The following is a 461,373-nucleotide window of genomic DNA, read 5'->3' on the forward strand; positions in this document are numbered from 1 at the left end:
TTCTGGTTTCTTGATCTCCGGCATAATGATCGGCTTTTTGACTTCCGGCATCATTTCGGGTTTCTTAATTTCCGGTTCGATTTTCTTAGGTTCCTCTGGAAAAGGTGAAATCTCCGGCAGTTTTGGCAGAACCGGCGGTTCCGGTTCCTTCACTTCAGGTACCGGCGGCTGCTCGATCGGCGCCGTTATTTCTTCCTTCACACCCGTGTATTCCTTGCTGCCTGGTTTCTTCTTGCCAGGGGTCGATCCAGAGCTCATCGAAGTCCCCTCTTCTGCTCCTGTCTCCGTGTATACCCCTGATGACGGGATATTGACGACTTCTCCCACCAAAAGGGCATTCGGATTTTTAAGCTGCGGATTGGCATCAATGATTTCCTTCAAGGTAACTCCCCATGCCTTGGACAGCTTCCAGAGAGAATCTCCTTGCTTTACCGTATGCTTATGGATGATTGGCTGGCTGCCGCCAGGTACCGGAACAGGCTCTGTTGGTACTTTGATCTTGGTACCGACCTCGAGCTTATTCGGATCCACGAGCTGTGGATTGGCATCGATGATTTTCGCTAATGGGACGTCATATTTTTTGGACAGCTCATATAGGGTGTCGCCTTCCTTGACGATGTGTATCTTCACGCCGCTAAAACCTCCTACACTCTTCTAGGCGTCATGTAATTCGCCCGCTTTCGTTACTACATCCTATGCACGGAATAGGCGATTGACATCCCTCAAGACAAAAAAAATCCTTCCATCGACATGAAAGGATTGTTGAAGACACATAACGAGCTGTCCTATAAAATTAAGATTCCCATACTTTATAACCGTCTTGATCTACAATTTTGCGGAATTCTTCGAGCAGCTTCAGAGTAACCGGGCCAGCCTGCCCTTTGCCGATAATCCGACCGTCAATTTCGCGAGCGGCAATAACCTCGGCAGCGGTTCCTGTAAAGAATACCTCGTCTGCAATGTATACGTCGTGCATGCTAAAAGGCTCTTCCTTCAATTTAATGCCCAGTTGATCGCATAAATCGATAATTGCCTGACGCGTAATGCCTTCAAGTGCTCCCAGATAGCAGGGCGGTGTTGTGACCACTCCATTTTTGACGATGAAAATATTATCCCCGGAACCTTCGGTCACATATCCTTGCGCATTCATCATGATCGCTTCATCCGCACCCGCAAAGTTCGATTGAATCTTCACAAGAATGTTGTTTAGATAGTTCAAGGACTTGATCTTGGGATTAAGCGCATCTGGAATGTTGCGGCGCTGAGCCACAGAAACGGCCTTCAAACCGTTCAGATAAGCTTCCTCCGAGTAAATGGCGAGCTGCTCTACAATAATTAACACGGTTGGTTTAGGACAGCGCCGCGGATCCAGGCCCAGATTGCCAGCACCACGAGATACCACGAGACGAATATAGCCATTACGCATATCGTTGCGTCGAATGGTTTCTGCCATAGCCTCCAGCAGTTCATCGTATGCCAGTGGAATAACTAAATCGATGGACTTGGCGGAATCGTACAGCCGGTCCAAGTGTTCCTTGCACTTAAAGATGTTGCCGTTATATATCCGAATACCTTCGAATATACCGTCTCCGTACAGGAATCCATGATCAAAAACGGATACTTTAGCGTTCTCTTTTGTGACCAATTCTCCATCTAAATAGATCCATTGCTCTGACATTTACTTAACCTCCATCTTCTCACGCTCGTACGCATAGCCCGGATAAGACCCCAGCACGCGAACCAAACATCCAAGCGCTTCAATCTCTCCCATTGCTGCGACCAACAGAACGGAATCGGTAGAAGCCATGACATCGATATAAAAATAGTAATTACCAAGCTTTTTCTTCGTAGGGCGGGACTCGATGCGGGACAAATTCAAACGCCGCCATGCAAAAGCAGAAAGCACCTGATGCAGCGCACCCGGAACGTCTTCCGGCAGCGTAACCAGGATACTGGTTTTGATATGCTCCGGCGAACGGTTAATTGAAATCGGATCACGACCGATCAATACGAATCGGGTGTAATTGTTATCATGATCGGTAATACGCTCGGCAAGCACGTTTAATCCGTGTGTTGCCGCACCCAGTGATGTTCCGATCGCGGCCCACCCCTGGCCTGGATTATCCTTTACGATTTTAACCCCTTCCGAGGTGCTGCCTACCTGCTCCAGCTCCGCTTGAGGTGCTGCTTTTGCAAGAAACTGACGGCACTGCGCAGTCGCAACTTGATGGGACCAGATCTTTTTGATTTGACTGTAATCCATTGTTCCGTCACTCGTAAGGAATTCCGAAGCATTTCCGATTAAATTTTGGATGGAAGGATATACCCACTCCACCTGCATCGGCAGGTCCACCTCATTCACCAGCCAATCCATGTGAAGGCTTACCGATCCTTCAATGGTGTTCTCAATCGGGATAACGCTATAATCGCTCTTGCCTTCTACTGTAGACATAAATACATCAGAGATCAGTTTATAGTGCACAAACTCCACCGGCTCACCATTAAGGAGATAGCGTATCGCTTCATGAGATACCGATCCTGAGGGCAACAAGGCTATTTTTTTCATGAAGTAACTTCCCCTCTAATCATATCCAAAAAGGATTTGTTGTTTATATCATCCATCAGCAGAACACCTTCGGCAACTGGATTCAGCTGGTAACAAGCAGCCGAAATCCCTTCCGACTTCATCGTCTCCATCAGATACGTGCTCAGTTGTCCTTCTACTCGCGGATCTTTGCGGTCCACGAAAGCAATCATAGTCGGACCCGCCCCGCTAAGCGCGATACCGAGTGCTCCCTGGTCAGGTGCTTCCGTCAAAATCCTGGACATCCCCGGTACGAGCGGTGCCCGGTAGGGCTGGTGGATACGGTCTTGCATTGCAGCACGAATCAAATCCAGTCTGCCTGCGCAAAGAGCTGCTGTCATTAAGGAGGACCGACTAATATTATATACAGCGTCGGCTAAACTGACCTGGGCAGGCAATGCTTCCCTTGCCTTGGATGTCGCCAACTCAAAATCGGGAATGACTACGAGCGTTCCGAGGTCCGCCGGAGGTTCAATGCGCATATAATCCGCATGAGCTCCATCCCATACCGCCGTAATAATTCCTCCAAATAAAGAAGCCCCCACATTATCTGGATGCTTCTCAAGATTCGTCGCCATATCAAAAAGCTTGGAATCCGGCAATGGTGAGCCGATCAGAGCGTTGGCAGCTGCTAATGCACCTACAATGGCTGAAGCGCTGCTGCCAAGACCCCGGGTGAGCGGTATTTCAGAGTACATGGAAATTTCGAGTTCCGGGACAGATTGTCCCGCTTCCTCAAAAACCATCTGAGCCACCTTATAAATCAGGTTGCTCTTATCTGTCGGCAGACCGCCCATCTGATCACCATGAAGATGGAATCCGGTCTGCTCCGACGCTTTGATCTCGATCCATGAATAAAGAGACAATGCCATGCCGAGTGTATCGAATCCGGGTCCCAAATTCGCCGTACTGGCCGGAACCTTCACCCGGACTCCTTGGGACAAACTCATACCTGCGCAGCTCCTTCAAGCTGAGCAATAGCATCCATTACGGCAGATTCTGTATCCGACACAACGAGCGGTTCGGATTTCACTGTGGAGATCGCGATGTTGGGATCCTTCAGACCATGTCCTGTCAGAACACAGACAACGGACTCCCCGCCTTTAAAATATCCTTCACGCTTCATTTTATAGACACCTGCAATGGAAGCAGCAGATCCAGGCTCGGCAAAAATCCCTTCCCGCGATGCGATTTTACGATAAGCTTCCAAAATCTCCTCGTCCGTAACATAGTTAATCTGTCCGCCGGACTCCTCTGCAGCAGCAACCGCCGTTTTCCAGCTGGCTGGATTCCCGATGCGGATGGCAGTGGCCACTGTCTCCGGATTCGCGATAGGCTCCCCTTTGACGATAGCCATCGCGCCTTCCGCTTCAAACCCAAGCATTTTTGGAAGTGAGGACGATTTGCCTGCGGTGTGATACTCTTTAAATCCTTTCCAGTATGCGGAGATGTTCCCCGCATTGCCGACTGGAATCGCCAGTACATCCGGCGCTTTGCCCAGTTGGTCTACGACCTCGAATGCCGCAGTCTTCTGGCCTTCGATACGATACGGATTCACCGAGTTCACAAGCGTGATCGGATGCTTCGCAGTAATCTCGCGAACGATTTCCAGCGCACGGTCAAAGTTGCCATCAATGGCAATGACCTTCGCTCCGTAAATCATCGCCTGAGCAAGCTTACCCAAAGCAATATTATTGTTAGGAATAATGACGATGCAATTCAACCCTCCGCGGGCAGCATAAGCAGCCGCTGCTGCGGAAGTATTACCGGTAGAAGCGCACATAATTGTACGGCTTCCCTCTTCCATCGCTTTTGCTACGGCCATCACCATTCCACGGTCTTTAAAAGATCCCGTAGGATTAAGTCCTTCAAATTTGAAATGCAAATCAATCCCGAGCTCTTCCGATAAGTTAACGGCTTTGATCAGTGGCGTATTCCCTTCCTTGAGTGTAAGAAGCGGAGTACGCTCATTCACCGGCAAATATTCTCTGTAGGTTTGAAGCAATCCTTCATACGGCATCTCTCTTGTTCTCCTTTTCTTGTGAAAAAATTATATAGGGTTCATGCTTTGAATCGCTTATCCTTCAACACGATAAACACTTTTAATTCGGCGGATGACATCCAAGCCTTCGAAATGATTCAGTACCTTATCCATGTTGGCTTTGCTTGCGTTATGGGTGACGATGATAATTTCAGCATCCGGGTTATGCTCATTCGGCTGCTGGACAACGGACTCCAAGCTGACATCATGCTGGGCAAACACCTGCGTAATTTGGGCAAGAACGCCCGCTTTATCATCCACATGAAGCAGAATGAAATTTTTGTACACGATCTGCTCATCGGTTTTGAGTTTCTTCAGTTTATAAGGGACGATGGCTTTCAAGCCGTTAACGCCCAGCTTCAGATTCTTAATGATGGCTACCAGGTCTGCCACTACGGATGTTGCCGTTGGCATCTCGCCGGCACCGGCTCCATAAAACATCGTTTCGCCAACTGCTTCTCCGTACACGTAAACGGCGTTAAATACGCCGTTCACTGCTGCGATGGGATGTCCTTTGCGAACCATCGTCGGCTGAACGCTGATGCTGAACTCATCGTCCTGCCGCTCTGCAATTCCCAGAAGTTTCATCTCGTAACCCAAGCGCTTGGCATACGCAATATCGTCCTTTGTCACTTGCGAGATTCCCTTGACAGATACATCCTGCAGCTCCACATTCGTACGGAAGCCGAGGGTACCGAGTATCGCCATCTTGCGTGCCGCGTCCAAGCCTTCCACATCGGAAGTCGGATCAGCCTCTGCATATCCAAGCTGCTGGGCCTCCGCCAAAACATCCTCGTAAGAGGCGCCCTCCTGGCTCATTTTGGTCAGAATAAAGTTGGTTGTGCCGTTCACAATCCCCATAATTTTCATGATACGGTCGGATGAGAATCCTTCAATCAGCGTCCGGATAATCGGAATGCCGCCAGCTACACTGGCTTCGTAGAACACATCACACTGCTTCTCTTGAGCTTTTGCCAAAATTTCGGCACCGTGCAAGGCCATCAGATCCTTGTTAGCTGTTACGATATGTTTACCCCGATCAAGCGCTTCGAGGATATAAGACTTCGTCTGCTCGATTCCGCCCATCACTTCCACAATGACATCGATCTCGGGATCGCGGATGACTTCCCATGGATCTTCGGTTAGCTTAGTCTGATCCACGCTGACGCTGCGGTATTTCTCCAGATGTTTTACTGCAATACGCTCTATCGTAATCGGCGAACCGACCTGACTGCTCAAATCCTCCTGATGCCCCTCTACGATGCGGACTACCCCTGTCCCTACGGTTCCTAATCCCAAAAGCCCTACTCTGACCGGTTTCATTAATACACTACCTCCTGTATCCCATCACATAGATATCTATTTATTTGTCATATCTTACCCTTGCCCAATCATCTGGACCCTTCTTACCCCGGCTATTCGCCTCAAACCGTCGAGCAGATCATCCAGCTCCTCCTTAAGCCGGGAAACCTCAACGGAAATCACAACATTTGCGATCCCTTGCAGCGGAATGCTCTGATGAATGGTAAGCACATTCCCGCCTTCACCCGCAACCAGCCCAAGTACCTCGGACAGCATCCCGGAGCGATGTTCCATATCGATAGAAATCGTTACGATTTCATCACGTTCCAGTTGATTGATTGGATGAATGCCATCTTTGTACTTATAAAAAGCACTCCGGCTAAGCCCAACCTGCTCAACGGCTTCATGAACCGTCCTAACGTCTCCCGACGCCAGCAATTTTTTCACTTGCATTGTTTTAACTACAGCTTCGGGAAGGATGTCTTCCCGGACCAGATAGTAGCGTTCCTTCACAAACGTCCTCTCCTCAAAGACTACTGTATTCGTATAGTGGACATTATACTGGATATACCAAGTAAGGGCAATACATAAGTGTCCATTTTTTAGAGATTACGATATTATTATGTCAACTCTATAGCCTATACTATATCGCAATTCCTATTGGAACTCATCGTAATTAACGTCAAAATTGTAAATGTAGCGTAAGAAAAAGCAGCCTCCGATACTCGAAGACTGCCGATTTCTCTACCAGCTATGTATAGGTCAGGGGCAAACCACAATATTCACATGGAAGAGATTCCAGTGGATTTAACATAACTTTATTTCCGCAGCCGATGCACTCATGACTTTTTGGACCCGGTGGGACCGTTGTTTCAAGTGGTGTTTCATCTGTATTATGGACCAGATTATGAGTACTTTCCATGCCGGGTTTATCCGAATGCTGGTTATAGGCGTTCAACCGCACCCTCCCCTCTTTTATAATGCCGTTAGGAAAGAGTTTGTGATTGAGTAAATACTGCAAATCTTTCAGTACTGCGGATAGAGGTTGATGAACATGCAATGCAATGTCTTCAATACTGTGGAGGCCGTTTGATACCAAAGATTCATACTCTTTCGCGAGTGTATAAAATCTCTTGTTTGCTCTTAATCTTAGTCCATATAGGACAGCAACGATTAATATACCAATAATACCTACCGCTAAAGCCAATCCCATAGCTTTATTAGCCCGTTGTGAAGGCTCGAACTCACTGTATGGAACAAAAAAGTAATACATTACAATAAAGATGTAACCACCGATAAGACAATTGGTTAATTGATAGTAGCTATAACCCTTCCTATAGTTAAGATGAGTTGAGCTGATAAATTTCCATAGTACCGGCAATAAAATGACCGGAAACAATATAAAACTCCCTAATAAGATTAAAGCATCCCAACCGGTTGGTTGGGGTTCGTACTGTTGAGTTTCACTCACTTTCAATCCTCACTCCTCCAAAGTGTTTGAGGTAGCATCCTTAATGAAGTACGATTCCGCAGTAATCGCATTCCTTGGTATCCATCTTGTTAAGTATGACTTTGGATCCACAGCCAGAACATTCCACGGTTTTAGGCTGCGGAGGATTTGCTTGCATGTCAACAAGTGTGTTTGTGGTGCGAATACTCCGTTGGGGACTCACTGAATCCATAATCGAAGTGAACTGGCCCTGTTTATCCAAGAAATTCTCAACCTCATCATTCCGTTTAAAAATCAACTCTCCATCCACAATAGCACCTCGTGGAAAATGGCCTTTATCCATTAAATATTCTAAATCCTTCTCTACACTGATTGGCTTCTGCCTCATCTGTTCTGCAATCTCTTCTATATGATTAATTTTATGAATAAATATAACCTGTTTGTATTGCTCAACCATATTAGAGTACCGCTCATTTCGGTTTAGCTGAAACCCGGCAACTACAACCAGCAAAACAAAATTAATCAAAAATACTCCTACAATATAAGCAAAAATAGAGTTAAAGAAAAAACCATAAATAAGATACGAAACAAAACTGAACAGTAATTGAAATGAAATTAATTTATAGGTGAATCCTTTTCGATAATTGAGATGTTGATTAGAGACAGCCCTCCAGATGGTTAGCGGAATCAATATATAAGGCAAAAGCAAACTGCCAGTTATCAAAACATGATCCAATGCCTCTGGTCGTGGCTCATACTTGTCATGTTTTTGATCCTTTGTTTGTATAGCCAATACTAAACCTCCTTCCGTGGATTACATGTAATTCAACCAACTGCCACAATACTCACACTCTTTAGACTCCTCTGATTGCAAAATCACTTTTGAACCACACCCCACACATTGTGTTGACTTAGGCAGTTTGCTAGGAATGCTTCGAATTAATGAACTTTCTGCAGCAGCCTCTTGCTCTGCCTTTTGAGAGGAATCTGTCTCAACTTCTAACTTATCTTCATCATTGTTACTTTCATCATCTTCTTGTTCTTGTTCTTCCTCTTCCTCTTCCTCTTCCTCTTCCTCGTCGTTTTCTCCATCCCAGTAGATAATCCCATCCTCAATAGTCCCCGAAGGAAGTGTGTTCTCTTGCATTAAAAACATGATGTCCTCAGTCGCTTGCTCAGGTTTACGATTAACCTGCCTCGCAATCTCCGCAATTTCATCGTGATCCTGATTTAGGAGCAATTCTTTGTAGCTTGTTTCAAGTCCCTTAAAATACGTGTTAGCTCGCATACTCATCACTTGAAAAGTAACAATAAGAGGCAGACAAAACATGGCGACTATTAGCATAAGGGATTGGGTTTCCTTTGTCCTTATGGATGATTCCAATCCAGCGAACGACACAAAATAAGCGTAGATGAATATCCATAAAAAAGTCATGACTAATAGAGTGGATAAAAGACTGTAATTAGAACCCTTCCGATATGAAAATCGATGAGAAGCAACCACTTGAAGTAAACCCACAGCTAAAAACACTGGTGGAAACACAGCGGTCCCAAATATTATAAAAAAATCAACTTTAGTGAATGTAGGTCGGTAAACACTTGTTTGATTATTCATTCCTTGTTCTCCTTGACTATCATGTGGCTATTATTCTTATTAGATTAACTCCTTAAGCAACAATCATCGTACCGCAATACTCGCATTCTTTTTTCTCAAGCTGCGTCACGACCGTCCTTGCCCCGCAGCCAGGACATTCCACCGACTTTGGTACGCTACCCACCTGAGTTACGGTTCGTTCGGAATTTACAGATTCCGCTGCATCATTGCCCAGTGTATACTGCACTCTCTGCCCGCTGCGTGAAACAAACTCCCCCTGGGTAGGGGATTCGGACTTGTTGAGCAATGAAGGAATGCTCACCATCCCATTATCAATCTTCCCATAGGGAAGCATACGCTCTTCAAACATAAACGTTATATCCCGGGCAGCATGTGCTGGCGTCACCCTGGCGTCCTGAGCGATCTGCCCAATATGAACCAGCCTTTTCCGTATGATGGCATTCGAATAAACTTGCAGGAGGCTGCTGAATTTCTTATCTTCTCGGTTAGCGATCACAAACATGATAATGGCTGGAATTAGTATGACAATGCCAAGCACGATCGTGGAAGAGATGAGCCCGTCAACATCGTTATCATCCATCGTGCCTATCATTATAAGGAATTCCATGACTCCAAATGTGAGAACCAGCACCCACCCAAAGAGTCTGTTGTTCCTTCCTTTACAGCTGTTATGACGCTGGGTGACGAGCACCCGAATGGCCGCGAGCACAATAGCTAACGGAAAAAATATAGCCGCCAGCACGATAATGAAATAATCTATTTTCGTGAGTCTGGATTTAAAAAGCTTCTGCTTCAATGAACCCCCCATACGCACTCCCCTCAGTCATCTGCTTTATGTTGATCCCGCTTTTGCTTTCAGAAGTGCCGTGTTCCGGTCCTGTACTGTTCTGAGAATATCCCGGATGATATGAACGGCCTGCTCTGTCAGTTCATGATGTTGTTCCTTCTGGGATCCACCGATCAGCGCAACTTGATCCTCCAGCATCGCAATTTTCTGCTGGATTAGATGCTCCACTTCAACTAAAGAGGAGTGTGTGATGGGATCGCTGTAGCGAAGCGTTTCCTCGAGCTCGGCTACCTGGCGGTCTAATGCTTGAATATTCTCAACTGGCATCTGGCTAAGCTTCCTGCGAATAGAGCCAATCCAATCCACAATCTCTCGCTTCCCCGTGAGATGATCGGTTTCCCTCTGTTCATGAGTACCTGCATATTTCCCAACCAGGGCTACCAGCCCCAGAACAACAAAGAACACCAATAAAGTGATGAGATGAATCATCATGTACGAAGATACAGGCAGCTTAAATAAATATCCCAGCAAAATAACCTCCAACAAAACGGAGACGGCATAAATGCCAATAATAGCTCCTGAAGCAATAAAAAACGGAACTGCTGCGGAAGCCGCCTTACGTCGATGGATAAGGAATCCAATAAATATGAAAATGGCCGCTTCGGCGCATCCAAGGGCTATACCCGATATCCAGGAATTCAACTGAACCATCCCACCGGTAAATCCGAACAGGAGGATGGTTACAATCGGAAGCACAACGGCAGCCAGCCATAACTGGTTTCGACTCGTGGTTCTTGTACTCACTCTCTTCCCTCGCTTTCATTCCACGTCAATTTATGGCCGCACTCCATGCAGAACTTTTGTCCCGGTTTAATCTCATGATTACAGCCTGGGCATGCAAGCACTTGGCTTGACCCGCAGCTAGGACAAAATTTTGCTTCCGCATCCACTAATTCACCGCATTCTCTGCAAGGCATAGGGAGGGGTGCACCGCAATCCGGACATTTTACAGCACCTGCCGGGTGGTCATGACCGCACTTAGGGCAAGCGTGATACGGATCTCCACAGTGAAGACAGAACTTGGCATTCGGAGGCAGAGGCTGACCGCAGTCACTGCACGGGATGGTTTTTACCGTTTGTTCCTCCGGCTTCGTGAGAATGGACTGACCGCATCCCGAACAGAATCGAGATTCTTCCCCATTCAATGTTCCACACTTGGCACATGCCTTCTGTATCACTTGTATATCTTTTTTCTCCCGAACTCTTGAACTTTCAAACATCTGGCCCACGGTCTCATACATCGGGCCAACCATGCCAAGCCCCATACCCAGTCCAGTCCCCATAACAGCTGCCGGGCTGCCGGGATTCTTTGCCGCACCCTCCAGCGTATTAAAAGTCCTTTCCTGATGATAGGTATATCCGATGATGTCCATTTCCGCTTTTTTTGCCAACGCTTCCTTGATTCGAATCGCAGCGGGGTCATTCTCGGGGATATTGATGGAATCCACATAGAAATTAAGCAGGGTGATTCCCATTTCTTCAAATGAAACAGCAATTGCTTCCATGATGTGCTTCGATATTTCCGCTATGTAAGCATTGATTTCTACGACGCTAATTTTTTTATGAACAATATATGAGGATATGATCTCTGTAATATTGGACATCAGTACGCCACGATAGTATTTGACAAGTGTGCTCTGATCAAAGGTTGGAAGGGTGCCAACCATCGTTGCCAGAAACTTTCGCGGATCGCTGATCTGAACACCGAATTGGCCAAAAGCTCGAAGCGATACAATAATGTTATACTTCGGATCCTGCAGCTGGATTGGCGAACTGGTCCCCCATTTCACATCCAGTGAGCGAAGTTTATTAACAAACCAGACTTCCGCCGTAAACGGAGACTTTCCGCCGAATGGAAGGTTGATAATATTAGATAGTATCGGTATATTCGCTGTACTCAGCGTATGTCGTCCAGCAGAAAAGGAGTCCAATGCCTGACCGCCCTTATACAGAATAGCCTCCTGCGTCTCATGAACGATAAGCTGGGTCCACGTGCCTAACTCCTGGTTCGGATAACGCCAAGCAAACACATCGGGGGGTCCTTCGTATTTTACAACTTCAATGATTGCCATAGTTCTACTCTCCTTTTTGCACGGTTCGTTCCATCTGATGATCTATGGAAATAGGTACTAATGTACTACTATTGTATACGATTTATCCGATAAATGGATGCAAAATTTGGAAAGTTGAAAAAAAGACAAGCTATGAGCCTCTAACAATACGATGAACAGCGTTTGGCATACTCTGGAGATAACGATGTAGACGGATGTGATTCCATTCATGAAAAAGCGGCCAAGTCTGCTGTTCAACAGACTTGGCCGCTTCCTTGAATATATGTTTATGGGGTGCTGATCAATAGTAGCTGCTTCCTTCAACAAATTCGAATTCGAAATCGCCGATTCTTACAATGGTCCCTTCAGTCGCACCACGCTTACGAAGCTCTTCATCGATACCCATATGACGCATCGTTCTGGCGAGTTTCAGGATCGCATCATGCGAATTCATCTGCATCCGCTTCAGCATCCGTTCAATTCGCTCACTATGGACCACATACATTTCATTATCCCTGGTAACCGTAAAGGAATTGTCGTTTTGCGCTTTGAATTTATAAACCTTACGTTCGGAAACCTCGGTTACCTCTTCGACCGTCGGCTCATCCGGAATGCTCTCAAGCACATCGATCGTGCGATACAGAAGTTCCTGAATGCCCTGACGCGTTAGGGAGGAGATCGGCATAATCTCGATGTCAGGACGGATTTCCTTAATCTTCTCCTTAAAGGCAGCTAGATACTCCTCTGCCTCAGGCATGTCCATTTTATTGGCAGCCACGATTTGCGGGCGCTCAATCAGGAGCGGATTGTACAGTCTGATCTCATCATTGATTTTTTCCCAATCTTCAAACGGATCTCTACCCTCTGTGCCTGCCATATCCACAACATGGATAATGACACGAGTTCTCTCCACATGACGGAGGAATTCATGCCCCAATCCTACGCCTTCATGTGCACCCTCAATCAGACCAGGCAGATCAGCCATGACAAAATTGCGCCCGTCTCCAACGTCAACCATACCCAAATTCGGAGTTATCGTCGTAAAATGGTAAGCGCCAATCTTCGGCTGTGCCGCAGACACAACGGATAACAGGGTTGATTTGCCTACGCTTGGAAATCCAACGAGACCTACATCTGCCATAACCTTAAGTTCCATGGTTACAAAGCGTTCTTCGCCTTCCTCACCGTTCTCTGCAAGTTCAGGGGCCGGATTGTTCGGTGTGGCAAAACGAATGTTCCCGCGGCCACCACGGCCTCCTCTGGCAACAACCACCTGCTGACCATGCCTGGTCAGATCGCCAATCACTTCGCCGGTATCGTCATCTGTTAAGATGGTACCTGGCGGAATACGAACAATCGTGCTGTCCGCGTTGGCACCATGCTGACTTTTATTCCGACCCTTTTCTCCGCGCTTGGCCTTGAAATGCTTCTGGTAACGGAAATCCATCAGCGTGCGAAGTCCTTCATCCACCCGGAAAATCACGTCGCCGCCCTTGCCGCCGTCGCCGCCGGCAGGTCCGCCTTCAGGAACGTATTTCTCACGACGGAATGCGATGAGCCCATCGCCGCCGTCTCCACCTTTTACATATACTTTTGCCTTATCTACAAACATGAAATCACCTTCCTCAAGTCACAAACGGCAGATACAAGCGATACGAGGTTTCCCCCGGCTCCATCTGTTCCACCCGAATGCCTTCGCCTTTTACGGATTGTTCAATCTGAAGCTTCAAGCTGTCCGGTTCTCCGAAGAATCCCTCTCCCTGAGCCCACACAATCAGCTCTTGCTCCTGCTGCATAAATGTTAATGTTAACTGCCGGGATTCTCCCCATGACGCTTTGCCGCTTAATTTGGAAGGCTCTCACCGTTTGAATGATCGCGTGGGTAAAAGACTCTGCCGTTTGTGGCGATACTTTGTCTTCCAGTTGCACCTGGTCCACAACTTCAACCTCCAATTGCAGATTGTTGCTGTACGTACGGTATGAATGTAAGTAAAAAACCAGTGAAGGAATGCCCAGCTTAGAGATTCGACTCTCTGTAGCCATCCGTTCCTTTATTCTTTCCACAGAACGCACTGATTTATCATGCTTCCCCAGTTGAATGTAGCCGTACAAAATTTGAAGCTCATTCATCCAATCATGACGATGGTGATTCAGCATCTGAATCGCCGTTTGCTCTACATTCTGAATGATGGCCTGCTGTCTGCGTTCCTCTGATTTACGAACAAGCCATGCCCCGCAGACTGCAGCAGCCACAGCCCAAGCCGTCAATACTGCTCCTGCCGCCCATGTGGGTTTCCATACCATCCATGCTACCGGTATTACTGAGGTTAACCCCGCCCCAGCCGCTATCCATTTCCAGGATTTCATCGCTTCTCCTCGTCTTTCAACAGCAATTGGTTACATTCACCAAATCCCAGTATATCATAGTCTTTCAGGGCGGTTCATCCCCGGATTATCATTCTTATAGAATTTACAAAAAAAGAAGCCCCGGCAACGATGCCGAAAGGCTTCTTCTGTATGCATAAGAAACAATTAAGCTTCTACTGCAGCCGCTACTGGAGCGACATCAACCGGGTAGACGCTCACTTTCTTGCGATCACGACCCCAACGTTCAAATTTCACAACGCCATCGACTTTCGCAAACAAAGTGTCATCTTTACCGATACCCACATTCGTGCCTGGATGAATTTTGGTTCCGCGTTGGCGAACCAAGATGCTTCCGCCAGATACTGCCTGACCGTCTGCACGTTTCACGCCAAGACGTTTCGATTGGCTATCACGACCGTTCTTTGTGGAACCTACACCTTTTTTCGATGCGAATAACTGAAGATCCAATTTCAACATGTTGTCTACCTCCTTCTTCAAGTAGTCAGTTCTTGTATTCTTATATATTTGCCGTATGAATCGGCAATTCCCTGTAACATAACAACCATGGATTCGAGAAGCAATTGAACTTGACCAGAGACAGCATCGTCTTCCGCTGACGGAAGATTTGCGCTAAGAAAGCCGCCCTTCATCTTGGTCTCCATAACCATTCCGGTTAACGCTTCAATCGAATTGACCGTTCCCACTGTAATGCTGGAAACTCCAGCACATACAATATCTTCTCCAGGATCGGAATATCCGGCATGCCCCGTTACCTTGAAGCTATGGATGCGTTCATCTTCCCCGCGTATTACTTGTACAGTAATCAATTACCGCACCTTCTTACGCCTGGATTTTCTCGATGGTTACTTTAGTGTAAGGTTGACGATGACCTTGCTTCTTGTGGTAGTTTTTCTTCGGCTTGTATTTGTATACAACGACCTTGCGGCCTTTACCGTGCTTCTCCACTTTCGCAGTTACAGTCGCACCGGAAACAACCGGCGTACCTGCTACCAAACCGTCCTCTTTGGAAACGGCCAGTACACGGTCGAAAGTCACGCTCTCTCCGTCACCTGCAGTCAGCTTCTCAATGAACAATACGTCGCCCTCTTGAACTTTGTATTGTTTTCCACCTGTTTCGATAATAGCGTACATTTGCTTGCACCTCCCTATGTCTCAGACTCGCCTAGTAAAGGTGTCCGTTCCACAATGAAACGTCCTTGCTAACCCAACCGGAGCGGTTACAGCATGTGCAGCAATTCATTACTAAACACATACCCAATGATAATATCATATTCCCCATTCACCGTCAACATCATTACTCGACAACAATGCCTTTGCCTCCGCAAACAACGCAAGGCTTGGCAAATGGGAGCGAAGAGTTTTCCCTGGCTTTTTTACGGGTCATTTCCAGCAGACCCAGCTTGGTCCACCCTACCACAAAACTCTTCGTGCGGTCTTTGCGCATTACGGCCTCCATGACGGATACCACCTGCTGCCGATGCTCCTCGCGATCCATATCAATGAAATCAACGATAATGATGCCCCCGATATCCCACAAACGCAAAGTTCTTGCAATTTGCTGTGCGGCCATAAGATTTGTCTTAAGCACCGTTTCCTCGAAATTATCGCCACCGATATATTTGGCTGTATTTACATCCATTATGGTCATGGCTTCCGTCTGGTCTACAACGATGGTCACACCTTCCGGAAGCGTGATTTTTCTTGCGAAGCCGGCTTTCATCTGCTCGTCCAACCCATAAGCCTGAAAAATCGGCCCCCCTCCCGTGTGGTATGTAACCTTAGGCTCCATACCGGGAACCGTCTCTTTCAGATAGCTTTTGGTTTCCTCGCCTTTCAGCATACTATCGATCACAAGTTCGTCATGAAGCGGATCGAAGGAATCCCGAATAAAGCGCTGCAGCAAACCCAAATCCCGATGCAGCAGTGCCGGAGCTGACGATGATTCTGCCTTCTCCAGAATCCGAGTCCATTCTTTTCTCAGGTATTCCAGATCGCCGCTAAGAAATTCCAAGGGCTCGTCCTCGGATACGGTTCGGATAATAATTCCCTCTTCATCTGTGCGAAGCTGCTCACCAATGCTCTTCAGACGGGCACGCTCGGCTTCACGCCCGATTTTTTTGGAGACGGCCACATAATCCGCTGTAGGCATATACACCATACACCTGCCGGGAAGCGAGAAATGTGTCGTTACTCTTGCTCCCTTGCCCCCTCTTGGTTCCTTCATAACCTGTACCGTCAGTTCTTGTCCGACCGTCAGCAGCTGCGAGATCGATGGCTTCTGCTTCGGCTGCTTCTCTAAATGAGGATGGAGCACATCATCAATATATAAAAATGCATTCTTTTTCAGCCCGATATCTACAAAAGCCGCCTGCATCCCCGGCAATACGTTAACAACCCTGCCCTTGTAAAAACTTCCGACTACACTCTCCTCACGACTTCGCTCAACTGCGAACTCGGCTAACCTCCCATCTTCGATGAGGGCCATCTGTATGGTCTCATGTTCACAATGAACTATCATTTGCCTCATGGCATCACCCCTCAAAAAATGGAAGACAATATTCTATTTTTATCCTAACACAATCTCTCGTGATAAAATGGATAAAGAATGATGGTCCACCCTGCGTCTTCCTCATGATGTTTACGATTTACGCATACCAGGGCGGACCATTTGATGCAAAATAGGAAGAAATCACATGCTGTTCCGGCACGACGGCAAGCAAGCTGCCCGGTCCGCTCATGACATAGATCAAATGATACTTCTCTCGTTTAAATAGACGCATAATATCGTCCAAAGGTTTCGAAGAATCTGCAACGATTGGCTGGGCAGGACCAAGTCCCTCCAGATTTCGTTCGTAAATCTCGCTCCGATTCACGAGAAATCTCAAGAAACGGTAATGCACGTTCCGGTAGTCTTCAAAATTGGAATATGCCAGAAACAAGCCGATCATCAGAACGTTTAAACGGATGCCGCCACCCGAGAATAAAGGCTGCAGACCATATCCGATCATCATCAGACTGCACAATATACCGGCTCGGGAAGCCCATAACAAGGTTGCATGATAGGGTGCGAGCAGACTGATGACGGCCTGCAGCACTTTACCACCGTCCAGCGGGAGAATCGGAAGGAGGTTAAACAGGGCGATGACCAGATTCCCCTGAATAATATACGACAACAACTGCTCGTCTCCCCACCCGGCCCATCTGCAGGTCAGGGTAATCCCGATCATGATCACATTTTGCAGCGGTCCAGCCAGAGCGATCACGATTTCCTTCATAGCCGTCATCCTGCCGTCATCTTCAATGACAGCAACGCCGCCGAACGGCAGCATTTGAATGGCTCGTACCTTGAACCCCATCGCTGCCGCTGCGGCGGCATGTCCTAATTCATGAATAAATACAATAATAAAAAGGGTCAGCAATTCCAGAAAACGACCGGTGAACACTGACGCCAGCATGACAATAACAAAGAGAGGATGCAGCGACAATACAGTTCCCTTAAACTTAATCAAACGGAATCACTTCCGCCGGATCGACATCACGATCCCCCTCTTTGAGTTCGAAATAAAGGGAGGGCGCGCTCCCTGTGCCCGAAGTTCCCAGCGTACCGATAATATCTCCGCCCTGAACCCAATCATTCACCTTGAGCCCCGTTTCTGCCAGCCTGCTGTACAGTGCCGTTCTCTCACCCGTATGCTGTATGAGAACGGTAATCCCGTTCTGCGGGTGTTCATTTACCTCAAGCACACGTCCGGTCTCTATACTCTTAACCGCTCGGTCCGCTAAAGAACCCCCTTCAGCTTCCAAAACGATACCTTTCAGATCGACAGCGAAGGATTGGACCAGGCGTCCCGCAAGAGGAGGAACCAAGGAAGTTCGGGCATTAACCTTCGTAGAGTTTTCATCGGTTTGTCCAAAAATAGGGATGAAGGAGGGCGCGCTGCCAAAGTGCTCCTCATACCATACCTGCGCTGCCTGAAAATCCATTTCATGGCTCAAGCCTTCGATAATAACAGCCTGGGTTCGAAGTGCCCATGGCTGCTGAAACGAAAACACACCCCAGACTAACCCAAACACTAATACACTTACGGTAATACGGCGAACCAGTCCGGGGACAAACGAAGCCTTTCTCGGTGGCTCTCCAGGATCTCCAGGGTTCGGGGTATCATACCAGCCCCGATGCCCTTGCTTCCAAAGCCGCTCAGGGTCCGGTTCATTCTCCACATAACGATCGGAAGGTTTCGCAGGATCGTCCTGTACGAAGCCAGTCTTTTTGACATTGGAATTTACAGATGTTCTCTCAGGAATGGCAGGCCACGGCTTATCGGCAAGCATAGGTGACTGCTGACTTTCCAACAGCTCGCGAATGCGGGCTTCCCGTCGGTTCTTGACTGAAGTTTTAATGTCCATAGTTCTTTCCCCCTTGGGGCTTGTTTTTTTACTCTATCCTATGAGGATATGAAAGATATTTAGAACAAGCCCCGTTGAAGAGGTGGACAGAACATCTGAACCTTAACAAGGGTCCTTGCGAAAGAAACCAAAAAACCGATGCCTTGCGGCACCGGTCCCTTCTAAACGCTTTAACCCATTCCAAAAAACTTTTTGAATTTTGTGAACATCCCTTTTTTCTGATGAATTTGCATCAGGGGAACCGTATCGCCAAGGATACGCCGGGCGATGTTTCTATAAGCAATGGCAGCTTGGGAATCCGGGTTCATAACGGTCGGCTCCCCCATGTTTGCCGCTTTAATGACCATCTCATCGTCAGGCACAATACCGATCAGATCAATATTCAATACCTGAAGCACATCTTCTATCTCCAGCATATCGCCCGATTTCACCATGTTCGGACGAATCCGGTTGACTACAAGTTTTGGTGACTCGACGTGAGAGCTCTCAAGCAGTCCGATAATCCGATCCGCATCCCGGACTGCCGCGTTCTCAGGCGTTGTCACTACAATCGCTTTATCTGCACCGGCAATGGCATTCTTGAAACCCTGCTCGATTCCAGCCGGGCAATCAATAATGACGTATTCGAATTCCTTTTTCAATTCAAGCACAATATCTTTCACTTGATCCGGAGAAACGGCATTCTTGTCTTTCGTCTGGGCTGCAGGAAGCATATACAACTCATCGAAGCGCTTGTCCTTGATCAACGCTTGATTAAGCCGGCATCGCCCTTCTGCAACGTCGCACAAATCGTATATAATCCGGTTTTCCAGGCCCATCACGACATCCAAATTACGAAGACCGATATCTGTATCAACCAGGCACACTTTTTTTCCCAATAGTGCCAAAGCCGTGCCGATGTTCGCTGATGTCGTCGTTTTACCGACTCCGCCTTTACCTGAAGTTACGACGATTGCCTCTCCCATGTTCTACACCCCTTTAAACACATTAAAATCCCGACCCAAACGTGAGATGTTGCTGATCTTGTCGATCTCCATGCTTCCATCCTTCAAATACGCAAACTCCATGACCGTCTCCCGCGTCTCCCATTCATCCGGCGGTCTGCTGATCATCTGGGAAATACGGAGCTGGGTAGGGGCAAAATACGATGCTGCTATAATGGCTTCTTCGTTGCCGTCAACACCGGCGTGCGCAGTGCCACGCAGGGCGCCCAATATGTAAATATCACCGGTACACGAAATCGTTCCGCCGGGATTTACATCACCAAGGAACAAGAGATCGCCTTCATGATGCAGTACCTGCCCGGAGCGAACCATCCCCGTCTTAAGCGTAAGCTTCTCCACTAGCGACAGCTCAGACTCAAGTGGCGGCGACTCTACATTACGTATCAGCAGGTTGCCCTTTTGCTTCAATATGTCAAGAATCGTCTGTTTCTCTTCTTCGGAAATTTGCCTGGAACCGAGTTTCACATCCACATGAATAATCGGTCCGGTCAAAATATTCTGATGACTGTGCTCCAGCTTGTAGCGCAGCTCACCAAGCAATTCTTCCAGCTCGCACTGGTCGTCAAGCAGGAATACCAGGCCATCTTTGATGCCCTTAATCGTTACATGATTGGATTTTACAGCCATAAGCCTGTCCCTCCCATCCCTATACATTTCGCGCTCAAACCTTCAAGTTCCTGCTAGTCTAGTAAAATGTCATAATGGAGGGTTCAGGATGCCTTCCTTCTCTGATTCTTTGTAATCAGCTCAATCTGCTTGCGAAGGGGAACGTAAATCGCCAGAGCAAAGGCAAAGTGAACAAGGAGATTGGGAAGCATATGATGGAGCAGCGACCAATTATAAGAGGTCGGATTGAGTCGAAATATCTTATATATGCCAAAGAGCGTGCTGTCAAACAGCAAACTTCCCAGAATGACCACCGTCATCATCATAGGCAAAGGCGCCCGGGGGGATTTAAACACCAGTCCCACCAGATACGCGGATATGCCCATTGCAAACGAATACGTGCCAATCATCTCACCGTAATACACGATATCGTGTAGAATGCCAAACACCAGGCCGAGCACGAGCCCGGTATGGCGATGGTAATAGATTGATACAAAAAATAAACAAACCAATACGAAATTCGGATAAATCTGAAGCTGCAGCGAGCTTGGCGTTAACCAGAAAACCACCGTTCCCTGCAGAATGAACAACACGAACAGCAACAGGAGTAAAATCTGCTTGCGCGCCATCTTATTCAGGCTCCTCAGGCGTAAACACAACAGTCAGGTATTTCCAGTCGTCAAACTTGGCCGCCGGTTCGATGGTAGCCGTTCTGCTCTGACCGTATTGGCTAACCTGAACACTCTTTACCTTACCAATAATCAATCCTTGCGGAATCACGCCTCCGGCACCGGATGAAATGATTTTATCTTCAGGCTTAATCGGATCATCTTCTGTAATACGCGTCATAAGAAGCGTGTTGGTCTTCTCGTCGTAGCTCTCAACCATGCCAAACGTTTTGTCTTCTTTACCCAATGCGGTTACCGAAATTGGCTGCGGATTCGGATCCTGTGCATCCATCGTTGTCAACAGCTTCACCGTGGAGGTGAAGTTGCTTACGCTGCTGATGATGCCAACCATGCCATCCACTGTGGTGACCGACATGTTTACTCTAACTCCGTCGCGTTCACCGAGATCGATGACAAGCGTTCTGTTGTTAGGGTCCGAATTCACGCTAAGCACTTGAGCAGTTCGATATTCGTATTTATCTCTATTTTTCTGGTTTTGGGTAAAACGAAGTTCTTCCTTCAGCGCCTCGTTATTCGCTTTTATGCTGTTATAACTCGCACTCTCACGTGAATACTGAGCAACCGCCCGGCGCAGCTCTTCATTCTCTTCATAAATTTCCTTCATGTTCCGCACGTCTTCAAAGAAACCCGCTATATAGGCAGCGGGCTTATAAAACACACTTTGCACAAAACCTACCGTATCTTTGACGAATTTTTCGGGCCAAGATAAAGAAGCTCTCGGGCCGAGCGTAAATCCCATAATCGCGATAAACGCTACCAGCCCGATGAGCATAATAAACAAACGCTTATTGCCCAGCAGCTTAAACAGTTGCAACACCCTCTAACTTACTGTTTTTCTCTCCCAACATTAGGGGTTTACACTTATCTTCAGATGTCTACCTTCTAGAACGGACGGCAGAGCTGCTCCGGGATTTAAACAAATGAATGTTCTCGAGCGCTTTGCCTGTACCGATTGCTACACAATCCAGCGGATTCTCGGCAACAATCACCGGCATGCCCGTCTCTTCGGCAAGCAGTTTGTCCAGGTTACGAAGCAACGCGCCTCCTCCTGTAAGTACAATTCCACGATCCATAATGTCCGCAGCAAGCTCGGGAGGACATTTCTCCAGGGTTACCTTAACCGCTTCAACGATAGCATTAATGGTATCTGCCAGTGCTTCACTAATCTCATCTGAAGTAATCGTAATGGTCTTCGGCAGGCCCGTAACCAAATCGCGGCCGCGGATTTCCATCGTTTCCACCGTCTCCAGCGGCATAGCAGAACCTACTTCCATCTTGAGCTGTTCGGAAGTACGTTCACCAATCATCAAGTTATATTGACGTTTGATATACGAAATAATAGACTCATCCATCTCATCGCCCGCAACACGTACGGAACGGCTGGTTACAATACCACCGAGCGAGATGACAGCCACTTCGGTTGTGCCTCCGCCGATATCAACAACCATGCTGCCTGTCGGCTCCCATACAGGCAAGTCCGCACCGATTGCAGCCGCGAATGGCTCTTCAATGGTGTAAGCTTCGCGTGCGCCCGCTTGCTTGGTAGCATCTTCAACCGCACGCTGCTCAACCGCGGTAATACCGGAAGGAACACATACCATCACATTCGGATGACGCGGGAATATGGAACGCTGCTTCTGCGCCTGACGAATAAAGTATTTAATCATTGTAGCCGTAGTATCAAAATCGGCGATGACGCCGTCTTTCATCGGGCGGATCGCACGAATGTTGCCCGGTGTGCGTCCAATCATCTTCTTAGCCGATTCTCCTACTGCTTCAATGCTCTTTGTATCTGTACGCAGAGCAACCACGGAAGGCTCTCTAACGACAATTCCTTTCCCACGAACATAAACCAGCGTATTTGCCGTCCCCAAATCGATTCCCAAATCTTTCGTAAAACCACCTAACATGATGTATCTCCCTTTCTTCGTCAATCTGAACTATTATATTACATCAGGCCCCGTTCCTTCAAACTTACAAACGATCCATCCCCTATGATCAGATGATCCAGCACTTCGATCCCGACAATTTGTCCTGCCTCCACTAAGCGTGTAGTCAGCGATATGTCTTCCGGGCTGGGCGTCGGATCTCCGCTAGGATGGTTATGCGCACACACCAGGGATGCACTGCTGCATTTGATGGCTGCTCTGAACACCTCGCGGGGATGAACGATGGAAGCGTTAAGGCTCCCCATCGATAACGTTTCCTGGGCAATGACATGATTTTTCGTATTTAAAAATACACAGACAAAATGCTCTTTCTGTAAATAGCGCATCTGTTCACTGAGCAGTTCTGCCGCGTCATGCGGACTGCGAATAATAACTGGCTCTACATGTCTCGATGCGGCCAAGCGCCGTCCAAGCTCAATGCCAGCCTTCAGCTGAACAGCCTTAGCGGTTCCAATTCCTTTAATTTGCGTAATTTCCTCAATGCTAAGATCCACGAGCTGCCGAATACCGCCTGCTTCCCCCAGCAGCCGCTGGGCTATATGTACGGCAGATTCCTGGCGGGTCCCGGTCCGAAGCAATATCGCCAGCAATTCTGCGTGGCTTAAAGCGCTCGCCCCATACTGCATCATGCGCTCTCTTGGTCGTTCATCATGGGGGATGTCGCGCAGCAATAGCGTTGGCGACTCCATATATTCCCCTCTTTTCTAAGATTTAAATCAGCAGGCCAGCCAAACCTAAGGATATCCCTATAGTCCGGATGCCGTTGTTCTATATCTATGAATCGGTTAGTACATCCATCCCCATATCAGACAGCATGTCCGAGAGCAAAGAAAGCGGCAGACCGACTACGTTAAAATAGTCGCCTTCGATTCCTTCCACGATGGTTGCACCCAGGCCTTGAATCGCATACGAGCCTGCTTTATCAGCAGGTTCCCCGCTCTTTACATAAGCCGCGATCGCGTCATTGCTTAACGATTTCATCTTTACGGTTGTCACACGGTGAGAAACCTGATTACGACCTGATCTCAGATCGACACAAGCCACACCCGTGTATACGAAGTGAGCCCGTCCTTGAAGCATGGACAACATCCTTGCCGCGTCAGCCTGATCCGCCGGTTTCCCAAGAACATGATCATCTACAACTACAATCGTGTCGCTTCCCACAATGATACCATCTTCCGGATCATCCGTCAGCTTGCGCAGTACCGCTTCCGCTTTACGCAGTGCCAGTGATTCCACAATTCGCTCTGGCGACCACCCTTGCGGGGTGTCCTCATCTGCTTCACTGGGCATAATCTCAAAAGGGATACGAAGGGAGGCAATCAATTCCTGACGCCGAGGAGAGGTGGAAGCCAAAATAATACGGCGGTTTCTCTTCTCATTCAAGGGGGATAATCTCCTTTGTCATGTCTTAGAGTCTGCGGTACAGCCAAACGGCAGCAATAATGCCAAGCAGGCTGAGCAGGCAAACTTTAAGTTCAAGGTTAATGTCATAACGAATAATGTCAAAATCAGCTTGAGGCGACCACTTGATTGATGTGGAAGACGTTAGAAAGGACAGGGCTTTAACAGGCAGAAGCGCCTTGGCAAGCCATGATCCGGTCAGCCACCCCAGCAGCAAAAACAAGATGAGCATTCCTTTGTTTTTCTTCATGCATCCTCTTCCCTCGCCATATTTTGACACCCTAATTATTATACGGTGAATCGATAAGCAATACAAACAGAAATCCGGCATGGGGAACTATTTCCAATTCCACGCCGGATTTTACGTTAATTTGAATTTATAGGCCATCCAGGAGTTTCTTTTGACCCATGACATAGTTCATCATGCCTGTTTGAATCTCCCACAAATGCCCCTTGGATTGATTTTTGTTATATTCAGAGAGCGCTGTGATCGAGCTGTTCATCGACTGCTGCATGGCCGGCAGCACAGCCCCGGTCTCAGGACCCAATCCTGCCGAAAGCTGCTGCACCGATTGGATCCACTGCTGATGCAGATTCGTGATGGTGTTCATATGGTCTGCCGCAACGGCTCCCGCCTCCTGCATCCCCAACAGGGATGCCGAAAGTTTGCTAAGCTCCGATACCAGCTTGCCGCTTATCGTAAAATAGTCCGTCAACGTCTGCTCTTCACCGCTAAAAGAGGCAGACTCTAATTGAGGCAGCGATATCTCTCTTACATATAATTCAACGCCTTCAGCCTTCAACTGATTGCTGAGCAGCTTGGCCTGCTCGCGGTCCGGTGAGATGCCTGCATAAACGCGGTTCTCCTCATCCAGGTCCCCTCCCGCTGCAATGCCCGATTGCAGCAATTCCCCCTTCGCTTGCTCCGCCCGCTCCGGCGTGCTGAATACGCCGTATTGGAGCATATAGAAGGCTTGCCCCGGGAATTGAAGCGCCGTTTGGGGCAGATCAGACGACAAGGGCGTCACCGTTCCTTCGGATGGATCAGCCGGTGTTTGATTGACTACGTCATTACCTTCAATCTGCTCGGAAACCGTGTCCTCTCCCGCGCTCCCGCCGTTAAACATGGACAAGACCATGTATCCGAACAACAAACCCGTAATAACAGCTGCGGACACAGAAACAGCCATCTTCCAGAAGGACGTTGGTTTGCGCGAACGATAATAACCATAATCATCGGCAGGAGAATCATATAGACCGGATTCCGGTCCAAGATCCCAGTTGGAATTATTCGTCCCGCTGTCCCGCCCCCCGGAATAATCGTGCTCGTGGGGATGGTGGAGATCCTCATCCAGCTCCGGATATGTATCTGTATACTCAGGGGTATCACTCTGATACCAGCTGTTTGAATGATCGAGCCGTCGTCTCTCCTCAGCCAGTCGCCCCTTGGTCCGGTTATTACGCGATTGCCGCCAGTCTTGATCGTTTACGTCGAAGGCATGCCCGTCCTCCTCTTCCTGCAGCGGCGGTACAATGCGGAGGTGATCCTGTTTGGAAAGATTGGGGTCATAGACTTGATCCTTGTGTCCTGATGAAACCCTTTGACTCAAATCGCGTTCCTCATGCAAAGGTTCTTTGCTCCGATCCTTAGGCGGATCGTGATCGAAACGAATCGTCATCCGTGCTTTGTTCATATCCACACACCTCACTTGTCCTTCTACACCTAGCTATATGATCAAGCTTGGCAACTTATGAGTGTGCAGATAAAACAAACGGGCTAATCAGGAGATAATCCCGATTAGCCCGCTTCAAAGTACGACATACAGCCGTGCCTTCACTCAGACAACTGAGCAATCCCCTGATGCGGTGAAGCAGCAAGAGATTGTGCGCAAGAAAGATAAATCACTTCTTGCCTTTAATGGAATCTGCCAAGGCAGCTCCAACCTTCCATATATCGCCTGCGCCCATCGTGAGCACAAGATCGCCTTCCTTCACACGGTCTTTGAGATCGTTCAAGACGTCTTCCTTGGTAGGCAAATAACGAGCACCCGCATTGCTGTTCTGGACAATCAGCTCCACCAATTTTCCAGAGCTGATACCCTCGATCTGCTTCTCGCCGGCAGGTGAATAAATGTCGGTAATGATCACTTCATCCGCTTCACTAAACGCGCGGCTAAACGCATCCAGAAGGAAAAAGGTCCGCGAGTACCGCTGCGGCTGGAATACGGCGATAATCCGTTTACCCGTAGCTTTTGCAGCACTGATCGTTGCCTCTATCTCCGTCGGGTGATGCGCGTAATCGTCAATTACCAGAATGCCATCTGCTTCGCCAAGCACCTGGAAGCGGCGTTTGGCTCCATTGAATTTGACGATAGCCTCTACAATCGCTTCAAACGAGATTCCGCCCTTCAAGCAGCAAATCACCGTCGCCATTGCATTGTAGACATTATGTTTACCTGGTACGGACAGCTCCACAGTTCCAAGCTCCATTCCGTTATGAAGCATCATGAAGCTAACTTGCCGGTCTCCCAGCACCAGGTTGGTTGCCGTATACTCCGCATCCGAATGAATGCCGTATGTCGTTACGTTACACTTGAGATCAGGCAAGATGGCCTGAATGTTATGATCATCCGCGCAGACCACGGCCGTGCCGTCTGGCTTGATCTGGCTTAGGAACTGCACATAAGCAGCCTTAAGGCGATTGAAATCCCCCTCATAGTTCTCCAGATGATCAGCCTCTATATTCAGTACAACGCCCAGCCACGGATGATATTGAAGGAATGAACCGTCGCTCTCATCCGCTTCGGCCACCACATGCTCGCCCTCACCGGCTTTGGCATTCGTGCCAACGTTCATAATTTCCCCGCCGATGATAAACGTCGGATCAACACCGCATTCCTCCATCACAAGCGCAATCATGGACGAGGTAGTTGTCTTGCCGTGTGCGCCTGCTACCGCAACCCCTTTTCGTTCGTTCAAAAGACGTGCCAGCATCTGCGCACGGTGCAGAACAGGAATGTTCAGCTTCTCGGCTTCCACCCGCTCCACATTGTCTTTGGACAAAGCCGTTGAGTAAACCACAAGGTCTGCACCCTGGACTTGCTCTGCGGTATGTCCAATGTATATTTTGGCGCCCTTGGCCGCCAGCTTTTCTGTCAATTCTTGCGATGCCACGTCAGAACCCGTGACTTTGTAACCCATCTCCAGCATGACTCGTGCAATGGCGCTCATCCCGTAGCCGCCAATTCCGATAAAATGAACATGTTCTGATGTATTCAACAGATATCACCAACCTTTTTCAGAATCGGAAAGGCCCAGGAGGTTGGAACGCACGTCGGCAATCAGGTACAACGTGCCCGACACCACCCCAAGATCCTCCGCTTCCGTCCGTGACTTCAACTCTTCAAGTGCGTTTTTCCAATTTGGTTCTATGATGATTTGCAGTGTGTGTTTGGCATATTTCTCCCTTACCTGCTCTACGATGTCACCAAGCGCCTTGGCGTCCAGTTTCTTCCGGAAATCCGGTTCAGTCAGGATAAGCGTATCCACTATTGGCAGTATATGCTGCAAATACGATTCATGATGCTTATTTGCCAGTATTCCCATCATTAAGTTCAGTTTCCGGTACTTATAGATCTGCGGCAGGCTTTTAGCCAAGGATTCAGCCCCTTCGGGGTTATGCGCGCCATCGAGAACAATTCTTGGAGAAGACAACACCTGTTCCAGTCTTCCCGCCCAGAAAGTCTCTTTAAACCCGGTACGCAATTCTTCCTCATCCACGATAAAGGCCATATACTGACGAAGCACTTCCAGTGTCATCATGGCAAGCGCGGCATTGGCACATTGGTGCTCACCCAGCATCGAGATGGCAAGATCCATATCCCGAAACGGTCCGTGGAAATGGAAGACCTGACTTTCCTCATCCCCATGCAATCGTGCATAAGAGAATTGATCGTTGACGAGATACAGGCTTGTGCGGTTTTTCTCCGCCGTTTCCTTCAAAATTTCGACGGCTTCCGGCTGAGTTACCGTACTCACCACAGGGACTCCAGGCTTGATAATGCCCGCCTTCTCCCTGGTGATCTCCTGAATGGTATCGCCCAATACGTCGGTATGATCCATTCCGATGTTCGTGATCACCGAGATGATAGGGTGAACAATATTGGTCACATCAAGCCGACCGCCAAGCCCCGTCTCCCATACCACGACGTCCGGATAAACAACCTCGCCATAATACAGTATCGCTAGTGCCGTGGACACCTCAAACATCGTAGGCGACCCCAGCCCCGTCTCTGTTACTTCAGCCACAAGCGGCTGCAGTCGATTAGCGAGCTCAAGCAGCGTCTGTTCCGGTATGTCCTCGCCGTTAAACTGAAACCGATTGGTAAACTTCGTAATATAGGGAGAGGTATAGGTACCTACCGTGAATCCCCCTTGAAGCAGCACTTTTGTTAAAAAAGCGCACGTCGAGCCTTTACCGTTTGTTCCAGCCACGTGAATAAATTTTAAACGACGCTCCGGATGGCCAAGCAGCTCCATCAATCGCAGAATTCTATCCATGCCAGGGCGGATTCCAAACGGAATCAGCCCATTAATCCAAGCCACCGCTTCCTCATAGGTTTGGAACGGAGCTGCCACTGCAGCTGCCGATTGATCACCCATCGCTCTCACCTTCTGGTCCAGATTCATCTTGCTTCAGCCTCTCAATTCTTCGATGCGTGCAATAACTTTACTGCGTTTGTCTGAGTAATCCGCAAGCTTCGCGCGTTCTTCTTCAATCACCTTCTCGGGTGCTTTCGACACGAAGCCAGGATTGTTCAGCTTCTTCTCCACACGCTCGACTTCACTGTTCAAGTGCTGAATTTCTTTCTCCAGACGCGTGATTTCTTGAGCGATATCAATCAAACCGGAGAGTGGCAAATACATGTCAACCCCTGTAACCACGGCGGTCATGGCTTTATCTGGCGCCGTCAGCTCAAGTGAGGATTGATACTCCGACGTGTTGCAGAAGCGGCGGATATAATCCGCATTGCGATCGATGATGCTGGCGATCTGCCCGCTCACCGGTTTTAGTTGCAATTCAACTTTTTTGCTCATCGGTACGTTCACTTCCGCCCGGATGTTACGTACAGCGCGGATAACATCCATGAGCAGGTTCATTTCGGTAACGGCTTCCGTGTTCTCGAATGCCGGATCATAGGTCGGCCATGAAGCCAGCATAACCGTCTCTCCCTCATGCGGCAGATGCTGCCAGATCTCCTCGGAGATGAACGGCATGAACGGATGGATTAGACGCATCGTGCGGTCCAGAACATAAGCAAGCACCGATTGCGTCTTTTTCTTGGCCGCTTGATCTTCCCCGTACAGGGACAGCTTCGCAAACTCAATATACCAGTCGCAGAGGTCATCCCAGATGAAATTGTAGAGCAGTCGACCGGTTTCGCCAAATTCGTAGGCATCAATTAGACGCGTAATGTCGCGGGAAGTTTCGTTCAGGCGGTGCAAAATCCACCGATCCGCCGTTCCCAGCTCACCGGAAATGTCGATATCTGCGGCGGTGAAGCCTTCCAAATTCATGAGCGCAAAACGCGATGCATTCCATATTTTGTTCGCAAAGTTACGAGCCTGCTCCACGCGTTCCCAGCGGAAACGAAGATCCTGACCCGGCGTGCTGCCCGTTGAGATCATATAACGCATGGCGTCTGCGCCGTACTGCTCGATAACTTCAAGCGGGTCGATGCCGTTGCCAAGCGACTTGGACATCTTGCGGCCTTCGCTATCCCGAACCAGGCCATGAATCAGGGTATCCTTGAACGGCATTTGATCCGTAAATTCGAGCCCCTGGAAGATCATCCGTGATACCCAGAACGGAATAATGTCGTAACCTGTTACGAGAACGTTGGTCGGATAATAACGTTTGAAATCCTCGCTGTCCAGATCCGGCCAGCCCATGGTCGAGAACGGCCAGAGCGCCGAGCTGAACCAGGTATCCAGCACATCCTCATCCTGTCTCAGATCATCCTTGCCAAGCTTCGCACGCGCTTCCTCTTCATTCATGGCAACAACCACTTCACCGGTGGACTCGGAATACCATGCCGGGATCCGGTGGCCCCACCATAATTGACGAGAGATACACCAGTCGCGTACATTCTCCATCCAGTGCAGGTAGGTTCGCTCAAACCGGTCAGGCACAAAGTTAACGCCCTTGCCGGATTTCTGCGCCTCTACGGCTGCCTGTGCCAGCGGCTGCATGTTAACAAACCATTGCGTGGACAGGTAAGGCTCAACCACCGCGCCGGTTCTTTCACTGTGACCAACCTGATGCACGTGATCTTCAACTCGAAGCAATACACCCGATTCCTTCATGTCATTCACGATTTGCTTGCGGCATTCGCTGCGGTCAAGACCTTGGTACTTGCCGGCAAACTCGTTCATCGTACCGGACTCATCCATCACCGTAATTTGCGGCAGGTTATGTCGCTGTCCCATCTCAAAATCGTTCGGATCATGCGAAGGCGTAATTTTAACGGCTCCGCTGCCAAAATCCTTCTCCACATACTCATCGGCAATAACCGGGATTTCCCGGCCGACAATCGGCAGTACCAGCGTTTTGCCAATCATGTCTTTATACCGCTCGTCTTTCGGATGAACAGCTACCGCTGTATCACCGAGCATCGTCTCTGGACGAGTCGTAGCTACGGTAATGAAGCCGCTGCCGTCTTTTAGCGGATATTGCAAATGGTACAAATGTCCATTGACCTCTTTGTACTCCACCTCAATATCGGACAATGCCGTACGCGCGGCCGGATCCCAGTTAATGATACGTTTGCCGCGGTAGATAAGGCCTTTGTCATAGAGCTTAACAAACACCTCGCGAACCGCTTCCGACAAACCTTCGTCCAGCGTGAAACGCTCTCTGGAATAATCCAGCGACAGGCCGATCTTTGACCATTGATCCCGGATCGTATTCGCGTACAGATCCTTCCATTCCCATACCTTCTCCAGGAACTTCTCACGTCCCAGATCGTAACGGGTAACACCTTCCTCGCGAAGCTTCTGCTCCACCTTCGTTTGAGTTGCAATGCCCGCATGGTCAGAACCAGGCAGCCAGAGCGCATCATATCCCTGCATCCGCTTCACGCGAATGAGAATATCCTGCAGCGTGAAGTCAAGAGCATGGCCGATATGAAGCATTCCCGTAACGTTAGGAGGAGGAATCACAATCGTGTAAGGCTCCGCGTCCGGACGTTTGCCAGCTTCAAAGAAGCCGCCTTCCTTCCAGTACGGATACCATTTTTGCTCGGCTGCCTTCGGATCATACGTCGTTGGCATTTCTAACTGGGATTGGTTTTGTTTTTGATCCATATTTTCGTACCTCCGTCACTGTTAATCAGTTTTGCCAACCAGAAATGTTTTAGCCTTGAGAAGCGGCCCATGATAGCATTTTTGGCATGAAACAAAAAAAGCCCCTCGTCCTCAAAGGACGAAAGACTGTTCTCTCGCGGTACCACCTTTGTTTCGTGCTTACGATTGTTTATCAACCGTTGTCCTCCCGTGAAGAACATGAAGGAGCGTCAAGCACGACACTTTACGCAGATAACGGCTGCGGCCGGCGAACCCTAACCAGGGTAGTAAACGATCCCTACTCTAACTCAAGTCCGCAACTCCGGGGCGACTTCGGCAAGCTGGTTCCTGCGGAATCTCACAGCGCTGGGTAGCAATTCCGCTCTCTGAAGGCCATACCTTCCTACTCTTCCCGTTCAACGTTGTTCTAGCTTTTGGAATACCTGTACATATACTATTCAAATATACCGTGGTTGTTGCATATAGTCAATATTTCGAGTGTTTCCGAAGAATTTAAACATCATACCTGTCCAATCCAAATATTATGACTTACTGAAAATACTTCCGTGTTAGCTCCCTCATTTGCTTCCATCCTGTTTCTGTAAAACAAAAAAGCAGACCAAGGATTTCCCACCTTGACCCGCTTTCTTCTTGCACGATGAACCCCCTCGATTACTGGGGAATGTATAAGACCTGGCCTTCTTCGACATTCTGTTCAGACATGCGGTTGTATAACAAAAGTTCCCGCGGCGTCAGTTGATAGCGCTCCGCAATCAGATCGAGTGTCTCCTCACGCTGAACAATGCACATCCGTACCTTGCGGAATGGAGTTTCCTCATGTCGGTTGCCAAGGAAGAGACTTTTCCACTCCACATCCTCGGACGCAGCGGACTCCACCAGCTCTTCGGCTTCTTCTTCCTCGTCCCGAGCGGCTTGGTCCTGATCCTGCACCGTTCTGCTCGATTGAAGCAATGAAGAGAAACCTACGCCCGAAGTACTTGTGGTGCTGTTCTTTGTACTGAAGGCAACTTTCAGCTCCGGCTTCGTCGTGACCTCCTCGGGTTTAGCGGAGATTTCCTCGGCTATATCCTCTGAAGCCTCTGCCCCCTCGGCAAAAACAGGCTGAGCTTCTTCCGTTTCCGATGATTCCAGCACCGGTACGGCTTCGACCTCTTCGCCTTTGCGTTCAACAACGCCTGGGAAATCTGCTGCCGGTTCTTCCTGAACCGTCTCCGGCTGAGGCGTTACCCGCTCGAATTGCCATACACTTGGAATAGACGGCTCAGGCTCAGCTGCCTGAGGGATCGTTTCCGTCTCATTATGTAAGGCATATTCGACGGTGTCCCGGGCTTCCTGATCACTGGAGAAGCCTTCAGCGCCAGCTGGCTCTTCCGCATCCTGAATTTGATTCTCATACTCCGCCCAGGATGCTAAATACTGCTGTGTGCGCGCATCCGTCCCCGACACGTTGGCCCTTGGCTGAGTTTCGTTAAAATAGGGAGGTGAAGCCGAATTTGTATCTTCACCAGCTCCTCCGCCTTGCAGCTGCTCATACGGATTGGCAGCAAACTGCTGCTCGCCGTTCGAATAGAAATTAGGCGTTTCAGGAGCATGTACCACTGTGAATTCCTCATTGGCCCATACCTGATCCCGGGAACCCGGTGCCGCCGCCTGAATTCCTTTGAGAGAAAGAACCCCTGTAATATTCAAGCTGCGCTTGGATAGCAAATCTACATCAAAATTCTCAATCTCAACTGCGATGTCATCCAAAGAAGATACCCGGTTCAGCGGAACCGTGATCTCGACCGGAATCCAGTGCTCGAGCGGCTCGGTTTCTCCTGCTTCAGTGTCACCTTTATACAGGCCTGCGAGAAGCAGATGCCCCCGAAGTGTGGCCTGATCCTGCTGGCTGATCACCTGAATGTGCGGGATCAACTCCGCCTCTTCCAATTCTTCGATTCCCGGCAAATCTTCCGTTAAATTAATACGCTCGTAAATATCAAACCGCAATCCGTAGGACTGGTCAAACACGGGAATGTCCTCCTTTTTGGCATATACTATCCGTGATCTGTTATCACGGCATGAGCCTAAGTTTCGCCACTCAATTTATCTATATGCCGAAAACAGGAGAGCATGACTTTTTTGCGAATTGTTGCGTGAAAGTTACAGATTTATTCAGGATTTTGCAAAATCCTCTACCGTCAGGATCCCTCTATGATTAACTCTCTTAATTCCATCATGTCCTGAGGCCATGGGGCCTGTACCTCGAGCCTCTCACCTGTTAGAGGATGATGAAACAGCAAGCGTTCACCATGCAGCGCCTGGCGCGAAAACAGCGCCGGTCCCCCATACAAGGAATCTCCCAGGAGCGGATGTCCCATATGACTAAGGTGAACCCGGATTTGATGCGTACGACCGGTTTCAAGACTGATATTCAACAAGCTGGCCCTCGGGTATACTTCAGAGGAGAGAATATGCGTTATGGCAGCCTGGCCGGTTAATGACACTCTACGGCGGCTTGAGTGATAACGGTCCTTGCCGATCGGCAGGTCGATCACTTTAAGCTCCTGTCCTACCCTGCCCTGTACGATAGCAGCATAAATCCGCACAATTTTCTTCTCTCGCATCGCTTCATCAAGCTTCAGCTGCGCGTATTCATTCTTGGCATACAGCACAGGACCGGTTGTATCCTTATCCAGACGATGAATATGCCGGACCGCCGTATGAATCCCCTCTGCTTCGTAATAAGCGGCTACAACATGATTCAGCGTTGTTTCCTCGCTCTCCTGATCGGGGTGGACGGCCATACCGGCCGGTTTGTTCACGACGAGACAGAACTCATCCTCATGCAATACGTGCAGTTCCTGCCATCTCGGTTTGATGCCGTAATCGCGATAAGGAAAAAGGACCAGCCGAAGCCGGTCCCCTCTCCATTGTATCCCTTGCTCATGGCGCAGCTTGCGATACAGCTTCTCGGGCATTCCGAACGTCTCGAGAAGCCACTTGGCAGCGGCCTGTTCCCGATCCGGCTGGCTCAACAGCACCTTGCCAGGTGTCAGCTCCAGCCATTCGCCCCTTTTACTCCAGTTCCCCTTGTAACTCATAGGCTCTTGAAGGCGCTGCGGTTCGCTTCAATGGTGGCATCGATATCCTCCACCGTATGGGCTGCCGAAATGAACATGCCCTCGAACTGGGAAGGAGGAACGCTGACTCCCTCTTGAACCATGGCCGCAAAATATCGGCGGAACATATCCAAATCACTCGTCTTGGCCGTATCGAAATTCACCACTGGCGTATTCGTAAAGAAAGGACATACCATGGAGCCTATCCGATTAACGGACAACGGGATACCGAACTCCTTTGCATTGGACTCGAGTCCGGCCTGAAGCCGGGCGCCCCGTTCCTCCAGCTGCTCATAGACTGCCGGCGTCAACAGCTTCAAGGTAGTGTAACCGGCAGCCATGGCCAGCGGATTTCCGCTCAGCGTTCCCGCCTGATAGATTGGTCCTGCCGGAGCAATCTGGTCCATCAGTTCACGCTTGCCCCCGTAAGCACCGACGGGCAAGCCGCCGCCGATCACTTTGCCCAGGCATGTCAAATCCGGTGTGACACCATACCGTCCCTGAGCACAATTCAAATCGACCCGGAATCCCGTCATCACCTCATCAAAAATAAGCACACTGCCGTAATCGGAGGTCACCTTGCGCAAGCCTTCCAGAAATCCTGGAAGAGGAGGAACTACGCCCATATTGCCTGCTACCGGCTCAACGATTACAGCTGCGATCTCTTCGCCAAACCGTTCAAAAGCAAGCTGGACTGATTCAAGGTCGTTATACGGAACCGCAATCGTGTTAACAGCCACGCTTTCCGGTACGCCTGGACTATCAGGCAGGCCGAGGGTTGCAATTCCAGATCCGGCTTTGATGAGGAGGCTATCGGCGTGACCGTGATAGGAGCCCTCGAATTTGATGATTTTGCTGCGTCCAGTGTAACCACGCGCCAGACGGATAGCGCTCATCGTCGCTTCCGTACCGGAGTTCACCATCCGTACAACCTCGATCGACGGAACTCGCTCACAGACAAGTTTAGCCATCTCGGTTTCCAACAGTGTCGGGGCACCGAAGCTTGTACCCTTTGCCGCCGTCTCCTGCAGGGCATCAACGACCTCAGGATGGGCATGACCCATAATAAGCGGCCCCCAGGAACCCACGTAATCGATAAAGCTGTTACCGTCAATGTCATATACCCGGCTGCCCTCTCCACGCTCGATATAAATCGGTGTTAAACCCACAGACTTAAACGCACGTACCGGACTGTTCACGCCACCGGGAATGTATTGCTTGGCTTCCTCAAAAGCAGAACGCGACAAATCTTCTTTCCGAAAATCTTGGCTCATATTATGCACTCCTTACTCTTTAATCGTTAATGGTTACAGGCTGCGCATCCAGCGTGCCGCATCCTTCGAAAAATACGTAATGATAATATCCGCACCGGCGCGCTTCATTCCTGTAAGCAGCTCCATCACAATCGCCTGCTCACTGATCCATCCCTGCTGGGCAGCCGCCTTGATCATGGAATACTCGCCGCTAACGTTGTAGGCTACAATCGGCAGGTCGAACTGGTCTCTGAGCAATCTGACCACGTCCAGATAAGCCATCGCAGGCTTCACCATCAGCATATCCGCACCTTCCAGCACGTCCGTTTCTGCCTCGCGAAGGGCTTCCCTCACATTGGCCGGATCCATCTGATAGGTCTTCCGGTCACCGAACTGCGGAGCAGAATCGGCCGCTTCACGGAACGGCCCGTAAAAGGCCGAGGCGTATTTAACCGAATAGGACATGATCGGCACATTATAAAATCCGGCATCATCAAGCCCCGCACGGATCGCCTGCACAAAACCGTCCATCATATTGGATGGCGCAATGATGTCGGCGCCAGCTTTGGCCTGGGATACCGCCGTTCGTACGAGCAGCTCCAGCGATTCATCATTCAACACATCGCCGCAGGTGTGCCCGTCACGCTCGAAGGTATGCACCATGCCGCAGTGGCCGTGGTCGGTAAATTCGCATAAGCAGGTGTCCGCTATGACCAAAAGATCCGGGTACCACGCCTTTATGAGACGAGTAGCCTCTTGAACAATACCGTCTTCCGCAAAACCGGATGTGCCTACGCTGTCCTTGGTTTCAGGTATACCGAACAGAAGCACGGCAGGTATGCCTAACCCTGCGATTTCATCCACTTCCTCTTTCAAGGTGTCCAGAGAAAAATGATAGACTCCCGGCATCGACGAAATTTCGTTTTTAATGCCGCTTCCGTAGGTTACGAAGATCGGCTGAACCAGATCCTCTGCATGAAGCACGGTCTCGCGAACCATGCTGCGAATGCCGGCATTTTGACGCAGCCGGCGATGGCGTACGATTGGAAAACTCATGGCGTAATACCTCCAAGTGATGTACTTTTGTTCATGTATATAAAAAGAATATTATTGCGAAGCACGCCGTGGATCGTCCTCGTTCCAGGCACATAGGGCACTTACCAGACTATCCACAGTCGCTTCTTCGGCAAGAAGCGATACGGACAGTCCCGCTTCCTCAGCCGTCTGAGCAGTCAATGGACCAATGCAAGCAATTGCCGATTGTTTCAGCAAGTCGGCAGGATGCGCTACGCCCATTCGCTTCAACAACTGGAACAGATTTGTGACCGTAGAAGAACTGGTGAACGTAACCGCATGGATGCCGCCCTCCTGAAGCAACTTCAGCAGTTCCTCATCGTCTTCCCCGCACAGCACGTTCTCATAGGTCACGGCTTCGGTCACGTGCAGTCCCATATCCGCCAGCTTCTCCGGCAGCCACCTGCGTCCTAAATCCCCGCGAGGCAGCAGCACATGCTGACCTGGCTGGAGCTCAGAGCTGTAAGCATCAATAAGGCCTTCCGCCTGAAAACGCTCCTTGAGCACCTCGGCTGTAATGCCGTAATTGCCGAGGGCATCAGCTGTAGCCGGACCAACCGCAACGATGCGGGCAGCGGCCAAGGAACGAATATCCCGCCCATTCTCCTTCAAGTGACGGAAGAAAAACTCCACCCCGTTGACGCTGGTGAAGAACACCCAATCATACATAGGCAGCTTGTCCAGCGCTTGTTGAATTCCGGCAAGTATTTCATCTGAGGAAGGCATTACTGTTTCGATAACAGGAAACTCATAGGGTTCTCCGCCCAAATCCTCAATTTGCGACACCAATGAGCTGGCCTGGCTTCGAGCCCTTGTGACCAGAATCCGCTTGCCGAACAGAGGTAGTCGTTCCGCCCACTTCAGTCGCTCCCGCTGAAGCACAACCTCCCCAACCACAATAACGGCAGGCGGCTGAAAATTCGCTGCCTTGACCTTATCCTCAATGTCTGCCAGCGTTCCCGTCAGCGTATCTTGCTCTGCACGGGTTCCCCATCTAATAAGAGCCACTGGCGTTTCCGGCGATCGGCCGTGCTTGATCAGCTGACGGCTGATATAACCGATCTTGGCCACGCCCATCATAAAAATCAAAGTTCCTGTTGCATGGGTAACCTTATCCCACTGAATCATACGATCCAGCTTCTCCGGACTCTCATGTCCTGTAATGATGGATAAGGAGGAGGCATGATCGCGATGTGTCACAGGAATGCCTGCATAAGCCGGCACACTGATTGCCGAAGTAATTCCCGGCACGATTTCATAGGAAATGCCATGACGGTACAACAGCTCCGCTTCTTCGCCCACTCTTCCGAAGATGGTCGGATCACCGCCCTTTAAGCGGACAACCGTCTTGCCTTCCAGAGCAAAATCAACCAGCAGCTGATTGATTTGCTCCTGTTTCATCGTATGCCGATCCGGAAGCTTGCCCACATAAACCTTCTGCGCCCCGGGCTTCGTCCACCGCAGCAACCGAGGGCTGGCTAATCGGTCATACACCACGACATCCGCCTTTTCAATACATTCCTTGCCTTTAATCGTAATCAGGCGCGCATCGCCCGGACCTGCTCCCACCAGATAAACCTTACCTGCCATCCCCTCAGCCCCTAACTTGTGCCAGAATCTTCTCCGCTCCTTTGGCTTTCAGCTTTGCAGCTACTTCCACTCCGAGCGATTCAGGGTCGGTTCCTTCCGCGCTTTCCTTCAATATGATCTCGCCGTCAGGAGAACCTACCATTCCTGTTAATTGTATAACGTTTTGTTCTCCGCGGGAATCTCCTGTGTCCACATTCTTCAGGATGGCATAAGCCCCAATAGGCACTTGGCATCCACCGTTCAGCTCGCTTAGAAACTTGCGTTCAGCCGCAACGGTTCTTGCGGTGACCTCATCGTTATAAAGTGACAACAGATGCAGGAGCTCCGAGTCATTTTCACGGCATTCAATGCCAAGTGCGCCTTGGCCTACGGCAGGCAGACTGATTTCAACCGGCAAATGCGAAGTGATCCGGTCCTCCCAGCCCATACGCTGGAGGCCTGCGGTCGCCAGAATGATGGCCTGAAATTCGCCTTCCTCCATTTTGCGAATACGGGAATCGATATTTCCCCTAATCCAATCGATCTGCAGGTCCGGGCGGTATGCCTTAAGCTGACTGGAACGACGCAGACTGCTCGTCCCCACCTTGGCACCTTGAGGCAGGTCATCCAGCGTCGCACCTTCCTTGGAGATCAAGCAGTCACGAGGGTCCTTTCTTGCCGGCACCGCGCCGGATACCAGACCCTTGGGCAGAACAGAAGGCATATCCTTCATGCTGTGAACAGCCATATCAATTTCCCCGTCCAGCATTGCTTGCTCGATTTCTTTAACAAACAACCCCTTGCCGCCTACTTTGGAGAGGGTGACATCCAGAATGCGGTCGCCTTTGGTGACGATTTTCTTGACGGTAAAGTCATAATCCAAACCGTGCTCCTTCGCTAAACGCTTCAAATCATCGATAACCTGTCCCGTCTGTGTCAGTGCGAGGGCACTTTGTCTACTCCCAACCACAATTGTGCGCATCTTCATTCCTCCTGATTGTTCTCGATCCATAGCTTGATTTTGTCCGAATTCCAGGGTACGTAACCTCCGCGGCGAATCTCGCTCAGGACATCCATGCGATATACCTTGTCGAGCAGCCGCCTGCGTACTTCTGCAGACTCTACCTCTTCCCTAATCATCGAACGCATCCTGTATAACAAATCCAAATAGTCCTCATACTCAGGCCCGAACTGTTCTTCCAGCCGCTCACGAATATCGTGTGAAACCTTCGGCCCCGCTCCCGATGTGGATATAGCCAGCGTAAGCCGTCCCCGACGCATCACGGTCGGATAAATAAACGTTCCGGCCTCGCCGTTACTGGCTACATTGGCTAATATTCCAAGACTGTCGGCATCCTCTGCAATCTTCATGTTGAGCTGGGAATCATCCGTCGCAGCGTGAACCAGAAAAGCCCCGTCCAAATCATTGGGCCTGTACTTTCTGTCCGTCCATTGAAGAACCTTGCTCTTGGCTAAGCGTTGAAGCGCCTCGCTTCTTAATACAGGGCTTACAATATGTACGCTTGCCCCGGCATTAAGCAAGGTGAGTGCTTTGCGCTCCGCCACCTTGCCACCGCCGATAATCAAGCATGAACGTCCTCTGCAATTCAACAGCACGGGTACGTATTCATCATACGCCATTCTGCCATCACACTCCTGACCAACTGTGGAAAGCGGACCACGCATTCAAAAAAAAGTTCAGGATGATAAATCCATACCCGATTAATGCCCATATGGCCGCTTCCCTGCCCGATCTTCTCCATAAACGGCGTTTAACAAAATAAACGATATACATCGCAAGTGCCGTCAGTGTAGACAGTACCTTGATATCCAGAAACAAGGTCCAGCGTCCTGCCATTGCCACCGACATCGCCGCTAAAATGAGCGACGCCACCAAAATAATTGTCCCGGCCATCAGCGCTTTATACGAATAAATATCCAGTTTCTCCAGGCTTGGCAGCCGGCGCATCGTATCGTTCCACTGCTTGTGCTTCAGCTTCCGATGCAAAAACATATAAATCGCTGCAAACACAGCCCCAACGGTTAATGCAGCAAAGCTGACACTTGCCAGGGCGATATGGACCAGCAGCAGACGATGCTCCGTCTCCCAGCTGTACATGGCGTTGTCTCCTGTCGTGAACCATAACCGATTGATCAGCATGACACTGAACCCTACAAGGTTCATCAGCAGGACGGCGAATTCCGAACGCTTCATGTAGGCCAGCGCAATCGAAGTAATGGATATGCAGAATGCCAGTAGGAAGAGAAAATCAAACAGCGTAAATACCGGAAAGTGAAGATGTCCGCCTTCCATGGCTCGGATGCCGATTCCGGCAGATTGAAAGAGTGCTGTAATGACAAGAAGCCCTGTGCCTATCCGCTTCGCCACCGAATTGCGTGAAATGCAATCCGAGATATAAAACAGAAGGCTCAGGGCATAGATACAAATGCCGGTGATATAAATTATATTTAACAGCATGGGATGAACTCACCCTCCTCAAAGGGTGGCTGGGGCCAGAGAGACCTTAAGCGGTTTCTCTTCTGCCTGCTGATCTACAGCATTCGGTATCCGTTCAACTTTAACGGGTGCAGCTGCTTTCTTGATGTTGCTGCGGGCTTCCTGCTCCTTCTCTTCGATCAGGCTTTCCAGCGCAAAGATTTGTGAAAAATACTCCAGTGCTTCTCCGCCCTGCTTGCCGCCCGTCATTTCTTTGATCCGGTTAATCGGATCATGCATCATCTGGTTGACAATGCTCTTGGTCAACCGACGAATGACTTTCCGCTGGCGTTCGTCCAGTTCCGGAAGCTTGTTGAACAAACTTTCCATCGTTTCTTCATGAATAACATTGGATTTTTCCTGCAAGGCTCGAATCGCCGGTCTGACACCGAGCGTCTTCAGCCATGTGTGGAATGCCTCCATCTCCTCTTGAATCATCACTTCAATCTTCGCTGCTTCCACACGGCGCATTTCCATGTTGGTCTCTACGATGCCTTCCAGATCATCAATGTCATACAAGAATACGTTGGACAGATCGCCAACCGTCGGATCGATATCCCGGGGAACCGCAATATCAATCATAAACAACGGACGGGACTGACGTTTCTTCATGCTCTCTTTAACCCGCTCCGCATTCAGAACATATTCATTAGCTCCCGTTGAGCTAATCACAATGTCGACGTCATTCAGTGAATTTACAGCCTCGACAATTGTGCACGGCGTGCCTTTGAACTTGCGGGCTAACTCCTCCGCACGGCCGAGCGTGCGGTTGGCAACAATCACTTCTGCAGCTCCGTTGGCGTACAGATGTTTGACCGTGAGCTCGCTCATTTTGCCTGCGCCGAGAATCATCACTTTTTTATCGTTAAATGTACCAAAAATCCGTTTGCCCAGCTCAACCGCAGCATAACTGACAGATACCGCACTCTCCCCAATCGATGTTTCGGAATGAGCACGTTTGCCAAGCGTAACGGCCTGCTTGAATAACATATTAAACCACGTACCGGTCGCTTGATTCTTCTGCGACGTCAAAAAAGCATTACGCACCTGTCCTAGGATTTGCGTCTCTCCAATGACCATGGAATCCAGACCGCAAGTGACCTTAAACAGATGGGAAATTGCCTGTTCGTCTTCATATATATAGAGGTGCTGTGTAAATTCTTCACGATTAATGCCGAACCACTGTTCCATGAAGCTGCGGATAAAGTAGCCGCACATATGAAGGCGGTCTACCACAACATAAATCTCAGTACGGTTGCAGGTAGCGACAATGACGCCCTCCAATACGCTCTTGGTCGAATTAAGCTGCTGTAACGCCTCAGGCATGTCTTCATCCGAGAATGTAAAGCGTTCTCTGACCTCCACAGGCGCCGTGCGATAGTTCAACCCAACAACGACGATGTGCATTGCATGTTCACCTGCCTATTTCTCCGAGTAGTTTTGCCGTTCACAACGGACTGTCTTGACCTTGTTCATTATATCACAGTATGCTGAGCACTCTTGTCTATTTTATGAAATGTTTATGAAATCCCCATACTTCATCATTCCATTCATAAACATTCTTGACTGTTCCGTAACACCTTACTATTGTGGATAGAGAACACTTGATATATACGTGTAATTTCTTCGAAAGCGGCTTTCAGAGGAATGCGTTTCGTTTTTTGTCACGCTTACTCGTCTCTTCAAAATAAATAACCATGGAAACATCCATGGTTATCAGTATACATATTTTTTAGTGGCTAATTAAACGAGCTCAGCCTGTTTCATCTCTGGCGTTTCGACAGTCATTTCGCCGAGTCCGCGCACGAGTTTCTTAGCATAGCATTTTTCAGGTTTCAAAGCGGATACCAGATAGTCAATAGCTAACTGCGGATCTACTGTCTCCCCGCAGGTATAACAGTCAATCGCAGCAAAACCTCTCTCAGGGTAAGTGTGAATCGAGAGATGGCTTTCCGACAGCAACACCAGCACAGTAGCACCTTGTGGTTCAAACTGCTTGGATTGGACGGACAATACCGTTGCTCCACATGCTTCAGCGGCTTCCACCATCTGAGCTTGTAAAAATTCTGCACTGTTCAATAGTTCAAAATCGACTCCCCAAGTATCAACAGCAACGTGTCTTCCGAAAGTTGAGTATTCCATCTTCCGGTTTCCCCCTTCCTAGGAATAAAATGTTTGAAAAATTTCATCCGCTAGGACCTACGTCATTCACTTCCCGAGGGAATAATCTCTCGCAACATTACATGTCCTGAGTGAATCCTGGTTCCTATATTCTTTTCAACGAGATTAAAAATAACATCTATGACGTTTAATTGCAACACCTTTTTTAAAATTAACCCATAAATATTTTACAGCTCAATATATGTGTGTCTGCACAACTTGGTGCCAGAGAACGACCAAATGGATCTTATCATCATTTATATTCATAAACATACAAGAAACAAATGTATACATTTAAAAAAGCGCATAAAAAAAGCCGCCCCTTACGGGCAGCCTTCCCTAGGCTTCTAGCACAAATAACCGTTGATTAAACCGTCGCAGCCGTTCATCTATAGTCTGAGTAATATGTTTATCATTCCCTGCTGCAATCCGCTGGTCCAAAAGCACGTTGATATGGTACTGGATGGATTCAATCTCTTTCTCTGCTTCATTGCTGTTGAAGAGACGCTGCAACTCGCCTGCCGTATTCTTGTACTCATAAATAACAATGCTGTCGCTTCCGGCAATCTGCGTAATTCTGTGCACCGTTCCAGCGTGGTAGTCGTAGCTCATCGTAAAACCGCGATAAATCCGATTCACTCTGCCTGATCCTTTAAAAGCCGCAAACAGTTTGCGTACGGCATTTGTCAGGTGAGGAGTGACCAATCGGCACGACAGCTCACAGACGTACAAGCCATTCTTGCGTTCAAAGGGCAAATGAACTTCTTCCCCGCTTTCATCTTCGAGCACAAACTCCTGCTCTCCGCTATCCATGACTTTTACCCGGTTCGTAACCCGGAAAGCTTGGGTATACTGCAGAAATTGATCCATTTGAACATCCGTCATTTGCATTGTGGCATTAACATATTCTGTGGCTAACCGCTGAGCCATAAAAATCTCCCTCAATTCTTTTAACTTACTACCATTATACAGCAGACCCAGGCGGTCTTTCCTGCCGTCCGAATGAGAATATCCATCATATTTCATAAAAAAACGGAATTAGCCGGAATCAGACTGACATTTCCCACAAGATGCTCACTTTCCTGTAAAGAATGCACCGATTCCCTATATCACCCTTGAAAAAAACATCATCAAACAAACGGGATCAGGCTTGTTCATTGCCTTCCGTTTCCGAATCGAGGGATAACTCTTCCTCTTCGTGCTGAGTCCCCATATGAGACTCCATAATAGCCCATAACTCATCTTTACCCAGTCCGAGCTCAGATGAAAACATCACGAATGAATGATAGGGCTTAAAGCCCAGTGTATCCTTAACGATTTTCACATGCTTCTGACGCCGTGTTTTCGGGATTTTATCCGCTTTGGTTGCAACCACACATACCGGACGGTTGTAATGCTGCAGCCATTCATACATGCTGATATCATCTTTTGACGGCGGGTGACGCATGTCCACAATCAACAGGACAAGCTTCAGCTCTTCCCGGTTAAGCAAATACCGCTCAATCATTTCGCCAAAGGCGGCACGCTGCGTTTTGGACACCTTCGCATACCCATAGCCGGGAAAATCGACCAGATACAGGTCATCATTCACCCGATAATAGTTGAGCTGCTGCGTTTTGCCGGGCGTAGAGCTGGTACGCGCCAGATTTTTACGGGCTATCATACGGTTAATCAGTGATGACTTGCCCACGTTGGAACGCCCTGCCAGAGCAATTTCCGGCAAGGCGTCTTCAGGATATTGGGCAGGTACGACAGCACTGATGACGAAATCGGCTTTCGTAACTTTCATAATTTAGACTTTCCTCTCTAGTGCACTCCCGCTTGTTCAACGAGCGCATGCTCCAGAACCTGATCCATATGGGATACCGGAACGAACTCAACGTCGTTCTTCACGCTGTCAGGTATATCACGCAAGTCACGTTCGTTATCCTTAGGGAGTAATATTTTTTTGTAGCCGGCACGGTGGGCTGCCAGAGATTTCTCTTTCAAGCCACCAATCGGAAGAACGCGTCCCCGAAGTGTAATTTCCCCCGTCATGGCCACATCGCGGGCTACATGCCGTTTGGTTAAAGATGAAATAAGAGCCGTGGCAATCGTAATTCCGGCTGATGGACCATCCTTCGGAATGGCTCCTTCCGGGATATGGATATGAACATCGAGTTTCTCGTGGAAATCCGGATCAATACCCAGCTCCACCGCCTTCGAGCGAGTAAAACTGAAGGCAGCCTGAGCCGATTCCTTCATCACATCACCAAGTTTACCCGTCAGGGTCAGCTTGCCGGTTCCAGGCACCACCGTAACTTCAATGGTCAGCGTCTCGCCGCCCACTTCCGTCCACGCAAGCCCCGTGACCGTGCCCACTTGATCCTCAAGCTCGGCCATGCCATAGCGAAACTTCGGAATTCCGAGATATTCCTTGATATCTTCAGCCTTAATCTCAATGGATTCCGATGCATGGGTCACAATCTGTTTGGCTGCCTTACGGCACAGCGCTGCCACCTGCTGCTCCAAATTCCGGACTCCGGATTCACGGGTATATTCCCGAATCACCTTCATCAGAGCTTCCTCGTCCAGTATCAGCTGTTCTGCTTCAAGCCCATGGTCGCTCTTCTGTTTAGGCAGCAAATAACGGTTCGCAATCTGCAGCTTCTCCAGCTCCGTATATCCTGGAATGTACAGCACTTCCATACGGTCAAGGAGCGGTCTGGGAATGTTATGAAGCACGTTCGCCGTCGTAACAAACATGACGTTAGACAGATCAAACGGAATTTCCACGAAATGATCGCTGAATGTGTTGTTCTGCTCCGGATCGAGCACCTCAAGCAGTGCTGAAGATGGATCGCCCCGGAAATCGGAAGCCATCTTATCAATTTCATCAAGCAGGAACACCGGATTCATCGAACCCGCTGTTTTCATTCCTTGAATGATACGTCCTGGCATAGCCCCTACATAGGTGCGCCGGTGTCCGCGGATTTCGGCCTCGTCTCTCACGCCACCTAAGGAGACACGTACAAACTTGCGCTCCAGTGAGCGGGCGATGGACCGGGCGAGCGATGTTTTACCGACGCCTGGAGGGCCAACCAAACATAGAATCGGCCCCTTCATCTTCTTCACCAGCTTCTGAACCGCCAAGTATTCCAGCACGCGTTCCTTCGGCTTCTCGAGACCGTAATGATCCTCATCCAGCACTTGTTCTGCTTTGACGATATCCAGATCGTCTTCGGTCTTGCTGCTCCAAGGCAGCGCCAGCAGCCAATCGACGTAGTTTCGGATAACGCCGCCTTCGGCAGAGCTTGCCGGCATTTTCTCGAGACGGTCGATTTCCTTCTCTACCTTCTCATGCACACGTTCCGGAAGCTCAAGCTCCTGAAGCTGACTTCGGAGCTCCTCTACCTCCCCGGTACGGCCTTCCTTGTCGCCAAGCTCTTTCTGAATGGCCTTCATCTGTTCGCGCAAGTAGTATTCCTTCTGGGTCTTCTCCATTTGCTTCTTGACCCGCTGGTTGATCTTGCGTTCCAATTCCAGCACTTCACGCTCATTGTTCAATATGTCTAGAAGCTTCTCGAGCCTTTTGCGAACATCAATGGTTTCGAGAATTTCTTGCTTATCCTTGATCTTCAGCGACAAATGACTCGTAATCACGTCTGCCAGACGACCTGGCTCGTCAATATCGGAAACGGCCGCCAATGTCTCTGGTGTCACCTTCTTGGACAGATTGATATAATTCTCAAACTGAGACAGTACGGTTCGCATTAATGCGGAAACTTCAGGGTCATGGTTCTCCTCTTCAGGCAGCTCGCGAGCCATGACCTCATAGTATTCCTCTTGATCCGTATATTCAATAACCTCCGCCCGTTCCATACCTTCCACAAGCACACGTATGGTACCGTTAGGAAGCTTAAGCATCTGGCGTACATTCGCAACTGTGCCAATCCGATAAATATCCTCTTGCGTCGGTTCTTCAATGTTCACTTCCGATTGAGAACATAGGAGAATCAAATTGTCTTCAACCATCGCCTTTTCTAAAGCCTTTACCGATTTCTCCCGTCCTACATCCAAGTGAAGCACCATGCTCGGATAGACAAGAAGACCTCTTAAAGGCAGTAAAGGAAAACGACGACCTTTGAATTTACTGGGTCCCATCGCTTTCGCACCTCCAATGGCTCTCAATGTTGACACTATTCCTATTTTATCAAATCTGCGTATAAAAAACCAACAAAGTGAAACTTAACATCCTCCAGCGTCCGTGACTTTCCCGTTGCGCGGAGGCGTTGCCTGCAGCAATGAAGCTGAAGAGGCTGGAAACACTTCGTTTCCGGGGAGCTGCACAACCTCCGGAGCGAACGATCCGCCAAAAATGTGGGCGAATACTTCGTCCACCGATTCTACAGGAATTACCCGTAAACCGCCACTTAAATCTTGGAACAACGTTTGCCAATTGTCTTTGGGAATGATTACACGGGTAGCACCTGCCTGGAATGCCGCCTCCACTTTGGCGATGACCCCGCCAATTGGCTTCACCTTTCCATGAATGCTCATCTCGCCGGTCATCGCGACCTTGTTATCAACCTCAATTCCTTTGATAGCCGATACAATCGCCGCAGCCATCGCAATACCCGCGGAAGGTCCGTCAATCGGCGTTCCCCCAGGAAAGTTAATATGCAGATCATAGTTCTTAGGTGTAAAACCCATAGAGCCCAGGACTGTTAACACATTCTCGATCGATCCCTTGGCCATGCTCTTACGACGCAGCTTCCGCGAGCCTCCGCCAAACTCCTCTTCATCCACAACCCCGGTGATATTGTAGGTACCCCGTCCCTCCTCAACAGGAACCGCAGATACTTCAATTTCAAGCAGCGCCCCCATGTTAGGGCCGTATACAGCTAATCCGTTAACAACGCCAACCTGCGGCTTCTCCGGTATTTTTCGATCCGGACGAGGCTGAAGCTGACTGCTGCTGGCGACCCATTCCACGTCCGCTGCACGAAGCGAATCTCTTTTTTCGGTCAGCGCCAGGCCAGCAGCCAATTGAATCATATTGACCGCTTCCCGGCCGTTGGAACAGTACTGCTTCACCACTTCTACCGCTTCTGGTGCCGAATTCAGCCCAATCTTCTGAATAGCATCCTCTGCAATCCTTCCAATCTCTTCAGGCAGAAGCGGTCGAAAAAAAATCTCCATGCAGCGCGAGCGAAGTGCAGGAGCAATCTCTTCCGGTGAACGTGTCGTTGCACCCACCAGACGGAAGTCGGCCGGCAGGCCGTTTTGAAAAATGTCGTGAATATAAGCAGGTGTGTTGGCATCCTCAGAATTATAATATGCACTTTCCAGCAGCACCTTGCGGTCCTCCAGCACTTTTAAAAGCTTATTCATCTGGATCGGATGCAATTCCCCAATTTCATCAATAAAGAGGATTCCTCCGTGTGCCTTGGTCACCGCTCCCGGCTTCGGCTGAGGAATTCCTGCAACCCCCATGGCTCCCGCACCTTGGTAAATCGGATCATGAACAGACCCGATGAGCGGGTCAGCTATGCCGCGTTCATCGAACCGGGCCGTTGTTGCATCAATTTCCGTGAATTTGGCGTCATATTTAAACGGAGATTGCGGATTCTTCTTCGCTTCCTCCATCACTACACGAGCAGCGGCTGTTTTGCCTACCCCTGGCGGGCCGTATACAATAACATGCTGCGGATTGGCGCTGCAGAGAGCAGCCTTTAAGGCTCGCAAGCCGTCCTTTTGCCCCACGATGTCATCCATGGTTTGCGGTCTTGTTTTCTCAGCCAGCGGTTTTGTTAACGATATGGACCGCAGTTTGCGGAGTTTATCAAGTTCCTTACGCGATTCCCGATCCACCGCCGTCTTGCTTGTTTTCTGTCCGCGCAATAAATTCCAAAAATAAATGCCGATGATGACTGCAAAAAACAGCTGCACCAGCATTATCACAATACTTAAGTTCACAAGTCATTCCTCCTGTACTCCATTATGTCTTCATCGAATCGTTAATACATGGTAGTATTGCCGATTCCTCGAATGGTAAAACGCGGATAGCGAAAAAGTCATGACATTGTTGGGAAGACACTCCCCTGCTGGGGCGTATGACATCCTGCTAAACAGAAAAGCGGCAGTCTCTTGAATTCAAGAGACTGCCGCTTTTAAAAAGTGCAATTATAACGTTATAAAAACCAAGTTAATAAGCTTAAACCGTGGATTTGTGCTTGCGGCCCGGGATTTCGCCGGTTTCCTCGTACACCTTCACGATATTGTCGATTTCCTTCTTAAGCTCCTCCACCATGGTGGCTTCTGGAACTTTACGAATCATCTCTCCATAACGGAAGAGCAGGCCCTCGCCACGCGCGCCGGCAATACCGATGTCGGCTTCTCTAGCCTCACCAGGTCCATTGACTGCGCATCCCAGAACGGAAACTTTAATCGGCACTTTGATCTTCGAGATGTATTCCTCTACCTCATTGGCAATGGAGAACAAGTCAATATCCAGCCGTCCACAAGTCGGGCAAGATACCAAGGTTGCCGCATCCGAGATGAGGCCGAATGATTTTAGAAGCTCCCGGCCCACTTTGATCTCTTCCACGGGATCAGCACTCAAGGAAATACGCATCGTGCTTCCGATTCCCAGGGACAACAGCGCTCCGAGACCGGCAGCGCTCTTCACCGTACCGGAGAACAGCGTCCCGGCTTCGGTAATTCCCAGATGGAGCGGATATGGAATAACCTCAGCAGCCTTCGTATACGCCGCGATAGCCATCGGTACGTCAGATGCTTTAAGCGAAACGATGATATCGTGGAAATCCAGTTCTTCCAGTATCCCGATATGATACAAGGCGCTTTCCACCATAGCTTCCGGTGTAGGATACCCGTATTTTTCGATAAGATGATTCTCCAAGGAACCGGCATTAACCCCGATCCGAATCGGAATCCCCTTCTCCTTACAAGCCTTCACGACAGCTTCGACTTTCTCACGCTTGCCGATGTTGCCCGGATTGATCCGAACCTTATCAATACCATTCTCGATAGCCATCAAGGCAAGTTTGTAGTTAAAATGAATGTCCGCCACAAGCGGAATATGAATGCGTTTCTTGATTTCTTTTATAGCAGCGGCAGCTTCTTCATTGTTCACCGTTACCCGAACGACCTGACAACCTGCTTCTTCCAGACGCAAAATCTCGGCAACGGTTGCCTCCACATCTGCGGTCTTGGTAGTGCACATGCTTTGAATAATGACTTCGTTCTTTCCCCCAATGGTGAGGTTCCCCACCCTGACGGGCCGTGTGTCTTGTCTCAAAAACATGGTACGATCTCTCCCATATAACGCCAAAGCTCCACTCCAGCAAAGCCCGACTGGACATAACTGGAAGTGGAGAATCAGCGTAGATTTATTCCACGCCTAATACGCTATGGCGTATTAAGCACTTTCTTCTTGTTTCTTGTCATCTTCGCTTCCCTTGCTCTGCAGCTCAGGAATCACTTTATCGCGAACAACCTGCTCCGTGATGACGCAATCCTTGATGTCATCTCTGGACGGCACTTCGTACATAACATCCAGCATAATGCCTTCAATGATCGAACGCAATCCGCGTGCACCGGTATTCCGCTTAATTGCCTCGCGGGCAATCGCTTCTAGAGCACCTGGCTCAAACTTGAGGTTGACATTGTCAAATTCAAGCAGCTTTTGGTACTGTTTCGTGAGCGCGTTTTTCGGCTCGGACAGAATGCGTACCAGCGTTGCCTCATCCAGCGGCTCCAAAGTGGAGACTACAGGCAGACGGCCAACAAATTCCGGAATCAAACCGAATTTGAGCAAGTCTTCCGGCAGAACCATGGTCAGGTATTCACCTGGCTTAAGATCCTTTTGGCTCTCTCCGGAAGCATTGAAACCGATGACCTTCTTGCCAATCCGGCGTTTGATATACTGCTCCAGACCGTCAAATGCACCACCACAGATGAACAAAATGTTCGTTGTATCGATCTGAATGAATTCCTGATGCGGATGCTTGCGTCCTCCTTGCGGTGGAACAGAAGCAACGGTACCTTCAAGAATTTTCAGCAAGGCTTGTTGAACACCTTCACCGGATACGTCACGCGTAATGGACGGGTTCTCCGATTTGCGGGCTACTTTATCGATTTCATCAATATAGATAATGCCGCGTTCTGCTTTTTCCACATCATAGTCTGCTGCCTGGATCAGCTTCAGCAGAATGTTCTCTACATCTTCACCTACATAACCGGCTTCTGTCAGTGAAGTTGCGTCCGCAATAGCAAACGGAACATTGAGAATTTTAGCCATCGTTTGTGCAAGCAATGTTTTACCGGAACCTGTAGGTCCAAGCAGCAAAATGTTACTCTTTTGCAATTCAACATCCTCAATCTTGTTCTGGGTGTTGATGCGCTTATAGTGGTTGTAGACAGCAACCGAAAGGGATTTCTTCGCTTGATCCTGTCCGATTACGTATTGATCCAGAATGTCACGAATATCACGTGGCTTCGGAATATCCTTCAGATCCACTTCTTCCTCATGTCCGAGTTCTTCCTCTACAATCTCGGAGCACAAGTCAATACACTCGTCACATATATAAACACCGGGCCCCGCAACCAGTTTGCGGACCTGCTCCTGGGATTTACCGCAGAAGGAGCATTTTAGCTGCCCTTTGTCATCGTTAAATTTAAACATGCTATTACCACCCCTTAAGATTTGGTCGGTGAAGACAGAACATCGTCAATAATACCGTACGCCTTCGCTTCCTCCGCGCTCATGAAAAAGTCGCGGTCTGTATCGCGTTCGATTTTTTCAAGGGGCTGACCCGTGCGCTCCACATAGATTTGATTCAGCTTATGTCTGGTCTTGATGATCCAATCTGCATGGATTTGGATATCGGATGCCTGACCCTGAATACCCCCGAGCGGTTGATGTATCATTACTTCACTGTTCTCGAGAGCATAGCGTTTGCCTGGTGCTCCGGCAGTAAGCAGCAGCGATCCCATACTGGCGGCCATACCTACGCAAATGGTTGACACATCAGGCTTAATCAACTGCATCGTATCATATATACCCATCCCGGCTGTAACCGAACCGCCAGGAGAATTGATGTACAAAGAGATGTCCTTTTCCGGATCTTCCGCAGCCAAAAACAGCAGCTGGGCAATAACAAGATTGGCAACATCGTCATCTATCGCACTGCTGAGGAATATAATGCGATCCTTCAGTAATCTTGAGTAGATATCGTAAGATCTTTCGCCTCGACTAGTTTGCTCAACAACCATAGGTACAAGACTCATGCGACCAACCTCTTTTCCTTGAAAAATATACGGCAGTGTTACAAAAGTTATTCTAACATGTTCGCAGCACGATGTCATTTTTTAACCCTGTTTACATTCTATGAACTTCCCAAGAATTATATCCTGCCAACTTGTCTCATTATGTATGTCGAAATCAATAACCAATTCATGTCATAATTAGTATTAAATTGGCTATTGTTAGGTAAAAATAAGGCACGCATGAAATGTACGTGCCTTATCGAATGTGAGGGCAGCTTTTCGCAGCTGCCTTTTTATTATTCTTCAGTTGCAGTTTCTTCTTTTTTCTCCACAGGAGCGCCTTCTACACTGTTTTCCAGCAAGAAGTCGATCGTTTTGCGAAGAAGCAATTCTTCACGAAGGCTGTCAAGGGAACCGTTAGCACCCAGGATGCTGCGGATTTCTTCAGCGGAACGTTTGTACGTATCAGCCATATTTTCCAGCTCTTTGTTGATTTCCTCTTCCGTTACTTCGAGCTTCTCTTCTTTTGCGATTTGCTCCAGCACGAGGTTGTTGCGAACGCGTTTTTCAGCGTCTTCTTTCATTTGTCCTTCCAGATCGTCACTGCTTTGGCCGGAGAAGCTAAGGAACATTTCCAGGTTCATGCCTTGTTGACGAAGACGGTTGTCGAAATCGCGCATCATGTTTTGAACTTCGGATTGGATCATAGCGTCTGGAATTTCAATTTCAGCATTAGCCGCTGCTTTTTCAACAGCTTCGTTCTCGCGAACGCCTTGTGCTTCTTGCTCTTTGCGAGTCAGCAATTGTTTCTTCAGATCTTCCTTGTACTCATCAAGGGTATCAAATTCACTAACGTCTTTAGCGAATTCATCATCCAGCTCAGGAAGCTGTTTGCGCTTGATTTCGTGTACTTTCACTTTGAAGACAGCTTGCTTGTTAGCTAACTCAGCTGCATGGTAGTTCTCTGGGAACGTAACTTCCACGTCTTTGAAATCTCCAGTAGCCATACCAATGACTTGATCTTCAAAGCCTGGAATGAAGGAGTTGCTTCCGAGTTCAAGGGAATAACGCTCAGCTTGTCCACCTTCAAAAGGCACACCGTCAACGGAACCGTCGAAATCGATCACTACGATATCACCGGATACAGACGCGCCTTCATCGATTACAGCAAGCTCAGCATGACGTTGTTGCAGACGCTCGAGCTCTTCGTTCAGTTCCTCTTCAGAAACTTCAGCGGCTACAGCAGCTACTTCAACACCTTTGTAATCACCCAGTTTAACTTCAGGTTTCACCGTTACTTTAGCTTTGAACTTGAAAGTTTCACCTTTAGCGAATTGCTCGATGTCCACTTCCGGACGATCTACAGGGAAAATATCCGCTTGATCTACAGCTTCGCTGTATGCTTCTGGAAGCAAGATGTCGATTGCATCCTGGTACAAGCTCTCTACGCCATAACGAGCTTCAAAAATCGGGCGAGGCACTTTACCTTTACGGAATCCAGGTACATTTGCTTTTTTAGCTACTTTATTAAAAGCTTTGTCGAGGGCGGATGCAACGCGATCCGCATCAACCTCAACGTCAAGAACGCCAAGGTTCTTCTCTATTTTTTCCCAAGTTGCTTTCATTTATGCTTTCCCCTCCAAAATAATTCACGTGGTCGGCGCAATAATGTATCACGTACCGAATAACCACTATAGTATAAACAACATTAAATCCTTTTTCAAGGGCGAACCCTTATGCTACGATACCGTAAACGTTTTCCAGGCTATGGCTATTCTTCCACACCCGCTGCCACAAATTGCTTGAGAGATCGGTAGGCTCCCTCATAGCGGAACCGCATGGTGTCCGTTATACCGTAGAGCGGGCGGATTTCCTCCTCATTCCGAAACCCCTTCAAACTCTCCGATACAATGTCATGGAGCGCGGCCGCCCATATGTCAAGCGTAGATTCTTCTTCATCCAGCATGGAATGGTAATCTTCGGTACCGTAAATGGCCATTATGAACTGGGACCATAGTTCTTGTGCAAAATAAAACAAAGTCGGTTCATGAATTTCCGTCTGATCTGCAACTCGCTCCAATATTCTCGTTATGGCAAGCGGAAAACTCCCCGGGTCCAGCGGCACCGTGTCGATCTCAATCTCTACGGCTTCCTGTCCCCGATGAAGGCTTACATTTCCCTCCATGCCCCTTCTTCGGAGTGTTTGTAGCACTCGAAATTGCAGCAGGGGATGAAGCGGCGTATCCTGCAGCCACTCAACCAAAACAGCATCAATCTCCGGACGATCCAGATAGGCGAGCTGTTCCAGTGCCAGAATGGTCTGTTCGGTCAACGGTCCGTTCATAACGGAAGCGAGCAGCTTGTCGGCATATCCGGCATCCTGAGCAACTTTTTCCTTAACCATCTGCCTCGCCATTTCCGCTTCGTCTGGATCATCCTCTTCGATATCTGCATCGGAATCAACCGAACGAGGTACAGCCTGTTCTGGAAACGCAGCTTCAAGCCATTCGAGGAGCGAATGCCACTCTTCATAATGCCGTTCATTCTGTCCGCCGCATCTCAGCAGAAAACGCAAAACTTCCATTGCTTCACCGTATCGTTCGTTCTCGAGCATAACCGTAAGCTGAATCTGGTAATAATCCAGCGTCTTCGGAAACAGGATGATGTTCTTATCCTCATGTTCTTGGGAGTAAGAGTCCTTGATAAGGACACCTCCTTTCTATTCCTGTTTTTCATATTCGTTGATTATAGCATATGTACTGCCAAGTTAAAAAAAGAGCGCGGTCTAAGCACTTTCCTGCCGTTCTGAAACATTCCGCCGACGCCTTTATTGAAATCCATCTTATGTCTTATCAATATAACCCGGAATGACACACTAATAATCTGGCAGATTCAAAAATGTTCGCAACTTAAAATAATTGTTGAATTTCCCCAATGCATGTGATAATATATTTTTTGCTTGAAAAATTTCTGTGTCCCAGTAGCTCAGCTGGATAGAGCAACGGCCTTCTAAGCCGTCGGTCAGGGGTTCGAATCCCTTCTGGGACGTAAAATGAAGAAGCAGCCACTTATCATCGTGGCTGCTTCTTTGCGTATTCCAGAAGGGACGATGAACCCGGAATCGGGTTCGCCTTAGCGTACGCTTCGGGAGGGGTTACTTCGCAGTCGGCCTGCAAGACCGCATCCCTTCTGGGACACAGTCCGCATATGAACTCCATAGGCCACAATCACAACTTGAACGGACACCAGGAGCGTTATTTCAGAAAAAACGTCCCGTTTTAAAATTTAGCGGACACCACAGCTGTTATTTAGCAATTTAACAGGCAAATCACCCTCTTTTGGCGTTTATAACGGCCCTCAGGTCCGTTAGCATATCTGTTAGAGCTTTTTCACCATATTAGCGGCTTCTGAGTCCGTTATGGCGACCCAGCTCCATATGAATCAGTGGATACGGCTTGCCTGCACCATCCAGCTCCGAGCGGCCCGTCTGCACAAAACCGTATTTTTTGTAAAAAGCGTGGGCTCCGGCGTTCTGTTCATTTACATCGACAGTAAGTTTATCCCCCTTCAACGATTCGGCATGCCGAATCAATTGGCTCCCCGCTCCTCGCCCATGATGCTGTGGATCCACAAACAACATTTCGATTTTCGAGCCGTCCAGGCCCATAAATCCAACGGGCTTGAAATCCTTGTTCAAGCACACCCATAACTCCACAGCTCGAAGTGCTTCATTTTTCACCATTTTATAATAAAAACGGAGATCCTCCTCTGTCAGGAAATCATGCGTGCTGCACACAGCGCGATGCCACAGCTCCACTAATTGATCATGATATTCTTCTTTATAAGCAACAATATGACCCGTCATCCGAAATTCAACCCCATCTCAGGAAAATCACTAGGAAAATGTAATGATATTGTACAAATCACTCCATACTATTATATAGAAATCCTTAATAGTATTCAGGTCTTTATCGTTCAGGAGGGATATAGGATGCCATTATGGCTTATGTACGCACTGCTGTCGGCGGCCACCGCTGCACTTGTCGCTATTTTCGGCAAAATCGGGCTGCAAAATATCGATGCCAATTCAGCCACTGCCATTCGATCTGTCATCATGGCACTGTTCCTGCTGGGCGTGGTGGCCGTTCAGGGCAAATTTTCCGAGCTCGGGGAAATCCTCGTGCAGAAGAAAGCCTTAAGCTTCATTGTGCTAAGCGGAATTGCAGGAGCCATGTCCTGGCTGTTTTATTTTTTGGCACTGAAATACGGTAAGGTATCGCAGGTCGGGCCCATCGATAAATTAAGCGTGGTCATCGCCGTGATTCTTGCCTTTTTGTTTCTTGGAGAGAAAATATCCTGGATTAACGTGATCGGCGTCGCACTCATTGCTGTTGGTGCCCTGCTCGTTGCCGTAAAATAAAGCCGCTGATCAGCGGTTTATCTCATGATCCACTCATAGTTACAACCTATTGAATCTATCGCATTTATATATTTCTAATTATAAACAAAACCTGTCACAATGAGGTTATTCATAAAAAAGGGGGAGTCTTACGATGTCGGAGCAAATATGGAAGCCTCGGGATTACGATCGGCAGTTGTCGTTTGTTTCAGCTTATGGAAAAGGTTTGGCAGAGCTTCTGGCGCCTCGAGCCGGCGAGCGGATTCTCGACCTTGGGTGCGGGACCGGTGATTTGGCTTATGAAATATCTACGGCCGGTGCATACGTGACCGGTATGGACTCAGCCGTGGAGATGATTGAGCAGGCCCAAACTAAGTATAAAAGCCTTGCATTCCGCGTTGGAAATGGCGAAAACTTCACGGTCGAAGCACCTTATGATGCTGTCTTCTCCAATGCGGCGCTGCACTGGATGAAGAATGCTGCAGGTGCAGTCCGCTCTGTGCATGGCGCACTAAGGAGCGGCGGCCGATTCGTCGCCGAATTTGGAGGACAAGGCAATATTGAAACGATCTATGAAGCCCTAAGAACTGTATTCGCCGACCATTATGGAATCGATGCGGACACACGAAATCCGTGGTATTTTCCTAGTGTGGCAGAATATGCGACTCTGCTGGAAGCCCAAGGGTTCCGGGTCCGTATGGCACATCATTATGACCGTCCTACCAAGCTGTCTGAGGGCAAGGAGGGCGTTCGGTATTGGCTCCTGCATTTTGGCGATCATTTCTTTACCGGATTTACAGCTGAAGAAAGGGACCATGCAATTGCCCGCATCAGCCAAATAAGCTACGACACGCTCTGGCATGAGGATGCCTACTACGCAGATTATAAGCGCTTGCGTATCATTGCGGAGAAGCTTTAACAATTTTATGGTTGATTTTCTAAATAGATTGGTTATAATATGAAAAACTTGAAAATGTGATTTTCGTTGATTGGGAGAGTAACTGCTTCAGACTTTAGTCCAAGCGAGCCGGGAGGGTGGAAACCGGTACAAAGTCGGCCGTGAAACGGACCCAGGAGATGGTCTTCCGAATTGAAGGATTGTAGGAAGCCCCGGCTTACACCGTTATTGTATGAAGGTGGTTGAACCCTTGCCGGTTTAACAACAAGAGTGGTACCGCGAGCACAAGTCCTCGTCTCTTTATTGAGATGAGGGCTTTTTTTATTTTTCCGAGGTGTTCTTATTTTTCAAAGGGGGATTTACCGTGTTAAGTCAATTAATGATTACCAGTGTTCAACAAGCAGCAATCCAGGTGTGTGACTCTTTCGGCATCAAGCTGCCGGAATCCATCCCAGTCCGGGTCGAGCAGCCCTCCAGCATAGAGCACGGGGATTATGCAACCAACATCGCAATGCAGCTTGCCAAGCTGCTTCGTAAGGCTCCCCTGCACATTGCCGAGTTAATTAAAACGGAGCTTGAGCAGGATGTTCCCTTCAAACAACTGGTTTCGGCCACGGAGGTCGTGGCTCCAGGTTTTATCAATCTGCACATCGACTGGGAAGCGTGGGCCAACCACCCATTTGAACTGCCGCCGGCGACCCATGAAAAGATTGTTATCGAGCACACCTCCATCAATCCGAACAAATCTGCGCATATCGGTCATTTACGGAATTCCTGTATCGGGGATACGCTGGTCCGGCTGATGAGAAAGCTTGGCTATGAGGTGGAGGCGCATAATTATATCGACGATCTTGGCAATCAGCTGGCGGATACGGTTGTTGGAATGCTCCATACCCCGCTGTCCAAGGAACATGCCAGATTCGGTGATTACTGCTGGGATGTGTATTCGAGCACGAATAAAGCATACGAAAGAGAACCTGCACTGGTTCAACATCGGACGGAAGTTCTCCACGCATTGGAGGAGGGACATCAGAATCTTTCCTGGATCGGATTGCTCGTAGCTGAAAGAATCGTTAAAGAGCATCTTGAAGAAATGAAGCAGTTTGGCATTGGATACGACCTTCTGGTATGGGAGAGCAGCATTGTCAGAGAGGGATTTTGGGATTCCGCTTTCGAATTGTTGAAGAACACCTCACTGTTCCATCAGGAAACCGAGGGTAAGCTGGCAGGCTGCTGGGTGCTCAAACAATTAGGGGGAGATAAGGCAGACGATCCCGATTCCGAGCACAGCATGGACAAAGTGCTGGTACGCTCTAATGGCATTTTGACTTACACCGCCAAAGATATTGCTTATCATTTGTGGAAATACGGACTGCTCTCCAATGATTTTGTATATACAAGATTCACCGAAGATGTTTGGACCACGAGCACTCAGGGTGAACAGCAGGCATATGGCAAAGCCGATATGGTTATCAATGTCATTGATTACAGGCAGCAGTACCCACAGCTGATGGTGAAGCAGGCACTGGAAGGCTTGGGATTCAACGAAGAAGCCCAGAACCTTCGACATGTCAGTTACGGCGTGGTTTCACTTAGTCCTTCGGCAGCAGCGGATCTTGGAATCGACACTTCCGACGGAAAGGCGTCCTATGCCATGTCCGGACGTCAAGGGATCGGGATAAAAATTACCGAGCTTATCCAGCAAGTAGCCAAAGTCATCGAAGATACCCGTTCGGATAAAAACGGATTGTCCAGCCATGCGATAGCAGCAGCCTCCATCCGTTACTATCTGCTTCGCTTTGCACTGCAAACCGAGGTTGTGTTCGATCTGAAACAGGCCACGGAAATTTCGGGAAATACGGGAGTCTACCTGCTCTATTCCTACGCGCGTGCACTTAGTGTTCTCAATAAAGCGCAGGATGCCGGTGTCTTGCCCTCTATGCCTGCTCACTTCCCTGACATGGAAAAAGCAGAGCATGCGCTGCTGAGGCATATCAGCACCTGGCATGATACCCTTTATGCTGCCGGACGAGAGCTATCCCCAAGCGCCATCTGTAACTTCGCGTATGAGCTGTGCTCCTTGTTCAACAATTTTTATTCGGCATGTCCGATTCTGAAAGCCGAGGCAGACGTACAGCGTTTCCGGATATGGCTCACTTCGCTGTTTAAGGATACCCTTGGCGAAGCTTTGGAAGTGTTGGGATTGCCAACGCCGAGCCGGATGTAAAGGAAACTCTGTGGGAGGTTCCTGAATGCAGCTGTAGTTTCTTTAAAAAAGCCGCCCATTCTTATTCAACAAGAATAAGAATGGGCGGCTTTTTTCCTTTATTGCAGCCCTCTGACGGTCAGTCTGACCTGAACTCCATCCGTTGCTGGCTCTTCCTGAAGAGTCCAGTTGACAGCCATTGCCTCCTTCAAGCGAGCCAACTGCTCCTTCTTGAGCTTTAACCCCTCAATGATTCCCTCACCCACACGGAAGTCGGATTCCGAGCTGAGGTGAAAGGTTTCCTCCAGCCATATTTTCAGACCGTTTCGGGTATTAAACGTAATTTTGTAGCCCTCGATAACGGCTTTTTCCAAATCTTCCCCATGCTCTCCCGCATAGGCGAACAGTTCCCCGTAATGAAAATGACCATTCTGAGCAATCTGAAATCTCTCATTCTCTCCCGAGCGTACTGCCTCCAGCAACTCGGAGGAGGTGAGTCCCGATTTTCTGGCGTGCTCCAATAAGATGGCGGTATTCTGTGATATTTTAGTAAGCTGCATGCTTGATGCCTCCTCAATATATATACGAAAATATTTTTTCTTCTATTATAAGATGAAATGATTATGAAGTCAGGTCTTCTCAAAACATAAACTAATCGTGTCATGGATATCTTTCATTTGCAAGAAAGGCGGCCCTTGATTGGACGCAAAAACACCGCCATAAATGGCGGTGCCTCTTTTACGTCCCAGAAGGGATTCGAACCCCTGACCGACGGCTTAGAAGGCCGTTGCTCTATCCAGCTGAGCTACTGGGACATATATGTATGAAATGCTTTAAAACAGTAACGAAGTATATTATATCGCATATTCGGCATTTTTTAAAGAACTTTTTTTGAATACCCTCATTACAGAATCAGGAACGCGCTTACTGGGTAATATGTATATCATCAGAATGACTTTAGGAGTGTGATACCATGAGACAGCTTCTGTCCTCTTTATCGTATTTCAGCATCTTTTTTGCGCCGTTTCTTCTCCCCCTCATCGTGTGGATTCTGTCTCCGGACGCCTACGTTGCCAAGCACGCCCGCCGTGCATTATTCTCGCACGTATTCCCGGTTATCGCAGCGATACCCATGATCTATATGGCCGTAACCTCGGGGTCCTTCGGCTCCATTATCGGGTATCTCATCCTGTTCGGGATCATCTACTTCGGAGCATTTGTATATAACATCATCATGGGCATTCAAGTATTGCGGGAAACGGCTTACTAAACACATCAGATGATTGAAGGGCCATGCAGCTATCATGCTGCATGGCCCTTCTTGTCTAGGCTTCCAAAGAACTTTGCCAATCTTTTTCCTAACCCCTAAAAATACTGAGGTCCTTCGCTGAGCCGCTGATTCAACTGCTCGTACAATTGACCGGTCGAGAGGAGCTGCTGTTTAAAGGTATCCCGATCCTCCTCGGCCGTGGAATGAACACTATTCTCGAACGCTTCGTCCGTAGCATCCACAAAAGCATCATGCATGCTGTTATCAAACCAGTCGAGCTCCATGCTGGCGTTGCTCCGGACGATTCTCACCAGTTCGTAGCCTCCCAGCGGAGACGATGGTGTCAGGTAAGCCAGCAATGCGCTTTCTCCCTCCGCTTCAGGATATACCTCCACCTCGGCGCATGGCGCACCGTTAACTTCGGTAATCCGTCGAATTTTTGCGTCTCTAATTGCGTACATCATGCATTCTCCTTCATGGGATGTGCAGGCTTCTGCACAATCCTTTTTTTATTTTCACGTCATATCGGAGAGCAATCGCAGCTCCTCCATCTGCTGACGCGTTGCCGGCGTACCCAACTGATATATCGTCCGGTACACATTATCCAGGGAAGATTGAAACAGGGCATTGGAGCTTTGTTGCGGCGTATCCGGCCAAGGAAACATGTATCCAAGGGCTTCTTCTTCCTTCTCCTGCATCATATCCAGCTCAATCCGGACTTGATCAGCCTCTTCCGGCGTAGCTTCGATCTCCCATTCATAAGGGCTTGCCCCCTGCTGAGTCAACACAGAACGGCTTTGCACGGAGACGTAATAGGTTGACTTATCCATGGACGCTTCTCTCCTTTGCTTTGAAATTCGTCCTCTTTCTTAGTTTTCGTAAAAGGACAGACATTTTATGCCTTCCTTCGGCATATATCTGTATCACTTTGGCGACGTAGGATTAAAAAGTTGGGACAGCGTATGACAAAGACAAAGAGAGGATGAACCGTCATGTGCGGAATAACCGGTTTTATACAATGGAGCGGCGATTTGACGCAGGATTCGCAGCTGCTGGTAAAAATGACAGAAAGTTTGGCTCACCGCGGACCTGACGGATCCGGCACCTGGATTTCCAACCCGTGCGCATTTGGACACCGAAGACTCAGCGTGATCGACCCCGAAAATGGAGCTCAGCCGATGATCATTCATCAGGAAGAGGAAGTCTACGCCATTGTATACAACGGGGAATTATATAATGCTGCTGAGCTTAAAGACGAATTGATACGACGCGGACATCGTTTCAATACCAAGTGTGATACGGAAGTGTTGTTAGTCTCCTATATCGAATGGGGCCCCGAGTGTTTGGAACGCCTCAATGGAATATTTGCCTTTGCCATTTGGGATAGTGCGCAGGAACAAGTGTTTCTGGCACGGGACCGGGTGGGAGTAAAACCCTTGTTCTACAGCTACATCGACGGAACCTTGGTTTTCGGCTCTGAACCCAAAGCACTGCTACAGCATCCGAAGGTGGAGCCCGTGGTCGGTGCTGAAGGACTTGCCGAAGTGTTCATTATCGGTCCTGCACGGACCCCGGGGCATGGCGTCTATAAAGACATCTCCGAACTCCGCCCTGGCATGGCGATGATATTTAACCGGGAAGGGTTGCGCAAATACACCTATTGGAAGCTGGAAAGCAAACCGCATGAGGATGATGTAGACCAAACGGCAAGCTACTTGCGCGATCTCCTCCGGGATACGGTAGAGCGTCAGCTGGTATCTGACGTGCCGGTCTGCTCCCTTTTATCCGGGGGGCTTGATTCCAGTGCGCTTTCTTCCCTTGCCGTCGATTACTATAAGCGGACGGGCCAAGGACAAGTGCATACCTACTCTGTCGATTATGTGGACAACAACAAGCACTTTCAGTCCCATTCCTTCCAGCCTGGCGCAGATGCGCCATGGATTCAACGGATGCACGATGAGCTTGGGACGAACCATCACTGGATTGAATTCGATACTCCCGAATTGGTTGAGGCGCTGGATACCTCCACGCAAAAGCGCGACCTGCCCGGCATGGCCGACGTTGATGCATCGCTGCTCCTCTTCTGCCGAGAGATCAAAAAAGGCGCCACCGTTGCCATATCGGGCGAAGCTGCCGATGAAATATTTGGCGGATATCCTTGGTTTCACCGGGAAGACATGCTGAACTCCGGCACATTCCCATGGTCGGTCGCTCCGGACATGAGAGCCGGACTTCTGTCTGCCGAAATCCGGGACTGGATCAGACCCCTGGAATACCTGGGAGACCGCTATTCGGATGCGGTAGCTGAAGTCCCTAAGCTGGACGGCGAGACTGGCCAGCAAGCCAAAATGCGGGTTATGTCCTACCTCAACATCACCCGCTTTATGCCAACCCTGCTGGATCGCAAGGACCGGATGAGTATGGGCGTCGGACTGGAAGTCCGTGTGCCTTATACCGATCATCGTCTGATCGATTATGTGTGGAACATCCCATGGAGCATCAAAACAGCAGGCGACCGTGAAAAAGGCATTCTGCGCAAGGCGCTGGAGGGCGTGCTCCCGGATGATGTCCTGTACCGCAAAAAAAGTCCATATCCCAAAACCCACAATCCGAACTACCTGACCGCCGTCAAAGCGCAGGTACTGTCCATACTGGATGATGGCACATCTCCGCTGCTTCCGCTCATTGATACTGCGCGGATACGGGAGCTGGCCTCTTCTCCGGACGCGTCCTCCAATCTCCCTTGGTTCGGTCAATTGATGTCCGGCCCGCAGCTGTTTGCCTACCTGGCCCAGGTTCATTTCTGGCTTAAAGAATATAACGTATCCATACGTTAAACCTTATTCTACTGAAAAAACAAAGAAACCATACCCGCTCACGCCGGTATGGTTTCTTTTTGCAATCATCTCGATTCAGCTCAACGCCTGCAGATACGCAACCAGCTTGCGAAGGGCTTATCCGCGGTGACTGATTAACTGCTTCTCCTCCAGGGAAAGCTCTGCCATCGTTTTCTCATGGCTTGGCAAGTAGAACAGCGGATCGTACCCGAAACCGCCGCTTCCGGATGGATCGGAAGTGATCCACCCTTCGACATGCCCTTCCGCCTCCAGCTTTTCTCCTGAAACCGGATCGTACAGCACCAGCACGCAGACGAATCGGGCCGGGCTTAACAAGGGCTGCTCGGTGTCCTCACCCAGTCTTAATTGCTCCAGCTCGCCGATCAGCTTCTCGTTATTATCCTCATCCGCGCCATGCTCACCTGCATACCTTGCGGAATATACACCCGGAGCGCCGTCCAGCGCATCCACGCATAATCCGGAATCATCTGCAAGCACAGGCAATCCCAGTGCATCACCGACCGCTTTGGCTTTCTTGAATGCATTGGCTGCGAAGGTAACTCCATCTTCAACGACATCAGGCAATTCAGGGTAATCGTACATACTCTTGACTTCCACGCCAAGCGCAGCAAATGCATGTGCAAATTCCTTCACTTTCCCCTGATTGCGGGTAGCTACAATGAGAGTATCCCCAAGTGTCAGCGTCATATCTTAGACTCCAGTTCCCGCATTCACGGAACCGATTTTGGCTGCAATGGGTCCGAGTGCTTCCTGTTGACGCTCGATCAGCTCGCGGATTCCTTTTTCCCCAAGCTCCAGAATCTGATCCAGCTCCTCGCGCGAGAATGGGCTTTCTTCGCCGGTTCCTTGAACCTCAACGAATTTACCCCCTCCGGTCATAACCAGATTCATATCCACCTTCGCTTTGGAATCCTCTTCATAGTTCAGGTCTAGCAGCGCCTGTCCTCCAGCGATACCCACACTAATCGATGCCAAGTAATCCGTGATCGGAAATACTGCGAGTTTATGTTGTTCTGCAATTTTATTTACCGCTATGGCCAGGGCTACAAATGCTCCTGTTATGGAGGTGGTCCGCGTTCCGCCATCCGCCTGGATCACATCGCAGTCCAGCGTAATTGTCCGCTCGCCAAGAGCATGCAGATTCACAACAGACCTGAGCGCTCTGCCGATCAGCCGCTGAATTTCCATCGTCCGGCCAGTGAGTTTACCGCGATTGGCTTCCCGCTGATTCCGAGATTGTGTTGCGCGCGGCAGCATTGAATATTCAGCCGTCACCCAGCCCTTTCCTTGTCCTTTCAGAAACGGGGGAACTTTCTCATCCACGGTTGCCGTAATCAGCACCTTGGTGTCTCCCATTTCGATGTACACGGAGCCTTCCGCATATTTATTCACATGGGTCGATAAATTCATCGGTCGAAGCTCATCGCTCTTACGTCCGTTAGATCTCATGTTTTCTGCCTCCTACTTCTTATCGCAATCCTGATTAGCATTCCCTATTCTACCAAAGTGCAGGCACAAAAGCACCTTTTTGGGGTGCATCTTGTCAAACAAAGCGATAAAATCGTCAGATCGAAATTTCGTTAATAAATTCCGGACGGCTTACTGGCTCACTGTAGTTGCGGCTGTCCGTTCCAACCACCTCAGCCAGATCGTTCATCCGGATTTTCACCTTCGCATTTTCCGAATTTTCGGAAACCGTAAGCACGACAGCCTGCAGCAGCTCGGTCGGAACCTGCTCTCCCTGTTCAAACATGCTGTCCTGGAGCGATACGGTTACGGCGCCGTCCTCCCCTGTTTCAATGGATGCAACGGTTGTGTCATCCGGAATGACTTCAACGAGTCCATCACCATACTGCGGTCCACGAATCAGCTCATTCAAGGCGGCCTGAACCGCATCTTGTCCGGTCGGAACAAGTCTTGTTACCGGTACATAGTACTGGATCCCGTCTGTCGTTAATGAGGAGAAATAAACGGTAACCGGTGAGGAAGCGGAGTATAACGCATCATCTGCCTTCTGCAAATTAATGCCCATCGCACGAGACAGCGGACGATCCAGCGGCGTGTGATTCACCGGCATCTCCGTCAGCTTGACTCCATCCACCCATACCTGCATCTGCTCAATGCCTTCATGTCCTGTCAGCGTCCACGTCAACGCCTCCAAAATTCTTCGTTCATCTGCCGCTTTATATTCCGTAAACGATTTATTGAATTCAACAACAGCCAGTTTGTTCTCCTGATCTACCGTCACATTATTGATTTGGGTACCGGCAGGCAGCACGGCCTGGAAGCCCTGTGGAACAAAGCCCGCGTAGCGCCCTCCATTCACAAGCACTTCAAGGGATTCGGCCACCTCATTGGCACCCTCGACCTTCGGAATCCCCAAGGTTACTGGTGCCAGCATTCCTCTCGTATCGGATAAATAAACCGTGGTTTGTGTGCCAATGTCGCCCTGCGCCGCTGTAGATCCGGCCGTGTTCAGCATCTGCTTCTCCACTTGTGCAGGCGGTGGGTCAATCGCTTCCGATTGGTTCCCGGAAAACACACCACAGCCGGACAATACGATCGGAACAGCAAGCAGCCCGGCGGCGGAAAGCCTGCGAAGATTGCGTTTGTTACTTTTCATGTATTGTTCCTCCCTAACATTTTTTTGTACAGGTTGTACTCCTATGTATACGAGCCCTTTCCAAAAAAATAACTCTCAGTTTTGCCCTTTCTGGACAAAGGGGTGCCGGAAAAAGTACAATCGTCGTAAGCATCTTCATCAACCCACAAAAATGAGGTGAGTTCCATCATGGCAGAAAACGATACAAATATCCCTTACAGTCTGAACAGCAAAAAGGTAGCAGAAGCAACACGGAGCCTGCTGCATGAGCGTGGAATCAAATTGGAGGAAATCGCAGAGCTGGTAATGATCCTTCAAAAGAAATACTATCCGAATTTGACGATGGAAGAATGCATCGAAAATGTGGATGCCGTGCTCAGCAAACGCGAGGTGCAAAATGCGGTATTGACCGGAATCCAACTGGATATTTTGGCGGAGGAGGGCAACCTCATCTCTCCGCTTCAGGAAATGCTGGCCAATGATGAAGGGCTATATGGCGTGGATGAGGTTCTGGCATTTTCCATCGTTAACGTGTACGGCAGCATCGGCTTCACCAATTACGGGTATATCGACAAACTCAAGCCCGGCATTCTGGAGCAATTGAATGATAAATCAAGCGGCAGGGTCCATACCTTCCTGGACGATATCGTCGGTGCGGTTGCCGCAGCCGCCAGCAGCCGGATCGCCCATCGCAAGCAAGCGGACCGGGAGATCGAGTTGTACGGCACGACCGAAGAACTCCCCAAAGAATAAACCATTTCAAAAAGGAGATTCGCAGCTATCGCGAATCTCCTTTTTTATCGCCTATCAATTGGACTCCTCCACCTTGACCTAATCGAAGGAGCCCGGTAATTTCAAAGAATCATAGACGATAGCGCGCTTACCGAAATCTAAGCTTCTCCAGGCTTGGAGATGAGTTCCTTCTATAATAAAGAGGCTCATCTTCGGCTATGAAAAATCGGGCTGTCCAATTGCATAAAACGGTAAATCTATCTAGTCATTTTTGCAAGCCTCAATCATATCCTATGATGAAGAACAATCCAATAGAGCACTTATGGATACCCCGCCAATCTCTATGACGGGGTTCTTTTTTTGTCAGAAAAATAGTAGACTACCTGTTCATACTGACCTTTACGGAAGCAATGTCCCAGATGTCGGATGCATAGCGGTGAATGGTATTGTCGCTGGAGAAATGACCCGAATGGGCAATATTGATAATTGACTTCTCGGTCCAGGCCCTGGCATTCAGATAGACGTCATCGATATCCGCCTGGGTCGCAACATAGCTGGAAAAGTCCTCCAATACAAAAAATTCATCATTGTGATCCAGCAGGGACTGCAGGATCTGACCGAATTCCAGCTCGTGACAGCAGAACGGGCCTGAGGATATTAATTGATCCAGCACACGGGCGATTCTCGAATCCTGCGCATACCTCTCTCTGGCTACATACGCCCCGGTCCGGTAATATTCCAGCACATCCGCAAGTTCCAGACCAAACAGGAACATATTATCTCTGCCCAGCAGCTCAAACATCTCCACATTCGCTCCATCCAGCGTACCGATGGTCAATGCGCCATTCATCATAAATTTCATATTACCCGTGCCGGATGCCTCCTTGCCGGCGGTTGATATCTGCTCGCTCACATCGGCAGCGGGAATAATCCTCTCGGCAAGCGAGACCGAATAATTCTCGAGAAACAGCACTTGAAGTTTGTCATTTACCTCCGAATCGTGATTAACGACATCCGCTACGACATTAATTAACTTGATGATGCTTTTGGCTAAATAGTAACCCGGCGCTGCCTTCGCCCCAAAAATGACGGTACGCGGTACACGATCTGCCCCCGGCTGATCCTTAATCTCGTTATAAGCATGGATGACACGCAAAATGTTCAGCAGCTGCCGCTTGTAGCCATGGAGCCGCTTAACATGGACATCAAATATCGAATCAGGATTAATCTGTATCCCTTGTTTATGGGCAATATAGTCCGCAAGCCGTTCTTTATTGCTCCGTTTGATTCGCTGAATTCCTTGCTGAAAGGCAGAATCCGTCTTTAATGACTGAAGCTGTATCAGTTGAACGGGATCCGTGATCCACGAGGTACCGATGCCTTCGCTGATGAGCTGGCTCAATCCCGGATTGCTGTGCATGAGCCAGCGGCGGTGGGTAATCCCGTTGGTCTTGTTGCTGAACCGCTCCGGATACAGCTCATATTGCGGTTTCATCACCTGCGTCTTAAGCAGTTCTGTATGCAGAGCTGCTACGCCGTTCACATGATAGCTTCCCACGATGGCCAGATTGGCCATTCGTATTTGATCGCTCTCCACAATCGCGAGCTGTGATATACGCTCTTGGTCGCCTGGATAACGATCCAGCAGCATGCTGCAGAAACGTTTGTTGATCTCTTCAATGATCATGTAAACGCGAGGTAGCAGCTCCCTGACCATACCAGCCGGCCATTTTTCCAATGCTTCGCTCAGCAGGGTATGATTGGTATAGGACACGGTCCGGCTCGTAATGTCCCAAGCCTCATCCCAACCCAAACCCTTGTCGTCAACAAGAATCCGCATCAGCTCGGGTATGACCAGTGTAGGGTGTGTATCATTAATATGAATTGCGACATATTCCGGCAGCTCACGATACATCAGCCCCAGCTTGTCAAACGTTCTGAGGATGCTCTGAACCCCCGCGGAACAGAGAAAGTACTGCTGCTTCAGCCGCAGAAGCTTGCCTTCGTAAGCCGAATCATCCGGGTACAAAAATTCCGATATGGATTCAACCGACCTGTTATATTCTAAAAATTTATAATAGCTGTTATGTTGATTGGCCGTACGGATTCTGGACAAATCCGTTGCCGATTCGGCGCTCCACAGGCGCAATGTATTCACCTGCCCCTCGCCATAACCGATCACAGGCACATCATAAGGGACGGCCAGAACACGTTCGTAGTCCACCGTGTGAAACACCGTTCGTTCTTCCTGCATACCGATTTCCACATGACCCCAGAAGCGTACTTCCACCGCTTTGTCCGCCCGCCGCTCTTCCCAGACGTTACCCCGCTGGAGCCAATTGTCAGGCAGCTCAACCTGATAACCATCAATAATCTTCTGTTCAAACAATCCATACTTATAACGAATCCCGCATCCATGGCCTGCATAACTCAGTGATGCCAGCGAATCCAGAAAGCATGCTGCAAGACGCCCAAGCCCCCCGTTGCCGAGACCTGCATCCGGCTCCTGCTCCTCAATCTCTTCCAAATTCCAGCCCAGCTCCAGCAGACCGCTCCGGACCATGTCCAGCACGCCGAGATTCAGCAGATTGTTTCCCATCAGCCGCCCGATCAAAAATTCCAGCGAGAAGTAATATACTTGTTTCTGCGCTGTATCCCGGTAGGTCCGATTGGCTGCCGCCCATTGCCGTCCGACATACTCCCGGATCATGCCCCCGAGTATTTTATAAACATCCTCAGGCGCTGCTTCTTCAAGCCCCTTCCCCAAACGACTCACCAATTGCTCCGTAAAGACCTGCTTGAATGTTTCCTTGTTGTTAAACAAAAGAAAGTTCCTCCTGACGGACTCGTTTTATTTTTGATATCAGATGGAGATGTCCTTGGCAATTACAAAGGGCTTGCGAAAATCGCCCTGAAGTTTATGATCCCGCGAGATGATCACGTCTTTATCGAGTATGACGTTCTCAAGCCTTACGTTTTCACCAATAACGCACTTTTGCATAATAATCGAATTGTGAATGCTCGCACCTCTTTTTACCTGTACCCCTCGAAACAGAATGCTGTTCTTGACTTCCCCATCGATCTGACAACCGTTGGCTACCAACGCATTGCTTACATCGGCGGAGTTCAAATATTTTGCCGGAACCTCGTACTTGATTTTGGTGTGAACAGACTGCTTGCGAAACAAGCTGTTGTATGCCGTGGGGTTGAGAAGATTCATGCTGGTGCGGTAATAGCTTTCAAGCGAGTTGATCACCGCATGATATCCGCGATATTCGTACCCTGCAATATTCAGCTTATGACGGTTGCGCATGATCGCATCCCGAAAGAAATTGCTGCCGCCATGGGCTATGCAATGATCCGCCATCTCAAGAAACAACGATTTCTCCATCACAAACAATTCCATGTAGACCCCATCGTGCTTGTGTTCGTAATGGATGTCCGTTACGATGCCATCCTCGTTGACATCCAGGTGTGTGCAGGAACGATGCTCATCTCTCGGCTTATCCACTCTTGTGTATACCAGTGTTACATCAGCGCCCTGCTCCAGATGGTATTCATACACCTCGTTCAAATCGACCGTACTGATATGCTGACTGCCGGAATGCACGATATATTTTGCAGCCCCCCGCTCAAAGAAATCCAGATTGTTATAAATATGTCGCAGCTCGCCGGCGGACACATCCGTCTCATCATTCCAATCCGGTGGAAGGATGAATAAGCCGCCCCGCTTACGATGCATATCCCACGGACGACCTTCACCGAGATGATCCATCAAGGATCGGTATTTCCGGCGAACGAAGAGCGCGATATCCTGGATGCCGGCATGCATCATGTTCGACATCACAAAGTCAATCAAGCGATACCTGCTCGCAAAAGGCACAGCCGCACCGCAGCGGTAATACGTCAATTCATTCAGCACATCCCGTTCATGCTCCAAATTAATAATCCCCATGAGTTCTCTCATCTGCGATCCCGTCCTAACCTTGATTAATGTGGGACGAAGACGATTGAAGCAGCTTCAGCACGTCTTCATCATTACCGCTTACAAGCACGATCTGGGATGGATCTTCCGGAGGCGGACCGATGGTTGTATGGTCTTCAATGACCATATCCTCGGTCACGATGGCACGGTGTATGCGAACATGGCTGCCAATACGCACCTTGGGCATGATAACCGAATCGGTGATGACACTGCCTTCCCCTATCTCAACGCCATAAAAGAGGACCGAGTGCTCCACCTCGCCGCATACGGTGCAGCCTTCATTAATCATGCTGTTCCGCACGACCGCGGTTGGCGAAATATACTCTGCCGGCTGATTCGGATTCCGGGTATAAATCCGCCATAACGGATCGTTTAAGTCCAGCTTGGGCTTCTCGCTGAGCAGATCCATATTGGCTTCCCATAGGCTTTGGATCGTGCCGACATCCTTCCAATACCCGTCGAATGGATAGGCGTACAGCGTTTTCCCATCATCCAGCATATTCGGCAGAATGTCTTTGCCAAAATCATGGCTCGTTCCTGGAAGCTCCGCATTCTGCAGTAAATAGGATCGCAGCAGCTTCCAGCGGAACAGATACACGCCCATGGAAGCTGTAGTGCTCTTGGGCTGTGCCGGCTTCTCCTCGAATTCATAAATCCGGTAGTTCTCATCCGTATTCACCATGCCGAACCGCTTCGCTTCGTCCAGACTGACTTCAATGACCGAGATGGTGCAATCGGCATCCTTCTCCTTGTGGTAAGCCAGCATGCGGTCGTAATCCATTTTGTAGATGTGGTCTCCTGATAAAATGAGGACGTGCTCGGGATCATACTGATCAATAAACTTGAGGTTACGGAAGATTGCATCTGCCGTCCCGCGGTACCAGGTAGTCCCGTCTTCGCGTTCATGGGGCGGCAGCACGAATACGCCCCCATTCAGCCGGTCCATATCCCAGTCGCTGCCTACACCAATGTAGGAATGCAGCACCAGCGGCTCATACTGCGTGAGCACACCGACGGTGTCAATTCCAGAATGGGAGCAGTTGCTGAGGGGAAAATCAATAATCCGGTATGTACCCCCAAAATAAACAGCCGGCTTCGCCAGTGTCTTTGTCAGACCCTTCAGCCGTTTGCCTTGACCTCCTGCGAGCAGCATGGCAACCACATCTTTTTTCTTCATGGCAGATTCTCCTTTTCAGGGGCTTATGAGATACGAATCCTATAACATGAAAATTGCAGATTGAAACCCAAGTGATGGAGTGGATCATGGTGGTCAATGATTAAGACTAAAGATGATACAAGAGGGAATGCTTGCGCTTATACAGCACAGGTAACATTAAATATATGCGGGTTATTAGAAAACTCTGACTCCGGATAACGAAGGATCCCCCTAAGTTGAAGCGCTTTCCTATTCTAAGAATGTACTCTGCTGCAGTCTTACAGGGGATGTACCTACCAAGCATCCAGACGCAGCGGTTCGGACGCTTTTTCCCGGGGTATCCCATAGCGGATGCTCCACAACGTATCCCTTCTGATCTATTAAACAAAAAACCGCCCTTTCTACGCATGATGGAAGCAAACGTACAAGCAGACGGTTTATTCATGTCTTGATTATATCAGGAATACCGCTATTTCCGCACAGAAAAATAGCACATTCCGTCCTCGTTGTCCACCATCTCGGCTTCCCCGCGATCGGTGAGCTCGGCAAGATGGGCAAGCGCTTCGCACATGGCAAAGCGCAGCTGGTGGATGCCGAGCTTATCGCCGAAGAGGGCGGTGCAGACCTCGAAGGCGGTTAGCCGTCCGGCTGCGCCCAGCATGCCGGCGATTGCCGTCAGGCGCTCCTCGTGATGAACGAGGAGCGCTTCGATCCGTTCACGGACATGCGTGAACGGGTGGCGGTGTCCGGGATACGCAGTCCGGACATGCAGTTCCCGCAGGCGGCGCAGCCCTGCGAGGAAGAGCGCCAGCGGCCCGGCGTCGCTGCCGGGCAGCAGGCTGACGTTGGGCGAGATTTGCGGCAGCACGGCATCGCCGCAGAGCAGAATGCCGCTGTCGGCATGGAAGAACGACAGATGCCCCGGAGCATGGCCGGCGGTTTGGACCGGTATCCATATCCTGTTCCCCATCCGGAAAGGCAGGTCCTCCCCGATGTACGAGACTTGCGGCTGCGGCGTAACTTGGGAGAAGAAGCTGTTCAGATGCTCCGGCAGCTGGTCAAGCCAGGATTCCGGCATGCCATGCAGCCCAAAGAACGACGGAAGCGCGCTGTCCATAGTAGAATCCGGGCCCCACATCAGCATCGCTTCCCGATGGGCACGCTCGGACATCCAGACCTTCGCACCGGTGCGCTCCTGAAACCATCCGGCCAGGCCATAGTGATCCGGATGATGGTGAGTCAGCACAACCGAGACGATGTCGCTGATTCCGATATCGAGCAGCTCCAGCGCAGCCTGCCATTCCTGCTCCGAGGAGTCCGTACGCGGGCCTGGGTCAAGGATGGTGACACCATCATCTCCCCGCAGCACATAACTGTTCACCCAGCGCAAAGGATTAGACAGCGTAATCTTCACCTGACTGAGCTGATGCTCTTCTATATGATTAATCCCGGGGATTTGTCCCTTCTCTTCCTGATTCATCGTAGATGCAACCTCCATCTGCATTGTGGCTTCAAAACCTGACCCTTTCATCATAAGCTTGTAATCGGGATATGTATACAAAAGGCTGAGCTCGTTTGGAGCGGTGTTCAAAGAAGAAGGCACCCCCGTATGGCCCATACCATCTTGGAGATGCCTTTTCTTTAGCGCCTTCCAAGTCCCTCACAGGGACTTGCACACTGCTTTCGCTCCCGCCTTTTATTAGCCTCAATATCATACAACAAACAAAAAACAAGGGAAATCTACTTCTATATATCAAATATCGAACACATGTTCTTTACATATGAGGTATTTAATTACTTTTCTGAAGGTAATTTGTTATTATTTGTCGAATAACTTATTACATCAAATAAAAAAGGGGTAGTTATAAATCATGAAGGATAAGTTAAAAGGGTTAGTGATTGGTATTACAATTGGTTCAATGTTAACAGGAGTCACTGCGTATGCTGCTTCTGGAACAAGCATTAAAGCTGTGATACAAAAGGTTAATTTAATTGTAGATGGCAAAAAACAAACAATAACTAAAGCAATAACATATAACAATACAACATATGTGCCAGTTCGGACTTTGAGTAACGCAGTTAGCAAAGATATATCGCTCAGAGGGGATAATCTTTATGTTGGAAAACAGCCAGCAATTAAAGTAACACAAGATAAAGCTGCTATATAGACTGAACTTAAGAACTACAAATCATCTTTACAAAGCGTCCTGAATTGGGTAATAGAAGAAACATTAACCATTAGGACGTGATCAGGATGAAGACAAAATCAAACCAAGTCAAAACGTTGGAAACGGCTCTTCGAGAGACCTCGGACAAACGAATGTACGAACGCTATCTTGCTGTCCTTCATCATCTAGAAGGCCATACGAACCGAGAAATTGCAAAGATGATTAAGCGCACGGAGAAAACCGTCAGTGGCTATATTCGCAGTTACCATGAAGGCGGTATCGATGCGCTGGCGCTTGGCCACTCCCCCGGAAAACCGCATAGATTAAGTGATGAACAGGAACAAATATTAGCTGAAACCATCGCCACCAAGCGACCCGTTGACGTTGGCATCGAGGCCAAATACACCTGGACGCTAAAGCTGACCATGCTCTTTGTTGAACGTGAATTCCAGAAAATGTTTACAGAGAGAGGGATGTCCAAATTACTTCATCGGCTGGGGTTTAGTTACACGAAAGCTACGTACACACTGGAATCAGCTGATCCAGATGAACAAGAAACCTTTCGTAACAAAACCTTCCCTGCGCTAAAAAAAAGCTTATAGACAACCAAATCGATCACTTGCTGTTCGAGGACGAGTCTATGATTCGCGCCTATCAATCCTTGCAGTACAACTGGTTTCCCAAAGGTCACCAGCGCAAGATTCCAACCTACGGTCGCCATCAAGGTGCAAAGATATTCGGCGTATTGAATTACGAAACCGGAGAAATTCTGTATCGTGACGGTGAGCGTTATGATGCGCCCGCCTTCATTCAGTTTCTTGATACCGTTCTACAGGCGTATCCGACCGGTAAGATTGTTATGATCTTAGACAATGGGAAAATTCACCACGCAAAGCAGGTCCAGGTGTACTTGCAACAACATTCTCGCCTGGATTTTGTCTTCTTACCCAAATACTCGCCCGAGCTCAATCTTGTGGAGGGACTTTGGAAATGGCTGAAGAGCGACGTGGTTCACAATGTATTTTACAAGAAGTTTTATCATATTCGACTTAACATCGCTGCGTTTATGAGACGAGTCAATATCCACCGGATGGAGACCATTGACCGCCTTTGCATCCGTCTGTAAATCAAAAGTTCAGTCTATATAGTCTCGTCTATTCAAAAATAAAAAAAGATGCTGACAAGTACAAGCTTCATTTCATGGAGGAAGGAACTGAAGGTAGTCGATACTTAATAAGAGCATATGAGAACATGACAACTCACATAGCTACATTTGGTTGGTATTATGTAGATATGTATAGTGGGGTTGTTTATAAGTGGGATTTGGCAACAGATGAATTAATAAAATTATAGGGATCATTTTTTTCGTAAAGCATCCTAAATATCATAAAGCTAAACTTTTCATCCTTTATTGTATTATTTTGTTGCGGTATACGGCTATCTCATTTAGTGAATGGGCACACGTGATTGGAGCTTTAATTTACCATCCCTCAAATAAGAATGGGAATAGAACCCTCGCTTAAAAGCATTGAGTTCTATTCCCTTAATTACTTCAATCATGATTATTAACAGTCACATTTTCAACCAACGATCACCTAACTTAAAATTGAGTCCAAGGTGCCCCCGAAATGTTACTATGAGTCGATGTCGTTGAATAATATCTGTGCTTCGGTGTCGATGCCTTTATTTTAATACCAAAAGTGTCAGTTATAAATCCAACAGCACCTGTTGCAGTCGATTTCCATGTTCCTGATCCATAGTAATACCCACCAGTGATATACCCTGGATTATTGTTAGAAACCTCAGAAATAATCATTACAGGATTCCTATTTACATGAGCATAGGTAACACTCAGTGGTTTAACAGCCACCGAATTATTATGCTCCCAAACCACCGTTAAAGTTAAAGTTGTTGTTTCAATTCCGAAGACATTAAATTTCATCGAATGACTTGCAGATGCCGCAATACCTGATGCAGCGAGCATATTCACATCATTTAGTGAAGTGCCCACACTTTCATTTTCAATGCTTACAGGAACCTCTATTCCATCAACAAAATAATTTTTGTTAATTTCTTTTCCATTTCCCATATCCTTGAATACTTCTTCGTAATTTGCAGTAAACATAAAGGTCACGAAAGCTTTCTGTTGGCTTTCATCTAGATTTTTAAATTGCTCTAATGTCTCTACTGCACCTGTATCTCCTGTACTAATTAAATTTTCCAGATAATCAATATAAGATTCTGGTGTTGAATTTCCCATTGGTTCTGCTGCGGAAGTTGACGATACAAATCCGAGAGATACTATAAACAATAAAGCCGCTAAACTCATTTTACAAATCACTTTCAAAATCATCAGATATTTCCTCCTGGATGCAAAAAATGTATGGAATTGGCGCGCCATTGATATTTATGTTAACATATATTCTAGCAAATGGAAAATATATTTTATATTTATTTACAAAGGTGGTAATAATTATGAAATTTAAATCTGTTATTTGGATCATTGTTGGAATTATTGCTGTTCTAATACTCCTCTATTTTCTTACTAATGGAAGATAAAACACAGTGATTTTGTATATGACCATTAGTTCATAGTTTCATCATAATAATACCCACCATGGTGTTTTAGTGGTTGGTATTATTGTATAGAAAAACATTTATTTCAAAGACCTTTTTATTTCACTTAAAAAAAAGGTGTATACGCCAAATCCAATCATATAGACATCTTGCTCAACATTATAGTTTACACTGTGATTTCTTGTGTACCAAATAACATCATCTCTTTTATTATTCTTATACTCAGTGTGTCTCCAAACTGCAAATAGAAAACTATTCAAGTATGGCACATCTCCCCTTATGTTTCTGAGTTCAGCCAGTGCTCGGCTGTTTAGCATAACAGGGACTCTGAGCACTACATTTTTATTGATAAATTGACTCCATGTGCATATAATTCTATTAAAATCAACCTTCAACAACCTCGCTCTCGAATTGAGAACCTAATACATTTATCCTTGATAATACTTTATCAAGTCCTTCAATATACAAGGTTTATTTAAACGCTCCTTTCACGCCCTTCCAAGTCCCTATCCGGGACTTGCACACTGCTTTCGCTCCTTTCGCCCCCCTCCAAGTCCCTATCCGGGACTTGCACATCGCTTTCGCTCCCTTCGGCGCCCCTCTAAGTCCCTATTAGGGACTTGCACACCGCTTCCACTCCACTCCAACTCAATGAACGCTCGACTTATACTGGGAAGGGGTAACGCCGGTCCACTTCTTAAAGGTGGAGCTGAAGTGCCGCTCCTCCTGATAGCCGACCAGGCGTGCGACGGCGTAGATTTTCAAATTCTGCTGGAGCAGCTCCTTGGCTTTCTCAATCCGGTATTGATGCAGGTAATCCAGAAAATTGACGCCGAGCTCCTGCTTGAACAGGGAGCTTAAATAAGTATTGGAGATATAAGCCTCGCGGGCGACCGCCTCCAGTGTAAGGTTGGTATTGTATTTCTCCTTGATCAGCTCCAGTACGGACTGCACCGTACGGTGCAGGGTGCGGTTGGAGGAGCAGGCTTCCACAAGATGCTGCATGATTTTTTTTACGATGGTAGCCAGCTCTTCCAATGTCTCTACTTGCGGCAGCTGTTCCATCGAATTCACCAGTTGGTTCTTCCATTCAAACGCTCCGATCCGGTGCTCCTTGGCGATTCTTTGCAGACTGATCATAAACGTTGTCGCCCGCAGGTTCACCTCCTGCTTGCTGTAATGGGATTGTGTCTTAAACATCTCCAGCCATGCGTCCAGTTGATCAAGTGCCTGCTCGAAACTTCCATGCCGCAAGTAATCCAGCATCTCCATTTCACATAAGTCAAATCTCTCATTATCCAGAATGGATGTGGACTCCGTACTATTATCATATCCGCTATCTTCGCCCCGCAGCTTCTCGGAATAGAAGAACACGCCGCCTCTGCCTTGATAGAAACGGGACTCCATCGCCTGAACCGACTCCTGATAGGAATCGTGGGCCTGATTGATCGATGCCTTCCATGAACCTAATGCAATACTGACGGTCATCTTTAAATATTTCTCCAAATTTCCCTGCAGCACCCGGATTTGGGGCTCTAATCTTTCTTGGGACGGAGCCGTGATCAACGATGTGTTGGCCGAGCCTCTTCTGCCCCTCTCCGCCATGCTGGCGACCCACAACAGATCGTTGCCTTCCTGGAACACTTCGATCCGCCCGCCATATACATTGTCCAGTGTTTCCTTCACAATGTTGACTGCCGCGTAGCGAAGAAGAACGACATCCCGTTCATCCAACGGAATTTGAGACGTATCCACGCGAATTAGTCCTACCTGAACACCTGCATTCTGGATATCCATCTGCAGCTCCAGCATGAGTCGGCCCCTGTCCTCCAGCGGAACAGCGGGATACCGTGTCCATTGGGACAGGACCTGACTCTTCATTAATGGAATGTTGCGGTTCCAGGATTGGTCCCTTTCCTTAAGCCTGGATTCGCGCGCTTCCTGGAACTCTGCCGCCTTCTTAGCCTCCAGCACTGTCCTAAGAATCTCTTCCGGGCGGCAAGGCTTCAGTATAAAATCGGAAGCGCCAAGTCGAATGGCTTGTTTGGCATAACTGAATTCATTATATCCGCTAAGAATGATCGGCCTGAACTTAAACCCGCGAGACTGCGCCTGCTCGATCAGTTCCAGTCCATCCATATGGGGCATCCGAATATCCGTCAGCAAAATGTCCGGGCTGCAGCTTTCCATGATTGACAACGCCTCGCTGCCGTTTCCCGCTTCCCCGCAAATGACAATCCCGTGGGATTCCCAATCAATTAACCGCACCATTCCCTCTCTTACCGATATCTCATCTTCCGCTATGAGCAGTTTCATAAACAGATCAATCCCCTTTCCTCTCCAGATGGATGACGGCACAGGTTCCTTTGCCTTCCCTGCTATCCAGTTCAAGGTAGGCACCGGATTGGAACAATCTCAGCCGATCCTGAATATTCAAAAGCGCGAACCCGGTTCGCAGCTCATCTTCCTTAGCCTCCAAACTGCGGTTCTCCACCCGCTGCAAGCCGGAAAGCAGCTTATGCAGCTGCGACTCTGTCATCCCGATCCCGTTATCCAGCACCTCCAGCACCACCGAATTGTCAAACCCGTACGCCTTCAGGGTAATAAAACCGTTCCCGTTCAGCGGCTCAATCCCGTGTATGATCGCATTTTCGGCCAGAGGCTGCAGAATAAGCTTGGGTATCATAAAGGAGGAAACCTCCTCGGCAATCTCAATCGAAAAATCAAACCGGTCCATAAAGCGGCGCTTCTGTAAAAATAAATAATTCCGCACCAGCTCCATTTCCTGTTCAATTGTGAAGAAATCCTTGCCGTCGTTCAGACTGAGCCGGAATACCTGGGATAAGGAGTACACCATGTCCGCTATATCCTTCTCGCCCTTTCTCTCGGCCGTCCAGCTGATCGTATTCAGTGTGTTGTATAGAAAATGGGGGGATATTTGCGCTTGCAGCGTTTTCAGTTCCGCTTCCTTCTGCTTTAACTGCGTAGCATACACATCATCGATTAATACCTTGATCCGCTGAACCATCGCATTGTATCCGGTCCCAAGCTCCCCGATCTCATCCTGTCCGGTAAAATGCACCCGCTGCGTAAAATCCCCCGTCTGGAGCTTGCGCATGGAGCGCGAAAGCTTCATCAGCGGCTTCGTAATCATATTGGACAACAACCACGTGATGACAAGACTAATCAAGAAACAAAGAACTGCCACGGCGACCGTCAGCTGTCCGATCCGTCCCAGCTCACTCACCAGCTTCTCCCTTGTATTGACCACAACGACATGCCAGCCCGTACTTGGAGAAATCGTCTGTGTAATCATCCAATCCGGCGATTCCTTCCACAGCCCCAGTCTCTCTTCCGTTGAGAACCTTGTTTGAGCCGCTTTCGTCCCGTTATAGGGTAGCTCTGTGTCATATTTTCCGATCCAGCGCTGATCCGTAGCTGTAATGATGAGCCCGTCTTCGCTAATGACAAACATCTCAGTTGCAAGCGTGGGCTGGCCCAGATACAATCGGCCGATACGGGCTGCGTCCACGCCAATCATAATCAGCCCTGCCGGTTTCAAGTTATAGATGTTGCCGATGACGCGCGACAGAACGATTTTGTGATAATGATCCCCGACAAAAATATCGTCCGACGGCTTCACCAACCCATAGACGGGACTGCCCTTAGCCTTGAGCGCAGCTTCATAATAGGGACCCTCCATAAAATGGGACAATGTCATCGCACTCGTAATTCCCGCCTGATTGGTTGCAAACGGTTCCAAATGTTCGTAGCCGGGTTTGAGCGTGTATAATATCATCGATTGGATGGAATCGCTGGCAACCATCATATTGGAGATGGTTTTGAAAGCTTTTTGCCGTTCCGCAGGTTGATAATCGGATTCCAGCAGTCTCTGTATCTCATCATCCAAAAAGAGGTTGTTGGAGAAAAACAGCATTTCTTTTGCAACACTGTCGATCTGATCGGCTGTTTTTTGAGTGAGCTGATTCTGGGTCTGCTTCATCTTGTCCATCACTTCTTTGGACGATATTTCATAAGCGATCCATCCCATAGCAACGATAGTTGCCATCAGAAGCGGAACGAACCAGAACAGCAGCTTAAACCGGATCGGCATGCCGGCATACCACCGCTTGTATCGTGGTGTGTCCTTCATGAATGCAATCACCTGTTTTCAGAAGAATATGTGAAGGATTGAAATTACTGTTATTATAGCGGATTCCTTCTGCAAAAAGTTGCGCTCCACCCCAACACCTGAAAAATGCATACATCCATCTGAAATTTTCGGCATGTTGCACACTTCCTCTGCCCGGTATGATGAATCTTGCAAGCTGAAAAATATCAATAAAGGTGGGTTAACCAAATGAAACCTATGAGATTATGGCTGCTGACCGTTATCATGGCAGTCCTTCTGGCAGGCTGCGGCGGCTCCGGCGGAACCACTGCAACCGACCCGGGATCGAATCCGAAACCGGATGAAGCCGGTACAGATCAAGGCACGAAGACCGAGGAAGCAGTAACATTGAAGATGTTCACAGCTTATGCCGACCGCGCGAACGGCCCGGGAAAAATAGAACAGGAAATCATTGATGCCTACATGCAGGAAAACCCGAATGTCAAAATCGAGGTTGAGGCATTGCAGGATGAGCCGTACAAAGCAAAAATCAAAGTGTATGCCTCCACGAACCAGCTGCCGGACATTATTCAGGCATGGGGACAACCATCCTTCCTCTCCCCGCTGCTCGACAACGACATGCTGCTCGAATTGAATCCGGCTGACTTTGATGGGAGTCATTTTGTTGCCGGTTCGGTTGACGGCTTCAGCAAAGATGGAAAAATGTACGGGATTCCCCGGAATACGGACTATGCCGTTCTCTATTACAACAAGAAGATTTTTGACGATAACGGCTTGAAGGTGCCCACCACGGTGTCGGAGCTGCTGGATGTCGTGAAACAGCTGCGGGCCAAGGACATTAACCCTGTAGCGATTAACGGGATGGAAGGCTGGACGCTGCCGATTATGTTCGATTACTATGCACAGCGTGCAAGCGGCGATTTTACACTCATGGATAAAGCCTTTAACGGCGAAATTTCTTTTACGGATCCCGGCCTTATTCAGGGGGCAACAGATATGCTGGCTTTTGCTGAAGCCAAAGGCTTTGCAGATGGCTGGCTGACAGCTGATTACGGTACGGCCAGAAATCTGTTTGGACAAGGACAGGCGGCGATGTTTTTCATGGGGAACTGGGAAGCGAGCTTGGCTACCGATGAGAACTTCTCCGAGGAGTTCCGTCAAAATGTCGGCGCCATCTCCTTCCCTGCATCCGACAAGGGCGCGCAAACGGACATTGCAGCATGGTATGGCGGCGGTTACGCCATCTCCAAGAACACCAAGCATGCGGATGCTGCTATCGCATTCATGAAATACTTCTTCACACCGGATAACTGGCCAAAAAAAGTATGGCAATCGGGCGCAGGCACGCCAGCGCAAAAGTTCGATCAATACTTAACAGGTGAAGAGACCGAGCTGCAGAAGCAGCTGATCGATATTTTCACCAATATGACATCGTCAGCGGGCACGCCGCTGCAGGACATTTCCAGCGATGAATTCAAGCAAAAATCGATGGAAATCCATCAGCAGCTGCTGTCTGGCAAAATCACGCCAGAGCAATTCGCCAAGGATCTGGATGCCGCAGCTGCTAAAGCAAACGGCAAATAATAATAATGAAAAAACAGGAGCGTTCCAGCAAGGTCTATCAGACCGGTGGGTGGGGCGCTCTTTTTTTCGTCTTGAACAAATTTTTATATGAGACGGAGGATTTTTTTACCTTTGTATGGAATAAATATACTTAGATCTGTTTACATTTGTAAACATAATTAATAAAGGAGGGTGAAATAAGCATGGATCAGGAGTTCCGCAAGAAGATGTTTCGGGGAGCCAAGATTGAAGACACCATCCTAGAGCTGGAGAAGCTGAGCCTGTTATGCGAGAGCTACATGGACAAGAGTGAATCCATTGACCGTCAACGGTTCTATGAAGGAATGGCTATCGCCTATACCACCGTCGCTCTAAAGCTGAAAGGAGAGTTTGATTATATTGATCGGGACGTGATCGGTCATCTCTACGAAGCAGCTGCAAATAACAAACCCCAGGAACCATCAGCACCTGTTCATACCGGGTCTTGCTCATTCTGCAATCGGAGCAAGGATGAAGTCGGACCATTGGCTCTCGGACCTGGAGTGTCCATCTGTGGGGAATGCCTGGAATTTGGCAAAGAAGTCATGGGAGCGCCACAACCCTGATTCTAAAATTCACCTTGTAACTAGGAGGATCAAGCTTTTTGTCCAGTCGGTTGAATGGGCCACGATTCATCCTTGCCAGCATTCGATGTAGATACTTTAAAAAGAATCCTCCTTTTGCGATCTAACAGATCGATGAAAAGGGGGATTCTTGCTCTGCCGTTTAGCGCATGAACATCCCCTATTTACAGGTTTATCATCCGGTAGATGATAACCACCCTTTCGTCTTGGTCGCATAGGCCGCGAATGAAGGTTTCGATTCTTCAGATGAAGAACGCTGTTTTTACGAATTCCCGTTCTTGATTTGTTTCGCCGGGGATCTTGACTCTCTCGCCGTCATTTCAGGAATCGGAGGCTAATCTGCGTTGTAATGGTCTGATAAAACAACCTCTGAAAAATGAATACACTCATCGTAAATTTCCGGCATGTTCACTGCCCTCCGCGCTCGGATACGATAGCAGTATCGGATATTGGGGGCTGCGGAAAGCATTCGGCCCCCCAAGTTTATGAAGAACGGAGATGTTGAACACCATGCACAAAGTACTCAGTGACAAAAAAGCGATCTTTCTGCTCATCGCTCCGGGCTTGATCTTGTTTATATTCATGATCTGCATCCCGATTTTCATGAGCGCTTATTACGGCTCCACCGATTGGAGCGGCATCGGTCAATACCAATATGTGGGCCTGAGTAATTATAAGGAGATCCTGTTCGAGGATCCTGTATTTTGGAATTCGCTCTGGAATGCACTGCTGCTCACGGCTGCCACGCTTGTGATTCAGCATCCGATTGCCATCCTGCTCGCCATCTTCCTTACGCATTGCGGTAAATACGAGAAGATATTCCGGACCATTTTTTTCATCCCCGCCGTCATCTCGATTGTCGTCACCGCCAAGCTGTGGAGTGGCATTTTCCATCCTAACTACGGATTGCTCAACAAATTCCTTGAGGGCATCGGGCTCGGCGTATTGAAGCATGACTGGCTCGGCGATCCGAACACCGCCATCTGGTGCATTATTGTGGTTGTCATGTGGCAAGGGTTTGGATATGCGCTGCTGCTGTACTACTCCGGCCTTCAAGGTATTCCCAAGGATTTGGGGGAAGCCGCCAAAATCGATGGTGCAACCCATACACAGCTGTACAGCCGGATTATGATTCCGCTGCTGGCTCCCATGATGCGGGTAGCCATCATCATTGCGGTCACCACCTGCCTTAAACAGATGGAAACCGTATTTCTGATGACGAACGGCGGACCAGCCAACAGCACGCAGTTCTTGGGCAACTATATTTACAAAGTCGCTTTCTCCTCATCCCTTTATGGATACGGGAATGCCATTTCGGTGCTGTTCATCGTGTTCTGCCTGATTCTTACGGTTGTGCTGAATAAAGCTTTGAAAAAAGATGTCGGGGAATTTTAAAAGGAGGGGTTACCGTTGTTTTCAACCATACAGCCATCAGCTCAAAAACCGCAGACTAAACCTGCTTCAAGCCGGATTGTCCGGCGCAGCCCCTGGCCTAGACTAGCACTGTTTGCATTTATGATCGTTGTTGCCTTGATCCAGCTCTTCCCATTAATCTGGCTGGTCGATTACTCGCTGCTGAAGAGCGGGGATTTCTTCGGAAAAAACTTTCTGGTATGGCCCGATCCGCCCCAATGGGCAAACTATAAAAATGCGTTCACCTATGGCCGTGTGCCATTATTCTTCTTTAACAGCCTGCTGGTTACCGTTATCACGGTTGCGGCTTCGGCCGTGCTGGCACTCATGATGGGTTATGCCTTTACCCGGATGAAATGGAAGCTGAGCGGCTTCTTTCTCGGCTTCGTCATGCTTGGTATGATCATTCCGATTCACGCCACGCTGCTGCCGAATTTCATCCTGTTTCACAAGCTGGATATGCTGAACAATCTGTTTACCTTGATTCTTCCTTACACGGCAATTGTCATTCCGATCAGCATGTTCATCATGACCGGGTTTCTGGAGACCATTCCCCGCGCCATTGAAGAATCGGCTGTGATGGATGGCGCCGGTATATTCGGCGTTATCTTTAAGATCATCTTCCCGATCACGAAACCGGCAATCGCCACGATCTGTGTGCTGAATTTTATCAGTACGTGGAATGAGTTCATTATGGCCAACACCTTCCTCACCAGCGAGGACATCAAAACGATCCCCTTCTCCATCATGAAGTTTGCAGGAGAGTACTCCTCCAATTACGGTGCGCAATTTGCCGTTATGACCATCATCGCTCTGCCAACCATTCTGATCTATCTCCTCTTCACCGAGCAGATGACCAAGGGCATTACGGCGGGAGCAGTGAAGGGATAGGTCCTGTCTGGATGAAGCAGCAACCTAGAACCCTCGGAAGGCTGCAAGTCCTCTCACATTAGACCCCCCCCCCCTGAAATTATGAGAGAGACAAACCTGAGGTTTGCTCCTTCTGTTTCAGGGGCGTTCTGTTTCATATATAAGTGGGTCTCATTGCGGAATTCATTCCTCAATCCCGTACCCGGGCAGCTGCCTCGCACGCACGCTGGATGGCTGCCGCGGCCGGGAGATTGACCTTAACTCCGTCTTCGCCCATCCATTCGACCTCGCCGGAAGCCGCGCCGCGTCCAATGATCAGGCGCTGCGGAGCGCCTGCGAGATCGGCATCCTTGAACTTCACCCCGGCACGCTCATCACGGTCATCCAACAGCGGCTCCAGACCCGCCTTGATCAGCTCCTTGTATATATGCTCAGCCAGATTCATCTGGGCCTCATCCTTAACCGCAACAGGAATAACGTGAACCTGGAACGGGGCTACGGACATCGGCCAGACCAAACGCTCCCCCGAAATCCGCTGCTCGGCGATAGCAGCCATGACGCGGGAAACGCCGATACCATAGCAGCCCATAATAAGCGGTTTCTCCCGTCCATCGGAATCGAGGTACATGCCATTCATAACTTCGCTGTATTTCGTCCCCAGCTTAAAGACATGACCCAGTTCGATCCCGCGATGAAACTGAAGCGGAGCGCCACAGCGCGGACAAGGCTCTCCTTCCTTCACATTCCGGAAGTCGCCGATGTATTCCAGTGAGAAATCTTGCCCGGGGCGAACCCCCTTCAAATGAACATCAACCTGATTGGCTCCTGTTATGCCAGCTGTCATAGAGGCGACTTCGTAATCGACGAGTACTTTCAGTGACAGGCCTACCGGTCCCGCAAACCCTACCGGAGCTCCCGTCGCCTGCACCACTTCTTCGGCGCTCGCCAATTCTGCAAGCTCCGCCTTCAAGTAGGATTTCACCTTGGTTTCATTCGCTTCACGGTCACCCCGGATCAGCACGGCATACAGCTGGCCGTCCACTTGATAGATCAGTGTCTTGATCAATTGCTCCGGGCCCACTTGAAGAAAGTCCGTCAGTTCCTGGATGCTCTTCACATTCGGTGTGACTACCCGCTCGATGGCCGAATCGCCGTCGACCTTCACCGAATCCACGCTGCCCTGCCTCGCTGGAACGACGGATTCGGCACGTTCCAGATTCGCCGCATAACGGCAGTCTCTGCAGGATACAACGGTATCCTCGCCAATATCTGCAAGCGCCATAAACTCATGGGTCTCTCCTTGTCCGCCGATGGCACCGGCATCCGCTTCCACCGCCCGGAACGTCAGACCGCAGCGCTCAAAGATTCGTTCATACGCTTCATACATGCTCCGGTAGGACACATCCAGGCCCTCCCAGTCCCGGTCGAAGGAATACGCATCCTTCATCAGGAACTCCCTCCCCCGCAGGAGGCCAAAACGCGGACGCCGCTCGTCCCGGTACTTGCTCTGAATCTGGTACAGATTGACCGGCAGCTTCCGATAAGAGGAAATTTCTTGACGCACAATCGACGTGATCACTTCTTCGTGGGTCGGTCCGAGCACAAACTCCCGGTCATGACGGTCATGCAGCCTGATAAGCTCCGGACCGTAAACGTCGTACCTGCCGGATTCCTTCCACAGCTCAGCAGGTTGTACTGCCGGCATCAGCATCTCCTGTGCTCCTGCCGCATCCATTTCCTGGCGAATAATCCCCTCGATCTTTCGCAGGACCCGCCATCCGAGCGGCAGATACGAGTAGATCCCTGCCGCCGTCTGACGGATATAGCCGCCACGGAGCATCCATTGATGGCTCAGCGCCTCCGCCTCGGACGGCATATCCCTCATCGTTGTCATCAATAATTGGCTTTGCCGCATGTTCCTCATACTCCTTTTTCATCCATGAAATTACCTGCCGAACGCAAAAAAGCACATCCGCCTCCTAGGGACGAATGTGCTCGTGGTACCACCCTGATTCGATCTTGTCCGACGTATAAACCAATCTTCCAAGAAACTCAATGCGGCGGTAACGGGCCCGGGCCGGCACCGCTTGTTCACGGCGCAACTACAAGGTAGGAAGAACGCAGTCGGACGGTTGGAAGCCTTTCAGCCAAGGGCTTCTTCTCTGTCACGCCGAGGGTTGCAATTCTCATGTCCTTGATGATCGTTATTCACGGGAAATTCATTTTCCAATACATTACAGCCGGGAAACCGCAATGTCAAGCACAAATAGGCCGGGCCCCTTTATTTAATGGGCTATATGGTCCAGCACTTGCTGCAGTATGCCGATGACATGCTCATCTTCATACGTGTAATAGTATGTATTGCCATCCCTGCGGTACTTCACCAGTCTCAAGCTGCGCAAATAGCCGAGCTGATGGGATACCGCCGACTGGCTCATGCCAAGCACCTCGGCGATATGGCCGACAGGACACTCCTCTTGCGACAGCAAGTGGAGAATCCGGATTCGCGTCGGATCCGATATGGCCTTCAGAAGACGTGACGCTTCCATGGCCTGGTCTTCATGCAGCAGCTCATGGTGCTCTTTTTCCATAAATTTATCCCCTCTTCTCCGTGATACCTTAACAATTTCGCGGGCATCCCGCGACACTCCTGCCTAAAGCTCGGAGCCCCGGTGTCTTTTGCCAAGGGCAATCCTGCGTTATTAAGCCCCTTCGCTATAGAGCCAATCATACTTGCCACACAGCCGGTAGCCCAGATGATCTTCCTTACCTTAAGCTCCGTTACATCCACGAATCGAAAGCCTGCAGCGACGGCAGCGACGGCTCTCTTTTTCAACACCACTTTACCGTACTTGACCGCTTGTTTCAATTCATAACCAAATATCGGGTCTCCCTAGCACCTCAGCCTGCGACTGACCCATGAGGACCTCCCGGCTGTTAAAACGTAATGTCCAAGCCACCTCTCAATAAATTGGATAAATCCAGTTGACAATACACGCATTCGGTCATACTATAGGCATAAAGTTGCTTCGAGGAAACAATATATGCTCGGCCCAATTTATTAGGGAGAGGTTAAACTTTATGGATGAGACAAAACATCTTCAGCACTTGCAGCAGGCAACGCTCGGAGAGCGCTTCCTGATTGAAAAGGTAGATATCCGTGGAGAGCATAAACGGCGGCTTCTGGACCTCGGATTTGTTCCGGGTTCCGTGATTGAGGTTCTGAAAGCAAGTCCGCTCGGTGATCCCACCTCTTATAGAGTAGCAGGTACCGTCATTGCATTAAGAAAAGAAGAAAGTCAGTTAATCTGGGGTAAGGTGATGTCATCATGAGAACTTATACCGTTGCGCTGGCGGGAAACCCGAACACGGGAAAAAGCACGCTGTTTAATGCCCTGACCGGCCTAAAGCAGCACACCGGCAACTGGTCCGGCAAAACGGTCAGCCTGGCGAGCGGCAATTATGAATACAAGGACACCCGCTTCCGGTTTATCGATCTGCCGGGAACGTACTCCTTGTTCTCCAACTCTGCGGACGAAGAAGTGGCGCGTGATTATATTATTTTCGAGAAACCCGACGTTACGCTGCTGGTCCTGGATTCAACCGCTCTGGAAAGAAGTCTTAATTTGGCGCTTCAAGTGCTGGAAATGACCGATCGGGTCATCGTATGCCTTAACCTGATGGATGAAGCGAAGAAAAAAGGCATCAAAATTGACGCCCGCAAGCTCACGGATCAGCTCGGCGTTCCTGTCATTCCGATATCGGCCCGAAACAATGACGGACTGGACACCTTGTCCGAGCAGCTGCTTCTCATGTGTACAGGACAGACTCGGACGACACCCTACCGGATGAAATACAACGAACAATTGGAGTCTCAGATTTCCAGGCTCGAGTCGGAATTAAGGGACATCTTTGGGGATGAATATCCCTCCAGATGGCTTGCGATTCGCTTTCTTGACGGAGATCAGAAGCTGATTGCAACACTCAAGCACAGATTATCGGTTTCGGATAAAGGAGGGATGACACATGGAGCAGCTCAAGCGCTTGGAAGCTCTAACAGCGGCCATTCCTGCTGAGCAGGTAGAGGATGTACGAGAAGACATCGTAGGCGAGTTGTTCAAAAAATCGCGCGAGCTGTGCAGTGACGCCGTGACCGTGACCAACCGGGAGCTTCTGTACCGTTCCGAGCGGCTGGACCGCATCTTCACCTCCAAGCTGTGGGGATTCCCGATTATGCTGGCCATGCTTGGCATTATTTTTTACTTAACGATAGCCGGGGCTAACGTGCCATCTTCCATGCTGGCGAGTTTCTTCGGCTGGATTGAAGGATACCTGACCTTGGCCTTTCAAGCGCTTCATGCTCCGGATTGGCTCCATGGGATCCTGATCCTCGGATTGTTCCGGGGTACCGCCTGGGTCATCAGCGTGATGCTGCCTCCGATGGCCATCTTCTTCCCGGCTTTCGCTCTGCTCGAGAATTATGGCTATTTGCCACGGGTTGCGTTTAACCTGGACCGTCTGTTCAAAAAAACGGGAGCACACGGCAAGCAGTCCCTTACCATGGCGATGGGATTCGGCTGTAATGCTGCAGCCATCATGTCCACCCGGATCATTGAATCGCCGCGGGAGCGGATGCTCGCCATCCTGACAAATAACTTCGTGCCCTGCAATGGACGCTGGCCGACGCTGATCCTGCTGGCCTCCCTGTTCATGGCTGCAGGCTTTTCAGGTGGAGCCCAGACGCTCGTGACCGCTTCCGTTGTCATGGGCATGGTGCTGATCGGTGTCGTTGTCACACTCTCGGTATCATGGGGGTTATCCAAAACCGCTTTGAAAGGCGTTCCTTCCCATTACACGCTGGAGCTGCCTCCATACCGGAAACCTAAAATTCTGAATACCATTCTGCGGTCTACCCTGGATAAAACCATCTATGTCCTGCGCAGAGCCATTATCGTAGCGGCACCCGCAGGTGTGCTGACCTGGATTCTCGCCAATATTCATATTGGCGATTCCAGCATTTTGCTTCATTTTGTTCATTTTCTTGATCCGTTTGCCCAAGCACTCGGACTCGACGGCTTCATTCTTATGGCCTTTATTATCGGACTTCCTGCGAATGAGATCGTGCTGCCGATCCTGCTCATGGGGTATTTGGCTACAGGTTCTCTCACTGAGGTTACCGATATGTTTGCCCTGAAGCAGATCTTTCTGGATCAAGGCTGGACCTGGCTGACCGCACTTAACATGATGCTGTTCTCACTGCTTCACTATCCGTGCGGAACCACGCTCGTCAACATCTGGAAGGAAACCAAAAGCGCCAAGTGGACGTTCCTGTCCTTCGCCATCCCGACCGCAATCGCGATCGGTGTCACGTTCATTGTTGCGCAGGTGGTCCGGGCGCTGGGCTGGGTTTAAGTATAACAAGAGCATGTACAATAATAACAACGAGCCGCGTCAAGAAAATTCTTGGAGCGGCTCGTTGTTATTTTCTCTATCTGCATGTTATGAAACCCTATCCTATCCCAACTTTAACCTTTAACCGAACCTGCGGCGATGCCTTCCACGATTCGATCACTGAGGAAGAGGAACATCAGCAGGATTGGCAAGATACTGATCATCAAGGTTGCGCCAATGGCGCCCCAATCGGTGGTGTACTGTCCGATAAAGTTCTGAACGCCCACCGTCAGCGTCTTAAACATGTCCGAGCTAATGAAGGTGTTTACAAATATGAATTCATTCCAGTTGTATATCATATTGATGATGGCTGTCGTTGCCAGAACCGAGCCCGTCATCGGAAGAACAATCCGGAAAAAGACCCGGTGAACCGAGCAGCCGTCCATTACCGCCGCCTCTTCCACTTCCTTCGGCAGCGTATAATAGAACCCCAGCAGAATCATAATCGTAATCGGCATGTTGAAAGCCACGTAGGACAATATCAAAGATATCGGATGGTCCGTCAATCCCACTTTGTTAAAAATGCTGAACAGCGGGATCAAGGTGGAATGCACCGGTATCATCATCGCAACCATAAACAATCCGAGGACAAAGGAACTGCCCTTCCACTTCATTCTTGTAATGGCAAACGTAACGAGGCTTCCCAGGATGACCGTGAGCGCCGTCGCTGCAACGGTAATCCAAACGCTGTTCAGGAAATATACGCTTATATTTCCTGCGCTCCATACCTTCTCGTAATTCTCCCAACGCGGATTCATCGGGAGGGACAGAGGAGGCAGATCGAATACTTCCTGGTTGTTTTTTAATGAGAACAGCAGCAGCCATACGAGCGGAAACAACTGAAATACGGCTACACCGATCAGCACGACATACAGCAGCATGTAGCCAAGCTTGCGTCCCGCTCCATTTCCGGATCGGGCACGCCCTTCCTGGAGCTGTCCTGTGGCTCCGGATATCATGAAGCATCCCTCCTTATGAATATTGGATCGTTTCTTTTGATGCCGTTAATTTACGAATGACCCACGTTACGATCAGGCAGATGACAAGCAGGAAGAACCCGATGGCGCTGCCGTAACCGAAATCATAAGCGCGGAAAGCCGTGTGATACATATAGGACGCCATCACTTCACTCGAGCCGTTAGGCCCCCCGTCTGTCATGACAAAGATCAGATCAAAGTACTTCAGGGAACCTACCACCGCAAGCACGATCGTAACCTTGATCACTTCCATGATGAGCGGAAGTTTGATTCTGAACGCGATCTGCATGGAGGTTGCTCCATCGATTTTTGCTGCCTCCACAAGCGAAGCCGGAATATTCTTTAATGCCGCATAATAGATCAGAATATAGAAACCCGCATACTGCCACAGAATCGGAATAAACAATGCAAACAATACGAGTGACGGCTCGGCAAGCCATGCCGGCGGATTCGATATCCCGATGGATTCCAGGAAGCTGTTCACAATCCCGTTGGTCGGATGATAGATGCGAAGCCACAGCTGGGCAATTGCAACCGATGACAACAGCATCGGGATCAGATAGATTTTACGGAACAGGTTGGCGCCTTTGATCTTCGAGGCCAGCACCATCGCTACAGCCAGATAGATAATAAGGCTGGCAGCCGAGAATACGGCTAACAGCAAGGAGTGCCATGCGCTGTCCCAAAATTTCCCGTCCGTAAGCAGAGCCTGGTAGTTATCGAGTCCGATAAAGGTCATCGCGCCGATTCCGTTCCATTCGTTCAGTCCGTAATAAGCGGTCAGGATGATGGGAATGTAGACAACGGCCATAATGACAAGCAGAGCAGGCAGTACATACAGCGCGATGATTTTTTTGTTGGACATCACTTTATCCAAAGTGTCCGACTCCTTTCTTCTTATCGTCTTGAGGAAAGATTATCCGGCAATAGCTGCCGGATAATCAGGTCCTGTTTCTTGGTTGTCTGAGTCTTATTTGCCTTTGGTAATCACTGCATCATGCTCTTCGGAGAATTTCTCCGGCGTTACGGCTTTACCGAAGAGTGCCTGGATCATGTTCAGATGCGTTTCAGCGGCATTGGCCTCCATTTGAACGTCTGCGAACAGCGTGATGCTGCTGGCCTGGTTCATTTCATCAAACAGATCAATGTACAGCTGTGGAAGCTCCAGGGTGGATGTATCGACTTTGGTTGCTGGAATGACGCCTGCTCCTGTAACCGATTGTTCGCCCCATTTGGTTACGAAATACTCAACAAACTTCTTGGACTCCTCTTTCACCTTGGAGTTTTCGCCGATGAACAAACCTACGCCCGGTCCACCTACCCAGCTGTTGATATCGCCTTTTCCGCCTTCAACCGTCGGGAACTTGAAGAAGCCGACACTGTCGCGGAACTCTTTCGGGATCTCCTCATTTGTTGTAAAGTTCGGCAGTTCCCAAGTGCCCATCATATACATCGCTGCTTTGTTGTTCAGGAATTCGGATTTGGCTTCCTCGTTGGACAAGCCGTTGAATCCTTTGACAAATGCGTTGCTGTCCACCAAAGATTGAACCTCGGCGGCCGCCTTTACAAGCGATTCATCCTTGAAAGAACCGGCACCGCTAATCGCATTGGCAAGCGCTTCTTGCCCGCCGATCCGGTCTGCCAGATACATGTACCACAGGGATCCGGTCCAGCGATCCTTATTCCCGAGTGCAATCGGGGCAATCCCGTTATCCGAGAGCGTTTTCACGATTGTCTTGAATTCCTCGTAGGTTTGTGGAACCTCCAGGTTAAACTGTTCAAAAATCGCTTTATTGTAATATACGGGAGCGATATTGAATTCTAGTGGAAGCGCATACGTTTTGCTGTCAATGGCATAAGCTTCGGTGGTACCGGCTACAAACTTGCCATTCAGCTGACCCTCAAGCAAATCGTCTACAGGAGCAAACAGATTGCCTTCGACATAAGGTTTCAGGAATCCGGCTGCCCAGGTTACTCCAACGTCCGGAAGCTCATTCGAAGCAGACAGCACTTTCAATTTGTTTTTATACTGCTCATTATCCAGTACTTCCTGTTTGATCGTAACGTTAGGGTTTTCCTTCTGATATTCTTCGATAATCTGATTCACAATTTTGTTCTGTCCGGCGGATACGCCAGCTGGCCACAAGTGCATGAAGTTCACCGTAACTTTATCGCCTTCGCTGCCACCGTTGCCGGAATCTCCTGTGCTGCTGTTGTTAGATCCACAACCAGCCGCTACCAGAGCGAGACACAATGTCAGAAGCAGAACCGTCCATTTTTTGTTGAACACGTTTACAACCCCTTTTCTAGTATGCTGTTCGCGTAATGAAACCGCTTTAATCAAATTGTATCAGTGAGGGGATGATTCTATAAGGTCATAACGATTGGGACTAATTCCACTATTATTAGATTTCTTCTCCGCTGTCCGATACGCTCTGGCGATATTGGCTCGGGCTTACTTCCTCAAGGTCGCGGAACACTTTCACAAAATATTTTGACGTCTGGTAACCCACCTTCTCCGCAATCTCTGAGACAGGCAGCGCTGTGCCGGCCAGCAGCTCCTTGGCCCTCTGCACTCTGCGGCGCGTCATATATTCACTGAAGGTGAGCCCTGTCTGCTCTTTGAATAACACGCTGAAATAGCTGGAGTTCAGGTGCAGCACCTCGGCCACTTCCTTCAGCGATACCGAATCCTGGAGATGCAGGTCTACATACTTCAGTGCTTCCTGCACCTGGATGCTGTATCCCTTATCCTGCTGTGCTGCCTCCAGCAGTTTCGGATCCACCAGTTTCTCCATTCGCTCAATCCGTTCTAGTTTATCCCCGCGCTCGAGCGCTGACTCTACTGCGGCTACCAGTTTTCGTTTATCCAGCGGCTTCAGAAGATAATCCACCACGCCGTACTGCAGTGCTTTACGGGCATAATCAAATTCCGAATAGCCGGATATCACGATGATGACCGGGGGATGCTCTAATTCATGCAATCTTTCAATAAGCTCAAGTCCTCCAATCTCAGGCATGCGGATATCGGTCACCACCAGGTGAGCCACTTGCTCCTGCAGCCACTGGAGCGCCTCTACACCGCTTGCAGCCGTTGTTATCCGGCAGCGGCCGGATGACCAAGCCTCCAGCGTCTTCCTTACGCCTTCTCTCGTTCTCGGTTCATCATCAACGATCAGTATCGTTTTCATGCTATTCCCCCTTTATGGCCGGAAAATCATTCGGTATTTCAAATGAGATGGTGGTTCCCTGACCAACCACGCTGTCAATGTGCAGACCGGCTTGCTCGGAAGCGTAGTACAGCCGGATTCACTGCTCTACATTGGCAAGGCCGACCCCGCTGTTTTTAGAGGATGCCGCATAACCTTTTTCCATCGATGAATAAAGAGTGGCTACCGTTTCCTCGTCCATGCCGGGACCGTCATCGGTAATTGTGATGACCGTGTATCCCGGATGATCAGCAGCTTGTGCACGCACGATTACGGTGCCTGGACCCAGCCTCTGCTCCACCCCGTGCAGAATCGCATTCTCCACGATTGGCTGAATCAGCAGCTTTGGAATCGGCACATGACGGCTCGCTTCATCTGCCTCAATTCTCCAGGACAGCCTGTCCAGCATCCGCATTTTCATAATCATCAAATAACGCTCCGCATGGTCAAGCTCATCCCGGATCGATACCCATTCATCCTCGTCTTTTCTGTTGATAACGTAACGGAACAATCCAGACATCGCGACCACGATTTGAGCCAGTTCCTCTTCCCCCTGATCATCCAAGGCCCAGTAAAACGCTTCCAAAGTATTGAAAAGAAAGTGCGGATTGATCTGCGCTTGCAGAGCCTTAAGCTCCGTTCGGCTCTGAATAATCTCCTTCTCGTATACAACCTCGATTAATTCGTTCAGCGAGTCAACCATCTGGTTGTACGAATTGTTAAGCTCATTGATCTCCATTGTCTTCGAGGTGACCGGAATCGGTTTAAGGGTTCCCAGCCTTACGCCGCGCATGGCTTTGATCAGATTCAAAATCGGACGGATGATCATGGTGGTCAGGATAAAGCTTAAGAATAGAAACAGCAGCGCACCGACGCCCCCGGATACGATAATCGCGGTCCGCAGTACCGCTATGCCTTCGGTAGTATAATCCACAGGCGTCAGGATGACCAGGTTCCACCCTGTCGCCTCCGACTGCTTCTGTACGGCGATGAAGTCCTCATTGCCAATGGCAACCGTCTCCCCTTCACGATGCAGAACATCCTTCGCGTCCACCGCTGTCGCAAAATCCGATGATATTTCATTTCCCGCCTGATCAAACAGCCCCATCGTTTCACGCGAATCGCCAGCCGTGCCGCCAGTGGAATCAGCAAGCGCAAAATAATCCTTCTCCAGCTTCACAAGCAGGTATCCGCCATGGGCAAAGGAATGGTCAATCAGCCGGATTCTCCGAACAGCCACCACCACCTCCGGGTCCTTCGGATCCTGTCCGAACCAAACCAGCCTCCCCTTTCCCGCATCGGCCGCCAAGATCCAATCGACCCCGACCCGGCTCGTCAGACTGCCTTCATCCAGCGGAAACAGCCGCCGGTAGTCCGTCGTATATAATTCAAGTGAACGAATGCCTGTAGCGTAAGATTCATATTTGCGGACCTCCTGCTGGAGCGATTGCCGTTCTCCGAAGCTGATCGGCTTGCCAGCAGTTTCCTGTGCCAGATAGCGCTGAACCGTTGCGTTGGTAGAAATTTGCGCCGTGAGTGTATCCACCTGCTTGAGCAGCGCATCCAGCTTGCCTGTTGCCTGCACAGCCGTCTGCTGAATATGCTTCTCGGCGCTGTTGCGCAGCAGTACGGATACCTGGTCGTATACAAAAACCCCGACTAATGCCAGCACAATGATCATCACCAGCATAAATCCAAGGAAGATTTGATTCCGCAGTGTATTCAGCCTGCCAAACCTGTTCAAGTTCTCGCACTCCCTTTCGACTAGGAACTGTTATTCACTATACACAATCTTGCCGAAGTTAGGGAGTCCTCGTCAACCCGAAGCGGGTTGCATCTATATGTACTTTTTCACTAAAAAAAAGGCAGCGCGCAGTTTAGGTTTCCCTCGCACTTCCTCTTATGATACAGCTCCATATGATGGGCTATACCGGATATAATTCCTGATGCTGTTCAAGCTCTCTTCTGCATTCGTTACATAAACCTCTTACGGCACCGGCATCATCCGCGCAGAAGGTCAGTTGGCGCTTGTGTCGGCATCGACTGCAGGGCTGAGCGTTATTTTCGCTGCCGATTTTCAAGTTTGCTTTTGATTTTAACTGGATGACGTTGCTTCCCCTAACGCTGCTCGACTTACGCTTCATTCCTGTAACGGCGAAGACAACAAGGATGACAACGACCATGGTTCCCAATATCCATCCCACGTTTATTCCACCTCCAACATGTGCAGGCTATTTGTACTAAATAGCTAGTCTACCCGATTCATTTTCACATGACATTCGATATGTAGTTACGCTCCAAACCCGTTGCCATTTATTAAGAAGCAGCTACCATCCATTTTAACACAAAAAAGCCTTCTCAATCCCGGTAAGAATCGGGAAGGAAGGCTTTCGCTGTGCTTTCGTTACGTGCAACCGGCATGGTGTCAGATCTTCAACTCACCGAGTTTTATCAACTCAACGACAGCTTGCGAACGGCCCTTAACATTTAGCTTCTGCATGACATTGGAGATGTGGTTACGCACCGTCTTCTCGCTAATAAACAACTGCCCGGCGATATCGCGAGTCGTTTTGTCTTGCACTAGCAATTCAAATACTTCGCGTTCACGGTGGGTTAACAAGAACTTGCTATTATGGTCGGTCCCCTTCAATGGTGTCACCCCTCCTTGCCCGGGTATGTGTGGTCTAACAAGGGTAAGGGATACAGTCAACTCATCTTATGTTGGAGAAGGGGGGAAGGTGCGGAAGGGGCCATCAATTTGGGCGCTGGGTTCATGTTGATGATTTTTATCCTTGATTCCTCCCGAAGGTTCCTTTATGATGTGGGGGAGTAAAAATTATTTTCTTTATTTTTTCATTTTTTTAAAAATAATTTTCAAATCAGATCCCATCCGTTATGCCACAAATAAGCTCACCGGGAACCTTGAAGGAGGCTTTTGATGACACCAATCTTGCATATTATCTCTGTCGAAAAGGAAAGCCTGCCCCGTCAGGAACGACGGCTCGCAGAGTTTATTTTGACAGCTCCATCCGAGATTGTGCATATGGGCATTAAAGATCTTGCAGATCAGTGCGAGGTCAGCGCTGCCACAGTCACCCGCTTTTGCAAGAACTTTCAGTGCAAGGGATATCCTGATTTCAAGCTCAAGCTTGCCGCAGAGATCGCCCATGCCGAGTTGGCTTCACGCACAGGAAGCACCCGTTATCAGGACATCGTTGCAGGCAATCCGCTTGCCGGAATCGTAGAGGCGATTGAATCCAATCACCTGACGTCGATTCGGGATACGACAGAGCTTCTGGATTTGGGGCAGCTGGAGCGCGCAGTGGATGCCCTATGCCGGGCAAAACGCATTGACCTGTATGGTGTGGCAACGTCCTCTATTGTGGCACAGGACTTTTACCAGAAGCTGATCCGGATCGGGAAAAACTGCACCGCTTTTGCAGACTCCCACATGCAGATCACCTCAGCCTCCACGCTGACTTCAAGTGATGTTGCCGTGGCCGTTTCATACTCCGGCGAAACGCCGGAAACCATCGATGCGTTGGCGTGTGCCAAAGACACAGGCGCATTTACGATCAGCGTTACTTCCTACCGAAGCAGTGCCATCTCCTCCATGGCGGACATTACACTGTATTCGTCCTCGCTGGAGGAAGGAATGCGCCGAGGTGACATGGCCTCTCGCATTGCCCAGCTTCACATTATAGACATTCTGTTCATGGGTATGGCCAGTCGGGACTTCTCCACGTATGTTCCCCGTCTGGAGCAGTCATATCTTAATGTTCAAAACTATCGCAAAAGCCGAGGAGGACAATAACTAATGAATATTTACACATTCCGCGATGAAGAACAATTCGTGCAAACGGGCGCAAACCTGATCACCAGTTTGCTGCACACCAATCCGCGCGCTACACTGGGACTGGCTACAGGCAGCACACCCGTTGGGCTCTATGCCAAGTTGATTGAGATGCACCGTCAAGGGCTTGTCAGCTTCGCGCAGACCACAACATATAATCTGGACGAATATGTGGGCCTGCCTGAGAATCATCCGGAGAGCTACCGCACCTTCATGAATGAAAAATTCTTCAACCATGTAGATATCCAGATCGAACGGACTCATGTGCCGAATGGCAACGCGGCCAATCCGGAAGAGGAATGCCTGAATTACGATAAAATGCTTGAAGAATTTGGACCTGTTGATCTCCAACTCCTCGGCATTGGACATAACGGACATATCGGTTTTAACGAGCCGGGTGAAAGCCTCAGCGGCGGGACTCATCTGGTAGAGCTTCAAGAGAAAACTCGAAACGCCAATGCTAGATTCTTCCCAACGCTTGCGGATGTTCCGACCCACGCCATCACGATGGGGGTTGCTACCATCCTCAAAGCCCGCCAAATCCTCCTTCTCGTCAGGGGAGAAGATAAAGCCGAGATTGTACATCGTGCGTTGAAAGGGCCTATCACGACCGAGTGTCCGGCATCACTTCTTCAGTGCCATCCGAACGTTGTTGTGCTGTTGGATCAAGGTGCAGGGAGATTGCTGGTATGAGCAGCGAAGCCAAGAATGCTGTCCAATTGTTGTATGGTCAAGTACTGACGCCCAGAGGCATCCGTACAGACGGTGTGCTGGCCATTCAAGGCGAGAACATCGCATACGCTGGTGATGTTTCCGAACTCCCTGCAAGCCTTAAACAGGCAGCCGCAGAGGTTATCCATCAGCCCGATGGCTATATCGTACCTGGCTTTATTGACATCCATGTTCACGGCGGTAACGGTGAGGATTTTATGGACGCAACGAAGGATGTTTTGGATCAAATTACATCCTTCCACAGCTCTCAGGGCACCACGGCGATGCTTGCTACCACGATGACTGCGCCTAAAAAAGCAATCGATCGGGTACTGAAGGAAGTAAGCGACTATCGTAATCAGGGCATGTCTTATACCAGACTGGAAGGCGTCCATCTCGAAGGCCCGTTTATCAGCCCAAAATGGCCAGGTGCGCAAAATCCGGAGCATATCGTCCACGCGAATATCAGGTGGCTGGAAGAATGGGTATCTCAATATCCGGGGCTGGTTCGTCAGGTCACCCTTGCACCCGAGCGTGAAGGGGCACTAGAGGCAATCTCGTGGCTGGATCAACACGGAATCGTGGCTGCCCTGGGTCATACGGATGCAACCTATGAGGAAGTAGAAGCCGCTGTCGAGGCCGGCCTTAGTCATGGCGTGCACACGTTTAATGCGATGACAGGGCTTCACCACCGCAAGCCAGGCGTGGTTGGTGCGATGCTTGGCGATGATCGGTTAAGCTGCGAAATCATTGCAGACGGCATCCACGTCCACCCCGCGGCAATTCGGATACTGGCCCGCATGAAGCAGGATGGGAATCTGATTCTCATCACGGATGCCATGTCGGCTACCGGCATGCCTGACGGCGAATATACGCTGGGTGATTTGCCCGTTGTTGTTGAGAAGGGCATTGCCACGCTCAAGCATAACAGAGACAGTCTCGCGGGCAGCACATTAACGATGATTAAAGGGTTCCAGCTGCTGGTTCGGGAGGTTGGACTCAGCATTGAGCAGGCCTCCACCATCGGAAGTATGAATCCAGCCAGAAAAATTGGCATCGCCGATCGCACGGGATCGCTTGAAGCCGGCAAACTCGCCGACATCCTCGTTCTTTCCAGCGATCTTGAGCTGCAAGGAGTATGGATTCAAGGACAACGCAAACATTAAGGTATAGCATTCATTATAAATAGCAAAGGAGCCGCCTAGGATAGGATGATTTCAATCCTACAGGGCAGCTCCTTTTTGTATAGAAATTTTACCGGCTGTTTCGATTGCCGCCAAACCAACCGTCGTCCGTATCATTTTTACTCATGTTGCCGCGTGTATCATTCATACCATCACGAGTTCCTACATGAAGCGGGAACACACGGTTAATCCATGACCCAAAATCACGGGAAAGTGTTCCAACCGTATTCTTGGCGTTACCCCCCGTTACAAAACCTTTGGCATGCTGATAAAATCCCTCATCTGTGGAAACATATACTTGACTGATATGTGGAGCGGTTTTACGAATCTTGTTCGTAATTTCATGACGCACATGCTGAGGAACCTCTTCACGAGCGCTCATCATGCCCATGTTGTTTCCGTAAGTTCCATAAGGCACTCCATTGATGCCAGTTCCCATATGAGTATTGTTTACCGTCCCGTCGGTACCGGTAAGACTGTTGGTACGCGTGCCGTACCCCATATAATCATTGGTACGAGTTCCGTTAGTACCCATAAGTCCGTTATTGCGCGTTCCGTTTAACGTATTATAGTTGCTGCCGCCAAAACCGCCATTCGTCGTCGTTCCGTTAACGCCAAAGCCGCGGTTATCGGCGGTTCGGCCAAGACCTGTTGTGTTTTCTACAGCACGAGTGGTATTCTCCACGACACGCTCTGTGCCTCTAGCCATATTGCTCAGAAGCCCCACACTGCCTGTACCCGAAGTGTTGAACGTACGGTTCCTCACATTCGTTTTGTTCATGCCTGTCATTGAACGGCCGTCAGAACGGTTTGCCGTGCTCATACCCGTAACATGTCCATCAATGCTGTTGGTGTTCGCGCCCTCTTTGGGCAGCGAAACATACGCGCTGTGATTGGTTACGAATACATGTGCAGGACCCATGCCACTGATATCCGACACTTTTTGGGACAGCGTTTTGCTGTACTTCAGGTTTGTCAGGTCATGCTGCTGGGTGCTGCGAATGTGCTGGTTGTTGTTACGCACGGAGTTCACACCAACACGACCCTTGTCCACGTTGTTTGTACGTGTCGTGTTGCCGTCTGTGGTGTTGCCGCATCCTGCTACCGCAGCCATACTGAGGAGCAATGCTGTGGAGACGGTCAGGTTGAGGGCTTTGGATTTAATCATGATTCATCCTCCATCTCTATAATAGGTGTATTAACATCGTTTAGGATGACCTTGCGCCGGAATCGGTATGCTGAAAGGTTTTAACATGGAAGATTACTGCTTATCATGCCTAATTTTATGTACAAAAAAACACCGATCAGATCATGATCGATCCATCGGCGTTTGATTGTTCTATTATGAAGAGGACGGCTGTGCCTGTATTCTGGCATAATCCATAATATCGGCCAGCGACCGCTCCAGAGGGTACTGTGAATTCCAGCCCAGCGCTTTAAGAAGCTCGGTACCCTGCTGCCCCCCGGTTCCTTTATTTAATGAATCTAATGAGAGGGGAGCGGATTCAGGACCCCAATCCATCGGCACGGCTGCCTGTGTATGCAGGAGCAGTGCCTCAGCGAGCTCTCCAAGGGTATGTTCCGTACCGGAACTGATCGGATAGGTCATCCCAGAAGTGCCCTCTTGAAGCAATATGCTGTAAGCTGCTACCGCATCCCGAACGTCCAGGAAATCCCTTGATTCGTAGCGAGAGCTTATACGGAACAACGGAAAATTTCGACCTGTTTCATAACCCGCAATATAGCGGGCAAGCAGCGTACAGAAGCCTGTTGATTCGCCGGGGCCAATCAGATTGGACGGCTCAGCCAGAACGATATGCTGGTTGTACAAACCATGCCAGGCAGCTGCGGACCAGCTGGCAAAGGTTTTACTGAGGCTGTAAGGATGAGGAACGGCAGCCGCACCTTTTGCAGGGTCCACACTTAACCTGGAGCCTACCATAACCAAACGGCTATCGGGGCAGTGCTGCCTCAGCGCTTCAAGAAGGTATATGGTGGCCATCACGTTGCTCTCCATGTAAGAAGCCGGTTGTTTCCAGGACTCTGAAGCTGAATTTTTTCCGGCTAAATGCAAAATATAATCAGGAAGGCTCTCTTGAATCAGAATATCCACCTGTTCACGGTTCTCGAGATGGCACACGGCCGGAATGACGCCTTGTATGGACTCCAGCGCCTGCTTGTTCCGCCCGGCAGCAATAACGGTACATCCCTGCCGGACGAAATAGTCGCAAGCATGCAAGCCGGTAAAACCTGCTGCCCCTGTTATGAGAATTTTTTGATCCTTTAATGATCCTGCTGCCATGCGTACATCTCCTTTAACATTTGAACATAATCCGGGAATGGATATAACGCATCCAGCCGCGTGCTTCGCAGAGTCCGATCCTGAACCATATCGTCGGTTGGCACTACAACAACATCATGTTTTCCCCATATGTCCTTGAACAGCAGCAGCAGATCGTATTTGCTTACCGGATTCGGATGTCCGAGATGTATCAGACCCCCGACGTCCTTATTCATGAAGAACTCGATCGCTTTAGCAAGCTCAAGCGTGGTTACCCCGTTCCACTGCACGGCGCGATAACCGGAAACTTGACCTCGCTGCTTCATAAACCAGTTGAACAAACCGATTCCACTCTGCCGGATTTCGGGTCCTATAATGGAGGTGCGAATCGTTAGGTGATCCGGGTCCTGCACTTCGCCCAGTGCTTTCGTTAACGCATAGGAAGTCACGCCATCGGGAAGATCGTCTTCCCGATAACCCCCTTTGTCTCCGAGAAACACGCAATCCGTGCTGATATGAATAAGTCGGGCCGATATGGCGTCCGCTAAATACCGCAGACGATGAGGCAAAAATCCGTTGATATGATATGCATTAATTTTGTCATCATCTGCCCGTTGATTCAAAACACCTACAGCGTTGATGATCATATGCGGCCGAACCGCTTTGATTATATGCTCCACGGCACTCATATCGGTTACATCCAGCACAAGGCCTTGTGAATCATGTCTGTCCCGGGTCGTGTAAAAGACATGATGCTTGCCGAACGACTGAAAGTACTGAACAAGCATATGTCCCGCCATACCGTTGCCCCCGAGAATGAGCATCTTCATGGCAAGAATCCTCCGCGTTGAAGGATTTCGCGTATCTCGGCCTTGGTCATTAATTGATGCTCCGAGCTGAAGCTGTTGAAGGATACTTTGGATAAGCCCTGATACCGCTCCTTCAGATCGGGAATTTCGAGTGTCGGCAATATGACCAGGTATTCATCATCATAAACCACCGTAGTCAAGCTTTCAAAATCACTCATAAGAATTTCATGAATCTTCTCACCCGGCCGAATACCCGTTTCAACAAGTGTAACGTCGCTTCTGCCAGAAGCATCTATCAGTACTTCTGCCAAGTCCACAATGCGGCAGGTCGGCATCATCATAACAAAAATTTCGCCGCCTACACTTTCAATTGATGCCTTGAACAGCAGGGATATCGCATCCTTCAAGGTCAGGAAAAATCGGGTCATGTTATGGTCCGTGATGCTGATCTGACCCTTCTGCCGGATCTGATTCTTGAATACATGAACAACGCTTCCGTTCGTTCCAAGAACATTTCCACCCCGCACACAGACAAATTTGGTGTGCCTACTCAACAGATTAGCATACACGATTAGTTTCTCGCCAATCGCTTTGGTCATGCCGTAAAAGTTGGATGGATTCGCTGCCTTATCCGTTGAAATATAGATCACTTTTTTCACTTGATTTTCAATAGCAGCCTCAATGACATGCTGTGTGCCGACCACATTGGTTTTCAGAGCTTCATAGGGATGCTCTTCGCACACAGGAACGTGCTTCAGTGCCGCCAGATGGAATACATAATCCACATCCTGACAGGCTGCTGTTAGAGCTTCCTTGTCGCGAATATCTCCGATTCGGAAAGTGAGTCTTGGATCTTCAAACTCACGGTCCATAGCCACCTGCGTAGCCTCGCTTCTGGAATAAACGATGACCTGCTTAGGATTTAGCGGCAGAAGCTGCGTGATCAGTTCATGTCCCCAAGAGCCTGTGCCGCCAGTCACCAAAATCCGTTGATTAGTGAACATTCACTTTCCCTCCAAGCACATATTTTACGACGGTACGCGACACATTGTCCGCTAAATACCCCTCAGGGCACACCCAGTCACGACCCAGCTGCGTCATCAGTTTGACCGCTCCATGGATACGCTCAGCATTCAAACCGGAGACGATGTTGCTTCCGCAGTCCACAGTTTCCGGCCGCTCCGTCGTCCGGCGAACCGTTACCGTAGGAACGTGCATGATGCAGCACTCCTCCTGCACCGTACCGCTGTCCGTGATCGCGCAGAGTGCCTCTTTCTCGAGTCGTACAAAATCAAAAAAGCCGAATGGCTCATGAAATTCAATAAGCGGATGAAGTTGAACATCCTTGGCCCCTTCAAGACGCGAGGCCGTCCGGGGATGCAAACTGCATATGAGTCGCTTTCCGAACGTTTCAGCGACCGCATTTAACCCATTTAATATTTCCGTTAAATTCTCAGGTCGATCCACATTCTCTGAACGGTGTATCGTAATCAGAAAATATTGCTGGGGGGAGAGCGACAGCTTCTCCATAATCCGGCTCTGATTGACCTGAGCTTCGTAATGCTTCATCACTTCATAGATCGGGTTCCCTGTCAGGACAATGCGTTGACTAGGCACTCCCTCTCGAAGCAGATGATTCTTGCTGTAGTTTGTATAGGGCATATTGATGGAGGACACCGCATCTATGACTTTGCGGTTCTTCTCTTCAGGCACATCCAGATCAAAGCAGCGGTTTCCGGCTTCCATATGCACCACCGGGTATCCCAGACGCTCTGCCAGCACAGCACATAACGCACTGTTTGTATCACCCAGCAGCAGAACCGTGTCCGGCTGCTCCTGTTCCAATATTTCCTCCATTCGGCTGAACATAACGGACAACTGGCCTCCCAGCGTGGCCTGGCGGTCCTGAAGCACATAGTCCGGACTGCGGAGCCCCATCTCCGAGAAGAAGACCCCGCTTAAGGTATTGGTGAAATTTTGTCCCGTATGCACAAGCACATGCCGCGTTGCATACTGGTCTAGAAGAGGAATGATCAAGCTTAATCGGATAATTTCGGGCCTCGTACCCAAGATCGTCATGACTTTCATATCGGATTCTCCCTTGCCAACTTAATCACAGATCCGAAGGCGATAACTCCGTAGCACGACCATTCTTCTCGCTTTCGTGAGACAGCAGAACGGAAGCGGACTTTTTGAAGTAAGCCTAGACCGTTCACCGCTCTGCTGTTGACCTCGTCTCATGCCTTTCGTCGCCTTGCGGACGTTCTGCGTAGTCTAAGCCTTGATGCCCGTCGCCTGGTCGCCCTGCCTTCCGGTCTCTTGGTTCGTCTACGAACGAATAACCGACGCGCAACAGCAGCACTTCGTTTCTTCCTGCGGCTATTCTGCTTACGTCGTCTCGCCGGAACAACCCGGCGCTTCACCCGTCTTGCCGTCACCTGAAACCATGCAGGATATTCATTCATCCAGCGTGAAACCATGCCGTTCAATCGCATTCCGTACACCTCTGGACCAAATACAGCCTGGATCTGAAGGCGGTTCTGCATACCCAGAGCCTCGCCCCGATCCGGCTGATCCAGGATGAACCTCACCTTCTCTGCCAGTGAGGCCGGGCTCCCGGGAATCGCGAGCAGATGCGGGCATCCGGCAGCCGTCAGGACCTCCTGAAGTCCTCCTGATGCGTAGGCTACAACCGGCTTCCCGTGCAGCAGCCCCTCCAGAGCCGTTAATCCGAATCCCTCCGGTATCAGACTCGGTACCACCACGACATCAAGGGCACAATATACTTGAGTGATATCGTCTTGAGATCCGGCAAATATGAAACGATGCTGAGCTCCCGCCGAAGCAATGCGATCGCGGCACAATATGTCATAATCCGGATTCAGCGCACTCCCAACGATGAGAAAGGCTGCGTCGGGGTAAGCATCCTTGAGCGAGAGCGCCATGTCTATGAAGTGATGCACCCCTTTGCTCTCGATCAGAAATGAAGAAATCATACCAATTAACGGTTGATTTGCAGTGATGCCGAGACTGCCGCGAAAGGAAGCTCTCGTTGTCGCCCATGCGGCTGGCTGAATATCAGACTCAATCCAGGATGGAGGGAGTACCGTCATTTTGGACTGCCTGACTTCCACCGGGAAACTCTCGGCTACGGATTCGGAAATGCTGACCAGCCAGTTGCTGTACTGATGGATTAACGAAGTGGCCAAATGGGCGTTCCCGTTTTCCGTAATTTTTTCGGTCAATTGCCATACTACGGGAATTCCAAGTCTCTTGCCCGCTGCTGCCGGCATAAAGTGCACACACGTATTTGTCAGAATTACCTGCGGGGCCTCACCTGCAATCCATTTCATCAATCCACGGAAAACCGATGTTGCCATCAGCTTATTGGCTTCGGCCAAAAGATTGGAACCCGGTGTATACACGCTGTGAAACAATGGAATTCTGTGGATTTTGACCGTAATCCCGGATTGTCTCGCCAATATAGTCAGCCGGCCTTCGTTCGGTGCAACCAGAACGCAATCAAAATAAGGAGTCATCTGTCCGCAGAAGAACAGAAGCAGCTTCTCCGCTCCCGTAATGCTGGATGGATTGGATACGTGTGAAAAAATCAACATTTTCGGTTTAAAGGCCATCGGTATTATCCGCATCTACAGTAACCGTGATTGTGGCAGTACCGGATGCGATCCACCTCCTTTTCACCCAGTTGGTACAATATATTAGAAAAACAAAGACACCGTAACGACGCTTGTTCCCCCATCATTGAACTATTTCTGAGCCAGGATCAAGGAAAGATAACCGAGAAGAGCGTATTCAGGCGGTGTGCATAGGTATGCTCCTGATAGGTTCTCTCCAGGGCACGATGTGCGATCTCTTTTCTCAGGTGGTCGTTAGCAAGATAGTACTCTACCTTCTCCAGCAGCTCACCCTGAGACCGGTAGGTGTCAATCTCCACACCTGGTGTATAGAACCGCGCCAGATCTGACCGCTCATCGCAGAGCTGAAGCGTGCCGCAAGCACTAATCTCAAACGTACGCGGATTCGGGGAAGCCGCCGGTATATGTCCGCTGTTCTGATTGATTTCATCGTCATCCACCGCACGGTGCAAATTGATAACAATCTTGGCGCTGTTATATACGTCCGCAGTCTCCGCCGGACCCATCCACTTGTTGATCTCAATCTGGTTGTTAAATCGGCCGTAACCCGGGAATTTCTCCCACCAGTTACCGTTAATAAAGGTCCGGTGTGCCATCAATTGGTCCATAATGGGCTCAAAAAACTGAATTCGCTTCGGATACGCTGTACCAACAAAACCGATATCCCGCTTAGCTGCTCCCGGCATGGCAATCGGACGATAGTGTACGGGAAACGCGGCAAACGGCAAATAGTGAACCTGGGAGCAGCCTAAGTTCTGATAATGGGCCACGCAGTTCAGTTCCAGTGTAAATACATAATCGTAGTGGTGGATCCAGTCTACGGTCATATCCGTATAATACGGATCGTCCGTCATCCAGACGGCCGTCCGAATATCCATGGCCCGAACCGCATCCATCTGTTCCACAGGCAAATACATGCCGTCAAGCACCAGTACAAGATCCGGCCGCGTACGGCTTGCTTCTGCAGCTACGTCCTGCTTGGCATCCGTCAATGAAACCTGGCGTACCATGCCGTGCAGTGTACCAATAATCGCCTCGTCAATCGGCGAGTAAGGAAATCCTTTTCCCGAGCTGACAAACAACACATGGATATCCCTCACAGGCGGCGTATAGACAACCCGGTTAACGATACCCTGTGATTTCCCTCGAAAATACCCCTCATCATATCCGGCGTGCATACCTGCATTCCTGCCTCGTCCATATGCATCGGATACGGCGGACCGACGGGGTCCGGCAGCTAAACTTTTAGGCATCCGCTTCGCTCCTCCCTGATATTTGCTCGGACAACTTGCTAATTCAAACGTTGGGCCTCGATCAATGTCAGAAGTTCAGGCAGTCGGTGAACATACGTATGTCTCGTCATGGTCGTCTGCAGCGCTCGCTGCGCTATACTTCTGCGCTGATCCTCCTGAGAAAGATAATAGGAAATCTTATGTTTCAATTCTTGGACAGAACCAAAGGTCTCGATGTCGATCCCAGGCGTGTAATAATGGCTCAGATCCTCCCGGATATCCGTAATTTGCAGTGTTCCGCAAGCATTGATCTCAAATGTCCGCGGATTGATCGAACGGCCCGGTAAATTCAGGCTGTTGCGGTTGTCATCACCGCTCTGGGTTGGCCTGTGCAGGTTGATTACAATTTTGGCGCCGTTGTAGAATTTCACGGTTTCCGCAGGCGGTATGAAACCGCTGTGTATGAAGGGGGAGAGCTCTTTATAGCGGGCAAGCCGCTCCCAGTAGCCTCCGATGATGCGAACCTGCTTTCCCTTCAAGAACGGTGCCAATTCATCAAACAAGGCCGCACGGTTTCGAAACGCATTCCCGATGAAGCAAATGTCCGAACGATAAGCCGGCCCTGCCATCAACGGGGTAAACAGCTCCGGATGAACCCCCAAAGGAAGATAATAAACCTCCCTCACCCCGACACTTTGATATAATGGAACACAGCTCAGCTCATGCGTGAACACAACATCAAAGTGTTGTGCCAGCCCCGGTGTTTCCTCTGTGAAATACGGATCATCCACAAACCAGATGGCCGTTCGGAAGCCTGCTTCGCGGAGCTGAGTCATCGAATGCTGAAAATCATCCGGAAAAACATGCAGACCGTTCATGACCAGAATGATATCCGGTCTCTGCTGCAAGGCTGCTTCCAGCACCTGTTCCGGACGTACGACGATGCATTCCCTGACGATTTTGCCAAGTCCGCTGGATACTCCTTCATCAATGGATTCAAAGCCTTGGGGGACATACATGACCTTCACATTGAAATATGGCGGGGGCTCGGTTGGAATACGATCGATCAGCGCACGGCACCCACCCAAACGGTAACCTTCACTGTAACCTGCCCGGTAGCCCTCCTTCTGACCTGTACGCTTCGATAAACTCACCATTTCCACCCTGTCTCTTATGGGATTTACAAAGGTTCATATAACTATATGCCAAGAGGACGAATGCATCATGGACGACTGTCCCTGAGACGGGGAATTTGGCGGATGCCCTTACGTCTAGCCTGGTCATGACAGGATTGGCAAAAAAATAAAAAAGAGCGGTCTCCCACGGATTCAAGCCTTCCGTGAGAGCCGCCCTGCCTGCCGTCATACCGGCGCAGGTGGGATTTGACCGTCTTCATATCCTTGTGCAAAACCCGATTTAAACCCTTCATCATAGGCCTGATTGTAGCCCTGATTATACGCTTGGGAAGAGGCCGGAAAGAACACACGTCCGCTTCTTCTTAAACGGTAGCGCCCCCGGATTCCGCGACGTTTACGTAAGCTGGAGCTGACGCCACGACGCCGTCTCACGCCCTTTACGACCTTCAAACGTCTTACAGCTGAGGATATTTTTCTGCTGCCGATAGGACGTGTACGTCTTCGCGTTCGTAAAACCGTTGATTTCACTTTCATCCTTTAACCTCCTGAGTCCTTTGATTCTTCCTGTGCTGCTGTACTAGAGTTGGCTATGCGTCCAACCGCAAGCCATGGGGATGAAGGAGATCCCCATTGGGTCCGGTTCAAGGGAATTCCTGTCAGCATTTCAGTCATGACCGACTGGTAGCCGGTCAATAATCGAATATTCTCTGCAAGCTTTCGCGCGGTCACATCAGAATGAGCAGAAACCTCTGCAATGTTCTGAAGTATGTCTGCCAGCGCCTCCTGACTTCTGGCAATGGATGAGATCATGGCCACTCTTGCTGTATGTTCCCGGTGGGTACGTGTAATCATCAGTCCGATTCTCCAAAATCAAACTCGTCAAAACCTCCGCTGGCAGCCTGATCCTCGGTACCTAAAGCCACTCGCAGATTTCGGCATAGACCTGATCCGATACGCGTCAGTCCCTCGATCTGCTCCACAATCTGCTCATGAATGACCAGCGAATCCTTCAATCCGCCCATTGAGGGCTCTTGGGACAACACCCATTGACGAACCTTCTCCGCTTCGACGGCCTTGCCCTCCAGGATCAGAGAGGTCTCGCGCTGAATGGCGACGGCCGCTTCCAGCATACGCATCAAAGACTCTTCTTTGCTCAACTGCACTCCCGCCTCTGTCATCCGGTAACGATACCGGGTTATTCTTCATCCTGCTCTCTCAGTTCCTTTAATACAATCTCCAGGCTGTCCGCCGCCGTTTGCTGCAGGTCCGCCATCGCATTCAGATAAGACACGATACTGCGATTAACTTGTACCGTATGCCCTCCAGATGATCTTGATCCTTCAGCAAGCTGAAGTTCATAATCAGGAAGAGAATGTATAATTTGAGCCATGCGAACAGCAGCATGGCGCTGAGCTTCCAATATCCGGGCCAGCTGCTGCTGAGAATGTGAAAGATGCGCAATCATATCATCAATTTTGCTTTCCACGTCGGTACTCCCCTTCACTCTTCTATCTGTTCAGCATATGCGGAGAACGGATTCTCCGTGCAAAACACCCGCTATAACTTTCCTCCTGCAAATACGGTGGATGCCTCAATTCTGGACCTCTGCTCCACCGGTATCCGTTCCAGCCATTTGAGCATGCTATCCTCTGCAGAACCGATATCCTCCATCCACAATCCGATCTCTTCCGGAAGTTTACGCCTGAACAGCAAGCAGCTTAATTTCTGTCCGGAAAGCGGGACTTGCTGTGCCGCCTCTTGTGTCGTCGTCAAGCCCCCGGAACTGGCATAGACCATTCGGATAGCAGGCTCGCGCTCAAGCTCCCATATCAGTACCCCCAGCCAGTTGTCCAGATTCGGAGCATCATAAGCCAATACGGCGATATATTCACCAAGCGATGTGGAGATGGCCCTGTTTATGACAACAGCAAGATTGTCGCCGCTCTTCCCCTTAATATGCCGTATGGCTCCGCTCCGTCCATGAATATACCGTCTTGTGGCCGGTGTGGCCCCAGCATCTGCAACAAGCACTTCATACAGGTGGGGGGTCATGGTCTCCACATGCTGAATGACTTGAACGGCTGAATCATGATGCGGATGGGCAGGAATTATAATGCTCGTTCCATCAAATACACTGCCTCGATCCTCCTGTCCAAGCCTCAGTCCCAGTGCATAGCCTGCCTGGTAACCGGCTCGGTAATTCTCCCCGGATCCCCCTTCCCGTTTCTCTGTGGTATTGAGCATGGCTCTCGCTGCACGTCGTCTTTTCATGGCAATGCATCCTTCATGTGTACAGCCGCCTCCTGCAGCGATTCAAAAGTACCGGCATCACACCACCATTGCTGCAGAATGTCATACACCAGTGTCCCAGCAGTTGCGTACAGATTATTGACATCGGTAATCTCCAATTCCCCTCGGTCCGACGGACTGATTCGGCTGATGATTTCAAACACACTATGGTCATACATATATATTCCGGTCACCGCATGACGGCTCCGGGGATTTACGGGTTTCTCCTCAATGAAGAGCAGTTTCCCACTGCCATCCTCCGCAAAAACAGGCACGCCGTACCGATGAGGATTATCCGTAGGGCTGAGCAGCACCATTGCAGTACCAGGCGGCTGCTGTGTATAACACTGGATGAAGGGCTTTAAATCATCCTGAAACAAGTTATCCCCCAGGAGAACAACAAATTTCTCGTCTGGCGGGATGAATCCCTTGGCAAGCTCCAGCGCTTCCGCGATACCCCCCGCTTGTTCCTGCACCCTGTAGGTTAGATTGACACCGAAATTCCGTCCGTTCTCCAAATACTCCGCATACAGACCAACCGATTTGGAGCCGGTAATTAACAAAATGTCATCAATGCCAGCCTGCTGGAGCTTGTGTATTCCATATGCAATCATCGGATGCTTTCCTACCGGAAGCAGGTGCTTATTCATATATTTCGTTAGCGGAAGGAGCCGGGTGCCGTTTCCTCCCGCCAATAATACGCCCTTCATGATGCGTCACCTCTCTCCTCGATGAATTGTAATGGGTCCACGTTCCATTTTTCCACAAACCGTTTCCGGTTTCGTTCAATCAGGTCCTGGAACCCGCCCGGAAACCGATTCCGGAAGCTCGCGCTGCCCTCATGATGTACCAGAACGTTGCCTGCGACCAATAGCTTGAACCCGCCAAGACGGGCACGATAACAGTAATCATCATCCTCGTAATGACCGGGCGAGAACATTTCATCCAGCAGTCCAACCCGGTTCATGACCGTGCGCTTAAACAGATAACATAGTCCGACAATGCGGTTCACTTCCTGCCAGCGCCCCGGATTCGTCACATTCCAGCGCTCCGCTTCATGGATGTAACCCGTGATGTCCGTATACCCTGCCTCCACCTGCTGAATTCCGCTTGCGTAATTCGTTACAGGTCCAACGATCCCGATCTCCTCCCGGCTGTACAGCGCCTCCAGCAATAACGTCAGCCAGCGAGGCGAGACAAAGACATCGTTGTTCAGCAGCAGTAATTGGTCACCCGAAGCCATCCGAAGACCGCGGTTGCACGCAACGGGAAATCCGGTGTTCTCCGGCAGGGAAATCAGCAGCAGCTTCTCACGAAGACAATATTCGCCGGTGCCGTCCCGGGATCCGTTATCTACCACGATAATCTCGTAGGGTACCTCAGTATAAGCACGAATATGATCCACGCAAGTTCGCAGCAGATGCAGTCCATTAAACGTGGGGATAATAATGCTTGTAAGTCCGCTCATAGGCTGTTCCTCCGTAAGGCTAGTTCCGTTCGTGACACCTGTCCCCATTGAAGACGTGCGCCAAGGTCTTTCATCGTTTCTCCAAGCGCTTCAACATGATCGCCAATGATCAGCCTTGCCACCGGATTGTCCTTGCCCCGGTTCGTTTTTCTTCTCCGGTTCATACTGAGAACATCCACCGTCTGCACCGCTTCAATCCGAAGTCCCTGTCTTATAGCCAGGGACTGGGCCATGGGCGGAACCGCAAGGTTCCCATACCCAATGCGCTCCATGGCATGCCTTGTCATGGCGTGCGGCACAGCCGTTAGAGAATTAGCCTCGAGATCATCGCGCCCCATCATTCGATTGAGAAAGGTTTTACAGCGGGTAACCTCATCTTGTCGTTCAAAAGCCGGCAGCAGCGGCATAATATCGTTTAAAGCTACATCAACTCCCCGATCTGCCGCCACCAGATACGAGCTCAGTTTCTCGGCAGATACCGGCATATCCCCGTCCATGAACAGGATGATGTCGCCAGTGCTCATCTTGGCCCCCATGGCACGGGCCACGTCATGCCCCAGACGATCCGGAATATGCGCAACAATGACCCCTTCAAATGAACGTGCTGCAGCGTACGTGTGGTCCTGACTTCCATTCTCGACCACAATGATCTCATGGAATGGAAGTCGCTTCAGCTCCCGCAGCACCATCGGGATCGAGCTTGCCTCATTGCAGGCAGACACGATAACGGAAACGCGCCCGTTCAGAGGCGGCAGCAGTGGCGCGGGGACAGGCTCCCTGGAGCTTCTGGCGTACCCGCGCCGGAAAGCTTCAGCTGCACTCGGCATTACATGGTAGAATTGGTGCCGGGGAATTCCACTGGAATACAACCACTGTCCAAAGGCAGCCGAGGCCGCACTGCTGGAAACAGTCCTGTTCCTTTTGCCAGCCATGCCCCCCGCACTCCATGCCAGCCGTTGCCACCGACTGCTCAGCGAGGATCGGAAGGCTGTGGAGGCTCGGGGGGAGCTCTTTGCTTTTCTTGAACGCCTTTGGCTGTAACGGCCTGATCGGAATGATTTTTTATAAATTACCTTCTGCACGTGCTCACCTCACCAAGCTCCGTCTTCGTCCACCATCGTGATATCCGCCGCGGACGCCCCGCTCCGCAATCACGGCTTCCAGTGCTTCCAGATGATCGCCCAGCACCAGCATTTCGAGCGGATCCCCGCCAGTTGTCCGTCCCGGGTTCAAGCGTCCAACCTCAACGCGATAAACCGCCTCCACCCGCAGCCCCCGGCTCATTGCAGCCGCCTGCGCTTTGGGAGGAATCGACAGTTCCCTTGCACCCATGACATCGAGCGCCCGGCGGCTTAATGCATGCGGCACGGCTGTCAAGGACGCTCCCCGCAAATCAGACCTGCCCAGAATCGTATTTAATGTATATTTCGCAAGAATAACCCGGTGAACCGGCGACCGATCGACAGGGCCGGTGTAATCGTTCAGGGCTACATCCACACCAGACAGCACCGCCTGTACGAATGGCCTTAATTCACCAGAAGGAATAACCATATCGCTGTCTGTAAAAAGAAGAATTCGTCCTTTAGCTGCTTGTGCGCCTACACTTCGTCCAACATCGTTACCGAGCGGCTCCGCAAAAGATAATACCTTAGCTCCCATTCGCTCTGCGACCGATGCCGTTTGATCCTTGCATCCATTCGCAACCACAATAACCTCCGTTTCGGGGTGAACCGCCCGGGCCTCTGCTATCACCGCACCGATTTTGCCTGCTTCATTCATAGCCGGAATAATGACGGATACCAACGGATTCGGATGATTATCTCTTGGGATCTGTGGTTCCGAAGGACGGTAGGTTATACGGTTAGCCGGATCTGCCGGCTGCACTCCTCTTCTGGAGGCTCGCCGTGCAACCGATCTTCGTGGTCTTAACCGCTGCACATTACGCATATTCGTACTCCTCCTCCCATGTAACGTCACTTGCTCCTTGGCAATCTATGCTATTGTATGTTTGCTCTCACTCACCGTAACGGCATATGTACGGTTATGCGCCATGCTCATCCCCCATCTGCTACCTGTACACACAAAAAGGGCGGGGAGTTTCCTCCCCGCCTTTTTTTCACTCCTAATGTCCGCCTACCGCTATCCACGACACCCACCCGGCAGCTAGCTGACTGCCTTCGTTTCTTGTAATGCCAACTACCGCCTGAAGTTCGTTCCGTGACCTAACCCCCGCCTGAAATGCCGGATCGCTGCACGATACCACCATCGCATAGTTTGCGTCGGCATAGGGAGACTGAAGCGATACGGCAACATCGATGTCGTCCACGTCTTCCGGAAACACGAACGGTATATTGCCGAACTGCTGCATTAACGGCCTGTCAGTTGTCCCTTGCACCGGATTAAAGTTCAAATGATCCACATCCACCGAATGGATTGCAATTTTAGAAGAAGTAATCGATTCAGGGGACAGATGAATGCTGTACACGGAATAGTCTTCAATCGCCTCACTCCTTACGCTGCGATGCCGAAGATGAGCGGCGCCGATCGTATCATCGGCCAGGGCATATTCGCTTCCACCATGTTCCGCGCTCGTTCTGAACGTGGATGTTTTGAGACGGCCAGGATATCGCCGGTACGATCTCTTCCCTCTTCCCCTGGTGATCCTTCTGGCTTTGTTCACTGTCGGCTCTCTCCTCTGCTTCTAATCGTTACTTCATCCTATTCGGCAAGGGGGGCTCCTGCCACAGTCCCCTCGGTTTCCATCAGATGGTCTGCATCAGATGGACCCAGCGCTCTGCTGTGTGGTTCCATCTGAACCGCTGCCGCACCGTTTCACGGCCAGCCATTCCGATCTGTCTGCGAAGATTTTCGTCCTGAAGCAGATTGTTGATCCGCTCTGCAAGCCCGGTAGGAAAATCATCGCTTTGTACCAAGTAACCCGTCACCCCATTCTCTACAATTTCCGGAATGCCTCCTGCGCTTGATGCGATAACCGGTACGCCTGCCGCCATTGCCTCAACGTTGACCAGTCCAAAAGCCTCTCTGGGCGCAGATGGAACAGCCACGATATCCGCCAGCGTGTACCAGTCGGCTATAGCCGGATAAGGCACAAAGGGGCGGAAGCACACCCACTGCTGATACGGCCTGGCAGCCCTTTTTAATTCCCTTACATAAGCGGTTTCCCGGTCCGAGCCGTAAGCTGCGCTCCCGATAATGAGCAGCAGCACGTCCGGATGCTTGTCAATGATCTGTGGCAGTGTTTCAATTAAGTGGTGAACGCCTTTATCGGGTATGAGCCGTCCGGCAAACAGGAGAATGCGCCGCCCGCTCCATCCGTGCTGAGCAAGCCTTGCTTCCTTTAATGCCTTGGCAGCCGGGCTGAAGGGCGGGGTAAAATGCTCAAGGCTAACCCCGAGGTGATTAATCGTGATTTTATCCGACAGCCACGGATGCCTGGTCGTAATATCCTCCAGTAGAAAACGGCTGTTGACTACAATCCCGTCCATCCAGCGAGCAATGTTCCCAAACCGCTGTTCACTCATGTACGGAGGCGTGACGAAGGTATTGGAATGGAGATTGAGTACTGTCTTCACATCAGGAAGATGCATCTTCAGGCGCTGGGCTAGCAGCGGCCGATTGTGCACTTCGATAATATCCGGTCTCCATTTTTGAAGCCTGCGCAGCAAGGAAGGATAGTAGTTCGCTCCAGATGGAAGTCGATAACACGGTACACCGTTGATCGCGTCCTTGGACGGAAGCCCTTTTCCCAACACTCCGAATATGCGCACATCCATGACTTCCTGTGCCAAGGGAATGGTCTGCTCCACCACACGCTCCACGGAGCTGCTCCTCCCCGATGGAATAACAAACGACCCCGGCGTCACAACCGCCACCTTCCGCAAACTCATAACTCCACACCCTTCTCACAACTTAGCTATATGAAAAAACCTCTGCTGATTGATTTCAAAGGAGACCCTGGCTCTATAGCCGTCGTGTTTGCATGCTGTCTCCAAAAAGGCGCACTCCCGTCATTTGTATGGCCTAATACCTTAACATATACCGGATAAGGGGCTGTTGGTGACTAATATTAATAATAAAGAATAGGCCAACCACGGGCGACACCCGTCCATCCGGGACAATCTTCCTTATGCATACGATGTGGTACAAAGACTACATGATCTATGGTAACAAGGAGGATGACCATGCATCCGGAATTTGTCGGCATTCTGCTCAACAACAACACGTATCGCAGAATTTCCAGCGGGAGAATCGGCACTGAATCACTGGCTAACTATGAAGAAGCCGCTGCCATGTACGGGCTGGTTCCTTGTTTTTTTACCATTCATCATATTTCACGGGATACCGGAAAGGTGACAGGATACATCCCGATTTCATCCGGATACACCAAAGTGCATATTCCCATTCCCCGTGCGATCCATATGCGAGCCATATACAACAGACGTGAACTCAAGCTGATCGATCACCTGATTCAACAAGGAATCTATGTGTTTAACGGGCGCACCCGCTATGGTAAAGACAAGATTCACCATATGCTGGAGCAGGACCCTGAATTGGCCCACGCCTTGCCCCATACGGTAAAAGCTACTCCTCTCTCGATTCGGTCCATGCTGAGTCAGCACGGTGACCTCGTCTTAAAGCCGTGCAGCGGAAGTGTCGGAGTTGGGATTATGCGGTTAAAAAGGAGCCCTGGACGCACCCATCTGACCTATTCCCGTTCCTTGCCTTCTGCAAGAGGCTGGAGAACGGTAGCGTTGGCTGAAGGGAGACTTCATCCTCTGATATACCAGAGGATCAGGCGCGCGCCCTTTCTAGCGCAGCAGCGAATCCCCCTGGCAGAATACAGGGGACGTCCTTTTGACATCAGGGTCACTGTGCAGCGGGGAGGCAGCGGCGGCTGGGAGATTGCTGGCATGTTCGCCAAAACCTCACCGCCCCAAACCTTTGTCTCCAACATTGCTCAAGGAGGCTCTGCCTATCAGGTGCCTGATATACTGACCCGCTGTATGCCTCATGCACCTGTAGGAGCTACCCTTGAGCGTATCTCCGAATTTTCTCTGCATATCGCCCGCATCCTGTCCTTGTTTATTCCGTATGCAGCCGATTTTGGACTGGACATTGGCATCACGGAAGATGAAAGACTCTATTTCATTGAATGCAACGGCTGCGATCAACGGTATGGCTTCCTGGAGGCAGGTATGGGAGAGGCGTGGAAAAACTCATACCGCAATCCGATGGCTTTTGTCCGCTATCTGTATGACAATGCGGGATGGCCCCCGTATTGAAAAAGGGACTGAATGCGATGCCTGTTATGGTCCATTCGCTTCCTATAGGAGGGGGAAATCCTGCAAATTGGAAGAGAGCATACAGCCATGCTTCACAGGTCGTTCACCTCAATGCAGCGGTAACCTGTGAAGGGAATTAATTTTCATCAGTGGAACAGCATAAAAAACCAGCCGCTGCCCAGAGAAATCGGGCAATGGCTGGTTTTTAGATGTTATTGAAGTGTGGGTTGGATCAGTGAGGAACCTGAGATTTGAAATCTCCTTTACTGGACTGATCCGCATGATAGAATACAACATCCCCGTCTGTCAGGTTGAATCTCTTCCCGTAGGGATCCGTATGTGTATTGCTATACCCTTCGAGCTGCCACTGATTCATGAGTGGGCCATGAATGTATTGCAAATGTGGCTTGGCCGTATTGCCGTTTCGGATCGTCTCCAGGTTGAAATTCACCACAATATACCCTTTTTTCAGGAATATCGCCGATTTCTCATCCAGACGATTCGCCCGTCCGTACGCCGCCAAATCGGTTCCCTTCTTCACGACATATACGTCGGCAGGCAGACTGTATTCACCGTACCAGCGCTGAATGGCAGCGTTGGCACGCTCGGTGTCAACGGAGGCAGGTAAACCTGCCTTGGGCCCGATCAGTGTTCGTATGCCGGAAGGAAGCAGCATCCAATCCAGCCTTCCCACCCAAGTTTTGCTCTTGCTGATTTTCTCCATATACTGCTTCGCATAGGTCGCTGCACTCATCCCCGCCGGGGCACCGCCATGGTGATACAGATAAGCGGCGGTATCCTGCAGTTCGTCTTGCGGAACATGGCGCAGCCTTTCATTCAAAACAACGTACCGCTTCTCCGTATCCTGCGGCGAACCGATGCGAATGAACTTCCGGTTCCCGCTGTGATAATACAAGTCAACCTCCTGGCGTCCGCTGCCATCTTTATTTACATAATAAAAACTCGGTGTGATCGAAATGCCATCTTGGGTGCCAAACATATTGCCCTTTGTCTTCAAATCGAATTTGAAATGGTAGCCTGTCTTCACTGCTGCATTCTTATATCCCTGCACTGGATGCTTACCCGGTGCGATGGGAAGTGTGTAGGGCATCACATTCCCGCGTACTCCGCCGTCAATGTCGCGCAGTCCTGTCCAGTAGGATACGCCGCTTGGTGCGGCATTCCCCTTTTGCTTGCGGAAGACAGTCTCCCAGTTATAGTCGGCAACATCTGTGATGTGAAAATCATATACGCGCCCGATCACATCAACCGGCTCCATATCGGTAGCCACATGGTGGGCCAGATCAAGGTTTGCACCGGGCTGTGTCGTAAAATCGGTCGGGGCGTTCTCCGCAATCGTACGGAAGTATACCTCATAATTCCCTTCATCCACCCAGACCGGCAGGAAAAATTCCGTATCCAACTGCGGTGTCGGGATTGTGATCCAGGTGCCCTTTGGATAAAAGATGCTCTTGTCACTGCTGTAAACATCGAACGGAAAATATACCTGCTTCGATCTTACATACTTGGCATAGTCACGGTCTCCGTATCCGTGAATGTTCCGGTGCTGGCCCGAAGTCGGAATGCGGACCGTAAATGGCCGATCCAGGATGAAGGCCGAGCGGTTCGGATTCGGCGTTGTCTTCTGGTTATGCGCCTGATCATCCGTCACGGAGGCGTAGTTGACGACAGGGGTATGCACGGTGACCGTATTGATGGCGTTGACAGGATATGTTTTATTGGAGCCGCCATTGATATTTCCAGGTATGAGTTCATAATCAATCGTGCCTGTACTCGTGGTATTTGCCTTGTTCAACAGCGTACTGCTGATGAGATAATTTTTGCCGTACAGGACATCCCTTTGGATCGTTGTTGCCGGAGGTATTATTCCTGGTGTCGGTGCGGTTCCCTGAGCCCAGCTGTCACTCATGACAGTAGACCCGTTAAACAGGACACGGTCGTTCTTGACCTGATTTTGGCCAACTGCCGATTCGGCTGCCGAAGTAAAATCCGGGGTTGGTACAGAAGGTCTGCTCGAGCCGCCGGAAACGGTCTCCGTACCCAAGTCAACTTCTTCACAGGAAGCAGGCTCCACATGATCGTCCACACTCGCGTTGTGTTCAGATGTAAGAACAGGGGGTGTGTAGCCGGCAGGAGTCAGATTAACCGTACCTCCAGGTAATGCGTAATTGCTGACGGATGATCTGGCTAGCCTGTAGACTTCCAGATTATCGATTTGCCAATATGAATACGGCCGGGTTATCGTGACTTGTTCTTCTACCGGGACTTCTTCTTCCATCGGTTCGTCCGGCGTACCGGGGTCATTCGGACCTGTGCTGGGCGTTCCCGGTATGGTCCAGGTTAGAATATAGGTCTTCTTCACGGGAACCGTATAGGTGATTTCCCCGGTCATGTTGGCCCATTGATTCTGGTATAAATAATTGAGTCCAAATACGTTCACGTACAAGGATTCAGAAGTAGGTATCCCGTCCAGCACATCAAACTTCTCGGAGTCCCGATCGTCAGCTTTCACTACCCCGGTTGCCACAGGGTCCATAACCGTATGTGATGATACGGTCCCTTTACTCGCCGTACCAATTTGAATCCCGCAAGTATTAGGTGGACCACCTGGATCTACCCCTCCGTTATTCCCGCAAGAGGAGCCTGTCCCAACCTGAATCGTGGCATCGTCCGATTCATCCAAAGCCTGAGCCGCATCCTTAAAGTGCGCTGTAATCGTAGCTTGTCCTGTTGCTGCCACGGCTGTAACTGCACCTGAAGCACTGACGGACATGACGCTGCTATCCGAACTTCGCCATGTCAGCTTGTCGTGCCTTTGCAGATTGTATGTACTGCCATCTATCTTCGTTAATTTCGCGGTAAGCTGGATCGTACCGGCTGGTGCTACACATGTCGGTCCAGTGATCTCTAAGCTTGATGTTCCATCAGCGAAGGTAGCTCGAAGGAGTTTGTCTTTGTACATATAAGTGTAGGAATCAAAGTCTACGAAAAATTTCGAGAAATACCAAACTTGTTTGGCTCCAGGATTAGCCCAATATCGATTATAGGTGTCGTTGTTGAAAGTCTGAGTGAATTTAATTGTTATAGAATTAAGTTCGTTGTCATTGACACTTATTACTTCTCCACCAACTGTACTTGGATCCGATGTTCCAAATGTACCATGTACATCCGGAATCCTAGTTGTATCATCAATTTGAATATTTTTAGCAGTAACCTCATCAGAAATCGCGCCACTTCGTATCCAAGTTCCAAACAATGTATGCCCTATCTCCGAAATAAGGAAAGCTTCTTGGCGATTAATAGGCGCCTTCATTTCTTTATCAGTACATCCGGGGTACTTCGGCAATTGATGCCCTTGAATATTTTCTCTTTCAACATTTCTACAATTTCTGTTATCCATAATTGTTCCAAAGGTACTCGATGCCTTCCACAATTGTCCGTACTCATTTCCAGCATCTGAGACCGACCATCTATCCCAATAATACACCCCGCCATAATTTGTGTTATTGGTAGATGATACTTTTATTTTTGTACCACTTATTGTGTCTTTACCGCTCCATGATGTTACCCCTGGACTAAATCCATTTATTGATCTTATTGGTGAGTTTGTTTTCTTATTTATCCATTCAATCTTTTTAATCACTTTCCCGGGTGGAGCATTCACAGTAATTCTTTTTGTTTCTAAATCCTTCTTAGAAGAAAATAAATAGCCGCTATATTCGTAGTCTCTTGAATCTATAACAAAATCGAAATCAACGTCTTGTGTAGTATCATTAGCTGCTTCAACTGATTGAACGAAGGGAAGTACGATTAATGTCAACAAAATAAAAATTAATGTTATTGAACCTATGATAGGAGTCCTTTGTCTGTTCATAATACTAATCCCTTACTTAATCAAGATAGATCTTGATAACTTATTAAGGTATACAGGAGCCCCAGCACTAATAGTTTCAACCATGACTTCAATTATACCTCCAGTACTAAATCCTTGTTTGGGAATAACCAAACCGTTAAATTGCTTTTTAGGATCGGTAGATTCAATGATGCGTGGCATATTTAACACTGTACCGTTTGCTTTCCCGTTAAAGCCTCGGATATTGAGTGCTAGTTCTTTCGCGGGATATAACTTTGGTTTTTCATTAACTACGTAGTGTGATTTCAAGAGAATTACATAAGCCTGTAAATCATTTGTAAAAACATTCCTATTAGAACCCTGTATCCACACTAGTTTCTCTTTACTAGGAAGAAGCTTGCGGTTCGGATCTTTAGGATCATTCCAGTCAATTGCAATAAGCTCATCTACTTGAGCAACAACGGAACCATCCGTTGCACCGAACTGCAACTTAGACATCTTCCATGAATCAATACCAACATTTTTATTGTTATTATCCGGCCCATTAAAAATCTCCGGTGCCACCGAGAAAATATTTGTCTTATGCCAATAAACTTCTGCTGCGGCTACGGCATATTTATCAACGGGAAGTTCCTTGCCGTTCTTGACTTGAAGCAATCTCTCAATGACCGCAATGGCCTGAGCTCTTGTTGTAGTCCCCTGTGGCGAGATTACCCCTGGAGCAGTGCCCGATATGATGCCATCTTTGGATGCAAGGTACATCCACTGCTTGTCTTCCACATCCTTGTATCCCAAAGCCTTTACCGCAAGCTTGGACATCTCTTCGCGCGTCATACGCTGCGTGAGCTGATTGTTGGCAAAATCCCCAGCCTTATATATACCTGCCGACTCGGCCGCTTTAACATACGGAGTATACCAAGAGCCTGAACTTGAGGAACCCAGCTCGATGTCCATGGCTGACACAGCCATTTTTATAAATTCTGCTCTGGAGACCTGATGATTCGGCAGAAACCTTCCGTCCGGATAACCATCAACATAACCGCGTTGGATCGCATCATTAATCGCTGCTTGAGCCCAGTGTCCTTGAATATCCCTGAAATTTTTATTAACAGTCTCTCGGGTTTCCGCTTTCTCTTCAACACTGGCATCTGCTTGCGCAGCCTCCACCGGGTTCAAGGCCAAACTTGCTAGTAAGACAGAAATTGCCGTTAATACACTAATCGAGATTTTCTTCATAACGATCCTCCTAAATACAAGTAGTAGAATAAAACCTATGAAATTGCTTCATATCTCCTTCCTACGCCCTTGCTTAGGGACATCAGCCGTCATCTCTCACAATTACACAATAATTACATTTTTGTATTGAGAAGAGAAATTGTAGTTAGTTTATCATAAATCCTGATGTATTGGTATAATATTCCTATCCTGATTCTGTTCTACTAGATACATTCGCATCTTCGCACGTGACGGCTGATTCGTGTCTCTGGTCATGCCTAGATATGATAAAACCTCGAACGACAGCCACATAAAAAATATGTGCTCTCGATCGAGGTTTAATGGTTACACCTAGCGGTGTCGTTACAGATTCGGGGAGGACTCATCCCGGTCCCCTGCCTGAAATTCGGCTTTTTCTGCAGTTTGCTTATATACAGCCGCCAACACTTTCTCATAAGCGCTTTCAAATTCCTCAGGCAGCATTGGCTTGATATCCTCCAATACGGACAGCAGTTTAAATAATGCTTGCACCTCGTCTTCCGTCAATCCAAGCGGGTACATGGCAAAGTGTCCAATAAATGTGTAGCCGCGTCCTCGGCCTTGATGAGTAATGGGAATATGCATGGCACTAAGGGCATCCATATCCCGATAAATGGTTCTCTCACTCGTTCCACAACGTTCGGCAAGCTCTCTAGCCAGGATCCCAGGTCTTGCTTGTACAAGGGTAATGATTCTCATTAGTCGGATCAGTCGGTCTGTCATATGGCATTCTCCCTATCTTTCTAGTAAATTAGACATATATTTCTTGACTGCTAAGTAGTACATTCGACCCTGAAATCATTTTTCCTTTTTTATATAAAGATTCTCAATTACCGGTTAATTTTTAAGTCTAAAGTCCCTTTTGCTGTTCGCATTTCCAGACTAGGATTGCCGATATGTATCCATATACAAACTACTTAGTTTATAAAGGGCCTCTGCCTCCTTCAAATAATCCGCATCCCGAAATCGGGTTGCATATACAAGCATCTCATCTGCCTGTCTACGAATCAGATCTTCCCCTTCAGCCAAATTGCCCTGTTCCAGCTCGCCTCTTGCTTGCTCCAGTATCGATGCATTCTGGTATAACTTCAGGACCTTCTCAACACGATAATCTGGATTTCGATATTTCAATGCCGTATGATTGCTGAATTGAAGCGGGATCGTGCGGGAAGGCTGCAATACGACCTTCTGCTTCAGAACATCTACATAAGTCCATAAAGCGGTAATAATGGGATACACACCGGATGACCGGGAGCCCACGCTTAGTTCTAGAAGCAATTGTTTGGATTTTCCTTCGAATAAAGAGCCTAAAGACAACGAAATATTACGATCATTTAATACCTCACCTTGACACCCATACATATGTACCAATTGGACGCGCTCACCCAACTGAAGATGCAGCTGGACTTCTTCAGCAATATGCTGATTAAAGCCTTTGGACTGCGTTTTTGGCCTTAGGACACCAGCCCTCCACTCGATCAGCAGAAAGACTTGACTAGTGCCGCCAGCTGATACATGGCTGTGGCTCCATGTAAAATCCGAATACAAGCCTGACTGCAACACATCCACCTCTTTCCTCTTCTTCTAATAATGTACCAATACAGATGGACATCTTACTGTCACGGAACATATGTTCTGATTGTGTTTACGACAAAAAAAGACCACAGCCCTATTCGCTGCGGTCTTTTGGATATTTTTTTATTTGTCACTTTTTTGACAAGGAAATCTTTTACTCTTCGTGAAATGGAGATTCTATCACCCTATTGCTGCTGCTCTGGAGAGGGAAACCGACTTGATGTCCCCCATATCGCCTCCCGCACGTTGAATCGGGGCATAGGTTACTTTATCGATTAACAAACCGTTGCCTACCGGCTTTCCGTTCACTGTAATCATAATTTTTTTCACGTTATTGTCATTCATCATGATCGTCTTCTCCTTTTTATCTGTTCATTCATTTATGAAAAATCTCGTATGGGATCACTTCATTGCGCTTGCCTGAATTCATTACCCTCCATAAGAACAAGTTAAACAGCTCAGCCGGCGGATAGATTCACATCTGCCACGAAAGTGGGTAATATATTAATAGAAACCTGTCGGAATCTGATTCGTATTTACTATAATTAATCGAATGGTGGTGATCCCTCATGCGCAAGCCGACAAAATCCAAGCTGATCCGACTTTCACTCTTGCTGCTGGTGGCAGGGATCTCGTTGCCAGCCGGAGGCAAAACAGTCAGCGCCAATTATTTCAACAATCTGTATGATAATATCCAGCAATTCTCCGGACTGCCTGAAGAAATCAATCAGCTCAAGAACAACTATAACCAGGCTTTGCAAGAACTTGATAAAGCAAGAATCGCGTCCGAGCAGCTGCAGCAGCAAAATGTAAATCTGGCAGAACAGAACTCCAATCTTTCGGAGCAGAATCAGCAATTGACCCAAATGGTAGGTCAGCTGCAAGAGGCGGAAGCCGCGCGCAAAAGGGGAGCCGAACGCTTGAAGACGGTAGCCATAACCGCCGTGGCCTTAGCTGCCGGATACTTTGTTATCATACGTGTCCTTCGATTCGGTATGCGCCGGACAAACCGCTTGAAATAGGACAAGCTCCATATCTCTTACACCATCCATATCCTATAGACCATACAGAACAAAGGAGGCGCGGCCTTGATTATCCGAATGGAAGATGCAGCGGGCAGCGGAGCCGGACAAGCGGTGACCTTCTCCCTGACTGACGGAGACACAGTCCATGTTCTGCATCCTGAGCAGATCGTTGCCTATCGTGGTCCCTCCTCCGGGCGCAGCGATCGTCTGATGAATGTGAAGGGTATCTATCGCAAGAAAAAATGGATTCGTGCCGACATTGCCGGTCCAAGCCAATTCACGGCAGCACTTCCCCCTGGCTTTAACATGCATGAGATTCAGCTGGAAGGTGAACAGGACATGCTCTATGATTTTCGGCATGTTTTCTTTTATACCAAACAGGTTACGATGCAGACACGGATACTAAAGATCAAGAACATGCTGGTAACGCGGGATGCCATTAAGATGAAGTTTTCCGGAAATGGCAGCATCGGCATCTTGACCCAGGGTCCTGTCTGCAAAGTCAAGCTGCATCCCACCGAGCCGTTGTACGTTGACGCCGGGAGCATCATCGCATATCCCGAAGCAGCTAAGCTGGACCTGACCGTTTACGGCAATCATCTGGCAAGCCAGCATATGAACTACCATTGGAAGCTGACCGGTGACGGGTATGTCTTGTTTCAGGCGGGACGCCAAAATCAGCGGCTCGTTAACGAACTTAACGACGAAGGAATAATTAAGCGGTTTTTACGGGAAGCAATTCCCTTCGGCGGAGTGTTTATCAAATAATCAGGCCGTGCTATAATGGAAGGCGTAGTTAGAGCCGCAGGATATTCAACCAGAAGCGGTCGCAAGAACAACAGAAGACAATCCATGCCCCGTTAACGGTGTATGGGAGAGGTTCGTGAACTCCCTCTATAAAAAACTATCGTGTCTTATTCGGTGTAAACCCTAAGAATAAGGCTTGTTTTTTTACGGATTCAGTTCAATGAACTTCTCTTTCTTCTACGGGATCAGCCTTCGGCTGCTCTTAATTTATGAAGGATGAGAGGTTTTTTTATGCTTAAAAATGAAAAAGCGGTTGTTGTTTTCAGCGGTGGCCAAGACAGCACCACCTGCCTGTTCTGGGCGAAGGAACGCTTTGCCGAAGTCGAGACTGTAACCTTTGATTATGGCCAACGCCATAAACTCGAAATAGAATGTGCTGCACAGATTGCCAAGGAGCAAGGCGTGAAGCAGACGGTGCTCGATATGAGCCTGCTTAATCAGCTGGCACCCAACGCGCTGACACGGAGCGATATTGAAATCGCAGAAGGTGATGGCTTGCCGACCACTTTTGTGGATGGACGGAACCTGTTGTTCCTCAGCTTTGCCGCTGTGCTTGCCAAGGGCGCCGGAGCCAAACATCTGATCACAGGCGTGTGTGAGACGGATTTCAGCGGTTATCCCGATTGCCGGGACAGCTTTATTAAATCACTCAACGTTACACTGAACTTAGCCATGGACTACCCGTTTGTCATTCATACGCCGCTGATGTGGCTCGACAAATCGGAAACCTGGGAGCTTGCCGACCAGATGAACGCACTGGAATACGTTCGTGACCACACGTTAACCTGCTACAACGGCATCAAAGGAGACGGCTGCGGGGAATGCCCTGCATGCAAATTAAGAAAAGCCGGTCTCGACAACTATATGTTGCGCCGTAACCGTGTATCTGAAGGGGGGCGCCTGGTATGAGCCGCGAGCCCGGGACTTTCCGCATTGTAGAGCACCTGCAGAAGCTTGGAGAAGACATCGATGCCGGAAGCCTGCGTTACCACCGGAAGCGGGTGCTTGTCTCGAAAGAGTTTACATTTGATGCTGCCCATCATCTGCATTGTTATGAAGGAAAGTGCAAGAACCTGCACGGCCACACGTACAAAGTGGTCTTTGGTATCAGCGGTATTCCCAATGAAGTCGGTATTACCGTGGACTTTGGCGACATTAAAGATTGCTGGAAAACGGATATCGAACCTTATCTGGATCACCGTTACTTAAACGAGACCCTACCGCCAATGAACACAACAGCGGAAAACATGGTGGTCTGGCTGTTTGAAAAAATGGAGGACGCCCTCCGCAACAAAGAGTCGCACGAGCAACAAGGCACACGAACCGAATTCGTTCGCCTGTTCGAGACGCCGACCAGCTACGCCGAGGTCAGACGGGAGTGGATGATCCATGAATGATCAGCATGTTACAACCGCGAACGATCCGGGCCGCGGCTCCTCCGCCGCCGCAACGGTGGACCGGCCGATTCCCGTCATGGAAATCTTCGGTCCCACCGTTCAAGGTGAAGGCATGGTCGTAGGCCGCAAGACGATGTTCGTACGTACGGCAGGCTGCGACTATCGCTGCTCCTGGTGCGATTCCGCCTTTACGTGGGACGGGTCCGCCAAGGATTCCATTTCGCACATGAGTGCGGACGACATCTGGCAGGAGCTCTACCGCTTGGGCGGAGAACGCTTTGATCACGTCACGCTCTCCGGCGGGAATCCCGCTCTTCTCTCCCAGCTTGGCTCCCTTGTGAATGAATTGCATCGGCATGGAATTACCGTTGCCGTGGAGACACAGGGTTCACGCTGGCAGGATTGGCTGAACGAGGTTGACGAAGTCACCATTTCGCCGAAGCCGCCAAGCTCCGGAATGGCTACGGACTGGGGCAAGCTGGATGATATCATCTCCCGCTTGTCCGGACGTCCGCCCGGCAGATCCTTCAGCCTGAAGGTTGTGGTGTTTGACGATCACGATCTGGCTTATGCGGAGACGGTGCACGAACGTTATCCGAATGTGCCATTCTACCTGCAGACCGGCAACCCCGATGTAGGCACTGGCGATACAACCACGCTTGTCTCTCATCTGCTGGATCGGTATGAGCAGCTTGTTGAGGCTGTCATGTTATCCGACCGCTTGAACGATGTGCGTGTATTGCCGCAATTGCACACGCTTGTATGGGGGAATAAGCGCGGAGTATAACCGTCTGTAAGTATCAGCTTGATTAAGATGAAGAATACAAATAGTGATAAGGAGTTTTCGTTCATGGCTGGAAGAAAAAAAGAAGAGATGCAAGACGTTACCCTGCTCGGCAACCAAGGCACTAAATATACATTTGAATATGATCCCAGCATTCTGGAGAGCTTTGACAACAAACATGCCTACCGGGATTACTTCGTCAAATTCAACTGCCCCGAATTTACCAGCCTGTGCCCGATTACAGGCCAGCCGGACTTTGCGACCATCTACATCAGCTATATTCCGGATATCAAAATGGTCGAGAGCAAGTCTCTGAAGCTGTATCTGTTCAGCTTCCGCAACCATGGCGATTTCCATGAGGACTGCATGAACATCATCATGAATGACCTCATCAAACTGATGGATCCGAGATACATCGAAGTGTGGGGCAAATTTACCCCGCGCGGCGGCATTTCCATCGATCCGTATTGCAATTACGGTCGTCCGGGAACCAAATACGAAGACATCGCTGCAAACCGCCTGATGAACCACGACTTATATCCGGAGACAGTGGATAACCGTTAGAATGCTGCTTGTGAAAATTCAATATGTGTCAAAAAAAAGGGTTGCCCACGCACGATAAGCGGGCAACCCTTTTTGTCACAAGAATAATCGAATATATACCTACAAGGAAGATTCCATATTCCGCAGGCGGCAGCTAAGACGGCGCTTCTTGTAGAGCATTTTTCCGGCTTCGGCCACATCACTGATGGTCGCCTTATTGCTGATCGATCCAAATACGATCCCGGCAATCGGAATCAGCTGAAACAGCTTTTTCATGCCGAAGTTGTCGGTATAGGACAGGACCACTTCACGCCAGCCCTGCAGTTGGGAGAATACCTGCTCCGTCGCCTGCTCCTCATCAAAACGGGCAAGCTCTTCAAGCACGGCCTTCTTCCCCACGATGTCTGCGGATGAGAATTGCAAGCATTTTACGATGAACACCCGCTCCCGCGGATCGTTCGGATCATAACCGTAGCAGAGTGCCATCTCCTGCAGCACCTTGAGCGACTGACCCAGCACCATCGGCAGATCTGCAGCGATCGTAAACACGCCGCCGATTCCCGTTGCTGCCCCTTGCGCTGCGGCGAATTTGACACGCTTGACTGTTAGCGTATCCGCAGCGGTATCCATCACGTGGAGTGGCAATGCTGCGGCAGATGCCAGAGTCAGCTCCTCTGTCCCCGTCCTTTTCTCATCCCCGTCCTCAAACTCGCTAGCCGATTTCCTGTGATCGGATTTCACGGATGAGCTGGAAGCTGCCTCCGAAACATCCAATCCCGCGGTTTGAGCCAGTACGTTCAACACCGTCTTCTCGCGAACAAGATGCTTTCCACCGTTCTGAATAAATCCGCCAACCTCATTCAGGGCACTGCCGATTTTCTCTTGAACTGCCTTGGGGGTGAGGCGATCCAGCAGCATAAAGGGAATTCTTCCGAGCTTCTCCCAGAACATAACATCCTTCTGCTCTTTCTCCCATTTCAATATCTCTTGAAGCTGCGACTCCAGCTGTTGCCGTGATTCCATCTCCGTCATTCTCACTATCTCCTCTACCCACTATTAAAAATAACTATAGGGTGTATACGCAGCAAAACGCCAAAAAGACGCAACAAATTGAAAATTCTCTTATCAGTCTTTTCCTCCATTCGCAAAAAAAGAGGCCAACCCCTTATTCAGGTTAACCTCTCTCCTCTATTCTTCAGTCTATGCCATGTTACACCTGGATCATTTTATTTCCCTAAGTATGCGTTCAGCATCCAGGTATGCTTCTGAACATCGCTCACCATACCAGTCAACAGATCAGCAGTAGCATCGTCACCCTCTTGATTGGCTGCTTCGATTCCGGCTTTCAGTTCCACGGCAAGCTGCTCGAAATCTGCAACCAGCTGACCCACCATCTGCTCGGCACTCTTCTCATTCGAAGCTTCCTGAAGCGTGGCGAGTTTCAAGTACTGTGACATCGTTGCTGCCGGTTTGGCGCCAATGGCCAGCATCCGTTCTGCCAGCTCATCTACATAACCTGCCGCTGCGTTGTACAACTCCTCAAACTTCTCATGCAGCACATAGAATTGGGGGCCTTTGACAAACCAGTGATGATGGTGCAGCTTAACGCCAAGCAGGCTCCAGTTGGCTACCTGTGTATTCAAAATCTGCTGAAGTTCATCCGTTGTAGTTCCTTGCGTATTATGGGTTAAGTTACTCATCTATATCGTCTCCTTTTATTGTATTTAGACTTATTCTAAATCCTTGTATTAATCATACCAGATTACTCTCTCATTTGCAAAGGATATCGAAACTTATCAGATGAAGATAGGATGAAGAAATCCCCAGCTATTTATACTCTATCCTAATTTATTTTTCCATCCGCCTGCAGTGACAGGCATCATATGGCCTAAGCTCACAACGCTTACGATAATCCCAGTATGGCCTTCATTTCCTTTCGCTTTTGTTTTGAATTCATCACATATAAAGTGTCCCCGGCCTCAATTACAGTATTGCCTTTGGGCGTAATAATACGCTTCTGCCGAATAATGGCCGTAAACAGGATGTCATCTGGCAGACCCAGCTCCTGAATCTCCTTACCGATAATGGGCATCTCCCCGTCCACAACGATGTGGTTAATCTCGGAATCTGCTTTGCCCAGCGCCATTAACTCCAATAAAGACGGAGCTTTGGCCTTGTCTCTCTCCACCAATGAAAGCTTCTGGGTTAGAGGGGAAATTGTCGTGCCCTGAATTACCGCGGAGGTCAGCACAACAAAGAAAACCACATTAAAAAACAGCTCCCCCTGCTGGACTCCCGCCAGAACAGGATATGTAGCCAGCACGATCGGCACAGCTCCGCGGAGTCCGGCCCATGATATCAATATCTTCTCACGCACGGCAAACTTGGTGAACAGCAAGCTGGCGAACACGCCAATCGGCCGGGCAATGAATATTAGAATCAGAGACAACAGCAGCCCTTCCCATACAATCCCCGACAGCTCATTCGGGAACACAAGAAGTCCCAGTAGCACAAACATCACGATCTGCATCATCCAGGCAAATCCCTGATTAAATGCTTGAATCGTCTTGCGGTAAGTCAACTCGGCATTGCCAAGCAGCAGCGCCATGACGTATACAGCCAGCAATCCGCTGGCTCCGAGCCAGGCGGCGGATGCATAAGTCATCACGGCAAACCCCAATGCCGTAACGGGGTACAAGCCGGAGGAATCAAAATTGATGCGGTTAATTACATATACAGCCAGCATTCCCAAGAGCACACCCACGACCAAACCGAGCCCCATCTCCATGACAAAAGAAAAAATCAGACCGAGCAAATTCATCTCCGGACGTTCTATCCATTCGATTAACGACACGGTTAAAAAAACCGCCATCGGATCATTGCTTCCGGATTCCGCTTCCAGTGTCATCCGAATCCGCCTCTTCAGATTCGTTCCGCCTAGAACCGAGAATACGGCAGCTGCATCCGTCGAGCCTACAATCGCTCCGATTAATAGTCCCTCTTTTAAGGATATATCCAGAATAAAGGCTGCGCATACTCCAACGACAACGGTGGTTAGTAAAACACCAATCGTTGCAAGGGAAACAGCGGGTCCAAGCACCGGTTTGATCTCTTTGAAATCGGTCTGCATCCCTCCTTGAAACAAAATAACGATCAGAGCAAATATTCCGACCAGCTGCGTAAGCTCCGCATTATCGTAATAGATGAATCGGCTGAGAATCATGCCAATTGCGATAAACAGCACCAGAGCAGGCATACCGAAACGGGAAGAGAACTTTGTGGTCAGGACGCTTGTCAGAAGCAAAGCGCCGCATAGCAGAATCATGGAATCAACAAAACTTGGCAAGCTCATCCCTCCGGTGTCAGCAGATCAAGTTAAACTATATTACCCTAATAACATGTTCTTTCCGCATCAAGGCAGTTGGAATGTGCCTTGGAAACCCATTTCTGACGGGAAGCAAACGTTTACTGGAAATTTCGCACCCAATGACTTTATACTGGTAATTAGCGACATGCATAGGGAGGTCTCAATCGAGTGAACATTTCTATTATGAAAGGCGATCAGTTACATCATGCAGTTGAACTGTCCGACCGTATTTTTCTTAAGCAGCCCGAACAGCCTTCTATGGGAGTATCTTTCCCTCCGATATTCTCGCCGGGCATCAGCCATTCTTACGGAGCCTGGGATCAAGACAAACTGGTTTCCTTTATGGGATTTGTACCTTTTTCCATACAAATTCGTGGTGCGAAGCTAAACATTTATTCCATCGGCTCCGTTTGTACAGATCCCAACTATCGGGGTCAGCGACTTGCCGGCACACTTCTGGAACAATGCATCCACCATGCCGAAGCTTCAGCAGCATCCTTAATTCTGATCTCTGGCGGCCGATCCCTATATACCCGGGCAGGCAGCCGTTTGTTCGGCCGGGCATACCGGTTCCGTCTATCCCCGGCCGTCATAGAGCCATTACGCACGGCAACCGGTAAACAGGTGAACATCCGGGCTATGCAGCCACAGGATCTGTTCGATGTGCACCGACTAATGGAGCAGCGAGATGCTGGATATGTTACCACTGCCTCAGAGCTTAACAAACTGCTTGATGCAAGTGCATACTCCAACGTGATCCGCCTGGAACAGCAGGTGCTTGTGGCTGAAGAAGACGGCGTATTGACTGCATTTGCGATTATTGCCGTACCAGGAACCGTCATGACTCCTTCCAGAGAATCCACCCTTGTGGAATGGGGCGGAAGCCCTGAAGCAGCTGCACTGTTGATAGCAGGCGCTATCCAGTCCTTCAATCTCACAGAGCTGACCGTTCCTCTGCCATGGCAGGATAACGAGCTCGCTGCACTCATCCAATCTGCTGGTGTCACACCTGAAAATATACGAAATGACGGAACCGTGTATCTGGTCAGCGGCCCCCGATTGCTTCGCCAATTGGCGCCTCTGCTGCCCGATGGTTTAATTCAAGCAGAGGGCGAACATGGTCCGTACCGCCTGACGCTGAACAATGAAGCATTGGTGCTCGATGATGAGGGACTGCTCTCGCTCTTGTTTGATCCGGAGTCATCATATCGGACGAACGGCAGCGTAACCTTTGACCCTATACCTCTTCCGTATACAGCAGGTCTTCAATATATTTAGCGTTTTATATGAAGGTGCATATGTTCCTTCCTCTTATGGGGGAAGAGCATATGTGCCTTTTTTTTCAATTAAGAGTCTTAGGTGCGCTACACACCTGTTATTAACAGGCCTCCACGTATAATGATTCACATGTGTACACCCCACCTGACGAATGGCCGTCCGCCTATTTTTGACTAGATAAGTGCCCTTCTTCTCCGCTTCTACATAGGATGAGGTAACCTACCTGATAGAAAGAGGTGCATGGCTTGAGTCACCATCATAAAAGAGGACTTCAAACCCAAACAAGCCTTGGTATCCCGGGTCTGATCCCCGGATATCCGTACTATCCTTATCCATACTATCCACCGTATTATCCAATCTATCCTTATCCACCATTCCCTCCAGGTTATCCGGGCGGCGGACCTGGATATCCTGGGCCGGGGCCGTGGCATCCGGGCGGACCTGGGCATGGACCTGGGCCGGGGCCTTGGCATCCGGGCGGACCTGGACATGGACCTGGACCCGGCCCGTGGCATCCGGGCGGACCTGGACATGGACCTGGTCCCGGTGGACCCGGACATGGACCTGGTCCCGGCGGACCGGGACATGGGCCGAGGGAAACGCGAGCACAACGCAGCAAGCGATAATCAATAACACGGAAGAAATATAACATGAATGCAGATTATCGCGCACAAGCAAACCGCCCGGGGAACCGGGCGGTTTTTGTTATCCTGTATCACATATACATAGAGATAGTACTTATCGTCTCTTTCTTGTTTCTTCCCGATCCGGACTTACAATATCAGGACTCACCGCACCGCCGTTGCCATCACCATAGCCTTGATACAGGTTAGGATCCGGAACGGCATCCTCGGTAGCAGCCGCTGCTTCGGAACGGGAATCCACCGGAGCGCCTGTTCCGCTGTATGTGCCTTCTTCACGGTAATGATGCTCATTCAGCGCGCTGTGACTCCGAAATATATCATATACCCGGCCGCCATTGGATTCATCCGCATCCACCATCACCAGAATATGGCCTTCGTTCACGTATCCTCCATACTCCTCTGCTTGCTCTTCCGGAATACCCAGACCAATCAAGCCGCCAACCAATCCACCCGCGCCGGCTCCTACGGCAGCTCCTGTAAGGGTTGCTGCGATAGGACCCGCGGCGATAATTGGCCCAATGCCCGGAATGGCCAATGCACCTAATCCAGCAAGCAATCCGGTTACACCGCCCAGCACACCACCCGTTGCTGCTCCGGAAGCCAGCCCTTCAGGTGCCTTGGTGCCTGTCTCCTCCTGAATATGGGAAGATTCACCTCGATCTTTAGCAATGACAGAGATTTCATCGGCTCCGAATCCTTGCCGCTTTAGCTCCTCAATAGCCCGGGTTGCTTCTTGTTCCGTCCTAAAGGCTCCAACAATTTTCTGAGTCATATGAATTACCTCCTGGTTTGTCATTTTCGGTTATCGCTGTACATTCCTAACTTAAACGCCAGCCGCCATAATCAAACATTGTAACCAAAATACATATTTGACCAAAACCCTATACTGGCGGGAAAGTTCCACATTTGTCCAAATTCCAGACTGGTAATATTTAACTAATGTTTCATTCATGCTAATATAGCAAGTAAGCACTTTGTACTTTAAAAATTGAATAGGTTGGTGATCCCATGAATTGGTTCAAACCATTCGAGGACGATCTTGCTGCAGCATTCTCAGCGTGCGAAGCAAGGCTAGGGGAGTTACCTGCTCCCCTGAACGAGATCGGACTATCGTATTTGAAGAAATTTGATGTATTCGAGCAGGATAGTTCCAAAAATTACATTTGTTATCTTCTTCCCTTCTGGATGAAAGAACTGACCGCACTCCCCGGCGATGTATATCGTCGTCTCTCAACCGCTAACATCATCGGCATGTTATACTACTTCATTCAAGATGACATAATGGATTCACCCCATGACAGTCAGTCTCCGATAGATCCAAAACACCATCTCGCCCTTGCCAACCTGTTGTATTATGAATTTCTAACATCCTATCAGCCATACTTCCCAGCTGAATCCAGCTTTTGGTCCTATCTCAAAACATACACGCGAGAATGGTCGGAAGGTGTCATGCATGAGACTGGAGATGATTACTTTAAGGACAATCCGATCCTGGTTGCCAAAAAAGCGGCACCGGTCAAACTCGGCAGTACCGCCGCATTGCTGCTCTCTGATCAGGCCGATCTGATCCCCCGTACAAATGACGCCATGAATCATGTCTTGCTGACCTTGCAAATGATGGACGACTGGACCGATTGGAAGCAGGATCTTGCCGATGGCAGCTACAATTGCCTGTTGTCGCTCATTAAATCTGAACAAGGGATGCCAAGTGATGCGCCTCTGACGCTATCGGAAGTACAAGAAGCACTCTATATCCACAATATACTGAAGCCCTATGCAGAGATTGCTGCAGCAACTCACGCTCATCTCTTAACGATAGAGATCGACGCCCCTCATCTCATGTCGTTCCACCAAACGATTGTAGATGAACTTCATGTCGAGGCGGAAAATATCGAAAACAGTAAAAAAACACTTTCGTTTGGCGGGTTAAACTATTATTTGTCTATACTGAACAAAAAATAATAGATTTTATATTTATTCCATGGTATTCTTTAAGAGTAAAAAATAACCAATTTATTTGAAAGGGTGATTCTAATGACGACAGAAGCCATCTTTCAAACACAATTGATTCAAAAAGCTTGGGAGGATCCTAGCTTTAAGGCAAAATTGCTCAGCGATCCTAAATCCGCCATCAAGGAAGTCCTTGGCGTACGGATTCCAGACCACATCGAGATTCGAACTCTTGAAGAAAATCCCGGCGAGCTGTATCTGGTCATTCCTCCGAATCCAACGGGCGTGATCAAATCTGAAGCCAAAGAAAGAGCCATCTGGTAAAGACTACATAACAGCAGGGGAATTTCATAAATAGATTCACAAGAAAAACATCAATCAACGTGCTTCCTTAGAAGGACAAACCACGTTGAGAAGATGTTTTTCTTGCGATTATCGGTAAAAAGAGTGGGAACGACAGCCGTCCATCGCTACCGCAGCTCTGGCGAATCATTCGCAAGCTGCGGGAAGCGTAATGATGGCATCCGTCCCCACTCCTTTTCTGCTTGTAAAAAAGATATCTCCGTCCATCGCCTCGATAATTCGGAAGGTTACCATCAAACCAAGACCGGTTCCTTTGGTTTTGTTGGAGAAATAAGGTTCTCCAAGCCGAGCTATTACATCCGCCCCCATCCCCTCTCCATTATCAACAACATGGATAAACACTTGATTCTGCTGCCGGTAACAACGGATATGAACCACCCCTTCTTCTCCCAGTGCCTCAATGCTGTTCTTGATAATATTAATGAAAGCCTGCTTGAATTTGGAGGAGTTTCCCCGAATGGTAATATCCTCTGGAATATCCACAGTGATCCTGCCTCCCTGCAGATGGGCGAGAGGGGCAAGTATGCCTTCGATATGCTTGAATTCTTCGGAAATCTGAAGCAGCGTGTCTTTGCCGAATTCCGGTTTGGCAAAGGTTAAGAAATCCGTAATAATACCGGAAGCACGGTCCAGCTCCACCAGAGCCAAATCCAAATATTCGCGTTCGGCAGCCTCCGCCTTTCCAGTAAGCAGCTGCAGGAACCCCCGCGTAACCTGAAGCGGATTGCGAACCTCGTGTGCGACCGATGCTGCCAGCTCACTGATGATCTCCATCTTCTCCGAACGCTGCAGCTCATTGTTGAACATCTCAAGCTCTTTGGAGTATTGAAGAATCTGCTCATGATTTTTGGCAAAATGTCGCCCAAGGATAACAATCAATGCAATAATGAAGCTGACAATCCCCCACTTCCAGAGGAACAGATTGTAGCTGCCCCGGGTCATGAAAAATTGCAGCAGCTCTCCCAAACCTATAACGGCAAACACGGCAAAACCTGCATTGAAAATGACGGCATCCCTATTGCCCCTGAAGGCATAAAACATCGAGCTTCCAATCAGCAATATGAACTGAATGATCATCACAAACCCCATGACTTGCACGGAAAAGAAATAATACAAATCAAACCATTGATTGGAAGCCAATTGATTGACCACCAGAAACAGCCCGCAAAACAGCGAATAAACCACCTGAAATTTACGGAGTTTATGCAGCATATTTTTCCAACCGAGCCCGAATATTTTTTCAAAAAAGAGACTGAACGAAGGGAGTAGAATAAACAAAGAAATGTCGTATAAGTGAGTGTAGATATGTCCATATTCATCAAAAATCGTATAAAGAAACGGGGAGTATGTAAAAACAAGTATGCCTACAGATAAAACAATAAAGGACAGCGATAATACGGCAATCAAATATTTTCTGTTAAGGAAAATAGCGCAGATCAGCATAACAAAAGCAATAAAAACAAAGGCGCTTCCTAGAATGATATCCACCAAATTCGACTTAACAAACTGATTTAGCAGATCATGATATTCGCCGACAAGGATCTTGCCTTCAATCGTCACATGATCCCTCGCGGTTTCCAGCCAAATGTGAAGGTCCTTGCCAAGCAGCTCCTTATCCAAAGGAAGCAGGATGTGGTTCAACTCATAATTGTACGCTCTTGTAGATTCGTAAACCTTCACATGATCGGCATAAACTGCAACCTGCTGTCCATGCAGCTTTTCGATCAAAATCCCCGGAGACGCAGCTGTAATTTCAGGAATTTTCATATGAATCCATGCGGATGTCTTGGCATGCGGCTTCGATGGCTCTGAAGCACCAGCTGAAGTCTCCGTCCAGTCTTCCCTATGTGCGGGTACACTCTCCGGTATTCCTCCGGACTCGGACCAGAGGATTCTCCACTCTTTAATCGCTGCCCGTGCTGCCGTTTCTTCGGTGGCAAAGACAAGCCTGGGGTAGCCCTGGCTTAAAGCAATAACGATGATCAGGAACACAGCGATTCTCCATCCAGACCTCATTGACGCACCTCAAACATTATAATGAGTGAATACCTTTACTGAGTTATTCGATGCAGCAAAACCTTCCACCTTCTAAATTTCGGAAAAATGATAAAATTTCCTATTCATTATGTAAAAAAGCGGAAACAAACCGTAAAATAAGAATGGCGGTGCCAGGATATTATCCCTTTAGCACCGCCATGTCTCTGTAATTCATTTTAGATGGGTGAGGTAAGGCTGTTCGTCCAGTGAGCAAATCTGCTTTTGGGACATCTCCTCATGGTGCAGCTACTCTGGTTGCGATACATTCGCAGCCGGAAACCGGATAACAGCCTCGGTTCCACTCCCCTTTTCGCTCATAAAATGGATGGTCCCACGCATCGCTTCAATAATCCGGAAGGTAACCATCAATCCAAGCCCCGTCCCTTTGGACTTATTCGAGAAATAAGCCTCACCGAGTCTTTCCAGATCACGGGCGTCCATGCCAATGCCATTATCCTTAATGTGAATCACGACTTCTTCCGACTCGGCATACGCCCAGATGCGAATAATCCCCTCTTCATCCAATGCCTCTATGCTGTTCTTGACGATGTTAATCATCGCCTGCTTCAATTTGGAAGAGTTGCCGTTAATATATAAATCCTTGGTATCATCAAGCTTGATTGTCCCCCCGCTAAGATTCGCAAGCGGAAGCAGGATTCCTTTCACGTGCTTAAGCTCCTCATACACATTCAGCTTGACCTCATGCTCCAATTCAGGCTTGGCAAAGGTGAGGAAATCCGTGATGATGGCGGACGCCCGGTCCAGCTCCTTCAGCGCCAAGCCAAAGTACTCCTTCTCGGTCTCCTTGGAGTTTTGTGACAAAAGCTGCATGAAGCCGCGCGTCACTTGCAGCGGATTGCGAACCTCGTGTGCAACCGAGGCGGCCAGTTCACTGATGATCTCCATTTTCTCCGAACGCTGGAGCTCGTTATTAAACATCTCGAGCTTCCGGGAATATTGGACCACTTGCTCATGACTGCGGACAAATTTGCGGCCAAGCATAACGATCAGGGAAACAATCAGCGCGATAACGCCCCATTTCCATAGAAAAAAATCATATTTCTGGTCTTTATAATAGAAGGCCAGCAAATCTCCCAGCGTTGTTAACGCCATGATACCAAAGCCAAATGAAAAGATATAAGCATCCTTATTCCGCTTGGAAGCATAGAGAATCGTGGTTCCAACCAGCAGCAGGAGCTGCAGAATAATCAGGACGCCCAGAATTTGCACCGAGACGAGATAATAAATGTCATAGAACTGATTGCCGCTAAGCAAGTTCACGACAAGGAATATAACACAAGCCAGGGAATAGATCATCTGGAACCTTCGGCAATATCGAATCAAACGATAAGGACCGGAACCATATATTTTTTCGAAATAATAATACATCGCCGGCAGCACCGTTAAAAGCGCAACATCAAATGCCGTAACCCACACATTTCCGAGATCACCGTAGAAGGTATACAAGAAAGGGGAGTACGTAATAAGCAAGGCCCCGCTTGCCAGTATCACCACACTAAGTGCAAGCCAGCTGGATACCGTATGCTTCGGAAGAAACAGGCAGCAGCAGAACATCACCACGGCAATAAACAGAAATGAGCTCCCTAATATGAAATCTTCCAGGTCGTTCTTGATGAACGCTCCCCGCAGTTGGTCATATTCGCCAAGTCTGACGTTGCTGTCAATGCCCAGCGTTATATCACTGACGCCGCTCATCCATAGGTAAATGGTCTTTCCGGCGTCCTCCGGATGAATGGGGAGCAGCAGCGAATGGTTTGTATACATATAGTCTCGCTTGGCTTCGTATAACAGCTCATTCTCCAGAAAAACCATAACATTCTGTCCCTTAATGCGATCAATCATGATAGCGGACTGACTCCACGGAAACTTGGGCAAGGTAAAACGATTCCATGCCGAATATACCCCATCTGACTTTGGGGGCCCCGTTTCATCTGGTCTTCCCTCTACCCATCTCCCTGGATCCTGGATATTGGCTGGCGAAACGACGTCCTGTGGTTCCAGATCCCGCATATACTGCCAGTCGGGGATCAAGATTTGAGCATCGTATGCGTCCGCTTGTTCCGGTGACATCATGGATATAAACAGCAGCAGCGGCAGCACCAGCAGGAATATGTATTTGGGCATATCCTTCATCTAGTCAGCACCTCTAACCGTTATCATAGTCAATAAAAATGCGTTGCCTTCCTCGCTATGTCTAATTCGACAAACTTCGTGTCCATTTACAATCAATATAACATGAAACGGGTGTTGCGTTCGTAAAATTTTATTACCATATGGCAAAATAAAAAGGGACTGCCCGTAACCTAAAGGTTTAAGAGCAGTCCCTTGCATCATTAGTGCGCAGAGCTCGAGGCAAGACCAACTTTATCAACCATCCGCTGGCTTTCCTCATTAAGACCAACCAGGGTGGTTTCTTTTCCAGCTTCCTTGTATTTGTTCACTACCTTGGAAATGGCGTTCGTGGCTGACTGATCCCAGACATGGGACTTGGAGAAATCAATCACAACACATTCCGGATCCTCATTCACATCAAACAGGTCTACGAAATACATCATCGTTCCAAAAAATAGCTGCCCTCGGATCTCATATACCTTCGTTCCATTCGGCTGCGTGTGCGGAACCGCATGAATACGGGCCATCTTCCAGCCGAAATTCAGTGCGCTTAAAATAATGCCAATCATGACCCCGATTGCCAGGTTATGTGTTGCAACGACAATGATCACTGTTGCCAGCATGACAATGGCATCCCCTAAGGGCACCCGATGAAGCGTGCGGAGAGATCCCCATTCAAACGTACCGATCGAAACCATGAACATCACGCCCACAAGAGCGGCCATAGGAATCTGCTTCACAACATCCCCCAGTACAATGATGAGGAATAGCAGGAACACACCGGATACCAAAGTAGATAATCGGGTGCGCCCTCCCGATTTTACATTAATGACGGTCTGCCCAATCATGGCGCATCCTGCCATACCGCCGAAAAATCCAGTAATCACATTAGAGAGACCTTGACCACGAATTTCACGATTCTTATCACTGCCCGTCTCCGTCATCTCATCCACGAGTGAAGCCGTCAGAAGCGATTCCGTTATCCCGACTACCGCAAGTGCAAGAGAGATAGGCAGTATCGTCAGGATCATATCCAAACTGATGCTTACATTCGGTAAATGAAAGAACGGAAGGGTCTGCGTAATGTTGCCCATGTCCCCCACCGTTTGGACAGGCGCTCCGGACCAAACGGCGATGATCGTCATCACGATAATGGCAACAAGTGCGGATGGAACGGCTTTGGTCACCAGCGGCAGCAGATAAATAATGAGCAGCGTTCCGACCACCATCAAGTACATGGGCCACGATTCCCCTTTGAAATTCGGAAGCTGGGCCAGAAAAATAATGATTGCCAGCGAGTTCACAAATCCGGTAATGACCGGCTGGGGAACAAATGTGATAAAACGTCCGAATTTGAGCGCTCCCATCACCATCTGCAAGAGCCCAGTGAGAATGGTTGCCGCGTATAAATACTCAATCCCGTGTTGAACCACAAGCGGTCCCATCAACGATGCCATGGCCCCTGTCGCCGCAGAAATCATGCCTGGACGCCCGCCAAAAAACGAAATGCTGACAGCAATCACGAAGGAGGCATAGAGCCCCACCATAGGATCCACGCCCGCCATGATCGAGAACGCAATCGCTTCGGGTATGAGCGCAAATGCTACCGTCAATCCGGATAAAATATCTTTGCGCGAGTTGCCAAAGAAGCCTTGTTTAATCCATTGAAACAAAGTCATAATCACTTCCATTCTATTGTAATGGTTGACAATCCACTCTCAGAATTGTCGGGGCCGTTAATCACTTTTTTGATTATAGCGGGATCAATTATAAAATTCATTATGCAATTAAGCGCATATACCCCATAAAATCCTTTATTTCCTCCTGCTTAGCTACTCTTTCGTCCATTTTCCTATTCTGAGGATTTTCATAATACGCGGAATGACAGGGCATGCTAACAATTACTTGGTTCACCATAACCTGGACGTTTCGGGATTCATTCTTGTTTCAGCGGGTAAAGTCGAAGTATAGAAAAATTATTTCACATGGATTGAAGGAAGGAGCTGTGCAACATGCGAGATGAAAACAATCGTAATACGCTAGCGGATTTGACATATTTGGAATTTGAGGCCAGTCGAAGAGTAGAGGATGCGGACATGATTCCGAAGGATGATCTGAGGGATGTGAACACCTACACGGAGCAAAGTCTTAGCAGTGAGCATGCGGATCATATCGCATACGATCTGAATGAAGCAGCTCCTGCGGACGCGAAACCCGAGGAACGTTTGAATCCCGATCGCAGCGCCATCGATGCGTGGGAGGCTACCGGTGCTGAGCCCGATCAGCGGACGATTGCCGGCGAGAGGATCTCTTCGTCTGCGGGAATCAAAGAAACGGACCGACTGCAGGCGGATCGATCAGTCCACGAAACCGTCAACCGGGATGTCGCGGATGATGTGGCTGATCGGGAATGGCGGGCCATTGAGGCAGAGCCCCCTACTCGTCCCGGTGATGAAGTCATCGCGGAGTACGCTGGGGACAGGGAGCAGCGGGTTGCGGCCGACGCTGCATTAACCGGCAGCGGGACTGCATTTCTTAATCAGGACATATTTAAGGATTACCCCTCTGAAACGGATCAATATATGCCGCTCGAAGATATACCGGATGCGGACGCCATCTCGGCCAATAGCCCGGTGGACCCTGCAGCACCGCCAGATGAAGGCATACACGGAATTGATCTTCTGAACGGCAGTCATGGCGAGGAGGATTAAGTAATAGCAGAAGACCCGCCTCTCCCATATGAGAAGGCGGGTCTTCTGCTATCCATCTATTTTCCGAATATGATATCCAGCCAGCCGAGAAAGGACATCCACAGCAAAATGCCGATCAGCGTGCCCCATATGAGTGCTGTTAATATATTTCCCTTTCTTTCCATGCCTATGCCTCCCATACATCCATCTTTATAGTAAACCAGTATGGGTCAAACTATCAGTTCTTATACCAGCCGCTACCTTTTTCAAAGACTTGATTTAATAGGAGGAACAGCCGATGAAGAAGCAATCTGACGAGAACAAACGTTTAGTGACCGAACGCGACATTGATGAGGAATTTGGTCTGTTTAAGGAAGATTCATACCCGGACAGCATTCCCATTCCTGACAGCATCAAACACGAGAAACCCGATGGCAGTGAAACCAGTAACCGCGGAAACGACTCCTCATCCTAAAACTTTATGATCAACATGATGGAAACGTGAATCTCTTCTTTCACCCCTGCCATACCTTCCAACATACACTACACCACACGACCCTGGAAGGATGATGATTAAGATGAAAGGATTGCCGCTCCATCATGGAGGACATAAAATCACGCTGCAGCAGCGACTGGCTTCCTTAACCGGACATCTGGTAGAGATCAACGCTCCCCATACCGGGTTAGAGCCCGGGCGATTGCAGCGGGTATTCCCGAAAAATTTTGTTAAGGTACAAGGTGAGCTCTTCGTGCCCTCCAGTCTCAATTCGATCCGGGTATTTGACGTCAAACCGCCAATGAGAACGGTACTTGTGGGGGTACGGACCACCTTCCCTACCCGCGGCGCCTTTAATCGGATCCGGCTTGTCAGAATCGGAGCCGATTTTATTGAGCTGCTCGCCAAGGACAAGAACCGTTCGCGAATTCTGCTTCCCTTAAACAAAGTGGAGGGCATATTCCCGGCAAAATAAGCGCTTATCCCTTCCAGCTTCTCTTGCGAGAGCCTCCGGACTGATGCCAAGTCCCGAGGCTCTTATTTTAAGTTGCAGAAAACAAAGGGTCTGTGTTCCGTGAAGATTTGCCGATAAATGCTTCTCTAATGTATACTCTATGTTTTCGATTTTCAGTACTTGTCCAACCTGTGTTAAGATATGATTCAGATGAAATATTTAAGGCTTGATTAGGAATAGCACAGGAGGAGTCAAAGATGTTGAAACGTAGAACACGCTGGATGCCCGCTCTATTTGTAGTACTTGCTTTACTGCTCGTAATGACGGCATGCGGCCAGAATGACAAGGGTACCGAAGGTGGCGCTGCGGGCGGCACCGGCACCTCGAACGGGGCAGCTCCCGAAACGGAGCCGCCGAAGGAGACGGAAGTTAAGCAGAACGTTCCTGACCCGAACGCCAGTCATCCCATCGTCACAATTGAGATGGAGAACGGCAAAACGATAAAGCTGGAGCTTTATCCTGAAGTTGCACCGAATACGGTAAACAATTTCATCTCGCTGGTGGAACAAGGCTTCTATGACGGGACAGGCTTCCACCGCGTCATCCCCGGCTTTATGATTCAGGGGGGCGACCCGGATGGAAATGGAACAGGCGGACCCGATTACGAGATTGCCGGAGAATTCACATCCAACGGATTTCAGAATGACCTGAAGCATACAACAGGCGTCCTGTCCATGGCACGAGCACAGAATCCCAACTCCGCCGGCTCGCAATTCTTCATCATGGTGGCGGATGCGCCATCCCTGGATGCGGAGTACGCTTCCTTCGGAAAGGTTATTGAAGGAATGGAGGTTGCAGAGGAAATCGTGGGCTTGGAGCGGGATCAGATGGACAAACCGCTGGAGGTTCCCGTCATGAAAAAAGTGACGGTAGATACACTCGGCAAGGACTATCCGGAACCTAAGAAGCAGGAATAGAGATCTCCCTGCCAGCCCCTGCCATAAACAAGCGAAATAGGACCCGACGCATTCATTATGCGTACGGGTCCTGTTTTTTAGGTCGCCACCCGTAATCAGCTGTTACGAATGGGCTGGTTTCTCTATGACATACAGGCAGGTGCTGTCGGGCAGCTTCACCGGCTGACCTTCCTCGTCCATGAACACAATACGATCGGCCAATGCTTCCGCATACCCTTCCTGCAGATAATGCTGCTGGACCCGGATAATCGCTTCTTCTCCTAATGTCTTACGTATACATTCTTCGTACTGTGAAGGCGTGAAATAGCCAAACTGCTCCTGCACCTCATGAACATAAGCTTCGGCTCCCCAAGTATAGGTGTACAAAAATTCCATCGCATCGTTCACAGGCAAACGCACTTCATCCTGAGCCAGCTGCTCGTAAACAATCGCCCGTCCCTTGAAGTCGGACGCATACCGAAGCAGCCATTCCAGACCATCCGCTTCCCGGAAACGGATCCTTCTCATCGTATCCACCGGCTCGGTCATAATCCCGTCCCGGATAATGATGCGGCCGCCAGGTCTAAGCACCTCGTAGGCACTGAATAATGCCGCCTCTACCGTAGCCCTATTGAAACGGAAGCCGTCCATCTCAATGTAGGAGTACAGCTCATGAATGATCGAGGAGAAGATTACAGTGTCGACACTGCCCGGCTCCACATATTCCCTAAGACGAAGCGCATCTCCCTTCAGTACCTCCCATGTCTTATACTCCAGACGTTTGCGTTTCTCCAAAGCTTCAATCACATTCGAGGATATGTCGATCCCGAACGGACGCACATGCGGCAGCTGTTCCTCCATCAGATCAAGCAGCACACCGCCGCCAGGACCAATATCAAGCACAACCTCTCCCGTGATATAATCCAGAATCACTTTCTTGTAATCGCCTGTACTGTTCATATCGTTCAAGTAACTCTCTTCATTATGAAACCGGTCATACGCATCCCGGCGCAGCCCGAACAGGTCGAACAGCAGCAGCACCGCCTTCTCATAGAGTGGAGACTTCTCCGCCTCGATGCAGAACTCGATTAATTTCTCGGCCGCTCGAGAGAATTCAAAGGTAAAGAATACCGTGTCCGGCAGCTCCGGCTTCCGTTCAATCCGGTGACTCAGATGAGGATTGACGGTAGCTGGCCCATGAAGGCAAGTATTCCAATCCATTTGGCGCAAATATTGCTCAATCATTCTTTTCTTGTATACGTTCAGCTTCTTAACGCCTTGATAATCGTAATACATATCGTTCATCAACGGTTCGAAGCTTAAGTGGCTCACAGAACCCGGATTCACCTCCTCCTGCTGCCTCTCCCTGTACAACTTCTTCGGGTGAAGGGCAAGCAGAAGAACCTTCATAAACTCTTCCAGTGAGTAATCCTGCAATGCGGCTTCGACATACCAGAGCGTCATATTCTGAAATCCGTGAAGCGCTTGCGTCAAATCCGTCTGCTGACGGATCTGACTCAGCTGCCGGTCGAAGTCCTCGCCCCGGGCAATGGAGGCGGTTCGAAGACGGCGCAGACGGTCCTCATACGTCCACATATTCGGCTGCGTCCCAGTTGCGAGACGGCGAATGAGCGCCGTGACTTCTTCCTGAACGGAATGCCAAAGCTCTTCCGATACGGCACCGACGATGCAGTGGTTTAGAGGGATCAGCAGCCGGATCAGCTCATCTGCTGTCAGTTGTCCCTGTTCCACCAACTGAAGCAGGGGCAGGTTTTCCTCAAAAGGCACCTCTCCCCGAATGTGTTGACCCACCAGTCCGTGGGTAAGAATGAGTGTGTGGACCATCTCTTCATGCGGGGTCATGACGCCTCCGGTATCCCGGATATGTCTCTCATACAGCTGGGCAGACCCGATATTATGCAGGAACAAATTGACCCCTGACTGCTGCCAGCGAAGGCGATCCCGCATGGTTCCGCCCTTGGCGGTTTCAGCCCACATCAGCACTTCCTCCAGCAGTTCCTTGATCCAATAGGACACAGGCAGTGAATCCAGTATCTTTAACGTGCGTTCTACGTAATCCAGCACAGGGTTTGCCGCTGCCAATTGTCCGATGGATGTAATTCGTTCCAGGTTCACGATTCTTTCTTCAGCCGATACCAGCTTCATCAGCCACGAATGAGGCTTTGCAGCCGTCTCATCCCCCTGACGAATAGCGGTAATGGCATCCAGTGCGTGCAGCATAGTTGATCCTCCACTTCCTGTATTCCTGTAATCAAATGAACGGTTATGTATTTCATGCTGCTACGATTATAACAAATTCCCAGTCGATGGATCGCCACATTTGGTAGTTGGTATAGGATCAGGGTATACTGGTCAACGAAACCATATTTTTTATTTATGTGAAGGAGTGAAGGTCATGAGCCTAAAAAATAAAACAGCCCTGATAACGGGTGCAGGTAAAGGGATCGGACGCGCCCTAGCCATCGCTCTTGCCAAGGAAGGCGTGCATGTTGGGCTCGTTGCCCGCACTGCCTCGGACCTGGAGCCGCTTAGCGCCCTGATTGTAGAACAATATGGCGTCAGAGCGGTAGCTGCTGTTGCCGATGTTTCTGTGCAAAGTGAGGCAGAGGCAGCTTTTGCCGCGGTGAACATGGAGCTGGGCTCGGTGGACATTCTGATTAACAATGCGGGGATTGCCCAGTTTGGGAATCTGCTGGATATGGAGCCGGAAGCATGGAAACGCATCGTTGATGTCAATCTGATGGGCACTTATTATATGCTGCGCGCAGCGCTGCCTGGCATGATTGAGCACAACAAGGGAGATATCGTCAACATCTCCTCCACGGCCGGAGAGCGTGGTTTTGCCACAGGCTCTGCTTACAACGCTTCTAAATTTGCCGTTATGGGACTGACTGAAGCCGTACTGCAGGAGGTACGCAAACATAACATCCGTGTAACCGCCCTGACCCCAAGCACCGTCAACACGGATCTTGCCGTTAACGCCGGTCTTAAGATTGGGGACGAGGACCGGATGATGCAGCCGGAGGATGTGGCCGAGCTTGTGCTGGCGGCACTCAAGCTGCCGCAGCGGGTATTTGTCAAATCCGCCGGGATTTGGACAACAAACCCGCAATAAAGACGCGCTGAGGCTGGCGTTATATTGCTATATTGATTCAAGGGTGTTTCCTGGCCACTGGCCACGGGACACCCTTTTTGCGTAATGCGAACATAACTAGCGATGGTCATAGGTTGGTGGAATCCCGATTCTTTTTTCCATACGGAATCAAGTGTCAACACTGCATGGTCATGATATAATGACATGGTCTAACACGAACAGCCGGATATTCACCTTAAGGTAACACTCATGGAAAGAAGATGACTACAGCATGATCGCCGACATTTTACTCGAAGTGGTTCTCCCCATCTTTGTCCTGATAGGCTTTGGCATCATTATGCAATATGCCTTTAAGCTCGATTTGTACACACTCGCGAAGATCAACTTTTATTACATTACGCCTGCAGCCGTATTTATGAGTATGTATGAATCCAAGATGTCGCCGCAGCTGCTGGGCATGGTGGCCTTGTTCTATGCGCTCTATATCGGTGTCCTCTACCTGATCAGCACGCTGGTTGCCAAACAGCGCAGGTTCAATCGGGGTATGAAGGCTGCGTTTACCAATAGCCTGCTGCTGGACAACTCGGGCAATTACGGCCTTCCGATCAATGATCTGGCCTTCAAGGGCGATCCGATGGCCGGCTCGGTTCAAGCGCTCATCATGTCCTTTCAGAGCCTCCTTACGTTCACGTACGGAGTTATTTCCATTCAAGGCGCCAAGACGGAAGGGTTATACAAACAAGCCATTATCGGCTTCTTGAAAATGCCCGTACCCTATGCCCTTGTCATCGGAATTCTGCTGCATGCCCTGGCTCTGCCGCTCCCGGTCTTTATATCACAGCCGCTTACGTATGCGGACCAATCCATGGTGGCAATCGCTCTGCTGACGCTGGGCGCACAGATTATCAAATATCCGCTTCGCCTGCGCCGCCTTGATGTATATCTGAGCGTTCTGCTGCGTCTTCTGGTTGCGCCTGCGATCGGCATTCTGATTGTACTGCTCCTCGGGCTCAAAGGCATCCCGGCTCAAGCGCTCATTATCGCCTCCGGCATGCCGGTCGGGGTAAATTCATCCATTCTGGCGGAAGAATATCAAAATGAACCTGATTTTGCTGCACAAACCGTCCTGATATCGACCATACTAAACGTAATTACGATTACCGGCTTAATCACATTAGCCAAATTTATAGCTTAACCGCTAATTCAGCTCTGACTAGGAGGAAATTACATATGAACTTTGATCTTGCTATTGACCGTAACAGAACCGCCTGTGAGAAATGGGATAACGTTCCCACCGTCTTCGGCGCGCCCGATGTGCTCCCGATGTGGGTGGCGGACATGGATTTTTCAGCACCGCCGGCTGTCATTGAGGCACTCCATAAACGGGTGGAACACGGTGTGTTCGGATACACCTTCCCGACCGAGTCGTACCGGGGGGCCATTGCTGATTGGATGAAGAACCGCCACAGCTGGACGATCCAGCAGGAATGGATTCAATTCTGTCCGGGTGTGGTTCCGGCACTCAGCCTCATCGTGGATGCATTCACCGAGCCAGGTGACCAAGTCGTCATCCAGACACCGGTTTATCCGCCGTTCTACCGCGTCGTACAGGAGCATGGGCGTGAGCTTATACATAATCCGCTTCGCCTGAGCGAAGATGGGGATTACTCGATGGATTTTGAGGATCTGGAGAACAGCTTCTCTACCGGCAATGTCAAAATGATCATTCTGTGCAGTCCGCACAACCCGGTGGGCCGGGTGTGGAGCAAAGAGGAATTGGAGCGTCTGGCCTCCCTGTGCCAGCAATATGATGTACTCGTTGTATCCGATGAGATCCATGCGGACCTTGTATTCGAGCAAGGCGGCCATACACCATTCGCAGCTCTATCGGAGGATGCCGAGGGGCGTTCCATCATCTGCACCGCACCGAGCAAGACGTTTAATATCGCTGGCCTGAATACGGCGAACATGATCATTCCGAATGCACAGCTGCGCAGCAAGTTCCGTAAAATACTGAATCGATACTCCATCGGCTCTATCACACCAATGGGTGCTGCTGCCACCGAGGCCGCTTATCGTGAGGGCGAGCCATGGCTGGATGAGCTCCTGGTATACATTCGCGGGAACATGGAGCTTGTTCGGAATTACGCACAAGAGCACCTGCCTGAGCTGAAGGTATTTATGCCGGAAGCTACTTACCTGCTATGGATCGATTTCCGGCAGATGGGCTTGTCCCACGAAGAGCTGACCCGCTTCCTGGTTCATGAGGCCAAGCTTGGATTAAACAGCGGCGCTTCCTTCGGCAAGGATGGCGAGGGCTTTATGCGCATGAACTTGGCTTGTACGCGCGCCACCGTTCAAGAGGCGCTGTCTCGCCTGCATCAAGCCATCGAGGCATGGCGGAAAGCGTAAAATCAATTAGCGATCTAACGATAAACAGGGGCCGTCCCAGTCACTTGACCTGAGGGCGGCCCCTTTGTCTGTTATAAGGACGCTGCGAGACGAAGATTCTTCCGATCGCTGTTGACCCCGAATATCCTGATTTATCTTAAAGGAGCCCACGGCCATTAACCCTGAATACCTTGGGCTCCCTTCACATTATTCCCGGCTAAAAGCGGAAATTTCTGCCGCTTCCCCATGCATGCTCGCTTGGCAGCAAACATATTTTCCGTCAAAGGCTACTGCAAATGCTTTGCCAAATACTCGCCGTTTGCCTTTAGCAAGGGATAGGCTCTGGCCGATACCGCCCCACTCTGCTTATGGCTATCCAGCAATTTCATAAAGCCCTCCAAATGGTGGGCTGCCTGCTTCTTGTTCCCTTTCTCTTCGAAGCGGATGACCGAATCCAACTTTGCAACCAGCGAACGGGCAGCCCCTTGGTTCGCAAATTCACCTGCCTGCTCCAGCTGATCCACCAGCCCTTTCAGGTGCAGAGAACCGGTATTTTCCAGCTGGTACGTCCCTTTAACAAACTGATACAGCCAGTCATACATCATTCGGATATCCGGATCCTGGCTTGTCGCCGCATCTCTCAACACCGGACCGGAGCCCATGTAATACGCTTTGAACGCATCCTTCATATACCCGTACTTTACGCCTCCGTCCAGATATTCCTTATACCGATTACGGAATACTTGATCGCCCAACATCCGTCCGTCAAATTCGATCTCAACGCCCATTCCGAACCGTTTGGCTGTGTAGGCCGCATCGTCCAGACGCTCATTACCCATGTCTTCGAAGAAATAGTTCGGCTGGAATGCCACCGCATCAAATCCGACCTCATCCCACATATAACTCTTATAAGCCAAGAAATGAGGGATCCAGAAAGACTTCAGTCCTTCGTCATGAATTTGGCCATTCACATATTTCAGCATATCCGGTCCGGAAGCGCTTGTGCTTACCTGTTCGGACAACCAGTATAAACCGACCAGCTCCAGGTTCGAGTATTGGTTAGTGTCCCAACGCTGCAGCACTTCGTCCATCCACCAGCGGATCGCCTTTTGCCTGTTCGCCATGGCCGACTCCTCGCCAATAGCCCCACCATTAAAGTTTTCGGAGATTCCATCTCCGTCCACGTCACCAAAGTCGGTTTGATACTCACCTGTATCCGGGATCATTACAACGACTTTGGTTTTGTGGTCAGGCTGTCCCAGCTTGACTCCTACCTCCTTGGTGGCTTCATTGAGCTGGTACATCTCACCATCCGCGTCAAACGTTTTGTCAAGGTACCAATTCCAGTCCTTCAGGTTCGCGCCGCCGCCATAGTCACGCCCATCCGGCGATATCAATCCGAGCGTAAGAACCCCGTCAAAGAGCCAATCCACCGGTTCTCCATCCTGGTTCACGTAACTGATCTGGGGAATGATCTCCTCCTTGCTCCAGTCACCTTCCCCATTCGCATACTGTCCATTGTACAAGAGGGACAGATTATGAATGCCCGCAGTTGCCTCTCCCGGCTGCAAATAGTTGAAGTCTTGCGCCGGAAGCTGGACCGCGCCGGAAGCTTTGCCATCCGTACCGGTGATCTCGATTTCATCGATGAAGGTCCAGGCTCTTGTATGCATAGAGAAGGTCACCTTCACATAACGCGCATAAGCGAACTCCGCCTCATCAAAACCGGGTACACCATCTGCTTGACTATCCCAAGCGTAAGTTTCATCTACAGGCGGACCATCCACCCATAATGTCTGTGTTGCTTTATTCGTCAAGTTCGCCCAGTGAACATTATCGTCCGAGACGTACATCGATACCGTTAAGGGAAACAGAATCGCTGAACCCGGCCAATCCTGCAAAAAACGCGCGTTAATGCCCGAGATGGATTTGGGTTCGCCCAGATCAAACACGACCTCCCGCGTTTTTTTGCGAAGATGCCCGACCCATGCAGGATCAAGCACGTTGCGAGTTCCGTGTATTCCGTCATTCAACTTGTTTCCCGGATCGGGATAAGCACTTTCGGGAGCTTCCGACCAAGTGTAGGTTGCATCTCTTGCCAGATTTCGAACTCCCGATTGAGCCTCGTCTGCATACGTTAAGGGAACAATCGAGAACATCATGACCAACATCATGGCTAAGGATATCCGCTGTTTTATAGAACGCATATTGAATTACCCTCCTCATATCAATCTTCCTGATCGCTCACCACTCTTCATCGTGCCGAACTATCTATTCTCCCTATATCCTTGCCGGCACAGCAGGCTCACTCCGTTACGTCATCTCACCCCCTTACATGCCTTCAAGTATCTTTATCTTTGCTCTGTTACTCCCCCTGCGCTTTCCCTAGTTCAAATCCACTGCCGCTTCAATCGACTTCCGATAACGCTCGGTAATGTCCTGCGGGCGTGTAATCGCACTGCCGACCACCACAAACCTGGCACCGGCATTGAGAGCCTGAATCATCTCATCTGCGCTGGTAAACCTGCCCTCCGCTATAACGGGGAGCCGCGTTTCCTGCACCAGCCGGGCAACCAATCCAATATCCGGTTTATGGGTGTCGAGACTGTACGAGGTGTACCCCGACAACGTCGTGGAAATATAGTGAACGCCTAAATCGGCAGCATATAACCCCTCTTCCAAAGTGGATACATCTGCCATCACATGGATCCCCTGACCCATCAGTTCCTCCACAACCTCTTTCAGTGTTCTTCCATCCGGTCTCGGCCTCCGCGTCCCGTCCATGGCCACAATATCGGCGCCTGCCTCATGGACAGCAAGGGCATCCTCCAGAGTCGGCGTGATGTAAACAGGATAATCTTCGACCTGCCGTTTCAGCAGGCCGATAACCGGAACGTTAACAGCCGCTTTAATCGCGGAAATATCGGCCGTCCCATTGGCCCGAATGCCAATTGCGCCGCCGAGCACGGCTGCTTTCGCCATTTCGGCCATATGCAGAGGCCCAAACAGCGGCTCACCCTCATATGCCTGACAAGACACAACTAATCCTCTATCTGTAATCATTCGCCTCATAATTAGCTCCTACATCTGTTTTAGAATGAAATGTGTGATCGATCGCTTACTTCAGCCCCGTAATGGTAATACCTTCGATAAACTTCTTCTGAACGAAGAAATACAGGATGATGATCGGAATCGTAAACAGCGTAGCGGCTGCCATTAATGGCCCCCATTCCACCCCATTCTCCCGAATAAACTGCTTAAGCCCGATAGACAGTGTCCATGTCTCCTGGTCGTTAAGATAGATCAACGCTCCCTGGAAATCGCCCCATGCGGCCAGAAACGTAAACAGTCCGATTGTCAGAAGGGCCGGCTTGGCAAGGGGCAGCACAATTTGGGCATAGATGCGAAACTCCGACGCACCGTCGATTTTGGCAGATTCGGTAAGCTCCATCGGAATGCCGTTAAAAAACTGCCGGATCAAAAACACATTGTATGCCATTCCCGTACCGAACCACGCGGACAGCACCAGGGGCCAGTTGGAATTCAGCAGATTCACTTTGTTGAATACAACATACAGCGGTATCATGGTTACCTGCATGGGAAGCATCAGCGTGCTGAGCATCAGGATAAACAGCAGGTTTCGGCCTTTAAATTGGATTCGCGAAAAGCCGTACGCCACCAGCGGTGACAACAGGACCACGCCGGCAACACTCATCAAGGCAATCACGACGGTGTTCCAGGTGTATTTAATGAACGGGATCATGCTGACCGCATTCACGTAGTTATCCCATATCCATTCCTTGGGGATCCATTGTATCGGAATGACAAAGATTTCATCCTCCGTCTTGAAGGTCGTCAGCAGCAGCCACGCAAAGGGTGCCAGAAACAGCAGACCAACGATGATCAATAGCAGATGCGGGAGGATCTTTCTGCCGATGGATGCCGTGTTCATTATTTTTCACCTCCATAGAAAACCCACCTGCTGGATGTCTTGAAGATTAACAGGGTCAGGAGCAGGACAATCACAAACAATATCCATGCCATGGCTGAAGCGTACCCCATCTTCAGGAACATGAAGGCATTTTGGAACAAATAAATTGCATAGAACAAAATCGAGTTCCCCGGTCCGCCAATGGCCTGGTTGCTTGATTCCGCAAACACATAGCCTTGGGAGAAATATTGGAAGGAGCCGATGAGCCCCATAATGAGCTGAAAGAAGGTCATGGGCGAGATGGCGGGCAATGTGATATGCCAGAACTTGTGCCATTTGTTCGCTCCATCAATGGAAGCGGCCTCATAATACATCCTGGGCACTTCCTGCAGTGCTGCCAAATACATGATCGTAATGGTTCCGGTCCCCCAAAAACCCATCAAAATCAGCGAAGGCTTGGTCCAGTTCTCGTCCATCAGCCAGTTCGGCTCCGGCAGGCCGATCGCACCCAGCATCTGATTGACCAGACCGTACTGCGCGTTCAGCAGCCAAATCCACAGCAATGACCCCGCTACAGCCGGGACAAGTGTGGGCAGGAAATAAATCGTCCGATACAGGGACAGTCCTTTTACGCTTTGATTCAACAGCAGAGCAATGCCCAGTGCGTACGCAAGCTGCGGAAAGAATCCGAACAAAGCCATGAATGCGGTATTGTACAGAGAGGAGAGCATCTTGCCGTCTTGGGCCATCTCCGCATAATTATCCAGTCCGACCCACTGAGGCGAGGTAAACAGGTTGTACTCCGTGAAGCTGTAATACAATGACGTGATGATCGGATAGAGCTGGAAGACCAGAAAGCCGAATATCCAAGGACTTAAAAATAAAAGTCCGATGAACAGCCGTTTCCTTTCCCTGCTTCTCATACCGCTCCGGGGTTCCAAACGTTCCATGTGACATTCACCTCCAAGTGAAAAAACAACAGCATGCAAAAGGAGCGGCTTGCTTGCTAAACCATCGTGCTCACCGCTCCTTGCATCATCAGGATTATTTCTTGTCTGCGATCGGCTGCATTTTGTTCACGACATTATCCATTGCTTCCTGGGCCGTTATCTGCCCTTTGAGTGCCTTCTCCGTCTCTTCGTTCAAGGTCTGCAAGTATTCGTTAATGTAGATACTGTTCGGGAAGCCCTTCAAATTCGGGTTTTTAGCGCTTTCATAATAATCCCACAGTTCCTTCACCTCTTGATTCTCCGTAAGCTTCGGATTATCGAGTGTTTTCGTTAGAACCGGGATGGAACCGAACTCAATGCTGTATTCAATCTGAACGTCCTCACCGAGCAGGTACTGCATCACCTTCCATGCCTCATCCTGATGCTTCGCCTTGGACGGAATGAACATGGCAATCGGACTGACCATGCCGGAGCCTTTGAGCTCAGGGTTCGCCGCCGGATACGGGAATGGTGCTACTCCCACTTCCTTATCCTCGCCGCGATGCTCCACATACCAGTTCTCCCAGCCGATAATCATGGACAGCTTGCCGGTCAGGATCGGATCCTGCGGAGTCTCGAGGCCGCCCATGCCCGATTTGAATTTATCGATGCTCTCCTGCCCGAATTCCCGATAATAATTCATTTGATAATCGATGGCCTTCACATTCGCTTCCTGGTTCGCCGTCAGCTTCCCGCTGCCGTCATCCCATGAACCGTTGAAGATGATCGGCCAGAAGACATTATCGATCCAAGGGTAATCCGGTATAAAGCCCATTTGCGTGATGTTTCCTTTAGCATCCTTCTTGGTCAGTTTCTTCGCATATGCGAACAGCTCTTCAAGCGTCTCCGGCGGAGCTGTCAGCCCTGCTTCCTCAAACGCTTGTTTGTTGTAAAACAATTTGTTGGCCATGCTCATAGAGATCGGTAGACCGAATATCTCATGATTGACCTTCATGCGATCCAGCGCCGCAGGAATGATCTGACTGGTGTCATAACCGTCGCGCTTGATGAATTCTTCTAGGGACTGTACCGCACCGGCAGCGGACCATGGGCCGATATTATTCCACTGCGTTACGATGATATCCGGAGCACTGCCCCCTGAAATCGCGGTTAATTGTTTCTGATGATCCTGGTTGCTGAGTGTCTTGACTACGATGTCGTCCTGGCTTTCATTGAATTTCGCTATAGCATTCTCAATCGGCTTCGCGTTTTCTGCTGTAGCAGAGCTCCATAATTGAATTTCCACCTTACCGCCCTCGCCGGGTTTTCCGGCAGTGTCGCCAGTTCCGGAACATGCACTCAATACGGTCGTGAAAGCTAATAATAACAGGAGCATAACGTGAAACGTCTTCTTTCTATAGTGCCTCTTCAAATGACTCACCCTCCAACATGTCATGGATTTTACAATTCGTTCTGAAGAAAAAATCCTTCTAAACAAAAATTAATGGATATTTTCTCTTTAGTCAATCCTTAATTTTCTAATTTATATTTTTATAAAAACGCAAAAAGAGCAAGGATTATCAACATAATCCTTGCCCCGCATATGATTTCACGTTTCAATGGCATACCCGTAATCATAAAAATAAATATTTATTTAATAATAAAATTATGGAGTAATAATTCTTTTATATCATATACTGCGAACAAGATGACTCTCCGTAATGCCATACTTGAGCGGCTGCTCCGATCACACCTGCGTCACTTCCAAAGTTAGCGGGAATCAGACGACAGCAACCCCTCATATATGAAGAAGTTCTTGCGTTGACTTCCTGATCGAGTGCCTGCAAGAAACGGGGGCCGGACTGCGCCACGCCACCGCCGACAACAACAGCCTCCGGATTAAATGTATGTATATACCCTGCAATAGCGGAACCGAGTGCCCGAATGACGATTCTCATCACTTGCGTTGCAGACGGATCATGCTGATGCCAAGCCTGAATAATGTCCCGGGCAGTAGGCCTCCACGCATATGAAGCGCTTCCATTACGCTGCATCTCAAGACCCAGTCTGGCAATCCCGCTGCCTGATGCATACAACTCAACGCATCCATTATTCCCGCAGCTGCAGCGGGGACCATTAATATCAATACTGACATGACCCAGCTCGGCCGCTCCACCAAAGACACCTCGAATAAGACGGCCCGCTTCCATGACTGCACCGCCAATTCCCGTGCCCAGCGCAAGACATACAAAATGGTCGCAATCCTTGCCAACACCGTACATCTTCTCGGCAATCGCAATGACATTAACATCATTGTCAACATAAACCGAAGTGTTGTAGCGACGGGCGATCATTTCTTTAATGGCTGTCCCCGTCCAGTCCGGCAGCGTATCTCCCGCATATCGAACGGTCCCTTCCCGGTAATCGATTTGACCGGCGCTGCCGATGCCGATGCCCTGGATCTCTTCTTCTTGATCAATGGATTCCATCATCATGTCGATGCCAAGCAGCACTTTGTTCATAAGCTGCTCCGGTCCTTTATTCGCCTCGGTTGGCACCCGATGTCGGTTCGTTATATTCCCTTCTCTATCGATGACGGCAAACTGGACCTTCGTCCCCCCAATATCAACGCCGATCGCGTAACTCATCGCCAGGAAACACTCCCTTCACTCCCTTTATGATCAAAAAATCCAATAGCTCCTTCTGTCCGGCACCCCTAAGCGCGTATGTGAATCGATTCCGGGGATCGATTCACTAGTACAGCTTATCTACAACCGACCTCGCGGTTTTCTCCAGCGACTCTGAGGCATCCACCTTTTTCATCGTTAAGAGCGTGGTCAGAATGTTCAGCATATACGTCTGCATGAATTTTGTCGCCAGCGCCCCGCCCTCCGTCGGCATTTCGCGTGAAGATACCAGAAGAACCGTGTCGGCGTAAGTGGCAATCGGAGAACGGAGATGACCGGTCAAGCAGATGACATCCGCGCCATTCTTCTTCGCTTCCTTCACTGGATCGACCAGATCGCGCGTACTGCCTGAAGTCGAAATCGCAAAAACCAGATCCCCTTTCTTCAGCAAAGAAGCCGACATCGCAATAATGTGCGAGTCCCGGTGCGCTTCCACATTCAGCCCCAGCCTCATCAGCTGATAGTGCAAATCCAGGGCCGTTATACCGGATGAACCCACGCCATAGACATACACTTTGTTTGCGGCTAACAGCTTATCCACCGCCATTTTCAGATTATCCGTATTGACCAGATCCAGCGTGTTCTTCAGCAGAATCTCATGCTGCAACGTCAGCTTGCGGGCAACGGTCATCATGTCATCCTGCTCATCGATGGAGGTATCGATCACAGACGGAGGGCGATCCACCAGATCCTGCGCCACCGAGAGCTTAAACTCATGAAAGCCCCTGAATCCTAATTTGCGGCAAAATCGGATGACGGAGGTCTCGCCAACTCCCGCTTTCTCGGACAAATCCGTTACAGTTGCCAGTACCGTTTCTTCCGGATAAGCTTTTACATAATCAGCTACTTTCTTCTCCGTCTTGGTCAGAGAAGAATAGATGCTGGATATCATCAGCAGTGTATTGGATTGATTCAGTCTCGGGCCTACTCTTGCCATTCCACGTCCCTCATTTCTCTCTAAACTAACACAAAAAGAATATTTTCTCCTTAATTATATATTAAAAAAGAGTTTTCTTTCAATCCTAAAAAAAAGAAGCTGCCAGTATCCTGTGGCAGGATCTGCAGCTTTACTGGAGAACACTTTTTCCAGAACGCAGCGTTTAACGCACTCGCTCTTATGGCAATTCGGGTCCTAAACTCTCCGCAGGACATGACATGCGGATACCTTCCAAATCTGCAGCACGGGGACACACTCTTTCGCGTGCAGTCCGCTCTCTCTTACATCATGGTTCCACCCTCGTCTGTACCAAGGGTCAAATCCTCACTCTGGACGGCTCCGTTCAGAGTGTCACCAGCCATCGCTCCCCGCTCGAGCTGATATCCCGTATCCAGCATCGATCCATCCAGCTGATGGAGATGCTGGCTGACTTCATCCATCTGCTTAAACGCCAGACGATATTGATAGGCTTGCGAATATTCGCTTTGTTGAGCGGCCTCATCCAGCTGCTCAAACACCGTTTTGTTCTCGCCCAGCACCTGCCGATACTGCTCCGCCGTAGCAGTTCGGATATCCTGCACAGCATCCATCATGCCGTGCAGCACGATACGACAATTCACCAGCTCCTGCCGGGCGGAGGAAGAGGTTTCAGATGTAACCGCAGCCTGCAAGTTCTGAAGCTCGGTGTAGAGCTGGCTGAGCTCGCTGACAATCAACCCAACTTCATCCAAACGGCCGTTCTGCCCTGCAGCGGTCAATTGACTGGATAGCTGGTTAAGTCTCATGGACATGTTTTGAATATGACTCATCACGATTCCCCTTTTTTCGGATAGCGTCCGTTTTACGAATAGAATGTGTTCAACCATGAATTTCTATTCATGTTGATATATGGTCATCAGGCAGCTCTGCTGGATCACAGGGCGGGATGCCGATATAATAGAGGATGACTGAAGTTACGAGTGACCTTACGCCAAGCACGAAAGTAGGTAGATTAAAGAATCCGCATGATTAAACGCAAAAAAACGACACTATTCCTTATTGTTGCCCTATTACTTGCCATATTTTATATGCAGCTGCAAACCTCGATACCGGGAATTTTCAACGATCTCGATTTTGATTTTAATCATAAAGAAACCCCTAAAGTTACCCAGCTCCACCCCTACGTGTTACAGCAAAAGAACGAACTCGTCCGTCTCACCAAGGAAAAAGGAATTACGATCGTCATTACCGATGGGTACCGAAGCCATGAGGAACAGACCCGAATTTACAATCAGGGCCGCAGTACAGCGGGCAATATTGTGACCAACGCCAAGGCAGGCGAATCACTGCATAATTATGGCTTAGCCATTGATTTTGCGCTGAAGCAAAAGGACGGCAGCGTCATCTGGGACATGGAATATGACGGGAACGGAAACGGCAAGGCTGACTGGATGGAGGTTGTGGAGATTGCAAAACATTTAGGCTTCCAGTGGGGCGGCGATTGGGCCAACTTTCCCGATTATCCGCATCTGCAAATCGATTTCGGACTGACGATACGAGATTTGAAACGGGGCAAGCTCCCTCCTATGGAATCCCATGAATATTTGGAAGCAATAAAATGAGAAATACAAAAATAAGAGGGTATCGATAGAAGGCTCATGTATTGAACATGGGTCTTCTTTTTTTGTTCAACGATATTTCGCAGGCGTGCTTGACATCCCATTCACATTCTGGTTATATAGTAATATATATAAGCATATAACCTTAACAGGCCATGAAAGCAAGGCGGTGATTCTTATTGAGCGGTACCGTACATCCGGATAACAAGCCCCTGTTCATCCAAATCAAGGAGAAGATCGAGGACCAGATCGTAAACGATCAATTGCTTGAAGGTGAGCAGGTTCCTTCCACAACGCAGCTGTCCCAATTTTACAAAATCAATCACATCACAGTGCTGAAAGGGATCAACCTCCTCGTTGATTCCGGACTTATTTACAAAAAGCGAGGTGTCGGCATGTTTGTTGCAGAAGGAGCAAAGGAGAAGCTGCTCCAAACGAGGAAAAGCGCATTTGCAGATGATTTTGTATTGCCCATGGTGCAGGAAGCAGACAAACTCGGTTTGTCCACGGATGAGCTTTTTCAAATCATAACCCAGTTAAAAGGAAGTGACCCCCATGAATCTTGATGTACAGTTTGACCGCGTATCGGTGGCATACGGAGGCGTCGAAGCCGTCCGGGATGTTTCCTTCTCTCTCCCGGCAGGCAAAATTTACGGTCTCCTCGGGCGCAATGGCGCAGGTAAAACCTCGCTTCTGTCCGTCCTGGCTTCCTATCGCACGCCCTCCTCGGGATCGGTTACAATTGGCGGCGAGGTGCCCTTCGAAAATGCAAACATGATGAAGGAAATCTCCTTCATCTACGATGTTGACTATAAAGACGAGTCGGACAAAATAAAATCAACATTTGAATCGATAGCCAGATACCGGCCTCACTTTGATATCGATTATGGCCTTGAGCTTGCCCGTAAATTCAATTTGCCCCTGAATAAACAGCTGAAGCAGCTCTCCAAAGGGATGCAATCCGCCTTTAACGTATGCATCGGTCTCGCCAGCCGATCGCCCGTTACCATTCTGGACGAAGTTTATCTCGGAATGGATGCGCCGACTCGTGAAATTTTCTACCGGGAGCTGTTGGAGGATCAAGCGCGTCACCCTCGGACGTTCATCCTCTCCACCCACCTGGTCTCTGAAATGGACTATTTGTTTGAAGAAGTCATTATCATTCATAAAGGCCGATTGGTGCTGCATGAGGACTACGAAAGCCTCACATCCAGGGGCGTATCCATTACAGGTATGGCGGCAAAAGTGGATGAATTCATCCGGGGCATGAACGTGCTCAACGTACAGCAGCTCGGCTCTACGAAATCCGTCATGATCTACGGGGAGTTAAGCGAGGAATCTCTAATCGCCGCACGCCGTGCTGGACTTGAGCTCGGTCCGATCTCGCTCCAGGACTTGTTTATCCATCTTACGGGGGAGGAATACACCGCATGAATAAGACGTCTTCGGCCGTAACCAAAGTAGCGAGAGATATGTTTGTGCAGCAAGGCAGCTGGGCGTTGGGATTTCTATCTATTGTGCTGCTAATCTATTTTGGAGTCGGCATCGGCTCCAGCATCGGTGTCAATGTTCGCGAAGGATTCGCGGAGGAGGACTTCTTCTCCATCGCTTACCGCTCAACCAAAGGATTTATGCTCGTTATCGGCATTATTTCGGCCTACAGCTTTCTTAGCTATTACGTAAGACACGGGATTACGCGCAAGGAATTCTTTAATGGAGCTGCCTTGGCGGCCGTCTATCTATCCCTGGCATTTCCGGTTGTCACAGCTCTGATTCAGCAGATTGCCTTGATGTTTGCATCGCAAGATGCGGGAAGTACTTCGCTGCTGCAGGCGTTTGATAACAGCTGGCTGCTGACACTTGTCTCCTTCGGCGTGCAAATCTTGATCTATTATCTGATGGGATGGATGATCGGATCCGGATTTTACCGGTTTGGCTGGATTCGCGGCTTGGGGATGATCGCCGTAGCCCTCGTGTTGATCAGCTTCATGGATGCATTGTGGCAATTCGAGCTCTCTTCCATATGGGAACAGTGGCTGCCGGTCACAACAGACCTTTCCGTCACGCTGCCAGTTTCTCTTATTGGCTCCCTCGTTGTCATTCTGATAACGCTTATTCTGATCCGACTGATAACCCGAAGAGTGACAATTAAGATGTAACCTGTACGCAAAAAAATGGCTGATCCATGGGCAGCGACACTCGTCTGCCCAAGATCAGCCATTTTACGATCTGATGCCATCATTTAAATTAAGCGGCACTGCTCTTCTTTTTGTTATAGATATCGAAGGCTACTGCCGCGAGGAGAACCAAACCCTTGATGCCTTGCTGCCAGTCGATACCGAGGCCTACGAGCGACATCCCGTTATTAAGTACGCCCATAACGAGTCCTCCGATGATCGCGCCGAAGACCGTCCCGATCCCGCCGGTAGCGGAGGCTCCGCCGATGAAACTCGCTGCGATAGCATCCAGCTCAAAGTTCGTGCCCGCTCTCGGTGTCGCAGCATTCAAGCGAGCAGCAAAAATCAAACCGGAGATCGCTGCCATCACGCCCATGTTGACGAATACCCAGAACGTGACCTTCTTAGTCTTCACCCCGGACAGGGCCGCTGCCTTCTCATTGCCACCAAGCGCATAAATGTGACGGCCCATCACGGTTTTGTTCATCACGAAGGAATAGATGATAATGAGCACCAGCAGCAGAATCAGAATATTGGGCAAACCGGCGTAACTTGCCAGCATATACGTAAAGGCATTAATTACCGCTGCGATGAGCACCAGCTTCAGGAGGAACAAGCCGCTTGGCAGTACCTCGAAGTTGTATTTTTTATGCGATTTTCGCTCCAGCAGCTCATTAATCAGGAAAATAACCGTAAAGATGATGCCCGCCAGAATTGCGACTAGATTGGTACCTGTGTTGCTGAAATCCGGAACAAAGCCGGAGCTCAGCTTCTGGAAGCCTCCCGGAAACGGCGCAATGGATTGGCCCTCCAGTACAATCATCGTCAGTCCGCGGAACAAAAGCATGCCCGCCAGGGTTACGATAAACGCCGGTATCCTCACATAAGCCACCCAGAATCCCTGCCAAGCCCCGATTAGGCCGCCGACAATCAAGGATACGAGCACGGCAATGACCGGATGCAGCTGCATATCGACCATCATGATCGCTGCAACAGCTCCGACGAAGGCGGCTACCGAACCGACCGACAAATCAATATGACCCGTAATGATGACAAGCACCATACCTATGGCCAGTACGAGGATGTAGCTGTTCTGGAGAATCAGATTCGTGATGTTAATCGGCTCCAGCAGTAGCCCTCCCGTTATAATCTGAAAAAATATCATAATGACAACAAGGGCGATGATCATCCCGTATTGACGGATGTTGTTTTTAAACATTTTCTTGAGTGTCTCCATGCTTATGCCCCTCCATTCTTGGTCATGTATCTCATCAAGGTTTCCTGTGAAGCCTGCTCTCTGCTGACTTCTCCGGTGATCCGTCCCGCGCTCATGACATAGATCCGGTCGCAGATCCCCAAAATTTCGGGCAGCTCCGAGGAAATGACAAGCACGCCCTTGCCTTCATTCGCAAGCTGGTGGATGATTGCATAAATCTCGTATTTCGCCCCGACGTCAATCCCGCGGGTCGGCTCATCCAGAATCAGAATATCCGGCTCGGAATAGATCCATTTGCTCAAGACCACCTTCTGCTGGTTACCCCCGCTGAGGTTCCCCGTCTTCTGCAGAATGTTCGGCGTTTTAATCTTGAGTTTCTTCCGCATGTCCTCCGCCACAAGTATTTCTTCCCGATCATCTATGACCATGTTCCTAGCCAGCTTGGACAATCCGGTAAGCGAGATGTTGCGCTTGATATCGTCCATCAGGATCAGGCCGTATTCTTTACGGTCCTCCGTCACGTAAGCAAAGCCGTTCTCTATCGCCTCGGTAATGGAGTGATTTCGGATATCCTTGCCGTCTTTCTGAAGTGTCCCGGTAATATTCCTGCCGTAAGCTCTGCCGAAAATACTCATCGCAAGCTCGGTCCGGCCGGAGCCCATCAGCCCGGCAATGCCCACGACTTCCCCCCGGCGGATATTCAAACTTACGTTGTCAATTACTTTTCGGCCTGGTTGCAGCTCGTGATACACCGTCCAGTCCTTAATCTCCAGGATAACTTCCCCGATCTTCGGAGTCCGCTCCGGATAACGGTTCGTCAAATCCCGGCCGACCATCCCGCGGATAATCCGGTCCTCGTCCACCTCGCCACCCTTCATATTCAGCGTTTCGATGGTTTGACCATCACGCAGAATGGTGACAGAGTCCGAGACCTTCGATACTTCGTTCAATTTATGGGAGATGAGGATGCAGGAAATCCCCTGCCTCTTGAACTCCAGCATCAGCTCCAGCAGATTCTCGCTATCGTCCTCATTGAGCGCCGCTGTCGGCTCGTCAAGAATAAGCAGCTTCACCTTCTTGGATAAGGCCTTTGCAATTTCGACCAGCTGCTGCTTGCCAACGCCGATGCTGCCAACCTGCGTATTCGGATTCTCACTGAGCCCCACCATATCCAGCAGTTCCCTTGCTCCCGTCATGGTCTCGTTCCAGTTCATGATCCCCTTCTCGGCCCGTTCGTTGCCCAGATATATATTCTCGGCAATCGACAAATAAGGAATCAATGCAAGCTCCTGATGGATGATGACAATGCCCAGTTCCTCGCTTTGCTTGATGTCCTTGAATTCACACACCGTGCCTTGGAACAGAATGTCGCCCTCATACGTGCCGTGCGGGTATACGCCGCTCAGCACCTTCATCAGGGTCGATTTGCCTGCTCCATTCTCCCCGCACAAGGAGTGGATCTCGCCCTCGCGCACCTTCAAGTTCACATTGTCCAGCGCCTTCACACCGGGAAACGCTTTCGTAATGTTTCGCATTTCAAGAATGTACTCTGACATAAGGCTTCACCTTCCCATCGTTTTGTTTCTTCATAGCGACCCCGATACTATTTCAATCCGATTTCTTCCTTCGAGTAATATCCCGTCTCCACAACCTCTTTCTCCACGTTGGAAGCATCCACGGATACAGGCGGCAGGAGATAAGCCGGAACGACCTTAATACCGTTGTCGTACGATTCGGTATCGTTGACCTCAGCCTCTTGTCCCTTCAGCACACTCTCCGCCATCTTGACCGCCTGCTCAGCAAGCTGCCGGGTATCCTTAAACACGGTCTGCGTCTGTTCACCGGCTACAATCGACTTGATGGAGGCCAGCTCCGCATCCTGGCCCGTAATGACCGGCAGCGGCTTGCCCGTTGTTCCATAACCTACGCCTTTGAGTGAAGAGATAATACCGATGCTGATCCCGTCATAGGGTGACAGCACCGCATCCAGATTTTCGCTGGAATAGTTGGCACTGATCAGGTTATCCATCCGCGATTGGGCCAGCGCACCGTCCCAGCGCAGCGTAGCAATCTGGGCCATCGTTGTCTGTTTGCTCCGCACCACAAGCTTACCTGAGTCCATGTAGGGCTTCAGGACGGACATCGCCCCGTCATAGAAAAAGTAAGCATTGTTATCGTCCGGCGATCCGCCGAACAGCTCGATATTGAACGGCCCCTTCCCTTCCTTCAAGCCAAGCTTTTTCTCAATGTAGGAAGCTTGCTGAACCCCGACCTGAAAATTGTCAAAGGTGGCATAATAACTCAAATGCTCGGTGTTGCGGATCAGCCGGTCATATGCAATGACCTTGATTCCCTGATCATGGGCCTTCTTAATGACGTCGGTCAGCGTATTGCCATCAATGGAAGCAATCACAATAACGTCGACCCCTTTAGTAATCATGTTCTCGATTTGCGAAATCTGATTTTCAATGACGTCTTCGGCAAATTGAAGATCGGTTTTATATCCTTTTTCCTGAAAAATCCGCTCCATATTCTTCCCGTCAGCCACCCAGCGCTCGGAAGATTTGGTTGGCATGGCAAGACCGACATATCCCTTCTGAGCGTCCCCGGTTTGACTTTCGGCGAGGTTGCAGGCCGTCAGGGCCAGCAGCAGCGCCACGATAAGCCCCCCTAACATTCCTCTCTTCATCGGTGTGTTCCCCTTTCCGAAAAGTTGAATCGAGAGCGCTTACAAATTCGACTTTCCAAAGCCTCTCTGTACTAAAAAGGATACACTTCCTCAATGAAGCGGTCTTTCCACGAAAACAACCTTTTTTATAAATTTCATACTTTTGTTGCTGATAACATGAATTCGTCCCGGCCGCTTGTCTGTGAAGCTGTGCAAATCCACCCTGCCTACGTTGTCAGACGATAAGACGGATCTTGGGCCAGGCAAACAAAAAAAAGACGACCCTGATTGGTCGTCCTTCGTGAACCATGATCCTGCCGGAGTCGGCCTCTACACATACTGCTTCAGGACTGCAGCGTCAGCTCACTGCTCCTGAAAAGCCGCTCCCTTGCGGTAGCCGTTAGGCGAAACGCCCATCACCTTCTTAAATGCCGTACTGAAATAGTGCTGGCTGTCATACCCGACCTGCTCGGCAATGTCGTGAATGCTCAGATCGGTGGAATTCAGCAGCTGGATGGCTTTTCGAATGCGTGTCTGGGTAATAAAAGCCACAAACGACGTTCCCAGCTCTTTTTTTAGAGTACGGCTTAAATAAACCGGGGAAACCTGCAGAGTATGGGCAAAAGACTCCAGGGTCAGCTCCCGCACGGCGTATTGTTCCTGGATCAGCTGCCTTGCTCGCCGCACCAGCGGAGAGAGCTGAGCCTCCCGGAATACCCCTTCCCGGCACGCCTCATAGGCAGCCGCAATCGATTCAGCTCCTTCCTGCACGGGTTCCATGTGAACATTTACCGTCAGCTTCAAGTACTTCTGAATCGTTTGCTCTGCATCGGCAGCCAGTTCAAGCGCGGGTTCTCCCCATATACAGATTCCGATCCATCCGGCATGATCGCGGAACAGAATGTGAGGGGCAGGGTGAAGCAGCTCGGATATAATATTCTCCATCGCAAACAAGTAGAGCTGCCAGTCGCTTTCCTTCATCAAGGGCTGCGGCGTATTCAGCTCCGGCCATCGTGCGATGCCGACCTGGGAGGGGCGGCAGGGCGGCAAACCGAGAAAATCAAGCTGCCCCGGCGCCTCCTCCTCATCCAGCAGGCCGTGAATCCACTCGAGGAGAAAACGCTCCCGTAGCAGCGGTATGTTCTTCTCGATCTGCTCGGATGCCTTCTTCAGATAATCCTCCTGAATCTGCCGATCGTCCAGCTCGTCCCGCACGCTTCCCAGCACCTGGACCAGATGCTGTGCATTCACGGGCTTCAATATGTAGTCCTTCACCCCGAGCCGGATCGCTTCCTGTGCATACGCGAATTCATCATGACCGGTAATAATGACGAACCGGCATTCGGGACGCTCCTCCTTCATTCGCCTCATGAGGGCAATGCCGTCCATAAACGGCATATTCATGTCAACCAGCATGATATCAATAGGCCGGCCAAGCGCCAGCTCCAGCGCTTCCTCGCCGTCCTCCGCCTCGGCTGCCACCTCCATGCCCAGTGACGCCCAATCCACGGCATCCCGGATTCCCTCGCGGATAATCGGTTCATCGTCAGCAATCAGTACCTGGTATGTCTTATTCATAAACTGTCGCTCCCATCATGCCCAGATGACGAGGGAAGGGTATGCAGCAGCGGATGCGCAATGATCACCCTCGTCCCCTTGCCTTCTGTGCTCTCCAATGTGATTCCATACTTGTGGCCAAACGTCAGCCTGAGGCGAGCCTGAACATTCAGCATGCCGTAACTGCGACTTCGGCCAGTCCCTTGCTCTGAATGTCCCTCCATGGCCGCTACGGGATCAGCAAGCTGTTTGCGGAGCTCCGCAAGCCGCTCCGGTGCCATGCCTGCCCCGTCATCCTGAATGGATAGGAATAGAACATCTTCGCTCACCTCCGCTTTGATGCCGATGCGTCCCGGTCCTCGGCGGGCTTTTATCCCGTGGTATATCGCATTTTCCACCATCGGCTGCAGTAGCAGCTTCAGGACGTACAGCTTCTCGGCCTCAGGAGACACATACATCTCCACCTGCAGCCTGTCCCGGTAACGCGTTTTCTGGATTTGCAGGTAACTGCTGATATGCATCCATTCGTCGGGCATGGGAATGATGTCATCCCCTTTGCTGAGACCGATCCGAAACAGCCTTGACAAGGATTCCACCAGATCGGATACATCGTCCGCCCCTTTCTTGCGGGCCATCCAATGAATGGTATCCAGCGTGTTGTACAGAAAATGCGGCCTAATGTGGGCCTGAAGGCTGCGAAGCTCAGCTTCCCGCTTCTGCTGTTCGCGCAGCTCGCTCAGCTTCATCAGTTTGCGGATTTGCTGCAGCATCCGATTAAAACTTCGCCCCAGCATACCTACCTCATCCTGTCGATTTCCCCAGTAACGGATCGTCAGGTCCCCGGATTCCGCTTTTTGCATGAACGACATCAGCTGCCAGATCGGTCTTGATATCGACTGGGAGAGTGTATAGGATGCGGCGACGCCAAAGAGACACACCACAAACAAGAAACAAATCATGTAAAATCGGATCTCCCGGACCTCATACACCGATTCGCTGGTCGGAAATACGCCGATTGTCCGCCAACCGGTAAAAGAAGACGTGCCGTAAATCAATTGCAGCCGTTCTCCATTTACCTCACGTATCACCGCGCCGCCTTCCTTATCCGGGAGCCATGAAGGCGGAATGGCCGGAATTAATGAATCCTCCGGTGTGTAGATGCTTGAGCCGCCCGCTTCCGTGACCATCAAATATCCGCTTTTGCCAAGCGTGACATCCCGCACCGCTCTCGCCACGGCCCGCAGCTTCAAGTCGATCAATACCGCTCCGGTCACTTCCCTTGTGTCCGGGTCCACGAACGAACGCACAACCGACACCAGCTCTTCGTCGCCATAATGAACATGGGTGGTCACCTTGCGGTCGACCGGATGTCCGAGCACCGTAAAAATCCCCTCGTTCAAAACGGCCTCCCGATACCAGGCTTCCCCGGTTAAACTCCCCGGGCTGCGGGCGTACATCTCGTTGCTGATATACTCTCCTTCGCGATTAACCAGAAGGATGGACGCGATTTCCGGATACAGCGTTGTGTAGCCTTGGAGATAGCGCTTGATTTCGTAGTTCTCCTCGTTGTCCTGCTTCACCTGAGAGGACTGAGAAAGGGCTCTGCTTCCGCCTCCGGCTTCAGCTGCCGGTCGGTCCCCTTGAATATCACCATTCAGGAACCGCTCGATCCGCTGGTCAAACCCGATCAAATAAGTGATATTCTGAAGATTTTCCATATCATTGTCCAGAGTTTGATTGACTTTCCCGATCAATTGAATGGTATTGGAGGTGACTTGTTGGTCCACGATACGGTTGACTGTCCAATTGACCAGCACGCCCAGTGCAATCGATGGCAGAATACCAATCATGAGAAACAGGATGACCAGCTTGTATCTCAGCGGCAGGTCTCCAAATCGCAGCCAGCGCAGCAAGCCTTCTCGCCAGGACTCCATTTCATTTCTATTTCGCATAATAATCATTCACATTCTCTCGGGTCACAATCGAAATCCCGGTATCCACCCGGGTGGGAAGCGGAGAGACATCATTGCCGAGGGTCGGAGCCGGCACGGTTAGTCCGTGGTGCAGATGAAACAAATACTGCAGGGACCAATACCCCATATTCCACGTTCCCTGTGCAATCGTTGCCGCAATGGTACCATCGGAGATCCGGTCGAGTGTCCCTTTATTTGTATCGAATCCGATGATGGCGACCTCTCCGGTTTTATCCGCGCCAATCACGGCATCCGCTACCCCCATCCCGCCGCTGGCCTCCGTCACGAAAATTCCCTTGAGATTAGGGTGCTTGTCCAGCATGTCGGCGGCGGCTCCTTTGGCTACGAGCGTATCGCCCTTCCCTTCCTTGACCTCCGCTACCGTCATGGCCGGATATCTCTGGGTCAAAGTTTCCCGGAAACCCTCCGAGCGGTCATCATGATTCTGCTGTCCGGGCTGGGTGATGATCCCGACCTCTCCTTCACGGCCTAACAACTGAGCCATTTTATCCGCAGCTGCAACACCAGCCTCGTAATTGTTAGTCGCCAAAAAAGAATATGCGTTGCTGTCAGGCGCGTCCGCGTCAAACAGCACGACCGGAATACCGGCATCCACTGCCTTATTGATTGTAGACGTAAGCGCCTTGGAATCAATGGCTGACAAGGCAATGCCGGCAGGCCGCTTGGCGATGACCTGTTCCAGTACAGTGATCTGCTCCTCCACGTCATATTGCGTAGAGCCGCGGTAATCCACGGACACGCCGAGAGCGTCCCCTCCGTCCTCGAAGCCCTTCAGAATGTTTTTCCAATACTCCATGCCCGATTGAAAGGTCACCATGACATAATTCTCGCCTATGCTGCCGTGCAGCCCTCCCTCCTCCCATGCCGAAGTGCGCCGATCCTCCAATCGGTACATAAACACGTATGTCAGAAAAGCCAAAATAAGAGCAGCGTACACCAGCATCATTTTCTTCATAAAAAACGCCCCCGATTCCCCATCCCAGGTAATGTCAATTTCAACTGCAATCGGTTACATAATGTATTAAGAATATACTGCAATTGTTTGAACAAGATCAAACCCCCCATCAGAAAAACAAGTAGCAGCCACAAAAAAACAGACTGTCCACAGGTATCCCTACCTTTGACAGCCTGTTTTTTATCATTGCAAGCATCTCTTATCAGCCTGGAATGCTTCAATATCCTTATGAAAACCCCTTAACCGGATCCATTCGAATTCCGTGCATGAATAGATTCACCACGTGACACGCAAGATCCTCTGAAGTCCGTTTCTCTGTCAGAAGCTGCTGAGCGGTTAGCCTCTCGATGACACCCACCAAGCTTTCCGCGACGATGCGCATATCGCATTCACGGTCCAAGAGACCATCCCGCTGCTCATCCTTCAAATATCTCTCCAGCATCTCTGCCATCTCAGCTTTGACGATAGCCGAGTCATCCCCGATAAAAAAACCGATCTGCGTCAGATCCGGGTCTTTGGCAAGAAACGCAAATAACTCCCTTAGCACGCCCAGCAGACGGCTGGACACGTCATCCTCATCAATCCCACCTTCCACTCTGCTGCCCTCGATCAGCGTCTTAAGATTCGTTCGAAATTTCTCAACCAGCTCCTTAAAAATGGCCTCTTTGCTCTCAAAATACAAATAGAATGACGGCTGCGTCAATCCTGCCCGGGAAACGATGCTGCTAATTTTCGTCTGATGGTATCCTGACCTCGCAAATTCACTGGCAGCAACAATCAATAGTCTTGCCCGGCTTTCTTGTCCATTCGCACCCTTCTTCCGCAAAGCTATCCAACCTCCGAATTTAGTCATGATGTATGTAAGTTAACGCTGATTACACTTCATATTGTAAAAGCTGTCCTTGCATAAAGTCCAGACTCAACCTGGACGGAAGACTTTACACAGCCGCAAGAACGTTATAACGTAAGGGATAAGAAGTTTAGCGTTACTGCCAAGAAGGAGATTATAAACCATGCAGGATCATTCCCAATCAAACTCGGCGGCTCTTAGGACAGCCGAAACGTATAACTCGCCACATTCGCCTGCGCAGCGTGTCTTGATTGTCACGGCGGTGGATGCCGAGAAAGATGCCGTGCTGCGCGGTCTGGGCCATGCAAGCGGATTTGATGTTATTGCAGGAGGAGTCGGTCCCGCTGCCACTGCTGCGGTGACTGCCCGCCAGCTCATACAGGTCTCTTATGATGTTGTCATCAGCGCAGGTATTGCCGGCGGATTTGCCGGCCAGGCTGAAGTCAGCTCCATTGTCATTGCGGATGCCATCATTGCAGCAGATCTCGGATCCGAAACCGAGGACGGCTTCAGCAGTGTCCAGGAGCTCGGCTTCGGTACGGACCGCATTCAAGTGGATACAGCGTCCGCCCGCAAGCTTGCGGGTGCCCTGAATCGGGCCGGTGCCGCCGTAACCCTCGGTCCTGTGCTCACGGTTTCCACGACCACAGGAACAGCGGCTTCGGCCGAACGACTGGTCAACCGGGTGCCAAACGCCGCCGCTGAGGCTATGGAAGGATTCGGCGTCGCCACGGCCGCCGCTGCCGCCGGCGTCCCCGTGCTCGAAATCCGTTCCATCTCCAACATGGTCGGTCCGCGGGACCGCAGCGCATGGAAGATCAAAGAAGCGCTGCAGGCGCTTGAAACCGCAAGCTCATTACTACCGGAGGTGTTACGATGAAAATCGCCTTTTCCCCATGTCCCAACGACACATTTGTATTCCACGCCCTGGCACACGGCTTGATCCCCGGTGCGCCCGAGCTTGACATATCCTATGCGGATATCGATATGACCAACCACTGGGCTGCTGAAGATCGAGAGCAAGATATTCTGAAAATATCCTATGCCGCGCTACCCTGGGTGTTGGACGAGTATGCCCTGCTGCCGTGCGGCGGAGCACTCGGGCGCGGCTGCGGCCCGCTCGTTCTGACTGCGGACAAGCTGTCAGATGGAGGAATCCCCGCCAGTCCTGCTGCGCTCTCGGGCCGCCGGGTAGCCGTTCCAAGCGAACGCTCCACAGCGTATCTGTTGTTCCGTCTGTGGGCGGCACAGCAAATTCCGGGTGGCCTCGGCGAAATCGTGGTCATGCCGTTTGATCAGATTATGCCTGCCGTGCGCGATGGGGCTGTCGATGCCGGGCTTGTTATCCACGAGGCACGCTTTACCTATCCATCTTACAGATTGAAGCTGATGACGGATCTCGGCAGCTGGTGGGAGTCCGATACGAATCTGCCGATTCCGCTGGGAGCCATTGTAGCGCGCAGATCCCTGGACCTGGCAAGCATCTCGAACTGGATTCGCTCCTCGGTGGAATACGCCTGGGAACATCCTGAGGAATCCAGAGCCTATGTCCTTCAGCATGCACAGGAAATGGACCCCGACGTAGCCGATGCCCACATTGATCTGTACGTAAATCCATTTACGGCAGAGCTTGGCGAAGACGGTTATGCAGCGATTTCGGCCCTGTTGAATCGCGCGGCGGATGAAGGGCTTGTACCGCGAATCGATCCAGCCCTGCTGAAGCGTCCATAACAACAAACATTAGGAAAGAGGAAGGCCAAGGCCCGGTTCCACCGGAGCTTCCAGGCCTTCCTCTTTTTTTCCCAATACATGACCTCACGGACAAATTGTGCTAGAACTCCTCCTTGGATATGTAATCATTCAATTGCCGGTAAATCCCGATAATCTCATCCATGGGCATTCTCACAAGTCCGCTGGAGGAAGGGGCCACGAACTCATGAATGCCGTCGACAACCGAGTTTGGCTGGAGTCCCCAATCCACCCGTGAGCTGCCGCTGAATTCAGTATATACCCCTTTGCCGACAAAGCAGGCCACCTCCGGTCTGTATTCCGCCAGCTTCTCCCGCAGAGTCTCTCTTCCGAGCCTGTACTCGTCTCGGGTAATATCCTCAGCGCCTCGTGTGGGTCTGGCCACAATATTCGTAAACCCGTATCCTAATTTCAGCAGTTCCCCATCCTCTGACGCTTCATATAAACGCGGAGTCAAGCCGGACTTATGCAGAATCCTCCAAAAATTGTTGCGCGGGTTTGCATAGTGATGCCCAACTTCACCTGATCGCAGGCTGGGGTTAAAACCGATAAACACCAAGGTTAATCCATAGTCCAGATGGTCGCTGACTTCGTTCATTATGACTCCTCCTATCGTTACCTCTAGCCGATACGCTGCGGACGATGACGACCTTTAATGGGAGCTTGAGGCGGCATGGTTGTTGCGCTTGCGTATTTGGTGAATGCCCATGACCAGGGCAGCAAGTTCCCAGTCCCCCAGAGTATCGCTGTCATTCTGCAGCTCGAACGCACCAGGCTGAAGCCATCCGCTAATACGGGAAAACCGGGCTATTCCTCTCCCAGCGGTATCCGCAATTTCATATTCGTTCGAGTAGGCCGGTGACGTGATCTCATAGACACCGCGCGGTCCCGCGTCATATTCAAATTTCTTCGTAAAAAAACTCATCCGCATACGCAGCATGCCCAGCTCTTCCCCGTGCCCGTCAGCAATGTTCCATTTGTTAGAGAAGAAACGAAATGACCCGCTGCATACATGATCTCCTGAAGCATTATACACATCCAGGGAGGAGCCGAAAGCACTCTTCAAATCCAGACTCCCGATGATGCTGCCGTCCCTGTCCATCATATCTGTTCTACCTGCGTTAAAAAAGTTATCCTTAAAATATATACTCATACGCCTGTCTCCTTCCTTAATTCCTGCACGCCATGCACATCTGTTACCCGTTTAAACGATTCATCTGTTAAATTGTTTCAATTTCCCCAATGAAATTCGGGAACCGAGAGGTTTTTCCATTGTCTAATAAAATGAGGTGATGCTATTGGAGTACCTGAAACAAATGGTAGCCGTGAACGATCCGGGCTCTGTGCTAAACGGCTTGATGGAATCCTTCGGCCAGGACGTGTGGAACTATGCATTCTTCCTGACGAAACAGAGAGAAGCGGCAGATGATATCAGTCAGGACGTGTTCCTGAAGGCCTTTCAGCATTGGAATGATTTTCAGGGCAGAAGCTCTGTGAAGACCTGGCTCCTGACCATCACCCGCAACCTATCCTTGAATTATCTCAAGTCTTCTTATATGACCAGGGTGTCCTTAACCGGCTGGATAACCTCCAAGCAAACCGGACCTTCCGCGGAAAAAGAATTCATGGACGCTGCCGCAGTCTCGCAGATATGGAAATTCGTCATGGAGCTGCCTCCGAAATACCGGGAGGTGCTCATTCTCGAATCCCACTACCGGCTGCCGCGAAAAGAGATGGCCGAACTGCTCGGAATTTCCGAAGGCACGATCAAATCCAGACTACACCGGGCTCGCACCCGAATGGAAAAGATGTTGAAAGGGGAGGATGTCCAATGAAAACTGAACAAGAACAGCAGCCGGACTGGATGCAGGAACTCGGTTCCTCTCCCTTTAACGAGCCGATGTTCACCAGCAGCATGAAATCCCGTGTGTTAAACAGCGCTGGCAGCAGCTCATTAATGAAAGACCGAACCATGCGGAGGTCCCCTGCCCGTTCGCGTTTCATGGCAGCAAGTATTCTTACCCTGCTTCTGATCGCTGCGGTTTGGGGGTGGCGCGAATCTCCTGCCCTTCAACAGCTTGTCCCGATCAAAGGTTTAGGGGGTTCGGCTGAATGGACTCCACACAACGTATATGCCGAGAACGGGGTAGATAAACTTCAGGCGATTCCGGGCGGAGATTTTGCCGCAGGCGCTCCAGCCGGTGCCTGGTGGAATTTGTTCACCCCGATACAAGAGCTGGAGGGTAAACATATCCGCATATCGGCCGTTCACCGGGATACAGGAACAACGCTCGAAGAGCTTGCCGAAACGGAGATTACTTCCGATATGGCTTACAATGACTTTACCCGGGTGTCTTCCCGCTTTGGCATGCCGCTCTCCGGTTTATGGAAATTCAATGTAATGGTGGATGATGAACCATACGGCGATATCGTGATTCATGTGCCTGACAGCAGCTGGGAACCAAGTCCAAGCTTCAAATCCGGCGTGTACGACATGACCGGCGTGGAAGGGCGCCTGGGCTTTATCAATCCGGGGTTTATCGCAGGTCAGCCGAATAAATACATGTGGCACTTCTGGGGACGCAGCGAAGAATTGACGGGGGACCTGTTCATTACGGCAGTAAAAAGAAACACAAGCAAGATCATCGATGTTTTTGAGACGACCTTGAGACCCGGAAAACATAATGGTGCCGATGCTGCCATACCCACCACCATGTCGCTGCCTTCGGCAGGGCAGTGGAGAATTATGGCCTCCATTAACGGTCAATTGTTCGGCAGTGTCATCGTTGAGGTCGATTCGCCATAACCCCCTCCATCCATTCATACGGGGGGCTCCTCATGAAAAAAGGCTGCCACGGTTCTGCAGAACATCTGCAATACCGGAGCAGCTTTTTTCATGAAGAAGAAATGATCATCTCATATTCCGCTTGTTCAATAGCCGTTAGCGACATTATGTGGCGTTCAAGGCTTCCTTGGGAACCTCGATTTTGCTGATCTCATCATGCTTGGAGTATGCGCTCTTCATTTTCATGTCAAGCGTTACCTTATCGCCCTCTGCTGCCATCTCCATGACCATGTCCATATCGGTCGTCGCCGGCAGATACGTCTCCTTCTGTACGCCATATACAATGCTGATGCTCTTGATATCCATCTGATCCATCATCGCTTCCATCTGCGGATCGTTGCCTGCTTGATTCATCATCGTCTTGGCAAGTTCCTTCAGGTTATCCCCGGATACATCAGCCGTCAGGACATATACGTCCCCTTCTTCCGTCACTGTAAAATCCTTGGCTATCGCCTTAAACTGCTCCAACTGCTGCTCCGGACTTGCATTCGCCATGTCCAGGCTGTCCCGGATTTCCTTCTCGGACTCCGCCGGAACCTGCATCCATTGTCCGTCCATATGCATGTATATGCCGTCTTCCGTAATATACTGCTTCATCTCGACCTTGCCATCCGGGGAATCCATCGCGATGTTCTGCATCATCTCCATCGGCTCCAGCGTAATTTCCGAATCGAGTGACATATCGACATTCTGCTCCTGCTTCTCGGCACCCTCAATAACAATGTGCTGTTTTATATCGGCCTTCATGGCAAAACTCTTCAAGTTCTGAGAAGCTTCCGCTGATTTCTGAAGAAGCTCTTCTGCCGTCGGGGCGGCTTCCTCCTGCGGTTCTTCTGCAACCGGCGGCGTTTCGGCCGGGGTCGTAGTCTCTTGTCCGGTAGTTGGCGGTGCTGCGGCATCATCCCCGGCTTTGCTGTCATTGCCGCATGCGGCAATGCTCATCATCAAAATTGCTCCAAGTAATACGGCTGTCCATTTTTTCAATCGAATATCCTCCTAAAATATGTATTCCCGTGTACTTACCCAAATTTATACAATATGTAACATGTGTTGATCAAAATATTCGAAAAAGTTACACTAAACCTATTCTCATCAAGGAGCGTGCTCGATGGAAAACATTTTGGTTACCGGCTATCGGGCTCATGAGCTCGGTATTTACAATAACAAACACCAGGGCATCCCCTATATCCGCAAAGCGATTGCCAGCCGCTTGATTCCACTGCTCGAGGAGGGATTACAGTGGGTCATCACCCCTGGTCAATATGGCGTAGACCTGTGGGCCATTGAGGCTGCCATTGAACTAAAAGCCGAATATCCTCAGCTTAGATGCTCCATTCTGACGGCCTATCAGAATCCCGAGGAACAGTGGAACGACGACAAGAAGGCCTACTTCCAGGAAGTGATGAAGGGGGTGGACTTCTATGCGCCTGTCAGCAAGAACAGCTATCAGGGACCTTGGCAATTTACGGCCAGAGACGATCTCCTCCTCCGTAAAACCGGTGGCATTCTGCTCGTCTACGACGAAGATAACGGTGAAGCCAGCCCCAAATTCATTAAAGAGCGCGCATTAAAGAAACAGGCCGCAGACGGCTACCGCTTCATCAGCATCGGGTCAGAGGAAATACAGGCCGTTGCCGACGAAGAGAATTCGTCGCAGGATTATTACTAAATGTCGTCAGCCCGATGACACAACCACTGCATGCCTCGAACGGCTTCCTCATTTTATTTCAATCTACGCCAAGCTCCTTACCAGCCAGCCATGGCTAACTTGCAGCATATCGGAGCGGCACTAAATACATATGAGAAGTGGTGGAGCATGAGGATTAACAAATATATCAGTCAAACGGGATTTTGCTCGCGCAGGGAGACCAACCGCTTGATTGCATCCGGGCGCATTACGATCAACGGCAAGGTATGCGAAAAAGGGGCGGAGGTTGAGCCCGAGGATATCGTGCTCATCGATGGGCAGGAAATTCCTCATAACGATAGCGAGCCTGTGTACCTGGCCCTGAATAAACCGATGGGCATCGTCTGCACGGCAGCAGAAGAGGTGGAAGGAAACATCATTCGCTATGTGAATTACCCGTCGCGTATATTTGCCATCGGCAGGCTGGATAAAGCATCTGAAGGCTTGATTCTGCTCACGAACGATGGAGACATCGTGAACAAAATGATGCGCTCGGAGCATGATCATGAGAAAGAATATGTGGTAACCGTCGACAGACCCGTTACGGATGAATTTATGCGGAGGATGTCTCAAGGCGTTGAAATCCTGGACGTAGTAACCAAGCCATGCGAGGTTTTCAGGCAAAGCGAAGCGGTATTCCGCATTATTTTGACCCAGGGCCTTAATCTGCAAATCCGCAGAATGTGTAAGGCCCTGGGGTATAGAGTGCTGAAGCTGGAGCGCATCCGAATTATGAATATTACGCTGGATCAATTGGAACGGGGGAAGTGGCGGCATTTGGAGGAAAGAGAGCTCCATAAACTGCTGTTCATGCTGAACTAGAATGTTATACTAGCTGATTTCTTGGTGCTTCTGAACGTCAAACCAAAAAGCCATCTTTCAAAGAGGCTCACGCCGGAAGCTGATTCCGTCACCAGGTTGACGCCGTAAACCTGGTCTCGTGTCCGATTGAAAGATGGCTCTTTTCTATTTAAGCTCAGATGCTGCCTCTACGCCAGCAAATAATCATCAATGCTTGTATATGCGTATCCATGCGCTGCCGCAACCGCCTCATACGTCACTTTGCCGCCGATGGCATTAATGCCCTTCGCCAGTGCTTTATCATACCGGGCTGCGGAGCGGAGTCCTTTGCTAGCTATTCTCAAACCATAAGGTGCCGTTACATTAGTCAATGCCATGGTGGAGGTTCTGGCTACTGCGCCCGGCATGTTGGCTACGGCATAGTGAATGACGCCATGTTTCTCATAGGTAGGGTTGTCATGGGTTGTAATCCGGTCGATCGTCTCGATCGAGCCCCCTTGATCAATCGCCACATCCACGATGACCGATCCCGGGCTCATCTCCTTCACCATTTCTTCCGTTACGAGGCGCGGAGCCCGGGCACCGGGGATCAACACCGCTCCCACAACAAGATCCGCCGCCTTCACCGTCTCCGCAATGTGATACGGATCAGACATGATCGTTTTGACCCGCCCCTGAAACAGATCATCCAGCTGACGCAGCCGCCCCGGATTAATATCGAGAATGCTGACGTCCGCGCCGAGACCCAGAGCAATTCTTGCCGCATTGGTGCCAACGATTCCACCACCAATCACCGCAACTTTGCCCGGCGCTACACCAGGAACGCCGCTTAGAAGAACGCCCTTGCCGCCATGCGCCTTCTCCAGGAAATGAGCACCGATTTGAATGGACATTCTTCCCGCCACTTCACTCATCGGTGTAAGCAATGGCAGGCTGCCATCCGTCAGCTGTATCGTTTCGTAAGCAACAGCACTCACCTTCCGGTCAACCAGCGCTTTGGTCAGCTCGGGCTCGGGAGCCAGGTGCAGATAGGTGTACAGGATCATTTCCTCCTGAAAATAATCATACTCCTCCTGCAGGGGTTCCTTTACCTTCACAACCATTTCGGCTTTCCACGCATCTGCAGCCGTTGCAACCACCTTGGCACCAGCCGCTCTATAATCTTCATCTGTAAAGCCAATGCCAAGACCAGCCCCAGATTGTACAAGCACTTCATGCCCCGCATTTTTAAAACTGATGACGGTACCCGGCGTCATGCCGACACGGCTTTCGTTATTTTTGATTTCTTTGGGAACCCCAATGATCATCCCCATGGCCTCCTTAGTGGTCAACTTTGCCTATCTAATTGCATTGTACCTATTTTTGCCCAAACTGTGTACCTGTCTAAGGTCAGGGATTGTCCATCCGATTTCATAACTATGTATCTACAGTATATGCAAATCCATAACTGGCTGCATACAAAAGATCACCTCTCTTTATGCGACTGAAGCGAATGTGCGTTATCCTTCTTGGCTTCAGCCCTTATGAGAGGTGATCATTCAGCTTGACTTCACGTCGATTTCAAGATGCTCACATACTACATGCATTCAATTCATGGCTTTCGTTAAAGTAACATGTTCACCGATGCGGTCTGCTGTTCATTTACCAGATTAAGCTGGATGCGGCAGTTGCGGTCACACTTTCTCCCGATCCTTCCCTTTATCGGATTCGCCTGCATTTTTGTTGGCCGTATCCCGGTCGAGCTGCATCTCCTCCACGGTCTTGACCTTAAGTCTGGCGGCACCTTCATACTGAAGAGTCGGAATCAGGTTCCCGACTGCAAGTCGCTTCTTCGCTGCGGCAATCGAATCCGCATACTGTGGAAGCCACGTTTCACCAGCAACCAGCATTTCATCAACCAGCTGCCAAATTTCCTTCGGATTGTTTACCGCTCCAATCAACGGATCCATCATAAACGCCTGACGAAGCAGCAGCTCGTCACCGTGAACCGCGGCTTCAACCGCCAATCGCTGAACCGATATACTCACGCTGCACACAGCCGCCGGTCCAAGCGGCAGCTCGCCTACCAGCGGCATGGAAACTCCGTTGCGGTCTACGTAACCCGGCGCTTCGATAATCGCATCATCCGGCAGATTGGAGATAATGCCTTCGTTCACGACATTAAAGTGTCCACGGTATACCCGGCCCGTTTCCAAGCCTTCAATGATGTAAGAGCCATGCTCCTCTCCCCGATGTTCGGGCCTAAATACCATGGCCGGATCCTTCATCCAGTTCGGAAAATCGGTCTCGAACCAGCTGCGACCCTCGGTGCAAACGCGTAAATATCCACCCGTCTCTCCATTAATCCAGCTGCCAAGATCAATCCACTCCGTAATTTCCTCCGGCCGCTTTCGGTACCATGGGACATATTCGCTGAGATGGCCATTGGATTCCGTACTGTAGTAGCCGAAGCGCCGCAGCATATCGATGCGTACCTTCTCTGTTTGGCTGTACTCCGGATGCCGTTCGAACGCCTCCAGCAGCCCGCTCGTCAAATCCTTGCCTTGATGAGAGGCTTGGATATACCAGGTTTGATGATTAATACCCGCGCAGACAATATCAACGTCTTGTTTCTTCAAGCCATACACCTCTGCGATTTGGTGGTGCCCATGCTGAACACCATGACATAAACCAATCGTCCGCACGCCGCCATACTGATGGCAGGCCCACGTCAGCATCGCCATCGGATTCGAATAATTCAGCAGCAGCGCATCGGGTGCACACATCTCCCGAATATCCTTGCATATGCTCAGCATCTCGGGAATTCCCCGCTGCCCGTACATAATGCCGCCTGCACACAGCGTGTCACCTACACACTGATCGATGCCATATTTCAGTGGAATCTCGATGTCCGTACGGAATGCTTCCAAGCCGCCAACGCGAATCGTACAAATGACATATTTGGCATCCTGCAGGGCTTGTCTTCGATCTGTGGAGGACTGAATCCTGATGGACAACCCGTTCTCGTCTATGTCTCTCTGGCACAATTCAGTAACCATATCGAGATTATGCCGACTGATGTCGGTGAAAGCCACTTCGATATTCCGAAATTCCGGCACAGTCAGCAGGTCACGCAGAATTCCCCGCGTAAAGCCGATGCTCCCTGCTCCGATAAATGCAACCTTAAATGACATTGTATCCTCTCCCAGCTACAAATGAGTTTGTAATCATTGTAGCAACCGATCAAAGGAAAGCGTTATCAATATCATGACCTCTTGAGCTAAACACCGTCAACAATCCTTACTTCTTCATAATCCCCTCACTTCGGTTCGCCGTATTTCCATGCATTCCGGTCTTGCTGGAGACGATATTCCACCGGCGTACTGCCTGTAAACTTCTTGAATAACAGATGGAAATACTGCCTGCTGCCAACACCCACATATTCCGATATTTCATGGATGGGGATATCGGTCCGCTCCAGCAGCATCTTGGCCTTCTCCATTCGAATTCTTGTCAAATACTCGGTAATTGTCCTGCCTGTCCCTCTGCGGAATACCCGATGCAAATACCCCGGATGCAAATTCACTTCCGCTGCTACGTCCTTCACCTGAATCGGCCGATCATAATTCTGATGTAAAAAATCGACACATCGTTTGATGTACAGTTCGCTCAACTGCACATCGCTGCGCTCCCTTTCTTCATACAGGCGAGCGATGCATACGAGCAGCTGGATGAACAGCGCATGCGTCATCGTTCTACCATCTGTTCCTCTCCGATCGAGCTCAAGCACCAGACTTCTCAGAACCGGGTACACCTCCTCCTGATCGACTAGCACCAGGGAAGTGAACGGCCGGTTCAAGAGAAACATCACCTCTTCCTCCTCGCGCATAATCTGTCTTAAGGAAGGCGCTTTGCCAGCGCTCTCCATAAACCCGAATTCCACGTTCAGCATACGGCAGGAGGTCGTCTTCTCGACGATTAACCGGTGCGGAACCTCAGCATCCAGTAGGATAAACTCCCCTTTTTTCAGCGTGACACTCTTTTCCATATGGTTAGCCTTGACATCAATTCGGCATTCCCCTGAGATCATGTACATAATCTCGGTTGAATCATGCTGATGATACGGCATTTGATAGTCCTTCCACTGCTTATAATAATAGGCGTAGAATCGCGGGACGTAATCGCCCTTCTCAAGCATCTGCTGAAACAGGCTTCCATTCACGATTGACCTTCCTCCCCTCACACTGTGTAAGGATATATTCAAGAGCACCGGCCCACGGAACGGGATGGCTCCTCTTCTGCACTATAATGGATTCGATTTATATATAAAAAAAAGCCTGGCCCTTAGGCCAAGCTTATCATCATTATACTATCCGTGCTACGAGATTTTGAAGGCCGATACCGTATGATTCAGCTCTTCCGCGAGCTCGGCAAGCGACTGCGCGGTTGCAGCCGATTCCTCACTCGTAGCCGCCGTTTCCTCTGTGGACGAGGATATCGTTTCGATGGCAGTTGCCACTTCGGCGGCCTGTGCGGCCTGCTCTTCGCTGGCAGCTGCAATGTCCATCACTTTGCCGGCCGACTCATTCACCATGCTTGTAATGTGGGCAAAGGCCTCCCCGGCTTTTTCCGTGTAGACGACGCCATGCTGAACCGCCTCCACGCTATCGGCCGTATTCTTCTGCATGCCCTTGATAATGTCGGCAATCTGCTTCGTGGCTCCTCCGCTTCGTTCCGCTAATTTGCGTACTTCATCCGCCACCACAGCGAAACCTCTCCCTTGATCCCCGGCACGTGCAGCCTCAATCGTGGCGTTGAGGGCTAGCAGGTTGGTCTGCTTGGCTATATCGTCGATCACTTCGATAATCTCGCCAATGCGCTGGGAGTCTGCTTCAAGCCTGGTGACATGCTCCCGCACCCGATTCATGCCTTCAACGGATTGCTGAACGATCCCGCTGCCTTCCGACGCAATTCCGGAAGTCTGATTGACAAGCTCTGATGCAGCCGAAGCATCGCTTGCAACCGAGTTGATTGCATTCGACCATTCCTGGAACAATTCGCTGACCGTTTGCACGGATTCCGCCTGATTGCTGCTCCCGACCGCCAGCTCCTCCGCTCCGGCAGACAGCTGCTGGGAAGCAGCAGCTACGGACGCCGCATTCATATTCACTTTGCCGATCATTTCCTTCATACTCTCCAGCAGCTGGGCGAACACTCGGGACAATGTACCAATCTCATCCGATCTGCGAAGATACGCTGCAGGAACCTTCTGCGTAAAATCTCCCTTGGACATGAACTCGCCAATTGCAACGGATGCACCTAAAGGCTTCACGATAGAACTCGTTAACAGAATCACTACAGCCCCCATAGCCAACAAGGTGACCACGCCTGCCACTATAACAGACCGGGTCATGGCCTCTGAGTTCGCCGTAATCTCCTTCATCGGAATAATAATGGCGGCTGACCATGGCGTTTCTGTCAATCCGGTCTTAATTGGCGTGTACAGCTTGTACAGATCAGGATCCTCCTCCACGTATACCTTGCCTTCCCGGATCGCATCCAGTATGAGCGGCACCGTCTCGCCAGGATAGGCTTTCCCCATCGTTTGTCCCATCAGACCGTCTTCAGGTGATGTCACGATAACGCCGGTGTTTGAATAAATATGTGCATACCCCGTATCAAACAGTTTGAACTGATCCATAACACTCTGCAGATGTGCCAAGGAGATATCGACTCCGACCACACCAACCGTCTTTCCGTTATCGATAATGGGAACAACAAGCGATGTCATCATGACGTCTTCGTTGCCTACCTTAAAGACATACGGATCCATGATGATTTCTTTTCCGCTATTTTTGGCAAGAAGATAGAAGTCCCCCTCCCCTTCCTGCTCGTAATCTTCGATAGGTGTGTGCTCGAGCCCCGAATCCGTTCTTGCCCAGTATGACATCAACCGTCCGGAGTAATCACTGCCGAGCTTGTTTATATAATCAGCGTCCTGTCCATCAAAGGCATCCGGCTCCCATAAAGTCCAGAGCCCTTTCCAGGATGGATTGGCTTCCAGGTTTCTTCTTAATATTTCGTTAACGGCTGCCCGATTCGTGATATCCGTCTCTTTCATGCCAACTAAGCTTACGGCCAAGGTACGTGCCGAATTCATAACGTCATCCAGTTCCGCTTGAACAAGGGTGCCGATCTTCTCACTTGTTGTCATTGCCAGCGTCCTCGCTGAATCCAGAGCCTCTTCCTTCGTTGTGATACTGATGTAGGTCATCATGCTTGCCAAAAAAATGGTGATTGACCCCAAAATAACAACTAACATGCGAGTCCGGAGTTTCATCGCAAACAGAGATTTAAGAAATTTCCATGATTTCATGTTGAGTCACCCTCGCTTCTTCCTGCTGTTAAATTCATTCCACTCTTCTTCAAGCTGCACTAGAATCTCCTCAATCTCTTCCGGTGACAAGAGGTCGTCAACATCATAATCAAATAGGTCCTTTGTCATGCCGCAAGCTTTCACCTCTCCTACTTATAGACTACGTTCGTCCAGTACAATAAGCATATACACTTGCATACCGTTCGTAACCGAAATTCTATTGCGTGATCGCGCAAGAATTTTGCGGGCCAACTTGCGGTTCTTGTCGAAAAACAAAGAATTGACGTCTCTTCATTCGGAGGACGCTTGCGAAATATGGCTTGCCTAAGAAAATCTCTATCCCATTTGGACAAAATCGGAATCTGACAGAATTCCCATTTGCTTGGCCTTGAGAGCAGCCTCAATGCGCGACTTCACATTCAACTTCTGAAACAGATTGGTTAAACAATACTCCAGCGAGCGCTGGCTCATGATCACCGTTCCCGCAATCTCTTTGTTGCTCTTCCCCCTGGCAATCTCCTTCAGAATGCTATATTCTTTATCCGTTATAGACTGAGCTTCTGTCCCCCCCGATGTCCGTTCAGAACCATTGGCAGTAACCCGCCGAAGCTGCTTCACGAGTGTCAGCGGCAGCACCACCTCTCCACGCAGTGCACACCGAACGGCCGTGACCAGCTGCTCTTTCCCCGAAGTCTTCGAGACGAAACCAGCCATACCGGCCTCCATGATCAAGTTATAATGATTGCTGACTTCAAAGCCTGTATAGATCAGCATCACCGCATCCGGAACGATCTGGAGAATCTGCTTGGCTAGATCGATTCCGTTCATGCCCGGCATATGCATATCAATCAGCATCACATCAAAATGAACCATTCTCACCAGCTCCAGCGCCCGCTCCGGCGTATTAGCCAGCTTCACAAACATATCCTTCTCCTGCTCAAGCAGCACCTTGGTCCCCTCCATCACCGAGGGATGGTCATCCACTAATAAAATTTCAATCATCGTTTTCCATGACTCCTTCAATCTGGTATTCTTGCTTAACATGGATGAACCGCCGGGATGTTTAACCGCTGTGCTTCGGTTTCTCGCCGTTTGCTGCGGTCTCTTGCGATTTCATTTGGCGGACCCTCATTTTGCCGTTATCTGGATGTAAACAGCCAACCCCCCGCTGTCCGACGATTCGAATTGGATTTTACCGTTCATGCTCCTCACCCGTTCCTTCATGCCGCCGATCCCCATATTGTTGAATTGATTGGGCTTCTGGGTCCGGTCGATTCCAATTCCGTTATCTTCATAACTAAGGCTGACCTCATCCGACTGGGTGGACAAAGTGAGTTTCACCTCGGTTGCATTGGAATGTTTGGTGGCATTCGCAAGCAGCTCCTGTACGATTCTGTACAATCCGATTAAATGGTCATCGCTAATATCATCATCGAAGTTCGAACAGTCGAACTGTATGGAATAATTCGTACGAAGCTGCGTGAACTCAAATAAAGCTTCCAAGGAGCGCTCAAGTCCCTCTTCCTTAAGCAGCGGAGGCCGAAGCTCATTGCACGTGATTCGAATCTGATAAATCACGTCCAGAAGTCCCTCCTCGATCTCCTCCAGCTGCCGCCGCAGCCCTTCCGGCAGTTCATGATCCGATACAATCTGATTTAATTTCCTGTACCATATAATCTGCTCCTGGAGCGCCGCATCATGAAGATCCTGCGACAGTCGCTTGCGCTCATTCTCGGACAAATGCAGCATGAGCCTCAGCAGCCAAAGGGGCATAATCTGCTGCGAGGAACCCAGCTTGTCCAGCTCCCTTGTCAAATCCTCGATGACGCGGAAGTTATCATACAGGACGCTGGCATACCGGGAAATGGTCTCCAGCCATATTTTCTTGGCCTGAATCATTAACAGCGGGACTTCTCCCCCGATGCAGACCATGCTGGTATCTCCGTTCATTTCACCAATCTTGACAAAATATCCGTCACACATCTCAAACAGTTTGCAGAGAGGAATATGCTCAGGACCACAATTATGGATTGCTGTAAGAACCCCTGGAGGCAGCACTTTACAGCCGCCTTGTATCTTGATGCGCAGGCTGTGGTGATTGATCTGAATGAGGCTCACCCGATCAGTCTCCAGCACTTCCTGGATTTCCTGTACGATACGGGCATTCAATTCGCTGATTTTAACCATGCCGAAGAGGTCGGAGGAGAACCGGTCCAGGCTCATCTGCAGCCGGAAATACCGGTCCTCGCTCTCTCGGACAAGCCGCTCTGCCGCGATCCGCTCCCGCTCGGCCTTCTTCTTTTCTGTAATATCCCGAATAATGGTGAGTGCTGTATTATGGCCTATATAAGGGATTCGAGTTGTGACTGCCTCAATATCAATAATCGTCCCATCCAGCCGGACCAGCTTATTCTCAGTGAGCTGGGAGGTCATCCCGCTTTCGTACACATGTTCAACCTCGGAAATAACGAACTCAATCTGGTCAGTAGGAATAACATCCAGAAAAGAGGTCCCGTCCAATTGCGCGATATCAGTTATCCCCAATAAGTCGAAGCCTGCAGGATTCGCATAAATATAAGCAAAATCCGAGTGCAGGAACATCGCAACCGGTGCAATATCCAGGATATGGCGGTTGATACGATCACTCTCCATCAAGGCTCGCTCCGCTGACTTGCGGGCCGTAATATCCTCGAAGAAAATCTCGATCGTGGTCGATTCCGCATCATACAGTGCCGTTGTCACCACATCGACCCTTGCCCCGTCAACCCGTCTTAAAGACAATTCCTCCGGGAAAACATGGCCTTTGCGGATCAGCTCCGCATGCCGTTTACGTGCCCATTCCTCATAAGAATTCAGCACCCAGTCCCAGGGATCGGTACCCAGGATATCCTCAGGACCTGCCGCACCCAGGATTCGGAGTCCCGCCGGATTTACGTACATGAGCTTGCGTTCCTTGCACACCGCGATGGCTATAGGCGACATCTCCACGAGCCTGCGATACCGGTTCATGCTTTCTTTGAGTGCTATCTCCATCTTCTTGCATTCAGTAATATCATACAGCGCCTCTTCCATGCGAAAGCGTGAAGTAATATCAATCGCAATGCCATCCACCCGTGCTGTCTGCCTGCTTTCGTTCATCGTTGGAATCATTTTCACCTGGACCCAGCGAATATCCCCTTCCGCGTGAATAATCCGGTATTCCGTATGAACAGCCTCGCCATGCCGAAGCTTGTGTACTAAAGATTGAAACAGCGGCATATCCTCCGGATGGATCATCGTTTCCCAGGTTAGCCCATCCGAGAAATCACTCCGTGAATAGCCTGTGATCTTTTGAAAGGCCAATGAAGTATTCATGATACTCCTTGTGCCGATATCGTATGACCAAATACCTACATCCAGCGTAAGCAGCATTTCGTCAAGCATATGAAATCTGCCTTCGGCAAGGTCCAATGACTGACGGCTTAACCTGCGCGGATAACGGTATCTATATAAGAACATCGTGAAGGTGGTCGTTAAGATGACCAGGATTAGCGTTGCAGTTCCAAGGAAGTAGTTACACATGCTGCTCTATTGTCCCCTTATAAAGTAAACTCACCGGTCGTTAGACGAGCGGTGCACCCCGAGTTGCCGCTGCCGCTGAACCCAAGGTTCAATTGCAGCCTTATCCTTTATCGGCAAATCCTTTGCGAAACCAAAGATCCAACAGACAGAAATTAAATATAAAAAAACCCGGTGTCGCATTCGCGAAAATAAGCGAAGCGCCCAGGCTGTTAAGGGGTATCCTGGGCACAAATAAATGCCCCAAGCGGCTATCCGCTCAGGGCATTTCAGCAGGATATCCATCCTGTTGCTCCTCATGCCAGATCCCATTCGGAATGGATCTTGGGCACATCAGAAATAAGCTGCTGGGTATAAGGATGCTGCGGATTTAAGATGACCTCTTCCGCCGGTCCCCGCTCCACCACTTTCCCCTGTTCCATGATGTACAGCGTATCGCTCACATAATAAGCCAGCCCTACGTCATGGGTAATGAAAATAATCGTCATATTGTTCTCATCCCGCAGTTTCAGGAGCATATCGAGAATCGTAGAGCGCGAGCATGCATCCACCATGGAGGTCGGCTCATCCGCAATCAGCAGCTTCGGATGAAGCATGAAGATGCGGGCGATCATCAGACGCTGCATCTGTCCGCCGGACAATTCGAACGGATACTTGTTATGCAGTTCCTCGAACTTCAGATTCACGAAGGAGCAGGCTTCCTTCATCTTGCGAAGCTGCTCCTCTTTTGTCAGATTGACACCCTGCAGCTTGATGCAATCGAGCAGCAGCTTTTCAACTTTGTAGAACAGATTAAACGAGGAGAACGGATCCTGAAAAATCGCCTGGATATTTTTCCAATATCGCTTGCGGTCTCCATGCCGCTTCAACTGCCTCGGCTTGCCCATATACTCAATTGAGCCGCTGCTCTCCTTCAGCAAGCCCATGATCATTTTGGCCAGCGTCGTTTTGCCGCTTCCGCTCTCGCCGACAATGGATATGATTTCACCTTCGTGAAAGGCAAAGCTGACATCCTCCACGGCGGTTGTCTTCTGTTTCCCATAACCGAACACCTTCGTCAGATGCTCTCCCCGAATCAGTACATCATTCTGCTTCATTTGCATACCACTCCTTAAGCACTTCAGGCTCCACGATGCATCGATAGATGCGATCCCCCGCGGTTTGGCTCTCGATTTTCCCTTTCCGGCACGTTTCCTGGACATAGGAACAGCGGTCTGCAAACCGGCAGCCTTCCGGCACGTTCTTCAGATTGGGCGGCGTTCCCGGGATCGCGGCAAGCTTATGGCCCTTCATGCCTTCCTCCGGCACGATGATGGAGCCCATCAGCTTCTTAGTATAGGGATGGATCGGATCGAAGATCATCTGCTCTGCGGTTCCGCGCTCCACAATCTCCCCTGCGTACATAACAATGATGTCATCCGTGACATGATAGAGCAGCGGCAGCTCGTGTGTAATAAAGACAAGCGACTGAATAAAGCCTCGGTCCAGCAGGCTTTTCAGCAGCTTGATGACCGCTTTCTGCGAGGTTACATCCAGAGCCGAGGTCGGCTCATCCGCAATCAGCACTTTCGGATTCAGAATGGTGGAGATAGCAATGACCGTCCGCTGTTTCATACCGCCTGACAGTTCGTTCGGGTAGGAGTGGAGCACCTTGGGGGACAAGTTCAAGGTTTCGAACCGTTCTGCAGCCATGTCCCACACCTGTTTCTTGTTCAGCTCGGGTCGGTGCTCCTTCATAATATCCTCGATAAAATGTATGATTTTGAGTGTAGGATTCAAGGCATTCATAGCTGCCTGCGGAATGTACGATATCTCTCTTCCCGATACCTGGGCACGAAGCTGCTCTTTGCCAAGCTTCATGATATCCGTGCCGTTAATAACGATCGAGCCGCTGCCGAAATGCAGTGGTGGAAAATAAAATCCCATCAGGCTAAGCGCAAGCGTCGATTTGCCGCAGCCGGATTCCCCGGCGATGCCGAGCGTTTTCCCCTTCTCAAGCGAAAAACTCACGCCGTCTACAGCATATACATGTTCCTTCAGCCGGGTTCGGTAATATGTCTTCAGTCCATGAACTTCAAGTATATTTGTGCTCAAAACACCCATCAGCTCCTAATCTTCGGATTGAAAATTTCATCCATGCCGGTGTTCATCATGTACAAGGAGAAGGTAATGATTGCAATGGAGATCGCTGCCGGGATGAATGCCCACCAAGCGCCGGCAACCGGTGCTTCAAACACGAGCGCCCAGTTCATGATGATGCCGAGGGAGATCGTGTTGTACGGCCCCAGCCCGAGCATCGAGATGGAGGCTTCGGAGAGAATGCCCGATGCCGTCTGCAGCACGAAGGCCATAACCACATAGGAAGCGATGTACGGCAAAATTTCCGAGAGAATAATTCGCGGCGTGCTGTATCCGGAGATTTTGGCAATATTGACATGATCCCGGTTTCGCAATGAGGAGGTTTGTGCCCGCACGGCTCTGGCCGTCCATGGCCAGCTGGTAATTCCAATGATGACCGCCGTGACAAACGAGCTGCGCGAATCGATGCTGACCGAAATCAGAATCAGAATGACAAAGGAAGGAATGACGATAAAGATGTTTGTGATCGCAGTTAGCAGGTTGTCAATCATCCCCCCGATATAACCTGAAGCAAGACCGATGACAAGTCCGATCACGGTAGCGAATACACCGGCAATCAGTCCAACCTGCAAGGAGGTTCGGATGCCATAGATCAGTTCGAGAAATAAATCCCTGCCGAAATTATCCGAGCCCAGCAGCAGCTTTGAATCCGGAGGCTGATAGGCAAGCGCGATCATCTCCAGCGGGTCATTGCGGTTAAACAGCGGGTAGATCAGAACCAGACCGATCATGGCCAGCAGCATGCAGGCTCCGAACATAAACTTTGGCGATTTGATCAATATGTGAAATGAACTGTTCATATTATTGATCCTCCATCTGAGCGGCCTTAATTCTTGGATCAATCCAGCCGTAGATTAAGTCAATCGTAAAGTTAGCGAGCAGCACTGCCAGGGCAATCAGTAAGGTGCAGCCCGAGATTAACGGATAATCCAGCTGCCGGATCGCGGTGAACATCCAGGTTCCGATTCCCGGATAACTGAATACGATCTCGCAGATCAGCGAGCCGCCAACCATCGTACCGATGGATAATGCCAATCCCGTAATTTGGGGCAGCATGGCATTCCGGAATACATACTTTGCAATCTTGGAATCCCGGATGCCAAGCAGCTTGCTGTACAGCACATAATCGGAATTCAGCTCATAGATGGACATTTCCCGCATGCCGATGGCTTGACCGCCAATGGTAACCAGCACAATCGACAGGAACGGCAGGGTATGATGCCTCAGCACCGAAGCAAAGAACTCAAAGCTGAGTGTTGGCACCATCTGATAATCATAGCCCCCGTGAAGAGGAAACCAGTTCAAGGACAAGGCAAACACATACAGCATAATGATTGCCAGCGTAAAGAACGGAATGGAATTCACAAACAAGGCAACCGGAAATATGACTTTATCGAATACCCCTTTGCGGTATGCCGCCACGGCACCCAGCACGTTGCCGATCAGCCAGCCGACCAGGATCGCCGGAAGCTGGAGTCCGATCGTCCATGGAACCGCCGAGGCCAGAATTTCCGTTACCGGCTTCGGATAAAGTCCGAATGAAGTGCCGAGGTTACCCGTCACCAGGTTCTTCAAATAGATCAGGAACTGCTCGCCAAGAGGCTTGTCGATTCCGAACTCGACGAGAAACGTCTCGTACACCCGTTTGATGGTATCGCTGTCGGTCATACCCTGCGTCATCTCGGAGACAATCATGCTGACCGGGTTGCCCTCAATCATCCGGGGCAGCAGAAAATTCAAAGTGACCGCGATCACCAGCGTTAGAAAATACCAGAAAAACTTCTTGACGATATATTTTCCGTAAACACTCAAGCAGCTCACCCCCAGGAATCACACACCTGAATTTGGAAAAGAGACCTATATCAGGGGTCGTAAATCCGCTAATATAGGTCTTTGATCATTAATTTATAAAATCAATTATGGATTTGGTACAGTGACCTGATGCCGGCTCCATCCATTGAGATTTGAGGCGGGATGTTGCTGCCGTCCCCTTCGGTAGGGAAGCCCTTCCAGACCGACTCGTTGACCGTATCAAACACCCACGGACGATACATGAGGGGGATTGAAGGAATATCCTTCAGCCAGATTTGAGTCAGCTCGGTGTAGAGCGCTTTCAATTCAGTTTCGTCGGAAATCGTTGGAATCTTCTCAATGATGGCATCTGCTTGATCGTTCTTATAGCGGCCCCAGTTGTAGAACGCCATCTCGCCCATTGGGGCAACTCCCTTGGAATACATGATGGTCATGGCACGGTTCCATGGCTGGCTCGGGCTGACTCCGCCGGCAGGCGTGTTCATGATAATATCGAATTTGCCTGTCTGTAAATCATTGGTCCACACCGGTGCCTCTGGGAATTTGGTTCGAATTTCGATGCCGATGGCCTTGGCATTCTGTGCAACGATCTCAAGCGACGCATTCCAATCGGACCAGCCGTACGGGCATTCGATTTCATAAGGACCCAGACGCGTTCCGTTCAGCACCCGGATACCGTCCTTGCCCTTCGCAGCACCGATGGAATCGAGCAGTGCATTAGCTGCATCCACATCCGTTGTCCACTGCAGCGGTTTAATGGCTGCTTGATCCACGTACTTCGCTTCCGCATCGGTATTGAGTGTCAATGAAGGTTCCATCGGTGCCGAGTAGCCGCTGATGGCAAGCTCCGAGATTTTACTGTAATCAATCGCCATCGCAATAGCTCTTCTGACATCCGCATTGTTGAGTCCTTCCTTCGACATGTTGAAGAAAATGGACGGCATGGAGCCAGGCACGTAATACGGAGCGTCCTTGATATAGGTTTTAACAGGGGCTCCGCCTTCCCACATTTTCCATACCTGCGGAATGAACTGCTGTGATACATCGACCTGACCGCTCTTGAACGCCAGATCGCCCGCTGCATTATCTTTATAAATGACATGTGAGATATATTTGGGGGCCGGCAGCTTGCCAAAAAGCGCTTGACCCCAGTAGTTATCGTCCCGTACTATCGTGATCTTCTGATCGTTGTAAAAGTACATTTTATAAGGTCCTGTTCCGACCGGGTCCTCATTTACTTCCTTGCGGATAGCAGCCAGATCATTATTGGCTTTCTTCTCAATCTCTTCCCAGATGTGTTTAGGCAGCATGGGCATAACCTCAATACTGTCGAGTACCGTCAGTTTGTTCGGATTGTCTTTATTCAGCTTGATGTTGACCGTTTGAGGTCCGTCCGCTGTTACGTCCTCAATGTAGGACCAGAAGCTGCTCCAGTTGATGTCGTACTTTTTGCCAAGCTGGTAGGTGTAGACGACATCATCTGAACTGAAGGGTTTGCCATCGCTCCATTTGGCATCCTTATTCAGATCGATCTTCAGCGTCAGGTCGTCGGTCCATTCGTACTTGGTGCCAAGCAGCGGCTCCAGCTCGCCTGTCAGCTGATTGACCATGAACAATGTCTCATAGATTAATTCCCTGGAATTCCCATAGTTGATTGGAAATGCCGGGTTTCCGCTGAGCAGGTTGAAATTCGTTGGCGCCCCCCATTGCAAACCGTTCACGTACAGCGTTTCGTTTCTTGGCGTTGCTTTTGCATCACCCTGCGGTGCTGGCTCTTCACTGCCTCCGGGGGCCTTTACTTCTTCCTTAGGCGGCGGATCTGATGCTGTCGGTGGCGTTACGCTCTGGCATCCGGCAGCAAAAAAAGACGCGACCAGCAAAAGAATGAACATGGGTCTCAAAACTGTTTTCAGCTTCACTTGTGAACCCTCCATTCATGAAAATGTGTTCGTCTCTTTAATGCTGAGTGTGTCGATTAAGGCATGGTTGTATGCAAGCGCTTTCTTGATGGATTTATATGTTCCTCATTTCAATCTGAGTACTATTAAATTTGTTGTTTTCGTTTCAATCCTCAAGGATTTTTCCAATTTGCGTCGAACATGAATGGAAATGGATAATCTAGCGGACGATTCGATTTCCAACAAAGGGGTGGGCCTGCTGCCTGTGATTAAAGACGTTTTATTGCAGCTATTGTTTGCGTTGATGCCTTTTGTCGCGTACAACATCTATTACAGAAAACTGACAGTCAACTATTCCCGCAATTTCATCATCCTCATCTGTTCGTTGTGCATGCTGCTGTCGATGACCTTTGCTTCGTCTGTTCAAAGCGGGCTGATCTTTGACGTCCGATATGTCATTATGTTCTTTGGCATATTATTCGGAGGTTTCATGACCGGGGCTATCCTGCTAATCGAATTTCTGATCTATCGGCTGCATATTGGCGGTTCCGGCATGATCGACGCCATCATTATATTGATCATTACCTTCCCGCTATCCGTTCTGCTGGCCACCCTCTACCATAAAAGCAAACATAAGTTTTGGATTGTTTTTATTGCCGGCATCAGCTTTTCACTCATCCCGCTCCTGGTGCTCTATATAACAAAACCTGATTATATCCTGAGTCATTTTATATTTAACGTCCTGGTTATGCCTGTCCATAATTCTCTGGGCATATGGCTGCTCGTTACCCTGTTTAACAAATCGGTATCCGACAAGGAACTATACCTGCAATATATCCAGAATGAGAAAGCCGAGGCCGTGAACCATGTGGCCGCATCCCTTGCCCATGAGGTTCGCAATCCGCTGACTACCGTGCTCGGGTTCCTGCAATTAATCAAGAGTGGTACGTTTCCTCAGGAAAAAACGGACCGCTTTCTCGAGATCAGCATGGAAGAAATAAGGCGCACCGAGCAAATCTTGTCTGAATATCTGTCGATCAGCAAACCTCTCGTTCCATTTCAGCAAAAACTTGAGCTCACCGCTCAGATCAGATCCGTTGTCGAACTGATGTCCTCGTATGCCAATATGAGTAATATCACACTCAGCGCCGACTACCCTGAGCTCCCCGTCTACATTTCAGGCAGTCCCGCCGAGCTCAAGCAGCTGTTGGTCAACTTTATCAAGAATGCAATTGAGGCCAGCAGAGATGTCGATAAAGGCTGCGTCAACATCCGAATCTATGAAGAAGCAGAGCAGGTCGCCATCGAAATTCAGGACAACGGGATCGGCATGAATCCTGAGCAATTGAGCCGTCTCGGTTCTATTTATTATTCCACCAAAATGAGCGGCACCGGCCTTGGGCTCACCTTCTCATACCAGGCCATCCGCGCTATGGATGGCAGTGTTTCAGTACGAAGCTCGCCAAGATCCGGAACCGTGTTCCTCATCACCCTCCCGCTTGCTGCCACAGATCCATGAGCTCGCGAAGCCGCTATAAGGGCAAAGAGAGAGGCTCCTGAACCGGAGCCTCTCTCTTTTTACTACTCTAGCAAGCGAATTTCTTTTGCCTCAAAACTTCTATTGTTTTTGCTAATATTCAACGGCTTTTTTAGTGTAATCCGAATAAGGTCGTTCGTCTTTAGACTATCCAGCTGGATGGTCTCTCCCTGGCTGTCCTTCAATGAAGTATCTTCTTTGACACGGACTTCACAGGGATAACCCTCATCCGTGTGATTCTTCCTGTTTCGGTTTACTTCGTCAGAGCAGTCAACGGTAATCTTGTCGTCTCCCACTGAATAAATCGCAGACTCAAAAACCGATACATCCCGGGCACATCCAACAGAAAGGAGCAGCACGATCAGAGTGAATAATAGCCTCAGCTTCACGTTCCAACCTCCCTTATAATGAACCTTTATTAGAGGAAGCCTAGGAAGCACTGCACTCGATTTCCGCTAGATTATGCAAGAAGGTAACCGCAGCTTATTCTGCGCAGAGGGCATACGTGGACAGCGGCTTAATGCCATGTGTCAGCTTCGCTTCCTGGAGCAGATAGATTTCGGATTGAATCAGGGTAACCAGCTTGGACGGAGCCTTCTCTATGTCGCTCAGTTCGGACTGGTAGGATTGCAGGGTCATATCCACTTCCCAGAGCCCATCCTGGAGCTGAGGTGAATAGAAGGTTTTCTCCCGGCGCACGCTCCAGCCGGACTGCTCGGCAATCCCCTTTATCTGCCCTGGCGTAAACAGTGTTCGAACATTGGAGCTGCTGTTCTTCTTAAACACTTCATATTGGGCTTGGACCAGAACCGCCAGCAAATGCGGATATTGCTCTGGATGCGTGATTCTGGGATCCCATTCCGCAAAGCAGATCCTGCGTCCCCACGCTCTGGCTTTTTGCAATACGGCCTCCAACTGCTCTGCCGATTCGAAATACCATGAACAATGAGACAGCACAACGATATCGAAGGAATTCTCTTCGTAGTCAAGAAGCGGCGACAGTATGTCCGTTTCCAAATCAATCTGTATCCGTGAGCCCAGCGGCGATTGCGTTAACCGTTCGGAGGCGGCGCCCAGCGTCACCGGAGCTCCATAATGGGGAGGTGCTGTGTCCACACCATGCACAAAACCGGATTCGCCCGCAAAATAAGCAAGCACCGCGGTTGTATCCCCTTGCCCGCATCCAATCTCCAGAATGCGGTCTCCTTCCCGGATTCCCCAAAACTCGGCAAGCTTCAGACGATGCTCTGTTTGGATCCGCTGGATTTCGACTCCGGCCTGATCCATAGCCATGCATTCAATAATATAATCGATTGGGTTATGAATTATAGCTCCCCCCTTGAAGATTGATCTTAGATCTCATGTAAATGTCGATAAAGCTCGGGGTATCGACTCTTCAAATTTATTATATCACCGCCTTAACGCACATTGCCCAAAATTACTAAACCTTTTTATATCTGCATTGCTTGCACACAACACCCTCCTACTCCTGCTTGCTCCTCTAGCTCACCTATGGTGTCAAAAAAACCCAAGCAGCGGGAAACCCTCCCCGCTGCTTGAGTTACGATTGCTGCATCTCATGTTATTGGAATTTCGGGAGCCAGTCTCCGTGTGCTTCAATGAGATCGTCGCACAGGCTCTTGATGTCATCAATGGACAACTCGGCAGCCGTATGCGGATCCAGCATCGCTGCATGGTAAATATGCTCCTTCTTGCCTGTTGCCGCCGCTTCCAATGTCAGCAGTTGGGTATTGATATTCGTCCGGTTCAGTGCCGCACACTGCGGAGGCAGATCTCCCACGTAGGTTGGTGTTACACCGCTGGCATCGACCAGACAAGGAACCTCTACGCAAGCTTCCTTCGGAAGATTCGTGATCAGTCCCGTGTTCATCACGTTACCTCCGATTTTGAACGGAACATTCGTCTCAATGGCTTCGAGAATATAGGATGCATATTCATGGGAACGGTGATGCGTTAGGTCCTGGTTGCTTACCAGATCCTCGCGCATCGCCTTCCAGCCCTCAATCTGATTCACGCAGCGCCGCGGATATTCATCCAGCGGAATGTTGAATCGCTCGATCAGCTCCGGATAATTGCGCTTGATGAAGTAAGGATGGTACTCCGCGTTATGCTCAGAGGATTCCGTAATGTAATAACCGAAGTTCAGCATCATTTCCAGACGAACCATATCATGATGTTTCTCTTTCTGCTTCTCGGCTGCGCGTCTTTTAATTTCAGGATACAGGTCCACGCCATCCTTCGTTACCTCAAGCAGCCATGCCATATGGTTGATACCGGCGATTTTGGCCTGTACACCTTCCGTTTCCATGCCCAGATTTCTGAACAGGTCCGGAATGCAGGCCTGCACGCTGTGGCATAGACCTACCGTTTGCACGCCGCCTAGCGTATTCATCGCATTGGTCAGCACCGCCATCGGATTCGTGTAGTTCAGGAAGAGCGCGTCCGGACAGACCTCCCGGATATCGGCTGCAAAATCCAGCATCACCGGAATGGTACGAAGATTGCGGAATATTCCGCCAATGCCCACCGTATCCGCGATGGTTTGTCTCAGACCGTACTTTTTCGGAATCTCGAAATCCGTAATCGTACAGGGATCGTACCCTCCAACCTGGATCGCGTTTACCACATATTTAGCCCCGCGCAGAGCTTCCTTGCGGTCACTGTATGATTTGACGACACAGGTGCTGCCGCTGGTTTTCTTTATGTTGTTGAGCATGTTCTCAGAGTCTTTCAAACGGACCGGATCAATGTCAAACAAAGCGAGTTCGAATCCCTGCAATGCCGGTGTTTGCATACAATCACCCAGGACGTTCTTGGCAAACACCGTACTACCTGCTCCGATAAATGTAATCTTAGACATAAATAAATGCCCTCCTTAAACTCCATAAATAGATACGCTTTCACAAGATTAACTATAAGATAATCAGTCTTTTTTGAATATGGAGCAAAACAAGGGCGATATGGACATTTGTTGTTTCATTATGTAAGCTAGCCCTAACAGATTATCCTGCTTCAACAAATTGATTACGGTGCACGTTAAAGGAGGCGACAGCTGTATGTCCATTCTGCCAGACCATACGCTCTACACGATAGGCATGAATCCTTCACCGGGTGGCCACGATCTCAACCTCCTGTTCAGCGGTGAAGGAACGCCCGTTCCACGTCATAAAATCGGTCCCATCATTCATGATTACTGCCTCATTCATACGGTCTTAACCGGAGAAGGCGTGTTTGAATGCGCCGGGACGGTTCATCACTGCACAGCAGGCGATACCTTCGTGATCCTCCCAGGCGTTCTCTTCAGCTATGAAGCCCATGAGCGGAATCCGTGGCACTACAACTGGGTCGCTTTGCAGGAAAAAGGAACCCACATGCTGCTGGCCGACATGGGTATCACCCCGGCTAAACCGATCATCCCTTGCACGGACGAGGCCGAACTGGACGCTCTGGCATCCATGTACCGCCATATCCGTCTGGGCTTTAACCAATCAGACCAGCCCTGGCTTGAAGATCTCCAGGCATCTGGTTGGCTCAGACTGCTGCTCCATAAGCTGGCGATGTTAAATCGCGAGCACCTTCCTTCGAACTCCCGTGACGTGCCTGATATTGAACGGGGTGTAAGGCAGACCGAGCGATGGATTTCAACCCAATATCACCAGCAGCTATCCATTGATCAGATGGCCAAGACGCTTGGGTACCATCGGGCTCATCTCTCCAAAATATTTAAGCAGCAGACCGGCCTGTCCCCCATGCAATACCTCATGAAGGTACGCATGGAGAAAGCCAAATCCCTGATGAAATCCTCCTTCTCCATTCACGAGATTGCCTCTTCTGTCGGTTTCAATGATGCGCTCTATTTCTCCAAGCAGTTCCGCAGATGGACAGGCATGACCCCGAGCGAGTATAAATTCAGTCTGGAAAAGGGGGAGCGAACGAGTCAACATCAGAATCCGTAAACATCCGATGTAATCCCTGGTGATTGAACATCATCTAAATCCATGCATTTGCGAATCGGGATGGGGAAAACATCTCGCGCACCTCGGACGGCACGCAACGATTCTCGATGAAATCCGCAATAAGCTTGGCCGTCACCGGACTAAGCAGAATTCCGTTGCGGTAATGCCCCGCGGCCATTAATACCCGCTCTGCACCTTCCACGGGGCCTATGAGCGGATAACCATCCTGGGTGGCAGGCCGAAGCCCCGCCCAGCTGTGAAACGGGAGTTGGCCTTCCAGAAACGGAAGCACCTTGTTGTTCCAGTTTCGGAGCCGTTCGATTCCCCTTTCCGTGACCGATGTATCGTATCCGGCAACATCTTCGGAGGCACCACACACCATCGTGCCATTCGCCTTGGCAACCAAATAACCTTGGTTAAAAAAGACCATATGCTTTACAGGCGGCTGCGTTTCCGTTCTGTAGGCGCAAATCTGCCCCCGAATGGGATAAACCGGAATCGGGAGGCCCAACTGCTCCGACAGCTCCTGCGCCCAGGCACCCGTGCTTGCGACCAGCCGATCTCCATAAAAGACAGTGCTGTCCGCCGCCGACACGGCGATATGGCGGTCCCACTCCACAAGTCGTATGCTTCCGAGTTCTTCCTTAATGAGCACTCCCGATATCCGGCAGGCCTGCTCCAATGCTCTGATGAAATCGGGAGCGTATATGTGGCTTTCCTCCGGCGTATATAATGCGGCAAGCACGTCACGCGACAATGCCGGCTCCATCCGGAACAGCTCGGCTCCGCTTACGATCTCGCCGGATGATCCATATTGGCGCTGCCATAACCGGCGCCCTTCAAGGGACAGCAGGTCTGCGGCATGATAGGCAATGTGCAGGCTGCCCGTATTCGCATATTCGAAATGCACGCCGGATATGGATCTGATCTGCTCTTGCCACTCCGGATATAACAGCAAACTAAACTGACATAATCTAAAAAATGCGTCGGGGCCTTCTGTATTTTCCGAGAAGGGGGCAAGCATGCCTGCCGCCGCTCCCGAGGCTTGTCCGCCGCAGCGCCTCGCCTCCAAAACGGTAACATTAAAGCCCCTCATTCGAAGCTCGTATGCGCAGGATAAACCAATGATTCCGCCGCCTATAATGATAATGTTCTGACTCATCTCTACCTCAGTTCTGTTTGAATCAACCTTTACTTTAGTATGAATTCGTCAAAGCCGCTGCTCGCTGAAGCATACTGCTTCCTGGCGATTCTGCCAGCCAGGTAAGATTGTCTTCCCGCTTGAATAGCCAGCTTCATTGCTGTTGCCATCATGACGGGATCCCTCGCTTTTGCCACAGGTGTATTCATTAACACGCCGCTGACACCCAGTTCCATCGCTTGGGCCACATCACTTGCTGAACCGAGGCCGGCATCAACGATGATCGGCACATGGGCCTCTTCAACGATAAGCCCCAGGTTATAGGCATTCAGGATGCCAAGACCGGTACCGATCGGAGCAGCGCCGGGCATGACCGCAGCCGCTCCTGCTTCCTCAAGCCGCTTGCATATCACCGGGTCATCCGAAGTGTAGGGAAGGACGGTGAAACCTTCTTTGACCAAAATTTCCGTTGCTTTGAGCGTTTCGATCGGGTCCGGCATGAGTGTACGTTCATTGGCGCTGATTTCTACCTTGATCCAGTCGCTCAGACCGGATGCGCGTGCCAAACGCGCAATTCGAACGGCTTCGTCGGCCGTGCTTGCCCCGGAGGTATTAGGCAAAAATATATGTTTGCCCTCTTCTACATGCTGCAGAATGGAATCGTCCGCCGAAGACTCCAGATTGATTCGCCGAATCGCAAACGTCAGCACTTCGGCTTCCGAAGCCTTGATAGCCTCCATCTGCACATAAGGATTCGGAAACAGACCCGTGCCAATCAAGAATCGAGATCGCAGCTCATAATCGCCAATACGCAGTAAATCCGGCTTCATCATGCCTCAACCTCCTCCAACGAAATGAACAAGCTCAATTGACATATTCGCGGTTACCGGGGTATCCGGCCACTGCTCGGCCGTCAGCACCTTACCATCAGCTTCGGCAACAACCGGTTTGCCCAATAAACCAAAAAACTCAATAACGTCCAGAATGGTTCTTACATCGCGAAGCTCATGCTCCACGCCATTGATCCTAAGCAGCATCGCCTTACTCCCCCCTCTTCGCGCTATTTGCCTCCAGCTTGGAAATGAACGCCTCGCAGGTACCCTTTACGTTGCTGCTGCCCACAATTTCACTCACCGCGCAAATGCGCGTCGCGCCTGCCATCAGTACTTGATCCACATTGTGCAGCTTAATGCCCCCAATCGCCACAAAAGGAATTTGGATCGCATGCGCCACTTCTCTCACATACGCTTCCGTAACCGGATCCACCACATCCTCCTTGGTGGCCGTGCGGTACACCGGACCGACCCCAATGTAATCTGCGCCCTGCGACTCTGCCAGCAGCGCTTCCTCTATCGCGTGTGTGGAAATCCCGATGATTTTGGAACCGACTAGTCTTCGAGCTTCCGTGAGCGGCATATCCCCCTGCCCCAGATGAATTCCATCGGCATCCGCTTCCAGTGCAATATCCACGTAATCATTGACGATAAAGGTGACATCATACCGAGAAGTCAGCTTGCGAAGCGCTTTGGCTTTGGCAAGCACTTCCGCTTTCGGGCTTTTTTTGTCGCGAAGCTGAATGATATCCACACCGCCGAGAATGGCTTGCTCCATCACGTCCAGCATATCCCGGCCGGGATGAAACTGTTCTCCGGTAATGGCATACAGTCGAAAATCTTTCAAAGCTTCCCCTCCTTCCTATACAATATCAACTTGGACGAAAAATGTCGGATCCTTTATTGATTCAGGATACTCATTCATTTCATGCTCCAACATACCGGTCATAGAGCGTTCTGGCCCTGGTGAAATCATCCAAGCCCTGCACCAACACACGTCCGTCAGCGAATAAGACAAGCCGTTCCCCGCCGGGCAGCACCGTACGCAGTAAATATGGATTAGCCTTCACTTCCAGTGAAGCTCCCTCCAGTCTGCCTTGCCATACATCCAGATCAAGCGGGCCACTCCCGGCAAATTGCACGGAATCTCTTCCGCACATCGTGAGCATATCTTCTTCATGCCCTTGAAGCGCCGGATACACCTTAAGCTGGCAGCAGGGGCAATTTCGATCAGGCTCGCCGAACTTCATCTCATAGTAGCGGTTCTGCCACAAATCGAACGTCACCAGACCGTTTCTCCGGCTCGTGCCGTCATCCGCTAACAGCTTGAGGGCCTCAACCGCCTCATAGGAAGCCGCCATATCGACAACCGGTGCGATAACGCCAATCATATCGCAGGTCTCTCCGGCCGTATCTGCAGACTGGATAAAACAGCGAAGGCAGGGGGTGACGCCTGGCACAAACACCGCGCTCATCCCCCGAGAGCCCACCGCGCCTCCATATATGAAGGGAATTCCGCTTCGGAAACAGGCGTCATTCAGCAAATAACGGGTCCGAAAATTGTCCGTACCGTCCAGTACAAGATCCATCCCATCGATCAGTTCCTCGATATTGGCCCCCGTAACGTCGGACACAACCGCCTCGATCACAATGGAGGAGTTGACTTTGCGCAGCTTTTTCTCGGCTGCCACCACTTTGGGATAGGCGTTGCTTGCATCCTCCTCGTCATACAGCAGCTGCCGCTGCAAATTACTCATTTCCACAAAATCACGGTCAACGATTCTGACCCGCCCAACACCAGCGCGCACCATATGATTGGCAAGCACCGTGCCCAATGCCCCCATCCCGACAATTAGTACGGAGCTGTTCATGATTTTCCGCTGCCCGATTTCTCCTATCGGCTGAAACAGCATTTGCCTGGAGTAACGTTCCTGCATCGTGCCTCACCTCCTCTATGGCCCTGCTCAATTGCATTGCTCATGTTTGAGTTTTGATTGATGCTTGTTATCCGCAGTATATGGTGAGAGATTGAGAATCCAATCTCTCGCCATATACCAAGTCGCTAAACCTAAACAAATCTAGTAATCGAAGAGGGTAAACTCCCCCGGTTTCACCTTAAGCCTGAGCCTCGTACAGCTGCACAATCTCAATAATCGTCTGGACCGCCAATACCATATTGTCGGCCGATACATATTCATAGCGGCCGTGGTAGTTCTCCCCGCCAGTGAAAATATTCGGTGTAGGCAGGCCCATGTAAGACAATTGTGATCCGTCGGTACCACCGCGCACAGGCTCGATGATCGGCTTGATCCCAAGCTTCTCCATCGCTGTCTGAGCGATATCCACCACCTCTTTGACCGGCTCGATTTTCTCTCGCATATTGTAATACTGGTCTTTCATCTGCAGTACGATCCGTTCGGCACCATATTTGTGCTGAAGCTCTTCCACGACAGAGGCGAGTTTGGCCTTTCTTCCTTCAAAAAGCTCCCGGTCATGATCACGGATAATATAACGAAGCTCGGTCAGTTCCACATCGCCTTCAATGGAGGAGAGATGGTAGAAGCCTTCATAACCTTCGGTATGTTCAGGCGCTTCTTCGACAGGCAGCATACGGTTCAGCTCCATGGCGATTTTCGCGGCGTTGACCATTTTCCCTTTGGCTGTACCGGGATGTACGTTCTTGCCTTTGCAAGTAACAAGCGCTGCTGCTGCGTTAAAGCTTTCATATTGAAGCTCTCCGAGCGGTCCGCCATCCATGGTGTAAGCGTATTTTGCACCGAACGCCTCCACGTCGAACTTGTGAGGTCCTCTGCCGATCTCTTCATCCGGCGTGAAGGCAACCCGGATTGTTCCATGCTTAAGCTCAGGGTGTTGAATGAGGTACGCCATGGCTGTCATAATCTCTGCAATGCCCGCTTTATCGTCAGCCCCCAGCAAGGTCGTGCCATCCGTTGTTACGAGTGTGTGGCCTTTGTATCCGCTCAACTCCGGAAAATCCCGCGGGGAAAGGACTATATTCTGTGCTCTATTCAGAATGATGTCATGTCCATCATATTGTTCTATAATCTGCGGCTTGACACCGGTACCCGTAAAATCAGTCGCCGTATCGATATGTGCCAAAAAGCCAATGGTCGGGATCGCTTTATCCGAGTTAGCCGGAAGCGTGGCCATGACATAGCCGTTCTCATCCATGGTGACTTCCTGCATGCCAATCTCTTTCAGTTCGTCCACGAGCAAGCCGGCAAGCGTTAGCTGTCCGGGTGTCGAAGGACAAGTATTGCTGTTCTCGTCTGATTGCGTATCCACTTGTGCATAGGTAATGAGTCTGTCGATAACTTCCTTCTTCATCATTCTCAGCTCCAATACGAGTTATTGATCACCAACACATGCTGCGATATGTAATGCCTAGCCTTGAAGTACCTTCCCAGCTTGAATACAGACTATCTAAAGGTCGAAAATTACCTCTTCAATTATATCCAGTTGTCATGTTCTGGGTCAATTCATGACAAAGATCGCAGCAGAAAGAATCATAGCGCCCTGCGATGCCCTTGTTTCTCTTGAGAGACGCTTCGAGTCCGGAATCGTTTCGTCCTCTTCCGCAGGATCCAAACACAAAGAAACGGCGGTGCACGGATAAGCATCCTGAGCACCGCCATTTCTTAAAGCTAACAAGCCTATTGATTAGGTGACATCTGTCAATTAAGCAACCCTCATGATGAAAATGACCCATTCCATGTGATGAGGCCTTTAACTGTTCGACGGCCCAATATGAAGCGTAAGCCCATCATTATTCAAATGCAGGCAGTGCAATCTCGGAATAGTTGTCCTCGAAGAACTTCTTCACTTCCGGACTGGTCATGGCTTCAGCCAGCTTCTGGATCGGCTCGGAGTCTACATTATCCTTGCGAGCTACCAGTGTAATGGTGAACTCGGAGTCATTGCCTTCTGTGACCAGGGCATCTTTCTTCGGCGTGAGTCCCAGCGGTTTGGCATATGCCGGTGTCATCGCCACCATATCTACATCGTCCAGGGTACGGGCCAGCATGAGCAGGTCGACCTCGGTAAATTTGTAGTTGTGCGGGTTCTCCACAATATCCCCTTGCGTGGCCTGGATTCCGACGCCTTCCTTCAGCTTGATCAGACCATTCTTCTCGAACATGACCAGGGAACGGCCGATGTTGGAAGGATCGTTCGGGATCGCAATCGTTGCACCGTCCGGAAGCTCCTCAATGGTCTTATACTTCTTGGAATACGCCCCAAAAACGGCATTATAGATCGGTGTTACCGGTACAAGCTCCGAGCCGTTGTTTGCATTGTATTCTTCCATGTACGGCACATGCTGGAAGAAGTTCGCATCCACCTCGTTATTCGCCAATGCATTGTTAGGCTGGACATTATCAGACAGAATCAGAACTTCAAGATGAATGCCCTCTTCCTTCAACATAGGCTTGACGAGATCAAGCACCTCAGTCATCGGCGGGATGAGCGCAGCCACTTTTAATGTAACTTCTTCTTTGGTCTCAGGCGTTGCATTTTCAGGAGTTTCCTCCTCGGCTGCCTTCTCTCCGCAGCCGGCAAGCACAAGCATGATCGTCAGTACGAGCAGTAGTAATCTCTTATTCATAGTTGGTTACCCCCAGGTAAAATTGTAGGTTGGTCTGGTACAGGTGTTACTAACAAAAAGGGTCGTAAAACTTAGCTTCTTCTCTTGTCGAGGAGTCTTGAAGCCAAGCTCCCGCTAAACTGGATCGACTGTACGAGAATGATCATGATGATAATCGTGAACACCATGATTTCGGTCTCAAACCGCTGGTATCCGTAACGAATGGCAAAATCCCCGACACCGCCGCCGCCAACGATGCCCATAACCGTAGAATACGAGATGAAGCTGATCGTTGATGTTGTCAATCCAAGCACGAGTCCGGACCTTGCCTCAACGTAGAGGAACTTGAAAATCATCTGCAGCTTGGAAGCGCCCATCGACGAGGCGGCCTCTAGCACTTCCTTCGGCACCTCGAGCAGAGACTGCTCAACTAATCTTGAATACGTAGCGACGGCTATGACAGATAACGGCACAGCGGCTGCCAGCGTCCCAAGCGATGTGCCCACAATCAGGCGGGTCAGTGGAATCATGCTGACAACCAGCAGCAAGAACGGGAACGAGCGGATGACATTAACCAGACTGTTCAATAAGGTGAACAACCATCGATTCGCGTACAACTGGCCTTTTCTGCACAGAAACAATAGTGTTCCTACCGGAAGACCCAGTAATATCGCCGCAGCGATTGAAATGCCAACCATAACGAACGTCTGACCAATAGCCTGCCATATTTCGTCCTGGTACTGCATGACATAGGCGAAGTAATCGTTCAAGTATTGAATCACGCTATTCACGTAGTCCATCAATCCGATTCCTCGCTTCCACGGCGACTCCGGTACCCTTGCCCTCTCTCTTGTTCAGGAGCCTCCGCTCTACCCGCGTTATTCTGATAGGTTCTTATCAAACAGCCGTCCTCCATGACCGACACCGCATCACAAATGCCGTTGACAACCTCCATCTCGTGAGAAACAATCACAATCGTGACCCCAAGCGTTCGGTTGATATGTCTCAACACATCCAGTATGCCCGCCGTCGTCTGCGGATCCAGTGAAGAAGTCGGCTCATCGCATAACAATAAGGAAGGCGAATTGGCTAAAGCCCTGGCAATTGCTACCCTCTGCTTCTGCCCACCGCTAAGCTGAGCCGGATATAACTTTGCTTTATCCTCAAGTCCGACAAAACGCAGAACCTCCTGCACGCGCTTCATCCGATCTGCCTTCGGTACCTTCGCCAGCTCAAGCGGAATGGATACATTCCCGTAAGCCGTACGATTGCTGACCAGCTGGAACAGCTGGAAGATCATGCCGATCGATCTTCTTGCTTCCCGCAGCTGCCTGCCGCCAAGGGAAGTCAGCTCCTGACCATTCACCATGACTCGGCCCGAGTCCGGTCTCTCCAGTACGTTCATGATGCGCAGCAGCGTCGATTTCCCGGCTCCGCTCGCGCCGATGATCCCGTGTATGCTGCCCTCGGCAATATCGAGAGAGACAGCGTCGATCGCCTGATAACGGTCACTGCCATTCCCAAAGCTTTTACTAACCTCTTGCAGCGAGATCAATCTAATCCCCTCCTTGCCACATGAAGAAAGCCCGCGTGGCTATACAGCCTGCGAGCAAAATATGCTGCAACAACAATAGAATCATACCACAATTTTAGACAAAATGTGACACGACTTATTGACAGTCACATTGGAATGTTTACCAAAACGGCTCAGGATAAATACAGCTGATGTCCGTACATCCCCGTCAAGCGTTCAACCGCCTTCTCCAGCACGCCTTCCTCGAAGCCTTCCAAGCCTTCAATGGCCTGAATTTTATCCGCCGGTGACATCTCCTTGTGCAGATGCAAACTCCAGTTGACAATGGACTGTATCGCATCCTCATGCTCGAACTGACCGTAATAGATATGGGCTTTGTACAGATAGCTGTCGGCATGCTCTGGCACCATCTTCAGCACCTCGTCAAAAGCAGCCAGTGCCGCATCCTCGTCCTGATCCTTGTAATAGATCTGTCCCAATCTGAAATAGGCCCCCGGATGGCCCGGCGACAATTCCAGCACATTCAGCGTATCTTCCTTCGCGCGGGCATAGTCCGCCATCGTATAATAGATTCCGCTTCGCAAGCTGTATAAACTTCCCTGCTCCGGGTTCAGGCTGAGTCCTTGTGCGCAATCGGTCAGCCCCCGCTCCAGCTGGCCGGTTTCCACAAAACAAACGGCACGAAACTCGTAAAATCTCGAATTCGATGGCTGGGCTTGAATCGCCTGGGAATAGGCGTCAATGGCCAGGTCCCACATGCCCATCTCTTTATAGATATGGCCGCTGGCGGCAAGGTAGGTCGGATGCTCGGAGAAAGCCTCCTCCTGCTTCACCGCTTCCTGCAGCTCAAGCAGCGCCTCCTCATTGCGGCCTTGAAGATATAGCACATAACTCAGTTTGTTGCGGATTTCGGACCCATCCTGAAGGGCGGCAGCCTCCTTCAAAGACTGCTCCGCAGACGGCAGATCATTCATTTCCATATAAATGTCGGCCCGCTGCACATAATTGGGTGCATCATCATTCTCAAGCTCCAGCAGTTTGTTATTCAGCGCCAATGCCTCTTCATTGCGACCAACCCGGTAATAGCAGTCAACCATCCAGTAGCAGGCCAGCGGTGAATCCGGCTGCCTTCCATACAGCTTCGAGATCAGCTCATAAGCCAGCTCTTCCCGGGCATCCTCGCGATAGATCCGGGCCAAATCGAAATACGCGCGGTAATCGTCCGGCTCCGCTTCGATGGCCCACTCCAAATCCGCTTTGGCAGCGTTCTTGTTTCCTGACTGGTTGAAGACTTCCGCCCTCTTCAAGTAAAGCTCGTATGAGTCCGGATACCGCTCAATGGCCTCCGACAGATAGAACTCGGCCTGTCCCAGATCCCCCAGCTGCACATACAGGTCCGCCATGGGCTTCCGAAAAGAATGGGCTTCCCGCACCTGCCGCTGAAACGTCAGAAATGCGCCGTAGCTGTAGTTGGTGCTCCCGGCAAACATGGCATATCCGCCATCTGCCTCCGCTTCATACCGATCCGCCAACTGAATCCCCTCTTGCAGAACCCCAACCGCTTCCTGCACATGATCCATCAGATCCAGGGATACGGACAGCATATAATAATACATCGGGATGGCGCGGTCCGGCTGCTGGATGCTCAGGCGGAAACAGTTCGCTGCCTCTGCCGGATTGCCGCTCTCGTAATAGGTCATTCCCAGCTCATAATAAGTCGAGATGACCGTGCTGTCGTCCTCTCTCTTGATGCTTTCTTTCAAATACCGGATCGCCTCTTCGTATTGGTTCAGGTCTTTATGAGCAATTCCCCGGGTATACCAGTTCAGATAATTGTCGGCATTTAACCGGATAGCTTCATCTAAATCCTCTATCGCTTCCGTCTCCCGGTTCAGTTCACGCAAAATATGCGCACGCCGCTCATAAGCACGATGGCTCCCGCTCGAATCGATGAGACGCCCCAGATAGGTTACAGCCTCCTCCGAGTGACCGCTGTTATGCAGCAGCTCCGCATAATGGAGCTTGTCATCAAAACTTGTGATGGCACTCTCGCCTTTTCTCATATATTTAAGCGCTTGTTCAAACTCCCGCTTCTTCCTGTAATGGTTACCCATGCGGAACCAGATTCGTTTCATCCATTTCATGGTGGATCACCCTTTATATGTAGTTATTATTCCTGGGTCGTGTGAATAAGAGCAGAGGGTTTCCCTCTCATCTCTATATTATACTTCCTCTATGTCCATTTGCACCCAAATTAAAGAGGAACCCATTCCGGTTCCTCTTTACGGTGTATATCCTATTATACTGTACGATTCTCGTCATCATGTCCAATCCCAATAACTAAATCTAATACACCTTATGAATAACGTCTTCAAAATCGGGATCTTCCATATCGATATCATCCAGTTCGCCCCAGCGGCCCAGCTCCTTAAAAATATCCAGTGTATTCATCTCGCGGCGGTTCACCTCAATGGTGACGGTGTTATCCACCGCGCTCATTACCCGAAGCGGAACTGCACGGCTTCCTTCTCCTGCTCCCTGGAATTGCTCCGGGATTGCAAAAGGGCCGCGAAATGTCACGGTAATCAGCGTAGGCAGACCGATTGTATCTCGCAGGGACCGGACCGTTCCATCATAGGAAAGCTCCCCGTTGTTAATGACCATCACCCGATTGCAGAGCTGTTCGATGTCATCCATATCATGCGTCGTGAGCAGAATGGTCTTGCCGAATTGCTCATTGATCAGCTTGAGAAAATGGCGGATGTTCCGCTTAGCGTTCACGTCCAGCCCGATTGTCGGTTCATCCAGAAACAGCACGCCCGGGTCATGCAGCATCGCAGCCGCGAGGTCGGCGCGCATGCGCTGTCCGAGCGACAGCTTGCGTACAGGCGTTTCCCAGAACGCCTGTAAATCGAGCAGTTCGGCGAACTGTCCGAGCCTCCGCTCCTTGTCGGCCTGATCCACGCTGTACATTTTGGCCAGAATATCATAGGAGTCCTTCACCGGGAGATCCCACCACAGCTGGCTGCGCTGACCGAACACGACGCCCAGATTGTTTACAACGCTGCGCCGTTCCTTGTGCGGATTCATGCCGCCAATCGAGACGCGACCTGAGGTTGGATGGAGAATGCCCGTCAGCATTTTGATGGTGGTGGACTTCCCGGCCCCGTTCGGCCCGATATAACCGACAAACTCTCCCTGCTCCACTTGAAAACTGATGCCTCTAACGGCTTCCTTCGTCCGGTATTCTCTCGTAAACAGGGTTCGCAAACCGGAGAAGCGCCCCTCCTTCACAACCGGCGTTTTGAACTCCTTGCGTATGTTATGAGCTTCAATCATGTGACACGCTCCTCCCTTAACTCCCCGTACTTTGATATTTGGTCAAACCGAACTGCCAGAACTTCAAACTTATGCCGAGACATAACAGGGCCGCTCCTGCCAAGGCAGGTAGCACCCATACCCCCAGCTCGCCGCGCAGTATGTATAGTGACGGAATATAATTGACTAAACCAACCGGGACAATGATCAGCAGGATCGATGACATCCATTTCGGATACAGAGTCAACGGATATTGAGCAGCCGTCCGAGCCGCGTCCTCCGTCAGATTCTGAAGCTCGGTGATCCGGGTCGTCCAAAACCCGAAGGTTGCGGTCGCAAGGCCGATCGAGAACAGGATGACAGCCCCCGTGACAATAATATACAGCGATTGCGGCACTGCGCTCCATCCCACCTGACCTGCCGCCATCATGCCATGGAGCGACCACCAGAGCAGAAAACCGCCCTGCAGCACTTCGCCCAGCATAATCCGGAATTTCTGCGGCATAAGCGCCAGCAGCACGGGCATGGGACGGGTAAGCAGCTGGTCAAGCTCACCGTTCACCAGATATTTCTCAAGATGATGCACTTCATCCCCAAACGTCCGGTAGAGCGTCTTCGATAGGGTCATGATAGCAAACAAATACGCGATTTCGTGCATGGACCAGCCCTGGATGGCCCCGAACTTATAGAGGACAATGGCAACCATGAGGAATTCGGATATTTGGATCAATGCAGCAAGAAACGAAGCCAGAATAAAATTGAATTTGTACTGCATGCGGCTTTTGATGCTCGTTCGGATCAGCAGCGCATACAGGGACAGCCAGGATCTCGTGGTCATCCTCCCTGCACCTCCACTTTCCGCCTTAGGAAGCCGGTAGCCAGCAGACCTGCCAGCGTAAGCAGCACACACCACATGAGCGTGCCCCACAGATAGGAAACGTCATCGAAGCCCAGATAGATTCGGGTAGGTACATAGAGCAGATACGGATACGGCGACCACCAGGCAATCGTCTGCAGCCAGCCGGGCAGCCATTCGATGGGAATGAAGAAACCTGCAAGGAGATTGATCATCGCGTGGTTGCCCCAATACAACCAAGACGATTCCGTTGTCCATAAGGCGGATGCGCCGATGAGATAGTTGATACAGATCGATAAGTAGGCGGCGCCTGCCAGGGCTATGGCAACATAGAGGAACGTGGAGGCTTTCCCGGGTAACTGCAAAGAGAAAGCAAAGTAATAAACCAGGTAGATCGGGATCGATTTGTAAACGAATTGGTAGGCGATTTGCCCCCATTCCTTGGCCATTAAATGGCTGAACAAATGAACGGGACGCATCAAATCCAGTGAAATATGGCCGGTTCGAACAGCTTGGGGAATGCCGAGGCCGTTCGTGACGAAACTGGAAACCCAGAGCGCAGCTTGCGTAAAGGCGATATAACCGACCATTCCCTGCGTTCCGTAATCTCCAAGCGCGTAATCTGCACCGAGACCGATCCAGATACAGGCATACATGAATCCGAACATCGCACTGGCGACATTGTGCACCATGTGGGCGCCGCGGTACTGCAAATTACGGGCATAGGCTTTGGAAGCCAATGTGAAATAAAGCATGAAGCACCTCCGATAAGCATTTTAGATGGCGGACCCATCCACTTCAGACAAGGCGAAAATGAGAGAAGGACAATAGCATACCAGAACGTTCCATATCAGGCAAGGATTTTTTCAGGAGCAAAATCAGAGCCGTGGCGACGCCAAACAAAAAAAGAAGCCTTCTCATCCCTGCGCCGATTCTAGAAAAATCTGGCGTAGAGTTTGAAGACTTCGAATTCGCTTTCGCTTTCGTGAGATGAGTGTTTACAAAGCACCTGATCTGATACAGCTTGCAGCAGCTGAAAGTCTGTGTTGTTACTCTGTCTCAGGGACGGTGCCCGTATCAGGTTCAGGACCGCGACTTGCGGCTGTATCTAAATCCGGCTGCGTATTATACAGATATTGAAGATGCTGGAACGGCTGCGGCTGTTGGAAGGACTGCTGTTGAAAGAGCTGCTGCTGGAAGGATGGGGGCTGCTGATAGGATGACGTGTAAGGGGTCTGAGATGGATAGGACGGCTGCTGAGGGTATGGTGCATAGGACGGATAAGCGGTGTACTGCGGCGGTCTGGCCTGTTGATAAAACGGATAGGAAGGCGGAGGCGGGTACCCGTAGTAGTTAGGTGCCGAAGGCGCCTGTTGGGCACCATACGCTGGCTGCTGACCAAACGGCTGCTGGACCGACTCAAAATAGGAGGCATTGTCGGATGTATTGTCGTCCCGCTTGCCACAGCCCGGCGGCGGTCCCAGAATGACCGTTTCCTTCAGTGGAGCAACGGCTTTGGCGTAATCCTCCTCATTGATGCAATAGGCAATGTGCAGAATCTCCTTCGGAATATGCCGCAGAAAGTCTGCTCCATACACAATATCCGGCGTCGGCTGATCAAATATGGTCAGAATGTGGGCCTTGTCGCTAAGCGTCAAAATCCAGTGAAACCATCCCTTGGGGAACATCGAGACCTGGCCCGGCTTTAGCTTGTAGGTCATCAGCTTCTGGGTAAACGGATTGAATACCGAAGTAATCACTTCGCCGCTGATGACAAATACCAGCTCATTCACATTGGTATGCCAGTGAGGCTGAATAATGATCCCTTGAGTCATATGAACATTGAAGAAGCCTGTCGCAATTGCAGGCATTTGGGCTCCGAACACCTGAGTTATGTAGTTTCCCGCATCGCGTTTATAGTTTAAGGTGTCGTTCGAGTCTGCATACAGCTTCAAATTCGGAGATGTCAGTACTGGATCGAGCATCGTATTCCTCCCCTGAAAGTTCTCTGATCTATAAATCTGTATGCATGGGAGGCTCGGCATATGTAGAAGTAGGGAACCCGTTATCTATTCTACTCGGCTTCCACCCTGCTGTTGACCTGCTTCGTCCTGTTGTTTACCTTCGCGGGAGTATCCCCGCTCCTCATTGCGATGTTTCTGATCTTCGGAAACCTTGGAATCCGCTGAGTATGTTTCAGGGAGCCTCCACCTAACAGCAACACCTATTTAGTCCTGGTTGCCATACAGGCCGGCATTCTTCTTCAGTTTATGCTGCAATTCGGCAGGGAAGCGCAGCGCAAACTGCAAGTTCAAACAACCAGCTCCAAGTAAACAAGGCAGCTAAGTCATCCGCGTATGGCTGAAGGGTTATAACTCGGCTTATGGCTTGGCTGCTAATGAAACATCGATACGGCGTCCGCCCAGGGCTACGCGGCACACAGCATATGAATTCAACCATGACCCATAACAAAAAACCACCGGAGCAGCAGCTTGATTAAGCCTCTCCGGTGGTTTTCATTATGTTCTAATGCAATCAATCATCGGCACGGGCACGGTGTTACATGGCCGCCCGTTTTAATTGACCATGATACAGGTCGCTGTAGAATCCTCCCTGCTTCAGCAGCTCATCGTGGGAGCCCTGCTCCAGCAGGCGTCCGTCCTTCAGCACCAGGATGCGGTCCGCCGAGCGGATGGTGTTTAGACGGTGGGCAATCACAAAGCTCGTCCGTCCCTTCATCAGCCGCTGCAGCCCTTCCTGGATTTTGATCTCCGTTACGGTATCGATGCTGCTTGTTGCTTCATCCAGCACCAGCATGGAGGGATTGGCGAGTATCGCTCTGGCAATCGCAAGCAGCTGCTTCTGGCCTTGGCTGATGCCGCTGCCGTCCGGTTTGAGCATCTTGTCATAACCGTCCTTCATCCGTACGATGAACGAGTGGGCATTCGCCAGCTTCGCAGCTGCCTCGACCTCTTCATCGGTCGCATCAAGCCGTCCGAAGCGGATATTCTCACGGATGGTGCCTTGGAACAGGAAGGAATCCTGCAGCACAAAAGCCATCTGTGCTCGCAGGCTTTCCCTGCGAATGGAGGAAATGTCCCGTCCATCCAGAGTAATGGTACCGCTGTTCGGGTCGTAGAACCGGGAGAGCAGCTGAATTAACGTTGTCTTCCCTGCACCCGTCGGACCGACCAGCGCAATCATCTCGCCGGGCTTCGCCTCAAAGCTGATTCCATCCAGCGTATCCCCGTCTTTTTCATAGGAAAAAGATACATTGTTGAATGTCACCGCTCCCTCTACACTCTTCAGTGCGACAGCGGCCCCTTCATCCTTCGCTTCAACCTCTTCATCCAGCACCTCGAATACGCGTTCCGCCCCCGCGATGGCAGACAACAGCGTGTTCCACTGGTTCGCCAGATCGTTCAGCGGTCTGGTAAACTGTCGCGCGTAACTCTCAAATATGATGATGACACCGATCGTGATATGCCCCTGAATCGCCATAATGCCGCCAATCCCCGCTACGATCGCAAAACTCAGGTTGTTCAGCCCGTTCATCAGCTTCGGAATAAAACCCGAGATGCTCTGTGCCCAGAAGCCCGATAGACGAATCCGTTGATTGCGCTCATCGAATTCACGGATAACCCGCTCCTCCTGGGAGAAAGCCTTAATAATCCGCTGTCCCGACAGCGTTTCTTCAATATAGCCGTTCAAATCCCCCAGATTGCGTTGACGCTCTTTGAATAAGGGACCGGTTCGCCGAGTGATCCAGCGCATCCCCAGCATCATCAGGGGAACCACCAGAAATGTCAGCAGTGTAAGGAGCGGACTGAGCCACAGCATAACGGTTAACGTACCGATTAAGGTCAGCACACTCGAGAATATTTGAATGGCCGAGCTGTTCAGTGTTGAACTGACGTTCTCAATATCATTGGTCAGACGACTCATAATCTCGCCCTGTTGGCGCTTTCCATAGAACGGAATCGGCAGCCGGTGCAGATGCGTAAACAGATCCATTCGCATCCGGTATACCGTCTCTTGGGCTATGCCGATCATCCAGATGTTGTGCAGCCAGGTGGTTAAAGCCTGAAGGACGTACACAACAGCCAATCCGATAAGAAAATACATCCAGCCGGAGTCCACCAAGCCGCCCGGGTCTTTGATATCATTCAGGAACCGATCTACCCCGACCCCGAGCAGATAAGGGCCGAGCAACGCAAGCCCGGAGCTGAACATCACCATCAGCAGCACAAGTGCAAGCTTTCCTTTGCGGCGGGCGAGATAAGCCCATATTCTGGAAAGGGTGCCCGACCAATTCTTGGCTTTTGCCTTGGGCTTGCGGCCCGAACCGCTATCCTTGCTTTTGCCAAGATCGATCTTTGGCCTTGGATGACGAAATGGTTCAGTGAATGCCTTAAGCATGCTGCTGCACCCCCTCTCCGTATTGGGATTCATAGATGCGTCGATACAGGGAGGAGCTCTCCATCAAGGAGTCATGATTCCCTTTTCCGATCAATCGCCCGTCATCCAGCAGCAGAATCAAATCTGCCGAGGTGGTTGAGCTGATCTTCTGTGTGATCAAAAATGTTGTGCAGGACAAATCCTTCAGAGCATCCAGCAAAGCACCTTCCGTGCGAACGTCAAGTGCGCTTGTGCTGTCATCCAGGATGAGGATGGAAGGCTTCCGTACGAGCGCCCGCGCAATCGACAAGCGCTGCTTCTGCCCTCCGGATAAGTTAACGCCGCGCTGTCCAAGCATCGTGTCGTAACCGTTAGGCAGATGTTCTATCGTATCGTGGATCTGCGCTCTGCGTGCCGCTTCCTTGATTTCGTCCATGGAAGCATCCTCCCGTCCCCAGGCAATGTTCTCCCGAACCGTGCCGGAGAAGAGCAGCACCTCCTGCGGAACATAGCCAATGCTGCTGCGCAGATGCATCGGGTCGATCTCCCCTGCATCCTTTCCGTCTATCCGCACATTCCCCTTATCCTCCTCGTACAGCCGCGGAATGAGCTGAACCAGCGAGGATTTGCCTGAACCGGTAGCCCCCATAATAGCGATTCGCTCACCGGGTCTGGCCACAAAAGAGATATCCGTCAGCACATCAATATCACTGCCCGGATAGCTGAAACTGACTTGCTCGAATTTCACTCCGCCTTCAATTTCAACCTTATTATCATGGTTCTTATAGACTCCGGTTGCTGCATCGTCCTCGGTCTTCAGCACCTCCTGTGCACGCTGGGCGGAAGCCCGTCCACGGGAGAACGCAACAACAACCCAGGAGAGGGCTGACATGGCACCGATACAGCGCAGCGAATAGTTGACGACGGCTACAACCTCGCCAACGCTGGCACTGCCAGTCGCGATGTCTTTACGGCCGAACCACAGAACCGCCATAATCCCGGCATTCATGATCAGGAGAATAAAGGGCATCGTGGTCTCCGTCAATCGCAAGGTCGATATGGTAGAACTCATCAGCTTGCCAGAAGTACGACCAAACCGTTCAATCTCATGGCCCATGCGTACGAAAACACGAATCAACCGAATCCCGGTCAGGTTCTCCTGTATAACGCCGTTCACCGCATCCAGCCGCTGCTGGACACGCCGGAATGCATCGGCTGCCCGCTTCATAATCCAGGCGATAAATATAAACAGTACAGGCACGGTTAGCACCAGCAATAAGCCCAGCTTCACGTTCACCACCAGCGCCATAACGATGCTGCCAAGCACAACTAACGGAACGCGCGTCATGAAACGCAGGCCCATGAACACCGTATCCTGAATCTGGGTGACATCGCCCGTCAGCCTTGTAATCAGCGACGATGTGGCAAACCGGTTAAATATCGAATAGGAGAAGGACTGCACCTTCTCATACAGTTGATCGCGAAGATCATAGCCGAGCCCCTGACTCGTATGCGCCGCGAAGAAGGAGCTCGAAATTCCGGCTATAAAGGCGATAACAGCGCTTCCAGTTAAAACGGCTCCCCACATCCATACAACCGACATGTCCTGCTTCTGAATGCCGTCGTCAATGATTTTGGAGATAAGCAGCGGCTGAATCAGCTCAACGGTGAGCTCTATCAGCATCATGACCAGTGCCGCAATCGCGGCTACGCGGTACTTTTTCAAGGTCGAGAAGACAATTCCCATATGCATTCCTCCGAGGCAGAAGACCTAGATTATGTTCTGAAATTGGTCTTCATGTAGTAGCAATATTAGTTCGTTCAATAGCATGGATATGTCTATTATAATATATTTTCTGCTAGAACTTATCGGCAGATTAAAAAATATAACGAGATATACTGGCCAAAGATACTACTGCTGTACGGACAAGACCCTTTATCCCTGCATCAAAAAAATAGAACCTGTCCTTCAGGATCATCACCTGTCGAATCAGCTCTCTTGCAAAGCGTACAGCTATTCCACGGACTTCAGCGCTTCAATCATATCAATCCGTTATAATTTGTAATGCATGGAGACCATGACAATTCCCGAGAACAGCAGCGTCAGCAGCGCCGCATAGCCATAACTGATACCATGGATGCTCGGACTGAACATCATGGCATCCACTTCCGCCGTTTGCAGCACGAACCGGTGCAGGAGCACTCCGGCCAGATTGCCTGCTATAACAAATCCGCCAAAGAAAACGCAGAGGGCGGCGGCCTGAGTGTGGCAACGTCACAGAATGTTCTAACATTCAGAGGAAACTAGCAGCACAAAAAGCAATCTCCTTCACTTGGAAGGGAATTGCTTCCTCACAAATTATCTATAAAAAACATACGGTTTACTTATGAGCTCCAAAATCCAGCCCGGTCTTCCGCCCTCAGCTTGGAAACAAAACCCGACGGATCCTGATCCATGTACTGGATCGAATCCATGATCCATCTGCCATCCGCGTGCCTATATTTAATCGTAGCTAACCCGGAATCCCGGAGTCGATGCTCGCTTGTTCCTGTTTCATCGGTTTGATCAGCTATCAGCTGAAAATAAGGATCGATCTGCTTGACATCCTGAGCAAGCGTTACCTCTGGGATCAAGGCCTCAAACTCGCTTCGTTCCGGGAGGCGGCTAAGACGCCACTGATCCATGAGATGACCGCTGTTGGAATTATAAAAAGTGATCAGCTCGCTGCCATCTGGCATTTTGCGAATCTCGTAGGTGTAATCCTGCTCTTTTCTTACGATATCAGGCTTGCCGTATTGCCTTTCCACCGTTTGTTGGTCCGGGGCATAAGACAAGAGCATCCGATAATAATAGGGAGTGTTTATCTCGTTATGGAGCGTAATTTCCTCATCCGCTTGATCAGCGCCAGACAAGAAAATACATAACATTAACGCTAACACCCCCATCGATATTCCCGCTGCCCGAGCTTTAATCACCACACACACCTCCCATTGATCAATCGATGAACCCTGTCATCATCACTTCCGGAATATCCTTGCCCTCAGCCCATTCCCTGAATGAAAAATCGAGCACTTCCCCTTGTGCAAGCGAGGTCATCACTCTTTCTTCTTGAAAGGAATAAGAGAAGGTATGCAGCGTCCCGAACAAATTATCGTAATCCGTATAAAACAACGGGGATTGACGGTCCTTAAACAGACCAAATGCTTCCGCATGGGTCAGGCGCTGGGCGCCCAAGCTTTCGATGTAAGATTTACGACGAAGGGAATGCTCAATGGAAGGCCTGTTTTTGCCCGCCAATGCTTCATAATGGTTGACACAGGCAAGAACTTCATCGCCCGCTCGGGTAACGACTTCATCCGGACTTGCCTCAACCACCGCCGAATTTCCTCGCGCATCGCCCAGAGAAAAGTTATAACAGGCCGCATGGGGAATATGGCGCAGCATGTAAGCTGCTTCTTCTACTGTAGCGCATGACTCCAATATCATTCGAACACTGATCCACGAAGACAATCCCGTCCGGTATCCTTCAAAGCTGACAAAATGAAGTCCGGCCGCAAGTCCTTTTTCATTTATACCGTCATGTCGCCCTATCGCCTGCAGATTATAGCCCGCGGTCGCCAGTCCTTGCCCCGATTGGGCCATAGTAAAATAACCATCGTAAAACGCAGGCGTGAAGTCGTAGTTTCTTATGTAATATGCTGGAGCGATCATGGCCGAACAGCCCATGGCATCGATCTTCGGAACATCATATCCGCCGAGAAGAGCTGCAGTCTTTTTGAACGATAATCTGAGCCCTTCTGCCAATCCCTCCAACTCGGCTACAAGCTGCGGGGCAAACTCGTTATAAATGGCCTTCATCTGTTCCGCATCGATCTCCGGTTTGGTCGCCGCTCCAAAGGCTTGTAATATCGATTGATTCTGCAGGCTGCGACCCAGCTTAAGTCCGTTATCGTAGTTGTCGCCTCGAAGCTGCATGATATGAACGGTATAATCCGTCATCTTGAACCCTCCATCCAGGTTTACTATCGGCATAGGAAATATATCCCTTACCCGATTATAGATGTAATTCACCCTCCTTCCAATAAAAAAACCTCTGTGCGACACAAATCCCAGGATGAGCGACCACGATTCGTAGGCAGGTTTTCTTGCAATATCGAATTTCATCAGCACCGCTGATATCTTATCAAGCCGATATCTATAGAAAAAGCTCCTGCCTAAGCATGTCAACATACTTGGGAGGAGCAGTTTCATCTTATTGACGGGGCAATGCTTCAAACTGCTGAACGTATTGTTCATATTTCGCGGACCACACGTCCTTGCGGGATTCCATCGTTCTTCCCTCAAGCAGTGCTTCAATGACGTCAAGGCATACATCCCAGCCGGCAATATCCTTCGGTGTATGATCTGTGAGCTTGGTTATTTTCTCAATGAGCACCAGGCGACAGCCTTCGGCTTCAGGATACAGTTCAAAGCGTACCCGGTCCTCTCCCCAAGTGTATTCCAGCACCGACAGCTCCCGATAGTCCGTTATTTCCATTTCTTCGAAATTCCCGTCCTGCATATCAAAGGTCATTCTTCCTCCCAGGCGCAAATCCTCCACCTTCAGTTCGGAGAACCATTGGGTCAGCTTCTCGTTATCAGTCAGATATGACCACACCTTCTCCACTGAGTGCTTCAATCGGCGCTCAAACCGGACACTCGTTCCAAACTCGTCTTGCTGTACAACGGCTAACATCGTTTACCCTCCTCAAAAATGCCCATTTTGAACAAAATCGCTTCATCAAACTTAAGATTCGTTGGGACTGTTAAGAAGATTCATCCTGATCAAGGATTCTCTCCAAGTCATCCAGCTTGTTCGACCAAAACTTCCGGTAAGGCTCCAGCCAGTCATGAATTTCCTCCAGCGGCCTGGCATTCAGACTGTATACATGGGTTTGGGCTTCTTTGCGAAGAGACACAAGTCCCGCTTCACGCAAAATCCGCAGATGTTTCGACACGCCCGGTTGACTGAGCGGCATTAGATCTACAATCTCTCCCACTGTACACTCTTTTACACGCAAATAATCAAGAATGGTCCTGCGATTGGGTTCCGCTAATATTTCAAAAAGATTATCGTTCATCATATTTAATATATTACTTTATAGTTATATTCCCGTAAAGCTATATAATGTGAATTTACATTGTTGAACGGATTCAGCAGCTTCTCATTGGCAACGAAATGTATCGAACTAGGGCTATTAAGCCTGAAATGCTGAATGGCATTCGTCTCGGTTCTGTCTAAACAATGGAAAGACACCGGGCTTCCTTGCGGTAACAAGGTCAATCTGATGCGAGGCAGACCCTGCTGCACCATATGGATCGCCTATGGATCGAGAGTAGCGATTTCCTTTATTTGTGATCTGCTCCTAAAAAATAATTTTTAATTGCCGATGTAATAGTTGAAACTTTATTCTGAGCGAATGCGTCATATTGTAGAGGAAAATAATAACAAGCAAAATTCAGGAGGTTGAGTGTGTGAAAAGAATATGGACTGCCTTGCTAGCAGCTATACTGTTAATCCCCATGACATTCCAAACACAGGCACAGGCGGCAGTGAACATTAGCGTCTTGATTGACGGCGTCAAGCTGTATACGCCTCAAGCGCCTGTTATGATTCAAGGACGGGTTATGCTTCCGATGAGATCCATCTTCGAAGCACTGGACGCAACGGTCAAATGGAATCAAAAAACGCAAACCGTCACAGCAGTCAAGGATGGCACTACCGTCATTCTTAAGATTAATTCCAAGACGGCTACTATCAACAACCAAACTGTAGCGCTGGATGTTCCGGCGAAAAACCTGAAAGGCAACACGATGGTGCCTGTACGTTTCGTAAGTGAATCCCTCGGTCAGAAAATCGGCTGGAATTCCAAAACGAAAACGGTCACCGTCACAACAACAAATGATTCAGGCGGCGGTAACAATACCTACATTGTACCGGTGAGTTATGTAACTCAAAAAGACATCGGAAATGCCGGAGATGGACGTGATTTGCAGGTCAGCTTCTCCAAATCATCCACCGAATCCCTGATTTCGCATTATCGCGTGATGATTGTTAAGCAGTCCAAAACGTTCAGCCAAGCGGATGCAACGCGCATATCTTCAGCAAATTACACTACAGTATATCCTGCAGGGTCGGATCGCTCACAGGTCCTCACATCAAGTTCAAGAGACATTGATGGCGACCTGATCCGGGATAACCAGGCTTATAAAGCTTACGTATTGGCAGTAGGCAAATCAGGCGGCACGTATGCCCTTTCCTCGGCATCGCCTTCATTGACGCTGACCAATACCAATTCGGTTAATGGAGCAACCAATGTGAAAGCAAGCGATATAAGCGACAACGGCGATGGCCGTGATTTGCAGGTCAGCTTCACTCGCGCTCAGAACGAAAGCAATGTAACCAACTATCGTGTGTTTACTGTAAAAACGAAGGATGCAGCTAACTTCAATGTAGCAGCAGCCAAATCCGTATCGAGTCAAAACTACACAACGGTGAACAAAACCAGCTCAACGAATACCACGCTGTCAACGACATTGAGTTCTTCCGCTCGTGATACTTCAGGAGAGCTCATCCGCAGCGGAGTGTCTTATACCGTGTTTGTACTGTCAGTCAGCAGCAATGAAAGTGCACTTGCAAGCAATCTGTCTTCAGGTTCTGCTTCCATCACGCTCAGCACAGGTAATGCAACAGTTCCTTACATTACACAGGTGTCGGATATCGCTGATTTCGGTGACGGCCGTGATCTTCGTGTAAGCTTTAACAAGGTGTCCAACGAGTCCAGCATTAACTCTTACCGGGTTTTTGTTGTCAAGGACAGCAATTACAGCAGCTTCAACTTAAGCAAAGCCAATTCCATCTCCAGCTACAACTATACCCACGTCAACAAAACAGGCAATAACATCAACAACTTGACGCTGGCATCGGGTGCCAGAGACGTGGATGGAGCAACCATTCGCAGCGGCGTGTATTATCGTGTATTCGTTATGGCTGTGGACAACAACAACTACAATAACAACATTCTGTCTGCTCCATCGAATTCCATCATTTTAAGTTCCAGTTATAATGTTGGCGCGGTTACCAGCCTGTCCGTTACCGACGTGAACAACTACAATGATGGGCGTGACCTGCAGGTCTCATTCTACCGCCCGTCTGATCAATCGAATATTAGTCACTACCAAGTATTCGTTGTAAAATCATCGAATAGTTATTTTGATCTGTACAGAGCAAACAGCTTAAACAGCTATTATTATACGCAAATTAGCAAGAACAGCAGCAGCAACAGCTACATGACGCAAGTCCTGAATTCCAGCAGCCGTGATATCGACGGAGATCTGATTCGCAGTGGCGTCAGTTACCGGGTGTATGTTCTGTCCGTAGGATATTCGAGCAATAACAATGCCCTATCCGATTATGCATCCATCACGCTTGGGAACAACAATCAGAATGTAAATCCTGTTTCTACGCCGTCCTTGACGGTCATCGGCAATAACGGAAACGGAAGCGACCTGAGGGTTTCCTTCAGCCCTGCTTATGGAGAAAGCTACATCGAACATTACCGGATTTTTGTCGTGAAGTCCTCCAAGAACCTGACATTGTCGCAAGCCTACGCCAACAGATATTACACCATAGCTAACAAAACCGGCAGCACTATCACTCGGGATTTGGCCAGCACGACTCTGGATTCCGACGGGGAACCTATTCAAAGAGGCTCCAGCTATCGCGTGTACGTCTTATCACTAGGCAACAGCTACTCCAACTATACCAACGCTCTCTCCTCTGCCTCTGCAGCGGTTACGATTCAAGGCGTGACGGAAGTAGGAGCGGTAGCGGACGTTACAGCAGCTGATGCTGGAGACAACAATAATGCAAGCGATCTGAAAGTATCCTTTAAGAAGGCTGCAAATGAAACCAACATCAGAGAGTATCGGATCATGGTCGTGAAGCAAGCTAACGCTGCTAACTTTAAGGTAGCTCAAGCTAACAACGTAGGAATAAACAACTACGACAGTGTGCCGATCGGAGCCGATTTCAGTAATGTTCTGAGACCTGGAATAAACGATGTTGACGGTCAGCCGATTAAAAATATGGTGGATTATCAAGTATTCGTCTTGTCCGTAAGCAATAATGGAAACAACGCGCTATCAGCACCATCCGCACCGATTAAACTTACGGGCACCACGGTAACGGTTCCTTCGAATGTGTATGCCGGGATTGAAAGCACCAACGGGAATGGCAGTGATGTTGTCGTTAGATTCTCTCCTGCTACAGGTAGTATTAATGAATACCGAATCATGGTGGTACCAACCAACAAAAAATTTGGCGATTCTGAAGCAAATAATGTACCTTCCGGAAATTACACTGTAGTTCATGTTGATTCCAGCCTGAATCAATATGTAAGGAACTTGGAGGCATCAACGAAAGACGTCAACGGTGCAGTCATTGCAGCTGGTCAGAAGTACAGTGTATACATCATGGTGATTGCCGATGGAACAGTCTCTACCAGCAACGCCCTATCCGACCCGTCCGAAATGTTTACAATCCCGAACCCGATCCAAACCACAGCCCTTACAGCCAAATTGGATGCAAGCGGGAAACTTCAAGTCGATTTCAAAAAAGCTGTCAATGAAACGAGTATCGATGCCTATCGTGTATTGTTTGTTGAAAAATCACAGATGAAGGACTTCAACCTGCAAAAAGCAGCAGAAGCAGCTGGCAAAGAAGATACGAAAGCCACCATCAAGCCAACCAATAAAGATATCTCGACTCTCATTGATATCCCAACCAAGGATGTTTCAGGCAAGGATATTACAGCAGATACGGAGTACGCCGTATATGTTTACTCCGTGCCAACAAAAGATGTGAAGAAAGCTTCAAGTGCGCAGTCCGCTACACCGCTCTCTTTACCATCTAAAACTTTGATATTAAAGACAGGAACTCCTGCTCCAACAACTCCTTAAGCAAGCGATTTGTGTAATCGAAGCGGCTGGCTTCCAGCCAAACATCGCGCTTAAATCCCAAGAAGCTGTCCTCCCGGTCAACCTTGACCTTGAGGGACAGCTTCTTTTTTCTTCCTCGCACCGTACCTCCCTCTTTTCTAGAACTTCTCATCACTATAACTAATTTCTGCATGATTTTCGGATAAATTAGTCGGGTACTTCCGAATGGTAAAATATGATAATTTATTAATTAGAAAGCGTTTTCATCCTTCTGCTGCACTCAACCGTTTTATTTTATTGACAGTATGTCCAGATTCGATTTAAGGAGGTGAAGTCTAACCCCTGAAAGCCCCTAGCGGGAGCTGAAAATTCCACCGTCTGATGAGCGCATCATGAAGTTTTATCAGCAAACAGCTCTTGACCACTTCATTACAAAGGAGATGCTAATGATAAACTTAACAAAGAAATCTTTACTGTCCTTCACGCTGATCGCCGCTATGCTGTTCTCACTAATTCCATCCTTAACATCAGCAGCAGAGGCAGACCAGATCAGCCCGCTGAGCAGCGGTCCCCAAGCTTACGTCGATGCTATGCAGCCGGGCTGGAATCTGGGTAATTCGCTTGATTCCGTCGGGTCCGATGAGACCGCATGGGGAAATCCGCGCATCACCAAGGCTCTGATCGATCAAATCGCGGCTCAAGGCTATAAGAGCATCCGAATTCCCGTAACCTGGAATAACCAAATCGGCAGCGCACCGAATTACACCATCAATGCCTCCTACATGAATCGTGTACAGGAGGTTGTGGATTGGGCGCTTGAGGCCAATTTGTATGTCATGATCAATGTTCATCACGATTCATGGTTATGGATCAGCCATATGGAGAACAACCGCAATGAGGTTGTAGCCAAGTACAACGCCGTCTGGACCCAAATCGCCAATCGTTTCAAGAACCATTCCAGCAAACTGATGTTTGAAAGCGTCAATGAACCCCGCTTCTCGGATGGCGGTACCACCAGCGAAACCAAGGCCTTTCAGATGCTGGATGAGCTCAATGTCTCATTCCACCGGATTGTACGCAGCTCTGGAGCGCAGAACGCTGTACGCCCGCTTGTGCTGTCTACCCTGGAAGCTTCGCCGACCCAGACCAGAATGAACGAGCTCTACAACACCATGACCAAACTGAATGATTCCAATCTCATGGCCACCGTTCATTATTATGGATTCTGGCCGTTTAGCGTTAATATTGCGGGATACACTCGCTTTGAAACCGATACCCGAAACGACATCGACCAGACATTCAACAACGTGTACAACACCTTTATTGCCAGAGGTATTCCTGTCATCCTGGGTGAATATGGACTGCTTGGCTTCGATCAGAACACCGGGGTCATTGAGCAGGGGGAAAAACTGAAGTTTTTTGAATACCTGACCTATTATCTCAAGCAGAAAAACATCACACATATGTTATGGGATAACGGCCAGCACTTCAAGCGAACGGCCTTCACCTGGTCCGATCCCGAGCTTTATAACATGATGAAGGCGGGTTGGAGCGGACGCTCCTCTACGGCTGACACGGATCTTGTATTCGTGAAAAAAGGGGCGGCTGTCCAGGACAAAAGCATTCCGTTGAACCTTAACGGCAACACGTTATCCGAGATCCGCACGAACGGACAGCTCTTAACAGCCGGACAGGACTACGTCTTAAGCGGAAATTCCATCACTTTTAAATCCGGACTGCTAACCAGATTGACCTCTTCGGGCCAGCTCGGCGTAAATGCCGTACTGACGGCCAAGTTCAACCGTGGAGCGGATTGGAACTTCAGGGTCATTCAGAACGATAAACCTGTGCTGCGCAGCACGCAGGGCTCCACTGCTTCCTTCAGCATTCCAACCACATTCAATGGGGATCAGCTTGCTACGATGGAGGCCGTATATGCCACGGGTGGGAATGCAGGGCCACAGGACTGGACCTCCTTCAAGGAGTTTGAGTATACCTTCTCTCCATCCTATGCCAGCGGTGAAATCAAACTGAAGCCGGCCTTCTTCAATGAAGTCCGAGACGGCGAGATTATTCTCAAGTTCCATTTCTGGAGCGGGGAGATCATCACCTACAAAATCACGAAAAACGGCAGCAGCGTCACCGGAAACGTATCATAGACGACATATCACCAATAACAACGGCCTGCCGGAAATTCTTCCAGCAGGCCGTTGTCCTCATTCTTTCCAGCGAAATTTCTAGCCGAGGGGCGGATGAACAGCAGCATGCTGTATGGTTCCTGTATTTCATCCAACAGTAGAATGAACAAAAGCTCAAGTGATATCACTTGAGCTCTCATCTTATCATGCTTCAACTATACTTTTTTCTCAGCCAGAAATTTATCGATAATCCCCGATATCATATGCATGCTCACGGGTTTGCTTACATACTCATCCATGCCCATTTCTAAATACCTCTCGCGATCACCTTTAATCGCATGGGCTGTCACCGCCACGATATATGGATCTCTTTCGGATGATATGGATTCTTTAATAGCCTTGACCGCATCCATGCCATCCATGAACGGCATTTGGATATCCATGAACACAATATCATACGGATGACGTTTAAATGCCTCAACGGCCTCAAGTCCATTGTGGACCGTGGTGGAATTGTATCCCAGCTTCTCAAGCATTTTCTTAAGGACCAGCTGATTAACCTCATTATCCTCTGCGATCAAAATTCTAAGTTCATTGCCGGAAACATGATTCTCTTGGATGGTCCCGTTGTTCTGTATACCGCTAGCATTTGTTTTAAATGAGAAATCAACCGTAAACGCAAACACAGATCCTGACCCGTTAAGATTCCGTTCGTACCATATATCCCCGCCCATCAGTTTAACGAGCTTTTTACAGATAGCCAGACCCAATCCGGTTCCCTCCACCTTCCGGGTCATATAATGATCCACTTGATAGAAGGGTTCAAATAAATGGGCAACCTTCTCTTCTGGCACGCCAATGCCCGTATCCACAACGGAGAATTGGATAAGGGGCGGATTACCTTCATGGTTGAGGCACTGAACCGAGATGGAGACTGCGCCATTGGGTGTAAACTTGATTGCATTGCTAAGCAGGTTCATCAATACCTGTCGAAGCTTGGTCACATCCCCATGGACCTGATCCGGTACTTCGGAGGCTACGGAAGTGGTCACCTCGATATTTTTCTCTAGCGCCTTCGGCAGAATCATGTTCATGGTTTCGGACAGAGCGATCCTTAGACTAAATGTTTCTTCCACCAGTTCGGTTCTGCCTGATTCGATTTTTGAAAAATCTAAAATATCATTGATTATGTTCAGAAGGGTTGTCCCGCTTTTCTTGATGATCTGAACATAATCCCGCTGCTCCTCGTCAAGCTCTGTCTCCAGTATCAAGTCCGTCATCCCGATGACGCCGTTCATCGGTGTGCGTATCTCATGGCTCATCATGGCGAGGAACTCGCTCTTCGCCTTGTTGGTCTTCTCGGCCGCTTCCTTCTCGATGATCAGCCGCTTCTGCTCCGTCATGTCCTTGGCAATGATGTAGAAGCCCACGTTTTGGTTATGAATGACGATCGGCGCCAAGGTGGCCAGCACTTCAACCGTATGCCCATCCCTGTGATGGATACCGTTAATCCCTTTCTCGACAGCAACATAATCAGCCGCGGAAGAGAGTATCCGGGAAAGGTTGCGTTCACCGATTAAACGCGAGATCTTCGTTCCGATTAATTCCGGAATTTTAAAACCGGTCAGCTGTTCTGCCATCTGGTTCCCGTTAATGATCTTTCCTTCGAGGTTGAAGGAGATAATCGCATCGTGGTTATATTTTTTCAGCGAGGTATAGCGCTCTATGCTTTCCTGCAGCCTTTGCTCGGCGACTTTACTATCAGTAATATCAACGATTTGCGAAATGAAAAATAAAGGGGTATTCTCCTTGTCATCCCGAACCAGGGATACGTGCATCGATGCCCAGATCTGATTGCCGTCTTTATGTGAGAATTGTTTCTCAACCGCTATGGTTGAGGACGTATCATCCAGGGAATGGAGCAGCTTCTCTTTATTATTAATGCAATTAGAATAAACATAATCGGATGCCGGCTGTGCCATTAATTCTTCCTCTGTGTAGCCGAACATTTTGCAAGCCGCAGGATTTACGCTGATCCAATGCCCTTCTACCGTAACCAGGGCAATGCCAATTGGGGCACTTTTGTAAACATGTTCAAACAAAGCTTGATGGCCAAAAATATTGACATCACTCATACTCTGCACCTCCTGATATCGATTATTATACATCAGCATGTTCAAAATGGGGACTTTTCAGGGATTTATCGTTGGAATTAATCTTCGATAGGATCATTCGATAGGATCATCGGCATCGGTATACCATACAATAGACGCCGTGTTCTGCGTGTTCGTCAATTTAATAATCGTTTCTTGATAGTCATAGGATCTATTCAGTCGGAGAGCCTCATCCGTCAGCCCCATATCTGCCATGCCCTTTACTACACATTCCCTTAATAGCGGACGATCCAGCAAATGCCTGGATTGAGCGTCCCTGATAAAGGCAAGTCTGGATTCAACCGTAGCAGTCTTGAAGAAAAGTTCCACGTCCTCCGGATCTGGTCCATCCTTCATCGCATCAATCATCAGCCGCTCGTGCTTTTTGTGCTCTGATGAGGTCTGAACAATTCCGATCGGGTATCTTGTCGGATAGACTACTTCTGCTTGACGTCTCTGCTGCAACCCTTCTATGTATTCCAACATATCCGCAATGGGCTCAAGGGCAAATCGCTGCTGTAATTTGTGCTTGGCCCGAACAACGCTCTCTTGAACATCCTCTACTTCCCGGTTGATTATATAAGAGGCATAGTGGCTAGTTTCGGGAAAGTAGTGGTATAGTATACTGTTCTCTGTATATACCACGCGCAAGAATTCGTGAATATTAGCTGCTACAATCCAAACCTCCTGATCCATATTCATAGGAGACACACATACGATGTACGCTTGCTCTAAATCAGCAGCCAATCCGAAATCTGTTAAGAATCCATAATGTATTCCATCTACTCCGCAAGATGCAAACGGAATTACATCAGGCGGAGTCGACATATAGCGGATATCCTCTTGTGTCATGATCAAGCCCAAATTGAAATCAAGTGATAAGTCCTCCGCACGCAGTTCCTGTTCAAATTCAAACAGCCCCCTGACCGTTTCAGGAACAGCGTATTTGCCATAGTAATTCAAGTTCAGTTGATTCATATTCGTATCCACTCCATCCCTTTTTTGCGCGACAACTCGCTAATATGCATATAAAGCAGTCCCCTTTATTCAGTTACCCGTATTTTAATCCGTCACATCATGTGAAGGTCAATCCTGATGAAACTTTTATTTTAAATGATCCCAAACAGCATAAATCCGATGATGTTGATCGCCAGATTGGCAAACATATGGACCATCCAGGACGCATAAATGTTGCCGTTTCGCTCATTCAGCCAGTTGAACAGGAGTCCCGCCACAAACAAACTGACAATGAGCAGCAGGAACAGCTCTACGGAGAACCAGCTGGTCATCATGGCAATATGATACACGGCAAATGCCCCTGCACTGAACAGATAAGCAAACCTGCGTCCAACCTGTTCCTTCAGCGTGAAAAAAGCAAACCCCCGGAAAAAGAACTCCTCCAGCAGCGAATTGACAATCGATATATAAATAGCTACGAAGATGAAGTTGCCTGCATCTACCCCGAGGTTATTCTGCAGAGCTCCCGTTACCTTGGAAAAATCAAAGAACGGCCCGATTAAGAAGTATCCGCCCAGGATCAAGGCAAATACGCCGAGTCCCAGCAGCAGAGACCTCGAAAGCCCTTTTCTCTCGAAGGTAAACAGCCTGCGAAACGGTATCCCGCCCGTGATTAAGGCATAACCGATCGGCAGCGTCAGAAACAACATGACCTTGATAATGGATTTGACCGCGTAATCCGGACGGATTACCGCATCGACAAAACTCATGGCCAGGCAGCTCAGCACCATAATCGCTATGACGGAAATGATCTTTTTTCTGGATCTCATATCGTATCTCCTTCGGCTGCTTATCGCAGTTTTCGCTATATAAGAGTTCTATGTACGGAGCATAATGCCCTCTACCAAAAAAAAGAAAGCCTCTGATACAATGATCAGAGGCTTTCCACTGTTCTCTTATGATACATAGCGGCCAAGCGCCGCTTGATATACACTCTTAGGCCGGAGTCCGATTAGTTTGTCCGTCGGTTCTCCGTTATGAAACACAATCACCGTCGGCATGGACATGATGCCGAATTGGGCAGCAAGCTCCGGGGATTCGTCGCAATCCACCTGATAGATATCGAGGCGACCCGCTTCCTCATGACTCAGTTCTTCGAGAATGGGGAGCAGCACTTTGCAGGGCGGGCACCATGTGGCCCCGAATTCAACAAGAGTGACTCCGTTGGGTTTGATCGCGCTTTGAAAGCTTGATGACTCTAATCGTGGTAAACTCATTTGTTTTCCTCCGCTTCTTCCGATTTTCGTTCGTCCAGAATCGATTGCATGCGTTCCTCCAGATTTGTCTTGATATGATTCAACTGGTGGATTTGCGCCTCGATCTCTGCGATTTTTTGCCGAAAAATCGGAAACACCTCCGTACAAAACGCCTCTTTGTTCTTCAAGACGCAGTGCAGGAACCCGGCGATCTGCTCGGTAGACAATCCAAGATTCAGATACAACTGGATGGTTCGCACCTGATCCTCGGCAAGTACCGAATATTCCCGATATCCGTTTTCGTTTCGAGCCGGCGTAAGCAGCCCTTGCTGTTCGTAGTAACGAAGCGAACGAATGCTGACGCCGGTACGGGCGGCAAGTTCTCCGATTTTCATGCTTTCACGCCTCCTGGATGAACGATTGAATTCCATTGTAAACCCTGACACTAGTGTGAGGGTCAAGCGTATTTCGCCCATTCGAATCGTCCATTATTTAGAATCGATGATTGCATCGTCTATTTTTCATTTTCTTTTCTTGGATTTGCTTCTAGAGTCCTTGCGAAGCTGGGGCCGGCGATACGGCGGCACATGCTGGAGCATCGTGTGGAACACGGTTCCCCACTGCTCCTCGTTCAGCTGACCCATGGGAAGCTCACGATCCACTCTCAGCAACTTGACCAGCCTGGCTATCTGGGGAGGGGTGAATATCTCCGATAGCGCTGCGTATAACGGCAGCTTCGGGTCCCGTAATCCATAGGTTGCCAGCGCCGAGAACATCTGGTGATGCTGCGGGGAAACAAGCGGCTGTTCCCTCCGGCGGATGGAGAGGATGGCTGAATCCACCTTGGGCGGCGGTGCAAAATGATCGGGCGATACCGTCCGAACGAGCCGGATCTCATACTGCATCCTCCAGTTTAAAATTCGCGGATTTCGAATGGAGTGCGATGTGAATCCTTTTGCCGCTCCCTTTTCCACCAAGATTACGGCTCTCTGCATCGGAACTGCCGGATGGAGCAGCTTCCCGAAGATCGGCGTTGTGATCGAATAAGGAATATTGGCGACTACAACAAAGGGTTTCGAGGGCAACGATGTTTCAAGGAAATCGCACTGCTTGACTTCAATATTGCCCCTTTCCCCCATTTTGTCCAACAATTTATGGATAAGTACTGAATCGATCTCAATAGCAAGCACCTTGGCCGCTTTCTCTGCCAGCGGAAAAGTCAGCGCCCCGGCACCTGCTCCGATATCAAGAACGGTTTCATGAGGATGAATCCGAGCCAAATCGATCATATCATGAATCAAACGTTTGCTGATGATCATATTTTGCGACGGGAAGTTTGAAGATGTCTTCAACGGATCCCGATGATTTTTATTTTTTTTAAACACAAAAAAGCACCTCATTCATTTGTATAGTAATGAAAAAGGTACAGCACAAATAATCCTTCACATTTTCACGAGAAAATGCCTGGAATTAGCTGGTCTGTACCGTCATTAGCGAATACGCATGAATGAAATGCCACACATGTAAATGGAATCCTCCTTGCTGCTGCCAGATAAAATGTAACAACCACAGTGTAGCACAGGCAGTCATTGAGCTCACGGGGACGTTCTATTAAAAAGATTCTTTACCACCCAAGGCAGGTCATAAATATGGTAAGTTGAAGAAGATGTAATCTGAATACCGATATCGACACAGATTGGTGTTCTGGCAGAACTTGAAGGGGAGACGGATATGGGACTCTATTTCACGAACGAAACCATCGAAGCGGATAGCGGGGACAACAACTATGTAAGAAACCAAATGATTGAATTTAATCTGAACCATTTTCCGGACGACTTAAAAGGCAGGTACCAGGAAATAAACTTGTTGTTAAGGAATGCGGACGGTGAGATCTTGGGCGGGATTGTTGGGGAAATATGCTGGAACTGGCTTGAGATCCACTATCTGTTTGTGGATGAGCGATTCCGTAAATCGGGGTACGGCGCCAAGCTGTTAAGCGAGGTGGAAAACATGGCGAGAGAGAAACAATGCGAATTCGTGAAATTGGACACGCTGAGCTTTCAAGCCTTGGATTTTTACATCAAGCAGGGTTATGAAATATACGGCAAGATCGAGAATGCCGGCCGGCATACGCATTACTATATGAAAAAGGATCTTTAAAAATAAAAAAAAAGAAACAGCTAAGCGCTGCCTTCCCTCTCAGCTCTCAGCCGATTTCTTCTTTTTCGATTTGCTTGCTGCCTTTTTAACTCGTCTTGAAATGCTTCAATCCCGCTGAACGCGGGGTAAAAGCCGATATGTTTCTTAAACGCCGCAAAATGCACCAGATTCCCGTGAAAGTCGAAGGTAGGCATCTGGTAGCTGATTTTTTCTCTGGCTTCTGGAGCCGACTCCCTGATTACATTCCTTAATGTCTGAAGGATGCTTTGCACCTCCGGCGTACAGCTCGTAATGTACTCGTCGGGGATGCTTTCACAATATCCAGGACTTTTCAATTACAAACAGGGGTTAACACCTTACATACTTGCGTTTGAAACCAAGTTTCCCTCTCTCAACTTCTTTTCTAATATTCTCGGAAGCATGGAGGAATTTGCTCTTCCCCTTGTCCCGATTGATTTCGACCGGGCCTATTGCCTCTGCGATCTTCACCGCCTTATCATGGAGCGGCAAATAAGATATGGCCACGGTGTAAATGAAAGTATTCATTGCAGACTTCGTTCGGTCCGGTGAATCGTGAATGGTTTTTTGCACCAGTTCGAGCATGTCCGAGATTTTGCCTTCCGGGAACTCGCGATCCGGTCTGCTGCCGAGCAGCCAGCAGTAACAGCTCCATCCTGCTGACATTCTCAGCTCTTCGCCGCTTGCGATCCATTGATCCGCGACTTCTTGAGCAATATTTGTCTCTGCCAACGTAACGGCAACCACATAATCGGACAGCATATAAAAATAAGCTGCATCCATCCAACGATCAAAATCCGCTGCAGTCATCGCTTGAGGGTCTGCAATGATGCCGGCAAAGTACATGGCGTCGTAGTTACCGGTGGCGTAGAGCTGCTCAGCCAAAGGCTGATTGATTTTGATTGTCTTGGCCATCGGCTTCATGGCGCCTGTCGCCACGCCAAAGAGCGGTTCATGCGCCCCATTGGACAGGTACATTTTCTTGAGTCGTTCCTTGCCGAGTCCTTCAAGCTCCAGCATAACGGATTCTACATTCATGGTTCGACACTCACTTCCTTCATTGGCTTAATATACGGATGCCGGATAAGCGACCCAGCATTTCACATGACTTGAGTGTACATGAACAATGACGGGTAAGCCTAGTCCCCCCTTGGTGGAAAATAGTTCTGGATTAAAAAACGGCAATCGCTCCCGATTGGAATATCGGGAAACGATCGCCGGCTGTAGAAGTTATATAGCCTCCGGTTGCTCCGTTTGAACTTTCGGTGTCACCACCGACACAAGAAGTTCGTTGGCCGAAGAGATCGGCACCACGCCTCCTGGCAGCTTGAGATCCCCGACATGTAAAGAATCCCCGATCTCCAGTTCACTGATATCAATTGGAATGGCGGCAGGAATATGGTCCGGGAAGGATTCAATCTCGATGAAGGTGCTTTGGATTTGGACAACTCCTCCAGCCTTGGCTCCCTTCGCGGTGCCAATGTAATCGAGATTAACTCTCGTGCGCACAACTTCGTTTATATGGATACGTAAAAAGTCGACATGAATGTATTCACGAGTTACGGGATCACGCTGAACGGACTCCAGCAATACGGGAATTGGCTCCTGATTGTCCAAACAAAGCTCAAGGATCCCTCCCTTGCCGTTCCTTGCCCATTTGCCGAACTCACTGGCTGACAGCTGAATCATCATATTATCTTCCCCTGCGCCAAATACAATCGCCGGGATTAGTCCCGATAGGCGAAGCTGCTTCAGTCCGGTTTTGTTCATAACAGCGCGCGTTTCTGCTCGTAAATTTACTCTCATCTCAACAACACTCCTCAGATTATTATGATTTGGGCCCACTCATCCATCAATCGTCCATCATAAACTACGGATTTCTCCCCCCGTAGCAGGGAAAGCGGGAGCACCATTGCATCACCTCCAAATAGACATTTAATGTAAAACGCCTTAAATACGCGAGAAGGCACCTCGTCCCAAGGGAACGAAATGCCTAATTACTTGGTACCATATCATAGAAAAGGGCAATTGTCGAACGCATCAGATTATAGAACAATCGAAATGTTCAAATTCCTACTTATCGGCAAGAAACAGCCTGTTATGTTTATTGAAAAAATCAAAGTACACTTTGGTGTTTTCCAATTCCCACCATTGCTTGATGTCGACTGGATTCGTGTCTAAATCATATATTTTGGTAAACTCCATCGCCAGTAAAAACGGGGAGTGCGTTGCAATGATAAATTGACATCCGCAATAGTGAGCCATTTGTTCTAACATCTTGACAAGTTCAAGCTGCATTTTAGGAGACAGACTGTTCTCCGGTTCATCCAAGCAATACAATGTGTCATTTTTTAATTTGGAATTGAAATAACTCAGGGCTGTCTCGCCGTTGCTGTTCAGCTTAACCTCAGTGCCGGCGACTCTGCGAATAAACTCCCTGCGTGAGACTGATTTTTTTCTTGAAAGCACCTGTAACCTCAGTGCTTCATAATCGTCCATGCTATTCATTTTCACTGTTTTGCCATATTTCAGATTTCCGTTACGATCTCCCCATTCCAATCTGATATCTTCGGTGCTATCTGCGATTTCCTCGTTGTTTGTGCGGACTGTAAGCATATAATCAAAAACATCATCACTTGTGATGATTCTGCTTCCATTTGGAATTCGATATTTAAATCCCTCATCGTCAAATCCAAGTTCAAATTTACAATGTTCAACGTATAAATCAAACATTTCACTTGAATTGAATGGTGCAATACGGTTGAGTTCCAATCGATTTGCTATAAGGTTTAGGAGCGTACTTTTTCCCGAGCCGTTTCCTCCATATAAAATAGTTATTTTTGAAAAACTCAATTCGGAGAACTGACTTTTCGAGAAAATGCCGCATGGGTAAGTATTATCGATATATCCAAATTTACCGCCATTTTCTACCATTCGTTGCTGTATCAACGAGGATTCTTCATCAATGGGTAATATGAATTTATCTAGATACATTTCACTCCTCCTTCATACATCGAATCTGCTATGTGTTGATTATACAGTGTGAACATGCTCCGAGTGATACCTACAGATTTCTATTCTACGTAAAAAGACTATCGACAAGTACTTTTAGTTTAATATTACTTAACCCAATATTGCTTAGCAATACGTTGACCTTGTTTAATTTTCGCCCACTGTTCGTCTTCCGCTAATTCATTCCCGCCATCACAGGAAGCTTCTTATAGACAACGATTCAATGAGAATCTCTCAGGCGCTGCGTAGCATATTGAGTATGCGTGTTAGTTCGGTAGGCCTTCAAACTATGGGCGCACGCCTTCACTGGAGCATGAAAAACTCCGGAATATTTCCGTCTTGGCCGCTTCTTACTGTCCCGGAAACTCTTATTTTTCACCTAATGTTCCACTAGCTTACTTTACTGCTAATTTAGAAGCGGCTTTAGTTGAAGGTGCGAACAGATACCCGAGATTACTTTATAAGGAACAACACTAACTAAGTTAATTTCTGCAATAGAGTCTTTTATAAAAAGTGCATATCATCTTTTCAAGCAACAAAAAAGAGGGGCCTTGGCCCCTCTTTATCTTTTTCAAGTCCAAGATGTTCTAAATAAATTGGACGAAATTCGCATCATCCGGGAGTTCGCCTCATCTTCCGCTCCGTTGCTGTATGCGTCAATACTACTCAACTATTATTATTTCCCGACCAACAGTTGAGTAGTATTCCACATGTGTCGATCCATCATGATGGCTATTCCGAATGCTTGTTATCGATAAGTCCAGCCTTCTCCAGCATCCGCTGAACGATGACCGCCGTTTCCGCTCTGGTGATGTCGCTTTTCGGCTGTAGCCCTGTGTCGGATCCGCTCACAAGTCCCATTTTCACCGTAGCTGCGACCGCTTGTTGGGCCCAAATAGCTACCGAAGCGCGGTCCGCGAACTTCGAGAGTGCAGCATCCGCTTCCGCTACGCTGAGGCTCGTGTCTAATCCTGCAAGCTTCATGGCCCGTGCGATCATGACCATTGCCTCTTCGCGAGTGATCGTCTCTGCCGGATGAAATGTTCCGTCCTCGTCCCCCGCGGTGATGCCATATTCCTGCGCCGTCGCTACCGCTCCGGCATACCAGTCACCGGATTTCACATCCTCGAACGTAGATTTTACTCCATTGTTTGTCAGTCCCAGCGCCCGCACGATAATCGCCGCGAATTCCGCGCGCGTGATAGCTGCGTTGGGCAGATAATGAGTTGCATCAACCCCGTTCACTACCATTCGTGACGCCATGTCATTGACTGCTGCTTGAGACCAATGTCCCTCCACATCCGCAAACCTCATCGGATGCCAAATCAGTGAGTACGTGCTGTTCATCATACTACTCGCAACTGAGTAATACTTCCCATCTCGTAAAGTTAAATTAGTAGGTACATGTCGGACTCTACCATTTGCTTCTAACACAATGGCCGTTGTGACCTTGTTCGGATCGACTCCTTCCGGCAACGGAATTTCACGCTCTACATAGGACGTAAACTTGTCTAAGTTCACTGTCTTCCCCTTGTACGAGGCCGTTATCGTAAAATCAACGGGCGGAAACATTACGGTAAATCGTCCTTTTTTTGACGTATTTTCCAAAAGTCTTATTTTATCTATCCCGCTCTTCGCAATATCCACATGCACCAAGACGTCCTTCAGCACCACCGGGTCTCCAAGCTGTGCCGAAAAACGATCCATCCCGAGTTCCGTCGCAGGCAACTTGTAGTTTCCGTTAGGTGTGTGAACCTCTATTATAGCTTGCTTGTTCTTTAGGGATTCCACCGCTTCCCCGGTCAGCGCCACGGTCACTTTATCGGCGCTCGAATTCACGGCAATCACGATTACTGGCTTATCTACTTCTTTCGCCAGTGCCTCAGACAGTTTTGCTGCATCGATGGTAACCGACTGCACGGTCAGTCCATTGTCGGTCGTGATGGCATCTGTCGTGATTCCCTCTTGCATCTGGCCACTGATGGTCACATGAATGTTGTTTTGCGTCTTCGGAACATTTATTGAGTTGTGGTTGAACGGCGGGTTCGTAGTTGAAGGAGTGCCACCGGATGAATTTGGAGGAGTGCTGCCCGTTCTGGGAGTCGCACTCGCTTCGTTGGAGTAGCCGCTATATCCTGACTCGTTGCTTGCCATCACCGCAAAATAATACGTTGTCCCGTTCGTCAGACCTGTCGCTGTATAGCTGGTCGTCGAACCGTTCACCGTGGCGATTGGTGTTGAATCGTATACACCGGAAGCCGTTCCTCCGTAGACACTGTAGGTAACTGTTCCGGGCACGCCGCTCCAGCTTAATTCAACTTGTTCGTTCCCGGCGTTCGCGGTAAGTCCCGTCGGAGCCGTCGGAGCTCCCGGGGATGGCATCTGCGGTGTCGCGCTCGCTTCGTTGGAGTAGCCGCTATATCCTGACTCGTTGCTTGCCGTCACTGCAAAGTAATACGCCGTCCCGTTCGTCAGGCCTGTCGCTGTATAGCTGGTCGTCGAACCGTTCACCGTGGCGATAGGCGTTGAATCGTATACACCAGAAGCCGTTCCTCCGTAGACACTGTAGGTAACTGTTCCGGGCATGCCGCTCCAGCTTAATTCAACTTGTTCGTTCCCGGCGTTCGCGGTAAGTCCCGTCGGAGCTCCCGGGGATGGCATCTGCGGTGTCGCGCTCGCTTCGTTGGAGTAGCCGCTATATCCTGACTCGTTGCTTGCCGTCACCACAAAGTAATACGCCATCCCGTTCGTTAGACCTGTCACTGTATAGCTGGTCGTCGAACCGTTCACCGTGGCGATTGGTGTTGAATCGTATACACCGGAAGCCGTTCCTCCGTAGACACTGTAGGTAACTGTTCCGGGCACGCCGCTCCAGCTTAATTCAACTTGTTCGTTCCCGGCTGTTGCAGTCAATCCCGTTGGAGTCCCTGGCGGGGTCGAATCACTTACGGTTATCGATAGAGTCTGTGCCGCTCCCCTGCTGAATGTAAACGTCAGGTTCACTGTACCCACTGACTGCGCAGCAAGGTACTCCTTCTTGATCGTCACTGTGTTCCCGCCTGAAACGGTATAGTCCGTTCCCGGCACCAAAGTCTCCGTTCCAAACGTAATGCTGCTCAGCGTATTGCCATATAGCGTCCATGTTGTCGTCACATCCGTATAGGATGCGGCTTCGGCATATTTGTCAAAGCTCGCGATCGCCGGACTGATCATGTTCTCTGGCAACACGTTAAAAGCGTAGGCATCGGCTATTCCAGCCGAAACGCCATTTCCCTGAGCCTCAAGGGCTAAAACATAAAGTACATGCTGTCCGTATGGCAGCGAGGTCAACGTTCCAGTCCAGTTACCTCCGGACGGACTCGCCTTCACCCAAGCACCTTCCGTATGATCGAGCTGGAAGTAAACGCCTTGTACCTCCGGGGAATAGGGGCTGTAGGTATTAGACACTTCGAAAGTAAACGTCGTATCCGGACCGTAAGCAATGTTGCCGGGCAATGGTGTAATCGCAACAGTCAATGGATTCGTTGTACGCCCGGCAAAATCAAACGTACTCACATTGTTACTGTCAATATTGGCGACATAGACTTTGTTCGTCACTGGATTCACCGCCACCCCCACAGGTCCTTTTCCCGCCAGTACGGCCGTAGACGTGTTGCTCTCACCGTCAATAATGCTCATGGTATCGTTGACAATATTGGCGACATAAATTTTGTTCGTCACCGGATTCACCGCGACGGCCCTTGGCCCATATCCCACTGCTACTGTCGTCGTCCCGTTGTTCTCACCGTCAATGACAGTCACATTGCCGGTGAAATTATTGGTGACATAGATTTTGTTCGTTACCGGATTCACCGCGACGGCATTAGTAACGTTTCCCGTTGCTACCGTTGTCGTCTCGTTGCTCGCGCCATCTATGACAGTTACGTAGTAGATCATATCACTGGTCACATAGATTTTGTTCGTCACCGGATTCACCGCGATTGCCCCTGGCCCATATCCTGTTGCTACTGTCGTCGTCTCGTTGTTTGTGCCGTCAATAACCGTCACATTGTGGCTTTCCGTATTACTGACATAGATTTTGTTCGTTACTGGATTCACATCGATTGCAGAAGGACCGGCTCCTGCATCTACCGTTGTCGTCTCGTTGCTCGCACCATCAATGACCGTCACGCTGTTGCTACCACTATTGGCAACATAGATTTTGTTTGTTACTGGGTTCACCACGACTTTCGCTGGATAAATTCCTGTTGCTATCGTTGTCGTCTCGTTGCTCACCCCATCAATGACAGTTATAGTGTTGCTGTCAGAATTGGTGACATAGATTTTGTTCGTTACTGTATTCACCGCGACGGCAGTAGGATTAACTCCCACTGCTAAAGTCGTCGTCTCGTTGCTCGCACCGTCAATGACCGTCACGCTGTGGCTGCGAATATTGGCGACATAAATTTTGTTCGTCACCGGATTCACCGCGACGGAAATAGGACCGTCTTCCCCCTCTACCGTCGTCGGTGTGTAGCTCGCACCGTCAATGACCGTCACGGTGTCACTCATTTGATTAGCGACATAGATTTTATTCGTAACCGGGTTCACCGCGACCGCAACAGGAAAATCTCCCGCTGCTATCGTCGTCATTGCCGTGTCGCTCTCCCCGTCAATGACCGTCACTTTATCGTCTTCATTGGCGACATAGATCTTGTTCGTCACCGGGTTCACCGCCACGGCCTCAGGACGGTATCCTGCCCCTACCGTAGTCATTGCCTTGTCGGTCGCTCCGTCAATGATCGTCACGTTATTACTGCTCGTATTGGCGACATAGATTTTGTTCGTCACCGGATTCACCGCGACCCCCCAAGGAGCACTTCCTACCTTTTCCGATGACATGATCGTGTCGCTCGCCCCGTCAATGACCGACACAGTACTGCTGTAAATATTGTTGACGTAGATTTTGTTCGTCACCGGGTTCACCGCGACTCTAGAAGGACGGACGTCCGTCACTAATGTCTTCTTGTAGGTCGAGCCTTCAATGACAGTCACGGTGTCGTCTACTTGATTGGCGACATAGGCTTTGTTCGTCACTGAGTTTACCGCGACTGCAACAGGTTTATTTCCTACCTTTACCTCTGTCGTTTCGTTGCTCACACCGTCAATGATCGTCACGGTGTTGCTATTAACATTAACGACATAAATTTTGTTCGTCACCGTGTTCACTTCGACTGAAGTAGGAGAGGACCCTACTGCTACCTTTGTCGTCACCGTGTCGCTCTCCCCGTCAATGACAGCTACTTTCTGTTCGCCAAGGGTGACATAGATTTTGTTCGTCACCGGGTTCACCGAGACTTTTTCAGGATTTTTGCCTACCTCTATAGTCTTCGACTTATTGGTCGCTCCGTCAATGATCGTCATGTTGTGGCTGAGTTTATTGACTACATAAATTTTGTTCGTTACCGGATTCACCGCGACTGAATAAGGCAAACGACCTGTTTCCACGTTTTTCAAACTCGTATCTGCCGAAGTCGACTCGGGTGCCGCAAAAAATGCTGCAATCAGAAGAATGATTAAGACAATCTTCAGAATCCGACTCCGTCTAATCGATAACACGACATATATCACTCCCATCTTTTCAATTATTCAGCAGTGTGACGGCTTGTTATAGAGAATTCCTCCCTTGCAATTAACACTTCATGTATCACTATAAGAGATTATTTGGGTTATAGGGTCTCAAGTTCATATCAATTTTGTCTCAAATGACTCACGGATATTGCAAATTAAAAGAGGATTTCCGCCAAATACTCTCGAAGTTTTAAACTTTATAAATTAGGACTTTTTGCGTACTTGCATTTACTTTATGTCACTTTAGAATTGGAGAAACATTATGGGGAAACTTGGGGAAGCACTTTCTGTGGAGCGGACTCGTCTGTTCGTAGGAAGGGATAAAGAACTCCGCTTCATGAAAAATTGGTTAGTTCAGCAGGATGCCCCCGCCGAGGTGCTATTTATTTCTGGCATGGGCGGAATTGGTAAGTCTGCGCTTATGCTTCAATTTCTGAACATGGCGCAACGAGAAGGAGTAAACTCGATATGGCTGGATGGTAGGGTTTGCATGGACACGCCAGCTGGATTCCTAGAATCGTTAAAAGCCTTTCTCGTTCATCATCCGCTTGTGACAGCTTCACACCACAAATCCATTCAGGATATCATCGCCGAGATGGCTCGCGGGAAATTGCTTCTGTGTATCGATAACTATGAGTACATTCACAAAATAGAGGGCTGGTTCAGGGAAGCGTTCCTTCCAGGGCTGTCCGCGAGCGGGCTGCTTGTCGTTCTGGCATCCAGACAAGACCTGTCATTCTATTGGCAGATGGACCTGGCATGGCAGAATAGAATTAGGCATATCAAGCTTGGTCCCCTCACGGGAGGAGAGGCGCGGAACTACTTTTCTCAAAGAGGATTGGCAATAGAAAGTGAGGTGGAGCAACTCATCGGCGATTCACAAGGATTACCTCTCGCTATGGCGCTATTTGCTGAGCATCTGTTATTCCCAAGGCCGGAATCAGCCGCTTCAGTTATGCCCATTTCCATGCGGGTCAGCGCCGAAATGCTGCGTGAAGTCACCTCCTCCGAATTGAAAGAGGTACTGGAATTGCTATGTATTTTACCGTATGCGGATCCGAAGTGGCTGGGCTGGCTACTCGGAACTCCCTTATCCATGATGGATCTTGAGCGGCTCACTGGGTACTCCTTTATCCGTCCGACGGCGGGGGGTCTTGCACTGCACGATGTAGCGCGAACCTTTTTAATCGAGGACCTTTTGCAACGTGAACCTCTGCGTTTTCAGGAACTAAGAATAAAGATTATGGAGGGATTGACGAAAGAACTCAAACAAGCGGGTGGACAAGAAAAAAAGCGGATTGCTTCCGTTATGCTATCGACTTGCCGGGATATTTTTCATCTGAATTCCATCTCGATCATTTCTGCCAATATGGAGCTCATGGAAATGCAGCCATTTCGCACCCCGGATCTGCCCCAGTTGCATCAAATCATAACGGAGGATATCGCGTACTCCATCTCTTCAGAGATCGATCATGCCCTTCTAAACGCCCTGGCTGAGCAATTTCCGGAGAGCATTCATGTGTTCCGCTCCGCAGAAGAGGTTCCGTTGACATTTACTGCAGGCGTCCTGCTTTATAAAGAAACCATTTCATTGCTGGATCACTTTATACCGGGCGTGTTAGACGACGTTTTTCCAAAAGAAATCAAATATATGCGGCATTTGCCCATTGAGCAGGCGGATACCTATTATCAGTTACTCACAGGCGTTTCCACTCGCAAAAGCGATTATACTTTTCATGAATTGGTCGGTACGATCGTTTCAGACTCGATTATTCACTATACGGCGGGTCTTCGTCACGTCATCCTCACCACTTATGAGCAGACCAACGAAATGCTTGGAAATCTCGGTTTCCAATCGAGGCCCCTTCCAGGCAGAACGAGGGAACACCCCCTCTATGGCGCACTCATTCATACACGTGATTTGCGCGGGTCCGAGGTTGGCGATCATATCCTGGACCTGGTTAAAATTCCTTTAGGTGGGGAAAAAGCGGGTACGTCTTATGAGTTTACGGAAAAAGAGATGATAGCGGCACTGACATTGATGGACAATCCTACTGCTCTCGAACAATCGGATCTGGCACGCAAGTTATCGTGCAGCGGACCCGAATTGCAGCATAAACTTCAAAGTGTTTTTTCTAATCATCCCCCTTTTCCACTGACCAAGAGAGATCAGGCCTTACTGAAGATTCTCGCAGAAGCTCCGCTGATCACTGCGGAAATGGCGGCTGAGCAGTTGTTCATAAGTCGTGCCACCTACTACCGGGCGCGAAGAACGGCGATTCAAAACCTTATAGACATGATAAAGGGTGCGACGTAACCGCAAAAAAAAGGAAAGCCCTTGTTGATTCGGGCTTTCCTTCTTTGGGGATTACCTTACCTTATCTTCCTCGGACAACTTCTTCAGTTCCCGTCGCTGTCCGATGGATTACTTGCTCATTTGTGCCATCATTTTTAACAGAACGGTCACTGCTTCTGCTCTGGATGTTTGATTTTGAGGATCAAATTTGTTTCCGCCTTTACCATCGATGACGCCCATGTTCTTCAATGCTGTCACGGCACCTGTTGCCCATGCCGGTATGTCCTTGTCATCCGCGAAGCTGGTTGCGGCATTCGTTGTTTCGACTGCCAGGTTGAGCGCTCTTGCGATCATCGCTGCCATCTCAGAGCGTGTAATTGCAGCATTGGGACGGAAAGCACCGTCCTCTTTCCCTATTATAATCCACGCTTCTACCGCTTGTGCGACTGCTTTCCGTGCCCATGAACCGATCTGCGCCGAATCTGTAAACGTCAGATTAGCTCCATTTCCCTGCAGCTTCAATGCGTTCATCAGCATGACCGCAAATTCAGCACGCGTCACCATGCGATTCGGCTTGAATGTTCCGTCCGGATAGCCAGTGACGATACCATCGTTTATCGCTTGTTTAATGTTTGTCTCTGCCCAGTGTCCGGCAATATCAGTCGGTTTTATGGTTGGTTGTTCTTGTTCTTTAGGTTTTTGGGTTGCGAGTACGGCAAATTTCGCAAAGTGGCTGGTACTGCCGCTAACTTTGCCCGTATTCCAGTCAGCCTTGATATGGTCTAACGGAATCCATTCTCCTGTTGCTTCATTTAACCAATAGACGGCGACCGTGTAGTCATCCTGATCCATCTGTCCTACATCAAAAGGCAAGGTAAGGGTCACAGGTTTGTCAAAGTTTCCAGCTAAGTTCTTTGTGATCTCATAAGTCCTGCTGATGATTTTATTGTCTTTTGGTCGCCATTCTTCTTTTAAATTTGAGACGTCCTCTATGTTTACTGTAAAAACACTCCTAAATACACCGACAGGAAATGTTAATTCAACACCTCGAATGGTAATCGTCCCTCCTTTGCTTGGATCGATTTCATTTTGAGGCCGTGGTATGGGTATGGTTGTCGGTGTAGAGGATGTTGAGGGCGTTGATGGTGTTATCGGTGATGTGGGTATGGACGGTGTTGGCGGAGATGATCCTGCCACAGAGACCGAAACCGAGCTTTCTCGCACCTCCTCACCGTTTAAATACACGGTTAAGCTATAGTTCTTCGTTTGGTAAGTCGTGTTTTTCGGTAATGCAATAGCGGCTTCGGCACTGCTGTCACTGCCGACAATCGCTGTTGCAGCTTCTACCCCGTCAACGTACATTTTTAAAATCTGACCCGTAAGATGTGAACCTGTAATGGAGACGGTCGTACTTCCCCCGGTGTGGGTAAGGCTGGTTGGATTGGCAGAAATACCGGTCACAACAGGTACAGCAACCGTAAAGCTTGCACTTGCTGCATCCAGTGTGTTGCGGCTCGCATTTTGCAATACATCTCCTTCCACCATCACATGGTATAGACCATTCTCAAGTGAATGGTTAAACGTTAGCGCAAATGTATGAGACGCTTTGTCGTAGCTGCCTGCGAAGTCTGTGAACGGTTGCCCATCCTTTTCAAGGTGCACAAGCGTTTGTATATCCGTGTCCTCTACTTCTCCCCCGTCTTTCATCCGGTAGACTGCTTCGCTGACTGACAATTCGATGGTAAGCGGTGGGGTACGGAAAATTTGGTTATCCGTAAATCCGAAGGTAATGACAGGCTTGGTCGTATCGTACATGAAGCTCAAGACTTCGGACGCTTCATTCTTATGTCCGGTTGCATCCATGGCCTCGTCCGCCGCCACTTGCACGGTCACCATCTGGCCGTTCGCCATCGGCGTAACCGCAGCCGTGTATGTCTTCGAATCAACGGTGGCCAAGTTGGTAATTGCAGCATTGCTTACATGGATGCCCTCTGCGGTAAAACCGGTTACAGGTTCGCTGAAGGTCATCGTAATGGGAAAGGAAGCATTAACCGTACCGCTTGCCGTGCTTGACAGGGTAACCGTCGGCGGTGTGTTATCGAGAACAAAAGCATTCGAGACCACTTCGGCAACGTTTCCTAGCCGATCTGCCGCATGAATGTGTAAATACCAATTGTCGTCACCGCTTGTTTGCTCCAGCGTATCCCCACTCACGAAATTCTTCCAGCCTTCACTAGGAACCGCACTGCTTTGTGTCCAGGCATATTGCAGCGAAGTATCATCGACATTGCTCACCGTGTCTGTCACGGTTACTTTACTTTCCGCTGTTAAAGCCGGTAACGTATTGCCGTTGGGTTCGAATTGAATGTCGGGAGGTATGGAATCCTTCAAGACGGTAATTGTGTAAGTTTTGCCGGGTTTCAAGTAGGGCTCAACCCGAATCGGGATGACTGTTGAATCTCCCGAGATATCAACCGTCGCTGTGCTTCCGCTTGGTACCTGCTGATTGTTTACATATAACGCTCCATTAGCAACGTCTTCTAATGTCGCCGTTACATGAATGCTTGATAGCTCTGGGTCAATATAGGACGTATAAGATAGAGTGGATGGTGAGAACGGAGTGTCGAATGAACCTTCCTGCAGAGATAGCCCCTTCAGGTTGTCATTACCGGGCACATTCGATTGTCCATAATAATTATAGCCCCACGCGACGACCGTGCCATCTGACTTCAGCGCCAACGAATGATCGATTCCTGCTGTGATGGCCACGACATCGCTCAAATCCTTTGGCACATTCCTTTGTCCATCATTATTAGAGCCCCACGCGACGACCGTGCCATCTGATTTCAGCGCCAGCGAATGCCTGTATCCTGCTGCGATGGCCACGACATCACTCAACCCGTTTGGTACAATCGTTTGCCCACCATTATCTGTGCCCCACGCGACGACCGTACCATCTGACTTCAGCGCCAACGAATGATCGATTCCTGCGGCGATTGCCTTGATATCAGTCAATTCCCCTGGTACATTCGATTGTCCATAATAATCCCAGCCCCATCCGACGACCGTACCATCTGATTTTAGCGCCAGCGAATGGTGGTATCCTGCTGCGATGGCTTTGACACCCCCACTCAATTTTTCGATTGGCACATCCACTTGTCCATAACCATTATAGCCCCATCCGACGACTGTACCATCCGATTTCAGTCCCAATGAATGGCCCCATCCTGCTGCGATGGCCTCTAAACCACTCAATCCCGTTGGCACATTCGTTTGTCCAAAATAATTATAGCCCCATCCGACGACCGTTCCATCTGATTTCAGTGCCAACGAAAAGTTATCTCCTGCTGCGATGGCCTTGACACCATTCAATTCCGTGGGCACATTCGTTTGTCCAAAACCATTATCGCCCCATCCGACGACCGTTCCATCTGATTTCACCGCCAGTGAATGGTCGTCTCCTCCTGCGATCTGAGTTGCTTTGATTGGTGAGGCAGGATCTGATGGCATAGACGATTGACCATTGTTCCCCATTTCTGCCGCTGCCGACGGATTCCCATATGGAACGCTGAACATCATGATGGAAAAGACCAAGATCAGAACCATAACTTTATTTCCTGATTTACGCATTCTTCTTTCTCCTTTCAATTGCTGAACATAAAGCACGGCATGACAAATAAAAGCAACGTGTCATTATGATTCTAATGGACCTTTCTGGTGAATGCCGTCTCACTTTCATCGCAATTTTGTCTCATGAAACCCACTAACTTGGCACAAAAGAAGTTGATTTTTACACGAGCCTGTTGAAAAAAGTAGAAATGGAAGAATGATCGGATATCAGCAGATTTGCAACGTGGATTTTTGAACACATTAAGTAGCTTAAAGATCTCGTCTCCAAAAAATCCTGTCCGCTTATCGCGGACAGGATTTTATTTACTGCTAGCTTTGAAACTTTACATTCTATTTTTTCTCTTTGCCCGGCATACTCTCTGTTCGTCGCTTCAAGCATTGCTTCCCAATTCGCATAATCCGTCTCTCTATCGATATACCGATCGAAAAGTGATTGCAACCGCATTTGGACTCTCATGAGAGAGGCCAAATGCGGTTAGCAGACGGAATGTTATAAGATTTGACTGTAAACACAGAGAGGTAGCAGGACTGCGCCTCCTTTTTGCGTTTAATAGTTTCGATTGCAAGATATACTATGTTAAGACGGATGAAATAGTTGATTTTGTTAAGTGTCTAATCTTACTTTTAACGTTAAGGGAGCACTGATTTATTAGAAACATTGCAGAATCTCTATCATAATCCTAATCCTCCCTCTTCAGCAACACAACGCACTCCACATGGCTTGTCTGCGGGAACATGTCGACCGGCTGCACCCATTCGAGCTCATATCCGCCGTCCAGAAGGACCTTGCAGTCTTTCGCCAAGGTTGAAGGGTTGCAGGATACGTACACAAACCGCTTCGGCTTGGTTCGAAGCACTGTCTCCAGGAAACGCGAGTCCAGACCGGTACGCGGCGGGTCGGCTATAATAACGTCCGGCTTCATGCCTTCCTTGACCCAGCGGGGCAGCAGCTCCTCGGCCTGACCGACGTGGAAGCTGGCGTTAGCCCGTCCGTTTCGCTGCGCATTCGCCTTGGCATCCTCCACCGCTTCGGGGATCGTCTCGATCCCGCGTACTTCCTTGGCATAGGGCGCCAGCCAGAGCCCGATCGTGCCGGTTCCGCAGTATGCGTCAATAACGGTCTCTTTCCCCGTCAGTCCCGCTGCCGCCCGGACCGACTCGTACAGCTTGACCGTCTGCTGCGGATTCAGCTGGAAGAACGCTCTCGGCGATAGCGAGAATTGCAGATCGCTCAGCGATTCCTGCATGCTCTCTGCGCCCCATAGCGAAATCGTCCGGTCACCGAAGATAAGCGAGGTTTTCTTCGGATTGATGTTGAGTGAAATTCCGCTAACCTCCGGAATGGATAGGCGCAGCATGCGGACAAGATCATCCTGCCTTGGCAGCTTGCCGCCGGCCGTGACCAGTGTCACCTGCAATTCCCCGGACTGGAATCCATGACGAACCACGATGGTCCGTACGCCGTCCTTGTTTCCATTCTCCTTGTGAAGCGGAATCCGCAATTCTTCCAGTACGGATTTAACCTTCTCCACCGCTTCGTTTACCTTCGGATGCTGAATCGGGCAGCCGCTGATGTCCACAATCGTATGGCTGTCCGCTTCATAGAGTCCCGCGATCACCTCATGGCCCTTCCGTTTGAGCTGCAGCTGCGCTTTATTCCGGTAATCCCATGGGTGCTCCATGCCGAGAATCGGCTTAAACTTAACATCCTCCCGTCCCGCATACCGGCTGAACGCCTCGCGCACGATATCCGTCTTGGCCTGCAGCTGGCCCTCATAGGAGATATGCTGAATCTGGCATCCGCCGCAGATGCCGAATACCGGGCAGGGAGGTTCGATCCGGAAACGCGAACGCTTCTCCACTTCCACCAGCTGGGCCTTGATAAATTTAGGCTGTACCTCTTTCACCTCGGCTTTGACCACTTCGTTAGTGATCGCGCCGTCGATAAACACCGCCTTGCGGCGGTAATAACCGACACCTTCGCCGTTAATCCCAAGCCGCTTGATGGTAACAACAATGACATCGCCAGCCTGCAGCTCATCCGCGTGCTCCCGCCCGGCTGAAGGCCGTGGTCCCCGGACCTCTTGCTTATATTTATGAGAGGGTTTCGCCTTCGAATACGATGACTGATCCCGATTCTTCCCATGTCCCTGCTTAAAAGCCGGCTTGGCCCCAGCTTGATTCGCTGCAGCCCTCTCACCCAGCTTCTTCCCGTATGCTGTTGATTTATGGTTGTTTTGGGTTCCTTGTCCGGAACGTTTCTGCTCACTCATGCCTTGATTTCTCCATCCTTAATGGTATCGTGTCCAATATACCATGCCGAACCTGTGAATGCTAACAAGCAATCATCCATATTCCCGGATTACAGCTGTGCTCTTCGTCATTGGCGGGGTCACCTCGCCCCTCGGTGTAGCGCAAAAAATATTTTTTTCCAATTTGGAAACCATGAGCGAAACTTCAACGTATAATCCCATTATCATACATTCTATTATGGGGGTATCTTTTATGTCGTTTTTTAACAAAATGCTAGCGAGTGTAGGTATTGGAGCAGCCCAGATCGATACGCACCTTGAGAAATCCTCCTATTATCCCGGTGAGGAAGTACGCGGGGTCATTCACATTAAGGGAGGCAGTGTCGAGCAGACGGTGGACCGCATTTACTTGAAACTGATGACGGAATATACCAAGGAAAGCGACGACAAGAAATACATAGAGTCCTATACCATTGCAAAAGTTAACGTCTCAAGCCGTATCACATTGAAGCCCGGAGATCATCAGGAAATCCCGTTCTCCTTCCCTCTCCCGCCGGAAACGCCGCTCACCATCTCCAGACAGCCGGTATGGATCCATACCGGACTCGATATCGATAATGCCATCGATCCCAAGGACCGTGATTTTATCGAGGTTGAACCGAACCCGGCTGCTTCCATCGTGTTTGATGCCGTAGAGGATCTTGGCTTCAGCTTCAAAATGGCGACATGCGAATATCACCCTCGCCTTGGCCGGGGCGTTCCTTTCGTGCAAGAAATTGAATTTTATCCAGGCTCCCGGTATGCCGGTCATATCAAAGAGCTTGAATTGATCCTGTACCCGGAGCAGGACGGCATCTCGGTCCTGGTCGAGGTTGACCGCAGAGGCCGAGGGGTATCCGGCTGGCTCCAGCGCTCTCTTGATATGGATGAGCAGCATTCCTGGCTGACGCTGGATGAGCAGGAGCTTGGGCAAGGTCCTTCCCATGTAGCAGAGCTTATCGACCGGATCATTCGCCGATCGATTTAATTAGAAATGACCCGCAAGCTGGATCACTTCAAGCCAAGTGTCCATCCTGCGGGTCAATTTTTTTCATTGTACTCGCTTCATATTAATAAATCATCCGTTTCAGCTCATCGCCAATGCCGGATTTCCGGTAAAAATACGTATTGATGATATCCCGCCACTCTTTCGAATGTTCCGCCTGATGGCGAAGCCGCCCCATCACAGCCTCATGACGCTTCGGATCAACAAGCCCTTCCAGCAGACGCCAACGCTCTATCAGTGCCTCCACCCCATCCGCTCCTTCAAAATGCGAATCATAGATGTGCTGTATCACGGTTTTGCCGGAATGAAGCCGGTGCGTGTAAGGAACATGGTGGAAAAAGAGCAGCAGCTCATCCGGGCACGAATCAAGTGATTCGTAGCGCTCGGCATTTTCCGCGAAATATTGCCCCGTGTAGCCTGTTCCGTCCTTCACCGTCCGGTTTACTCCCATGCCATGACAATCGGCAAAATGGTACGTACCCCACACCGAATACTCATAACCGTCCACGTTCGGCCCATAATGATGCCCCGGATTGACCATCCAGCCTACACCCAGCGGAGATGTATAATTCTCATAAATGCGCCAGGACTCCGCAAGCATGGTTGTCAGTTGTTCCACTACGGCAGCATGGGTGCCGAAGGTCTGCTTGATCCATTCCTCCGTAATCTCGGCCTCGGACAAATCCGGATTCCAGGCCAGCCGCCCGTAACCATACAGATTGGCCTGTGCAAGTGTATGTCCAGTCCAGTTCTCATCATCGCCTACATTGATGACTGCGGTGATTCCGCAGTGCTTGTAATCATACAGCTCACCCGATGCCACCCTCTGGATCGTGGAGCCTTCTCCCCGGGCATACGTGTCGAAATCCAGCACGTCCTTCCACTGGGGAACGAGGTAGCACAAATGTTTTTGCTGTCCCGTATATTCTTGCGTGATCTGGAATTCCAGCATCTGATTGGTTTGCGGCATGGCGCCCAGCAGAGGAGATACCGCTTCTCTCACCTGAAAATCCATCGGGCCGTTCTTGATCTGCAAAATGACGTTGTCCCTGAACTGTCCATCCAGCGGCTTAAAATGATCGTACGCTGCGCGTGCCCGGTCCGTCGCCCGGTCCCTCCAGTCCTGCATGCAGTTATATACGAAACATCGCCAGATGACAACGCCCCCGTATGGAGCCAATGCCTCTGCCAGCATGTTCGAACCATCCGCATGCGTCCGGTTATATGTAAACGGACCGGGACGGTGCTCGGAATCAGCTTTAACAACAAAGCCGCCGAAATCCGGGATATAGCGATAGATTTCCACCGCTTTTTCCTTCCACCATTGACGGACGCCAGAGTCCAGCGGATCGGCCGTCGCAAGTCCTCCGAGCTGCATCGGGCTTGCATAATTGATACTCAGGAACAACCGTATTCCATACGCGCTGAAGATCCCGGCGACTCTGGCGACTTGAGGCAAATACTCGGCAGTAATCAGCCGTGCCTCCGCTTCATGTACGTTGACGTTATTGATGGAAATGCCATTGATTCCGATAGAAGCCATAAGCCGGGCATAATCCCGAATTCGCCCATCATCCTCTATCAAGCGCTGATCCTTGAAGAAGATCGACCTGCCTGCATATCCCCGTTCAATCGAGCCATCCATGTTGTCCCAATGGTTCATCATCCGAAGCGGATTCCGTGGATTCTCCACGAGATCGATCCGCTCCGCAGGCACCTCCATTTGCAGCAGTCTTAACAGATGGAAAGCCCCGTACAGGATCCCCTTGTCCGTCCTGCCGACAATGTAAAGGCAGCCACCGTTCTCCTTATCAGCGACATGCTTGAGAAGATAGCCCTCCTCGTTCAAATCCTGTAGAGGCAAGTCCGAATGAAGTTCATTCGGCAAAGATTCCCTAACCGTAGCGCATCTGATAAATGCGCCTTGAGCCAAGCTTTCTCCTCCAACAACGATCTCAGGTAATTGTCCGCTCATCTCGCGAATGCCATATCGCAATTCGCGAACCGCAGCTTCTACCGTATCCGACCATTCAGAGACGAAAATTCTGGACCATACAGGCAGTCCCTGTAGAGAATCCCTTGGCTCGTATCGCAGCCAGCCGCGGTCAGCAGCCGAATATGGAAGCTGTAACTCCGTGATCTCCATGACTTAAGCCATCTCCCTCCATATGTAAGCGGCAGGTGGACACGGTCATCATGCTCTTTTAGAGCAACCCGTCGTTTACGTTCGGATCGGATATCATATAAAATAATGCGGATATTTCTCGCGCAAGATATCCTGCTCCACAACGACAAGGCGCAGATGACTCTCCATCACTTTCATGGCCTGCTCCGCTTTTTTATTGACAATCAACTGATACATTTCTTTATGCTGGGAGATGATATTCTCCCAGTTGGAATCCTTGGACAGCCGAAGGAGTCGCAGACGGTTGAAATGAATGTTCAGCTGCTGCAGCATCTTCCAGGTCCGTTCTTTTTGCACACCCTCAAACAGAATTTGGTGAAACTCTTCGTCCAGCTCAAACAGCTTATAGAAATTATGGTTGCCCGCGCATACATCCTGGAGCGCAATATTTGTCTCCAGCCGGAAACGGAACTGTTCGGGAAAAAAATCGCAGGCAAGCGCCACGATCTCCTTCTCGATCTTCTCCCTGATGAATCGGCCTTCCTCAACATGCCTGAGATTAATACGGGATACGATCGTCCCGCTTTGCGGAATGATGTCCAGCAGTTCCTCTTCAGCAAGCTTCATAAACGCTTCCCGGACCGGCGTTCTGCTGACATTCAATTCGTCCGCAATTTCTTTTTCCGAGATTTTCGTACCCGGCTCCAGCTCCAGATGCAGTATCCGATCCTTCAATAGATGATAAGAATACTCACGGGTAGAGCCTTTAATCTTTTGCTCTGTTGACATATATCGTTACCTCTTTCTCCTATGCTCTATGTTCTCTATACTTCGTTATTATCATCGGCAGTTAGCAACGCAACTCATGCGGATCATTTCTTCCGATCACTGTTGCTGTTAGGATATTCCTCCTCTATATTACCTGAATTAACGGCTCGGACGGTATAAAATGTATGGGAATATCCGGAAAAAGGTCGCGCAGCAGTCCTGCCACGCATTCCATGCCCGGCTCCTCGCTGGCAGCATGGCCCAGCAGAAGCAGGGACAGAGACCGGCCCTGGGCCGCTGCATCGCCGATGTATTCAGGTGTTTCCCATTCCGGCCCTTCACCCGTGATGAGCAGATCCAGCTGCTCATTCAGGCAGAGCGGGATCGCATGCGATCCGCCTCCCCTATAACCCACGGCTATGCCGATTCTGCTGCATACACTGCTCTCATTTCCGGTATATCGCAGGTAAGAAATGCCCAGCTTTTTTTTTACGTTCTCCGCTATATCCTGGACACTCATCACTTCCGGTAAAGTGACGATGGCAGCTGTCGGAAGAAACTTGACGACATCGTCTTCATAGCCCAGCGCCCTGACAAGCCCTTGCGTAATCATATCAGGAACGTACCGGTGAGGCGCATCGTGAAAGCGATAGATCGTCAGCTTCCCAGATTGGATCAAGCGGAGTTTATCCTGATAAACGGGGCTTTCCGTCATTCCTTCATACTCGGCCTCATGATGGCTGTAGAACACCCCCTCATGCGTAATCAGCAGATTCGCTCCCGCCTGAAGCGTTCTCTGGATAACTGAATGCGATGCGGCAAAGGTAACGGCAATTCCGTGGACAACGGCGGCCTCGCTTCCTGCAACGACCCTGTCCACCGTGGATGCATGGGGTTCCGTCGAACCAGTTAACCGATTGATAACATCCTGAACGGTAATGCTCAATCTACAACAACCTCCTTGGATCATCGCAGCCACCGAATGAAAACAGGCCGCCCTTTCCATGACGAAACGGCAGCCTGTGATCCGTTGGTTATTTCTGCTCTTTATAGGTTTTATACGTTTTATTCGCAATTTCCAGGTATTGACCCACACCCTGGCTATCCAGCTCTGCCACGAACTTGTCGTAATCCGCGAGATCACGGTCGCCCAGAATGAACTTCAGCGTGTTTTGATCCGTGTAATCCTTGAGCGGCGTGCTGAGCAGCGTCACTCGCTCGCGTTCTTCAACCGAGTAAGGGATTGGCGGCTCCGGCTTCACCACGGTTTTGGTCTCGCTCATGCTCTTCTGGAATTGCTGCTCTTCCTCGCTGAACATGGATTGCAGCAGCTCGGTTGTACCGCCATAAGCGAACACCCCTCCGGAGAAGCCGTTCTCAATCCGCAGATCCTTTGTGCCTTTCGGATTCAGTCCGTTGTAGTTAATGTCGTCCATCAGCTTGCGAACGCCGCCTTCTTTGGTATACGTTACGCCTTCAACGCCCCACTTCGCGAATTCCTGTCCTTGGTCGCTGTAATAGAGCCAATCGATAAACTGCAGGATCGCTTTAAAATGCTCGCTCTCTTTCACTTTGGAAGAGATCATGACCCCGTTCTCAAGACGGCTGCCGGACATCAGCTGGCCTGCGGGACCGCCGGGAACCGTGATTTTGCTAATCGCATACTTGCCTTCACCCAGCGTTTTGTCCATGTCGTTACGGTGCTGAACGACGGTCTGGGAATTGCCGTTAATGATGAAGGACTTGCCGGAGACAAATTTCTGCACGGCCTGATCGTCATCCTGGGTAAAACTCTCTTTGTCCAGCAAGCCTTCAGCCACCAGCTTATGGAAGTAGGTCAGCATTTCCTTATACTCTTCCGTGGCTGCCGTATAAACAAACTCATCCTTGTCTTCCAGATAAGTCAGTCCGCTGCCGAAGCCCCATCCGGCTTTCGTGCCAAAGCCCGTTGCCGCGATGTTCAGCGTGCTGTTGAATTTAAAGCGGTCGGAGAACGGCGTTACATCCGGATATTCCTGCTTGAGCTGTTTCATGGCCGTATACAGCTCATCCCAGGTCGTCGGGATGGCAATGCCATGCTTCTCGAAAATATCCTTGCGCACAATCAGCGTATAGTCCGGCCATACCGCTTCATGCAGGCCCGGAAGCACATAATATTTTTTGTCCTCCTGACGGAGTCCCTCCAGTTCGCTATCCATATCCCATTTCTCGACCTTGTCCTTGAAGTTTGGCATCAGGTCAATATAGTCGCTGATCGGAAGAATCGCCCCGGAAGCCACAAACGCCGATTCTTCCCCCGGGTAAGTCTTTGGAATGACCAGCGGCGCGTCGCCGGAGCTGATCAACAGGCTGCGCTTCTGGCTGTAATCGCTCATTGGCACAATGGTCGGCTTCAGCGTCACGTTTGTCATTTCTTTTAGTTTAGCAAAAAGCATCCAGTCCTGCTTGTACGGGTAGGCAGGCTGATCGCTGTAGAGAATCGACAGGTCAAACGGCTCCGTTGCCTTGAATGCATCGCCTACCGCATAGGTTTCCATGGCGCCCTTATCCTGTACTTCGGCCTCTTTGCCGCCGGTTTTGTCATTACATGCAGCCAATACCACAACGATCAGCGATAACAGGAACGCTTTGCCCCAAAACGAACGAGGATTCTTTTTCATCTTTCCATTCCCCCTAAGGTATCCATAATGGCCGTTCAGATGTCCTATTGCTTAACAGATCCCAGCATGATGCCGGTTACAAAATAACGCTGCACAAACGGGTAAATCGTCAAGATCGGCAGGATGGTCAGCACCATGGTCACCGACTTGATGTTAGCGGATATCTGCGTCAAGTTATCGGCAGAGGTAGCACCAGCTGAAGTGACACCCGTTGCACCGGCAATCATGTTGCGTAAATAAATCGTGACCGGGAAGAGCTCCTTCTGATCCAGATACAGAAAGGCTGGAAACCAGGAGTTCCAGTGCCCGACTGCATAGAAGAGCACCATCGTAGCGATAACCGCTTTACTTAAAGGCAGCACAATTCGGAACAGCATGCCATACGTATTCAGGCCGTCAATGGCCGCGGCTTCCTCCAGCTCTTCCGGCATATTTTCAAAAAACGATTTCATAATGAGCATGTTGTAGATGCTGATGGCTCCCGGAATCACAATCGCCCAGAGGGAGTTGCCAAACCCGAGGCTGTTGATGAGCACATAGTTCGGGATCAGGCCTCCGTTGAAGAACATCTTGAACACCGCAAACATCGTCAGGAACTTGCGGCCCAGCAGTCTTTTCTTCGATAAGGCGTAAGCAAAGATTGTGGTCAGGAACATGGATATCGCGGTACCTACCACACTGTACACAACGGTGTTTTTGTAATTCGTCCAGAACATGGCGTCTTTAGTTACGGTTTTGTAGGTATCGATATTGAAGCCCCTGGGAATCAGGTTGACCTTCCCGGAGTTGATGTACGACTCGCTGCTGAAGGACTGAGCGACCACGTTCAGGAAGGGATACAGCGTGATAAAGACGATAAACAGCAGAATGATGGCATTGCACACTTTGAACACCTTATAGGATCTTGACTCCTTCATGTATGCTCCCTCCTTACCATAAGCTTCGATCCGTGAGTCTTCGAGAGATCGCATTCACAGAGAATACGAGTATCAGCCCGATCACGGATTCGAACAGCCCGATCGCCGTGGCGTAACTGAAGTTGCTCGATACGAGACCGACCCGGTACAGATAAGTCGAGATCACGTCAGCCGTCTCATAGATGACCGGATTGTACAGCAGCAATATTTTCTCAAAACCTACTGCCAGGAATGCCCCCATATTGAGGATCAGCAGCGTAACAATCGTTGGCAGAATGCCTGGAATCGTGACAAACATCGTTTGCTTCCAGCGGTTGGCGCCGTCGATTCTCGCCGCTTCGTACAGGGATTCATCAATCGTTGTTAATGCCGCCAGGTACAGAATCGCGCCCCAGCCCATGCCCTGCCAAATTTCCGAAGAGATATAGATCGTTCGGAACCACTCGGCCCGCTGCATGAAATTGATTCTGTCTCCATTGAAGAATTCCACCAGAGAGTTAATGGAGCCATTGACTGAGGTCAATTGCAGGATCATTCCGGCAACGATGACGATGGACAGGAAATGCGGAAGATAAGATGCCGTCTGGACAAACTTCTTGAACCGCTTGCTCTTTACCTCATTCAGCAGCAGCGCAAAGATAATCGGAACGGGAAACGTAAAGAGCAGAGACAATGCACCAAGCAGCAAGGTGTTTGTGAACACATTCCAGAACGCGGGATCATGGATGAACATTTTGAAATAATGCAGTCCTACCCATTTCTCTCCATAAATGTTGCCTCCAGGCATAAATCGTCGGAAGGCGATTATGTTGCCGATCATCGGCCCGTATTTGAAAATGAGCAGGTATACAATCGGCAGAACCAACAGGGAGTACAGCTGCCAATCCTTTCGGATCAGCGCCGCGAGGATCTTAAGCTTGGGTTTCTTGGCCGCTTTCACGGCTGGCAAGGGATGATTTGCGACTTTTGGCTCCATTGACGTCATTCACTCCAATCCGTAAGGCCTTTCCTTATGCTTGTTCAATCCGAACAAGACCATCATTCTTCATCCATTTCAATGCAACAGCAAAATAAGTAATCGCTTTCAAAACTGTCGTTATCATCGTTCAACTTCGGCAAGCCTGGGTATGATCCACCCGGTGCATTGTATCCCCCCTTTTTATATTAAGCGCTTACATTGTTGATTTAAAAAATAGACTCCAATTCATGGATGTCCTTCCGGAAAAGAAAACCAGCCTGCTCTTCCTCCTATGTAGAGAGTCAATGATTGTATACTAGTATAACTAGTATGGTAGTTGGTTTCATTGTAATGGACGTTTTCTACAATTTCAATACCTTTTTTTTATCATTTATAAATTTCCGATTCTAAACCTCAAAAAAAACCGTGAGCAGATTCAGGCTACGGCCTGTTGCGTCACGGTTTATCGGATTTCATTCCTACCAAGGTATTCATCATGTATAAAGGACAGAAGTTCTCGCTTCTGCCCCTTGAGGTTTCCCTGCCACCATTTGATTTACTTCAGCTCCGTCACATTGCCGTCAATGCTGATGCTTTTAATATCCAGATCCCCCAGAAAAACGAGGTTATTCTTGCTGTCCAGATTATACAGCCACTGAAACCCGCTCTCTGTAGTACTTGTGGAACTAGCATGAAGCATTGTTACGGAACCGTCCACGGCAGTCACCTTAACCTCTGGCGTATATTCCGGGAGTTTATCCAGCTTACCATCCGTACGCTTGCCTTCAATGGCCACACCGATGGAAGAAACATGAATTGTGCTGAGAGACAGTGCCTCCTCACCTTCATAGATCGCCAGATTCAGATTCAACTCTCTTTCCTTGCCGGCAGAAATAGTAAATTGAACATCCCATGGCCCATCAACAGCTTGAGTAGCGTCCGCGGCCGTGATTCGATCAGCTGTGATCCGTGCCTTTAACCCTTCGAGGTCATTCATCGCATCCATCTCAAATACGCCGACCAGCTTTTTGTTATCGTCCACAAGCTGCTGTGCCACCATATAACTCACATCATGTTCCGCTTTCAGTTCAAGTCCGGGTATCGATGCACCCACGGGGAATGGCTTACCATCCTCCTTCGTGAAGCTGACTACCAAATAACCGCTGTTGCCGACATAAACGCCTTCTTCAACAATCATGCTTACCCCCGCCACGGTATCCTTCCCTTGTATAGGTGATCGTTCATCTTCCGCAATGGACGCGGATGGACCGAAGAACTGCTTCAAGCTATCCATGTATTGGCTCGCAAAAGCGGTCGTGCTAAGTATCATGATCATCGCGGCAGCGATAACGATACTGGCTTTATATTTTTTCACTTTCCTGTTTTTCAACACTATTGTTTCCTCCTCTTGAATATGGTTCATCGCTCGGTTCTTGATCCGTTCCATACTGATCTGCTCCGTCAACTCGCGTTCCTCATCCTCCGTAAGGAGGAGATTATCCAGATTCTGATTGTCGATATTGGCCATAATATCTACAATTCGCCGCTTCACTTGCATCCATCCCCTTTCGTTATCGATTTGAAGCTTCACTTCTATAGACACCATCCTTCATAGAAATCCTACGGATTCTCGGTTTCATAATGAATGCGCAGTTTGTCCCTTGCCCGGCGAATCCGCGCGGTGACGGCTTTCTCCTGCATATTCAGCCTGCTTGCAATGTCGCGGATTTTCTCCAAATAGAAATACCTGCGGATGAATATTTCGCGATCAGGTTCGCCCATCCCCTGCACCATGCCGCTTATCGTTTCTTTCTCCTGCCGCAGAATAGCCAATGCCTCGGCAGAGGGACATGAAACTGCATCATCTTCCAATTCAGATTCAATGATACGCTGTCTTTTTCGCAATGCATTCAGGGTATGATTACGTGCGGCTATGGCCAGATAAGGCCTGAGACTATCCCCGCGCAGAATGATTCTGGGCCCGTCTGTCCACAGCCTGATGAGCACATCACCGGCTATTTCCTCCACATCGTAGGAATTAAACCGCCCACCTGCCACCTTAGCGACCACCGCGGCTATGTAGCGTGAATAGCGCTCGACCAAAGTTTCAAAACATTGCAGATCTTTCCTTGCAAGCCCATCCAACAATGTCCGATCCTCCATGGATCCTCCCCCCTTAATCATCTCTTTTGGTGAACCCAGCCCCATAGATCAGGTGCTACTATATAAGACACCTATAATTCTAAAAACCCTACACACCTTCGAAAAAATGATCCTTTCACAGGACGACCAACCCAATGGAATAACTTTGACACGACAAAAAAAGCCGATCCATTTCGGATCAGCTTTTCTGCAAGCACATATGAAATTACTCCATTACTGTAATGAAAGAGAAGCCTCGGATTGTTGTCTCGATATAATAAACAGCACGATCCAGATCAACAGGAAGCCCAGGAGCTGCGGACCTGTTACAACCTGCTGGAATACGATCCAGTTGATGAGCACGCCTACCATAGGGAAACTCAATTCAGCGAGTGTCGCTACAGAGGCTTTGGTCGTGGTCAGCCCTTTATAATACACAAGCAAGCTCAGAAGACCTGGCAGCAGTGCCTGACCGATAAGATTCAAGGATACCAGGGCAAAGTCGCCTGTACCCCATGCCGGCATATTCCATGCAGCGCCCTCGCTCCACGTAATGACGGTCAGAAGGGGCAGTGCCAGCACAAAGCGCAGCGAGGTTACCGTCTCGTACTTCAGCTTGCCTACCATCAGGCGTCCCATCACCGTTGAACCGCCCCACAAGGCTGCTGCGCCTAATGACAAGAGGCTGCCTACCTGAATAAATTCATTCCAATGTCCAATGGGCAGGGTTAAACCGAAGGTCAGCAAATACGTACCTGCCAGAGCAATCACGAGTAAAATCCCGAAATGACGGGGGAGCTTCTCCTTAAGCAGCAAGCTGGCCAGTATAATGGCAAATAGCGGCTGCAGCTTCTGAAGAAGCAGGACGGCATTCAGATTGCCGCTCGACAGTCCCATCGTAAACAAGACGGTAGCCAATGCCGAGCCGCCCCAAGAGATGAACAGCAGTGCACCAACATGATTCCATCCAAGCCCCTTTAACTCCATGCGGTTCTTCCATAATACAGGAATAGCTATCAACGAAATAATGACGTGTTCAAGCAACACAATCTGAGCAGAAGTCAGATTCTTCAGCAGAATGACCCGGAATAAAGGATCAACGCCCCACAGGGCGGCTCCCAAAACGACGAGCCAAAACCCTCCCTTAAAACATCGGCTTGCCTGTGTGTCGGAATCGTAGGGTTTAACCTCGACTCCGGTATTAACATTACTCATCTTGCCCTCTCCTGTCTTGAATACGGAGGTCTTGCTAGCAGAAAGCCCCCGTAGACGACATGTGTCGACATATACGGGGGCTGATCAAACAAGCCTACTGTGAAACGGATGTATTCCTATCCCGTTCCACAGCAAACTCATCTTTGATCTTCTCCCATCCGGACTTTACCGTCGGCCTTGGATTTGCACCAAGTCAGTCGCTGCATTCATATTGATACCAGAACGTAGCGAGTCGCGGGCTGAGGTTCGTTCACGTTAAGGAACGAACCATCACCGCCGGTTAGGAATTTCACCTTACCCCGAAGATCCATATTCATGTTTTATTTTGTAACGCATTAATTAACCAATAATTCCTATGAGCTTAGTCGATATATTGAAATTATAACATGAATGGTTTCATGTAAATACATCTATTTTCAAAATAAATGATTTTCGCTCCGGATTCAATGAGAAATCTCACATTCAACTAATCTTACTGAGAATTATACAGCAAGTATCAATTAGTTACCACTATGATTTTTTGCCATTTTCCCGTGATGTCTCGAATACGGCTCCAGCTATAATCCCTGCAGCACCCGCCTGAAGGTTCAACAGATGGAGTGCCTCCTTCGTATTCAGACTCATTCCGCCCGTTTGAGGCAAAGGCGCCAAGAGATGAGATGAATCGGCGGCAGCCTCATCCTTGTACTGCTTCGTTTCGCTTAACAATATCTTGCTCCCATTCGATTGAACGATGTATTGGCGCAAATAGCCGCCTTCCCTTACCGTCACAAGCCTGCCTTTGTTCTCTTCTTCTTTCTTGTTCTTCTGAAAGATCTCTTCAAACCCTTCCTGCCCCGGCTTTGCGATCTTCAGCCGGGCAGAATTCCAGCTCGTATAGTCGGATTCGATACGCATATGGCCACATCCTTATCAGCTTATTCATTCACTGATATTATCGGTGACTTGGCGCTTCTGTTTAATTCATGGCAGCGCTGACCTTCACCGCAGGACAAGATCGCGCTTCAATACACGGACAACGTCAATAATTTCACAGCAGTAATAGACTGCTCCTGTGTTTGATGCTGTACGAAAAGACCGTCCTTAAGGCTCATAGAGAGCCTTAAGGACGGTCTTGTGGTTGCATGACTTCAGTTTGATTCTAGTCCATCCATTGGAGCTGGACCAGAGCACGGTTCAAAACCAGCGCCGCTTGAGCGCGGGTAACCGAGTCGAGGGCCCCATAGTTGCCACGGTGGTCACCCTGCACAATGCCTTGATCTGCCAAGCGACCGATATTTGCCGCCGCCCAGGCCGGTATGGAAGCTTGATCCTTGAATCTGTTAACAGCGTCCGTACCCTTGCCAGCTGGAGCAGATGGACTCACCGCCTCCATCGCACGGGTCAGCATCACGGCCATCTCGGCACGCGTCATGCTGGCGTTTGGCGAGAAGGCTCCTCCATTACCGCCTTCAATAATACCGTAGAGCGAGGCCGCACCAATCTCGCCAGCATAAGCGGCGTCATCACGGACATCCTTGAACTTCCCGCTCTCGATTACAGGACTGAGGCCCATGGCGCGTACCAGCATAGCTGTAAATTCGGCACGCGTGATCTCTCTGCCAGGCGCATATGCATTCGCATTCACTCCGTTCACGAGCAGTTTGGAGGCCATGGATTCAATCTGTTCCTTCGCCCAGTGACCATCAAGATCCGTAAACGTCTTCTTGAACTGCAGCAGCGTATAGATGCCGTTCCCGGCATGCTTCACTTCCATGGCAGGTTTACCGTTCCATGTGGTCTTTACAGCCGGAACAAATCGGAAGATCCCTGCTGCATCATCATAGATCACGGCTGTAACGGAATCTGAATTCGCTCCTGCCGGAAGCGGTAAAATCCGGCTGACCATCTTCTTCCCGAAATCTTTCACTTCTTGCTCTTGCCCCTGTGCTCCAACGGCAACACCGAACTTGACGGCTGTACCGTTCACCGGAGCTGCACCCATGGAAGCTGCCTTGCGTGACATATCGTTTGCCATCTCGGCGCCAATCGGACTCACAGATACTTTCACCTGAAGGCTGCTTGAACCCTGTGTCTGCTTCAATGCTCCATCCAGATTCAGCGCTGCCAGTGGAAGACGGTAAGCGCCAAGAGCGGTTTCCACAACCACGACTGCTTGCTCATTCTGTTCCACCGCTTGAATCAGCCATGCAGCCGGTATGGCCGCTTCTGCAGCGCCGGTCAGGTCGGAAGCCCGAATCACAAGCTCCTGCTGACCACTGGCTGACAATCCGGCAACGGCTTTCTTCCAGGCTGCTTCATTAACGGTAATCTGAGCCGTTGACCCACCGGAGACGTCGATCTTGAGATCATCGCCTGTCATCACGTTCGCTGCTGAATTGCCACCGGTCGAAGGAGACGTTGGCCCGGTTGTTGGCGGTGTGACAGAACCGCCGCCTCCCGATCCGCCTGATCCTGTGCCAGGCTCTGGCGACGACCCGCCATCACCAGGGTTTGCCGGTTTCTTCTGCTCGATAATCCGTCCCTCTACCTTAGGCGATACGGTTCCGCCCAACTTCGTTACATACTCCATAAAAATTTCGTAATCCGGATAGCCCAGATCCTCGTTGTATTTCCCTTCGGCAATCGCGTCGGCAAAGGATTTGTATCCATCCCCGCCCTTGGCCACAAAGCTGTTCGTAGCCATGCGGTACGTCTCCGACAGTACCAGAGGTTTGTAACTTCCGTCCTTCATAATCTGAACATCAAACACTTTGTTTCCAGCCGGTGCCGTTGAATCCCACTTGAATTTCATGCCGGCGATTTGCGGGAATTTACCCGGCAAATCCGTCAGCTTGGCACCGCTGATTCCATTCTCAAGTCCGTCCTTCAACTGCTGGCCTGTAACATCCAGTACAAACAGGGTATTTCCGAAAGGCATCACCGTACGCAGTTCGCCCATCGTGATTTCACCTTCGTCGATGGCGGCGCGGATACCACCACCGTTCATTAGAGCCACATCGGCATTTTTAAGCTCTTTGGCTTTTGCCAGCATGCCGTCAGCGATGAGATTGCCCAGATTTGTCTCCTTGGAACGGACATTCTCGCGATTCCCGTCAAGCACGACTGCTGCAATACCGACAACCTGCTTCATCAGCTCTTCCAATTCCGCTTTATAAGGATCCAGCATGTCCTTGGCCTGCGTATCTTCTGCTACCGTATTGTCAACAGGGATCAACTTGCCGCCAAGCTCGCCTTCCCCAACGAGGACAACGCCGTTGTTGTCAAATTGCAGATCTACCCGGCCCAAGAATTTGCCCCATTCATTGGCTTGCACGATAACCGTTGGTGTCTGGTGATCGTTGTCGATAACCACTTCCGGTGCATTCAGCGTTGTATGGGTATGACCGCCAACGATGAGGTCAATGCCTTCAACAGCCTTCGCAAGCTCCTGGTCCCTTGCGTAACCAAGGTGGGAAAGGGCGATGATTTTGTTAAGTCCATCCTTCTCCATAGCTTCCACCGTAGCCTGAGCGGAAGTCACCGCATCCTTGAATATAACGTCTTTACCCGGGCTGGAGGTTTCAGCCGTATCTTCGGTCGTTAATCCGAACACCCCTACCTCCTGACCGTCAACCAGCAGGGTCACATAAGGATACACCCCACTGTTGGCCGTCGTTTTCGGTTGCCGGGTGTCGATCAACGCCGGATTTTTAAGCAAGTTCGAAATGTTGATATCCCGGCTCAGGTCCACGTTAGCGCTAACCAGCGGGAATTGTGCCTTGCTCACGAAATCTGCAAGCGCCTGGGTCCCTTGGTCGAACTCATGGTTTCCGAACGTCATGGCATCATAGCCCATGTAGTTCATGAAGGCCAGATCGGCCAATCCGAACCATTTGGTGAAATACAGATCGCCCGAGAATACATCCCCTGCATCCAGCAGCAGGTTGTTTCCGCCCTCGCTGCGCACTTGCTCGACCAGCGTTGCCCGTCTGGCCACTTCACTCAGATGTGCATGGGTATCGTTAGTATGCATGACCGTCAGCTTCCATGGCTCGTCTACGGCCGAACCATCCGTAACCCGGACGGGTACTTCCGCTGCACCGTAACCGTCCTTGCTTAGGACGGTGATCACGGCTTCACCCACGGACAGTGGCGTTACCAGTCCGTTCTGATCCACGGTGGCTACCGCTTCATCGGTAGAGCTCCAGACGAGCTCTGTTGAACCGCCTTGAGTCGGTTCAACCGTCGCTTGCAGCTGCGCCTTGGCACCGCCTGCAGCCAGTGTCAGCGAAGACTTATCCAGCGAGATTCTACTAACTTTGAGCTCCAACAGAGCTACAGTTCCGCTAACCTCGTTGGCAACCAGCAGCAAGGGACGTCCTGTCGGACTGTCGAAAGCCGATATAAAGTCCAATCCCTCCGGACCGGAGTCCGAGGTAATGCCGGCTGTAAAATCGCGTGTGTTGATATAGTTCAGGAATGTCGGAGCCGACGGATCACTTACGTCATATGTCATAACTCCGCCAATACGCTCCAGTCCGACAAAGGCCAGTGTTTTCTGCCCTACCTTGCCCACCGTTACATATTCCGGCTCTGGTCCTTTCTTGGAGCTGCGGCTGTCCAGATCGATTTTGTCATTACTTGCATTAAAGTATGTCGGCAGACGCTCAGCCGTAATCTTCTCGAAATCGCTGCCGCTGTCGTAGACGGGGGACATATGGTCTGCATTCCATATGGAGAATGAACGGGCACCATACATGTACAATCCGTCATTGCCCATATCGCTGGCAACCTCAACCTTATCGTAGGTACTCCCTTTGTCCGCCAGGAATTGGGCAGCCGCCGAGGATGGATTCAGGCCGGATTTCAACTTGCCAACGTCACTTTCATTGCTTCGATCGTCCCAGCCGGTTGCGTCCCCTTCATTCGCAGACAGAATGTATTGCTGTCCGTTTACGCTGTAGGTCGCGATTCCGTCCGGCATATACATCCCGTAAAAAGGGACGTTCTCAAACTTGATTTGGCTGTCCTTCAGGAGATCCAGCTCGTTCCCCGTTTGATTGAAATCCTTGTATCCCAGTCCCCGAACCGATGTAATCGACTTGGAGGCGATATCGACTACTGCCATCGCATTGTTCTCCTGCAAAGCGACATACGCAGTCTGCTCATCCTCGGACAAGGCAATGTATTCGGGCTCCAGATCGTGGATGGCAGACGTTTTCGGTCCGCTTGTTATAATCTTGCCATCCGTTTCTACGGCTCCGCGAATGTGGACATTGTCATCGATGATCGACGGATCATCAAATTTCAGTTGGCTCACTTCGCTTGATGTTGTATCGATGATCGTGATGCTGCCTTCCGGATCTGGAGCTGTCTCTGTGCGAGGCTCACCTTCATCCGCCGTCAGGATATAGCGGCCATCCGACGTGTATTTAACCATATCCGGTTGGATGCCCGTATCGTATGACGTGATCAGGCTGCCCTCATAATCGAGGACGAGAACCTTTCCAGGCTTGGTATGATCCAGCTCCTGGACAGCAACCACAACCTTCTTGGTCTTGTTATTGATGTCTACACTGGTCAGATCGCCGTACTGGAAGTTGCCCGTTTCCGCCAGGGCCTCTACGTTAATCTGTTTATCTTTGACAAGGCTGCCATCGGCATGAAGAGATACAATCTCCAAACTTGCCGGCTGGGTAGAGCCGTTCACCAAATACAGCTTCCCATTGTCCTTGTTGTACTTCACAATCTCCGCGACACCGCCATCTTTGTTGGAGGTGCCTACAGCGTAATGTCCAATCATCTCGACAGCCAGCTTGTCTGCAACCGGCTCCGAACGTTTACCGTATACTTGCAGCGTGACCTGCGACTGCGTCGTTGCCGGTACAGATGCGCTGTCTTGCGCTGTTACATCAATTGTATATTCGCCCTTTTGTCCAGTTGCAGGTGTTCCCGTAACGATCCCTGTGTCTGCTGCCATCGACAAACCTGCCGGCAAACCTGCCGCGGTGAAGGTATACGGTGCTTGTCCGCCATACACATCAACCGTAACCGTGTAAGGCTCCTCTTCATACGCATCCGGAAAAGCTGCAGTAGAAATGCCAAAATTGGCAGCCAGTGCAGTTCCACCCTGCGCTGCTTCCACGTTGACTGGCTGAGATGCTGCCTGATTGGTATCCGCCAGCACGGTTCCCGCCGAGAATAGAGAGGCCATCGTTATTTCTGCTGCCATCCATAGCGAGACGACTTTCATGACATTACGTTTCAAGTTCATTTCCCCTCTTCTTAGACCTTATTATATTTTCAAGTGTACGTCCGAAGTGTTAACTCTCACTCAATATTAGTCGCGGATTATGTAAAATGGCGCCTGGACGACAAGAAAACCGCCAATCAAATGACGGCGGCTTCCTTCAAAGCAGCCATTAATTAAGCCAAGCTGCCAACGCCAATTACGGTAAACACGATTCTCACGCGGCTATCCCGCCCTCCTCCAGACCCCATGTATATGCCTCTTCATTCTGCTACTGTAATACAAATCATATCATCACATTTGGAATATATAACCAATTATTCGAAGGCAAAAACGCGATGCGAAAAACCTCTCCGCACCGCGTCTATGAATCTCTCTGCTTACTCTGCCTGGTAGCGGTCATACGCCGCCTGATACACTTCCATATAGCGGTCCAGCCCCATTTTGTTGAGTGTGTTCACATACTCTTCCCACTGGCTGAACGAGGCAGATCCGTTTACGAATTTGGCTTCCATCTCCGTTACGTAGTCCTGAATGTCCTTGCCGATCGAGGACATGACATCCGTCTCCTCGATCGTGAAATTGAAGTTGTACAGAATCTCCTTCACCGCATACGGCTTTGCTTTTTCCGCAGCGGCCATGGCGCTTGGCAGTGTCTCCGAGCCCTTGAACCAGCTCTCCTTAACCAGCCCAGGGTAGCTGCCGCCGAGCCAAGTGAAATACTTGGCAAGCGCCTGATCCTGCGTCAGCCCATTGGAATTCTCCGTAATCTCCTTCACGTATTCCAGTTGACCGTCTCCACTCTTCGTATAGGTCTCGCCTTCCTTGCCCATGAAATAGAACTGGGCTCCTTCATCCCCGTAGAAATAATCCATCCAGCGAATCGTCGCTTCCGGGTTCGGATTCTTATCCGTAATGGCAAATGCGCCCACATGCACCATCGGGACTTTTACGTGAGAGTAGAGCTGATCTCCGTGCGGTCCCTTCAGCGCTCCAAGCCCGATGTATTCCTTGCGTCCCATAACGGTCTCCGGGTTCGGCACGATGGTGGAACCGAGCAGTCCCTCCTGCCCCTTGGCATTCAGTGCGCCGCCTTCAATCGTGAAAATCTCTTTGTCGAGCAATCCTTCCATGTAGAGCTTATTCACAAACTCCAGCATCTCCTTGTATTCCGGCAGCGCTTTGGTAAAGCGAAGTTTGCCTGTGTCCGGGTCCACATCCACGAATTTATGGCCGAGCCCGCTCGTTCCAAGCCCCCATGAACCCTTCAGATGGTCAATGATTCCCGTAATGCCTGTTGAAGAGAACGGAATTTCGTCATGCAACCCGTTGCCGTTCAGATCCGTTTCTTTGACCGCCTTCAAATATGCATAGAACTCTTCCGTTGTCTGCGGCTCTTTCATGCCGAGCTGGTCCAACCACTCCTGATTTATCCACAGCGGAGTGCCGATCAGCATAGACAACAGGGCAGGATCATAGAAGGAAGGCAGGGAATAAATCTTGCCATCCGGCATCGTCAGTCCTTTGCGAATATCGGGATATTCTTCCATGAGTTTTTTGAAGTTCGGCGCATACTTGTCGATCAGATCGTTCAGCGGTATGAATACCCCCTGCTCGCCATAACGCGTCAATTCCGCAGAGCCCACCCTGGCCGAGTAGAACACGTCCGGGTAATCCCCCCCGGCCAGAGCCAGGTTCCTCTTCTCGGTCAATGTCTCAAACGGAATGAGATTCCATGTCACATTCACGTTCGACATCTCCTGATAGGTTTTCCATACCAGCGTTTCCTCGAATTTGCTTCCGTTTGTCGGCGATTTACCCGTGAAAAAGGTCAGATTTAGAGGCTCGTTCACAATCGGCATTCCGGTCTCGTTGAGATTAGCCTGCGGCGTTTCTCCCTTATCCGCTGCGTCTTCCCCGCTCTTGCTCCCACAACCGGCCAGCAGCCCGGCAGCCAGCACAGCTGCCAATGCAAGTGAAGTCCATCTTTTCATAACCATAAATTTCATATCCCCCTCATCAATTGTCCGTACTCAACCTTTAATCGCACCAATCATAACACCCTTCACAAAATACTTTTGCAGGAACGGGTACAGCAGCAGCATCGGCAGATTCGTAACAATGACCGCCGCATATTTGATCGCTTCCGCATCCATCAGGCTTCGCGCCAGCGAATCATCGCTGATATCAACCATCTCCTGCATCTGCCCCTGAACCAGAATCTCGCGCAGGAACAGCTGCAGCGGATAATTCGCCCGATCCGACAAATAGATCAGGGCGCTGAAATACGAATTCCAGTGGCCAACTGCATAGAATAGCACCATAACGGCCAGAATCGGGCCGGATAACGGGAGGACAATCCTCAGAAGCACTCGCATATTGGAAGCCCCGTCGATAAACGCCGCCTCCTGCATCTCCTTCGGAATCGAGCTTTGGAAGAAGGTTCGCATAATGATGATGTTCCACACCGATACCGCTGAAGGGATGATCATCGCCCAGATCGTATCCAGCATCCCAAGCTCCTTGACCAGCAAGTAATTCGGAATCATCCCCCCGCTGAAGAACATCGTGAACACAATTATCGCCGTAAAAAGCCCGCGGCCGTTAAAATCAGCCCTCGAAAGGGGATAAGCTGCCGCAATCGTCATCATCACATTCAGCGCCGTTCCCGTCGCGGTATAGAGCAGCGTGTTCAGGAATCCTCGCATGAGCTCCGAGTTGGCAAACAACCGCTCGTAACCGACAAACGACAACTCCTTGGGCCATAGCCACACTTCTCCCCGCATCACCGTTTCCGGAGCACTGATGGAAGCAATGAGAACAAAAAATAAAGGATACAGTACAAGGAGCGTAATAAAAGAGAGTATAATGTAAATACATATTCCGGCTATTCGTTCACTCCGGCTCTGCGGCATATGCCATCATTCCTCCTTACCATAGGCTGTTCTCGCTGACTCTGCGCGCAATCCGGTTTACGGCAATCAGCATGATGAAGTTGACGATGGAGTTGAACAGGCCAACCGCAGCCGAGAAGCTGTACTGGGCCCCAAGAATACCGCTCCGGTATACATTGGTCGCAATGACGTCGGACGCTTCCATGTTGAGCGAGTTTTGCATCAGGAAGATCTTCTCGAAGCCGACACCCAGAACGGAACCGATGTTCAGGATGAGCAGAATCGTCATCGTGGGCGCTATGCCCGGCAGATTAATGTGCCAGATGCGCCGGAGCCAGCCTGCGCCGTCCACCTTGGCCGCCTCATGCAGCTGCGGGTCAATCCCGGCGAGCGCTGCGAGATAGATAATGGAGCTCCAGCCCATGCCCTGCCATACGCCCGACCATACGTAGATGCTCTTGAACCAGGAAGGTTCCGTCATGAAGGAAACAGACTCTCCGCCAAAGGAGGTAATGATGAAATTGACGAGGCCGCTAACCGGCGACAGGAACATCATAATCATGCCAACGACAACCACCGTGGATAAGAAATGGGGTGCATAAGTTACGGTCTGTACAAATCGGCGGAACCGGCCCGATCTGGCTTCATTGATCATTAAGGCCAGAATAATCGGAATCGGAAATCCGACCGCCAGCTCATATAACCCGATACCCATCGTGTTTTTGATAATCCGCCAGAAATAAAAGCTGTCAAAAAAACGTTCAAAATGCTTGAACCCGACCCATGGACTGTCCATGATGCCTTTGTTGGCCATAAAATCCTTAAATGCAATCTGGACGCCATACATGGGTACATAGTGAAACAGAATGAAGTAAAGCAGAACCGGTGCAAATAGAGCATACAGCTGCCAGTTTCTGCGTACCTGCATCATCCAGCTTCGCCAAACGCTTTTTTTGCGAATTTTTGAATGCGCTTCCACGCTGTTGAGCTGACGTTGTAAAATCGGTTATCCCCTCGCTTTCGTCTATACTGCGTCTACGTGTGTATTCAGGTTCACGCTTGCATCATAACCGACCCGAACGCAGCAGGGGTATTGACCATTTTATTGATGTCTCGCCTTTCATTGGATGGAGGGGCAGAATCACCGTTTTCCTAAAGCAATGCCTAGAATCTAAAATATTGACTATCCATTTTTTACGGAATATTAACATGAATCGGGCACCATCCTTAACACTCGTCCTATATCATGATGGGAAACCCTGGACGTCGGATAAATATAAGGGGGGAATGCTGTGAATTGGATCAAACATAAAAGCCGCAGTTTATTTTTCAAGATTTTTTTGAGCTTCCTGGCCATCATTGTGTTATTCGGATTGTTCTATATGATGATCTTCCAGCTCTTTAAGACCAGCCTGCAAAAAGAAATCATTGATACAAGCCAGCGTGCGGTTCACGATACGGCGGAACGGTTCTCCAATCAGTTCAGCAGGCTGCAGGTGCTCATGTTTGATATATACAATCAATCCGATTTGATCGGTTTCCATAACCAGCTTCGCCACCAGACCGGAAATGAAGTGAATTATCTGAAGGCACGTGAGGTGATGCTGCAGATGCGAAGCGATATCTATAACCCGCTATTCTTTCTGGAGGATACACTGATTTACTTGCAGGAGCATGATTTTGTGCTCAGCAAATCCGGCAGCGGCGATGCCTCCTATATGTTTAATCGCTCCTACGCCAGCCCGACGTACTCCTATTCATTCTGGAGCAGCTATGAGGATCGCCTTGAATCCTTCACACTCCTCCCTGCGGAAACCTATCGGATCAACAACGATTTATCCGAGAAAAAGCTGATGCCCTTTGTGTACAAACAACCGGATAATCGTTATGAGGTCATTGCCCTCATCGACATTGACAAGGCTGCTCAATCCTTTTTTGGCGATTCGAATGATCGGGCACTGGCGATTCTGGACGCTGATGGCAGCGTGTTATACAACTGGGGTTCCATCCGCCATGAACAGCTGCCTTTATTTCAGGCAGGGCAGGAAGCCGTGCTTCAGGATGGAACCTACTATTTTACCGAAACCGGATCTGACGGACTCACCTACGTCTCGGCTGTACCTTACAGCCATGTGTCTTCTCAGTTAAGCAGGTTAACCGGTGGCTTGCTGCTCATATTCTGTCTGTCTCTCGGAGTAGCTGTTGCCGCGTCCTATTTGTTCAGCCGCAGATTGCACAAGCCGGTGAAACAGATTTTAACGACGGTACTGAATAGAGCCCCCTTCACTTCGATGCCGGAACCGGGAAGCATCACGGAATACGATCTGATCCAGAACCGCATTCAGGAGCTGTTCCGGGAGAAGGAAGAAATTCGGGACCGCATGAACAGACACAAGTCCGTTCTAACCAGTTATTCCTATATCAGCCAGCTGAAGAGCATCAACACCGATATCAGCGAGTGGGAGGATTTCCTGTCAGATGACGGGAGTTTTATCGTGGTTCTGTACCATATCCGTTTCCGCATGAATCCGGCTTATGAGCTTCCGCTGCAAACCGATCAGGCTGTTCGTCATATGCTGGAGCATATTCATCTGATCACGGCCGAGCGCTATCCCGGCTCCCACACGTTCCAGATCGAGAAGAATGAGATCATCTCCATCTTGAAACGCGAAGAAGCCGCCCGGCTGGAGGAGCTGCTGGCCGACATCAGGGGAATGCTAAACGAGGAACGGGAACTGTTCCTTGTCACGATCGCGGTCAGTTCTCAGGTGAGCCATTCTTCCGAATTCAATCAGGCCTACCATCAGGTCAAGGGCCTGACGGCGCAGGCGCCGCTTCGCGACGAATCCCAGCTGGTAACCAAGCAGCGGGCGCTCCCGAACACCGTCAACCTGAGCCCGTCCCAGGAAAAGGGACTGCTCAACGCGCTGCAATCCGGCAGTGACAGCCGCTCCCTGCAGATCATCGATCAGGCGCTGGAGACGCTGCAGCGGAAGGAAGCGGGCATCGCGCAGTTTCGCTTCTTCGCCGATTCCGTCGCTTCCAAGATTCTCAGTTATGCCGAGATGGCACAGATAGATAAATCCTCTGTTCAATCCTTGAAGCAGTGGAGCGGCAGGCTGGCCGAATGCCATTGTCTTGCCGAGTACTCGGGTGTATTCCGTCAGCTCATCGAAGCAGCATGCGCCCTCATCCGCAAGAAAAAGGATACCGGCGAAGAGCCGCTGATCGCCATGTTCATGAACATTATTCATAACCAATATGCCGACGATCTGTCTCTCGACTATTTGTCCGCCAAGCTGAACCTGTCGAGCGCTTACCTCTCCGTTTATATCAAGGAGAAGACCGGTCTCAACTTCAGCGATCATCTGCTCGGCATCCGCATGAACAAAGCGAAGGAACTGCTGGCATGCACAGACTTGACCGTGAACGAGATCAGCCAGCGCGTCGGCTATCTCAACATCACTTCCTTCAACCGGACGTTCAAGAAGGCCGTCGGCATGACGCCGGGAGCCTACCGCAGGCAGCATGTGGTACAGACCCATGCAAGCGGTTAACAACCTGCAACAGGAATAAAAAAAGAGGATGGTCCGCTTCCTTCGCGGCTCATCCTCTTTTGGCTTGCCAGTTTTATCAAAGACTGTGATAGCTTCCATAATGTAATAGATTATATTACAATAATCGATATCCAATAATAACCAGAAGGGATCCATTGTATGCTTGTTAACAACGTTCTTGAATTAAGAACGTACTTCTACTTCACGGATTTCGAAATATAGCCGTATCTGATTCCATTACAGTACTGAAGGGAGATCAAATTCCGATGAATATAGCCGCCAAGTTCATGCAAAAATTCAAAGATTACGATACCCGGCAAAAGCTGAAAGGTTATCGGGAGAAAGCGGAGCTCATCAGGAAACGGAATTTAGAACCATGGGACGAGATGCAGCTGCAAGCGGAATCTCTCCGGCTCAAAAAGGAAGCCTCATCGGGTACGCCTCTGGACGAGCTGCTTGTCGATGCTTATGCGTTAGTCTGCGAGGCGGCGAAGAGACAGCTCGGATTACAGCCTTACGATGTCCAGATCATGGCTGCCATCGCTCTGCACGAGAGATTTTTGATCGAGCAGCATACCGGCGAAGGAAAAACGCTCTCTGCTGTTATGCCTGCTTATCTGAATGCGCTGACCGGCGAGGGCGTTCATGTGCTGACATTTAACGATTATTTGGCCAATCGGGATGCGCATTGGATGGGCCCGATCTATCGTTTCCTCGGGTTAACGGTAAAATCGGTTCAAGCGGGCATGAGCTTGTCCGAGAAACAGGAAGCGTACGCCGCGGATATAACCTATGTTACGGCCAAAGAGGCGGGATTCGATTATTTGCGCGACACGATTGCACTAAACGAAGCCGATACTGTGCATCGTCCTTTCCACTACGTCATCGTCGACGAAGCGGATTCGCTGCTTCTCGACGAAGCGCGGGTGCCGCTAGTCATCGCCGGCGAGCCGGGCTTTTCCGAGAGCGACGGCACTCGTTTTGCCGAAGTGGCCAGGCAGCTCGAGCAGGATGCGCATTACGAGTTCGACGAGTTCAAGCGGAATGTTTATTTGAATGAAGCTGGCTCTGCGAAAGCGGAAGAGCTGCTGGCATGCGGGAATTTGTACGAAAGCCATAATACTTATTTGTTATCGTCGTTGAACTGCGCGCTGCATGCGGAATCGTTATTAAAAAGAGACGTCGATTACATCGTCCGTGACGGTAAAATCGAGCTGATTGACGAATATACCGGCCGCGTGGCGGAGAACAGACATTTGCCGGACCGGCTGCAAGCCGCGCTTACGGCCAAAGAAGGGCTGCAGCCCTCAGCCGGCGGAAAAATTCTCGGTACGATCACCCTCCAACACTTCCTTAGCCTGTATCCGAAGATTTGTGGAATGACGGCTACCGCTCACGTTTCCGCAATGGAATTCGAAGATATTTATGCGCTGCAGGTCGTGCAAATTCCACCCAACCGGCCAAACATACGAGTGGACCATCCGCACCGGATTTATACCCATAAAGAAGCCAAATTCAAGGCGCTTGTACACGAAATCTCGTCTGTCCACAGGGTGGGACGTCCCATTCTCATTGGTACGTCAAGCGTCGAGGAGTCTGACAGGCTGGCCGAAGCGCTGGCGGTTGCCGGCGTACCTTGCCATGTTCTGAATGCGAGTAACGACGAAGAAGAAGCCGATATCATTGCCAAAGCGGGAGAAATCGGCGCCGTGACGGTGTCTACGAATATGGCAGGACGCGGCGTCGACATTCGGCTCGGCGGCGGCAACCTCGCGCAAGCAGAAATTGTGGCCAAGCTGGGCGGGTTGTACGTGATTGGTACGCATATGAACGAAAGCGTGCGGATCGACAACCAACTGCGCGGGCGTTCTGGCCGCCAAGGGGACCCTGGAGCTTCCGTATTTTTCATAAGCCTGGAGGACGAGTTGCTGCTCCGGTTCGGCATCAATCAAGCGATTCGTGCTCCCAGGCAGGATGAGGCTCTCGAGGAGCCGGTGCTCCGCAGTAAAATCGTACATATTCAGCGTGTTGTTATGGGCCAAAACTTCCATATCCGCAAGGAATTAAACGGTTATTCGGATATGGTGGAGGATCAGAGGCGCATTCTATACGAGGAGCGGCTCGGAATATTGACAGGCGAGAAGCCGATGAGCCCTTCGGAGCAGCGGGTACGGCTCTTTTATATCGACGAGTTCTGGGCTGACCATCTGGCATACGTTTCTTACCTTCGCGAAAGCATCCACTTGGAGAGCCTTGCCAGCCGCAATCCGATCGACGAATTTCATGTGCAAATCACCCAAGCATACGAGCAAATTCCGGCTAAAATAAATAGCGAATCGGCGAAAATGCTTGTAAGGCTCGGAGGTTCGAATGATCCGGCGAAGTGGGAAGAGTTCGGTTTGAAGAGTCCCACTTCTACTCGGACTTATATAATTAGCGATCAATACATTCAGAATACGCGCAGCTCATGGACCGCAACGACCGTATTGGCTTATTACATTCGCAAAGTGTTTAGGCCGATATTCGGGTGGGAAAAAGCTTGATGCAGCGCAGCTTCTTCGACGGTGAGGGCAAGTGTCAGCGTGTTATCGTTTGCCGCATAATTGGCTGCAAGAAATTTACCCGCCAAGCACTTGCCGCAGACAGCATGTGGTGCAGACCCACGCCAAGTGTTTAAACTTCATTCCAACTTGACAACAGGGCCCTCCGACGCGCTGTCGGTGGCAGCTCACATGAGCCATAGGTATCCGGCATTGAACGAGCTAGGGCTCGACCTCACCGTGGACCAAGACCTCACCCCCTGGATCCTCGAAGTGAACACACTCCCCGACCCATGTCCATTCACCAAACTGAGGGAACAGGATACGATCCAGCGAATCGTGGCTTACGGCAGAGCATACGGAAGACGGTATCCGCTCAACTGTACCAAATCGAAGCAGGGTGAATAGAGTCCTCGAATGGAATAAGGCGATCTGAAACGAGCCATGCACTAGGAGAGACACGATAATGAAGCAGTCAGCAAAGGGACTGCCTGCTATCCAAATAACACCTATTCTCGTACAATGGATGGTGACTATAATCTTATTTAGAGAAAAAGGTGATACGCATGCCCTATGTAACCTGCCTGATGACCATAGACCTCGCCAAGCAAATTCTGCAGTGGAAATACGAGCCGCCATATGACCTGTACAATCAGGATGATGATGAAGAGTCGCTGCAAGAGCTGTTGGAACAGCCTTACACCGCTGTCTTGAATGAAGCCGGTCAACTGATCGGATTCTTCTGCACCGGTGTCTCCGCCCAGGTACCTGCAGGTGTCAGACTTGGTGTATACGATAAGGATCTGCTCGATCTTGGAATCGGAATGCTCCCCGAGTGGACGGGACAGGGCCGGGGGCGTGAATTCTTCACCTTCGTGCTGAAGTCCATCTCGAACCAGCATAATACCCAATCATTTCGCTTAACCGTTGCCGAGTTCAATGCGCGTGCCATCGCCCTGTACACCGCCACAGGTTTCGTTAAAAATGCGGCGTTCTCTAATGGAAGCCATACGTTCATTACGATGGAGAAGGTGTAACGCCCAATTATCTCTGGCTCTAGTGAAGAGCAGGTGGGATTCCGCTCTTGTCTGCTCACGAAAACGAACCCAACAAAGCCCGGAAGCAGCATGAACACTGCTTCCGGGCTTTTTAGCTTAGAGTCTATGCTTGTCGAATTCTAATAAGGCGTATTCCCGGACTGGGTCGTATTGCCTGACGCAAAACCCTTGAACAAGGTCGGCACACCGGAATACCTCGTATTCACGATCCGCCCTGTCGTCGTGCTGCTGTCCGTTCTCAGAATCGCATCCTTCACTTGGGAGATGTCGCTATTCTCCACATTCATGACCACTTTGAATGAGGTGCCTCCATTTTGCCGAACCAGCTTGCCGATATCGTTTGCTTTGAAGTTCTTAATGTTAATTGTTCCCGCTGCATTGATCTGGAACACCTTATCGTAGGCTTTATACGCCCCGCCGCCCGTGATATTCACGGTTCCCGACGATTTCAGTGTCAGCGCATCCTCGCCTACATCTGCCCATGTCACATCGAGGATTGTGCAGTTGCCATAACAATGAACTCCGTCCGCGGCTGGTGCTCCAATTGTGAGATTCTTCAGGGTAGCTCCTGCCTCCAGCCGGAAGACCGGCTTCTGATTCTCGGCTTGACTTCCATCCCCCAGCGTGTCCGGATTGGCTACATACGTCTGGCCTTTTCCGTCAAAGGTTTGCCCGGCCTCAACGCGAATCGTCTCATTGACAACGGTGGAAGCCGCCTCCGCCGTTGATGGCGCTAAACCATACCATGACACGGCCAAACCAGCAGATAAAATCAAACTCCATATTTTTTTCATCCATCTCATCCTTTCGAATTTGAATTGGGCGGAGCCCTTTATTCCAAAGCTCTTGTCTCCTTTGCATTGTCATTGAATACACGCATCATATGAATACACAATCGATGTGCACCTCGTTATGTATTCGCCACAACGATATCAAATTAATTCCATAACAGGAATAATCTTTATATTAGATTTCATCGCTTACATATGGAGTCATATCTGAAGATTGCTCATGAACTGCCCGTCGCTGCCTTATAATGAAAAAAACTCACGCCCTACGCCTGTTGCACAGACATAGGAACGAGAGCTGTAACTTCCCATAATAGACGGCTCCTTACATGCTGGAGCCGCTTGGTGCTTGATTACGATTCAATGGCGATATACACATCCACCACAGTATTGGCGGGATCAAACTGCAGCGTATCGTATCGTTCATAGTCTCCTGTGAACGTCCTTTTCTCCTCTGCTTGCTCGAAGTAGCTCCAAATTTCATACCATACCTGCGGTACGATCTCCATTAAAGGGCCTCGCCTTGTCCGAAACACCAAATACTTGGATGCCGGGACGTGCGCTTGAAGCAGTTCATCGGACGGTTCGGCAGCTGCGCCTTCATCCATCCGGTTACCGATGACCAGGGTGTACGCCCGGGACGCATCGCTCTCGTAATCGGTATATAGAGCATAAATAGCCTGATCCTTATCGGACAATGATGCCTGCAGCCCGCTTTGGAAATATCGATCCCATAATGAGGGTATCTTGGCTAACGGTCCTGCCTCCGCTTCATTTGTCGTTCGTACACCGACACCCTGAATCGACATGGCGGGTCTGACCTCTACGAATCGCTCGATTTGCTTCTCATTGCTATTACTCATGCTGTATCCTCCTTGAAATGAATATAACTCCATTCTACAGAGGTAACGTGGACATCTATCTGTCCTGGTTATCGTAGCGCCGCATGATTAATTGCGCCCTTCGCTTCACTTCCTCGGCTGCCTCGGCGGGACGCTCGACCATCACCTGATCCCCGAAGCTTAGCACCATGCCGTAAAACCATTCATCCAATCGGTATAACACGTGCACGCGTAAAGACCCGTCCGGGTTAACGGATATCTGCTCCGGCGAAAACATATCCGCCATCCTCTGCCGCGCGTTGGAATGGAATAACAGCACTGTCTCCTCCTCCCGGGCGTTTGACCAGGAGGACTCCCATTCCAATCGCTCCAGACTCGGCAATGGTCTTGGCTTGTAAGTCTCACTCAGGATCTGAATATCCTGCATTCGTGACAACCGGAATACGCGATGATCTTCCCGCTCCAAACAAAAGGCATGCACATACCAGATATTCCCCTTCAGAATCAGTGACGCAGGTTCTATGTTTCTTTGCTCCGCAGCTCCTTTGGCATCTATATATGCCATGCTGACTCGGCGCTTTTGAAGGATTGCCTTCTTGAGCAAGCTCACGGCAGGTTTCAAACCTTGACGCTGTCCCCATGGCTGGAAATCCATAATAACCGGATCCCGGTTCCTCCGGTATTCATCTCCATGTCCCTGCTCTACCCGGTGCAGCAGCGCTTTTACCTTCTCAAGCAGCATGTCCATCTGCTGATCATCCAGCGCACTGCTGAGCCCTTTGACCGCTGTGACAAGCGTACTCATCTCCTCAGCCGATAACCAGTACTTGTCTATCATATAATGTTCCATAATCTCGAATCCGCCGGATATCCCTTGGTGGGCTGCAATCGGAATTCCAGCCCGGCATAGCGTATCCATATCGCGGTAAATGGTTTTGCTCGATACTTCAAACCGCTCGGCAAGCTCTTTGGCGCTGAGTCTCCCCCGATTAAGAAGCAGCACGGTAATGGCTAACAGTCGATCTATTTTCATGACACGCTACCCTTTCATTCTACAATCACTTCATTATATAGGAAACTTCACGCTCAAGCCTTATGAGAGTATTTCAGAACATCTGTTTATACTGCCTTCTCGAAGGCAACACTCCTATCGGGAATGCCTGACGATTTCCTTAATTCCAGCTTAACCGATCCGGGATGTGTTCAAGTAACCGTTAGGTCAGGTTCAGAGCGTCGTTAAACTGTTATGCTACAATGAGGGCACGGCCATTCAAAGGGGAGGATGAAACGCTCCTTTCCCATGCAACGTAGACATACATAGAATACGCAATGACTGTTCGATCTTGTTACATCAAGGAGGAACCTACATGAACAATCGACTCGACACCATGCACAGGTGTCACCCGGACTCGGTAACCATCTCTCGTATATCAGGCTTCATTACAGATGGGGTTATTCTACTTGCGGCAACCGCTTATCTCATTGTGGCTGGCATGCTGGGATGGACCTTGATTCCGGGATGGATCACGCTCGGACTGCTGGCTATCGGGGCCTGGTTTACTTGGGCTGTGCCTTCTTTCACCTACAAGCAATTCGGCTATAAGGTAAGTGAGGAAGAATTGGAGCTGCGCTCCGGCTGGATCTGGCTCAGCGATACCCTCGTCCCAATGACGCGCGTTCAGCATGTCGAGCTGGAGCGGGGACCACTCCTACGCAAATATGGCTTGGCCAAGGTAAAAGTCGTTACCGCTGCAACAACACATGTCATTCAAGCGCTTAAGCTGGAGGAAGCAGAGGAACTGAAAAAACAGATTGGCGAGCTGGCAAAAGTGGTGGATCACGATGAATGAACCGACAAGGCTTCACCGGCTGTTCATCCTGTTTCCGCTCGTTAACAGCGTAAAATCGCTCATTCCGATTGCGGCCCTGGTATCCATTAAATTCCTGAACGGAAAATCGCTGCGTGATATCCCCTGGTACTGGCTATCCGCTGTCATCGTGATCATCGCCGGGCTGCTTCTGTTATACGGATACCTGAAGTGGAAACGCTTCGTCTATACGTTAGAGGAAGACAAAATCCTCATCCGCCGAGGCGTTCTGTTCCGTGAGGAGTTATCCATCTACACCGGCCGCATTCACTCCATGAATATGGAGCAGCCTCTACTGCAGCGAATACTGGGGCTTACGCAGGTTCGCATCGAAACTCCAGGCAAAACGGAAGGCGGCGGCTTATTGCCTGCCATCACCAATAGCGAAGGTGAACGGCTCCAGCGCTGGTTGCGAGAACGAACCCGAACCAGACAGACGGAACGTGAGGTTCAGCAGCAAACTTATGAGGGCCGCGAGCAATCTGAACACAACTTGCCCGACGAGTCGGAAGGGCTATCTGTCCAGCTGCCGGAGCCACAGACGATCCATGAATCCATTGACCCGTCAGACCTTAACATGAGTCGGCAAAACACTCCGGCCATAAACGCCGATCCTAACGCTGCAGATAGAAGAAACGCGGGCGATCCATTCACGGTGGAGGAGGAACGCAGCACGCTGCTGCAGCTATCCACGGGACGACTGCTCATCGCGGCGCTGTCCTCACCCAATTTGTCACTGGCTTTAGCCTTTGTGGGCGGTATTCTGTCTTTTGCCGATGACCTGCTACCCGATCAGATGTACCAGTCGGCGTTTCAATCGGCAGGCAAGCTCTTGCCCGGCAGCTGGATCAGCATCGCCGTATTGGCGCTTGTTGTGTCCTGGCTGCTCTCTGCCGTGCTCTACACGATTAAATATGCGGGATTTACGGTCGAGCGTATCGGCAAACAAATCTCGGTCAGCTGCGGACTGCTGGAGAAAAAAAGATTGCTCTTCTCTCCTGAGCGAGTACTCGCTATTACAGTGAAGGAGGGCGTGTTCCGGCGCTGGTTCGGTTACGCCGAGGTGAAGGTTCATGTGCTTACTTCAGAATCCGATAAGCATTTCATGCTACACCCTCTGCTGAAGACCACGGATATTCCGGAGCTCCTGGAGCGGGTTACACCCCAATTTACAGCTCAAGCCATTTCGGCTTCTCCTCCTTCCCGTGCAAAGTGGATGTACCTTCGGTGGAAGCTCGGCTTTGCCGCAGCGGCAAGCGCCGCGTGTATTTGGTATTTTGAAATGCCGGGTATGTTATCGCTTCTGCTGCTTCCGCTGGCTGTAAGCTGGGGGCTCCGCTCACACAGGGATTCCGGTTTAAATGTAACCGATAAGCAGCTTACGATCCGCAGCCGTTTCGTTGCGCTGTCCACAAGGTATATTCGCCGTCCACAGATTATTGCCTTGGAAATTTCGGGTACCCGCAGGCAGCGCAGAAGAGGTCTTCTGTCTCTTCAGGTGAAGATGATATTCAGCGAGATCAACGAAAGTTTAAGCGGGATGGATCAGCAAGAGATCGAGGCCGTACGGGCGTGGTTCCAAAAGAAAAAGGGTGAGGCCACCGTCCCGACAGAACGGAATAACCCACCCATTGAGTTGCTATAGCCGTTCGGCCTCCGTTCTACCTGAACGGCCAAAGCCCGACCATCGGTATACGAGAAGCGTTACGGCCAGAAAGACTCCATACACACCTATAGTTATGATGATATGGGAAGGGTCGGTCATCAGATTATCTCCTACCATCGAGAACAGCAGCATCGCAGGGATTTTACCTACGGCGGACGCCATGGTGTACGATGTAAACGTCACCTTGCTGAGAGCGGCATACACATTGATAATGATGGAAGGAATAAACGGAATCAACCGGGTAAAGAGGATGGTCAAAAAGGCATTCCGTTCGAACATCGTTGTCACTTTTCCTAAACGGTCATAACGATGAAGCATCCGGGTGCCCCATTCCTGATAACCGTATCGAATGAACATAAACATAAGGATGGAAGCGGCGGTTGACCCGACCCAAGTGATCAGTCCGCCGATAACCGGACCCAAGGCAGCACCGATAACACCTCCGACAATCGGATACGGAATCACGGGGAACAAGGCCATGATGACCGCCATGAACATAATGAGCATCATGCTGTCCGTCGTCTGAATCCATGCAAGAATAGCATCGCCGTAAACGTAAATAAGACCGCCTATGGCAATGTACACTAATGCCATTGCTAATTTCTTGACCATGCACCACACTCCAGCTCGTAATACTTCTATTGTACCATGGAGCATGTCTACCTGAACAAAGCGGCAAAAGGGACATCCCGAGGCTTATAGCCCGGGATGTCCCTTTGTCACTCTTATCACCCTAAAGATTCAACAGATTATAGATGATCACCGCTGCCTGAGCTCGATTGGCGATTCCTTTCGGCGTGAACTGATCATTTCCGGTTCCTTGGATCATGCCTTTCTCGGCCAAGAGTGCCACTGCGTTTCTTGCATAACCTGCAATGCTGCTGCCGTCTTTAAACTTCGCCAAGGTACCATCCTCATCCTGTGCCTTCATATCGGTGAATAATGTCAATGCATTGGCGCTCATGATCGCCATTTCCTGACGGGTTATCGGCCGGTTCGGCTCGAATTTGCCGCCGCCGATGCCTTGGGCCAGCCCGGCCTCTACCGCAGATGCGATGATCGCATAGTGCCAATCGGATGGCCTTACATCGGTAAATTCAAGCTCTGCCTCCCCTGTTAGCTGGAAGGCTCGGACCAGCATGGCCAGAAATTCGGCTCGTGTCACCGATTTCAGCGGCTGAAACGAATCCTGCCCCACTCCCTTTACGATACCAAGCGCAGCGAGTTCCTCAATCGCCGCTTTCGCCCAGCCTATGCTGTCCACATCGTTGAACACCGGAGGTTTCGGCGGAGTCGGCGGCGTTACAGGAGGTGTCACCGGCGGAGTGACCGGTGGAGTTACAGGCGGGGTCACTGGAGGCGTCACCGGTGGACTCGGATTCCCCGGCGGGTCAACCGGCGGGTCAACCGGCGGGTCAACCGGCGGCTCGCCGCTGTCTCCCGCTGTTATCGTTACGGATGGACTCTGACTGCTCTCGTTATGCAAACGATCGACAGCCGTCACAACATACGTGTAGGTTTGTCCCTTTGCGACAGTATGATCGATATAGGACTGCGTTATACCGGCTGTTTTCCTGAAGGTCCCTAACAAATGCGCCGGGTCCTGCATATTGCCGGCGGCTCGTCCATCAAAACGATAAACCGCGTAATATGTCTCGTCGTCAATCGAAGACCAGCTGAGCTTCACACCTTCCTGTGCTCGATTGGCCCTCGGCTGCTTGGGCGCAGAGGGTGCCGCCGAATCAATCCAAGGCATAGCCGGGATGAGTGCCGGATATCGGTACAGATCGTTCTTCAGTCTGTCCGTGAATCCGAGCTGATTCAGCGCGAACCATTTGGAGCTGAAATACATGCTGCCCCGGACTTCCTCAAAATTGCGGTTGTACTTCACCTGGTTCGGCATTTCCTCGGGATTGGACCATTCAGGTGTTGTCCCGATTCTATACACCGCCTGTCCGCTGTACAGATGTACATTCTTACCGGCAGCGACACCGTTCCACCAATCGATCAGCTTATCGTAGGCCGCTGCGGAGTACCCGATATTCCAATAAATCTGCGGCGTAATATAGTCGACCCACTCTTCTTCGACCCATTTCTTCGAATCCGCGTAAATCGCATGATAGCTCTCAAGGCCCGTCGTTTCGGAGCCGGCCTGGTCGCTGGATTTGTTTTTCCAAATACCGAACGGGCTGATGCCGAATTTCATGTAACTCTTCTCTGCCTTGATGGCTTCGTTCACGTTCTGAATAAATTCATTAACGTTATTTCTTCTCCAATCACTCTTATTTGTAAAGGAGCCCTTGTATTGATTAAAGGTATCCGTATCCGGGAAATCCACGCCGGTTACGGGATACGGGTAGAAATAATCGTCAAAATGCACGGCATCGATATCGTAATTCCGAACGACTTCCAGGACTCCATCAATGATGAACTGCTGTGCCTCCGGTACCCCTGGATTGAAATACAGCTTTCCGCCATATTCCTCAACCCATTCCGGGTGCTGTCTGGCCGGGTGATCCTCTACAAGCTGGTTGACGTCCCCTTGAAGACTGATGCGGTATGGATTGAACCAGGCGTGAAACTCCATGTTTCGCTTATGCACTTCCTCGAGCAGGAATGCCAGCGGATCATAACCCGGATTCTTGCCTTGTTCACCTGTCAGCCATTCCGACCAAGGCCCATACTCTGACGGATAAAATGCATCCGCGGTTGGTTTGATCTGCATAATGACCGCATTCATCCCCGCATTCTCCAGCTGATCAAGCAGGCTGATAAACTGCTCCTTCTGCTGGGCCGGATCGGTGACCCCTTTGGCTGGCCAGTCAATGTTGTCAACGGTAGCGATCCAAGCTGCCCTCATCTCCGTTTTCGGATGCTCCGGGGTTTCATTTACCGTAATGTAGAGCGAGCTGCTCTTTCCCTGGAATGTGGCTGTTATTCTAGCGGAGCCTACCTTCAAACCGCTTACAACCCCTTGATCCGTAACAGAAGCGACGGTTGAATTGCTGCTGGTAAACGTAACGTCTTCTTCTATAGTTACCGGCTCATTCATCCAGGAGTACGTAGCCGATACAACCGTTTCAAAAGAATCTCCTACCGTCACGGACGTAAGTCCTTGAAGTTCAATGCTCTGCAGAACAGGAACAGGATCTGTCACCGTAATGGTGTGCTGTGTTGCAGCTCCCCGATACGAGGCGGTAATGGCTGCCGTTCCTTCGGAAACCGCGGTCAATTGACCCGCTTGGTCGACCGACACAACGCCTGGCTGATCGCTTGTATAACTGATCCCTTCGGTCATCCACACAGGATCGGTCTGGTTTCCGTAGACGGAGTAAACCACGCTGGTTCTCATGTCGCCGGTAACGCTAGTCTCCATATGAAGCGGTCCGGATAACAGCAATTCATAGGGAACCGGAGTATCCTGCGTAATATGAAGCTCATATTGAGCCCTAGGCGCATCGCCGTACTCAGCCGTGATGGTCACCATTCCCGGCTTCAAGGCCTCAATGGTGTCGTATGTAGCGCCCGTAACGGTAGCGATGGTTTCGTCACTGCTGGTCAGTTTCACGCCGGATGTCAGTAAGGCTGGTTCCGTCTGACCTTCATAAGTTGCATAGACTTGCGGCATGACCGATTCTCCAGCACCCATGGGCGTCAGCCCGCCGATGTCGAGCCCGTATACCGGGGAACCCGTATAGAATGCGGTTAGTCTGTCGAAGTATACAGTACCTTTGTTTTTATTCGTGTCTTTTAATTCGGTGACGTAGATTTGATTCACTTTGAGAGGAGTCTTGATGGCCGAGGGAACGTTAAATTTGACGTATTTCCAGCCCTTCCAGCTAAAACCGGAGGTGGTGGCTGTTAAATCAACGGCATGCTTACCGCCTGCAGAATCCTGAAGCTGCGCACGGAGCCAGTGGTTGCCGCCGTCGCCGTAAACCCATAAGCCGAGTGCCTTCGGTGATCCGGGAATGCTTCTGCCTGTTGATCCATCCGGGTCTTTGAAGTTGAGATAAGCCGCCGAGGTGCCGGATTCGCTGCCTACAAAATCATAAGTTAAAGCTGCAGCGTGACGCCCGTAATAGATTCGCTCCGGCCTCTCCGCTAAATCCAGTTCGGCCTTCCCCCTTACGGAAGACGCAAACAGATTCGTTACTGATTCGAAATCCTCCAGCACCACCGCTCCCGGCTCTCCGCCGCTTGCATTCGTTTCAATGGAATTGCCCCACGCGGAAACGGCCGAACTGAACATCACGGCTAACGCCAGTGTCATGGACAGGACAGACTTGCTGCTTCGATAGACACGCCTTTTGGTTATCATTCATCAATTCACTCCCTATAGTATGAGTGCTTACAATCCTAAACCTTGATCCCAATCTGTAAGTAAATCGGGCTGACACTCACCTCCGATTCCTCGCTAGAGTAGATGATCGCGATGGACCTGATCTCTCGTTCATCTCTAGCTCTATCATATTGAAATTTTATTTCAAATTTCAATAGTTTTAATAAAATAAAATTTTATATTTTAAGCAGGAATTTTCATAGTCCTTGACGTAGACGGCATAAAAAAGCCAACACGGGACAAAACTCCCGCATTGGCTTCTTCCAACTCTTCCTTTATTTCGTATATTCAAGAAGTCCGATAATAAGTGTTACGGCTTCCGCCCGGGTGGCGACCTGCTGTGGAGCAAAGCGGTTATTGCCCACTCCACCTACAAGCCCTGCTTCAACTGCAGCGGCTACATAAGGCCGCGCCCAAGCCGGGATATCCTTCGTATCGTTAAAACTCAGCTTCGTTGCAGAATCGGTACCGATCCCGCTGGCGCGAACAACCATAGCAACCAGCTCTGCTCGGGATAACCCTTGATGAGGGCCGAAGGATCCATCCTTGTAGCCGCTTATAATGCCGGCTTCTGACGCCTGGGCTACAGCATCCTTCGCCCAGGAAGGGATCTTCGCTGTATCTGTGAACGTCAGGGCAGTACCACCTGCATTCAGACCCAATGCACGTCCCAGCATAGTGATGAATTCTGCACGCGTTACATGTTGATTCGGACGGAAGGTTCCGTCGCCATAACCGTTCACGAAGCCTGCTGCCACGGCCTTATCGATGGCTGATTTGGCCCAGTGTCCCGCCGTATCCTTCAGGATGACTGGCGGATTCCCGTTGCCGGAACCCGAGCCTGGATTGGTGCCAGGCTGAGAGCCTGTGCCCGATCCATTGCCAGGATGGGTCTCATTACCGGAACCGGAGCCTGGATTGCTGCCCGAGCCCGAGTTGGTTCCTGATCCTGGATTGGATGTGCCAGGACCCGGATCCGGTGTGCCAGGATTAGGAGTCCCTGGATCCGGATTCGGCGTCTGAACATCCTTCTTCACAATTCCGAATTGATCGATAATAAATGGCTGTGCTCCATTCAGGTTCTGATCGATTTCGTACGTAACAGCCGTCAGCTTGCCGCCGTCAATCGTAATGCCGACGAAATTTTGCACCTGGCTGCGTTTTGGTCTCCGGTTATCGCTCGGGTCCGGACCGTATTTGGCAGCGTGATTTTCGTCTGCAATTTCGAAGAGGTTGTAGTACGCTTCCCCCAGACTTGAGCTAGGGTTCTTATAATAGACCTTCGGACCTGCGGTTGCCGGAATCAAATAGATTGTACCGTCAGGATTTACCGAGTATTCCAGCTTCTCACCGTTTAACATCTCCGTAATTTTCACCGGTTCTGCCGCCTTGCCATCCGACTTGATCGGCTTGGTCCGTGCATAGATGTGATCATGACCCTGCAACACAAAATCAATGCCAAGCTCTGCCATTATCGGAGCTATCTTGGTACGAACACCGTTAGCCCCCATAATATCGGAGTCTGTTGCATGGTTCGACGTGGTGTACGGGCCTTTATGGATGTTAACGATCACCCACTGCGCACCGTCCTTCTTGGCTTTTTGGACATCCTGTTTAAGCCACTCTACTTGCTCTACCGAGAAGTTATCGTATTCCGCCGAGCCTTCATTCGAATTCAACACAACGAAATGTGCGTTGCTGTAATCGTACGAATAATAAGCTCCGGTCTCCGTTGCTGAATGCTCCGGCTGCTGCAGATTAAAATGCTCAATGAAAGCATAGTTCTCATCCTCATGATTTCCCGCGGAAGGGGCCAGTGTTGTATGAAGCAGGCTTTCCTGCGAGTGTCCTAACAGCCAATCCCACTGCTCTTCTTTGACGCCATTGTCCACGATATCTCCATTGTGAACGACAAATTCTGCCTCCGGAACCGTAGCAAGCGCCTTGGCAAGCGTCTCGGATGAAAGCACCGCTTCATCTTCTTCCTTCGCCTGCGTATCCGCCAGATCAATGAATGTAAACGCTCCGCTCTTCGGTGCAGTCTGGAAGGTTCCCATGTCACTCCAAACGCCGAGTGTCTCATCGCCTACGCGGAAATAGTAGGTCGTATTCGGCTTGAGTTTGGCTGCTTCTGCTTTGTGTACAAGTTCTGCTGCCGAATTCGTAGAAGGAGCCGAACGTCCGCTAAACGAATTGGCGTTTGTGAAATCCGGTGCGGCAGACGTCTTCTCCACAACTTGAAGGTCACTGCCTGTCACCTGCTGGGAAGTATACCAGGTGAAACCCTTGGATGTTGTGGCATCGCCGTGGAATGTAACGGTCACCTTGCTCACTTTCTCCTGAACAGGATCCGGCTTCGTTTCCTTCATGATTCCGAATTGATCCACGATGAAAGGCTGCGCGTTTTTCTGGTTCTGATCGATCTCATACGTAACAGCCGTCAGCTTGCTGCCGTCGATTGTAATCCCGACGAAATTTTGTACATGGCCTCTGGCTAAGCTGGTTGTGTCCCCGTACAGACGGGCATGATTCTCTTCCGCGCGCTCAAACAAATTGAAATACGCGTCCCCGAGCTCCGGCTTCTGGTTCTTAAAATAAACCTTGGCCCCGGCGGTCGCTGGGATCATGTAGATCGTTCCATCCGGCTTGACCGCATATTCAATGCTCTCACCGTTCAGCGTCTCGGTAATTTTGGTGACATCTTCAGCCGTTCCGTCACGCTTGATCGGCTTCGTACGCGCATAGATGTGATCATGACCCTGGAGCACCATATCGATTCCAAGTTCATTCATTAGAGGCGCGATTTTACTACGCACGCCATTCACGCCAATGATATCGCTGTCGGTTGCATGATTCGAAGTCGTGTAAGGACCCTTGTGGATGTTTACGATAATCCATTCTGCCCCTGCAGCCTTCGCTTGCTCCACATCCTGCTTCATCCAAGCTACTTGCTCCGCGGAGAAGTTCGCATATTCGGCCGAATTCTCATTGGAGTTGAGCACGATGAAATGGGCATTGCTATAGTCGTAAGAGTAATATGCGCCGGTCTCTGTTGCAGCGTTATCCGGCTCCTTCACATTGAAGTGCTCATAGAAAGCGTAATTCTTGTCCTCATGATTGCCCGCGGACGGAGCGATTGTGGTATTCAAAAGGCTGGACTGTGAATGGCCCAAGAGCCAGTTCCACTCCTGCTCCGAAGTCCCGTTCTCCACCACATCCCCATTATGGACAACGAATTTGGCATCAGGGATGGTCGCAAGCGCCTTGGACAAGGTAGCTGCGGACAGCATCGCCTCGTCTTCCTCCTTCGCCTGCGTATCCGTCAGGTCGATGAACGAGAAGGCTCCGCTTACAGGTGCCGTCTCGAAGGTACCCGCCTCGCTCCACAGATTCAGACTTTCGTCCCCAACTCTGAAATAGTAGGACGTATCCGCCGCCAGACCGGTCGCTTCCGCTTTATGAACATGTTCGCCCGGAGAGTTCGCAGAGATGGAAGTCCGTCCGTGAAACACTTGCGCTTGAGCGAAATCAGGCGTACTGCCGCGATTCTCCACAACCTGAACATCGCTCCGGGATGATCCCAGCGGAGTATACCAGGTGAATCCTTTCTCGCTTGTTGTGTCTCCATGGAAAGTTACCGTAATCTTGGAGATATCCAGCACCGGAGCCTGTTCTAACGCGATAAGCTCCATATCGAAGTACAGATCCGAGCTGCTGTCGCTCTGCTGGTGAACCTCGACCGCAATTTCGTTGCTGCCGTCCTGCAGGTATGTTTTCAGCGGCTCTGTCAGGTCCACATCCGCATATACAACCGGAAGGTCCTTATTGGAAGTGGCCTTGGTGGAATACGTGATTTCACCGCCAGGCATCCCCATACGTCTGATTTCATGTCCATTGACATAGAGCACGGCGCCGTCATCAACGCCAAACGTTCCGAGAATCTGGCCGTAACCGTCGATTTGATCCTTGTTAACCTGAAGATTTGTACGGAAGTAAGTCGTGCGGTGTTTGAGTTCTTTGTCCGTTCCATAGTCCATTACGGTCTGAAGCGGTCCAAATTCCGCAGTGGTTACACCACTTCCGTTATCCTTATAGCCGAATGGAGCCAGTCCATTTGCCCAAGAGGAGTCGTCATAGGTAGCGCGCCAAACGGTCGTTAAATCTTGTCCCTGATCAAAATATTTCCAATCGGCATTACGCTGCAGCAAAATATCCGGCTGACCCGGTGTTGCGGCTTCCGCCACTGCCGGGAATCCGAGACCTGCAAAAAATCCAAACACGAGTGCCGTGGATAACAGCATGGATAATAGCTTTTTGTACACGTGATTAATCATTAATTCTCTCCTTTTATTATGTAGGATGGGTCTGCAACACCGCTCTCAAACAGCTCCAGCATAACAAAGGGGAGTTAATGGCTTGTTATCTCTCCGTAAAACTTATGTAAATAATGACATCTGCGCTTAAAGAAGCTGCGCTGCTCCTGGGCTATCCGTATTTAATCACAAAAAAAAAAGCAGTGCGGGAAGTTCCTCCCACACTGCTTCGCTGCACACGAACCAACTTATCATCCTTCCGAAGGGTACTTAAGTCCCCATTGGCCCCGGATCTGATCCAGCAGCCTCATGATCGCAAGGGACTCATCCAATGACATCACGTCGCTCTCAAGCCGCCCTTCCAGCAGACACCGTCCCACTTCGTAAGCTTCGAAGTTATAACCCTTCGCCTGACGATCATCTAGGGCCCGTACCGGTTCCGCTCCATCTACATGAAGAGAAGCGGTTGTTGCGTTCAGGAAAGACGGAATATGAATATACCCGCCTGTCCCATATATATAAGCTTCATTCGTCAATCCGAGACGGATTGCCCCGTTTAACGAAGCCGTCTTGCCCGATTCATAGGATAGCACAACCGAGAACTGCTCATCCACGCCCGTTACTCCAATATGCGCAGTACTCCATATCTTCTCAGGCTGGGCGCCAAAAATCATCGATGCAAACGACACCGGATAAATCCCTGCATCCAGCAGCGCGCCTCCGCCGAGTTCAGGATTGAGCAAACGGCCTTGCGGATTCCAACCGCTCCGAAAACCAAAATCGGCCTTCACTAACCGAACGTCGCCGATAAGTCCGTCCTTCAACCATGCTCGCACCTGCCGAATGGGTGGAAGAAAACGCGTCCACATGGCCTCCATCAGGAACAGCTTCCGCTCCCGCGCAGCCGATACCAGCTCCTCCAGCTCATCCTCGTTGATCGTGAAGGGCTTCTCGCACAGCACGGATTTCCCTGCTTGAAGACACAACATGACATTGTCCCGGTGCAAGGGATGCGGAGTTGCGATATACACAACGTCGACTTCGGAATCTGACACAAGTTCCTCATAACTCCCATATGCCCGCGGAATATCATATTTAGACGCAAACTCACCTGCACTGCTGGTCGTACGGGAACCGACAGCCAGAAACTGGGCGTTCTCCACATAGGCCAGATCGGCGGCAAACTGCTCCGCAATCCAGCCTGTCCCCATGATTCCCCATCTGATTTTACCCGAATTCTGCATCATCATCCTCCTCTTCCTCTTCATGATCAGGTCTTGCCTAGAGCTTATAGAAGCTGTCCCGCTCCACCTTGCAAATTCGCAAGCCAAAGCTTTCATACCACTCGTTCTTGCCCCGTTCCTGGGCTACCTGATGAGCCGCGTTCTCCTTCCATAAACGTATGGCCTCCAAGGAGTCCCAGTACGAAACCGTGATCCCTAGACCCTCATCCCGAGCGGATTCCACCCCCAGATAGCCGGGCTGCTGCGCAGCGAGTTCCGCCATTTTATCGGACATCGCTCCGTAACCCCGGTCGCCCTCCGTTCGTTTGGACACAAAAATGCAGGCATAATAAGGCGGCTTCGGCGTATTCGCGTATTCCGTCATCCTCTTCCCCCTTTCCAGTTGCTGAATAGGTGTAACTTCGGCTTACGTTTCGTTCATTGACCCTGTATATCATTATATCGGAACTTCCGCCATACTTTAACCTGAAAAATAAACACCTCTCTCCTCTGCGATGTTCTACAGGTGGAGAGAGGCGTAATCGCCTAAGCCTTACTTTAGCTTATTCAACAGATTATAGATAACCTGCGCGCTTTCCGCACGCGTGGTTAGTCCTTCCGGTGCAAAGCGGCTCGGCGTGCGGCCCTGGATAAAACCGAGGGCATACGCAGTTTCTACCGCTTCCTGAACCCAGTCAGGAGATTCGGCGATATCCGTAAATCCGCTGCTCGCGCCCAGGTTCTCCTGCTGCTGCTTCATTGCATAGGCATAAGCGCGCACCAGCATGGCCGCCATTTCCTGACGTTTAATCGGGGCTTCCGGTGCAAAACGGTCTTGGCCGAGTCCGTTCACGATTCCGGACTCGCTCGCCGCTGCAACAGCCTCCGCGTACCATTTGCCTGAAGCTACATCCGCAAACGGTGCAGAACGTTCTGCTTGAAGGTCAAGCAGACGAACCAGCATCGCAGCAAATTCGGCTCGGGTCACTTGCTGAGCCGGTGCGAAGCGCTCCGTGCTGATGCCTTGGATAAGCTGCTTCGCGGCCAAATCACCGATGACCTTCGCAGCCCAGAACGATGAAGGCACATCCGCAAAGGTTTTCTCATAATCAAGCAAACCGTATGCACTGAAATGACGTATTCCCGCTGACATGCGACCGTCTTTGCTCACACCGCCAATGTACTCCAGCTCTCCATGGCCGGACAAATAGTACATGGAGATTCTTGAACCCTTGGCATCTGAGAATAACGGCAGTTCCAGCGTCATCGGATGATCGAACTCGGTTAGGCGGTGGACCTGACCATCCGCTGTCGTCAGTGCAAGCTGGAACTCCAGCATAGCTCCGGCTGCTGTCAGCTTCGCTCCGGAGACACGGACGGCTTGCGCGATGCGCTCCTTCATCTCCGCATCCGACAATGTGACGGCACTCAGCTTGATGGTGCCCTTCTCAAGCTGGCCAGCATCTGCAAGACCACCCAGCTGGCGGAGCACCTTGGATGGAATCGTTATAGCCAAGTTGTTCGCCTCGATTCGTATGGAGCCGTCCTTAAGAATGTCAGCCGCATTGCCCGGCAATGTGAGGTCCGTAAAGCTTCCATCCACTGACAAGGTCACTTGCCCGTTCGACAGCTTAGCTGCAAGATCACTGGCCGACAAGGTGATACTGCCAGACGGCGGTGTCACGGGCGGCTGTACTGGTGGATTTATCGGTGGGTTCACCGGTGGGTTTACTGGCGGCTCCGTTCCCGGATCGGGATTGCCTCCGCCACGGGTGATCACCTTCAAGGCGTACTCCGACTTGAACCCTTCGTAGGTTGCCGAAATGACAGTTGCCCCTTCTGCTAAAGCCCGTACCAAGCCCTGTTCATCAATCGAGGCTATCTCCGGCTTACTGCTCCCATAAGTTACGCCTTCGATCAAGCGGATACGGCTGCCGTCGGTATAAACCGCCTCCGTAACCGTCTTATCGGTATCCCCAACCTTCAGCTCGGATTTGCCGCTTAAGGCGATCGATTCCATGCTGCCATTCGGGATTCGATCTACCGAAATATTCACGTCTGTATACACATCCGGTGCCGCCGTGCTGGTTGCTCTTACGACCGCATTCCCCAGCCCTTGAGCCGTCACAATGCCGTCTGCTGATACGCTGACGATGTCATCCGACGGTTCGGAGCTGTATACGGACCATACTACGGTTCGTTCGGCCCCGCTTGGCTTCACCTCAGCCTGCAATTCACGGCTTTCGCCGACGGCAAGCTTAAGCTGGTCCGGGCTCACTATAATCTGCTCCGGAGCTGGCTTCGTTCCCGATTTCGTCAGCGTAAACTCGTCCACGACACGTCCGCCAACCGTTTTGGTTACAAAATGAAGCTCGTCTCCCTTCACTTCCACGGAGGCGTACATCTGAGTCTGTTCGTCGTCGACCACCTCATGCCATCCCCGCTCCGTATGGGAGTAGAATTTGGGACCTGACGATCCCGCTACAACGTAAGTCGTGCCCTGACCGTCCGCAGCGATTTGATTGTCCATCATCGGGTAGGAACGAATATAAATATGATCATGACCGTTTAATACAAGATCCACGCCAAATTCCTCCAGCACGGGCGCCCACAAGCTGCGCACCTCGGCGGTATCGTAAATGCTGCCGTAAGGCCCGCGGTGGAACATCGCGACGGTCCATTTCTTGTCATTGTCAGCGAGATCCTGCTGGAGCCATTGCTTCTGCTTCTCCAGCTGATACTCGCTGTTCAGCATGATGAAATGAACGTCTTTGTAATCAAATGAGAAGTTCGTTCCCTTCAGGCTGTCCAAACCATTGCCCGGCTGGTTAAAGTGAGCCAGGAAATCCCCGTTCTCCTTGGTCCCCATCACTTCATGGTTGCCGATGGTCGACACTAACGTCGTATTCAGAAAATGCTTCTGGGCCTCATCGAACCAATGGTTCCACTGTTCTTCCAGGAATCCCTTGTCCACCATATCACCGGCATGGACCATGAATTCGGCATCCGGATGCTCGGCTGCCGCTTTGTCGATTGTGTTCCCCCACAGCTCGAATTCTTTGGCGGTAGAGGCCTGAGAATCCGCAAAATACAGGAATTTCGTGGTGTCTCCCGCAAGCTCGGTCGTTTTAAACGAGCCTTGAGCACTGTAATGGCCTTGGCCGTCACCGACACGGTACACATACTCTGTGCCTGGCTCAAGGCCGGACGCTGTCGCTTTATGGACGCGGACCGTCCCAAGATCCAAGGTATGGTACAGCTCGCTGGTTCCATCGATTTTCTGGACATTCGGGACATCGAAATCCGTAAATTCGGATTTCTTGGCCAGTTCCACGATGGTCCCGTCCGTTGCCGGGTCTGTATGCCAGTTGAACATCCGCGACGTAGTCGGATCTTCGCCCATGCCTACGCTGATGTTGAACGGCGTCGGGCTTCCGGCCAGCGGCGAAACCTTGAATTCCAGTGCCGGACTGTATTGATTGCCTTTCACCGCCTGCACCGTATACGTCTTGACCTGGGAGGTCAGAGTCCCCGTCTTCAGGATACCCGCTGCATCCGTTGTTCCCACCGCTGCTGCATCAGCCATGATCTGTACACCTTCCACAGGCTGACCCTGGGCATCGCTCACTTTAAATTCGGTCTCGTATCCCTGCACCGTTCCTTCCTGATTCCAGCTCAGCGTATAATGCGTTGCGATCCTGGATTCCATCGGAAGACCGAAGAATGAAAATTCGGTATTCCCCGTATCGGTGAAAGATACAGCCCCGGACGTAAGCGATATGATGCTGCTGTCGGTTGCGTTCTTCTTCACATCATACCGGATTTGGCCGATCCAATCCGTATCCAACAGGGATGCGGTATGGATGTCCTTCCAGGTCACTTTGACCTTTCCTGTTGTAGCGTCAATGTCTGCGCTAACCTGGGCTGGACTCAGCTTGTCCCCCGGTATGAGCTCCAGATTCTCCACTTTGGTGGGATCGAATTGGAAATCGATATGACCACTGCGGATTTGGGACGTCTTCACCCCGCCGATATCCAGCGTGTAGCCGCCTCCCGCATAGACCGTGTCCGGTGTATCGTACACTACCCTGGCCGCACCTGTATTTACGGTGAAGTTCCATTCCTCAGTCGTTTGGTTACCCGAGAGATCACGGACGGTGACCTTCGCCTGATGGACACCATCGGCAAGCGGAACGTTCGGCGTGTAATGAATTCTTCCTTCCGGCGGATACAAGGTATGCTGTACCAGACTGCCGTCCAGATAAAACCGGATTTTGTCCGGATCAATCAGGGTGGTGCCCGGATGTGTCACAGGATCATAACCTGCATCCTCGGCATACACGGTAATGGTCGGTGTGTTCACCTTGATCTCCGCACCGTTAACGGGCGAGAAATTCTTCAGAACCGGCGGCTCGATATCGTCATGGACCGGACCGTATAATGCGCGAATTTCGTCCACGTAGATAGCTCCGGCGTCTTTTTTCGTTGCCTGCGTTTCCATGTAACGAACCGGCATGTCCATCACCAGTGGAAGAGTTCTTCCTTTGGGAACAGACGCTTCGAGATACTTCCATCCCTTGAAATTAACGCCGACCGTCTGATCGGTAAAATCGAGCGGGATCGCTCCTTTGCTGTCACGAATCTGGGCACGGAGCCAGTGCGCGTTGCCGTCTCCATACACCCACATGCTGATCTTCTCCGGATAGCCCGAAATTTCGATATTGTCTGCTGTACCATTTGTCTGGAGATAAGCGCCGGAGGTGCCGGTCATCCCTGTAAAATCATACTCCAGCTTCAATGCGCCATTACCGGAACGAATATAGGTCTCATCGGTTTCAATGGATACCTTGGTCGATTTGATCTGCGCGCCGGAGCTTGGTTTATAACGGCTAAGACCATTCTCAAAATCCTCAAGCATCACCGGTGGAAGTCCTACGTTTACTTCGATTGAGGTCTCAATTTGACCGTACTTCACGAAGATTTTGCCGCTGACGTCCTGCTTGTCCGTGGCGGTAAACGTTCCATTTCCGTCAATCGTCCCGATATCGCCTTCCACTCGCCACTCCAAACGGCTATTGTCGGCCTGTACCACTTGACCATTACGAAGCGCCGAGACCTTGAGCGTCTCGGTCGAGCCGGAAGAGAAGGTCTTCACCGCGTCAGAGAATTTGAGCTCGGTCAGCTCATCCACGATTTCCAAACCGGCTGTTCCGGTCAGATTGCCGGATTGTACAGATACCTCGGTCACTCCCGGTTGGTTGCCGGCCGTAAATTTACCACTGGCGTCGATGGACCCGTAGGCAGGGTCAACACTCCATATCGCGGTCTCCGTCATCTGGGACGGATGCAGATTCTGATCCACGGCTGCCGTCTTAAAGGCAGCGGAGGAACCTGTCAGCACTCGCTCCAGCGTCGGAGCCACAACAAGTTTGTTCGCAGCTCCCTCGGGTGCTGTGTTCACCAGCAGAATCCCGTTGGCTGTCTTGCGCTCCCCGCCGTCCGATGGCGAGTTGAGCACTTTGCGCGCCGTTTCCCCCGGCAGGCGGGCAACGAAGGTAGCCGAACCGCCTCCGTCCAGGTTCAATGCGTTAACCACGCCGAGCTCCTGCAGCATTTCACCGAGCTCGATGTAGTTAAGCCCTTCGCTAAAGCCCGGCTGGCGGCCATCAACCTCGAACAGCACAACAGAGCCATCGGCTTTAGTGCCAACCACCGTTCTCGGATGTACGGCCGGATCGGTATGCTGCTGGACTACGCCATCCTGCACCAGCATCACCGTTCCGCCGATTGCCATCGTGACGTCCTGCCACTCGTTATCCAGCTGAAAACTTGCGCTTAATTCATCCCCCACCTTCAGCCCGGCGAGTTTGTTCCGCTGCGAGCCCGAAGCGGACAGAACCACTTGATCCGGACCTATCGGCGAATTTCCCTGATCCTTAAGAATAGAAGCCACCTTCATAGTCAAGGTCTCGCCGCTGGCAACTCTGCCGCTCACGATATCCAGAATAACCTCGTCTCCAAGGTTATTGGTCATTGTTGTAGCATTAAATTTTTCGGTATAGAGAACAAGTGCATCCGCGCCTCTTAAACGGTTGATGGAGGATAAGCTGCTTACGGTTCCGCCAATCGTCACGTTTTTCGTTAATTTCGGACTGCCATACAGGCTGGTCCCGTCCTTCTTGATCCCAAAGGCGTTCCTCCCGCCAGGCGGGTCTGTCAGAAGCTCCCCGTCACCCATGAACAATCCGAGCGGAATGCCCGTGGACATATCGTAGAAATCTCCGTTCACCGCCGCGATGACGCGGTTGTCCTTCTGGTCTGCATCGGATGCCATTTTGCTGACACCCTGCATGCCATAAACCTTGCCGTCCGTCAGGCCAGGCTGAAGCTCCAGATTCCCTTGCGACGGATTAAACTCCACCATGTGAACCTTCTGCTCGCCGCTGCCCTTTTGCATATTCGCCCATGTATATGTAGCGCCTGGCCCGATCTCCATCTGCCGCATATCTATAACCGATGGGGCGGTGGCTGCCGGATCAGCTGCAGCAGCTTGTCCTGCGGGAAACAGCAAAGACAGAAACATCACTCCGCTCAGCAGTGACGATATTTTCTTTTTACTCCTTAACATGTACATCAATTCCTCCTTCTCTATGCTTGGACTCCTGTTCTTCCCCGGTGTATATCTGTCCGCGAACGAAAGACCTACTCGGGAGTATAACGCTGGCTTGTTAATTCCACCTCCATTCTGTATTAAGACGAAGTTAACTCTGCCGCAGGGGGCTTTACATTCAGTCATTAGCTGGAAGGGCTGCAAAAAAGTATGCTGCCAATCCGTATCCACCGCCTCCTGTGCCCAAAACAACTTGTCTTTTCTCCCTTCATCATATTGAAATTTTATTTCAAATTACAATACATTAAGTAAAACTTTATTTTATTTTTTGGAGCAGGAATTTCCGGTCGGGTGGCGTAAAAGCAGTTTTTGTCGAATACGAGGAATGAAAAAAAGCCTTGTCGCCAGTTTCCGACATTTTTTCGCGGAGGCTTTTTTGAGTGCGCATAAAAAAACAACCGCAGCTAATAGCCGCAGTTGTTTTTGAGAATCCCTATTATTTTTTGCTGACGTTGCCGTTGGCATCAATCTTCGCGTTGTAGGACAATTTATTCAGCTTCGCAATGATGTTCTTATTGTAGGTCTTGTCCATCAGGTTCGGTTGACCATTGATAATCTTCACTGGCGTGATCCGGCTCGTGATCTTGGAGCCCTGAATCTCGAAATGCACCATCATCGACAGCAGTGTCTTATCCCCGCCCCGGGTCGAGCGGTTAAACACAAAGTTTCCGAGCGAATAATAAATCGGTTTGTTCTTGTAATACTCTATGCCCATCAATGTGTGGCTGTGCGATCCAACGATGATGTCAGCACCCGCGTCGATCATCTGCTTCGCCATCGTGCGAGCGTATTCTTCCGGATAGTCGGCAAACTCCTGATTCCAGTGGATATACACAATCGTAAAATCGTTGTTTTTCGCGGACTTCTTGATGTGCGTCAGCATCGGCTCCATTGTGTAGGCGGAAGCGGCACCCGGGTGGTTCTTGCCTGCGATCCAAGAATTGCCCGAGAGTACCCGGCTCACCCCGAGCACCGCGACTTTTTTCCCGTCAATGTTCTGCACGTAAGGCTTGAAGGCCTCATCCAGATTGTGCCCGGCTCCCGTGTAGCCGATCTTCTGGCGTTTCAGATGTGTGATGGTATCAAGCATTGCCTGCTGTCCATAGTCGAGAATGTGGTTGTTGGCGAGTGTTACGCCGTCGATACCCGCATAGGCCAGGCCTTGGAGTGTTTCCGGCTTCGAACGGAAGGCAAAGGTTTTATCCGCGGCCTTGCCCCGAATGGAGACCGGTGTCTCCAGATTGGCGAATGCCATGTCAGCCTTTTTCAATATGGGAGCCACCTTCTTGAACGGATATAAATTACCGAACCGCTCAATCTGGTTACCTACATAACCGTCTAATAGAATGTCACCTGCAAACACAAGACTGATCGGTTTGTCCTTTGATTTATTCGCTTGCGTGGTATTCCCCGATATATTCTTGGCTTCCTGTGCCTTGCTCTGACTCTCCTTCCCGTTTGCATCCGCTGCTGAAACCATGCTGACCGGGAGAATCATAACGAGAACCAGAATGAGGCAAAATAATCTTTTCATACCGTGCCGCCTTTCAATAAAAGATTCTAAGAAGCTAGCAATTCACCTTCATTATCCTATCATATATTGATATAAAAGGGTAATTTTATAAAACCAACCATTTAATAGAATGTAATTGACTCCTGAATGCAGATTCATATTTTTAGTAATACTACCCAATGAATGAAAATCTATCATTTTCTATTCATAGACTTAGACTTGAAAAGCACGCAAAAAGTTTCAAACTTTGCAAATCATATTGAAAACATCATGAATACCTTATATATTTAGACTTATCGTAATGGATTGGAATGATTTGATTACGTTTTGTAATAAAATACTGAGGAATCCCTTACATATAAGTAAAGGTCAAAGGAGCTGCATTCGATGGATATTCATTCTAACGGGGAGAATTCACCTCCCGTGATTGACGATACAGACCGCAGGATCATGGCGATTCTTGGCAAGAACGGTCGAATCTCGTACACAGATCTGGCCAAGGAAATCGGATTATCCCGTGTCGCCGTTCAGGCCAGGGTCAGTGCCCTGATGGACGACGGCATTATTGAACGGTTCGCGGCGGTCATTAATCCGGAAAAGGTGGGGATTTCGGTGTCTGCTTTTTTCAACGTGGAGGTCGAGCCCAAATATCTGCAGCAAGTGGCGGACACGCTGGAGAACGAGCCGTATGTAACGAGCCTGTATCATATGACTGGGCCCAGCAAACTGCATATGCACGGACTGTTTACCAATCATAAGGAAATGGAAATGTTTTTAAATGAGAAACTCTACCCGCTTCCCGGCATTACGAGTGTAGACACCCAAATCTTGATCAAGCGGTATAAAAGCCGCATGGGCATCAGGCTCTAACTCCCACAACAGAAAGGACTCATACCTTTGAGCAGTAAACATAGCAACCCCTACATGGAATTAACGTTCGGCATGGTCCGAACCGGAATACTCGGCTACGGCGGTGGTCCTTCCGTTATTCCGCTGATACGGCACGAAGCCGTTGTACGCTATCACTGGCTGAGCGACGATGAATTCGGGGAGGTGCTCGCGCTCGCCAACGCGCTTCCGGGCCCGATCGCCACGAAGATGGCAGCCTATCTCGGCTACCGGGAAAAAGGAGCCCTCGGCGCGGTTGTCGCCGTTCTTGCGCACATCCTCCCAACCTGTATCGCGATGATTGCCCTGCTGTCTGCCGTCACCTTCCTCAGCAGCTCCACAGTGGTCGCCGGCATGATTGCAGGCGTGACGCCGGTCATTGCCGTCATGCTGGGAACGATGGCTTACGAGTTTGGCGAGAAGGCCGTGAAGGGCCTCGGCATTTATGCCGGAATCGGATTTTTTGCCGTATCGTTTCTCCTGCTGGAGAGTTTCCAGATTCATCCGGCCATTGTGATTATATTGTTCCTCGCTTATGGCACGGTGCATTTCAAAACCGTATCCAAATTGAAAAAACAAAGACGGGACAAGGAGGGATCCGCTTAATGGAAGAATGGCTGCAGCTGCTGATCAGTTTTTTCATTGCTAACGTGCTCGGTTATGGCGGCGGTCCCGCTTCCATCCCGCTCATGTACAAGGAGATCGTCACCAACCACGGCTGGCTGACCGATCCGGAGTTCTCCAACATGCTTGCGCTTGGCAATGCACTCCCCGGTCCGATCGCCACCAAAATCGCCGCTTTTGTCGGGTATGACGTATACGGCTGGATGGGCATGTCCCTTGCCCTCGCGGCTACGGTTATTCCTTCCGCCGTCGCCCTCATTTGGCTGCTGAATCTGCTGCAAAAATACCGCACGTCACCGGTCGTCAAAGGCATGACCCTCCTGGTCCAGCCAGTCATCGCCATCATGATGCTAACCCTGACCTGGCAGATGGGCAAAAGCTCCGTCATCTCCATCGGCCTCCTGCAGTCGCTCGGCATCGCCGCCGTCGCCTTCTGGGCCATGAACATCCGCAAAATCCACCCGGCCTTGGTGATCCTGGCCGCGTTTGCCTACGGGGGGTTAGTGTTGTCGCGGGTGGTGTGAGGGGCTTGATTCATTGCAAACCATATACTGCAAACAAATATACTTCATAGAACGCAACCAATATAATTCTTAGGGTGCTTAGCAAAAAAGACTACGATATAACGTAGTCTTTAATGCAAGCCAGCAGCTTTTTCGAAGGAATAAATTGGGTTAACCGGGAAAAACTATCCTAAACAAATAGTGCTGGAGTGATGAGTGATTGTATAACATGAAGAAAGTAATGTCGGCACTATTATGTGCCATATTTTTGTTTGGATTACCGCACGGGGCATCGGCAGATGATCATGGAACTGCTGCCATGCAGGCGGCTGTAACTGAACAGCCAGTCGAACGCCAGGCATTGCAAACTCAAGCTTTGCAACAGCTCAGCAAGGACACGGATTTTGTAGTTTATGCTCCACAACTGCCGCACACCGATTGGAAACTGGAGATTCCAGTTCCTTATCCGCACCTTCCCGGGAACAAAATAATCACTTTCACCCGGTTTAGCTACTTTGACATGTCCGGAGACATTTATTTAATGGGAGTTGAACAGCATAAAGCCCGCGGTTACAAGACTACTCGGTCCATTACAAGCATCGATATTAAAAACAAGACCACTAAAACCAAACAGGTAGAATATGAATTTAAATTCGATCTGAGTGGCGAACCGGTTACATGGAACGATATCGAAGGGAGATTTAAGTCGTGGGCATCCAGTCAACAGAATGGCGGCTTTCTGACATGGATTCAAGGCGATACTTACATTGAAATGAGTAGCGTTGTGTTTACTAGGGAGCAAATGATTGAAGTAGCAAAATCAATGAAACCAGTTCAACAATAGGTCAGTCGTACTTTAAAAATGCACTTCCACAGAGTTATTGCTGTTTTTAAAGTTCCTAGTTCCCAGACCACGACGTGGTCCGCAGCTATTTAAAAGAGCGAGTTGAAGGTAAATAACCCTCGACACTCGCTCTTTTCGTTTTTGTTGAGCTAATCCACTTATGGTGATTATGGAAGTTGCCTCCCGTACCGGACACAGGATACCTTATTTCTCGAAAAACAGTACTTTTGAGAGGGTGAACGGACCCATAGGACCTTATTTACTGTCTTACTTAGTATTTGTACCCGTAATCCGTGCATTAGCGGATCTGGTGTCCGGAACATTGTAAAAAAACGACTTATAATACGAAATAACGGATCTACAGTCCGATGCAAGCCGGCGGGTGACTTGAGTGACCTATTTCTCCCACCATATACTCCACCTGTTCCTCCATTACTTCCATCAATCCGTTACCCACCAACTACTTCCTCCCCATCACCACACCAACCTTACCCTCATGAACCTCCACCTTGTATTTCTTCACCCGAATGCGGTCGCTGAACAGCGACTTGCCTGTCTGCAGGTCGAACTCCCAGCCGTGCCAGGGGCAGCGGACAATTTCGCCTGCCCGACCGTATTCGTAGTCGTACACCTCCGAGGGAAGCGTCGTCCCGGAGACGAGCCCCGCACAGATCGGCGCCCCTTGATGCGGGCAGTAATTGAGAATCGCGTGGTATTCGCCATTGATCCGGTAAATGCCGATTTCGCGTCCTTCAATATTTACGACCGCATGCCCATCATCCGGAATATCCCCCTCCGCCAGCACATAATGTATTCCCATTCATGCACCTCCTTGCCATTAACCGCTATTCATTGAATTTCTTGCTCAATTAGTTTGATATCTCATCACAATAATTGGCTCTAATGCTCAATTAGTAGGATATCTCATCGCAATCATTGGATCTCGTCGCTATTCGTCGGGTAAGTTCGTTATTCTCCTCGTGCGCTAGTTGAATGAGTCTGTCTTCCACCTCATGCACAATTAGTTGAATGAGTCCGTCCTCTACCTCGTACATAGTTACCTGGATGCGTAGTGTCCTCCACCTCATGCTCTATTGGTTGGATGCCGTAGTCTTCAACCTCGTGCCTTCTTCATCCATCCCCTCAATCCAGCCGGTACAGCTGCTTCGCATTCTCGCAAAAGATCTTCCGCCGCGCCTCGGGCTTCAGGCCCCGCAAAATATGCCCCGGCGAGTCGAAGTCCCAGTGCGGGTAATCGCTGGAATACAGCAGCATATTCTCGGCATCGATCATATTGAAGAGATCGATGAGATGCTGCGGATTGTCCGGCTCCTCAATCGGCTGCGTGGATAAGAAGCAGTGATCCCGGATGTACTCGCTTGGCATTCTCGTAAGCCAGGGCACAGTTGCGCGCAGCGCTTTATAATTTTTATCCAGCCGCCACATCAGGCCCGGCAGCCAGGCCACACCGCCTTCAACCAGAACCACCTTAAGGTTCGGGTACTTCACGAACACGCCCTCGCAGACCATGCTCACCAGATGGGCCATAAACATCTGGGAAAGGCAGGTGTGCCACTCAATGTAGCGTGCCGGGTAGCCGGCCGCGGTGGGAGCCGTCGAGCTCCCGCCGCCTTCCGCTCCCGGATGGAGCGCGACCGGAAGACCATGGCGCTCCGCCGCTTCGTAAATCGGATGATAGTGGCGCTGCCCGAGCGGCGAACGCGCCGCGCTGGAGATCATGACCTCTACGATATCCGGATGGCCGCCGATCCGGTCAATCTCGCGTGCCGCCAGCAGCGGATCCTGGGTGGCTACCGCCATCGCGCCCTTGAAGGCTTTATGCTTGCCGAGCCACTCGGCTATCAAATAATCGTTATAAGCCGAGCATATGGCCGCTGCGAAATCCGGGTCATGTGTCGACGAGATGTTGTAGACGACCCCCGTCAGTACAGCGTAATCCAGGTTGTAGCCTTCGATTAGCTGTTTAATCATATAGTCAGGGTCGGAGCCGGCTTTGCCTCCCCCCGGAGGGATCGAATCTTTTTTCATCACGCCGATCGGCGAATAGTAACCGGACCCGGCATAACCGATTCCGGATGCCGCTACCCGCGAACGCCAGGGCTCCTGCAAATACGGAAGCAGCGCCCGATCGTCCTGTTCGTTATGAACGTCGACATCGATAATTTGGTAGTCGTCCATTGCCTGATTCCTCCACTCTATCGCAGATTACTTGTCGCCGTATGTGCGTGTATACGCCGTGTTATACATAGCAAGGAGTTCGTCGGAACCAAGTTTCTTGGCCTGATCGATAAATTGCTGGTACGTCGTATCGTTAATTGGTGTTTTGCCGGTTACGAACTCCGTCACCTTCTGTTCCAGGAATTTGTTCAGATTGTTGAGTTTTGATTTTTCCAGTTCCAGCTCCTCTTCCGTCTTGACAATCTGCTTCGGTGCCGGGACGATATACTGCTCATACCTTGCGTTGATATCCTTGCTCTTCTCGCTCAAACCGCGCTCCCACACTTCACGGGATTTGGCGTTATTCAAGGTGATAAGGTCATACCATACGCCCCAATCCTTACGCAGGGCATTAAACGGAGATTCGCCGAACTCCTTGTTGTATACCGCCTTGCCGTTCTCCATCGTATATGATTTGCCTTCAATGCCTAAGGACAGGTAGTTCGTTCCCTCTTCGCTGACCAAATAATCAAGGAATTGAACCGCGCGCTCCTTATCCTTGACTTTCGCCGAAATGGCTCTGCCGACAGTACCTACGACAGGACGGGAGAACTGGTAGTTCTTGATCCCTTCAGCGGCAAAGGAAGGAATGGCATCCAGCTCATATTCGGCAGTACCGGCACCGCGCGCCTTCGCTACAAGCGACTCCAGATCCGCCTTCCAGAAAAACGTAACCAGCGATTTGCCGGTTAATATTCGCTCCTCCCACTGCGCTTGCGTCAGCAGCGAGAATTCCGGATCCAGCAATTTTTCCGCGTACAGCTTGTTCAGAAATACCAGCATATCCTGATAATTCTCATGGTATGGAGCGAACGCATATTGATCCGTTGTCGGATCGAGATTATAAAAGCCGCTGATGCCGGTAAATATGCGCCCGAATGTCGTATACAGTCCCGTATCCCCAACGATAGCGTTTGAGATGAGCGGATAGGAATCCGGAACCTTTTCCTTCAATATTTTCAGATACTGATAAAATTCATCCACCGTGGTGGGCGCCTGAATCCCGTACTGATCCATAATGTCCTTGCGGGCATACCAGATGAAGTTAAATCCCTTGCCTTCCGCATCCCCTTCCAGGACGGGTACCGTGTACAGCCCTCCATCCGTGCCCGTTGCCAGCGCTTTGGCTTCAGGATATTTCTCGTAAAATGCTTTGAGATTAGGTGCCCGATCCAAATAATCATTCAGGTTTAAGAATACCTTCTCCGGTCCATGCTCCCTGCCATCCTGGGTCGGTACCTGGATAAAATCCGTAGCGGTGTTCGTCGCAATCATGATCTGCCTTTTCTCCTCAAGTCCTTCCTGGCTTACGATTTGAAACTTCACTTTCACGCCCGTCTTGGCTTCAATCTCTTTGAAAATCTCCCAGTCATCCCGAACCTTCCCCTCCACCCGGTCGTATACCAGCCATGAGAAGGTAACCGGTTTGTCAGGACTTAACGTCCCCGAATCATCTTTGCCGCCACTGGTGCACCCCGTAACAAGCATCACACCAAGCAGCAGGATGGCAATCGCCGTTCTGAACCCCTTTCGCTGCATTTCCTAACCTCCTTTTATAATGACAACGTATAGAGATGGATTTTCATAAAATCCACAGCTACCCCTTAATGCCTCCAATCATCGTGCCCTGTACAAAATATTTCTGGATAAACGGATAGACGCACAGAATCGGCAGTGTGCCAATCATGATCATGGCGTATTTCAGCGTTTCCAGATGAGTCAGATCCCCTTCGCCCTGCACATTCGTACCGGCGATCAGGATATTGCGCATCATGATTTGCAGCGGGTACATATCCCGGTCATTCAGATAGATCAAAGCGCTGAAGAAGGAGTTCCATTGATTCACGGCCGTGAACAGACCGATCGTGACCATCACCGGTACGGATAACGGCAGTACGATCCGCACGAGAATCTGCAGGGACCCGCATCCGTCGATGGCAGCCGCGTCCTCCAGCTCCTCCGGCAAGGCCTCGAAGAATGTCCGCATAATAAACAGGTACCAGGTGCTGATCAGCGACGGAAGCACAATGGCCCATATCGTATCCAGCATCCCCAGCTTCTGAACGATCAGGAACGTCGGAATCATGCCCCCGCTGAACAGAAGCGTGAAGGCGGCCAGCAGCAAAATTACCCTTCGGCCGGGCAGCCACCGCTTCGCAAGCGGATATGCCATCGCGGAGGTAGCAATCAGCGTCAGTACCGTCTGCACGAAGGTGTAACGAATGGTATTCCAATAACTCACCCAGAGATCGGGGTTATAGACAAGCTGCTCGTACGCGACCAGCGTAATCTTCTTCGGCCAGAGCAGCACGGCTCCACTCGCAACCAGGGCATTATTGCTGATGGAAGCCGAGAATACGTACACCATGGGGTAGGCCATTACAATAATCAGCACAATCATGAACAATACGTTGAGTACATCAAACAGCTTCGAGGCTAAGCTTTCCTGCTTTTTCATCACGCACCTCCCTTACCACAGGCTGGTCTCCGAATATTTGCGTACCATCCGATTGGCCGCTACGACCAGAATGAAGCCAATCGCCGATTGGAACAGGCCCACCGCGGTTGCGAAGCTAAAATCGGCATCAAGAATGCCCCGCCGGTACACAAAGGTGTTAATGACATCCGCCGTTTCGTAATTCATCGTGTTGTAGAGCAGCAATATTTTCTCAAAACTCGCCTCCATGAAATTGCCGAGCGACAGCACGAACAAAATAATCATGACCGGCACCATGCCGATGAATGTAATATGCCGGGCCTGCTGCCACCGGTTCGCTCCATCCATCCTGGCCGCTTCGTACAGTGTCGGATCAATCCCCGCAATGGCAGCCAAATAGAGAATCGTGCCCCATCCCACCTTCTGCCATATCTCGGAGCCCACATAAACTGTCCGGAACCACTCCGGCATGCCCAGAAACATGATCGGCTCGATGCCAAACGTCTTGACGAGCAGATGGTTAACCACGCCAGTTGTCGGGGACAGGAAGGTGACCAGAATGCCCGCAATCACAACGGTGGACAGGAAATGCGGCATATAGCTGATGTTTTGCACAAACCGTTTGAACCATTTCCCCTTCAGCTCATGGAACAGAACCGCCAGTATAATCGGCGCCGGAAAGTGAAAGAGAAGATCGTACACATTCAGCATGATGGTATTGCGAATCAGCTTCCATGCATCGGGGGTAACATAGAAAAATTCAATCAAATGCTTGAATCCAACAAACTTGCTTCCCAATATTCCCCTGCCGATCGAATAGTCCTGGAAGGCGATGATGATGCCGTACATCGGCGCGTACTTGAATATCAAGTAATACAAAATGCCAGGCAGCATCAGCAAGTAGAGCGCTTTATGTTTTTTCAGAACATAGCCGATTCGTGTTAGCTGCGCCAATAATCCCCACCTCCGATTGAAAGCATTTACATTCGTGTGTTGTTGTCCCCACTATACGAGCCGTGTTTCTCCCGCGTCTAGCATGCATCTTTTCCTCGAGACACTCGTTTTGCAGCGCCCATGGCGCAAGGCTTCCCGCTTGGTTCCATGCAAAAAAAGAGACTTCAGAAAATAATGCAGTCTCTTCTCTCCTATTGGTGGGAGCTCCGATATTTGGCCGGTGTGATGCCTTCGTATCGGCGGAAAGCCCGAATGAATGAATTCCTGCCCCAATATCCCACCTTCTCGGCAATTTCGTCGATTTTCAAATCGGTTTCGAGCAAAAACTGCTTGGCCTTCATCAGCCGGTATTTGGCAATATACTCCACGTATTTCTCGCCGATTTCATCCTTGAAGGTACGACTGAAATGTCCGCTGGACATATTCATCAGCCCGGCAAAATACTCGATCGACAGCTCTTGATCATAATGCTCATGGATGTATTCCACGACCTCCATGAACTGTTGACTTCGACTGCTTGATACCGGCTTCCGGAACAAAAACCCGTGAATATCCTGAAAGCAGTGCGTCAGCTCGTCCCATGTCATGCACCGATTCAATCGTTCGAATAGACCGGCATAATAAGGGACGTTCAATTCGCTCCGCTCCGATTCTACCGCCCGGATCCAGGTATTCAGCACATCTGCCAGCAAATATTTCATCTGCACAGCTGTCGCGTCCTTGCGCTTTCCCTCCTCCAGCAGAGTATTCACGGATTGGAGCAGCTTATCGTACTCCCTGGTTTTATACTGATTGTGAATCCGCTGGACCTCCTGCACGGACAGAAAAGGGTCCCATTGCTGCGTCTCCCGACAAGGCTGGCTGCTGCAAATTTCAACGGCAGAGTGCAGTCCCCGATACTTCAGCATGGCCAAGGCATGCTCATAGGACTGGTGCAGCTCTTCCATGGTGTGAACGGTTCTGCCGATTCCGATCGTCGCTCTGTAATAAGTGCTGTACTCCAGGAATATGCGGCGAATCTGCTCCGCCATCCTTACCGGATGGTCCTCCAACTGCGGATCAAACTGAACGATGCAGGCCAGTAAATCCGGCCTTGTCTGGCAAATCCATACCATACCGGGTGCAAGTCGGTGAATCTTCTCCTTGAGTTCTGTCAGCAGAAAAGTCTTGGTCGATTCCGACGTGGACTCGTAAATCGACGGGTCCATGTGGAATGAGATGCACAGGACGGCTCTTGCCGCAGCTTCGCTATACGAGAATTCAATCTCCTTCGCATAATACTCAATGGATAACGCGTCACGATACTGACCCAACAGTATTTTCGTGAAGAACTGCTCCTGCACGATGGGAAGCATCCCGCTCACCATCTGAAACAGCTCTTTATTCTCCGTCATGATGAACTGGGAATAGCGTTTAATGACATCGAACTCATTCCCTTCGTGGCGGATGGCCTTCCCCGAGAAGTGATGCGATCTCAGCCCTTCCTTGATTTCCCGAATCGGCTGATATAAGCGGCGGCTTAAATAATACGAAATCAGAGCGCCGACAATCAGGAAAAAGACAAGGAACAACCAGCTGATAAAGCGGGTAATATGCACCGGCTTCATTAAGGTACCTAAATCGATCATGCTGATATAATGCCAGGACTCATCGAAGCTTGAGGTCATGAAAGACATCCCGAGCTTGTCCGATATCGTAAATTGCGGGGCTATGCCCTCTGTGTGTATTCGCTGCTGCAGTGCATCCTGATCCTGCCCGGTCAAGCCGGTTTGGGATAACACTCTTCCCGTATCATCCACAATGGCCGTGCCCGTGACCCAGCTCTCCGGAACATGAATCTGCTCCTGAAGCTTGTCTCGTTTCACTTCGACCAGGAGATATACTTCAGGAGCGGCGGTGTTGAACGGGTAGCTCATGGAAGCCGTTAGTGAGGCAGGGGAATCCAAGAAATCCATCATTTTCTTGCCGGATAATTCGGCTTCAAGCTGAGGACGACGGTTCAGGTCCGAGGGATAGCGGGAATGGAAGTAATACGCTTTATTCGTGTAGGTCTCGGCATCAATCATAAGGTCCTGGTGTACAAAATAATAATAAGCCTTATCGACCAAATCATCCGATTCCAGCTGCTGCAGCTGCTCCCGCAGCGAATGAAGCAGTTCCGGAAGCTGCTGACCATCCGGCGACGAAGACATCGGTGCAAGTAGCACGCTCCGCAATCTCGATGTGCTGAGGATATTGATCATGCTGGTCTTCAAGGACTGAAGCTCGGTATCCGTCTGCTCGGAGAATCGGCTCATCATGATGCTGTTGAAGCGCTCGGCATCCTTCTCAATAATTCGAACGACAAGCACCTGCGCGAGAACCGATGCCGCAATAACGGGAATGAGAATGAGGAGAAAATAGTTGGCGAACAACCTCCAATAAAGGGTCTGTCTTCTGGGAGGCGAAGAATAGGTGTCCCCAGGCCCAGCCGTTTGGACAGGCGGTGTCCTTCGTTTCATGATTGTCCCCCCCTTTGCATTTCTAAATCGCAAGTCCAGCGGGCTTGCAGTTACGTTTACTATATTTTGATGTAAGTTATAATATTCGCCGCAGGAATCTAGGGAGGGAGGCTAACAGTAGATGGATACGTTGGATTGATCGATAAAATCTGAGAATAAAAAATATCTTCATTATGCTAAGCAGGGGCAGACCGCTTTCCTCCCAATCCATCTTGGAATTATTTCACAGCAAATTCTAATTTGCCTCTAACCCTGCTCTCGTTTTTCTGTTCTACATTTAGAACATCAACAGACAACAGGAGGATATGATATGAAAATCGTTATGATTCCGTCAGGGTTTAAGGAATGCCTGGATGCGGAAGAAGTCGGTGAAGCGATGCGAATGGGCGTTCATCGTCTGAATTTGGATGCCAGCATCACCGTCATTCCGATGATTGATGGCGGCGAGGGCTTTGCCAAGAGCATCGTAAATATAAAGCATGGACGTCTGTATCACAAGGAAGTTACGGGTCCCGTTGGTCAACCCATTACGAGTTATTTCGGTATTTACACGGAAAACAACAAGAAAACAGCGGTCATCGAGATGGCAGCAGTCGCTGGCTTAAAGCTAGTTCCAAGGGAGCAGCGGAACCCACTGTGGACAACGACATATGGTGTAGGAGAGCTGATCCTGGGGGCACTCGACTTTGGAGTGGATCATATTCTGATTGGATGCGGCGATTCCGGCACTTCCGACGGCGGTGCAGGGATGGCGCAGGCGCTAGGAGCTGTTTTTACAGACGAAGCCGGGCAGCCGGTCTATATTCGAGGCGGCGGCGATTTGGCTAAAGTACGATCCATCGATCTGGCTGACTTGGACCCCAGACTCACGGATGTACACATTGACGTAGCCTGTAATTGGCACAATGTGCTGTGTGGACGGGACGGCGTTGCCCATGTTTTTGGTCCGCAGAAGGGAGCCACTGCTGAAGAAGTGGAGCACTTGGCAAGTGCATTCCAGCACTATGCCCATCTGATACACAACCAGCTTGGCGTGGATATCGCCTTGGCTCCCGGAAGCGGAGCATCCGGAGGTTTAGGCGCGGGCTTGGTTGCTTTTGCCAACGCGAAACTTCATCCCCGTTACGAGGTGATTATGCAATACATAAATATCGAGCAGCATATCCTGGAAGCCGATGTGGTGTTAACGGCCGAGGGCTGCCTGGATTACCAGACCCCCAACGGAAAAATTCCTTCGGAGGTTGCGCGAATAGCCAAATCCAAAGGAATCCCCGTGATTGCCATTACAGGAACCATTGGAGAAAATGCTGCCATTAATTATGAGAATGGAATCGACGCCTATGCGAGCATTATTCAGACGCCGGCCTCACTGGATCAAGCGATCTTAAACGCAACGCCGTGGATCGCAGACAGCACCGAAGCTGCTCTCCGGCATGTGCGTATCGGGTATCAGATCGCCCACCGTACGCTCAACGAAGGATATCGGCCATTATGAAGCCTGAATACATGCCATCCGCAGACCAGCCGCTGAACAAGGCTGGCCCCGGAGCGCCGTCTATCCGGCCTGCAAAAGGGTTATGGATGCTATCCGGTTTTGCAGGCTGCAGCATTTGGATCGCTTCGGTTGAACATTTATCGTACTCCGGTAAAACTGCCTTCATTTTTTTTATCATCGCCATGGCTTTATGGATTTTCACCAAGATGCCGGCGGGATGGATTGCGCTGGGGGCTCTTGTCTGCATCGTTGCCTTGAAGGGCGCCCCTCCTTCATTGCTTTACGAATCCATTGCCGAAGAAATCGTCTGGCTGATGATCGGTTCGTTTATCATCGGCGAAAGCGTCAAGACCAGCGGTCTGGCCGCTCGCTTCACTCGCTTTATGCTGCTGCGCGCACGCAAGCCCGAACATTTTTTATGGTGGCTCGCGTTCGTGATTCAGCCTTTGACTTTCTTTATACCGTCTACCTCCGGACGAGCCGCCCTGACACTTCCCATTGTGAGAGAGCTGCACGCTTTATTGAAGAATGATCAGCAGAAAAAATCGGTTGCCATGCTTCTTCCCGTGATGATATTGCTCGCTTCGTCTGCAACGGTCATCGGGGCCGGTTCTCACATCATTGGGATCGGGCTGTTAAACGGGGCAACAGGGGCAGACATCTCCTATGTAACATGGGTGATATGGGGAGCGCCTTTTGCGCTTGTCATGTGCGGGTTGGCTCTATTATGCGTAAAAATAATGTTTTGGAAGGATGAACCGCAAAGCAATATCATCCCTTCCGGACATCAGTATTCAGAGAAGCTTCCCCTGTCTGGCAGTGAGAAGAAAACCCTCGGCTTGATTGCCGGGATGGTTGTCCTGTGGATGACCGAAGGATGGCATGGTTATGACATTGCGTTCATTACGATGGCTGGTGCCATGCTGCTCATGCTGCCTTCCATCGGGATTATGGAATGGAAGCAGGGAATGAAGAGCGTTTCCTGGAATTTGATCATGTTTGTGGCGGCTGCCACCGCCCTGGGAAAAGCCCTTGTTGAGAATGGCGTGGTGGATTGGCTCCAGCAGATTGTGTTCAGCAAGCTTCGTGTTCTGGAGACAGCCCCTCCCTTCATAACGCTGCTGATCATCATTCTTGTATCCGTTACTTCGCACTTGTACATCACATCCCATACCACAAGGGCCGTGGTGATGATCCCGGCATTTATCGTGCTGGGCCAGACGCTTCAGCTTAATGCTTCCGCCGTCGTTTTCTTGACGCTGGTGGGCATGAATTACTGCATCACATTTCCGGTAAGCTCAAAAGCGTTGCTCTTGTATTACGAGGATGAGTCTGTCTCTTATCCCGCCAAGGACCTGGTCAAGCTCAGCATGGTATGTATGCCTCTATATGTGGGTGTCATGCTGTTGTTTTACTACACATATTGGCAGTGGACGGGGTTAAGGTTGTGAGGGGTTATGTTTAATAAAGCCTCGAGTTTGGCAGAACAAAGAACGATGCTCCATGAAAAAACCTCCGGATCAAATGTTTCCATTCGAACCGGAGGTCCTCTAATTCATTATCATTCCAACCTATTCGTACTCAAACACCGCATCCGGCGTCAGCGTTACATTTGGAGCATAACTCGGCATCTGACCGGTCTCCTGCAAGTATTGCTCGACAATCCGGTTAGCATCAACCAGGGAGGTCAGCATCCAATCCTCATAGAGCTTGCCAAATTTCTTGAGGAGCCATTCTGACGTATATTCATTGGACAATGTAAACAGGGAATAGATCTCACGCACGGTATTGGTACGCTTGCGGCCATTATCATCCGTCCAGGTAACCTTTTTATTCAAGTCTACCTTGCGGATATCTTCTGTTTTGGTAGCCAGGATGCCATTCTTGTATTGAAAATAAATCCGCAAGGATTTTTCGTATTCATGGCCTTTAAGCAGTTTCCACCCAGCCATACTCCCGCTTGCATTGACTGCAGACATTTTGCTTTTACCAGAAGTTCCTCCTGAACTGGAGTTCTGCGCCTTCTTCTGCTCGCCCTCCACAACAAATTGTGCTGATCCCAGGGCGACGGTCATTTGCTGTTTGGATGCATCCCACTTTAGCTTTGCACCCAGCGCTGCGGTTAACAGGTCCGCTGACACCAGTGTCTCCCCCTTATTCTGGATCGGAGCTCCTTTCATGTTTACGGTTTTACCGTTGATCTTCGCCTGTTTACTACCCGCCTTAACATATATCTCCGTCTCCCCTATGGTAATATCAAAGGTCTTGGAAGCTGCCTGATACTGAACCGTGCCTCCCAAAGCTTCAAATACCCGCTTCAGCGGCAAATAAGTGATACCCTTCTCCTGCTTGGCGTTCTCGAGCGGCTTGCCAAGTCCCGAAACAATCTTGACCGATTGCTTCTTGCCGGCAATATCCACCGTCAGAGTGGCTTCACCCACACCTAGGATTTTGTAGGCTCCCTTCTCTACCGCTTTGATGATGTGCGGCTTATCTACAGACAAAGCGATCATATTGCCCGGAATCTTGTGTTTCTCTCCATTACCATACTGAAATTCAACAGTTGGAGTAATGGAGCTTCCTACCTTCGGCTTACTATTCGATACTTTTAGCGTAACGCTGGTAATGCTTGGAACTGGCACATCGTATTGTTGTCCGTTATCATACTCTATCCATGTGCCATCCATTAATTGTGCGAAAAAGCTTTTGGAACCTCCAATTCCCACAATCTGTTGAACCCCGCTGATCCCGTTCAACGGGTTCATTTCGAATGTTTGGGTGAACACATCCAATTTGGCATTCCACACAGTCCCATCCTTTTTCACAATAATCAACTTCTGTTCTTTACCAAAAGAAATGTCAGCTGCATCTTGAATCAGTTTTTGTGACAGGTAGGTTGTGCTGCCATTAATGCGAAGTGTACTGAACAGTACGAGCCTTCCGTCATTATATAAAATAGCGGCATAGTCGCCGGCCACTTTAATTTTGCGAATGGAGTTCACATCCGTCACTTGACCCAGGGCCACGGGCTCCGGCGTATAGGCGCTATTGTGATACAATACTGTCCCCGACTGGGTAACACCACCGATAATACCCTTATTCTCATCAAATATGGAAATCCCCTCAAAGCCCTTTACGGCTTGCGGTTTGGAACTATCCAGGCGGTTAACGTTGCCATCAGAGGTCAGCCAGTAGCCTTGTCCAACCTGCTTTACGTTACTCTGGCCCGCCACATTCTGAAAACCGGATTCTCCCCACATGACCAGTCCACCAGCATTGTTCACACCGAATCCGTACTCGCTTGATCCCGCAATCTGTTTCAGGTCCCCACCCATAGGAAGCGGGATTTTGGTCATTGGAAGACGGGTATAAGTAACCCAAGCTGTACCATCCTCCATTAAGGGTGTGCCATCAGGCAGCAGCATCGCAATCTTAGAGCTTGCCTTGCCCGACTCGCCATAAGCAGCTCCGGCAGCTGTCGGGACTATCATACACACCGCTAACAGCAGCATTAACATTTTTTTTAACATGCATGAACCTCATCTCTCTTAGAATGTATCACTTTCAAATCTAGTTATTTTGAACCAGGAATATTATACCATTCAATAGAATGAAACCATATTAAAATTTGGCAGCGTTGCTGATGGTGGCGGTGGTAACAGGGTGGCATGGCGGTCCTGGGGGCACGGTTGCGTGGCAATGGTGGGGATGGTCGCATGGCGGTCCTGGGGCACGGTTGCGTGGCGGCGGTGGGGGCATGGTCGCATGGCGGTCCTGGGGGCACGGTTGCGTGGCGGCGGTGGGGGCATGGTCGCATGGCGGTCCTGGGGGCACGGTTGCGTGGCGGCGGTGGGAACGTAGCCGTGAGGGGAGGGTAACGGTGGTGGTGACAAGGTGGCGGTAGTGGTGGTGGTGTGACATGGTGGCGATGTGGCAATGGTGACGTAGTGGTGGTGGTGCTGCCGCTCTTGGGGCTAACGGACAGAGGATACGTTATTTAGCTGGAAAAGTGTTGTTTTTGAGACTAACGGACATGAGATACGTTATTTGTGATATGAGTCAGCAATTTGTTTGTTTTATGAGGTAATAAGGGATCCTGAGTCCGTTAGATTCAAAAAAGGGCTTAAAAGAGGCAAATAACGGATCTGGAGTCCGTTAAGATGTCGGAACAGCGGCAAGAACCTGGGTTACTCGCGTAATAGTGGTGTTGGCGACCAACCCCAGAATCTTTGTACACGGGGCTTGCAATCACCACGGCAGCAGCTCCTTCAACAGCCGTGATCCGGATTTCCGCAACCGATACATCCAAAACTTGATGCAGACACCAACCGTTAGGAGGGCGCTCCATCCTTTCATCAGTCTCCACAACTAACAGCCACTCGTTCTCAGGAACGAGCAGCAACTCCCTTGCTGTACCGGTTCTGAGGGCATGGGCAATCAAGATTGATGTGCCAAATCGCAGAAAAAACGTCCCTAAAGCCTGTCTCCAGACTTTAAGGACGCCTCCCTATACCTCACTCAGTTTATACGCTCAAACACTTTGAAACTCCTGTCTTCTTGCAGAGCTACCAACGTATCATCATTCACGATATAGATCTCCGTGCCTTCTTGAAGTTCATTCGACGATAGGTTCGTATCCGGGTATTGATCCGGCTCGAGCTGCTTCTGAATCCTACCCGCCAAGGTCAAATCTGCATCGGCAAAAACTTCCGCAGATTCGATGCCCTTTCCGATATACTCTTCATCGTTATAATTTAACACAGACGCATAACTCACTGACTGCTTGCTCCCGCAGCCCAAACACAGGATTAACAATAAACTGATGACAGGAATCCCTGCTAACTTTAGCCTGTTGCCCACAAGTCCTCCTCCTTTATAGCCTTTGCATTACCGTTTTTCTATAAAAAAGAGATTACAGCAGCTCATCCAGACGCGCCTCTAATTCTGCCCTATCATAACGAATGAATGCCCCATTCACCGTTCCAACCAGCACCTCATGCTCCGTTATGTTCAGCGCGCCATTTCTTGCATACTGCTCACGCAGGTCAACGTTGCCGGTGATCACATGCTGCAACCTTCCCAAGCTCTTGCCGGTCTCCTTGTTCAGCACCACCAGATCACTGCCAAGGCTTATAAGCAGGTAACGGTCCAATATTCCATAACTGCTGCCAACCAGATGGGATACATCTTCTTTTGCTTGCAACGAATGATCCATCTTCCAAATCACGCTGCCGGTCTTCTGATTCACAGCGGCCGGGATGCCGTTCAAGGTTAGATAGACTCTCTCGCCCTCAATAATTCCGCGGGAGGCCCTTCCCTTCAGCGTCCAGACTTCCTTCCCTTCAACGCTGTCATACAGCACGCTTTCGTAAGCGGTCGCCCCGCTGAAATACTTCCCGTTCAGCGCACGCTGCACCAGCAGATACCGCTCATCCAGCACCTCAAACCGTTCCATTTCGGAGGCTGGATAAACGCCCTCCCGCTCACCGGTCCTCGTATTGAACAGAACCCACTGGCTGCCCAGCAGCATCCATCTTGTCGTAAGGTCCGCTGGCGCTATCGGATCATAACGATATCCTCCCGTAAAATACGAATCCCGGGTCGGATCGTCCATTGTCCTTTTCCCGACGTTGTCATACCAAACGGCTTTGCCGGTTACAGGATCATACCCTTCAAGCCGCCCATTCTGTTCGATGAGTATGTACGGATCATCGCCCTGGCTTAACAGACGGTGGTCGCCAGTCAGCGTCTTTTTCCAGCGCAGCTTGCCGGTTTCCTGATCCAGCACACTCAGCAGACTCCGGGTTTCATGCAAATTAAGCGGTTCATCCAGAACAATCGCGTCTTGCACAGCCGTCATGGTCAGGCCAAATTCATTCTTCGGCTTAACCTCCCACAGCACTTTACCATCCGATAGCCGGATATGACGCACCCTGGCCTGATAATTTTTGATGACGGGATTGAAGGCCGAGAACATCGTGACATGCTCGCGATCCTTATCTATTACGGCCGTATACCAGCCAAAACCTGCATCCTCCTGCCACAGTTTCTTGCCTGTACTTCGATCGATGGCATACAGGGATGAATGATCGTGCATGCCGCTATAACCGCCGTCATCTCCCTTGAGGAGCAATACGTCCTCATTGGCCTCCAGTAGGAACGTATAATTCAGATTGCCCTGATTTCTCCAGGCGGGGTCAGCCTCTATCGTCTTCAGCGGCGGTACAGCGGCAAAATGATAGGTAAACTCGTAGTCATCACCAGCACCTCTACGCTCAAACACTCCCGTTGCAGGCATTGTCCATTCGCTAGCCACCAGCTTTCCGGCAGGAGAGAAGGTGGCTGTATAATGTACATCCCGCAGCTCATACCTCCAGGTTTCACCCAGGATCATCGGTTTACTGGAGCTCTGCTCCTGATTCCGTGAGGTCTCCCTCACCTGCGGCTCTCCGAGCAGTTTTTTCACATAAGAAGAGCTGGTTCCTTTCTTGAAAAGAAACTCCGTCAAGTTGCGCACCACATCGGTCGATAATTCAGACTCCCCATCCAGCAGTCCGTCGGGCAACGTCTGTTTGCTTGCTATGTCCTTTCCTTGCACCCACATCATCGCCGGGCGATAGATCTGGTAATCATCCTTCCACTTGGCAGGAGGGATGATAACACCGTACCAGTCCTTCCACTGTGCGACGGCAACGAGTGACATTCCGGCAGCTGTTACCGGCCATCTGACCCCGCTCCCGGGAGCCAGGTATAGACTGCCGCTACTGCGCAATTGAAGCGAGAGCGGGGAAATTTCTTGGCTTAGTGCTGCTTCCTTGGTCGCATACCACGTCGGGAGCCACAAGTCTCCTCGGGAATCGGATTGGATATAGGACATTTCGTCTTTCACGGAGCTGATCCGGAGCACTTCTCCCTTGGCTCCATAATAACTTGCCTTAAGATCTGTCAGATGGCTGTTCTTGGTAAGCGCACTAGGAAAAAGGGCGGTCTTCTGCCGGATCGTGACCGTTTGACCTGCTTTAATAACGTCTGCGGCACCAGCAACGACAACACGAGCGCTCTCCTCCGTCCGCTGAGCCGGAACCCAAATGAGCGATATACTGACGGCTGTCACTATGCCGATGAACCATCGCTTTCGGATCGATACACGTGAACTCACAGGAACCATCCTCTCCAATACAAGCGTATATATGGTAAACGCTATTATAAGACAATATGTTCCATAATCCAAAGAAAAAGCTCCCTTTCGCGAAGGGAGCTTTTTCTTGTTTCTCTCGTTGTTGCGTAAATAAGGTAATCCTCTCACCGGATACGGCGTGGTATTTTCAACGGAACACGACTTGCCGGCTTTCCCTTCATCGTCGTATTTCCAATCTCTTGCCCGAGTCATATAGTAAACGGCCCTGCGGCACCTGCTCCCCCGTCATTTGCCTTGTACGATGAGTCACCCCATCCCACACTTCACCCCATAACTTCTCTATAAAAGATGCAGAAGAGGCAGGCGAATCCTTATGCATTTCTGCTGTTGATCCCTTAAGGCTTTTGCCGCTTGGAGTTAACGCCTCTCTGTAAGACATCCGGTCCCCTCCGCATCCCGATACAAACAAGACCATAACAATCAGACCCATTGCCAACCATACCATCGTAAATCCAGCGTTCTGCTTCGCATGCTGCAACAAACTCATCTTCGCTGCCTCCTTATGTACTTCCTGAAGGAAAGTATAAGGAACATATCTTATCAACCAGGCTTCCAAATCCTTAACGATTGCTTAAATTAAACTGAACAATTACATCGGGCATGCGATTACCAGCGTGAAAACTTTCTTATCTTATTTGTCAACAAAAAACGCTCCCTTCAAAGGGAGCGCTCCGTCAAGTACCCGCCAGCCTGTATAGCATCCATCATATGACTTTAGGGAAAAGCGTTTCGAAGGTCGTTCTCCGCTCATCGCTCCGCACCCGGATTTCGCCGCCCTGGACCTCCACAATGCTCTTCGTAATCGCCAGTCCCAAACCGGTGCCGCCCGTCTGCTTCGAACGAGAGCCTTCCACACGGTAGAAGCGGTCGAATATGAAGGGCAGATCCCGCTCGGGAATCGGATCCCCATAGTTGGTGAAGCTGATGCTCACCTGATCCCGATCGCTTCGGACGGCGATGTCGATGATTTTGCCGGATTCTCCGTACCGGATCGCATTGGATATCAGATTCTCATAGGCACGGACAAGCTGCGCGCCGTCTGCCATGATGATGAGGTCTTCCTCTGCCGTTAGGTTGCATTCCATCCCGGATTTCTCCAGAGTCGGTACCGATTCCTCGATAAGCTGCCTGATGAACCGGACCATATCGATCTTCCGGATGTCCAGCGGGAGCCCATTATTAATCCGTGTATATTCAAACAGATCATCAATTAGCCTTTTCAGATTTTGGGCTTTCTCATAAGCGATATTTACGTAATATCGCAGCTCCACCTCATCCTGATATCGATCCTCCTCAATCACCTCAAGGAATCCCAGTATCGAGGTAAGCGGAGTCCGCAGGTCATGAGAAACCCCTGTAATCAGATCATTCTTGGTCTTCTCGGCGTAGCGCTCCTCCAGAATGGATTGATGCAGCTGCCTGCTCATCTGATTGATGCTCTCGGCTACCTCGCCCAGCTGACTGCCGGAATAAACCGGAATTTCGGTATCGAAATTCCCTTTGGCAATTTCACGAAGCCCGTGCGTAATTTCCTCCAGGTAAGCGTTCAACTGCTCAGTCATGTGATTAATGCTGGAAGCAACGCTGCCTAATTCATCCTGGGTTTTGAGCTCGATTTTGGAATCGAATCGACCGGCTGTAATTTCCTGAAGTCCTGTCTGGATCTTCTGCAGATCTAACACGAACCATCTTGTGGTCATATAATAGCTGGCAAAAAAGAGAATGATGCCCGTGAGCATCATGACTGGCTCCGAGCCAATGTTATTGATGAGCCAGGCAAGCGGCGAATTGATCGCCGGTATGCTGAGGATCAGCGTGCCTAATGAATAGAGAATAATAAGCAGGGCAGCCGTAATGCCGATGCTGCTGAGCAGCATGAGCATCATCTTCAGGCGGATGCTATGGAGCTTCATTACTTTCAAGTCTGTCACCTCTGCTTAAGTTTACTCTATCTTGTACCCGATTCCCCATACGGTTTTTATATACTCCGGCTGCTGCGGATCCTTCTCGATCTTCTCACGCAGCTTGCGAATATGGACCATGACCGTATTTTTCGATTCCATGAACGGCTCATTCCACACCTCGGTATAAATCTTGTCCATGCTCAGCACCAGCCCGCGGTTAATAGCCAGCATATGCAGCAGGGCAAACTCGCGCGGTGTCAGCTTGATCTCCTCGCCCGCCACCGTGACCCGGTGTGAAGCCACGTTGACAATCAGCTCATCGATCTGAATCTCGTTCTCGTTTCGTACCGATCTGCTGTTCAGGTGTTTGTATCTGCGCAGCTGCGATTTGATTCTGGCAATCAATTCGAGCGGACTGAACGGTTTGGTCACATAATCATCCGCGCCGATGCTGAGTCCTGCGATTTTATCAATCTCCTGGCTCTTGGCGGACAGCATGATGATTGGCGTGTTATTCTCCTCCCGGATCTTCATGCAAGCCTCTATCCCATCCATCTGCGGCATCATGACATCGAGGATGATCAAATCCACCTTCTGCGTTTTCAAAATCTCCAGCGCTTCCAGTCCATGAGAGGCCGTGAGCAGCTTGTAGCCTTCATTTCTCACGTAAATCTCCATTAATTTAATAATTTCGGTTTCATCGTCTACCATTAGTATCGTAACTAAAGACATGGCTCCTCCTTGATATGCAACTGACAGGAGAACGTCTACCAGACGCAAGCCTGTGCAGTCGAACCGCGCTGCGCGGCAGTTTCTATCCTGATGTTAGACAGCCGTGCCCTCGCTTGGCATACGTCCTGGCTGCTGCGAAGCGAACTATGAACCAGAGAGCGGCACGGCAGGTTGATCGGCAGGCTTGACGAATTTCTTCGATTTCGGAATATTGCCGAATATTACCCAAGAGCCTGGTATATAGCGCACCGTAAGCTCGACAACGATCCATGAGAAGCCTAATGCGGCTGCAAAACCCCCGGCATACCACAGATGGGTAATAATCGAGCTCCCCGTGGCAAGCGGGAATTCACGGTAGATGAGCAGGAAGAACGGATGAATTAAATAGATTCCAAAAGAAATGGCCCCCAGTCTCTCCAGCGCAGGTGTCCAGCCACGAACCCCGATCCGATAAAATAGAATAGCAAGCTGGAGCAGCACCAGCGCCCCCAAATAGGTATGTGCATTCCACATCAACTCGTACAGCGTAGAATTATAACTCGTTCCGTGCAGACGATTGTTGTAATAAATGTAGACATGACCAAGACCCGCAGCAGCCCACATTACCCACAACATCACCCAAGCCGTAACGCGGTATGGCGTAACATTCGCACGGCTGATCACAATCCAGGCTTTCAGTTTCGGATAATAGATGCCGATAAAAGCTCCCAGCATGAAATAGGCCATGTAGGACAACGCCCAGCTTCCCTTATTCGGTACCTGCCAATAATACTTATTCATAAGTATAAACGTCCACTGGATGACCAGTCCAATCGGTATCGCCCATTTCGCAAGCGACGGCAGTTTCTTGAACAACCACAGAGCAAGCGGAAACAGTGCGTAAAACTGAATGCTGATAAAGACAAAATATAGATGCGTATAGGCTTTGCCGGTCAGCAGCTTCTGGACAAAACTCTCCATCGTGTCGCCAAACGGTCTGCCTTGATAATACAGGTAGTGAAGCAGCACGAAGTAGAACACCGAAAAGAGCGTGTAAGGAATGATAATATATAACAGTCTTTTTTTGTAAAACCCGCCAATCAGCTTCTTCGTCGTGGGACGATCATAGTAATTGTAGAAGAGGACCAGACTGCTCAAAAATATAAACGTAGGCGTTCCGTACTTCATAAAGATATTCATGAAATTGTAGATAAAAAAATACTTGGACTCCGTCATGGCGGACACCGCATACGACGTAGAGTGAACGGACAGGACGCCGAGAATGGCAAATGCGCGTACCAGCTGCAGTTCGGGAAGACGCTCCCTTGGCAATACATTCGTTTTGTTCATAGAATTACCCTCTCATCTGAAGTCCGGTTATTTTCGTGTGTTAGACGAAACGGATTCATAAAGTATATAGGACAGTTCTTAACGCTATACTTCCAAATCCTTAACAATTACTTAAGATTCTGGTCCCTTCTCCTAACATAATTCTTCTTGATTGCATGAAATCCTTGGACTTACAATTAAATTATCTTTCCAATCGGGGTAAAATGGGAATATGGAAGGTGGTTCATATATATGAATTCACAGGAGTACAAGCAATTTTATGATACCGTAGGAGCCTTGAACGGCTGGGACTTCAGCCAGATCAGATGTTCTTCAGAAGGCGTGGAATGGGATTTCTATGATCAGGTCAGTCGATTATGCACAGCTTCCGATGTTCTGCTTGATATCGGTACTGGCGGCGGAGAGAGCCTGTCGTCTATCGCCTCCCACGCAGCATTGCTGGTTGGGATCGATCTTTCCCACACCATGGTTGAAACCGCCCGGCGGAATATGCAGCGGACCGCGATTTCCAATGTACGCTTTGCACAGATGGAAGCTGAGTCGCTCTCATTCCCTTCGGAATTTTTCAATATCATCTCATGTCGGCATTCCCCTTTCCACGCATCCGAAACTGCCAGAGTCCTGATGGAGGATGGCGTATTTCTGACGCAGCAGGTTCGCGAGTGTGATAAAGCCAATCTGGTACAGGCCTTTGGAAGAGGACAATCCCTTCGTCCGGACGGCAGCCTGAAGGAACAGTATACGAAGGAACTCCAGCTTGCCGGATTTCGCAATATTCATTATGCCGAATATGATGCAGTCGAGTACTACGAGCGCGAGGAGGACCTGATCTTTCTGCTGAAGCACACACCCATCATTCCTCGATTCGGTCAGGAGGAAGATGATTTCCGTATCCTTCAGCAGTTTATCAGCGACCATCGCACCGATCGGGGAATTCGGACGAATGCCGCGCGGTTTATGATGATAGCCCGAAGATAAGAGAAGTCGAACCACTATCTTTTATCCTCCGGATATCCATACCCCATATCAGCCTGCCATTAAACACAAAGAGCGCACAAGGGACAAGGCCCTTGTGCGCTCTTTTTTTGAGAGAGAAATTCCCTATTATCTCAGCATGATTGAACCGCCATCTACCATCAGTGTTTGACCCGTCACGTAGTCGGAATCGGAGCTTGCCAAAAAAACGGCCACGCGTCCGATATCCTGCTCGGGATCCCCCATTTTTTTCAGCGGAATTTTATCGACCATGCCTTGGTATTCTTCCGGGAATGCCTTGCTCCACTGCTCAACGCCCGGCGTCAGTGCAATGGGACTGATCAGATTGACGTTGATGCCGTCGGCTCCCCATTCGTTGGCGGCCACGCGGGACAGCCCGCGAATGGCTTCTTTTGCTGCGGCATAGGAGGCTTGGTTCACCATGCCCGACAGACCGGCACCGGATGCAAAATTAATCACTTTGCCCCGAGTTGCCTTCAGATGAGGATAACACGTCTGCATAAAATAAAACGTCGGATAAAAACCGGTATCAAACGACAACGCCATCACGTCATCGGTTGTATCCACGATAGGTACCTGCTTGGATACATGTGCATTGTTAACGAGAACGTCGAGTTTGCCATAAGTTTTCATAACATCATCAACAATACTCTGAATCGAGGATTTATGGGTAATATCACCGTTGATAAACATCGAATCACTGAACTCTTTCAGTCTTTTCTCCGTTTCACGCCCTTTCTCCTCATTCACGTCCACAATCACAACCTTAGCGCCTTCCTTAGCCATGGCAAAAGCCATGCCGCTGCCGATGCCTCCGGCACCACCTGTAATTATAGCTACTTTATCCTTGAGTCTCATGCTGTATGCGCCTTCTTTCATCAAAATGATAGCCTCACTATCAACGATAGAGCATTTCGTGGAGAATTTCAAATTGCACCTATATTATCCCGCTGAAATATGGAAGCATATTTCTTATGCATCAAAAAAAAGCAAGCCTCTCACCAGGAGAAGCTTGCTGTCCATATTCGGATATGGTCATCACCGATCAGTGAATCTTATCGCTATTAACCGTTGACCAGCAGCTCTTTCAACTGCTTGATCTGTTTACGCTCTCCCGCAAGCACCAATGTCGATCCCGCTGTCAGGATATCGTCCGGACCCGGATTGATTCTCTGCTCTTTCTTGTTCACAATCGCTAATACATTAGCACCTGTACGTTGACGAACCTGTAGCCCCGCAATGGATTGTCCCACGCATTTGTAATGCGGCTCAATTCGTGCCCATTCGATGATCAGATCCTCCAGTGTCACCTCAATGGTCTCCAATGCTTTCGGTTTATACGTCATGCCGCCAATAATCCCGGCGATTTGTCTAGCCTCGTCATCTTCTAAGGTAATCTGGGAGATGCTCTCCTCAGGATTGTCATCTTCAAAGTGGTACAGCTCTCTTCGGCCGTCGTCATGTATAACAACAACCAGCTTATCCCCTGATCTCGCCTGAATAAGGAACTTCTTCCCGATACCCGGCAGATCAGATTCGCGAATAATACTCATGTGTAAATCCTCCGTTCTGGGTTAATTCAATCTCTAGATTATATAGATTAGTTGGGAGAAAGTAAATCATCTCGGTCGTCCTTATGCTTTCCTTTTTTTCACTTTCTCCACAGGATCGGTCCATTTGAATAATTGATTCATTCCACGGTACACGCGTTTTGATTCTTTCGCTAGAAGAGGCCCAAGAATCGCGAGAATCAGAACATAGAGCGCAGAGAATGGTTTCAGCATTGCGGACAGTCCGCCCGCGAGTCCCAGATTGGCAACGATAATCGTAAACTCGCCCCGTGCCATAATAGTCAACCCGATGTTAAGCGACGACTTATGCGACAGTCCAGCCTTGCGTCCCGCGATCATACCAGCAACGAGGTTGCCGATAATGGTCAGCACCACGGCGCCAAGTGCCAGCCATAACGCATTTCCCAGGGTGGTCGGATCGATACCAAGACCAAAACTGAAGAAGAATATTGCCCCAAAAAAATCACGGAAAGGAATAACCAGCTGCTCAATCCGCTCGCTATGCTCCGTCTCGGATAGAGCTAGTCCAAACAACAGCGCACCGATCGCTTCGGCTACGTGCAGGGTCTCTGAGAACCCGGCAATAAAGAACATCGTTGAGAAAACAACAATAATGAAAATCTCGCTGGACGTAATATTCAGCAATTTGTTAAGTATAGGCGGGCCTTTTCTCGCAATGACAAAGAACAACAGCATGTAGCCAATGGAAATACAAACCGAGATGATCGTTGCTCCTACCGATGTCGCCCCGCCTAACAGCAGTCCAGACATGATCGACAAGAACACGGCAAGGAAAATATCATCGAACAAAATCATACCGAGAATAAGCTCCGTCTCCGCATTACCGGTGCGTCGCAGATCTACCAGTACCTTAGCCACAATCGCACTGGAAGAAACAGACAACATTCCTGCGATGATCAACGTCTCATACAGTGGCATATTGATCAGGAATCCGTAAGCAAGACCCAGTACAAAGTTCAATACTACATATACGGTTCCGCCTACCACAATGTTTCGTCCAGATTTGATCAATTTTTGAACGGAGAATTCAAGGCCGAGATAAAATAGCAAGAATAGGATACCCATCTGCCCCAGAAAATCAATGATTCCCTGGCTCTCGATAAACTTAAAATCCAGAATACCTATCGTTGGTGCATGTGGCCCTACAAGCATCCCCAGCACAATCAAGAATGGTATAATTGAGAACTTGAGTTTTCCGGCAATCGCAGAGGCTATAGCAACCAGAATCAGAGCAGTTCCAACCTCAAACATCATATGATCCATAGAAGACCTCCTCCTCCTCAAATTTTATTACTGGCAATCATTTCTATTATACATAAAAATGCATACATTTACAAAAATGCATCCATATTCTTTGGTTGACTCCGATTTAGATCATTATGTTCGAGCTCATAATAAATCTCATTATTTGATTAGTTATTTCATTGTTTCCATTAAATATAAATTCTATCCGAAAATCACAAACAATCCTGCAATAATGAATAAATATACATTATTATGCATGATACAACAGGTAAAAAAATCCATGTATCTACACTTAGCCACGCATCTCTACAACCGATATCCTTTTCGAACAGAAAAAAAAGAGCCTCATGGCTAGTGCCACGGGGCTTCTGTCATTTTCGTATTTATTTAAACCAGCCTTTTTCCTTAAAGCGGGTAATCGCCTCAATCCGGTTGCTGACGCCAAGCTTATCCAGAATAACGGAAATATAATTACGAACCGTCCCTGTTGTAATGAATAGCTGGGTGGCGATTTCTTTGGTGTTCTTGCCGTCTGCAATGAGACTGAGAACTTCCTTTTCCCGTTCCGTCAGCGGATTCTCTTCACCGGAATAGGCTTCGTCCACCAGCTCCGAGGCATATATCCGTCTGCCTGCCATAATGCTGCGAATGGATGCAGCCAATTCCTCGCTCGGGCTGTCTTTAAGCAGATACGCGTTAGCACCTGCCTTCACGGCACGCTCGAAATACCCGGGCCGGGCAAAAGTCGTCAAGATCATAACCTTACAGCCATAACCCTTCAACTCTTCGGCCGCCTCAAGCCCGTTCATCATGGGCATCTCAATGTCCATGATACAGATGTCCGGTCTATGAAGTTTGACGAGCTTTACGGCATCCTTCCCATTGCCCGCCGTTCCAACCACCTGCATATCTTCCTCCAGATCAAGCAGTGAGGCCAGAGCTCCAAGCAGCAGCCGCTGATCTTCGGCAATGACAATTCTGATCATATTCCCGCCTCCTTATCCGGCAGTCTGAGCACAGTAGGTACTCGAAGGACAAGCGTTGTACCCTCGCCAGAAGTGAACTCCATGCTTCCATTCACGAACTCAAGCCGCTCTCTCATGCCTCGCAGCCCATTACCGCGATTCTTCGTATCCGTCACAAATCCCGTTCCATTATCCTTCACCCTCGCAACCAGATCGCTTTCGGTGGATTCAATCGCAATGGAGCAGGTCGTTGCATTGCTATGTTTGACTATATTATTCACGGCCTCTTTCAGGCACATGCTGATTACATTCTCATTCATTAACGAAAGATTATCCGGCTCCAGCGTTCCCTCAAAGGTCAGCTCGATCTGAGCCGCCTTTAATATTTGCCGAATGCGGAAGAACTCATCCGTAAGCCGGGTGCCCCGCATCCGCGTCACCATCTCGCGCACTTCTTTCAGTGCGGTTCTGGCCGTCTGGCGAACATCGTCGATCTCGGCTTGGGCTCTTGCCGTATCTTGTGTCATCAATTTGCCGGCCAAATCACTTTTAAGACCGATGAGAGACAGCTTTTGTCCCAGTGTATCATGCAAATCGCGGGCAATCCGCTGGCGCTCCTCCAGCTTGACGAGTTCAGAGATCCGTTTGTTCGCATCCTCCAATTGGCCCTGGAGTTGATCATTCTTATTTCGGTTATAGTTGGTCACGGGAAGCAGAATTACGCCTACCACACTGACCAGAACAAACGGCAGCTGTGTTATAAAGAACGGATTCCGCGTTAACAATCCATAATTGACCGTAATGACTGTCGTTATCAGATGAACGGTATACAGCGTGAAAAAACCGGCCTTATTCCTGATATTCCCGATAAAAAATGCGAGAAACAACGAGAAATAGATGTAACTGAAAACCACAGACATCGTGATTGATATCAGAATCTGCAGACTCGTCCAGAAATATACAACCCAGCCTTTCGACAGAAAGGACAAGACATAGAAGGCAAAAAACATCACAATCATCAGAATACCGATGACAATCTGATAGGTAGACGTCGACCGGAAGATGAAATAAAACGGAAGGATGTAGAAGACAACCCATACATACGGGCTTAACCCCGTGCTTTTATGAAATATCTGATACCATTTCTGCATGGGGTCCCACCTTCCGTCGGTTCAAGCTGATGAATTACTCGCCCTGCACTCTGGGTCTCGGGCTTGCCAGGTTCTTTTCGGCTTTCTCCAATACTGATTCTTTTGACGTACGCAGCGATCGCCGTGCATCCTTAAATGTTACAAACAGTTTTTTCTCTTCGTCCCATAAACGGAAGCGAATGGACTTCAAGCTGGTTTTCAGCGTAATCGTTGTTGCTTTTTGAAGAGGAGGTGCTGCTTCATGCGCCTTCTCAAGGTTATAGTTAGGAACCTTCGGACTAAGATGATGAACATGATGGAAGCCGATGTTGCCCGTGATCCACTGCAGAACCTTCGGCAGTTTGTAATAAGAGCTGCCTTCAACGGCTGCGTTGATATAACTCCATTCTTCATCATGCTCATAGTACGTCTCCTCGAATTGGTGCTGTACATAGAACAGCCATATCCCCAGCATTCCCGATACCATGAATATCGGAGCTTGAACGAGCAGGAATGCCTGCCATCCAATCGCCCAGCATAGCACTGCATACAAAGCCACAATCGAAATATTCGTTATATAGTTGCTGATCTTCTCCTTACGTCTCGCACCTTTACGGTTAAAACGATAGGAAACCAGAAAAATAGCGATGGGACCAAGGCCAAACATGACGATCGGGTTACGGTAAACCCGGTAGTACAGACGCTGCCAAAAGGATGCCGCTCCATACTCTTCAACGGTTAATACCCACATATCGCCGATTCCCCGCTTATCGAGGTTGCTGCTCGTAGCATGATGAATGGCATGCGTGTTTTTCCACTGCTCATAAGGACACAGCGTAATAACGCCCGTAATCGTGCCAAGGATTCTGTTCGCCCGGCGATTCTTGAAGAAAGACCCGTGAGTGCAGTCATGGAATATGATAAACGTCCGAACAACAAACCCCGAAGCAATAACGGCTATGGGAATGGTAAGCCAGTAAGATACAGATAAGCTTAGATAGGCGGCATACCATAGCAGTATTAAGGGAACCAGTGTATTAAGAAGCTGACCTATACTCGCCTTTGTGTCAATTTCCTCATAAGGGGCAACGTTCTTTTTCAAGCTGGACAGTTTGTTATCGGGCTTAGCCATAGTTGTCTTCCTCCTCGTAATGAAGCGCAAGGACGTTATGATCTCATTACGCACTTGTCTAACCTAATTATAAATAGTTTGTCATGTGCGTCGTAGTCATAAACGTCATTTCGGGAGTATGACAAATATCATATACCTGCCCGGGAGTCCGCCGGGAACCTCAAGCCGATCTGGCGTCTGGCTTCCTGCATGATTTCAGCGGTAATAAGAGAGTTGGCATGCGTATTAGTTGCACTTTCCCGTTCACCGCATTTTAATAAATCAATGAATTCCTGAGCTTCATAATACATGGATTCATGGGTTTGCAGTTGGGTTACGTTCTCAATCGTGCCGTCTCTATAGTGGATCTTCACATCATACGGCTGATTGATCTTATCGATGATCATTGTTCCATTCTCGCCCTGGATCTCGGCAGGAGCATAGGAATCACTGATCTTGGAATGCATGATGACGGCTTCCATTTCCGGATATGATAACAACAGACTCCCCTCCCCATCAACCCCGGTGGATAACATATAGCCTGAAGCTTTCACGGAGTCCGGTTTACCGAACAGGGTAACCAGAGGGTACAGGCAATAGATGCCCAGATCCATCAGTGAGCCGTTGGAATACTCGGGATTGAATGCATTGAGAACCGTGCCCTGCTTATAAGCATCATAACGGGAGGAATATTGGCAGTAGCTTGCGAAGTAACGCCGAATCGGGCCCAGCTTGTACAGGTTGTCCCTTACGATTTTGAAGTTCGGCATTAATGTCGACTTCAAGGCTTCCATAAGCAGCACGTTATTGTTCTTGGCAGCTTCAATCATCGCAGACACTTCAACCGCATTGGAGGCCATCGGCTTCTCACAGAGGACATGCTTCCCATGGTTCATGCATTGTACAGCCTGCTCTGCGTGATAGGCATTCGGACTCGCAATGTACACAGCGTCAATCTCATCATCCTGCAGCATCGTCTCGAGACAAGTGTATACTTTTGGATCTGCATACTTTGCCGCGAATACCTTGCCCTTCTCTTCCGCTCGAGAATACACGGCGGCAAGAATAAACTCCTCGGTCTCCAGAGCCGCTTGAATAAACCGCTCGGTAATCCAGTTTGTGCCGATGATGGCAAAACGGATGGTCATCCTTAATCCCTTCCCCTCTTATCTTCATAATTGATTTCGTTACTCGTTTACACCCATCCTTCAAATGCAGCAATCTTCTCTCGTGCCGAATCCGGAATCGGCGTGCTCTTGCCTGTCGCCGTATCAATGAGCACAATGGTTCCGCGTCCGGCAGCCTTTAAGGCACCGTCCACCACAATCGCATACTGCACATCCATCGAGGAACGCCCGATCTCTGACACCCGGACATGAAGCTTGAGCGGGTCCTTCAAATACAGCTGTGCCAGATACTGACACTCCAGATCCGCAACAACCGATACGGTCTTGTCACTGAATAAATCCTCGGTTAATCCCAAATTCTCGAAATACTCAATGCGTCCCTGTTCAAAATACATGAAATAACTGACGTTATTCACATGACCCAGCATGTCGGTCTCGCAGTACCTTATCTTTATCGGAATTTCAAAGTGGAAAGTGTCCAGCCAAGTCTGAGGATCCGGTTGGATAAAGGTTGTTTTTTTCATGATGAGTCCCCTTTCTCTTTATAAGAGGCGAATGTATGTACAATTTAAAATCAGCCTTCTACAAGGATAATGAAAAAAAGTTACGTACGTCAACTAAATAGCCAAATCATGGATAACATACCGGATTTATAGGAAAAAGACCATCCACTCTGGCAGCAGGATCACTGGAGGGAAGGTCTTTAGAAAGTATACATGTGTATGTGATGTAAGTGAAGCCTCAACCTTGCCGTTCCAGCTTCCAAGCGCGGCGGTTGCCTACAATGGCTGTATCAATGCCTCTTCTTATAGTAAGTCAAGGCAAGCGCCAACGCCAATACGGAGCCCTTCACGATATCCATTGCATAATATGGAACGGACAGCATGATCAGGCCATTTTGCAAAATACCGATCAGCACCGCGCCCACAAAGGTCCCCAGTGCATTCGGTTTGCCCGCTCCAAACACCGAGTATCCAATGAAGGTCGCAGCGACTGCATCCATCAGATAAGGTCCGCCGGAATTGACCTCGGCTGTCATCACTCGGGCACCGAGTATGATCCCGCCGATCGCAGCGAACAGGGCCGAAACCAGGTACGCAGCCAGACGATATTTACTCACTGGAATTCCGGATAAAGCCGCCGCTTCGCGGTTGCCGCCGATCATGTACATATACCGCCCATGTTTGGTATAGGTCAGGAATAGATGAACCACGATGACAACCAGCACCATAATAACAATGATCCAGGGAACTTGCCCGATCTTCTCGAACACCGCCGGAATTTTGCCGGTAGCAAAGTCCCCGCTGGGCAGAATCATATTCTGGGAGATCGTAGCGCCGCGGGTATACGTAAGAGCAACCCCTTGGAATATAAACATCGTCGCTAAGGTCATCAGCATATCATCGATCTTGAAGTTGATGACCAGGAAGGCATTGATCAGCCCTACAGCGAGACAGAACAGCAGTGTCAGGCCAATGCCGATGCCTATATTTTGCCCATGCCAGACGAACATGGATATGACCAGTGCATTCGCCAGGGAGGCCGTCGAGCCGACGGACAAGTCGAAGCCGCCTACGGCCAGCGAAACCGTCAAGCCCACGGCAATAATCGTAACAATCGAAATCGAACGGAGAATGTTAATGATATTGCTAGTATTCAAAAAGTTATCGGCCACCGTGCCGAAGACGAGAATAAGCACAAATACCGTAATCAGTGTGCCGTATTTATATAGGAAATCAAATGCGAAGCTAGCCGCCGGCTTCTCCTTAACAGGTCTTGCTGTATTCATGTCAACCCGCCTCCTGTGCAATAAAGCAATATTTCCTCTTCATGGGATGACCGCGTCGTCAGCTCTTTGGTGATACTGCCGTCATACATCACATACACCCGATCAGTGATGCCAACGATTTCGGACAGCTCGCTTGAGGCGTACAGCACGCATTTCCCCCGCTTGGCAAGCTCGGCCACGAGATTGAATATATCCCGCTTCGCGCCAACGTCGACCCCCTTGGTCGGCTCATCAAAAATATACACATCCGCATCGACCAGCAGCCACTTGCCAATAGCCACCTTCTGCTGGTTGCCCCCGGACAGATTTCTCACCCGCGCCTTCTCGCTCGGGGTCTTGATCCCGAGACGCTCAATCATCTCTCGCGCCGCTTGCTTCTCCTTGCCAAAGCTCAGCCAGGACCCCCATTTGGAAAAATGGGACAGCACCGCGGCCGTTAAATTAACGGACACCGGCTCTTCAACGAACACGCCCTCGCGGCGGCGCTCCTCGGGCACCAGGGCAATGCCATGCCGCACAGCGTCATGCGGCGAGCGGATGCGAAGCTTGCTGCCGCCCAGTCTGATCTCGCCGGTCGAAGTATCGGATGCTCCGAATATTGCCCGGCACAGCTCCGTTTTCCCGGCGCCCACCAGTCCTGCCAGACCGACAATTTCTCCTTGGCGGATATGGAGATTCACGCCGTTGATTTTGCCGCTGTCCAGCATGTTGTTCACCTCAAACCAGGTGGGACCGATTTCTCGCTCGATGCGGGGGAATTGCTGGTCCATCTTGGCACCCAGCATGTATTCCACCACCTTCGGCTGGTCGATATTCGCGATGCGATCGCTTTTCACCAGCTGGCCATCCCGCATAATGGTAATCTCGTCGCAGATTTCATAAAGCTCCGGCAGCCGGTGTGATATGAAAATAATGCTGACTCCATCCTCCTTCAGCTTGCGCACCAGCTTGAACAGCTGCTCGGTTTCGCTGTGGCTGAGCGGAGCTGTCGGCTCGTCGAGCACCAGAATCCGGCACTGCTTGGAGACGGCTCTTGCGATCAGGACCATCTGCTTCTCGGCCAGCGTCAGCTCCGAAATCAGCTTTTTGCCGGAGACCCGTATATTCATGCGCGCCAGGATGGATTCGGCTTCCTGATAGAGTTCCTTCCAGCGGATCAGGTGCCTTCTTCCCATATCATGAACCGTCCGGTCCAGCATGATGTTCTCCCCGACGGTCAGGTTCGGAATGAGTGCCGTATCCACCTCTTGATACACGATCTGAATGCCGAGATCCTTCGCTTCCTTCGGCGAACGAATCTGTACCTCGCGTCCATCCAGCCAGATTTCTCCCTCGTAGTGGTTGTACGCTCCTGATAGGATCTTCATCAGAGTCGATTTCCCCGCTCCATTCGCACCGATCAACGCATGGGCAGTCCCTGCGGTCGTCTGAAAGTCAACATCGGTCAACGCCTTAACGCCTGGAAAAGAAATCGAGATGTGCTTCATTTGAAGTAAGGGGGCCTCAGTCGACAGAGTGGTCGAAGTGACGGCTGTTGTCTCCATAACGCTTCGCAAGTGTATTCTTCCCTTCAAATAGGATAGGGCGCCCTTATCGATAACCGACAAGAGCGCCTGTAGGTATAATGCTGTTTATTTGCCGTTGGCAGCTTTCAGTGCCTTCATCCAGTCCTCTTCGAACTCGGTGCTCGTTCCCCAGCTAGGGATGATATCAGCCAGGTTCACCATGTTAACCGCTTCGGTTGAACCCTCAAGGCCGGAACGCTCAATCAATACAGGCTCCAGGTTGTAAACAGCAGGTGTTTCCTCGCCAGCAATTTTCTTGGCAAGCAAACGGACATTGATTGCACCGATCATTTTCGGATCTACGGCAGCCGTAGCCACCCATGGGCTGTCCTTCTTCTGAATCAGCTCCAGGTCCGCATTGGACACGTCGATGCCGTAAATCTTAACCTCGGTACGTCCGGCTTCCTCCAGCGCTCTGGCCGCGCCGATCGCAAACGCATCCCACGTTGCAAAGATCGCGTCGAGCTCACCCTTCGGATATTTCGTCAGGATGGCGGATACCGCATTTTGCGTTTCCAGGGAAGTCTGGTCGCTCGCTACGCCGAAGCGCTCCACTTCCTTAATGCCCGGGTTGTTCTTTAACGTTTCCTGATAGACTGCATTACGGCGTACCATCGGCGGGAATCCATCTACCCACAGGTATGCAATGTTAGCATCCGGTCCTTGCTCCTCAACCAGCTTGTCCAGCGCAAGCTTCGCGAGCTGCTCATCGTCTTGCGAGGTCTGCGTAACCCCTGCAATGTCTCCGATCTCCGGCAGGGAGTCGAAGGTGACAACCGGAATCCCTTTATCCGTGATCTTCTTCACATCTTGAACCGATGCAGGATCGTCTCCATGCGATATAATAAATCCATCGTAATCACTGTCAATGGCCTGCGCGATGGCATCATGGAATTTGGCGGAGTCCCCGTTCGCCGAGAAGGTATCTACCTTAAAGCCGAGAGCCTCGCCTTCCTGCTTCGCACCAGCCAAAAATTGTGCCGTATGATCATCGCCCCCGATCTTGCGAACCACCATCAGCTTCACCGGATCCTTCTCGGCAATGCCTGCCGGCAGGTTCTCGACCTTGTCGGCCAGATTGCCTGCTCCCTTACCACTGCCGCTGCCTGATTCGGCACATCCGGTTAAGACAATCATAAACGCGAGCACCAGCGCCGTTAATTTCCTTACATGTTTACTGCCTTTCATGTTCTCTCTCCCCCTGTTTTCCGTAAAAAGGACTATTAATACAAGTAATCCTATAGGATTTAAACAGAGGCGTCAACTATTATTTTTTCGCTTTAATGCATTACACCATGCAGGCAAAAAAAATGAAAGTTATTTCTAACTCTCGGGCAGGCCTCCTTCGGGAAGCTTGCATTTTCTCAACGTCATTCCTTTGTTTATATATGTATCGGTAGCTGCAAGCCTGCATTTCAGAGCTGTATGTCATTCTTATGAAAAAAGAGAGCTGCGGGCTGCATACATTTCATGCCCGAGCTCTTTTTAGTGGACAAGCTGTTTAAGTGCATATTACACCTACAGGGTGTATGCCTTAATCCAAACGAACGCCCATCGTTTCGAGCCAAGCCTTCGCAATCAGGCCGTGCCCGGCAGGTGACGGATGCACGCCGTCCGGAGCCCAGAAGGCCGCTTCGCGTCGCACCGACGCTGCAGCGAACAAGCCGTCCAGCGGCACCAGCAGCGCACCGTATTCAACTGCCAATTCGCGCACCGCCGTAATTTTCGGATCCAGATCCTCGCGCCAAACTCTGCGATCCTCCGGATGCGGCAGCACAAACGGTTCTACGAGAACCAGCTTGGCGTCCAGCGCCTCTTTGGTGCGTTTGATCAATTTACGGTACCCGGACTTGAAATCCTCGGTGCTTGTCGGATCTCCGCTATCATACCGGCGCCAGGTGTCATTGATTCCGATATAGATGGATACCCAGTCGGGCCTCAGGTCCAGGCAATCCTCCTGCCATCTGCCATTCAGATCGATGACCCGGTTTCCGCTGATCCCTCTATTCAAAAAGGTTACATTCAACTCCGGAAATTTCATGCCAAACAACGAGTCGATCAATAGCGGATAGCCGTTGCCCAAGCTGCCGGAGAAGTTCCGGTCACGTCCGCAATCCGTAATGCTGTCCCCTTGAAATAATACAACATCCCCTTGCTGCAAACGATTCATTGCATTTCCTCCTCATCCGTATGGTGCTATTGTACGTACAATTGGAAACTCGTTACGCTCATTTTCTCGTGAGAACGCTTCCTAGGATTACATATTTGCCATACAGGGCTCAATTCCTTTTAATGAATCATGCAAATCATCGATTTATGAGTGAATTTTTGGAATGCCCCGTTGAATCAGGAAGACGTCTATCGACGTACCTTCCTCAGAAGACAGACCGCATCTATATAAGTTGAACTAAAGATTCTCAGCCCGAGCATCACTACGAATACGGATTATTCTTCCGATCGCTGTTGCCCCCAGATTTCTATCAATCCATTAAAAATGGTTGAAATCCGGGTGCAGTATATGCTTCCGATGCGGGCTTTCCTTTGGAAAGCTTTCGGGCGACCGCTACCGCTCCTCCAGAATAATTCCGCCTTCTCCGTTGAGGTTCTTCTTTTCATTAGTTCAATCTATCTAGCGGAAGTTTTCAGCAAAAGTTTTTTGTGCGAGATCAAGGTGGTAAACTTCTGAACTTCATACTCCTTATTCAACAAAAAACCTGCCCCGACTCCGGTCGGGACAGGTTCTATTATTGTACGATCAGGCTCCGGTTGGCATGGCCACCCAGTGGCCTTTCGATACCTCCACCAGCTCCGAATGCTCCAGATTATACTTGTCCTCACCGGTGCGTTCATCCAGCAGCACCCGTTTCTTCTGGGACTCAATCTTCGGATCGGGAACCGGAATGGCCGCCAGCAGTGACTTCGTATAATCATGCTGCGGATTGGAGTACAGCTCCTCGCTTTCCGCGAGCTCCACGATTTTGCCCATATACATAACAGCAACGCGGTCACTGATGTGCTTGACCATCGACAGGTCATGCGCAATAAACAGATACGTTAATCCAAGTCGGTGCTGTAGTTCCTCCAGCAGCTTTACGATCTGCGACTGGATCGATACATCGAGCGCGGAGAGCGGCTCATCACACACGATGAATTTCGGCTCTACCGCAAGCGCGCGCGCAATCCCGATCCGCTGGCGTTGACCGCCGGAGAATTCATGCGGATAGCGTGTGGCATAGGCCGGATCCAATCCGACCATATCCAGCAGCTCCTCGACCCGTTTCTTCCGCTCCTGCTTGCTGCCGGTCAGCTTGTGAACGTCCAGCGCTTCACCGATGATGTCCACAACCTTCAATCTCGGGTTCAGTGAAGCATACGGATCCTGGAATATCATCTGCATATGGCGCCGCATCGCCTTCATTTCCGAAGGAGAGAGACGATTAACGGACATGCCTTGATACAGCACTTCTCCCCCTGTCGGCTGATGAAGGCGAAGAATAGCTCGTCCTGTCGTCGATTTTCCACTGCCGGACTCTCCAACTACCCCGAGGGTCTCGCCGGCCTGAATGTGAAAGCTGATATCATTCACCGCTTTGAGGACATTGCCTTTGCCCATATCAAAATACTGCTTCAAGGATTTAACCTCCAAAAGAGGTCCCTTATAGTCCGTACTCGGCACGATGATCGGCGCCGGCTTCGCTTTCTTCTTCTCGTCCAGACGCGGAAGCGCATTTAACAGCTTCAAGGTGTAGGGATGCTGCGGATTCTCGAAGATTTCCTCCGTCGTTCCCGTCTCTACTATAACGCCGTCCTTCATTACCGCCACGCGATCACACATGCCCGCGACGACGCCGAGGTCATGCGTGATCAATATAATGGAAGATCCGAACCTCTCCTGCATATCCTTCATCAGATTGAGGATCTGTGCCTGTATCGTCACATCAAGTGCCGTTGTAGGCTCATCGGCAATCAGCAGTGCAGGTCTGCACGCAAGCGCAATCGCGATCATGACCCGCTGGCGCATGCCGCCCGAGAATTCGTGCGGGTATTGATTGTAGCGCGCTTCGCTGTTCGGAATGCCAACCAGCTTCAGCATATCAAGCGCTTGCTTCTTCGCCTCGTGCTTGGACAGCTTCTGGTGTTTAACCAGACTTTCCGATATTTGTTCGCCGATTCGGATAGTCGGATTAAGCGACGTCATCGGATCCTGAAATATCATCCCGATGTCCCGGCCGCGAATACTCTCCATTTCCTTCTCTGTTTTCTCGGCCAGATTCTGGCCCAGGAACCGGATCTCTCCATCCTTCATATAAGAAGGAGGGGACGGCAGCAGCCGCATGATCGAGCGTGCCGTGACGCTTTTGCCGCTCCCGGATTCACCAACGATTCCGAGCGTTTCGCCCTTTTTCACCTCAAAGCTCACCCCGCGCACTGCGTGGAATTCTGAATCGCGGGATTGAAAGGCTACACTCAAATTTTTAACCTGCAATATCGGTTCCAACTCTGCTCACCTGCCATTATGCGTTTATGTTAAAAAGGTAATATCCTCTGCAACTCTTATAATCTATTGACTTTTAAAATAGGCTAAAATAAAATATACTATATCACTCGGAATAATGCAATTTGGAACAAGGAGGAAAGGCACCTTATGGGGGGGACAGAAGCAGCAAGACCAAACAGACTCATAAGTTCAATAAGCAGCACCTACAGTAAGATCCTTCTGAATCCTTCTTATAGATACCTACTATTATTATTGGGAGCGCCCGTGAATCTCGTGGTCTTCCTATTTTATTTGGTTCAGAGGAAGAAGGATGACTACGCTGCGGCTGAGAACCGCATACGCAGCGAGATGCTGGCTGCCGGATATTTGGAAGCACTACGCACCGAAATTATGGAGCAGCAGAAGCGCAAGCATGGCTTCTTCAAGCAAAAGGTCAATGAAGGGCAGCTTCGGCAGGAAGTTGACAAGATCGTTCAAGCCAGGTTCCAGGAAGTCCTCAAGGAAAGAACCGGCAAGGAACTGAAGCTGAACCAGCAGAAGCGTTTGACCATGGCCGATACATTTGGTTCTCTTATCGAGAATCCGTTGTTTTTCATTATATCACTAATTCCGGGCCTGCTGATGTACATCCTTATTTTTTTGTACAGCAATCCCTACCTGAAATATATTCTGGAGAGACTCGTCATGACGGTCTTCGTGATCTTCGGCGTGGCGGTGCTCGTCTTTACGATCCTCCACTTGTCGCCGTTCAACCCGGCAGCCAACATTTTGGGGGAGACGGCAACACCGGAGCAGATCGCAGCTTTTAACAAAATGCACGGTCTGGACCAAGGGTACCTGACGCAGCTGTGGAACAATATTAAGGGAATCGCCTATTTCGATCTTGGGAAATCCTTCTCTGGCAACGAAGAGATCACGTCAAGCATCGCCAGGAAGTTCCCGATCACGCTGACACTCACGGTTATCTCCCTGATCATTGCGATTGCGATCGCATTGCCAATCGGGATTATCTCGGCTACGAGACCGAATTCGTTTTTTGACTATACCTTTATGTTTGTGGCTCTGCTCGGACTGTCCATTCCGAACTTCTGGCAGGGATTGATCTTTATCCTGAATTTCTCGATCAAGCTGCAATGGCTGCCTGCCACCTTTAATCCGGAGAACTGGCTGTCCATGATTATGCCGGTCATCGTACTCGGGACGGGACTCACCGCTTCGGTAGCCAGAATGACGCGGTCTTCGACGTTGGAAGTCATTAATGAAGATTATATGATCACAGCCAGGGCGAAGGGGCTCGGCAAGCGCACCATTCTAATGAAGCATGCTGTCCGCAACGCCATTATTCCTATCATTACCGTCATCGGACTTCAGTTCGGCGGGATGCTCGGCGGTTCAGCCGTAACGGAGAAGGTCTTTAACATCAGCGGTATCGGCAGTTACATTGTGGATAAACAGTTTATCCCCGATATCCCGGCCATTATGGGCGGCGTGGTTTACACAGCCATTACCATTTCACTGGTGAATGTCATTATTGATATCTTGTACGCGTTCTTTGATCCACGGATCAGGTCCAAGATGAAACAATACTAAAGCAGGTGTACTCATGATCAAGAAGCTTCTTTCTAAACAAGAAACCAAACACCAGCTGAAATCCTCACACGAGTACAGTCAAGCCAGCTTCACATGGGTTATATCTTTGACCTTAACGGTGATCCTGCTGCTGAACAGCTTTGATTTCACTGGGGGAACCATCAAACCGTGGGTGTTCACTGCCTTTGCAGTGTACGCACTCTTTACCATCATTCAGATGATCATTACGCTGCTGATCCGAAGAGATCTTCGAAGCCAGGGAGAAATCCGGCGCTCCACGAGGATTCTGGGTTACATCCAGCTGCTGAGCATCGTCACAGGAAACCTGTTTACCGTTACTTTCGGTTTCAATCTGATCAAGAAACAGAAGCCGCCTGAATATACGATTGCCGTCTATATGCTGTTAACCCAGCTGTTTGTCATCGCCGTATCGGCACTGAATCTGTTCAAGCCTTACGTCTCGAATACATTCCTGCCGGCAATGGGCGCGCTTCTCATTATTGCAGTCATTCAGCTGATCGCGCTTATACTCGTTGCCCGATATGTAACAACGAATTATGCACATCCCAAAATGGCCTGGCTTGCCTTTCCGGTCATTCTGACCGCGGTGACGGGTAATATTTTTGCCCTGGTGCTCGGCATCAACCTGCTAGCGAAGATACGCAAGAACGGCAATCCGGCGATGACCCGCTGGGGCGACGTGTGGGTGAAGCTTACAGCTAACCAGACGGCCATGTCTGGACTGTTCTTTGTTGTCTTCCTGTTCTGTCTATCGGTAAGCAGCCTGTTCACCTTCGATTACAGCATTGCGATTGATAACAACTACAGTGCCATTCTGCAGCCGCCAAGCCTTGCTTATCCATTCGGTACGGACAACTTCGGCCGGGATTTGTTCTCCCGCATCGTATTCGGAGCCCGGATTTCGCTGATTGTCGGATTTGCCTCGACGGCGATCCCCGTTATCATCGGCGGCGTTCTGGGTGCCATCTCCGGCTATTATGGCCGTCATACCGATAACATTATCATGCGATTGCTGGATGTGCTGTACGCAATACCGGGCATCCTGCTTGCCATTGCGATCATTGCTGCATTCGGAGCCAACACCGTCAATCTCATTCTGGCACTCAGCGTAGGCGCTATACCGACATATGCAAGAACAATGAGGGCGAATGTGCTCCTTGTCTCCACCTTTGAATATGTTGATGCAGCCAGAGCCTTCGGCTCCAGCAATTTTTCGATTATATTCAAGCATATCGTTCCTAACTCGCTCGCTCCCATGATTGTCAAATCCACATTGACTATCGGTGCAGCCGTCATCTCGACGAGCAGCTTGAGTTATCTGGGTCTCGGCGTTGAGCCGCACATTCCGGAATGGGGGAATATCCTCAAGATCGGAAGCACGTACCTTGAGACGCATTCCTACCTGGCCATTTATCCGGGCCTTGCCATCATTGCACTGGTGCTGTCCTTCAACTTCCTTGGGGACGGACTGCGGGATGCGCTTGATCCTAAGCTGGATTAAACCTCCAGCAAGTAAAGCACACTAACTTTGGTTTCAATAATATTTTATATATATTTTTACAACTCAGGAGGGTATCCACAATGAAAAAGAGTTCCTTGCTGTTACTGGTCCTCTCGCTAGTCATCGTACTGGCCGGATGCAACGTAACAACCAAAGATGATGCACAGCAAAATCAGCAAGAACCATCCGATACAGCAGCAGATACATCCGCTGTGAATATTGAACTTCTTGGCATGAGCTCCGGCGAATCGGATATCAACATCATTCGCGACCAGCTTACAAAGAACGGCTTCAACGTGAAGCTGAATCTGCAGCCGGACTACGGCAGCTACAAAGCTCAACAGGATGCCGGTAATTATGATGTCGCACTGTCCAGCTGGACGACCGTGACAGGCAACCCTGACTATGCAGTTCGTTCCCTGTTCAAAACCGGCGGCGACTACAGCATTATGTCCGACGAAGAAGTGGACAAGCTGATCGACCAAGCAGCAACACAAACGCCTGAAGACGCTGCTGAGACCTACAAACAACTGGAACAACGTCTTGTTACAGACAAAGCTTACATCGCTCCGCTGTACATTTCCCTGAAGAGCCAAGCGTTCAACAAGGATGTGCTGGACGAAAACTCTGTCCGTCTCTCGAAATCCCGCTCCCTTCCTTGGGAAGCTGTTGATTTCAAAGATCAATCCAAGCGCGCTTCGCAGCCGCTGATTCTGTCGCAATCGATCTCGGAACTGACTTCGCTTGATCCGATCAAGGGTAATGACGGTTCCATCAACATTATCAATACCAACATGAACGTACGTCTGATCAACCTGACCGATGATGACAAGATCACGTCCGAAGGTTCGCTGTCTTACAACCATGCCATCGGTGAAGGCAATTCGGAGTACTACTTCATTCTTAGAGATGACATTAACTTTGCCAAAATCACGAACAAAAAAGCCGAAGATTCCGGCGAACGCGTAGGCGCAGACGACGTTATCTTCTCCATGAACAGAGCCAAAGACAAAAATTCAGTACCTGATCATCGTACCTACACGCTTCACGAGCACATCAACACCGTTGAAGCTGTAACGGATCTGAGCGTTCTTGAGAACACTAAAATATCCGGAAGCGGCGACAGTGTTAAGAATGCTCTTGAAGCAGGCTTGGATACCAAAATCACTTCCCTGGTCAATGACAAGAACCAAGCAAGCACGAAAGACGGTAAATACCAGGTTATCAAATTGACTACTACAGAGCCGTTCCCGCAAGTACTGAACTACCTGGCTCACCAATCTGCGGGGATCGTATCGAAGAAACAAGTCGAATCGATCAACACATATGACGTTGAGAAGTTCGATGTGAACAAAGACATCCCATATGGTGACCAGAACACGGTAACCGAAGGCGACAAGTACAACAATACGCTGTATGCAAGCGGTCCTTACATCTTGTCTTCCAAAACGGATTATGAAGCGACCTTCTTCAAAAACCCTGGTTACATGAAGGGTACAGAGCACGAGCCGAAAATCGAGCAAGTGAAAATGCGCTTCATCAAGGATGCGGACAGCACACTCTCCGCTCTGCGCAGCGGCGAAATTCACCTGTACTACGGCGTGCCTGAAACAAAATACGATGTGGTTAAAGGCGACAGCAAGCTGAAACTGCAAACCATTGAGAGCAACGCGGTATCCTACTTGCTGTTCAACACGAAGAACCGTGATGTGGCAACAAGCGATGATCTGAGAAGAGCGGTGCTCTACTCGATCAACCAGGATGAGATTTTGACTTACTACAACAACAACAAAATCAAAGCCTACTCCACCGTCAGCCCGATTGTCAAAACCGGCAACGAACTGGTAGCCGACCCGGCGAAGGTGAAGGAATTCTTGAGCGCATATAAAGCGAGCAAGTAAAAAAGAGGACGACATTAGCGAAAAGCTGATGTCGTTTTTTTTGATGCGAGGTTATATGCGCCCCTTAACTTCTGATTCCCTTAGCATCGCTATATTCGTGGGTAGATCTTTGCATCGCTCCGTCTGTTTTTTGTATCGCTCCGCATGCGGATGATTCTTCCGATCTCTGTTGCCCCCAGATTTCTATGAATGAATGGGCTGATGTAGAAATCCGGGTGCGGTTTACGCTTACGATGCAGCTTTCTTTCAGAAAGCTTTCAGGAGACTGCTGTCGCTTCTCCAGAATCATTCCGCCTTCTCCGCTGGAGCAATCCTTTTAGGTAGTGCGCCACGGCTCTCTTTTTTGCACCTTTGACAAACTACGAAAGTCGCGTGATTATCTATGATGCGCAGCTAATGTCGTCCCTTTTTTATATACGCTTGATATCGTCTACAAGCTCGGGCAAGCCTTCAAGGAAATAGTGATCGTCACCCTCGTATGCCCGGGTGACGGCCTGGGGAAGCTGCTTCGCGTAGTGCTGAGCGTGCGTAAACACCACGGGATCGCGGCGGGAGTGGTACAGGTATAAGCTGGATATGCGAGGCAGCAGGTTGGCAAAAGAATCCGGCCTGGATTGATCCATTTTTGATCTGCGTCATGGGCCGTTATAGAATCTTTTACCTAATGTCCAGCGATAAAACGCAGCACAGCTGCTGATCGAACTCCTTAATCTGTATGGCTTTCAGGCGGATTCCTCCTTCCTCGTGAAAGTGGACTCTGCCGAGAAGAACAAGAAGGTTATCGAGCTTAAGGTAAGCGGCAAGACACTATTCATCGACCCGCTCGTAGCAAGTCCTACCGGACATGTCCAAATCTATTACAAGTGCTGGGATGGGACCCGGGCCTAACCACAACGGGAATATCATAATGGTGGTCACTCCACTGGAATGAGAAGAATCCCTAACGGTTTTCCGTTAGGGATTCTTGCATTGTTTCCTTTTGGACGCTCAGCTTCTAGCCTTTTACTTCTACTTCCGTTGAGATATTCCAGTTAATGCCGTATTTGTCCGCAACAATGCCATAGGCCGGGCTCCAGAAGGTCTCCTGAAGAGGCATGACAACCTGTCCGCCCTCCCGGAGTGCTTCATATACTCGTGTCGCCTGTTCCGCTGCATCCGTCATAATGCAGATCTGAACCTGATTGCTGGATTGAACCGGTTGTCCAGGAAACGTATCTGATAACATCAGGATCGTATCCCCAACCTGAAGCGTAGCGTGAGATACGCGATCCCGTGCATTCTCCGGCAGCGGAAAGTCCGGGTTAGCCGGCATTTCACCAAAGGTTTGAAGCATAATTACATGGGCATCCAAAGCCTTCTCATAGAATTGAACGGCTTCCTTAGCATTCCCGTCCATATAGAGATACGGATTCATTCGAAGTGTCATACGACTAGTCAACTCCTTTTTCTTATAATAGGCATCTACTCACATTATCTCCCAAAGGAGCACAATAGCAAAACATAAATTCCCGAATCTAACTACCAGAACCTCTGGTTCTTCTTCCAGCCATAGAGAACAGTCAAATCCACGGTTATCCCCATCTCTTCATCCAGCGTCTGCCCAATGACTTCCGGGGAACCCCCCCAGGATAACGGCGTCATGTGGATCAAGTGTCTCATCTGCCCGGAATCCAAATCGACGCGATACTGAATCCGCTCGGAATCCATCCGGTCAAAGTGACGGCCAAACAGCTTCATCGTGCTGTCATTGGAGTAACTCGCTCTGCTCGTCTGTCTGTAGAACATCTCTCGCAGCTCCTGCAAATAACCGCTTCCCGGAATCACCTTCACTACCATTCCATCATCTGCAAGCATTCGACCGAACTCGGCGTAGTTGGAGGGAGACAATATATTCATAATAAAATCGAACTGCTTGTCCGCGAACGGGCTATTCGCCAGATCTGCCGTACACCAGATATGTCCGGGTGCATTTCTTGCGGCCATCATGATGCCTTCTTTGGCAATATCCACGCCAACGCCAAGCACGTGTTGCTCCAGCTGCCGCTTCCCAAGTTTGTTCGTTATACCAGTTAGATGGGAACCCTCTCCACAGCCTGCATCCAGTATCTTCAGCTCCATTCCTTCTGATTTCTCTGCTTGAAGGATCCGATCCGTAATCCGCTCCATCATCGGGTCAAAAAAACCGCTGTTGTTTATCCGTTTTCGGGATTCGAACAGGGCCTTATCATATTTTGTTGTGACTGCATGGGAGAGCAAGTTCACATGCCCTTGCTTGGATATATCATAACAATGGCCCTTCTCGCACACTACACTTGCCAATCGTTCAACTTTCATGGAACAGCCGCAGATCGGGCATTTGAACATCTGCTCATGAATCGACAGCAGTTTCGCTTTTTGCAACAACTTTTCATTTTTGGACACAGCCCAATCATCCTTTCCATTCGTTATGACGAAATGAAAAAGGCACAGATAAATAAACTCTAGCCATCACTCTTTTTAAAAATGGCCGAGCTTATACGATCTGTACCTCACATTAACGTAAACGAATGTAATGGATCATGGCATCGAACACGCTCCTATCCTCTATTTTGCGTGGGTGATATGCGCCCAATAACCATTTTAACATGAGGACAAAGGATGTAAACCCGCTGCTCACTGTTCCTCTACATAGCAAAATATATCAAGAAAAAGGCCAGCCGCTACGGTAACATGCATGGATAAGATATACTTCTTTTTTTTGTTCATGTTAATTATTTTAATCATAATGACATATATATATTGCAAAATGACGTAAATACCATTACAATTCAGGTATTCAGGAAATTTCAGGTACTTACTCTTTAGAGAGACGGAAGGGATTGATGGATATGAAATGGTTTAAGAGAAACGCTGTTGAGGATGAGCGCATCGTCAATATGAAGAACAAATTATACAAAGAGGTATACACCTTGATCATGGTCATCTGCAGTATTTCTGTCATTATCAAGTCTTTTATGCTGACCACAACGGAATCCGTTCTGCTGGAAATGTTGATCATTATTGGAGGAAGCTTATATTTCGGCATCCGAAGCGTGACGCTGGGAATCTACTCCGATGAGGTAGAGATTCACGACCAGAAGAGCAAGGTTTCGTTCAGTAAGCGTACTGCGATCTCGGGTCTTGTTATCGGTGTCGTACTCGCTCTTTTTTTCGGTATCCGAAGTGCGGTCTTGTACGGGAATGGCAACAGTTTAACCGAATGGAAGTATTTCTTCATCGTTTTCCTTGTTTCGCTGATCATCTATCTCCCGCTCTTTGTTGTCATGAATTCTGCGATCCACTACGGTGCCAACAAGGTCAGCCGAAGAATGTCACAGAACGATGAGTTTGATTCGTAGAAAGGTATCAAGGTGAATTGGCATGAAAAATATCAAACTGAAAATGGCAAGGGTCCAAAAGGATCTTTCACAGGAAGAATTAGCCCAGATTGTCGGCGTCTCGAGACAGACCATCGGATTGATCGAGCTTGGCAAATATAATCCTTCCCTCAGCTTGTGCGTGGCCATTTGCAAGGCTCTCTCGCGTACTCTCAATGATCTGTTCTGGGATGAAGACTAGACTGGCAAGGCGTTTATTTGGACCATCAGACCGTATTCGTGACTATGTTAAGGAGGGGATGCCAAGATCAATTACCATACCCAGGGCACAGAAACATCCTGACGAGTTTTTTTTACTATGTATGTTCAACAATTAAATACCGTTCATTTAATCCAGATCATCCTATAAGGAGTGACTTCATCTATCATGCCATTACATAAAACAAGCAAAGCATTCACCTTGTGCCTGCTCACCGCCTCCATCCTGGGCACATCCCTGATCCCTGACGGAAAAGCGTACGCTTCTCCCCCGGATGCCATCCAAGGACAGGTTACAGAAGTTAAGACTGCCCGAACATCGGATGAAAAAATAGCCGAGTGGGGGAGCTGGGCCAAGGACCACGCATACCGCTTGGATACGATACAGCCCGCGGGTACGAACAACGGAACCACTCCGTTCAAGGATCTGGCCATGCTGAAGCCTTTGCTGCACGACAAACGCTTTGTATTCCTGGGGGAGAGTTCCCACGGCGTTGCCGAGTTCAATCTTGCAAAAACCCGATTGATTCAGTTCCTTCATCAAGAGATGGGATACCATGTGCTGGCTTTTGAGAGCGGTCTCGGAAATACCTCTCTCGCATACGGCAGAGCTGGACAACAGAGCGCAGAGCAAACCATGAAAGATTCCATCTTCGGCGTCTGGTGGTCCAAGGAAATCATGCCATTGTTCGAATATATCAAAACCTCCCGAAAGAGCGAGCAGCCGCTCGTATTGACAGGTTTTGATATACAGTTGCAAAATCCTTTGTTTGACGGAGCGTGGCTGAAGGATAAGGTTATGGCTGGGCGTCTTGCGGAAGCGGAGCAGAAACTCTCCGGCTACTCCGCTGGTACAGATCTTGCAGCTTACCGCCAAGAGAAGAAGCAGCTCATTCAAGTTTATAAGGACGCTCTGAAATCTTTGAAAACAGAGGCTAACGAGGCTCATCTGAAGCTGCTTTATCCGGATAACCCTAAGCTGACCACGCTGCTGGAGAGAAGCTTGAACGACCGGATTCGGGTTGCTGAGGAGTATGTGGAAATCTCCATCGAGTCTACGCTTGGCATGGAAAGCGGCGACTATACCCCGTTCCTTAAATCGATGGAATGGCGAGATCAAGCGATGTTGGATAACCTCATGTGGCTGGCTACCGAAGTGTACCCTACCGAGAAATTCATCGTCTGGGGACATAACGATCACATCCGTAAGGCTCAGACCGAAGTGATGGGCTCTCCGTATCCGGTTGCATTAATGGGAGAACAACTATCCGATGAGATGAAAAAATACAGTTATGTCCTTGGACTGTACCCGGCCAGCGGGCAAACCGCGGATAACATGGGCAATGTGCATGACGTTCTGCCGGCAGAGCCTGGTTCCATGGAATCCATTCTGTCAGCTGCAGGCGCACCATATACCTTCATAGATCTGCGTTACAGAAACCATGAGGCCGGAAACTCATGGATGTTCGAACCGCGGTTTGCCTACAGCTGGGGCATGATTCCAGAGAGCTTCGTGCCCCGTGATCAATACGACGGCATTCTGCTTATTGATAACGTGAAGCCGCCGGAGTATATAAGATCATCCGCTTCGTCGAAGTCTTCCGCACCTGCTGAGGATTAATATGCAATCACCCTTATTATTCTAGTTATCACTGGTGTTAAACCATTGCGTGCAATATCCCCCAACTGTCCTTTTTCCACAGGGTTCAAAGAGATCCATGACTCTGGAAACAGGACAGACAAGGGGATGTTTTTGCGTTATTTTATTGTATCGTAATGTTTCCCGAGCCGGTTTTGATCTTCACTTTATTGGTGCCATCTCCTGACCGGCCCTCGGTCTTGCGATTGCTTTCACTTCTGTCCTCCAAAGGGAGAGAGACAGACCGGCGTCCGCTCCCCGATTGCAAGAGCCATTCGGCATTCGGGGTTTCTTCTCCCAGCTTCAGGTTGACGTTTCCGCTTTTGACCGTCACATCCACATCATGATCGATACTCGTAAAGGCCAGCGAGATGTTACCGCTCTTTCCTTTTAATTGCAGGATCTGGCTTTGCAATCCGGTACCCGTTACATTGCCGGAAGAGCCCTCTATCTGAACTTTACCTGCATAATCCTGCGGAATTCGAACCTTAAGCTGCGGCATCCTGCCGATATTCAACATGCGGGTGATGTCATTGTCTAAATGGATCTTTACTTGGTTGTCGGCCTGATCCACAACGGCCTTCGCGGGTTTGTTATGGCTGAGCAGCAAAACTTCCAATGCTTCCACGTCCGCTGTCTCCACATGCAAGCTTGTGCTGCCATGCTCAATCTCTACTACTTCAATTTGCTGTAGAGATACAATCTGGGTATCTTCACTTGCACCGTTTGAACTGCATGCACTGAGCAGAAACAAACTCAGGACCCCTAATATCGCAACTGTATATCGTTTCATCTCTATCTCCACCCCTTATCAACGTTGATGCCATTATATTAGGTGACGTTACGTCATCTTCAAGCATTTTTTTCTTCCCTTCAAAAAACACAAAAAAAACACCGCCTCATAGCGGTGTCTCCTCCCGTGCAAGAATGGAGCTTATTCGGGTTAGCGCTTATCTAATATAAATCGAACATATTCACTTCATAACCCTGGGCCTTCAGGTAATTGAACATCTGAGCCCGGTGGTGCTGGGCGTGCGTAACGATTTCAATCAGCCACTTGGCTTGCGTGGAGCCATGCTCCAAGTAGAAGGGCTTGGTTTTTTTCTGCATAAACTCTTCATCTGTCAACCCGCTCATATACGACTTTACATCCGCAAGTCCCCTGTTCATCCAAACCATAAGCTTGTCCTTGTCCCCGCCGTCAGCGGCAATACTCGCTTCAAGCTCTCGAATCTGCTCTTCACTATTCTCCTGCAAAATCAATAAATCGGCAGCAGGCACGGATACGAGATGGTGCACCAGTTCTTGAAGCGACCTCATATTATGAGCCGGCTTGTAATCCCAATCCTCTGCCGAAATTTTGGCAATCAGATTGGAGGTTGTCTTCACGATGTGCTCCAGTTCCTCGAACAGCAGCTGCTTCATTTCCTTTAAATCACTCATTTGTCTTCACTCCTCTTTCTTATTTGGGGTTAGGGGAACATCTAGGTTCTAACATGAGTATAGAGTATAATAGTGACAACTATTGTCATAGTTATCAAAGAATACGGAGCTGATATTATGTCCAAATCCAAACGTCTCATGGAGCTGATGATGACCGTAAACCGGATGCGGAAATTTACCGTGCGACAGCTGGCTGATCAATTCGATGTGTCTCCCCGTACGATACTGCGAGATCTTCAGGAACTGAGCGAGCTTGGAGTACCGCTGTATTCGGAGGTAGGTCCGCACGGCGGGTACCAGGTGTTGAAGGAGCGGATCCTTCCTCCGATTGCCTTCAGCGAGGAAGAAGCCGTTGCGATGTTTTTTGCCAGTCACGCCTTGCGCCACTATCTATTTCTTCCCTTCGAGGCCGAGTCTTCTACCGCACTTCAGAAATTTTATTATTATATGCCGGGTGACGTCCGGGACCGCATTGACCAGATGAAGAACCGGGTGGATTTTCTAACGCACACAAGACAGCAGAAAGCCGAATATCTTGGAGTTCTGCTGGAAGCATCCGTGGATCAGCGGGTGGTTACGATGCAATATGAAACGAAAAACGGCTATTCGGAGCGAACCATCCAGCCCGTAGGCATCTATGCCAGCAACGGCTTCTGGTATTGCCCCGCATATTGTTTTCTACGCAGGGACTTTCGTCTGTTCCGTTGTGACCGAATGCAATCCGTCGCTAATGATTCAACCGGAATCGAGCCGCTCGACCACCGTCATATCCACCTTGGAAACTGGGAGGAACATGGGTCAGAGAAGCCTGTGTATATCCGGATGATTGTCGATCTGAGCAGGGAAGGCGTTCGGCGCTGCGAGTCCGAATTATGGCATGTTCCTCATATGGATATAACGCCGGATGGAAGCGGACAGCTTAACCAGAACGTCCCCAGCAGCGAGCTTATGTATTTTGCCAAATTTTTTATCGGCTTAGGGAATGAAGCTACCGTGAAGGAGCCGAGTGAACTGGTGGAGTGCATGAAGGGGATATTGAACGAGATTATAGCGAAGTATGACTAGAGGAATGGATGAATGTTGATAAACCAGCCTCATAAATAAAAAAAACGGCAGGAGCTTGTTCACCACCCTTCCCAAGGTTCTGCAGAAGCCGCTACCGGCAGAGTCTGCCTATGCTTAGACTGTTGACTCTTCGTCTATTCAACACGGTGAAGCGCAGCAAGCGCGGACTCACGGTCCTTGAGGAAAGTGTTCATTTCTTACGGGCCCATCATTAGATATCCTAAGAAGGTATAAATAAAATAAGATAATAGCGCAAGCACGTTGCAAGCGATTAATAGGAGGTCCCTGTTCGAATCGGTTCTCCCGTAGGAACGTATGGATAATACGATACCGAATGGCGGGATAACGACAGTAGAAAGAAGGCCATAATAGTGGAACCCGTGCCCGTCACGGACAAACAGAACCTCTATGATGAATAAGATAACAGGCAAAATGAATGTACAGGTGGAAACTTTACGTGCAGCGGAAACTTTCCGATTCAGTGTGATAACCTCCTTTTGCTTCGCTGTGATAAGGATCGAACCATGAGAACATCATATAACTCCTATGTTATTCCCTATTCTAAACTATCCCCGCACGGAGGTCATGCATAAACTTTCAAGCGTATATTCGTGCAGAACAACAACAATCCCCGCCAAAGCAAACACCCAAGGGTTCATGTCTGCTTGGCAGGGAATGGTTCAGTTCTTTGTCTCTACTTAATTAAATCCGTCAGCCCTCCGCACGATATACCGAATGACCGCCTTTGACGGTCTCCAGTACGCGAAGGCTCCCCTCGCGCTTCTCGAGCAGCACGAAATCGGCCCTTGCTCCTCTCTTCAGCCCATCATAATCCGCCAGCCCCATCGCCTGCGCCGGCAGCATTGAAGCCATATCCCAAGCTTCGGGGAATGAACACAGTCCCGACTCCGCCAGCCTCTGCACCGCTTCGAGAAGCATCATGGCTGAACCGGCCAGCAGTTCAGGCTTGCGGGCAAGATGCAATCGGCCTTCCGGTGTTAAGATGACGTCGCCACCGATATGGGTCTCGTATTCTCCTGGCGGCATCCCGCTTAAATAGACGGCATCACTTACGAGCAGAGTTTTGGTCAACTTGGCGCGGAGAATCACCTTGATGACCGAATCCGGCAGATGATAACCGTCCGCGATCATACCTGCCCATAACTGATCTTGCGCAAGCTGCTCCCATATGTAATTCGGATGGCGCGGCAGCGTCAGATGCGCACCATTGCCGAGATGAGTAGACATGGTCGCTCCAGCAGCCACCGCTTCCCGGATTTGCGCAGGCGTAGCGGCGGTATGACCGATGGATACAACGATTCCCGATGAAACGCACTTTCGGATAAAATCCGCAGCATTCGGCCACTCCGGCGATAACGTGAGGATACGAATCCGGTTCCCCGAAGCTGCCTGCCATCTTGTAAACAGTCCCCAATCGGGAGCCTTGATAAACCGGGAATCATGCGCTCCCCGGGGCCCTTCCTCCGATGAAATGAACGGTCCTTCCACATGAACCCCGCCAATGGTTGAACCGACCCTTTCATCCTCCAGGCAAGCCGCGTCGATAACACGAAGGATTTGTTCGATTTCATCATCGCCGTTGGTAATGACGGTTGGGTAATACAGCGTTACGCCCTTCTCCCATAAACGCCGGGTTACCTGAATGACCGTATCCGTTGTGAGCGGCAGCGAATTCAAATCATATCCATAACCGCCGTTAATCTGAAGATCGATTAATCCGGGCGCGATCCATATCTTCTCTTCGCCTTCCCCAGGCAGCAGGCTGTCTATTCGGCCATCAGGGCTCCATGTTACCTGAATCCGCTCTTCCGATGCATAATGAAGGCCTGTGCGAACACAACGCTGGCTATCCATTCCGGATATCCCCGTACGAATCCCGATCCACGTACAGCGTGCAATCCGGATGCTGCCGAAGTATACTCGCCGGGCAGGCTTCGCTTATTTCGCCGTACAGCGCCCGTTGTACCGCCGCTCGCTTGCTCGCACCGGGAACAACGCAGAACAACTGGGCACCCGACATTAAAGCCGGGATGGTAAGTGTCAGTGCATATTTCGGGACCTCCTCCAGATTGGCAAAGCAGCCATCGTTCACCTGCTGCTGTCGGCAATCCAGATCCAGCTTGACCTGCTTCACCCATAACGGATCGGCAAAATCAGCCACCGGCGGGTCGTTGAAGGCGATATGCCCATTCTCGCCAATACCCAGAACCACCATATCGATCGGTGACTCGCGAATCAACCGGCCATATCTCTCGCATTCTGCTTCAGGATCATTCATGCCGTCTAGTAGATGCACTTCCCCTGGAGATACCCGATCAAACAAGCTCCGGGAGAGGTAGCTTCCGAATCGCTGAGGCGCAGACCGGGGCAGACCGATGTATTCATCCATATGAAAAGCCGTTACCCGGCTCCAGTCCAATCCCTGCGATTGAACCAGCGCTGCCAGGCATTCATTCTGGGAGGGGGCAGCCGCAAATACGATTCGGATACGCTCCTTCTCAGCCAGAAGGCGCTTCATAGCCGCATGGATATCCGCGGCTGCCGCCTTGCCCATCGCTTCGCGGTGATCATGAACACAGACCCTCAGCCGATCTCTAATCTCTTCCTGAACAGGCTTCATGCCGTGCTGGGACATGTAGATTACCTCCATTCTTACAATGCCGGCGTTCCGGTCTGCAGTTCGATTTCCTTGCGCTGCCGGGACGCTTCATAGGTGCCCAGAATAATCTCCAGTGAATGTCTGCCTTCCTCCCCGGTAACTACAGGCTCGCGGCCTTCGCGTACGGCATATGCCATATCCTGAATTTGCAGACGGTGACCGTCAGGTATTACTTTGAACGGCTCGAATTCGGGCAGCTGTACCGGCTCCCCTTCGATCTCCAGGGACACAATCGTATCTTCTTCAATGACGAGCACTCCCTTATCCCCATGGATTACTAGCCGCTGCCCTTTACCGTCGCGGGCCGTTGTTGTTATCTCCAGAACGCCGAGCGCGCCATTCGCAAATTCAAGTGTCGCGATGACCGTATCCTCGACTTCGATATGGCGCAGGACCGCCTTCGCCTTTGCCGATAAGGAGGCAACCGGTCCAACGAGCCATTGCAGCATATCCACGGTGTGAATCCCCTGATTCATCATCGCTCCCCCGCCGTCCATCGCCCAGGTCCCTCTCCAGCCTGCACTGTCATAATAGGCCTGATCACGGTACAGCATGACATACGCCGAGCATAAACTGAGCTTTCCCAGCCGTCCTTCCGAGATGACCTGACGGGCATATGCTGCCTGCGGAGACATCCGGCGTGGAAAGACGGTGGCGAGCAGCACGTCGTTCGCTGCGCATACCTCAATCATGCGCTCCACATCGTCTAGCCGGATCGCCATCGGCTTCTCCACCAGCACATGTTTGCCCGCCTGCGCAGCCATCGCTGTCTGCTCTGCATGCATGCCGCTTGGCGTGCAGATGCAGACCACCTCCACATCACCGCGCGCAAGCAGCTCTTCCATACTGCCGCATATATCTCCACCATACTTTTCAGTCAGCTTGACGGCTGACTCCCGTTTCGTATCATATACGGCGGCAAGCACCGCTTCCTCCGTATTTAGGATGCCCTGGGCATGAATATCCGCAATAATGCCGCAGCCAATCAAACCGAATCCTACCGGTGACTTTTTCTCTGTCATGTTGTCCGTTCCTCCTCCATTACGTTCTGGTCTGCAAGACTGCGCCTTCCCTATTCCCGGCAGATGATCTGCGCTCCCTCGTCTGCCGCTACAGTAGCCTCCGAAGCAGTGTAAATATCATGATGAGAGATCAAGCCGCGTTCTCCCTCCACCCGATTCAGGAAATCCTGCGCAAGCGAGAACGGCGGCGCCTCCAGCGGCACAGAACGCAGCTCCTGATTGGTGATAACCAGCACAACCTCGTCTCGCGACAATAACGGATCTCCTTCAAGCCGAATTTCCGCGATGCCTGACGTACCCGTAATGAATATTCGGCCATCTCCCCAGGTCCAGCTGCCTGCCGGCGTGTGCCAGTCTGCGTAGAGCTGTGCCGTTATGCCGCCATCCATAAACACCTGAACGCCTGCCGCATCACAGAAGGTCGGGTATTCCGGCAGGATATGCTTCGCCAGATAACCGGATACCGTCTTCACTTCCCGGCCTGTCAGCCACCGCAGCAGATCAAAATCATGAACGAGGAGATCATTCAGAATGCCGCCGGATTGCGTTCTGTCAAAATGCCATGCCGGACGGGTAACCGGATTCAGCCGATGCGGCTTGCGCATCGAAATATGAACGATATCCCCCAATTCGCCGGACTGGATCAGCCGATGGACAGTATACATGGAGGAACGAAAGCGCTCGGTCAGCATCATGCCCACCTCAATCCTGCCGCGTTCCAGGACGCCGTGCAGACGGCTCAGCCCTGCGCGATCCGTCACTGCAGGCTTGTCGATCATAATATGTTTACCGCGCTGCTCGCACAGCTCGATGACGTCAATCTTCTCACGGTTGATCGCCGCGCAGCCGATGACCATCACTTGTTCATCGGCGAGCAGCGACTCCCGATCCCCGATCAGTTCCAAACCATACCGCTCGGCAAGCGAAGAGGCTAATACCGTATGGTCCGGTTCATATAACCCGGCGCATTCCCATCCAAGCGCCTGCATCTCCTCAATAAATATGCCGATATGGGCATGCTGGCAGCCGATAATACCAAATTTCCGTCCGTTCCCCATCATCCCGCCGACACCTCCACAGCTTGCAGCCACTCCCTGATGATCCTCAGATCATAAGCGAGCCGTTCCTTCGGCGGATAAGGCGCTGCGCATTCCAGCGTCAGCCAGCCCTTGTAGCCCTGTTCCCGAAGCCCTCGGAGCAGCCCGCTGTGGTCCACTTCTCCTTCACCCAGCCGGCACTGCAGGAAGAATTCTTCCCCGTGACGAGTTACATTCTTGAATGTCCCCGGGGCCCCTCCTTGCCCGATCCGCTTCTCATCCTTGATATGCACATGGAACAGGCGGCTTCCAAGCTGCCGAATCGACTCTTCCCCAAATTCCGTGTCTGTGATGTACATATTCCCCGCGTCATGAATGAGGCCGACATGCTCCTCGCCGATCATATCCAACAATCGCAGGCCGCTATCCGCGGTTTCCACCAGGCTCTGATTGTGAATCTCCAATACGATGCGCTTTCCTGCCGCACGGGCTTCCGCTGCACATCGCCGAATCCAGTAAGCAGCCTTGGCATAATGATAGTCCTCCGCCAGGAATGCATTCGGCCCTCCCTGAAAGATGCGGATCATGTCCGCTTCCAGTTCCACCGCGCGTTCAAGCAATCCCAGAAACTGATCATAGGCCACGGCACATTCCGCATCTCCGCTTGTCGAGAAATGCCCCATATAACCTGCCAATGCCGGAATCTCCAGACCGTGTCCCTCGGCAATGCTTCTCATCTCGCGGACTCGCGGAAGGGAGCTCTCCGGGCTTAGATGCGGCTCGCGGCTCGCGATTTCGATACCGTCAAAACCAAGCCCAGCCGCAACCTTCATCGCTTCATGAATGCTGTAATCAATGAGTGATCCGCTGAATGCCGCTATTTTCATCTTCTCTTTCACCCTTTCCTCTGTGCCAGACCTTCTCGAATCGTTGAACGAACACTATTATTTAATCCCGGCCATGTTGTGGTTCTGTACAAAATATTTCTCGGCAAACAGGAAGACCAGCAGGATCGGAACCAGGCTGACCAGTGCTGCCGCAATCATAAGCTGCTCATTCCCGGTCCACTGTCCGGATAAGGAGAGAATCCCGATGGGAAGCGTATACTTCTCATTGGAGGTCAAATAAATGACAGGTGTCAGAATTTCGTTCCACTTGCCCATGAACGTAAAGATCGCTAGCGTCGCAAGCGTAGGCCTGGCCATCGGAATAAAAATCCGCATATAAATCTGGAACGGATTGCAGCCCTCCATCTTGGCCGCTTCCTCATACTCTTTAGGTATATTCATGAAAGCCTGCCTCATGAGGAAAATACCAAACGGCTGAGCCAGCCATTCGATGATCCACAGCGGCGTGAGGGTATCCAGCATGTTCAGCTTATTAAAAATAATAAAGTGCGGGATGATGATTACGACCGCCGGAATCATCATCGTGCCGAGCACCAGCACGAACAGCGCGCTTTTCAGTGGAAAGCGCAGTCTCGCAAATGCAAAACCGACCATAGAGCAGGAGATCAGGGCGCCGATAACAGACAATAACGCGACAAAGATGCTGTTTAGCGTGTATCCGCCAATGTTCCCCAGCTTGAACACGTCCGCGTAATTGGACCACTGGAACACCTCGGGGATCCAGCGAGGCGGAACCGTTGTATATTCCTTATAGGTTTTAAGTGAATTCATGAGCGCCGACAGAAACGGCACGATCATGATCAGGGAGCTGATCCCGATCAGTACATATCCGAAACTCTTTCCCAGCAGCTTTTTTCTCATTCATGTCCCTCCTTCGCTCTGACGCTGTTCCCCTGATGCGTTCTCTTGTCAACTCGATCAATCATAATGCACCCACTTCTTCTGGGCTCTAAGCTGTACCAGCGTCAACAGGAACAAAATCATGAACAGCACCCAGGCGATGGCGGAAGCATAACCCATACGCATAAATGTGAAGCCTTCCCGGTATAAATACAGCATCATCACCAGACTGGAGTTGTTCGGACCTCCCGCCGAGCTGATGTCCCCTCTGCCAGTCAACACGTAAATCTGCTCAAACGCTTGGAACGTGGAGATCGTACTCATGATGACAACCAGGAAGGTCGTCGGCGAGATCAACGGCACCGTAATATAGCGGAATTTGCGCAAAGCCCCTGCACCATCTATCTCTGCGGCTTCGTACAAATCCCCGGGAACGCTCTGCAGACCTGCCAGATAAATGACCATGATATAACCGATCCCTTTCCAGACCGCGATGAAAACGAGCAGCGGAATGGCGAGTTTCGGGTCCTGCAGCCAGCCTTGCCCCGCCAGCCCCAGCTTGGCAAGCAGTGTGTTCGCCAGACCGAAGCGAGGATTAAATACGGCATCAGCAACGTACAGGATGACGGTCCATGAGGATATGACCGGAATAAAGTGGGCCATTCGAAACCATTTAAGCCCTTTCAAGCGCTGGTTCAGCGCTACGGCCAGCACAAGCGCCAGGAAGGTCTGAAGCGGCACGAACAGGACCGCAAAATACAGTGTGTTCCATAACGAACGCCAGAACATCGAGTCGCCGGCCATGCGCCGGAAATTGTCCAGTCCGCTCCACTCGGGCGGATTCAGCATATCGTAATCGGAAAAGCTGAAGTACAGGGATGCAGCGAGAGGACCCGCCACAAAAATAATAAAGTGGAGAAGATAGGGGGAAGCCATAAGCAGCCCCCATCTCCCCTCATGATCCCATTTCCGTTTTCGGGCGGGCTTTCCTTTCGGCATCGGATCGGCTTTGAGTGCTGCATTGTCGTTTAGCATATTGCCCATTTCACTCCCGCCTTTCTTCCAGCCTTGTTCTATTTTTTATAGAAATCATCGAGGACCGCTTGAACAGCTGCGTCCGCATCACTTAAAGCTTGATCGATTCCGGTATCGCCCAGGAAAGCACGCTCCGCATTCTCATTGAATTTGCCGACCCATTCTTCCCATACCGCATTGTTGTCGAGCGTCTGCGCGAACTCCAGACTATCCAGGAATGCCTGGCGGTTAGCCGGCTGTTCTCCGGCCTTCAGGAACACTTCGGATTCCGCTACGGATTTCTTCACCGGCACGGCTTCGCCAAGCTCGGTCCATTGCTTCTGCACCTCGTCCTCCGTAGCCCAGTATTTAATCCATTCCCAGGCAGCCGCCGCTTTTTCCTCACCGGACTTCTGATTAATGACCCATGAATTCGCAATCACCGGAGATACCCGCTTCCCGTCCGGACCCTTAGGCAGGAGCGCTACATCATAATTCAGGCCCGCTTCATTCGCTGCCTGCACCCGGGCGTAAATGCCGATCCGCATGGCAGCCGATCCACTTGGAAATACGGCGGTATTGCTCTGGAAGCTCTTCAGATCTACCGGATCCGTAATGATTCCGCGCTGCATGCCGTCAACCATCCATTCAAACGCCTGCTTGTTCTCGGGTGAATGGATGATGGAGTTCTCCGCCTTCTCATCAAGAGCACCGCCGCCGTAGGATTTCATCACGGAGAACCAGCCTTCGGTAATGCTGAAGAAGGTAAGTCCGAACTGGTTGACACTTGCGGCGTCAAAACCGCTGTCCTCGGCCGTTTTTCCGCCCGCATCCACCGTCAGCTTGGCAGCCGATGATTTCAGGTCCTCCCAGGTCCACTCATCCGAAGGATACGCGACCCCTGCTTTATCAAACAGATCCTTGTTGTAGAACAGAACGCCAACCTGAATGCCCTGCGGTACGCCCCAATAGCGCCCGTCTGCGTCCTTGTTGAAATCGAGACCGTAATATTCATCCGCCTTCAGATCCTTGGCTATCCAATCGGTCAGATCCTTGGCCGCGCCGCGCTGGGCATATTTCATCACGTATACGCCGTCGGAGAGCCACACATCCGGTGCTTGACCGGCGGCAATCTGCGTATCCAGCTTCTGATAGAACTGGCCGTAAGGCGCGCTTTGCGTCTTCACCTTAATGTTCGGATGCTGCTTCTCGAACTGTTCGATCAGCTCCTTCATCTTGGCATCGGAGCTGTCGCTGGAATAATATCCGAGCAGGATTTCGACTTTCTTCCCATCGTCGCCTCCGGTACCGGGAGCCGATGTCCCGCCTTTTCCTTCACTGCCACTGCTGCAACCGCTAGCAATCATGGATATCAGCAATAAGGCCGTTAACCAGCTGTAGAACCCTTTTCTCTTTTTCACAAATCCTCGCCCCCTGATTCAATTGAAATGGATTAATGAGATTGTAGTTGATAAGTATCGGCAGCGCCCATGTGCTTTCTTAGCCCACTTGTGATTTCTTGCTGCGGCATCATGTATTTTTATTTACAACTTGTGTTTTTTTGCTACAATGTTCCTTACATTCCCTACTTCAATGCCAGGAAGGCGGAAGAACGATGAACATCCAAGGAATATCCATCGGTAATCTGACCATTAATCAACGCTTGTTCGTTCTGATCATCCTCTTCATCGGCCTTCCTTTCTTTCTGCTGGGCAGCTTCTGGTACCAGTCTTCTACTGAGGCGATTGAACAGTTTGCCGCTGGCGCGAACAAACGCATTATCGAGCAAACGAATGTGTCTCTGGATTCCTACATATCCAATCTGGAGAATTCCACCTATCCCTTTATCCATAACCCGCAGATCCAGCAATTTCTCTCGACCAGCCAGCTCACACCGTATGCCTACTTTCAGCTTGCCACTAAAGTGGAGAACGACTTGTTCGCCCAGATGATTTACGGCCGGTCCGACATCATTGGCATCTCGCTTGTCGCCGATAACAAGCGGCAAATCACCGATTACGAAAGTGCGCCCGGACTGCTTGATATGAGTGAAATCCGCAAACGCAATCTATCCTTCCAGGCACAACTGGACCAATTCAGCGATTTCCAGATCATCGGCCTCAGCCGGGTAGGAAAAACTCCTGCCCTTACCGTAGCACGAAAGCTGTACGACAACTCCTCATTTCTCTATAAAGGCCTGTTGATTGTTGATCTTAACCTGAAGCAAATCGGGGCAATCTGCTCCAACGATTCACTGGGCGGCTTTGACGTCTGGATTATGGGCAGAGGCGGACAGGTCATCTACCATCCAGACTCGAATCTGGTTGGGTCCACCGTCGAACAGGGGCTGTTTGCACGTATTCAGAACCAGAACTCTTCCTTCTTCCGTCATCAAGACGCAGCCTCCAGCACTGAAAAAATGGTTCTGCATGAACGTTCTCAGATCACCGGCTGGACGGTCGTCGCCGATCTGCCGCTGAACAACCTTATCGGCGGCTTGATCACCCAGCGCAATTACTCGCTTGCCGCCGCAGCTATCCTTATGATTATTGCATTGGCGCTTGTGGGCGGTTTCTCCTTATCCTTGACAAGGCCGCTCTCCATGCTGCAAAAATTAATGGCTCGTGTTGAGCGGGGCGATTTTGTTCTTCCTACCAAAATGAACCGGTTCCGCAACCATGAAATGACTGCCGTATTCCAGAGTTTCTACAGCATGACGGGAGAATTGAAGCGGCTCATCCGGGAGGTTCACGATTCCCGGCTGAAGGAACGGGAGCTTATGATCAGGCAGAAGGAATCCGAGCTCCGCTCCATGCAATCCCACATCAATCCGCATTTCTTGTACAATTCACTAGAGATTATTAATTCATATGCCATCGCGGATGATCATATGGATATCAGCCGCATGACGCGGGCGCTTGCCCACATGTTCCGTTACAATATCGGCCATGCCGGATCGGTTGTGCCGCTCCGGGAGGAGATGAGGCATGTCCAGTTTTATCTGGATCTTCAAAGTGCCCGGTTCCGCAAACTGCAGATCGATATAGATGTGGATGAACACGACCTGGATCGCGTGAAGGCCGTCAGGCTCACGCTGCAGCCGATCATAGAGAATGTGTTCATCCACGGATACCGTGGTAAGAAACCCCGCTACCTCGGGATTAGCACCCGTGCGGAGGGACACTATTTTGCCGTCGTGATTCAAGATAAGGGGATTGGGATGAATGCGGAGAAGAGACGGCATATAAGAGGCATCCTGCAAACTCCCGAGAATCCGGAAGACGAATTACGGAGCAACGAGGGGGAGGAACCCACCAGCGGAATCGGTCTCCTGAACGTCCATCAACGACTGCAGCTTACCTTCGGTGCGGAATATGGCTTGCACCTTGTGCAGTCCGTGCCTGATGAAGGCACCCAGTTTGAAGTCAGGCTGCCATATATGACTAGCGAGGAGGCACATCATGTACCGGTTAATGATGATTGACGACGAATATGCCATTCATTTGAGTATGCGAAAGCTTGTCGAAAGGTCCGGTCTCCAGGTTGAGATCACGGGAGAGGCGGAAGACGGGGCTGAGGCGCTTCAGATGCTGGAGGACAGCCGGCCGGATCTGATCGTAACCGACATTTGCATGCCTGAAATGGACGGACTGGAATTTATCCGCCGGGTCAGAGAAACTCATGCACACATGCAATTCATTATTTTGTCCGGTCACGACAATTTCGAATTTGCACGTCAGGCCATGCGCTACGGCGTGTCGGATTTCCTGCTGAAGCCCATCGATCCGGAACAGTTCCATACGACACTTAAACGTGCCTGCAAGGAACTCGATAACCGAAAGGCGAGTTTCTCCCGGCAAACGGAATGGACGCTTGCACAGCAGCGATACAAAACCAGGCTTGCTGAGCTGCTGTGGTCTGTTGAGGAACAGGATGCCTTGGAACTAACCGATGAAATGGTCACCCATTTTGAAACGATGGGACCTATTGGAGTCAGCTTATCACAGTATGCCCCTATGCTGATGCAGGAGTTGCTGTCTGCGCTTGAAGAACGCGGCCTGGTGCTGGGTATGACAATCGGCGAGCACCCGTGGTCGCAGGATGACCGTGCTGCCTGCCGCCGTCAAATGACAGAGAAGATTCAGGAGATGCTTGAGTTAATTAAGGGCTCCAGAAATCTTGGCGCTCACCACAATATTGTGAAAGCCAAGCGGTACATTGAGGAAAACTACGCGATGGAGGATTTGTCCTTGCAGGAGGTGGCAGACTCACTGGGGATGTCGGTGACGTATTTAAGCCGTACCTTCAAGAATGAAACAAATATGAACTTTGTGAAATACCTGGTCCAGATCCGTATGGAAAAAGCGAGGGAACTGCTTGCGGAGTCTGAGCTATCCGCTCAGGAAACGGCCTATCGTGTCGGTTTCTCGGACTATGTCCATTTCAGCAAAACATTTAAAAAATATCATGGCCTTACACCATCCGAATACCGAAAACAATGTAAGGCCATGAATGGAGGAAAATGAGACGGCGGGTGCTTCTTCAGCTTGTTCTCCCGTTCATCCATCTCTCAGCCCTGACAAGAAGCTGCTCAACAAACGCATTCTTCTCGTCGGAATATTGGAGCAGGCCCCGGGCCCCTTGTGAAACGATCCTTCGTTTGATCTCACTGACTAACCCCTGCTGTTCATCGATAAACCATTCCGCCCACTGCTCATCATAGGACTCCAAATGAATGGCTTCATCAATCGTCATGATGGACCCTCCTGAAAGCGCTGTAAGTGTGTGCCAGGAATTTCGATCCCAAACCGTATGGACTGCTCCAAAAACGCATAGGCATTGCTTCAGATCAAATCCTGTGACTCTATCATGCCCTTCATCGTTTGAGTTGGCAAGAGCCCATGTTCTATCCGTTATTGTTCACACGTGTCTTAATATCGACTCTCCACAATGGCCGGTGCAAGTACCTGGTCCGCATACCTGTGAGCCTCTGCCTGAAGTACTTCGTCACTTATCCGATCGACGTTATACGCCACGAATGCAGGCAGATAATTCACTTTGCACCGGTTCAACGTGGCTTGAATCGGACGCAGCAGTTCACTTGCGGTATACCAATTGTCGCCACCTGCACGATACCCTTGTTCCAAGCCTGCCGCCGTGGTCGCCAGCATAAATTCCTTCCCCCTCAGACTGTTGCCTTCCGGTCCGAACGCCCACCCGAAGGTGAGCACGTCATCGAACCATTTCTTCAGCAGGGGCGGGCAGCTGTACCAGTAAAACGGAAATTGGAACACCACCCGATCATACTGGAGAATAAGCTGCTGCTCCCGCTCGATATCAATATTCCAGTCCGGATACTCCTTATAAAGATCCCGAATATCTACATTTCCATTTGTATTCTGCTTGGCTTGCTGCATCAAGGCGCGATTGGCACGCGAGTTCTCTAGATTCGGATGAGCCACAATCACCATAATTTTCATAATCAGTTCTCCTGTCCGGTTTGGTTTGTTTGACACCCCCATTATGTTTCGGATTGGTAGCTTTGAAAAGTACGCTCTTTTTATGTACTTAGTCCGGTTCATCGTACATATTCATGCCATGCATAGTACGAAAAAACGTACTAAGTATGATAAAGAATAGTACTGGGTTTAAACCGAATACTATGCTAAAGTATCAACCATCAAGCCTATCCAATGATCAAATACGGACTTCCGCTGGGAGATGAGAATATGAGAACAACGAGTCATGAGGAGTTTAAAACCAAAGGCATACTGACCACGCTGCAATTAATAGGCGGCAAGTGGAAGCCGCTGATTCTGTTTATACTGCTGCAGGACGGAACCAAGCGGTTCGGAGAGCTCAGACGTATGCTTCCAGGCGTTACCCAAGGCATGCTTACGAATCAGCTTCGTGAACTGGAACAGGATGGGCTCATTGTACGCAAGGTATATCAGGAGATTCCGCCCAAGGTGGAGTACTCTATCTCCGACCATGGGAAAACCTTGGACAGCGTTCTGGCAGACATGTGCACCTGGGGATTTCAGCATTTGGATTATATCGACCATGTAAACCGGCAAAGGGATGACAGCCATGAGAAAAATGCGGGCGGACTGTAAACGCAGCCCCCTTACATGCGAGATGGACTCCATTCTGGCATAGGGAGGGAATGGAGAATGGATAAAGCCGGTCCCGAGGGGAGCGGCTTTATCTGCTGTTTCAAGAGCAGATATTCAAAAAAATTTTTTTCTTCCAAGTATTGCTTTATATATCGTAACGATATATATTTGTGTCGTAACGATATATAATTGGAGGAACTCAGATGTATGAGCTTTTTGTATTAGGTGAATTGGTGACAGGTGATAAGCACGGATACATGCTTCAGGAAATTCTTAAAAATGCGGGCGGACCCTACCGCCAGATCAGTTCCGGCACGCTGTACCCTCTGCTCTCCCGCATGGTGGATAACGGATGGATCCATCTTAAGCTCGACGAAACCGGCGGAGGGAAGCGCCCCCGAAAAATCTATCAGATCACCGATGCCGGGCAGCAAAAATTCCTGGAGCTCATGGAGAAGCCGCTGGAATTCAACATGGATACGGAGCACCATTTCCATTTCAAAATGGTGTATTTCCGGTATGTTCCGAAGGAAATCCGATTGGCCTGTCTGGAGCAGTATTTGACTTATCTCGAAACCAATCTGAAACATGTGACGGAATTTGAAGCCGAGATCACGTTTTACAAGCCTGAGCCTGAGAAGCAGCGGCTTCAATTGATGAGAGTACTGGATCATCGGAGGCAGATGGGGCTAACGAATATCGAGTGGATCAGACAAGAAATCGAGGCTGTTAAATCCACCGAAGAATAGGGGTCAGCCTTAGCAGAGATTCAATATAAGGAGGAATAAGGAATGGAACGTTTATGGACGAAGTCGTTCATTCAGATGACAATCGGGATGTTATTTCTGTTTACGGGCTTCTATCTGCTGCTGCCCACGCTCCCCCTCTATATCAAGCACTTGGGCGGCTCGGAATCCCAGGTTGGATTGGCGGCCGGTGCGTTCACGCTAACGGCGGTTGTCTTTCGCCCGATTGTCGGGGGACTAGTGGACCGGTACGGCAGAAGGATATTTTATATTTGGGGCCTCCTATTGTTTGTCCTCTCGATGTATCTCTACGATTGGGTTGGCAGCATCCTGCTGCTGCTTGCGCTGCGAATCCTGCACGGTGCGAGTTGGGCTTTCTCGACAACCGCCATCGGAACGGTCATTACGGATTTAATCCCGGCCTCCCGACGCGGGGAAGGCATGGGGTGGTATGGAATGGCAATGACGGTTGCGATGGCGATCGGCCCCTTACTGGGCACGTATATCGTGGGTGGATATTCCTTTCGGACCTTGTTCCTGATTGCGGCCGGGCTATCCCTCATCGCGCTCATATTGGCCTATATGACCAGGGTTCCTTATGAAGCTAAACCCAGTGCTGGGCGGATTCAACTGGTCGAGAAATCCGTTCTTCCTGTCACGGCTGCAATCTTTTTCCTGGCTGTCGCATATGGCGGAATCACAACCTTTCTCCCGCTGTTTGCAGATTCCATCCGGGTCAATCCGGGAACTTTTTTCCTCGTATATGCAATCGCACTTACCCTGATTCGGCCCTTTGCCGGGAAGCTGTCAGACCGTTTCGGAGAAGCATTCATCATCATTCCATCCCTTATTGTCACGGCGGCAGCCCTGGTTGTCTTAAGTTTGTCAAGCGGATTACCTGGACTGGTTACAGCCGCAATCCTGTACGGTATCGGCTTCGGCTCGGCCCAGCCTGCACTTCAAGCAGCCACGCTCCGCATTGCTCCAGAGCATCGAAGAGGTGCAGCCAACGCCTCTTTCATGACGGCTTTCGATCTTGGTATCGGACTTGGCGCAATCCTCCTGGGCCTGGTATCCGAGCATATAGGCTATACGTATCTGTTCTCCGTAACCGCAGCCTCGGTCGTCGTTTCCTTAGCGATTTTCACAATCTTTGTGAGACGACTGCTCAAGCCTACAGACGTGGAAAAAACCTAAGGGTGCCGCGCCCGTTCATTCTCTCTCGTACCCGTAACCTCCGCACCCGCTTCCGAATAGGCTAACATAACTCATGTTAGATTGGAGCGATTGTACGCATGGCTCAATATGTACCACCGGTGAATATCCATACCCTCACGCATACGGCGCCCGGCCTTGTTATTCATTATCCGCAAGTATACGGCCTCGCGAATCGGCAGGTGGAGGACGTTATCAACCGGACTATACGGCAGCAAATCCAGGATATGCAGCATGCCCAGCAGCAGGTCCAGACGGGAACCCATCCGCAGACTACCGGAACTTTTGAGATTAAAACGAATGAGCGCGGCATTCTTAGCCTTGTTCTGACCAACTACACCTACTCCGAGCCTATGGCCCACGGTTATACGGTGACAAGAGCACTTACCTTCTCCACATTCACGGGAAAATCCTATGCCTTATCCGACCTGTTCCGTCCGGACTCCAATTATCAAGCCGTATTGGCGGCCGAGGTGAACCGTCAGATCAAGGCACGCAGCCTTCCTGTACTGGAGGGCACCCCGATTACCGTGTCCCCGAATCAGGACTTCTATCTGGCCGATAAATCACTGGTCCTCTTCTATCCGCTTTATGCCATCACGCCTTACTACGTCGGTTTTCCGATGTTCCCGATCTCGGTCTACGACCTGTTGGGCATGGCACCTGAGAACGGATTGTTATCGGATCTTGCGGCGGATGTGGTGTAACAATAGCGATCTGCACAGCACAATCGGGAGCAAGTCAAAAAAACAAACCCGAATCCCTGGCACCTTACACCAGAGTCTCGGGTTTGTCTGTTATCATCTCATGGTCGTTCGCTTTCGCTGCTTACACCATGATTTTGCAAATGTCATTCGTGAATTCCACCGGATCGGCAATCGGCAAGCCTTCGATCAGCAGCGCCTGATTATAGAGCAGATTCGTGTACAGCTTCAGCTTGTCCTGATCCCCCTGCAGTGCTTTCAGGGATGTAAACACCTCGTGGTTTGTGTTGATCTCCAGCACCTTGTCTGCCTGGATATCCTGTCCGTTCGGCATTGCCTTCAATATTTTCTCCATCTCAATGGATACATCGCCCTCTGTGGACAGGCATACCGGATGGGATTTCAGGCGTTTGGAGGCTTTAACGGATTTCACCTTGCCAGCCAAGAGGCCGCCCATGGCTTCAAAGAGCTCCTTGTTGTCGCTTTCTTCAGCTTCGTTCTCTTGCTTGTCGGCCTCTGAATCAATGCCAAGATCCCCGCTCGATACCGATTTGAATTCCTTCTCCTTGTATTTCATGAGCATCTTGATGGCAAACTCATCCACATCGTCGGTGAAGTACAGAATTTCATAGCCTTTATCCAGCACCATTTCCGTCTGCGGAAGCTTCTCGATCCGGTCAATGGAATCGCCGGACGCATAATAGATATATTTTTGATCCTCCGGCATTCTCGATACATACTCATCCAGCGAGACCAGCTTCTTCTCTTGGGAAGACGTGAACAGCAGCAGATCCTGAAGATCTTCCTTGTTCATGCCGTAGTCATTGTAGACGCCGAATTTCAAGCCTCTGCCAAAAGATTCAAAGAATTTCTCATAATTCTCTCTCTCGTCTTTCAGCATGCTTTGCAGCGCGCCCTTCACCTTGTTCTTGATGTTCTTTGCAATCAGCGTCAGCTGACGATCATGCTGGAGCATCTCGCGGGAGATGTTCAGAGATAGATCCTCCGAATCGACCATCCCCTTCACGAAGCTGAAATAATCCGGCAGCAGGTCGCCGCATTTGTCCATGATCAGGACGCCATTGGAATAGAGCTCAAGCCCCTTCTCGTATTCCTTGGTGTAATAATCGAAAGGCGTATTCTCGGGAATAAACAAAATCGCATTGTATACAACGGCACCGTCCGCTTTGACATGGATGTGCTTCAGCGGTTTATCGAAGCCGTAACGCTTCTCGTTGTAGAAATTCTCATAATCGGCGTCCGTCAGCTCGCCCTTGTTCTTGCGCCAGATCGGCACCATGCTGTTGATGGTCTGCTCTTCCTGAACTTCCTCGAACTCGTTCTCGGCATCCTCCTTCGGACGCTGCGTTTTCACGTCCATCTTGATCGGATAACGGATGAAGTCGGAGTACTTCTTAACGATGGCTCTCAGGCGGTATTCTTCCAAATATTCATCATACTGATCGTCTTCCGTATTCCCTTTGATCTTCAGCACGATCTCGGTTCCGATGGATTCCTTCTCAGCCGGTGTTAGGGTATACCCTTCCGCACCTTCGGATTCCCACTTGAACGCCTCGTCGCTGCCGAGGGCTCGGCTTGTCACGGTAACCACATCAGCAACCATGAACGCGGAATAGAAGCCGACACCGAATTGGCCAATAATGTTGTGGCCGTCCTTCGCTTCATTCTCGCTCTTGAACGCAAGGGATCCGCTCTTCGCGATGACGCCGAGGTTGTTCTCCAGGTCTTCCTTCGTCATTCCGATCCCTGTATCGGTAATGGTCAGTGTGCGGCTTGCTTTATCTGCGGTAATCTTAACGTAGTAATCTTCTTTGTTAAAGGTCAAGTTGTCGTCGGTCAGAGCTTTATAATAAATCTTGTCAATCGCGTCGCTGGCATTTGAAATCAGCTCACGCAGAAAAATTTCACGCTGCGTATAGATGGAATTGATCATCATCTCGAGCAGCCGTTTGGACTCAGCTTTAAACTGTTTTTTCGCCATGAAAAAATCTCCCTTCCAATCTGAACGAGGTTTCATTTAGCACTCTAGTCAGAAGAGTGCTAACACTTCTTCTATTTAAACATGTACCAATTTTTGATGTCAATATATTTGGAGACTTTCTGCGGAACAAAATAGGAACACGGCAGCCGATCAGCATAACACCGGACTTCTATGTGAATATCGGGAATAACCCTGTAACCGTAAAAAGGCCGCCTGAAAAGGTCAATTCGACCCTTTAGACAGCCTCTTCTTATTCACGGCTCCATACTGCTGCTTAATCTCTTGGATAGGACCGGACGTATCCACCACACGTAATACAGACCGCATACCAGCAGCACCCCGGCTGTGGCCAGGAAGGGGAGCCGGTAATCCTGCCGGGCCAGGATCAGGCCGGAAACCAGCGTTGCCCCGGACGATCCTAAACTCCGGAATACCGATCTCATGCCGGCATACAGATTCCGCTCCTGTTCATGAAACGCAGACATCAGCAGACTGTCCAGCAGATTGGACAGCATCGTCACACCTCCGCCCCGCAGCAGGAACAGTGCTACAAACAGCCACACGGGCAGGATCATGGATAAAGCGGCAAACAGCAAAATATTGACGATGAATACCGAAAGAACACGTAAATAGGTAACCATAATAAACAGCTGCCTCTGGACAGCTGCTCGAACTCACTTTTTTGCAAAAGGATCCGTTTGCCTCGCAATCAAAAATCGCCGACACGCATCGCATCGACGATTATCCGTATACATAGGGTTCTTGCTCAACCGGTTACTCCGGATTAGAGCATTCTTCTTCCCATCATGATGATGGTTTCCAGTAGTGACTTCCATTTTCCATCGGCTTTACGCGCAGCCACTGTTGCGTGGTCTGTCGTCTTGCGTGTAAGACTCCATTTTGTTGCCAGCTGGCATCGTTCCACTTCCTGACGGAGGTCGAGAATATGCTGCTTGGCAATATCTTCATTATTAATATTCATGGTTCATTCCTCTTCTCTTTTATAACGATAACATTCCGACATTACCAATACCTGCAAGCTCCTCTTCCGTCCCCTTCACTATAATACTGCCATTGTTCACTCTAAGGTAAGGGTACAAAATGCCTTTAATTCTTTTTTCCCCGACAACCACATCTCCGAAGAGATCCAGCGATGAGATCGAATGTTTAATATCGTCCTCCGTTACATCGTCATCAAGAATGAATGTTCCATCTACAATAAAGGTTACTGGTTGTTCCAAAGCCAACAGCTGATCCTTCGACCAAGTCTCCTCACCGCTAACGAAAATAAAAGACTGCTCATAACTTAAAATTTCGGTATTCAGATTCGGGCAGCGTTCCCATATCAAATCCTCGATATCCTCGCTGCATATGATGAATGACGTGGACTGTATCTCTGATATAGCACGGCTGAAGGCATCACGTGTCACATCAGCCTCCATAATGATCGGTTGTTTGGTGTAGAACTTGTGGCCGTTGAATCGGCGAATGGTTCTTGCATTTAGTCTCAATGGCTTGGTTACATATTCGAAGCCTGTCGGGATAACCTCCAAGGAACCATTGATCGCCTTCGCTTTATCATAGAAATATGGGGATTGGCTCTCATGAATAACAGCTTTGCCGTTCATACGAAGACTGTCAATCCCGGCTGCAAAACGCTCCATATCCAGGTCCTTATCCAGCTCCAGCACTCCGCTCATTACCAGACTGATGGGGTCGGTGATGGAGGCCAGATAGGCATTGTTCAATTTCAGTTTTCCCGACTCGAATCTGGGCTCATACTGATAGGCGTAAATCTCCGCGCTGGCTCCTCCAACTTTAAGAAGCGCTGAGGTAACGACACCCGCCAGATGCTGGGGAGTATACACCTCGCCGTTGACCACCAGATGAAGATTACCGCTCTGGAACGCCTCAAAGGAGACTTCTTTGTCGATGATAACCGTGCCATTAACAAATACACGATCCGGGTGATCCAGCTGCTTAAAATATTCCTCATTCAGTCGCAGCGTCCCGTTGTAATAACGGTGACCTGCCGGAATTTCAAGCGTTTTGCCGATATTGCCTGCATTCTTCAGCATCGTCAGGAGGTGCGCCGTTTCTGCCCGGTATATGACGATGCCCACGTTGCCGATCCGTTCAATGCTTTTTACACTTTCCTCCGTTGCCTGTGTCAAATCCAGCATGCCTACATTTCCAATCATTTTGCTCATTTCATATCTTCCTCCCATATTTTTCTTAATTTCTTGATGGCGGTTTGCAATTTGTAACGAACCGTTGCTGCGGGCATTCCGAGTTGTTCTCCAATTTCCTGGCTGGACATTCCGAGCCAAAAACGTTTAAATACGATGTCGCTTTGTGATTGCGGCAAGCGGGCAAGCCACTCGGTCGTCTCTATATTGCGGCTTGAAACGGGAAGCACCGCTGCATCCAGATCATCCTCCCACGATACAAGCCGCTTCTCCCGTCGGCTAATATCGATCATGCGATTTTTGATGACTCTGAAGAACCAGGCCTTTTGCTTATGAAGGGGCAGGTCCGCCAGATTTGGTTCCTTGAGGGCCTTCATAAAGGCATCCTGAACCAGATCGTCTGCTTCATAAGCGTGCTTGGCGATGGATCTGGCATAACGTGTTACGTCGTCCTTCAGGCTTTCATAGAGATCACATACTTCCATTAGCCAACCTCTCACTTTTCGAATTGTCTTTCTTGTTAATATAACGTTTGGGCAAAAGAAACTGATGGATTTTCTTTAAAAAAAATTTAATTCGGCATTGAGCCGGCTGTGAGTCTTCGTATAAAAAAGCGCTGACCGTGTTGACGGTCAGCGCTTTTTCAACAAAATTAATCCCACATGGAGAACAGCACCAGCAGAACAGTTGCCATACCCAGCATGAATGAGTATTTAGAAAACCAAATAGAACTCATCTCTTCCTTCACCCTGTATCCCTCCTCTTGTTTACGGATCACCCTAACTTTCCAGCTTGACTACCTCTAGCCCCACCAGCTGAGCGCACACAGCAGCATAACCGCTACAAAAAAACCATCCATAAATTTGAGCTGAAGTTTGGCCACCCGAATCACCTCCTTATAAAGGCACATGAACTTAAACTGAAATAGGTTATTCTATGATTTTGCATAAATTTATTGATTGACCAATTACTTTTTAAAAAATCTGCTCCGCCTGCTCCGTATCTCCCCCCCCTATCCCCTCTGAAAATTCATGCAATTTTCCTTCTTCCTTCTCACTTGTCATTCCTCATGCTCGCTTTTCCATTAAACCACGCATCGTTTCCGTGATAGCCAGCTCATGGGGTGTCCAGGAAATCGGGCCGATCTGTCGCTCATATTTATCACCGCTCAGCACCAAGGGCTCCTCCGTCAGATACAGCATCTCTACCACCTCTTTCATCACCGGATTGAACAACCCGATCAGGGACAGCCCGATCCGCCCCAGCGGCATAACCGCCTTCCGCTTCCCGACAGCCCTCTGCGCAATCCGCACCAGCTCATGTCCCGAGATCACGTCTGGTCCGGGAATATGCCAGTTCTGTCCGTAGGATTCTTCCCTCGCCGCCACCTCGACGATCATCCGTGCGGCATCCGGCAAATAAACGTATTCACGGGGAACCCTCATATTGCCTACGAACGCAGTTGGCTTGCCTGCGGCAATGGCTTCCATGGTCACGGATAGATAGGATGCCTGGGCAGAGGGACCGTAATAGTCGGGAAGCCGTACGATCAGTGGTCGTGCCTTATGCCACCGCGATGAGAAGATCAATTCCTCGTAAGCCAGCCTCACCTTGCCCTTGCGAGTATGAGGTTTCTTGGGGTGTTCTTCTGTTGCCCTTTCCATTAAGCGGCGACCGTAAGGATAGATACCATCCACCACCACAACCTTGGCTCCCGTCTCCTCCGCTGCCTTCATCACCGACTCGCCTAGTGGCAGCAGCCTGGACTCCATCTCATGATAGGGAATATTGGCACTGTGAAAAATAATGTCCGCTTCTCCAGCAGCCCTTATGATATCCTCCGGTTTGAATGCATCCCCCGTCTCCAATGTGAGCAGAGGGGAATGGTTCAGTTGATCAGCCAGCTCATTCAGTTTCTTCATGGAGCGTCCGAAGGCTACCGTTTCGATTCCACGCTCAATCAGCTCTGCTGTCAATGGAGCTCCTACGCCACCTGTTGCACCCAATACAATCGCTTTTTGCATATAAATCTCTCCTTTTATTCAGTTATATTATTGATTGATCAATTACAATTACTGAAAAATATCATGCTCTTCCTGCACCGCGCATACAACTTCCATCATACGCGGTGTGGCACTAAAAAAGCGCCTGAGCATGCTTTATTTTTTGGGCATTAAATCCGGCATATCCATGGCCATGGCTGCATTACACAACATGCCCCGCGCCAGAAAATCGGAGATTTTCTTATCTGCGTCTTCAAAACCTGCTGACACAAAGGCATTTCCAACATGATCCCGTATCTCATTAATCCCCTGCTGCATCGCTTCGCGGATGGGTGCATCCTGAATCGTCTGTGCCTGCATCTGCAGCAGTATTTCACTGCGATAGGATTGCATGATCCCTTCGTAAGCCCGGATCAATCCCGATTCCAGTTCCTCAGGTGCAGATGAATCAATCACCACTTGAAATGCTTGCACGATGCGCTTCCAGGAGACAGACAACGACTCTACAAGCAGTGACTCCTTGGTGAAGAAGCGATAGACATAAGGCTGGGATATAGCCGCACGCTCGGCTACCTGAGCCGTGGTCGCGCGATAGTACCCGATCTCGGCAAACACCTCAATAGCTGCTGCCACGATATCATTCCGCCGATTGACAGAGGTTGAAGCTCTGGCCATCATATCGACCTCCCTTTCACTTTAACTTTAACTTCTGAACATCACTTGTATTCATTCATTATTGATTGACCAATTACTATTGAGTTTAGTATATATCGCCGATTTAATTTTCGCAACAGCTATTTTCTTGACCATCACGCTACGTCGTAGTTCATCATTCAAACTAATTTAAAACAGAGGTGAAGAAATGAAATACAATCCTTACGCTCAGATCAAGTATATCGAGAGTTTTGACATGCTCCACAAAAAGAAAAAAGTCGCGTTATTCAGACAAGCCAGTGTGGCTCCATTTATCGGAAAATGGAACATACTGAATATTCCTTTTTAAAGCGGAGGACTTCAAAAAGCGAGCCTGTTATCTGAATTTGAACAGCAGATGGAGAGATATTCAGAAAAATGGCATCCTGTATGAATCAATCCCCTTCTTCCGATGAAGTACAGCAATTGATCATCGAATGGAAAAGCTGTCTCGAACAATCCATTGTATGTGACTCTGAAATGTTAACATGTATTGCAAATACGTATACACGCGATAATCGCTACAAAAATTATATAAATCAATTCAGCGATGGTGACTTGGCCGAATATTTATATACTGCTATCTTGCATCATATTGATCATGGATAGAGGAGTTTTGCTTATCTTGTTCATCCTCCAATTTTGCGTAAGCTGCTCCCGATCGGGAAGGATTCCCGTATCTCTTGACGAACTGTTTACAAGTACTGGCACCATAAATCGCAGTTCCCAAGTTCTATATTCTATCATCGATCAAGGAGGTTAAATCATGAGTCATGAAGGTCAGCAACAATTCGAACGGTGGCGCAAGCATCGCACGGTACTCAATCAACTGCTGGAGGATGTACACACTGAGCATTTAGATTATAAACCTTGGCAGGATGCCTACACTTTGGGTGCATTGGCTGTTCACATTGCCGCCTCCTCCGAGATGTTCCTGCTGTCTATCAAAAATGGCACCTTCTCTCCACCTTCTATCTCTACCCAGTTCGAAACGATTGAGGACATTAGAAATATCGTCCAAGCTTCAACCGATGCTACAACAGCCGCTTATGCGGAATTGTCGAATGCGGAGCTGGAGAAACCGCTCGACTTTAACGGATTTGCAGCCCCTGGATCAGTATGGCTGGGCAGCATGGTGGACCATGAAATCCACCATAAGGGGCAGCTGTTTACTTATGCACGGGCCGCAGGCGTTGCGAAGGTCCCTTTCTTCACTGTGCAGCCGGCAAAACAGTAACGGCCGCGGGGTTCGGGCTGTGGGCGCCCGGACTTGGCGATGCAAAGTCCCTATTTGGGACTTGCACGGGCCGCAGGCGCCCGGGCCGCCTGCCTTCACGCACAAATAAAAAGCCGATTTCCCTAAGCTCTCTCGGGAAATCGGCTTTTTATCTTACCCACTACCCTTGCTTCGCCACAGCTTGCAAGGCCGTGTTAATCTCGCGTTCCACTGCGTCGGCAACTACGTTGGTGTTCGGATCGTACTCGGCCGCCAGATCGGCATCGGCAAAGCCGTCCATCGCCACGATTGCGCCAGCACGAACGCCGCGGATGGCTGCAACGACATACAATGCCGCAATTTCCATCTCTACACCCAGTGCCCCGGCCGCTTTATATTTCTGGTGCGGCACTTCTTCAACGCCGTTAAAGAACACGTCCAGCGTGACCGTAATTCCCTTGCGCACCACGCCTTCGCCGATCGCAAGCGCTGTTTCGTACAGCGCCTCCGCAACCTGGCTGTCCGCGACCGCAGGGAAGCCGTCCGGCACCAGCTGCTTCGTCAGCCCGTCCGTACGGATCGCAGCGGTGCTGACCACAAGGCTTCCCGCAGGGGTATCCGCCCGGTAGGATCCGGCGGTGCCCACGCGAATGAGTGTCTTCGCTCCAGCGCGGATCAGCTCCTCGAAACAAACCGCAGCTCCCGGACATCCAACGCCGTGGCTGGTAACCGCCAGCTCAATGCCTTCGTAGCTCCCCACAAAAGTGCGGTACTCGCGGCTGAATGCCAGCTCGCGCGCACCTGTGAGCTTACGGGAAATCGTCTCCGCACGTTTCGGATCGCCGCAGACGATCACAAATTCAGGTATATCCTCTGAGTTCACTTGCAAAATAGGCATCAACATATTAGTCAAACTCCTTATGTGTCCATTCATCTTCAGGTATATCCAGTGCTTCGCCGCTGAACCGCTCTTCCTTAAACGGATCCGCTTCGTTATGGAAGCCATTGCGTTCCCAGAAGCCCGGGCGGTCTTCCTTCATAAACTCGATGCCGCGCAGCCACTTCGCGCTCTTCCAGAAATAACGATGCGGTACGACCGTGCGAAGCGGCCAACCATGCTTGTCCGTCAGCGGCTCGCCATTGAAGCGGTAGGCGAGCATCACATTGTCCATAAGCAGATCCTCGATCGGCACATTCGTATCGTAATCGGGATCGGCATGAAACATGACGTATTTGGCTTCCGGCTTCACATTGAGGCCCGCGAGGAAATCCCGGAACAGGATTCCTTCCCAAACCGTATCGAATTTGGACCAACGCGTAACACAGTGAATATCGGTGTTCACTGTTACCGTTGGCATGGCCATTAAATCTTCATAAGTAAACGTCAGTTCCTCTTCGACCTCGCCGAATACCTTGAGTCTCCATTCCGACATGTCGTAGCGAGGAACGTCCCCTTCATGCAGGATAGGAAACTTTTCGGTCAGCGTCTGCCCCGGCGGCAGTTTGGCACGCTGTTCATCCGTTAGGTTATTAGCTGCCACCGGCTTCATTTTTTTCAAACGTTCTGCTTTTTTGTGCACCAAGTTCATCTCCTCTATGCTGGATCGTATCCACAACCGCTTAACGTCTGGAGGACTCAATACAGGTTATCGCGGCGCGGCGTGTGCGCCTATCTGGAGCTTGAGCCCTGCTTCAGTGCATCCTGCTGGAAGCTTTTATTCTTAAAGAAGAACATGGCCAGAATCGTGACGACATAAGGCAGCATCTGCGTGAAATGTGTAGGCAGTGCGAGGCCCTGGAACCGGATGCTCAGTGCATCCATAAAGCCGAACAGCAGGCTTGCCGCCGTAACGCCAAGCGGACCCGATTGGCCCAGCATCGTTGCCACCAGCGCAATAAAGCCGCGCCCGGCCGTCATGCCTTCTGTAAACATCGTCACCTGTCCAAGTGACAGCTGCGCGCCTGCAAGCGCACATAACACGCCGCTGGCCAGCACAGCGCCATACTGATAACGTCTTACGCGGATTCCCACGCTTTTGGCAGCGAGTGGATTCTCACCTGCAGCCAGGAAACGGAAGCCGCTCTTTGTGCGATAGAAATAATACCACATCAAGCCCGCAATCAAAAAGGACAGATATACAAGAGGTGTCAGACCAGCCAGGATCGGACCCAGCACCGGAATGTCCTCGATAATCGGTATGTTCCATTTCGGCAGTCCCACCATCGTATTATCATAAAATGCGCCTTTTACGTCAAAAATAGCCCGTAAGCTAAATGTCGTCAATCCGGCAGCCAAGGCATTCATCGCGATACCAACCACAATGACGTTGGCCTGCAGATTGATGCTGAGATAGGCAAATATAAAGGAAAATATCGAGACGATCGCAATCGCGAACAAAATCGCATAAAAGACATTACCGAAAAAGTAATTCCCCACCACGGCGGAAAAAGCACCCAACAGCATAAAGCCTTCCAGACCGACATTGAACAATCCGACGCGCGAACACAGGGCACCGCCGAGGGCTGCAAGCAGGATCGGAGTAAGCACACGCAGGGCCGAGTTGATTAATGCAAGATCAAACAGCTGTTCCATCGGATTTGTTCCCCTTTCTGCGCTTCAGGAAGCTGTATGTGAATCGGGCGGAAATAAACAGAATCAGCACGGCTTGTATAATGGCTCCCACTTCAAGCGGCACTTCCGTATTTCGTTCGACGCCCATGCCGCCTGTCTGCAATGCGGCCAAAAAAATCGATGCAATCAGCGTGCCGATCGGATGCGACCCTGCCAACAATGCAGCCATAATGCCCGTCCAAGCATAGTCAGCCGTGGATAATGCGCCATCAATATAACGATACTGAGAGCCCAGTATTTCAACAGCGCCGCCAAGACCAGCCAAGCCGCCGCTGAAGAACATCGCGCCAAGCATCATGGGACCACGCTTAACCCCGCCGAACAGGGCAAACAATGGATTGCCGCCAAGCATCCGGACCTCGTATCCGATCACGGAACGCTTCAATAATACGAATATAATTAACGCGGCAAGCACAGCCAGCACAAACCCTACGTGCAGCGGCATGCCGGAGATCAGCTTCGGCAGCCAGACACTGTTGTCCAGCATTTCGGACTGTGCCATCGCAGCAGAACCTGAACGGTCCTTCAGCGGATAGGCAACCAGATAACCCGCAAACAGTACAGCCACATAATTCAGCAGCAGCGTGGAGATCAGCAGGTTAACCCGGAATCTGGCGTCAAAATATCCGGCCATCACCGACCACAGACCACCCGCAACGATACCTGCAATGATGGCAACGATGCACACCAGCCAGCCGGGTCCCGGCATATATAAACCGACCAATGCGGCGGAAAGCGCACCAAACACCATCTGTCCTTCAGCACCCAGGTTAAAAAATCCGGCGCGGAATGCAAATGCCGCACCCAGACCAATCAGGATGATCGGCGTCGCCCGGGACAGCGTATTCGTGAAGAAATACATGCCGCCGAAGGCGCCCTTCCACATCTCTGCATAGGTCTCCAGAATATCGCCTCCGGCAATCATGATGGCAATCGCCCCCGCGAGCAAACCTACCATGATCGCCGCAATCGGCTGAAGCAGCGGAAGCGTCAATTTTGTCCATTTATTCATTACAAGGTTCCTCCCGCCATCAGCAGCCCCAATTTCTCTTCTGTCGCTTCCTTCGCTGACAACTCACCTGCAATCCGACCTTCAAACATAACCAGAACCCGATCGGACAGCTTCAAAATTTCCGTTAATTCAGAAGATACCAGCAGAATACCTGTCCCCTCTTCACGCCGCTTGAGCAGTTCACCATGAATGGTCTCCATGGCGCCGATATCAACGCCGCGCGTCGGTTCGGCAGCGATCAGGAACGGGGTTCCCTGCTCAAGTTCCCGGGCAACAATCAGCTTCTGCAGATTGCCGCCGGATAAATACTGGGTGCTTGTCTCCAGAGACCCCGTCTTGATGGAGAACTTCTGAACCCAACCGGAAACAAGCGAGCGGATGTCCTTCAGTTTAAGGAAGCCGCCCTTCTGCAAACGGCGATGGTGACCCATAAGTCCGGTATCCATCACGGTTGCCGTACGGTTAGCTCCCCATACATAACGATCCTCCGGAATGTGGGCTAACCCATGCTCTCTTATCTCACGCGTAGACATACCGGTAACATCCTTGCCCGATACGGCTATCCGGCCGCTGTCGGGCTGAGCCAAGCCGGAAATCACCTGTAGCAGCTCAGACTGACCGTTGCCGGAAATGCCGGCAACCCCGACAACCTCGCCTGCCCGGACTTGTATATTCACGCCATCCAGCACCGGCTTCCCTTTCGTTCCGCGAATCGAAACCTCCGATACCTCAAGCACCTTCTCACCCGGCGTTATCGTTTTCTTATCCAGCTCCGCTAACTCGCGGCCTACCATAAGGCGGGAGAGCTGACGGGCATCCGTGTTTCCCTTCTCCACAACGCCGGTAACCGCACCGTCGCGGAGCACCGTAATCCGGTCAGCCACATCCAGAACTTCATTCAGCTTGTGGCTAATCAGAATAAAGCTTTTGCCCTGTTTAGAGAGCTGTTTAATGGCCTCAAGGAGTTCCTGCACCTCAAGCGGCGTCAGCACGCCTGTCGGCTCATCCAGAATAATGATTTCGGCACCTTGATACAGCACCTTCAATATTTCAACCCGCTGCTGTACACCCGGTGCACTGCTGCTCACGATTGCGCGCGGATCAACCTTCATTCCGTATTGCTCACAGAGTCCATCCACCGTTTTCACCGCTTGCTTGCGGTCAAACCTGGCACCGGAGCCCGGCTCATTGCCAATCACGATATTCTCGGCAATTGTAAACGTAGGAAACAGCATAAAGTGCTGGTGAACCATGCCGATGCCGCCGCGAATCGCACCCTCCGGGCTCGCAAACGAAACTTCCTTGCCATTCAGCCGAATCGTACCCGAGGTTGGCTGCTCCATCCCGTACAATATCCGCATCAGCGTTGTTTTGCCTGCACCATTCTCCCCGACAATCGCATGAACCTCACCCGCACGCAGCGAAAAATCAATGCCGCGGTTTGCGCTAAACTCGCCATACTTTTTTGTAATATTGTCCATCTGGAGTAGCATCGAAGTTATGCCTTCCTTTCGCTTCTGAATGAAAGACCGACTGCTCATGTGGCAGCCGGTCCAGGTGAGAATTAATTTTGTTCCAATGCGTTGGTTACTTTAATCTTTCCGGCGATAATATCGTCGGAAATCACCTTGAGCTGGTCCACGATGTCTTGTCCAATGAATGGATTGAGCGGTGTTTTGCTCTCATGGGTAACGTAAGTGAGACCTACGCCGCCTTCTTTCAGGCCATAGTCACGAATGTCGAATGAGTAGTTGCCTTCCGAGAAGTCCTTAACTGTTTCGTACACAACAGCGTCTGTGCCTTTCAATTGAGCAAGCACAACGTGCTCAGGATCCGTGCCCGTGTTATCCGTATCTTGTCCGGAAGCGTAGAAGCCTTTTTCCTTTGCGGCTTCAAACACGCCGAGGTCACCGACAGCAGAGAGGCCAGCAACGAAATCGGCACCCTTGGAATTCTGGAGGAGTGCGAGTTCCTTCGCTTTAGCCGGGTCTGTAAATCCGCCGACATAGTTAACAAATATTTCAACGTTAGGGTTTACCGATTTTGCGCCTTCGGCAAAGCCGGTCATATATTTATGCATAATAGGAATGTCGTCTGCAACCACGTTGCCAACCTTGTTTGTCTTCGTAGCCAGTCCAGCTGCTGCACCCAGCAGATAAGCTGCTTCATGTTCACGGAATACAACGCTGCGGACATTCGGCAAATCTACCACTGTATCGATAATGGCGAAAGGCACGTCCGGATTCTCCGGTGCAACCTTCTTCAGTGCATCTTCCATCTGGAAGGTAGAAGTAATGATCAGATCATATTTCTCGGCAACGGCCGTACGCAGGTTTTGCTCGATCGAGGCCGGGTCAGTCGATTCAATCGTCTTCACTTCAACGTTGAAATCGGTAGCCGCTTTTTTCAACCCTTCATCCATTAATGCAAAGAAAGGATTAACACCGATCTTCTCAGGAAGTACAAGTGCAATGCGTTTCTTATCTTGAGATCCTTCTGAACCGCCATTCGCTGCACCAGTGTCAGTAGACTTATCATCGTTGCCGCAAGCTGCAAGCAATCCAACGGATAATACGAGTGTTAATAGAATTGACCATGTCTTTTTCATTTCCTGACCTTATCCTCCTAAGTTGAGCACTTTTTATACTATTATCCTATGGTATAGACAAGCAGATGTCAAAACAAAAATTTTAGCTTTTTATGTAGTTTAATGTGTTTTTTAGCAAAAATTTGGTGGAAAACTGCGTATATCACAGAACATTACCTTATCCAAATGTCGAGAATGTTCGGAAATTGCCAACATTTGATCAACACTTTCTGGCGGAAATTCCAGATGAAAACGCAATATTTTCTAATTATGTCATGTTATACGATGCTGCACACAAAAATCCATAGGGACAGAAAAAAGGACGCCTCACGGCATCCCCTTCAAACATGATTCCAGCCTATCCATCAATCAACCCTGCCGCCTTCAGTAACCGCTGCAGCATCACCGCCGCTTCACCCCGGGACAACTTCTGCAATGGCATTAACCTTGCGGCATCTCCTTGCACAATCCCTTGTTTCACTAGTGCAGCAGCTGCTGGCTTTACTCTTGCGGATAGTTCGTCATGATCCTGATATGATGACAGAACGAATACGGCTTCGTTTTCATCCACAACACGATTTAAACCAGTCAACTCCATAACCCTCGCCATCACCACCATGGCCTCCTGACGTGTGATGGCTTGATCCGGACGGAAACTGCCGTCCTCATATCCTTGAAGCAGGTCATATCGTGAAGCTAATGCAAGCACACCGCTATACCAGGCGTCTGAGCTGACATCCTTAAAGGCGGAAAGCTCCTGCCCCTCCTGCAAACCGAGTGCTCTCACCATCATGGCTGCAAACTCCGCACGGCTTACTTGGGCATTCGGGGCGAAGGACTGTACGACCACTTCAGTCTGATCCATGCTCGTGGTGTCCTTGCCGCTCCCCCGTCCGTTAAGGATCATGCGCGAGGCAAGGTCATTCACCGCATCACCGGACCAATGATGCTGAACATCAGCGAAACGGATTTCATTGAATATGAAGGCAAACGTTCCAGTTACGAAACTGTGCAGAACGACCTCAAGACTTCCATCCTTCTTCATTTCCAATCTTGTCGGAATAGGGATAAATTCTCCACTTTCACTCACCCTAACAGCCGTTGTTATAGGATTCTGCATCCCTAACGGCAAAGAAATCCGATGCTCCATATATTGCTTATGCTGCTCTAACCGCAAGGGAAAATCATTGGCTGTAGCAGTTATGTCAAAATCAACAGGGGAACCGACAAGTCTAGTGCCAGCTTGCTCAGCAGTCTGTTGAATAAACCTTAATTTCGCAGCATCGCTGGCCGCTATCGTTACATAAACCAAGATTTGATCAGCTGCAAGTGTTCTGTCAAATCCCCTCGGAGCTCTCCAGCGGGTTGAAGATACCTCCTCAGCAGGAAGATGGAAGGTTCCTAGAGATGAACGGATTTCAATCGCTCCCTGCTTAGCTTTAAGCTGGTCCATTGCCGTTCCGCTTAATTCCAGGGAGATATGATCCGCTGGTTGTGCAAGAGCGATGATGATCACCGGATTGTATTCCACAGTCTTTAAACGGGCTTCCAGCTTGGCCGTATCCAGCTTCATCGATACGACGGTATGTCCTTCTGCCTCATGGAACAAGCCTGTAACCATCCCTTCCTGAATTTTATTGTTCAGTGTAACCCTGACATTCACTCGGTTCCCTGGAGATTCAACAGGAACGGATGAACCTGTGGAATCAGCCCCTGATCCTGTGCTTCCCGGTGATGAACCTCCCCCCGGAGTTCCCGGACCGCCTCCTTCACCAGGTTCGATAGGTGTACCCCCGCCACCAGGCTCCTCGGGTGTAGTCCCTCCTCCCGAGGAAGGTGCGCGCGTTACATGTATAACGTATTTATGATGTTGACCCGAAGGTGCCGTCACGGCAAGTTCGATCCGGCTGTTCCCTACGGCAAGAGGGATATCCGGGCTCTCTTGACCGGAGATGATATCGATCGGCCCTGCTTCCAATCCTCCAGTTTCTCCATAAACACTCGCCGTTACCACTACGTTGGCATCATAGACCAGTGCAGTCACCGTGAGGCGATCTGTCTTGTTGCCTACCTGAGCCGTGTAGTCATTGTGAAATCTGCTAAACGCAGGGCTCAAATTCACTGCTTCCACGGAAGAATTCAGCGTTAATTCTTGCAGCGTGGTATCGTACACCGGAGTTGTCAGCTCCTTGGCCGTGAAGCTCCATGTATCCTCTCCTTGAATCCCCCCATAACTCCTTCCCGAGTGGCTGCCTGTAAAAGCCCCTGGCTCAATCTCGACGTAATAACTTCTGCCATAATCGAATTCAGTCAACGGATTGATGACCACCGTGTTTCCAATAACCGAAACCCTGTCCGTATCGCCAACATCGATACGTTCTGTAATATGCTGATCAGAGGTGTCTCTAAGCAGAATCGATCTACCGGATACCGCCGTTACTTCTTCATTGAATGTAACCGTCAAGGTTTCATTCATCTCAACCCCTGCAGATTGATGAGCCGGTGCATACGACACGGCCTCAAGTTTCACAGGATCGGGATTCTTATTCCATTTGGCATAGAGCCTGATGTTCTCTGTACCAAATACGAGCTTGCTGCCGACAGGATAATCGATTCCGTTTCCGTCAGCCTGCGTATTCCAACCATCAAACGAATAACCGTCCTTCGTCAGCTGACCAGTATTATCCTGTATGTCAGCTTCGTCTCCTCTGGCAAACAGCTCTCCGCTTATCGGAACATTCCCTGCCATGTTTTCGTTGCCATCGTAGGTTAGTGTATATATTTGCGGCCATTTCGTGGCAACCTTCAGCATATTGTAGGCGCTTTTATTCCCTACAGCGTCCTTCACAATTACGTTAAAATAATAGTCCGAACCTTCGTTAAGACGGTCTGCCACTACTTTGAGCTGACCAGCGGCATAACTCCCTATCGGTATTCCATTCCGCTCGATTTGGCTGACAGTTCCGATATTCGGACTGTGGGATGCATATAATAAATACTGCAATTCATCCTGCTCGGTTAAATTATCCGAGGCTCCTAGCCACTCGATCCCGATGGAATCCACCGTTATAAGATAAGGACTTAACATTCCCCTGCCTGTATCCGGCGCCGTTGTATCCAGCACGGCCTTTGTTAATGCAGGTGCATTTCTGTCGTTCCTTGTCCCATCTCCGATTTGACCCGAGCTGTTCAGACCCCATCCCCAAACTCTGCCGTCCTTTTTTAAGGCTGCGCTATGAAAGCCACCCCCCGCAATATCAAGAACATGTTCGATGCCCGTTAGTTGTTCCGGAGTTGTCCTGGAAGAGTTATGACCTAGGCCAAGCTGTCCCCGACTGTTGTCCCCCCAGCCCCATACGTTGCCCTCTTGGTCCAGCGCCAGGCTGTGGTGCCCGCCCCCGGCTATTGCCTTAATATGTTGGAGGTTTCTGACTTTCACCGGAATGGTTCGATTCGTCCGGGTACCATCCCCAAGCGTGCCATACATATTGATTCCCCATGCCCATACCGTTCCATCCTGTTTAATGGCTAAGCTATGGGAACCTCCTGCCGTGATGGCAATGACATCGCTCAAGCCGGAAACCTGAACCGGAGTATGCTTATCAACAATCGTGCCATCACCCAACTCGCCGTTTCCATTCGCTCCCCATGCCCATACGGTGCCATCCGATTTTAACGCAAGACTGTAGTACCCTCCCGCTGCAATCGCTGTAACATCGCTTAATCCGATAACAAGGACCGGCGAGTTTTGTTGGACTGTCGTTCCGTTTCCGAGCTCACCGTTGTCATTTTTTCCCCAAGTCCACACTGTCCCGTTCTCCGTGAGAGCCATGCTGTGATAGCCCAGGCCTCCCGAGATTGCCTTTATTCCGCTTAACCCGCTTACTGGCGTCGGAACATTCTTATCCGCTGTCGTTCCGATCCCGAGCTGCCCATTCTCATTCGATCCCCAAGTCCATACCGTCCCATCGCTCCGGAGCGCCATGGTACTGCGAACTCCGGTGTGAATATCCATTACATCATTCAAACCTCTTGCCTGCACCGGTGTATTCCGAGCATTCCATGCAGCATCCCCTATCTGCCCTCTGTCACCCTGCCCCCATACATACACATCACCGCTGCTAACGAGCGAAGCCGTATGATAGTACCCGGCAACCAGCTTTGGAGCTGCAGCAGATGCAGCTGCAAAAGCTTGCGGGGACCCATGCATCAGGTTCAACTGCATCAGCAGCAGTGCTATACATAGCAGGATTTTTCCTGAACGTCTTCTCATAATCTCCTCCTTCATTTAATCGGCACCTATCAGCCATACTCTCAAGTGGGACCTCGGCACCAAGTATGCTATCAAATAAATGGAAGCGAAACGATTGACAAACGTTAACTTTTCATCATTTTTTTCATATAATCTAGTTATCTCGACTCAATTCCCTAATAAAAGAGTTCGTATATTGCGAGGGTATCCTATGAATCCACCGATCAATTCACCTATTCTGAAAATGAAAATCAGCGTTCCCGGACTTAGGGAGCATCTTGTTCCCCGAGATCGGCTGCTGCATAATATGGCTGCCGGCCAGCTTGGACATCTGACCACCGTTATCGCGCCGGCCGGATATGGCAAATCCACGCTTCTGGCGCAGTGGGCTCATGCAGTAAGCGAACGGTGCGCCTGGGTGTCACTGGATGAACGGGATAACGATCCCGTCCGCTTTTGGAGGTACGTTACGGCCTCCATTGCTTCGGTTCTTCCAGAGCAGCAAGGAGAACGGCTTATGAACCATACGCAACTGCTGCCCGGCGTGTCGATTACAGCTTATCTGGATACGCTGATCAGCGACTTGTATGAGTGGAATGAAACTCTTCATCTCATTCTGGAAGATTTGCACAGCATTTACTATACGCCAATCCATGAAGGGCTTTCGTACTTGATTGATTACCTCCCTGGGCATATTCATTTATTGATTTCATCCCGTACGGATCTGCCGTTCTCCACCGTTAAGCGGTGGGCTGATCACAAGATCAACCACATCGGAACGGATCAACTGCAATTCACCTCCGATGAGACAAAGCGCTTTTTCCGCCATGCCTCGGACAGCAGCTATCCCAAGCCAAATTCGATGCAATTGAAAACATTGGTGGACCGAACCGAGGGCTGGATTACCGGGCTACAGCTCGTTGCTCTTTCTCTTCGCTCAGGCAGCAGGTTAGAGCCTTTCATGGAGGAGATCAAAGGCGATCAATTTCATGTCTCGAGTTATTTATTTCAGGAAGTGGTGGGGAAATTGCCTTCCGAGGTGTTTCGCTTTCTGCTCCAGACCGCCGTCCTTTCCCGATTGAACGTCCAAGTATGCGATGCCGTAACCGATTCGGATAACAGCCGATCTATGCTGGAAGAATTGCGGAAGCAGAATCTGTTCCTTGTGCCACTGGATGAACAACATACCTGGTTTCGCTATCATCATCTGTTCTCGCAATTTTTGCAGAACCTGCTGCAGCGTGAGTGTGATGGGGAATATGTTAAACGTCATCGACTCGCAGGCCAATATTACGCCTCCATCGGCTCCACAGATGAAGCCATCGACCATATGTTTGCAGCGCAGGATATCGAGTCTGCGGTGGGCTTGCTGGAGCAGCATGCGCAAACCGTGCTTGAGCGAGGGGAGCTCACCACCTTGCAGCAATGGTTTGATCGCGTCCCGCCAAGCTTCCCAGTCACGCTGGAAACGTCATTATTGCATACCTTTGTTGTCGTTCTGATGGGGGATCTTGAACGCTCTGGGCGTATGCTCGCGAACATCGAGGAAGCGTGCAGCAACCTCCCATCATCTAGCCGGCGAGAGCAGCTCCGAAGCAGCATGCTGTTTGTGCGGTCCAATCTTGTTTTTTTGAACGGGGATTTTGCCGAATGGTTTGCTTTCAGTGAGGGCATCCTTGACAATCTTACGCCCGACAATCCGATCTACTATCAGTTTGATTATAATCGGCAGGAGCCTTACGTAAGGCGCACCTCGCTTGGTATGAAGGGCGCTCTTTCCGCGGATACAGAAAGGATTGCGCATTTGTTTACCGGGGTACTGGAAGCCCATGGCTGGGATCATTCGCTCATGAATTTATATGTAAAGATGTCATTATGTGAAGGTTACTATGAGTGGAATCGCCTAGCGGAATGTCGCCAGCTGCTGATGCAGCTCCGAAAAGCCCCTCCTTCCCAAAAAACAATGGGTTTGTTCATACCTCTGCATATTACCGAAGCAAGACTGTATGCTGCCGAGGGTAAACTTCATCTTGCCCATCATGTTTTGGATGAAGCATGGGACGCAGCCAGCTGCAGAAAGGAGAGCTCTTGGCTATCTTCACTGAGAACCGTGCGCAGCTTGATTTATGTTCGGGAAGGACGTATAACCGATGCCCGAAAAGAACTCGCCGTTCTCCCCATTTCAATCAAAGATCGACCGACCTACAGCCGGGAACCTGAATATTTGGCGCTTGTCCGCCTGTTAGGCAAACAGCGCAAAGAAACTGAGGCGCTGCACCTTCTGGAGCTGTTAAAGCCCCAGGCAGAGCGTGAGTTGCAAATATCCAGCATCATGGAAATCACATGCCTGCAAGCCTTGCTGGAGTACCAGCGTGGTCAACGCAAGCAGTCTCTTCAACTTCTTCGTGAAGCACTGCGTTTAGGTGCACAGAACGGTTATGTCCGCACCTTCCTTGACGAAGGAGAGGACATGTATCAACTGTTGATGCGTTATACTTCCCACCCAGCGCAAGAAGAGGACGTGGATATGGGGCTCATTCAGACACATCATTATGCGAGAATGCTTATGGAATATTTTCCCAATCATGTCAAGGCAGATACCCCCCATATTACCTCGTCTCAATCGGCTCTACCAGAACAGCTGAATCGAAATGAGAAGAATTTATTGCGGCTTATTCTGCAAGGTGCTGCCAACAAGCAGATGGCCGCTGCACTCGGCCTGTCCGAAGGGACGATCCGGGTATATTTATCCAGATTATACGATAAGCTCGGTGTTACCTCCCGTACACAGGCATTGGTAAGAGCCCAGTCATTAAACCTGCTGGACGATTAAATCGGACTGTAACAAAAAAGGAATCCCCCTCAGTCGAACCGGGGATTCCTTTTTTGGTCTATGCAAATCAATCAGCAAATGATCTCCTCACGAACTGAAGGATCGTATCCATTTGAAACGATTGACCTTCACGATAGCCACAAAGCATTTCAGGATCTGATCAGACTTCAGACAGATGAATATGGCGAGTGGCGACAGATTGAACACAAACGCGCACAGTGCCGAGGATGGCAGTACAATGAGCCACATAAAGATTAAATCGTTGTACAGCACAAAGCGGGTGTCTCCGCCGCTTCGCACAATGCCTGTCAAAGCCGGCATCTGATAGGCCGTTCCGACTACGGTGATGGACAATACCGTCATGAAATGCAGTGCGAGTGTTTGGGCTTCATCGGAAATGGAGTACAGACCCAGCACGAGATCCTTGATGATAAACAGCACAGCTCCCGTCACTAAACCCAGGAGGATATACAGGATCTGCAGCGTTTTGGCATAGGATATGATTTTGTCCATCCTGCCTTCGCCGATCGTTTTTCCAATGATTACAGCCGTTGCACTGGCGGAAGCGTATATGATGACGGTCACCATCTGAAAGATCGTTGTGGCGATACTGTTTGCTGCGATGGCCGATTCCCCCATATGCCCGAGAATGGCCGTCTGTGCCGCCATCGCAAGGCCCCAGATCGTGTTGGACATCAGGATTGGGGATCCGACCCGGATATACTGTTTGAAGAGTCCCATATCGAACTGCAGGAAATCCTGCAGCTTCAACCAAATTTTACGGTCAAATCGCTTAATATAAATGATGACGATGATGCATTCAATGATTCGCGCTGTCAGCGTTGCAATGGCCGATCCGGCCACACCAAGCTCCGGAAATCCCAAATATCCGTATATGAGGATATAGTTCAGGCAAATGTTGATGATCAGCGTGGATAAGGATACCACGAAACCGATTTTTACCGTCTCCACGCTCCGCAAGGAGGCCAGCAGGGAGCTGGTAATGGCAAAGAAGATATACGAGAAACAGATGATTTTTAAATATTCCACGCCGGCAGCAATCACATTCTCTTCCTTCGTAAACAAGGACAGCACCTCATGCGGGAAAAAGAAAACAATCACCCATAACACAACGCTGAGGAGTATGGCCATGCGCATTCCGATGCTTGCCGCTTTTTTGATCAAGCCTAAATCCTTGGCTCCCCAGAATCTGGACGACATGATGACCAGCCCCTCACATACCCCCATAACCAGCATGTGCAGCAGGAATTGGATCTGATTTGCGAGGGCAACACCCGATAAAGCCGATTCACTATACCCTCCCAGCATGACGTTGTCTGACAAGTTCACACCGACTGATATCAGGTTCTGCATCCCGATCACAAGCGTCAGCCAGAAAAAGCTTTTGTAAAATCCCTTCTCCCGAACAAATAATCTCATGTCAGCTAACCCTTCTTCGTCTATAAGATGATTATCCTCTAATATATATGAATCTACGGAAATGAACAGAACAAATTGAAACACACCACCATTTCCATAGAATAACAGATTAATAGGATCAAAAACATAATAACATTATAATGTTTTTGGCATGGAAAACTAGTCTTCAAGTCGGAGTACACTATGAATCCGCGTATCGGTGGTTCGACGGTATCCCCATTCATTCCACAGCAAATCCCCTGCCAATCGATACATCTCCCTCCGCCCGATTGAGCACGTCAGCATCTTAAGTGTTCATTGATCGTAAACTCGTGGGATTTCCTGACTATGTACAAAACGACATACCGTATATATGATGGCAATGTAATCCATCCCAATGATAAAGAGGAGAATGTGTATGACCCTGTGGAAGTATCCGTTATCCGGCAAAACCATCCAGCGAAGTATGATTGCAGCCCTGAGTGCAACACTCCTCATGACGCCGCTTCATGCCTTTGCGGCCGATGAAACGCCTCAGGCCGCAGCATCACCCGCGACTCTGAACGTCAGCCTCGAATCCAGCACAGCTGGCACCTCAGCTCCTGCACAAGTCAGTCAGTCTCAGAGCAGCTCTCTTGCAGTCGGCGAGCACCGACTGATCAGCCGCAAGGAAATCGTTCAGAACTGGGATGATCTCGACCCGGATTATACCCCGGAGAAAGCTATCGAAGCGGTTAAAGCGCTCCTCTCGAAAGAAGATTTCGAAGCGCTGTTCCCATACCGGCTCGGCTCAGAGGAATGGTATAAGGTCGCCAAGGGCAAAGAATACTACAAAGCCGATCAGAAGGATTATTTCTCATACGACAATCTCATACATGCGGTAGCGGAAGTGTCCAATCTGAAGATCAAGATCCGCACGCGGCAAGGAACACCTTCTGCCCAAGAGATTTATAGATTGGACAAGGACGGCCGGGTAGAAACACTTGTGGTGCGTTCAGCAGATTTTAACTCAGCCAGCAACCGGAACAAAACAATTGAAACCGTTATCATTGACGGCGGAACGTTCCTGAAGGAAGGATTCAAGAAGGACCGCAAGCGTGAACTTGCCGCCTTCCTCGCTAACCTGTCCCACGAGACAGGCGGAGGCTGGGCGACCGCTCCGGGAGGTCCTCTGCGTTGGGGGCTGTTCTGGAATGAAAACATCGCCGGCCGGACAGGTGTCAACCAGGATGCCTTCGTTGATCCGGCAAGCGCTGAGCTGTACCCCGGAACACCGGACAAGCGTTATTACGGCCGCGGACCGATCATGCTGAGCTGGAACTTCAACTATGGCCTGTTCAGCTCTATTATTTACGGAGACAAAAGCGTGCTTCTGGACAATCCGGAGATCATTGCCGCCGATGGCAAAATCGGCTACATGACTGCTATCCTGTTCTGGATGACACCGCAGAACCCGAAGCCATCTGCTCATGATGTCATGGTCGGCAGATGGAAGCCTTCCCCGCTGGAGAAGTTCAGGGGCTTGGGAGATCCGGGCTTCGGCACAACGGTTATGGTCTTGAACGGTCTGGAAGCGAACCTTGGAGAAACCGAAGGAAGTCCGGTACAGCGGCGGGCCGGCCATTACCGCGACATTACAAACCGCATGGGCGTAGATATTACAGGAGAGAAAGTAGACACGTTAGGCATGAAACCATTCTAATGAAGAAACGGGTGCAATGGATGGGGCCGGGCTAAGCTAACTCATGTTAAATAATCGCCCTCTGGCTAGCGGATGACAGACCCTATCTGTATCCATTCTGCCAAGAGGGCGATTATGGCTGTTTCAGATGATATCATACCAGCCGCTGGGAGATGGCTAAACGCTGTGTTTTGGGCAGGCTCTTCAACACCAAATCATACGAATGATCAATCATATCGTGTACATCCGCTTCCGTGAGGGAGCCATCGATGGCTACCGTGTTCCAATGTTTCTTGTTCAGGTGATATCCAGGTTGTACTGCTTCATGCTGTTCACGCAAATTCTCAGCGATCACGGGATCACATTTCAGGGAGATATGACTGACCTTCTCTTCCGTTATCGTAATCAGGGCAAACATTTTGCCGCCGACCTTCATCACAAGCGGAAGCGGTCCAAACGGATAATCCTCGGCTGCAGCTTTCTTCGAAAGACAATAGGTTATAAGCGGGTCTCGCACGGAACATTCACTCCTTCATGACAGATCTACCTGATTATAGTAGATGATGTCCCCCTATTCAATTTCCGGATCCTATTTTGTTCATGCTCCGTTCATATAACTCTTGTATACTTGGGACTGATTCTTTATGCAAGGGGGAATATCTCATATTGAACTACGGCAAATGGCTTATGCGAATTGCGGCCATCTATACACTCATCGGCGCTTTAATCGGAGCGGATATGGCAGGAAGAAGCAGCTACAGCATGGTTGCAGGCCATGCCCACATCCTGGTGGTAGGCTGGTTGACCTTGTTTGCCTACGGCATGTTTTACTACGTGTTTCGGGAGAAACTCAGTATGAAAAAAACGGCTGCACTGCACTTCTGGACCAGCCTCCTGGGAGGCGGGATCATGCCCCTGGGCATGTTGATGTATTATCAGATGCAGAATACGGCTACACTGCTGGCTTTTATCATTCCAGCTTCCATACTGCTTGTCGCAGCAGTTTTATTTATCATCTTGTTGTTTTTCGATAAAAAATTATTCTCAGGCAGATAGCTTGATTCAAGGCCATCGTGGAGGCTCGCTCTACTTTTTCGGCATATGCTGAACAAAAAAAGAGAGGTGAGCCTCTTAACTATGAAATATAAAAGCAGCACCATCAAGAGCAAATGGAAGAAAACGCAATGGTTGCTTGAAGATTCCTATTTCCGAAAATATGTACCGGTCACCCTGACGTTTAACAAAAAAAACCTGTCCACCATGCTGGGCGACTATTCCAACGTCTACTTCAAGCCAACCGGCGGATCAGGCGGCAATAACATTATTCGGATCCGCAAAACCGACGGAGGCTACCAAACTCAGCTTAACACCAAAAAAACCACGTATTCGAGTTCTTCCGAATTGTATCGGGAGTTGAACCGCTTTGCCGGTAAACGTCCCTATCTGCTCCAAAAAGGAATTCGGTTAGCCAAAAGCAAAGGCAAGCCATTCGATATCCGGGTCATGGTACAGAAGACAAGTCAGGGAAAATGGGTCAGCACCGTCCTGTTCACGAAAATCGGCAGCCCGGGCAAGGTAGCCACCAATTATAACCAGGGAGGCAGCATTGGCACCTTCCATAAAACGATGAGTGGTGCAGGATTTAATTCTGCCTTTATCCAGAAGGCAGAATCTGAGCTGAAGGAGGTAGGCGTTGCCACTGGTTATAACTTTGACCGGCATTACCGCGGTTTCAAAGAACTGGGTCTCGATGTGGCTATCGATTCCAGCGGCAGACCTTGGATTCTGGAGGTTAATACCCGCCCCCAAGTGTATCCGCTCAAGAATTTAAAGGACCGAAGCTTGTACAAACGCGTCTTGTCTTACGGTAAGCAGTATGGGCGGTTTAAGTAGCATTTGATCTACACATTAAAAAAACGCGAGCCGCAGGATGGGCTTGCGTTTTTTTTGCACATAAATGGTATACAGGAAACGGCGAGCAGGAGAAATGAAGAAGTCCATCGAATCCCTTCTCTTGAAACTATGCTTGAGAGGAGAATTTCCATCCATGCTGCATCCCCCCCATCGATGTGGATCTGTGATGCACGTATCGCAGCTGCTGTGATGCTGATCACAAGCCTTGCACTAACCGGCGCTTGGCCAGGAAACGTTGAACTATCCGCCAGCACAATCGAAACTTCCAGCCTCACTTCATATTCCCGGGATCAATACGAAGCGCTCGCCTACTTGAATGAGGTTCGAGCTAAAGCCGGACTGCCTGCTGTCACCTTAAATGACCGGATCACCGAAGCTGCTGAGCTTCATGCCCGTTACTTCAATATAAATAAGGTGACGCCCAATCTGAGCGCCCATAACGAAAAGGCTGGACTTCCCGGCTATCGCGGAACCCGTATCCGAGATCGACTAGCGGCCGCAGGTTATGTGTCCCCCTCGAAGCAGGGGTATGCATCAGGCGAAGTCATGCATTTTCGCCAGAAGAGCAGTCTGAACGCCATGAAGGGCTGGCTGGATACCGCATACCACCGTCAAATGGTTCTGAGTCCAAACTTTCAGGAGATCGGGATCGCTCTCGTTGGCGGGACGGCTGTCGTGAACCTGGCAGGCAGCACAACATCGCCCATCGCTGGCGGCCTCGCCATCTATCCTTACGACGGTATGCAGAATACCGGAATTGGATTTTACGGGTTTGAGACGCCTAATCCCTTGGTCCAATTTGACGTGGAACATTCAGGCTATATCATTTCAGCGACGGCTGCAGGTCCGATCGATAAGTTTGAGGCCGCCATTACGGATGAGGAGGGTGCCCTCCTTCCTTTTTACGAGGAGATATCCAAAGACACCCTGTTCCTGTTCCCCAAGGAAATATTGCGAGGACTCCACACCTATACAGTTTCGGTAAAATATCGGTTAGAAGGCACACAAGCGTGGCACAGCCGCACTTGGTCTTTTACAACGGGAACGGGCAGCGGATCGTAAAGCTACGCTTCCTTGCTCACTTGCAGATCACGCCATACTTTCTTGTTGCTGTATTGTTTCTCCATACTGATATCTTGTCCGAACCACGCCGGAGGCACAAAGCCGTCTGCCGCTTCCATAGAAGGAAACTCCACTTCAAGCACAAGCATCTGGATCTGTGCGTAATCATCGATTTCAATTAAGGTATTGTCCCATCTGGCGGTTACTCTTCGCTTGGTCAGTGGAACCGCTCCAAACGCCTGCACCACCTGCTCATACAGCCCCTCCGAAATGGCGTATTCTATCTCTTCGCGGGCAATGCCCCAGCCCTTCTTGAACGTATGGGTGAACTCTAGCCGGCCGGACTTCAAATCTTGTATTTTGCGTACCCTGAGCTCCTGATCGCCGTCCAGTGCCAAATACGTCTGCTCGATGAACTGCTCTTTCTCAACCACGAGTATTCCTTCCTGAATCAAGGCATCGGGATATGCCGGCAAAAGGTATTTGCGTTCTATTTCTATAGCCATAATCGTAATATCCTCCAATCGTTATTCCAATCTGCTAATTTCATTATAAGGATCGATCATCCCAGCGGGCAAACCAAAAACGATAGAAGGCATCCGCAAGGATACCATTCTATCGCTTCTCATGATTAACGTATCATTTTCTTATAAGACTTGATGGTCTGCGTATGCATGCCTTCATGATACATGCTGAACGCAAGGAGCTCGCCCACGGTTTGGAACGTCAGTGGACCGATGGTCAGCGGATGTGCTGGAGACTGGTCCAGACGATTCGAGAAGGTTTCGCGAATACGCGCGGTTTGTTCTTGCAAAAGCGCTACCAGTTCGGATAACGCAGGCGGCTCAGTGGTCCAATCCGCAGGCTTGGTACCGGTTGCGAACCATGCCTCGAAGCCTTCCGGCATTTGTACAGGCTCACCAGCCGTTGCAAAAGCGAACTGTTCATGCACGGTGTAGATATGTCCGAGGTTCCAGCGAATATTGTTCGTGAATCCCTCCGGAATGATATTGGCCTCTTGCTCCGTTACATTTTCTACCGTTTTGATCGTTCCGCCTCTAGCAAAATCCAATTGATTGAAAATAGCTTCATTCATATTATAATAACCCCTTCCTATTGGTACGTAACTATACTAACGTAGTATTCTCCCTATCGCAAGGAGCCTCAGGAGATTTCCCGCAGCCTTTTGAAGGTAGACACAAAACAGTGCCGTGCTGTACACGATTAGACGTAATAAAGCCTGGAGCTTGAATGATCGATTCATTCAAAATCCAGGCTTGGGATAACTTAACAAAGATAAAATTAGGCTACTCTGGCGATAATGCGATGACTCTCGAGAACTACTCTTGCATCCTCCGTGGCAGGACGATAGCCCTTCTCCAGCATTTCTTTAATATAAATTTTGTTGTACACAAAGGAGAATACGATTCCACTGATCCAAGCTCCGATTCCCAACGTAAAAGAACCGAAAACGGCGGAAAGAATAAACATGATAACAGCCCACTTCAGATCGCCGCGAAACAAAGCCGGGAAAAAGGCAAAAAACAGAGTTGTCCAGCTAAAACCAACCTTCACTTGCTTGGTAACTCCAGCATCATTTTTCAAATAGATCTTCATGATTCACACCCCAACGATTAGTGAAAAAAGAAGTCGTTCTCCAAATCTATGTAGTTCTTATGTAGTATCCCCCATGGCGCAACCGAATCTTTTTTCCTATGACTATATTACCATTTGATGGTATGGAAGTTAATCATTTTTTTGATAATGTCGAAAAAAGATGTAGAATCTTACATAAATATCATTCTTCCACACCTGATCCATTTGGACCGCTCCCGTGAAAATGTTTATACTATAGTAAATCTGTACATAAAGGAGTCGATCAAGATGAACTACTGCCGTCTCGGAAGCAGCGGACTCAAGGTTTCGAAGCTCGGCCTGGGCACGAATGCTTTTGGCAAAAGGGCCGATCAAGAGACTTCGACACGCATTATCGACCATGCACTGGACCATGGCATCAATTTCATCGATACCGCCAACATTTATGCGGGCTCTGAATCGGAACGAATCATTGGACAAGCACTGTCCGGCAAGCGTCATAACGTCGTATTGGCTACGAAGGCAGGACTTGTGAATGGCCAGGGACCCAATGAGCGGGGCTCCTCCCGTTATCATCTGCTGCAAGAGCTTGAGAACAGCCTTAAGCGGCTGAAGACGGATTATGTGGACCTGTATCAGATTCATACCTTTGACCCCCATACTCCTCTTGAGGAAACCTTGCGCACGCTGGATGACCTGATGTCGTCGGGAAAAGTGAGATATATCGGCGCCTCCAACTATGCAGCTTGGGAAATTATGAAGGCGCTTGGCATCAGCGAGCTTAAAGGATATGCCCGGTATGTGTCCACCCAGACGAGTTACTCTCTCGCGGACCGAACACCGGAACTGGAGCTGGTCCCCCTCTGTCTGGATCAGGGCGTTGGCATCATTCCGTATTTCCCTCTGGCTGGCGGTATTCTTACCGGCAAATACAGCCAAGGCAGCAGCACGCCTTCCGGCTCCCGTGCCGAGACTGATCCGAACTTCAATCGCTTCCTGGAAGATCACAATCTAAAGCTCGGTCAGCAAGTCAGTCAGCTCGCCGCAGAGCACGGTCATTCCCCAAGCGCTCTTTCCCTTGCCTGGCTGATGAATCGCCCTGCGGTGTCCACGGTCATTGTCGGCGCTACGAAAACCGAGCAGCTGGATGATAATCTGAAGAGTCTGGAAATCGAGATCGATGAGACACTAGGTTCGAGCCTGGACGAAGTCAGCAACGGCTTTGTGTATGCCAAGCCATTTGCGACATATCGACTGGGTTAAATAAACCACGCCAAAAAAAAGCCGCTCAACGAATGGTTGAGCGGCTTTCCATTTCAAGCTGGCCTGCTGTTTTTCTATTTCAGGATCTCTTCAATGCGAGTTTGAACCTCTTCGCTGAGTTCAATGCCGGATGCCTTCGCATTCTCGGTTACCTGTTCCGGACGGCTTGCGCCGACAAGCGCACTGGCAACGTTTGGTTGACGCAGAATCCAGGCAAGCGCCAGATTGCCTACGGACACCTCAAGCTCTGCCGCAATCTTCTCAAGCTCATGAACCTTCGCGATTTTTTCCTCGGTAATGCCTTTGCGCATCCAATCCAGCTTCGCAGCGCGGCTGTCGGCTGGAATATCCGAAGCGGAGGTGTATTTCCCTGTGAGCAGTCCTTGGGCCAGCGGGGAGAATACCACCTGACCGATGCCCGAGCGCTCGCTGAGCGGAATGATTTCCTTCTCGATATAACGTTCAAACATGTTGTAGATCGGTTGGTTTACCACGATACGGTCCAGCAAATAACGATCCGCTACGGTCAATGCTTCCGCGATTTGCGAAGCCTGCCATTCACTGACGCCAACATACAGCACTTTTCCTTGGCGAACGAGATCATCAAGCGCGCGAAGAGTTTCATCAAGCGGTGTTTCCGGATCATGACGGTGGCAGTAGAAAATATCAACATAATCATGGCCCAGACGCTTCAAGCTGGCATGCGCCTGCTCCATAATGTGCTTGCGGGACAAGCCGCGATCGTTCGGACCATCACCCATCGGCCAGAAAGCCTTGGTCGCCAGCACATACGATTCACGCGGATACGCTTTCAGCGTTTCGCCAACCAACACTTCAGCCGCACCCTTTTCATAGACGTTCGCTGTATCAAAAAAGTTAATACCCAGGTCATAAGCCGTCTTGATGGCGTTCACCGCATTCTCGCGCTCAACATAACCGCCGTATGTAAGCCAGCTTCCCAAGCTGATCTCACTGACCTTGAGACCTGTACGGCCCAATTTTCTATATTTCATTGCAATTCCTCCTTCAATAAGATAACGATGGTGGTACATCTGTTATTCTAAATTAGTTCCTATTCTTAGGGAAGAAGTGAAATGTTCTTCACTATATTATAGAGAGGATAGCTGATATACTTGAGTATAGTTAGTAGAATATCGGAGGGAGCCTTTCATGATGGGGAATAAATCGAGCAGCTACATACCCAAAACACCCGAACATATCGAATGCAATATCGAAAAAACGCTACTGGTCTTAGGCGGAAAATGGGCATTTCTTGTCATCCGCGAGCTCTTCGGCGGCACGAAACGGTTTGGCGAGCTCCAGCGAAAGATCCCGAACGTCAGTCCGCGGGCACTGACCACAACGCTTCGTCATCTGGAAGAGCAGGGCGTGCTTGAACGCGAGGTATTCCCTACCGTTCCGGTTACGGTCGAGTACACCTTGACCCCCAAGGGCATGGATCTGCACGTCATCTGCAAGGAAATGAAGCTGTGGGCGGCGCGGTGGACCTGACCCTCTCATATAAGCCATATAAAACAAGACACCTTTCACTATAGAGAAGGTGTCTTGTTTGGCATTCGACTGACCGTTTCACCCGGCCTCATCACACTTCCGCGTACGCCTCCGCAGCAGCATGCAGATAATAAGCCAATCCCGTCTGCTGCTCCTCCAGCATTCGAAGATGAAATTCATCGCGCAGGAAGAACTTCGTCTGCCCCGCAAAATCGGCAGCCGAGAAGGTGTGACCCTGCTCGTTCATAAACTGCAGATGATTTCGAATCGAAAGCTGAACACGCTCATCATCGTGCTTGATCCCGGTTATGAGAGCATTCGCTATGGCGGACATAAAAGCGGCTGCTTCCCTCGCCTGCTCGTTCATACTGGAAACATCGACAGGCTCCCCCTCCAACAAATCCACGTCATACTGCTCTTTCAGATGCTGATTCTGCTCCGCTAACGCATCCTCCCATTCTTCTGCACTGCCGAAGCCATTAAACAGATCTTGAGGTTCCATCGCCAGACCCTCCTTCGTGTAATGAATGGAACGCCGTAAGGTCTGAAGGATGCTCTCCAGCCGATCCTGCCTCTCCTGGAGCAGCTGCTCCTGCTCTGACAAGATGGAGAGCCGCTCCGGCGTCTCCGTCAGCAGCTCTTTAACTTGCTCCAAAGAGAAATCCAACTCCCGGTAAAACCGGATTTGCTGCAGCCGTTCCAGCTCCTTCGTCCCGTACAACCGGTAACCGGCATCACTTATTTCGGCAGGCAAGAGCAAGCCGAGTTTATGATAATGATGCAGTGTCTTGATGGTCACCTTGGACAGAATCGACACTTCTTTTACCGTATATAACATAGGTGTTCCCTCCTTCGACCTTCAGTCTAAGGCCTCCTCTTAGAGGAGAGTCAAACCGAAAAAACCTAAAAATAAGACGAGTGCTTCTGCACCCGCCTCATCTAGTTCTTACCGTATACTATATCGCATATAAGACGTCTCATGTTCTCCTGATTTCAGGTCATGCAATTCCATTATGGCTGTTCCAGTTCCAATCCCCAAGCAACCCCTTGTCTCATTACGCTTGCAAACGCCTCGTTCATCAGTCCTTCCTCCCGGTGGGCAGGCGTGATGCAGACCACTTTCCCGCTTCCGTAAGAATGAGCCCAGCCCGCGACGGACTCCCCGTCCACAGACTCCGAACGAAGGAACACTTCCGTCTCTTCTTCCCGGCAATGCACAAAGTAATGCTCATCCAGAAAGCCGAAGCGATCGCCCCCTCCTCCCAGAGCTGTCCCGGCTACAGGCGTATAGATCACCTCGCGGTGCACATCCGGATGATAGTCAAAGCTGCCGCGCAGCATGTTAACGTACTCTCCATCCTCCGCATAAGACGCGAGCCCCGAGTGCCAGGCTATCCATACGCCACCGGCGGCAACATAAGCCTGAATCTGATGCTCCGCCTCGCTGGTCATCCAGCGCTTGTCAGGGCTCCCTTGAGGATCAATCCGATCCTCGGCAAAGAGCACCACCGCATCCGGCTGTTCCTTCAGCCTATCGGCTAAGTCGGTCACGGCCCCATAGCGAAGCTGAACCAAGCCTTGTTCCACAAAGGGCTTCACGATTCGGTTCAGGGAATCCGTGGCGAGTTGTCTGTCATGATAAAAATCGCCAACGATGGCCAGTATGTGTTTGGGTTGTGCCATTATAAACTCCTCCTTTCCTTGGTGCAGCACTCATCCGGATCGAAACGCAGGCCCTGATCTAAAAAGGCATCGTCTCGCCCTTATGATTGATCATCCAGCCGTCCTGCTCCGGCACCATGCGGCGTTCCACCAGATCCAGCAGGCCCTTGGCGGTATCCACGGGATCACACGGTGCCTGATCTCCGCCCATCGGGGTACGAATCCAACCGGGATGCACGGCGTACACCATGAAATTATCGGCAGCAAGCGCCTTGCGGAGCTGGGCCGTGAAGAAGATCAGTCCGCTCTTCGATATCGCATACGGATAATCGCCGCCATAGGCGCCCGTGAAGCAGCCAGCCTCGGACGATACGTTGATAATGGCGGGTGCCGAACTCCTGCGGAGCTGTGGCAGCAGATGTTTTACCATTTTCATGGGCCCATAGAGATTGGTCTGCATGCTCTTCTCGACATCGTCAAAGTTTAAGTTCTCGATGACTTGATCCCGGCCATTCAGAATGCCGGCATTGTTAATGACCGCATCCACTTGATCCCACATCTCATGGATCTCTTCTGCCGCGGACGCAATGACGGCTTCCTGATCCACATCGAGATTCATGATCTGTAATTGCGCCGGGTAGTCGGATCGCAGTGCTCGAAGCTCTGGATGACTGCTCTCTGTGTTCCGTACGCCCGCCACAATCTGATGCCCGCGGCCAAGCGCCTCCCTCGTCAGTTCGAGGCCCAGCCCCTTATTGGCTCCGGTGATCACGATGTTCAATATGGTTCACCCCTTTGATGGTTGACTTCATTCTATTCCTTCTCTGCGAATGGGATCATTCTTCTCGTTCCCGTTGTGCATACCTCTCTAATCCTGCTTCGGACCGAGCTCCTGCAATCCAAGCGTAACGCCAAGTTTATCTTCGGAGTCAAAATAGCCGTAACGGCCTGCCCCATACTCGCCTTTATGGTTCAGCGGATACCCTTTCCCTTCCAGGAAATCAATATGCTGATTAAAACCGTTCACGGTGAACATTACAAAATGCACGCCCTGCCCGCGGGATTGCTTGTATTCATTCCACGGACTCGGCTCATCATAGGGCTCCAGCAATTCCAGCACCATCGGTCCCATCTTCAGGACACACATCTTCGTCCGGGTCGGGCGAAGCTCCCCCCGCTGCCACGTATACGAATCCTCCGTCGGTTCCGGTGCGGCATGCGGATCGGGTATCGATATAGGCGGCATCTCCATGCCGAATAATTCACAATAGTGCCGGGCCGCCGCTTCTATATCATGGACGACGATTCCCATTTTGAGCAAGTGATTGTTCTCCATATGATTCATTCGGCTCTCTCCTTTATCATGAAGATAATTCTTATTTGTCGTTCTCCAGCAGCTCGATCAGTACCTTCAGCTCACTAAACGTATCCACGTAGGCGTAACGGCCGCCCGTATATTCCCCCTTCTGGATTAGAGGCATGCCGCTGCCATTCAGAATCTCAAGCTTCTCCTTCATCCCCTCAATGACAAATGCAATGTGGTGGACCCCTTCGCCATGCGTATCCAGAAATTCGCGCCAGGTCGATGGCTGCTCATCCGGCTCAATCAGTTCCACCTGCAGCTGGCCGCAGTCAATGAAAGCCAGCTTCGAACGGGCTTCCGAAGGACCGCCGTTGTATTCGGTCTGTGCGACTTCCCGAGTATCGGTCCAGAACCATGCCGGAGGCTGGATGCCGAAAAATTTAGCATAACTCGCTCCCACCTTCTCGATATCCTTCACGATAATTCCGATCTGTGTAATGACTTTGGTTCCCAGCATACTTTGCTCCATATTTTCCATATCTCCTTCTAAGATCAAGTTTGATGGCTTGGTATATTAACGCGGAGCAGATTACTCCTCCGCTTTAAACCCGTTGGACAGCTTGAATAAAACTAAAGTGATCAGCAGCGCAATGACGAGCAGGATCCAGGCCATGGCCGAAGCGTAGCCCATCTTGGCATACTGGAAGGCATTTTGATACAGGTACAGGGAATAGAACATCGTGGAGCCGTCCGGACCGCCGTTTGTAATGATGAAGGATTCCGCAAAAGACTGCAGCGTCCCGATCATGCCCGTAATGACATTGAATACAATCGCCGGTTTCAGCATCGGAATTGTAATATGAAGCACCTGTCTCCATGAGCTGGCCCCATCGATTGAAGCCGCTTCGTAGAGGGAATCCGAAATGCCCTGGAGCCCTGCCAGATAAATAATGATCATCTGTCCCGAGCCCCAGAGTGCCATCAGCACAAAAGCCGGTTTTGCCCAAAAAGGACTGGAAAACCAACCGGGTCCCTCGATCCCGATGAACCCGAGAATCGTATTAAGCACGCCGTTGTCCGGCTGCAGCACCCAAATCCAGAGAATCGACAGCACAACAAGCGGAACCAGCGTTGGCAGGAAGAACACCACCCGGAAGAAAGCCAAGCCCCGAATGCGCCGGTTATTCAGCAGAATCGCGATGAATACCGACCCGACCGTTGTCACCGAGATGCCAACCACAATCATGAACAGCGTGTTGTACAGCACCTTGTAGAATAAGGAATCCCCCGTAAACAGCTTGACGTAATTGTCCAGACCCACCCACACCGGCTCATTGATGATGTTGTAATCAGTCAACGAGTAATACAATGAACTGAACAATGGATATGCCGTAAATAGCAGGAACCCGATGATCCAGGGTGAAATGAACAGCAGCCCATTCCTCAGATTTTTACGGTCTGTCTTGGAAGACATGATGCCCCCATCTCCCCTCTATCCTTTAATTCCCGAGAAGGTAATCCCCTGGATGAAATATTTTTGAAGCAGGAAAAAGATGACGAGCACCGGCAGGGTCATACTCACGCCGACAGCCATCAGCAGCGTCCAGCGCGGATCGTTGACGGACATAATCTGCTGGATGCCAAGCGACAGCGTATACAGCTTGTTATCGCTCAGGAAGACGAGCGGACCGATAAAGTCTCCCCAGGCTCCTGTGAAGGCGAAGATCGCCACCGTTATAATGACGGGTAGGGATAGCGGCAGAGTTAACTGCCAGTAAATACGAAACTCCGATGCACCGTCCACCTTGGCCGATTGGGACAGCTCTTTGGGGATGCCCATGAAAAACTGCCGCAGCAAAAAGATAAAGTACGCATTGCCAAGGTAGGCCGGAACCACCAGCGGCTTGAACGTTCCGATCCAGCCGAACTTCTGGAACAGGACAAACAGCGGTATCATCGTCACCTGAAACGGCAGCATCATCGTCATGAGCACTACGATAAACAAGGCATCGCGGCCCTTCCATTCAATGCGGGAGAAGCCGTAAGCAACCAGCGTATTAGCTAATACTCCGCCAAGGATCGCCATTGCGCAGATGTAGAGCGTATTCTTGAAGTACAGCCAGAACGGAAACTGCTGAAATGCGGTTACATAGTTGGACCATACCGGCTCGGACGGAATCCAAACCGGCGGGTCCGCGAAGAGCTCCGTATTGCTCTTGAGCGATCCGGATATCAGCCACAGAAACGGGATGATATAAGCAAGTGCGGCCAAAATCAGAATGATATAGATGACATAGGTTTCAATAGACTGTCCCTTGAATTTGGTGCGGATAGAAACCACCTCACACTTCTTCTAACCGGAAGGTCCGGCTGACTAGTGCCTACAACTGATAACAGCTTGATCAAGCCGCCCTTACTTCTTCTTGTCTACTTCCTCCTGGAGCTTCTTCTGGGCAGCCTGAAGCAATGGCTGCGGATCATGGTTGTTATAGATCACGCTGTCGCGCAGCAGCATAAGCTCGTTGGACATCTCCTTGGCAACCGCCGTCAGCGCCGGATGGCCGGAATCCGGGGAGCTTGCGACTTCACGCACGATTTTATAGATCTCATCGCCCTCTTTATCCCACTTGATTGCGTCGTTTTGCTCCTTGTATATGGACAGCGAACGCCACTGGTTGATGTTGTCGGCCATAATTTCCGGTTTCACCCCGAACAGAATGAATTTCATGGCGGCTTCGGGATTCTTCGCGCCTTTGGGAATCATGAAGATATTCGTGCCGAAGTTGGACGAGTTCTTCCGCCCTCCATCCGGTGCCGGAATCGCAGCTACCTTATAATTCACATTCGGAGCATACTGCTTCAATGCGTTGCTGAACCAATTGCCGTTGATGGTCATCGCAACCTTGCCCGAGAAGAATGGATGATCCGGGGAGAACGCCCCGCCAAAACCGGAAGAGAACGATTTGATTTTCTCGGGATTGTATTTCTGTGCGTACGTGTTCATCCAGTTGTACATCTCTATCAGGTGCGGATCATCGAGCTTCACTTGTTTGGAAGCGGTGTCATAATAATCTGCGCCAAAGATATAACCCCACATGTACGACTCGTCCCCGGCGTCCAGCCAAGGGATGAAGCCCAGTCGATCGATTTTATCGCCATTCAGCTTCGTTAATTGCTCAGCCGCAGCATCCAGCTCCTCAATGGTTTGTGGTGGCTGATCGGGATCGAGACCGGCTTCCTTGAACAGGTCCACATTGTAGTACAGCAAGTTGACGTTGGAATCCTCGGGGAACAGGTACGTTGTGCCCTCCACCTTCATTAGATCCCGGTAAGCATCCAGAATTTCATCCTCTTTAAAATCCGTAGCTGCAAGCAGGTCGTCGATCGGCATCAATGCCCCTTGGGCAGCCAGTGCGTATGCGCTTGCATATTCATTCGTAATGACAACATCCGGCGGGTTGCCCCCGGAAATCGCTGCAAGCAGCTTGCCATTCGATATGCCGCCATCCGGCGGAACATAAGTAGCATTAAACTCAATATCCGGATACTCCTTCGTAAATTCGTCCATTCGCCATTGATCCCATTTCTCCGAATCGCCGCCCCATGGATACCAATACGTTAATTTCCCTCCATTCGATGAGTTTCCGCCTGCATTCTGCTCTTCTGAGGCACCTGTACAAGCAGTAAAAACGAGACTGAAGCATAAGACAGTCAACAGCAAGACCCATCCCCTGTTCTTCATTGGCCAATCCCTCTTTTCGTTTAGGATAAGTTTCTCGTCTCCTTATTTCTCTATTGATTTGGATGCAAATTACGCGAATGGCTGCCCTCCTTTTTTGTGAACACGTGTTTATTTTGAATCAAGAAGCAGCTTACCTGAGTAAGCCAACCTCCTGGATCAAACTGAACTTGATGGTTAACCAATCTAATACGCTGTCGTATGCATCACCGCAACGGCTGGCAGGAATCCCGGATCACCAGCTCGGTTGTTCCCACATAACGCTTCGAATCCGTCGAACTGACTTCAATCGTTTCAATCAATTTGCCGGTCAAAGCATCCATCATATCGGAAAAATCCACATGAATGGACGTCAGCGCAGGATGAATCCTCGCACTTAACAAATGATCGTCAAAGCCCATTAATGAAATATCGCCGGGCACGTTGATGTCTGCCTCGTTCAATGCACGCAGCGCTCCGAAGGCAACGCTGTCGTTGCAAGCAAAGATCGCTGTCGGTAAATCCTTTGTCACTTTGAGCCAATGCTGCACGGATTGATACCCGCTTCGCTCCGAAAAGTTGGATGGAATGATCCAGTCGGACCGGACCTGCAAGCCATGGGCCTCCATTGCCTGCCTGAAGCCCTCCAGCTTCTCCGGTCCCGACCAGCGCAAGGGGTCTCCGGCAATATGCGCAATCTGGCGGTGTCCCAGACTGTAGAGATAATCGACACCCTGCCGCATCCCCTCCAGGTTGTTGAAATTGCTGATCACCCGGTTAGGCTCAGAGCGCCCTTCCAAATGCTGATCGACCACACCGACCACAAAGCCGTCCGCAATCAGTTCCTCAATGAACGGCTCGTGATTCGCTGCACCGATAAAGATGCCTCCGTCGATCCGCTGCTGGTAGAACGTATTCTTCACATTCCGCATGATGTCATCGTCTTTCGTATTGCGGATAATGTAGGTCAGCACGTAATATCCTCTCTTGGATGCGCTCTCAATTACGCGGGTAATGAGTGCGTTGGTGAGCGAATCGTTAAACACTTCCTCGCGGGAAACCATGAACAAACCGATCGTCGACGTTCTCTTCCCCGACATAATCCGCGCAGAGAAATTGGGTGCGTAATTATACTGCTCGATCACCTGCATGACCTTCTCCCGCGTAGCCTGGGGAACATTCGGGTAGTTATTGATGACTCTGCTTACCGTGCTGCGAGAAACGCCGGCCATTCTGGCGATCTCCGTGCTGTTGATTTCAGACTTTTTCAATCGGGTCCCACCTCATTAACACGTGTTCATAAACGGGCGTGTATATAATATGTACTGTGTCGTCCATAGAAGGTTGTAGACAAGGTTCTATGCAGATTTCTCCGTGACATGTCAATCGGATCCTATTACTGAATCATGAACACGTGTTTACATTTACAATGTAATCGCTTCAAAATGTTTTGTCAATATAAATAATCAAATCACGATGGCTCCAAATTGCCGTAATTCCTTACGCCTGCCCGGTCTCTATTAGAAAAAATGATTTTTCCTCAGTAGTTTGCTAGAATGGTCAAATATGCAAACGTATAACAGAAAGGATGTTAAACGAACTATGAAAAGAAAATGGTTGAAATACACCATGCTCCTGTTATCCATTGGAGTCTTGGGGATCGTCTCCTACTACACCTACTCAATCATCCAATTCTCAAACCATATTTCCACGGCTGTGAAGCCAGCCGAAGAAACCGATACGGCTCACAACGAAGTTGTTGAAATTCCTAAATGGGAAGGAAAAGAGCGCATCAATATCCTCCTCATCGGCGGGGATTCCCGCGGTGATGACGCTGGCAGATCGGACACCATGCTGGTTGCCTCCATCGATCCGGTTACGAAGAGAGCCCATCTATTCTCGTTATTGCGCGATTCTTATGTAGAAATTCCCGGGCATGGCAAAGGACGGCTGAATTCGGCATTTGCTTATGGAGGGATCGAGCTGACCAGACAAACCATCGGCGATTTGTTAGACTTGCCCATACATAAATATGTATATACGGATTTTGTCGGGTTCATAGCGCTTGTCGATTCATTAGGCGGAGTCGATATCGAAGTAGAGAAAGACATGTACTATACCAGCAAAGCCGACAAGCACATGTACGACATTGATTTGAAGCAGGGACTGCAGCATCTGGACGGTAAAATGGCCCTGCAATACGTGCGATTCCGGCATGATGCCAAATCTGATTTTGCTCGGACGGAACGACAGCGCATCCTGATGACGGAAGTTGCCAAAAAAATGCAGACCACGAACTCTCTTATCAAACTTCCGGGCATCCTGGATTCGATTGCGCCCTACATCGAGACTGATTTAAGCCCCAAAGAAATGCTGAAGCTGATGGCTCTCGGCTTTGACGTGAATCTGGACAAAATCGACCAGCAGCAGCTTCCCCCGTTCTCGCTGTTGTCCAACGAGAAGGTTGGACGAGCACAGGTGCTTGGCGTAGACAAGAATAAATTGCAAGCGTATGTGAAGCAGCTATTCGAAAATGATACGTTTCAATAAATAACACGTGCTGGGAGGGCTTAGCCCTCTCTTTTTTTTCACTTTTCTATACCGTCCGAGGACGCTCCTGCAGCAAATCCGACGGGGCGCTGCCCGTCACTCGTCTGTAAATCCTGTAGAAATAGGAGAGATCCTGGTAGCCGAGAAATTCGGCAATCTCCTGGACCGTCAGCTGCGATTCCGTTAACAAATAGGCCGCACGCTTCATCCGCTGAGCGTGCACGTATTGGCTGATCGTCTGCCCTGTGACACTCTTGAACAGCACGGCAGCGTAATTGGGTGTTTTGGCAATGGCATCACCGAGCTCCTCTTTTGTTATTTTCTCGCGGTAATGCCGCTCGATATACGACTTCATCCGCTCCACATGCAGGTGTTTCTCCGGCGTAATTGCGCCTCTGTCGAGCTCCCGGCTGATATAAATCAGCACTTCTGTCAATAATGCTTCTATTAGGATGACATAATAAGAGGGGCGCTCGTGCCACTGCTGATGAATTACCTTCAAACGCTCGTGAATCAACTCATAGCAGCCGGGTTTATGTTTCAGTGCTTCTGCTCGTTCAAGCACCGACAATCCCGTCGACAGCGCTTCGGTCCATTGAACCATGATTTGAGTATGCGTTACGGTGGGGATGCTCTTCCCATAATACGGAACACCGGCTGGAATAAGCAGCAACTCTCCCTTCTCCATAATCAGCTTATCTCCATTCACCCAATATACACATTTTCCATATGTCACAAGGCTTAAGCGCCACGTTCCCTGCTCTGGATCAGCTTCTTCATACCAATCGACACCGCTAACTTGCCGTACTTCCACCGGGGTACCCATGATTCACCTCATCTCCATACTATATTCCAATCATTGTACTATAGTTCATATCATGATTCGACAAGACAGGCTACAATGTGATCATTAAGGATGATTTAATTCAATCGAATGCTGCAAAAAAATGCTGGAGGATACAATTAAAGGAGGAGCAACCATGCAAAAAACAAAAATGATCTGTACAATGGGACCTGCGTGCGATTCCGTTGACATCTTGAGGGACATGATCCAGGAGGGAATGACCGTTGCCCGCTTAAATATGGCACATGGAGAGCTGGAGGATCATGCTACCCGTATCCGGAATATTCGCCGGACAGCTGCCGAATTAAATACGTATGTGCCCATCATGATGGACATTAAAGGCCCCGAGGTGCGCATCGGCAAGCTCAAGGAGGCTTCCTGCCTTCTGCAGGCAGGTCAGGAGCTGATCCTGACAACAGAGGAAATTCTGGGGGACGCACAACGCATCTCGGTCAATTATGCCGAACTGCATCTAGTGGTTAAACCCGGTGACCGTATACTGATTGATGACGGGCTTGTGGACCTGAACGTACTTCATGTTGACGGCAAGGATATTCATTGCAAAATCATTAGCGGCGGTACTCTCAAACCGCGCAAAGGCGTCAACCTGCCAGGAATCAAGACGACGCTGCCCGGTGTGACGGAACGTGATATCATGCATATCGGCTTTGGTCTGGAGAATGGCGTCGAGATCATCGCCGCTTCATTCGTGCGCAGTGGCGATAACATCCGTGAAATCCGCAGTATCCTGAAGGAACGCGGTGCAGAGCATGTGTTAATCATCTCCAAAATCGAGAACGGTGAAGGCATGGAGAACCTGGATGACATCATCGAAGCTTCAGACGGAATCATGGTCGCCCGCGGAGACCTCGGCGTGGAAGTGCCAATCGAAGAGGTACCTATGATGCAAAAAGAAATGATTGATAAATGCAACCTCGCCGGTAAGCCGGTTATCGTGGCAACCCACATGCTGGAATCGATGCAGGTTAATCCACGACCAACCCGCTCCGAGGTGAGTGACGTGGCTAACGCGGTGATTCAAGGTGCCGACGTTGTCATGCTGTCCGGAGAATCTGCCGCAGGCAAGTATCCGGTTGAGTCTGTGCGCACGATGGCGGCAGTTGCCCGCCGTGCCGAGACGATGATCGACTACAAGGAGCAGTTTGCATTCAAATCCAGACAACAAGTGGCGGATATTACCGAAGTCATCAGTCAAGGGGCTGTCAGCTCTTCCCTCGTCCTGAATGCCAAAGCCATCATTACGGCAACAGAGAGCGGATTTACCGCGCGAATGATATCGAAATATCGGCCGCAGGCACCGATTATTGCCGTTACGCAGCACGAAGAAGTGTTGGCTAAAATCTGCTTGCTGTCCGGCGTCATTCCGGTCAAAGGCGACAAGGTTACGACTACGGACGAAATGTTCGAATCCGCTACCCGCAATGCAATCAAGACGGGCTACATCGAAAAAGGCGACATTATTGTATTGTCGGCCGGTGTGCCGATCGGTCAATCCGGCAACACAAATCTCATTAAGGTTCAGCAAGTATAATATGTAATCTATAAGGCCTCCAATCGATTTATTCGGTGCCAATCCGTCCCTCTGGGCATATAACTAACTCAGAGGAATCAGCGCAAGGGTGATGTGCGCTGTTTCGTATCGGATAAACCGAACATTGTATCGGAGGTCTTAAACATGTATATACCGCATCAGATGGGGAAGCCGTGGCAGCCGTCTGCAAATCCTCATCCCAAGCAAGCTCACCGTTATTCAAGTCCATACCAGATGCTCTTCCACTGGAACCGCCTGGACTGGAATTTCCCGGATCCTGCGATGAAGCAGCGATTCGAGGAGCATCAGTATTGGAAACACTGCATGCCCGCAGGCGTCAAAGTAGACCGGCAGGGACGCTTCTACGTATCGGTTCCGCGCTGGGCGGAAGGGATCCCCGCTACCTTGAACACCATTGTGATGGTGAACGGCAAGCCGGTGCTGGATGCTTTTCCAAGCTGGGAGTGGAATACGCCGGGGGATGTGCGGATGCTGCAGTCTGTCCTTGGGTATGAAATCGATGAACATAACCGGATGTGGATTCTGGATCAGGGAAAAATCGCATACGATACTTCGCCCGAAGGCTCGCAAAAACTCGTCATCTGGGATCTGAGCGCTAACCGCCTGCTCGATTCCATTGTCATTCCGGATGATATCGCTCCGCCCCGTACTTCGTTCCTGAACGATATCGTAGTGGATAACCGGAACGGTTATGCCTATATTACCGATTCAGGCTCCGGCTTTCCGGACCACCCGGTGTATGGCGGGATCATCGTCTATCATATGAGAACCAGGAAGTTCCGGCGGGTGCTGGACAGTCATTACAGCACGCAGGACGTGCCCCGTTTCCGGTTTGAGATCGACACCGAGCCGGTCTACCGGAACAAGCCGGTCCGAATCGGTGCGGACGGCATCGCTTTATCTGCTGACAGAAGCACGCTGTTCTACTGCGCGGTTACAGGACGCAATCTGTACGCTATCGATACAGGACTGCTGCGGAATTTCAATATTCCCGATTCGATCATCCGGAATTCCGTTCAGACCCTGGGCAGCAAAGGAACGACGACCGACGGAATGCATGCGGACAATAAAGGCAATGTATTCTACACCATGCTGGAAGGCAAGGGCATCGGTTATTATTCACCCTACACCCGCTCCTTCAACAAGCTGCTCTCCGACGACAGAATGCTGTGGGTAGACGGGGTGGCTTTTGATCAGTTCGGCTCCATCATCTTCAACAATAACCGCCTGCACCGCATGTTCGAGGAGCCGCAAAATATCGACTGGGACGATCCCTACAATCTGATCATCTGGAGAGCCTATATCGGGCCCGATGTGAAGTCGTACTTGTATGGTTAATGGTCCATGAAAAAAAGGGATAGGCAGACCGGGCTCTCAAGCCTTTTGCCTATCCCTTTATGTATTAGAGCTGCAAAGCCTGGCCGCAGCGGCCGCAGTAACGCGTCCCCGCAGGTGACACGGTGCCGCAAGCCGCGCAGGTCAACGGCTGCGCGGAGCCGGATGCCTTGAGGTTCGCCCTGGCAGCGTTCGGGCCGACCGCATGCCGGATTCGGTCCTCCACCTGCTGGGCAGGGTTGACGGCACGGTGCATCTCGCGCTCCTCCTTCGTGCCTTGGCGAATGAGCATGATGAGCAGCCAGATCCCGACACCTCCGACCAGTACCATGCCGGCCATCTTCCATAATCCGGCGGCATAAGGATAATCCCATGCCGCGTGCAGCAGGATGCTGAGCAGCAGCAAGGGTATCATCATCAGGATTGGCTTCAACGCACGATTCGCGCGGGCAGATCGCTTCGATGCCCCCCTCAGCCCGTACCACAAACCGGCAGCGGCAATGGCTGTCCAGGTTCCATGTCCGAATGGGGACAGCAGGGCTCTGACCCACAGAACAGCCAGCATCCCCGAAGTTGCATGCTGCTGCAAGTACATGTATCCGTACAGAATGCTCTCTATCGCAGCAAAACCCATGCCTGCTGCTGCCCCGAATACCACAGCATCCATCAGAAACCGCTGCCTGCGGCCGCGGAGAAACAGGAAACACACCAGCAGCTTCGCAATTTCCTCAATGACGCCGATCATAAGAGCTGCTTGAATATGCTCCGACGTCGTGGTCTCCAGTCCACTGCCAACCGACCATAAGCGTTCCAGCATCCAGGCAATCGGCACGGCAATGATACCCGAGGCCACGAATACCGAGGCCAGCCTGATCGGCTTGAAGCCGAGCAATTGGGAGCTTCTCATATAAGCCACAAAGGACACCGGTCCCACCAATCCGCCGGAGATCATTGCAGCATATATCCACAGAGGCTGCTTCAGCCAGATGGCAAGCACAGTCAATACAACGAAGATACCGCCAAGCGCCAGCAGCACATCCATCCAGCGTTCCTTTTTCGGCGGAGCCAGGTTCACGGCCTCCACCGCAGCCGCTGCTTCCTTCGGAGCATTCGGAGCGACGGTATCCGCTGCCGTGTGGTGCAATTTAGCCAGCACCTCATCCGACAGCAGATCGGGCCTGCGAATCCGCAGCACTTCATGGAACTGCCGCCGGACCGGCTCATACTGCTGCAGAACAAAATGAAATTCATCCCGGCCCATCACCATCAGCTCGCCGTTCTCCAGGGCCGTCACCGTTCCCGTATGCGCATCGCCGCTCAGCAGATCCATCTCGCCAAAATAATCCCCGGGCTTATAAATCGCCTTCTTCCGCCGACCGCTGCGCACTTCGAAGCGGCCTTCGGCGATCATGTAGAAACGGTCCGCCAGGGCGCCTTCCGCTACAATGACGTCGCCCTTGTAGACTTTCCTTCTGACCGTAACTTCCGCAAGCCCGCGCAGCTCCGCGTTCGGGATCGCGGCCCAGATCGTCGCTTTGCTCAGCATCGCATGCATCGTGCGAATCCGGGCGGAGAAGGACAAGCTTTCATGGAACATCGGACTAGCCGCGGCCAGACGGCTGAACGCGTTCTGCTCCAGCTTTAGCGCCGTCACTTCACCAATGGCCTGGGCACCCGAGGTCCTTTTTTCTTCAAGGAACAGAGAAACCTCCCCGATCAATGCCCCCTCGCCCAAGACATCCAGCGTCACTGTATGGCCGATCAAATTCCGGGACACGATCTGAACCTGTCCGCTCATGATGAAATAACAGGAATTGCCGTAGCTCCCCTCAACGATCAAATCGTCGCCGTCGTGAAAATGCTCTTCATGCATCGATTGGACGGCACCTTCCAGCTCATGCAGCGGCACACCGCGAAACAGCGTATGATTACGCAAAAAATCAATTGCCAGCATCGTCATTTACATTCTCTCCATAGACGAAAAGAATCCGCCCGACGGCAGATTCCTCTCTATTCATTATGTAACGACTCTATTATCGCATATTTCCGATGATGCTGCTGCGCGAATCTTCCATTTTTTTAATGAAATTCGACATCACGTCAAAGGCTTCGTTGCGCTTGTTTGTCATCGACTGCAATTGGAGCATGTCCATCTGCTGGGAATTCGAAAGATTGTCGATGGACCCCTTAAGCTTCTCGGTTGCTTGTATAAGCTCTTCTGCCGTGTATTCCTTCTTGGATGCGTCCGCGATTCCTTCCGCTGCAAGCTTGGCGGCGAGATCATCCGGAATCAAATACTGGCCATTTACCGATTCACCGGCCAAGGCACCGTTAATCTCCGCCATCGTATCGTTCTTCTTGGCGATTTCCTCGTTGCGCTTCTGCACGTCTTGAATCTGGTTGTTAAGCTGTGTATCCAGCAATTGAGTCCGCTGCTGCTGTACAGCCATCAATGCGGTCTCAATATCCATACTGGTGATATCGATCTGACCAATCGAGTTATTTGTTGCGCTTCCGCCTACTGCCTGCTTCACCGACTGGTAAGCCTGATCATTCATCATAATGCCTGTGCCTGCAACCACACCGACTAACAAAGAAGCGGCTGTGGTTACTATCATTTTACGGTTCATCGATCTTCAACCCCAATTCTCTGATTCTTTATACCTAATACAAAATCATAGCAGATGAAATATTCATGAACAATACATGATCTCCCATATTTCGGCAATGTATATTCAATTTCAAATAATTTATTTCGCGGCTGTGCACGGCCTATGGCTCATTATAGCGGGTTAACCCTTTCTTGAAATCCCCCTCCGGGGGGATGGACAAGTGGATGCATCCCATATGTCGCGAAGAGCAACCCTGCCTGAGGCAGAGCAACCCGTTTGGATGGAAATCGACCTATCGCCTGATCACCACGGCTCATGATGATATACGTGGGAGACAACAGGATCCCAGCCAAGTAAAACAACTTGTGCGAGAATCGTCATTCTCACAGGTTCACCTCTGCCATTAAATTTAGTTTCAACTTCAATTCACGCACCCATGCAGGGTGCGACAAGGAGTCGGAGGCACCTCGCGTTTGGGCCTTCGAATTTCAATCCACGCACCCTTATAGGGTGCGACTCCGTTTTTCGGTCAAATCAAACTATAAATAACGAAATTATAGAGAAAAAAACAGATATTAATCCATATAGACATAAATAAAAAATATATATTTTTCATATTAATGTATTATAAGGATATAACATGGTGCGAATCTGCCTGGTATTTTATGTTCGCTTTACATTCGCACTAAACTCGCTACTACCACTAATAAAATCATATCATATCCCTTAATTTGTTATGTCAGAAACCACTTATAATTACTTACTAAATAACGCATGCTTCAAGGATTTCCTTCTCATCCTTTGCTAGTGAATTTGTGATTATTCAACATATAAATAACCTTCTCAACTATTGAGTTCTTTGGAATAGCAATACTATGTATTTCACTAGCTGAAGCCAAACAATCTAACAAGCTGTTTATACCGCTATCATATCGTTGACTACGCAAGTAATAAAGAGATAACTCGCTTAAAAAACGAGTATATTGATCGGCCACCACTTGATAAGTATATGTTCCAATATCGGCTTGCTTCAGTGCGTATGAAGAAATTTGACTTTCGAATTTTTCCAGAACAAAATCAATGTTGAAATTATACTTATTAGCAGCTTGAATAATTTTGATTAGTGCCGGAAGGATCTCAGCTTCTCTCGATTCAACATAAGCTACATATTGCGGCAGTACTTCAACTTGTCCCATCATAAGCTGATATAAACATGTATTTACTAGAGCCAGTATTTTAAATTCTTCTTTGATACGAAGTGCTTCTGCTGTATCCTCTTTGACCCAACTCAAATCCGAATATAGTGAAACATACTTTAATGCTAGCTCGTAATTACCCATTTCGTCACAAACTGCTGAACGTAGTAAGTGCGAGTATATGATATACAAAAACAACGGTCGCTTAGGTTTTTTAAGTAAATTATATTTAAATCTACTGTTTTGATTATATTTATGATGATATTGAATAGTTGCCTTTCTGCCCATTTCTTTTGACATCTCATCTACTTTGCCCCATTGACGAAGTGATAGATATGTATTAGCTAAGTCTTTCAACGCATCCAATTGATCTATTTCATCTAACCGCTCGACGAATCCCTCAAATTTGGTGGCTGCCCGAAGATTTTTTTCCTGGTCATGCCCTATGGATATTGTAAATAATCGGTAGTGACATAGTGCTAATCGCTCTGAATGTTGATACTTCTCGCTTTCGGCTACAGATTCGTATATGATTGCTGCTGCTGAACGCTTTTCTTGGTTTAATAAAACTTCAGCTGTATCAAAGAGTAACGGCACATAAGATAGGTTATCTGTCATGTATCGTACAACCTTCTGAATTAACTCCAGCTTATCCAGTTCGGCACAACGATATAAAAATGGCTTCAGCCTTCTCCAATTGAGTGGATAACTGAAACATTCCTCCAGATATAACTCATAAAAGCTGCCCTCAGGCAATCCCATAGCTGCAACAATACGATCCAACTGCTGCATGGCAATGGGTCGAACCCCCTTAATGATAGTACTTAATGTTCCTGAGTTAATTTTGGATAGCTCTCCAAATTGATTTATCGTTAATCCCGTCTTCTTGAGGTAAGTCTCCAGTTCTGACCGTATCGTGGTTGTATGTATCAATTCAAACAACCTCCAATAAGAATATTCCCTCTCCGAAACATCCATAATTTAGTTAATCTATATAATAATAGCGAATGACCCACCAAAATTATACATATTTACAACCTATCAAAAAATCCTCTCAAGCACCATATCTTTTAAGGACAATTTTCAGTATAAAATAAATCTTTTAGTGACTCCAATAATAACTGCCTTTCGTCTACACTTCTTGTATAAGAGGAGTCGATACATATTATGGATAAATCGGTTGCAATAACATTGGGCATTGCGATACGAGAAATACGAAAAAACCAAAACTTAACTCAAGAGGAGCTTGCCGAGAAAATCGGGTCCTCATTTAGCTATATAGGCAGGCTGGAAAGAGGAGAAGGCAATTTCACCGTGCAAACCCTCGAAAAAATTACAACAGCGCTTAATCTCGACTTCTTTGACTTTATATCATTAGGTAAAAAAGATAATGAGATCATATTAGAAATTAACTCGCTGCTATTACAGCAAGATGAAGAAAACCAATTAAAAGGATTGAACATCCTTAAGGAGTTATATCGGAATTAGATAACATACATGAAAAAAGAGATTCCTCACTTCATGAGAATCTCTTTTTTCTTCCGGCTCTGACAGCTATGTGCTCGAAGTTGCGCTCCTTAAGAAGTTGGGTACTATCTAAAAATAAGTTCTACGGCACTTTCTAGATCAACTGCTTCCCGACCAATCTCCACTAGGCAAGTATCATCGTCAGATGCAGGCTCAAAACCGATTCTGATTTTTGGAATATCGAATTTATCTCTCAGAACCACAAGAGATTCTAATATTTTTTTGGCTTTTAGCCTTACATCCGAACTTTTTCCATCAAATAGCTCATTCTCCGGAAAATTAAATGTAATATCTCCAAATTCTTCATCAAAGGAAAATATTATCATCACATCTTTTAAGCTACATCCTATTTCCATTTGGTTCAGAAACACATTTCCCGTTCCAATCGGTGAAAGCACATCCATGAGACTTTTGATTTGATGGAATTCAAAATCTGCTCCACTGATGTTGTCAAAGAAATGGGAAGACTTAACTTCTGACGAGTTAATTTTAAGTTCATCAGATACTAACCTATCTAACTTATTTTTTCGGATGCCCTCTAGTATTATTTCAAGGTTCCACTCCTCTCGTGATATAGTCATTTCTTCCTATTATTAAGTCTATTAGATTCTGCTTGGAAGTTATAGCGCGATAATCCTTAAGTCAATGCACAGTCCCCAAAAACGAAACGAAAAACTTGCCGTTCGTTTTCTCCATTTCTCCGTTCGTTGTTGGAGATAGACCGCAAGCAAATGCCAACTCCACGTTCCGGCCAAACATCACCTTCTTGGAACTTAAAAACCCGCAGCCCGAGCAATTAAATCCACAACCGTCCGAGGTACTTTCCCATTTCTTCTCAAAGTCTGTCATGGCTCTTGTCTTTGCGAAAGACTCCGTGATCCAAGGGGAAGATGCCAATATTGCTCTATTAACAAAATAACAGATAGAGACAAAGATATTTTCTTTTTCATAATAGGTTGTTCTCCTCTTCATAAAAACACTGCTTGCAACCGCTCTATGATTTAGTGAAATTATTTGATGCTAGATGGGATGCATTGCTTTCTTCTTTCGTAATTTTACAAGTTAACTGTCAGCGAGATTATCCATAAAATTTTCCCCTCCAACATCCTCATCCCCTCTAATTTTACCGAAAAAAAATCCAACGTCCGCCATAAGCCATCGATGCCACAAAAAAACCAGCCCAACACACGAATAGGTGTTGAACTGGCTCTTAACGTACAGCATGCTACGCAGGCTCCGACCTGCTCACGCCGTCCGTGATCACGGCAATCGCTCCATCTCCTGTTACGTTACAGGCTGTGCCGAAGCTGTCTTGCGCAATATAAAGGGCAATCATGAGCGAGGTCAGCGTTGTATCGAAACCCAGCATCGACTCGAGCAAACCCAAAGCTGCCATAACAGCACCTCCAGGAACGCCGGGAGCGGCGACCATCGTAATCCCGAGCATCAGGATGAACGGGAACATCGTCCCGATGGAAGCTGGCATACCCGTGAGCAGCATAACCGCCATGGAGCAGCTTACCAGCGTAATCGTACTGCCGGAGAGGTGAATGGTTGCACACAATGGGATAACAAAATCAGCCACCTTCCCACGGACCCCGTTCAGCTTGGTTTGACGCAGTGTAACCGGAATGGCCGCAGCCGAGGATTGAGTACCTATAGCCGTAAAATAGGCCGGCACCATGTTCTTCAGCAGGGTAAACGGATTCTTGCGCGCGACTTGACCTGCAACGAAATATTGTATGACCAGGAAAAGCACGTGCAGCGCAATGATCATAATGAATACTTTTGCGAATACCGACAGGATCATAGTCACTTGCCCGCCATAGGTCAAATTGGCAAACACGCACAGAATATGATACGGCAGCAGCGGAATGATGATCGAGGCGATCAGCTTCTCAACAATCTCCCGGAAATCAACCATGACCTTCTGCAAGGCTTGCCCCTTGATTACAGCCGCTCCGAGCCCCAGCGTAAAGGCAAGCAGGAGAGCGGTCATTACCCCGAATACGGGAGGCATCTCCACCTTGAAAAAAGGTTCCAGCAGCGCCTCTTCCGGATTGGTATAGGAATTGATCAGGCCGCCAACCTCCAGCACATGCGGATACAATAATGTCGCTGCTACAAACGCTAACAGACCGGCTAGAACCGTGGAGATATACGCAAGCCCGGTAGTGACACCTAACAGACGACCTGCTCCTTTTCCGAGCTCTCCGATTCCGGGAGCAATGAATCCGATAATAATTAATGGAATAGCAAAACCAAGGAAGTTCCCGAACAACCCGCTAAACGTAGCCAGGGATGCAACCAGCCATTCCGGCGATAATGAGCCGATCACAATACCTAGGATAATGGCAATCAGGATTTTCGGCAGTAAGCCGAGTTTTTTCTTCTTCATGTCACGATCACCTACAGATGTTTTTTCGTTTATTGTCCACTCCGAACGGACGATATTCCGTCGGAGACGGAATAAACAAACTTTATCATATTTTGGATATCATTGTCATTAGTCAAAATATGACATCTGCATCTTTCGGTGGATTGTGCCGACCCACACTACGCTTTAATAATAGAATGCCTCGTCTCCGATTCAATTCTAGATAACGTCAGCCTTGGCTCTGATGCTGGCAGCTGCATCCCGAACAGACCCTGCAGCAGTCACGGCGGATATCACGGCAACACCATCGGCTCCCGCTCCAACCACTTCTTCCGCCTTCTCTGCCGTTATCCCGCCGATCCCAACGATCGGCATATCGATTCCGGCTGCGCGCATGGCCCGCAGAAGTCCTGGGCCCTGCACCGGTTTGGCATCCTCCTTCGAGACGGTCGGATAGATCGGACCGACACCGATATAATCGGCGCCGTGGAGGATCGCCCGGCGAGCTTCTTCTATTGTATGCGCGGAGACGCCAAGAATCCGCTTACCGATCCGCTCACGGACGGAAGCCGCGGATTCGTCGTCCTGGCCGATGTGCACGCCGTCGGCGTTCAGCTTGAGAGCCAGCCCCACATCGTCATTGACGATGAACGGAACACCGGCCTGGCGGCACAGATTCCGGATTCGGCGTGCCAGCTGAATCCTTGGCTCGCCGGTAAGCGCAGCTCGCCCTTTTTCCCGGAACTGGACCATGGTCGCACCGCCGACTATGGCTTCCTGCACAACCCATTCCGGTTCAGCGATGCAGTTCACACTGCCGAGTACGAGGTACATTCGCAGATGCTGTCTCATCATCTCGGGTGCGATCCTCCCCGTCATCGGAGCACCCCCAGACGACGTTGATACGCCCAATGATTTGTCGGCCCATGTCCTTGCCCCAAGTTCAAGCCGTCTTCAATGGCCGCCTGAATGAATGAGCGCCCGCTTCGAATGGCATCGAATGCGCTCATGCCCTGAGCCAAGCCTGCAGCGATTGCTGCTGAGAAGGTGCAGCCGGTCCCGTGTGTATGAACGGTATTCACCCGCTTCCCGCTGAGTTCCGTGAAGGCAGCACCATCATATATAAGATCGATGACTTGAGGATCTCTATCATTTCCTACAGCTTTGAAAATGGGGGAGTTCATGTGACCATACTTCTCCGGGTGCATGGCTGTTCTTGTTTGATCATCGGGATGATTCACAACATCCAGATGCACTTCCATGTGCTTTTCCGTGGACTCTTTCAAAATATCTTCCATGTGATCGTTTATGTGATCCTCCTGGTGTTTGTCCATGTGTTTTTCCATCTGCTCTTCTGTGTGTTCTGCCAAAATCTCTTTCATGTATTTGTCCGAATGTTCTTCCGAATGTTCTTCCAAATGTTTTTCTAAATTCTCTTCCTGATCCGCCCCTGCGCTGATGCCATATATCCGTGCTTCTTCGTGATCCCTATCTTCTCGGTCAGGTCCTCCCTCATCATGGCCGCCCTTAATAACAACGATCTTCGGACCGAGCGCATAAATACGCCTTGCAGCCTCTCGCCGGTCCTCCATCGTCCGAATGCGCATCCCTGCCAATACTTCCGCCTCCGGGATGTTAGGGGTAACCACCAACGCCAGTGGCAGGAGGTGCTCTTTCATTGCAAGCACCGCTTCGTTCTTCAGCAGCTCGGCGCCTCCCTTGGCAATCATCACCGGATCAACAACAACCTTCTCCCAGCCAAATTTATGGATCTGATCAGCAACAAGACGGATGATCTCAGCGTTAAACAGCATCCCGGTCTTCAATGCGTCTACCCCAAGGTCCGAGCCTACCGCTTCGATCTGCTCCGCCGCAGCTTCCGGGGGCAGCGGATAGACGCCGTGAACCCCCAAAGTATTCTGTACGGTAATGGCGGTTATAGCCGACATGCCGTACACGCCGAGCTCCTGGAAGGTTTTCAGGTCCGCCTGGATTCCGGCACCGCCTCCACTGTCCGATCCGGCAATGGTCAACGCCCGGGGTACGCGAACCTCTGTCATCGGGCACCACCTGCAGCAGCAGCTTCACGGATGGCCGCGTAACCCTGCAGCGAACCTGGATGAAGCTTGGACAGCTCATCCAGGAAAGCATTCTGGAAGCTCCCCGGCCCAAGATCAGCCGTACGCTCCGCTGCCCGGGAGGCGGCTGCGCCATAGAAGGCGAGGCCCGCTGTGCCTGCAAGCAGCAGGTTGGATTCAACTGCGGCAAAAGCACCCAGCACCGAGGTCAGCAGGCAACCTGCTCCGGTGACCTTTGTGAGCAGGGCATGGCCGCCGGTAATGATGCGAACATTAGTCCCGTCGGTGATCACGTCTTCTTTACCCGTGATCACCACCATGGTGTCCAGCTCCCGCGCAGCCCGAACCGCAAGCTCGGCATTGCCGAGGTCCCCGCTGCTTCCTGCGTCAACACCCTTGATCTCGCGGGCCTCTCCAACAAGGTGAGCCACTTCAGCCGCATTCCCGCGCACCAGCGAAACCTTCACTTCGCGCAGGATCCGCTGCGCCGACTCCGTCCGAAAGCGGGTCGCGCCCGCACCGACCGGGTCCAATAGAACCGGTACGCCATGGGCATTCGCCGATTGCCCGGCGGTAATCATCGCGTCTACCAGCTCGCGGTTCAGCGTGCCGATGTTTAGCACCACGGCACCCGCGATGGCAGCCATATCCGCCACTTCCTCCGGCGCATATACCATTACCGGCGACGCGCCCAGCGCGTACAAGCCGTTAGCCGTAAAATTCGTAACCACCACGTTTGTCATATTGTGAACGAGGGGGCTCGTCTGCTGTACCTTGCTCAAAAGCGCCGAAACCTCTTTTTCCCATATATTCATATGAAATCAGCCTCTCTTATCTATGCTAGATCGTTACAGACACTACTCTTTACAGCACCGCAGCCTGCATCTGCACCGGCCACTCCTCCTGCTTGTAAGCCATGTCCCAGAACATGTACTCCAACTGGCAGCTCAGCATAAAATGCTCCGTCATCCGCTCCCGCTCCGCCGCTGTGGCGCTTTCCGCCCACAGGTCGACACCGTTACAAAACTTCGCCGTCGCCTCTTCCCCGCGGTTGCCGTAAAAATAAATCCAGTCATAGAACGGGTGAGATTCATCCGGCTTCACTTCATCCAGCAGCTTGCGGCCAATCTCCAGATACGTCCAGGGACATGGCAGCAGCACTGCCATAATCTCGCCAAGACTGCCCTCATGCGCCACCGTCAACATGTGACGGATATAATGATGCGCGGATGGCGCAAGCGGATACCCCTGAAGCTCCTCGTAGGTCACCCCTGCGGCAGCGCAAAAGTTCTGATGCGGATGAATCTCGCTATTCAGAATAAAAGAAATCTGTTCATTAAAAGTCGCAATCTCATTCCTGCTGGTAGATTTGGATATGGCGATGCCATAAATCCGCATGTAGGCGTTTAAATACTCAAAATCCTGCTTCACATAGTGAATCAGTTGTTCCCTCGATAATGTTCCTGCAGCAATCCCTCTCACAAAGGGATGATCAAAAATCGCTTGAAAAATGCCATCCGACTGCCTGCGAAGCTCTTGCGTGAAACTCATACTTATCCCCACCTCTCATGAATTGAAAAGCAGGAAGTCCGGTTACGCACACAGCCTTCAAGGCAACGCTAAAAAGCCGCCCCCGAAAACTGGAGCGGCTTCGTCAACAAGCCCGGGTACGATAGAAAAACGTACCGAGGCCTTATATACGAAGGCTCCACTTTCCTACGCTAGTACGAACTAGATCAGGTTCAAAGGGTCCAAGATACACTCTTGTCTCAGCCGCCAACGGCTCCCCTAGTGGACTTCCTATTCTTTTGTCTATTACTGTACATAGGTTTTTGGATGGTGTCAAACGTTAACCGTTGGTTAACGAAATTCTTATGCACGAACCTGTGCAATATCAGGTGAGCTCGTTGTTGAGCGATTTAGCGAAGGATTTTGGATAGATAATCTGCACCAGGGCCAAGGGAAGAAACGGAGTCAATGTTAGGACACCGCATCGTACCAGAATAGCCATGTTCGCATAAAAACTGATCTCGATACACTGAAACACAGACGCTTCAAAGGCATATCCCCATAATGAGTACATCCGAGCAATTCAAATACATGATTTGAAGAGGAGCCTATTGATGACGAACCAATCGAAAGCTGTTAAACCCATTCCGGATGGCTGCACCTTCGTAACGCAGTCTCAAGAAATTCCGCTGTGCTGAAATGGTGGTAGTCGTGATGGTTATGGGTGTGGGTGTGGGTGTGGGCACAATCAACTCACTTGGGTCTACGGTAATACTCCGGGGGTTTGTGATGGTTATGGGTGTGGTTATGGGCACAATCAACTCACCTGGATCTACGATAATACCGGGGGTTTGTGATGGTTATGATGGTTATGATGGTTATGATGGTTGTGATTGTTGTGGGCATGCTGCTCTTGGGGCTAACGGACAGAGGATACGTTATTTTCCTAGAAAAGTGTTACTTTTGAGATTAACGGACATGAGATGCGTTATTTGTGATATGAGTCGGTAAATTAGCTGTTTTATGAGGAAATAAGGAATCCTGAGTCCGTTAGATTCAAAAAAGGGACTAAATGAGGCAAATAGCGGATCTGATGTCCTTTAATATGTCGAAGACATCGCCAAGAGCCAAGGTTACTGTGAAATAGTGGTATTGGCGCAGCAGAGCTCACGCCCATTCGGGATGGCTGCACCTTCGTAACGCCGTGCATCATCTGAAGAAATTCTGCTGCGCTGAAATAGTGGTAGTGTGATGGTGGTTATTCATGGTTATGGTTATGGTTATGGTGGTTGTTTGATGGTGGTTTGATGGCGGTGGTGGGCATGGGCATGCTACTCTTGCGCTAACGGACAGAGGATACGTTATTCAGCTGAAAAATCGTTATTTTTGAGACTAACGGACATGAGATACGCTATTTGTGATATGAGTCGGTAAATTAGCTGTTTTATGAGGTAATAAGGGATCCTGAGTCCGTTAGATTCAAAAAAGGGACTAAATGGGGTAAATAGCGGATCTAGAGTCCGATAATATGTCGAGGACATCGCCAAGAGCCAAGGTTACTCGCGTAATAGTGGTGTTGGCGCAGCAGAGCTCACGCCCATTCGGGATGGCTGCACCTTCGTAACGCCGTGCATCATCTGAAGAAATTCTGCTGCGCTGAAATGGTGGTAGTCGTGGTGGTGATGGTTATTCATAGTTATGGTTATGGTTATGGTTATGGTGGTTTGATGGCGGTGGTGGGCATGGGCATGCTACTCTTGCGCTAACGGATAGAGGATACGTTATTTTGCTAGAAAAATGTTACTTTTGAGACTAACGGACATGAGATACGCTATTTGTGATATGAGTCAGCAATTTGGTTGTTTTATGATGTAATAAGGGATCCTGAGTCCGCAAAATTCAAAAAACGGGCATAATTGAGGTAAATAGCGGATCTAGAGTCCGATAATATGTCGAGGACAGCGGCACGAACCAGGGTTACTCGTGAGATAGTGGTGTTGGCGACCAGGCTAGTATATTAGGTTATCTGATTATGTTCATTGCCCTTCCCCGCGTAGTCGGCTTCGCTCTTATCTACAGTGAAGATTCGTTTCACTCCAATAGACGAGTGTTATACAATGGCAACTAAAGGGGGAATGTCGCTCATGTGGCGTAAGTACAGGTTTACCCAATCGGTCTGGGCAGGCATTGCCGCCGGTATCATCCTTGGACTGATCTTGAATATGGTAGAGCATTTCACCTCATACAAAGTCTACACGCTGCTCCTGAACGTTGATTACGTGCCTGTCCTGAAGGAACTGCAGCTATCCGAACTCACCGAGTTTATGCTGCACCTTCTAATCTCCGTCCTGCTGAGCATGGCTCTAACCCTCTTCCTGCAGCAAAAAGCATGGTCTCGTAAACGCAGCATGTCTTTTGTTATCCTGGTCTGTCTTGCCGTTGGACTTCTTCTGTTCCCCACCACGGCGTTGTCCGTTCGCACACCGGCGTTGTCCGACCTCGCCGCCCTGGCGTTCTGGCTGACCGGGCATCTGGCGTATGGCCTTGCCCTGGGCTGGATGCTGACAGGGGCACGAAGGGGGTAAAGGTTGTGCTGATCACTCGAATCCACCATAGGTGATCAGATTGTAATATCCAGTGCCTTCATGTGATCAGCTTGGCTTATTCAACGCAAAGTGGCCGCTCCCATTGGAGCGACCACAGCTATATACCGGAATGCGAGGAATCCGCATTCAATTCGATTTCATTTTAAGCGAATTCTAGCGTCCCAAGGACAAGTCCTTGTCTTCCCCATCGGATTCTTCATCGTCGACGTTCGCGTCGTCACCGGATGCCGCTACTCCATCCATAAAGTCTTGAATCTGACCGCTGTTGCGCGTCAACGTGGCGACGGAAACCTCGTGCTTCTTCGCAATATCAGCCTTCGTCGTTGAAATGTTCAGCGATGAGGTTACTATATATTCTAACGCACTTGCATATCCGCCCTGTTTGCGGTACTTCGGATTGGCTTCTCTGGAGAAGCTGTTCCAGACCATCAAGAGACTGAACACTTGAAACAGCTGCTGCTCATCCTGCAATTCGTAATCCTTGCAAATCTGAGGAAACACGGACTCTGCAAGCTCGCGATGCTCATCGTCGTTCCAATCCATCCACCCCAGCTTGTCGTTAATCATCTGTTGCAATTGATCGACCTGTAGCTTAGGCTCTGCTGCTTTCGCACCAGGGAACTGGATGACTTTACCGTAAACCGTGCGTTCATCTCTTTCAAGACAACATCTTTTGTACTTTTTGCCGCTTCCGCAGTGACATAGATCGTTTCTTCCTAGCTTTTTCATTTCCTAGCTCCTATTTGAATGATTTCTTCTATTATACATGGAAAATATAAAAATGCGCATCTCAAGCCTGTCGAACTTAAGGCATGCCGGCCTTACTCGTCATCACACTCTCTTATAGGGGGGCTTCCGATAAGGAGGTACTCAGGCAAGTTAGATAGCAAAAAAAGCGCGAGTTTTCCACTATGAAAGCCGCGCTCTTTCATATTATTCTATAATATCGTCATAGCGCAAGTAGGATGTAACAAATTTGTTAGAACCTATAATAGACTTGTACCATTTTTGGTAAAGTTTCCATAGATCCGCATCATATGGCACATTTGGCCCGGCCCAATGGTCACAGACAGCGATCCCAATATCCCCTGACGCCGAGTCGTCACTTGCGCAGCCTAGCTCGATTCCTTTCTCTATGAAGTTGTCCCCAAGCGATAAACAGCTCCTTGACTCTTGTTGTTTTTGCCGGCTCGAGCGCCTCTTTTCGGAGCTGCAAGTCCCTTTATGGGACTTGCGCGAGCCGCGAGCGCGCCTTTGGAGCCTGCAAGACCCCCTAAGGGACTTGCACTGGCCGCGCCTTACCTCAGCGGATATACCAGCTGGATATCCTTTACCGGGGCCAGCCCTTCATACAGCGCATGATTATGGTCTGCGCCTACAATACATAATAGCCGTTTTCCCGCATGCTGCCCAATAGCATTCTTGATTCGCTGATTCATGATCAGATGCCGGCATACCCACCTGAGTAGATGGGCCTGCGGATTGATTCGCTCCAGCCATTCATACTTCTCCTTCGTAACCCGATCGTACGCTGCTGAATTTAGAGGAATCGGACCCGATGCCCAAGTCGACAGCTGCCGCTCAAACCACTCATCCAGCTCGGCATTTAACTGCTGCTTTTGCAGCTCGCCGTAACTGTGAAAAGGGTCAAAATCGTTCCACACATCAAGCAAGCTCTACCCAATCCATCGGCACGAACTCATATTTCTTCTCTTCGCATAACGGAAAGATCAAATCCCAATACTCGCTGGCTGGCTCACCCCAGTATCCACGATGGGATCTGTCCTGCTGGTACTGCTTCCAACTGCTCGGAAGGACCTCTCCACAAATAACATCCGGTTCGAACTCAAGAATGAGCTCCTTAATGACATCCAGGGTCAAGTTGTACTTCTGCCTCAGCCCCTCGTCATGGGTCACTCCCAATATGCCAACCGTGGTCACGATAAATCCTTCCACCTTGCCCACATTTCTTGCGGATTCAGCACATACACCCCGTCATTCCTGAACATGAAATGGTGCATGATGAACTCTCGGCGAAGGGTCGCAAAATCCTCATGATAGCCCTTAATGAACTCATTGATCTCCTTCTCGCTGTACTTTCGTTCCTTTTCAAGCTGAGATACCATATGCGTGAGCACGATGAGTTTCTTCTTCAGCTGGGCAGGAATACTCTTCAATTTCCCATCGGAAGTGAAAAAGCTCTTCATAACGGAATCCTTCATCCGTTGATCCTCATCCAACACGCGCTCCGAGCCGCCAGTTGAACGTACTCTTTGATAGATCAGGTTTTCCGTCGCCGTCGCGGTATTTCTAATAAAATAATCATTCAGCGAAAAAAAGATCGTGTTCTTGTCCCTGCGCTCATTAATGAGACTCGCTTCCCGCAGCTTGGCAGCATGATGGGTGATCGTCGCCGGTGTGACGCCAATCTTCTCAGCCAGAAGCTGTCCGTTCAACTCCCCTTCGGCAAGCAGGATGAGCATCTTGATTCGGGTCGGGTCCGCCAGCGCTTTATGATAACTGACCACTTTGTCCAATTGCATAGCCAATCCTCAGCTCCCTAAATAATTTAACAACCATCTAATTTATCAATCGTTAAATTAGATGTTAAACCATGAGGAATAAAATGTAAACCTATCCATGATAAATAGGCTTCAATAGCAAAACTAAGAAACCCGCCCTTCTATCGAAGGAACGGGTCTCTAATGACTCTGGTTGTTACTCGGCGCTCGGCCTGATTTGCACACTGCGGCTAATCGCTGCGTCCCAGCTTACACAACCGCCGCGTCTACTCTGCTCTGATCGGCATTTTGACATCTCTTGCATACCTTAAGCGCCGTGCCGTCAGACTTGTTGGCAACGTAGAGCAGCTTAATGCGCGAAGTGCTGCATACCGGGCATGTGCCGCGACCGCGTGATGGCATGTTCCATAGTGCGCGGCCCCGTTTGGTTTTGGCCATGATTCATATCCCCTTTATTTCATAATCTCTCTAATGATCTTGCGAACCCATACACATATACAGCTCGTCCACAATGCGCTTCACCTTTGTTATATGAAGTCTGATCTTTAGGATTCACGCGCTGCTATACCTGTGCAATTCCATTATAGAGGAAGGCGTGCCGCCAAATATAGGGAATAAATGCTTATGAATTCTTTTTTACATACATGGCTTCGTGCCTGCCGTTAAGGGCTCCATATTCGGTGTATATCCGGAACATCTGATTGTTGGAAGCTAAGCTGGTACACGTCAGGGTTGGACAGAGCCTCCCACTCTCGGAAACCGATTCGGTTATCGTAATACTTCAACAGGAGCGAGATCAGATTGCCATGTGACACGATGACGGCATTTTGGCTGGGACTCTGCAATATCTCCTCCACTACACGAACCGCACGATTCATCGCCCTGTTGCTGGATTCTCCGCCCTCATAACACAGGTCCATATCATCATAGGTTCTGCGCAGCATCTCGCGCCATGCAGGAACGTTCTTGCCCGATAGAACTCTCTCCATTAGCCTCTCGTCCCGTTTAATCTGTATGCCCATGCGATCCGCCAAAGGCGATATGGTGTCATAGGCTCTGCGATAAGTGCTCGAAACCATATGGTCTATCCCTTTGTCGGACAGAAATTCCGCAAGCGCATGCGATTGCCGGACCCCCTCCCTAGTTAACGGAGCATCCGCAGCTTGTCCCTCCGCTTGGCAATGCCGCACGACGTATAATTTTTTCATGGAATTGGCACCTCCTTAACCCATTAATCCTTGTGAACCCTTGATAAGGCTCATGGCTGCATGACCGGTCAGATTGAGGTCACCATCATCCAACATAAGGCGAACTCTCTACGGTTAAAAAAGGCGGGCAATAAATTCGGTTTATCTCACAATCGGCCCAACCCAAGTTTCCGATAGGAGGAATCATTCGATGCCAAGCTTCATCCGCCTGCTTCCGAACAGCTTTATCCGCGTGATCTTCATACCCGGACGCGGTGAGGCAACCGACAATCAAAATCCAAACGCATTGACGGATACTAGAAAACCGAGTGATAACGAGGGATTCCCCCCTTTTTCTCACTCGGTTATTTACTAGTGCACTGCAGAGCTGCCCGGTTTTCCTAAAGCTTGCTCAATATCTGTTCTATGATCTGCTGATCCAAAACGGTATTATGACCCGATATACAAGTGTCAAAATCCATTTCTTTATAGTTCAGCAGTGTCCGAATATAAATTTCCTTGTCTACGTATAGGCTTGGAATGATTTCATCCATGGAGTCTCCGACATTATCGCCAACATGGATCACCCTGTCCGCTTCATCCAGTACACTTATGGAATCCACAGTATGTCCTGGCGTATACATGATTCGTATATGGTCCTCAGGGAAATATAATTCGTTATCGAATGTCAGATTGGGAAGGACCAATTCTGCTTCACCCTCAATGAATCTCTTGTTTTTCTGGATCATGTCTTCCCAGCCGGAATCCATCATGTCCCTGCATAGCTTGTGAGATACGATGGTGCAGTCCCGGAACGAACCATTCCCCCATATATGATCCCAATGATGATGTGTATTGATCACAATGATGGGCTTGTGGTCGTGCTTTATGTATTCTTTAACTGGTTCGATGTTCAAAGATCCCAGACCCGTATCAATGATGTAATTATTCCGGTCTCCCATAATAAGCTGGACATTTAAATCCCATCCCGAGGGGATATGGTTGGTAAACAAAACGCTTCTATTCTTTATCTTTTGAATTTTCATCATTCACTCTCGCTATCTGTCATTTTTTCGATCATGAAGCTTACTCGTAATTGTGTTCTTATCAGATTCTATGACGCGTGTTAGTCTAAAGTCAACATGGAATGCGCGTGTTTACTCTAACTTGTTAGTCGCTTCGCTCTTAACTTTTTTTCCGGAATATGGTTTATACCACCCTCCGATATGTTACCATACACCATGGTAGATCCAGGAAGATATTTTGAAGGAGGTACTTATGAGCTATCGCGGATCAGAGTTTTACGATAACGAAAGTAACTTCGAGAAGTACATGTTGCGGAGGCAATGGCAGGAGAACGCCAACGATACGTTAGAGAAGCCCGTCATCTCGCAGCTGCTCGGGGATATCTCCGATCAGCATATTTTGGACCTCGGGTGCGGAGATGCCGGATATGGCGCCGAACTGCTGGATAAGGGCTGTTCCACTTATGTCGGCATCGAGGGTTCCCGCAATATGGTCGAAGCCGCCTCCAGTTCACTTGCAGCTTACAGCAATGGTACCGTAGTACACACGATGATAGAGGATTATACGTACCCGCCAGATGCCTACGATCTGGTGCTGTCCAGACTTGCCATTCATTACCTTCAGGATATTGAGCATGTCTTCCGCTGCATTCATCAGACCTTGAAGCCAAGCGGCCGGTTGATCTTCTCCGTCGAGCATCCCGTCATCACCTCCACGCTTCAGCCATCGGGCACAAGAACCAACTGGGTGGTGGACCATTACTTTAACGAGGGCTACCGCGAACAACAATGGCTCGGCGGCACCGTTCATAAATACCATCGTACCGTCGAGGCTTACTTCCGAGCGATGCAGAAAGCCGGCTTTATCGTCGAACAGCTTCGGGAGTCCAAGCCGGTGCGAGAGAATTTTACGAACGACGAAACCTATGAGCGCAGGCTCAGAATTCCGTTGTTCCTGTTTCTTGTGGGAAGAAAGAATGCGTAATACATACCATTTCGAATAAAAAAGCACCCGTCCACTTCAATGAAGGGAACGGGTGCTTCTTGTTCTTCTGTTTAGGATGATTGTGGAATAGCGGGAACGCCTGCATAAACTCATCCGTTAATCGTCAACTCCTCTTACGAGGTTCTGCCTGCCTTGCTGCCTTTATTGAATCCTTCAGACCTGCGTTTACGGGCTTGGCCATCCTTGGGCTTATTCGTTACTTCCGCCTTTAGCTTACGTGCCATCTCTGAATACGGATTACTAACTGCGTCCACCTTGGGTTTACGCGCGGTATCCGTGCTCGAATGGCGCACTGCGTCCGGCTTCGGCTTGCGTGCCGTGTCGGCCTTCGGTTTGCGGGCTGCATCACCCTTGGGCTTAGCAGGTCTGGCCGCCGCCGACTTGGCATTGCCCGGTCTTGCCGAGCCCGATTTCGGGGAACGGTCCACCTTGGCGGATCTTAATGAACTCGACATCGGAAAGTCATGATCTTTAACCTCGGGAATGGACTTTCCGATGAGTTTTTCAATATCGCGGAGAAAAGGAATCTCGTCCACTTCGCAGAACGAAATCGCCGTCCCGCTAAGGCCCGCACGCCCTGTGCGGCCAATCCGGTGAACGTACGTTTCCGGGATATTAGGAAGATTAAAGTTAATGACATGCGACAATTCGTCAATGTCGATGCCTCTGGCGGCGATATCCGTCGCCACCAGCACCCGGGTCTCCCCGCTCTTGAAATTCTTCAATGCCGTCTGGCGGCTGACCTGGGATTTGTTGCCGTGAATGGCTTGTGCCGTAATATTCACCTTGGTCAGATCGCGCACAACTCGGTCAGCGCCGCGCTTCGTACGAGTAAAGACCAATGCGGACACGATGGATGGATCCTTCATCAGCTCATTCAATTGCTTCTGTTTATTCCCGGTTTCCAGCAGATACACCGATTGCTTGATTCGTTCAGCCGTAGAAGATACCGGTGTGATCTCAACTTTTACGGGATTCTGCAGCAATGTTTTTACAAGCTGGGTGATCTCCGCAGGCATCGTGGCCGAGAAGAAGAGCGTTTGCTTTTTGCTCGGCATTTTGGAGATAATACGTTTCACGTCATGGATAAAACCCATATCCAGCATACGGTCAGCCTCATCCAGCACCAGAATCTCCACATGCTGCAGATCGATACGCTTCTGATTCATGAGATCCAGCAGTCGGCCCGGGGTCGCAATCAGGATGTCCGCACCTTGCTGGAGCGCCCGTTCCTGTGTCTTCTGCGAAACGCCGCCAACAATAGCGGTAGAACGCAATTTCGTGAACTGGCTGTAGGCCTTGACGTTATCCGAAATTTGCAGGGCAAGCTCCCGGGTCGGCGACAATACCAATGCACGAATGCGTCGCGCCATGCCCGGTTTAGGGGGTTGTTCGTTCAATAACTGGATCATGGGTACCGAAAAAGCGGCTGTTTTCCCTGTTCCGGTCTGGGCACAGCCCAGCAAGTCTCTGCCGGCCAGCACAGCCGGGATCGCCTGAGCCTGGATCGGCGTTGGCTCCTTGTAATTCTCCTTCGCTAAAGCCTTAAGAATTACAGGGGATATATTTAAATCTTGAAATGTCATGGAATCTCCTTTATGGTGAATAGCTATATTTTTCGCATCACGTAACATGGGGCATCTCTTCTTAGAGTCTCCACAAGCCGTTCCTTTACGTCATAACACATAACGATACCACAGATTGGTACAAAAAAAGAAGCGGAATTTTTCTCCGCTTCTCTGGTTTAAGCTCCAAACCGCTGCCGATACCCGCATTTTCTGCATAATTCCTCAACGGCTTCCCGCCGCGAAAAGCCATCCACGAGATTATTCGCCCGCTCCCCGTCCACGATGTCCGAGAAGGATTTCTGATGAATATTCCCCAGGTTGATGACACCTTCCCCATCCAGACAGCATGGCACAACCGTGCCGTCCACAAGAATGGCCGCCTGGCTGCGAAGCGCATGACATAAGCCTTTTCCTTCATCCTCCGGCGCTGTCAGGCTTGGCCACTGGAACTCGTAATCCTGGTTCAGATAGACGTGATCCGCCACCCTCACGCCCCCGCCGGGTTCAACCCTCTCCTCGATTCGGTAGTCCAGATTAAATTCCTGCTCCAATATTTCGAGCGTCTGGCGATTTCGGCTCTCCTCCAGATTGGTTGCGTTGTCCTGAGTCAGGTTCCATAAACGGAATGAAAAGATGACCTTAAACTCCTCTGCGGCACGGACAAAGGATAGAATCTCCCGTAAGTATCCCTCGCGGTTCGTTGAACCTTCGTGTCCATCAAAGCTGTGGAGGGAGAAATTCATCTGTCTCAGCGCTGGCTTGCCCAGCAGCTTATGCCGGTTCTTCGCGATCAACGTGCCGTTGGTCGTGATGTTGACCTTGAATCCTTTTTCATGGCTGATATCCAGCAGTTCGTCGATCTTCGGATGGAGCAGCGGCTCCCCCTTCACGTGCAGATAAATATAACGGGTGTGCGGCTTGATCTCGTCCAATCTTCTCGCAAAATCCTCTACCTTGATGAAGTTGGCCTTGCGCTCCGTCGGCGGACAAAACGTGCAAGCCAAGTTGCAAATACTCGTAATCTCTATGTAAACTTTCTTAAACGTCTTCAAGATGTTATCCCCAATCCAGTTGTCTATGATTGCATGGTGATTTGCTAGCTTACTCGCTTGCCAATCCCTCATATCGTACCATAGGCGGGCCTATACAGCTACAACTACAGATGCTATCAGATGCCATTCTGTCTTCCATTTTCCTTCTTCTTCATTCAAGGCAATATAATACCAAAACTTACGTTCTTCAAGTAGCATTTTATCTTCAAGTGATTTGACGGTACTATTATCGACCCCTTTTGAGCGCCTTCATAGTTACTTTCATCAAGCGGTGTGAATTGTGGTACATCATTTTCTCGTTCAGGAACCTCTGTCCCGGTTTTCTGTTCCGTATTAGTAGGTATCGCTGTTGCATTCTACAACCGCTAAGTAAAATACTAAAAACAATGATAGCAGCGCATATCTTTCTTCATACGGTCCCTCTTATAAAAGAACCGCGCAGGAGCGCGGTTCTTTTAAACATGCAGCTACAAATAATCGAAGGCACGGGAATCCCCGGGTCCGCTTATTTTGAATCGTTGTCGTCATTCTCTGCAGCATCGCCAGCTTTGTTACCCAATGCTGCGCCTGCGATACCACCTGCAATCGTGCCGATTGGACCCAATATGGAACCAACGGCAGCACCTACGACGCCACCGCCTGCAGTTCCTAAGGCTTCTCCAGCGTCAATATCCATGTTGGTCGTGTCGCGGTCAGAATCAACCTTTTGATTACGATCATTTTTATTAGCCATCCATCTCACTCCTTCGACATTGTGATAGGAACAGCTCCATCTTGCCAGACGTTGTTCCAAACCATATCTTGCCCTAACGGATCTGAAAGAATTCTTAAAAGTATAACCTGCTCAGATCTTTGTCCACTCCAAAATAGGTTGCGTATTTTAGACGATGTTTGCGGATTATGGGATTATGTAAACGGTACCAAGACTGCTACAATGAACATGCAATTACGAAATGAATGCAAGACTGACTTCGCCTTTGGATAACGCTTCAAGAAGCCCCGCAGAGCGCTCTCTCAGCAATCTATCCATTTCCTGATCCAAAGGATTTGCGGTCTCTGCCTTCATCCCGCCGGCCTTGCCATGAGCTTCAATTCATAACTGGGCTGCAGCTACATGGTTTCTTAAGATTTCTTCTTCTTCCGAATAGGATGGGAGCTTGCTCCGCCATACATGGACTTGCAGAAGCATAACAGCTGCATTCTTCCCTACGTATAACCGCTCTCCCTCCGCATAGACCTGATCTCCAATCGCCAGCCCCTTTTTCGAAAAGCTGTCGATGTCCGTGATCAGTGTATTCGGAGCATTGTCCACGCTGTCAGTGGCAATCGTATATAATTCACCGTTCGGACACTTCAGGTTCACCGTTCGATCAAAGATGCTGTGTACCGTTCCATGAAATTTCAAGCTACTTATTTGTTGAAGGAATCCCGCATCGCAAGAGATGGCTGCGCTTACAACACAAACGGCTTCAGTACTGGTTTTCTTCCCGCAGCTTCCCGTTATATCGCCTCCTTAGCTTACAAATGGACAAGTGCTGTCTTTTGGCTATCCCTTTGAATGTTTCATTCACCTTGGATCGGCCATGCCTTAGTTGTGGATAAATGACCTTAGATGCTATACTGAATTCAAAATTAGCCAATATATAAACGTCGAACATATAACAGGTGAATGACTTTCCACTGCCAAAAGGATATTTTGTGAATTATATCACAGTTGAAGTTACGAACCGCTCCTGACACCCTTATTGTAATCCAGGGCTACACTCCGGTCATTGTACAGCGAAACTAAAAACATCGCATATTCACTGTGCACATTGCACAATGAGAACAAAAACAAAGGTGTGTGTTAAGAATGCTTACCATCAGGGACATCCTTCAGATCAAAGCGATCGAAGGCATTAAACTCGTTGCAGGTTCGGCAGGAATTGATCACCAAATATCCATTGTGAATATTATTGAAAATCCGGATGTATTCGATTGGCTGGCTTCGAATGAGCTGCTCTTATCCACCGGATATATTTTTAAAGATAGCGAGGAGCTGCAGAATCGGGTCATTCATGAATTGGCCGAGAACAACTGCGCGGGCCTGTGCATCACAATGAAACGTTATTTTGACCGTATTCCGCAAAACATGATCGATCTGGCGAACAAGTATGGGCTTCCGCTGCTGGAGCTCCCTTTTGAATACACGCTGTCCAAGGTGATCGCGATCATTAATGAGAAGACCAATGCCGATTATGACGCGCTGAATCGCAGATCGCTCGACCTGCATAATACGCTGTTCAAAATTCCGCTGGAAGGGGGCGGTATCGAACAAATTTCGGCGGAGCTAGCCGACATCGTCATAATCCGATCCTGATTCTTGATCGGGATTGGAATTTGCTCTGCTATACAGATCATCCGGATAATAAGACGCCGCTGCATGAGTTCTTGTCGCTCCAGAAGAACAGGCCCATCTTGCCGTCCGAGTTTACCGAGGCGATCCCGACATACGTAAGCGAAATCAAGAAATCGATCCAGCGCGATTACGATCACAAGCATCAAACCTTCAAATGCCGCATCATGCCGATCTCGGTGTCCAGCCATGTGTACGGATACATCGTCATCTTCCAAACCGTTCGCAAGCTGACCGAAGTCGATAATTTGGCGTTAGAGCACGGCTCTACCATTCTGGCCCGGATATCGTGTACCGAAAATACGAGTTGGAGCATATGGTGAAGAAGTGCGTGAACCTGATCCACGGCTTGTCCAGTAAAGCGAACGGGGAGCTTACGTGTTACTACCGAAGCCAACAGATCATCATATTAGTCGGGAAGAATGAGAGTAAACCGCCGGTTACCGTTAACGAAACGAAAGCTTTCGCCCATGAGCTGGTCGAGCTATTGACCCGAGAAATGAAGAAAACGCGGTTTCTTATCGGCATCGGCAGCCAGCATAAAACATTCTCTTCCCTGCATCGAAGCTTCTTCGAAGCCCAGAAAGCCATGCGATTGATGCAGCGATTCAAAGACATTCGGATCATCTCCCATTTCGAAGATTATACCGTCTATCATTTTCTCGATTTCAATATCAAGCCTGCTGAAATGGAAGAGTTCTTCCACAACACGATTGGCGTCATCCATCACCATGATCAAACGTTCAACACCAACATTATCTCTACGCTGGAATACTATTTCATGCACAATCAGAATGTGACGGAAGCCGCCAAGGCGATGTTCATCCACCGCAACACCTTTATCTATCGCGTCGACAAAATCAAAGAACTCCTGAATTCCAACTTAAAAAACGCGGACGAGCTATTCCAGATTCAATTGGCACTCAATCTCTATCGGCTGCTGAATAAAGGGTAGTCCACGGCAAAAAGACGTGATTGGAAGGATCGCTGGGGGAGCGATCAGTTGAGTGCTTACGGAGGTGTTGGGAGTGTTATATAATGAGCTGCTTAAGTCGGCAATATTATTTGCTCGTTAGCTTCTCGTATTTTTTAGCTGCCATCTTGCCCGGATAAGAGTCCCCTGGCTTCATAGTAAATGATGATTTCTTCACCAACTGTAAATTTTGAGGAATCAATCTTACTTACCCATGCGACTTCCCTATATTCGCCAGATTTGATCACTTCTTGTGTATCTTTATTTAAATCCCCCTCTGTTAATTCGGCTATGAGTAGTGTTCTGTTATTTTGGGTATCGACTTCCTTTACGACTCCTTGCATCTGTTGGTAATCGGAATCGACAATATTACAAGCACTCAATATAAATAGGAGACAGTATGTTACTAACACCCATTTTGTTTTCTTCATTGGTTTGCTCCCTGAATTTCAGATAGTTGACGGATTCTAGGAAAATGCCAATAACTCGGGCTAAAAAAATAATATTCATAACGAAACCTTCGTTCTATGCTTATGTAAAGTGCGCTTGCGGCAGTGAACAGATTAAAGAAAACCTTGAAATGCATATGCCTTTCAAGGTCTCGAACCTATATCTTTTCAACTGAAATTGAATTACAGACTATCTCAGCATTAAGAGGGGGCATTAGAATTTTACAGTTCAACAATCGATGGCCTTCACTTTGAACTTCTGTAACTTCGATATCTTGTAGAAAATAAGGAATTTGTGGTCTGGTCAACTCTCTTAATGGTTTAGTCCTATCATCTACACTTGTAAGAAAGGAAAATTTAGAACATCCCGTAAAGGACAATTTGACGTTAAACTCAGTGTCCTCAAAAACAAGTGTTAATTCGTCACCAAAAAAACTCGAATCAAATTTTAATACTCTAGCATCCCAATAGTGCATTGCTTCAATCTCGCTCAGGATTTTTTCTGCTTTCACTGTATCACCTCATTTTTTATATGGAATATGAGCATCAGGACTTTTTCTGTCAACCACATTTAGATTCACATCGATTGGGTTACCACTTTCATCAAACAAATGAACATGGTCATATTTGGTGACCTTATCGGGTGGGTCGATCCTCATGCGAATGTTTCCATTTACATCTCTAATATGAACAAAACCGTTATTATCAGTATACTCCCAATTGTTTGGCAAGCTATCCAAGATTTCCTGCTTGGACATATTAGGAATGCTATCAGCATTAATGTTTCCTGCGAAGTTGCCGACAGAATTACCCTTCCCCCCATCCCCACCCGAATCATGTTTCAGGTGCGGGTGAGTCTTCACCCCGATCCGGCGCGTGGCTAAGCCAGCGATGGTCATGGCTGCTTGCTGTCCGGCAAAATTGAACGCACCGCCCGACGCCTCGACGTCTGCGGCGAATTTCTCCTGGGTATCGGCATCAAAGATCATTTTGCCTCCCCAAACCGCCGTGTCGATGATCTCTTCCGCCGTCCCGATGGTAGCATAATAGGCCATGTCCTTTGCTGTGCCAAGCGGATCTTCAACTAAGGATGTAGCCGTATCCTTCACCGAATTTGCCACGGACTTCGCCCCGGTCTGCAGCCCCTGCCAGAAGTCTCCCGCATGGTCCCAGAATGTTTTGGGCTCGTTAGCAGCGCTCGCCGCAGCTGCCGCGATCATGAGATCTTCCTGCATATCGGCTGAGATAAACCGAAAGGCAATCGTTTTCAATTCTTGGCCGATGATCCTGAGATGTTCAATCGTTTTATTCATTTCGCCATGGGCGTGCTGAAAATCTTCGAAAAACCGGGAACGGGTCGTTCCTTCCCACGAAGACATCATATACGTAATCTGCTGGTCCAGCCGATTCTTGGTCGTTTCCAATTCTTCCGCTGCTCTGGCGGCTTCCTCCGATACCCGAATCAGCACCTCGGGCGGAACGAGTATTCTAGGCATTTGCATCCTCTCCAACGTTTCATTGGACCTTATTGTATCCGTCTTCCAGGATACGGAAAAGGTTCCAGAGTCCTTCATATCAAAAGGCGTTGGAGTATGCATTTTGGAAGAATCGGGCCTTTCATGCTCCAATATGGTACAGAAGCCCCAATACGCTCTAAGCTTCTAGTATAGTGACAGCCTTGGTTGACATGATAGTGTTGCCCTAATAAAAACAGCCATAAAGGAATACCTTCCATGGCTGTTCGCGCTTGCTCATATTTCGTTTCAGTGACCCTCAACTAGCTCTTAATGAACACAATTTTTACGCCAACCACCTGCTCCTGCTCATTCAAGGCCTTATACACGCCGTATGCACCATCGCCCATGCCGGTACGAGATACGACGCCCCCATCCAGGACGCCCGCTTCTTCCCCCCTCTCGGTAATGTCGCAGCAGGCATAATACCATTCCGTATCCGTGTCCGAGCTATCCGATGCTGAATCCGCATCCGGAATTCGGTACTTTTGAATATCAAAAATACCCGCCTGCCCGCTATCCACCCCAGCTATAAAAGGACACTTGATCCACTCCAGGAATGCCCCCTGTTCAACTGCCGAGTGATGGTAAGCCGTTAGCTTGGCGTTGGCTTCGCCCCAATCCGGGATCTCCACCTTCTCCACTTCCCCTACCCACGTTCCATTCAATACGCCTTCCAACACGCCCATAATAATAATGTTCGTATCCAATTCATAACAAGGATCGGCCACAACCAATTGTCCGGAATTCACTTCAAAATGGCCCAGTTGAATGTTCAATGAAGATACCTCCAAGATGTTCGACTCGATGTATATCTTGATTTCGATTATAGAAAAACCGCTCCAATATAACCGAAACGAAGGAGCGGTTTGTATACAATAATTTTCAATTAATGAATCAATAAATCTACCTTAGACAAAACCTCATTCAAGGTCTCCTTAGGAACTCTGCAAATAAACTTGGCTTGGCGAGATTGCCAATCGAGACTCTTGATTTGATCAGAAAGAATAACCCCTTCTATCGGTAAATCCTGAGGAATAACAACCTCAAAGGGGTAGCCTTTAGCCTTGGAAGTAACCGGACAAAATAAGACTAAACCGACCTTACCGTTATACGTTACAGGTGAGAGTACAAGAGCTGGCCGTTTCCCCGATTGCTCATGACCAGATTGAGGATTAAACTGAATCCATACCAAGTCGCCACGATCAGGAATGTATTGTTCTTTTACCATGACTCCCGTCCTTGCGGCTCACCCGTTTGAACCTCGGAATGGATATTATCAGGCGTTATTTTCGAAAGTAGATCTTCCAGTGTGTTGGTCCGTGGTTTGATGACGAGATGACCATCTTCAACGTCAAGATCGATTTCTGATCCCTCCTCAAGTCCTATCTCCATGGCCAGTGCCTTTGGGATGCGAATGCCTAAACTGTTTCCCCATTTTTGAACTTGCGACATGCTACCACCTCACACAAATGTTTATACAAAGTATAAACATTATTCGGAATGAAGTCAAATTAGCGACCTTTAATAAATTATACAAGATCCTTTGATTACCTCCTGAAGGCAGGATTCGTTTTCTTCTTCTTCGTCCCGCTACACAATCACCACAAAAAACGCACCTCCCTATAGAGATGCGTTTTTCACTGGCTCTCATATGCTACAACCACATGTTACCTGTTGCTTGCAGGGTTACTCCGGGATATTCCCCCCGGCCACCCGGTCGCCGGAATTTCCGGATGGATCGGTTACTTCGTCATCCTCGCCGGCATGAATGATCAGCGAGCGTCCCAAAACGGAGTTCGGCTGGTTCTTTCCAAGAGTTCCATGCTGGATGATCATCTCCGCTTCCACGGTACCGTCTGCACCTACGACCAGATTCGGCATATCGCCAACATGGCTTCCTTGTGGATGCTTGAGGCCATGATGCTTGTCGGTCGGATTAAAATGCCCACCAGCAGATTTGAAATCTCTATCTTTGATCGTGTTCTCATGTACATGGAACCCATGTTTTCCTGGTGTGAGGCCAGATGCGGTAATCTTCACCTTTACCCCGTCATTGATCTGCTCCAAGGTAGCGGAGCCAACAGACTCTCCTGCCGCATTGTACAGCTTGACTACAAGATGCCCCAGAGTTTCCTCCCTGAAAGCCTGGTCCCAGAACACCGGTTGGTTAACCGGATCCGAAACCATGCGAGCGGGTACATCGCTGCTGCCGGTAGGAAACTTAGAATCCGAAGCCGCCGTTCCTTGTTTCGCAAACGGGCCGTCAGCGGTGAAGTTGTCCTTGCCGTTAACATAGTGGCTTATTTTAGACATCGAATGTTTTTTCGCATCTAAGGTTCCTTCGGGATTCGCAGCAGCGAACAAAATTCCTGTAAACAGCAGGGCTCCGGCCACAAATGCGCCAGCCATATATTTTAACTTGTTGGTCTTCTTTTTCACTTCATCGCCTCCTGAATAATGTTATTCATTCATCTCCCAATCCCCTGATTTTATACGTCTAAGTCGTTATTTTATGGGATGAGGCGTTCGGTAATAGTCATTAATTCCAAAGATATTTACAATCAATAAATAAACTCATACTTTCTATAATATCCAGATACTGAACAGAAAAAGAGAGGGGCTCCGATAACGGCTTTAACGCCCCTCTGGCAAAATGAGTTCTCTCATCCGATCCGTATGTTTGGCCGAAACCACATATACATCTTCTCCCCAATCCTTGAAACCGTAGCTGAACACACTTTCATGACCCTCTTCTCCCAACCACAGCTTGATGGCATGAATCGGAGATTGCTGGGCATAGATGACCATCACGTCGTAATCCGGGTCCGTTCGTTTGGCATCATCCGGCTGCTTGCGAGCGGCAAGGATCGCTTCCTCAAATGCGATTACAGCCTTCTCATCCTTGAAAGACAGCAGTGTATCCCCATTCATCTCGTCCCATGTCTCGAACGCTGAAATCCGGATTTCGGCAACCTGTTCGTCTAGAAGCTGCATCGTCTCCCAACCGGGTTCCTTATCGCAACCTACCAATAGAGCCGTTATGTAGAGCATCATGATCATTAATAAGCGCTTCATTAAACCGTCCTTCCTTATCTACGAAAATAACATTATTGGATGACCCCATGCAGCTTCAGCTTGTCCATCAGCATGGTTCTGTACGTCTCTTGATCATAAAGGGAGTTGTTGATTCGCTCCTTGTTCAGTCCGAGACTGTCCAAGATCCGGTGCTCCAGCTTGCGCCGGGCTTCCAATACTTCCAGCGTCCCTTCAACGCCCTCCAGCGCATCGTGCTTCACCATGCCGACGGTCACCGGATTCTGGATGAAGCAGCACTCAAAAATCATGACAACAGGTTCATGCAACGCCTGCTCTGCAAATGCCTCCCACCGCTCGGTGATAAGTCTCCTGTTGAGGCCCAGCGGGAGCTCGTAAATATCCTGCTTGGACAAGGAATGATATTTAGGTCATCCGGAAAAGAGGTACCGTATTCGTTCTTCAGCTTCTGGTAGGGCAGGAGATACCAGCTGCCTTTTTTGGCGGCCCGCTCGATCAATATTAAAGGCGCCTGCGGCTTGCGGCAACTGCCCAAATTCTTCTTCAGTCACACACGCCGTTCCCTCATAATCCGCCGGATGGTCAACATCCCCTTCCAACACAAGCCGGGCCTCGATGTTTCTTTCGGTTAAAATATCATAAATCATACGGGACGTCGTCGATTTGCCGAATCCCGGCAGACCTCCGACCATGATCAATTTTGTCTTCATTACAAATCCTCTTCAAATCTCAAAAATAATGGCAGCTTCAAGTTATTCTGTGTGGGCCAGTTGATATCCTCTTGTTTATACAAAAAGACTCCGGACGTATTGCGTCCGCAGACTTCTTTCATGAAGATCCACTCATCTCAATGGTTATCGGGCCGTAGATCACTCATTTAAATGCATATACAACAATTGTTGAAGCGCATACGGTGGAGACAGATATTGAGCAGGACGGAACCAATGAGATTGTTGCTACAGTTGGTACTGCTGCCCAAACATCAATTTACAAAATTAAGAATGCTCATATCGTAGCAACAAATCTAAACGAAACGCTGGAGGCACAGGAAGTGACATATGATAAAGAATCCAATACTTTTGTAAGCGGTGTGAAGATTTGGAGAGTCAAAGGTGAGGAATTAGTGAGTTCAAAATAATTCGAGCCTTGGCTCTTTTTTTGACTAAAACATATTATCAATTACTTAAGTTTCATTAAACGTTGGATAAAACGAGAATCCTGAACTCCATACTCATCATAGCCCCTATTTCTCTCCAAGGACAACCCTTCATACTTAGTGATCACCCTACCAGACCAGCGCTCATATCTATTCGCCTTTATACTATAGACATCTCTTTTTTAACGGACTATAATGACAAAAGCGCTCGAAAAAACGAACATTAAGGCGGTAAACATGAGTAAATATATGCAATTGTTTCAAGGGACTTCTTTTTCAAGCAAATCTCCCACCGAAATTCAAGTGTTAACAGACTGTCTATATTGCATCAATGCGGACGGAATGATTGAGCGAGTCGTGGCACCGGAAGACGCCGAATATCAATCCTTGCTGGATACGTATCAGGGCAGCGACAGCTTTCATCGATTAGAGGAGGGACAGTATTTCCTTCCGGGTTTTGTTGACTTGCATGTTCATGCCCCGCAGTGGGCTCAATCTGGAACCGCTTTGGACATTCCGCTCTATGACTGGCTCAACACCTATACCTTCCCGCTGGAATCGAAATTCTCCGATCTCGAGTTTGCGCAAAAGGTCTACGAGGATTTGGTAAGCACCCTGCTGGCCAACGGAACCACGACGGCGCTTTATTTTGCCACGGTGCATAAGGAAGCCAGCCTGCTGTTAGCCGAAATCTGTGCGGGCAAAGGCCAGCGTGGACTTGTTGGGAAGGTCGTCATGGACGATCCCGAGCAAAATCCGGATTACTACCGCGATGCAGACACATCCACAGCATTGGTGGATACGGAAGCATTTATTATCGCTGTTAAGGAACTCGCCAAGACCACGAAACAAGGCGTGTATCCCGTCGTCACCCCACGATTCATTCCAAGCTGTACCGATGCGGGGCTGAAGGGTTTGGGCGAGCTGGCAGCCAAATACGATACGTATGTGCAGTCCCACTGCAGCGAAAGCGATTGGGCACACGGTCATGTGAAGGATCGATTCCAGAAAAACGATGCGTTTGCCTTGCATGATTTTGGCCTGCTGCGTGATAAATCGGTCATGGCTCATTGTAATTTTCTCGATGATCAGGATGCCGAATTATTCGCTGACACCGGAACCGCTATCGCGCATTGCCCGATATCCAACGCCTATTTCGCCAATAGCGTCATCCCGGTTGCTCGCTTCCATGCCCACAATGTTGAGATTGGTTTGGGCTCTGATCTATCCGGCGGCTTCTCGCCCAGTCTCTTCGATAATATAAGACAAGCCGTGATGTCTTCGAGGATGCTGGAGGATGGCGTGAACACCTCCCTTCCGGCTGCCGAGCGCGGCGTACCCGAGTCGCGGATCACGGTCCATGAGGCATTCTATCTGGCTACGGCCGGAGGCGGCGAAAGCCTAAGCTTGCCGATTGGACGTATTCAGGAAAACTACGTATGGGATGTGCAGGTGATCGATACAAGACTTCCGTCCGCGAAGCTGCCGATTTTTGATGAGTTGGAGGACGTACAAGACATTTTTCAGAAGATCATGTATCTCGCACGGCCTGAACATATTCGCGAGGTCTGGGTACAAGGAGAAAAGGTTCATTCACGCTAAGATATATTGCAATTAATCCAAACATTCGAGGTGTCCATCGGAGTGAAAACACAAGCAGACAAACAACATAACACGCAAACGAACTCACAGCATTTAACGGTTCCGCCTGACGGTAAAATATCTGTCGGGAAATCCGCCATTCTCGGTTTACAGCATGTCGTCGCGATGGACGTTTATGTTGTTCCTTTCCTAATTGCCATGTTAATCGGCTTATCGCCCAATCAATCCAGTGCATTAATTCAATCCACGTTTATTGCAGCCGGGCTTGCCACGATTGTGCAAACGTATTTCTGTATGAAGTTGCCGATGGCTCAGGGTCCTTCCTATGTTCCACTCGGCGCGATTGTCGCCATTTATGCCGCCAGCGGCGGCGGGGAGATGGGTTGGAGTTCCGTGCTGGGGGCTAGCTTAATTGGCGCGATCCTCGTGATTATTTTGGGGTATACGGGAATTTTCAATAAAATCGTTACATCCTTCATCCCGCCCATTGTTGGGGGCACGATTATCTTCATTGTTGGTCTGTCTTTATTACCTGTTGCCATCCGGGACAATATTTACGGCGCCACGGACGCTACCATCAATCAGAACGTGCTGCTGGCCCTGATTTCAGCGGCTGCACTCATCCTGTTCGTGATCCTTGGATCCCTGTTCCGAACGCGAGGCGCGATATTCCGGGTTACGTCCGTCATGATCGCGTTAATTATCGGCTGTATCTCGGCCAACTTGATGGGTGTGCTGGATTTCAGCGCTGTCGCCAGCGCCAGCTGGTTCAGCATGCCGCAGATACCATTTAAGGATTTTGGCTTTTCGTTCGACTTGTCGGCGATTATCACCATGGTCATCATCTATCTCGTCCTGCTGGCGGAGACGACAGGTACATGGTTTGCCATCAGCAACGTCATTGATAAACCGTTAACGGATAAAAATATTAATCGGGGCGTCATCGGCGAAGGAATCAGCTGCCTGATTGCTTCAGGACTCGGCTCTACGCCGGTCACTGGTTACTCTACCAATGCAGGCATTATCTCCATCACGGGTGTGGCAAGCCGCCGGGTCTTTCTTGCGGTAGGCGGATGGTTTGTCCTCTTCGGTTGTTCAGGCAAACTGGCCGCTTTGATCTCCTCAATTCCAACCGCCGTCATCGGAGGCGTATTCGCCATCGTCTGTGGGATCATCTCGATTAACGGGATCCAGGTTATGAAGAACGAGAAAATCGGTGAAAAAGAAATGTACATTATCGCCATACCGATGATTTTGACGTTAGCGTTAGTACTCATTCCTAAAGACTTCTTATATACATTGCCTACATTCGTGCAGTATTTGTTCGGTTCACCCATACTAGCGGCTGCTCTTGCAGCGATTGTATTGAATAAATTGCTGCCTAGCGCGAAGTAAAATGGTAAGGCCATCGTAATCACACATGCTAAACACGACTGCCCCCAAAGGAACTACGTCAGCGTAGGCTTTAGGGGCAGTCCTTTACATATGAGCCTTGCGGTTGAGCGGGAATTACCGTCCCATGCAAAGCTACGATTCAGTTCGCAGGTTATAACTCTTCTACCTTGGGAAGTAGGGGGGTTGTGGATTTTTTCCGTATCCATATCGGCAGAAGCTGCGGCGTAGCAATGCCAAGCAGAACAACGATGATCCCAACCCATCGAAGCAACGACACCTCTTCATGCAAAATTAACACCGAAGCTACCACGGCTGCCGGCAGTTCCGCCGCACCCAGTATCGCGCCCAGACCTGAGCCCAGCTTCGGGACACCAATGGAAAAGAAAAGGACCGGAATCACGATGCCCAGCAGCCCTAAAGGAAGACCAAACTTCCAAAGTCCATCTGGAATCGCACCATCATAAATGAAGGAAGGCGAGAAAACCATCAAAATAATGATCAAGGCACTAGTGGTCATATACAAGCTTTTATTCACCGCAGGCACCTGTGTAGCCACCCTCCCGCTTACGAATATATAAAAGGCAAACGACACGGCCGACATTAAGCCGAAAATAACACCTTTGGCCGTAATCCCACCAACACTTGGTTCAAGAATCCCTCCTGCTAAGATCGTACCGATAAGAAGGATGACCATCGAAATGCATTTCTCGCGACTCGGGAACTTTCTATCAACGATAGCCTCCAGAATCACCCCAATCCAAGTAAATTGAAATAAGAGAACGATCGCAATCGAAGCAGGCAATTCCTCCACGGCAAATCCGTAGAATATGCCCGTCAAACTGATGGTGATGCCAGCAACTAATAACGAGAGGCCCAGCTTCATCCCCAGCCTTTTTCGCGAAAATAACAAGACTGACAGGAGCAGCATGACCCATCCAAAAAAGTACTGGGATCCTACCAGCTGCTGCATGCTGAATCCATCTTTCATTCCAAGCTTGATGATGGTAGAGAGCGATCCATAACTGCATGCCCCTAAAAAAACAAGTAAAGCATATTTCAGTAACCTCATATTCATGGTAAACCTCTTCCCTTTCTGGTCCATAACAACATAAAGCCCCTTGTCATTTCACTGACAAGGGGCGAATGAAACCAAAGAATATTTCTTTGACAAAGTTCCGCCACTCCATCCACAGGATAGAGTTTGGTTTATTCAATTCAGCAAGCCATTCATTTACAACAAGAGATATAATATGATAGATCACATACGATGTCAACTGGAAAATCGAACAGGCCCTTCATTAGAATAACCGCTGCACAATAACGGGTGCCATGCCCCGCCAGGCCGCCGGTTCTAAGATGGTTCCTTCCATAAAAATGCTCATCCCGTCATTTTATTAGATATGGATGCACCATCATTAGAAAAAAACGCATCTCCCTGTGGAGATGCGTTTATTGATGGCATGCCTATGCTGCAAAAGCCATCCCCGAGCAGCTTACCAACTATTCGGGAATATTCCCGCCGGCCACACGGTCGCCGGAATTCCCTGATGGATCGGTTACGCCATCATCTTCACCGGCATGGATGATGAGCGAGCGGCCCAGCACCGAGTTCGGCTGACCCTTTTCAAGGGTTCCATGCTGAATGATCATCTCCGCTTCCACGGTTCCGTCAGGGCCTACGACCAGATTCGGCATATCGCCAACATGGCTTCCTTGCGGATGTGCAAGGCCGTGGTGCTTATCTGTCGGGTTAAAGTGACCGCCGGCAGATTTGAAATCCCCACCCTGAATCGCATTCTCATGTACATGGAATCCGTGTTTGCCTGGCGTGAGACCGGATGCGGTCATCTTCACCCTCACCCCGTCATTGACCAGCTCCAGGGTAGCGGAACCAACCGACTCGCCCGCCGCATTGTACAGCTTGACCACAGGCAGCCCCAAAGAGATCGTCCGGGACGCCTGCTCCCAGTACACCAGCTGTCCAACCAGATCGGAAACCATTCGCACAGGCACATAGGTCGTGCCGTTCTGAACAATAGAATCCGGGGCTGCCGTCCCTTGGTTCATAAATTGACCGGCAGGTGTCGAGTGGTCCTTGCCGTTAACGTAGTAGCTTATTTTCGACGTTGTGCGTTTAATTGCATCCAAGGTTCCTTCGGGATTCGCAGCCGCCAACGAAAATCCTGAAAACAGCATGGCTCCGGCAAGAAATGCTCCGGCCATATGCTTCAACTTGTAGGTCTTCTTGTTCACTTCATCGCCTCCTGATGATGGTATTCATTCATCTCCCAATACCCTGCTTTTATACGTCTCAACCGTTGTTTAGGGGATTTGGGGCTTTCGGCGTTGGTCATTGATTCCGAAGACACGTACAAGATAAACCATAAACTTAGCACCCGATTGTAATCTGAGCCTGCCGGAACATATAGGAAGAGCCGCTAACAGCTTTAACGTCCCTCTGGTAAAATGAGCTCTCTCATCCGATCGGTAAGTTTGGCCGATGTCACATATACAGCTTCCTCCCCATCACTGGGACCGTAGCTAAACTCACTTTCCTGGCCCTCTTTCCCTAGACATAGCGAATGGCATACGCCAGCGTCTGAATCAAAAACAGGATGCTTGGTAACTTTTTTCTATAAGTCGAAAGTATTCAGTAATATTTCTTTCTTTTTAAAAAAACGTAGCTTTTTATAATTGCAATCTTTAACTATATATACAAATTATGTAGTATTATATTGTGATGAAAAAAACAAAAAATTGTGTAATGACTGCTAATGCATTAACTAGTATTGCACCTAATACAGAGGATAAAACACAGTTAAAAAATAAATGGGGTAACTAAGGAGGATCAGATATGAAAACACAGATAGGAAGTAAAATGAAATATACAGTATCGGCTATTGTATTAATACTTGCTTGTTTTTTTATATTTTTCTTAATTAAATTAAATAACCAGGAATTAAAAGTTATTAATTTTCCAGCCTCATATATTAGTTATGATTCTGAAAGTGATCTCAGTAAAAGTGCCGATATTATTGTGCTTGGAACACCTGCTGAAGAATTTCAATCAAGAAAGCACCAGGAGGTAAGACATGAAGATGGGTCTTTAGCCGATTTCTATACTCTAACTGATTTTAAAATTGAAAAGTTTCTAAAAAAACCAGAAATCGTTCACCCTAATACTATTAACGATGATACTATCACATTCACTGAACCAATCAGCATTATAGATAATAACGGTGAAAGAGCAATAATCTCCTTAGATGGATATCAAGAACTTGAGTACGGAGAAAATTATATTGTCTTTTTAAAGGATAATGGAATGGGAAATTATAGTGTGATTAATATGAATGAGGGGAAATTCAATCTTCAAAAAGATGAAATTTCTCAATTAAGTTCGCATGGGGATAAAGAAGCTTCTGACAGACATTCGCAAATTCGCAGAGAAGTTCTAAAAAGATACATTAATAATTAAATTTCAAGCCGTTGTTCATATTATATTTATCTCAGGCCCGTCAAGTAGACAGTGCAGAAAATTAAAATTAATTAAGCGGCCTTTCCCTGATTTCCATTGGACTAAGGCTGTTTAATTTTTCTTTTGGCTTAAGTGCCGTATACCATTAGTTCGTTCCGGAGAAGCTTCATTAACGATCTCTCTTATTTTCATATGACGAGTAGTTTTTGAGCATCATATCTAGTCGTTTAATTACTTCTTTGAAGTATAAATTTTGGATACGTATGTTTCTATCAATGCCTATTAAGTAAGCAATAATAATAACTGCAAGTATTATAATTAAAATGTCCATAGTTTCTCCAATTCTCCGTCATTTAGTAAATCATAAATCGACAATCTTTTTTCTCACAAAAAATATAAAGAACCCCCCGCACTTAATCACTTAATATTTCCAATCTATCATCCAACGTCGAATAAAACGTATTGAATACCGGAACAGCTTGTTCATCCTCGTTGTCATGATCCCAAAAGATCGTCAACCAATCTTCGAAGCTGGATAATGTCTTCACAATGGCTTTTGAGCTTTGACTAATAAACCCTAATCTATATTCGTTATTAGGGGTTCCATCCTCACATATGAATACCCAGTGATCATTGGAGTTAGCAACGGCATCAAACATAGTAAGAGAAATAAGACGATGGGAGGCAATAAATTCATCTGTCTCTCGAATGTGTACTTTATCGGGAAGATCCGGAAGAATCACTTTACTCTTACTTACTGTTCCACAAGGGGATTTCTCGCTAACCCCGCCGATAGGTTCACAATCCAGTAAAAATATCCCATTAGAGAATTCGCTTACAAAAGTACAGAACGATTGTGGCAGCTTCATCCCTAATCTACCCTCGAATTCGCTAATATCCTGATGATCTGCAACCTCATATCTATCCACATCAGGATACCTTTTTTGAAAGCGATTCGCAAACTCTCTAACGTCCATTGCAATCACCCCTCTTATATTTAATTACTCGAGAAGTAGATAATAACTAGCTTTATTTTTCAAAAACAGAGTGATATGTTTTATAGTGCAATTCCAGCTGGCTGGCGATTTGAAGAAGGAGCGCATCCGCTCTCTTGATCAGGTTCATTAAATATGTAGGTTGTATTTTGCTGATGAGGGAGCTCTCATGTGATAAATAGGATATGGTCTGTATAAATATCAACGATTCTACGTTTAGCCCTGAATGCTTAGAAAACATCCGCAGTATGTCGTCTAACACAATATTGGATGTTGGTCGCCTTCTCTCCTTCTTTATATATAATGCATTGAGCATGGATTCTAGTGCCCTGTTGCATAACAATAAACTGACATGAAGCAAGTTTTTGTCCAGGAAGTGCAGGGATAAGTTCATATATTCTTGAGAGGAAATAGTACAAAGAATCATCGTATCGTGGTAAGAGTAATCGGCTTCCTTCTGGAATGGTGGATTCGCATTTGGGTCGGTCTCACTTGCTACCATCGATTTCATGAATTCCTTCGCTCCCTTTTAACTAAGAAGGTAATCTAGTCATCCAATTTAGTATTTTTCAGTATCTGTACTATACCATTGTAAACATTTTGTAGGCAATAGCCTACGGAAATTCCCTTATAGAACCACATAAGATGAATTTAACTATCAATAAGGGGTTATAACGTGACTAATCATTGTAATAAATCGATAGAGTTACTTGCCTTCGGCAGGGCTCTTCGAAAGACTCGCAAAGAAAAAGAGCTCACCCAAGATCAGTTAAGCCTCTATTCCCGTGTGGACCGGTCTTACATTAGTGAACTTGAGAATGGGGAAAAAGCGCCTACCCTGCTCACGATTGCGGCATTAGCAAGGGCGCTTCATGTTAAAGCATCGCTACTGATTGAGGGGTATGAGAGGGAATTAGAGAAATAAAATGTTAGTTTCCAGTTTAAGATTCAAGGATCTTCTGAATTTCCTTCATCAGATACGTGTAGGACATCGCCGCAGCACAGAACCAGATCGGATTGACGATCCTGAGTTGATTTAAGAAGAAGCTCGCCAGTTTCCTGCATACGTTACTCGACGTCTGTATGATTGGCCTTGGCACCACCTGCAATCTTTTTTACATTTGCAAAATAGACTTTCCGAAGGAACTCGTCCGCTTCTTCCTTCACGTCTTCATAACGCTGCTCAACTTCACCATATTCCGTGAAACCATGCAGGATTCCGTACGTCCAACGAAAGGAGTACTGGCCAGGTACTCCTTTCTTTTAATTATCCCTTCTCTCTTACAAACTACTGCAGGTCCAGCTGCATGATGGAATTCGCCCACCACAATAAGATCAAATTCGTCCGGTGCGAATGATTCATGATGCTTCTTCATCCCTAACCTGTAGATTGAAGCACACGCAATCCGCGTTCCCTTCTTTTTTGAGACCGTTATAGATACTAAAAGTTCGGCCTTTGCATTCATAGCCAGGTTCAACTCCATCCCCAGCGAGAACCTTTACTTCAGTTCCCCGTTCGATCGCATTAAGCGTTGTCGTCAACATCAATTAAATACACCCGCTCCTGAAACCCTCCTCGAGCTTTCGCCTTCTTCTCCCTCCAATCTTCAAGCTCTTCCCATGTTGCCCCATGCACGACCGCCAACGCCCGGATAACCTCAAGCATATCTGCAAGTTCTTCCAGCGACTCCTTTGGACTTGGAGCAGTAAAGTATTCCTCCGACTCTTCTTTGAGCTTTATGATCAATTCTTTCTTATACTCTTCCTCATCCAAAATCCGTGTGCGAAATTCTTTGCCTGTAGCTTCAATGACTTGGGGAATCAGATCCCGAATTAGCTTATTGTAAACCGGCATAGATTCTCATCCTTTACATGGTTAATTGTATATTCATATTGTATCTTACCTTAGAATTAATGAACTATCTTCGATTTCTATAGAAACTAAAGAGATGCCCCTATGAATGTGAGCCTGCGAGCTCACGGGATGCACCCTCAAATCAACATAGCCTTTATATCACTCAAGATCCATTAGTCGCTCAACAGTCTCCCTTTTTTCCAGGTAAAAGGATTTGACCTTTTTTACAGTAGGCGCTACGTTACTTTCTTTATGATCCTGCTTTCATCTTTCCCAGATGAAAATCATTTTCTGTTGGTTGCAATAGTAATAAAAAAGGAGTAGACAAATTTGTCTACTCCTTAATACCGACTTTATTAATTTAATGAATATATTACTCTTTTTTTTGATCTAATCGCCGACGAAATACTAAAGCCGAGACAGCGAATATAACGAAAGCTACTGTTGAACCAGCAGTAACCATCTTCAACACATCTCCTTTTGGGGATTCGAACAATAGAGCGACCGAGATGATTAAAACAGCACCAGTTAAACCCATTCCTAAAATCGAGATCGCCAAAATCTTATTCATCTAGTCACCTCACAGGTAATTGAAACAAGCTACCGCTCCAGCGATACCACCAGCACCAATAACTGCATATGCACCAATGCATGTCACACATATCGGAGCAGTTACTGGTGTCGGTACTGCACACGAACCGCCACACACAACTGCAATGCTGCACGGCCCTGTTCTCGGTGAACGGTCGTATGCGGGAACTCGTCATAAACCTACTCCAAGGTAGCGAAACCCACAAGCTCCCCAACCGCATTGAACAGCCTCAGCAGAGAGAAGCCAACTAAGATGGCGTCCCTGTTTGGGCAGGACATTCACTATCAGGGCTTAAAAATAAATCCAGCCTTATCGCCCCATCAATTGAGGCCTTACATCCGTAAAGCCCTCACCCGGCTTACGCAGAGCTTCCAAAACCACCTGCGCATTATACCCGTCATGGAAATCATAGATGATACCCGACTCTCCGTTCAAAAGTTGAACAATTTGCTTAAGGATAGGCAGCGGACTGACAACGTCGTCCACAGATACAGACTGCAGACCGGTATCCTTGCCGCCCTGGTACAGGTTGCGCCAATTCTCCAATGCCAGGGTACCTTCTGCCCCGTGGATCACCAGGGAAACACGCTCCTCCTCTTCCCGTTGGTCGGTTCCCGATAGATGAATCTCAATTTCATCATGTAATCTGAGAACGGCCTGGACACGGCTTTCGGACTGATTGGAGTCCGGCGGAAACTCGATATCGCTCTTCACATGCGTAATCGGACCGAACAACTGCTGGATCATCTGGATCCAGTGAATGCCAACCTCCAGCAAATATCCGCCCTGCTGTCTTGATGTGATCCATGGATTCTGCTGCCAGGCCCTCGGCCACTGCGAAAACTCCAGGAATAGGTCCATTCTGTGGATCGGGCCGATCTCCTGCTCCTCAAGTAACCCCTGCAGCTTCAATACGGCCGGGTCAAGCGGAAGCGAGAAATGCACCGCATGGAGCCTATTTGCCTTCTCG

The 461,373-nt window shown here is 49.7% G+C and carries 404 protein-coding genes, 2 tRNA genes, 7 pseudogenes, 3 riboswitches and 2 other annotated features (2 of these 418 running past the window's edge); of the genes and pseudogenes, 104 read left to right on the plus strand and 309 right to left on the minus strand.

Annotated features, from left to right (window positions below; all coding sequences use genetic code 11):
• From B9D94_RS21730 to B9D94_RS21985, 52 genes are all read right to left on the minus strand, one after another.
• A protein-coding gene (locus tag B9D94_RS21730; RefSeq protein ID WP_148247961.1) for a LysM peptidoglycan-binding domain-containing protein crosses the window boundary here: on the minus strand, nucleotides 1-630 show its 5' portion. It extends 1,065 nt beyond the left edge of the window; only the first 630 of its 1,695 coding nucleotides appear in the window; its start codon is at nucleotides 628-630; its stop codon lies off the left edge, out of view.
• A 163-nt stretch (nucleotides 631-793) separates the two neighbouring features.
• Nucleotides 794-1,678, minus strand: a complete 885-nt coding sequence (gene ilvE / locus B9D94_RS21735) for a branched-chain-amino-acid transaminase (protein ID WP_063478871.1) — start codon at nucleotides 1,676-1,678, stop codon at nucleotides 794-796.
• Entirely contained in the window at nucleotides 1,679-2,566 is an 888-nt protein-coding gene (gene pheA, locus B9D94_RS21740; RefSeq protein WP_006208827.1) for a prephenate dehydratase, read from the minus strand.
• Nucleotides 2,563-3,534: a homoserine kinase gene (gene thrB / locus B9D94_RS21745; protein WP_036641415.1), complete on the minus strand. Its 972-nt coding sequence runs from the start codon at nucleotides 3,532-3,534 to the stop codon at nucleotides 2,563-2,565. Before thrB ends, pheA begins: the two co-directional genes overlap by 4 nt.
• Complete coding sequence (gene thrC, locus B9D94_RS21750) at nucleotides 3,531-4,604, minus strand: threonine synthase (protein WP_006208825.1); 1,074 nt, start codon at nucleotides 4,602-4,604, stop codon at nucleotides 3,531-3,533. Before thrC ends, thrB begins: the two co-directional genes overlap by 4 nt.
• A gap of 57 nt (nucleotides 4,605-4,661) precedes the next feature.
• Nucleotides 4,662-5,948, minus strand: coding sequence for a homoserine dehydrogenase (locus B9D94_RS21755; RefSeq protein WP_006208824.1), 1,287 nt, complete (start codon nucleotides 5,946-5,948; stop codon nucleotides 4,662-4,664).
• Nucleotides 5,949-6,002: 54 nt separating this feature from the next.
• On the minus strand, nucleotides 6,003-6,440 hold the full coding sequence (locus B9D94_RS21760) for an ACT domain-containing protein (RefSeq protein ID WP_148247962.1): 438 nt from the start codon (nucleotides 6,438-6,440) through the stop codon (nucleotides 6,003-6,005).
• A 238-nt stretch (nucleotides 6,441-6,678) separates the two neighbouring features.
• Entirely contained in the window at nucleotides 6,679-7,404 is a 726-nt protein-coding gene (locus B9D94_RS21765) for a hypothetical protein (protein ID WP_036641414.1), read from the minus strand.
• A gap of 34 nt (nucleotides 7,405-7,438) precedes the next feature.
• Nucleotides 7,439-8,170, minus strand: coding sequence for a hypothetical protein (locus B9D94_RS21770; RefSeq protein WP_036641412.1), 732 nt, complete (start codon nucleotides 8,168-8,170; stop codon nucleotides 7,439-7,441).
• Nucleotides 8,171-8,191: 21 nt separating this feature from the next.
• A complete protein-coding gene (locus tag B9D94_RS21775; RefSeq protein ID WP_148247963.1) occupies nucleotides 8,192-8,992 on the minus strand; it encodes a hypothetical protein in 801 nt (266 codons plus the stop codon).
• A gap of 52 nt (nucleotides 8,993-9,044) precedes the next feature.
• Nucleotides 9,045-9,800 (minus strand): NnrS family protein, encoded by a 756-nt coding sequence (locus tag B9D94_RS21780; RefSeq protein ID WP_148247964.1) that lies wholly within the window; start codon nucleotides 9,798-9,800, stop codon nucleotides 9,045-9,047.
• Between the two features lie 24 nt (nucleotides 9,801-9,824).
• A complete protein-coding gene (locus tag B9D94_RS21785) occupies nucleotides 9,825-10,583 on the minus strand; it encodes an ABC transporter permease (RefSeq protein ID WP_006208817.1) in 759 nt (252 codons plus the stop codon).
• The gene (locus B9D94_RS21790; protein WP_148247965.1) at nucleotides 10,580-11,911 is read right to left on the minus strand and encodes an SPFH domain-containing protein; all 1,332 of its coding nucleotides are present in this window, start codon (nucleotides 11,909-11,911) and stop codon (nucleotides 10,580-10,582) included. Before B9D94_RS21790 ends, B9D94_RS21785 begins: the two co-directional genes overlap by 4 nt.
• A 280-nt stretch (nucleotides 11,912-12,191) precedes the next feature.
• Nucleotides 12,192-13,502 carry a GTPase ObgE gene (gene obgE / locus B9D94_RS21795; protein WP_006208815.1) on the minus strand — a complete coding sequence of 437 codons (1,311 nt, stop codon included), beginning with the start codon at nucleotides 13,500-13,502 and terminating at the stop codon, nucleotides 12,192-12,194.
• 101 nt (nucleotides 13,503-13,603) lie between these two features.
• Nucleotides 13,604-14,257 (minus strand): Spo0B domain-containing protein, encoded by a 654-nt coding sequence (locus B9D94_RS21800; RefSeq protein WP_148247966.1) that lies wholly within the window; start codon nucleotides 14,255-14,257, stop codon nucleotides 13,604-13,606.
• Between the two features lie 165 nt (nucleotides 14,258-14,422).
• Nucleotides 14,423-14,734, minus strand: a complete 312-nt coding sequence (rpmA, locus tag B9D94_RS21805; protein ID WP_006208812.1) for a 50S ribosomal protein L27 — start codon at nucleotides 14,732-14,734, stop codon at nucleotides 14,423-14,425.
• 17 nt (nucleotides 14,735-14,751) lie between these two features.
• Nucleotides 14,752-15,084: a ribosomal-processing cysteine protease Prp gene (locus tag B9D94_RS21810; RefSeq protein ID WP_148247967.1), complete on the minus strand. Its 333-nt coding sequence runs from the start codon at nucleotides 15,082-15,084 to the stop codon at nucleotides 14,752-14,754.
• Between the two features lie 13 nt (nucleotides 15,085-15,097).
• Nucleotides 15,098-15,409, minus strand: a complete 312-nt coding sequence (gene rplU, locus B9D94_RS21815) for a 50S ribosomal protein L21 (protein ID WP_006208810.1) — start codon at nucleotides 15,407-15,409, stop codon at nucleotides 15,098-15,100.
• A gap of 163 nt (nucleotides 15,410-15,572) precedes the next feature.
• On the minus strand, nucleotides 15,573-16,805 hold the full coding sequence (locus tag B9D94_RS21820) for an Rne/Rng family ribonuclease (protein WP_148247968.1): 1,233 nt from the start codon (nucleotides 16,803-16,805) through the stop codon (nucleotides 15,573-15,575).
• 118 nt (nucleotides 16,806-16,923) lie between these two features.
• Nucleotides 16,924-17,787: a M50 family metallopeptidase gene (locus tag B9D94_RS21825; protein WP_036641404.1), complete on the minus strand. Its 864-nt coding sequence runs from the start codon at nucleotides 17,785-17,787 to the stop codon at nucleotides 16,924-16,926.
• The gene (locus tag B9D94_RS21830) at nucleotides 17,780-18,685 is read right to left on the minus strand and encodes a M23 family metallopeptidase (RefSeq protein ID WP_036641403.1); all 906 of its coding nucleotides are present in this window, start codon (nucleotides 18,683-18,685) and stop codon (nucleotides 17,780-17,782) included. The genes B9D94_RS21825 and B9D94_RS21830 overlap by 8 nt, the downstream gene beginning before the upstream one ends.
• A 170-nt stretch (nucleotides 18,686-18,855) precedes the next feature.
• Nucleotides 18,856-19,650 (minus strand): septum site-determining protein MinD, encoded by a 795-nt coding sequence (minD, locus tag B9D94_RS21835; protein ID WP_006208806.1) that lies wholly within the window; start codon nucleotides 19,648-19,650, stop codon nucleotides 18,856-18,858.
• A gap of 3 nt (nucleotides 19,651-19,653) precedes the next feature.
• The gene (locus B9D94_RS21840; protein WP_006208805.1) at nucleotides 19,654-20,316 is read right to left on the minus strand and encodes a septum site-determining protein MinC; all 663 of its coding nucleotides are present in this window, start codon (nucleotides 20,314-20,316) and stop codon (nucleotides 19,654-19,656) included.
• 83 nt (nucleotides 20,317-20,399) lie between these two features.
• The gene (gene mreD / locus B9D94_RS21845) at nucleotides 20,400-20,924 is read right to left on the minus strand and encodes a rod shape-determining protein MreD (protein ID WP_006208804.1); all 525 of its coding nucleotides are present in this window, start codon (nucleotides 20,922-20,924) and stop codon (nucleotides 20,400-20,402) included.
• 1 nt (nucleotide 20,925) lies between these two features.
• Nucleotides 20,926-21,801 (minus strand): rod shape-determining protein MreC, encoded by an 876-nt coding sequence (mreC, locus tag B9D94_RS21850; protein ID WP_006208803.1) that lies wholly within the window; start codon nucleotides 21,799-21,801, stop codon nucleotides 20,926-20,928.
• Between the two features lie 58 nt (nucleotides 21,802-21,859).
• Complete coding sequence (locus tag B9D94_RS21855; RefSeq protein WP_036641401.1) at nucleotides 21,860-22,894, minus strand: rod shape-determining protein; 1,035 nt, start codon at nucleotides 22,892-22,894, stop codon at nucleotides 21,860-21,862.
• A 38-nt stretch (nucleotides 22,895-22,932) separates the two neighbouring features.
• Nucleotides 22,933-23,622, minus strand: coding sequence for a RadC family protein (gene radC / locus B9D94_RS21860; RefSeq protein WP_006208802.1), 690 nt, complete (start codon nucleotides 23,620-23,622; stop codon nucleotides 22,933-22,935).
• A gap of 85 nt (nucleotides 23,623-23,707) precedes the next feature.
• Nucleotides 23,708-24,319, minus strand: coding sequence for a Maf family protein (locus B9D94_RS21865; RefSeq protein WP_006208801.1), 612 nt, complete (start codon nucleotides 24,317-24,319; stop codon nucleotides 23,708-23,710).
• 25 nt (nucleotides 24,320-24,344) lie between these two features.
• Nucleotides 24,345-24,587 (minus strand): DUF4321 domain-containing protein, encoded by a 243-nt coding sequence (locus tag B9D94_RS21870; protein ID WP_006208800.1) that lies wholly within the window; start codon nucleotides 24,585-24,587, stop codon nucleotides 24,345-24,347.
• Nucleotides 24,588-24,714: 127 nt separating this feature from the next.
• Nucleotides 24,715-26,031: an SPOR domain-containing protein gene (locus tag B9D94_RS21875; RefSeq protein WP_172963982.1), complete on the minus strand. Its 1,317-nt coding sequence runs from the start codon at nucleotides 26,029-26,031 to the stop codon at nucleotides 24,715-24,717.
• 208 nt (nucleotides 26,032-26,239) lie between these two features.
• Entirely contained in the window at nucleotides 26,240-27,616 is a 1,377-nt protein-coding gene (gene murC / locus B9D94_RS21880) for a UDP-N-acetylmuramate--L-alanine ligase (protein WP_006208798.1), read from the minus strand.
• Between the two features lie 6 nt (nucleotides 27,617-27,622).
• Complete coding sequence (locus B9D94_RS21885; RefSeq protein ID WP_006208797.1) at nucleotides 27,623-29,026, minus strand: bifunctional folylpolyglutamate synthase/dihydrofolate synthase; 1,404 nt, start codon at nucleotides 29,024-29,026, stop codon at nucleotides 27,623-27,625.
• A 6-nt stretch (nucleotides 29,027-29,032) separates the two neighbouring features.
• A complete protein-coding gene (locus B9D94_RS21890; protein ID WP_148247970.1) occupies nucleotides 29,033-31,702 on the minus strand; it encodes a valine--tRNA ligase in 2,670 nt (889 codons plus the stop codon).
• Between the two features lie 111 nt (nucleotides 31,703-31,813).
• Nucleotides 31,814-32,110 (minus strand) — a binding site (T-box leader).
• A gap of 243 nt (nucleotides 32,111-32,353) precedes the next feature.
• The gene (locus tag B9D94_RS21895; protein WP_148247971.1) at nucleotides 32,354-33,712 is read right to left on the minus strand and encodes a LysM peptidoglycan-binding domain-containing protein; all 1,359 of its coding nucleotides are present in this window, start codon (nucleotides 33,710-33,712) and stop codon (nucleotides 32,354-32,356) included.
• A 170-nt stretch (nucleotides 33,713-33,882) separates the two neighbouring features.
• Nucleotides 33,883-34,785, minus strand: a complete 903-nt coding sequence (locus B9D94_RS21900) for an RluA family pseudouridine synthase (RefSeq protein ID WP_148247972.1) — start codon at nucleotides 34,783-34,785, stop codon at nucleotides 33,883-33,885.
• A complete protein-coding gene (hemL, locus tag B9D94_RS21905; protein WP_148247973.1) occupies nucleotides 34,782-36,077 on the minus strand; it encodes a glutamate-1-semialdehyde 2,1-aminomutase in 1,296 nt (431 codons plus the stop codon). Before hemL ends, B9D94_RS21900 begins: the two co-directional genes overlap by 4 nt.
• Nucleotides 36,078-36,110: 33 nt before the next feature.
• On the minus strand, nucleotides 36,111-37,112 hold the full coding sequence (gene hemB / locus B9D94_RS21910) for a porphobilinogen synthase (protein WP_006208792.1): 1,002 nt from the start codon (nucleotides 37,110-37,112) through the stop codon (nucleotides 36,111-36,113).
• Between the two features lie 51 nt (nucleotides 37,113-37,163).
• Nucleotides 37,164-38,720: a uroporphyrinogen-III C-methyltransferase gene (cobA, locus tag B9D94_RS21915; RefSeq protein WP_148247974.1), complete on the minus strand. Its 1,557-nt coding sequence runs from the start codon at nucleotides 38,718-38,720 to the stop codon at nucleotides 37,164-37,166.
• A gap of 4 nt (nucleotides 38,721-38,724) precedes the next feature.
• A complete protein-coding gene (gene hemC, locus B9D94_RS21920; RefSeq protein ID WP_148247975.1) occupies nucleotides 38,725-39,681 on the minus strand; it encodes a hydroxymethylbilane synthase in 957 nt (318 codons plus the stop codon).
• A 2-nt stretch (nucleotides 39,682-39,683) separates the two neighbouring features.
• Nucleotides 39,684-40,340, minus strand: a complete 657-nt coding sequence (locus B9D94_RS21925) for a precorrin-2 dehydrogenase/sirohydrochlorin ferrochelatase family protein (RefSeq protein ID WP_036641387.1) — start codon at nucleotides 40,338-40,340, stop codon at nucleotides 39,684-39,686.
• A gap of 7 nt (nucleotides 40,341-40,347) precedes the next feature.
• Nucleotides 40,348-41,178 (minus strand): cytochrome c biogenesis protein CcsA, encoded by an 831-nt coding sequence (gene ccsA, locus B9D94_RS21930; RefSeq protein WP_036641385.1) that lies wholly within the window; start codon nucleotides 41,176-41,178, stop codon nucleotides 40,348-40,350.
• Between the two features lie 18 nt (nucleotides 41,179-41,196).
• Complete coding sequence (gene hemA, locus B9D94_RS21935) at nucleotides 41,197-42,603, minus strand: glutamyl-tRNA reductase (RefSeq protein WP_148247976.1); 1,407 nt, start codon at nucleotides 42,601-42,603, stop codon at nucleotides 41,197-41,199.
• 336 nt (nucleotides 42,604-42,939) lie between these two features.
• Complete coding sequence (gene speD / locus B9D94_RS21940; RefSeq protein WP_006208786.1) at nucleotides 42,940-43,338, minus strand: adenosylmethionine decarboxylase; 399 nt, start codon at nucleotides 43,336-43,338, stop codon at nucleotides 42,940-42,942.
• 357 nt (nucleotides 43,339-43,695) lie between these two features.
• Nucleotides 43,696-44,286 carry a hypothetical protein gene (locus B9D94_RS21945; protein ID WP_006208785.1) on the minus strand — a complete coding sequence of 197 codons (591 nt, stop codon included), beginning with the start codon at nucleotides 44,284-44,286 and terminating at the stop codon, nucleotides 43,696-43,698.
• A 214-nt stretch (nucleotides 44,287-44,500) separates the two neighbouring features.
• On the minus strand, nucleotides 44,501-45,145 hold the full coding sequence (yihA, locus tag B9D94_RS21950) for a ribosome biogenesis GTP-binding protein YihA/YsxC (protein WP_006208784.1): 645 nt from the start codon (nucleotides 45,143-45,145) through the stop codon (nucleotides 44,501-44,503).
• A 17-nt stretch (nucleotides 45,146-45,162) separates the two neighbouring features.
• Nucleotides 45,163-47,499: an endopeptidase La gene (gene lon / locus B9D94_RS21955; RefSeq protein WP_148247977.1), complete on the minus strand. Its 2,337-nt coding sequence runs from the start codon at nucleotides 47,497-47,499 to the stop codon at nucleotides 45,163-45,165.
• 84 nt (nucleotides 47,500-47,583) lie between these two features.
• Nucleotides 47,584-49,314: an ATP-dependent protease LonB gene (gene lonB, locus B9D94_RS21960; RefSeq protein ID WP_148247978.1), complete on the minus strand. Its 1,731-nt coding sequence runs from the start codon at nucleotides 49,312-49,314 to the stop codon at nucleotides 47,584-47,586.
• 238 nt (nucleotides 49,315-49,552) lie between these two features.
• Nucleotides 49,553-50,662 carry a flavodoxin-dependent (E)-4-hydroxy-3-methylbut-2-enyl-diphosphate synthase gene (gene ispG / locus B9D94_RS21965; protein WP_006208781.1) on the minus strand — a complete coding sequence of 370 codons (1,110 nt, stop codon included), beginning with the start codon at nucleotides 50,660-50,662 and terminating at the stop codon, nucleotides 49,553-49,555.
• A gap of 114 nt (nucleotides 50,663-50,776) precedes the next feature.
• Nucleotides 50,777-52,042 carry an ATP-dependent protease ATP-binding subunit ClpX gene (gene clpX / locus B9D94_RS21970; RefSeq protein ID WP_006208780.1) on the minus strand — a complete coding sequence of 422 codons (1,266 nt, stop codon included), beginning with the start codon at nucleotides 52,040-52,042 and terminating at the stop codon, nucleotides 50,777-50,779.
• Nucleotides 52,043-52,056: 14 nt separating this feature from the next.
• Nucleotides 52,057-52,647, minus strand: coding sequence for an ATP-dependent Clp endopeptidase proteolytic subunit ClpP (gene clpP / locus B9D94_RS21975; protein ID WP_006208779.1), 591 nt, complete (start codon nucleotides 52,645-52,647; stop codon nucleotides 52,057-52,059).
• Nucleotides 52,648-52,922: 275 nt separating this feature from the next.
• A complete protein-coding gene (tig, locus tag B9D94_RS21980; protein ID WP_063478857.1) occupies nucleotides 52,923-54,251 on the minus strand; it encodes a trigger factor in 1,329 nt (442 codons plus the stop codon).
• Nucleotides 54,252-54,397: 146 nt separating this feature from the next.
• A complete protein-coding gene (locus tag B9D94_RS21985; RefSeq protein WP_006208777.1) occupies nucleotides 54,398-55,240 on the minus strand; it encodes a hypothetical protein in 843 nt (280 codons plus the stop codon).
• 360 nt (nucleotides 55,241-55,600) lie between these two features.
• Here B9D94_RS21985 and B9D94_RS21990 point away from each other — a divergent pair.
• Nucleotides 55,601-55,674: transfer RNA gene (locus B9D94_RS21990), tRNA-Arg, on the plus strand.
• A 349-nt stretch (nucleotides 55,675-56,023) separates the two neighbouring features.
• Here the strand turns inward: B9D94_RS21990 and B9D94_RS21995 are convergent.
• Entirely contained in the window at nucleotides 56,024-56,491 is a 468-nt protein-coding gene (locus B9D94_RS21995) for an acetyltransferase (protein WP_148247979.1), read from the minus strand.
• 126 nt (nucleotides 56,492-56,617) lie between these two features.
• On the opposite strand from B9D94_RS21995, the gene B9D94_RS22000 reads away from it, so the two are divergent.
• The 3 genes from B9D94_RS22000 to B9D94_RS22010 all read left to right on the plus strand — a co-directional run bounded on the left by B9D94_RS22000 (nucleotide 56,618) and on the right by B9D94_RS22010 (nucleotide 60,150).
• The gene (locus tag B9D94_RS22000; protein ID WP_006208775.1) at nucleotides 56,618-57,046 is read left to right on the plus strand and encodes an EamA family transporter; all 429 of its coding nucleotides are present in this window, start codon (nucleotides 56,618-56,620) and stop codon (nucleotides 57,044-57,046) included.
• A gap of 133 nt (nucleotides 57,047-57,179) precedes the next feature.
• Nucleotides 57,180-57,944, plus strand: a complete 765-nt coding sequence (locus B9D94_RS22005) for a class I SAM-dependent methyltransferase (protein WP_148247980.1) — start codon at nucleotides 57,180-57,182, stop codon at nucleotides 57,942-57,944.
• 57 nt (nucleotides 57,945-58,001) lie between these two features.
• Nucleotides 58,002-58,226: a binding site (T-box leader), on the plus strand.
• Between the two features lie 61 nt (nucleotides 58,227-58,287).
• Nucleotides 58,288-60,150 (plus strand): arginine--tRNA ligase, encoded by a 1,863-nt coding sequence (locus tag B9D94_RS22010; RefSeq protein WP_148247981.1) that lies wholly within the window; start codon nucleotides 58,288-58,290, stop codon nucleotides 60,148-60,150.
• A gap of 98 nt (nucleotides 60,151-60,248) precedes the next feature.
• Here B9D94_RS22010 and B9D94_RS22015 read toward each other — a convergent pair whose 3' ends face one another.
• Nucleotides 60,249-60,689 carry a hypothetical protein gene (locus B9D94_RS22015; protein ID WP_148247982.1) on the minus strand — a complete coding sequence of 147 codons (441 nt, stop codon included), beginning with the start codon at nucleotides 60,687-60,689 and terminating at the stop codon, nucleotides 60,249-60,251.
• A 181-nt stretch (nucleotides 60,690-60,870) separates the two neighbouring features.
• Nucleotides 60,871-60,944: transfer RNA gene (locus tag B9D94_RS22020), tRNA-Arg, on the minus strand.
• A gap of 158 nt (nucleotides 60,945-61,102) precedes the next feature.
• Here B9D94_RS22020 and B9D94_RS22025 point away from each other — a divergent pair.
• A complete protein-coding gene (locus B9D94_RS22025; RefSeq protein WP_036641371.1) occupies nucleotides 61,103-61,399 on the plus strand; it encodes a magnetosome magnetite crystal formation protein family in 297 nt (98 codons plus the stop codon).
• A gap of 95 nt (nucleotides 61,400-61,494) precedes the next feature.
• Here B9D94_RS22025 and B9D94_RS22030 read toward each other — a convergent pair whose 3' ends face one another.
• Nucleotides 61,495-61,860, minus strand: a complete 366-nt coding sequence (locus tag B9D94_RS22030) for a hypothetical protein (RefSeq protein ID WP_006208768.1) — start codon at nucleotides 61,858-61,860, stop codon at nucleotides 61,495-61,497.
• A 54-nt stretch (nucleotides 61,861-61,914) separates the two neighbouring features.
• Nucleotides 61,915-62,229 (minus strand): hypothetical protein, encoded by a 315-nt coding sequence (locus tag B9D94_RS22035; RefSeq protein WP_006208767.1) that lies wholly within the window; start codon nucleotides 62,227-62,229, stop codon nucleotides 61,915-61,917.
• Nucleotides 62,230-62,391: 162 nt separating this feature from the next.
• On the opposite strand from B9D94_RS22035, the gene asnB reads away from it, so the two are divergent.
• Entirely contained in the window at nucleotides 62,392-64,236 is a 1,845-nt protein-coding gene (gene asnB, locus B9D94_RS22040; RefSeq protein ID WP_036641365.1) for an asparagine synthase (glutamine-hydrolyzing), read from the plus strand.
• Nucleotides 64,237-64,353: 117 nt separating this feature from the next.
• Here the strand turns inward: asnB and rdgB are convergent, their stop codons facing one another.
• From rdgB to B9D94_RS22055, 3 genes are all read right to left on the minus strand, one after another.
• Nucleotides 64,354-64,944 carry an RdgB/HAM1 family non-canonical purine NTP pyrophosphatase gene (rdgB, locus tag B9D94_RS22045; protein WP_148247983.1) on the minus strand — a complete coding sequence of 197 codons (591 nt, stop codon included), beginning with the start codon at nucleotides 64,942-64,944 and terminating at the stop codon, nucleotides 64,354-64,356.
• Nucleotides 64,945-64,947: 3 nt separating this feature from the next.
• Nucleotides 64,948-65,706, minus strand: coding sequence for a ribonuclease PH (gene rph, locus B9D94_RS22050; RefSeq protein ID WP_036641360.1), 759 nt, complete (start codon nucleotides 65,704-65,706; stop codon nucleotides 64,948-64,950).
• Nucleotides 65,707-65,821: 115 nt separating this feature from the next.
• Nucleotides 65,822-66,880, minus strand: coding sequence for a GerMN domain-containing protein (locus B9D94_RS22055; protein WP_148247984.1), 1,059 nt, complete (start codon nucleotides 66,878-66,880; stop codon nucleotides 65,822-65,824).
• 168 nt (nucleotides 66,881-67,048) lie between these two features.
• Between B9D94_RS22055 and B9D94_RS22060 the strand changes: the two genes are divergently transcribed.
• Nucleotides 67,049-67,612, plus strand: a complete 564-nt coding sequence (locus B9D94_RS22060) for a phosphatidylglycerophosphatase A family protein (RefSeq protein ID WP_006208761.1) — start codon at nucleotides 67,049-67,051, stop codon at nucleotides 67,610-67,612.
• 358 nt (nucleotides 67,613-67,970) lie between these two features.
• On the opposite strand, the gene B9D94_RS22065 is transcribed toward B9D94_RS22060, so the two are convergent.
• From B9D94_RS22065 to B9D94_RS22080, 4 genes are all read right to left on the minus strand, one after another.
• Nucleotides 67,971-70,415 (minus strand): glycogen/starch/alpha-glucan phosphorylase, encoded by a 2,445-nt coding sequence (locus B9D94_RS22065; protein WP_148247985.1) that lies wholly within the window; start codon nucleotides 70,413-70,415, stop codon nucleotides 67,971-67,973.
• 39 nt (nucleotides 70,416-70,454) lie between these two features.
• The gene (glgD, locus tag B9D94_RS22070) at nucleotides 70,455-71,558 is read right to left on the minus strand and encodes a glucose-1-phosphate adenylyltransferase subunit GlgD (RefSeq protein ID WP_006208758.1); all 1,104 of its coding nucleotides are present in this window, start codon (nucleotides 71,556-71,558) and stop codon (nucleotides 70,455-70,457) included.
• Between the two features lie 13 nt (nucleotides 71,559-71,571).
• Complete coding sequence (locus B9D94_RS22075; protein ID WP_006208757.1) at nucleotides 71,572-72,753, minus strand: glucose-1-phosphate adenylyltransferase; 1,182 nt, start codon at nucleotides 72,751-72,753, stop codon at nucleotides 71,572-71,574.
• A 448-nt stretch (nucleotides 72,754-73,201) separates the two neighbouring features.
• Nucleotides 73,202-74,323, minus strand: coding sequence for an MBL fold metallo-hydrolase (locus B9D94_RS22080; protein WP_235187411.1), 1,122 nt, complete (start codon nucleotides 74,321-74,323; stop codon nucleotides 73,202-73,204).
• Nucleotides 74,324-74,603: 280 nt separating this feature from the next.
• Here B9D94_RS22080 and B9D94_RS22085 point away from each other — a divergent pair, with 280 nt between their 5' ends.
• Both B9D94_RS22085 and B9D94_RS22090 read left to right on the plus strand, forming a co-directional pair.
• A complete protein-coding gene (locus tag B9D94_RS22085; RefSeq protein WP_148247986.1) occupies nucleotides 74,604-74,900 on the plus strand; it encodes a stalk domain-containing protein in 297 nt (98 codons plus the stop codon).
• Nucleotides 74,901-74,986: 86 nt separating this feature from the next.
• A protein-coding gene (locus B9D94_RS22090) for an IS630 family transposase (RefSeq protein ID WP_253806011.1) occupies nucleotides 74,987-76,026 on the plus strand; the annotation gives its coding sequence in 2 pieces (ribosomal slippage) (nucleotides 74,987-75,487 and nucleotides 75,490-76,026; 1,038 coding nt in all).
• 474 nt (nucleotides 76,027-76,500) lie between these two features.
• Here B9D94_RS22090 and B9D94_RS22095 read toward each other — a convergent pair.
• The 3 genes from B9D94_RS22095 to B9D94_RS22105 form a co-directional block, all read right to left on the minus strand.
• Nucleotides 76,501-77,253: a hypothetical protein gene (locus tag B9D94_RS22095; protein WP_036641354.1), complete on the minus strand. Its 753-nt coding sequence runs from the start codon at nucleotides 77,251-77,253 to the stop codon at nucleotides 76,501-76,503.
• A gap of 872 nt (nucleotides 77,254-78,125) precedes the next feature.
• Nucleotides 78,126-79,793: a response regulator transcription factor gene (locus B9D94_RS22100; RefSeq protein WP_148247987.1), complete on the minus strand. Its 1,668-nt coding sequence runs from the start codon at nucleotides 79,791-79,793 to the stop codon at nucleotides 78,126-78,128.
• A 7-nt stretch (nucleotides 79,794-79,800) separates the two neighbouring features.
• The gene (locus B9D94_RS22105; protein WP_148247988.1) at nucleotides 79,801-81,630 is read right to left on the minus strand and encodes a cache domain-containing sensor histidine kinase; all 1,830 of its coding nucleotides are present in this window, start codon (nucleotides 81,628-81,630) and stop codon (nucleotides 79,801-79,803) included.
• Nucleotides 81,631-81,837: 207 nt separating this feature from the next.
• Between B9D94_RS22105 and B9D94_RS22110 the strand changes: the two genes are divergently transcribed.
• The 4 genes from B9D94_RS22110 (at nucleotide 81,838) to B9D94_RS22125 (ending at nucleotide 86,099) form a co-directional block, all read left to right on the plus strand.
• A complete protein-coding gene (locus B9D94_RS22110; RefSeq protein WP_148247989.1) occupies nucleotides 81,838-83,193 on the plus strand; it encodes an ABC transporter substrate-binding protein in 1,356 nt (451 codons plus the stop codon).
• Nucleotides 83,194-83,375: 182 nt separating this feature from the next.
• A complete protein-coding gene (locus tag B9D94_RS22115; protein ID WP_148247990.1) occupies nucleotides 83,376-83,777 on the plus strand; it encodes a ClpX C4-type zinc finger protein in 402 nt (133 codons plus the stop codon).
• Nucleotides 83,778-84,305: 528 nt separating this feature from the next.
• Complete coding sequence (locus tag B9D94_RS22120) at nucleotides 84,306-85,190, plus strand: carbohydrate ABC transporter permease (protein ID WP_063478849.1); 885 nt, start codon at nucleotides 84,306-84,308, stop codon at nucleotides 85,188-85,190.
• Between the two features lie 15 nt (nucleotides 85,191-85,205).
• Entirely contained in the window at nucleotides 85,206-86,099 is an 894-nt protein-coding gene (locus B9D94_RS22125) for a carbohydrate ABC transporter permease (protein WP_006208744.1), read from the plus strand.
• Nucleotides 86,100-86,268: 169 nt separating this feature from the next.
• Here B9D94_RS22125 and B9D94_RS22130 read toward each other — a convergent pair whose 3' ends face one another.
• Nucleotides 86,269-87,993 carry a proline--tRNA ligase gene (locus tag B9D94_RS22130; RefSeq protein ID WP_148247991.1) on the minus strand — a complete coding sequence of 575 codons (1,725 nt, stop codon included), beginning with the start codon at nucleotides 87,991-87,993 and terminating at the stop codon, nucleotides 86,269-86,271.
• Nucleotides 87,994-88,363: 370 nt separating this feature from the next.
• Entirely contained in the window at nucleotides 88,364-88,669 is a 306-nt protein-coding gene (locus B9D94_RS22135) for an ArsR/SmtB family transcription factor (RefSeq protein ID WP_006208742.1), read from the minus strand.
• A gap of 490 nt (nucleotides 88,670-89,159) precedes the next feature.
• Here B9D94_RS22135 and B9D94_RS22140 point away from each other — a divergent pair, with 490 nt between their 5' ends.
• From B9D94_RS22140 to B9D94_RS22150, 3 genes are read left to right on the plus strand one after another with little or no spacing between them, the layout of a single operon-like run.
• The gene (locus B9D94_RS22140) at nucleotides 89,160-89,411 is read left to right on the plus strand and encodes a FeoA family protein (RefSeq protein WP_006208741.1); all 252 of its coding nucleotides are present in this window, start codon (nucleotides 89,160-89,162) and stop codon (nucleotides 89,409-89,411) included.
• Nucleotides 89,408-90,154: a FeoB small GTPase domain-containing protein gene (locus B9D94_RS22145; protein WP_006208740.1), complete on the plus strand. Its 747-nt coding sequence runs from the start codon at nucleotides 89,408-89,410 to the stop codon at nucleotides 90,152-90,154. Before B9D94_RS22140 ends, B9D94_RS22145 begins: the two co-directional genes overlap by 4 nt.
• Nucleotides 90,105-91,490, plus strand: coding sequence for a nucleoside recognition domain-containing protein (locus B9D94_RS22150; protein WP_006208739.1), 1,386 nt, complete (start codon nucleotides 90,105-90,107; stop codon nucleotides 91,488-91,490). Before B9D94_RS22145 ends, B9D94_RS22150 begins: the two co-directional genes overlap by 50 nt.
• A 113-nt stretch (nucleotides 91,491-91,603) precedes the next feature.
• Here the strand turns inward: B9D94_RS22150 and B9D94_RS22155 are convergent, their stop codons facing one another.
• The 7 genes and pseudogenes from B9D94_RS22155 to B9D94_RS22185 all read right to left on the minus strand — a co-directional run bounded on the left by B9D94_RS22155 (nucleotide 91,604) and on the right by B9D94_RS22185 (nucleotide 98,365).
• Complete coding sequence (locus tag B9D94_RS22155; RefSeq protein WP_006208738.1) at nucleotides 91,604-92,488, minus strand: carbohydrate ABC transporter permease; 885 nt, start codon at nucleotides 92,486-92,488, stop codon at nucleotides 91,604-91,606.
• A gap of 13 nt (nucleotides 92,489-92,501) precedes the next feature.
• Nucleotides 92,502-93,383: a carbohydrate ABC transporter permease gene (locus tag B9D94_RS22160; protein ID WP_006208737.1), complete on the minus strand. Its 882-nt coding sequence runs from the start codon at nucleotides 93,381-93,383 to the stop codon at nucleotides 92,502-92,504.
• Between the two features lie 93 nt (nucleotides 93,384-93,476).
• Nucleotides 93,477-94,796 carry an extracellular solute-binding protein gene (locus B9D94_RS22165; RefSeq protein ID WP_006208736.1) on the minus strand — a complete coding sequence of 440 codons (1,320 nt, stop codon included), beginning with the start codon at nucleotides 94,794-94,796 and terminating at the stop codon, nucleotides 93,477-93,479.
• 115 nt (nucleotides 94,797-94,911) lie between these two features.
• On the minus strand, nucleotides 94,912-95,697 hold the full coding sequence (locus B9D94_RS22170; RefSeq protein ID WP_006208735.1) for a response regulator transcription factor: 786 nt from the start codon (nucleotides 95,695-95,697) through the stop codon (nucleotides 94,912-94,914).
• A gap of 1 nt (nucleotide 95,698) precedes the next feature.
• Nucleotides 95,699-97,459 (minus strand): annotated as a pseudogene (locus tag B9D94_RS22175) (sensor histidine kinase).
• Nucleotides 97,460-97,640: 181 nt separating this feature from the next.
• Complete coding sequence (locus B9D94_RS22180; protein WP_148247992.1) at nucleotides 97,641-97,919, minus strand: hypothetical protein; 279 nt, start codon at nucleotides 97,917-97,919, stop codon at nucleotides 97,641-97,643.
• Between the two features lie 221 nt (nucleotides 97,920-98,140).
• On the minus strand, nucleotides 98,141-98,365 hold the full coding sequence (locus B9D94_RS22185) for a helix-turn-helix domain-containing protein (protein WP_006208732.1): 225 nt from the start codon (nucleotides 98,363-98,365) through the stop codon (nucleotides 98,141-98,143).
• A gap of 288 nt (nucleotides 98,366-98,653) precedes the next feature.
• Between B9D94_RS22185 and B9D94_RS22190 the strand changes: the two genes are divergently transcribed.
• Genes B9D94_RS22190 through nagA form a run of 3 tightly spaced genes read left to right on the plus strand, consistent with a single transcriptional unit; the run spans nucleotide 98,654 to nucleotide 101,445 of the window.
• Nucleotides 98,654-99,529: a MurR/RpiR family transcriptional regulator gene (locus B9D94_RS22190; protein ID WP_006208731.1), complete on the plus strand. Its 876-nt coding sequence runs from the start codon at nucleotides 98,654-98,656 to the stop codon at nucleotides 99,527-99,529.
• Between the two features lie 3 nt (nucleotides 99,530-99,532).
• Nucleotides 99,533-100,261 carry a glucosamine-6-phosphate deaminase gene (gene nagB, locus B9D94_RS22195; RefSeq protein WP_006208730.1) on the plus strand — a complete coding sequence of 243 codons (729 nt, stop codon included), beginning with the start codon at nucleotides 99,533-99,535 and terminating at the stop codon, nucleotides 100,259-100,261.
• Nucleotides 100,258-101,445: an N-acetylglucosamine-6-phosphate deacetylase gene (gene nagA, locus B9D94_RS22200; RefSeq protein WP_063478843.1), complete on the plus strand. Its 1,188-nt coding sequence runs from the start codon at nucleotides 100,258-100,260 to the stop codon at nucleotides 101,443-101,445. The genes nagB and nagA overlap by 4 nt, the downstream gene beginning before the upstream one ends.
• Nucleotides 101,446-101,533: 88 nt before the next feature.
• On the opposite strand, the gene B9D94_RS22205 is transcribed toward nagA, so the two are convergent.
• From B9D94_RS22205 to B9D94_RS22295, 19 genes are all read right to left on the minus strand, one after another.
• Entirely contained in the window at nucleotides 101,534-102,631 is a 1,098-nt protein-coding gene (locus tag B9D94_RS22205) for a YhcN/YlaJ family sporulation lipoprotein (protein WP_148247993.1), read from the minus strand.
• Between the two features lie 174 nt (nucleotides 102,632-102,805).
• Nucleotides 102,806-103,765, minus strand: a complete 960-nt coding sequence (locus B9D94_RS22210) for an SDR family oxidoreductase (protein WP_063478841.1) — start codon at nucleotides 103,763-103,765, stop codon at nucleotides 102,806-102,808.
• Nucleotides 103,747-104,574, minus strand: a complete 828-nt coding sequence (locus B9D94_RS22215; protein WP_036641336.1) for a dTDP-4-dehydrorhamnose reductase family protein — start codon at nucleotides 104,572-104,574, stop codon at nucleotides 103,747-103,749. Before B9D94_RS22215 ends, B9D94_RS22210 begins: the two co-directional genes overlap by 19 nt.
• Nucleotides 104,571-105,557 carry a polysaccharide biosynthesis protein gene (locus B9D94_RS22220; RefSeq protein WP_036641335.1) on the minus strand — a complete coding sequence of 329 codons (987 nt, stop codon included), beginning with the start codon at nucleotides 105,555-105,557 and terminating at the stop codon, nucleotides 104,571-104,573. Before B9D94_RS22220 ends, B9D94_RS22215 begins: the two co-directional genes overlap by 4 nt.
• The gene (gene wecB, locus B9D94_RS22225) at nucleotides 105,547-106,641 is read right to left on the minus strand and encodes a non-hydrolyzing UDP-N-acetylglucosamine 2-epimerase (RefSeq protein WP_006208725.1); all 1,095 of its coding nucleotides are present in this window, start codon (nucleotides 106,639-106,641) and stop codon (nucleotides 105,547-105,549) included. Before wecB ends, B9D94_RS22220 begins: the two co-directional genes overlap by 11 nt.
• 149 nt (nucleotides 106,642-106,790) lie before the next feature.
• On the minus strand, nucleotides 106,791-108,188 hold the full coding sequence (locus B9D94_RS22230) for a glycosyltransferase family 4 protein (RefSeq protein ID WP_148247994.1): 1,398 nt from the start codon (nucleotides 108,186-108,188) through the stop codon (nucleotides 106,791-106,793).
• Nucleotides 108,189-108,337: 149 nt separating this feature from the next.
• Complete coding sequence (locus B9D94_RS22235) at nucleotides 108,338-109,462, minus strand: CgeB family protein (protein WP_006208723.1); 1,125 nt, start codon at nucleotides 109,460-109,462, stop codon at nucleotides 108,338-108,340.
• A 38-nt stretch (nucleotides 109,463-109,500) separates the two neighbouring features.
• The gene (locus B9D94_RS22240; protein WP_006208722.1) at nucleotides 109,501-110,598 is read right to left on the minus strand and encodes a CgeB family protein; all 1,098 of its coding nucleotides are present in this window, start codon (nucleotides 110,596-110,598) and stop codon (nucleotides 109,501-109,503) included.
• A 204-nt stretch (nucleotides 110,599-110,802) separates the two neighbouring features.
• Complete coding sequence (locus tag B9D94_RS22245; protein WP_006208721.1) at nucleotides 110,803-111,111, minus strand: hypothetical protein; 309 nt, start codon at nucleotides 111,109-111,111, stop codon at nucleotides 110,803-110,805.
• 3 nt (nucleotides 111,112-111,114) lie between these two features.
• The gene (locus tag B9D94_RS22250) at nucleotides 111,115-111,429 is read right to left on the minus strand and encodes a hypothetical protein (protein WP_006208720.1); all 315 of its coding nucleotides are present in this window, start codon (nucleotides 111,427-111,429) and stop codon (nucleotides 111,115-111,117) included.
• Nucleotides 111,429-111,740 carry an alpha-helical endospore appendage domain-containing protein gene (locus tag B9D94_RS22255; protein ID WP_234972816.1) on the minus strand — a complete coding sequence of 104 codons (312 nt, stop codon included), beginning with the start codon at nucleotides 111,738-111,740 and terminating at the stop codon, nucleotides 111,429-111,431. The genes B9D94_RS22250 and B9D94_RS22255 overlap by 1 nt, the downstream gene beginning before the upstream one ends.
• Nucleotides 111,741-111,772: 32 nt before the next feature.
• Nucleotides 111,773-112,063 carry a hypothetical protein gene (locus B9D94_RS22260; RefSeq protein WP_036641331.1) on the minus strand — a complete coding sequence of 97 codons (291 nt, stop codon included), beginning with the start codon at nucleotides 112,061-112,063 and terminating at the stop codon, nucleotides 111,773-111,775.
• Nucleotides 112,064-112,134: 71 nt separating this feature from the next.
• Entirely contained in the window at nucleotides 112,135-112,848 is a 714-nt protein-coding gene (locus B9D94_RS22265; RefSeq protein ID WP_148247995.1) for a glycosyltransferase family A protein, read from the minus strand.
• Nucleotides 112,845-113,576: a sugar phosphate nucleotidyltransferase gene (locus B9D94_RS22270; protein ID WP_148247996.1), complete on the minus strand. Its 732-nt coding sequence runs from the start codon at nucleotides 113,574-113,576 to the stop codon at nucleotides 112,845-112,847. Before B9D94_RS22270 ends, B9D94_RS22265 begins: the two co-directional genes overlap by 4 nt.
• A complete protein-coding gene (locus tag B9D94_RS22275) occupies nucleotides 113,573-114,334 on the minus strand; it encodes a glycosyltransferase family 2 protein (RefSeq protein ID WP_148247997.1) in 762 nt (253 codons plus the stop codon). The genes B9D94_RS22270 and B9D94_RS22275 overlap by 4 nt, the downstream gene beginning before the upstream one ends.
• Nucleotides 114,331-115,266 (minus strand): glycosyltransferase family 2 protein, encoded by a 936-nt coding sequence (locus B9D94_RS22280; RefSeq protein ID WP_036641328.1) that lies wholly within the window; start codon nucleotides 115,264-115,266, stop codon nucleotides 114,331-114,333. The genes B9D94_RS22275 and B9D94_RS22280 overlap by 4 nt, the downstream gene beginning before the upstream one ends.
• 154 nt (nucleotides 115,267-115,420) lie before the next feature.
• The gene (locus B9D94_RS22285) at nucleotides 115,421-116,281 is read right to left on the minus strand and encodes a glycosyltransferase family 2 protein (protein WP_148247998.1); all 861 of its coding nucleotides are present in this window, start codon (nucleotides 116,279-116,281) and stop codon (nucleotides 115,421-115,423) included.
• 175 nt (nucleotides 116,282-116,456) lie between these two features.
• Entirely contained in the window at nucleotides 116,457-117,014 is a 558-nt protein-coding gene (locus tag B9D94_RS22290; RefSeq protein ID WP_148247999.1) for a WIAG-tail domain, read from the minus strand.
• An 82-nt stretch (nucleotides 117,015-117,096) separates the two neighbouring features.
• Nucleotides 117,097-118,242: a glycosyltransferase family 4 protein gene (locus B9D94_RS22295; RefSeq protein WP_148248000.1), complete on the minus strand. Its 1,146-nt coding sequence runs from the start codon at nucleotides 118,240-118,242 to the stop codon at nucleotides 117,097-117,099.
• Nucleotides 118,243-118,536: 294 nt separating this feature from the next.
• Here B9D94_RS22295 and B9D94_RS22300 point away from each other — a divergent pair, with 294 nt between their 5' ends.
• Nucleotides 118,537-119,637 carry a YheC/YheD family endospore coat-associated protein gene (locus tag B9D94_RS22300; RefSeq protein ID WP_036641325.1) on the plus strand — a complete coding sequence of 367 codons (1,101 nt, stop codon included), beginning with the start codon at nucleotides 118,537-118,539 and terminating at the stop codon, nucleotides 119,635-119,637.
• 232 nt (nucleotides 119,638-119,869) lie between these two features.
• Here the strand turns inward: B9D94_RS22300 and B9D94_RS22305 are convergent, their stop codons facing one another.
• The 5 genes from B9D94_RS22305 to B9D94_RS31110 form a co-directional block, all read right to left on the minus strand.
• Nucleotides 119,870-122,620 (minus strand): DUF5704 domain-containing protein, encoded by a 2,751-nt coding sequence (locus B9D94_RS22305; RefSeq protein ID WP_253806012.1) that lies wholly within the window; start codon nucleotides 122,618-122,620, stop codon nucleotides 119,870-119,872.
• A gap of 924 nt (nucleotides 122,621-123,544) precedes the next feature.
• A complete protein-coding gene (locus B9D94_RS22310; RefSeq protein WP_006208705.1) occupies nucleotides 123,545-124,747 on the minus strand; it encodes an S-layer homology domain-containing protein in 1,203 nt (400 codons plus the stop codon).
• Nucleotides 124,748-125,089: 342 nt separating this feature from the next.
• The gene (locus B9D94_RS22315) at nucleotides 125,090-125,488 is read right to left on the minus strand and encodes a helix-turn-helix transcriptional regulator (protein ID WP_006208704.1); all 399 of its coding nucleotides are present in this window, start codon (nucleotides 125,486-125,488) and stop codon (nucleotides 125,090-125,092) included.
• A gap of 159 nt (nucleotides 125,489-125,647) precedes the next feature.
• Nucleotides 125,648-126,334, minus strand: coding sequence for a hypothetical protein (locus tag B9D94_RS22320; RefSeq protein WP_006208703.1), 687 nt, complete (start codon nucleotides 126,332-126,334; stop codon nucleotides 125,648-125,650).
• A 186-nt stretch (nucleotides 126,335-126,520) separates the two neighbouring features.
• A complete protein-coding gene (locus tag B9D94_RS31110; RefSeq protein WP_006208702.1) occupies nucleotides 126,521-126,688 on the minus strand; it encodes a hypothetical protein in 168 nt (55 codons plus the stop codon).
• Nucleotides 126,689-126,909: 221 nt separating this feature from the next.
• Between B9D94_RS31110 and B9D94_RS22325 the strand changes: the two genes are divergently transcribed.
• The 6 genes from B9D94_RS22325 (at nucleotide 126,910) to queF (ending at nucleotide 130,917) form a co-directional block, all read left to right on the plus strand.
• A complete protein-coding gene (locus B9D94_RS22325; RefSeq protein WP_006208701.1) occupies nucleotides 126,910-127,362 on the plus strand; it encodes a hypothetical protein in 453 nt (150 codons plus the stop codon).
• 66 nt (nucleotides 127,363-127,428) lie between these two features.
• Nucleotides 127,429-128,133: an AIM24 family protein gene (locus B9D94_RS22330; protein WP_006208700.1), complete on the plus strand. Its 705-nt coding sequence runs from the start codon at nucleotides 127,429-127,431 to the stop codon at nucleotides 128,131-128,133.
• A 107-nt stretch (nucleotides 128,134-128,240) separates the two neighbouring features.
• Nucleotides 128,241-128,272, plus strand: a riboswitch (PreQ1 riboswitch).
• A 131-nt stretch (nucleotides 128,273-128,403) separates the two neighbouring features.
• A complete protein-coding gene (gene queC / locus B9D94_RS22335; RefSeq protein WP_036641320.1) occupies nucleotides 128,404-129,081 on the plus strand; it encodes a 7-cyano-7-deazaguanine synthase QueC in 678 nt (225 codons plus the stop codon).
• A complete protein-coding gene (gene queD / locus B9D94_RS22340) occupies nucleotides 129,078-129,569 on the plus strand; it encodes a 6-carboxytetrahydropterin synthase QueD (protein WP_148248001.1) in 492 nt (163 codons plus the stop codon). The genes queC and queD overlap by 4 nt, the downstream gene beginning before the upstream one ends.
• 76 nt (nucleotides 129,570-129,645) lie before the next feature.
• Complete coding sequence (gene queE, locus B9D94_RS22345) at nucleotides 129,646-130,356, plus strand: 7-carboxy-7-deazaguanine synthase QueE (RefSeq protein WP_052649264.1); 711 nt, start codon at nucleotides 129,646-129,648, stop codon at nucleotides 130,354-130,356.
• A gap of 63 nt (nucleotides 130,357-130,419) precedes the next feature.
• Nucleotides 130,420-130,917 carry a preQ(1) synthase gene (gene queF / locus B9D94_RS22350; protein WP_036641315.1) on the plus strand — a complete coding sequence of 166 codons (498 nt, stop codon included), beginning with the start codon at nucleotides 130,420-130,422 and terminating at the stop codon, nucleotides 130,915-130,917.
• 99 nt (nucleotides 130,918-131,016) lie between these two features.
• Here queF and B9D94_RS22355 read toward each other — a convergent pair whose 3' ends face one another.
• From B9D94_RS22355 to B9D94_RS22365, 3 genes are all read right to left on the minus strand, one after another.
• Nucleotides 131,017-131,928 (minus strand): EcsC family protein, encoded by a 912-nt coding sequence (locus B9D94_RS22355; RefSeq protein WP_036641314.1) that lies wholly within the window; start codon nucleotides 131,926-131,928, stop codon nucleotides 131,017-131,019.
• A gap of 194 nt (nucleotides 131,929-132,122) precedes the next feature.
• The gene (locus B9D94_RS22360) at nucleotides 132,123-132,596 is read right to left on the minus strand and encodes a Dps family protein (RefSeq protein WP_006208694.1); all 474 of its coding nucleotides are present in this window, start codon (nucleotides 132,594-132,596) and stop codon (nucleotides 132,123-132,125) included.
• Nucleotides 132,597-132,799: 203 nt separating this feature from the next.
• Nucleotides 132,800-134,248: a potassium/proton antiporter gene (locus tag B9D94_RS22365; RefSeq protein ID WP_040680340.1), complete on the minus strand. Its 1,449-nt coding sequence runs from the start codon at nucleotides 134,246-134,248 to the stop codon at nucleotides 132,800-132,802.
• A gap of 183 nt (nucleotides 134,249-134,431) precedes the next feature.
• Between B9D94_RS22365 and B9D94_RS22370 the strand changes: the two genes are divergently transcribed.
• Nucleotides 134,432-135,541: a GNAT family N-acetyltransferase gene (locus tag B9D94_RS22370; RefSeq protein ID WP_148248002.1), complete on the plus strand. Its 1,110-nt coding sequence runs from the start codon at nucleotides 134,432-134,434 to the stop codon at nucleotides 135,539-135,541.
• 219 nt (nucleotides 135,542-135,760) lie between these two features.
• On the opposite strand, the gene B9D94_RS31115 is transcribed toward B9D94_RS22370, so the two are convergent.
• Together B9D94_RS31115 and B9D94_RS22380 are read right to left on the minus strand one after the other, a co-directional pair.
• On the minus strand, nucleotides 135,761-136,213 hold the full coding sequence (locus B9D94_RS31115) for a hypothetical protein (RefSeq protein WP_172963983.1): 453 nt from the start codon (nucleotides 136,211-136,213) through the stop codon (nucleotides 135,761-135,763).
• A gap of 66 nt (nucleotides 136,214-136,279) precedes the next feature.
• Complete coding sequence (locus B9D94_RS22380; RefSeq protein WP_006208690.1) at nucleotides 136,280-136,957, minus strand: general stress protein; 678 nt, start codon at nucleotides 136,955-136,957, stop codon at nucleotides 136,280-136,282.
• Nucleotides 136,958-137,193: 236 nt separating this feature from the next.
• On the opposite strand from B9D94_RS22380, the gene B9D94_RS22385 reads away from it, so the two are divergent.
• Both B9D94_RS22385 and B9D94_RS22390 read left to right on the plus strand, forming a co-directional pair.
• Nucleotides 137,194-138,147 (plus strand): class 1 isoprenoid biosynthesis enzyme, encoded by a 954-nt coding sequence (locus B9D94_RS22385; protein ID WP_036641303.1) that lies wholly within the window; start codon nucleotides 137,194-137,196, stop codon nucleotides 138,145-138,147.
• A gap of 72 nt (nucleotides 138,148-138,219) precedes the next feature.
• Nucleotides 138,220-138,459, plus strand: coding sequence for an NHLP leader peptide family RiPP precursor (locus tag B9D94_RS22390; RefSeq protein ID WP_006208688.1), 240 nt, complete (start codon nucleotides 138,220-138,222; stop codon nucleotides 138,457-138,459).
• Nucleotides 138,460-138,624: 165 nt separating this feature from the next.
• On the opposite strand, the gene B9D94_RS22395 is transcribed toward B9D94_RS22390, so the two are convergent.
• The 3 genes from B9D94_RS22395 to B9D94_RS22405 form a co-directional block, all read right to left on the minus strand.
• The gene (locus tag B9D94_RS22395; protein ID WP_152827557.1) at nucleotides 138,625-140,514 is read right to left on the minus strand and encodes a sensor histidine kinase; all 1,890 of its coding nucleotides are present in this window, start codon (nucleotides 140,512-140,514) and stop codon (nucleotides 138,625-138,627) included.
• Between the two features lie 267 nt (nucleotides 140,515-140,781).
• Complete coding sequence (locus tag B9D94_RS22400; protein WP_006208686.1) at nucleotides 140,782-142,689, minus strand: ATP-binding protein; 1,908 nt, start codon at nucleotides 142,687-142,689, stop codon at nucleotides 140,782-140,784.
• 200 nt (nucleotides 142,690-142,889) lie between these two features.
• Nucleotides 142,890-144,341: a SulP family inorganic anion transporter gene (locus B9D94_RS22405; protein WP_083811667.1), complete on the minus strand. Its 1,452-nt coding sequence runs from the start codon at nucleotides 144,339-144,341 to the stop codon at nucleotides 142,890-142,892.
• Nucleotides 144,342-144,680: 339 nt separating this feature from the next.
• Between B9D94_RS22405 and B9D94_RS22410 the strand changes: the two genes are divergently transcribed.
• The 4 genes from B9D94_RS22410 to B9D94_RS22420 all read left to right on the plus strand — a co-directional run bounded on the left by B9D94_RS22410 (nucleotide 144,681) and on the right by B9D94_RS22420 (nucleotide 147,285).
• On the plus strand, nucleotides 144,681-145,379 hold the full coding sequence (locus B9D94_RS22410; protein WP_148248003.1) for a hypothetical protein: 699 nt from the start codon (nucleotides 144,681-144,683) through the stop codon (nucleotides 145,377-145,379).
• 277 nt (nucleotides 145,380-145,656) lie between these two features.
• Nucleotides 145,657-145,833, plus strand: coding sequence for a hypothetical protein (locus B9D94_RS31120; RefSeq protein ID WP_172963984.1), 177 nt, complete (start codon nucleotides 145,657-145,659; stop codon nucleotides 145,831-145,833).
• Nucleotides 145,834-145,936: 103 nt separating this feature from the next.
• On the plus strand, nucleotides 145,937-146,329 hold the full coding sequence (locus B9D94_RS22415; RefSeq protein ID WP_036641298.1) for a hypothetical protein: 393 nt from the start codon (nucleotides 145,937-145,939) through the stop codon (nucleotides 146,327-146,329).
• 236 nt (nucleotides 146,330-146,565) lie between these two features.
• Nucleotides 146,566-147,285: a peptidylprolyl isomerase gene (locus tag B9D94_RS22420; RefSeq protein WP_036641296.1), complete on the plus strand. Its 720-nt coding sequence runs from the start codon at nucleotides 146,566-146,568 to the stop codon at nucleotides 147,283-147,285.
• A 102-nt stretch (nucleotides 147,286-147,387) separates the two neighbouring features.
• On the opposite strand, the gene B9D94_RS22425 is transcribed toward B9D94_RS22420, so the two are convergent.
• Nucleotides 147,388-149,505: a class I SAM-dependent methyltransferase gene (locus B9D94_RS22425; protein WP_148248004.1), complete on the minus strand. Its 2,118-nt coding sequence runs from the start codon at nucleotides 149,503-149,505 to the stop codon at nucleotides 147,388-147,390.
• 175 nt (nucleotides 149,506-149,680) lie between these two features.
• Between B9D94_RS22425 and B9D94_RS22430 the strand changes: the two genes are divergently transcribed.
• The 3 genes from B9D94_RS22430 to B9D94_RS22440 all read left to right on the plus strand — a co-directional run bounded on the left by B9D94_RS22430 (nucleotide 149,681) and on the right by B9D94_RS22440 (nucleotide 152,791).
• A complete protein-coding gene (locus tag B9D94_RS22430) occupies nucleotides 149,681-150,400 on the plus strand; it encodes a 3-ketoacyl-ACP reductase (RefSeq protein ID WP_006208678.1) in 720 nt (239 codons plus the stop codon).
• 250 nt (nucleotides 150,401-150,650) lie between these two features.
• Nucleotides 150,651-151,574, plus strand: a complete 924-nt coding sequence (locus B9D94_RS22435; RefSeq protein WP_036641293.1) for an AEC family transporter — start codon at nucleotides 150,651-150,653, stop codon at nucleotides 151,572-151,574.
• 35 nt (nucleotides 151,575-151,609) lie between these two features.
• Nucleotides 151,610-152,791 carry a MalY/PatB family protein gene (locus B9D94_RS22440; protein ID WP_036641291.1) on the plus strand — a complete coding sequence of 394 codons (1,182 nt, stop codon included), beginning with the start codon at nucleotides 151,610-151,612 and terminating at the stop codon, nucleotides 152,789-152,791.
• Between the two features lie 266 nt (nucleotides 152,792-153,057).
• Here the strand turns inward: B9D94_RS22440 and B9D94_RS22445 are convergent, their stop codons facing one another.
• The 8 genes from B9D94_RS22445 to B9D94_RS22480 all read right to left on the minus strand — a co-directional run bounded on the left by B9D94_RS22445 (nucleotide 153,058) and on the right by B9D94_RS22480 (nucleotide 162,063).
• Nucleotides 153,058-154,977 (minus strand): DUF4855 domain-containing protein, encoded by a 1,920-nt coding sequence (locus tag B9D94_RS22445; protein ID WP_148248005.1) that lies wholly within the window; start codon nucleotides 154,975-154,977, stop codon nucleotides 153,058-153,060.
• A gap of 178 nt (nucleotides 154,978-155,155) precedes the next feature.
• Nucleotides 155,156-155,842 carry an N-acetylmannosamine-6-phosphate 2-epimerase gene (locus B9D94_RS22450; RefSeq protein ID WP_040680339.1) on the minus strand — a complete coding sequence of 229 codons (687 nt, stop codon included), beginning with the start codon at nucleotides 155,840-155,842 and terminating at the stop codon, nucleotides 155,156-155,158.
• Nucleotides 155,843-155,888: 46 nt separating this feature from the next.
• The gene (locus B9D94_RS22455; RefSeq protein WP_148248006.1) at nucleotides 155,889-156,722 is read right to left on the minus strand and encodes a carbohydrate ABC transporter permease; all 834 of its coding nucleotides are present in this window, start codon (nucleotides 156,720-156,722) and stop codon (nucleotides 155,889-155,891) included.
• On the minus strand, nucleotides 156,722-157,651 hold the full coding sequence (locus B9D94_RS22460) for a carbohydrate ABC transporter permease (protein ID WP_148248007.1): 930 nt from the start codon (nucleotides 157,649-157,651) through the stop codon (nucleotides 156,722-156,724). Before B9D94_RS22460 ends, B9D94_RS22455 begins: the two co-directional genes overlap by 1 nt.
• A gap of 94 nt (nucleotides 157,652-157,745) precedes the next feature.
• Nucleotides 157,746-159,062: an ABC transporter substrate-binding protein gene (locus tag B9D94_RS22465; RefSeq protein WP_253806013.1), complete on the minus strand. Its 1,317-nt coding sequence runs from the start codon at nucleotides 159,060-159,062 to the stop codon at nucleotides 157,746-157,748.
• A gap of 253 nt (nucleotides 159,063-159,315) precedes the next feature.
• Nucleotides 159,316-160,278 (minus strand): ROK family protein, encoded by a 963-nt coding sequence (locus B9D94_RS22470; protein WP_148248008.1) that lies wholly within the window; start codon nucleotides 160,276-160,278, stop codon nucleotides 159,316-159,318.
• Between the two features lie 106 nt (nucleotides 160,279-160,384).
• Nucleotides 160,385-161,254, minus strand: a complete 870-nt coding sequence (locus B9D94_RS22475) for a MurR/RpiR family transcriptional regulator (RefSeq protein WP_006208669.1) — start codon at nucleotides 161,252-161,254, stop codon at nucleotides 160,385-160,387.
• A gap of 281 nt (nucleotides 161,255-161,535) precedes the next feature.
• Entirely contained in the window at nucleotides 161,536-162,063 is a 528-nt protein-coding gene (locus B9D94_RS22480; RefSeq protein ID WP_148248009.1) for a hypothetical protein, read from the minus strand.
• 195 nt (nucleotides 162,064-162,258) lie between these two features.
• On the opposite strand from B9D94_RS22480, the gene B9D94_RS22485 reads away from it, so the two are divergent.
• The 4 genes from B9D94_RS22485 to B9D94_RS22500 all read left to right on the plus strand — a co-directional run bounded on the left by B9D94_RS22485 (nucleotide 162,259) and on the right by B9D94_RS22500 (nucleotide 165,011).
• Nucleotides 162,259-162,855, plus strand: coding sequence for a M15 family metallopeptidase (locus B9D94_RS22485; protein ID WP_148248010.1), 597 nt, complete (start codon nucleotides 162,259-162,261; stop codon nucleotides 162,853-162,855).
• 176 nt (nucleotides 162,856-163,031) lie between these two features.
• Complete coding sequence (locus tag B9D94_RS22490; RefSeq protein WP_036641280.1) at nucleotides 163,032-163,418, plus strand: GntR family transcriptional regulator; 387 nt, start codon at nucleotides 163,032-163,034, stop codon at nucleotides 163,416-163,418.
• Nucleotides 163,408-164,286, plus strand: coding sequence for an ATP-binding cassette domain-containing protein (locus tag B9D94_RS22495; protein WP_063478816.1), 879 nt, complete (start codon nucleotides 163,408-163,410; stop codon nucleotides 164,284-164,286). The genes B9D94_RS22490 and B9D94_RS22495 overlap by 11 nt, the downstream gene beginning before the upstream one ends.
• Nucleotides 164,283-165,011 carry a Tat pathway signal protein gene (locus B9D94_RS22500; RefSeq protein ID WP_148248011.1) on the plus strand — a complete coding sequence of 243 codons (729 nt, stop codon included), beginning with the start codon at nucleotides 164,283-164,285 and terminating at the stop codon, nucleotides 165,009-165,011. Before B9D94_RS22495 ends, B9D94_RS22500 begins: the two co-directional genes overlap by 4 nt.
• A gap of 88 nt (nucleotides 165,012-165,099) precedes the next feature.
• Here B9D94_RS22500 and mmsB read toward each other — a convergent pair whose 3' ends face one another.
• The 7 genes from mmsB to B9D94_RS22535 all read right to left on the minus strand — a co-directional run bounded on the left by mmsB (nucleotide 165,100) and on the right by B9D94_RS22535 (nucleotide 174,245).
• Nucleotides 165,100-166,266 (minus strand): multiple monosaccharide ABC transporter permease, encoded by a 1,167-nt coding sequence (mmsB, locus tag B9D94_RS22505; protein WP_148248012.1) that lies wholly within the window; start codon nucleotides 166,264-166,266, stop codon nucleotides 165,100-165,102.
• 2 nt (nucleotides 166,267-166,268) lie between these two features.
• Nucleotides 166,269-167,801: a multiple monosaccharide ABC transporter ATP-binding protein gene (mmsA, locus tag B9D94_RS22510; protein WP_148248013.1), complete on the minus strand. Its 1,533-nt coding sequence runs from the start codon at nucleotides 167,799-167,801 to the stop codon at nucleotides 166,269-166,271.
• Nucleotides 167,802-167,848: 47 nt separating this feature from the next.
• Nucleotides 167,849-168,934, minus strand: a complete 1,086-nt coding sequence (gene chvE / locus B9D94_RS22515; protein WP_006208662.1) for a multiple monosaccharide ABC transporter substrate-binding protein — start codon at nucleotides 168,932-168,934, stop codon at nucleotides 167,849-167,851.
• Nucleotides 168,935-169,276: 342 nt separating this feature from the next.
• Complete coding sequence (locus tag B9D94_RS22520) at nucleotides 169,277-170,491, minus strand: response regulator transcription factor (protein WP_148248014.1); 1,215 nt, start codon at nucleotides 170,489-170,491, stop codon at nucleotides 169,277-169,279.
• The gene (locus tag B9D94_RS22525) at nucleotides 170,488-172,422 is read right to left on the minus strand and encodes a cache domain-containing sensor histidine kinase (RefSeq protein WP_148248015.1); all 1,935 of its coding nucleotides are present in this window, start codon (nucleotides 172,420-172,422) and stop codon (nucleotides 170,488-170,490) included. Before B9D94_RS22525 ends, B9D94_RS22520 begins: the two co-directional genes overlap by 4 nt.
• The gene (locus B9D94_RS22530; protein ID WP_006208659.1) at nucleotides 172,412-173,419 is read right to left on the minus strand and encodes a substrate-binding domain-containing protein; all 1,008 of its coding nucleotides are present in this window, start codon (nucleotides 173,417-173,419) and stop codon (nucleotides 172,412-172,414) included. Before B9D94_RS22530 ends, B9D94_RS22525 begins: the two co-directional genes overlap by 11 nt.
• 226 nt (nucleotides 173,420-173,645) lie before the next feature.
• Nucleotides 173,646-174,245, minus strand: coding sequence for a TetR/AcrR family transcriptional regulator (locus B9D94_RS22535; protein ID WP_148248841.1), 600 nt, complete (start codon nucleotides 174,243-174,245; stop codon nucleotides 173,646-173,648).
• 187 nt (nucleotides 174,246-174,432) lie between these two features.
• Between B9D94_RS22535 and B9D94_RS22540 the strand changes: the two genes are divergently transcribed.
• Both B9D94_RS22540 and B9D94_RS22545 read left to right on the plus strand, forming a co-directional pair.
• Complete coding sequence (locus B9D94_RS22540) at nucleotides 174,433-175,149, plus strand: futalosine hydrolase (protein WP_148248016.1); 717 nt, start codon at nucleotides 174,433-174,435, stop codon at nucleotides 175,147-175,149.
• The gene (locus B9D94_RS22545; RefSeq protein ID WP_148248017.1) at nucleotides 175,146-176,000 is read left to right on the plus strand and encodes a 1,4-dihydroxy-6-naphtoate synthase; all 855 of its coding nucleotides are present in this window, start codon (nucleotides 175,146-175,148) and stop codon (nucleotides 175,998-176,000) included. Before B9D94_RS22540 ends, B9D94_RS22545 begins: the two co-directional genes overlap by 4 nt.
• Before the next feature lie 100 nt (nucleotides 176,001-176,100).
• Here B9D94_RS22545 and B9D94_RS22550 read toward each other — a convergent pair whose 3' ends face one another.
• Nucleotides 176,101-176,616 carry a mismatch-specific DNA-glycosylase gene (locus B9D94_RS22550; RefSeq protein ID WP_006208654.1) on the minus strand — a complete coding sequence of 172 codons (516 nt, stop codon included), beginning with the start codon at nucleotides 176,614-176,616 and terminating at the stop codon, nucleotides 176,101-176,103.
• 54 nt (nucleotides 176,617-176,670) lie between these two features.
• Nucleotides 176,671-177,171, minus strand: coding sequence for a hypothetical protein (locus B9D94_RS22555; protein ID WP_148248018.1), 501 nt, complete (start codon nucleotides 177,169-177,171; stop codon nucleotides 176,671-176,673).
• 163 nt (nucleotides 177,172-177,334) lie between these two features.
• On the opposite strand from B9D94_RS22555, the gene B9D94_RS22560 reads away from it, so the two are divergent.
• Complete coding sequence (locus B9D94_RS22560; RefSeq protein WP_040680375.1) at nucleotides 177,335-177,853, plus strand: RNA polymerase sigma factor; 519 nt, start codon at nucleotides 177,335-177,337, stop codon at nucleotides 177,851-177,853.
• On the plus strand, nucleotides 177,850-178,824 hold the full coding sequence (locus B9D94_RS22565; protein ID WP_148248019.1) for a DUF4871 domain-containing protein: 975 nt from the start codon (nucleotides 177,850-177,852) through the stop codon (nucleotides 178,822-178,824). The genes B9D94_RS22560 and B9D94_RS22565 overlap by 4 nt, the downstream gene beginning before the upstream one ends.
• Before the next feature lie 144 nt (nucleotides 178,825-178,968).
• Here B9D94_RS22565 and B9D94_RS22570 read toward each other — a convergent pair whose 3' ends face one another.
• Nucleotides 178,969-179,847: a DUF6612 family protein gene (locus B9D94_RS22570; RefSeq protein WP_063478809.1), complete on the minus strand. Its 879-nt coding sequence runs from the start codon at nucleotides 179,845-179,847 to the stop codon at nucleotides 178,969-178,971.
• Nucleotides 179,848-179,971: 124 nt separating this feature from the next.
• On the opposite strand from B9D94_RS22570, the gene B9D94_RS22575 reads away from it, so the two are divergent.
• A complete protein-coding gene (locus B9D94_RS22575; RefSeq protein WP_148248020.1) occupies nucleotides 179,972-180,532 on the plus strand; it encodes an SLOG family protein in 561 nt (186 codons plus the stop codon).
• 147 nt (nucleotides 180,533-180,679) lie between these two features.
• Nucleotides 180,680-181,372, plus strand: coding sequence for a pseudouridine synthase (locus B9D94_RS22580; protein WP_006208648.1), 693 nt, complete (start codon nucleotides 180,680-180,682; stop codon nucleotides 181,370-181,372).
• Nucleotides 181,373-181,539: 167 nt separating this feature from the next.
• Here the strand turns inward: B9D94_RS22580 and ald are convergent, their stop codons facing one another.
• The 12 genes from ald to B9D94_RS22635 form a co-directional block, all read right to left on the minus strand.
• Nucleotides 181,540-182,658: an alanine dehydrogenase gene (ald, locus tag B9D94_RS22585; RefSeq protein WP_006208647.1), complete on the minus strand. Its 1,119-nt coding sequence runs from the start codon at nucleotides 182,656-182,658 to the stop codon at nucleotides 181,540-181,542.
• A gap of 366 nt (nucleotides 182,659-183,024) precedes the next feature.
• Nucleotides 183,025-184,524 (minus strand): alpha-glucosidase/alpha-galactosidase, encoded by a 1,500-nt coding sequence (locus B9D94_RS22590; RefSeq protein ID WP_148248021.1) that lies wholly within the window; start codon nucleotides 184,522-184,524, stop codon nucleotides 183,025-183,027.
• Between the two features lie 125 nt (nucleotides 184,525-184,649).
• A complete protein-coding gene (locus B9D94_RS22595) occupies nucleotides 184,650-185,552 on the minus strand; it encodes a helix-turn-helix transcriptional regulator (RefSeq protein WP_148248022.1) in 903 nt (300 codons plus the stop codon).
• A gap of 156 nt (nucleotides 185,553-185,708) precedes the next feature.
• On the minus strand, nucleotides 185,709-187,706 hold the full coding sequence (locus tag B9D94_RS22600) for a methyl-accepting chemotaxis protein (protein ID WP_148248023.1): 1,998 nt from the start codon (nucleotides 187,704-187,706) through the stop codon (nucleotides 185,709-185,711).
• Between the two features lie 6 nt (nucleotides 187,707-187,712).
• Nucleotides 187,713-187,835, minus strand: coding sequence for a hypothetical protein (locus B9D94_RS31805; RefSeq protein WP_255308658.1), 123 nt, complete (start codon nucleotides 187,833-187,835; stop codon nucleotides 187,713-187,715).
• 207 nt (nucleotides 187,836-188,042) lie between these two features.
• Nucleotides 188,043-188,708, minus strand: coding sequence for a response regulator (locus tag B9D94_RS22605; protein ID WP_006208643.1), 666 nt, complete (start codon nucleotides 188,706-188,708; stop codon nucleotides 188,043-188,045).
• A gap of 126 nt (nucleotides 188,709-188,834) precedes the next feature.
• Complete coding sequence (locus B9D94_RS22610; RefSeq protein WP_148248024.1) at nucleotides 188,835-191,267, minus strand: sensor histidine kinase; 2,433 nt, start codon at nucleotides 191,265-191,267, stop codon at nucleotides 188,835-188,837.
• A gap of 293 nt (nucleotides 191,268-191,560) precedes the next feature.
• The gene (locus B9D94_RS22615) at nucleotides 191,561-192,361 is read right to left on the minus strand and encodes an ABC transporter ATP-binding protein (protein WP_036641213.1); all 801 of its coding nucleotides are present in this window, start codon (nucleotides 192,359-192,361) and stop codon (nucleotides 191,561-191,563) included.
• Nucleotides 192,348-193,358 carry an ABC transporter ATP-binding protein gene (locus B9D94_RS22620; protein ID WP_036641261.1) on the minus strand — a complete coding sequence of 337 codons (1,011 nt, stop codon included), beginning with the start codon at nucleotides 193,356-193,358 and terminating at the stop codon, nucleotides 192,348-192,350. Before B9D94_RS22620 ends, B9D94_RS22615 begins: the two co-directional genes overlap by 14 nt.
• A gap of 8 nt (nucleotides 193,359-193,366) precedes the next feature.
• On the minus strand, nucleotides 193,367-194,203 hold the full coding sequence (locus B9D94_RS22625; RefSeq protein ID WP_148248025.1) for an ABC transporter permease: 837 nt from the start codon (nucleotides 194,201-194,203) through the stop codon (nucleotides 193,367-193,369).
• A 1-nt stretch (nucleotide 194,204) separates the two neighbouring features.
• Nucleotides 194,205-195,215 (minus strand): ABC transporter permease, encoded by a 1,011-nt coding sequence (locus tag B9D94_RS22630; protein ID WP_006208637.1) that lies wholly within the window; start codon nucleotides 195,213-195,215, stop codon nucleotides 194,205-194,207.
• A gap of 101 nt (nucleotides 195,216-195,316) precedes the next feature.
• On the minus strand, nucleotides 195,317-197,134 hold the full coding sequence (locus B9D94_RS22635; protein ID WP_148248026.1) for an ABC transporter substrate-binding protein: 1,818 nt from the start codon (nucleotides 197,132-197,134) through the stop codon (nucleotides 195,317-195,319).
• A gap of 244 nt (nucleotides 197,135-197,378) precedes the next feature.
• Between B9D94_RS22635 and B9D94_RS22640 the strand changes: the two genes are divergently transcribed.
• Nucleotides 197,379-198,632, plus strand: a complete 1,254-nt coding sequence (locus B9D94_RS22640) for an ATP-binding protein (protein ID WP_253806014.1) — start codon at nucleotides 197,379-197,381, stop codon at nucleotides 198,630-198,632.
• A gap of 62 nt (nucleotides 198,633-198,694) precedes the next feature.
• On the opposite strand, the gene B9D94_RS22645 is transcribed toward B9D94_RS22640, so the two are convergent.
• The 3 genes from B9D94_RS22645 to B9D94_RS22655 all read right to left on the minus strand — a co-directional run bounded on the left by B9D94_RS22645 (nucleotide 198,695) and on the right by B9D94_RS22655 (nucleotide 201,531).
• Nucleotides 198,695-199,039 (minus strand): hypothetical protein, encoded by a 345-nt coding sequence (locus B9D94_RS22645; RefSeq protein WP_148248027.1) that lies wholly within the window; start codon nucleotides 199,037-199,039, stop codon nucleotides 198,695-198,697.
• Between the two features lie 94 nt (nucleotides 199,040-199,133).
• Nucleotides 199,134-199,937: a class I SAM-dependent methyltransferase gene (locus tag B9D94_RS22650; protein WP_253806015.1), complete on the minus strand. Its 804-nt coding sequence runs from the start codon at nucleotides 199,935-199,937 to the stop codon at nucleotides 199,134-199,136.
• A gap of 295 nt (nucleotides 199,938-200,232) precedes the next feature.
• Complete coding sequence (locus tag B9D94_RS22655; RefSeq protein WP_006208633.1) at nucleotides 200,233-201,531, minus strand: alpha-glucosidase/alpha-galactosidase; 1,299 nt, start codon at nucleotides 201,529-201,531, stop codon at nucleotides 200,233-200,235.
• 196 nt (nucleotides 201,532-201,727) lie between these two features.
• On the opposite strand from B9D94_RS22655, the gene B9D94_RS22660 reads away from it, so the two are divergent.
• Nucleotides 201,728-202,627 carry a helix-turn-helix transcriptional regulator gene (locus tag B9D94_RS22660; RefSeq protein WP_006208632.1) on the plus strand — a complete coding sequence of 300 codons (900 nt, stop codon included), beginning with the start codon at nucleotides 201,728-201,730 and terminating at the stop codon, nucleotides 202,625-202,627.
• 34 nt (nucleotides 202,628-202,661) lie between these two features.
• Here the strand turns inward: B9D94_RS22660 and thiO are convergent, their stop codons facing one another.
• From thiO to B9D94_RS22765, 21 genes and pseudogenes are all read right to left on the minus strand, one after another.
• The gene (gene thiO / locus B9D94_RS22665; protein WP_006208631.1) at nucleotides 202,662-203,789 is read right to left on the minus strand and encodes a glycine oxidase ThiO; all 1,128 of its coding nucleotides are present in this window, start codon (nucleotides 203,787-203,789) and stop codon (nucleotides 202,662-202,664) included.
• Nucleotides 203,790-203,818: 29 nt separating this feature from the next.
• Complete coding sequence (locus B9D94_RS22670; protein ID WP_036641258.1) at nucleotides 203,819-204,598, minus strand: thiazole synthase; 780 nt, start codon at nucleotides 204,596-204,598, stop codon at nucleotides 203,819-203,821.
• Nucleotides 204,599-204,604: 6 nt separating this feature from the next.
• Nucleotides 204,605-204,805, minus strand: a complete 201-nt coding sequence (gene thiS, locus B9D94_RS22675; protein WP_006208629.1) for a sulfur carrier protein ThiS — start codon at nucleotides 204,803-204,805, stop codon at nucleotides 204,605-204,607.
• 4 nt (nucleotides 204,806-204,809) lie between these two features.
• Nucleotides 204,810-205,448, minus strand: coding sequence for a thiamine phosphate synthase (thiE, locus tag B9D94_RS22680; protein WP_148248029.1), 639 nt, complete (start codon nucleotides 205,446-205,448; stop codon nucleotides 204,810-204,812).
• A gap of 79 nt (nucleotides 205,449-205,527) precedes the next feature.
• Complete coding sequence (locus B9D94_RS22685) at nucleotides 205,528-206,538, minus strand: ThiF family adenylyltransferase (RefSeq protein WP_148248030.1); 1,011 nt, start codon at nucleotides 206,536-206,538, stop codon at nucleotides 205,528-205,530.
• Nucleotides 206,539-206,716: 178 nt separating this feature from the next.
• On the minus strand, nucleotides 206,717-207,949 hold the full coding sequence (pepT, locus tag B9D94_RS22690; protein ID WP_006208626.1) for a peptidase T: 1,233 nt from the start codon (nucleotides 207,947-207,949) through the stop codon (nucleotides 206,717-206,719).
• A 439-nt stretch (nucleotides 207,950-208,388) separates the two neighbouring features.
• Nucleotides 208,389-209,225: a MetQ/NlpA family ABC transporter substrate-binding protein gene (locus B9D94_RS22695; RefSeq protein ID WP_148248031.1), complete on the minus strand. Its 837-nt coding sequence runs from the start codon at nucleotides 209,223-209,225 to the stop codon at nucleotides 208,389-208,391.
• Nucleotides 209,226-209,296: 71 nt separating this feature from the next.
• A complete protein-coding gene (locus tag B9D94_RS22700; RefSeq protein ID WP_051449237.1) occupies nucleotides 209,297-210,004 on the minus strand; it encodes a methionine ABC transporter permease in 708 nt (235 codons plus the stop codon).
• Nucleotides 210,004-210,759 carry a methionine ABC transporter ATP-binding protein gene (locus tag B9D94_RS22705; RefSeq protein ID WP_148248033.1) on the minus strand — a complete coding sequence of 252 codons (756 nt, stop codon included), beginning with the start codon at nucleotides 210,757-210,759 and terminating at the stop codon, nucleotides 210,004-210,006. Before B9D94_RS22705 ends, B9D94_RS22700 begins: the two co-directional genes overlap by 1 nt.
• 152 nt (nucleotides 210,760-210,911) lie before the next feature.
• On the minus strand, nucleotides 210,912-212,882 hold the full coding sequence (locus B9D94_RS22710; RefSeq protein ID WP_148248034.1) for a tetratricopeptide repeat protein: 1,971 nt from the start codon (nucleotides 212,880-212,882) through the stop codon (nucleotides 210,912-210,914).
• Between the two features lie 202 nt (nucleotides 212,883-213,084).
• Nucleotides 213,085-214,077, minus strand: coding sequence for an ABC transporter ATP-binding protein (locus tag B9D94_RS22715; protein ID WP_148248035.1), 993 nt, complete (start codon nucleotides 214,075-214,077; stop codon nucleotides 213,085-213,087).
• 16 nt (nucleotides 214,078-214,093) lie between these two features.
• Nucleotides 214,094-214,894, minus strand: coding sequence for an ABC transporter permease (locus B9D94_RS22720; protein ID WP_006208621.1), 801 nt, complete (start codon nucleotides 214,892-214,894; stop codon nucleotides 214,094-214,096).
• Nucleotides 214,891-215,667 carry an ABC transporter permease gene (locus B9D94_RS22725; RefSeq protein WP_076153165.1) on the minus strand — a complete coding sequence of 259 codons (777 nt, stop codon included), beginning with the start codon at nucleotides 215,665-215,667 and terminating at the stop codon, nucleotides 214,891-214,893. The genes B9D94_RS22720 and B9D94_RS22725 overlap by 4 nt, the downstream gene beginning before the upstream one ends.
• A gap of 294 nt (nucleotides 215,668-215,961) precedes the next feature.
• Complete coding sequence (locus B9D94_RS31970) at nucleotides 215,962-216,897, minus strand: cupin domain-containing protein (RefSeq protein WP_148248036.1); 936 nt, start codon at nucleotides 216,895-216,897, stop codon at nucleotides 215,962-215,964.
• Between the two features lie 574 nt (nucleotides 216,898-217,471).
• Nucleotides 217,472-219,331 (minus strand): ABC transporter ATP-binding protein, encoded by a 1,860-nt coding sequence (locus B9D94_RS22740; protein ID WP_148248037.1) that lies wholly within the window; start codon nucleotides 219,329-219,331, stop codon nucleotides 217,472-217,474.
• Nucleotides 219,324-221,057, minus strand: a complete 1,734-nt coding sequence (locus tag B9D94_RS22745; RefSeq protein WP_006208617.1) for an ABC transporter ATP-binding protein — start codon at nucleotides 221,055-221,057, stop codon at nucleotides 219,324-219,326. The genes B9D94_RS22740 and B9D94_RS22745 overlap by 8 nt, the downstream gene beginning before the upstream one ends.
• Before the next feature lie 306 nt (nucleotides 221,058-221,363).
• Nucleotides 221,364-221,537, minus strand: a pseudogene (locus B9D94_RS31125) (hypothetical protein); the annotation flags it as partial.
• A 158-nt stretch (nucleotides 221,538-221,695) separates the two neighbouring features.
• Nucleotides 221,696-222,286: a hypothetical protein gene (locus B9D94_RS22750; RefSeq protein ID WP_253806016.1), complete on the minus strand. Its 591-nt coding sequence runs from the start codon at nucleotides 222,284-222,286 to the stop codon at nucleotides 221,696-221,698.
• A gap of 19 nt (nucleotides 222,287-222,305) precedes the next feature.
• Nucleotides 222,306-223,310, minus strand: a complete 1,005-nt coding sequence (locus B9D94_RS22755) for a C45 family autoproteolytic acyltransferase/hydrolase (protein ID WP_148248843.1) — start codon at nucleotides 223,308-223,310, stop codon at nucleotides 222,306-222,308.
• A gap of 253 nt (nucleotides 223,311-223,563) precedes the next feature.
• Complete coding sequence (locus tag B9D94_RS22760; RefSeq protein ID WP_148248038.1) at nucleotides 223,564-224,046, minus strand: SRPBCC family protein; 483 nt, start codon at nucleotides 224,044-224,046, stop codon at nucleotides 223,564-223,566.
• A 70-nt stretch (nucleotides 224,047-224,116) separates the two neighbouring features.
• Nucleotides 224,117-224,434 carry an ArsR/SmtB family transcription factor gene (locus B9D94_RS22765; RefSeq protein ID WP_036641185.1) on the minus strand — a complete coding sequence of 106 codons (318 nt, stop codon included), beginning with the start codon at nucleotides 224,432-224,434 and terminating at the stop codon, nucleotides 224,117-224,119.
• A gap of 391 nt (nucleotides 224,435-224,825) precedes the next feature.
• Here B9D94_RS22765 and B9D94_RS22770 point away from each other — a divergent pair, with 391 nt between their 5' ends.
• Nucleotides 224,826-228,311 (plus strand): copper amine oxidase N-terminal domain-containing protein, encoded by a 3,486-nt coding sequence (locus B9D94_RS22770; protein WP_148248039.1) that lies wholly within the window; start codon nucleotides 224,826-224,828, stop codon nucleotides 228,309-228,311.
• A 425-nt stretch (nucleotides 228,312-228,736) separates the two neighbouring features.
• The gene (locus B9D94_RS22775; RefSeq protein WP_148248040.1) at nucleotides 228,737-230,449 is read left to right on the plus strand and encodes a cellulase family glycosylhydrolase; all 1,713 of its coding nucleotides are present in this window, start codon (nucleotides 228,737-228,739) and stop codon (nucleotides 230,447-230,449) included.
• A 194-nt stretch (nucleotides 230,450-230,643) separates the two neighbouring features.
• On the opposite strand, the gene B9D94_RS22780 is transcribed toward B9D94_RS22775, so the two are convergent.
• From B9D94_RS22780 to erm, 6 genes are all read right to left on the minus strand, one after another.
• Complete coding sequence (locus B9D94_RS22780; protein ID WP_148248041.1) at nucleotides 230,644-232,563, minus strand: PAS domain S-box protein; 1,920 nt, start codon at nucleotides 232,561-232,563, stop codon at nucleotides 230,644-230,646.
• Nucleotides 232,564-232,656: 93 nt separating this feature from the next.
• Complete coding sequence (locus B9D94_RS22785; protein WP_148248042.1) at nucleotides 232,657-233,559, minus strand: hypothetical protein; 903 nt, start codon at nucleotides 233,557-233,559, stop codon at nucleotides 232,657-232,659.
• Nucleotides 233,560-233,690: 131 nt separating this feature from the next.
• Complete coding sequence (locus B9D94_RS22790) at nucleotides 233,691-234,368, minus strand: CPBP family intramembrane glutamic endopeptidase (RefSeq protein ID WP_063478783.1); 678 nt, start codon at nucleotides 234,366-234,368, stop codon at nucleotides 233,691-233,693.
• 126 nt (nucleotides 234,369-234,494) lie between these two features.
• Nucleotides 234,495-234,815 carry a thioredoxin family protein gene (locus B9D94_RS22795; protein WP_006208604.1) on the minus strand — a complete coding sequence of 107 codons (321 nt, stop codon included), beginning with the start codon at nucleotides 234,813-234,815 and terminating at the stop codon, nucleotides 234,495-234,497.
• Nucleotides 234,812-235,189, minus strand: a complete 378-nt coding sequence (locus tag B9D94_RS22800) for a MerR family DNA-binding transcriptional regulator (RefSeq protein WP_006208603.1) — start codon at nucleotides 235,187-235,189, stop codon at nucleotides 234,812-234,814. Before B9D94_RS22800 ends, B9D94_RS22795 begins: the two co-directional genes overlap by 4 nt.
• Before the next feature lie 126 nt (nucleotides 235,190-235,315).
• Nucleotides 235,316-236,179: a 23S ribosomal RNA methyltransferase Erm gene (gene erm / locus B9D94_RS22805; RefSeq protein ID WP_006208602.1), complete on the minus strand. Its 864-nt coding sequence runs from the start codon at nucleotides 236,177-236,179 to the stop codon at nucleotides 235,316-235,318.
• Between the two features lie 346 nt (nucleotides 236,180-236,525).
• On the opposite strand from erm, the gene B9D94_RS22810 reads away from it, so the two are divergent.
• Nucleotides 236,526-236,954, plus strand: a complete 429-nt coding sequence (locus tag B9D94_RS22810) for a GNAT family N-acetyltransferase (RefSeq protein WP_063478781.1) — start codon at nucleotides 236,526-236,528, stop codon at nucleotides 236,952-236,954.
• An 83-nt stretch (nucleotides 236,955-237,037) separates the two neighbouring features.
• Here the strand turns inward: B9D94_RS22810 and B9D94_RS22815 are convergent.
• From B9D94_RS22815 to B9D94_RS22835, 5 genes and pseudogenes are all read right to left on the minus strand, one after another.
• A pseudogene (locus tag B9D94_RS22815) lies at nucleotides 237,038-237,289 on the minus strand (iron chaperone); the annotation flags it as partial.
• Between the two features lie 13 nt (nucleotides 237,290-237,302).
• The gene (locus B9D94_RS22820) at nucleotides 237,303-238,010 is read right to left on the minus strand and encodes a DNA alkylation repair protein (RefSeq protein WP_148248043.1); all 708 of its coding nucleotides are present in this window, start codon (nucleotides 238,008-238,010) and stop codon (nucleotides 237,303-237,305) included.
• Nucleotides 238,011-238,202: 192 nt separating this feature from the next.
• Nucleotides 238,203-238,778 carry a 50S ribosomal protein L25 gene (locus B9D94_RS22825; protein ID WP_148248044.1) on the minus strand — a complete coding sequence of 192 codons (576 nt, stop codon included), beginning with the start codon at nucleotides 238,776-238,778 and terminating at the stop codon, nucleotides 238,203-238,205.
• A gap of 267 nt (nucleotides 238,779-239,045) precedes the next feature.
• Nucleotides 239,046-239,966, minus strand: a complete 921-nt coding sequence (locus B9D94_RS22830; RefSeq protein WP_006208597.1) for an AAA family ATPase — start codon at nucleotides 239,964-239,966, stop codon at nucleotides 239,046-239,048.
• A gap of 750 nt (nucleotides 239,967-240,716) precedes the next feature.
• A complete protein-coding gene (locus B9D94_RS22835) occupies nucleotides 240,717-245,582 on the minus strand; it encodes an S-layer homology domain-containing protein (protein ID WP_172963986.1) in 4,866 nt (1,621 codons plus the stop codon).
• A gap of 274 nt (nucleotides 245,583-245,856) precedes the next feature.
• Between B9D94_RS22835 and B9D94_RS22840 the strand changes: the two genes are divergently transcribed.
• Entirely contained in the window at nucleotides 245,857-247,911 is a 2,055-nt protein-coding gene (locus B9D94_RS22840; RefSeq protein WP_006208594.1) for an ATP-binding protein, read from the plus strand.
• Between the two features lie 108 nt (nucleotides 247,912-248,019).
• Here the strand turns inward: B9D94_RS22840 and B9D94_RS22845 are convergent, their stop codons facing one another.
• Nucleotides 248,020-251,520, minus strand: coding sequence for an S-layer homology domain-containing protein (locus B9D94_RS22845; protein WP_148248047.1), 3,501 nt, complete (start codon nucleotides 251,518-251,520; stop codon nucleotides 248,020-248,022).
• A gap of 680 nt (nucleotides 251,521-252,200) precedes the next feature.
• Nucleotides 252,201-253,793 (minus strand): 23S rRNA (uracil(1939)-C(5))-methyltransferase RlmD, encoded by a 1,593-nt coding sequence (gene rlmD, locus B9D94_RS22850; protein WP_148248048.1) that lies wholly within the window; start codon nucleotides 253,791-253,793, stop codon nucleotides 252,201-252,203.
• Between the two features lie 232 nt (nucleotides 253,794-254,025).
• Between rlmD and B9D94_RS22855 the strand changes: the two genes are divergently transcribed.
• On the plus strand, nucleotides 254,026-254,799 hold the full coding sequence (locus tag B9D94_RS22855; protein WP_006208579.1) for a sporulation protein: 774 nt from the start codon (nucleotides 254,026-254,028) through the stop codon (nucleotides 254,797-254,799).
• 82 nt (nucleotides 254,800-254,881) lie between these two features.
• Here B9D94_RS22855 and B9D94_RS22860 read toward each other — a convergent pair whose 3' ends face one another.
• The 14 genes from B9D94_RS22860 to B9D94_RS22925 form a co-directional block, all read right to left on the minus strand.
• Nucleotides 254,882-256,963 carry an alpha-glucuronidase family glycosyl hydrolase gene (locus B9D94_RS22860; protein ID WP_148248049.1) on the minus strand — a complete coding sequence of 694 codons (2,082 nt, stop codon included), beginning with the start codon at nucleotides 256,961-256,963 and terminating at the stop codon, nucleotides 254,882-254,884.
• Between the two features lie 93 nt (nucleotides 256,964-257,056).
• The gene (locus tag B9D94_RS22865; RefSeq protein ID WP_006208577.1) at nucleotides 257,057-257,731 is read right to left on the minus strand and encodes a GntR family transcriptional regulator; all 675 of its coding nucleotides are present in this window, start codon (nucleotides 257,729-257,731) and stop codon (nucleotides 257,057-257,059) included.
• A gap of 124 nt (nucleotides 257,732-257,855) precedes the next feature.
• Nucleotides 257,856-258,656 carry a Nif3-like dinuclear metal center hexameric protein gene (locus B9D94_RS22870; RefSeq protein ID WP_148248050.1) on the minus strand — a complete coding sequence of 267 codons (801 nt, stop codon included), beginning with the start codon at nucleotides 258,654-258,656 and terminating at the stop codon, nucleotides 257,856-257,858.
• A gap of 88 nt (nucleotides 258,657-258,744) precedes the next feature.
• Entirely contained in the window at nucleotides 258,745-260,370 is a 1,626-nt protein-coding gene (locus tag B9D94_RS22875) for an ABC transporter substrate-binding protein (protein WP_148248051.1), read from the minus strand.
• A gap of 44 nt (nucleotides 260,371-260,414) precedes the next feature.
• Nucleotides 260,415-261,287 carry a carbohydrate ABC transporter permease gene (locus B9D94_RS22880; protein ID WP_148248052.1) on the minus strand — a complete coding sequence of 291 codons (873 nt, stop codon included), beginning with the start codon at nucleotides 261,285-261,287 and terminating at the stop codon, nucleotides 260,415-260,417.
• A gap of 13 nt (nucleotides 261,288-261,300) precedes the next feature.
• On the minus strand, nucleotides 261,301-262,263 hold the full coding sequence (locus B9D94_RS22885) for an ABC transporter permease (protein WP_006208573.1): 963 nt from the start codon (nucleotides 262,261-262,263) through the stop codon (nucleotides 261,301-261,303).
• A gap of 538 nt (nucleotides 262,264-262,801) precedes the next feature.
• Nucleotides 262,802-263,851 (minus strand): hypothetical protein, encoded by a 1,050-nt coding sequence (locus tag B9D94_RS22890; RefSeq protein WP_253806017.1) that lies wholly within the window; start codon nucleotides 263,849-263,851, stop codon nucleotides 262,802-262,804.
• A gap of 14 nt (nucleotides 263,852-263,865) precedes the next feature.
• Nucleotides 263,866-264,408 carry an RNA polymerase sigma factor gene (locus tag B9D94_RS22895; protein ID WP_148248053.1) on the minus strand — a complete coding sequence of 181 codons (543 nt, stop codon included), beginning with the start codon at nucleotides 264,406-264,408 and terminating at the stop codon, nucleotides 263,866-263,868.
• 213 nt (nucleotides 264,409-264,621) lie between these two features.
• Nucleotides 264,622-265,602, minus strand: a complete 981-nt coding sequence (locus B9D94_RS22900; protein WP_148248054.1) for a DMT family transporter — start codon at nucleotides 265,600-265,602, stop codon at nucleotides 264,622-264,624.
• A 142-nt stretch (nucleotides 265,603-265,744) separates the two neighbouring features.
• Nucleotides 265,745-265,913, minus strand: a riboswitch (FMN riboswitch).
• A gap of 199 nt (nucleotides 265,914-266,112) precedes the next feature.
• Nucleotides 266,113-266,499: a hypothetical protein gene (locus B9D94_RS22905; protein WP_006208569.1), complete on the minus strand. Its 387-nt coding sequence runs from the start codon at nucleotides 266,497-266,499 to the stop codon at nucleotides 266,113-266,115.
• Between the two features lie 244 nt (nucleotides 266,500-266,743).
• Nucleotides 266,744-271,858 carry a choice-of-anchor I family protein gene (locus tag B9D94_RS22910; protein WP_148248055.1) on the minus strand — a complete coding sequence of 1,705 codons (5,115 nt, stop codon included), beginning with the start codon at nucleotides 271,856-271,858 and terminating at the stop codon, nucleotides 266,744-266,746.
• A 356-nt stretch (nucleotides 271,859-272,214) separates the two neighbouring features.
• Nucleotides 272,215-273,834 (minus strand): extracellular solute-binding protein, encoded by a 1,620-nt coding sequence (locus B9D94_RS22915; RefSeq protein WP_006208566.1) that lies wholly within the window; start codon nucleotides 273,832-273,834, stop codon nucleotides 272,215-272,217.
• A 33-nt stretch (nucleotides 273,835-273,867) separates the two neighbouring features.
• Complete coding sequence (locus B9D94_RS22920) at nucleotides 273,868-274,749, minus strand: carbohydrate ABC transporter permease (protein WP_006208565.1); 882 nt, start codon at nucleotides 274,747-274,749, stop codon at nucleotides 273,868-273,870.
• 16 nt (nucleotides 274,750-274,765) lie between these two features.
• Complete coding sequence (locus B9D94_RS22925; protein WP_253806195.1) at nucleotides 274,766-275,656, minus strand: ABC transporter permease; 891 nt, start codon at nucleotides 275,654-275,656, stop codon at nucleotides 274,766-274,768.
• A gap of 364 nt (nucleotides 275,657-276,020) precedes the next feature.
• On the opposite strand from B9D94_RS22925, the gene B9D94_RS22930 reads away from it, so the two are divergent.
• From B9D94_RS22930 to B9D94_RS22945, 4 genes are all read left to right on the plus strand, one after another.
• Nucleotides 276,021-278,285, plus strand: a complete 2,265-nt coding sequence (locus tag B9D94_RS22930; protein WP_148248057.1) for a helix-turn-helix domain-containing protein — start codon at nucleotides 276,021-276,023, stop codon at nucleotides 278,283-278,285.
• A gap of 266 nt (nucleotides 278,286-278,551) precedes the next feature.
• Nucleotides 278,552-280,828 (plus strand): preprotein translocase subunit SecA, encoded by a 2,277-nt coding sequence (locus tag B9D94_RS22935; protein ID WP_148248058.1) that lies wholly within the window; start codon nucleotides 278,552-278,554, stop codon nucleotides 280,826-280,828.
• Between the two features lie 189 nt (nucleotides 280,829-281,017).
• Nucleotides 281,018-281,233 (plus strand): YheC/YheD family protein, encoded by a 216-nt coding sequence (locus B9D94_RS22940; protein ID WP_148248059.1) that lies wholly within the window; start codon nucleotides 281,018-281,020, stop codon nucleotides 281,231-281,233.
• A gap of 158 nt (nucleotides 281,234-281,391) precedes the next feature.
• Nucleotides 281,392-281,862 carry a GNAT family N-acetyltransferase gene (locus B9D94_RS22945; protein WP_006208560.1) on the plus strand — a complete coding sequence of 157 codons (471 nt, stop codon included), beginning with the start codon at nucleotides 281,392-281,394 and terminating at the stop codon, nucleotides 281,860-281,862.
• 140 nt (nucleotides 281,863-282,002) lie between these two features.
• Here B9D94_RS22945 and B9D94_RS22950 read toward each other — a convergent pair whose 3' ends face one another.
• The 3 genes from B9D94_RS22950 to B9D94_RS22960 all read right to left on the minus strand — a co-directional run bounded on the left by B9D94_RS22950 (nucleotide 282,003) and on the right by B9D94_RS22960 (nucleotide 284,546).
• Entirely contained in the window at nucleotides 282,003-282,677 is a 675-nt protein-coding gene (locus B9D94_RS22950; protein WP_006208559.1) for a pectate lyase, read from the minus strand.
• A gap of 347 nt (nucleotides 282,678-283,024) precedes the next feature.
• Nucleotides 283,025-283,534 carry a GyrI-like domain-containing protein gene (locus B9D94_RS22955; RefSeq protein ID WP_006208558.1) on the minus strand — a complete coding sequence of 170 codons (510 nt, stop codon included), beginning with the start codon at nucleotides 283,532-283,534 and terminating at the stop codon, nucleotides 283,025-283,027.
• A gap of 55 nt (nucleotides 283,535-283,589) precedes the next feature.
• Nucleotides 283,590-284,546: a helix-turn-helix transcriptional regulator gene (locus B9D94_RS22960; RefSeq protein WP_036641137.1), complete on the minus strand. Its 957-nt coding sequence runs from the start codon at nucleotides 284,544-284,546 to the stop codon at nucleotides 283,590-283,592.
• Between the two features lie 334 nt (nucleotides 284,547-284,880).
• Between B9D94_RS22960 and B9D94_RS22965 the strand changes: the two genes are divergently transcribed.
• The gene (locus B9D94_RS22965) at nucleotides 284,881-285,363 is read left to right on the plus strand and encodes a PH domain-containing protein (protein WP_006208555.1); all 483 of its coding nucleotides are present in this window, start codon (nucleotides 284,881-284,883) and stop codon (nucleotides 285,361-285,363) included.
• Nucleotides 285,356-287,026, plus strand: a complete 1,671-nt coding sequence (locus tag B9D94_RS22970; protein ID WP_006208554.1) for a PH domain-containing protein — start codon at nucleotides 285,356-285,358, stop codon at nucleotides 287,024-287,026. Before B9D94_RS22965 ends, B9D94_RS22970 begins: the two co-directional genes overlap by 8 nt.
• Here B9D94_RS22970 and B9D94_RS22975 read toward each other — a convergent pair.
• From B9D94_RS22975 to B9D94_RS23005, 7 genes are all read right to left on the minus strand, one after another.
• The gene (locus B9D94_RS22975; RefSeq protein ID WP_006208553.1) at nucleotides 287,021-287,659 is read right to left on the minus strand and encodes a TVP38/TMEM64 family protein; all 639 of its coding nucleotides are present in this window, start codon (nucleotides 287,657-287,659) and stop codon (nucleotides 287,021-287,023) included. The genes B9D94_RS22970 and B9D94_RS22975 overlap by 6 nt on opposite strands.
• Before the next feature lie 121 nt (nucleotides 287,660-287,780).
• Complete coding sequence (locus B9D94_RS22980) at nucleotides 287,781-291,368, minus strand: family 10 glycosylhydrolase (protein WP_148248060.1); 3,588 nt, start codon at nucleotides 291,366-291,368, stop codon at nucleotides 287,781-287,783.
• A gap of 296 nt (nucleotides 291,369-291,664) precedes the next feature.
• Nucleotides 291,665-295,723, minus strand: a complete 4,059-nt coding sequence (locus tag B9D94_RS22985) for an S-layer homology domain-containing protein (protein WP_006208551.1) — start codon at nucleotides 295,721-295,723, stop codon at nucleotides 291,665-291,667.
• Nucleotides 295,724-295,953: 230 nt separating this feature from the next.
• The gene (locus tag B9D94_RS22990; protein ID WP_036641239.1) at nucleotides 295,954-296,949 is read right to left on the minus strand and encodes a Gfo/Idh/MocA family protein; all 996 of its coding nucleotides are present in this window, start codon (nucleotides 296,947-296,949) and stop codon (nucleotides 295,954-295,956) included.
• Between the two features lie 34 nt (nucleotides 296,950-296,983).
• Entirely contained in the window at nucleotides 296,984-297,310 is a 327-nt protein-coding gene (locus B9D94_RS22995; RefSeq protein ID WP_006208549.1) for an antibiotic biosynthesis monooxygenase family protein, read from the minus strand.
• A gap of 168 nt (nucleotides 297,311-297,478) precedes the next feature.
• On the minus strand, nucleotides 297,479-303,553 hold the full coding sequence (locus tag B9D94_RS23000) for a phosphodiester glycosidase family protein (protein WP_148248061.1): 6,075 nt from the start codon (nucleotides 303,551-303,553) through the stop codon (nucleotides 297,479-297,481).
• 478 nt (nucleotides 303,554-304,031) lie between these two features.
• Nucleotides 304,032-305,129 carry a CapA family protein gene (locus tag B9D94_RS23005; protein WP_148248062.1) on the minus strand — a complete coding sequence of 366 codons (1,098 nt, stop codon included), beginning with the start codon at nucleotides 305,127-305,129 and terminating at the stop codon, nucleotides 304,032-304,034.
• A 366-nt stretch (nucleotides 305,130-305,495) separates the two neighbouring features.
• Here B9D94_RS23005 and B9D94_RS23010 point away from each other — a divergent pair, with 366 nt between their 5' ends.
• The 4 genes from B9D94_RS23010 (at nucleotide 305,496) to B9D94_RS23025 (ending at nucleotide 307,967) form a co-directional block, all read left to right on the plus strand.
• Nucleotides 305,496-305,978: a chromate efflux transcriptional regulator ChrS gene (locus tag B9D94_RS23010; RefSeq protein WP_006208546.1), complete on the plus strand. Its 483-nt coding sequence runs from the start codon at nucleotides 305,496-305,498 to the stop codon at nucleotides 305,976-305,978.
• 54 nt (nucleotides 305,979-306,032) lie between these two features.
• The gene (locus tag B9D94_RS23015; protein WP_148248845.1) at nucleotides 306,033-306,602 is read left to right on the plus strand and encodes a chromate efflux transporter ChrB; all 570 of its coding nucleotides are present in this window, start codon (nucleotides 306,033-306,035) and stop codon (nucleotides 306,600-306,602) included.
• A complete protein-coding gene (locus B9D94_RS23020; protein ID WP_063478762.1) occupies nucleotides 306,602-307,144 on the plus strand; it encodes a chromate efflux transporter ChrA in 543 nt (180 codons plus the stop codon). Before B9D94_RS23015 ends, B9D94_RS23020 begins: the two co-directional genes overlap by 1 nt.
• A gap of 208 nt (nucleotides 307,145-307,352) precedes the next feature.
• Nucleotides 307,353-307,967, plus strand: a complete 615-nt coding sequence (locus B9D94_RS23025; protein ID WP_036641235.1) for a hypothetical protein — start codon at nucleotides 307,353-307,355, stop codon at nucleotides 307,965-307,967.
• Between the two features lie 460 nt (nucleotides 307,968-308,427).
• Here B9D94_RS23025 and B9D94_RS23030 read toward each other — a convergent pair whose 3' ends face one another.
• The 6 genes from B9D94_RS23030 to B9D94_RS23055 form a co-directional block, all read right to left on the minus strand.
• Nucleotides 308,428-308,787: a Rieske (2Fe-2S) protein gene (locus B9D94_RS23030; protein ID WP_006208542.1), complete on the minus strand. Its 360-nt coding sequence runs from the start codon at nucleotides 308,785-308,787 to the stop codon at nucleotides 308,428-308,430.
• 323 nt (nucleotides 308,788-309,110) lie between these two features.
• Nucleotides 309,111-310,166, minus strand: coding sequence for an amidohydrolase family protein (locus B9D94_RS23035; protein WP_076152186.1), 1,056 nt, complete (start codon nucleotides 310,164-310,166; stop codon nucleotides 309,111-309,113).
• Nucleotides 310,167-310,193: 27 nt separating this feature from the next.
• On the minus strand, nucleotides 310,194-311,744 hold the full coding sequence (locus B9D94_RS23040) for an ABC transporter substrate-binding protein (protein WP_148248063.1): 1,551 nt from the start codon (nucleotides 311,742-311,744) through the stop codon (nucleotides 310,194-310,196).
• A gap of 58 nt (nucleotides 311,745-311,802) precedes the next feature.
• On the minus strand, nucleotides 311,803-312,663 hold the full coding sequence (locus B9D94_RS23045) for a carbohydrate ABC transporter permease (protein ID WP_006208540.1): 861 nt from the start codon (nucleotides 312,661-312,663) through the stop codon (nucleotides 311,803-311,805).
• A 12-nt stretch (nucleotides 312,664-312,675) separates the two neighbouring features.
• Nucleotides 312,676-313,596 (minus strand): ABC transporter permease, encoded by a 921-nt coding sequence (locus B9D94_RS23050; protein ID WP_006208539.1) that lies wholly within the window; start codon nucleotides 313,594-313,596, stop codon nucleotides 312,676-312,678.
• Nucleotides 313,597-313,787: 191 nt separating this feature from the next.
• Nucleotides 313,788-316,097 (minus strand): helix-turn-helix domain-containing protein, encoded by a 2,310-nt coding sequence (locus tag B9D94_RS23055; RefSeq protein WP_148248064.1) that lies wholly within the window; start codon nucleotides 316,095-316,097, stop codon nucleotides 313,788-313,790.
• 310 nt (nucleotides 316,098-316,407) lie between these two features.
• Here B9D94_RS23055 and B9D94_RS23060 point away from each other — a divergent pair, with 310 nt between their 5' ends.
• Nucleotides 316,408-317,592 carry a glycerate kinase family protein gene (locus B9D94_RS23060; protein WP_148248065.1) on the plus strand — a complete coding sequence of 395 codons (1,185 nt, stop codon included), beginning with the start codon at nucleotides 316,408-316,410 and terminating at the stop codon, nucleotides 317,590-317,592.
• Nucleotides 317,589-319,043, plus strand: a complete 1,455-nt coding sequence (locus tag B9D94_RS23065; protein WP_051449231.1) for an SLC13 family permease — start codon at nucleotides 317,589-317,591, stop codon at nucleotides 319,041-319,043. The genes B9D94_RS23060 and B9D94_RS23065 overlap by 4 nt, the downstream gene beginning before the upstream one ends.
• A gap of 120 nt (nucleotides 319,044-319,163) precedes the next feature.
• Here B9D94_RS23065 and B9D94_RS23070 read toward each other — a convergent pair whose 3' ends face one another.
• The 7 genes from B9D94_RS23070 to B9D94_RS23100 all read right to left on the minus strand — a co-directional run bounded on the left by B9D94_RS23070 (nucleotide 319,164) and on the right by B9D94_RS23100 (nucleotide 328,755).
• A complete protein-coding gene (locus B9D94_RS23070) occupies nucleotides 319,164-321,122 on the minus strand; it encodes a copper amine oxidase N-terminal domain-containing protein (protein WP_148248066.1) in 1,959 nt (652 codons plus the stop codon).
• Nucleotides 321,123-322,110: 988 nt separating this feature from the next.
• Entirely contained in the window at nucleotides 322,111-322,452 is a 342-nt protein-coding gene (locus B9D94_RS23075; RefSeq protein WP_006208531.1) for a hypothetical protein, read from the minus strand.
• A gap of 52 nt (nucleotides 322,453-322,504) precedes the next feature.
• Nucleotides 322,505-324,751, minus strand: a complete 2,247-nt coding sequence (locus B9D94_RS23080; RefSeq protein WP_036641101.1) for an outer membrane protein assembly factor BamB family protein — start codon at nucleotides 324,749-324,751, stop codon at nucleotides 322,505-322,507.
• Nucleotides 324,752-324,947: 196 nt separating this feature from the next.
• A complete protein-coding gene (locus B9D94_RS23085) occupies nucleotides 324,948-325,277 on the minus strand; it encodes a hypothetical protein (protein WP_006208529.1) in 330 nt (109 codons plus the stop codon).
• Between the two features lie 217 nt (nucleotides 325,278-325,494).
• Nucleotides 325,495-326,712 carry a sensor histidine kinase gene (locus B9D94_RS23090; RefSeq protein WP_148248846.1) on the minus strand — a complete coding sequence of 406 codons (1,218 nt, stop codon included), beginning with the start codon at nucleotides 326,710-326,712 and terminating at the stop codon, nucleotides 325,495-325,497.
• 21 nt (nucleotides 326,713-326,733) lie between these two features.
• Entirely contained in the window at nucleotides 326,734-327,426 is a 693-nt protein-coding gene (locus B9D94_RS23095) for a response regulator transcription factor (protein WP_006208527.1), read from the minus strand.
• A gap of 144 nt (nucleotides 327,427-327,570) precedes the next feature.
• On the minus strand, nucleotides 327,571-328,755 hold the full coding sequence (locus B9D94_RS23100) for an acyltransferase (protein ID WP_148248067.1): 1,185 nt from the start codon (nucleotides 328,753-328,755) through the stop codon (nucleotides 327,571-327,573).
• Nucleotides 328,756-328,986: 231 nt separating this feature from the next.
• Between B9D94_RS23100 and B9D94_RS23105 the strand changes: the two genes are divergently transcribed.
• Nucleotides 328,987-329,733, plus strand: coding sequence for a class I SAM-dependent methyltransferase (locus B9D94_RS23105; protein ID WP_148248068.1), 747 nt, complete (start codon nucleotides 328,987-328,989; stop codon nucleotides 329,731-329,733).
• A 126-nt stretch (nucleotides 329,734-329,859) separates the two neighbouring features.
• Here B9D94_RS23105 and B9D94_RS23110 read toward each other — a convergent pair whose 3' ends face one another.
• The 13 genes from B9D94_RS23110 to B9D94_RS23170 all read right to left on the minus strand — a co-directional run bounded on the left by B9D94_RS23110 (nucleotide 329,860) and on the right by B9D94_RS23170 (nucleotide 344,773).
• Nucleotides 329,860-330,609: an SDR family NAD(P)-dependent oxidoreductase gene (locus B9D94_RS23110; protein WP_006208524.1), complete on the minus strand. Its 750-nt coding sequence runs from the start codon at nucleotides 330,607-330,609 to the stop codon at nucleotides 329,860-329,862.
• Nucleotides 330,610-330,815: 206 nt separating this feature from the next.
• A complete protein-coding gene (locus B9D94_RS23115) occupies nucleotides 330,816-331,304 on the minus strand; it encodes a cation:proton antiporter regulatory subunit (protein ID WP_006208523.1) in 489 nt (162 codons plus the stop codon).
• 81 nt (nucleotides 331,305-331,385) lie between these two features.
• Entirely contained in the window at nucleotides 331,386-332,606 is a 1,221-nt protein-coding gene (locus tag B9D94_RS23120; protein WP_036641084.1) for a cation:proton antiporter, read from the minus strand.
• Between the two features lie 365 nt (nucleotides 332,607-332,971).
• Nucleotides 332,972-333,574: a response regulator transcription factor gene (locus B9D94_RS23125; RefSeq protein ID WP_006208520.1), complete on the minus strand. Its 603-nt coding sequence runs from the start codon at nucleotides 333,572-333,574 to the stop codon at nucleotides 332,972-332,974.
• Complete coding sequence (locus B9D94_RS23130; RefSeq protein ID WP_036641083.1) at nucleotides 333,571-334,704, minus strand: sensor histidine kinase; 1,134 nt, start codon at nucleotides 334,702-334,704, stop codon at nucleotides 333,571-333,573. Before B9D94_RS23130 ends, B9D94_RS23125 begins: the two co-directional genes overlap by 4 nt.
• A gap of 34 nt (nucleotides 334,705-334,738) precedes the next feature.
• Nucleotides 334,739-335,815 carry a Delta(5) desaturase DesA gene (locus tag B9D94_RS23135; protein WP_006208518.1) on the minus strand — a complete coding sequence of 359 codons (1,077 nt, stop codon included), beginning with the start codon at nucleotides 335,813-335,815 and terminating at the stop codon, nucleotides 334,739-334,741.
• Between the two features lie 128 nt (nucleotides 335,816-335,943).
• Entirely contained in the window at nucleotides 335,944-336,942 is a 999-nt protein-coding gene (locus B9D94_RS23140; RefSeq protein WP_006208517.1) for a Gfo/Idh/MocA family protein, read from the minus strand.
• Between the two features lie 47 nt (nucleotides 336,943-336,989).
• Nucleotides 336,990-337,445, minus strand: a complete 456-nt coding sequence (locus tag B9D94_RS23145) for an acyl-CoA thioesterase (protein ID WP_036641080.1) — start codon at nucleotides 337,443-337,445, stop codon at nucleotides 336,990-336,992.
• Between the two features lie 269 nt (nucleotides 337,446-337,714).
• Entirely contained in the window at nucleotides 337,715-338,710 is a 996-nt protein-coding gene (locus tag B9D94_RS23150) for an ABC transporter permease (RefSeq protein ID WP_006208514.1), read from the minus strand.
• Nucleotides 338,707-340,197 (minus strand): sugar ABC transporter ATP-binding protein, encoded by a 1,491-nt coding sequence (locus tag B9D94_RS23155; RefSeq protein ID WP_148248847.1) that lies wholly within the window; start codon nucleotides 340,195-340,197, stop codon nucleotides 338,707-338,709. The genes B9D94_RS23150 and B9D94_RS23155 overlap by 4 nt, the downstream gene beginning before the upstream one ends.
• A 144-nt stretch (nucleotides 340,198-340,341) precedes the next feature.
• Entirely contained in the window at nucleotides 340,342-341,463 is a 1,122-nt protein-coding gene (locus B9D94_RS23160) for a sugar ABC transporter substrate-binding protein (RefSeq protein ID WP_006208513.1), read from the minus strand.
• A gap of 346 nt (nucleotides 341,464-341,809) precedes the next feature.
• Nucleotides 341,810-342,445 (minus strand): SGNH/GDSL hydrolase family protein, encoded by a 636-nt coding sequence (locus B9D94_RS23165; protein WP_063478749.1) that lies wholly within the window; start codon nucleotides 342,443-342,445, stop codon nucleotides 341,810-341,812.
• Between the two features lie 585 nt (nucleotides 342,446-343,030).
• On the minus strand, nucleotides 343,031-344,773 hold the full coding sequence (locus B9D94_RS23170) for an ABC transporter ATP-binding protein (RefSeq protein WP_006208511.1): 1,743 nt from the start codon (nucleotides 344,771-344,773) through the stop codon (nucleotides 343,031-343,033).
• Nucleotides 344,774-344,920: 147 nt separating this feature from the next.
• Here B9D94_RS23170 and B9D94_RS23175 point away from each other — a divergent pair, with 147 nt between their 5' ends.
• The 3 genes from B9D94_RS23175 to B9D94_RS23185 all read left to right on the plus strand — a co-directional run bounded on the left by B9D94_RS23175 (nucleotide 344,921) and on the right by B9D94_RS23185 (nucleotide 349,786).
• Nucleotides 344,921-346,363, plus strand: a complete 1,443-nt coding sequence (locus tag B9D94_RS23175) for an ABC transporter permease (RefSeq protein ID WP_006208510.1) — start codon at nucleotides 344,921-344,923, stop codon at nucleotides 346,361-346,363.
• A 13-nt stretch (nucleotides 346,364-346,376) separates the two neighbouring features.
• Complete coding sequence (locus B9D94_RS23180) at nucleotides 346,377-347,885, plus strand: ABC transporter permease (RefSeq protein ID WP_148248069.1); 1,509 nt, start codon at nucleotides 346,377-346,379, stop codon at nucleotides 347,883-347,885.
• 80 nt (nucleotides 347,886-347,965) lie between these two features.
• A complete protein-coding gene (locus tag B9D94_RS23185; protein WP_076152198.1) occupies nucleotides 347,966-349,786 on the plus strand; it encodes an ABC transporter substrate-binding protein in 1,821 nt (606 codons plus the stop codon).
• A 410-nt stretch (nucleotides 349,787-350,196) separates the two neighbouring features.
• On the opposite strand, the gene B9D94_RS23190 is transcribed toward B9D94_RS23185, so the two are convergent.
• Complete coding sequence (locus tag B9D94_RS23190; RefSeq protein ID WP_253806018.1) at nucleotides 350,197-350,409, minus strand: hypothetical protein; 213 nt, start codon at nucleotides 350,407-350,409, stop codon at nucleotides 350,197-350,199.
• A 121-nt stretch (nucleotides 350,410-350,530) separates the two neighbouring features.
• On the opposite strand from B9D94_RS23190, the gene B9D94_RS23195 reads away from it, so the two are divergent.
• Complete coding sequence (locus B9D94_RS23195) at nucleotides 350,531-350,674, plus strand: hypothetical protein (RefSeq protein ID WP_253806019.1); 144 nt, start codon at nucleotides 350,531-350,533, stop codon at nucleotides 350,672-350,674.
• 106 nt (nucleotides 350,675-350,780) lie between these two features.
• On the opposite strand, the gene B9D94_RS23200 is transcribed toward B9D94_RS23195, so the two are convergent.
• Both B9D94_RS23200 and B9D94_RS23205 read right to left on the minus strand, forming a co-directional pair.
• Nucleotides 350,781-351,212: a VOC family protein gene (locus B9D94_RS23200; protein WP_036641072.1), complete on the minus strand. Its 432-nt coding sequence runs from the start codon at nucleotides 351,210-351,212 to the stop codon at nucleotides 350,781-350,783.
• 92 nt (nucleotides 351,213-351,304) lie between these two features.
• Complete coding sequence (locus B9D94_RS23205; protein WP_148248070.1) at nucleotides 351,305-352,207, minus strand: putative RNA methyltransferase; 903 nt, start codon at nucleotides 352,205-352,207, stop codon at nucleotides 351,305-351,307.
• A 446-nt stretch (nucleotides 352,208-352,653) separates the two neighbouring features.
• Here B9D94_RS23205 and B9D94_RS23210 point away from each other — a divergent pair, with 446 nt between their 5' ends.
• The 3 genes from B9D94_RS23210 to B9D94_RS23220 all read left to right on the plus strand — a co-directional run bounded on the left by B9D94_RS23210 (nucleotide 352,654) and on the right by B9D94_RS23220 (nucleotide 355,021).
• Complete coding sequence (locus tag B9D94_RS23210) at nucleotides 352,654-353,163, plus strand: DUF6773 family protein (RefSeq protein ID WP_228030064.1); 510 nt, start codon at nucleotides 352,654-352,656, stop codon at nucleotides 353,161-353,163.
• A 22-nt stretch (nucleotides 353,164-353,185) separates the two neighbouring features.
• Complete coding sequence (locus B9D94_RS23215) at nucleotides 353,186-353,383, plus strand: helix-turn-helix transcriptional regulator (protein WP_036641069.1); 198 nt, start codon at nucleotides 353,186-353,188, stop codon at nucleotides 353,381-353,383.
• Nucleotides 353,384-353,569: 186 nt separating this feature from the next.
• A complete protein-coding gene (locus B9D94_RS23220; RefSeq protein ID WP_148248071.1) occupies nucleotides 353,570-355,021 on the plus strand; it encodes an erythromycin esterase family protein in 1,452 nt (483 codons plus the stop codon).
• A gap of 142 nt (nucleotides 355,022-355,163) precedes the next feature.
• Here B9D94_RS23220 and B9D94_RS23225 read toward each other — a convergent pair whose 3' ends face one another.
• Nucleotides 355,164-355,832: a DUF4097 family beta strand repeat-containing protein gene (locus tag B9D94_RS23225; RefSeq protein WP_148248072.1), complete on the minus strand. Its 669-nt coding sequence runs from the start codon at nucleotides 355,830-355,832 to the stop codon at nucleotides 355,164-355,166.
• Between the two features lie 161 nt (nucleotides 355,833-355,993).
• Entirely contained in the window at nucleotides 355,994-356,482 is a 489-nt protein-coding gene (locus tag B9D94_RS23230) for a DinB family protein (RefSeq protein ID WP_036641064.1), read from the minus strand.
• 117 nt (nucleotides 356,483-356,599) lie between these two features.
• On the opposite strand from B9D94_RS23230, the gene B9D94_RS23235 reads away from it, so the two are divergent.
• Nucleotides 356,600-357,547, plus strand: a complete 948-nt coding sequence (locus tag B9D94_RS23235) for a helix-turn-helix transcriptional regulator (RefSeq protein WP_148248073.1) — start codon at nucleotides 356,600-356,602, stop codon at nucleotides 357,545-357,547.
• A gap of 711 nt (nucleotides 357,548-358,258) precedes the next feature.
• On the opposite strand, the gene B9D94_RS23240 is transcribed toward B9D94_RS23235, so the two are convergent.
• The 8 genes from B9D94_RS23240 to B9D94_RS23275 are packed head-to-tail and all read right to left on the minus strand — an operon-like array spanning nucleotide 358,259 to nucleotide 366,469.
• Nucleotides 358,259-359,422, minus strand: a complete 1,164-nt coding sequence (locus B9D94_RS23240; RefSeq protein ID WP_148248074.1) for an N-acetylglucosamine-6-phosphate deacetylase — start codon at nucleotides 359,420-359,422, stop codon at nucleotides 358,259-358,261.
• The gene (locus B9D94_RS23245; protein WP_148248075.1) at nucleotides 359,415-360,203 is read right to left on the minus strand and encodes a glucosamine-6-phosphate deaminase; all 789 of its coding nucleotides are present in this window, start codon (nucleotides 360,201-360,203) and stop codon (nucleotides 359,415-359,417) included. The genes B9D94_RS23240 and B9D94_RS23245 overlap by 8 nt, the downstream gene beginning before the upstream one ends.
• 17 nt (nucleotides 360,204-360,220) lie before the next feature.
• Nucleotides 360,221-361,249, minus strand: a complete 1,029-nt coding sequence (locus tag B9D94_RS23250) for a Gfo/Idh/MocA family protein (protein WP_006208497.1) — start codon at nucleotides 361,247-361,249, stop codon at nucleotides 360,221-360,223.
• Between the two features lie 50 nt (nucleotides 361,250-361,299).
• Nucleotides 361,300-362,310, minus strand: coding sequence for a Gfo/Idh/MocA family protein (locus B9D94_RS23255; protein WP_148248076.1), 1,011 nt, complete (start codon nucleotides 362,308-362,310; stop codon nucleotides 361,300-361,302).
• The gene (locus tag B9D94_RS23260) at nucleotides 362,307-363,173 is read right to left on the minus strand and encodes a sugar phosphate isomerase/epimerase family protein (RefSeq protein WP_036641053.1); all 867 of its coding nucleotides are present in this window, start codon (nucleotides 363,171-363,173) and stop codon (nucleotides 362,307-362,309) included. Before B9D94_RS23260 ends, B9D94_RS23255 begins: the two co-directional genes overlap by 4 nt.
• 57 nt (nucleotides 363,174-363,230) lie before the next feature.
• Nucleotides 363,231-364,055 carry a carbohydrate ABC transporter permease gene (locus tag B9D94_RS23265; RefSeq protein WP_006208494.1) on the minus strand — a complete coding sequence of 275 codons (825 nt, stop codon included), beginning with the start codon at nucleotides 364,053-364,055 and terminating at the stop codon, nucleotides 363,231-363,233.
• A 57-nt stretch (nucleotides 364,056-364,112) separates the two neighbouring features.
• A complete protein-coding gene (locus B9D94_RS23270) occupies nucleotides 364,113-365,078 on the minus strand; it encodes a carbohydrate ABC transporter permease (protein ID WP_006208493.1) in 966 nt (321 codons plus the stop codon).
• Nucleotides 365,079-365,107: 29 nt separating this feature from the next.
• Nucleotides 365,108-366,469, minus strand: coding sequence for an ABC transporter substrate-binding protein (locus B9D94_RS23275; protein ID WP_063478740.1), 1,362 nt, complete (start codon nucleotides 366,467-366,469; stop codon nucleotides 365,108-365,110).
• Between the two features lie 194 nt (nucleotides 366,470-366,663).
• On the opposite strand from B9D94_RS23275, the gene B9D94_RS23280 reads away from it, so the two are divergent.
• Together B9D94_RS23280 and B9D94_RS23285 are read left to right on the plus strand one after the other, a co-directional pair.
• On the plus strand, nucleotides 366,664-368,532 hold the full coding sequence (locus B9D94_RS23280; protein ID WP_148248077.1) for a sensor histidine kinase: 1,869 nt from the start codon (nucleotides 366,664-366,666) through the stop codon (nucleotides 368,530-368,532).
• Entirely contained in the window at nucleotides 368,510-369,574 is a 1,065-nt protein-coding gene (locus B9D94_RS23285) for a response regulator transcription factor (RefSeq protein ID WP_148248078.1), read from the plus strand. The genes B9D94_RS23280 and B9D94_RS23285 overlap by 23 nt, the downstream gene beginning before the upstream one ends.
• Nucleotides 369,575-369,590: 16 nt before the next feature.
• On the opposite strand, the gene B9D94_RS23290 is transcribed toward B9D94_RS23285, so the two are convergent.
• Both B9D94_RS23290 and B9D94_RS23295 read right to left on the minus strand, forming a co-directional pair.
• Nucleotides 369,591-369,803, minus strand: a complete 213-nt coding sequence (locus tag B9D94_RS23290) for a hypothetical protein (RefSeq protein ID WP_148248079.1) — start codon at nucleotides 369,801-369,803, stop codon at nucleotides 369,591-369,593.
• Nucleotides 369,804-369,979: 176 nt separating this feature from the next.
• Nucleotides 369,980-370,528 (minus strand): NAD(P)H-dependent oxidoreductase, encoded by a 549-nt coding sequence (locus B9D94_RS23295; RefSeq protein ID WP_063478737.1) that lies wholly within the window; start codon nucleotides 370,526-370,528, stop codon nucleotides 369,980-369,982.
• Nucleotides 370,529-370,777: 249 nt separating this feature from the next.
• On the opposite strand from B9D94_RS23295, the gene B9D94_RS23300 reads away from it, so the two are divergent.
• The 4 genes from B9D94_RS23300 (at nucleotide 370,778) to B9D94_RS23315 (ending at nucleotide 373,832) form a co-directional block, all read left to right on the plus strand.
• A complete protein-coding gene (locus B9D94_RS23300; protein ID WP_063478736.1) occupies nucleotides 370,778-371,164 on the plus strand; it encodes a winged helix-turn-helix transcriptional regulator in 387 nt (128 codons plus the stop codon).
• Nucleotides 371,165-371,367: 203 nt separating this feature from the next.
• Complete coding sequence (locus B9D94_RS23305; RefSeq protein ID WP_036641037.1) at nucleotides 371,368-371,913, plus strand: PadR family transcriptional regulator; 546 nt, start codon at nucleotides 371,368-371,370, stop codon at nucleotides 371,911-371,913.
• 42 nt (nucleotides 371,914-371,955) lie between these two features.
• Nucleotides 371,956-373,107 carry an MFS transporter gene (locus tag B9D94_RS23310; protein WP_148248080.1) on the plus strand — a complete coding sequence of 384 codons (1,152 nt, stop codon included), beginning with the start codon at nucleotides 371,956-371,958 and terminating at the stop codon, nucleotides 373,105-373,107.
• 98 nt (nucleotides 373,108-373,205) lie between these two features.
• Nucleotides 373,206-373,832 carry a DUF3298 and DUF4163 domain-containing protein gene (locus B9D94_RS23315; protein ID WP_148248081.1) on the plus strand — a complete coding sequence of 209 codons (627 nt, stop codon included), beginning with the start codon at nucleotides 373,206-373,208 and terminating at the stop codon, nucleotides 373,830-373,832.
• A gap of 121 nt (nucleotides 373,833-373,953) precedes the next feature.
• Here the strand turns inward: B9D94_RS23315 and htpG are convergent, their stop codons facing one another.
• The 7 genes from htpG to B9D94_RS23350 form a co-directional block, all read right to left on the minus strand.
• The gene (gene htpG / locus B9D94_RS23320; RefSeq protein WP_148248082.1) at nucleotides 373,954-375,831 is read right to left on the minus strand and encodes a molecular chaperone HtpG; all 1,878 of its coding nucleotides are present in this window, start codon (nucleotides 375,829-375,831) and stop codon (nucleotides 373,954-373,956) included.
• A gap of 254 nt (nucleotides 375,832-376,085) precedes the next feature.
• On the minus strand, nucleotides 376,086-376,472 hold the full coding sequence (locus B9D94_RS23325) for an MFS transporter (protein WP_253806020.1): 387 nt from the start codon (nucleotides 376,470-376,472) through the stop codon (nucleotides 376,086-376,088).
• Nucleotides 376,473-376,615: 143 nt separating this feature from the next.
• A complete protein-coding gene (locus B9D94_RS23330; protein WP_006208479.1) occupies nucleotides 376,616-376,813 on the minus strand; it encodes a hypothetical protein in 198 nt (65 codons plus the stop codon).
• Nucleotides 376,814-376,832: 19 nt separating this feature from the next.
• Nucleotides 376,833-378,041, minus strand: coding sequence for a hypothetical protein (locus tag B9D94_RS23335; RefSeq protein ID WP_148248083.1), 1,209 nt, complete (start codon nucleotides 378,039-378,041; stop codon nucleotides 376,833-376,835).
• Complete coding sequence (locus B9D94_RS23340) at nucleotides 378,038-378,505, minus strand: RNA polymerase sigma factor (RefSeq protein WP_006208477.1); 468 nt, start codon at nucleotides 378,503-378,505, stop codon at nucleotides 378,038-378,040. Before B9D94_RS23340 ends, B9D94_RS23335 begins: the two co-directional genes overlap by 4 nt.
• A 582-nt stretch (nucleotides 378,506-379,087) precedes the next feature.
• The gene (locus B9D94_RS23345) at nucleotides 379,088-380,044 is read right to left on the minus strand and encodes an NAD-dependent epimerase/dehydratase family protein (protein WP_036641021.1); all 957 of its coding nucleotides are present in this window, start codon (nucleotides 380,042-380,044) and stop codon (nucleotides 379,088-379,090) included.
• Between the two features lie 135 nt (nucleotides 380,045-380,179).
• Nucleotides 380,180-380,698, minus strand: a complete 519-nt coding sequence (locus B9D94_RS23350) for a TetR/AcrR family transcriptional regulator (RefSeq protein ID WP_148248848.1) — start codon at nucleotides 380,696-380,698, stop codon at nucleotides 380,180-380,182.
• A 340-nt stretch (nucleotides 380,699-381,038) separates the two neighbouring features.
• On the opposite strand from B9D94_RS23350, the pseudogene B9D94_RS23355 reads away from it, so the two are divergent.
• Nucleotides 381,039-381,325 (plus strand): annotated as a pseudogene (locus B9D94_RS23355) (TipAS antibiotic-recognition domain-containing protein); the annotation flags it as partial.
• A 157-nt stretch (nucleotides 381,326-381,482) separates the two neighbouring features.
• Nucleotides 381,483-381,953, plus strand: a complete 471-nt coding sequence (locus tag B9D94_RS23360; protein WP_148248084.1) for a DinB family protein — start codon at nucleotides 381,483-381,485, stop codon at nucleotides 381,951-381,953.
• 160 nt (nucleotides 381,954-382,113) lie between these two features.
• Here B9D94_RS23360 and B9D94_RS23365 read toward each other — a convergent pair whose 3' ends face one another.
• From B9D94_RS23365 to B9D94_RS23395, 7 genes are all read right to left on the minus strand, one after another.
• Nucleotides 382,114-382,836, minus strand: coding sequence for a nucleoside phosphorylase (locus B9D94_RS23365; protein WP_148248085.1), 723 nt, complete (start codon nucleotides 382,834-382,836; stop codon nucleotides 382,114-382,116).
• 1 nt (nucleotide 382,837) lies between these two features.
• Nucleotides 382,838-383,512, minus strand: a complete 675-nt coding sequence (locus B9D94_RS23370) for a sulfite oxidase-like oxidoreductase (RefSeq protein ID WP_036641015.1) — start codon at nucleotides 383,510-383,512, stop codon at nucleotides 382,838-382,840.
• Between the two features lie 89 nt (nucleotides 383,513-383,601).
• Nucleotides 383,602-384,525, minus strand: a complete 924-nt coding sequence (locus B9D94_RS23375) for an ABC transporter permease (RefSeq protein WP_036641013.1) — start codon at nucleotides 384,523-384,525, stop codon at nucleotides 383,602-383,604.
• Complete coding sequence (locus B9D94_RS23380) at nucleotides 384,509-385,576, minus strand: ABC transporter permease (protein WP_036641012.1); 1,068 nt, start codon at nucleotides 385,574-385,576, stop codon at nucleotides 384,509-384,511. Before B9D94_RS23380 ends, B9D94_RS23375 begins: the two co-directional genes overlap by 17 nt.
• Nucleotides 385,576-387,069, minus strand: a complete 1,494-nt coding sequence (locus tag B9D94_RS23385) for an ABC transporter ATP-binding protein (protein WP_063478721.1) — start codon at nucleotides 387,067-387,069, stop codon at nucleotides 385,576-385,578. The genes B9D94_RS23380 and B9D94_RS23385 overlap by 1 nt, the downstream gene beginning before the upstream one ends.
• Before the next feature lie 71 nt (nucleotides 387,070-387,140).
• Nucleotides 387,141-388,184 carry a BMP family protein gene (locus B9D94_RS23390; protein WP_076152221.1) on the minus strand — a complete coding sequence of 348 codons (1,044 nt, stop codon included), beginning with the start codon at nucleotides 388,182-388,184 and terminating at the stop codon, nucleotides 387,141-387,143.
• A 337-nt stretch (nucleotides 388,185-388,521) separates the two neighbouring features.
• Entirely contained in the window at nucleotides 388,522-392,436 is a 3,915-nt protein-coding gene (locus tag B9D94_RS23395) for an RCC1 domain-containing protein (protein WP_148248086.1), read from the minus strand.
• 190 nt (nucleotides 392,437-392,626) lie between these two features.
• On the opposite strand from B9D94_RS23395, the gene B9D94_RS23400 reads away from it, so the two are divergent.
• Nucleotides 392,627-395,248 (plus strand): winged helix-turn-helix domain-containing protein, encoded by a 2,622-nt coding sequence (locus B9D94_RS23400; protein WP_148248087.1) that lies wholly within the window; start codon nucleotides 392,627-392,629, stop codon nucleotides 395,246-395,248.
• A gap of 87 nt (nucleotides 395,249-395,335) precedes the next feature.
• On the opposite strand, the gene B9D94_RS23405 is transcribed toward B9D94_RS23400, so the two are convergent.
• Nucleotides 395,336-396,688, minus strand: a complete 1,353-nt coding sequence (locus B9D94_RS23405; RefSeq protein ID WP_063478718.1) for an MATE family efflux transporter — start codon at nucleotides 396,686-396,688, stop codon at nucleotides 395,336-395,338.
• Between the two features lie 397 nt (nucleotides 396,689-397,085).
• Here B9D94_RS23405 and B9D94_RS23410 point away from each other — a divergent pair, with 397 nt between their 5' ends.
• Complete coding sequence (locus B9D94_RS23410; RefSeq protein ID WP_148248088.1) at nucleotides 397,086-398,369, plus strand: chitinase; 1,284 nt, start codon at nucleotides 397,086-397,088, stop codon at nucleotides 398,367-398,369.
• Between the two features lie 133 nt (nucleotides 398,370-398,502).
• Here the strand turns inward: B9D94_RS23410 and B9D94_RS23415 are convergent, their stop codons facing one another.
• Entirely contained in the window at nucleotides 398,503-398,865 is a 363-nt protein-coding gene (locus B9D94_RS23415; RefSeq protein ID WP_006208461.1) for an MmcQ/YjbR family DNA-binding protein, read from the minus strand.
• Between the two features lie 149 nt (nucleotides 398,866-399,014).
• Between B9D94_RS23415 and B9D94_RS23420 the strand changes: the two genes are divergently transcribed.
• The 3 genes from B9D94_RS23420 to B9D94_RS23430 all read left to right on the plus strand — a co-directional run bounded on the left by B9D94_RS23420 (nucleotide 399,015) and on the right by B9D94_RS23430 (nucleotide 401,324).
• Nucleotides 399,015-399,404 carry a hypothetical protein gene (locus tag B9D94_RS23420; RefSeq protein ID WP_006208460.1) on the plus strand — a complete coding sequence of 130 codons (390 nt, stop codon included), beginning with the start codon at nucleotides 399,015-399,017 and terminating at the stop codon, nucleotides 399,402-399,404.
• A gap of 81 nt (nucleotides 399,405-399,485) precedes the next feature.
• Nucleotides 399,486-400,241 carry a YheC/YheD family protein gene (locus B9D94_RS23425; RefSeq protein ID WP_036642879.1) on the plus strand — a complete coding sequence of 252 codons (756 nt, stop codon included), beginning with the start codon at nucleotides 399,486-399,488 and terminating at the stop codon, nucleotides 400,239-400,241.
• Nucleotides 400,242-400,451: 210 nt separating this feature from the next.
• Nucleotides 400,452-401,324: a CAP domain-containing protein gene (locus B9D94_RS23430; protein WP_172963987.1), complete on the plus strand. Its 873-nt coding sequence runs from the start codon at nucleotides 400,452-400,454 to the stop codon at nucleotides 401,322-401,324.
• A gap of 2 nt (nucleotides 401,325-401,326) precedes the next feature.
• On the opposite strand, the gene B9D94_RS23435 is transcribed toward B9D94_RS23430, so the two are convergent.
• From B9D94_RS23435 to B9D94_RS23445, 3 genes are all read right to left on the minus strand, one after another.
• Nucleotides 401,327-401,830: a CYTH domain-containing protein gene (locus tag B9D94_RS23435; RefSeq protein WP_006208456.1), complete on the minus strand. Its 504-nt coding sequence runs from the start codon at nucleotides 401,828-401,830 to the stop codon at nucleotides 401,327-401,329.
• Between the two features lie 125 nt (nucleotides 401,831-401,955).
• Complete coding sequence (locus B9D94_RS23440) at nucleotides 401,956-402,420, minus strand: DinB family protein (protein ID WP_006208455.1); 465 nt, start codon at nucleotides 402,418-402,420, stop codon at nucleotides 401,956-401,958.
• A 206-nt stretch (nucleotides 402,421-402,626) separates the two neighbouring features.
• The gene (locus B9D94_RS23445) at nucleotides 402,627-402,941 is read right to left on the minus strand and encodes a hypothetical protein (RefSeq protein WP_006208454.1); all 315 of its coding nucleotides are present in this window, start codon (nucleotides 402,939-402,941) and stop codon (nucleotides 402,627-402,629) included.
• A gap of 267 nt (nucleotides 402,942-403,208) precedes the next feature.
• Here B9D94_RS23445 and B9D94_RS23450 point away from each other — a divergent pair, with 267 nt between their 5' ends.
• Nucleotides 403,209-404,183, plus strand: a complete 975-nt coding sequence (locus tag B9D94_RS23450; protein ID WP_063478714.1) for an aldo/keto reductase — start codon at nucleotides 403,209-403,211, stop codon at nucleotides 404,181-404,183.
• Nucleotides 404,184-404,257: 74 nt separating this feature from the next.
• Here B9D94_RS23450 and B9D94_RS23455 read toward each other — a convergent pair whose 3' ends face one another.
• Nucleotides 404,258-405,196, minus strand: coding sequence for an aldo/keto reductase family protein (locus tag B9D94_RS23455; protein ID WP_006208452.1), 939 nt, complete (start codon nucleotides 405,194-405,196; stop codon nucleotides 404,258-404,260).
• Between the two features lie 160 nt (nucleotides 405,197-405,356).
• On the opposite strand from B9D94_RS23455, the gene B9D94_RS23460 reads away from it, so the two are divergent.
• Nucleotides 405,357-405,695, plus strand: coding sequence for a winged helix-turn-helix transcriptional regulator (locus B9D94_RS23460; protein WP_036642884.1), 339 nt, complete (start codon nucleotides 405,357-405,359; stop codon nucleotides 405,693-405,695).
• Nucleotides 405,696-405,786: 91 nt separating this feature from the next.
• On the opposite strand, the gene B9D94_RS23465 is transcribed toward B9D94_RS23460, so the two are convergent.
• The 9 genes from B9D94_RS23465 to B9D94_RS23505 form a co-directional block, all read right to left on the minus strand.
• Nucleotides 405,787-406,533 (minus strand): MerR family transcriptional regulator, encoded by a 747-nt coding sequence (locus B9D94_RS23465; protein ID WP_063478713.1) that lies wholly within the window; start codon nucleotides 406,531-406,533, stop codon nucleotides 405,787-405,789.
• A gap of 173 nt (nucleotides 406,534-406,706) precedes the next feature.
• Entirely contained in the window at nucleotides 406,707-407,378 is a 672-nt protein-coding gene (locus tag B9D94_RS23470; protein WP_148248090.1) for a ThuA domain-containing protein, read from the minus strand.
• Between the two features lie 58 nt (nucleotides 407,379-407,436).
• Nucleotides 407,437-408,129: an SDR family NAD(P)-dependent oxidoreductase gene (locus B9D94_RS23475; RefSeq protein ID WP_367613829.1), complete on the minus strand. Its 693-nt coding sequence runs from the start codon at nucleotides 408,127-408,129 to the stop codon at nucleotides 407,437-407,439.
• A gap of 96 nt (nucleotides 408,130-408,225) precedes the next feature.
• Nucleotides 408,226-408,702: a VOC family protein gene (locus B9D94_RS23480; protein WP_036642846.1), complete on the minus strand. Its 477-nt coding sequence runs from the start codon at nucleotides 408,700-408,702 to the stop codon at nucleotides 408,226-408,228.
• A 31-nt stretch (nucleotides 408,703-408,733) separates the two neighbouring features.
• A complete protein-coding gene (locus B9D94_RS23485) occupies nucleotides 408,734-409,189 on the minus strand; it encodes a VOC family protein (RefSeq protein ID WP_076152229.1) in 456 nt (151 codons plus the stop codon).
• A 60-nt stretch (nucleotides 409,190-409,249) separates the two neighbouring features.
• The gene (locus tag B9D94_RS23490) at nucleotides 409,250-410,134 is read right to left on the minus strand and encodes a carbohydrate ABC transporter permease (RefSeq protein WP_036642847.1); all 885 of its coding nucleotides are present in this window, start codon (nucleotides 410,132-410,134) and stop codon (nucleotides 409,250-409,252) included.
• 18 nt (nucleotides 410,135-410,152) lie between these two features.
• Nucleotides 410,153-411,001 carry a carbohydrate ABC transporter permease gene (locus B9D94_RS23495; protein WP_148248092.1) on the minus strand — a complete coding sequence of 283 codons (849 nt, stop codon included), beginning with the start codon at nucleotides 410,999-411,001 and terminating at the stop codon, nucleotides 410,153-410,155.
• Between the two features lie 72 nt (nucleotides 411,002-411,073).
• On the minus strand, nucleotides 411,074-412,402 hold the full coding sequence (locus B9D94_RS23500; protein ID WP_148248093.1) for an ABC transporter substrate-binding protein: 1,329 nt from the start codon (nucleotides 412,400-412,402) through the stop codon (nucleotides 411,074-411,076).
• 203 nt (nucleotides 412,403-412,605) lie between these two features.
• The gene (locus B9D94_RS23505; protein ID WP_006208442.1) at nucleotides 412,606-413,649 is read right to left on the minus strand and encodes a LacI family DNA-binding transcriptional regulator; all 1,044 of its coding nucleotides are present in this window, start codon (nucleotides 413,647-413,649) and stop codon (nucleotides 412,606-412,608) included.
• Between the two features lie 331 nt (nucleotides 413,650-413,980).
• Between B9D94_RS23505 and B9D94_RS23510 the strand changes: the two genes are divergently transcribed.
• Nucleotides 413,981-414,928: an LCP family protein gene (locus B9D94_RS23510; protein WP_063478709.1), complete on the plus strand. Its 948-nt coding sequence runs from the start codon at nucleotides 413,981-413,983 to the stop codon at nucleotides 414,926-414,928.
• 46 nt (nucleotides 414,929-414,974) lie between these two features.
• On the opposite strand, the gene B9D94_RS23515 is transcribed toward B9D94_RS23510, so the two are convergent.
• Nucleotides 414,975-415,754 (minus strand): helix-turn-helix transcriptional regulator, encoded by a 780-nt coding sequence (locus B9D94_RS23515; protein WP_148248094.1) that lies wholly within the window; start codon nucleotides 415,752-415,754, stop codon nucleotides 414,975-414,977.
• 154 nt (nucleotides 415,755-415,908) lie between these two features.
• On the opposite strand from B9D94_RS23515, the gene pyk reads away from it, so the two are divergent.
• Both pyk and B9D94_RS23525 read left to right on the plus strand, forming a co-directional pair.
• Nucleotides 415,909-417,324 (plus strand): pyruvate kinase, encoded by a 1,416-nt coding sequence (pyk, locus tag B9D94_RS23520; RefSeq protein WP_006208439.1) that lies wholly within the window; start codon nucleotides 415,909-415,911, stop codon nucleotides 417,322-417,324.
• A gap of 144 nt (nucleotides 417,325-417,468) precedes the next feature.
• A complete protein-coding gene (locus B9D94_RS23525; protein ID WP_148248095.1) occupies nucleotides 417,469-418,683 on the plus strand; it encodes an L-dopachrome tautomerase-related protein in 1,215 nt (404 codons plus the stop codon).
• 64 nt (nucleotides 418,684-418,747) lie between these two features.
• Here B9D94_RS23525 and B9D94_RS23530 read toward each other — a convergent pair whose 3' ends face one another.
• The 3 genes from B9D94_RS23530 to B9D94_RS23540 all read right to left on the minus strand — a co-directional run bounded on the left by B9D94_RS23530 (nucleotide 418,748) and on the right by B9D94_RS23540 (nucleotide 423,280).
• On the minus strand, nucleotides 418,748-420,640 hold the full coding sequence (locus B9D94_RS23530; RefSeq protein ID WP_148248096.1) for a cyclic nucleotide-binding domain-containing protein: 1,893 nt from the start codon (nucleotides 420,638-420,640) through the stop codon (nucleotides 418,748-418,750).
• A 73-nt stretch (nucleotides 420,641-420,713) separates the two neighbouring features.
• The gene (locus tag B9D94_RS23535; RefSeq protein WP_006208436.1) at nucleotides 420,714-421,310 is read right to left on the minus strand and encodes a hypothetical protein; all 597 of its coding nucleotides are present in this window, start codon (nucleotides 421,308-421,310) and stop codon (nucleotides 420,714-420,716) included.
• A 776-nt stretch (nucleotides 421,311-422,086) separates the two neighbouring features.
• Complete coding sequence (locus B9D94_RS23540) at nucleotides 422,087-423,280, minus strand: transcriptional regulator (RefSeq protein WP_253806021.1); 1,194 nt, start codon at nucleotides 423,278-423,280, stop codon at nucleotides 422,087-422,089.
• A gap of 375 nt (nucleotides 423,281-423,655) precedes the next feature.
• Here B9D94_RS23540 and B9D94_RS23545 point away from each other — a divergent pair, with 375 nt between their 5' ends.
• Entirely contained in the window at nucleotides 423,656-423,976 is a 321-nt protein-coding gene (locus B9D94_RS23545) for a helix-turn-helix domain-containing protein (protein WP_148248098.1), read from the plus strand.
• A 104-nt stretch (nucleotides 423,977-424,080) separates the two neighbouring features.
• Here the strand turns inward: B9D94_RS23545 and B9D94_RS23550 are convergent, their stop codons facing one another.
• The 8 genes and pseudogenes from B9D94_RS23550 to tenA form a co-directional block, all read right to left on the minus strand.
• On the minus strand, nucleotides 424,081-424,596 hold the full coding sequence (locus tag B9D94_RS23550; RefSeq protein WP_148248099.1) for a hypothetical protein: 516 nt from the start codon (nucleotides 424,594-424,596) through the stop codon (nucleotides 424,081-424,083).
• Between the two features lie 61 nt (nucleotides 424,597-424,657).
• Nucleotides 424,658-424,987, minus strand: a complete 330-nt coding sequence (locus B9D94_RS23555) for a hypothetical protein (RefSeq protein ID WP_148248100.1) — start codon at nucleotides 424,985-424,987, stop codon at nucleotides 424,658-424,660.
• A gap of 253 nt (nucleotides 424,988-425,240) precedes the next feature.
• Nucleotides 425,241-426,413, minus strand: a complete 1,173-nt coding sequence (locus B9D94_RS23560) for a dicarboxylate/amino acid:cation symporter (protein WP_148248101.1) — start codon at nucleotides 426,411-426,413, stop codon at nucleotides 425,241-425,243.
• A gap of 198 nt (nucleotides 426,414-426,611) precedes the next feature.
• A complete protein-coding gene (gene thiE / locus B9D94_RS23565; RefSeq protein ID WP_036642871.1) occupies nucleotides 426,612-427,271 on the minus strand; it encodes a thiamine phosphate synthase in 660 nt (219 codons plus the stop codon).
• A pseudogene (locus B9D94_RS31605) lies at nucleotides 427,268-427,531 on the minus strand (bifunctional hydroxymethylpyrimidine kinase/phosphomethylpyrimidine kinase); the annotation flags it as partial. The gene thiE (B9D94_RS23565) and the pseudogene B9D94_RS31605, both read right to left, overlap by 4 nt.
• Before the next feature lie 372 nt (nucleotides 427,532-427,903).
• Nucleotides 427,904-428,452: pseudogene (gene thiD, locus B9D94_RS31610) on the minus strand (bifunctional hydroxymethylpyrimidine kinase/phosphomethylpyrimidine kinase); the annotation flags it as partial.
• Nucleotides 428,449-429,285: a hydroxyethylthiazole kinase gene (gene thiM, locus B9D94_RS23575; protein WP_148248103.1), complete on the minus strand. Its 837-nt coding sequence runs from the start codon at nucleotides 429,283-429,285 to the stop codon at nucleotides 428,449-428,451. The pseudogene thiD and the gene thiM, both read right to left, overlap by 4 nt.
• Before the next feature lie 49 nt (nucleotides 429,286-429,334).
• Nucleotides 429,335-430,021 carry a thiaminase II gene (gene tenA, locus B9D94_RS23580; RefSeq protein WP_148248104.1) on the minus strand — a complete coding sequence of 229 codons (687 nt, stop codon included), beginning with the start codon at nucleotides 430,019-430,021 and terminating at the stop codon, nucleotides 429,335-429,337.
• Between the two features lie 145 nt (nucleotides 430,022-430,166).
• Nucleotides 430,167-430,270, minus strand: a riboswitch (TPP riboswitch).
• Between the two features lie 1,853 nt (nucleotides 430,271-432,123).
• Here tenA and B9D94_RS23585 point away from each other — a divergent pair.
• Nucleotides 432,124-432,564 (plus strand): hypothetical protein, encoded by a 441-nt coding sequence (locus B9D94_RS23585; RefSeq protein ID WP_006208424.1) that lies wholly within the window; start codon nucleotides 432,124-432,126, stop codon nucleotides 432,562-432,564.
• A 174-nt stretch (nucleotides 432,565-432,738) separates the two neighbouring features.
• Here B9D94_RS23585 and B9D94_RS23590 read toward each other — a convergent pair whose 3' ends face one another.
• From B9D94_RS23590 to B9D94_RS23610, 6 genes are all read right to left on the minus strand, one after another.
• Entirely contained in the window at nucleotides 432,739-433,314 is a 576-nt protein-coding gene (locus tag B9D94_RS23590; RefSeq protein ID WP_006208423.1) for a YecA family protein, read from the minus strand.
• A gap of 569 nt (nucleotides 433,315-433,883) precedes the next feature.
• On the minus strand, nucleotides 433,884-434,258 hold the full coding sequence (locus tag B9D94_RS31615) for a hypothetical protein (RefSeq protein ID WP_006208422.1): 375 nt from the start codon (nucleotides 434,256-434,258) through the stop codon (nucleotides 433,884-433,886).
• Entirely contained in the window at nucleotides 434,251-434,526 is a 276-nt protein-coding gene (locus B9D94_RS31620) for a hypothetical protein (protein WP_253806022.1), read from the minus strand. Before B9D94_RS31620 ends, B9D94_RS31615 begins: the two co-directional genes overlap by 8 nt.
• Nucleotides 434,523-435,128 (minus strand): DUF2087 domain-containing protein, encoded by a 606-nt coding sequence (locus B9D94_RS23600; RefSeq protein WP_006208420.1) that lies wholly within the window; start codon nucleotides 435,126-435,128, stop codon nucleotides 434,523-434,525. The genes B9D94_RS31620 and B9D94_RS23600 overlap by 4 nt, the downstream gene beginning before the upstream one ends.
• Before the next feature lie 228 nt (nucleotides 435,129-435,356).
• Nucleotides 435,357-435,545 (minus strand): hypothetical protein, encoded by a 189-nt coding sequence (locus B9D94_RS23605; RefSeq protein WP_009593181.1) that lies wholly within the window; start codon nucleotides 435,543-435,545, stop codon nucleotides 435,357-435,359.
• Between the two features lie 224 nt (nucleotides 435,546-435,769).
• Nucleotides 435,770-436,315, minus strand: a complete 546-nt coding sequence (locus B9D94_RS23610) for a histidine phosphatase family protein (RefSeq protein ID WP_148248105.1) — start codon at nucleotides 436,313-436,315, stop codon at nucleotides 435,770-435,772.
• 190 nt (nucleotides 436,316-436,505) lie between these two features.
• Between B9D94_RS23610 and B9D94_RS31130 the strand changes: the two genes are divergently transcribed.
• Nucleotides 436,506-436,670: a hypothetical protein gene (locus B9D94_RS31130; RefSeq protein ID WP_006208417.1), complete on the plus strand. Its 165-nt coding sequence runs from the start codon at nucleotides 436,506-436,508 to the stop codon at nucleotides 436,668-436,670.
• A gap of 25 nt (nucleotides 436,671-436,695) precedes the next feature.
• On the opposite strand, the gene B9D94_RS23615 is transcribed toward B9D94_RS31130, so the two are convergent.
• Nucleotides 436,696-437,307, minus strand: a complete 612-nt coding sequence (locus B9D94_RS23615; protein WP_253806023.1) for an MBL fold metallo-hydrolase — start codon at nucleotides 437,305-437,307, stop codon at nucleotides 436,696-436,698.
• 265 nt (nucleotides 437,308-437,572) lie between these two features.
• Here B9D94_RS23615 and B9D94_RS23620 point away from each other — a divergent pair, with 265 nt between their 5' ends.
• The gene (locus tag B9D94_RS23620) at nucleotides 437,573-438,304 is read left to right on the plus strand and encodes a class I SAM-dependent methyltransferase (protein ID WP_148248106.1); all 732 of its coding nucleotides are present in this window, start codon (nucleotides 437,573-437,575) and stop codon (nucleotides 438,302-438,304) included.
• A gap of 134 nt (nucleotides 438,305-438,438) precedes the next feature.
• On the opposite strand, the gene B9D94_RS23625 is transcribed toward B9D94_RS23620, so the two are convergent.
• From B9D94_RS23625 to B9D94_RS23640, 4 genes are all read right to left on the minus strand, one after another.
• Complete coding sequence (locus B9D94_RS23625; RefSeq protein ID WP_040680304.1) at nucleotides 438,439-439,911, minus strand: DEAD/DEAH box helicase; 1,473 nt, start codon at nucleotides 439,909-439,911, stop codon at nucleotides 438,439-438,441.
• A 158-nt stretch (nucleotides 439,912-440,069) separates the two neighbouring features.
• On the minus strand, nucleotides 440,070-440,945 hold the full coding sequence (locus B9D94_RS23630; RefSeq protein WP_148248107.1) for a radical SAM/SPASM domain-containing protein: 876 nt from the start codon (nucleotides 440,943-440,945) through the stop codon (nucleotides 440,070-440,072).
• Between the two features lie 505 nt (nucleotides 440,946-441,450).
• Nucleotides 441,451-441,678 (minus strand): glycine zipper domain-containing protein, encoded by a 228-nt coding sequence (locus tag B9D94_RS23635; protein WP_006208412.1) that lies wholly within the window; start codon nucleotides 441,676-441,678, stop codon nucleotides 441,451-441,453.
• 360 nt (nucleotides 441,679-442,038) lie between these two features.
• A complete protein-coding gene (locus B9D94_RS23640; protein WP_148248108.1) occupies nucleotides 442,039-442,350 on the minus strand; it encodes a hypothetical protein in 312 nt (103 codons plus the stop codon).
• 447 nt (nucleotides 442,351-442,797) lie between these two features.
• Between B9D94_RS23640 and B9D94_RS31625 the strand changes: the two genes are divergently transcribed.
• Genes B9D94_RS31625 through B9D94_RS31635 form a run of 3 tightly spaced genes read left to right on the plus strand, consistent with a single transcriptional unit; the run spans nucleotide 442,798 to nucleotide 444,295 of the window.
• On the plus strand, nucleotides 442,798-443,304 hold the full coding sequence (locus B9D94_RS31625) for a PucR family transcriptional regulator ligand-binding domain-containing protein (protein ID WP_253806024.1): 507 nt from the start codon (nucleotides 442,798-442,800) through the stop codon (nucleotides 443,302-443,304).
• Nucleotides 443,305-443,324: 20 nt separating this feature from the next.
• The gene (locus tag B9D94_RS31630) at nucleotides 443,325-443,663 is read left to right on the plus strand and encodes a hypothetical protein (protein WP_253806025.1); all 339 of its coding nucleotides are present in this window, start codon (nucleotides 443,325-443,327) and stop codon (nucleotides 443,661-443,663) included.
• Complete coding sequence (locus B9D94_RS31635) at nucleotides 443,657-444,295, plus strand: PucR family transcriptional regulator (RefSeq protein ID WP_253806026.1); 639 nt, start codon at nucleotides 443,657-443,659, stop codon at nucleotides 444,293-444,295. The genes B9D94_RS31630 and B9D94_RS31635 overlap by 7 nt, the downstream gene beginning before the upstream one ends.
• A 134-nt stretch (nucleotides 444,296-444,429) precedes the next feature.
• Here the strand turns inward: B9D94_RS31635 and B9D94_RS23650 are convergent, their stop codons facing one another.
• From B9D94_RS23650 to B9D94_RS23690, 9 genes and pseudogenes are all read right to left on the minus strand, one after another.
• Nucleotides 444,430-444,744 carry a hypothetical protein gene (locus B9D94_RS23650; protein WP_148248109.1) on the minus strand — a complete coding sequence of 105 codons (315 nt, stop codon included), beginning with the start codon at nucleotides 444,742-444,744 and terminating at the stop codon, nucleotides 444,430-444,432.
• A 176-nt stretch (nucleotides 444,745-444,920) separates the two neighbouring features.
• A complete protein-coding gene (locus B9D94_RS23655; protein WP_076153060.1) occupies nucleotides 444,921-445,274 on the minus strand; it encodes a hypothetical protein in 354 nt (117 codons plus the stop codon).
• Nucleotides 445,275-445,283: 9 nt separating this feature from the next.
• A complete protein-coding gene (locus B9D94_RS23660; RefSeq protein ID WP_148248110.1) occupies nucleotides 445,284-446,258 on the minus strand; it encodes a WXG100 family type VII secretion target in 975 nt (324 codons plus the stop codon).
• Between the two features lie 281 nt (nucleotides 446,259-446,539).
• Complete coding sequence (locus tag B9D94_RS23665) at nucleotides 446,540-447,055, minus strand: DUF4241 domain-containing protein (protein WP_148248111.1); 516 nt, start codon at nucleotides 447,053-447,055, stop codon at nucleotides 446,540-446,542.
• 110 nt (nucleotides 447,056-447,165) lie between these two features.
• Nucleotides 447,166-447,507, minus strand: a complete 342-nt coding sequence (mazF, locus tag B9D94_RS23670) for an endoribonuclease MazF (protein ID WP_148248112.1) — start codon at nucleotides 447,505-447,507, stop codon at nucleotides 447,166-447,168.
• On the minus strand, nucleotides 447,501-447,731 hold the full coding sequence (locus B9D94_RS23675; RefSeq protein ID WP_006208406.1) for an AbrB/MazE/SpoVT family DNA-binding domain-containing protein: 231 nt from the start codon (nucleotides 447,729-447,731) through the stop codon (nucleotides 447,501-447,503). Before B9D94_RS23675 ends, mazF begins: the two co-directional genes overlap by 7 nt.
• 234 nt (nucleotides 447,732-447,965) lie before the next feature.
• Nucleotides 447,966-448,718: a superoxide dismutase family protein gene (locus B9D94_RS23680; protein ID WP_006208405.1), complete on the minus strand. Its 753-nt coding sequence runs from the start codon at nucleotides 448,716-448,718 to the stop codon at nucleotides 447,966-447,968.
• A gap of 195 nt (nucleotides 448,719-448,913) precedes the next feature.
• Complete coding sequence (locus B9D94_RS23685; RefSeq protein WP_006208404.1) at nucleotides 448,914-449,354, minus strand: YhfM domain-containing protein; 441 nt, start codon at nucleotides 449,352-449,354, stop codon at nucleotides 448,914-448,916.
• Between the two features lie 32 nt (nucleotides 449,355-449,386).
• Nucleotides 449,387-450,043: pseudogene (locus tag B9D94_RS23690) on the minus strand (hypothetical protein).
• A gap of 203 nt (nucleotides 450,044-450,246) precedes the next feature.
• Between B9D94_RS23690 and B9D94_RS23695 the strand changes: the two are divergent.
• The 3 genes from B9D94_RS23695 to B9D94_RS23705 all read left to right on the plus strand — a co-directional run bounded on the left by B9D94_RS23695 (nucleotide 450,247) and on the right by B9D94_RS23705 (nucleotide 453,486).
• Nucleotides 450,247-450,471: a hypothetical protein gene (locus B9D94_RS23695; RefSeq protein ID WP_006208402.1), complete on the plus strand. Its 225-nt coding sequence runs from the start codon at nucleotides 450,247-450,249 to the stop codon at nucleotides 450,469-450,471.
• A gap of 255 nt (nucleotides 450,472-450,726) precedes the next feature.
• On the plus strand, nucleotides 450,727-452,091 hold the full coding sequence (guaD, locus tag B9D94_RS23700) for a guanine deaminase (protein ID WP_148248113.1): 1,365 nt from the start codon (nucleotides 450,727-450,729) through the stop codon (nucleotides 452,089-452,091).
• 42 nt (nucleotides 452,092-452,133) lie between these two features.
• Nucleotides 452,134-453,486 carry a uracil-xanthine permease family protein gene (locus B9D94_RS23705; RefSeq protein WP_148248114.1) on the plus strand — a complete coding sequence of 451 codons (1,353 nt, stop codon included), beginning with the start codon at nucleotides 452,134-452,136 and terminating at the stop codon, nucleotides 453,484-453,486.
• Between the two features lie 151 nt (nucleotides 453,487-453,637).
• Here the strand turns inward: B9D94_RS23705 and B9D94_RS23710 are convergent, their stop codons facing one another.
• Nucleotides 453,638-454,555, minus strand: coding sequence for an EamA family transporter (locus B9D94_RS23710; protein WP_148248849.1), 918 nt, complete (start codon nucleotides 454,553-454,555; stop codon nucleotides 453,638-453,640).
• Nucleotides 454,556-454,986: 431 nt separating this feature from the next.
• Nucleotides 454,987-455,739, minus strand: coding sequence for a superoxide dismutase family protein (locus tag B9D94_RS23715; RefSeq protein WP_148248115.1), 753 nt, complete (start codon nucleotides 455,737-455,739; stop codon nucleotides 454,987-454,989).
• Between the two features lie 601 nt (nucleotides 455,740-456,340).
• Between B9D94_RS23715 and B9D94_RS23720 the strand changes: the two genes are divergently transcribed.
• A complete protein-coding gene (locus B9D94_RS23720) occupies nucleotides 456,341-456,961 on the plus strand; it encodes a hypothetical protein (RefSeq protein ID WP_148248116.1) in 621 nt (206 codons plus the stop codon).
• Between the two features lie 413 nt (nucleotides 456,962-457,374).
• Here B9D94_RS23720 and B9D94_RS23725 read toward each other — a convergent pair whose 3' ends face one another.
• A complete protein-coding gene (locus B9D94_RS23725) occupies nucleotides 457,375-457,938 on the minus strand; it encodes an SMI1/KNR4 family protein (protein WP_076153069.1) in 564 nt (187 codons plus the stop codon).
• 52 nt (nucleotides 457,939-457,990) lie between these two features.
• Nucleotides 457,991-458,467, minus strand: coding sequence for a hypothetical protein (locus tag B9D94_RS23730; RefSeq protein ID WP_006208393.1), 477 nt, complete (start codon nucleotides 458,465-458,467; stop codon nucleotides 457,991-457,993).
• A 165-nt stretch (nucleotides 458,468-458,632) separates the two neighbouring features.
• On the opposite strand from B9D94_RS23730, the gene B9D94_RS23735 reads away from it, so the two are divergent.
• The gene (locus tag B9D94_RS23735; protein ID WP_063478668.1) at nucleotides 458,633-458,881 is read left to right on the plus strand and encodes a helix-turn-helix domain-containing protein; all 249 of its coding nucleotides are present in this window, start codon (nucleotides 458,633-458,635) and stop codon (nucleotides 458,879-458,881) included.
• Between the two features lie 600 nt (nucleotides 458,882-459,481).
• Here the strand turns inward: B9D94_RS23735 and B9D94_RS23740 are convergent.
• The 3 genes from B9D94_RS23740 to B9D94_RS23750 form a co-directional block, all read right to left on the minus strand.
• The gene (locus B9D94_RS23740; RefSeq protein WP_036640798.1) at nucleotides 459,482-459,811 is read right to left on the minus strand and encodes a nucleoside triphosphate pyrophosphohydrolase; all 330 of its coding nucleotides are present in this window, start codon (nucleotides 459,809-459,811) and stop codon (nucleotides 459,482-459,484) included.
• A gap of 373 nt (nucleotides 459,812-460,184) precedes the next feature.
• Nucleotides 460,185-460,382: a hypothetical protein gene (locus B9D94_RS23745; RefSeq protein WP_148248117.1), complete on the minus strand. Its 198-nt coding sequence runs from the start codon at nucleotides 460,380-460,382 to the stop codon at nucleotides 460,185-460,187.
• 330 nt (nucleotides 460,383-460,712) lie between these two features.
• A protein-coding gene (locus tag B9D94_RS23750; protein WP_172963988.1) for a Gfo/Idh/MocA family protein crosses the window boundary here: on the minus strand, nucleotides 460,713-461,373 show its 3' portion. 344 nt of this gene lie beyond the right edge of the window; 661 of the gene's 1,005 nt are visible here — the last part of the coding sequence; its start codon lies beyond the right edge, outside the window; it ends in the stop codon at nucleotides 460,713-460,715.

This window comes from Paenibacillus sp. Cedars, assembly GCF_003184205.1.
GTDB classification, from domain to species: Bacteria; Bacillota; Bacilli; order Paenibacillales; family Paenibacillaceae; genus Paenibacillus_AQ; species Paenibacillus_AQ glucanolyticus.

Coding starts and splice junctions, on each gene's coding strand:
- B9D94_RS22975 (WP_006208553.1), bottom strand. CDS start 287,659: ATGGTCAAGAAATTAGCAATGGCATTAGTGTACATTGCCATAGGCGGT.
- B9D94_RS21830 (WP_036641403.1), bottom strand. CDS start 18,685: ATGGACATTAAAACTTCAGTCAAGAACCGACGGGAAGCCCGCATTCGC.
- B9D94_RS22135 (WP_006208742.1), bottom strand. CDS start 88,669: ATGGAAAAAGAGCACCATGAGCTGCTGCATGAAGACCAGGCCATGGAA.
- B9D94_RS22965 (WP_006208555.1), top strand. CDS start 284,881: ATGAACAATCGACTCGACACCATGCACAGGTGTCACCCGGACTCGGTA.
- B9D94_RS23315 (WP_148248081.1), top strand. CDS start 373,206: ATGGCTCAATATGTACCACCGGTGAATATCCATACCCTCACGCATACG.
- B9D94_RS22890 (WP_253806017.1), bottom strand. CDS start 263,851: ATGGTGTCTATAGAAGTGAAGCTTCAAATCGATAACGAAAGGGGATGG.
- B9D94_RS23290 (WP_148248079.1), bottom strand. CDS start 369,803: ATGACGATTGATGAAGCCATTCATTTGGAGTCCTATGATGAGCAGTGG.
- B9D94_RS23115 (WP_006208523.1), bottom strand. CDS start 331,304: ATGAGTATTATTCGCGAATCTGATCTGCCGGGTATCGGGAAGAAGTTC.
- B9D94_RS22385 (WP_036641303.1), top strand. CDS start 137,194: ATGAATTGGTTCAAACCATTCGAGGACGATCTTGCTGCAGCATTCTCA.
- B9D94_RS31635 (WP_253806026.1), top strand. CDS start 443,657: ATGGTGAAGAAGTGCGTGAACCTGATCCACGGCTTGTCCAGTAAAGCG.
- B9D94_RS22760 (WP_148248038.1), bottom strand. CDS start 224,046: ATGTTAGCCGTTGTACAGCAAGACGAGTTTGGAACGAGTGTCCGGTTT.
- B9D94_RS23350 (WP_148248848.1), bottom strand. CDS start 380,698: ATGGCCAGAGCTTCAACCTCTGTCAATCGGCGGAATGATATCGTGGCA.
- B9D94_RS22875 (WP_148248051.1), bottom strand. CDS start 260,370: ATGAAAAAGAATCCTCGTTCGTTTTGGGGCAAAGCGTTCCTGTTATCG.
- B9D94_RS23380 (WP_036641012.1), bottom strand. CDS start 385,576: ATGAATAAATGGACAAAATTGACGCTTCCGCTGCTTCAGCCGATTGCG.
- B9D94_RS23485 (WP_076152229.1), bottom strand. CDS start 409,189: ATGGAGCAAAGTATGCTGGGAACCAAAGTCATTACACAGATCGGAATT.
- B9D94_RS21855 (WP_036641401.1), bottom strand. CDS start 22,894: ATGTTAGGTGGTTTTACGAAAGATTTGGGAATCGATTTGGGGACGGCA.
- B9D94_RS23470 (WP_148248090.1), bottom strand. CDS start 407,378: ATGGCACAACCCAAACACATACTGGCCATCGTTGGCGATTTTTATCAT.
- B9D94_RS22940 (WP_148248059.1), top strand. CDS start 281,018: ATGAGCCATAGGTATCCGGCATTGAACGAGCTAGGGCTCGACCTCACC.
- nagB (WP_006208730.1), top strand. CDS start 99,533: ATGAATATTTACACATTCCGCGATGAAGAACAATTCGTGCAAACGGGC.
- B9D94_RS22140 (WP_006208741.1), top strand. CDS start 89,160: ATGGATGAGACAAAACATCTTCAGCACTTGCAGCAGGCAACGCTCGGA.
- B9D94_RS23400 (WP_148248087.1), top strand. CDS start 392,627: ATGAATCCACCGATCAATTCACCTATTCTGAAAATGAAAATCAGCGTT.
- B9D94_RS23185 (WP_076152198.1), top strand. CDS start 347,966: ATGAAAAAGAGTTCCTTGCTGTTACTGGTCCTCTCGCTAGTCATCGTA.
- B9D94_RS23100 (WP_148248067.1), bottom strand. CDS start 328,755: ATGAACAAAACGAATGTATTGCCAAGGGAGCGTCTTCCCGAACTGCAG.
- B9D94_RS23110 (WP_006208524.1), bottom strand. CDS start 330,609: ATGAGACTCAAGGATAAAGTAGCTATAATTACAGGTGGTGCCGGAGGC.
- B9D94_RS22390 (WP_006208688.1), top strand. CDS start 138,220: ATGACGACAGAAGCCATCTTTCAAACACAATTGATTCAAAAAGCTTGG.
- B9D94_RS23625 (WP_040680304.1), bottom strand. CDS start 439,911: ATGACATTTCAAGATTTAAATATATCCCCTGTAATTCTTAAGGCTTTA.
- hemL (WP_148247973.1), bottom strand. CDS start 36,077: ATGAGCCAAGATTTTCGGAAAGAAGATTTGTCGCGTTCTGCTTTTGAG.
- B9D94_RS21870 (WP_006208800.1), bottom strand. CDS start 24,587: ATGAAGAAAAACAAAGGAATGCTCATCTTGTTTTTGCTGCTGGGGTGG.
- B9D94_RS23265 (WP_006208494.1), bottom strand. CDS start 364,055: ATGAGAAAAAAGCTGCTGGGAAAGAGTTTCGGATATGTACTGATCGGG.
- chvE (WP_006208662.1), bottom strand. CDS start 168,934: ATGAAGAGAGGAATGTTAGGGGGGCTTATCGTGGCGCTGCTGCTGGCC.
- B9D94_RS23250 (WP_006208497.1), bottom strand. CDS start 361,249: ATGACAGAGAAAAAGTCACCGGTAGGATTCGGTTTGATTGGCTGCGGC.
- B9D94_RS22030 (WP_006208768.1), bottom strand. CDS start 61,860: ATGTACGCAATTAGAGACGCAAAAATTCGACGGATTACCGAAGTTAAC.
- B9D94_RS23510 (WP_063478709.1), top strand. CDS start 413,981: ATGAAAAGAAAATGGTTGAAATACACCATGCTCCTGTTATCCATTGGA.
- B9D94_RS22655 (WP_006208633.1), bottom strand. CDS start 201,531: ATGTCTAAGATTACATTTATCGGAGCAGGTAGTACGGTGTTTGCCAAG.
- ald (WP_006208647.1), bottom strand. CDS start 182,658: ATGATCATTGGGGTTCCCAAAGAAATCAAAAATAACGAAAGCCGTGTC.
- B9D94_RS22000 (WP_006208775.1), top strand. CDS start 56,618: ATGCCATTATGGCTTATGTACGCACTGCTGTCGGCGGCCACCGCTGCA.
- B9D94_RS22565 (WP_148248019.1), top strand. CDS start 177,850: ATGAAAACTGAACAAGAACAGCAGCCGGACTGGATGCAGGAACTCGGT.
- B9D94_RS23425 (WP_036642879.1), top strand. CDS start 399,486: ATGAAATATAAAAGCAGCACCATCAAGAGCAAATGGAAGAAAACGCAA.
- B9D94_RS23220 (WP_148248071.1), top strand. CDS start 353,570: ATGCCATTACATAAAACAAGCAAAGCATTCACCTTGTGCCTGCTCACC.
- B9D94_RS23255 (WP_148248076.1), bottom strand. CDS start 362,310: ATGATGGGGAACGGACGGAAATTTGGTATTATCGGCTGCCAGCATGCC.
- B9D94_RS23055 (WP_148248064.1), bottom strand. CDS start 316,097: ATGAAACGAAGGACACCGCCTGTCCAAACGGCTGGGCCTGGGGACACC.
- B9D94_RS22885 (WP_006208573.1), bottom strand. CDS start 262,263: ATGGAGCCAAAAGTCGCAAATCATCCCTTGCCAGCCGTGAAAGCGGCC.
- B9D94_RS22145 (WP_006208740.1), top strand. CDS start 89,408: ATGAGAACTTATACCGTTGCGCTGGCGGGAAACCCGAACACGGGAAAA.
- B9D94_RS23345 (WP_036641021.1), bottom strand. CDS start 380,044: ATGCAAAAAGCGATTGTATTGGGTGCAACAGGTGGCGTAGGAGCTCCA.
- B9D94_RS22670 (WP_036641258.1), bottom strand. CDS start 204,598: ATGAAGCCGGATTTACTGCGTATTGGCGATTATGAGCTGCGATCTCGA.
- B9D94_RS22305 (WP_253806012.1), bottom strand. CDS start 122,620: ATGTACAAAGACAAACTCCTTCGAGCTACCTTCGCTGATGGAACATCA.
- B9D94_RS23590 (WP_006208423.1), bottom strand. CDS start 433,314: ATGAAAAAGCTAGGAAGAAACGATCTATGTCACTGCGGAAGCGGCAAA.
- B9D94_RS22095 (WP_036641354.1), bottom strand. CDS start 77,253: ATGATTTTGAAAGTGATTTGTAAAATGAGTTTAGCGGCTTTATTGTTT.
- B9D94_RS22285 (WP_148247998.1), bottom strand. CDS start 116,281: ATGCGTAATGTGCAGCGGTTAAGACCACGAAGATCGGTTGCACGGCGA.
- B9D94_RS23095 (WP_006208527.1), bottom strand. CDS start 327,426: ATGTCTTTAGTTACGATACTAATGGTAGACGATGAAACCGAAATTATT.
- ccsA (WP_036641385.1), bottom strand. CDS start 41,178: ATGCTGTTAAATATAATTTATATCACCGGCATTTGTATCTATGCCCTG.
- B9D94_RS22530 (WP_006208659.1), bottom strand. CDS start 173,419: ATGAAGAAAATGATGCTGGTGTACGCTGCTCTTATTTTGGCTTTTCTG.
- B9D94_RS31970 (WP_148248036.1), bottom strand. CDS start 216,897: ATGCTCGATCCAGTACTGACATCTCCGAATTTGAAGCTGTATGCAGAC.
- B9D94_RS21755 (WP_006208824.1), bottom strand. CDS start 5,948: ATGAAACCGGTCAGAGTAGGGCTTTTGGGATTAGGAACCGTAGGGACA.
- B9D94_RS22430 (WP_006208678.1), top strand. CDS start 149,681: ATGAGCCTAAAAAATAAAACAGCCCTGATAACGGGTGCAGGTAAAGGG.
- B9D94_RS23405 (WP_063478718.1), bottom strand. CDS start 396,688: ATGAGATTATTTGTTCGGGAGAAGGGATTTTACAAAAGCTTTTTCTGG.
- B9D94_RS22415 (WP_036641298.1), top strand. CDS start 145,937: ATGAAAGGATTGCCGCTCCATCATGGAGGACATAAAATCACGCTGCAG.
- B9D94_RS22310 (WP_006208705.1), bottom strand. CDS start 124,747: ATGAAGAAAATCTCGATTAGTGTATTAACGGCAATTTCTGTCTTACTA.
- B9D94_RS23555 (WP_148248100.1), bottom strand. CDS start 424,987: ATGAAGAGGAGAACAACCTATTATGAAAAAGAAAATATCTTTGTCTCT.
- B9D94_RS23600 (WP_006208420.1), bottom strand. CDS start 435,128: ATGCAATTGGACAAAGTGGTCAGTTATCATAAAGCGCTGGCGGACCCG.
- rdgB (WP_148247983.1), bottom strand. CDS start 64,944: ATGACGCTGACACTTGGGGATACTCTCATTGTAGCTACCCGCAATCAG.
- B9D94_RS23455 (WP_006208452.1), bottom strand. CDS start 405,196: ATGAAATATAGAAAATTGGGCCGTACAGGTCTCAAGGTCAGTGAGATC.
- B9D94_RS23230 (WP_036641064.1), bottom strand. CDS start 356,482: ATGAGTGATTTAAAGGAAATGAAGCAGCTGCTGTTCGAGGAACTGGAG.
- hemC (WP_148247975.1), bottom strand. CDS start 39,681: ATGCGCACAATTGTGGTTGGGAGTAGACAAAGTGCCCTCGCACTGACA.
- B9D94_RS23030 (WP_006208542.1), bottom strand. CDS start 308,787: ATGGGAATACATTATGTGCTGGCGGAGGGGGATATTCCGGATGATGGG.
- mreD (WP_006208804.1), bottom strand. CDS start 20,924: ATGGCGCGCAAGCAGATTTTACTCCTGTTGCTGTTCGTGTTGTTCATT.
- B9D94_RS22540 (WP_148248016.1), top strand. CDS start 174,433: ATGCAGGATCATTCCCAATCAAACTCGGCGGCTCTTAGGACAGCCGAA.
- B9D94_RS22810 (WP_063478781.1), top strand. CDS start 236,526: ATGGGACTCTATTTCACGAACGAAACCATCGAAGCGGATAGCGGGGAC.
- guaD (WP_148248113.1), top strand. CDS start 450,727: ATGAGTAAATATATGCAATTGTTTCAAGGGACTTCTTTTTCAAGCAAA.
- B9D94_RS22470 (WP_148248008.1), bottom strand. CDS start 160,278: ATGAGTTACGCGATCGGCGTTGATATTGGGGGGACGAAGGTCCAGTTT.
- B9D94_RS23155 (WP_148248847.1), bottom strand. CDS start 340,197: ATGAAGCACATCTCGATTTCTTTTCCAGGCGTTAAGGCGTTGACCGAT.
- B9D94_RS22035 (WP_006208767.1), bottom strand. CDS start 62,229: ATGGATAAGTCAACCTATTACGTCTCCGTGCAAAGCCGTTCTGTGTTG.
- hemA (WP_148247976.1), bottom strand. CDS start 42,603: ATGCACATCGTCGTTGTTGGGTTGAACTATCGCACGGCGCCTGTGGAG.
- B9D94_RS22580 (WP_006208648.1), top strand. CDS start 180,680: ATGAGGATTAACAAATATATCAGTCAAACGGGATTTTGCTCGCGCAGG.
- B9D94_RS22210 (WP_063478841.1), bottom strand. CDS start 103,765: ATGGCAGCAGGATCATTAAAGGATCAAAAAATTCTCATAACAGGGGCA.
- B9D94_RS21840 (WP_006208805.1), bottom strand. CDS start 20,316: ATGGCTGTAAAATCCAATCATGTAACGATTAAGGGCATCAAAGATGGC.
- B9D94_RS23310 (WP_148248080.1), top strand. CDS start 371,956: ATGGAACGTTTATGGACGAAGTCGTTCATTCAGATGACAATCGGGATG.
- B9D94_RS23605 (WP_009593181.1), bottom strand. CDS start 435,545: ATGGCCAAAACCAAACGGGGCCGCGCACTATGGAACATGCCATCACGC.
- B9D94_RS23745 (WP_148248117.1), bottom strand. CDS start 460,382: ATGAATAAGATTTTGGCGATCTCGATTTTAGGAATGGGTTTAACTGGT.
- B9D94_RS22865 (WP_006208577.1), bottom strand. CDS start 257,731: ATGTCAACAGAGCAAAAGATTAAAGGCTCTACCCGTGAGTATTCTTAT.
- B9D94_RS22280 (WP_036641328.1), bottom strand. CDS start 115,266: ATGGCTGGCAAAAGGAACAGGACTGTTTCCAGCAGTGCGGCCTCGGCT.
- B9D94_RS23435 (WP_006208456.1), bottom strand. CDS start 401,830: ATGGCTATAGAAATAGAACGCAAATACCTTTTGCCGGCATATCCCGAT.
- B9D94_RS22475 (WP_006208669.1), bottom strand. CDS start 161,254: ATGGCAAGAGTAGGCCCGAGACTGAATCAATCCAATACACTGCTGATG.
- B9D94_RS23190 (WP_253806018.1), bottom strand. CDS start 350,409: ATGGATCAATCCAGGCCGGATTCTTTTGCCAACCTGCTGCCTCGCATA.
- yihA (WP_006208784.1), bottom strand. CDS start 45,145: ATGAAAGTTACGAAAGCCGATTTCGTCATCAGTGCTGTCGTACCTGCC.
- B9D94_RS23025 (WP_036641235.1), top strand. CDS start 307,353: ATGAAGAAAGTAATGTCGGCACTATTATGTGCCATATTTTTGTTTGGA.
- B9D94_RS22120 (WP_063478849.1), top strand. CDS start 84,306: ATGCACAAAGTACTCAGTGACAAAAAAGCGATCTTTCTGCTCATCGCT.
- B9D94_RS22610 (WP_148248024.1), bottom strand. CDS start 191,267: ATGTGTAACTACTTCCTTGGAACTGCAACGCTAATCCTGGTCATCTTA.
- B9D94_RS21900 (WP_148247972.1), bottom strand. CDS start 34,785: ATGAGTTACAAGGGGAACTGGAGTAAAAGGGGCGAATGGCTGGAGCTG.
- B9D94_RS23515 (WP_148248094.1), bottom strand. CDS start 415,754: ATGGGTACCCCGGTGGAAGTACGGCAAGTTAGCGGTGTCGATTGGTAT.
- B9D94_RS22615 (WP_036641213.1), bottom strand. CDS start 192,361: ATGAAGCAGAATGATGTACTGATTCGGGGAGAGCATCTGACGAAGGTG.
- B9D94_RS21775 (WP_148247963.1), bottom strand. CDS start 8,992: ATGAATAATCAAACAAGTGTTTACCGACCTACATTCACTAAAGTTGAT.
- B9D94_RS22650 (WP_253806015.1), bottom strand. CDS start 199,937: ATGGATCAGGCCGGAGTCGAAATCCAGCGGATCCAAACAGAGCATCGT.
- B9D94_RS23530 (WP_148248096.1), bottom strand. CDS start 420,640: ATGACGATGCTGGCAATTGATTTTTTGCGTAATCATACGCTGTTTCGC.
- pepT (WP_006208626.1), bottom strand. CDS start 207,949: ATGAAGAAGGAAGTTATCGACAGACTCATTACCTATGCACAAGTGGAT.
- B9D94_RS22420 (WP_036641296.1), top strand. CDS start 146,566: ATGTTGAAACGTAGAACACGCTGGATGCCCGCTCTATTTGTAGTACTT.
- B9D94_RS23635 (WP_006208412.1), bottom strand. CDS start 441,678: ATGGCTAATAAAAATGATCGTAATCAAAAGGTTGATTCTGACCGCGAC.
- B9D94_RS22945 (WP_006208560.1), top strand. CDS start 281,392: ATGCCCTATGTAACCTGCCTGATGACCATAGACCTCGCCAAGCAAATT.
- B9D94_RS23650 (WP_148248109.1), bottom strand. CDS start 444,744: ATGAAGAAAACAAAATGGGTGTTAGTAACATACTGTCTCCTATTTATA.
- ilvE (WP_063478871.1), bottom strand. CDS start 1,678: ATGTCAGAGCAATGGATCTATTTAGATGGAGAATTGGTCACAAAAGAG.
- B9D94_RS22480 (WP_148248009.1), bottom strand. CDS start 162,063: ATGAGTCATATTCAAAACATGTCCATGAGACTTAACCAGCTATCCAGT.
- B9D94_RS22700 (WP_051449237.1), bottom strand. CDS start 210,004: ATGGACTACGTGAATAGCGTGATTCAATACTTGAACGATTACTTCGCC.
- B9D94_RS23295 (WP_063478737.1), bottom strand. CDS start 370,528: ATGAAAATTATGGTGATTGTGGCTCATCCGAATCTAGAGAACTCGCGT.
- B9D94_RS22755 (WP_148248843.1), bottom strand. CDS start 223,310: ATGACGGATTATACCGTTCATATCATGCAGCTTCGAGGCGACAACTAC.
- B9D94_RS22295 (WP_148248000.1), bottom strand. CDS start 118,242: ATGAGTTTGCGGAAGGTGGCGGTTGTGACGCCGGGGTCGTTTGTTATT.
- B9D94_RS22910 (WP_148248055.1), bottom strand. CDS start 271,858: ATGAACTTGAAACGTAATGTCATGAAAGTCGTCTCGCTATGGATGGCA.
- B9D94_RS23525 (WP_148248095.1), top strand. CDS start 417,469: ATGTATATACCGCATCAGATGGGGAAGCCGTGGCAGCCGTCTGCAAAT.
- B9D94_RS23430 (WP_172963987.1), top strand. CDS start 400,452: ATGCTGATCACAAGCCTTGCACTAACCGGCGCTTGGCCAGGAAACGTT.
- B9D94_RS22270 (WP_148247996.1), bottom strand. CDS start 113,576: ATGAAGGGCGTATTATTGGCGGGAGGAAACGGCACCCGGCTCCTTCCG.
- B9D94_RS23330 (WP_006208479.1), bottom strand. CDS start 376,813: ATGAATATTAATAATGAAGATATTGCCAAGCAGCATATTCTCGACCTC.
- B9D94_RS21995 (WP_148247979.1), bottom strand. CDS start 56,491: ATGACGGGTCATATTGTTGCTTATAAAGAAGAATATCATGATCAATTA.
- speD (WP_006208786.1), bottom strand. CDS start 43,338: ATGGAATACTCAACTTTCGGAAGACACGTTGCTGTTGATACTTGGGGA.
- B9D94_RS22360 (WP_006208694.1), bottom strand. CDS start 132,596: ATGAGTAACTTAACCCATAATACGCAAGGAACTACAACGGATGAACTT.
- B9D94_RS23200 (WP_036641072.1), bottom strand. CDS start 351,212: ATGACACTTCGAATGAATCCGTATCTCTATATGGACGGGAATGCTAAG.
- B9D94_RS23740 (WP_036640798.1), bottom strand. CDS start 459,811: ATGCCGGTTTACAATAAGCTAATTCGGGATCTGATTCCCCAAGTCATT.
- B9D94_RS22550 (WP_006208654.1), bottom strand. CDS start 176,616: ATGAACGAAGTCAGCGACCATCTGGACTATGGATTAACCTTGGTGTTT.
- asnB (WP_036641365.1), top strand. CDS start 62,392: ATGTGCGGAATAACCGGTTTTATACAATGGAGCGGCGATTTGACGCAG.
- B9D94_RS23015 (WP_148248845.1), top strand. CDS start 306,033: ATGGAATTAACGTTCGGCATGGTCCGAACCGGAATACTCGGCTACGGC.
- B9D94_RS22245 (WP_006208721.1), bottom strand. CDS start 111,111: ATGAAAGTGAAATCAACGGTTTTACGAACGCGAAGACGTACACGTCCT.
- B9D94_RS22005 (WP_148247980.1), top strand. CDS start 57,180: ATGTCGGAGCAAATATGGAAGCCTCGGGATTACGATCGGCAGTTGTCG.
- B9D94_RS22445 (WP_148248005.1), bottom strand. CDS start 154,977: ATGCGTTCTATAAAACAGCGGATATCCTTAGCCATGATGTTGGTCATG.
- B9D94_RS22365 (WP_040680340.1), bottom strand. CDS start 134,248: ATGAGCTTGCCAAGTTTTGTTGATTCCATGATTCTGCTATGCGGCGCT.
- B9D94_RS23325 (WP_253806020.1), bottom strand. CDS start 376,472: ATGGTTACCTATTTACGTGTTCTTTCGGTATTCATCGTCAATATTTTG.
- B9D94_RS21800 (WP_148247966.1), bottom strand. CDS start 14,257: ATGAAATCCTGGAAATGGATAGCGGCTGGGGCGGGGTTAACCTCAGTA.
- B9D94_RS23150 (WP_006208514.1), bottom strand. CDS start 338,710: ATGAATACAGCAAGACCTGTTAAGGAGAAGCCGGCGGCTAGCTTCGCA.
- tenA (WP_148248104.1), bottom strand. CDS start 430,021: ATGAGTTTCACGCAAGAGCTTCGCAGGCAGTCGGATGGCATTTTTCAA.
- B9D94_RS23135 (WP_006208518.1), bottom strand. CDS start 335,815: ATGGCTAAGCCCGATAACAAACTGTCCAGCTTGAAAAAGAACGTTGCC.
- B9D94_RS21820 (WP_148247968.1), bottom strand. CDS start 16,805: ATGAGGCAAATGATAGTTCATTGTGAACATGAGACCATACAGATGGCC.
- B9D94_RS22710 (WP_148248034.1), bottom strand. CDS start 212,882: ATGAAATGGATGAAACGAATCTGGTTCCGCATGGGTAACCATTACAGG.
- queC (WP_036641320.1), top strand. CDS start 128,404: ATGCTTAAAAATGAAAAAGCGGTTGTTGTTTTCAGCGGTGGCCAAGAC.
- B9D94_RS23540 (WP_253806021.1), bottom strand. CDS start 423,280: ATGCAGCAGTTGGATCGTATTGTTGCAGCTATGGGATTGCCTGAGGGC.
- B9D94_RS22955 (WP_006208558.1), bottom strand. CDS start 283,534: ATGAGTAATAGCAATGAGAAGCAAATCGAGCGATTCGTAGAGGTCAGA.
- B9D94_RS22265 (WP_148247995.1), bottom strand. CDS start 112,848: ATGAAAAGACGACGTGCAGCGAGAGCCATGCTCAATACCACAGAGAAA.
- B9D94_RS21945 (WP_006208785.1), bottom strand. CDS start 44,286: ATGGCTCAGCGGTTAGCCACAGAATATGTTAATGCCACAATGCAAATG.
- B9D94_RS23285 (WP_148248078.1), top strand. CDS start 368,510: ATGTACCGGTTAATGATGATTGACGACGAATATGCCATTCATTTGAGT.
- B9D94_RS23140 (WP_006208517.1), bottom strand. CDS start 336,942: ATGACCATCCGTTTTGCCATCATCGGCACAAACTGGATTACCGAGCGG.
- B9D94_RS23365 (WP_148248085.1), bottom strand. CDS start 382,836: ATGTTGATGCCTATTTTGCAAGTGAACTCAGAGGATATACCTGAATTT.
- B9D94_RS22230 (WP_148247994.1), bottom strand. CDS start 108,188: ATGGCCTTTAAACCGAAAATGTTGATTTTTTCACACGTATCCAATCCA.
- B9D94_RS22555 (WP_148248018.1), bottom strand. CDS start 177,171: ATGAGTATATATTTTAAGGATAACTTTTTTAACGCAGGTAGAACAGAT.
- B9D94_RS22685 (WP_148248030.1), bottom strand. CDS start 206,538: ATGCAGGAACGTTACTCCAGGCAAATGCTGTTTCAGCCGATAGGAGAA.
- B9D94_RS22660 (WP_006208632.1), top strand. CDS start 201,728: ATGTCCATTCTGCCAGACCATACGCTCTACACGATAGGCATGAATCCT.
- B9D94_RS22300 (WP_036641325.1), top strand. CDS start 118,537: ATGCATCCGGAATTTGTCGGCATTCTGCTCAACAACAACACGTATCGC.
- B9D94_RS23710 (WP_148248849.1), bottom strand. CDS start 454,555: ATGAGGTTACTGAAATATGCTTTACTTGTTTTTTTAGGGGCATGCAGT.
- B9D94_RS23175 (WP_006208510.1), top strand. CDS start 344,921: ATGGGGGGGACAGAAGCAGCAAGACCAAACAGACTCATAAGTTCAATA.
- B9D94_RS23040 (WP_148248063.1), bottom strand. CDS start 311,744: ATGCAGCGAAAGGGGTTCAGAACGGCGATTGCCATCCTGCTGCTTGGT.
- B9D94_RS22240 (WP_006208722.1), bottom strand. CDS start 110,598: ATGGTGAGTTTATCGAAGCGTACAGGTCAGAAGGAGGGCTACCGGGCA.
- glgD (WP_006208758.1), bottom strand. CDS start 71,558: ATGAGAGAACTCATGGGGATTATTAATTTGGAGCATGAACGGGATGTG.
- B9D94_RS22275 (WP_148247997.1), bottom strand. CDS start 114,334: ATGAGCGGACTTACAAGCATTATTATCCCCACGTTTAATGGACTGCAT.
- B9D94_RS23300 (WP_063478736.1), top strand. CDS start 370,778: ATGAGAACAACGAGTCATGAGGAGTTTAAAACCAAAGGCATACTGACC.
- B9D94_RS22220 (WP_036641335.1), bottom strand. CDS start 105,557: ATGTTCACTAATCAACGGATTTTGGTGACTGGCGGCACAGGCTCTTGG.
- B9D94_RS22015 (WP_148247982.1), bottom strand. CDS start 60,689: ATGCAGCTTACTAAAATATCACAGAATACCGCCATCTTATTGGAGCAC.
- B9D94_RS22780 (WP_148248041.1), bottom strand. CDS start 232,563: ATGAGTGATGTCAATATTTTTGGCCATCAAGCTTTGTTTGAACATGTT.
- B9D94_RS22205 (WP_148247993.1), bottom strand. CDS start 102,631: ATGATTAAATCCAAAGCCCTCAACCTGACCGTCTCCACAGCATTGCTC.
- B9D94_RS22740 (WP_148248037.1), bottom strand. CDS start 219,331: ATGCTTAAGGCATTCACTGAACCATTTCGTCATCCAAGGCCAAAGATC.
- B9D94_RS22025 (WP_036641371.1), top strand. CDS start 61,103: ATGAGACAGCTTCTGTCCTCTTTATCGTATTTCAGCATCTTTTTTGCG.
- B9D94_RS22820 (WP_148248043.1), bottom strand. CDS start 238,010: ATGAATGTAGAATCCGTTATGCTGGAGCTTGAAGGACTCGGCAAGGAA.
- B9D94_RS22235 (WP_006208723.1), bottom strand. CDS start 109,462: ATGCCTAAAAGTTTAGCTGCCGGACCCCGTCGGTCCGCCGTATCCGAT.
- B9D94_RS23610 (WP_148248105.1), bottom strand. CDS start 436,315: ATGAAAAAATTATACGTCGTGCGGCATTGCCAAGCGGAGGGACAAGCT.
- B9D94_RS23390 (WP_076152221.1), bottom strand. CDS start 388,184: ATGAAAAAGACATGGTCAATTCTATTAACACTCGTATTATCCGTTGGA.
- radC (WP_006208802.1), bottom strand. CDS start 23,622: ATGGAGTCGCCAACGCTATTGCTGCGCGACATCCCCCATGATGAACGA.
- B9D94_RS23260 (WP_036641053.1), bottom strand. CDS start 363,173: ATGAAAATAGCGGCATTCAGCGGATCACTCATTGATTACAGCATTCAT.
- B9D94_RS21890 (WP_148247970.1), bottom strand. CDS start 31,702: ATGGATCAAAAACAAAACCAATCCCAGTTAGAAATGCCAACGACGTAT.
- B9D94_RS22920 (WP_006208565.1), bottom strand. CDS start 274,749: ATGCCGCAGAGCCGGAGTGAACGAATAGCCGGAATATGTATTTACATT.
- B9D94_RS23335 (WP_148248083.1), bottom strand. CDS start 378,041: ATGAGCAAAATGATTGGAAATGTAGGCATGCTGGATTTGACACAGGCA.
- B9D94_RS21925 (WP_036641387.1), bottom strand. CDS start 40,340: ATGGCGTATGATGAATACGTACCCGTGCTGTTGAATTGCAGAGGACGT.
- B9D94_RS22905 (WP_006208569.1), bottom strand. CDS start 266,499: ATGCGTATCGAATCCGACTATACGAGCTGGAATTCTGCCCGGCTGAAG.
- B9D94_RS31120 (WP_172963984.1), top strand. CDS start 145,657: ATGAAGAAGCAATCTGACGAGAACAAACGTTTAGTGACCGAACGCGAC.
- B9D94_RS23305 (WP_036641037.1), top strand. CDS start 371,368: ATGTATGAGCTTTTTGTATTAGGTGAATTGGTGACAGGTGATAAGCAC.
- B9D94_RS23535 (WP_006208436.1), bottom strand. CDS start 421,310: ATGAACCGTAAAATGATAGTAACCACAGCCGCTTCTTTGTTAGTCGGT.
- B9D94_RS22115 (WP_148247990.1), top strand. CDS start 83,376: ATGGATCAGGAGTTCCGCAAGAAGATGTTTCGGGGAGCCAAGATTGAA.
- B9D94_RS22720 (WP_006208621.1), bottom strand. CDS start 214,894: ATGACCACGAGATCCTGGCTGTCCCTGTATGCGCTGCTGATCCGAACG.
- pyk (WP_006208439.1), top strand. CDS start 415,909: ATGCAAAAAACAAAAATGATCTGTACAATGGGACCTGCGTGCGATTCC.
- B9D94_RS22155 (WP_006208738.1), bottom strand. CDS start 92,488: ATGATATCCGGAGCCACAGGACAGCTCCAGGAAGGGCGTGCCCGATCC.
- B9D94_RS22450 (WP_040680339.1), bottom strand. CDS start 155,842: ATGAGGCGAATGATTACAGATAGAGGATTAGTTGTGTCTTGTCAGGCA.
- B9D94_RS23280 (WP_148248077.1), top strand. CDS start 366,664: ATGAACATCCAAGGAATATCCATCGGTAATCTGACCATTAATCAACGC.
- B9D94_RS22790 (WP_063478783.1), bottom strand. CDS start 234,368: ATGAGATCCAGAAAAAAGATCATTTCCGTCATAGCGATTATGGTGCTG.
- clpX (WP_006208780.1), bottom strand. CDS start 52,042: ATGTTTAAATTTAACGATGACAAAGGGCAGCTAAAATGCTCCTTCTGC.
- B9D94_RS22105 (WP_148247988.1), bottom strand. CDS start 81,630: ATGAAGGACACACCACGATACAAGCGGTGGTATGCCGGCATGCCGATC.
- B9D94_RS22715 (WP_148248035.1), bottom strand. CDS start 214,077: ATGATTGAAGCTCATAACATACGCAAGGAGTTCAAAACGCCGGTTGTG.
- B9D94_RS22100 (WP_148247987.1), bottom strand. CDS start 79,793: ATGAAACTGCTCATAGCGGAAGATGAGATATCGGTAAGAGAGGGAATG.
- B9D94_RS22325 (WP_006208701.1), top strand. CDS start 126,910: ATGCGCAAGCCGACAAAATCCAAGCTGATCCGACTTTCACTCTTGCTG.
- B9D94_RS22425 (WP_148248004.1), bottom strand. CDS start 149,505: ATGCTGCACGCACTGGATGCCATTACCGCTATTCGTCAGGGGGATGAG.
- B9D94_RS21885 (WP_006208797.1), bottom strand. CDS start 29,026: ATGAATCTGGACCAGAAGGTGAGAGCGATGGGTGATCAATCGGCAGCT.
- B9D94_RS23165 (WP_063478749.1), bottom strand. CDS start 342,445: ATGAATCGTTTGCAGCAAGGGGATGTTGTATTATTTCAAGGGGACAGC.
- B9D94_RS23210 (WP_228030064.1), top strand. CDS start 352,654: ATGAAATGGTTTAAGAGAAACGCTGTTGAGGATGAGCGCATCGTCAAT.
- B9D94_RS22725 (WP_076153165.1), bottom strand. CDS start 215,667: ATGCTTTATTTCACATTGGCTTCCAAAGCCTATGCCCGTAATTTGCAG.
- B9D94_RS23130 (WP_036641083.1), bottom strand. CDS start 334,704: ATGCAGAAATGGTATCAGATATTTCATAAAAGCACGGGGTTAAGCCCG.
- B9D94_RS22840 (WP_006208594.1), top strand. CDS start 245,857: ATGGGGAAACTTGGGGAAGCACTTTCTGTGGAGCGGACTCGTCTGTTC.
- B9D94_RS23585 (WP_006208424.1), top strand. CDS start 432,124: ATGTGGCGTAAGTACAGGTTTACCCAATCGGTCTGGGCAGGCATTGCC.
- htpG (WP_148248082.1), bottom strand. CDS start 375,831: ATGGCGAAAAAACAGTTTAAAGCTGAGTCCAAACGGCTGCTCGAGATG.
- B9D94_RS22150 (WP_006208739.1), top strand. CDS start 90,105: ATGGAGCAGCTCAAGCGCTTGGAAGCTCTAACAGCGGCCATTCCTGCT.
- B9D94_RS22695 (WP_148248031.1), bottom strand. CDS start 209,225: ATGAATAAGAGATTACTACTGCTCGTACTGACGATCATGCTTGTGCTT.
- B9D94_RS22985 (WP_006208551.1), bottom strand. CDS start 295,723: ATGATTAATCACGTGTACAAAAAGCTATTATCCATGCTGTTATCCACG.
- B9D94_RS22785 (WP_148248042.1), bottom strand. CDS start 233,559: ATGAATCAACTGAACTTGAATTACTATGGCAAATACGCTGTTCCTGAA.
- B9D94_RS23035 (WP_076152186.1), bottom strand. CDS start 310,166: ATGGACGACTACCAAATTATCGATGTCGACGTTCATAACGAACAGGAC.
- B9D94_RS22455 (WP_148248006.1), bottom strand. CDS start 156,722: ATGAACACGGCATCCATCGGCAGAAAGATCCTCCCGCATCTGCTATTG.
- B9D94_RS23145 (WP_036641080.1), bottom strand. CDS start 337,445: ATGAAAAAAACAACCTTTATCCAACCGGATCCTCAGACTTGGCTGGAC.
- B9D94_RS23240 (WP_148248074.1), bottom strand. CDS start 359,422: ATGGATAGCCAGCGTTGTGTTCGCACAGGCCTTCATTATGCATCGGAA.
- thiS (WP_006208629.1), bottom strand. CDS start 204,805: ATGCTGCTTAGGATCAATGGCGTGGAGCATGAGCTTCGCGATGTAAGA.
- B9D94_RS22845 (WP_148248047.1), bottom strand. CDS start 251,520: ATGCGTAAATCAGGAAATAAAGTTATGGTTCTGATCTTGGTCTTTTCC.
- B9D94_RS23500 (WP_148248093.1), bottom strand. CDS start 412,402: ATGAAGAACAGGGGATGGGTCTTGCTGTTGACTGTCTTATGCTTCAGT.
- B9D94_RS22395 (WP_152827557.1), bottom strand. CDS start 140,514: ATGAGGTCTGGATGGAGAATCGCTGTGTTCCTGATCATCGTTATTGCT.
- thrC (WP_006208825.1), bottom strand. CDS start 4,604: ATGCCGTATGAAGGATTGCTTCAAACCTACAGAGAATATTTGCCGGTG.
- B9D94_RS23215 (WP_036641069.1), top strand. CDS start 353,186: ATGAAAAATATCAAACTGAAAATGGCAAGGGTCCAAAAGGATCTTTCA.
- B9D94_RS22895 (WP_148248053.1), bottom strand. CDS start 264,408: ATGGAGGATCGGACATTGTTGGATGGGCTTGCAAGGAAAGATCTGCAA.
- B9D94_RS22400 (WP_006208686.1), bottom strand. CDS start 142,689: ATGAAGGATATGCCCAAATACATATTCCTGCTGGTGCTGCCGCTGCTG.
- B9D94_RS22545 (WP_148248017.1), top strand. CDS start 175,146: ATGAAAATCGCCTTTTCCCCATGTCCCAACGACACATTTGTATTCCAC.
- B9D94_RS31625 (WP_253806024.1), top strand. CDS start 442,798: ATGCTTACCATCAGGGACATCCTTCAGATCAAAGCGATCGAAGGCATT.
- queD (WP_148248001.1), top strand. CDS start 129,078: ATGAGCCGCGAGCCCGGGACTTTCCGCATTGTAGAGCACCTGCAGAAG.
- B9D94_RS22060 (WP_006208761.1), top strand. CDS start 67,049: ATGGCAGAAAACGATACAAATATCCCTTACAGTCTGAACAGCAAAAAG.
- B9D94_RS23020 (WP_063478762.1), top strand. CDS start 306,602: ATGGAAGAATGGCTGCAGCTGCTGATCAGTTTTTTCATTGCTAACGTG.
- B9D94_RS22435 (WP_036641293.1), top strand. CDS start 150,651: ATGATCGCCGACATTTTACTCGAAGTGGTTCTCCCCATCTTTGTCCTG.
- B9D94_RS23360 (WP_148248084.1), top strand. CDS start 381,483: ATGAGTCATGAAGGTCAGCAACAATTCGAACGGTGGCGCAAGCATCGC.
- B9D94_RS22380 (WP_006208690.1), bottom strand. CDS start 136,957: ATGACTCAGAAAATTGTTGGAGCCTTTAGGACGGAACAAGAAGCAACC.
- B9D94_RS23560 (WP_148248101.1), bottom strand. CDS start 426,413: ATGAAGAAGAAAAAACTCGGCTTACTGCCGAAAATCCTGATTGCCATT.
- B9D94_RS22935 (WP_148248058.1), top strand. CDS start 278,552: ATGAATATAGCCGCCAAGTTCATGCAAAAATTCAAAGATTACGATACC.
- B9D94_RS23070 (WP_148248066.1), bottom strand. CDS start 321,122: ATGTTAAAAAAAATGTTAATGCTGCTGTTAGCGGTGTGTATGATAGTC.
- B9D94_RS23000 (WP_148248061.1), bottom strand. CDS start 303,553: ATGTTAAGGAGTAAAAAGAAAATATCGTCACTGCTGAGCGGAGTGATG.
- B9D94_RS31130 (WP_006208417.1), top strand. CDS start 436,506: ATGCCAAGCTTCATCCGCCTGCTTCCGAACAGCTTTATCCGCGTGATC.
- B9D94_RS23245 (WP_148248075.1), bottom strand. CDS start 360,203: ATGTCCCAGCACGGCATGAAGCCTGTTCAGGAAGAGATTAGAGATCGG.
- B9D94_RS23480 (WP_036642846.1), bottom strand. CDS start 408,702: ATGAATCATATGGAGAACAATCACTTGCTCAAAATGGGAATCGTCGTC.
- B9D94_RS22130 (WP_148247991.1), bottom strand. CDS start 87,993: ATGCGGCAAAGCCAATTATTGATGACAACGATGAGGGATATGCCGTCC.
- B9D94_RS22110 (WP_148247989.1), top strand. CDS start 81,838: ATGAAACCTATGAGATTATGGCTGCTGACCGTTATCATGGCAGTCCTT.
- obgE (WP_006208815.1), bottom strand. CDS start 13,502: ATGTTTGTAGATAAGGCAAAAGTATATGTAAAAGGTGGAGACGGCGGC.
- mmsA (WP_148248013.1), bottom strand. CDS start 167,801: ATGTCAGAGTACATTCTTGAAATGCGAAACATTACGAAAGCGTTTCCC.
- ispG (WP_006208781.1), bottom strand. CDS start 50,662: ATGTTTTTGAGACAAGACACACGGCCCGTCAGGGTGGGGAACCTCACC.
- B9D94_RS22960 (WP_036641137.1), bottom strand. CDS start 284,546: ATGAAAATAGATCGACTGTTAGCCATTACCGTGCTGCTTCTTAATCGG.
- B9D94_RS22590 (WP_148248021.1), bottom strand. CDS start 184,524: ATGTCATTTAAGGTTGCATTTATCGGAGCAGGGAGCATCGGCTTTACG.
- queE (WP_052649264.1), top strand. CDS start 129,646: ATGGAAATCTTCGGTCCCACCGTTCAAGGTGAAGGCATGGTCGTAGGC.
- rplU (WP_006208810.1), bottom strand. CDS start 15,409: ATGTACGCTATTATCGAAACAGGTGGAAAACAATACAAAGTTCAAGAG.
- B9D94_RS22500 (WP_148248011.1), top strand. CDS start 164,283: ATGAATAAGACGTCTTCGGCCGTAACCAAAGTAGCGAGAGATATGTTT.
- B9D94_RS23445 (WP_006208454.1), bottom strand. CDS start 402,941: ATGAAGATCTATTTGAAAAATGATGCTGGAGTTACCAAGCAAGTGAAG.
- B9D94_RS23385 (WP_063478721.1), bottom strand. CDS start 387,069: ATGCTACTCCAGATGGACAATATTACAAAAAAGTATGGCGAGTTTAGC.
- B9D94_RS23410 (WP_148248088.1), top strand. CDS start 397,086: ATGACCCTGTGGAAGTATCCGTTATCCGGCAAAACCATCCAGCGAAGT.
- B9D94_RS22765 (WP_036641185.1), bottom strand. CDS start 224,434: ATGATGAACGATAATCTTTTTGAAATATTAGCGGAACCCAATCGCAGG.
- B9D94_RS22495 (WP_063478816.1), top strand. CDS start 163,408: ATGAATCTTGATGTACAGTTTGACCGCGTATCGGTGGCATACGGAGGC.
- B9D94_RS22775 (WP_148248040.1), top strand. CDS start 228,737: ATGATAAACTTAACAAAGAAATCTTTACTGTCCTTCACGCTGATCGCC.
- B9D94_RS22925 (WP_253806195.1), bottom strand. CDS start 275,656: ATGCAGGTACGCAGAAACTGGCAGCTGTATGCTCTATTTGCACCGGTT.
- B9D94_RS22625 (WP_148248025.1), bottom strand. CDS start 194,203: ATGAACAGTTCATTTCACATATTGATCAAATCGCCAAAGTTTATGTTC.
- cobA (WP_148247974.1), bottom strand. CDS start 38,720: ATGGCAGGTAAGGTTTATCTGGTGGGAGCAGGTCCGGGCGATGCGCGC.
- B9D94_RS22980 (WP_148248060.1), bottom strand. CDS start 291,368: ATGATAACCAAAAGGCGTGTCTATCGAAGCAGCAAGTCTGTCCTGTCC.
- B9D94_RS31110 (WP_006208702.1), bottom strand. CDS start 126,688: ATGATGAATGACAATAACGTGAAAAAAATTATGATTACAGTGAACGGA.
- B9D94_RS23730 (WP_006208393.1), bottom strand. CDS start 458,467: ATGAAATCGATGGTAGCAAGTGAGACCGACCCAAATGCGAATCCACCA.
- B9D94_RS22830 (WP_006208597.1), bottom strand. CDS start 239,966: ATGTATCTAGATAAATTCATATTACCCATTGATGAAGAATCCTCGTTG.
- B9D94_RS21790 (WP_148247965.1), bottom strand. CDS start 11,911: ATGGCAATCATTGAAGTTGTAAAATACGAAGGACCCCCCGATGTGTTT.
- B9D94_RS22075 (WP_006208757.1), bottom strand. CDS start 72,753: ATGAAGAAAAAAGATGTGGTTGCCATGCTGCTCGCAGGAGGTCAAGGC.
- B9D94_RS22855 (WP_006208579.1), top strand. CDS start 254,026: ATGTCGTTTTTTAACAAAATGCTAGCGAGTGTAGGTATTGGAGCAGCC.
- B9D94_RS21780 (WP_148247964.1), bottom strand. CDS start 9,800: ATGGGGGGTTCATTGAAGCAGAAGCTTTTTAAATCCAGACTCACGAAA.
- minD (WP_006208806.1), bottom strand. CDS start 19,650: ATGGGAGAGGCAATCGTCGTAACTTCAGGTAAAGGCGGAGTCGGTAAA.
- B9D94_RS23545 (WP_148248098.1), top strand. CDS start 423,656: ATGGATAAATCGGTTGCAATAACATTGGGCATTGCGATACGAGAAATA.
- B9D94_RS23060 (WP_148248065.1), top strand. CDS start 316,408: ATGAAAATCGTTATGATTCCGTCAGGGTTTAAGGAATGCCTGGATGCG.
- thrB (WP_036641415.1), bottom strand. CDS start 3,534: ATGAGTTTGTCCCAAGGAGTCCGGGTGAAGGTTCCGGCCAGTACGGCG.
- B9D94_RS23010 (WP_006208546.1), top strand. CDS start 305,496: ATGGATATTCATTCTAACGGGGAGAATTCACCTCCCGTGATTGACGAT.
- B9D94_RS22575 (WP_148248020.1), top strand. CDS start 179,972: ATGGAAAACATTTTGGTTACCGGCTATCGGGCTCATGAGCTCGGTATT.
- B9D94_RS23450 (WP_063478714.1), top strand. CDS start 403,209: ATGAACTACTGCCGTCTCGGAAGCAGCGGACTCAAGGTTTCGAAGCTC.
- B9D94_RS23085 (WP_006208529.1), bottom strand. CDS start 325,277: ATGAGTTTGTTGCAGCATGCGAAGCAGAACGCTGGATTTACGATGGTA.
- B9D94_RS23660 (WP_148248110.1), bottom strand. CDS start 446,258: ATGCCTAGAATACTCGTTCCGCCCGAGGTGCTGATTCGGGTATCGGAG.
- thiE (WP_036642871.1), bottom strand. CDS start 427,271: ATGACGGGGAGGATCGCACCCGAGATGATGAGACAGCATCTGCGAATG.
- B9D94_RS22915 (WP_006208566.1), bottom strand. CDS start 273,834: ATGGTTATGAAAAGATGGACTTCACTTGCATTGGCAGCTGTGCTGGCT.
- B9D94_RS23465 (WP_063478713.1), bottom strand. CDS start 406,533: ATGTTATATACGGTAAAAGAAGTGTCGATTCTGTCCAAGGTGACCATC.
- B9D94_RS22440 (WP_036641291.1), top strand. CDS start 151,610: ATGAACTTTGATCTTGCTATTGACCGTAACAGAACCGCCTGTGAGAAA.
- B9D94_RS22950 (WP_006208559.1), bottom strand. CDS start 282,677: ATGAAAAAAATATGGAGTTTGATTTTATCTGCTGGTTTGGCCGTGTCA.
- B9D94_RS23270 (WP_006208493.1), bottom strand. CDS start 365,078: ATGGGCAATATGCTAAACGACAATGCAGCACTCAAAGCCGATCCGATG.
- B9D94_RS23375 (WP_036641013.1), bottom strand. CDS start 384,525: ATGGAACAGCTGTTTGATCTTGCATTAATCAACTCGGCCCTGCGTGTG.
- B9D94_RS23340 (WP_006208477.1), bottom strand. CDS start 378,505: ATGGAAGTATGTGATCTCTATGAAAGCCTGAAGGACGACGTAACACGT.
- B9D94_RS22605 (WP_006208643.1), bottom strand. CDS start 188,708: ATGATTGAAATTTTATTAGTGGATGACCATCCCTCGGTGATGGAGGGG.
- B9D94_RS23225 (WP_148248072.1), bottom strand. CDS start 355,832: ATGAAACGATATACAGTTGCGATATTAGGGGTCCTGAGTTTGTTTCTG.
- B9D94_RS22880 (WP_148248052.1), bottom strand. CDS start 261,287: ATGAAGGAGTCAAGATCCTATAAGGTGTTCAAAGTGTGCAATGCCATC.
- B9D94_RS22970 (WP_006208554.1), top strand. CDS start 285,356: ATGAATGAACCGACAAGGCTTCACCGGCTGTTCATCCTGTTTCCGCTC.
- B9D94_RS22900 (WP_148248054.1), bottom strand. CDS start 265,602: ATGAGTAATGTTAATACCGGAGTCGAGGTTAAACCCTACGATTCCGAC.
- B9D94_RS22170 (WP_006208735.1), bottom strand. CDS start 95,697: ATGAAAACGATACTGATCGTTGATGATGAACCGAGAACGAGAGAAGGC.
- tig (WP_063478857.1), bottom strand. CDS start 54,251: ATGAAAGCAACTTGGGAAAAAATAGAGAAGAACCTTGGCGTTCTTGAC.
- B9D94_RS23125 (WP_006208520.1), bottom strand. CDS start 333,574: ATGATCAGAATTGTCATTGCCGAAGATCAGCGGCTGCTGCTTGGAGCT.
- B9D94_RS23490 (WP_036642847.1), bottom strand. CDS start 410,134: ATGTCTTCCAAGACAGACCGTAAAAATCTGAGGAATGGGCTGCTGTTC.
- B9D94_RS23675 (WP_006208406.1), bottom strand. CDS start 447,731: ATGTCGCAAGTTCAAAAATGGGGAAACAGTTTAGGCATTCGCATCCCA.
- B9D94_RS23395 (WP_148248086.1), bottom strand. CDS start 392,436: ATGAGAAGACGTTCAGGAAAAATCCTGCTATGTATAGCACTGCTGCTG.
- B9D94_RS22315 (WP_006208704.1), bottom strand. CDS start 125,488: ATGACAGACCGACTGATCCGACTAATGAGAATCATTACCCTTGTACAA.
- pheA (WP_006208827.1), bottom strand. CDS start 2,566: ATGAAAAAAATAGCCTTGTTGCCCTCAGGATCGGTATCTCATGAAGCG.
- B9D94_RS23120 (WP_036641084.1), bottom strand. CDS start 332,606: ATGGATCATATGATGTTTGAGGTTGGAACTGCTCTGATTCTGGTTGCT.
- B9D94_RS22355 (WP_036641314.1), bottom strand. CDS start 131,928: ATGACGGAGATGGAATCACGGCAACAGCTGGAGTCGCAGCTTCAAGAG.
- thiO (WP_006208631.1), bottom strand. CDS start 203,789: ATGAGTCAGAACATTATCATTATAGGCGGCGGAATCATTGGTTTATCC.
- mazF (WP_148248112.1), bottom strand. CDS start 447,507: ATGGTAAAAGAACAATACATTCCTGATCGTGGCGACTTGGTATGGATT.
- B9D94_RS22055 (WP_148247984.1), bottom strand. CDS start 66,880: ATGAAAAGTAACAAACGCAATCTTCGCAGGCTTTCCGCCGCCGGGCTG.
- B9D94_RS22485 (WP_148248010.1), top strand. CDS start 162,259: ATGATTAAACGCAAAAAAACGACACTATTCCTTATTGTTGCCCTATTA.
- B9D94_RS21875 (WP_172963982.1), bottom strand. CDS start 26,031: ATGAACAAAGCACGGATGACGATTCGTTTCGATCACGATCCGCCTAAG.
- hemB (WP_006208792.1), bottom strand. CDS start 37,112: ATGAGTTTTCCAATCGTACGCCATCGCCGGCTGCGTCAAAATGCCGGC.
- B9D94_RS22190 (WP_006208731.1), top strand. CDS start 98,654: ATGACACCAATCTTGCATATTATCTCTGTCGAAAAGGAAAGCCTGCCC.
- rpmA (WP_006208812.1), bottom strand. CDS start 14,734: ATGTTGAAATTGGATCTTCAGTTATTCGCATCGAAAAAAGGTGTAGGT.
- B9D94_RS23105 (WP_148248068.1), top strand. CDS start 328,987: ATGAATTCACAGGAGTACAAGCAATTTTATGATACCGTAGGAGCCTTG.
- B9D94_RS22995 (WP_006208549.1), bottom strand. CDS start 297,310: ATGACGGAATACGCGAATACGCCGAAGCCGCCTTATTATGCCTGCATT.
- B9D94_RS23620 (WP_148248106.1), top strand. CDS start 437,573: ATGAGCTATCGCGGATCAGAGTTTTACGATAACGAAAGTAACTTCGAG.
- B9D94_RS22525 (WP_148248015.1), bottom strand. CDS start 172,422: ATGCGAAATAGAAATGAAATGGAGTCCTGGCGAGAAGGCTTGCTGCGC.
- queF (WP_036641315.1), top strand. CDS start 130,420: ATGGCTGGAAGAAAAAAAGAAGAGATGCAAGACGTTACCCTGCTCGGC.
- B9D94_RS22745 (WP_006208617.1), bottom strand. CDS start 221,057: ATGGGAATTGTCTTCTCGACCTTGAAAAAGTACCGCGTAGCCGCGATT.
- B9D94_RS23180 (WP_148248069.1), top strand. CDS start 346,377: ATGATCAAGAAGCTTCTTTCTAAACAAGAAACCAAACACCAGCTGAAA.
- B9D94_RS23685 (WP_006208404.1), bottom strand. CDS start 449,354: ATGAAGCGCTTATTAATGATCATGATGCTCTACATAACGGCTCTATTG.
- B9D94_RS22085 (WP_148247986.1), top strand. CDS start 74,604: ATGAAGGATAAGTTAAAAGGGTTAGTGATTGGTATTACAATTGGTTCA.
- B9D94_RS21985 (WP_006208777.1), bottom strand. CDS start 55,240: ATGCTCGAGAACGAACGATACGGTGAAGCAATGGAAGTTTTGCGTTTT.
- B9D94_RS23720 (WP_148248116.1), top strand. CDS start 456,341: ATGAAAACACAGATAGGAAGTAAAATGAAATATACAGTATCGGCTATT.
- thiM (WP_148248103.1), bottom strand. CDS start 429,285: ATGAATATATGGGAAAAAGAGGTTTCGGCGCTTTTGAGCAAGGTACAG.
- B9D94_RS23160 (WP_006208513.1), bottom strand. CDS start 341,463: ATGAAAGGCAGTAAACATGTAAGGAAATTAACGGCGCTGGTGCTCGCG.
- lon (WP_148247977.1), bottom strand. CDS start 47,499: ATGGGACCCAGTAAATTCAAAGGTCGTCGTTTTCCTTTACTGCCTTTA.
- B9D94_RS23065 (WP_051449231.1), top strand. CDS start 317,589: ATGAAGCCTGAATACATGCCATCCGCAGACCAGCCGCTGAACAAGGCT.
- nagA (WP_063478843.1), top strand. CDS start 100,258: ATGAGCAGCGAAGCCAAGAATGCTGTCCAATTGTTGTATGGTCAAGTA.
- B9D94_RS22520 (WP_148248014.1), bottom strand. CDS start 170,491: ATGAATAAGACATACCAGGTACTGATTGCTGACGATGAACCGATTATC.
- B9D94_RS22990 (WP_036641239.1), bottom strand. CDS start 296,949: ATGATGCAGAATTCGGGTAAAATCAGATGGGGAATCATGGGGACAGGC.
- rlmD (WP_148248048.1), bottom strand. CDS start 253,793: ATGAGTGAGCAGAAACGTTCCGGACAAGGAACCCAAAACAACCATAAA.
- B9D94_RS22460 (WP_148248007.1), bottom strand. CDS start 157,651: ATGGAACGTTTGGAACCCCGGAGCGGTATGAGAAGCAGGGAAAGGAAA.
- B9D94_RS23235 (WP_148248073.1), top strand. CDS start 356,600: ATGTCCAAATCCAAACGTCTCATGGAGCTGATGATGACCGTAAACCGG.
- B9D94_RS23440 (WP_006208455.1), bottom strand. CDS start 402,420: ATGAATGAAGCTATTTTCAATCAATTGGATTTTGCTAGAGGCGGAACG.
- B9D94_RS22800 (WP_006208603.1), bottom strand. CDS start 235,189: ATGAAAATCGGAGAACTTGCCGCCCGTACCGGCGTCAGCATTCGTTCG.
- clpP (WP_006208779.1), bottom strand. CDS start 52,647: ATGAGTCTTGTACCTATGGTTGTTGAGCAAACTAGTCGAGGCGAAAGA.
- B9D94_RS22795 (WP_006208604.1), bottom strand. CDS start 234,815: ATGAGTTTACCACGATTAGAGTCATCAAGCTTTCAAAGCGCGATCAAA.
- B9D94_RS22825 (WP_148248044.1), bottom strand. CDS start 238,778: ATGAGAGTAAATTTACGAGCAGAAACGCGCGCTGTTATGAACAAAACC.
- B9D94_RS22410 (WP_148248003.1), top strand. CDS start 144,681: ATGCGAGATGAAAACAATCGTAATACGCTAGCGGATTTGACATATTTG.
- rph (WP_036641360.1), bottom strand. CDS start 65,706: ATGAGATCTAACGGACGTAAGAGCGATGAGCTTCGACCGATGAATTTA.
- mmsB (WP_148248012.1), bottom strand. CDS start 166,266: ATGGAGACACTCAAGAAAATGTTTAAAAACAACATCCGTCAATACGGG.
- B9D94_RS22600 (WP_148248023.1), bottom strand. CDS start 187,706: ATGAAATCATGGAAATTTCTTAAATCTCTGTTTGCGATGAAACTCCGG.
- B9D94_RS23045 (WP_006208540.1), bottom strand. CDS start 312,663: ATGAAAAAGCAGGAAAGCTTAGCCTCGAAGCTGTTTGATGTACTCAAC.
- B9D94_RS22215 (WP_036641336.1), bottom strand. CDS start 104,574: ATGAAGATGCTCATTCTCGGGGGCAACGGTATGGCGGGACATATGCTT.
- B9D94_RS22250 (WP_006208720.1), bottom strand. CDS start 111,429: ATGATTACACGTACCCACCGGGAACATACAGCAAGAGTGGCCATGATC.
- B9D94_RS23550 (WP_148248099.1), bottom strand. CDS start 424,596: ATGACTATATCACGAGAGGAGTGGAACCTTGAAATAATACTAGAGGGC.
- wecB (WP_006208725.1), bottom strand. CDS start 106,641: ATGAAAGTCATGACGATCTTGGGTACGAGGCCCGAAATTATCCGATTA.
- B9D94_RS23725 (WP_076153069.1), bottom strand. CDS start 457,938: ATGGACGTTAGAGAGTTTGCGAATCGCTTTCAAAAAAGGTATCCTGAT.
- B9D94_RS31805 (WP_255308658.1), bottom strand. CDS start 187,835: ATGACAAAGGACCTATTTGATTATGATGTTGACGACCTCTTGTCACCG.
- B9D94_RS23005 (WP_148248062.1), bottom strand. CDS start 305,129: ATGAAAAGATTATTTTGCCTCATTCTGGTTCTCGTTATGATTCTCCCG.
- B9D94_RS22860 (WP_148248049.1), bottom strand. CDS start 256,963: ATGGAGATCACGGAGTTACAGCTTCCATATTCGGCTGCTGACCGCGGC.
- B9D94_RS23460 (WP_036642884.1), top strand. CDS start 405,357: ATGGGGAATAAATCGAGCAGCTACATACCCAAAACACCCGAACATATC.
- B9D94_RS22560 (WP_040680375.1), top strand. CDS start 177,335: ATGGTAGCCGTGAACGATCCGGGCTCTGTGCTAAACGGCTTGATGGAA.